At 64.6% G+C, this 461,373-nt stretch carries 410 protein-coding genes, 1 tRNA gene and 9 pseudogenes (2 of these 420 only partly in view); 233 read left to right on the top strand and 187 right to left on the bottom strand.

Going from position 1 to position 461,373, the window contains the following annotated elements:
* Positions 1-143, bottom strand: partial view of an ANTAR domain-containing protein gene (locus O3I_RS25245; protein ID WP_424769588.1) — the 5' end (the start) only. Its footprint begins 610 nt before the window's first position; the window shows 143 of its 753 coding nt (coding positions 1-143); its start codon is at positions 141-143; its stop codon lies beyond the left edge, outside the window.
* Positions 144-335: 192 nt separating this feature from the next.
* Positions 336-1,610, bottom strand: a complete 1,275-nt coding sequence (locus tag O3I_RS25240; protein WP_051067007.1) for a serine hydrolase domain-containing protein — start codon at positions 1,608-1,610, stop codon at positions 336-338.
* Between the two features lie 164 nt (positions 1,611-1,774).
* Between O3I_RS25240 and O3I_RS25235 the strand changes: the two genes are divergently transcribed.
* Complete coding sequence (locus tag O3I_RS25235) at positions 1,775-2,413, top strand: TetR/AcrR family transcriptional regulator (protein WP_014985825.1); 639 nt, start codon at positions 1,775-1,777, stop codon at positions 2,411-2,413.
* A gap of 65 nt (positions 2,414-2,478) precedes the next feature.
* On the opposite strand, the gene O3I_RS25230 is transcribed toward O3I_RS25235, so the two are convergent.
* Genes O3I_RS25230 through O3I_RS25215 form a run of 4 tightly spaced genes read right to left on the bottom strand, consistent with a single transcriptional unit; the run spans position 2,479 to position 6,840 of the window.
* Complete coding sequence (locus O3I_RS25230) at positions 2,479-3,489, bottom strand: zinc-binding dehydrogenase (protein WP_014985824.1); 1,011 nt, start codon at positions 3,487-3,489, stop codon at positions 2,479-2,481.
* The gene (gene phnE, locus O3I_RS25225; RefSeq protein ID WP_014985823.1) at positions 3,465-5,057 is read right to left on the bottom strand and encodes a phosphonate ABC transporter, permease protein PhnE; all 1,593 of its coding nucleotides are present in this window, start codon (positions 5,055-5,057) and stop codon (positions 3,465-3,467) included. The genes O3I_RS25230 and phnE overlap by 25 nt, the downstream gene beginning before the upstream one ends.
* Positions 5,054-5,869 (bottom strand): phosphonate ABC transporter ATP-binding protein, encoded by an 816-nt coding sequence (phnC, locus tag O3I_RS25220; protein WP_014985822.1) that lies wholly within the window; start codon positions 5,867-5,869, stop codon positions 5,054-5,056. The genes phnE and phnC overlap by 4 nt, the downstream gene beginning before the upstream one ends.
* 2 nt (positions 5,870-5,871) lie before the next feature.
* Positions 5,872-6,840, bottom strand: coding sequence for a phosphate/phosphite/phosphonate ABC transporter substrate-binding protein (locus tag O3I_RS25215; protein WP_014985821.1), 969 nt, complete (start codon positions 6,838-6,840; stop codon positions 5,872-5,874).
* A gap of 233 nt (positions 6,841-7,073) precedes the next feature.
* On the opposite strand from O3I_RS25215, the gene O3I_RS25210 reads away from it, so the two are divergent.
* The gene (locus tag O3I_RS25210) at positions 7,074-7,796 is read left to right on the top strand and encodes a GntR family transcriptional regulator (protein WP_014985820.1); all 723 of its coding nucleotides are present in this window, start codon (positions 7,074-7,076) and stop codon (positions 7,794-7,796) included.
* Between the two features lie 234 nt (positions 7,797-8,030).
* Complete coding sequence (locus O3I_RS25205) at positions 8,031-9,470, top strand: alkaline phosphatase family protein (RefSeq protein ID WP_014985819.1); 1,440 nt, start codon at positions 8,031-8,033, stop codon at positions 9,468-9,470.
* A 281-nt stretch (positions 9,471-9,751) separates the two neighbouring features.
* Here the strand turns inward: O3I_RS25205 and O3I_RS25200 are convergent, their stop codons facing one another.
* Complete coding sequence (locus O3I_RS25200) at positions 9,752-10,261, bottom strand: FAD-dependent monooxygenase (protein WP_014985818.1); 510 nt, start codon at positions 10,259-10,261, stop codon at positions 9,752-9,754.
* 187 nt (positions 10,262-10,448) lie between these two features.
* Between O3I_RS25200 and O3I_RS25195 the strand changes: the two genes are divergently transcribed.
* Positions 10,449-10,673, top strand: a complete 225-nt coding sequence (locus O3I_RS25195) for a hypothetical protein (RefSeq protein WP_014985817.1) — start codon at positions 10,449-10,451, stop codon at positions 10,671-10,673.
* Between the two features lie 199 nt (positions 10,674-10,872).
* The gene (locus O3I_RS25190; RefSeq protein ID WP_041562866.1) at positions 10,873-12,018 is read left to right on the top strand and encodes an FAD-dependent oxidoreductase; all 1,146 of its coding nucleotides are present in this window, start codon (positions 10,873-10,875) and stop codon (positions 12,016-12,018) included.
* Between the two features lie 1,692 nt (positions 12,019-13,710).
* Here O3I_RS25190 and O3I_RS44090 read toward each other — a convergent pair.
* The 7 genes from O3I_RS44090 to O3I_RS45635 form a co-directional block, all read right to left on the bottom strand.
* Positions 13,711-14,028: a cold shock domain-containing protein gene (locus tag O3I_RS44090; protein ID WP_193364881.1), complete on the bottom strand. Its 318-nt coding sequence runs from the start codon at positions 14,026-14,028 to the stop codon at positions 13,711-13,713.
* 388 nt (positions 14,029-14,416) lie between these two features.
* On the bottom strand, positions 14,417-14,782 hold the full coding sequence (locus tag O3I_RS25175; RefSeq protein WP_014985812.1) for a hypothetical protein: 366 nt from the start codon (positions 14,780-14,782) through the stop codon (positions 14,417-14,419).
* Between the two features lie 244 nt (positions 14,783-15,026).
* On the bottom strand, positions 15,027-15,890 hold the full coding sequence (locus O3I_RS25170) for a hypothetical protein (protein ID WP_141692100.1): 864 nt from the start codon (positions 15,888-15,890) through the stop codon (positions 15,027-15,029).
* 12 nt (positions 15,891-15,902) lie between these two features.
* The gene (locus tag O3I_RS25165; RefSeq protein WP_202804875.1) at positions 15,903-18,917 is read right to left on the bottom strand and encodes a hypothetical protein; all 3,015 of its coding nucleotides are present in this window, start codon (positions 18,915-18,917) and stop codon (positions 15,903-15,905) included.
* A gap of 201 nt (positions 18,918-19,118) precedes the next feature.
* The gene (locus tag O3I_RS25160) at positions 19,119-20,342 is read right to left on the bottom strand and encodes an MFS transporter (protein ID WP_014985809.1); all 1,224 of its coding nucleotides are present in this window, start codon (positions 20,340-20,342) and stop codon (positions 19,119-19,121) included.
* 144 nt (positions 20,343-20,486) lie between these two features.
* Entirely contained in the window at positions 20,487-21,746 is a 1,260-nt protein-coding gene (locus O3I_RS25155; protein WP_167829178.1) for a cytochrome P450, read from the bottom strand.
* Positions 21,747-22,462: 716 nt separating this feature from the next.
* The gene (locus O3I_RS45635; RefSeq protein ID WP_051066757.1) at positions 22,463-23,122 is read right to left on the bottom strand and encodes a helix-turn-helix domain-containing protein; all 660 of its coding nucleotides are present in this window, start codon (positions 23,120-23,122) and stop codon (positions 22,463-22,465) included.
* A 793-nt stretch (positions 23,123-23,915) separates the two neighbouring features.
* Here O3I_RS45635 and O3I_RS42970 point away from each other — a divergent pair.
* The 3 genes from O3I_RS42970 to O3I_RS25130 all read left to right on the top strand — a co-directional run bounded on the left by O3I_RS42970 (position 23,916) and on the right by O3I_RS25130 (position 25,681).
* A complete protein-coding gene (locus O3I_RS42970; RefSeq protein ID WP_014985805.1) occupies positions 23,916-24,341 on the top strand; it encodes a hypothetical protein in 426 nt (141 codons plus the stop codon).
* 316 nt (positions 24,342-24,657) lie between these two features.
* Positions 24,658-25,113: a hypothetical protein gene (locus O3I_RS25135; RefSeq protein ID WP_014985804.1), complete on the top strand. Its 456-nt coding sequence runs from the start codon at positions 24,658-24,660 to the stop codon at positions 25,111-25,113.
* A 256-nt stretch (positions 25,114-25,369) separates the two neighbouring features.
* On the top strand, positions 25,370-25,681 hold the full coding sequence (locus O3I_RS25130; protein WP_041564320.1) for a methyltransferase: 312 nt from the start codon (positions 25,370-25,372) through the stop codon (positions 25,679-25,681).
* Positions 25,682-26,047: 366 nt separating this feature from the next.
* On the opposite strand, the gene O3I_RS25125 is transcribed toward O3I_RS25130, so the two are convergent.
* Together O3I_RS25125 and O3I_RS25120 are read right to left on the bottom strand one after the other, a co-directional pair.
* A complete protein-coding gene (locus O3I_RS25125; protein WP_014985802.1) occupies positions 26,048-26,827 on the bottom strand; it encodes an alpha/beta fold hydrolase in 780 nt (259 codons plus the stop codon).
* A 222-nt stretch (positions 26,828-27,049) separates the two neighbouring features.
* Entirely contained in the window at positions 27,050-27,430 is a 381-nt protein-coding gene (locus O3I_RS25120) for a hypothetical protein (RefSeq protein ID WP_014985801.1), read from the bottom strand.
* 562 nt (positions 27,431-27,992) lie between these two features.
* On the opposite strand from O3I_RS25120, the gene O3I_RS25115 reads away from it, so the two are divergent.
* Entirely contained in the window at positions 27,993-28,292 is a 300-nt protein-coding gene (locus O3I_RS25115; protein ID WP_014985800.1) for a DUF6506 family protein, read from the top strand.
* 74 nt (positions 28,293-28,366) lie between these two features.
* On the opposite strand, the gene O3I_RS25110 is transcribed toward O3I_RS25115, so the two are convergent.
* Positions 28,367-29,248: a LysR family transcriptional regulator gene (locus O3I_RS25110; RefSeq protein ID WP_014985799.1), complete on the bottom strand. Its 882-nt coding sequence runs from the start codon at positions 29,246-29,248 to the stop codon at positions 28,367-28,369.
* A 163-nt stretch (positions 29,249-29,411) separates the two neighbouring features.
* Between O3I_RS25110 and O3I_RS25105 the strand changes: the two genes are divergently transcribed.
* From O3I_RS25105 to O3I_RS45630, 4 genes are all read left to right on the top strand, one after another.
* Positions 29,412-30,590: a glycine C-acetyltransferase gene (locus O3I_RS25105; RefSeq protein ID WP_014985798.1), complete on the top strand. Its 1,179-nt coding sequence runs from the start codon at positions 29,412-29,414 to the stop codon at positions 30,588-30,590.
* A gap of 65 nt (positions 30,591-30,655) precedes the next feature.
* On the top strand, positions 30,656-31,456 hold the full coding sequence (locus O3I_RS25100; protein ID WP_202804874.1) for a polysaccharide deacetylase family protein: 801 nt from the start codon (positions 30,656-30,658) through the stop codon (positions 31,454-31,456).
* Entirely contained in the window at positions 31,449-32,393 is a 945-nt protein-coding gene (locus O3I_RS25095; protein ID WP_041564318.1) for an NmrA family NAD(P)-binding protein, read from the top strand. The genes O3I_RS25100 and O3I_RS25095 overlap by 8 nt, the downstream gene beginning before the upstream one ends.
* Before the next feature lie 577 nt (positions 32,394-32,970).
* Positions 32,971-33,168 carry a hypothetical protein gene (locus tag O3I_RS45630; protein ID WP_014985795.1) on the top strand — a complete coding sequence of 66 codons (198 nt, stop codon included), beginning with the start codon at positions 32,971-32,973 and terminating at the stop codon, positions 33,166-33,168.
* 181 nt (positions 33,169-33,349) lie between these two features.
* Here O3I_RS45630 and O3I_RS25085 read toward each other — a convergent pair whose 3' ends face one another.
* From O3I_RS25085 to O3I_RS45020, 3 genes and pseudogenes are all read right to left on the bottom strand, one after another.
* A complete protein-coding gene (locus O3I_RS25085; protein ID WP_014985794.1) occupies positions 33,350-33,739 on the bottom strand; it encodes an immunity 7 family protein in 390 nt (129 codons plus the stop codon).
* A gap of 19 nt (positions 33,740-33,758) precedes the next feature.
* Positions 33,759-34,052 (bottom strand): annotated as a pseudogene (locus O3I_RS25080) (restriction endonuclease fold toxin); the annotation flags it as partial.
* 883 nt (positions 34,053-34,935) lie between these two features.
* Complete coding sequence (locus O3I_RS45020) at positions 34,936-35,481, bottom strand: hypothetical protein (protein WP_141692097.1); 546 nt, start codon at positions 35,479-35,481, stop codon at positions 34,936-34,938.
* Positions 35,482-36,379: 898 nt separating this feature from the next.
* Between O3I_RS45020 and O3I_RS25075 the strand changes: the two genes are divergently transcribed.
* Both O3I_RS25075 and O3I_RS25070 read left to right on the top strand, forming a co-directional pair.
* Entirely contained in the window at positions 36,380-37,603 is a 1,224-nt protein-coding gene (locus tag O3I_RS25075) for an amidohydrolase (protein ID WP_014985792.1), read from the top strand.
* A 209-nt stretch (positions 37,604-37,812) separates the two neighbouring features.
* Positions 37,813-39,204: an amidohydrolase family protein gene (locus tag O3I_RS25070; protein WP_014985791.1), complete on the top strand. Its 1,392-nt coding sequence runs from the start codon at positions 37,813-37,815 to the stop codon at positions 39,202-39,204.
* A gap of 270 nt (positions 39,205-39,474) precedes the next feature.
* Here O3I_RS25070 and O3I_RS25065 read toward each other — a convergent pair whose 3' ends face one another.
* Both O3I_RS25065 and O3I_RS25060 read right to left on the bottom strand, forming a co-directional pair.
* On the bottom strand, positions 39,475-39,951 hold the full coding sequence (locus tag O3I_RS25065; RefSeq protein ID WP_014985790.1) for a PaaI family thioesterase: 477 nt from the start codon (positions 39,949-39,951) through the stop codon (positions 39,475-39,477).
* Between the two features lie 49 nt (positions 39,952-40,000).
* Complete coding sequence (locus O3I_RS25060; RefSeq protein ID WP_014985789.1) at positions 40,001-41,611, bottom strand: MFS transporter; 1,611 nt, start codon at positions 41,609-41,611, stop codon at positions 40,001-40,003.
* A 248-nt stretch (positions 41,612-41,859) separates the two neighbouring features.
* Here O3I_RS25060 and O3I_RS25055 point away from each other — a divergent pair, with 248 nt between their 5' ends.
* From O3I_RS25055 to O3I_RS25040, 5 genes and pseudogenes are all read left to right on the top strand, one after another.
* On the top strand, positions 41,860-42,441 hold the full coding sequence (locus tag O3I_RS25055) for a TetR/AcrR family transcriptional regulator (RefSeq protein WP_014985788.1): 582 nt from the start codon (positions 41,860-41,862) through the stop codon (positions 42,439-42,441).
* Positions 42,442-42,638: 197 nt separating this feature from the next.
* Positions 42,639-43,706: a GlxA family transcriptional regulator gene (locus O3I_RS25050; protein WP_237748129.1), complete on the top strand. Its 1,068-nt coding sequence runs from the start codon at positions 42,639-42,641 to the stop codon at positions 43,704-43,706.
* Positions 43,707-43,725: 19 nt separating this feature from the next.
* Positions 43,726-44,019 carry a hypothetical protein gene (locus O3I_RS45015; RefSeq protein ID WP_141692096.1) on the top strand — a complete coding sequence of 98 codons (294 nt, stop codon included), beginning with the start codon at positions 43,726-43,728 and terminating at the stop codon, positions 44,017-44,019.
* Between the two features lie 370 nt (positions 44,020-44,389).
* Positions 44,390-45,207, top strand: a pseudogene (locus O3I_RS46440) (SAM-dependent methyltransferase).
* Positions 45,208-45,386: 179 nt separating this feature from the next.
* Positions 45,387-45,722, top strand: a complete 336-nt coding sequence (locus tag O3I_RS25040) for a histone-like nucleoid-structuring protein Lsr2 (RefSeq protein WP_014985784.1) — start codon at positions 45,387-45,389, stop codon at positions 45,720-45,722.
* A 65-nt stretch (positions 45,723-45,787) separates the two neighbouring features.
* Here the strand turns inward: O3I_RS25040 and O3I_RS25035 are convergent, their stop codons facing one another.
* Genes O3I_RS25035 through O3I_RS25025 form a run of 3 tightly spaced genes read right to left on the bottom strand, consistent with a single transcriptional unit; the run spans position 45,788 to position 48,516 of the window.
* Positions 45,788-47,029 (bottom strand): PucR family transcriptional regulator, encoded by a 1,242-nt coding sequence (locus O3I_RS25035; protein WP_014985783.1) that lies wholly within the window; start codon positions 47,027-47,029, stop codon positions 45,788-45,790.
* Between the two features lie 51 nt (positions 47,030-47,080).
* Complete coding sequence (locus O3I_RS25030) at positions 47,081-47,404, bottom strand: hypothetical protein (RefSeq protein ID WP_014985782.1); 324 nt, start codon at positions 47,402-47,404, stop codon at positions 47,081-47,083.
* Positions 47,401-48,516, bottom strand: a complete 1,116-nt coding sequence (locus tag O3I_RS25025) for an esterase/lipase family protein (protein ID WP_051067006.1) — start codon at positions 48,514-48,516, stop codon at positions 47,401-47,403. The genes O3I_RS25030 and O3I_RS25025 overlap by 4 nt, the downstream gene beginning before the upstream one ends.
* Positions 48,517-49,079: 563 nt before the next feature.
* Here O3I_RS25025 and O3I_RS25020 point away from each other — a divergent pair.
* Complete coding sequence (locus tag O3I_RS25020) at positions 49,080-50,780, top strand: aldehyde dehydrogenase family protein (RefSeq protein ID WP_014985780.1); 1,701 nt, start codon at positions 49,080-49,082, stop codon at positions 50,778-50,780.
* Positions 50,781-50,829: 49 nt separating this feature from the next.
* Here O3I_RS25020 and O3I_RS42955 read toward each other — a convergent pair whose 3' ends face one another.
* Positions 50,830-51,462, bottom strand: a complete 633-nt coding sequence (locus O3I_RS42955; RefSeq protein ID WP_014985779.1) for a TetR/AcrR family transcriptional regulator — start codon at positions 51,460-51,462, stop codon at positions 50,830-50,832.
* A 133-nt stretch (positions 51,463-51,595) separates the two neighbouring features.
* Here O3I_RS42955 and O3I_RS25010 point away from each other — a divergent pair, with 133 nt between their 5' ends.
* Positions 51,596-53,749 carry a CocE/NonD family hydrolase gene (locus O3I_RS25010; protein ID WP_014985778.1) on the top strand — a complete coding sequence of 718 codons (2,154 nt, stop codon included), beginning with the start codon at positions 51,596-51,598 and terminating at the stop codon, positions 53,747-53,749.
* A gap of 40 nt (positions 53,750-53,789) precedes the next feature.
* Here O3I_RS25010 and O3I_RS25005 read toward each other — a convergent pair whose 3' ends face one another.
* Positions 53,790-54,932: a PucR family transcriptional regulator gene (locus tag O3I_RS25005; RefSeq protein WP_014985777.1), complete on the bottom strand. Its 1,143-nt coding sequence runs from the start codon at positions 54,930-54,932 to the stop codon at positions 53,790-53,792.
* 138 nt (positions 54,933-55,070) lie between these two features.
* On the opposite strand from O3I_RS25005, the gene O3I_RS25000 reads away from it, so the two are divergent.
* The 6 genes and pseudogenes from O3I_RS25000 to O3I_RS46435 all read left to right on the top strand — a co-directional run bounded on the left by O3I_RS25000 (position 55,071) and on the right by O3I_RS46435 (position 63,909).
* Entirely contained in the window at positions 55,071-56,609 is a 1,539-nt protein-coding gene (locus O3I_RS25000) for a class I adenylate-forming enzyme family protein (protein WP_014985776.1), read from the top strand.
* Between the two features lie 416 nt (positions 56,610-57,025).
* Positions 57,026-59,035, top strand: coding sequence for a CocE/NonD family hydrolase (locus O3I_RS24995; RefSeq protein ID WP_014985775.1), 2,010 nt, complete (start codon positions 57,026-57,028; stop codon positions 59,033-59,035).
* A 653-nt stretch (positions 59,036-59,688) separates the two neighbouring features.
* A pseudogene (locus tag O3I_RS24985) lies at positions 59,689-60,839 on the top strand (IS3 family transposase).
* A gap of 1,251 nt (positions 60,840-62,090) precedes the next feature.
* Complete coding sequence (locus O3I_RS45010; protein WP_141692095.1) at positions 62,091-62,456, top strand: hypothetical protein; 366 nt, start codon at positions 62,091-62,093, stop codon at positions 62,454-62,456.
* Positions 62,457-62,461: 5 nt separating this feature from the next.
* Positions 62,462-63,403 (top strand): hypothetical protein, encoded by a 942-nt coding sequence (locus tag O3I_RS24975; RefSeq protein WP_141692094.1) that lies wholly within the window; start codon positions 62,462-62,464, stop codon positions 63,401-63,403.
* 56 nt (positions 63,404-63,459) lie between these two features.
* A complete protein-coding gene (locus tag O3I_RS46435) occupies positions 63,460-63,909 on the top strand; it encodes a hypothetical protein (protein WP_014985770.1) in 450 nt (149 codons plus the stop codon).
* A gap of 111 nt (positions 63,910-64,020) precedes the next feature.
* On the opposite strand, the pseudogene O3I_RS47075 reads toward O3I_RS46435, so the two are convergent.
* Positions 64,021-64,215 (bottom strand): annotated as a pseudogene (locus tag O3I_RS47075) (AraC family transcriptional regulator); the annotation flags it as partial.
* Positions 64,216-64,219: 4 nt separating this feature from the next.
* Complete coding sequence (locus O3I_RS46120) at positions 64,220-64,639, bottom strand: DJ-1/PfpI family protein (RefSeq protein WP_014985769.1); 420 nt, start codon at positions 64,637-64,639, stop codon at positions 64,220-64,222.
* A gap of 70 nt (positions 64,640-64,709) precedes the next feature.
* On the opposite strand from O3I_RS46120, the pseudogene O3I_RS44550 reads away from it, so the two are divergent.
* Positions 64,710-64,934: pseudogene (locus O3I_RS44550) on the top strand (ketol-acid reductoisomerase); the annotation flags it as partial.
* Positions 64,935-65,308: 374 nt separating this feature from the next.
* On the opposite strand, the gene O3I_RS24955 reads toward O3I_RS44550, so the two are convergent.
* The gene (locus tag O3I_RS24955) at positions 65,309-66,292 is read right to left on the bottom strand and encodes a hypothetical protein (RefSeq protein ID WP_014985767.1); all 984 of its coding nucleotides are present in this window, start codon (positions 66,290-66,292) and stop codon (positions 65,309-65,311) included.
* 692 nt (positions 66,293-66,984) lie between these two features.
* On the bottom strand, positions 66,985-67,845 hold the full coding sequence (locus O3I_RS42945) for a helix-turn-helix domain-containing protein (protein WP_141692093.1): 861 nt from the start codon (positions 67,843-67,845) through the stop codon (positions 66,985-66,987).
* 171 nt (positions 67,846-68,016) lie between these two features.
* On the opposite strand from O3I_RS42945, the gene O3I_RS46115 reads away from it, so the two are divergent.
* The 3 genes from O3I_RS46115 to O3I_RS24930 all read left to right on the top strand — a co-directional run bounded on the left by O3I_RS46115 (position 68,017) and on the right by O3I_RS24930 (position 69,597).
* A complete protein-coding gene (locus O3I_RS46115) occupies positions 68,017-68,499 on the top strand; it encodes a nuclear transport factor 2 family protein (protein WP_014985764.1) in 483 nt (160 codons plus the stop codon).
* A complete protein-coding gene (locus O3I_RS46110; protein ID WP_063632275.1) occupies positions 68,496-68,906 on the top strand; it encodes a nuclear transport factor 2 family protein in 411 nt (136 codons plus the stop codon). The genes O3I_RS46115 and O3I_RS46110 overlap by 4 nt, the downstream gene beginning before the upstream one ends.
* A gap of 76 nt (positions 68,907-68,982) precedes the next feature.
* On the top strand, positions 68,983-69,597 hold the full coding sequence (locus O3I_RS24930; protein ID WP_014985762.1) for an NAD(P)-dependent oxidoreductase: 615 nt from the start codon (positions 68,983-68,985) through the stop codon (positions 69,595-69,597).
* Here the strand turns inward: O3I_RS24930 and O3I_RS46840 are convergent.
* Positions 69,587-69,721, bottom strand: a complete 135-nt coding sequence (locus O3I_RS46840; RefSeq protein WP_272944272.1) for a hypothetical protein — start codon at positions 69,719-69,721, stop codon at positions 69,587-69,589. The two genes, O3I_RS24930 and O3I_RS46840, sit on opposite strands and share 11 nt — an antisense overlap.
* Here O3I_RS46840 and O3I_RS42935 point away from each other — a divergent pair.
* Entirely contained in the window at positions 69,720-71,699 is a 1,980-nt protein-coding gene (locus O3I_RS42935; protein WP_014985761.1) for an LGFP repeat-containing protein, read from the top strand. The genes O3I_RS46840 and O3I_RS42935 overlap by 2 nt on opposite strands.
* Before the next feature lie 13 nt (positions 71,700-71,712).
* Here O3I_RS42935 and O3I_RS24920 read toward each other — a convergent pair whose 3' ends face one another.
* Positions 71,713-71,964, bottom strand: coding sequence for a hypothetical protein (locus O3I_RS24920; protein ID WP_014985760.1), 252 nt, complete (start codon positions 71,962-71,964; stop codon positions 71,713-71,715).
* Between the two features lie 1,316 nt (positions 71,965-73,280).
* Between O3I_RS24920 and O3I_RS44545 the strand changes: the two genes are divergently transcribed.
* The 13 genes from O3I_RS44545 (at position 73,281) to O3I_RS44055 (ending at position 90,311) form a co-directional block, all read left to right on the top strand.
* Entirely contained in the window at positions 73,281-73,535 is a 255-nt protein-coding gene (locus O3I_RS44545; protein WP_014985759.1) for a hypothetical protein, read from the top strand.
* A 440-nt stretch (positions 73,536-73,975) separates the two neighbouring features.
* On the top strand, positions 73,976-75,121 hold the full coding sequence (locus O3I_RS44060) for a colicin D domain-containing protein (RefSeq protein WP_014985758.1): 1,146 nt from the start codon (positions 73,976-73,978) through the stop codon (positions 75,119-75,121).
* Entirely contained in the window at positions 75,122-75,418 is a 297-nt protein-coding gene (locus O3I_RS24900; protein ID WP_014985757.1) for a colicin immunity domain-containing protein, read from the top strand.
* 239 nt (positions 75,419-75,657) lie between these two features.
* Positions 75,658-76,251 carry a hypothetical protein gene (locus tag O3I_RS24895; protein ID WP_141692092.1) on the top strand — a complete coding sequence of 198 codons (594 nt, stop codon included), beginning with the start codon at positions 75,658-75,660 and terminating at the stop codon, positions 76,249-76,251.
* Positions 76,248-76,565, top strand: coding sequence for a hypothetical protein (locus O3I_RS24890; RefSeq protein WP_014985755.1), 318 nt, complete (start codon positions 76,248-76,250; stop codon positions 76,563-76,565). The genes O3I_RS24895 and O3I_RS24890 overlap by 4 nt, the downstream gene beginning before the upstream one ends.
* On the top strand, positions 76,565-77,422 hold the full coding sequence (locus O3I_RS24885) for a hypothetical protein (RefSeq protein WP_014985754.1): 858 nt from the start codon (positions 76,565-76,567) through the stop codon (positions 77,420-77,422). Before O3I_RS24890 ends, O3I_RS24885 begins: the two co-directional genes overlap by 1 nt.
* On the top strand, positions 77,419-77,976 hold the full coding sequence (locus O3I_RS24880) for a hypothetical protein (protein ID WP_014985753.1): 558 nt from the start codon (positions 77,419-77,421) through the stop codon (positions 77,974-77,976). Before O3I_RS24885 ends, O3I_RS24880 begins: the two co-directional genes overlap by 4 nt.
* A gap of 242 nt (positions 77,977-78,218) precedes the next feature.
* The gene (locus O3I_RS46835; RefSeq protein ID WP_272944271.1) at positions 78,219-78,344 is read left to right on the top strand and encodes a hypothetical protein; all 126 of its coding nucleotides are present in this window, start codon (positions 78,219-78,221) and stop codon (positions 78,342-78,344) included.
* 620 nt (positions 78,345-78,964) lie between these two features.
* Positions 78,965-79,378, top strand: a complete 414-nt coding sequence (locus tag O3I_RS45005; RefSeq protein ID WP_141692091.1) for a hypothetical protein — start codon at positions 78,965-78,967, stop codon at positions 79,376-79,378.
* Between the two features lie 1,579 nt (positions 79,379-80,957).
* On the top strand, positions 80,958-86,249 hold the full coding sequence (locus O3I_RS24875) for a PA14 domain-containing protein (RefSeq protein WP_081594124.1): 5,292 nt from the start codon (positions 80,958-80,960) through the stop codon (positions 86,247-86,249).
* Positions 86,250-87,822: 1,573 nt separating this feature from the next.
* Complete coding sequence (locus O3I_RS46105) at positions 87,823-88,092, top strand: recombinase family protein (protein ID WP_051066754.1); 270 nt, start codon at positions 87,823-87,825, stop codon at positions 88,090-88,092.
* Positions 88,041-89,165 (top strand): recombinase family protein, encoded by a 1,125-nt coding sequence (locus tag O3I_RS24865; protein ID WP_202804872.1) that lies wholly within the window; start codon positions 88,041-88,043, stop codon positions 89,163-89,165. Before O3I_RS46105 ends, O3I_RS24865 begins: the two co-directional genes overlap by 52 nt.
* 357 nt (positions 89,166-89,522) lie before the next feature.
* Positions 89,523-90,311 carry a restriction endonuclease gene (locus O3I_RS44055; protein WP_141692090.1) on the top strand — a complete coding sequence of 263 codons (789 nt, stop codon included), beginning with the start codon at positions 89,523-89,525 and terminating at the stop codon, positions 90,309-90,311.
* Between the two features lie 581 nt (positions 90,312-90,892).
* Here the strand turns inward: O3I_RS44055 and O3I_RS24860 are convergent.
* Positions 90,893-92,587, bottom strand: coding sequence for a DUF6119 family protein (locus O3I_RS24860; protein WP_014985751.1), 1,695 nt, complete (start codon positions 92,585-92,587; stop codon positions 90,893-90,895).
* A 1,067-nt stretch (positions 92,588-93,654) separates the two neighbouring features.
* Between O3I_RS24860 and O3I_RS45625 the strand changes: the two genes are divergently transcribed.
* Positions 93,655-93,822, top strand: a complete 168-nt coding sequence (locus tag O3I_RS45625; protein ID WP_014985750.1) for a hypothetical protein — start codon at positions 93,655-93,657, stop codon at positions 93,820-93,822.
* A gap of 201 nt (positions 93,823-94,023) precedes the next feature.
* Here O3I_RS45625 and O3I_RS24855 read toward each other — a convergent pair whose 3' ends face one another.
* From O3I_RS24855 to O3I_RS24830, 6 genes are all read right to left on the bottom strand, one after another.
* Positions 94,024-94,677, bottom strand: a complete 654-nt coding sequence (locus O3I_RS24855) for a hypothetical protein (protein ID WP_014985749.1) — start codon at positions 94,675-94,677, stop codon at positions 94,024-94,026.
* Between the two features lie 190 nt (positions 94,678-94,867).
* Positions 94,868-95,704, bottom strand: a complete 837-nt coding sequence (locus O3I_RS24850; RefSeq protein ID WP_014985748.1) for an SAM-dependent methyltransferase — start codon at positions 95,702-95,704, stop codon at positions 94,868-94,870.
* Positions 95,701-95,958 carry a hypothetical protein gene (locus tag O3I_RS24845; RefSeq protein ID WP_014985747.1) on the bottom strand — a complete coding sequence of 86 codons (258 nt, stop codon included), beginning with the start codon at positions 95,956-95,958 and terminating at the stop codon, positions 95,701-95,703. The genes O3I_RS24850 and O3I_RS24845 overlap by 4 nt, the downstream gene beginning before the upstream one ends.
* The gene (locus tag O3I_RS45620; RefSeq protein WP_014985746.1) at positions 95,945-96,166 is read right to left on the bottom strand and encodes a hypothetical protein; all 222 of its coding nucleotides are present in this window, start codon (positions 96,164-96,166) and stop codon (positions 95,945-95,947) included. Before O3I_RS45620 ends, O3I_RS24845 begins: the two co-directional genes overlap by 14 nt.
* Positions 96,163-96,609 (bottom strand): DNA-directed RNA polymerase subunit beta, encoded by a 447-nt coding sequence (locus O3I_RS24835; protein ID WP_237748127.1) that lies wholly within the window; start codon positions 96,607-96,609, stop codon positions 96,163-96,165. The genes O3I_RS45620 and O3I_RS24835 overlap by 4 nt, the downstream gene beginning before the upstream one ends.
* A gap of 45 nt (positions 96,610-96,654) precedes the next feature.
* Positions 96,655-96,996, bottom strand: coding sequence for a hypothetical protein (locus O3I_RS24830; RefSeq protein ID WP_041562860.1), 342 nt, complete (start codon positions 96,994-96,996; stop codon positions 96,655-96,657).
* 348 nt (positions 96,997-97,344) lie between these two features.
* Between O3I_RS24830 and O3I_RS24825 the strand changes: the two genes are divergently transcribed.
* Positions 97,345-98,571 carry a helix-turn-helix domain-containing protein gene (locus O3I_RS24825; protein WP_014985743.1) on the top strand — a complete coding sequence of 409 codons (1,227 nt, stop codon included), beginning with the start codon at positions 97,345-97,347 and terminating at the stop codon, positions 98,569-98,571.
* Between the two features lie 51 nt (positions 98,572-98,622).
* Positions 98,623-98,946: a hypothetical protein gene (locus O3I_RS24820; protein ID WP_141692087.1), complete on the top strand. Its 324-nt coding sequence runs from the start codon at positions 98,623-98,625 to the stop codon at positions 98,944-98,946.
* Positions 98,947-99,015: 69 nt separating this feature from the next.
* Here O3I_RS24820 and O3I_RS24815 read toward each other — a convergent pair whose 3' ends face one another.
* Complete coding sequence (locus tag O3I_RS24815; protein WP_014985741.1) at positions 99,016-99,270, bottom strand: hypothetical protein; 255 nt, start codon at positions 99,268-99,270, stop codon at positions 99,016-99,018.
* A gap of 187 nt (positions 99,271-99,457) precedes the next feature.
* Here O3I_RS24815 and O3I_RS43395 point away from each other — a divergent pair, with 187 nt between their 5' ends.
* On the top strand, positions 99,458-100,045 hold the full coding sequence (locus O3I_RS43395; RefSeq protein WP_014985740.1) for a DUF4190 domain-containing protein: 588 nt from the start codon (positions 99,458-99,460) through the stop codon (positions 100,043-100,045).
* Between the two features lie 73 nt (positions 100,046-100,118).
* Here the strand turns inward: O3I_RS43395 and O3I_RS42920 are convergent, their stop codons facing one another.
* Positions 100,119-100,697, bottom strand: coding sequence for a hypothetical protein (locus O3I_RS42920; RefSeq protein WP_014985739.1), 579 nt, complete (start codon positions 100,695-100,697; stop codon positions 100,119-100,121).
* A complete protein-coding gene (locus O3I_RS24800) occupies positions 100,694-101,083 on the bottom strand; it encodes an RNA polymerase sigma factor (RefSeq protein WP_148282711.1) in 390 nt (129 codons plus the stop codon). Before O3I_RS24800 ends, O3I_RS42920 begins: the two co-directional genes overlap by 4 nt.
* Before the next feature lie 590 nt (positions 101,084-101,673).
* Here O3I_RS24800 and O3I_RS45615 point away from each other — a divergent pair.
* A complete protein-coding gene (locus tag O3I_RS45615; RefSeq protein ID WP_014985737.1) occupies positions 101,674-101,823 on the top strand; it encodes a hypothetical protein in 150 nt (49 codons plus the stop codon).
* A gap of 170 nt (positions 101,824-101,993) precedes the next feature.
* Here the strand turns inward: O3I_RS45615 and O3I_RS45930 are convergent, their stop codons facing one another.
* Both O3I_RS45930 and O3I_RS45925 read right to left on the bottom strand, forming a co-directional pair.
* Entirely contained in the window at positions 101,994-102,455 is a 462-nt protein-coding gene (locus O3I_RS45930; RefSeq protein ID WP_065652260.1) for an IS5/IS1182 family transposase, read from the bottom strand.
* 117 nt (positions 102,456-102,572) lie between these two features.
* Positions 102,573-102,836 carry a transposase gene (locus tag O3I_RS45925; protein ID WP_171904506.1) on the bottom strand — a complete coding sequence of 88 codons (264 nt, stop codon included), beginning with the start codon at positions 102,834-102,836 and terminating at the stop codon, positions 102,573-102,575.
* A gap of 370 nt (positions 102,837-103,206) precedes the next feature.
* On the opposite strand from O3I_RS45925, the gene O3I_RS44050 reads away from it, so the two are divergent.
* Positions 103,207-104,607 carry a purine-cytosine permease family protein gene (locus O3I_RS44050; protein ID WP_167829177.1) on the top strand — a complete coding sequence of 467 codons (1,401 nt, stop codon included), beginning with the start codon at positions 103,207-103,209 and terminating at the stop codon, positions 104,605-104,607.
* Between the two features lie 106 nt (positions 104,608-104,713).
* Here O3I_RS44050 and O3I_RS24780 read toward each other — a convergent pair whose 3' ends face one another.
* Positions 104,714-105,562: a class I SAM-dependent methyltransferase gene (locus O3I_RS24780; RefSeq protein WP_014985733.1), complete on the bottom strand. Its 849-nt coding sequence runs from the start codon at positions 105,560-105,562 to the stop codon at positions 104,714-104,716.
* A 252-nt stretch (positions 105,563-105,814) separates the two neighbouring features.
* Between O3I_RS24780 and O3I_RS24775 the strand changes: the two genes are divergently transcribed.
* Positions 105,815-108,064 (top strand): helix-turn-helix domain-containing protein, encoded by a 2,250-nt coding sequence (locus O3I_RS24775; protein WP_141692231.1) that lies wholly within the window; start codon positions 105,815-105,817, stop codon positions 108,062-108,064.
* A 227-nt stretch (positions 108,065-108,291) separates the two neighbouring features.
* A complete protein-coding gene (locus tag O3I_RS24770) occupies positions 108,292-109,149 on the top strand; it encodes a helix-turn-helix domain-containing protein (protein WP_081594118.1) in 858 nt (285 codons plus the stop codon).
* Between the two features lie 481 nt (positions 109,150-109,630).
* On the opposite strand, the gene O3I_RS44045 is transcribed toward O3I_RS24770, so the two are convergent.
* The gene (locus O3I_RS44045) at positions 109,631-110,419 is read right to left on the bottom strand and encodes a helix-turn-helix domain-containing protein (protein WP_167829176.1); all 789 of its coding nucleotides are present in this window, start codon (positions 110,417-110,419) and stop codon (positions 109,631-109,633) included.
* Between the two features lie 1,333 nt (positions 110,420-111,752).
* Here O3I_RS44045 and O3I_RS44990 point away from each other — a divergent pair.
* The 35 genes from O3I_RS44990 (at position 111,753) to O3I_RS24590 (ending at position 147,219) form a co-directional block, all read left to right on the top strand.
* Entirely contained in the window at positions 111,753-112,028 is a 276-nt protein-coding gene (locus O3I_RS44990; RefSeq protein ID WP_141692232.1) for a hypothetical protein, read from the top strand.
* Between the two features lie 20 nt (positions 112,029-112,048).
* Entirely contained in the window at positions 112,049-113,263 is a 1,215-nt protein-coding gene (locus tag O3I_RS24750; protein ID WP_041564295.1) for a cutinase family protein, read from the top strand.
* Entirely contained in the window at positions 113,260-114,384 is a 1,125-nt protein-coding gene (locus tag O3I_RS42915) for a triacylglycerol lipase (protein WP_014985726.1), read from the top strand. Before O3I_RS24750 ends, O3I_RS42915 begins: the two co-directional genes overlap by 4 nt.
* Positions 114,385-114,575: 191 nt before the next feature.
* Complete coding sequence (locus O3I_RS24740; RefSeq protein ID WP_167829175.1) at positions 114,576-115,931, top strand: cutinase family protein; 1,356 nt, start codon at positions 114,576-114,578, stop codon at positions 115,929-115,931.
* A 132-nt stretch (positions 115,932-116,063) separates the two neighbouring features.
* Complete coding sequence (locus O3I_RS42910) at positions 116,064-116,771, top strand: hypothetical protein (protein ID WP_014985724.1); 708 nt, start codon at positions 116,064-116,066, stop codon at positions 116,769-116,771.
* Positions 116,772-116,773: 2 nt separating this feature from the next.
* Complete coding sequence (locus O3I_RS42905; protein ID WP_014985723.1) at positions 116,774-117,433, top strand: hypothetical protein; 660 nt, start codon at positions 116,774-116,776, stop codon at positions 117,431-117,433.
* A complete protein-coding gene (locus O3I_RS24725) occupies positions 117,430-117,726 on the top strand; it encodes a hypothetical protein (protein ID WP_014985722.1) in 297 nt (98 codons plus the stop codon). Before O3I_RS42905 ends, O3I_RS24725 begins: the two co-directional genes overlap by 4 nt.
* 260 nt (positions 117,727-117,986) lie before the next feature.
* Positions 117,987-118,727 (top strand): alpha/beta fold hydrolase, encoded by a 741-nt coding sequence (locus O3I_RS24720; protein WP_167829174.1) that lies wholly within the window; start codon positions 117,987-117,989, stop codon positions 118,725-118,727.
* The gene (locus tag O3I_RS24715; RefSeq protein ID WP_014985720.1) at positions 118,724-118,954 is read left to right on the top strand and encodes a hypothetical protein; all 231 of its coding nucleotides are present in this window, start codon (positions 118,724-118,726) and stop codon (positions 118,952-118,954) included. The genes O3I_RS24720 and O3I_RS24715 overlap by 4 nt, the downstream gene beginning before the upstream one ends.
* 181 nt (positions 118,955-119,135) lie before the next feature.
* Entirely contained in the window at positions 119,136-119,612 is a 477-nt protein-coding gene (locus O3I_RS24710) for a hypothetical protein (protein WP_141692233.1), read from the top strand.
* 9 nt (positions 119,613-119,621) lie between these two features.
* On the top strand, positions 119,622-120,428 hold the full coding sequence (locus tag O3I_RS42900) for a hypothetical protein (protein ID WP_014985718.1): 807 nt from the start codon (positions 119,622-119,624) through the stop codon (positions 120,426-120,428).
* The gene (locus O3I_RS24700; protein ID WP_141692234.1) at positions 120,365-121,822 is read left to right on the top strand and encodes a hypothetical protein; all 1,458 of its coding nucleotides are present in this window, start codon (positions 120,365-120,367) and stop codon (positions 121,820-121,822) included. Before O3I_RS42900 ends, O3I_RS24700 begins: the two co-directional genes overlap by 64 nt.
* Positions 121,819-123,291, top strand: a complete 1,473-nt coding sequence (locus tag O3I_RS24695; protein WP_041562856.1) for an SCO6880 family protein — start codon at positions 121,819-121,821, stop codon at positions 123,289-123,291. The genes O3I_RS24700 and O3I_RS24695 overlap by 4 nt, the downstream gene beginning before the upstream one ends.
* Positions 123,288-125,030: a hypothetical protein gene (locus tag O3I_RS24690; RefSeq protein WP_014985715.1), complete on the top strand. Its 1,743-nt coding sequence runs from the start codon at positions 123,288-123,290 to the stop codon at positions 125,028-125,030. The genes O3I_RS24695 and O3I_RS24690 overlap by 4 nt, the downstream gene beginning before the upstream one ends.
* A 420-nt stretch (positions 125,031-125,450) precedes the next feature.
* Complete coding sequence (locus tag O3I_RS24685; RefSeq protein WP_014985714.1) at positions 125,451-125,951, top strand: hypothetical protein; 501 nt, start codon at positions 125,451-125,453, stop codon at positions 125,949-125,951.
* 532 nt (positions 125,952-126,483) lie between these two features.
* Entirely contained in the window at positions 126,484-127,455 is a 972-nt protein-coding gene (locus tag O3I_RS24680; RefSeq protein WP_014985713.1) for a hypothetical protein, read from the top strand.
* 262 nt (positions 127,456-127,717) lie between these two features.
* Positions 127,718-128,704: a C40 family peptidase gene (locus tag O3I_RS24675; RefSeq protein ID WP_141692235.1), complete on the top strand. Its 987-nt coding sequence runs from the start codon at positions 127,718-127,720 to the stop codon at positions 128,702-128,704.
* A 155-nt stretch (positions 128,705-128,859) separates the two neighbouring features.
* A complete protein-coding gene (locus tag O3I_RS24670; RefSeq protein WP_041562855.1) occupies positions 128,860-130,704 on the top strand; it encodes an acyl-CoA dehydrogenase family protein in 1,845 nt (614 codons plus the stop codon).
* Positions 130,697-130,825, top strand: coding sequence for a hypothetical protein (locus tag O3I_RS46830; protein WP_272944270.1), 129 nt, complete (start codon positions 130,697-130,699; stop codon positions 130,823-130,825). The genes O3I_RS24670 and O3I_RS46830 overlap by 8 nt, the downstream gene beginning before the upstream one ends.
* 4 nt (positions 130,826-130,829) lie before the next feature.
* On the top strand, positions 130,830-131,723 hold the full coding sequence (locus O3I_RS24665; protein WP_141692236.1) for a hypothetical protein: 894 nt from the start codon (positions 130,830-130,832) through the stop codon (positions 131,721-131,723).
* A gap of 105 nt (positions 131,724-131,828) precedes the next feature.
* A complete protein-coding gene (locus O3I_RS24660; RefSeq protein WP_014985709.1) occupies positions 131,829-132,485 on the top strand; it encodes a hypothetical protein in 657 nt (218 codons plus the stop codon).
* The gene (locus tag O3I_RS24655) at positions 132,482-133,030 is read left to right on the top strand and encodes a hypothetical protein (protein ID WP_141692237.1); all 549 of its coding nucleotides are present in this window, start codon (positions 132,482-132,484) and stop codon (positions 133,028-133,030) included. The genes O3I_RS24660 and O3I_RS24655 overlap by 4 nt, the downstream gene beginning before the upstream one ends.
* Positions 133,027-134,112 (top strand): hypothetical protein, encoded by a 1,086-nt coding sequence (locus tag O3I_RS24650; RefSeq protein WP_014985707.1) that lies wholly within the window; start codon positions 133,027-133,029, stop codon positions 134,110-134,112. The genes O3I_RS24655 and O3I_RS24650 overlap by 4 nt, the downstream gene beginning before the upstream one ends.
* Before the next feature lie 48 nt (positions 134,113-134,160).
* The gene (locus O3I_RS24645; RefSeq protein WP_014985706.1) at positions 134,161-135,096 is read left to right on the top strand and encodes a hypothetical protein; all 936 of its coding nucleotides are present in this window, start codon (positions 134,161-134,163) and stop codon (positions 135,094-135,096) included.
* 63 nt (positions 135,097-135,159) lie between these two features.
* Positions 135,160-136,122 carry a hypothetical protein gene (locus O3I_RS24640; protein ID WP_014985705.1) on the top strand — a complete coding sequence of 321 codons (963 nt, stop codon included), beginning with the start codon at positions 135,160-135,162 and terminating at the stop codon, positions 136,120-136,122.
* A 7-nt stretch (positions 136,123-136,129) separates the two neighbouring features.
* Entirely contained in the window at positions 136,130-137,083 is a 954-nt protein-coding gene (locus tag O3I_RS24635) for a hypothetical protein (RefSeq protein ID WP_141692238.1), read from the top strand.
* Between the two features lie 269 nt (positions 137,084-137,352).
* Positions 137,353-138,459: a hypothetical protein gene (locus tag O3I_RS24630; protein WP_014985703.1), complete on the top strand. Its 1,107-nt coding sequence runs from the start codon at positions 137,353-137,355 to the stop codon at positions 138,457-138,459.
* 45 nt (positions 138,460-138,504) lie between these two features.
* Complete coding sequence (locus tag O3I_RS24625; RefSeq protein ID WP_014985702.1) at positions 138,505-140,376, top strand: type IV secretory system conjugative DNA transfer family protein; 1,872 nt, start codon at positions 138,505-138,507, stop codon at positions 140,374-140,376.
* Positions 140,373-141,257 (top strand): DUF4913 domain-containing protein, encoded by an 885-nt coding sequence (locus O3I_RS42895; protein WP_014985701.1) that lies wholly within the window; start codon positions 140,373-140,375, stop codon positions 141,255-141,257. The genes O3I_RS24625 and O3I_RS42895 overlap by 4 nt, the downstream gene beginning before the upstream one ends.
* A 68-nt stretch (positions 141,258-141,325) precedes the next feature.
* A complete protein-coding gene (locus O3I_RS24615; RefSeq protein ID WP_141692239.1) occupies positions 141,326-142,198 on the top strand; it encodes a hypothetical protein in 873 nt (290 codons plus the stop codon).
* Positions 142,195-143,157, top strand: a complete 963-nt coding sequence (locus O3I_RS24610) for a hypothetical protein (RefSeq protein ID WP_014985699.1) — start codon at positions 142,195-142,197, stop codon at positions 143,155-143,157. Before O3I_RS24615 ends, O3I_RS24610 begins: the two co-directional genes overlap by 4 nt.
* A gap of 81 nt (positions 143,158-143,238) precedes the next feature.
* Positions 143,239-143,625 carry a hypothetical protein gene (locus tag O3I_RS24605; RefSeq protein ID WP_014985698.1) on the top strand — a complete coding sequence of 129 codons (387 nt, stop codon included), beginning with the start codon at positions 143,239-143,241 and terminating at the stop codon, positions 143,623-143,625.
* A gap of 173 nt (positions 143,626-143,798) precedes the next feature.
* Complete coding sequence (locus O3I_RS24600) at positions 143,799-144,683, top strand: MBL fold metallo-hydrolase (protein ID WP_014985697.1); 885 nt, start codon at positions 143,799-143,801, stop codon at positions 144,681-144,683.
* 75 nt (positions 144,684-144,758) lie between these two features.
* Complete coding sequence (locus O3I_RS24595) at positions 144,759-146,354, top strand: flavin-containing monooxygenase (RefSeq protein WP_237748126.1); 1,596 nt, start codon at positions 144,759-144,761, stop codon at positions 146,352-146,354.
* A 52-nt stretch (positions 146,355-146,406) separates the two neighbouring features.
* Positions 146,407-147,219 carry a TY-Chap domain-containing protein gene (locus tag O3I_RS24590; protein WP_041562854.1) on the top strand — a complete coding sequence of 271 codons (813 nt, stop codon included), beginning with the start codon at positions 146,407-146,409 and terminating at the stop codon, positions 147,217-147,219.
* Between the two features lie 213 nt (positions 147,220-147,432).
* On the opposite strand, the gene O3I_RS24585 is transcribed toward O3I_RS24590, so the two are convergent.
* The 4 genes from O3I_RS24585 to O3I_RS46430 all read right to left on the bottom strand — a co-directional run bounded on the left by O3I_RS24585 (position 147,433) and on the right by O3I_RS46430 (position 150,378).
* The gene (locus O3I_RS24585; RefSeq protein WP_014985694.1) at positions 147,433-148,047 is read right to left on the bottom strand and encodes a DUF3558 domain-containing protein; all 615 of its coding nucleotides are present in this window, start codon (positions 148,045-148,047) and stop codon (positions 147,433-147,435) included.
* Between the two features lie 175 nt (positions 148,048-148,222).
* Complete coding sequence (locus O3I_RS24580) at positions 148,223-149,029, bottom strand: SAM-dependent methyltransferase (RefSeq protein ID WP_014985693.1); 807 nt, start codon at positions 149,027-149,029, stop codon at positions 148,223-148,225.
* The gene (locus tag O3I_RS24575; protein WP_014985692.1) at positions 149,026-149,283 is read right to left on the bottom strand and encodes a hypothetical protein; all 258 of its coding nucleotides are present in this window, start codon (positions 149,281-149,283) and stop codon (positions 149,026-149,028) included. The genes O3I_RS24580 and O3I_RS24575 overlap by 4 nt, the downstream gene beginning before the upstream one ends.
* Positions 149,284-149,514: 231 nt before the next feature.
* Positions 149,515-150,378, bottom strand: coding sequence for a hypothetical protein (locus O3I_RS46430; RefSeq protein ID WP_014985691.1), 864 nt, complete (start codon positions 150,376-150,378; stop codon positions 149,515-149,517).
* A 248-nt stretch (positions 150,379-150,626) separates the two neighbouring features.
* Between O3I_RS46430 and O3I_RS24565 the strand changes: the two genes are divergently transcribed.
* A complete protein-coding gene (locus tag O3I_RS24565; RefSeq protein ID WP_014985690.1) occupies positions 150,627-151,886 on the top strand; it encodes a helix-turn-helix domain-containing protein in 1,260 nt (419 codons plus the stop codon).
* Here O3I_RS24565 and O3I_RS24560 read toward each other — a convergent pair whose 3' ends face one another.
* Positions 151,887-152,591 carry a 2'-5' RNA ligase family protein gene (locus O3I_RS24560; protein ID WP_014985689.1) on the bottom strand — a complete coding sequence of 235 codons (705 nt, stop codon included), beginning with the start codon at positions 152,589-152,591 and terminating at the stop codon, positions 151,887-151,889.
* 370 nt (positions 152,592-152,961) lie between these two features.
* Between O3I_RS24560 and O3I_RS24555 the strand changes: the two genes are divergently transcribed.
* The 6 genes from O3I_RS24555 (at position 152,962) to O3I_RS24530 (ending at position 159,753) form a co-directional block, all read left to right on the top strand.
* Complete coding sequence (locus tag O3I_RS24555) at positions 152,962-154,392, top strand: helix-turn-helix domain-containing protein (RefSeq protein WP_063632272.1); 1,431 nt, start codon at positions 152,962-152,964, stop codon at positions 154,390-154,392.
* Positions 154,393-154,412: 20 nt separating this feature from the next.
* Entirely contained in the window at positions 154,413-155,522 is a 1,110-nt protein-coding gene (locus tag O3I_RS24550; protein WP_041562852.1) for a hypothetical protein, read from the top strand.
* Positions 155,523-156,042: 520 nt separating this feature from the next.
* Positions 156,043-156,879, top strand: coding sequence for a sugar phosphate nucleotidyltransferase (locus tag O3I_RS24545; protein ID WP_081594112.1), 837 nt, complete (start codon positions 156,043-156,045; stop codon positions 156,877-156,879).
* Positions 156,813-158,030 carry a radical SAM protein gene (locus tag O3I_RS24540; RefSeq protein ID WP_081594111.1) on the top strand — a complete coding sequence of 406 codons (1,218 nt, stop codon included), beginning with the start codon at positions 156,813-156,815 and terminating at the stop codon, positions 158,028-158,030. The genes O3I_RS24545 and O3I_RS24540 overlap by 67 nt, the downstream gene beginning before the upstream one ends.
* Entirely contained in the window at positions 158,027-158,971 is a 945-nt protein-coding gene (locus O3I_RS24535) for a dTDP-glucose 4,6-dehydratase (RefSeq protein WP_014985684.1), read from the top strand. Before O3I_RS24540 ends, O3I_RS24535 begins: the two co-directional genes overlap by 4 nt.
* Positions 158,956-159,753 (top strand): class I SAM-dependent methyltransferase, encoded by a 798-nt coding sequence (locus O3I_RS24530; protein WP_041562851.1) that lies wholly within the window; start codon positions 158,956-158,958, stop codon positions 159,751-159,753. The genes O3I_RS24535 and O3I_RS24530 overlap by 16 nt, the downstream gene beginning before the upstream one ends.
* Position 159,754: 1 nt before the next feature.
* Here O3I_RS24530 and O3I_RS24525 read toward each other — a convergent pair whose 3' ends face one another.
* Positions 159,755-160,621 carry a glycosyltransferase family 2 protein gene (locus O3I_RS24525; protein ID WP_041562850.1) on the bottom strand — a complete coding sequence of 289 codons (867 nt, stop codon included), beginning with the start codon at positions 160,619-160,621 and terminating at the stop codon, positions 159,755-159,757.
* A gap of 496 nt (positions 160,622-161,117) precedes the next feature.
* On the opposite strand from O3I_RS24525, the gene O3I_RS24520 reads away from it, so the two are divergent.
* The gene (locus tag O3I_RS24520) at positions 161,118-162,725 is read left to right on the top strand and encodes a hypothetical protein (RefSeq protein ID WP_141692240.1); all 1,608 of its coding nucleotides are present in this window, start codon (positions 161,118-161,120) and stop codon (positions 162,723-162,725) included.
* A gap of 275 nt (positions 162,726-163,000) precedes the next feature.
* A complete protein-coding gene (locus O3I_RS24515) occupies positions 163,001-163,621 on the top strand; it encodes an AAA family ATPase (RefSeq protein ID WP_014985680.1) in 621 nt (206 codons plus the stop codon).
* A gap of 28 nt (positions 163,622-163,649) precedes the next feature.
* Here O3I_RS24515 and O3I_RS24510 read toward each other — a convergent pair whose 3' ends face one another.
* Positions 163,650-164,606, bottom strand: coding sequence for a dihydrodipicolinate synthase family protein (locus tag O3I_RS24510; protein ID WP_167829172.1), 957 nt, complete (start codon positions 164,604-164,606; stop codon positions 163,650-163,652).
* Positions 164,607-164,827: 221 nt separating this feature from the next.
* Here O3I_RS24510 and O3I_RS24505 point away from each other — a divergent pair, with 221 nt between their 5' ends.
* Positions 164,828-166,381 carry an ISL3 family transposase gene (locus O3I_RS24505; protein WP_081594318.1) on the top strand — a complete coding sequence of 518 codons (1,554 nt, stop codon included), beginning with the start codon at positions 164,828-164,830 and terminating at the stop codon, positions 166,379-166,381.
* A 99-nt stretch (positions 166,382-166,480) separates the two neighbouring features.
* The gene (locus O3I_RS24500; RefSeq protein ID WP_014985677.1) at positions 166,481-167,962 is read left to right on the top strand and encodes a PIN domain-containing protein; all 1,482 of its coding nucleotides are present in this window, start codon (positions 166,481-166,483) and stop codon (positions 167,960-167,962) included.
* A gap of 4 nt (positions 167,963-167,966) precedes the next feature.
* Here the strand turns inward: O3I_RS24500 and O3I_RS24495 are convergent, their stop codons facing one another.
* The 8 genes and pseudogenes from O3I_RS24495 to O3I_RS47070 all read right to left on the bottom strand — a co-directional run.
* A complete protein-coding gene (locus tag O3I_RS24495; RefSeq protein ID WP_014985676.1) occupies positions 167,967-168,548 on the bottom strand; it encodes a hypothetical protein in 582 nt (193 codons plus the stop codon).
* A gap of 33 nt (positions 168,549-168,581) precedes the next feature.
* Positions 168,582-170,675 carry a site-specific integrase gene (locus tag O3I_RS24490; protein ID WP_237748125.1) on the bottom strand — a complete coding sequence of 698 codons (2,094 nt, stop codon included), beginning with the start codon at positions 170,673-170,675 and terminating at the stop codon, positions 168,582-168,584.
* Between the two features lie 366 nt (positions 170,676-171,041).
* On the bottom strand, positions 171,042-171,215 hold the full coding sequence (locus O3I_RS46425) for a hypothetical protein (RefSeq protein ID WP_237748124.1): 174 nt from the start codon (positions 171,213-171,215) through the stop codon (positions 171,042-171,044).
* Positions 171,212-172,459, bottom strand: coding sequence for a tyrosine-type recombinase/integrase (locus O3I_RS24485; RefSeq protein ID WP_051067005.1), 1,248 nt, complete (start codon positions 172,457-172,459; stop codon positions 171,212-171,214). The genes O3I_RS46425 and O3I_RS24485 overlap by 4 nt, the downstream gene beginning before the upstream one ends.
* A 25-nt stretch (positions 172,460-172,484) precedes the next feature.
* On the bottom strand, positions 172,485-172,796 hold the full coding sequence (locus tag O3I_RS24480; protein ID WP_141692241.1) for a hypothetical protein: 312 nt from the start codon (positions 172,794-172,796) through the stop codon (positions 172,485-172,487).
* Positions 172,765-173,151: a hypothetical protein gene (locus O3I_RS44985; RefSeq protein ID WP_141692242.1), complete on the bottom strand. Its 387-nt coding sequence runs from the start codon at positions 173,149-173,151 to the stop codon at positions 172,765-172,767. The genes O3I_RS24480 and O3I_RS44985 overlap by 32 nt, the downstream gene beginning before the upstream one ends.
* 307 nt (positions 173,152-173,458) lie before the next feature.
* On the bottom strand, positions 173,459-173,650 hold the full coding sequence (locus O3I_RS24470) for a YegP family protein (RefSeq protein WP_014985672.1): 192 nt from the start codon (positions 173,648-173,650) through the stop codon (positions 173,459-173,461).
* A 234-nt stretch (positions 173,651-173,884) separates the two neighbouring features.
* Positions 173,885-174,319: pseudogene (locus tag O3I_RS47070) on the bottom strand (IS110 family transposase); the annotation flags it as partial.
* A 723-nt stretch (positions 174,320-175,042) separates the two neighbouring features.
* Here O3I_RS47070 and O3I_RS24460 point away from each other — a divergent pair.
* From O3I_RS24460 to O3I_RS24450, 3 genes are all read left to right on the top strand, one after another.
* Positions 175,043-175,915, top strand: coding sequence for a hypothetical protein (locus O3I_RS24460; protein WP_014985671.1), 873 nt, complete (start codon positions 175,043-175,045; stop codon positions 175,913-175,915).
* Positions 175,905-180,038 (top strand): caspase family protein, encoded by a 4,134-nt coding sequence (locus O3I_RS24455; protein ID WP_081594109.1) that lies wholly within the window; start codon positions 175,905-175,907, stop codon positions 180,036-180,038. Before O3I_RS24460 ends, O3I_RS24455 begins: the two co-directional genes overlap by 11 nt.
* Before the next feature lie 203 nt (positions 180,039-180,241).
* Entirely contained in the window at positions 180,242-180,751 is a 510-nt protein-coding gene (locus O3I_RS24450; protein WP_014985669.1) for an Ltp family lipoprotein, read from the top strand.
* 77 nt (positions 180,752-180,828) lie between these two features.
* On the opposite strand, the gene O3I_RS24445 is transcribed toward O3I_RS24450, so the two are convergent.
* Together O3I_RS24445 and O3I_RS24440 are read right to left on the bottom strand one after the other, a co-directional pair.
* Positions 180,829-181,335, bottom strand: coding sequence for a DinB family protein (locus O3I_RS24445; protein WP_014985668.1), 507 nt, complete (start codon positions 181,333-181,335; stop codon positions 180,829-180,831).
* 138 nt (positions 181,336-181,473) lie between these two features.
* Positions 181,474-182,859 carry an FAD-binding oxidoreductase gene (locus O3I_RS24440; protein WP_041562847.1) on the bottom strand — a complete coding sequence of 462 codons (1,386 nt, stop codon included), beginning with the start codon at positions 182,857-182,859 and terminating at the stop codon, positions 181,474-181,476.
* A 995-nt stretch (positions 182,860-183,854) separates the two neighbouring features.
* Here O3I_RS24440 and O3I_RS44975 point away from each other — a divergent pair.
* Positions 183,855-185,390 carry a hypothetical protein gene (locus tag O3I_RS44975; RefSeq protein ID WP_141692269.1) on the top strand — a complete coding sequence of 512 codons (1,536 nt, stop codon included), beginning with the start codon at positions 183,855-183,857 and terminating at the stop codon, positions 185,388-185,390.
* A 344-nt stretch (positions 185,391-185,734) separates the two neighbouring features.
* The gene (locus tag O3I_RS44035; protein ID WP_202804871.1) at positions 185,735-186,541 is read left to right on the top strand and encodes an HIT domain-containing protein; all 807 of its coding nucleotides are present in this window, start codon (positions 185,735-185,737) and stop codon (positions 186,539-186,541) included.
* Between the two features lie 89 nt (positions 186,542-186,630).
* Here O3I_RS44035 and mobF read toward each other — a convergent pair whose 3' ends face one another.
* The 8 genes from mobF to O3I_RS45610 all read right to left on the bottom strand — a co-directional run bounded on the left by mobF (position 186,631) and on the right by O3I_RS45610 (position 198,834).
* Positions 186,631-192,648 (bottom strand): MobF family relaxase, encoded by a 6,018-nt coding sequence (gene mobF, locus O3I_RS24420; RefSeq protein WP_041562846.1) that lies wholly within the window; start codon positions 192,646-192,648, stop codon positions 186,631-186,633.
* A gap of 441 nt (positions 192,649-193,089) precedes the next feature.
* On the bottom strand, positions 193,090-194,136 hold the full coding sequence (locus tag O3I_RS24415; protein WP_014985663.1) for a hypothetical protein: 1,047 nt from the start codon (positions 194,134-194,136) through the stop codon (positions 193,090-193,092).
* Between the two features lie 403 nt (positions 194,137-194,539).
* Positions 194,540-195,742 carry a hypothetical protein gene (locus O3I_RS44540; RefSeq protein ID WP_014985662.1) on the bottom strand — a complete coding sequence of 401 codons (1,203 nt, stop codon included), beginning with the start codon at positions 195,740-195,742 and terminating at the stop codon, positions 194,540-194,542.
* Positions 195,743-196,092: 350 nt separating this feature from the next.
* Entirely contained in the window at positions 196,093-196,563 is a 471-nt protein-coding gene (locus O3I_RS24400) for a single-stranded DNA-binding protein (RefSeq protein ID WP_014985661.1), read from the bottom strand.
* A 73-nt stretch (positions 196,564-196,636) separates the two neighbouring features.
* Positions 196,637-197,128, bottom strand: a complete 492-nt coding sequence (locus O3I_RS44020) for a DUF6283 family protein (RefSeq protein ID WP_014985660.1) — start codon at positions 197,126-197,128, stop codon at positions 196,637-196,639.
* Positions 197,129-197,257: 129 nt separating this feature from the next.
* A complete protein-coding gene (locus tag O3I_RS24390; protein WP_014985659.1) occupies positions 197,258-197,740 on the bottom strand; it encodes a single-stranded DNA-binding protein in 483 nt (160 codons plus the stop codon).
* A gap of 133 nt (positions 197,741-197,873) precedes the next feature.
* Positions 197,874-198,323, bottom strand: coding sequence for a DUF3085 domain-containing protein (locus O3I_RS24385; protein ID WP_167829171.1), 450 nt, complete (start codon positions 198,321-198,323; stop codon positions 197,874-197,876).
* Positions 198,324-198,327: 4 nt separating this feature from the next.
* Positions 198,328-198,834 (bottom strand): hypothetical protein, encoded by a 507-nt coding sequence (locus tag O3I_RS45610; protein ID WP_014985657.1) that lies wholly within the window; start codon positions 198,832-198,834, stop codon positions 198,328-198,330.
* Between the two features lie 100 nt (positions 198,835-198,934).
* Here O3I_RS45610 and O3I_RS46825 point away from each other — a divergent pair, with 100 nt between their 5' ends.
* The gene (locus O3I_RS46825) at positions 198,935-199,060 is read left to right on the top strand and encodes a hypothetical protein (protein ID WP_272944269.1); all 126 of its coding nucleotides are present in this window, start codon (positions 198,935-198,937) and stop codon (positions 199,058-199,060) included.
* Between the two features lie 118 nt (positions 199,061-199,178).
* On the opposite strand, the gene O3I_RS24370 is transcribed toward O3I_RS46825, so the two are convergent.
* From O3I_RS24370 to O3I_RS24325, 10 genes are all read right to left on the bottom strand, one after another.
* Positions 199,179-200,048 carry a bifunctional DNA primase/polymerase gene (locus O3I_RS24370; protein WP_014985656.1) on the bottom strand — a complete coding sequence of 290 codons (870 nt, stop codon included), beginning with the start codon at positions 200,046-200,048 and terminating at the stop codon, positions 199,179-199,181.
* A 9-nt stretch (positions 200,049-200,057) separates the two neighbouring features.
* Entirely contained in the window at positions 200,058-200,453 is a 396-nt protein-coding gene (locus tag O3I_RS24365) for a hypothetical protein (protein WP_148282708.1), read from the bottom strand.
* Between the two features lie 63 nt (positions 200,454-200,516).
* Positions 200,517-202,307, bottom strand: coding sequence for a ParB/Srx family N-terminal domain-containing protein (locus O3I_RS24360; RefSeq protein WP_014985654.1), 1,791 nt, complete (start codon positions 202,305-202,307; stop codon positions 200,517-200,519).
* A 133-nt stretch (positions 202,308-202,440) separates the two neighbouring features.
* Positions 202,441-202,656 (bottom strand): hypothetical protein, encoded by a 216-nt coding sequence (locus O3I_RS24355; RefSeq protein ID WP_014985653.1) that lies wholly within the window; start codon positions 202,654-202,656, stop codon positions 202,441-202,443.
* A 22-nt stretch (positions 202,657-202,678) separates the two neighbouring features.
* Positions 202,679-204,172: a YifB family Mg chelatase-like AAA ATPase gene (locus O3I_RS24350; protein WP_014985652.1), complete on the bottom strand. Its 1,494-nt coding sequence runs from the start codon at positions 204,170-204,172 to the stop codon at positions 202,679-202,681.
* Positions 204,172-204,573 carry a YraN family protein gene (locus tag O3I_RS24345; RefSeq protein WP_014985651.1) on the bottom strand — a complete coding sequence of 134 codons (402 nt, stop codon included), beginning with the start codon at positions 204,571-204,573 and terminating at the stop codon, positions 204,172-204,174. Before O3I_RS24345 ends, O3I_RS24350 begins: the two co-directional genes overlap by 1 nt.
* A gap of 65 nt (positions 204,574-204,638) precedes the next feature.
* Positions 204,639-205,061: a hypothetical protein gene (locus O3I_RS24340; protein WP_014985650.1), complete on the bottom strand. Its 423-nt coding sequence runs from the start codon at positions 205,059-205,061 to the stop codon at positions 204,639-204,641.
* Entirely contained in the window at positions 205,061-206,299 is a 1,239-nt protein-coding gene (locus O3I_RS24335) for a hypothetical protein (RefSeq protein WP_014985649.1), read from the bottom strand. Before O3I_RS24335 ends, O3I_RS24340 begins: the two co-directional genes overlap by 1 nt.
* Positions 206,300-206,354: 55 nt before the next feature.
* On the bottom strand, positions 206,355-206,927 hold the full coding sequence (locus tag O3I_RS24330; protein ID WP_014985648.1) for a hypothetical protein: 573 nt from the start codon (positions 206,925-206,927) through the stop codon (positions 206,355-206,357).
* 32 nt (positions 206,928-206,959) lie between these two features.
* Positions 206,960-207,748, bottom strand: a complete 789-nt coding sequence (locus O3I_RS24325) for a methyltransferase (RefSeq protein ID WP_141692144.1) — start codon at positions 207,746-207,748, stop codon at positions 206,960-206,962.
* 248 nt (positions 207,749-207,996) lie between these two features.
* On the opposite strand from O3I_RS24325, the gene O3I_RS24320 reads away from it, so the two are divergent.
* A complete protein-coding gene (locus O3I_RS24320) occupies positions 207,997-208,464 on the top strand; it encodes a hypothetical protein (RefSeq protein WP_014985646.1) in 468 nt (155 codons plus the stop codon).
* Positions 208,465-208,642: 178 nt separating this feature from the next.
* Positions 208,643-209,110, top strand: coding sequence for a hypothetical protein (locus tag O3I_RS24315; protein WP_014985645.1), 468 nt, complete (start codon positions 208,643-208,645; stop codon positions 209,108-209,110).
* Positions 209,111-209,588: 478 nt separating this feature from the next.
* Here the strand turns inward: O3I_RS24315 and O3I_RS24310 are convergent, their stop codons facing one another.
* The 3 genes from O3I_RS24310 to O3I_RS24300 form a co-directional block, all read right to left on the bottom strand.
* Positions 209,589-210,206 (bottom strand): DUF4192 family protein, encoded by a 618-nt coding sequence (locus O3I_RS24310; protein WP_014985644.1) that lies wholly within the window; start codon positions 210,204-210,206, stop codon positions 209,589-209,591.
* 109 nt (positions 210,207-210,315) lie between these two features.
* Positions 210,316-211,572, bottom strand: coding sequence for a hypothetical protein (locus O3I_RS42885; RefSeq protein WP_014985643.1), 1,257 nt, complete (start codon positions 211,570-211,572; stop codon positions 210,316-210,318).
* Positions 211,562-212,776: a DUF4192 domain-containing protein gene (locus tag O3I_RS24300; protein ID WP_141692145.1), complete on the bottom strand. Its 1,215-nt coding sequence runs from the start codon at positions 212,774-212,776 to the stop codon at positions 211,562-211,564. Before O3I_RS24300 ends, O3I_RS42885 begins: the two co-directional genes overlap by 11 nt.
* Positions 212,777-214,038: 1,262 nt before the next feature.
* Between O3I_RS24300 and O3I_RS24295 the strand changes: the two genes are divergently transcribed.
* Positions 214,039-214,539 carry a hypothetical protein gene (locus O3I_RS24295; RefSeq protein WP_014985641.1) on the top strand — a complete coding sequence of 167 codons (501 nt, stop codon included), beginning with the start codon at positions 214,039-214,041 and terminating at the stop codon, positions 214,537-214,539.
* Between the two features lie 63 nt (positions 214,540-214,602).
* Here O3I_RS24295 and O3I_RS42880 read toward each other — a convergent pair whose 3' ends face one another.
* On the bottom strand, positions 214,603-215,208 hold the full coding sequence (locus O3I_RS42880) for a hypothetical protein (protein ID WP_014985640.1): 606 nt from the start codon (positions 215,206-215,208) through the stop codon (positions 214,603-214,605).
* A gap of 949 nt (positions 215,209-216,157) precedes the next feature.
* Positions 216,158-216,493, bottom strand: coding sequence for a histone-like nucleoid-structuring protein Lsr2 (locus tag O3I_RS24280; RefSeq protein ID WP_014985639.1), 336 nt, complete (start codon positions 216,491-216,493; stop codon positions 216,158-216,160).
* A gap of 366 nt (positions 216,494-216,859) precedes the next feature.
* On the opposite strand from O3I_RS24280, the gene O3I_RS24275 reads away from it, so the two are divergent.
* Positions 216,860-217,552 carry an SUKH-4 family immunity protein gene (locus O3I_RS24275; protein ID WP_081594104.1) on the top strand — a complete coding sequence of 231 codons (693 nt, stop codon included), beginning with the start codon at positions 216,860-216,862 and terminating at the stop codon, positions 217,550-217,552.
* A 372-nt stretch (positions 217,553-217,924) separates the two neighbouring features.
* Here the strand turns inward: O3I_RS24275 and O3I_RS46820 are convergent, their stop codons facing one another.
* Complete coding sequence (locus O3I_RS46820) at positions 217,925-218,503, bottom strand: transglycosylase family protein (protein WP_041564265.1); 579 nt, start codon at positions 218,501-218,503, stop codon at positions 217,925-217,927.
* A gap of 384 nt (positions 218,504-218,887) precedes the next feature.
* Between O3I_RS46820 and O3I_RS44015 the strand changes: the two genes are divergently transcribed.
* The 3 genes from O3I_RS44015 (at position 218,888) to O3I_RS24260 (ending at position 221,038) form a co-directional block, all read left to right on the top strand.
* Positions 218,888-219,460 carry a TetR/AcrR family transcriptional regulator gene (locus O3I_RS44015; protein WP_014985636.1) on the top strand — a complete coding sequence of 191 codons (573 nt, stop codon included), beginning with the start codon at positions 218,888-218,890 and terminating at the stop codon, positions 219,458-219,460.
* Between the two features lie 131 nt (positions 219,461-219,591).
* On the top strand, positions 219,592-219,861 hold the full coding sequence (locus tag O3I_RS24265) for a hypothetical protein (RefSeq protein ID WP_014985635.1): 270 nt from the start codon (positions 219,592-219,594) through the stop codon (positions 219,859-219,861).
* A 430-nt stretch (positions 219,862-220,291) separates the two neighbouring features.
* Complete coding sequence (locus O3I_RS24260; RefSeq protein WP_167829170.1) at positions 220,292-221,038, top strand: TSUP family transporter; 747 nt, start codon at positions 220,292-220,294, stop codon at positions 221,036-221,038.
* Between the two features lie 57 nt (positions 221,039-221,095).
* Here O3I_RS24260 and O3I_RS24255 read toward each other — a convergent pair whose 3' ends face one another.
* On the bottom strand, positions 221,096-223,696 hold the full coding sequence (locus O3I_RS24255) for an AAA family ATPase (RefSeq protein ID WP_081594102.1): 2,601 nt from the start codon (positions 223,694-223,696) through the stop codon (positions 221,096-221,098).
* 344 nt (positions 223,697-224,040) lie between these two features.
* Between O3I_RS24255 and O3I_RS44970 the strand changes: the two genes are divergently transcribed.
* Positions 224,041-225,096: a styrene monooxygenase/indole monooxygenase family protein gene (locus O3I_RS44970; RefSeq protein ID WP_141692147.1), complete on the top strand. Its 1,056-nt coding sequence runs from the start codon at positions 224,041-224,043 to the stop codon at positions 225,094-225,096.
* Here the strand turns inward: O3I_RS44970 and O3I_RS24245 are convergent.
* Positions 225,032-225,631 carry an AraC family transcriptional regulator gene (locus O3I_RS24245; protein WP_337587870.1) on the bottom strand — a complete coding sequence of 200 codons (600 nt, stop codon included), beginning with the start codon at positions 225,629-225,631 and terminating at the stop codon, positions 225,032-225,034. The genes O3I_RS44970 and O3I_RS24245 overlap by 65 nt on opposite strands.
* 317 nt (positions 225,632-225,948) lie before the next feature.
* Between O3I_RS24245 and O3I_RS44010 the strand changes: the two genes are divergently transcribed.
* Positions 225,949-226,626, top strand: coding sequence for a class I SAM-dependent methyltransferase (locus O3I_RS44010; RefSeq protein ID WP_014985630.1), 678 nt, complete (start codon positions 225,949-225,951; stop codon positions 226,624-226,626).
* Positions 226,627-226,730: 104 nt separating this feature from the next.
* On the opposite strand, the gene O3I_RS24235 is transcribed toward O3I_RS44010, so the two are convergent.
* The 6 genes from O3I_RS24235 to O3I_RS24205 all read right to left on the bottom strand — a co-directional run bounded on the left by O3I_RS24235 (position 226,731) and on the right by O3I_RS24205 (position 235,145).
* The gene (locus O3I_RS24235; protein WP_014985629.1) at positions 226,731-227,042 is read right to left on the bottom strand and encodes a hypothetical protein; all 312 of its coding nucleotides are present in this window, start codon (positions 227,040-227,042) and stop codon (positions 226,731-226,733) included.
* Positions 227,039-230,056, bottom strand: coding sequence for a hypothetical protein (locus O3I_RS44965; protein WP_148282707.1), 3,018 nt, complete (start codon positions 230,054-230,056; stop codon positions 227,039-227,041). Before O3I_RS44965 ends, O3I_RS24235 begins: the two co-directional genes overlap by 4 nt.
* Positions 230,046-230,450 (bottom strand): YbaB/EbfC family nucleoid-associated protein, encoded by a 405-nt coding sequence (locus O3I_RS44005; RefSeq protein ID WP_167829169.1) that lies wholly within the window; start codon positions 230,448-230,450, stop codon positions 230,046-230,048. Before O3I_RS44005 ends, O3I_RS44965 begins: the two co-directional genes overlap by 11 nt.
* 8 nt (positions 230,451-230,458) lie before the next feature.
* Positions 230,459-231,025 carry a hypothetical protein gene (locus tag O3I_RS24220; RefSeq protein ID WP_041562835.1) on the bottom strand — a complete coding sequence of 189 codons (567 nt, stop codon included), beginning with the start codon at positions 231,023-231,025 and terminating at the stop codon, positions 230,459-230,461.
* A gap of 1,044 nt (positions 231,026-232,069) precedes the next feature.
* Positions 232,070-233,551, bottom strand: a complete 1,482-nt coding sequence (locus O3I_RS24215) for an acyl-CoA dehydrogenase family protein (RefSeq protein ID WP_041562834.1) — start codon at positions 233,549-233,551, stop codon at positions 232,070-232,072.
* A 478-nt stretch (positions 233,552-234,029) separates the two neighbouring features.
* Entirely contained in the window at positions 234,030-235,145 is a 1,116-nt protein-coding gene (locus O3I_RS24205; protein ID WP_014985624.1) for a cytochrome P450, read from the bottom strand.
* A 590-nt stretch (positions 235,146-235,735) separates the two neighbouring features.
* On the opposite strand from O3I_RS24205, the gene O3I_RS24200 reads away from it, so the two are divergent.
* The 9 genes and pseudogenes from O3I_RS24200 to O3I_RS44955 all read left to right on the top strand — a co-directional run bounded on the left by O3I_RS24200 (position 235,736) and on the right by O3I_RS44955 (position 241,458).
* Positions 235,736-236,164 (top strand): uL11 family ribosomal protein, encoded by a 429-nt coding sequence (locus tag O3I_RS24200; protein WP_014985623.1) that lies wholly within the window; start codon positions 235,736-235,738, stop codon positions 236,162-236,164.
* An 18-nt stretch (positions 236,165-236,182) separates the two neighbouring features.
* On the top strand, positions 236,183-236,608 hold the full coding sequence (locus O3I_RS44000) for a CGNR zinc finger domain-containing protein (protein ID WP_081594099.1): 426 nt from the start codon (positions 236,183-236,185) through the stop codon (positions 236,606-236,608).
* Positions 236,609-236,661: 53 nt separating this feature from the next.
* On the top strand, positions 236,662-237,672 hold the full coding sequence (locus tag O3I_RS24190) for an NAD-dependent epimerase/dehydratase family protein (RefSeq protein ID WP_014985622.1): 1,011 nt from the start codon (positions 236,662-236,664) through the stop codon (positions 237,670-237,672).
* A 125-nt stretch (positions 237,673-237,797) separates the two neighbouring features.
* Positions 237,798-238,553, top strand: a complete 756-nt coding sequence (locus O3I_RS24185; RefSeq protein WP_041564263.1) for a class I SAM-dependent methyltransferase — start codon at positions 237,798-237,800, stop codon at positions 238,551-238,553.
* A 332-nt stretch (positions 238,554-238,885) separates the two neighbouring features.
* Positions 238,886-239,230 (top strand): annotated as a pseudogene (locus O3I_RS46415) (IS110 family transposase); the annotation flags it as partial.
* Between the two features lie 200 nt (positions 239,231-239,430).
* Positions 239,431-239,808, top strand: coding sequence for a nuclear transport factor 2 family protein (locus tag O3I_RS24175; RefSeq protein ID WP_041562830.1), 378 nt, complete (start codon positions 239,431-239,433; stop codon positions 239,806-239,808).
* Positions 239,809-240,219: 411 nt separating this feature from the next.
* Positions 240,220-240,531: a hypothetical protein gene (locus tag O3I_RS44960; protein WP_141692151.1), complete on the top strand. Its 312-nt coding sequence runs from the start codon at positions 240,220-240,222 to the stop codon at positions 240,529-240,531.
* Positions 240,532-240,571: 40 nt separating this feature from the next.
* Complete coding sequence (locus O3I_RS24170; RefSeq protein WP_141692152.1) at positions 240,572-241,054, top strand: hypothetical protein; 483 nt, start codon at positions 240,572-240,574, stop codon at positions 241,052-241,054.
* Between the two features lie 26 nt (positions 241,055-241,080).
* Entirely contained in the window at positions 241,081-241,458 is a 378-nt protein-coding gene (locus tag O3I_RS44955; protein WP_141692153.1) for a hypothetical protein, read from the top strand.
* Positions 241,459-241,479: 21 nt separating this feature from the next.
* Here O3I_RS44955 and O3I_RS24160 read toward each other — a convergent pair whose 3' ends face one another.
* A complete protein-coding gene (locus O3I_RS24160) occupies positions 241,480-242,517 on the bottom strand; it encodes a polyprenyl synthetase family protein (RefSeq protein WP_014985616.1) in 1,038 nt (345 codons plus the stop codon).
* Between the two features lie 379 nt (positions 242,518-242,896).
* On the opposite strand from O3I_RS24160, the gene O3I_RS24155 reads away from it, so the two are divergent.
* Entirely contained in the window at positions 242,897-244,036 is a 1,140-nt protein-coding gene (locus O3I_RS24155; protein ID WP_141692154.1) for a fused (3R)-hydroxyacyl-ACP dehydratase subunits HadA/HadB, read from the top strand.
* Here O3I_RS24155 and O3I_RS24150 read toward each other — a convergent pair.
* Positions 244,014-244,862 carry a class I SAM-dependent methyltransferase gene (locus O3I_RS24150; RefSeq protein ID WP_237748123.1) on the bottom strand — a complete coding sequence of 283 codons (849 nt, stop codon included), beginning with the start codon at positions 244,860-244,862 and terminating at the stop codon, positions 244,014-244,016. The two genes, O3I_RS24155 and O3I_RS24150, sit on opposite strands and share 23 nt — an antisense overlap.
* A 33-nt stretch (positions 244,863-244,895) precedes the next feature.
* Here O3I_RS24150 and O3I_RS24145 point away from each other — a divergent pair, with 33 nt between their 5' ends.
* Positions 244,896-245,279, top strand: a complete 384-nt coding sequence (locus O3I_RS24145; RefSeq protein WP_141692155.1) for a transcriptional regulator — start codon at positions 244,896-244,898, stop codon at positions 245,277-245,279.
* 65 nt (positions 245,280-245,344) lie between these two features.
* Here the strand turns inward: O3I_RS24145 and O3I_RS24140 are convergent, their stop codons facing one another.
* Positions 245,345-245,944: a hypothetical protein gene (locus O3I_RS24140; RefSeq protein WP_141692156.1), complete on the bottom strand. Its 600-nt coding sequence runs from the start codon at positions 245,942-245,944 to the stop codon at positions 245,345-245,347.
* Between the two features lie 104 nt (positions 245,945-246,048).
* Here O3I_RS24140 and O3I_RS24135 point away from each other — a divergent pair, with 104 nt between their 5' ends.
* Both O3I_RS24135 and O3I_RS24130 read left to right on the top strand, forming a co-directional pair.
* Positions 246,049-247,704: an amidase gene (locus tag O3I_RS24135; RefSeq protein ID WP_081594097.1), complete on the top strand. Its 1,656-nt coding sequence runs from the start codon at positions 246,049-246,051 to the stop codon at positions 247,702-247,704.
* Positions 247,701-248,207, top strand: coding sequence for a GNAT family N-acetyltransferase (locus O3I_RS24130; RefSeq protein ID WP_014985610.1), 507 nt, complete (start codon positions 247,701-247,703; stop codon positions 248,205-248,207). Before O3I_RS24135 ends, O3I_RS24130 begins: the two co-directional genes overlap by 4 nt.
* Before the next feature lie 19 nt (positions 248,208-248,226).
* On the opposite strand, the gene O3I_RS43995 is transcribed toward O3I_RS24130, so the two are convergent.
* The 4 genes from O3I_RS43995 to O3I_RS24115 all read right to left on the bottom strand — a co-directional run bounded on the left by O3I_RS43995 (position 248,227) and on the right by O3I_RS24115 (position 253,007).
* Positions 248,227-248,517, bottom strand: coding sequence for a WhiB family transcriptional regulator (locus tag O3I_RS43995; RefSeq protein ID WP_086006288.1), 291 nt, complete (start codon positions 248,515-248,517; stop codon positions 248,227-248,229).
* Between the two features lie 129 nt (positions 248,518-248,646).
* Positions 248,647-250,287, bottom strand: a complete 1,641-nt coding sequence (locus tag O3I_RS24125) for a putative bifunctional diguanylate cyclase/phosphodiesterase (RefSeq protein WP_014985608.1) — start codon at positions 250,285-250,287, stop codon at positions 248,647-248,649.
* 168 nt (positions 250,288-250,455) lie between these two features.
* On the bottom strand, positions 250,456-251,733 hold the full coding sequence (locus O3I_RS24120; protein WP_014985607.1) for a sensor domain-containing diguanylate cyclase: 1,278 nt from the start codon (positions 251,731-251,733) through the stop codon (positions 250,456-250,458).
* 116 nt (positions 251,734-251,849) lie between these two features.
* Positions 251,850-253,007 carry a terpene synthase family protein gene (locus O3I_RS24115; RefSeq protein WP_237748122.1) on the bottom strand — a complete coding sequence of 386 codons (1,158 nt, stop codon included), beginning with the start codon at positions 253,005-253,007 and terminating at the stop codon, positions 251,850-251,852.
* Positions 253,008-253,076: 69 nt separating this feature from the next.
* On the opposite strand from O3I_RS24115, the gene O3I_RS24110 reads away from it, so the two are divergent.
* The 5 genes from O3I_RS24110 (at position 253,077) to O3I_RS44950 (ending at position 257,933) form a co-directional block, all read left to right on the top strand.
* Positions 253,077-254,153: a serine hydrolase gene (locus O3I_RS24110; RefSeq protein WP_202804870.1), complete on the top strand. Its 1,077-nt coding sequence runs from the start codon at positions 253,077-253,079 to the stop codon at positions 254,151-254,153.
* Positions 254,154-254,480: 327 nt separating this feature from the next.
* Positions 254,481-254,957 carry a hypothetical protein gene (locus tag O3I_RS24105; protein WP_014985604.1) on the top strand — a complete coding sequence of 159 codons (477 nt, stop codon included), beginning with the start codon at positions 254,481-254,483 and terminating at the stop codon, positions 254,955-254,957.
* A 183-nt stretch (positions 254,958-255,140) separates the two neighbouring features.
* On the top strand, positions 255,141-256,157 hold the full coding sequence (locus tag O3I_RS24100; RefSeq protein WP_253186354.1) for an alpha/beta hydrolase: 1,017 nt from the start codon (positions 255,141-255,143) through the stop codon (positions 256,155-256,157).
* A 449-nt stretch (positions 256,158-256,606) separates the two neighbouring features.
* The gene (locus O3I_RS24095) at positions 256,607-257,212 is read left to right on the top strand and encodes a hypothetical protein (protein ID WP_014985602.1); all 606 of its coding nucleotides are present in this window, start codon (positions 256,607-256,609) and stop codon (positions 257,210-257,212) included.
* A 46-nt stretch (positions 257,213-257,258) separates the two neighbouring features.
* Positions 257,259-257,933: a hypothetical protein gene (locus tag O3I_RS44950; RefSeq protein WP_141692159.1), complete on the top strand. Its 675-nt coding sequence runs from the start codon at positions 257,259-257,261 to the stop codon at positions 257,931-257,933.
* Between the two features lie 209 nt (positions 257,934-258,142).
* Here the strand turns inward: O3I_RS44950 and O3I_RS24085 are convergent, their stop codons facing one another.
* On the bottom strand, positions 258,143-258,562 hold the full coding sequence (locus O3I_RS24085; RefSeq protein ID WP_014985600.1) for an SET domain-containing protein-lysine N-methyltransferase: 420 nt from the start codon (positions 258,560-258,562) through the stop codon (positions 258,143-258,145).
* A gap of 526 nt (positions 258,563-259,088) precedes the next feature.
* Between O3I_RS24085 and O3I_RS24080 the strand changes: the two genes are divergently transcribed.
* The 3 genes from O3I_RS24080 to O3I_RS24070 are packed head-to-tail and all read left to right on the top strand — an operon-like array spanning position 259,089 to position 260,903.
* Positions 259,089-260,117, top strand: a complete 1,029-nt coding sequence (locus O3I_RS24080; protein ID WP_014985599.1) for a hypothetical protein — start codon at positions 259,089-259,091, stop codon at positions 260,115-260,117.
* Between the two features lie 31 nt (positions 260,118-260,148).
* Positions 260,149-260,562 (top strand): PH domain-containing protein, encoded by a 414-nt coding sequence (locus tag O3I_RS24075; protein ID WP_202804869.1) that lies wholly within the window; start codon positions 260,149-260,151, stop codon positions 260,560-260,562.
* Between the two features lie 8 nt (positions 260,563-260,570).
* On the top strand, positions 260,571-260,903 hold the full coding sequence (locus O3I_RS24070; RefSeq protein ID WP_141692160.1) for a hypothetical protein: 333 nt from the start codon (positions 260,571-260,573) through the stop codon (positions 260,901-260,903).
* A 10-nt stretch (positions 260,904-260,913) separates the two neighbouring features.
* Here O3I_RS24070 and O3I_RS24065 read toward each other — a convergent pair whose 3' ends face one another.
* Genes O3I_RS24065 through O3I_RS42870 form a run of 3 tightly spaced genes read right to left on the bottom strand, consistent with a single transcriptional unit; the run spans position 260,914 to position 263,071 of the window.
* Positions 260,914-261,600, bottom strand: coding sequence for a MerR family transcriptional regulator (locus O3I_RS24065; RefSeq protein WP_014985596.1), 687 nt, complete (start codon positions 261,598-261,600; stop codon positions 260,914-260,916).
* A gap of 60 nt (positions 261,601-261,660) precedes the next feature.
* Complete coding sequence (locus O3I_RS24060) at positions 261,661-262,593, bottom strand: ROK family protein (protein WP_014985595.1); 933 nt, start codon at positions 262,591-262,593, stop codon at positions 261,661-261,663.
* 40 nt (positions 262,594-262,633) lie between these two features.
* Positions 262,634-263,071 (bottom strand): hypothetical protein, encoded by a 438-nt coding sequence (locus O3I_RS42870; protein WP_014985594.1) that lies wholly within the window; start codon positions 263,069-263,071, stop codon positions 262,634-262,636.
* A 381-nt stretch (positions 263,072-263,452) separates the two neighbouring features.
* On the opposite strand from O3I_RS42870, the gene O3I_RS24050 reads away from it, so the two are divergent.
* The 35 genes from O3I_RS24050 (at position 263,453) to O3I_RS23875 (ending at position 312,511) form a co-directional block, all read left to right on the top strand.
* Positions 263,453-264,553 carry a GAF domain-containing protein gene (locus O3I_RS24050; RefSeq protein ID WP_014985593.1) on the top strand — a complete coding sequence of 367 codons (1,101 nt, stop codon included), beginning with the start codon at positions 263,453-263,455 and terminating at the stop codon, positions 264,551-264,553.
* A 64-nt stretch (positions 264,554-264,617) separates the two neighbouring features.
* A complete protein-coding gene (locus O3I_RS24045) occupies positions 264,618-265,598 on the top strand; it encodes a conjugal transfer protein (RefSeq protein WP_081594096.1) in 981 nt (326 codons plus the stop codon).
* A 13-nt stretch (positions 265,599-265,611) separates the two neighbouring features.
* On the top strand, positions 265,612-265,884 hold the full coding sequence (locus O3I_RS24040; RefSeq protein WP_014985591.1) for a hypothetical protein: 273 nt from the start codon (positions 265,612-265,614) through the stop codon (positions 265,882-265,884).
* Complete coding sequence (locus O3I_RS24035) at positions 265,884-266,321, top strand: hypothetical protein (protein ID WP_014985590.1); 438 nt, start codon at positions 265,884-265,886, stop codon at positions 266,319-266,321. The genes O3I_RS24040 and O3I_RS24035 overlap by 1 nt, the downstream gene beginning before the upstream one ends.
* The gene (locus O3I_RS24030; RefSeq protein ID WP_014985589.1) at positions 266,321-268,846 is read left to right on the top strand and encodes an ATP-binding protein; all 2,526 of its coding nucleotides are present in this window, start codon (positions 266,321-266,323) and stop codon (positions 268,844-268,846) included. Before O3I_RS24035 ends, O3I_RS24030 begins: the two co-directional genes overlap by 1 nt.
* A 149-nt stretch (positions 268,847-268,995) precedes the next feature.
* The gene (locus O3I_RS24025) at positions 268,996-271,290 is read left to right on the top strand and encodes a hypothetical protein (protein WP_141692161.1); all 2,295 of its coding nucleotides are present in this window, start codon (positions 268,996-268,998) and stop codon (positions 271,288-271,290) included.
* Positions 271,291-271,320: 30 nt separating this feature from the next.
* Entirely contained in the window at positions 271,321-272,193 is an 873-nt protein-coding gene (locus O3I_RS24020) for a hypothetical protein (RefSeq protein WP_014985587.1), read from the top strand.
* Positions 272,186-273,460, top strand: a complete 1,275-nt coding sequence (locus O3I_RS43990; protein ID WP_081594095.1) for a C40 family peptidase — start codon at positions 272,186-272,188, stop codon at positions 273,458-273,460. Before O3I_RS24020 ends, O3I_RS43990 begins: the two co-directional genes overlap by 8 nt.
* Positions 273,461-273,671: 211 nt before the next feature.
* Positions 273,672-275,300 carry an aminotransferase class I/II-fold pyridoxal phosphate-dependent enzyme gene (locus O3I_RS42865; protein ID WP_081594094.1) on the top strand — a complete coding sequence of 543 codons (1,629 nt, stop codon included), beginning with the start codon at positions 273,672-273,674 and terminating at the stop codon, positions 275,298-275,300.
* 286 nt (positions 275,301-275,586) lie between these two features.
* Entirely contained in the window at positions 275,587-277,656 is a 2,070-nt protein-coding gene (locus O3I_RS44945; RefSeq protein ID WP_141692162.1) for a hypothetical protein, read from the top strand.
* 26 nt (positions 277,657-277,682) lie between these two features.
* On the top strand, positions 277,683-279,149 hold the full coding sequence (locus O3I_RS24000) for a PPE domain-containing protein (protein WP_014985583.1): 1,467 nt from the start codon (positions 277,683-277,685) through the stop codon (positions 279,147-279,149).
* Positions 279,146-279,496 (top strand): hypothetical protein, encoded by a 351-nt coding sequence (locus tag O3I_RS23995; RefSeq protein ID WP_014985582.1) that lies wholly within the window; start codon positions 279,146-279,148, stop codon positions 279,494-279,496. The genes O3I_RS24000 and O3I_RS23995 overlap by 4 nt, the downstream gene beginning before the upstream one ends.
* Positions 279,493-280,167 (top strand): hypothetical protein, encoded by a 675-nt coding sequence (locus tag O3I_RS23990; RefSeq protein WP_014985581.1) that lies wholly within the window; start codon positions 279,493-279,495, stop codon positions 280,165-280,167. The genes O3I_RS23995 and O3I_RS23990 overlap by 4 nt, the downstream gene beginning before the upstream one ends.
* Positions 280,164-280,520 carry a hypothetical protein gene (locus O3I_RS23985; protein ID WP_014985580.1) on the top strand — a complete coding sequence of 119 codons (357 nt, stop codon included), beginning with the start codon at positions 280,164-280,166 and terminating at the stop codon, positions 280,518-280,520. Before O3I_RS23990 ends, O3I_RS23985 begins: the two co-directional genes overlap by 4 nt.
* A gap of 1 nt (position 280,521) precedes the next feature.
* Complete coding sequence (locus O3I_RS23980) at positions 280,522-280,830, top strand: hypothetical protein (RefSeq protein ID WP_014985579.1); 309 nt, start codon at positions 280,522-280,524, stop codon at positions 280,828-280,830.
* 7 nt (positions 280,831-280,837) lie between these two features.
* The gene (locus O3I_RS44940) at positions 280,838-283,132 is read left to right on the top strand and encodes a hypothetical protein (protein WP_141692163.1); all 2,295 of its coding nucleotides are present in this window, start codon (positions 280,838-280,840) and stop codon (positions 283,130-283,132) included.
* A gap of 118 nt (positions 283,133-283,250) precedes the next feature.
* Positions 283,251-285,065 (top strand): type VII secretion target, encoded by a 1,815-nt coding sequence (locus O3I_RS23965; protein ID WP_014985576.1) that lies wholly within the window; start codon positions 283,251-283,253, stop codon positions 285,063-285,065.
* Positions 285,066-285,163: 98 nt separating this feature from the next.
* Positions 285,164-287,098 (top strand): hypothetical protein, encoded by a 1,935-nt coding sequence (locus tag O3I_RS23960; RefSeq protein ID WP_141692164.1) that lies wholly within the window; start codon positions 285,164-285,166, stop codon positions 287,096-287,098.
* Between the two features lie 754 nt (positions 287,099-287,852).
* Positions 287,853-288,803 (top strand): C40 family peptidase, encoded by a 951-nt coding sequence (locus O3I_RS23955; protein ID WP_014985574.1) that lies wholly within the window; start codon positions 287,853-287,855, stop codon positions 288,801-288,803.
* Positions 288,800-290,662, top strand: a complete 1,863-nt coding sequence (eccA, locus tag O3I_RS23950; protein ID WP_237748121.1) for a type VII secretion AAA-ATPase EccA — start codon at positions 288,800-288,802, stop codon at positions 290,660-290,662. The genes O3I_RS23955 and eccA overlap by 4 nt, the downstream gene beginning before the upstream one ends.
* 4 nt (positions 290,663-290,666) lie before the next feature.
* Positions 290,667-292,220, top strand: a complete 1,554-nt coding sequence (gene eccB, locus O3I_RS23945; protein WP_051066742.1) for a type VII secretion protein EccB — start codon at positions 290,667-290,669, stop codon at positions 292,218-292,220.
* Between the two features lie 59 nt (positions 292,221-292,279).
* A complete protein-coding gene (gene eccCa, locus O3I_RS23940; RefSeq protein ID WP_014985571.1) occupies positions 292,280-296,227 on the top strand; it encodes a type VII secretion protein EccCa in 3,948 nt (1,315 codons plus the stop codon).
* Between the two features lie 102 nt (positions 296,228-296,329).
* Entirely contained in the window at positions 296,330-296,641 is a 312-nt protein-coding gene (locus tag O3I_RS23935) for a PE domain-containing protein (protein WP_014985570.1), read from the top strand.
* A gap of 15 nt (positions 296,642-296,656) precedes the next feature.
* Entirely contained in the window at positions 296,657-297,949 is a 1,293-nt protein-coding gene (locus O3I_RS42860; protein WP_051066740.1) for a PPE family protein, read from the top strand.
* Between the two features lie 53 nt (positions 297,950-298,002).
* Positions 298,003-298,332: a hypothetical protein gene (locus O3I_RS23925; protein ID WP_014985568.1), complete on the top strand. Its 330-nt coding sequence runs from the start codon at positions 298,003-298,005 to the stop codon at positions 298,330-298,332.
* A gap of 24 nt (positions 298,333-298,356) precedes the next feature.
* Positions 298,357-298,671 (top strand): WXG100 family type VII secretion target, encoded by a 315-nt coding sequence (locus tag O3I_RS23920; RefSeq protein ID WP_141692165.1) that lies wholly within the window; start codon positions 298,357-298,359, stop codon positions 298,669-298,671.
* A gap of 46 nt (positions 298,672-298,717) precedes the next feature.
* A complete protein-coding gene (locus O3I_RS23915; protein ID WP_141692166.1) occupies positions 298,718-299,587 on the top strand; it encodes an ESX secretion-associated protein EspG in 870 nt (289 codons plus the stop codon).
* Positions 299,588-299,830: 243 nt separating this feature from the next.
* Positions 299,831-300,979, top strand: coding sequence for a MinD/ParA family ATP-binding protein (locus tag O3I_RS23910; protein WP_193364880.1), 1,149 nt, complete (start codon positions 299,831-299,833; stop codon positions 300,977-300,979).
* 8 nt (positions 300,980-300,987) lie between these two features.
* A complete protein-coding gene (eccD, locus tag O3I_RS23905) occupies positions 300,988-302,490 on the top strand; it encodes a type VII secretion integral membrane protein EccD (RefSeq protein WP_014985564.1) in 1,503 nt (500 codons plus the stop codon).
* Entirely contained in the window at positions 302,490-303,851 is a 1,362-nt protein-coding gene (gene mycP, locus O3I_RS23900) for a type VII secretion-associated serine protease mycosin (RefSeq protein ID WP_014985563.1), read from the top strand. The genes eccD and mycP overlap by 1 nt, the downstream gene beginning before the upstream one ends.
* The gene (gene eccE / locus O3I_RS23895) at positions 303,848-305,584 is read left to right on the top strand and encodes a type VII secretion protein EccE (protein ID WP_014985562.1); all 1,737 of its coding nucleotides are present in this window, start codon (positions 303,848-303,850) and stop codon (positions 305,582-305,584) included. The genes mycP and eccE overlap by 4 nt, the downstream gene beginning before the upstream one ends.
* The gene (locus O3I_RS43985; protein WP_237748120.1) at positions 305,562-305,936 is read left to right on the top strand and encodes a helix-turn-helix domain-containing protein; all 375 of its coding nucleotides are present in this window, start codon (positions 305,562-305,564) and stop codon (positions 305,934-305,936) included. The genes eccE and O3I_RS43985 overlap by 23 nt, the downstream gene beginning before the upstream one ends.
* Before the next feature lie 457 nt (positions 305,937-306,393).
* Positions 306,394-306,999 (top strand): discoidin domain-containing protein, encoded by a 606-nt coding sequence (locus O3I_RS44935; RefSeq protein WP_141692168.1) that lies wholly within the window; start codon positions 306,394-306,396, stop codon positions 306,997-306,999.
* On the top strand, positions 306,980-307,735 hold the full coding sequence (locus O3I_RS23880; RefSeq protein WP_141692169.1) for a hypothetical protein: 756 nt from the start codon (positions 306,980-306,982) through the stop codon (positions 307,733-307,735). The genes O3I_RS44935 and O3I_RS23880 overlap by 20 nt, the downstream gene beginning before the upstream one ends.
* A gap of 15 nt (positions 307,736-307,750) precedes the next feature.
* The gene (locus O3I_RS23875) at positions 307,751-312,511 is read left to right on the top strand and encodes an NAD-glutamate dehydrogenase (RefSeq protein ID WP_051066739.1); all 4,761 of its coding nucleotides are present in this window, start codon (positions 307,751-307,753) and stop codon (positions 312,509-312,511) included.
* 18 nt (positions 312,512-312,529) lie between these two features.
* Here the strand turns inward: O3I_RS23875 and O3I_RS23870 are convergent, their stop codons facing one another.
* The gene (locus O3I_RS23870; RefSeq protein WP_014985557.1) at positions 312,530-313,420 is read right to left on the bottom strand and encodes an SPFH domain-containing protein; all 891 of its coding nucleotides are present in this window, start codon (positions 313,418-313,420) and stop codon (positions 312,530-312,532) included.
* Positions 313,421-313,443: 23 nt separating this feature from the next.
* A complete protein-coding gene (locus tag O3I_RS45605) occupies positions 313,444-313,755 on the bottom strand; it encodes a hypothetical protein (RefSeq protein ID WP_167829167.1) in 312 nt (103 codons plus the stop codon).
* Between the two features lie 227 nt (positions 313,756-313,982).
* Here O3I_RS45605 and O3I_RS23860 point away from each other — a divergent pair, with 227 nt between their 5' ends.
* The 9 genes from O3I_RS23860 (at position 313,983) to O3I_RS46815 (ending at position 322,538) form a co-directional block, all read left to right on the top strand.
* Positions 313,983-314,807, top strand: a complete 825-nt coding sequence (locus O3I_RS23860; protein ID WP_081594092.1) for a MerR family transcriptional regulator — start codon at positions 313,983-313,985, stop codon at positions 314,805-314,807.
* A gap of 377 nt (positions 314,808-315,184) precedes the next feature.
* Positions 315,185-315,682 carry a DUF4254 domain-containing protein gene (locus O3I_RS23855; RefSeq protein WP_014985554.1) on the top strand — a complete coding sequence of 166 codons (498 nt, stop codon included), beginning with the start codon at positions 315,185-315,187 and terminating at the stop codon, positions 315,680-315,682.
* 151 nt (positions 315,683-315,833) lie between these two features.
* Complete coding sequence (locus O3I_RS23850) at positions 315,834-317,237, top strand: hypothetical protein (protein ID WP_237748119.1); 1,404 nt, start codon at positions 315,834-315,836, stop codon at positions 317,235-317,237.
* Positions 317,238-317,410: 173 nt separating this feature from the next.
* Positions 317,411-319,036 (top strand): type I-E CRISPR-associated protein Cse1/CasA, encoded by a 1,626-nt coding sequence (gene casA, locus O3I_RS23845; RefSeq protein WP_014985552.1) that lies wholly within the window; start codon positions 317,411-317,413, stop codon positions 319,034-319,036.
* Complete coding sequence (gene casB / locus O3I_RS23840) at positions 319,036-319,644, top strand: type I-E CRISPR-associated protein Cse2/CasB (protein WP_014985551.1); 609 nt, start codon at positions 319,036-319,038, stop codon at positions 319,642-319,644. The genes casA and casB overlap by 1 nt, the downstream gene beginning before the upstream one ends.
* The gene (gene cas7e, locus O3I_RS23835) at positions 319,631-320,773 is read left to right on the top strand and encodes a type I-E CRISPR-associated protein Cas7/Cse4/CasC (RefSeq protein ID WP_041562812.1); all 1,143 of its coding nucleotides are present in this window, start codon (positions 319,631-319,633) and stop codon (positions 320,771-320,773) included. Before casB ends, cas7e begins: the two co-directional genes overlap by 14 nt.
* Positions 320,766-321,572, top strand: a complete 807-nt coding sequence (gene cas5e / locus O3I_RS23830) for a type I-E CRISPR-associated protein Cas5/CasD (RefSeq protein WP_014985549.1) — start codon at positions 320,766-320,768, stop codon at positions 321,570-321,572. The genes cas7e and cas5e overlap by 8 nt, the downstream gene beginning before the upstream one ends.
* A 2-nt stretch (positions 321,573-321,574) precedes the next feature.
* A complete protein-coding gene (cas6e, locus tag O3I_RS23825; protein ID WP_041562811.1) occupies positions 321,575-322,306 on the top strand; it encodes a type I-E CRISPR-associated protein Cas6/Cse3/CasE in 732 nt (243 codons plus the stop codon).
* Between the two features lie 106 nt (positions 322,307-322,412).
* A complete protein-coding gene (locus tag O3I_RS46815; protein ID WP_272944268.1) occupies positions 322,413-322,538 on the top strand; it encodes a hypothetical protein in 126 nt (41 codons plus the stop codon).
* A 99-nt stretch (positions 322,539-322,637) separates the two neighbouring features.
* Here O3I_RS46815 and O3I_RS42855 read toward each other — a convergent pair whose 3' ends face one another.
* Complete coding sequence (locus O3I_RS42855) at positions 322,638-322,964, bottom strand: hypothetical protein (RefSeq protein ID WP_141692171.1); 327 nt, start codon at positions 322,962-322,964, stop codon at positions 322,638-322,640.
* Positions 322,965-323,226: 262 nt separating this feature from the next.
* Entirely contained in the window at positions 323,227-323,403 is a 177-nt protein-coding gene (locus O3I_RS45600) for a hypothetical protein (protein WP_167829165.1), read from the bottom strand.
* Positions 323,404-323,651: 248 nt separating this feature from the next.
* On the opposite strand from O3I_RS45600, the gene O3I_RS23815 reads away from it, so the two are divergent.
* Entirely contained in the window at positions 323,652-324,782 is a 1,131-nt protein-coding gene (locus O3I_RS23815) for a phage tail tip lysozyme (protein WP_014985546.1), read from the top strand.
* A gap of 792 nt (positions 324,783-325,574) precedes the next feature.
* Here the strand turns inward: O3I_RS23815 and O3I_RS23810 are convergent.
* The 3 genes from O3I_RS23810 to O3I_RS44925 all read right to left on the bottom strand — a co-directional run bounded on the left by O3I_RS23810 (position 325,575) and on the right by O3I_RS44925 (position 327,734).
* The gene (locus O3I_RS23810) at positions 325,575-326,096 is read right to left on the bottom strand and encodes a hypothetical protein (protein ID WP_014985545.1); all 522 of its coding nucleotides are present in this window, start codon (positions 326,094-326,096) and stop codon (positions 325,575-325,577) included.
* 488 nt (positions 326,097-326,584) lie between these two features.
* Positions 326,585-327,193 (bottom strand): hypothetical protein, encoded by a 609-nt coding sequence (locus tag O3I_RS44930; RefSeq protein WP_141692172.1) that lies wholly within the window; start codon positions 327,191-327,193, stop codon positions 326,585-326,587.
* Positions 327,194-327,449: 256 nt separating this feature from the next.
* Entirely contained in the window at positions 327,450-327,734 is a 285-nt protein-coding gene (locus O3I_RS44925) for a hypothetical protein (protein ID WP_141692173.1), read from the bottom strand.
* 407 nt (positions 327,735-328,141) lie between these two features.
* Between O3I_RS44925 and O3I_RS23800 the strand changes: the two genes are divergently transcribed.
* From O3I_RS23800 to O3I_RS23790, 3 genes are all read left to right on the top strand, one after another.
* The gene (locus O3I_RS23800; RefSeq protein WP_014985543.1) at positions 328,142-329,251 is read left to right on the top strand and encodes an aminotransferase class I/II-fold pyridoxal phosphate-dependent enzyme; all 1,110 of its coding nucleotides are present in this window, start codon (positions 328,142-328,144) and stop codon (positions 329,249-329,251) included.
* A gap of 241 nt (positions 329,252-329,492) precedes the next feature.
* On the top strand, positions 329,493-329,780 hold the full coding sequence (locus O3I_RS23795) for a hypothetical protein (RefSeq protein ID WP_014985542.1): 288 nt from the start codon (positions 329,493-329,495) through the stop codon (positions 329,778-329,780).
* 354 nt (positions 329,781-330,134) lie between these two features.
* A complete protein-coding gene (locus O3I_RS23790; RefSeq protein ID WP_014985541.1) occupies positions 330,135-330,662 on the top strand; it encodes a hypothetical protein in 528 nt (175 codons plus the stop codon).
* Positions 330,663-330,805: 143 nt separating this feature from the next.
* Here O3I_RS23790 and O3I_RS23785 read toward each other — a convergent pair whose 3' ends face one another.
* A complete protein-coding gene (locus tag O3I_RS23785; protein ID WP_014985540.1) occupies positions 330,806-331,621 on the bottom strand; it encodes a LysR family transcriptional regulator in 816 nt (271 codons plus the stop codon).
* Between the two features lie 71 nt (positions 331,622-331,692).
* Between O3I_RS23785 and O3I_RS23780 the strand changes: the two genes are divergently transcribed.
* A complete protein-coding gene (locus O3I_RS23780) occupies positions 331,693-332,844 on the top strand; it encodes a pyridoxal phosphate-dependent aminotransferase (protein WP_041564245.1) in 1,152 nt (383 codons plus the stop codon).
* Between the two features lie 16 nt (positions 332,845-332,860).
* Here O3I_RS23780 and O3I_RS23775 read toward each other — a convergent pair whose 3' ends face one another.
* The 9 genes from O3I_RS23775 to O3I_RS23735 all read right to left on the bottom strand — a co-directional run bounded on the left by O3I_RS23775 (position 332,861) and on the right by O3I_RS23735 (position 344,043).
* The gene (locus tag O3I_RS23775; RefSeq protein ID WP_014985538.1) at positions 332,861-334,222 is read right to left on the bottom strand and encodes an FAD-binding oxidoreductase; all 1,362 of its coding nucleotides are present in this window, start codon (positions 334,220-334,222) and stop codon (positions 332,861-332,863) included.
* A 36-nt stretch (positions 334,223-334,258) separates the two neighbouring features.
* Positions 334,259-335,362, bottom strand: a complete 1,104-nt coding sequence (gene hisC / locus O3I_RS23770) for a histidinol-phosphate transaminase (protein WP_014985537.1) — start codon at positions 335,360-335,362, stop codon at positions 334,259-334,261.
* Positions 335,363-335,378: 16 nt separating this feature from the next.
* Positions 335,379-336,368, bottom strand: coding sequence for an inositol monophosphatase family protein (locus tag O3I_RS23765; protein ID WP_014985536.1), 990 nt, complete (start codon positions 336,366-336,368; stop codon positions 335,379-335,381).
* A 78-nt stretch (positions 336,369-336,446) separates the two neighbouring features.
* The gene (locus O3I_RS23760; RefSeq protein WP_014985535.1) at positions 336,447-337,055 is read right to left on the bottom strand and encodes a hypothetical protein; all 609 of its coding nucleotides are present in this window, start codon (positions 337,053-337,055) and stop codon (positions 336,447-336,449) included.
* Positions 337,056-337,200: 145 nt separating this feature from the next.
* Positions 337,201-338,178, bottom strand: a complete 978-nt coding sequence (locus tag O3I_RS23755; protein WP_014985534.1) for a pyridoxal-phosphate dependent enzyme — start codon at positions 338,176-338,178, stop codon at positions 337,201-337,203.
* 25 nt (positions 338,179-338,203) lie between these two features.
* Entirely contained in the window at positions 338,204-339,574 is a 1,371-nt protein-coding gene (locus O3I_RS23750; protein WP_141692174.1) for a hypothetical protein, read from the bottom strand.
* 602 nt (positions 339,575-340,176) lie between these two features.
* Entirely contained in the window at positions 340,177-340,998 is an 822-nt protein-coding gene (locus O3I_RS23745; RefSeq protein ID WP_014985532.1) for an SAM-dependent methyltransferase, read from the bottom strand.
* A gap of 458 nt (positions 340,999-341,456) precedes the next feature.
* A complete protein-coding gene (locus O3I_RS23740; RefSeq protein ID WP_041564242.1) occupies positions 341,457-342,701 on the bottom strand; it encodes a cytochrome P450 in 1,245 nt (414 codons plus the stop codon).
* A 109-nt stretch (positions 342,702-342,810) separates the two neighbouring features.
* Complete coding sequence (locus tag O3I_RS23735; protein WP_237748118.1) at positions 342,811-344,043, bottom strand: aminoglycoside phosphotransferase family protein; 1,233 nt, start codon at positions 344,041-344,043, stop codon at positions 342,811-342,813.
* A 262-nt stretch (positions 344,044-344,305) separates the two neighbouring features.
* Here O3I_RS23735 and O3I_RS23730 point away from each other — a divergent pair, with 262 nt between their 5' ends.
* Together O3I_RS23730 and O3I_RS23725 are read left to right on the top strand one after the other, a co-directional pair.
* Entirely contained in the window at positions 344,306-345,058 is a 753-nt protein-coding gene (locus O3I_RS23730; RefSeq protein ID WP_014985529.1) for a MerR family transcriptional regulator, read from the top strand.
* A gap of 532 nt (positions 345,059-345,590) precedes the next feature.
* On the top strand, positions 345,591-346,409 hold the full coding sequence (locus O3I_RS23725; protein ID WP_014985528.1) for an SAM-dependent methyltransferase: 819 nt from the start codon (positions 345,591-345,593) through the stop codon (positions 346,407-346,409).
* Here O3I_RS23725 and O3I_RS23720 read toward each other — a convergent pair.
* The gene (locus O3I_RS23720; RefSeq protein ID WP_051066737.1) at positions 346,379-347,530 is read right to left on the bottom strand and encodes a carboxylate-amine ligase; all 1,152 of its coding nucleotides are present in this window, start codon (positions 347,528-347,530) and stop codon (positions 346,379-346,381) included. The two genes, O3I_RS23725 and O3I_RS23720, sit on opposite strands and share 31 nt — an antisense overlap.
* 223 nt (positions 347,531-347,753) lie before the next feature.
* Here O3I_RS23720 and O3I_RS44920 point away from each other — a divergent pair, with 223 nt between their 5' ends.
* Entirely contained in the window at positions 347,754-348,197 is a 444-nt protein-coding gene (locus O3I_RS44920) for a hypothetical protein (RefSeq protein WP_141692175.1), read from the top strand.
* A 330-nt stretch (positions 348,198-348,527) separates the two neighbouring features.
* Here O3I_RS44920 and O3I_RS23715 read toward each other — a convergent pair whose 3' ends face one another.
* The 3 genes from O3I_RS23715 to O3I_RS43980 form a co-directional block, all read right to left on the bottom strand.
* Entirely contained in the window at positions 348,528-348,941 is a 414-nt protein-coding gene (locus tag O3I_RS23715; protein ID WP_202804867.1) for a hypothetical protein, read from the bottom strand.
* A 32-nt stretch (positions 348,942-348,973) separates the two neighbouring features.
* Positions 348,974-349,354: a glyoxalase superfamily protein gene (locus O3I_RS23710; RefSeq protein ID WP_014985525.1), complete on the bottom strand. Its 381-nt coding sequence runs from the start codon at positions 349,352-349,354 to the stop codon at positions 348,974-348,976.
* Between the two features lie 109 nt (positions 349,355-349,463).
* Positions 349,464-349,982: a GNAT family N-acetyltransferase gene (locus O3I_RS43980; RefSeq protein ID WP_014985524.1), complete on the bottom strand. Its 519-nt coding sequence runs from the start codon at positions 349,980-349,982 to the stop codon at positions 349,464-349,466.
* Between the two features lie 83 nt (positions 349,983-350,065).
* On the opposite strand from O3I_RS43980, the gene O3I_RS23705 reads away from it, so the two are divergent.
* Positions 350,066-351,031, top strand: a complete 966-nt coding sequence (locus O3I_RS23705; RefSeq protein ID WP_014985523.1) for a M13-type metalloendopeptidase — start codon at positions 350,066-350,068, stop codon at positions 351,029-351,031.
* 193 nt (positions 351,032-351,224) lie between these two features.
* Here the strand turns inward: O3I_RS23705 and O3I_RS43975 are convergent, their stop codons facing one another.
* The 3 genes from O3I_RS43975 to O3I_RS44910 form a co-directional block, all read right to left on the bottom strand.
* Positions 351,225-351,485: an excalibur calcium-binding domain-containing protein gene (locus O3I_RS43975; protein WP_237748393.1), complete on the bottom strand. Its 261-nt coding sequence runs from the start codon at positions 351,483-351,485 to the stop codon at positions 351,225-351,227.
* 1,186 nt (positions 351,486-352,671) lie between these two features.
* A complete protein-coding gene (locus tag O3I_RS23700) occupies positions 352,672-353,856 on the bottom strand; it encodes a DUF4041 domain-containing protein (protein ID WP_014985521.1) in 1,185 nt (394 codons plus the stop codon).
* Positions 353,853-355,118: a hypothetical protein gene (locus tag O3I_RS44910; RefSeq protein ID WP_141692253.1), complete on the bottom strand. Its 1,266-nt coding sequence runs from the start codon at positions 355,116-355,118 to the stop codon at positions 353,853-353,855. The genes O3I_RS23700 and O3I_RS44910 overlap by 4 nt, the downstream gene beginning before the upstream one ends.
* A 1,691-nt stretch (positions 355,119-356,809) precedes the next feature.
* Here O3I_RS44910 and O3I_RS43970 point away from each other — a divergent pair.
* Positions 356,810-358,549 (top strand): recombinase family protein, encoded by a 1,740-nt coding sequence (locus O3I_RS43970; protein WP_014985517.1) that lies wholly within the window; start codon positions 356,810-356,812, stop codon positions 358,547-358,549.
* Here the strand turns inward: O3I_RS43970 and O3I_RS23670 are convergent.
* Positions 358,531-358,615, bottom strand: a tRNA-Leu gene (locus tag O3I_RS23670). The genes O3I_RS43970 and O3I_RS23670 overlap by 19 nt on opposite strands.
* Positions 358,616-358,729: 114 nt before the next feature.
* Positions 358,730-359,599 carry an NAD(P)-dependent oxidoreductase gene (locus tag O3I_RS23665; RefSeq protein WP_014985516.1) on the bottom strand — a complete coding sequence of 290 codons (870 nt, stop codon included), beginning with the start codon at positions 359,597-359,599 and terminating at the stop codon, positions 358,730-358,732.
* A gap of 145 nt (positions 359,600-359,744) precedes the next feature.
* Here O3I_RS23665 and O3I_RS23660 point away from each other — a divergent pair, with 145 nt between their 5' ends.
* Positions 359,745-360,104, top strand: a complete 360-nt coding sequence (locus O3I_RS23660; protein WP_014985515.1) for a winged helix-turn-helix transcriptional regulator — start codon at positions 359,745-359,747, stop codon at positions 360,102-360,104.
* Between the two features lie 178 nt (positions 360,105-360,282).
* On the opposite strand, the gene mug is transcribed toward O3I_RS23660, so the two are convergent.
* From mug to O3I_RS23605, 11 genes are all read right to left on the bottom strand, one after another.
* Positions 360,283-360,840, bottom strand: coding sequence for a G/U mismatch-specific DNA glycosylase (gene mug, locus O3I_RS23655; protein WP_014985514.1), 558 nt, complete (start codon positions 360,838-360,840; stop codon positions 360,283-360,285).
* 115 nt (positions 360,841-360,955) lie between these two features.
* Positions 360,956-362,092: an alkaline phosphatase PhoX gene (locus O3I_RS23650; RefSeq protein ID WP_041562805.1), complete on the bottom strand. Its 1,137-nt coding sequence runs from the start codon at positions 362,090-362,092 to the stop codon at positions 360,956-360,958.
* A 249-nt stretch (positions 362,093-362,341) separates the two neighbouring features.
* Positions 362,342-365,791, bottom strand: coding sequence for an ABC transporter ATP-binding protein (locus tag O3I_RS23645; RefSeq protein WP_063632268.1), 3,450 nt, complete (start codon positions 365,789-365,791; stop codon positions 362,342-362,344).
* 151 nt (positions 365,792-365,942) lie between these two features.
* Positions 365,943-366,296: a 6-carboxytetrahydropterin synthase QueD gene (queD, locus tag O3I_RS23640; protein ID WP_014985511.1), complete on the bottom strand. Its 354-nt coding sequence runs from the start codon at positions 366,294-366,296 to the stop codon at positions 365,943-365,945.
* Positions 366,297-366,938: a 7-carboxy-7-deazaguanine synthase gene (gene queE, locus O3I_RS23635; RefSeq protein ID WP_014985510.1), complete on the bottom strand. Its 642-nt coding sequence runs from the start codon at positions 366,936-366,938 to the stop codon at positions 366,297-366,299. It lies immediately after the preceding gene.
* A 4-nt stretch (positions 366,939-366,942) separates the two neighbouring features.
* Entirely contained in the window at positions 366,943-367,560 is a 618-nt protein-coding gene (locus tag O3I_RS23630) for a hypothetical protein (protein ID WP_014985509.1), read from the bottom strand.
* A 53-nt stretch (positions 367,561-367,613) separates the two neighbouring features.
* Positions 367,614-368,333 (bottom strand): 7-cyano-7-deazaguanine synthase QueC, encoded by a 720-nt coding sequence (gene queC / locus O3I_RS23625; protein ID WP_014985508.1) that lies wholly within the window; start codon positions 368,331-368,333, stop codon positions 367,614-367,616.
* Positions 368,334-368,405: 72 nt separating this feature from the next.
* Positions 368,406-368,744 carry an NHLP leader peptide family RiPP precursor gene (locus O3I_RS23620; protein WP_014985507.1) on the bottom strand — a complete coding sequence of 113 codons (339 nt, stop codon included), beginning with the start codon at positions 368,742-368,744 and terminating at the stop codon, positions 368,406-368,408.
* Positions 368,745-369,329: 585 nt separating this feature from the next.
* Positions 369,330-369,854 carry a metallophosphoesterase family protein gene (locus O3I_RS23615; RefSeq protein ID WP_014985506.1) on the bottom strand — a complete coding sequence of 175 codons (525 nt, stop codon included), beginning with the start codon at positions 369,852-369,854 and terminating at the stop codon, positions 369,330-369,332.
* A 107-nt stretch (positions 369,855-369,961) separates the two neighbouring features.
* Entirely contained in the window at positions 369,962-370,225 is a 264-nt protein-coding gene (locus O3I_RS23610; protein ID WP_014985505.1) for an aldo/keto reductase, read from the bottom strand.
* Positions 370,226-370,245: 20 nt separating this feature from the next.
* Positions 370,246-371,370 (bottom strand): FAD-dependent oxidoreductase, encoded by a 1,125-nt coding sequence (locus O3I_RS23605; protein WP_014985504.1) that lies wholly within the window; start codon positions 371,368-371,370, stop codon positions 370,246-370,248.
* Between the two features lie 102 nt (positions 371,371-371,472).
* Between O3I_RS23605 and O3I_RS23600 the strand changes: the two genes are divergently transcribed.
* Entirely contained in the window at positions 371,473-372,198 is a 726-nt protein-coding gene (locus O3I_RS23600) for a TetR/AcrR family transcriptional regulator (RefSeq protein WP_041562804.1), read from the top strand.
* Positions 372,199-372,256: 58 nt separating this feature from the next.
* Here the strand turns inward: O3I_RS23600 and O3I_RS23595 are convergent, their stop codons facing one another.
* From O3I_RS23595 to O3I_RS23580, 4 genes are all read right to left on the bottom strand, one after another.
* Positions 372,257-373,483, bottom strand: a complete 1,227-nt coding sequence (locus O3I_RS23595; RefSeq protein WP_014985502.1) for an FAD-dependent monooxygenase — start codon at positions 373,481-373,483, stop codon at positions 372,257-372,259.
* A gap of 77 nt (positions 373,484-373,560) precedes the next feature.
* Entirely contained in the window at positions 373,561-373,860 is a 300-nt protein-coding gene (locus tag O3I_RS23590) for an alpha/beta fold hydrolase (protein ID WP_041562803.1), read from the bottom strand.
* 409 nt (positions 373,861-374,269) lie between these two features.
* The gene (locus O3I_RS23585; RefSeq protein ID WP_014985500.1) at positions 374,270-374,788 is read right to left on the bottom strand and encodes a YybH family protein; all 519 of its coding nucleotides are present in this window, start codon (positions 374,786-374,788) and stop codon (positions 374,270-374,272) included.
* Positions 374,789-374,959: 171 nt separating this feature from the next.
* Positions 374,960-375,550, bottom strand: coding sequence for a TetR/AcrR family transcriptional regulator (locus O3I_RS23580; RefSeq protein WP_014985499.1), 591 nt, complete (start codon positions 375,548-375,550; stop codon positions 374,960-374,962).
* Between the two features lie 273 nt (positions 375,551-375,823).
* Between O3I_RS23580 and O3I_RS23575 the strand changes: the two genes are divergently transcribed.
* A complete protein-coding gene (locus O3I_RS23575) occupies positions 375,824-376,708 on the top strand; it encodes a helix-turn-helix domain-containing protein (protein WP_014985498.1) in 885 nt (294 codons plus the stop codon).
* A gap of 126 nt (positions 376,709-376,834) precedes the next feature.
* Positions 376,835-378,124: an epoxide hydrolase family protein gene (locus O3I_RS23570; protein ID WP_014985497.1), complete on the top strand. Its 1,290-nt coding sequence runs from the start codon at positions 376,835-376,837 to the stop codon at positions 378,122-378,124.
* Positions 378,125-378,161: 37 nt separating this feature from the next.
* Here the strand turns inward: O3I_RS23570 and O3I_RS43965 are convergent.
* The 5 genes and pseudogenes from O3I_RS43965 to O3I_RS23550 form a co-directional block, all read right to left on the bottom strand.
* Positions 378,162-379,503 (bottom strand): annotated as a pseudogene (locus tag O3I_RS43965) (serine hydrolase domain-containing protein).
* A 14-nt stretch (positions 379,504-379,517) separates the two neighbouring features.
* Complete coding sequence (locus O3I_RS44900; RefSeq protein WP_141692250.1) at positions 379,518-379,895, bottom strand: hypothetical protein; 378 nt, start codon at positions 379,893-379,895, stop codon at positions 379,518-379,520.
* 19 nt (positions 379,896-379,914) lie between these two features.
* Positions 379,915-380,394, bottom strand: a complete 480-nt coding sequence (locus O3I_RS23560) for a TspO/MBR family protein (RefSeq protein ID WP_014985494.1) — start codon at positions 380,392-380,394, stop codon at positions 379,915-379,917.
* On the bottom strand, positions 380,387-381,262 hold the full coding sequence (locus tag O3I_RS23555; RefSeq protein WP_051066735.1) for a class I SAM-dependent methyltransferase: 876 nt from the start codon (positions 381,260-381,262) through the stop codon (positions 380,387-380,389). The genes O3I_RS23560 and O3I_RS23555 overlap by 8 nt, the downstream gene beginning before the upstream one ends.
* Positions 381,263-381,364: 102 nt before the next feature.
* Positions 381,365-381,865, bottom strand: coding sequence for a DUF6764 family protein (locus tag O3I_RS23550; protein WP_014985492.1), 501 nt, complete (start codon positions 381,863-381,865; stop codon positions 381,365-381,367).
* 221 nt (positions 381,866-382,086) lie between these two features.
* On the opposite strand from O3I_RS23550, the gene O3I_RS23545 reads away from it, so the two are divergent.
* From O3I_RS23545 to O3I_RS23495, 12 genes are all read left to right on the top strand, one after another.
* Positions 382,087-382,959 (top strand): MerR family transcriptional regulator, encoded by an 873-nt coding sequence (locus O3I_RS23545; protein WP_014985491.1) that lies wholly within the window; start codon positions 382,087-382,089, stop codon positions 382,957-382,959.
* A 285-nt stretch (positions 382,960-383,244) separates the two neighbouring features.
* The gene (locus tag O3I_RS44895; RefSeq protein WP_141692249.1) at positions 383,245-383,436 is read left to right on the top strand and encodes a hypothetical protein; all 192 of its coding nucleotides are present in this window, start codon (positions 383,245-383,247) and stop codon (positions 383,434-383,436) included.
* The gene (locus O3I_RS23540) at positions 383,421-384,743 is read left to right on the top strand and encodes a glycosyltransferase (RefSeq protein WP_014985490.1); all 1,323 of its coding nucleotides are present in this window, start codon (positions 383,421-383,423) and stop codon (positions 384,741-384,743) included. Before O3I_RS44895 ends, O3I_RS23540 begins: the two co-directional genes overlap by 16 nt.
* Positions 384,740-385,852 (top strand): polyprenyl synthetase family protein, encoded by a 1,113-nt coding sequence (locus tag O3I_RS23535; protein ID WP_014985489.1) that lies wholly within the window; start codon positions 384,740-384,742, stop codon positions 385,850-385,852. The genes O3I_RS23540 and O3I_RS23535 overlap by 4 nt, the downstream gene beginning before the upstream one ends.
* Positions 385,853-385,865: 13 nt before the next feature.
* Positions 385,866-387,383: a phytoene desaturase family protein gene (gene crtI, locus O3I_RS23530; protein ID WP_041564231.1), complete on the top strand. Its 1,518-nt coding sequence runs from the start codon at positions 385,866-385,868 to the stop codon at positions 387,381-387,383.
* Complete coding sequence (locus tag O3I_RS23525; RefSeq protein WP_014985487.1) at positions 387,380-388,366, top strand: phytoene/squalene synthase family protein; 987 nt, start codon at positions 387,380-387,382, stop codon at positions 388,364-388,366. The genes crtI and O3I_RS23525 overlap by 4 nt, the downstream gene beginning before the upstream one ends.
* A 9-nt stretch (positions 388,367-388,375) precedes the next feature.
* Positions 388,376-388,714, top strand: coding sequence for a lycopene cyclase domain-containing protein (locus O3I_RS23520; RefSeq protein ID WP_014985486.1), 339 nt, complete (start codon positions 388,376-388,378; stop codon positions 388,712-388,714).
* The gene (locus O3I_RS23515) at positions 388,711-389,043 is read left to right on the top strand and encodes a lycopene cyclase domain-containing protein (protein WP_014985485.1); all 333 of its coding nucleotides are present in this window, start codon (positions 388,711-388,713) and stop codon (positions 389,041-389,043) included. Before O3I_RS23520 ends, O3I_RS23515 begins: the two co-directional genes overlap by 4 nt.
* A complete protein-coding gene (locus tag O3I_RS23510; protein ID WP_014985484.1) occupies positions 389,040-390,623 on the top strand; it encodes an FAD-dependent oxidoreductase in 1,584 nt (527 codons plus the stop codon). Before O3I_RS23515 ends, O3I_RS23510 begins: the two co-directional genes overlap by 4 nt.
* A complete protein-coding gene (locus O3I_RS23505) occupies positions 390,620-391,600 on the top strand; it encodes a DUF5914 domain-containing protein (RefSeq protein WP_014985483.1) in 981 nt (326 codons plus the stop codon). Before O3I_RS23510 ends, O3I_RS23505 begins: the two co-directional genes overlap by 4 nt.
* A gap of 63 nt (positions 391,601-391,663) precedes the next feature.
* Positions 391,664-392,173, top strand: a complete 510-nt coding sequence (locus O3I_RS23500; RefSeq protein WP_014985482.1) for a MarR family winged helix-turn-helix transcriptional regulator — start codon at positions 391,664-391,666, stop codon at positions 392,171-392,173.
* Between the two features lie 136 nt (positions 392,174-392,309).
* Positions 392,310-393,353, top strand: a complete 1,044-nt coding sequence (locus O3I_RS23495; RefSeq protein WP_014985481.1) for a helix-turn-helix domain-containing protein — start codon at positions 392,310-392,312, stop codon at positions 393,351-393,353.
* Between the two features lie 297 nt (positions 393,354-393,650).
* On the opposite strand, the gene O3I_RS23490 is transcribed toward O3I_RS23495, so the two are convergent.
* Positions 393,651-394,106 carry a hypothetical protein gene (locus O3I_RS23490; RefSeq protein ID WP_014985480.1) on the bottom strand — a complete coding sequence of 152 codons (456 nt, stop codon included), beginning with the start codon at positions 394,104-394,106 and terminating at the stop codon, positions 393,651-393,653.
* A gap of 343 nt (positions 394,107-394,449) precedes the next feature.
* Here O3I_RS23490 and O3I_RS23485 point away from each other — a divergent pair, with 343 nt between their 5' ends.
* Positions 394,450-395,877: an MFS transporter gene (locus O3I_RS23485; protein ID WP_014985479.1), complete on the top strand. Its 1,428-nt coding sequence runs from the start codon at positions 394,450-394,452 to the stop codon at positions 395,875-395,877.
* Positions 395,878-395,925: 48 nt separating this feature from the next.
* On the opposite strand, the gene O3I_RS23480 is transcribed toward O3I_RS23485, so the two are convergent.
* Positions 395,926-396,342, bottom strand: coding sequence for a carboxymuconolactone decarboxylase family protein (locus tag O3I_RS23480; protein WP_014985478.1), 417 nt, complete (start codon positions 396,340-396,342; stop codon positions 395,926-395,928).
* A 203-nt stretch (positions 396,343-396,545) separates the two neighbouring features.
* Positions 396,546-397,280 (bottom strand): AraC family transcriptional regulator, encoded by a 735-nt coding sequence (locus O3I_RS23475; RefSeq protein ID WP_014985477.1) that lies wholly within the window; start codon positions 397,278-397,280, stop codon positions 396,546-396,548.
* Between the two features lie 128 nt (positions 397,281-397,408).
* Between O3I_RS23475 and O3I_RS23470 the strand changes: the two genes are divergently transcribed.
* Complete coding sequence (locus O3I_RS23470) at positions 397,409-398,626, top strand: MFS transporter (RefSeq protein ID WP_014985476.1); 1,218 nt, start codon at positions 397,409-397,411, stop codon at positions 398,624-398,626.
* 70 nt (positions 398,627-398,696) lie between these two features.
* Here O3I_RS23470 and O3I_RS23465 read toward each other — a convergent pair whose 3' ends face one another.
* The 4 genes from O3I_RS23465 to O3I_RS23450 all read right to left on the bottom strand — a co-directional run bounded on the left by O3I_RS23465 (position 398,697) and on the right by O3I_RS23450 (position 402,140).
* A complete protein-coding gene (locus O3I_RS23465; RefSeq protein WP_014985475.1) occupies positions 398,697-399,917 on the bottom strand; it encodes a CynX/NimT family MFS transporter in 1,221 nt (406 codons plus the stop codon).
* Positions 399,914-400,597, bottom strand: coding sequence for a FadR/GntR family transcriptional regulator (locus tag O3I_RS23460; protein ID WP_014985474.1), 684 nt, complete (start codon positions 400,595-400,597; stop codon positions 399,914-399,916). The genes O3I_RS23465 and O3I_RS23460 overlap by 4 nt, the downstream gene beginning before the upstream one ends.
* A gap of 362 nt (positions 400,598-400,959) precedes the next feature.
* Positions 400,960-401,721: an SDR family NAD(P)-dependent oxidoreductase gene (locus tag O3I_RS23455; RefSeq protein ID WP_041562801.1), complete on the bottom strand. Its 762-nt coding sequence runs from the start codon at positions 401,719-401,721 to the stop codon at positions 400,960-400,962.
* On the bottom strand, positions 401,718-402,140 hold the full coding sequence (locus O3I_RS23450) for a VOC family protein (protein WP_086006287.1): 423 nt from the start codon (positions 402,138-402,140) through the stop codon (positions 401,718-401,720). Before O3I_RS23450 ends, O3I_RS23455 begins: the two co-directional genes overlap by 4 nt.
* A 72-nt stretch (positions 402,141-402,212) precedes the next feature.
* On the opposite strand from O3I_RS23450, the gene O3I_RS23445 reads away from it, so the two are divergent.
* Positions 402,213-402,884 (top strand): GntR family transcriptional regulator, encoded by a 672-nt coding sequence (locus tag O3I_RS23445; RefSeq protein WP_014985471.1) that lies wholly within the window; start codon positions 402,213-402,215, stop codon positions 402,882-402,884.
* A 253-nt stretch (positions 402,885-403,137) separates the two neighbouring features.
* On the opposite strand, the gene O3I_RS23440 is transcribed toward O3I_RS23445, so the two are convergent.
* From O3I_RS23440 to mvk, 3 genes are all read right to left on the bottom strand, one after another.
* Positions 403,138-403,932, bottom strand: a complete 795-nt coding sequence (locus O3I_RS23440; protein ID WP_014985470.1) for an IclR family transcriptional regulator — start codon at positions 403,930-403,932, stop codon at positions 403,138-403,140.
* A gap of 266 nt (positions 403,933-404,198) precedes the next feature.
* Entirely contained in the window at positions 404,199-404,396 is a 198-nt protein-coding gene (locus O3I_RS23435; RefSeq protein WP_041562800.1) for a hypothetical protein, read from the bottom strand.
* Positions 404,397-404,780: 384 nt separating this feature from the next.
* Complete coding sequence (mvk, locus tag O3I_RS23430; RefSeq protein ID WP_014985469.1) at positions 404,781-405,782, bottom strand: mevalonate kinase; 1,002 nt, start codon at positions 405,780-405,782, stop codon at positions 404,781-404,783.
* Positions 405,783-405,995: 213 nt separating this feature from the next.
* Here mvk and O3I_RS23425 point away from each other — a divergent pair, with 213 nt between their 5' ends.
* Together O3I_RS23425 and O3I_RS23420 are read left to right on the top strand one after the other, a co-directional pair.
* A complete protein-coding gene (locus O3I_RS23425; protein WP_014985468.1) occupies positions 405,996-406,562 on the top strand; it encodes a winged helix-turn-helix domain-containing protein in 567 nt (188 codons plus the stop codon).
* Positions 406,555-407,427, top strand: coding sequence for an SRPBCC family protein (locus O3I_RS23420; protein ID WP_014985467.1), 873 nt, complete (start codon positions 406,555-406,557; stop codon positions 407,425-407,427). Before O3I_RS23425 ends, O3I_RS23420 begins: the two co-directional genes overlap by 8 nt.
* 24 nt (positions 407,428-407,451) lie before the next feature.
* Here O3I_RS23420 and O3I_RS23415 read toward each other — a convergent pair whose 3' ends face one another.
* A complete protein-coding gene (locus O3I_RS23415; RefSeq protein WP_014985466.1) occupies positions 407,452-408,165 on the bottom strand; it encodes a DUF899 family protein in 714 nt (237 codons plus the stop codon).
* 163 nt (positions 408,166-408,328) lie between these two features.
* Between O3I_RS23415 and O3I_RS44535 the strand changes: the two are divergent.
* From O3I_RS44535 to O3I_RS23395, 4 genes and pseudogenes are all read left to right on the top strand, one after another.
* Positions 408,329-408,598: pseudogene (locus O3I_RS44535) on the top strand (NDP-hexose 4-ketoreductase); the annotation flags it as partial.
* Between the two features lie 204 nt (positions 408,599-408,802).
* A complete protein-coding gene (locus O3I_RS23405; protein ID WP_014985464.1) occupies positions 408,803-410,005 on the top strand; it encodes a DUF6004 family protein in 1,203 nt (400 codons plus the stop codon).
* Between the two features lie 141 nt (positions 410,006-410,146).
* Positions 410,147-411,007, top strand: a complete 861-nt coding sequence (locus O3I_RS23400) for a 50S ribosomal protein L11 methyltransferase (RefSeq protein ID WP_014985463.1) — start codon at positions 410,147-410,149, stop codon at positions 411,005-411,007.
* The gene (locus tag O3I_RS23395; RefSeq protein ID WP_014985462.1) at positions 411,007-411,645 is read left to right on the top strand and encodes a hypothetical protein; all 639 of its coding nucleotides are present in this window, start codon (positions 411,007-411,009) and stop codon (positions 411,643-411,645) included. The genes O3I_RS23400 and O3I_RS23395 overlap by 1 nt, the downstream gene beginning before the upstream one ends.
* Here O3I_RS23395 and O3I_RS23390 read toward each other — a convergent pair.
* Both O3I_RS23390 and O3I_RS23385 read right to left on the bottom strand, forming a co-directional pair.
* Entirely contained in the window at positions 411,632-412,891 is a 1,260-nt protein-coding gene (locus tag O3I_RS23390) for a hypothetical protein (protein WP_014985461.1), read from the bottom strand. The genes O3I_RS23395 and O3I_RS23390 overlap by 14 nt on opposite strands.
* Positions 412,888-414,600 carry an ABC transporter substrate-binding protein gene (locus tag O3I_RS23385; RefSeq protein ID WP_014985460.1) on the bottom strand — a complete coding sequence of 571 codons (1,713 nt, stop codon included), beginning with the start codon at positions 414,598-414,600 and terminating at the stop codon, positions 412,888-412,890. Before O3I_RS23385 ends, O3I_RS23390 begins: the two co-directional genes overlap by 4 nt.
* Positions 414,601-414,699: 99 nt before the next feature.
* On the opposite strand from O3I_RS23385, the gene O3I_RS23380 reads away from it, so the two are divergent.
* The 4 genes from O3I_RS23380 (at position 414,700) to O3I_RS23365 (ending at position 419,003) form a co-directional block, all read left to right on the top strand.
* On the top strand, positions 414,700-416,412 hold the full coding sequence (locus tag O3I_RS23380) for an ABC transporter substrate-binding protein (RefSeq protein ID WP_014985459.1): 1,713 nt from the start codon (positions 414,700-414,702) through the stop codon (positions 416,410-416,412).
* 99 nt (positions 416,413-416,511) lie between these two features.
* Positions 416,512-417,000, top strand: coding sequence for an SRPBCC family protein (locus O3I_RS23375; protein WP_014985458.1), 489 nt, complete (start codon positions 416,512-416,514; stop codon positions 416,998-417,000).
* 77 nt (positions 417,001-417,077) lie between these two features.
* Complete coding sequence (locus O3I_RS23370) at positions 417,078-417,617, top strand: SRPBCC family protein (RefSeq protein WP_051066734.1); 540 nt, start codon at positions 417,078-417,080, stop codon at positions 417,615-417,617.
* 33 nt (positions 417,618-417,650) lie between these two features.
* Positions 417,651-419,003 (top strand): cytochrome P450, encoded by a 1,353-nt coding sequence (locus O3I_RS23365; RefSeq protein ID WP_014985456.1) that lies wholly within the window; start codon positions 417,651-417,653, stop codon positions 419,001-419,003.
* 3 nt (positions 419,004-419,006) lie between these two features.
* Here O3I_RS23365 and O3I_RS23360 read toward each other — a convergent pair whose 3' ends face one another.
* A complete protein-coding gene (locus tag O3I_RS23360; protein WP_014985455.1) occupies positions 419,007-419,549 on the bottom strand; it encodes an EF-hand domain-containing protein in 543 nt (180 codons plus the stop codon).
* Positions 419,550-419,655: 106 nt separating this feature from the next.
* Between O3I_RS23360 and O3I_RS23355 the strand changes: the two genes are divergently transcribed.
* Positions 419,656-420,627, top strand: a complete 972-nt coding sequence (locus O3I_RS23355; protein ID WP_041562798.1) for an NAD(P)/FAD-dependent oxidoreductase — start codon at positions 419,656-419,658, stop codon at positions 420,625-420,627.
* 43 nt (positions 420,628-420,670) lie between these two features.
* Here O3I_RS23355 and O3I_RS23350 read toward each other — a convergent pair whose 3' ends face one another.
* The 9 genes from O3I_RS23350 to O3I_RS23310 form a co-directional block, all read right to left on the bottom strand.
* Complete coding sequence (locus O3I_RS23350) at positions 420,671-421,927, bottom strand: MFS transporter (protein WP_014985453.1); 1,257 nt, start codon at positions 421,925-421,927, stop codon at positions 420,671-420,673.
* Between the two features lie 41 nt (positions 421,928-421,968).
* Positions 421,969-422,793 carry a methyltransferase domain-containing protein gene (locus O3I_RS23345; RefSeq protein WP_041562797.1) on the bottom strand — a complete coding sequence of 275 codons (825 nt, stop codon included), beginning with the start codon at positions 422,791-422,793 and terminating at the stop codon, positions 421,969-421,971.
* 201 nt (positions 422,794-422,994) lie between these two features.
* Complete coding sequence (locus tag O3I_RS23340) at positions 422,995-423,432, bottom strand: SRPBCC domain-containing protein (protein WP_014985451.1); 438 nt, start codon at positions 423,430-423,432, stop codon at positions 422,995-422,997.
* Positions 423,433-423,741: 309 nt separating this feature from the next.
* Positions 423,742-424,275: an EF-hand domain-containing protein gene (locus tag O3I_RS23335; protein WP_014985450.1), complete on the bottom strand. Its 534-nt coding sequence runs from the start codon at positions 424,273-424,275 to the stop codon at positions 423,742-423,744.
* A gap of 340 nt (positions 424,276-424,615) precedes the next feature.
* Positions 424,616-424,990, bottom strand: coding sequence for a hypothetical protein (locus tag O3I_RS23330; RefSeq protein ID WP_041562796.1), 375 nt, complete (start codon positions 424,988-424,990; stop codon positions 424,616-424,618).
* Positions 424,980-425,663 carry a response regulator gene (locus O3I_RS23325; RefSeq protein WP_014985448.1) on the bottom strand — a complete coding sequence of 228 codons (684 nt, stop codon included), beginning with the start codon at positions 425,661-425,663 and terminating at the stop codon, positions 424,980-424,982. Before O3I_RS23325 ends, O3I_RS23330 begins: the two co-directional genes overlap by 11 nt.
* Complete coding sequence (locus tag O3I_RS23320; protein WP_014985447.1) at positions 425,664-427,289, bottom strand: sensor histidine kinase; 1,626 nt, start codon at positions 427,287-427,289, stop codon at positions 425,664-425,666. It lies immediately after the preceding gene.
* Positions 427,290-427,302: 13 nt separating this feature from the next.
* On the bottom strand, positions 427,303-429,060 hold the full coding sequence (locus O3I_RS23315) for an ABC transporter substrate-binding protein (protein ID WP_014985446.1): 1,758 nt from the start codon (positions 429,058-429,060) through the stop codon (positions 427,303-427,305).
* Complete coding sequence (locus O3I_RS23310) at positions 429,057-430,385, bottom strand: aminotransferase class V-fold PLP-dependent enzyme (protein WP_014985445.1); 1,329 nt, start codon at positions 430,383-430,385, stop codon at positions 429,057-429,059. Before O3I_RS23310 ends, O3I_RS23315 begins: the two co-directional genes overlap by 4 nt.
* A 348-nt stretch (positions 430,386-430,733) precedes the next feature.
* Here O3I_RS23310 and add point away from each other — a divergent pair, with 348 nt between their 5' ends.
* Positions 430,734-431,825 carry an adenosine deaminase gene (gene add / locus O3I_RS23305; protein WP_014985444.1) on the top strand — a complete coding sequence of 364 codons (1,092 nt, stop codon included), beginning with the start codon at positions 430,734-430,736 and terminating at the stop codon, positions 431,823-431,825.
* Positions 431,826-431,828: 3 nt separating this feature from the next.
* On the top strand, positions 431,829-433,127 hold the full coding sequence (locus O3I_RS23300; protein ID WP_041562795.1) for an ABC1 kinase family protein: 1,299 nt from the start codon (positions 431,829-431,831) through the stop codon (positions 433,125-433,127).
* Here O3I_RS23300 and O3I_RS23295 read toward each other — a convergent pair.
* The gene (locus O3I_RS23295; protein WP_014985442.1) at positions 433,114-433,764 is read right to left on the bottom strand and encodes a hypothetical protein; all 651 of its coding nucleotides are present in this window, start codon (positions 433,762-433,764) and stop codon (positions 433,114-433,116) included. The two genes, O3I_RS23300 and O3I_RS23295, sit on opposite strands and share 14 nt — an antisense overlap.
* A 66-nt stretch (positions 433,765-433,830) precedes the next feature.
* Between O3I_RS23295 and O3I_RS23290 the strand changes: the two genes are divergently transcribed.
* From O3I_RS23290 to O3I_RS23265, 6 genes are all read left to right on the top strand, one after another.
* Positions 433,831-434,529, top strand: coding sequence for a crotonobetainyl-CoA--carnitine CoA-transferase (locus O3I_RS23290; protein WP_141692050.1), 699 nt, complete (start codon positions 433,831-433,833; stop codon positions 434,527-434,529).
* Between the two features lie 32 nt (positions 434,530-434,561).
* Complete coding sequence (locus tag O3I_RS23285; RefSeq protein WP_014985440.1) at positions 434,562-435,881, top strand: aminotransferase class V-fold PLP-dependent enzyme; 1,320 nt, start codon at positions 434,562-434,564, stop codon at positions 435,879-435,881.
* Positions 435,882-435,894: 13 nt separating this feature from the next.
* Entirely contained in the window at positions 435,895-436,767 is an 873-nt protein-coding gene (locus O3I_RS23280; protein ID WP_014985439.1) for a class I SAM-dependent methyltransferase, read from the top strand.
* A gap of 5 nt (positions 436,768-436,772) precedes the next feature.
* Entirely contained in the window at positions 436,773-437,900 is a 1,128-nt protein-coding gene (locus O3I_RS23275; protein ID WP_014985438.1) for a trans-sulfuration enzyme family protein, read from the top strand.
* Positions 437,900-438,814 carry a homocysteine S-methyltransferase family protein gene (locus tag O3I_RS23270; protein ID WP_014985437.1) on the top strand — a complete coding sequence of 305 codons (915 nt, stop codon included), beginning with the start codon at positions 437,900-437,902 and terminating at the stop codon, positions 438,812-438,814. Before O3I_RS23275 ends, O3I_RS23270 begins: the two co-directional genes overlap by 1 nt.
* A gap of 399 nt (positions 438,815-439,213) precedes the next feature.
* Positions 439,214-439,912: a winged helix-turn-helix transcriptional regulator gene (locus O3I_RS23265; protein ID WP_014985436.1), complete on the top strand. Its 699-nt coding sequence runs from the start codon at positions 439,214-439,216 to the stop codon at positions 439,910-439,912.
* 32 nt (positions 439,913-439,944) lie between these two features.
* On the opposite strand, the gene O3I_RS23260 is transcribed toward O3I_RS23265, so the two are convergent.
* The 5 genes from O3I_RS23260 to O3I_RS23240 are packed head-to-tail and all read right to left on the bottom strand — an operon-like array spanning position 439,945 to position 450,412.
* Positions 439,945-440,424 carry an acyl-CoA thioesterase gene (locus tag O3I_RS23260; protein WP_014985435.1) on the bottom strand — a complete coding sequence of 160 codons (480 nt, stop codon included), beginning with the start codon at positions 440,422-440,424 and terminating at the stop codon, positions 439,945-439,947.
* 3 nt (positions 440,425-440,427) lie between these two features.
* Positions 440,428-446,355: an SDR family NAD(P)-dependent oxidoreductase gene (locus O3I_RS23255; protein ID WP_081594088.1), complete on the bottom strand. Its 5,928-nt coding sequence runs from the start codon at positions 446,353-446,355 to the stop codon at positions 440,428-440,430.
* Positions 446,356-446,358: 3 nt separating this feature from the next.
* Positions 446,359-447,414: a hypothetical protein gene (locus tag O3I_RS23250; protein ID WP_014985433.1), complete on the bottom strand. Its 1,056-nt coding sequence runs from the start codon at positions 447,412-447,414 to the stop codon at positions 446,359-446,361.
* A complete protein-coding gene (locus O3I_RS23245; RefSeq protein WP_014985432.1) occupies positions 447,411-449,378 on the bottom strand; it encodes a CRTAC1 family protein in 1,968 nt (655 codons plus the stop codon). The genes O3I_RS23250 and O3I_RS23245 overlap by 4 nt, the downstream gene beginning before the upstream one ends.
* Before the next feature lie 8 nt (positions 449,379-449,386).
* Entirely contained in the window at positions 449,387-450,412 is a 1,026-nt protein-coding gene (locus O3I_RS23240) for a DUF1702 family protein (protein WP_081594087.1), read from the bottom strand.
* Between the two features lie 370 nt (positions 450,413-450,782).
* Here O3I_RS23240 and O3I_RS43955 point away from each other — a divergent pair, with 370 nt between their 5' ends.
* Both O3I_RS43955 and O3I_RS23235 read left to right on the top strand, forming a co-directional pair.
* Positions 450,783-451,649 carry a helix-turn-helix domain-containing protein gene (locus tag O3I_RS43955; protein ID WP_202804866.1) on the top strand — a complete coding sequence of 289 codons (867 nt, stop codon included), beginning with the start codon at positions 450,783-450,785 and terminating at the stop codon, positions 451,647-451,649.
* 229 nt (positions 451,650-451,878) lie between these two features.
* Entirely contained in the window at positions 451,879-452,520 is a 642-nt protein-coding gene (locus tag O3I_RS23235; RefSeq protein WP_014985429.1) for a DUF6461 domain-containing protein, read from the top strand.
* 25 nt (positions 452,521-452,545) lie between these two features.
* Here the strand turns inward: O3I_RS23235 and O3I_RS23230 are convergent, their stop codons facing one another.
* Both O3I_RS23230 and O3I_RS23225 read right to left on the bottom strand, forming a co-directional pair.
* Positions 452,546-453,232 carry a response regulator transcription factor gene (locus O3I_RS23230; protein WP_051066732.1) on the bottom strand — a complete coding sequence of 229 codons (687 nt, stop codon included), beginning with the start codon at positions 453,230-453,232 and terminating at the stop codon, positions 452,546-452,548.
* Complete coding sequence (locus O3I_RS23225) at positions 453,190-454,446, bottom strand: sensor histidine kinase (protein ID WP_014985427.1); 1,257 nt, start codon at positions 454,444-454,446, stop codon at positions 453,190-453,192. The genes O3I_RS23230 and O3I_RS23225 overlap by 43 nt, the downstream gene beginning before the upstream one ends.
* A 106-nt stretch (positions 454,447-454,552) precedes the next feature.
* Between O3I_RS23225 and O3I_RS23220 the strand changes: the two genes are divergently transcribed.
* A complete protein-coding gene (locus O3I_RS23220) occupies positions 454,553-454,996 on the top strand; it encodes a hypothetical protein (RefSeq protein WP_141692048.1) in 444 nt (147 codons plus the stop codon).
* Between the two features lie 37 nt (positions 454,997-455,033).
* Here the strand turns inward: O3I_RS23220 and O3I_RS23215 are convergent, their stop codons facing one another.
* The 3 genes from O3I_RS23215 to O3I_RS23205 form a co-directional block, all read right to left on the bottom strand.
* Positions 455,034-458,516 (bottom strand): WD40 repeat domain-containing protein, encoded by a 3,483-nt coding sequence (locus O3I_RS23215; protein ID WP_014985425.1) that lies wholly within the window; start codon positions 458,514-458,516, stop codon positions 455,034-455,036.
* 151 nt (positions 458,517-458,667) lie between these two features.
* Positions 458,668-459,330 (bottom strand): hypothetical protein, encoded by a 663-nt coding sequence (locus tag O3I_RS23210; RefSeq protein ID WP_141692047.1) that lies wholly within the window; start codon positions 459,328-459,330, stop codon positions 458,668-458,670.
* The gene (locus tag O3I_RS23205; RefSeq protein WP_141692046.1) at positions 459,327-459,695 is read right to left on the bottom strand and encodes a hypothetical protein; all 369 of its coding nucleotides are present in this window, start codon (positions 459,693-459,695) and stop codon (positions 459,327-459,329) included. Before O3I_RS23205 ends, O3I_RS23210 begins: the two co-directional genes overlap by 4 nt.
* A gap of 65 nt (positions 459,696-459,760) precedes the next feature.
* Here O3I_RS23205 and O3I_RS23200 point away from each other — a divergent pair, with 65 nt between their 5' ends.
* Positions 459,761-460,786 carry a hypothetical protein gene (locus O3I_RS23200; protein WP_014985422.1) on the top strand — a complete coding sequence of 342 codons (1,026 nt, stop codon included), beginning with the start codon at positions 459,761-459,763 and terminating at the stop codon, positions 460,784-460,786.
* 88 nt (positions 460,787-460,874) lie between these two features.
* Positions 460,875-461,373: the 5' portion of an ATP-binding cassette domain-containing protein gene (locus tag O3I_RS23195; RefSeq protein ID WP_041564216.1), read on the top strand. The gene runs 419 nt beyond the window's last position; 499 of the gene's 918 nt are visible here — the first part of the coding sequence; the start codon lies at positions 460,875-460,877; its stop codon lies off the right edge, out of view.

The following is a 461,373-nucleotide window of genomic DNA, read 5'->3' as shown; positions in this document are numbered from 1 at the left end:
CAGAACCGGAACCTGCCCACCGGGTCCACGTCGCCCGGCGCGGCAGACGCATCCTCGTCACCGGGGCCGGGCACCGCCTCGTCATCGCTCACCACAACAGCATTGCCGAAACCCACCTCGCTCGCCACGCGCACCTGCGCAATGCTGTGGGTGCTCAGTGCCGGTTCGGTCTCGTGGCCCTCGGGCCCGCACGCAGGCACCAGCAGAAGGCTCGCGATCGCGCCGGCCGCGAGGGCGGTTCGTTCGGTGGCGGCGATGGTGTTGCCCAGGTCGATGTAGTAGCCAGCGGTGCCGACGGGTGCCTGCGGCGTCGTAGCTGCGGTCGGAAACCACCGTCACGTGGTCGACCTTGCCGATGCCGGCGAGGGTCGTTTCTTCGGTCTCGCTGCATGCCCGACGTGGGCAGCGATGGCTCGGAGGAACTCGACGTTTTCCACGTCGCGGTTGGTCCGCTCCTCTTTGGAGGTGCCGTATTCGCGGTTGGCGGAGAGTTTGACGATGGTGGTGCCGCTTGCGGGATCGACATAGATCAGTTGATTGAGGATGCCGATGGCGCTGAAGTCGCCGCGGTTTCCGGCCGGAATCCACCACTGGTAGCCGTATCCGAGATCGATGCCGTGATCGCCGAGGATCGGGTTGCCGGGTTCGCGTATCGGGGAATCGATCGTGGTGGAGGCCCGCACCCAGTCTTCGGAAATGATGCGGTTTCCCTGCCAGACGCCGCCGTTGCGGTACAGCTCGCCGAGCTTGGCGTAGTCGCGGGCAGTGAGATTGAGCCCGGCGAAGGACGCCTCGACGCCGCGCATGTCGGTGACCCAATAGCCGGGTGATTCGAAGCCGAGGGGTTCCACCAGTTTCTCGTGCATGTAGTCGGAGACGGTGCGGCCGGTGGCGCGTGCGATGAGCGCACCGAGCACCTGGGTTTCGCCGGAGTTGTAGCGGCAGACGGTCTCGGGGGCGCTCTGTTTCGCCATCCGTGCGACGAAGCCGTCGAGACCACCCTGGAGGCCGAGCACTGCACGCGAAAGCTGCTGAATTTCCGACCGGCGGTCATGGTAGGCCTCATTCCAGCGAGCGCCGGAGGACATACCCAGGACCGTCCTGATCGAGACGCCGTCGTACGCCGATCCCGGCTCGACCCGAACGTAGTCGCTGATCGGATCGTCGATGCCGCGGATCAGACCTTCGTCGACGGCAATGCCGACGAGGCAGGACACGAAACTCTTGGCGACCGACATCGACAGCCAGTTCACCTTCGGCCCGCCGGTCAGCAGATAGCGCTCGTAGCGCACGGTGCCCTCGACCAGGACCAGGAGTGCGGCGGTATCGGTGCCGACCAGGAACTGCTCGGTGGACCATCGGGCGCCGCCGAACGAGTAGGTCTCGGGCAGCTGGATCGTTGCGCCGACAGGCCATTCGAACGGAGTCTTCGACGCCGCCATTTTCCGGGTCGGGGCCAACTCGCGGATGCCGGCGAGGGTCACGTGCTGCGGGGCGCCCGTGAACAGCCCGGCCGCCGCGAGCGAAGCCGGTCTGCGCCGCGTCAACGTCTTGCGAGCGAGGTAGCGCAGGAGAAACGGGACGGTGTTGGCCCGGTTGCGAGGTGACATCGTGGGTCCTTCGGTCGTGAACTGCGGCGGCACCACGGGACTGATCCGGCTGCGACGACTACCGCCGTGGCAGACTAGGAGTACCAAGTGGTACGCGTACCAGATGGTACGCCTAGTTGGACCGTGCTGACCAGACCCGGCCTGCCGAACCAGGAGAAGCCTCGATGGAGATGAAACCGGCACCCGACGGACGCGCGCTGCGCTATCGGCATCGACGCCCCGAACTCCTTCGGGGTGCGACGGAGTTCGTCCTCGAGCACGGGATCGCTGATCTGTCCCTGCGCGCAGTCGCGGAGGCACTCGATGTTTCCCACCCGACGCTGCTGCGACACTTCACGTCGAAAGAAGCACTCCTGCTGGCCATTCTCGACGCCCTTCGCACCGACTTGTTCGCGAAGCCGGCCGACGTGGACGCACTCGCCCAAGCGCAGCAGACGCCGGCCGATCTCGTCCGCGCGCTGTGGCGAAAACTTTGCGAGCCGGCCGAGCAGCGGCAGTTCCACCTGCTGTTCCAGCTAGTCAGCCCGCCCGGGGCGATCGTTCAGGGCAGCGAGGAGCTCGCGACCTCGCTTGTTCGAGACTGGGTCGAGATGATCACAGAGCGACTCGTCCTCGACGGTTGGCCACGCGAACGTGCGGAACCGGTCGCCACCTTGGTGCTGGCGCAATTCCGTGGCCTGCAATTGGACCTCTTGCTCACCGGTGACCGGGAGCGCGCCGACCGGGCCGTCGAGGAGTCGCTGCGCTTGCTCGCACCCCGGTCTGAGCAGCCGGGGGAGATGATGGGCGCCCCGGCAAGTTGAGCATGTGGTGTGCGGCTCCCGGAGTGGCCGAGCCCCACGCACCTGATCGCTACTGCCGGCGATGTTCAGGGTGTGCACGACATCCGTAGTTTGCCGGGCGAGCTGCTGGTGAACAGTGAAGCGATCTCGGCGAGTGGAACCGGTTGTGCGACAACCGTTTCCCATGCGTAGGTGGTGTTGGTGCGTTCGAGGAAATCGATGGCCTGTGTGAGGTGGTGCGGCTCGTAGTTGTGCACTCCGGTGATCGTGTGCCATCTGCGTACCACGGTTTCCGGGTCGATGCCGATAGCGGGTCCGGGCGTGACCGATCCGGCGAGGACGAGGGTGCCCCCGATACCAAGGCGCTCGAGTGCGCCCGTGATAGCGCGGGATGAGCCGGAAAAGTCGAAGACGAGGTCCATCGGCTCGCCGGTGTCAGGGGTGGCGCCGAACTCGCGAGCGAGCTCGAGTCGTGCGGGGTCGAGCTCGTGGACGTGCACCTGCGCGCCGACTTCCGCGCAGGCTGCCGCCGCGGCGATGCCGAGCATGCCCGCGCCGTAGATCAGAACTCGACCGGTGATCTTCTCGGCGGCGTCCAGCGCCGCCATGACGGTCGCTGTCGCACAGGCCGCGGGTGCGGCCACCGCATCGGTCAGGGTGTCGGGCACTCTCGCGACGCTGGCACCGCGCGGGAGTACGACGTATTCGGCATACGCCCCTGACAGCGGCCAGTCGCTGTCGAACGGTTCGTGGCCGAATTTGCGGACGGATGCGCATTTGGCGGTGAACCCGGCCCGGCATCGTGCGCACCGCCCGCACGCCACAGTCACTGCCCAGACGATGCGGTCTCCTACCTGGGCCGGGATGTCTGAGCCTGCCACCACCACTTCGCCGACGGCTTCGTGCCCGAGGATCGACGGGCAGGGCGCGGGCCGTCGGCCGGCGACGGTGTGCAGGTCGCTGCCGCAGACGGTGGCCAGACGGACTCGGACGAGGGTGTCCCCGGCCGCGAGATCAGGGAGTTCGATCTCGCGGAGTTCGACTCCGTGACCGGTCCAGACGGCGGCGCGGGTTACCCGAGGAGTGATCGAATCCACCCTGAGAGCCTTTCGATGGCGTAGACGATGAGGAACATGACGATCACGATGGCGCCCGCGACATCGAACTGGAGGGTGCGGATCGATTCGAACAGCAAGTAGCCGATACCCCCGGCGCCGACGACGCCCAGGATGGTCGAAGTTCGGATGTTGACGTCGAGCAGATAGAGGCTCGAACCGACCAGCGCGGGCATCGCTTGCGGAAGCACCGCGGCGAACAGGGTTTTCCACCAGCCACCGCCGACGGCGCGTACCGCCTCGAGCGGTCCGGGGGCGATTTCCTCGATCGCATCGGCCACCAGTTTGGCGAGGAATCCTATCGAGCCCAGTGCCAGCGCACAGGCGCCGGCGATCGGTCCCAGGCCGACCGCCGCGACGAAGACGACGGCCAGAATCAGTTCGGGCACCGCGCGAATCGCCAGAATCCAGGCCCGTGCCAGCCAATAGACGCCGGCGTGCGGGGTCACATTCCGCGCCGCCATGATGCCGACCGGGATCGACAACGCGATGCCGATGGCGGTGGCCACGATCCCGATCGCCACCGTCTCCAGCGCCGCGGTGAACAATTCCGCACCCAGCGCGCCGAAGTTCGGCGGGACGAGCCTGGTGAAGGTCCGGATCGACGGCCCGACCCAGGTCGCCAATGACCACGGACTGATGCCGAGTTCGGCGAACGCGGCGGCGCAGGACCCGAACACCAATGCGGAGAAGGTGATTCGGGCAATGCGATCGCGACGGGGATCGGCGCGAGCCGGCGCGAGCATGATCTTGCGGACGACGATCGCGAGGACCTCCATGGCCGCGATGATCGCCAGCATCACGCAGACGATGCCGAGTGCAGTGGGATACATCAAGCCGCGCAACGCATCCTGTAGCGCGAAGCCGATCCCGCCCGCACCGACGAAGCCCAGGACCACCGACATCCGCAGGTTGATATCGATGCGGTAGACGAAGCTCGCGATCCACGCTGGGACAACTTGCGGCACCACCGCATTGAGCATCTCGCGGAAATAGCCGACGCCGGTGCTGCGTACCGCTTCTCGCGGTCCGTGCTCGGTCGCCTCGATCGACTCGGCAAACAGCTTGCCGAGCATGCCGATGGAATGCAGTGCGAGAGCGAGGATTCCGGGTAGCACGCCGATGCCGAGCGCGCGTACGAACAGCACGGCGAAAAGCAGGTCCGGCATCGCCCGGCAGAACGTGATCGCGGCGCGGGCGACCGTGTACACCAGTGGGTGGGGTGTGGTGTTGCGGGCGGCCAGAAATGCCAGCGGGACCGAGACCGCCGCGGCGAGCGCGGTTCCGAGTATCGCCATCAGCAGCGTCTGGATCGCGAGTTCCCAGATCCGGCCCGGGTCGTCCAGCGTCGGTGGCAGCATGCGTTCGAGCAGCGACCGAACATGATCCAGACCTGCCAGCAGGGTCATCGGAGCGAAGTCGATCCACCAGGCCGCGCAGCCGGTGGCGATCACCGCCGCGCAGCACAGCGCGGCAAGCAAGCGCGGCCGAGCCGGCCCGCCGTGCTCGCGCCCAGACACCGCGGCACGCTCCGCCAGTACCGCGCTCACGCCGAATCCGCTGAGGTAGCAATGTATTCGGTGGATTCCGGGTCGACGCGCCGGTAGATCTCCATGGCGTCCTCGCGTGACATCTGCGCGGTCGGGCGGTCCATGACCTTGGCCCCGCCCCGCAGCCCGACGATCCGGTGGGCCCACCCCAAGGCGAGGTCGACCTGGTGCAGGGTGCACACCACGGTCAGTTTCTCCTCGACGCAGATCTGGAACAGCAGGTCCATGACGATGCCGGCGTTCTCGGGATCGAGGGAGGCGACCGGTTCGTCGGCCAGCAGAATGCTGGGTCGCTGCATGAGCGTTCGAGCGATCGCGACGCGTTGTTGCTGTCCGCCGGACAGGGTGTCGGCTCGTCGTTCGGCGAACTCGGCCAGACCGACTCGTTCCAGGTAGGCGCGCGCGGCGGCGCGCATGCGCTTGGGGTAGGCCAACGCGCCGTACCGCGGGATCGTGAGCGAGCCCAGCCCGCCGATCAGCACGTTTTCCAGGCAGCTGAGCCGGCCGACAAGATTGAACTGCTGGAAGACGAACCCGACCTCGCGGCGCAGTCGGCGCAACTCGGCACTCCCGGCGCGGTCGACCGAGGTGCCGTTGACGGTGATGGTGCCCGAGGTGACCGGGTGCAAGCCGTTGAGGCAGCGCAGGAAGGTCGATTTGCCGGACCCCGAAAGCCCCAGCAGCACGACGAATTCGCTGCGCCGCACCTCGAGCGATACCTCGTCCAGGGCGAGCGTCGGGCCGAAGCGCTTGCTGACGCCGTGGGCGGCGATGACGAGGTCATCGCCGGCCACGGGATTGTCGACAGGCATCGTCAGCTCTTGCACTTCTTGGAGCCGGTGATCTCGCAGACCTTGCGCACGCCGTTGTAATCGGCGTCCGTCGCGGGGACCACGCCCCAGGCGCGTTCATCGGTGATTCGGCATTCGTCGGAGCAGATGCCGCTGCTCTTCAGGTCGGCGGCGTTGAGTCCGGTGGTGAAGACGGCTTTCAGCTTTTCGATCACCTCGGTGCCGAGGGCGTTGTTCGCGGCGAAGACCGACCCGGCAATGGTCTCGGACTTCCATACGGTCTTGAGCTGTCCCGCCCGCAGATCGCCCTTGTCGATCATGGTCTTGTCGATCATGGTGTCGAAGGCGAATCCCGCGTCACAGGCGCCGGACGCGATCGAAAGCGCCGACGCGTCGTGTGCCCCGGCGTAGATGGGAGTGACACCGGCCGAAATATCGGCCACGGAACCGGATTTGATGACGTTCGCTTCGATCAGCCCTGCGGTCGGATAGAGATATCCAGAGGTGGAGCTGGGATCGACGAAACACACCTTCTTGCCTGCGAAGTCCTTCAGTCCGTTGATCGAGGCGTTGTCGGATTTGGTCAATCCGTAGGACTGGTAGCCGGGTTTCGCGCCCGCGGCCTTGATGACCGCGCCCAGCGGGGTGATCTCGGCTTTGTTGAGACCGGCGACCACATAGGCGAACGGGCCGAAGAACGCCAGATCCACGTTGCCCGCGATAATGCCTTCGATGACGCCTGCGTAGTCCGAGGCCTGCTTGAACTCGACCTTCGATCCGGTCTCCCGCTCCAAGAGTTTGACGACGGGGGCGTAGCTTGCCTTCAGGTCGGCGGAGTTTTCGGCCGGGACGGCCGCGAGCGTCAGGGTTTCCGGGAAGCCTTTGGCGTTGCGGGCGTTGGGGTCGGTACTGGAGCAGCCGGACGCGACCAGCGCCAGACCGGTCAGAACGGCCGCAGTGGTCACGGCATGGCGGCGAAAGCGGTTTTTCATTGTGACGCAGTCTTTCTCGCCGGAGCCGATCGTCCCGGCCGTGCTGAGAGCGAGCAGTTCGAAATGTATTGGAATAGAGCGACTTTCGGAGGTCGTATCGGCGTCCGGATGGCGGCGGCGGTCATGGACGCCAACTCTGATCCTTGGTATATACCAAGGAGTGCTGTTTGCCTGTCGGAGGGGTTAACAACTCCTGAACCTTGGTATATACCAAGGTTTGATAGGGTCGCCTCGTGACCGCGAGCACCGAACCCCGAGAGCTGAAACATCAAGCGCTGCGCGCGAAACTGGAGAAACTGCTCGACGGCATGTCCGCTGGCGACCCGTTTCCGGCCGAGCGTGAACTCGCCGAACGCTACGACGTCTCCCGCGAAACCGTTCGCCAGGCGCTGCGGGCGGTACTCCTGCAAGGCCGCATCGAACGCCGTGGCCGCACCACGATCGTCGCCAGCCCGAAGGTGGTGCAGCCGCTCATGATCGGCTCGTACACCGAGGCCGCCCTGGCGGATGGTCGCAGCGCCAGCCGCATCCTGGTCGGCTGGACCCACCTGGTCGCCGACGAAGAACTCGCCGGACATCTCCATGTCGAAGTCGGAGCGCCGATCACGCAACTCGAGCGTGTCCTGACTACCGACGGCTACCGGGTCGGCCTGGAAACCACCCAGTTGCCGGCGGAGCGCTATCCCGGGATGTTCGACAACTTCGATCACACCAGCTCGCTTTATGCCGCGATCATGGAGCGGGGCATAAAGTTCGAACGAACCGAGGACAGCATCGACACCACGCTGCCCGATGCCCGCGAAGCCGCCCTGCTGACCGTCGACGCCCGGACTCCGATGTTCCTGCTCAACCGAATCTCGTATGACCAGAACGGAATTCCCATCGAACACCGGCGATCGCTCTACCGTGGCGACCGCATGACGTTCACCACCACATTGCGATCCCGGCACGACTGAACGGGCGCTCTCCCGAGCCGTCGAATTCGCACATCGACTGCGGCCCGACGTCCGCCCGGGCCTGGCGACGACGCGTCGGTCGCGTCGTGGTTCGTTTCACCGGCGAATCCCACATGCACGCCACCCGCGGGTGAACGCGCCATGTGAGCAGGCAGCGAAGATGCTACTGAATGGAAACGATTCGTTCACCGTGGCGCAGTAGCGTGCGATCGCCTGCTCGAACGAGTCAAGGGGATGATTGTGGACGAATCGGACACGGCCGCAAGGGGTTTCACACGGCGTCGACTCCTCGGAGGTGCCGCGTTGGCGGCGGCGTTCGCGGCCATGCCGCCGAATGTGCAGCGAGTGCTGGCCGACCCGGTGACACCCCGGCCGATCGAGCATGTGGTGCTGCTGATGCAGGAGAATCGCTCGTTCGACCACTACTTCGGGACGATGCCCGGAGTGCGCGGTTTCTCCGATCCCGAGGCGCTGCGTTTTCCGGACGGCACCTCGGTATTCAAGCAACCCGACCCGCAGAATCCCGACGGCTACACGCTGCCGTTCCATCTGGACACCTACCGCAACAGTGTGCAGAAGATTCCGTCCACCTCGCACGCATGGAGCGTGCAACATGAGGCGTTGAACGGCGGCAAAATGGACAAATGGCTGCCCGCGCATCGTAAAGCCGACGGCAAGAACGGCCCGTATGTGATGGGTTATTACGAGCGCGCCGATATCCCGTTCCACTTCGCGCTGGCCGACGCGTTCACCGTGTGCGACGCCTACCATTGCTCGGTGCTCGGTCCCACCTGGCCCAACCGCATGATGTGGATGACGGGGACCATCGACCCTGCCGGTCGACACGGTGGCCCGCTCATTCGCAACAAGACGCCCGCGGGCGGCTTCACCTGGACCACGTATCCGGAGCGGCTCGAGCAGGCCGGGGTGAGCTGGAAGGTCTACAACGAAATAGATGACTACGGGCTGAACATGCTCGAGCAGTTCGCCCAATTCCGCGGACTGCCCACGGATTCGCCGCTTTACACCAAGGGGATCGCCACCGCGCCGATCGGGCAGTTCGAGCGCGACGCGCGCGAGGGAAACCTTCCCGCGGTCTCGTGGATTCTGCCCAACGCCGCAGCTTGCGAGCACCCCGATCACCGCCCCGCGGACGGTGCCGAGTTCATCGCCGACCGTATCAACGCCCTCGCCGCCAACCCGCAGCTTTGGGCCAAAACCGTTTTCATCCTCACCTACGACGAAAATGACGGCCTCTTCGACCATGTAGTCCCCCCGCTGCCGCCGAAAAATGAGAAGGACGAATTCGTCGACGGCGCGCCGATCGGCGGCGGATACCGGGTGCCGACCATTCTGGTTTCCCCGTGGACCGCCGGTGGCTGGGTCGCCACCGAACGTTTCGATCACACCTCGTGCCTGCGGTTCCTCGAATGGTTCACCGGCGTGCGAGAACCGAACATTTCCGGCTGGCGGCGCAAGACGTTCGGCGATCTCACCTCCGCCTTACGCCTGACCCAGCCGCCCGCGATGACACCGACCACGTTCCCCGGCGTCGACGCCGAGGTGACCCGCGCCGACGCGACCGACAAACTGCCCCTGCCCGGAATCCCTGCCGATCCGCAGTCCGAACCAGCGCAGGAGCCGGGCACAAAACCGCGCGTCGGACCGCGCTAGCCGGACCTTCGGACGGTGGCTCGCCGGGGTTGCCGCCCGCGTGGTGGACCTGACCTGGACAGCAGGCTCGCCCTGGCGCAGGAAGGAATCCGCCAGGGCGGGACCGCCGCGTGATCCGGCACGAAATTCGCAGGGACGGATCCAGTTCCCCCGTTACGATGCGCGACACGAATTTCTTCTTCCTGCGCTGAGGATCCCGTCGGCGAACCGGGGATCCCCCCGTCGTCGGCGAGGCGGACGGCATACCGCCGCTTCCGAACCTCGTTGTGGGAGAGATACATTCATGGGCATCCGCCTGGTGGCGCGATGTGTTCGAGGGCTGGAATCCGTGGTCGCCGCGTCGATGTCGAAGGCCAGCAGGGTCCACTGCGGACCACGGGTGAGGTCGAACAGGTCGACAGCGCCGCGGGGGCCGTGCAGGCCGGTGATGTCCGGGGCGCGGTCACCGGTGTGAGGTTCAGCTTTCCGGCGCTGGAGGTCCAGACGTGGGTGCGGTCACGCGGCAAGCCGTCGACGGTGACATCGCCGAGGTACCAGCGTTCCTCCTCGCGGGTCTCGCCCTCCAGCGGGAGACCGATCAGGTGACGGGTCGTGCTCTTGCCGCCGTCGGTGCCGACGACATAGCGTGCCGTGATCGTGCGCGCACCGGCTGCGGCCCGTACGGTCACCGTGACACGATCCGAATCCTGCACCAGGCCAACGGCTTCCGTGGCGTACTCCACCGCACCGCCCAGTTCGCGGAACCGCTCGCGCAGCGCGTGTTCCACATCGAACTGCCCGATCCAGAGCATGCGAAACAGTCACGCTCACTAGGCTTTGGTTCGGGCCGTCCGACATCAGATCGGCACATCAGGATAGGCACTGCAAATAATTCATGTAGGCGCGGCCCGCGGCCGGATAGCCGTCGCCGAACTATAGAAATTCAGCGGATTCGATGTCGTTCGTCCGTAAATCCGTGTTCGAATTGCTCTGGGATCCATGCTCGCCGGTGCGAGCGGTATCGCGGTGGCCGACCCGGACGGGACCGGCGCGTATGTGGAGTGTGCCTACAGTCTGCCGGACGGGAGGACGGACACCTGGGACCTGTTCGTCCGGAGTGGTGGCACCCTCGAACAATCGGCGCCTGAGGCAAAAGAAACCATCTACCGCTACATCGAGAAGGAGGGTGGCACCGTCATCCGGTGCGACGTCGACCGGGTATGACGAGCCGGGCGGGGCTCTTGGTCTTCCAGATGCCTACCGCACACCAATTGTCGAAACCAAGTGCCCGTCGAGTACTCGCGGCTCAGCCGGCCGACCATTCAGCCCGCGTCCGCGGTGGCGCACACCAATAGCCTTGCGGTGCAAGTACATGCAAGGTATGCGCAAGATCCGTGCAATCGAGCACTCGCAGAGTCGAGGCATGGCACAGACACCCGACCTGCACCACACTCCCGTCACCGTCATCGGTGCCGGACTCGGCGGATTAACGCTGGCCCGCGTGCTGCACCTGCACGGCATACCGGCCACGGTGTACGAGGCCGAACTCTCACCGAAGGCGCGCGCGCAGGGCGGGCTGCTCGACATCCACAGCTACAACGGACAGCTCGCGGTCGAAGCGGCTGCCTTGTCGAAGGAGTTCCGTGCACTTGTTCTAGAGGGCCGTCAGGCGGTCCGAGTGCTCGACAAGCACGGGAACGTCCTGGTCGACCTGCCCGACGACGGCACGGGTGGCCGTCCCGAAGTGCAACGCGGTGAGTTACGTCAGATGCTGCTCGACGCGCTTGCGGACCACACCGTCCAGTGGGGCCGCAAAGTCAGCGGCACCCGCGCTCTCGGTGCGGGCAAGCACGAGGTGACCTTCGACGACGGCCGCAGCATCGTCACCGATGTGCTGGTCGGCGCGGACGGCGCGTGGTCCCGAGTCCGGCCGCTATTGTCTTGTGCCACACCGGAATACGTGGGTGTGGCGTACGTCGAAACCGTGATGTCGGACGCCGACACCCGGCATCCGGCCGCCGCGAAGCTGGTCGGCGGCGGGACGATGACGGCGCCGGCACCGGGCAAGGGGATCCACGCCCATCGGGAGAAAGGCGGCACTTTGCGCACGTATGCACAGCTCGCCAAGCCGCTGGACTGGTTCGCCGCCATCGATTTCACCGATGTCGCTGCGGCCACCGCGCGAATCGCGCGGGAATTCGACGACTGGGCTTCGGAACTCACGGCGTTGATCACCGACGGTGACGCTGAACCGGTCTTTCGGCCGCTCTACACGCTGCCGATCGAGCATCGCTGGGAACGGGTGCCGGGAGTGACGTTGATCGGCGACGCCGCCCACCTGTCGATCGCGAACGGCGAAGGCGCCAACCTGGCCATGCTCGATGGTGCCGAACTCGGCAAAGCCTTGGCCACACACCCTGATGATGTCGAGGCCGCGCTGCGCAAGCACGAGCGGACCATGTTTCCGCGCAGCGCGAAGGCGGCAGCCGAAGGTGTCGAACTCCTAGAGCACCTCTCCAGCGACAACGGCGTCCAGCGCCTGCTCGAAACCCTCACCCGACAGGATTGAGCGGCGGCCGCAAGCACGAGCTCGTCCGTCCGGTGTTTCGCCGGACCGGTCGCACAGGGCCAGGAACCCTGACCCCCAGCGGTCGAAGGCGGTCACATCGCCATGGTCGGCGTCGCATCGCGTCCCCGGTCCGCGTCGACGACGCTGACACGGCTCGCCGTCGCCACCCGGCGGGCCACACCGGGTGAAACACCATCCCGCCGCGGCCACCGGACCCGCAACCAGAACGACCCGGGCGAGCACCGCCCACGGCGAGAGCCCCTGAATCGCAGGCACTGCCGGCATCGACCAAGCCAACAGCCCGAAACCCACCACAAGAGACGGCGGGGTGCCAGTGCAAGGGGCCGGCCGCGGCGAAGCAAGAGGGCCCGGCGGCGCCTGCTCGGGAAGTACGGCGGCCAGCCGCGCAGCGTAACCACATCACGGGCGGGGCCGAGTACGCACCGGCCAACTTCGGCCCGGACCAAGCAGACTCGGCGCCCCGACCAAAGGACCGAGTTTTCACGGCCTGGCCACGCGCCAGTAATACTCGAGAGGACCGGGCCGTTTCAGTGTGCCGATATACTGGCTTCGTCTGGTCCAGATTCGCGTCATCGACTGAGTTGATCTGGGGGCCAGGTGGTTTCGTCGTAGGCGACGCTACTGCGACCAGGACTTGACTGTTCCTTCAGCAAGACGCTGCTGCCAGTACGCCCGATCCTCTGGGCTCATGGCCGGCAAGGCATCTCGGCATGCCTGACGGGCTTCCTCTTCTTGTTCTTCGAGGAGGAACTCCCTCCGACGTTCTGGACTCATCATGTCCCATGCTATTTTCCGGACTTTCGGATTCCAGCCAGACATCGACGCTCCATTCTATTTCCGCGATTGTCTCAGAATCTCGCCGGCGCCCAGATGAGATACAGGCTGCACGGCAGTGCGCCGCCTGCGGTGGGGCACCGGAAGACCGGCCACCACGGGCATGTCCGTCGCAGCCCGACCTCCAATTGCCATAACCAATGTAATAACGCACAACCGCCGGCGCAGTCGGTCAACCGAACGACACGACGAGGCGTTCACCTTGCCGACGGCCACGAGGGTGGAAACGACTCGCGGTGGTCTTAGATCGTCAACCCCAATGAGTAGTCATTTGGCTGAGGTCGCTGCGAGCGGCGCCACCATCCGACGAATCGGCCGACTCGCCCCTGGAGTGGTCGTCTCTGCCACCGCATCCTCCACCTCGAGACACTCGAACAAGGCTTCGCTGACCACCTCCAAACCTCTCCGGAACTCGTTCGTCGGGCCGGACCGGTGGATCCGCACAGCGCCGTAGTTCCTGCCGAGATGGTCGGGTGCCAGGAGCACGTCATACCTGCATCAGCGCCGCGACCCGAGCCAGTTCTCGGCGGAGGCGATGAACGGGTACTGGGTGGCGTTCTGGCGGCGAGAAGCCCCGACGATCGCCTCAGGGCAGTGGGAGAGACTCAGCCTGCGACCGACCCGCCGCGCGCAGTGGGCCGCGCTGCTGGGCGCATCGACTCTGGCCGAGATTGTGACAATCGAGACCGGCGGCGACTCAGTACGAAGCCGACGGCCCCACAACCGATTTCGATACACCGTCGGTGACGGTGCGTGCGGAGTGGTCGGGGGTGAGCGAGATAGCCGCCGGTTATGCCGGAGGTGATGCCCGCGCCCTTGCACCGAACGTTCGTTGTTCTATTCGTCTATCTGGTGTCGCTGGTTGGTGATGGGATCGATATCCCAGGCGGCCATGGTCATGCCTTGGCCTGCCTGCCGGGTCTGTGGTTCGACGGGTGCGGCACCCTCGGGCCAGACCCGCACGGCACGAAAGTCATACCCGTCCTGTTCGGCAGGCTCCCACTCGAATTCCACCCGTTGACCGTTGTCGAGGTTTCGACGCTCGAACTTCAACGCGGCGAACGAGACCCAGCATCCACCTGGAACGCTCGGAGCATCAATGACACCCCACCCCTCCTCGACACGCCACTCCCGGACGACGCCCCGGTCACTCATCGGCGCTGCCTTGGCCAGTGTGCGGACGTGGGATGGGTGTTGTGGTTCCCGAGGTTCGGGTCAGCTGCCACCCCGCCCGGGAGAGCATCCAGGCGGTCAGGATTCCGGTCATGACCCCGACCATAATCGAAGTCAACACGAGCAGCCACGGACTGGGCCAACCATGCATCTGCGCAACGGTTCCCGGCGGTGATACCTGAACGTACTGGCCGTCTTGCTGGAATATCTCGATGTCGATGGACACATTCGATATTGCCCATAATGTCAGCCCAGTTAGAACTCCCAGCGCTGCACCGTAAGAGCCGAGAAGTACGAATAAGACATGCACTCTTCTCAGCGATTCTCGCGCGCGAACCGATCTGACCATGTGGCTACTCTCCGTGCGTCCTTACCTCTTGATGAACTGATAGGCATGACCGAATTGAGCGAGGGTCACACCATAGGCTATGCTGCCGTTCGGCTTCTTCCGGACTGTATTGTTGGTGAATTGACAAGTTCCGAACAGCTGATATTTATCGTACTCCACATTGTTCGGGATGCTGCCGTGGTACTGATAGGTGATAGGTAGGTCCTTGTGGCTTTTGTCCTGATACCAGCTCTGTGGCTCGCCGTTGCGGGTCAGCCACGTCAAGCAGCCCATCCGGGTGTTGAGGCCATTGATGCCTTTGTTGATCATGAAGTCGCTGAGGTGGAAGGTCCAGGTGAACACTTTGGTGTCGTAGCTCTCCCGCGGCTGCGCCGCATCGAAGGTCAAGTACCTACCGTCAAAGCGTGAAACCCGTAATTCCTTTCGCGACAACGCCGTTGCGGCCATCGTGCAACGCAGCCAGGACGACTGGTCGCCCCTGTTGCAGAAGTTGTTCACCAAACGCGCGGCAATCTTGCGGGGTACCCATGCCCGCGAGCAGCGTGGCACTGATGATCCGGCCGATTCGGTGGCAGCTCGAGTTACCGCGCATCCTGGTCTCTCCAGGCCGCGGGACGTTGCCGGGGTTGGTTCAGAATGGCAACACTATCGACTCGATGCGGTTGGCGGCGCCGATCGGTTCCTTGAGGTAGTTCTGTGCCTCGATGATGGTGTGCCACATCTTGCCTGCCTGGTCGTCGATGATTCGTGTCTCGGTGGCGGTGATTTCGGCGAAGACCACGTGCCCCTCACCTTGGAAGAACACCACGTAGCGGCCGACGGCCCTGCGTTGGATCGCTTGCAGGAGATCGACTGGCTTGGCCCCGAGCCGGATGCCGACCCTTTCGAACCAATTCCGGGCGTAGCTCACTGCGTCCCGGTAACTCGCTATGGAGACTTTGGGGACGCCGAAGTTCCGTACCAGTCGATCGACAGGGACTTCGACGCCTGTCATCTCCAGGATCGCTCGTGCTGCGGTATGCGATGTGCAGTCTCGGGTCAGGTTGATGGACGCGCCGACGTGGTAGGGCACCGGCGTGGAAGCCTTTGCCGTGGCATACGCCTTCGCGAGCTCGCACGCGACCCAGACCGCCCGGGTGGCGAAAAGTTCTGCCTCGTAACCAGCTTTGGCTCCCTCCTCGAATCCTTGGCGCAGTACCCGCGCCATGGCGATGCTCGTGCTGGGCGGCAGCTTCGGCAGAGAGTCATAGGCGTTCTTCACCAGGGCGATAGCTTCGAGTCTGCGTTCGGGGGGCAGCCTGTCCCAGAGCGCGACGCCTTGCACAACCCCGCCTTCGGCGAATAGACCGAGAAAATATTTCTCCCACGCCGCGAACTCACCGTATGCGATCCCCACACGGCGGCCCGCCGCTCGAGCAGCCGCGAGGTCCGGCGGGAGCGGCAAGGGGCGGAATACTCCTGGCGCCGGCGCCGGGGTGGCAGCAGGTGTGGCCATGGTCGGCTCCGTTCAGGCGATCTCGGTGAGGTCGCTGGTGATCGCGATGTCAGTGCCGGAGGTAGGGGTGTACTCGGTCCACTCGGCGATCAACGCGCCCTTCATCCCCGGCTGGACCACGGCGAACGGCGTCGCCGAGCCGTCGTGGTCGTAACGCAACCGGGCCACGACCAGGCGGGTCGCGTCGAGGACGGCGGTGATGGGCTGCGATTCCTGGATGACTCGCCCCTCGGCGTCGCGGTTGTCCGCGGAATCGATGACGACGCGCTCGCCGACCACGAATCCGACCGTGGAGTCGACCTTGATGGTGACCGGACTCTCGCTCGCTCGCACCACCGCGTTCGATGCCGCGTAGACGGCGTCCTGCAGGCGGGTCGCGGTGCGAGCCGGGTTGGCCGGTGGGATGCCCGGGTAGTTGCGGTCGTCGTAGGCCGCGATTTCCTGAGCGATGCGCAGGTATCTGGCGTCGGGCTCGAATTCGGGGCTGGTGAAACCACTTTCGGCAAACTTGAGCCAGGTGTCTTCGAACCCTTTGCGCACCGTCAGCACCACGCGCGCGGCACCGGCTCGCAGGAATGCTTGCCGCGTGGCGTCCGGATGCTGCAGGTCGCGGACGAAATCCCAGCTCTTCGGCGTATCCCAGAAATACGAGTACAGGAAGCTGACCACGTTCTCCCATTCGATGGCCTGGTTGATCAGCCGCACAAGCCGCTCGTGTTGTCGTACCGCCGCCATGTCTTTGTCATCGATCTCGAGGTTGTTCGCGACGAACCCGATGCCGTACGCCGCTTGGCTCGCGCCGCCGCTGTCGATGCTGGCCTTGTCGAACGCGGTGATCGCGCCGTCGGCCATGTACTGATAGGCCTCGCCCGCGATGAACCGGACGACGCCCTTCATGATCTCGTCGCTTTCCTCGCGTCGCAGTGTCAGCGTGTCGACGCCGTTCAGCCGCTGTTCCAGCTGCTGGATCCGCGTGGCGATATCCTGCTGCTCGGCGAAGTACCGTGTTTGCGCGGCATTGAACAACGCAGTCCACACATCGGATTTCCATTGGTCGATCGCGCGCTCGGTCGGCTGGAACCGGACGGTCAGCTGGACCGATTGGGTGGCGACCTCGTCCCAGAAGAACACCACAACGGGCGATCCAGTCGCGCCTGCGAGGAAGTTGCCGCCATCGGTGTTGCGTCGCAACACAGTTCCCGCGGGAAAAACGTACTCCTTGTTGGGCGGGAAGCTGGGAATGTAGAGCGAGGTTCCGATGACCGAGAATCGGCCGATCGTATCGTTGTAGCGTTCCATCCGCCCGTCGATGGTGACGTCGAGGATCTCGTTGTCGGCCGGAATGCCATCGAGTGTCCGCTGGGTAACGAAGCGATCCTTCGGCGTTCCCCCGTCGTAGGCCCGGTAGGCGATGGGCGGATGCGCTTTCGGCGGCAGCGGCACGTTCTGCGCGTCGTATCGGTCGGCGAGCACGCGATAGTGCGGCTGTGTCTCACCGGCGCGCACTTCTTCGGTGATATCGCTGAACGGGACGGTGAATTCGAACGGGCCGAGTCGGCTCTTCAACTGCTCGAGTTCCTTGTGTGCCGCGCGCATCGCCGCGCCGGGCTCGGGGATCACGATGTCGTAGGTCAGCCGTAGACCATATCGGTAGAGCCGCACCCGCCATTTACGCATCATGCTGAAGTAATCGACCCGGATGGGCTCGGTCTCGCTCGGGTTGCGCAGCTTCCGTGTGGTCGACATCTCCGAGCCCGTCACGGTGGTCGTCGAGATAGTGACCTTGTGCTCCTGCTTGGACCGGGTAGATGCCTTCTCTGTCAGGGTCTTCGCGTGTTTCCTGCTATCGGCGGCCGACTGTGATTCCGAGCCCTGTGCACTGAAACCGGAGCTCGCCGATCCGGAGATGACGGGTATTCCGCCGGAGACCGTTCCCGTGACATTGAATTGATTCGAATGCTGGGTCTGCGAGTTCGTCGACTGTGCCAGCTCAGTGTTGTCGGTGACCCCCGTTTCACTGAACTCTTCGAGCGAATCGGTGACGATGGAGGTGAACTCCTTCGTCCGCACCGACCATTCCTTGTGCACGACTGCGGTTTCCTCCATCGGCGCCAGCGGAACCGTTGCGATCAACTCGCCACGTTCCAGCCCGGCCGGAGCCATCTCCAGTCGCTCCAGATTCAACATGCCCAACGGGCTTTCTGCGGTGACAAGGGCAAGCCCTTGTGTGGCCGTACTCGCCGCGAGCACGGCCTGGCGTAGGCTCTCAACTTCCGATGGACTTGCCGTTTCCAGCCGCCTGCGGCGCACCTCGGTCAACGCGTGCCCGAACGCGAGCAACCGATCCAACGGCAGCGCTGCAAAGTCGCCCGGCCACGGTCGTGCTGCGCCCTGAACGCCCGCACATGACCGCAGCAGTGCCGGCATCGCCGCGCTGCTCTCATCGCGCGAAGTCTGCTCCGCCAGCAGTGCCACGGCTGCGTCGACCTCGTCCGGCCGCAACTCGAGCTGACCGACGAAACCCGACTTCACCAGCGCGTGACCGGTTTGGGGCACCGGAACGGTTAATGGCACGAGGGTGGCCTTCTCGATTTGGCGGGTCGCGCTCGTCAGCACCAACGGCTTTACCGGAAAACCATCGTCCAGATTTTCCGCTGTCTCGCTATCAGCTGCCTGATCCATGGTTGGAGAATGCCGACAGCGCCGCTGACCCACAATGGTTCGGTCGATTGAACGGACCGAGGAGACGACGAGTATGACTTCGGCCCGAACGCGCCCGAAGACGCTGTGCCAAACCTCTGGCAGCGGCGATAACACTGAGCCACGACGCAACGTCCCGACTGTGAACGCTGTGGCGGCCCAACTGCTTCGGTACGTGGCCGTGTCGTCTGCGGGTACCCGGTGGAGGCCAGGATCGTGTCGAACAGTATGCCGCCCGCGGCGAGGTTGATGATCGCCGTGGTGGCAATGGTGCCTACGACGACGCAGACGCTCAACCTCCATGCCATGACAGGGTCGGACCTGCACCGAAGGATGGGGCGAACGCGGTGCGTTCGCCTACGCGCCGAACGGCGGCGATGCCGGCACCGAGGGCGTCCGGACGTCCTCGGACAGCGCGAGCGGAAGGGCGCGGTCGCGGGTGCAGCGGATGTAGCTGTGTGGGTTCGCTTGGTCGATCGTCGAGATACACGAGTTCTCGGCGATGTCAGGCTGAACACCCACCGGAATTCAGGCGTGGCCGGCTTCGCGTTCGGCGGCGGTGATCCGCTCGTCGGTCACGACCCACAGGCCGGTCAGGGTCGACAGGATGAGCAGGGCCATGACGGCGAAAACCGCCCGCAACCCGAACAGTTGGGCCAGCACACCCCCGGCGGCGGCACCGAGCGGCCTACTACCCCAGGCGACGAGCCGGTAGCTGCTGGAGACCCGCCCCAGTAACCGGTGGGGAATGATCCGCTGCCGCAGCGACACTACGATCACGTTCCACAGCATGAGACCAACACCCGCAAGGAAGAACCCGGCGCCCACGGCCCAGGGGTTCGCGGTTACGGCTGGGATGCCAACCGATAGCGCGCCACTGAGGAGAGCCACGGCTAGCGCGCGAGATCGACCCAGCACACGCTCGATCCGAGCGGCGACGAATGAGCCGCCCAGTGCCCCGCCGGCGAAAGCGGCAAGGACGATTCCGTACGCCTGCTCAGCCAACCCCATGGCCGACCCGGGCCCTACCGCGTACAGCACCAGGATGGCCATCATCGCCTCGGTCGCGATGTTGAAACCCCCGGTCATCACGGCGAGGGTCCGCAGGATCTGGTGTCGCCGCAGGTACCGCAAGCCCTCGTTGATATCAGCCCGCACGGTGCTGCGATGCGTCCGTTGGACCCGGAACCGGCCGGGAACGAGGAACAACGCAACGATCGCCAGACCCCACAGAGCCGCCGGGATGCCGAACGCCAATGCCGCGCCACCCGCGATCAACAACCCGGCCAGGGGCGGGCCGACGAATTCGTTGGCCGTCAGCTCGACCGCGAACAGGCGACTGTTGGCGCGTGAAAGCTGGTCCCGCCGCACCACCTGCGGCAAGATCGCTTGCGCGGCAGTGTCGTAGATAGTTTCGGTGAGTCCTAAGGCGAACACGACCGCATACAGCAACCAAATCGACCCGATATCGAGCACGATGGCCAGCGCCAGCACGCCGACAAGCCCTGCCCGCGTACCGTTGGCTCCGAGCATGACTCGACGCCGATCCACCCGGTCCACCAACGCCCCTGCCGGCAGCGCGCACAGCCACGGCAAGCTCACCGCGACACCGATACTCGCCACCAGCATGGGCGACCGGGTGTATTGGATGGCCACCAGCGGCGCACCGACCTTGACGATCCCGTCCCCCAGATTCGACGAGCCCGACGAGCCCCACAGCCACCAGAACGCGCTTCCCAGTGACGCACTCATGACCTGAGCTGTTTGGTCAGTTCAGCCACGACGCATTGGTGGGCGGATAGACCACTTCGATATCGCTGGGCGCGCCAAGGTAGCCGCCGTCCCCTCCAAGATCCGCTGACCCGATTACCTACCCAGCGTCGCATGATGAAGCACTTAGTTTGCCCTCCTCATGTGCAGCTTGTAGCCGGCCGGGCTCAATTGGCTGCTCGCATCCGGAACGACTGTTCCCTCCAACTCGATGTGCAGGTTCCTCAGCAGCACGGCAAGGATGGTCGACATCTCGACCCGAGCGAAATTCGCGCCCAAGCACCGCCGAGGCCCACCGCTGAATGGCGCATAAGCGCCGGGTGGAGGAGACAACCCCTCCCAGCGTCGACTGTCGAAGCGCTCGGGATCTTCAAAGCAGGTGGCCAGTCGGTGGATCACCCAGAATGGCAAGACGGCGCGCGAGTGCGCCGGAAGCGTCCAAGCCCCGCACGTGCTCTCCTCTTCGATCGCGCGATCGGAGATCCAGATCGGCGGCCAGAGACGCAGCGTCTCGTCGATGACCCGCTCGAGAGTGCGCGATCGCCCGCCAGGAGCCCACTCAGCGTTAGCCGCCTCAATAGCCAACCGTCGCTCGACTGGGTTCTGAGCCAGTTCTACCATCGCCCAGGAAATCCCGGCTGCTGGAACCCAATGCGCTGCAAGCAGGATTGAGGTGAGGGCGTTGATCATCATCTCCTCTTTAGCGCCGTTGCATTTGAGAACGTCCACCACCCCGCCCTCGCCGGGGCTTTCAATCGCTTTCCGCAAGACACGCCGCAGATCACGTAGCCGCCTACCAGCCGCCCACTCGCGTGGCTGCAGCGCCTTCAGATACGCCGGAAACTCGAACGTGCTCAGAAAGATCGGGAAGAGCGCATCAAGCGCGGCCTGCGACGCATCGAGAACTGCAGACGCGTCGCGACTCCCGAAGCAAAATCGCGCGATCGATCGCGAGGTCAAGCCTTCGATCGACTCGGGGAGGTCTGCGACACAGCCGCGCATCGCCAACTCATCCACGAGCGTTTCCGCCTCAATAGCGAGCCAGGTCGCGTGTTCGGCGAGTATCTCGGTGGTCATGCCCCGAATCACCGCGCGACGCGTCGACATCCAGTCGGCGAGTTGTGGGGATCCTGGAACTTCCTTCGCCTTACGGAGACGGAGGTCGCGGTCCTTTGCCGTCTTACGGTTGGTAACCCGTAGAACGTCATGTACTTCCTCTGCGCCGGTGACGAGGAATGTTTTCGGCCACAGTTCGACTACGGGACCGTGGTCACGCGCAGCGGCATAGAGAAAAGCTAGCCGATCTTTGCTGTAGGAAAGGATGGCGGATGTTCGATCAAGCGGGATAGCCGGAATTTTCCTGACCTCCATACGTGCCGTCGACAACCCAGATCCTGATATCATGGCCCCTCACCCTGCTTTGTATTATTCTCCTAGTGGAGGAAATGCCGCCGCAGGGAATTGAGACCGCCCTCCCCGCGGCGGTATTTACACCTTGTTATTTCCACGTGTGCGTTGCCTGGCGTTCCTTGATGCCTACCAGCCGGGCAATCGAGAACATCACCCGCTGAGCAATCGATGCACGTACCATTCTTTTCACCTCCTCTCACGTCTCCCGACAGGCCTTGGGTGTGAGCCCGTCAACGAAACCTTCGCTTGAGTCGGCAACACGATCAGAGTCCTCGAGGGCCGCGAGCACAGTCCCGCCCTCAGTGATGTACCGCCCGGGCGCCTTTCTTGTCGCCGAGGTACGTTCTTTTCGTGTGCTGCTGTCCACCCGACCAAATCGCGAACCAGCTTCGAGGCGGCCGCTATCCCTGTCGTATCCGACTGTTGGGTGTCGGGTCTTGAACGAATGGGAACCCTGCGTCTCGCGATGCCGCGGTGTAAGTGCGAATTTTGGCGCGCCGCAGCCCACAACGCGGTGTTCTGTAATCCCAGGAAGCATTGAACCCCCTCCCAACTCGCATCCCGGTCGGGTGTGCAGGATCTCATTGTTTCCGATCGCTGAGGGTCGGGTCTTGAACGAATGGGAACTGCGCGACGACGAGAGCTGGCATGGCGCAGGTGAGGTTCCCGTTGTGCCCGGTATCGCCTCAACCTCAGCGGTGAGGCCAGTCGACTGTCAGCTCGACGGGTGTGGTGCCGGCGAGGGCGCGGAACTCGCGGATGAGGTGGGCTTGGTCGCTGTAGCCGGTCATCTGCGCGACGCGGGCCGGAGGCGGGCGATCCCCAGGCTGGTGCAGTAGTTGCAGGGCTTGCTGGAAGCGGAGCACACGTGCCGCGGTCTTGGGCGTCAGCCCGATCTGCTCGCGAAACCGGGTCAACAGATGCCGCCGCGTCCAGCCCACCTCGGCGGCCAGCCGAGCGATCGAAACACGTCCGTTGGATCGGCACAATCGCTGCCACGCCCAGACCACCTGTGGTGCGGGCTGCGGGCCGTTCGCAGCCCGGACGGCGAGCACATCGTCGAGCAACGCCAAGCGCGCCTGCCATTCCGACGTCTCCGCCAGCCTGTCCACTATCTGTGCAGCCGGACGTCCCAATACGTCGACCAGGTCGAACACGGTGTCTGCGACTTCCGACAGGGGTACGCCCAGCAGCGTGTACGCCCCATGCGGGGACAGTCCCACCAAGATGCCCTGGCCATCAAAGCGGGCCAGTCCGGCGGGGCCCGTGCGCATACCGTAAACCGCCCCCGCAGGCACAGCGGTCGAGCCGTTCAGCCGGGGCAGCGCACCAATACTGATATCCAGGTTCACCTGGGTTGACGGCACCAAACGCAGCCGTGCCGATCCTCCCCGCTCAGGCCGATACCCTCGGTAACCACGCACACGGCCCGCCAGCAGCTGCCGGGGGGTGCCGTGCACAGTTTCCGAGATTCCTTCCCCTCTGTGGACCTGCTCGACCACAAATCCACGCTGCGCTGCTCTCGAGCGCCTTCCGACCATAGCGACCTCCCCAGATACACGGCCATCGTCGCAAAGCGGCACCGCTTCGTCGTCGTACCAGGACCGGACCTTCGCGTTACGTCCTGCTACGTACGTCCAGCATCGCGTACACGACCGATGCATCAAACAGCACGCACAGACTCCCGCACACCGCCATCGCCGAAACGTCCGAAGGCGTGAACTGCGCGTGGCCAGGCACATGACGGCGGTGGCTCCGGATCGGCGGCAGCGCAACGCTTTCGACGGACCTATCGGCACCGACGTCGTAACGGTCCGCGCACCGCCCTCGGAAGTCCCAGAGCTGGCGTGGCTGGTCGGTCGTGAATGCGTAGTACCGCAGTTGCTCTGGAGAGTTCCCGGTGGCGTGTAATGCATTCTCGGCGATCTGTTGCCCGCTGGTGCGCCCGGGCGGGTAGTCGCGCAGGACCAACGGGCCGTTCTCGATGGTTTCGACGCGGGCTCGCGTCGGTGAGAACCATCCCTGCACGCGCCGCGGTGTCCGGCAATCGGTGGTTCGTGGATCCCGGGGAATTCTGGAGACCGGCACGCGCAGCAGGGCTAGAGCGACCAGTGCGATCCTCGCTGGCTGGATTGGCTGGGGCAGATGGATGAGCGGCTCGATCGCTTCCTTGCCGAGGTCGCCCCGGAGGTGGCGGGCGCTGATCTGTGGTCTGCCGAGGGATTGGATCGTGCCGAACACGCACTGCTGCAACGCTTCCCCAAGCCCGGCACCGAAGACAGCCCCGCCAATCAACAGACCGTCGATGGGTTCGCCCGTTTCGTCGGTGAAGTCTTTCGTCGTCATTTCGGCGGCCAGTGGTACAACGTTCCCGCGTACGACGACAGCCAACGCACGCGAGGGTTCGGGCCGGTGCTGTGCGAGGGCTATTGCTCGGGGTTCCTCGGTACCGTGCCGCTGGTGTCGATCGCTGTCCAGCGCCGCACCGGCACAGAGTGGCGCCGCGTTCTGGACTACTGCCACACCCGCTACACCGAGTGGGTCCAGTCCGGTCGGCCCACCCCGCCCTGATCAGGGCGCTTCTCGACTTTCGTCTTCGTTATCGGCCCGTGCCGAACTTGCCGCTACCGCGCCGTGGCGAGGTCGGCTACGAAATACTTCTGTAATGCCATCGCGCTGGTCTGTTGGAGCCGCGGCGTGCGCGGTCGGCCTGGTGATCAGGTCGTGTAGCTGGTGGGGCGCCACTCTGCCAGCGTCGTCGTGTTGGCGATGGCTGTCCAGAGCTCGCCGAGACCGTGCTGCAGTCGTTCGGTAAGGTCCTGCGGCCCCAGCACGGCAGCGTGCATCGCTGATGCATCATTTGCCGATCGCGGGGTAACTGGCACGCATGACGCAGATCTCCGATGCCCGCCTGGACGACGACAGTCCCACCGCCGACGACTACGACCCCGCCACCGTCGCGGCAGTCGGGAAACTGACCGAAGCGCTCGAGATCGTCGAAGCCGCGCGCGGGCATCTCTACAGCTTCCACCGCCTCACCGGCACCGCCGATTTCGCCGTCGAGACCGCGGCGACGATGTTGCGCGAAGCGGGCCACCCGGATTTCGCCGACCGCCTCCAGCGTGATCTGGTCGGCCGCAACGTGATTCCCGGCCGCTGGACCTTCCAGGTGGTCGAGGAATACGACGACACCTACTACGCCCGCTTCCGTGATTGGGAAGAACAAGCACGCCGTTTCACCGGCGGGCAGCGCCACCTGCACGAGGCCGAACTCAAACGAGCGCGCCGCACCGACGGGCAGACGGCCCACGAAGCGACCCCCGACGAATCGGCCAGTGATTAGCCCTCGATCATCTGGCGTCGACCGGACACTCCGGGGTGCCTCCGCGCTGTTTCCGCCCCCGCGGGCCGCACCCGCGGCGGGCCGTTGGGTTTCATGATGGTGCTCCAACTTCTTCTTCTGTCACCCCAGGTCGGCGTTCCTGCTTCGGCGAGCACGTGCTCGGCGCGTGGCGTCAGGACCGCACCTCGTTACGTGAGGCGCTTTCCTCGCGGTGATCATGATTGACTCGCCGACGAGCGGGCATCGCGTACAGGTGATGTTGATACGCACGCCCGGTGTCTACCGGCCACAGACCGATACCTGGCTCCTCGCCACCGCGCTGGCCGATGCCGCGCTGCCACCGGGGGGCCGGGTGGTGGACGTCTGTAGCGGCACCGGCGCGCTGGCGGTCCGCGCGGGTCTGGCCGGCGCGGCCGCGGTCACCGCGATCGATATCTCCCGCGCGGCGAGCATGTCCACCTGGCTCAATTGCCGGCTGCACGGCATCGACGTCGAGATCCTGCGCGGCGATTTCGAAACCGCCTTGGCGAACCGGGAATTCGATCTGCTGCTGGCCAATCCCCCGTAGGAATTGGTGGTGATCCGTGCCGACAAGACCCGAAAGTGACCGGCGGCGAATAACTTTCACCGACGACGATCTCAAATGCGACCGCTTACATGTCGCACTGTACCTCTACAACGGGCGTCGGAGCGGTGAGGACCTTTTGCGTAGCGTTTTACGATCGGAGATCCGGCTCTGGGGGGGGTAAGCGCCACGTCAAATAGCGCCCGGCCGCTGATTCCGCTTTCCGCTGAGCAGACACATACTGATCCCCCGTCGCGTTGGAGAACGAGACCGGCACCGGTGTCGCATCGACCCAGGCGAACGGTCTGCGTACCTGCAATCGGGGTAAGTGCGAGCAGGTCCACTGGTGCCCGGCCGGTCTGATCCGCGTCAGTTCGCGCCCTCGACCCGGGCGACCCACTCGGTCAGCAGGGCACGCAGAACCTCGGGCTGCTCGTGCGGCAACGCGTGTCCCGCGTCATCGATCACGGCCAAGGAGGCGCGCGGGTAGTGCTCGAGCGCGTCGATGGCGGCGCGGTAGCCGACCGTCGAATCCAGCCGCCCCGCAACGATCATCGTCGGTCCTGGGTACGGTGACGTCCCGTCGGCCGTGATCGCCCACCGTTGGCCGATGCGCTCGGCCGCCGCCGCGTCGACCAGTTCCACCGCCGGTGCGACGTATCGTTCGTACCGCTGCAGCATCTCCGGCGTCTGGATCACGAAGTAGCTGCGGAAGTCGTCGTTACCGATATCGCCCGAACCGGCGATGACGCGATGCTCCGGCACGTCGCGGATCCCGAGCAGGAGCGGGCACACGAGCGCGAGCGCCGCGAAACGTCGCGGTTCACGCCCGGCCATCGCCTGCGCGATATACGCGCCCGCCGAATGACCCGCCAGCAGCACGGCGTCCCCGTCGGCGACCGCGTCGGCGAAGCCGAGCAGCGTGCCAACCACATCGTCTGCGCTGCACAATTTTTCGGGAGCGGCCGTGTGCCCCATTCCGGGCAGATCGGGATAGATACGCCGCAGGTTCGCCATACCGGCGAACGCCTGCTCGAAGCAGGCCTCGGCTTCCCGGTGATCGACACCGCCGCCGTGCAACACCAGCACGGGCCGACCACTACCGTGCGCCACGTAGTGGACCACCACCTCACCGACGCGGATCTTCACGTCCGCAAACTACCGCGCCTGTAACCGGGTGGCAATCCTCGCGATCGGCCTAAACGCAACCGATTCCCACGAACTGCAGCCCTCGGCATAGCACGTGTGGGCGAGGCTGCGTGCCGACCGGAACGCCGCGGTCGGGGATGGAATGCAGAGGAAGTTCGGGCCGGCGGTGTCGGGCTCCGCCCGATGTCGTGAATGCGGTTGGCGTTCAACAGCATCAGCGCTTCAGTCGGGCACGGTGATCGTGGCCACGCACACCAGTACCAGCGCTACCGTGATCAGCCACATACCCGACAGGGGAGTGCCGGAGTGGAACAACGTCTGCACCAGAACGCCTATCCCGCAGCCGGACCCGACGAAGACGAGGTGGGCGGTCACCGACGCGTAGGCGCGGATGGTCCGGTCACGCGAGGAGGCTGCGCGCAGGGCGGCCCCCGTCGCGATCACGGCCAGCAAACTGCAGTCGACGAACAACACGACCCACATCGGGGCTGTGCCCCAGGGACGGAAGGGATAGACCTCGTTGGTTCGGATCAAAGCCCAACGGTCGTCGGTCAACTCGGCCAGCGGCTGGGTCTGGGCGGCCGCCCACAGCACGAAAGCCAACCCGACACAGCACCTTTGAAGCAGCCAGAGGTGATACCCCGAATCCGACGATGTCTCGCCATCGCTGCTACCACCAGGATCTGACTCCACGGACACCCTCGCTCGACGTACGTGCACAACTATTGTCGCTGTGCGGCGCGGTCACCGGAGCACTTTCAGGGCGGGGCGGTTCGAAACCGGCTTCGTCGGTGCGGCTGCCGCAGCAATGTCACGGCATCCGTCGCGAACCACATTGGCCAAACGCGGCCTCGGCGCAGGCTAGCGCGCTCGAATCGTGAGTATCTGGGTGCGAAGCGAAAGTCGCCTCGAAGAACCGGATTTCGCCGATTCGGTCCCCACGACCCGAACCCGCCACCCGGGTCAGTGAGCAGCGCTGCGGGGCAGCCGGCCCAGATCGGGGCGCGCCTGCTCGGACTGGCCGCTCCACCCCTGTCGGCGTCGTCGTGTTGCCGATGGTTGTCCAGGGCGCTCCGATAACGCCTTATGCGGTCGTCTCCTTGGTCGAACATGGTGTATCTGTTTCAGTGCAGGCTTAGACGGGTTCGCAGAGAGGTTCACACGCATGGCGCTTACGCACTGGGGGTTCATCTACACGGCGGCCGGTAGCGCCGCGGGCGGGCAGGACAGTGTGATGGACACCGGCGAGTGCCGCACCGTGCTGGTGGGCGTCGCGACTCCCGAAGAAGGGATCGAGGTGGCGCGCCGGCTGGTGCGCGACGGTGTTCAGCTGATCGAACTGTGCGGTGGATTCGGACCGGTGTGGGCCGGGCGCATCATCGAGGCCATCGATGGCGCTGTGCCGGTGGGCACGGTCGGATATGGGCCGGAAGCGGTGGACCAGGTTCACGCAATTTTCGCCTGACTGGGTCGAGCGAAACATCGACAAGGCCCCCGCACACGCAGGGTGACAGTCAGCGGCCGGTGCGCAAACGTGCCTCAGGCGGTCAGATGTTCTCTGGCGCACTGTCGGAACGCCGCCGTCAAACTGGAAGCTTCGGTGCGAGTGGCCAGGACGACCCGGCTCGGTGCGACACCGTGTAGCGGAATCAGGGCCAGGTCCGTCCGGGTGGTGTTGACGTGGCTGCGGGTGGCGACGGCGAGGGTGTCGCCGGCTGCCACGAATTCCCATGTGTCGTCGAGGGTGTTCATCGCGGGGCCAGTGGGGGCGGGTCGGCCGTCGGGTCGTGGTTCCAGGCGCCAGAAGGCGTGGGAGGCGGGGTCGAGGCCGGGTACCCATTGCAGGGGCTCGTCGGCGATGTCCGCGAGTACCGCGAACGGTTGCCCTGCCAGACGGTGGTCGCGGGGGACGACGAGGACGCGCGGTTCGTCGTAGAGGTGTGTGACGTGCAGCCGATCGGTGGGGAACGGCATGCGGGCGATAACGGCGTCGACTTGGCGGTCGTGTAGGGCTTCGGCGGGGCGGCGCCAGCCGAGATACGTGGTCTGTACGGTGGCTTCCCGGTGTCGGCGACGCAGTTCCCTGGTCGCCGCGGTGATCACCAGACCCGCGGTGTAGCCGATCGAAATGCTGCCGGAGCTGGTGGTCGCACGCGCGGCGGCCGTAGCTTCGGCAGCGGCGCTCAGCAACCTTCTGGCCTTGGGGACGAACGCCTGCCCGGCCTCGCTCAGCCGAGTGCCCTGTGGTGTCCGGTGGAACAGCTGTACCCCCAATTGCCGTTCGAGGCCGCGGATCTGGCGGCTGAGCGACGGTTGTCCCACATGCAGGGCGGCCGCAGCCCGGCCGAAATTCGCATGGTCGGCAACGGCCAGAAAGTAGCGGACCACCCGAAGGTCCAGATCCAGCGGCGGCACGGTCATCTCCCCACCGTAGCCCCGCCGACGGGCCGCGTGCCGCTGACGTCGAGCGATGCCTCGGGGGCATGTCCGGTTCCGGACCAGGCATTGGACGCTCACTCGCTTCGGTCACACGCTGAAGACAGCCGCGGAGCCAGACGAGGTCATCGAGTGAGGAGTGCATCGAGTGTTCACGATCCGCAACGACCTGCGCGACAGCACGCCCGGTAGGCGCGAACAGCCGATTGATACGCCGCAATCGACCCGGATTTCGGCGGCCGGGCACGAGCTGCTGAACTTTTGCGCCAACGACTATCTCGGGCTGGCCAACCATCCGCGGGTGATCGCGGCCGCGAAGGCGGCATTGGATACCCACGGATTCGGCATGGCCAGCGTGCGTTTCGTCTGCGGGACCCAGCCCGCGCACCTCGAGCTCGAACGCTCGATCTCCGGCTTGCTCGGCACCGAGGCGACTTTGCTGCAGAGTTCGTGTTTCGACGCCAACGGCGGGGTCTTCGAGGCGCTGCTCGTCGAGCGGGACGCGGTGCTCAGCGACGAGCTGAACCATGCCTCCATCATCGACGGCATCCGTCTCTGCAAGGCGACCCGATTTCGTTATCGCACAAGGGATATGGACGATCTGCGGACCCAGCTGGAACAAGCCGCCGGGTGCCGCCGCCGCCTCATCGTGACCGATGGGGTGTTTTCCATGGACGGCTCCCGTGCGCCGCTGTCTGCGATCTGCGATCTCGCCGAGCGGTATGACGCGATGGTCATGGTGGACGACTCCCACGGTGTGGGAGTGCTGGGAGCGACCGGCGCCGGTACCACCGAAGCGGCTGGTGTGGGGGACCGCGTCGACATCATCACCGGCACGCTCGGGAAGGCGCTGGGCGGTGCGTCCGGTGGTTTCGTCAGTGGCCGAGCGGAGATCGTCGATGTGCTGCGCGGTCGCTCTCGCCCGTATGTCTTCTCGAACGCGGTGCCGCCGGTCGTTGTCGCGGGGTCACTCGCCGCACTCGAGTTGGTGAAAGCCGGTGGGGCCGAACGGCAACGCCTCCGAGACAACGCGGAGACGTTGCGCCGCTCGATGATCGAGGCCGGCTTCGACCTGCAGCCCGGCGAGCATCCGATCATCCCGGTGTTGTTCGATGACGCTGTCGCCGAACGGATGTCGGAGGCGTTGTTCGTGCACGGCGTCCACGCGGTTGCCTTCACCCACCCGGTCGTGCCCCGGGGTGCGGCACGCATTCGACTGCAGGTCCCGAGCGCGCATTCCGACGATGAGATCGCGCGCTGTGTCGAAGCATTCGTCCAAGCGCGGCGCGACATCGCGGCCGAGGGACACCTCGGGACTGGCCGATGAGCAGGGAACCGTTCGGGACTCCGACCACACCGGTGCGGTGGCCGGGCGACAAAAAGGTGGCAGTCATGATCACCGTGGCCGTGGAGCTGTGGTCACCAGGCCACTGGCCGGTCTACGCGCCGATGGCCGTCGCGTGGCCGCTGCCGGGAGTGCCTGACACGCATAGCATCTCGTGGTCGGAATACGGCGCCACCACCGGGGTGTGGCGGTTGCTCGAGCTGCTGCGGTCTCATCACATGCTGGCCACGTTCGGCGTCAATGGCCTTGTCGCCGATCGGTTTCCGCGAGTGGTGCGGGCCGTGCACGAGGCCGGACACGAGATCGCCGCGCACTCCTATGCGCAGGATGTCATCCCCGCATTACTCGACGTGCGCGCCGAACGGGAGAACATCGGCCGGTGTACCGCGATCCTCGAAGATCTGATCGGGGTTCGCCCGGTCGGCTGGATGAGTCCCCGGGCCTCGGGCACGGCACATACCTCCGAATTGCTGGCCGAGGCCGGTTACCTGTGGTCCGGTGATCACAACGACTACGAGCTTCCCCGGGTGGTGGCGACCCGGCAGGGTCCGCTCGTCGCGATCATGCACAGCGAGCTGTCCGACATTCGTGGCGCCGCCGGGCCCGGGGACTATCTCGACAGTCACCTCGGCCTGCTGGCCGATCTGCTCGACGCCCCCGGCCCGCAGATCTACAACCTGACCGTGCACGCGCACGTCGGTGCGCGGCCACTGCTGTCCGGCATGGTCGACCGGATCCTCGCGCAGATCGAGGCGGTGCGCGAATCGGTGTGGCTCGCCACGCATCGGCAGATCGCCGAACATGTTCTAACCCAATATAATTCAGGAAGCGGTGCTGATCATGGTTGAGACACTTGTCGTCGGTGGCACGGGCGCGATGGGTGGCGCGGTGGTCCGGCGATTGCTTCGGTCGCCCGGTGACACGGTCACCGTACTCACCCGCGATCCTCGCTCGGACAAGGCCGCGGGATTGGTGGCCGGTGGCGGCGGCCGGGTCCGCGTTCGCCAGGGCGATCTGGATGATCCGGACAGCATCCGCGCGGCCGTCGCCGATGTCGAGTGGGTGTTCTGCAACACCGACTTCTGGTCCGGTGCAAGCGTTCTCGGTGAGTACCGCAGGGGGTTAGCGGTGCTGGAGGCCGCGCGAGCGGCGCGGGTCGAACGTTTCCTCTGGTCCTCGCTCGACAGCGCGGTGACCCGCACCGGCGGGTCCATCCCGGTACCGCACTTCGACGCGAAGGCCGCGGTCGCCGCCCACATCGACATGCTGCGATCCGACGAGATGATGCGCGAGGTCGATGACGGCTGGTACAGCGAGCACGTGTCGATCCTGACCACGGCGCCCTACTTCGAGAACCTGCGCGAGCGGCTCGCGCCACAGCAGGACCTGCTTGCGGACGGGCGATCCGGGCTGGTGTTCGCCCTTCCGTTGGGCAATGGGCGGTATCCGCTGATCGGTCTGGACGATATCGCGTGGTTCGCTGATTTCATGTTCCGCCACTGGCAGAGTTGGGGCGCACGCGACCTCGCCGTCATAGCCGACAGCCTTACCGGCGACGAAATAGCCGCGGCGGTCGAGCGGGTGACCGGAACGCCGTGCCGGTATCGCGCGATTCCCCCGGACGCGTTGCGCGCGTCGATGCCCGGCGTCGGCCACGACTACGCGGCCATGTTCCGCTTCTTCCAAGCACGCGACGTCATCGGCCTCGATCGAAACCTCGCGCACCTACGTCAACTCCATCCCGAGCTGATGACCTTCGAAGACTGGCTGCGCGCAAGCGCCTAGCCGAGCGCGAATTCCCTTACCGAGCTGATCTCGTCCCCGTCGTCGGCTCGAGTTCACATCCTGGAGCGCGCTGGTATCCGCCGAACAGCATTTCAATCGCGTCTGTCCCGGGACCGAGAGGCCTGCGAACACTCCGTATTGGAGCAACTCTTCCACGACGCGATGATCCAGCTGCGGCAACGTTTCGACGCCGGCGATCCTGAGATTTTGGCGCGATCCGATCCCCACAGCGATGCCTTCGGCCCGGGCTGCCCGTTCGTCCCGACCGATCCGCAATCGGTAAGCCCTTGCACCGCCACCTTTTCCATACCATGGCACGTATGTCATCCCTGGCACGGGCGGCGGGCGGCCTGTGCGGCCATTCATTCAGACCGGGCGGTCTCTTACCGCCTGTCGTGGCTACGTCCGGGCGTGGCGGCCAATCACGCACTCCGTGCCGACGAGTCGGTGGATTCTGCTGCGACGCTGCCCGATCCTGGGGTGCGAACACCTCTCGTCATGCACGATGTGCTTGTGGCTCGGTTGAGTACATCGATGAGAGTGTTCATCGTCGTTTTGGTCGTGGTGATCGTGGAATTTGACGGATCTGAACTCGGTCATCATGCTGGCCATGGTCGGTAGATGGTTTGCGTTGCGCGACAAGCGTTGTTGCCTGATCGCCAGCATGGAGGACGCAAGCGCCGCGCCGAGAGAAACGACGAGCGCTATGCAGCTGATGGTCACCGTCAACATGCCGATCCGTACTGTAGACATCGGGAAGTTCCAGGCTTTCTAGCCTAAACGTCCTTGCCCGTCGCAAGAGTCGATTCGGACCTGCCGAGCACGCTCAATAGCGCGGCGAATTTGAGTTCTACGTCAAAGGACGGGCACGTCCTGCGGATCGACGAGGCGCACACCGTGTGGTGAACCTCCGCAGAGCTAAGAGAAGTATCCCGCAGGGGAGAAGCGCGCCATCGTTATTCGTCTTGGTTCTCGATCAGTGGAACGCAGGGGGACAGAAGGGTGTCGTTCTGCGTTGATGTTTGCCCGCGGCGCATGACAAATATTTGAAACTCGTTGTAGAGTTTCGGGTCTTCATCATTTCTTATCCACAGGGTACCGAAAGAGCCTGGCGCTAGGCTGCCGATTTCTTTGAAGCCGTCCAGTACGCTCCAGTGTGGGTGGTTTGTGTATCCAGCGAAATGAAGTTGAATTTTTCCATTGACGCGCCGGAGGTCGACGAGACCGCTACCGGTATCGAGGGCGTCGAGCCGGGCCTCCACGGCCTGGTATGTCGATTCGATCTGGGCATGGTCGTCGTACTCGACGTCGTATTGAACGGTGAGCCATCCGTGGTACTCGAACACTCGTCCTCCTGGTCGCGGGTCAGAACGGTGTGGTGTCGATGACAACGTCGACGCCGTACCGTGCTGAGTATTCGTACAGCTTGTCGATCACGCCTGGCCCCGGTTCACCGTCGAAATGGTAGTACACCTTACGGCCGGTCGCTCGAGCTGCTTCAAAGGACTCCTTGCCCTGATTTCTGAATGCTGAACCGAGTTGCTGTCCGCCTGGTTTTACTTGTCCGATGAATTCGTCGCTGACGACGTCGAATTCTCGTCCGCTGGGGTCGTTGCCGAACTTCATTCGCGACTGGCCACCGATGCGTTCGGCCAGTTTGTCCGCGTCGTCCCGCGGTCCCGCTCCTCATTCGCCCTTGACGGGCTCGAATACCACACGTCGCCGCGACGCCGACCGGCCCGAGCCCGGTCGGCAGTGGGACCGGATCCACCGATCGGGCAAAACTCACGTGCCAGAGACGACCAGCAGAATTGGCGTCGGGGTGAACATTCGCGCGGGATCCGGCGCCCTGCTGCTGACCATGCACGAACGCATCCCACACCACAGCGACCCGGGATAAGCCCGACGGGCCCCGGTCAGCTCACCCCGCTTCGGTGACTACCGCGGGAGAGCCCGTTTGCCGGGCCCGTCTGTAGAAGGCCACGCCGATTCCGATCGCAGCACTGACGCCGCCGAGCGCACCAGCCCAACCAGGTCCGGCGAGTCGGACGGCAAGAGCCACCGCAGCGACTACACCGGCCAGCGGGACAAGGATCAGTACGAGTAGCTGGCAGACAGCAGTCCAACTGCCACGGCAACTGAAGACGAGGCGGATGCTGCGCTCGGCGAAGTCCAGGACGCCGGCGGGCGGGCTCTCACTGCGGGCGGCGGCCAGACACCTGGATCCACCAGCGGCGCACTTGGTGCACCTCTTCGCCCGGGCTCTTTTCGCCGCGGCCCGCAGCCGAGGAGATCTCCCCGCCGTGCGCCTTTCTCCGCCCGGGATCGGGTCAGCCATGGCTACCCCGGTTCAGGTGCTGGAGATAAACGTTGCAGGTAAACCCTGCGATGGGATGGGGTGGGCGACAGGTGTCACCCAGAGTGGCTACCCTCATCATCGGGCCTGGATCCCTCTCTCGGAGCTGGGGGTGGGTTATCGGGTTGTCCCGGCCCCCTGCCTCGCCGCGAACGAGGCAGGGGGCCCGCATTGCACCCAAGAAACTCAGAACCAGGCCCAGGCCCAGTTCACCGCTTGGGACGCCGGCCGCCGCGAACGGCCGACGTGGCGAGAGTAAGCCCTGGCGCCGACGCGACCGGAGCAGTCGAGCCCCCACGAGCCCCAGGCGAGCCTGGGGCGAACCCTCCGCGCCGTATACCTGTCTCCCGGCAAAACCTCAGGTAGATCGCGAATCGTGTCGTCAGCACCGCAATAGCCTGGCCGAGGATGCCGCCCGGCAGGGGCGGGAGCACCACCGAGCGCCTTGAGTCGACGTACCCCTACGACCTGCGCTTTTAGCAGGTCGATCGCGGTAATTTGTGGACAGCCTGTGGACAGAGCCGTACTCGCGGGTAGCGCGAACACCTTCAGCTTGTCGGCGTTGTTCATGTACAGGGTGTCGAAGTACTCGGTGATCTCCTCCAGATTGAGAAAGTCCGCCAGATGATCTGTGACGCGGCGCGCTGACCGGCGCGGATGAATCTGTTCATGGGTGCGGTGTTCTCCTTGCGTACCTTCTTCTCCGTGTTCGTGCACGTCTGCCCCGAACACGGTACGAGCGTCAGCCCACGTGCTTTGTCCTCCTTTTGTCCTCATCTGGTACGCCGAGGCTCCAAGGAATCAAGTCGACCACGCCCGCGGCGCGCCGAGGTTCAAAAAAGTTAAAAATGGGAGTATTCGAACTTTTCAATAAATATGAAGCAAACTTCAGAGAAGAAGAGTAATGCCGGCAAGAAATTCTACAGTAGATCCATCCCGTCGTATCGTCTGGCTGTTCGACGGGAAGTTCCGGCACTGAGAGTATGTATTTACCTGCCTGTGGCGCCGACGCTGATATCGACGCGTTATCTTCGGTGCATCGCAGCCCTTCTGGAGCTGTATTTCGTGCAATCCTGCCATTTCGACTTCGATATGTATGTGCCGATTGTCCTGGCGGCGTAGACGGTCCCGTATCGCAATCGCGATTGCCGGGGAATCCTGATAGATTGGACCACTCCCAGGATAGGCACGTAGTGTGTACGCCGCAACTACACGGCGTTTGCAACGGGGTAGCCTCACCTGCGTCGTAAACACAGGGGCGTCAACCGTAGGAATGCGCAAGTCCCTTTGCTGATTCGGTCTCGGACCCGGTCGGTGCAGGTTCCGGACGGGCCCGCGGTGGGGCGGTCTCCAAGGCTCGGCTGCGCGGAGACTTCGAGCGATGGATTCCCCACGCCCGCAAGACCGTTCGTACCTCGCAAGCCAAACATCCAAAATAGACTATATCAGGACAAGGAACACGCGGCAGCGGGTCCGCATTTTCACTGGCCATTTGGGCAATTAATATGTCCTCTTAGGCACTGGATCTGCCGCGCGGAGTGGGCAAGAATTCGACTATGACCTCGTCCGAACTATTCCTCCGTGGCATTGAATTCGCACCGGCCCGAACCGCGACCGGTATGGGCCGCTCATGATGCATGTCGATTCGGATGTGCTGGCAGACCTGTACAAGCGTTTACACAAGTCGCCAGAGCTTTCGTTGATGGAGTTCGCGACTTCCGCTCTGCTCGCGGAGAAGTTACGCGAACTCGGTATCCCCGTAACGACAGGGGTCGGTGGTACCGGCGTGGTCGGGGTCCTGAGCAACGGCGATGGGCCGGTCGTGATGCTGCGGGCCGATATCGATGCGTTGCCTGTGGAAGAGATGACCGAACTCCCGTACGCGAGCACTGAGCGTGCCATCGATCACGAGGGTCGTGAGGTACCGGTGATGCATGCCTGTGGCCACGACATGCACGCCACCTGTTTGATCGGTGCAGCGACCGTGCTGGCTGGTACTACCGCCGAATGGTCAGGCACGGTGGTGTTTGTCTTCCAGCCAGCCGAGGAGTTGCTCTGCGGTGCGCAGAACATGGTCGACGATGGACTCTTCGAGCGATGCCCGAAACCTGACATCGTCCTCGGTCAGCATGTCGCGCCTATGCCGGCGGGCATGACCGGATTCAGCAGCGGGCCTACCACCGCGGCGGTGAGCAGGGTACGCATCACCCTGCACGGTCGTGGTTCACACGGCTCACGGCCGGAGGCGTCGATCGATCCTGTCGTGATGGCCGCTAGTGTGGTGACACGACTGCAAACCATCGTTTCGCGTGAGGTGCCGCCCGGCGAAGTAGCCGTCGTCACCGTCGGCCGATTAGACGCCGGTACAGCGGGTAACGTCATTCCCGATACTGCGGAGTTGGACGTCTCGGTGCGAACCTACGATGGCCAGATCCGTACTCGTATCCACGCTTCGATCGAGCGAATTGTTCGCGCGGAAGCCCTGGCATCGGGCTCAGTGCGTGAGCCCGAATTCGACTGGCAAGTCGAAGTACCGGCTGTCTTCAATGATCCGGAATTCACCGCGGCGACCAGAGCTGCGTTCGCAGATCATTTCGGCGACGAAGCGGTCATATCGATGCCGACAGTGACCGGCAGCGAAGATTTCGGGGTCTTCGGAGCCGTAATCGGCGCACCGTCGGTCTTCTGGTTCTGGGGCGGATTCACCCTCGAGAACCGAAAACTCGAGGATCTGCCAGCCAACCACTCATCACAATTCGCTCCCGATATCGAACCCACACTGACCACCGGCGTGCAGGCCATGGTGATCGCCGCGCGTAGGTGGCTCGGCCGCTCCGAGAGGAGGCTGCCGTGACTTCTCCACGAGCCTGGTCCGTCCCTCCGCAGTGTAGTTACGAGGAGTTCCGCCGGTCGATTCATACCATCCTGCACAACGGCTGTTGTAGCAGCGTTCCTCTCTCGGCTGTGCGTTCGACGCCCGCACCACCCCTGCGGCGAGATACGCCGTTCCGGCGACTCGGCTACTCGCGGTGGGCGGAAACTGTCACGCCCCGCGATTCGATCGTGCCGGTGCTGACCGGGCGATTCGTGCTCCCGGACGTCACGATCGCCCATGCCGATGAACCCGATCAAGAACACGTCGATGTCTACGTCCGTGACCGTCTGGTGGACGAGATTCGCCCGTCCGGGCAACTCGCGGCCGGCGATGTGACGGTCATCGACGACGCGCGGGGAACAGTAGTCACCAGTGCATTGATCGATATGCATACCCACATGCCAGCCGACAATATGCTCCATCTCACCGATTTGTTTCTGCTTCAAACACTTCGACACGGGATCACAATTGTTCGTGACGCGGGCGATCCGGACGGAACGGCCATACCCGCCGCCCTTTCCCGGGTCATTTCCGGCGCACTGCCCGGCCCTGACATTCGCTATGCCTACGGATTTGTCGGCGCTGCACCCGCACGGTTCCCCAACGCCTTTTCCTACGACCACCCTGAGCAAGCGACAGAGATCGTCGACCGTCTACTGACCCTTGGCGCCACCTGGGTCAAGTCGTACGACAATATCGACCTCCCCCGCGTAGCCGCACTGCGTGAAGCCGCACAGGAAGCAGGGCTGGGCGTGCTCGGACACGTGCCCAGCGGCCTCGGCCATGACGAAGCGTTATTGCCCGACGCACAACACCTGTTCGGTGTTCCACCGCCGAGGAGTCTGCGCCGCGACCACGTGCTCAATCGTTCGATCGACTGGCACGCAGTGGATTCCAGGCGCGTCGATGTCATCCGCCGAGCCAGTATCGAAAACCAACTGACACTGACACCGACTCTGGATGTCACGATGGGAATCCTCGAACTCGACCGGTATCCCGAGGCACTCCAGGAAGAGACCGCACTCGCGATGCCCCCGTTCTACTCACGCGTGATGTGGCATCCTCACCATGGGCTACCTGCATACCGCGACATCTCCAGGGACGACTTCGAACGTGCCCGTCGTGCGCTTGATCGCAAACGCGATCTTGTCGCACGACTTCACGCCGATGGAGTTCCAATACTGCTCGGCACCGACACACAACAGCCCTTCGTCGCTCCAGGTGTCGCGCTGCACCGAGAACTGCACGCATTCGATCAAGCCGGGATACCACGCCGGGAAGCTTTCGCTGCGGCAACCACCACAGCCGCGTCGGCCCTCGGCCTGACGACGGTCGGCAAAGTCCGCCCAGGAATGCGAGCAGAGCTCCTGATCAGCCGAAACGATCCCCACCATATGCCCTGGTCCGTCAACAAGGACCTGACGGCCGTCGTTGTAAACGGCGCCCTCATACGCACCGCGGACCTCGACGCAGCCATCGCCAGGGAACTGCATCGATTCGAGGGCGTCTTCACCGATTTCACCCAACGGCTCCTGGCCCAGTTGAGTTTACGACGACTCGCGAAAGGTTTCGTCCGCTGACCAGGATCCTTCGCTCTGGCACCGGCATGGTCACGACCCCGCCGGGCGACTTCGACGCGCCGCACCGCGCGCTCGAGCAGTCGGGCTGCTGCCTCGAGTCCAGTTCTGGCGGGTGCGCTTCCACGCGAAACCCGAAGCGCGCAGCTGTGTCGATGGGCCGGGGGAAATTCCGCCGAAAGAATCAGGCAGGTGCGCGCGTCACTACCGAAGGTGATCGAGTCTCCGGCCCCGCTCCGCCGACCAGCGGGTACTTGTCGCGGAGACCGCGCGTCACTTCGAACGATGATCTTTTTCGGGGGCTGGCTTCTTGCGTGCATAGACCTGCCGGTGCGCTACTGCCACGGTCGCGCCGCCGGCGTCGATGATCTCGGTCTCGAACCAGGTCAAAGACTTTGCCCCGTCGGCGGTTTCGTTTCGAATTTGTTCGACGACAGCGGGCGGGACAGTGACCCGCGATGTCAAAGTCCCCTTGCCGGGGCGGATGAACTTGATCGTGCCTTCTGTGTCCCACACGCGATACTCTGGGCCGATTTGCTGCATGAGCAGCACCATGAACAGGGGGCCGGTCATTGCTGACAGTGATCCGCCGAAGGCTGCGCCCATGATGTTCTGGTTCAGCCTGTTGACCTTGAGGCGGATAGTCGCAGTGGTCCAGTCATCTGCGATCTCGGTGACGCGAATTCCGCTGAAGAGCAATGGTGGCCAGATGTTGAGCCACCACTTCATCAGCTGCGGCGTCACCTTCATCGTTGGTCTCCATTCTATGTTCGGTAGCGTCGATTGTGGAATCCGCTGCTCATCGGGAAACAGGATATTCCTGAGTCCGGCTTGCCCTGGGCGTGGCTATCCGCTCGATGACGGCCATCGTGATGAGAGAAATCAGCCCTATTACTCCGAGGATGGCCGAGGCGTCGAATATGGCGTTGATGCCGGCATCGGAGGCTACGCGGGCGATGCTTTCGACGTTGGATTCGAAGATCCGCATTGATTCGGGCAGTTCGGTGGCGACTCGCAGGCCTGCGCCGGATCCCAGCGCATCCACAACTTGGTCTCGCGCGGTCGAAGGTAGTGCCGGTCCGCCGGCTGCGATCTGCGCCGACGAGGGGAGGTTCGCGTCGGCGGAAGCTGTTGCGGCGCGGGTGAAGAGAGCTCCCAGTGCGGCGATGCCGACGACAGTCCCGAGTTGCCGCATCGAGGAGACGACGCCGGTAGCCATGCCTGCCGTATCCTCGGATGAATGTGCCAATGCCACTTGTGATGTCACCGGCAGAACGATGCCCATCGCCGCACCGAAGAGAATCAGTCCGGGGCGATAATGGGTCCAGATGTCTGCGGCCTGGATATTGGTCGACAGGTAGGCACCTGCGCTGACGAAGCTCAGCCCCACAATGAGCCAGATCGATGCCGGAAGGCGGCGCTGGACAATGGACACGATGGGCGATACGAGCATCGCGGCGGCGGACAGAGCCAGGAAACATATGCCTGTTCGTAATGCGGTGAACTGTAAGGTGTTCATGAAATAGAGAGCCAGGAAGTTCGCTGCTGCCGCGACGGCGGCGAATGCGACGAATCCTGCGATCGACAATGTTGCGAACTCGGGCCGTGCGACGAGACGCAGGTCGACCATCGGATGACGTGTTCTCAGTTCCCACCAGACGAATCCCGCCAGCACGATCGCGCCGAAGAGGAAGAGTCCGCAGATGAATGCTGAGGTCCACCCGCGACTGTTGCCTTCGATCACCGCGAGTACGCACGCGAACAATCCTGCTGTCACCAGCACGGTGCCGATCCAGTCGATCGTTGTCGTCGCGGCGCTTCTGGATTCACCGATGTAGAAGATCGCGACGCACAGCGATAGCAGCCCGATCGGGACGTTCACCAAGAAGATCGAATCCCAGCCGAGACTGTTGACCAGGATTCCGCCGACGAGCGGGCCGGCCGCGGTGGCTAGTCCCATCACCGCGGCCAGGGCGCCGATGGCGCGGGCCTTGCGGATTGGATCGGGAAACACCGCCGACACCAGGGGGACCGAAACTCCCATCATCAGTGCTGCTCCGGTTCCCTGAACCGCGCGCATGAGGTTCAACTGCAGCATCCCCTCCGACAGCGCGCATCCCAGCGACGCAGTAGTGAAGATCGCGAGTCCCGCAAGGAACAGGCGCTTGCGTCCGATGCGGTCGCCGAAAACCGCTGCGGTCAACAGCAACGAGGCCAGTGGGAGGGTGTATCCGTCCACGACCCACTGCAGATCCGATAGCGACGCTCCCAGCGATTGCTGGATATTCGGCAAGGCCACGCCGACGATTGTGGAATCGAGGAGCAGCATGAAAAGCGCGAGGCACACTACGGCCAGAGTCGCGGTCGGGTTGGACGCTGCGTACCGGTCCGTGACGGGGGTTTTTGACATCGGCACTCCGATACTCGCTTGTGAGGTCGCGTTGGGTGCTGGCGGCCGGAGGGTGGTGCGCGCTCGCTTGGGCGGGCTGTCAGTCGTAGAGCGGCGCGTTCGCTGAGAAAGACAGATCAATCGCACAAGTAGTCTGATCGGTCTACTTAGGGACATTAGTAGACTGAACGGGCTACTGCAAGCAAAGTGTGAGCTACCCCTCGATCGGAGATCCGGTAGTAACCCACGCATCGCATGGAGGAGGCTCGATGGCCGCTGACGCTCGAGGCCGGCTGATTGCCGGCGCGGTCTCCATGATGCGTGAAAACGGTGTCGCCGGAATGGGTTTGAGCGAGCTCACACGGCGCAGCGGCACGGCTCGCCGGTCTATCTACCTGAATTTCCCTGGCGGCAAGAGCGAACTGGTCGCCGAAGCCACGCGAGTCATCGGAGCCTCACTGACAGGAGTGCTCGAGTCGCTGACCGCCGAGCCGAACCCGGTGTTCGCATTCGCGCGGATGTGGGAAAGCGTGCTTCTCGAATCCGACTTCGCCGCGGGCTGCCCCATCACCGCAGCGACGCTGGGGCGTCACCAAGCGCCGGAAGGGGTGCTCGCCGCGGCGGAAGTGTTCGCGCAGTGGACCGGCCGCGTCAGGGATTGGCTCCACGAGCAAGGCGTCGACCACAGCCTCAGCGAAGGACTGGCGACCTCGTTGATCGCGGCCATCGAAGGAGCGGTGCTGCTGTCACAGGCGCAACGGTCGGTCGCGCCGCTGGAGTATGTGGCCGAAAGTATGCAATCGCTGATCCATTCGTTCACAACCCCGACCGTAGCGAGCAACGGCTCCTGACTCAGCGCAACCTCGGCTGGCCGTGACTGCCGGCGTGGCTGAAAGAATCGATTTGATGGCCATTTCGCCACTGGGCAATCGCGGTAGCGCTTTGTACGCTGAGAAAAGGTCGGCCGCAGCGAGTGCGGTGTTTATGAACTCGCCCTGGTCGGTGGTGTGAACCTGCCCGCGGAGGCCGGATTTGGACGGTCTTTCGATTGTTCTACGGGTTGAACGGCTGCGACTGCGATTTCCGGAGCAGGCTTGCCTCGTGCCGGCGGTGCTGCAGCGACAGCGAAATTGGAGGTGACCTGATGTTATCTATGGATTTGCTGGTGGTGCCCGGGTCGTCGCCGATTGCTGTGGCGGCGACCCTCGACCTGGCCGAAGCGCTCAAGCGCAGTCGTTACGCGCCCAAGGACGTTTCCATCGACGTGCGGGTGATCGGCGGTGACAACGGGATAGTCGCGTTGCGCGGCGGGTTGTTCGTTCCGGCGGTGCCCGTGACCGAGGCCGGTCCGGCACGGCCATGGGTCGTCGTTCCTGGTATCGGCAGTGCCTCGCCCGGGGAGATGGCACGCCGCCTCGGCGAGCCGGATGTGCAGAGTGCGGTCGAGTGGTTGGCCAAGGCGATCGACTCGCGGATCGCTGCTTCGTGCACCGGCACTTTCGTCGCTGCAGAAGCGGGGGCGCTCGGTGGTCGGGCCGTCACCACGACATGGTGGCTGGCTGGTCTGTTCGCTGCTCGCTATCCCGACTGCCGCCTGGACGCCGATCGGATGCTGGTCAAGGACGGCCCGGTATTCACCGCCGGCGCCTCCATGGGGCACATCGACCTGGTGCTCGCCATCGCCGAGGAAGTGTTCGGCGTCGAGATCGCCCGAGCCATGGCCGCACGCGCTGCCGCGACACCACAGCCATCGCAAGCACCGTTCCAACGTGGTGTGATGTTCCGGGAAATGGATCCGAATTTGGCGGCTATCGAGCGCTACGTCCTGGCTCAGATCGACCAGCCGGTGCGGTTGGCCGAACTCGCAGCCGCGACCCACACGTCCCCGCGCACGTTGACCCGGCGTGTGCAAGCCGCGACCGGCCTGTCGCCGGTCCAGTTCGCGCAACGGATCAAAGTCGAGGCCGCACTGGATCTGCTGAGGGATTCTCGGCGCAGCGTCCGTGATGTCGCCCAAGCTGTCGGCCTTGCCGATGCGTCGACCTTGAATCGGCTGATCCGCCGGATCACCGGCCGCAGCCCTGGCACGTTCCGATCAGCTGTCCATAACTCCTGAGACGTTCTGACAACCTGAGATGGCCGCGATCGCGGCTTCGACCAACCTGCTCACCGTATCGAAAGGGGAGTACATGACCGACCTCGCCGACTACCGTGGCAGAGTCACGGCAATATTGGCCGTTGTCGCTGAACGGGTCTCCCACGAGATCGGCGCCACCGACACCGCCCGAATCTGGCCGCTGATCGAAGCTACGACAAAAGCCTTGGCTCAGTCTGCATTTCAAGAAGGACGTGACGTCGCAGGGACATGTCCGCAGATGTCACACGTAGCTTCTCGGATAAACCCCGTGGACCGCGGCAGCGAACAGTGAATACGGTGCCGTCACGGATGCTTCACGAAATTGATTGCCTGATAGGGGGTTCGGATGATGCGTTGTCAGGACAGCGAAGCGATGGATCCGAGTATGCGGTGATCATCCATGTCCCGCAGTCGATCTGGCGGCAGCGCCGTTGTGTCTCCGGCGAATAGGCCACAGAAGGCGGCTTGCGCGACTCGTGGGGATTCGTTCAAATGTTGGCCACGGCACAAACTGTCTTCCGCTAAGTGTCTTGCGACGCTGCTTGGGAACGCTCGGGGGATCCTGACGCACTGGATCGAGTCCGAGGAAGGTTGTAGTGCAGTTCAATTCGGAGTCCTGTTTCGCGACCGAAGTCGTCGGACGGACCGCTTTGGTGGTCGCGATGGCTCGCGCGCTGGAAACACGCAGTCTGCAACGAATGATCGATGATCCATGGGCGGAGCGCTTCCTGGCGGCAGCGGGTGTGGAAATCTTCGCACCTCGGTCGGTCGGGAAGGGCAGGGGCGTGATTGTGGCCGGGGCACACCTTGTCCGCAATTTCGTCGCTGTACGGACCCGGTTTGTCGATAACTACGTGAGCAGTGCGGTGGCCGCGAACATCCGTCAGATCGTCATCCTCGGTGCGGGATTGGACGCACGCGTGCTACGCCTGCCTCTGCCGCGAACATCGCGGCTTACGAGGTGGAACGGCCTGCGGTGATCGAGTTCAAGAACGCAGTACTCGGCCGCCACGGCCACACGCTGCTCTCGCAGCGCATGACTGTGCCGATCGCGCAGTGCGCGGACTGGTTCGCCGCCCTCGCTGAGGCTGGATTCGATCCCTCGGAGTCGACGCTCTGGCTCGCTGAAGGTTTGATGATGTATCTGCCCGCCGAGATCCAGCACGCTGTGCTCGGGCAAATCGACGCGGGATCGGCCCCCGGCAGCCGATGCTACATCGACTTTGTCACAACATCATTCAGCGCCGCAGGGGCGAAAGACACTGCAGACCCGTACCTATTCCTGAACATCGACTGGGACGCGCTGCCATTGGCAGAGGACGGCAGCGACCATCGGGCACGAGCACAACTCACTGATTTCGGCTGGACAGTCAGTACAGCTGCGGTAGCGGACGTCGCGACCGGCTCCGCGCGGCTGTTGGACTCTCATCCCTATGGCGACGGCTCTGTCGTACTCATGACCGCGCAAAAATCGAAATAGCGTCAGCTGACCAACTCGGCCCAGCAGCTCCGCAAATCCACATAAAGCATCCGGGTTACGTCACCAAGGCAATCCACGACCTTTCCGGCACGATCCAGCGACGCGGATGTCGCTGCGATTCCCGTCGGTTCCCTCTCCCGAAGCCACACGTCGACTACCCCCAATCCGGAGGAGATCGCATGGTACGCAGAGTCATTGTCGAGTGGATCGACGACCACGACGGCCGGTCTGCCGCTGACGAAAGGGTCGAGTTCGGTCTCGACGGTGTCGGCTACGAACTCGATCTGACGGCCTGCAACTCCGCCCGTCTGCGCGGGGTCTTCGAGCAATGGATTCCCCACGCCCGCGAGATCGGCCTCGCCTCGCAAATCAATCCCGCCAAGAGAACCACCCACCATGGCTATGACCACACGGCCGCGATCCGACGCTGGGCCCGCGCCAACAGTATCGAGGTATCGGACCGCGGGCGGTTCTCCAACGATGTCCTTGAGCGCTATTACCAGGCCAACGGCTAGGCGCCTCGATCGACCGATAACAGCCATCGCGGACCGACTACTGGGCGTGCTCGGTCGATCATTAATCAGTAATCATGTCGTTCTTGGGCCCGAGACGGGGAATCGGCGGCGACGCCGGACCGGTCGGCTCCGCTGAGCCGGGCGGCGGTCAGGGCGATGTAGAGTTCGGCGGCGGTTTTGGGATCCGAGCAGCGGCGGTCGGTCAAGCTTTCGATGCGGCGCAGCCGGTAGTGGATGGTGTTGCGGTGGTAGTGCAGGCGTCGAGCGACTTCGGAATTGGAGCCTGCGCATTCGAACCACATGGCGAGGGTGTCGAGCAGAACATCGCATTCCTCGGGTGGCAGAACCAGTACGGGTCCGAGGATTTCGTGCGCGAGTTCCTCCGCGGCGGATGGAGCGTGCGCGAGGACGAGCGGGATCGGTGAGTCGCCGTAGGCGGTGACCGTGGCAGTGCCTGCCGGTGCGCAACGTCCGGCCAGTTCGGCCTCACGCAGTGCTGTTCTCGCGTCGGTAGCGATCGAGAACGGCCGGCTCAGGCCGATCCGGCCGGTGGCATATTGCCGGAGGTGGATGAGTGCCTGCTGGTGTGCGCGTTCGGTAGCCATGCTGAGGATGCCGACATGAGCGCCGGCTTCGGTGATCCAGATCGACTCGACGTATTCGGCGCGAAGCCGGGCCTCGATGCCCGACAGTGGCGAGAGCGCTTGGGGTCCGGCCTCGGCGTGCACGACCAGGAAACGGCCCCGTGGTGGCAGGTGCAGGGCACGGGCAATATCGCGTTGCGTCGGATCGTGGGAATCGCCGTTGAGTAGGCGGCGCAACAGCTCGCGGCGTTCGGCATCGTCACGGCGGACTCGCTCGGTCAGGTAGTCGCCGTAGGCATCGGCCGCCGCTCCCGAATAGTCGTCGATGATCCGCCACATCTCGGATCCGAGCTGAGGCAATACGTCGATCGCCGTGCCGGTGGCCACCGCCAGCGCACGTTCCCACAGCAGCCGTCCGGCCAGCCGGTACGCGTGCAACATCGCGGGCAAAGGCACGCCGAGTTCAGCTTTGACCCGGCCCGCCTCAGTAGCGGGCTGCAGGCGAGCTCCGACGCCGCCGCAGAGCTGGCCGAGCACCGAGACGAGATTGTCGCGGACAACGAAACCCAGCTCGGCGTCGTTCAGCGCGGTCGATTCCGCGTAAGCGTAGTCCCCGGTCCGGATGCGGCCGACGAGTTCGACGGTGAGGTCATCGACCTCGGCGAGCAGTGTGCGCGCTACTGCGGCGGAATCATTCGCGGGTGGCTCCGTCAGCGTGGACATGGATGAATGGTAGGCATTCGCCGAGCATGGGAATTGTGTTGTGGCACACACTTACATCAGGGATCGGGTGTCGCTTCGACATAGCCCTGCGATGGGCAGCACGGTGCTCACAGGCGCCGACGGGGGATCCGGGTTTGCGGCAGCAACCGGCCCGGTGTGGGACACATCCCGTCCTGTCATCACCAGTCCACCGTCGACATGCAAGGCCAATCCGCCGATGCCCTTGCGGGATTCGACAACGGTCTTGCTCGCACCGGCCACGTATTCGAACGCTCCGCCGGAGGTGACGTTCGAGAAGAGAACGCTACCATCGGTTTTCACCACCGGCGCTTCCAGCAGGCCTTGCTGGCACAACAACCGAGCGAGGCCTGTCATAGCGTGCCACCGCCGCCGACGAGCCAGGGGTTGAAGGCACAGGTGAGTGTGGGGTGCGCATCAGGGTCCAATGCGTGCAGCGCGAGGGAGACAGAGCGTGGCGAGTACATCATCGTGAGGTGATCGGAAACGTCTTGTTCGCAACCGTCCTGGAGGGTGATGTTGTGGACGGTCGCGCCGGGGACCGGGGTGAGGAAGGTGATCGGATATGGGTTGGTCACCTCGTCGTAGCGGGTCGCGACGACGGTGTACTCGACGCCGGACACGGTGTCGCCGTTCGCGTTGAGCCGGTGCAGGAGTTCGGAATCGGCGATGAGTTCGACCGGGGCGTGTCCGAGCGGAAGTTCGACGAAGCCGAGCACGTCGATGCCGAGATTATTGATGGTGCGGCCGAGCGTCCCGATGCCGTTGAACGAGGTTCCGTGATAGGTGGCGCCGAAGGAGATCAGCTGGCGGACTTTCGCGGCTCCACCATCGAATTCGAGGTACCAGTTCGCCATCGGCCCACCTTGGGAGTGCGCGACGAGGTCGACTTCCTGTGCACCGGTGGCCGCCAGCACACGGTCGACGAAGACACTCAGTTGCTGGGCCGAGTTCTCGACATGGCCCACGCCTCCCACACCGGGTAGCAGCGACCCGAGCCCGCCACCGGCGAGTGGATTGGACCGGCCGTAGTTGAACGCGAAGGTGCAGAAGCCGGCGTCTTTGATCGGCTGGCTCATATACGCGAAGCTGCTGTACGCGTTGAGCCACGTGGCGTGGAGCAGGATCACTGGACGCGGATGCTCAGCGCTCGGCCGACAGTTCCAATCGTTGGCGCCGGGCGGGGCCGCATCAGGGTGGAAAATGCTGTACGCGGAGGCCGCCAACGCAGCGCTCATCACCGGCCCCGATCCGACCGTATCGCTGGAATACTCACCCGCCGTAGCCGAGCCGGCCGTGCATTGCCTGTCCGGCTCTGCGTGGGTCGAGACAACGCACAGGTTGGCCGAATCCATGTCCGCGGCTGGCTTGCGACCCGCCGCGATGTAGTTGGCCAGCGCCTGTTCCGTCGACACGTCGCTGGGTTCGGCGTGCCCTGCCACCGACCCGCAGAATATCGACACCGCCATGGCGATCAGCACAGCAAGTAGTCGGCGACGGACGGTGGTTCGACTACAAACTCGAGCACGGTTCTTCGATCGGGGCGCTTGCGCAGAATCGTTGGAGCCCGGCTTATTCGGCGCCGAAAGTATGCTCGAGAGGTACATCAGCTCACCTTAGAAATATCTGATCGATTGCCCTAGTGGCGTTGCGGACAACTATTCGTCCGCATTCGCCATTCATGGGCTTGTCCTTTGATCGATTAGGCCCTGCTGTCGGTTGGCGTGCTCGAGCCTCACCTCTTGTAAATTGTGCTGTAGCACACATTTTCGGCGGCGATCGGTAGGCCCCCGCACATGGTGATCCGAGGCACCCGGACAGCAATATCGACTGCGGCTAGTGACCGGGGTCATCGATCTGTCGAGCGGTCCGCTGGATCGGGTTTACGACAACGAACGTGGCACGCACACTTCGGCCTGCTGGCGGTGGGTCCAAACCGATCGCAGCATCCGCTGGATGACGCCTTGCCACGCGTCGCCGAAGAACCAGACCGCCTCCGCAACAGCAGCGCCGACCCGGAAGGAACCGAAGCGTGACTTCGACCGTGACAGCAACCATCAGCACCGTCCTCTCCGCGCTACGACGCGGTGAAGGTGAATGGGCGCGCACCGATCTGCCCGCCCGGCGCAGGCTGCTGGAGCAGATTCATTCCAACGCCGCACAGCACGCGCAGGAGTGGGTCGAGACCGCGGCTCGGATCAAGCAATTGAGTTCGGATTCGCCGCTGCTGGGTGAGGAGTGGGCGAGCGGGCCGTACTCGCTGCTGACCGGGGTTCACGCGCTGACGGAATCGCTGCTGGCGTTGGAGAAGGGGCGCAGCCCCGTCGATGGATACCCGATGCGTTCGGCCCCCGGCGGCCGGACGGCGGTCGAGGTGTTTCCGCACGGCGGATTCGATGCTTTGCTGCTCAACGGTTTTCGGGCTGAAGTCTGGTCGCGGCCCGGCGTCGACGCGGACACCGTGCGTGCTCGTGCGGGGCTGGGGCAGCGCACACCGGCCAGCACCGGCGGTATCGGTGTCGTGCTGGGGGCGGGCAATATTTTCTCGATCGCCCCCCTGGATGCGCTGTACCAGCTCGTCGCGGACAACCGGGTGGTGGCGCTCAAGCTCAACCCGATCACTGATCCGCTGCTGCCGGTCTTGGAGAAGATCTTCGCTCCGGCGATCGAGCGCGGATTCGTGCGCCTGCTCACCGGCGGGGCCGAGGTCGGCGCGGCCCTGGTGCACCACCCTGCGGTGACCGCGGTGCATATGACCGGAAGCGCGGCGACCCACGACGCCATCGTGTTCGGTACCGGGGCCGAGGCCGCGCGCAACAAAGCTGCGGGCACGCCCAGGCTCACCAAACCGATCACCAGCGAACTCGGCGGCGTGTCTCCTACCATCGTGGTGCCGGGGCGATGGTCTACCGCGGATCTGCGCTTCCAGGCCGAGCACCTGGCAACCCAGCGCCTGCACAACAACGGCTACAACTGTGTCGCCGCGCAGGTGGCGGTGATTTCCGCGGACTGGCCGCTCAAGCAGCGTTTCCTCGCCGAACTCCGCGCAGCCATCGCCCGCGCACCGCAGCGGCCCGGCTACTACCCCGGCTCGTCGGACCGGGTCGAGGCCGCGCGCCGCAGCTACCCGCAGGCGCAAGTGATCGGCGCACGCACACTGATCGAAGGCCTGGCACCGAGCCGGCACGAACCGGCTCTGCACACCGAATACTTCGCCCCGGTGCTCGGGGTGCTCGAATTGCCCGGCGGCGATCCCGCTGATTTCCTGGCACGGGCGGTGCGGGTATGCAACGAGGAGTTCGAGGGCACGCTCGGCGCCAACCTCATCGCCCACCCCGCCACCATCAAGGAGCTGGGTGATCGATTCGACGTCGCGGTGACCGAATTACGTTATGGCACAATCGCTGTCAACGCCTGGACCGGCCTAGGTTACCTCACCGCCCGCGCGTCGTGGGGCGCCTTCCCCGGGCACACGCTGGCCGATATCCAAAGCGGTATCGGCGTCGTGCACAACGGCTTGCTGATCGCCGAACCGGAACGAACCGTGGTCCGTGGACCGTTTCGTCCGGCACCTCGGTCGCTGCTGCACGGCGAATTCAGCCTGTCGCCGAAACCACCGTGGTTCGTCACCAACCGCACCGGCGCCACGACCCTGCAGCGGCTGACCGAGTTCGCGAAAAAACCCCGCGCCGCCGCGCTCCCGCCGATCTTCGCCTCCGCGCTACGCGGCTGAAACCTGAAGTGAGCCTCGAGGACCCGGCGGCGACGCCGGATCCTCGGGTTCACCGGCGATTGAGGTCGGCGGCGTAGGTGAGCAGCATATCGAGGGTGACTTCGACGATTCTGTCGTTGAGGTCGGGACGTGGGTATGCGACGCGGGTGAGTGCTTCACCGGAGAACAGGTGCAGCGCGATGAATGCCAGGGGTTCTCTGATGTGTGGGGGGTATTGGTTGAGTGCGGCGGTTTGTTCGACGTGGGTGATGATCTCGCTGTAGTAGCCGTCGACCGCGGGCGCGATCCGAGTACGCAGGTCTGGGTCGTGCAGGGTGGTGATGTAGATCTGGCGCAGCGCGTGGGTCAGGGGCAGGCCCATCGACTCGCGCAGGAACCCCACCATCGCCTCGATCGAGTTCATGCCGTGGGCCGGATGTTCGAGTGCCTGGTGGAATTGACGGAGCAGACGGTTGAGGATTTCCTCGGCCGCGGCGGCGAGTAGTTGTTCTCGTCCGTCGAATTGCTTGAACATCGCGCCACTGGTCAAACCCGCGCGCTGGCAGATTTCACGGACCGAGGCGCGGGCGATCCCGACCTCGCAGATCGCCTCGATCGTGGCATCGATCAGCTTGGCGACCGTGGCTTCGCGTTGTTCTCGCCTGCTCGGCCGCGGCCCGGAATCGTTGATCGTCGTACCCATTCCGCAATCCTGCCGTGTCGTGTCCGCTAACTGGTAGTTGACTTGTGATGCGGACCACTCTACCGTTCGGATAACGGTCGCTATCCCAAAGAGGCCATTCGGGCTGACTAGCGGCTCTTGCAAGGAGTAGTCGATGTTCTCCAGGGTTCTGGGCCGCAGTGAGGCGGCTCGACTCCGGCGTCGGGGGCTGCGCCGGGTGCGGTGGGCGGCTGCGCTGGTTATCGTCACGCTGTTCGCGGGGTGCGTGACGGTCTCGGGTGTGTCCGCACAACCTGATCTCGGTCAACCGGCGGAGGCGGGGTTTCCGGACAAACCGGCGGTCTTCGGGGTGGGTCAGCAACTCGATGTCGCGGTCACGATGCGCGATGGCACCGTGCTCAAGGCCAACATCTACTACCCGACGCTGCCGGGCACGAATATCGCTGCGCCAGGACCGTTTCCGGTGTTGCTGAATCAGTCCCCGTACGGGAAATGGATCCCGACCCACTGGCTCGACGGGCTGGCAACGAACGTATTCGGGTTGCGGCAAGACTATTTCGTGCAACGAGGCTACATCGAAGTCGTGGCCGATGTCCGCGGCACCGGCGGCTCCGAGGGCGCATTGAAGTTCTGGGAACCCGTCCAAGCCCTCGACGGTGTCGATTTGGTCAATTGGGCAGCGCGGCTACCGAATTCCACCGGCGTCGTCGGCACCTACGGGCCCTCCTATCTGGGGATAAACCAGATCTTCACCGCCGCCGAAGCCGGGCGGGACTCCCCGCTGAAAGCGATCGCGCCGATGGTCCCCTCCAGCGACATGATGCGAGACGTGGCCCTCTCCGGCGGAGTGCCCCGCATGCTGGACGTGCTGGGATTCTTCATCGCGGTACCAGGCATGGCGGTGGTGAACCCGATTCTGGACGCGGCATGGAACCAGCTCAACACCGGCCACAGCGTCGACGTACCGACAGTGATCAGACAGGTCCGCGAACACCTCCAGCAGGCACTGGGCTACATCCCCGACAAGTTCGAGCAATTCATCAACGGCGAAGCCGGACCGCTCAATTACGACGGCGACTGGTGGGACACCATGAAACCCGGTGAGCACCTGGGCCAGATCGTGGACAACGAGATTCCGGCGCTGCTGATCGGCGGCTGGAACGACCCCTTCCAGCGCGGCACCCCGCGGCTCTACAGCGGCCTGCAGAATGCCTGGGCGGGCAAACCCATCGACGCCCCCATGAGCGCCGATCAGCCGGTGACCGGCCGCTACCAGCTCATCGAAGGCTCTGGCTATCACGCCAACTCCGTGGAAAGCCTCGACATCCGCCGCATCACCCTGGCCTGGTTCGATCGCTGGCTCAAAGACGAACACAATGGCATCGACGACACCTCCACCCCAGTACACGCCAACATCTACGGCACCGACCAGTGGATCGAGAACTCCAGCTACCCCTTCGCCGGAGCCGAGCCCACCCGCTATTACCTCACCGGCGACCACAGCAGCTCGCAGGCACCCAGCACCAACAACGGCAGCCTGAGCACCACGGCCCCCGACAAAGTCGGCAGCGACCGAATCCGGTACAACCCGTTGAACTTCGGCTGCGGACGCAACTTCCATCAATGGACCCTCGGCGCGCTGCCGATCCTCGGAGACAAACTCGGCGGTGCCGGGTTCACCGAAGCCATGGACCGGTGCTTGAGCGATGACCGCGTCATCCAATCCGGTGACAACGTCGTCACCTACACCACCGACCCCATGAGCGAGGACCATCTGCTGGCCGGGCCGATGACCGCGACCATCAAAGCCCGAGCCACCACCATCGACACCACCTTCATCGTCAACGTCGAAGACGTCGCACCCGACGGCGCCTCCAAACCCTTGACCCAAGGCGCACTCGCCGGCCGCCAGCGAGCGATGAACCCAGAACGGACCTGGAAAGCCCCCAACGGCGCGGTCGTGCTGCCTTACCGCGACATGACCGCCGCCAGCGACACCCCCGTCACCCCACGCGAACTCACCGAATACGTCATCGAGGTCTTCCCGACCCTGGCACCCATCCCGGCCGGTCATCGCGTCCGCCTCACCGTCGGCACCGCCGACTTCCCCTCGAGAGTGCCCAACCTCAAGCAATACAACGAATTACAGGGCGGCATCTACGACATCCAGTACGGCGGGCCCGACGGCTCCTACGCCGACCTGCCCCTGGTCCCCGCCAACAGCCTCGGCGGCCCGTGCCGCCAACACTGCCAGCAAACGCCGGAAAGCACCGTCTGGTCCTGGCTACGCGGACTGCTCCCGCACTGACCCGAGGTCGACACCACCGAACCCGCCGGGTTGTATGAAATTACAAACTGGCGGTTCGGAGGTGGTGGCGGCGTAGCGCCCACCACAGCTCCAGGGCGGTGCCGGGTTTACGCAGATCGAAACCGGTGAGGATTTGGTAGCGGTCGAGGCGGTAGCGGACGGTGTTGGGGTGGACCATCAGCTCTCGTGCTGTGGTCTCGATGTGCAGGCCGGTCTCGAGATAGGTGTGCAGGGTGTGGCGGTACAGCTCAGGGCTGTCGGTGCCACCCAGCGGATCCAGATAGCGACGCACGAGGTGGTCACCGACCTCGGTGTCGGCCAGGACCGCGGGCAGCAGACCGAGCTCGGGCACGCTGTGGGCGCCGGGCAAGGCGAACGCGGCGGCGGTGTTGAGCGCGCGCGTGGCCTGGACGAACCCCGTCGGGAGTTGGTCGATCGGCGTGGCCGGACCGTATCCGGTGGGCACAGGCAGGACCTCTGGAAGTTGATCGGCGAACCCGGCCAGGTCACCGTCGATGCTCGTCACGAACCCGATCCGCCCGCCGCAGTTGAACAGTTGCGGCAGGTCGGCCAGCCTGTGTTCGGCGGTAGGGCGGGCACGGAACGGGATGACCGCGCGTTCGAGGTCGAGGCTGTATTGCTGGGCGCGCAAGCCGATTTCGGCGCGGGCCAGGGTGCCGGTGAGCGCGGCGCGGGCGAAGTCGGCGCGGGCTTGGTGATCGCGGCCCGCGTTGGCGAGTTCGACCTCGCGGTGACCGCTGGTGAGCTCGAGTATTGCCACGTCGACGATGTCGAGCAGCTGTCTGGTGAGTGCGAGTTGCACGTTTCCGGAGACCTGGTGGGACCGTCCGATCTCGGCTACCTCGTCAAGGACCACCCGCACTGCCATCCGCCAGCCTCCGAGCATCTCGGCGAGTTCGATGCCCTGACCGGCCCGGGTGACCCCGTATTCGTAGAAGGCGCGCAACTGGTCGCTGGACGGGGCGCGCTCCTCGACCATATCTACCAGCATGAACTCGATCATCTGGCCCGTCAGCGGTCGCACCATAGCCGGGCCGAGTCGTGCATAAGCCGGGATCTCGGCGCGCGCCGTGTCGACGATGCGGTCGATCAGTTGCGGCCCCCGCGCAGCGAGCTCGGCGACCAGGCGACGCTTCGCTGTCGTTGCTCTGGCACCTGACATCCAGTCAGTTTAAGACGAGCCGTTTGTAATTCTCTACAGGTAGACGGTCTAAAACTCCGGAACCCGCCCCATGGTGACGTATGTCATGTATGCGCGATGCTCGAAGACGTTCCAGTCGAAGAAAGGACCCGGACACCGATGGATGTGACCACGCTCATGCGCCAGGCCGCCGAGCTCAACGCCGACCGCACCGCGATCATCACCGAACAGGGCGCGCTGACATTCGCGCAGGCCTGGACACGCGCGGTACGACTGGCCAATGCCTTGCGCGCGCTGGGTGTTCGGCCAGGGGACCGGGTCGCCGGGTTGGAGGACAACAACCTGGGCTGTGTGGACACCGTGCTCGGTTGCGCGATCGCCGGCGCGGTGCGAGTGCCGCTGTATCCGCGCAATTCGCCCGAGGCGCACGCGCACATGATCGCCAGCACCGAGGCCAAGGTCTTGCTGACCGACGAGGTCTTCACCGACTCGGTGCAAGGCTTGCCCGCGCAGCTCGACTGCCTGGAGCGGATCATCGTGCGCGACAACACCTATGAACAGTGGCTGACCGAACAAGATGACACCGACCCGTATGTGCCGATCGATCCGGACAGTTGGTACATCATCCGGTTCTCCGGCGGCACCACCGGCAAGCCGAAAGGAGTGGCCTACACCCACCACGACTGGGTGCTGAACTGCCGCAACTGGGCCTACGGCGCCGAGCGGATGCACCGCGCGAGCGTCATCGGCCACGCCGGACCCATCTCGCACGCCTCCGGATACCTGTTTCTACCCGGCTGGCTGGCCGGTGCGACCAACCTCATGTTCGGGGTGTTCGAACCGGGCAAGGTGCTCGCGATGATGACCGAGCACCGAGTCAGCCACATCTTCGCCTCACCCAGCCTGCTGGCCGTGCTGGCACGTCACCCCGCCGCGGCCGAGCAGGGCTGGCCGCACCTGCGGACCATCGTTGTCGGCGGCGCGCCCATCACCGACGCCACCGCCCTGCTCGGCCGAAAAGTATTCGGCGACACCCTTTGCCAAGGCTTCGGGCAGACAGAAGCGGTCCCCATCTCGTTCATGGCCTCCGAGGAATGGTTCGCCGAGATCGAGGGTTCGGAACCGATGCGCTCCGCGGGCCGAGTAGCGCCGTATGCCCAGGTGCAAATCCGGGACGAGGACGGCAATGTCGTGCCGATCGGTGAACCAGGCGAAATCGTCGCGAAAGTGGAAGGCCAAATGCGCAGCTACTGGCGCGACGAGGAACTGACCAAAACCCGACTCGTCGACGGCTGGGTACGAACCAAGGACATCGGCCGACTCGACCGCAACGGGTTCCTCTACGTCCTGGACCGCGTCGAGGACATGATCGTCTCCGGCGGCTTCAACATCTGGCCCGCCGAACTGGAAACCGTCCTCGCCGACCACCCCGCCGTGCTCGAAGCCGCCGTCTTCGGCATACCCGACCAACGCTGGGGCGAGACCCCGATGGCCGTGGTCACCGTCACCGACCCGACCGCAGTCACCGCCGACGAACTCATCGAACTGTGCCGAGAACGACTCGGCTCCTACAAAAAGCCCAGCCGCGTCGAGTTCACCACCGAACCACTACCCAAGAGCGTGGTCGGCAAATTACTACGCAAACAACTACGCGAACCACACTGGGCCGGTCACACCAGCCGGGTCTCTGGCGCTTGAGCTGTCTTATCGACCGGGCCACCGTTCGCATTGTCACACGGCGGCGAAAGCACATCAGCTGTGCCGAAGGCGCTGGAGACCAGTGCGTGATCACCTATGTTCGCGATCCCCGAACGGTCATGAATGATCCGGCACCGCATTCGAACCCTCAGCTGTAAGCGAACACGTTCTTGTATAGTACTTCATTTTCGAATACCACAAATGCCCGTGTAGCCAATTTATTGACGGAAATAGCCACTCCTACGCGTGACCTGCGCGATCGGGGTATGTGAGAATTCTCCAATGTTGTTTTCTGTGCGCTGCGATGATTCACTTTCTCATATTGGAGTGTTGTAGCGCACACGTGTGCTTTAAAGGGAAGGAGGAAGTCGATGAAGACTGCTCCACGATGGTCGGCATTGCTTGTCGTTGCGGCTATGTCAGGGATAGCGGCGCCGATCGCGGACGCGGCACCCGAGGCGGTGTTCACCGACCCCACCGGAGGCGGTGCTGCCGCGCAGTGGACAGCGGCGCAGGACGGACCGCAGCCTTACGACGGAATGAGCACGGATCTGTCTGTTCCGATCACGATGTCGGACGGCAAGGTGTTGAAAGCCGATATCTACCATCCGGTTAGGGGCGGGGTACGCACGACGGAACCCACGCCGGTGGTGCTGCAGATCCAGGGCTACAACCGCCAAGCCATCACGGCGCTCGGCGCTTTGCTGCAGCTCCCCGGCGTCGAGCAGGTGTTGTTGCCGTGGGTGGCGTCGCTGAATTTTCCCGGTAGCGGCTTGGAGGGCATCACCGATTTCACTCGCCAGTTGAACAGCGGGGCGTTGCAGGTCGCCTCCCAAGATCAGGAGAACCTCACCAAAGGTGGCTACACAGTCGTGCAGGTGGATATCCGTGGTACCGGTAGTTCCGAAGGCCAGTGGCAGGTCTACGGAGCCCAAGAGCTGCAAGACGCCAACGACATCGTCGGCTGGGTCAACGAACAGCCGTGGAGTAACGGCTCGATCGGACTGAACGGGACCTCCCTTACCGGGATCGAGGCCTTCAAAGCCGCCACCACCGGCAATCCGGCCATCAAAGCGATATTCGGGTTCGAGCCCAGCGCGGACCCTTTCAATGATATCGGTGCCACAGGAGGTGGAGTCGGTGCGGTGTTTTTACCGGCCTGGCTGGCGGTGGTCAATGCATTGAAGTTCGCTCCCGATATCGAGTCGATCATCGGCGGGCGGTTCGATCCGGCACAACAACTGACCTGGCTCCGGGACCGATTGGCCGATCCGGCCGTCTTACTCGACGTGGTCGCCAATCTCTTCACCGCGACCACTACCGGGCAGTACACCCCCGCGACCCGCGAGTTCCTGGACCCGAATTCTCCATTCCGGCAAGGGATGCTGATCGATCCCACCAAGATCTCCGCGCCGACCTTCTTCGTCAGCGCGAACGCCGACGCGTTCGGCTCCAGCGCGCTGGACACCTACAACCGCCTGCCGATGCCACTGACGCACAAGAAGACGATCTTCGGCGACGGCTTACATACCGGTTCCGGCGTAATCGATTTCGGCGAACCCGGGATGCCGCCACGCGTCGACGTGCTGCAGCGGGCCTGGTTCGACAAGTGGCTCAAGGGCATAGACAACGGCATCGACCGCTACAGCCCGATCACGGTAAAGCAGGTCGACGGACCATGGGTGACCAGGACGTCGTTCCCCACCGACGGGGTCACCTACCGACGGGCCTACCTGAACGCCACACCCAGCGGCACCGCCCCCACCGCGCACGGCGACGGAAGCCTCAGCGCCGACCCGCCCACGACGCAGTCGCAGCACACGGTGGCGCCCGGGCTGGCCTCGATCTGCTCACGGGACACCGCCCAAACCACGCTGGGCGTCACCAGTGTGATCGTGGCCTGCAGCCAGGATTCCCGAATCCGCGAGTCCGAAGGACTGACGTTCACCGGTGCACCGGTCACCGAACCGACCGTCATATCCGGACCGATCGCGGTGCATCTCAACACGATTCACGACACACGCGACGGCTACTGGACGGTGACGGTCAACGACGTCTCCCCCGACGGCTGGTCCCGCCAGCTCTCGACCGGACAACTAGTGAGCTCGCTGCGGCAAATCGACGATGCCCGCAGCAGCCGGTCCCCGAATGGTGACTACAGCAGGCCGATGCCCTACATCGACCTCGATCGCCGCCAACCGACCGTGCCTGGCGAACCGACCGTCATGGACATCGCTACGACGCCCATCGACACCACTCTGCAACCGGGACACCGACTGCGTGTGGACGTGTTCGCCGGAAACTTCCCGAAAGGACTGCCCCCCACCGCGATGCTGCTCGACAGCCAACTTGCCCCCCAACACCTCGTACTCGACCCTGCCGCCCCCAGCTGGGTGAATCTGCCCAGCTCCCAACCAGTGAGCTGACCGAACAGGGCAGCTGCGGTCGACGCCAAGGCGTCATAAAAGGGTGTGGGCGCGGCCGACAGAAGGGGAGTCTCTCGTGCGGTGAGGTGGGCGTTTCAATGGTCGAGACCGTGTTCGTTTACACCGGCGGTCGAGTCCGTTGGCGCAGTCCAGCGGATCTCTATGAATCCAGTTGCCGCGGCGGCTTTTTCGTAGACTTCCCAAGGACCACCAGTGGGCGGTGACGTCGAACCGGTCGCCATTGGGCACGGAGGCGGTGAGAGTGCCCTTCGCGCTTTCACGCTGGTCGGGTTGAGCGAGAGGCAAACCCGCAGAGTCCGAAACCCTACTGATGAGATATGGCGCCACCTCTTGATCGGGGGCGGCGCCATCCTCACTCCTGTGCATCAATTGCTCTGCCACTCGTCCGATTTCTCTACGATCTGGCAGGAGTCGATCTCGCCGGGGTGCGATGGTCGGACGCGACCACGCAGTGGCCCGAGAAATGGATCGAGGAGATCAGGCGAGACTCCGTGTACCTCGGCGACGGTGTCTACGAAATCAGTTACGGCACAAGTGAACCGCCCCGGGATGTCCGGAGTGATGTACCCCGGATTTTCCGGAGTCGGTTTGGTTGACTTCTGGGTCACGACATCGTCGAAGGAGATGTGTTCGTGGCCAGGCGTTATCCCGAGGAGTTCCGCCGCAAGGTGCTCGACCTGGTCGCTGCCGGTCGACCGATCGCACAGGTTGCCGCCGATCTAGGTGTGAGCGGCCAGACGATCTATACCTGGCGCCGCCAGGACGAGATCGACAGCGGGCGAGCGCCGGGGATGAACCGTGCCGAGCAGGCCGAGTTGTCTGCGGCGAAGCGGCGAGTCCGGGAGCTCGAGCAAGAAGTCGCGATCCTCAAACGCGCCCGTGAGCTGCTGCGGGAGGAGCCCGACCCAAAAGGCGATACGCGGCCATAGCCACCATGGCCGCCGAAGGGCTGCCGGTGCAGCCGGCTTGCCGTTTGCTCGGGGTCGCCGAATCCCGGTACTACGAATGGAAGAACCGCTCACCGTCGCAACGGGAGCTGCGGCATGCGTTCCTGCTCGAGCAGATTCGCGCCATCCACGCCGCCTCTCGCGGCGCCTACGGGGCGATGCGAGTGCACGCCGAACTCACCCTGGGCCGCGGTATCGCGGTCGGCCACGGTCAGATCGAGCTGCTGATGGCCCGTGCCGGGATCAAGGGCCTGCCCGGCAATCGGCGTCCGCGCCCGAAACAGCAGACCCCGACCGCCGGGGACCTCATCGGCCGCAACTTCGCCCAGACCGAGCCGAATCGCTTGTGGGTCACCGATATAACCGAACACCACACTCGTGAGGGGAAGGTGTTCTGCGCGGTCGTGCTCGACGTCTTCTCCCGCCGGGTAGTGGGCTGGTCGATCGACTCGACCCAGACCGCGACACTGGTCACCAACGCTCTCGGGATGGCGATCGCCAACCGGTCACCGCAGCCGGGCACCATCATTCATTCCGACCACGGGGTGCAATTCACCTCGTGGGCCTTCACCGAACGCGCCCGCCGGTCCGGGCTGGTGCCGTCAATGGGGTCGATCGGTGACTGCTACGACAACGCCGTCATCGAATCCTTCTGGGGCAGAATGCAAACCGAGCTGTTGGACCGAAAGCGGTGGAGGACTCGGATCGAGCTGGCCAACGCGATCTTCGAATACCTCGAGATCTTCCACAACCGGCAACGCCGACATTCCGCCCTTGGCATGCGTACCCCGATCGAATACGAGAGGATGCATCCGTCCATCCAACCCGTGGCCTAGAGTCCAGTCGCCCAACTCCGCGAAAACCGGGGTACATCAAAGTCTCCGGACTCACCGGGGCGATTCACCGCGCACCGGACGACGAGAATTCGAGGGGTGACGACGGATACCTGTGCCTGGTCGCCCTCGCGCAGATCAGCACACGCTACCCCCAGTCGAATCGTCGATTGCGGACCGCCGCGCCGGGGCTCGATCGCCGAATCAGAGACCACAGGCCGGGTCGGCCGCCCGCGGAAATCCGTCGCTGCGGAAGCAGGACTCGCACCGCAGCGGGTCCGGGCCCGTCCAGACTTGGGGCGGTTACCGCTGCGTTTGTCGGCCGCCTTCAAGATGATACGGAGCAGGGCGCGAGCGGCGTCGGCGGTGAGTGTCGGTCGTTGTGCCGGTACAACCACCTCAGGTTCTGTTGGTTTCGGCATCGCGGTTTCGGGTGATCGGGGTGTGTCCGATGAATGCTCCGAAGTGCCGGGGCGTTTGGTATCCGCCGCGAGATCACGTACCGATCGGGTGTAGCGAGACCTGTATATCTCCAGTTCAGGAAGTCTCAACGATATCCGTCGAACCGGAAACCTGTGTGCGGTATGACGATTCGGGTTCTCGAAAGACCGACTTGTCGGAATCTCAGCGTGTTCTCAGTTGACCCGGACATGAACCCCCACGGAGCTGCACCTGGGGTTATGTCCTGTATGCATAGAAGGGCGTCACCCTCTCTTGCTGCGTTCCTGCAGGTAGAGAGAGTGACGTCGGGTTACTTACTGTGTCCGGAGGGGGACACACGCGCTAACACACAAATCGACCTCTGCGAGGGATCCGGTTCCCGCGGATGAGCGCTGGCTGTTCCCCGGCCGGCGGTCTGCGCAACCGATGCACCCCGAGACCCGGGGCGGCCGCTGAAAGGCGCTTGGCGTCCTCAACATCGCAGGCTGGACATCGGCCATCCACCAGCACGTCCAGTGGACGATCGCCCTGTCGTCGCCGACAGCCCGACTCGATCGGGACGTGCATCCGCTCTATGTGCACAACATGTTTGCTGAGTAGAGCTTTTCCGGCTCGATTCACGATAGCGCACTCGCGCAACCTCGGTCCTGCCGAACGTTGAAGCATAGGCGCGCGTGCATGGCAACCATCGTTCGAAATCAGGTCTTCCGGAGTACTTCGCCCAGGAGTATCATTAGAATTCGATCCGTAGCGCCACGCTGCGGTATCGGGTCAGCGGGGATTCATCAAAAGAGGTTCGGACAAGAACTGAGGGTGGGGAAATTGGTTAAGCGAGGCGAACCGTTCGGCGTCGACCTGTACAAGCTCGACAAAGTCGCGAATGAATATTTTCCGGCAATTGCACAAGATTGCGGTAAAGCGATCCGCCACTGTGACAGCGTGGAGGGCGAGGTGGAGCATGCAATGCAGCGCTCATCATACTTCGGTGGGGAATCCCTGGGGCCGGTGTATCGAGGCTATATGCATTTACATTTCGCCATTGTGGGATTCTTGAGGGAAACCAAGACCAACTTGGATGATACAAGTGTTGCACTGAACAAGGCCGTACGATATTTCGCGGAGACGGATCGAGCAGCCGCCAACGAGATGAATCGGCGCAAGCTCAACGAACAGAAGTAGTGAAGATGAGTGATGCTTTCGAGAAACTCATGGAAACCGCAAAGAAAATCCGAGCAATGGCGGCAAACGAATCATACCAGAGGGACTGCCGGTCCGGAGGCGAAGTACCGCCCCCTGACCGTTATGACTATTATTACGAGCAAGTTTACTCAGATATCGAGCCCGCGCTCGAACCGTACCTTAGGATGCCTAATCCTACAGCATACGATGCGTTGATCCAGCGTATAAAAGACGCTATGGAATTGCTGAATACTCGAGAGGCTGCCTTCGAGACCGCACTCACCCGAGGAGTGCATACCACGTCCGACAGCCTTGACCGCCTGTCGACCGCTGGAGGCTTTCTGAGCGAATGGACCGGCGAGGCTGCGATTGCATTCAAAGCTAACTATATCGACGGTTTCAAAACCAAAGTGGGATACGACTTCACAGCGCTGTCGACGATGAAAGGCGCCTTCGAGGCGCACAAGGCAATGTGGGAAGCTGCACGAAAGGATATCGTCACGATAGCACATAACACCATGGTTACGCTCCAGCATTATAGCGAGCCAAGCAAAAACGACGCGAAGTTCTACTACGCGGTACTGTCCGCAATCGGCACGGTAAGTGCAGCGGTTATCACCGTTCTTACTGGTGGTGCTACAGCGCCGATCGTAGGTATCGGGGCCGCCGCGTCCATAGGCGCGGCTAGCGAAAGTTCGAGTTCAAGCACGAGTACGGAAGCAACTGTGGGTGGGTCTTCGCCCGAAGCTATCATCCGCTCGATGCTGAAGGAGATCGATAATCTCCGTCACCACATTCAGACTGTCGAGGCAGATGCCGCTAAAAAGCTGGGGCTCCTGGAAGATGGGGTGTACAAGAATAAAGACAAGCTTGTCCCCGCTCGCCCGAGGCTGGCCGATATGAGCGACAGAGACCTGTACGGCAGAAGCGGTATGGGCAGGACATAGGACGGTAGTGGATCTTGTCGGATCTAGCCACACAGTTGGATTACATTCGAGTACACGTGCGTTCACCCGAATTGGCGATCGAAGCAGAGTTACGTCAGCGTACGAACATCAGCGTTTCGTTCGGGGAAGGAGCGTACGATTTCGCCGACGAATGGGCAATGGAGCGAGCGCTGGTCAGTGTCGTGGAGTCACTGTGGGCCGGATGGCAGCGCGAGTACCGCAAAGTAATCGAAGACACAGACTTGGTCATCGACGCCGAAGACTTGACGGACAAGCGATTTTTCGCCGATCGCGATACCGTCGAGGCTATCGGCCAGTCCGACGACGAACGGATCACAGTTGCCACTGTCGGCATGAGAAAATATTCGGTCCACATCGTACCCGGCACGATGCGAGAGTTGACTGCGAGTGAATTCAGCGTCGGCGTGGGCGACGCGACGAGTAGACTGATCCAGGATTTCCGGCACAAGGTCGCAGAAGTCAAGGATCGACACTACAACTACTGACGTCCCCACATTCCAGCAGTAGCACGACCACCATCGCTGCAGTTCCATGGTGGAGGTCGTAGCTGTGGCAGCCGGGTTCGGCTCGTGACCGTTGTGCCATCGGGCGGAGTAGTTCGAGACGGGTAGGTCTGTGGTTTCGAGCAGTTGCTGTGCGTGGGTGAGCCGTTCACGCGAGAGCCACTGCTGCAGGGTCATCGAGGTGGTGGCTTTGAATCGGCGGATCAGGGTGCGATGGCTCAGTCCGGCGTGGCGCGCCAGGTCCGCCACGGCGAGGTCCTCAGCGAGGTGTTCGCGCGCCCATCGCAGTAGTTCAGGCTCCGAAGGCCGCGCGTCCCGGTGTGCCCGCCGCCGGCACGAATTGGGCTTGGCCTCCGGCGCGGTGGGGCGGCACGACCATGCGTCGCGCGACTTCTGCCGCGACCGCGGCGCCGTGGTCGCGGCGGATCAGTTCCAGGCGCAAGTCGATTCCGGCGGCGGTCCCCGCGGAGGTCCAGATGTTGCCGTCCTGGTGGTAGAGCACATCGGGCGCGACCCGGACGCGAGGGTATCGGGTGGCGAGCGCGGTGGCGTGCATCCAGTGTGTGGTGGTGCGCTCGTCGAGGAGTCCTGCCCCGGCCAGGACGAACGCCCCGGAGCAGATCGAGGCGATTCGGAGTCCGCGCCGGTCGGCCTCGCACAGGACGGCGAGCAGTACCGCGGGTGCGCCGACACCGTCGAGGGGTCGGCGCACCCGGTCACGATGATGGTGTCCAGGGCGAGTCGCACTTCGGCGTGGAGATCGCGGAGTTCGCGCACGCGAGGGCCCGCGGGTCATCGACGCCGACACCAAGAAGCGGATGCAGGACATCCTCGAGGACATCCAGGACGGCACCTTCGTCAAGCGCCTCGTCGCCAACGTCGAGGGTGGCAACAAGGAGCTCGAGGGGCTGCGCAAGCAGAACGCCGAGCACCCGATCGAGGTCACCGGTGCCAAGCTGCGCGGGCTGATGAGCTGGGGCGACCGCCCGATCACCGAAACCGCCTGAGACCCGAAATGATCAGGCAGCTCTACCCTCAACCCATCGAACAGGCACCATCACGACGAGACAACGGGTCATTCGTGTGAATCCTCGTCCGTCCGTGAGGCAGATGTACAAACCGCGACTACCGTCCTCGGCGGGTCGCTCGAAGCCTGCTTTCAGATCTTCGATTGGCCGCCGAGCGCGCATAGGGCGTCATCATCGAAATGGATCCGCACAACGTTCGGTGCCCACCGAAGCCATGGACTTGTCCAGCCGGAGTCGAAGGGCGTCCACCGCGACGGTGTTCGGCATCAGTGGGCTGCCCGCGGTGTGCGCCGGGTATCCGGGTCTGGCCCGGCGCGAGGAAGCATCCGTGCGACGGGCTGCGCCGGAAAGGATTACACCCAGGGTGCCACCGGATACCACGGGATGATGTCGCGCATGGCGAGCAGGCGCACGTCCCAGTAGAGGAAGGTGAAGACGCCGACGGTGAGTAGGGCGGTGGCACTGAGGATGCTGACGCGGCGTGGGTCGGCTTGGAACCAGCGTTGCAGGCGTCCACCGACGAGGACGGTCAGGACGAGCAGGACAGCGAGGATGATGATGTTGCCGAGGGACTGCAGGACGAAGGCGCTCGCGGCATAGAGGATGTTGCCTTCTTCGGCGGCGTCGCGAAATAGCTTGCGGAACAATGGGAACGGGCGTCCTATCAGGAATGCGCCGATGAGGCCGCCGAAGACGACCAATGGTGCGTTCGGGAAGCGGGCGGCAATGCGGGCGAACGGGTCGCGCACCAGGCCGAGGACGGCGAGCCCGAGATAGGTCATGATCACCCCGATTACGCCGAATACCACCATGGACTGGATCAGCCGCGGCGACAGCTCGCCGGGCCGGCTCGGCGCGGTGTCGAATTGCGGCATGCCGGTCCCGAAAATGCCGACCACGACACCGTAGGCGGCGGACACGACGACCATGCCGACGGCCAGCCACAGCAGCGGCCGCAGCACCGCCTGCACGCGCATCCACCAGCTGCCCGCGCTGCCGGCCAGCGGCGCCACCGCGCCGAAGACGGCGATATTGCACGCGGTGAACGTGCCGGCCAGCCCGGAGACGAACGCGAACACGATACCTGCGCCGATGCTGGTGATCGCGGCTTCCTTGGCGTCGTGGCCGAGTAACCCGTCGGCCACCGTGCCACCGATCGTGGTGTCCACGAACGGCGCCGACCACACTACGGTGAGCAGGAACCCGGCGAGCGCACCGAGCAGCAGGACCAGGCCACGCCGCCGCGGAATATGGCCATTGACGAACACGCTGGTGGCCGCGGATCGGCTGCGTGTGGGGGAATCTATTGCGGTGGAGGGGGATTCGAGCTGTGCCATCGAGATCTCCTATCGCCATTCGCCGGTCAGTGAAACGCCGACGTTCCTCATTGTCTGATATCCATGGGCGACAATTCTGCTGAATGGCAAGATGATCATCTACACCGCGGTCCGCGGCGAGCTATGCGTACGTAATCCACAGTTCCTCCAGCGCAGCGACTTTCGTCCGTTCGCCGTGGTCCGCCCTTCCGAAAGCGTGATGGAACGCGCACGATTGGCCGACTCTCCTGCCGCGCCGGAGTGGCGGTGAAGGGGGTTGGAGATCGCTTTCCCGGTAGGTAGTGTCACATGAAACGCTCTCTCCCGCATAAGGTTTGCGCTTTCACCTCACCTCGGTGCAACTACCGCCGAATCGCCGATATGGCTAGGGCCGGTCTCGTAGCGGTGCAGGCAGGCGTGCCTTCGCTAGTGTGGCGGCCAATCCATAATTCGAGTGGTGGTCAGACTACGGGAACGGGGGAGTGTTCGAGCAGCGTGCGGTCACCGTCGAAGCCATGGGTCAGCGCGGCCGCGGCGTCCTCGTGCGGGGTTCCGAGGTGTACGGCGCTGACCTCGTGCAAACGTTGGTAGTGCTGGTGTTGGTCAAGCTGGCGGGCCGCACGGGATCTGATCGAATTGGGTGGCGGATCACTTGCAGACCCGGCTCCTGGACAGTCGACTTGATAGAAGGTGTCACCGCGTAATGTGGCGAGCTAATGGTCATCGAGTTGCTGGTGGCCGGAGTGCGCGCTGCGAGCGTCCAGCAGAAATTCGGTCAATGAAGTGGCGTCGGCTGAGCCCGGGGCTGCCGTGAACACCACCGCCGTCAGGTCGCCGTCGGGAATGTGGATGGTGTCGCAGTCCAGTGCGATCTGCCTCAGATCGTCGTGCCGGAGCAGCATCCGGCTGTCGTGTTGCCCAGGGGTGGGCGTGCTCGCCCAGAGCTCGGCGAACACGGGGCTGGCGCGTTGGAGGTCAGCGGTCAAAGACGCCAGGTCTTCGTCCGCAGGGTAGCGGGTCGAGGCCGCTTGCAGTTCGGCCACCAGCAGCCGCTGGAAGCGGGCGGCGTCCTCTGGCGACCGCGTCACCCTGTTGTCCTGGCGGCCAACGAACACCCGCCAGGGGATGTTGCCCTCGCGTCGGTGGAGCGAGGGCACCCCGCAGGCCAGCGTTTCCCAAGCCCGGTTCCAGCCGACGACCGTCCAAGTGGCGTCGAGCACGCACACCGGCGTGCTCTCTATCCGGTCTACGAGCCGGCGCGCGCCATTACTGAGCTGCCGCGGCACCCGCCCTTGCGCCGGCGCGTAACCGGCCAGCGCGCATAGGTGTTCGTAGTCGGCCCGGCTCATCCGGAGTGCTCGAGCCAAGGCGTTCAACACGGCCGGCGAGGGATGCCGACGACCCTGCTCCATGCGTTTCAAGTGGTCCGTCGACACGCCGGCCAGTTCGGCGAGCTCTTCTCGGCGCAGGCCGCCAGTGCGCCTGCGGCCGTGACCGACCACACCTACTTGTTCTGGTCGGGTGCGTTCACGTTGCTCCCGCAACATCGTTCCCAACATGCGCACGTCCGACACGACCGAAGAGTATCAACGGCATCCGCCAGGAGGGGACATCCTGGCCCACGCTATGGCGGCCGAAATCCGGAAGAGTCACCACCAGGCGGCGGAGACAGTGCCCGCGAAGCTGTGTGGGCACGCACTCCGCCGCCGATGATCTACCGATCGTGTTCTCGATGAAGGAATTTCATGACTGATGTCAACTATCTCGCCGACCGGGTCGCCGTCACCGAGGCGGTGGCCCGTTTCGCTTGGACACAGGATCTCGGGGAATGGGACGGTCTGCGTGCGATCCTCGCCGACACCGTCACGATGGACGTTTCCGAGCACTTGGGCGAGCCGTCGCAAGATTTGAGTGCCGATGATTTCGTGGTCGCCAGCCGGGCGGTGCTGGAAGGATTCCAGAGTACTCATCATTCGACCTCCAACGTCATCGTCGAACTAGACGGCGACAACGCTACCTACCGGAGTTTCGTGGTGGCCTATCACCACGTTCCCGCCGACGAGGTCGACTGGCTCGTCATGCACGGTTTCTGGCACATCGACCTGCAGCGGATCGATAGTGAATGGCGGTTGAGGCGCATTCGTGTCGTGCGGAGAGTCCCTCTCGCGGGCAACCCCGAGCTTTACGCGATCGCCGCGGGTGCCGCAGACAAGGCGGGCGTGAAATGAGTGCGTCGACCGACGCAGTGCGCGCCGTTCCCTTTCGAATGGCCGCGGCGATGTCCGATCGTGACGTCGAAAAGCTGGTGCTCAATTACATCGATGACTTCGAGTGCGTGGTGCCGGTGCACCCCGAGCGTTCCTTCCGCGGTGTCGACCGGGTTCGCGCGAATTACACGATGATCTTCGCCCGGTATTCGAACGGTTTTGATGCCAGGGTCGTCGACTCCGTGGTGGACGGTGACCGGGTGTGGACGGAGTGGGAGATGATCGGCACGCGGGCCGACGGGGTGGTCGAGACCATTCGCGGCACAGTCATCATCGGGGTCGAGGACGGCCGCGCCGCAGCGGTCCGCTTCTACCTCGATCCGGTCGATACCCCGGATGCATCGGCACAGGTGAACATCCTCGACTGAAATCCGGCTCGGCAGATCACGCCGGACGCAGGCGCACCTTCACAGTGCGCCTGCTCGACACCCAGGAGTACATTTCATGTACCTCACCGTTCTCGCCGCGTCCGGCCCGACCGGGCTCTCCCTCACCCGGCAGGCGCTCGAACGTGGCCACATCGTCAGGGCGATCGCCCGCAATCCGGACCGGATCACCGTTCCGGACGCCCCGGGGCTGACCAAGATCGTCGCGGACGTGTTCCACACTGACGAGATCGCCTCGGCGCTCGACGGCAGTGAGCTGGTGCTGTCCGGACTGGGTGTGCCCAAGGGGACGAAGCCGGGCGTGCTGACCGCGGGCGCCCGGTCGGCGGTGGCATCGGGCGCCCGCGTCATCTGGCTGGGCGCTTACGGCACGGGCCCCTCGGCCGCGGTGGCAAGCGCGCTCAACCGGCTGGTCCTCAAAGGACTCGGAGCGGAGGTCGCCGACAAGGTCGAGTCGGACGCCCTGGTCACCGAAGCCGGCGGAACGGTTTTCCACGCCGGACCCCTGACGAACAAACCGATCAGCCCGGAACGGCGCACCGTCGGGCTCGATGCCTCCCCCAAGAGCATCTTCCGCATCATGGTGAGCCGGGACACCGTTGCCGCCGCGATGCTCGACGAAGCGGAGAACCCGCGGTTCCCCGGCCGGATTGCTGTGCCACTCACGCGCTGATCTCGAGTAGGTGCGCATCGGGAACCGCGGTGTAGACGTGCCCGGCCCGTGCCGCGACGGGTGGGCGGATCGAGCAGGAGTATCTGGCGCGGGGCGGGCCTTCGGCGCTGGGCAATCCCACCATGCCCGAATCCGATGCCGCGCGGGGCGGCCGGTATCAGATGTTCGCCAACAGTGCCTCGATCTACTGGCATCCCCAGGTCGCGGGCGGATGGGCCAAACTCGTGCAAGGAGCCATCCGCAACAAGTGGGGTCAATTCGGTTGGGAGAACGGAGCTTTGCGTTATCCGGTGGAAAGTGAATTCGCCGGGAAGGACGGAGGCCGCGGCAGTCACTTCGAAGGCGGGTCGATCTACTGGAAGTCGAGCACCGGCGCGCATCCCGTATGGGGCGCTATCCGTGACCAGTGGGCTAACCAGAACTGGGAGAACGGCCCGATGGGTTATCCGATCAGCGACGAGTACAACATCGCCGGCGGCGCCGAGCAGATATTCGAAGGCGGAGTCCTGCAATGGAATGTGGGCGCCGAACCCGACGACGATCCCAACGGCACCGATCCGATCATCGGTGCCGATGACCCATACAACAAGTTCGCCGGCCGCTACATCGAACGGCACCCAGACAGTGGCGACAAGTGCTCGACACCGGATACCGCCGGCAGGTACGTGTGCATGGGTTTCGGGAAGAACATCACTCCCGGCCCTGATCCCAGCGCGACCGACAGTCGGTCCGCACCGAACGAAGCACCGGCACCCACCGCAGTACCGCCCACACCCAGCCCTGCCCCGTCACCATCGACTACCCCGGCACCCTCCTCGTCATCGCCTGTGACCACCGCTCCGAGTGCGCCGACCTCGGCCACGACCTCCTCGCCCTCTACGGCACGGACATCGCCGGCGCCTGAGACCACGACCAACGGTCCGGCACCAGCAAGCGCGGCGCCGCAGTTTCGTCCCTTCCCGGTTCGACAAGTCCCACCCAACGAGCCGATCGAGCCGCCCGATCCCGCGCGTGACCTCGCCGCCGAAGCGGCGTTTTTCACCGGGGCTCAAGGCCAAGCAGGCAACTGGTGTGTCAACGCAGACCTGGCCCTAGCGGTCGGCAAACGCTTCTACGGATGTGCCACCGACAGGTACCGTCTGACCTACTACCAGCGATACGAGGGCAAGACCTACAAGGTCGGCTGGGAGAAAGGATTCGCCTACAGCGAGACCAAAACCTCGGTGAGTAGCCAAGACACCACCGAACGCATCAAGTTCAACCGGAAAGCCGCCAACGGTACGGCGGGCGCGGCAACGGTGAGCCTGGACCTCACGGTGGAGGGCACCGCGAGCCGTACCGGGACGGTCACACCGTCGGGCCGGCAGACGAAAGCTCTCGCTCCGAAGCCGGAGTTCAGTTTCACCACCACCACGCGTCTGGCAGGGGGCAGCGGCAAGTGGGAATGGGACACACTGATGGGCAAGGTCATCTTCGCCGACCCCATCGTTCCCCTGGGCCTGAGCAACCCACTGACGCACGAGTTCCGATTCGCTCGGACCCGCTGCGACAGTTACTCCTACATCGGTTCCGCGCCCGGGTGCGTGCTCGCGCCGGGAAGCGGGAGCAACAATCGCCCGGTGCTCGACCTGACCACCACCAAACGGTGGGCGCCTCAGCTCTACGACCATGTTCTCAACGCGCAGAATTCGCTGCTGCCCGGCAGCCCGGTCGGGATCGGGACCTCGGCTCCGATGCGTGCGTTGCAGCGGATCCCCTACAAGAGCACCAAGCACCGAATGAACCGTGCCACCGCATGCCCGAACGGTCGCGCCGGATACAACCGGCCGGACGCTGACTGGGAATGCGATGGGTACCCGTTCGCGGTCACCGCGCAGGGCGCGTCGAGCTTTCCGGACCTGGGAAGGACTTTCGACTGGTGCTCGATCACGGCACTTCCGACCGGAATATTCAACCCCAACGGGTTCAGCGCCTGCTTCATCCTCAAGACGCAGAACGGAGATGGCGGCAGGCTACTACCGTCGTTTCACCGTGAGAACCGGATCTTGTTCGAAAGCGATGATGATTCTGACGGATACTTCGTGCAGGCGTATCACGGCTGATAGACCAACTCGCTCAGGTGGACGGTACTGGTTGCATCGGCGTCGGCGGACGCGACTGGTTTTCGGGCCAGAATTGCAACAAGTACCGTTCGGCGAGGTCGTCTCCAGGTTCTTGCAACTCGACATGGGCGTCGCGCCCGGTCGCATACAGGCGCATGCGGTAGCGGCCGGGCTGGGTGAGTAAGGGTTCGTCGAGGACATCGGAGTCGGTGTCGAGGTCACGAAGTTTGACGGCTATCGTCGCGATCGTCCTCCTCGTGCGCACAGCAGATCACGGCGGCTCGTCGCCAGCGCCGACCACCACACCCGAACCCACACTGTGGATGGACTCCGAATTCGGCTGACCGTCGGCGCTGTGGCCGCTGCCTTTCAACGAGGCTGCTCGGCGAGCGATGGGCGAACGAGCCGAGGCCGGTGGGCAGCGGCTGGTCGACCGGGACGAGCCACTGCCCACCAAAGCTGGGCGTTTTGCAGATGTCGGCGAAGGTCGCTTCGCGCAACTACATTGGTGATCTGTCGCGCTACCGCCGCCTCGTCGACCTCGACTGTGCGCTCATCCACACGCTGAGCCTGGCATGGCGAGTACCGGGCGTGCATAGCCAGGCTCATCGGGGCCGAGGTCGGTGCTGGGGCCTGATGTCGGCGGCGATGGCATGCCGACGCAGCCAATAGCTGACCGCGGCTCGCCGCAATTGCATCCGCAGATCATCGGGGTCGACGCCCATCTCACGCAATGCTTCACGTTCGTCCTCGTCCGTGCAGTGTTGGACTTCCCCCGGCGGGGCCGCGTTCCCGAAGGGCATCTGAGTGTCCGGTCGGTGTCCTGGTGATGGAAGGCCGTCACATGCGGTCATCCTCAGGATCTGTCACGCCGGAGTCGCGTTCGGGCGGATGGTCACGACGAGAGCATGGCGCAGTTCACACATCACCCACGATCGAGCGGTGTAGTGCTGGCTGCCTGGGCGAGTCGGGTGAACGCCGGGTGAATCACTGATCACAGGCAGCGCGAACACCCAAAGATGGGTTGCTAGAAATTCGCCGATGAGGTGTGATGTGTGCGGGAACATGCCACTTGACGGGCTGGATCACGGCAATGTGGCAGCATAAATAGGGGGAATGTGTGGCTAGAAAGGTCGTAGGGCTGCGTCGTTGCGTGACGGCTAATGGTTTGCTGGCGGGCAACTTCTTGCGGGCGGTGGTGAGGGTGTCTGCGGCGAGTCCGGTCGCTGACGAAGCTGGGGCGGTCGACGCGGCAGGCTGGGATTGGGCCGGGTCCACCGTGATCGCGAGGATGCCGCGATCCTCGGCCGGGGGCACCTTTAGCGCTCACACGATTGTCGGCGTCCTCGGGTGTCGAGGGCAGCCAACCTGATCGGCGTCGCCGGGCTCGGCACCAAACCCTGCGCTGGAGAACGAGTTTCGATCGTGTGGAAAGTCGGCATCAGCGTGGGCGTGGTTTCGCCGCGCTCGTCGGTGAGCACGCCCGCATCGGGATCCGCTAGCCGAGGACTCGGTTCCCGATCCGCGGAAAACACATCCGCCTCTGACCATCCACCTGCCAAAAGGCGAAGGAGAGCTTGCATGTCTTTCGACACCGACAGCCCCGCGCACCGTCGTGGGCGCGCGGAATCGGCGCAATGGGCACCGGTCGCGCTCATCGTCGGGTTGGGCATGCTCGTCGCCGCGTTCGACACGCTCGACCGGATCCCGGGCTGGGGCGAGGACTACGGCGCTGTGCTGGTCTATCTCGCCTTCTTCCTGTGGATGTCGATCGCTGGACGGCTCACCTGGTGGGCCCTCGACGCCCTGGCCGACCACGTCAGGAAGCGCCGATGACCCCACCTACGGCCCGCGGCCTGGTGATGGGGGCAGCGGCCGCATTCGGAATTGCCGCCGCACTGTTCGGCGCCGCGACAACGTCTGCGCAACCGGATATCCCGTGCGATCAGTGGCAGCAGATGCATCCAGGGTGGCCTTGTATCCCGGTGCCCAAACCGCCGCCAGGACCCCCGCCCGCGGTGCCGAGCACACCCCCGGCGCTGACCACGCCGGCGCTACCGGGACAACCACCTGGCCCCAGCGCGGGGACCGGCGGGAAAGCGGGCGCGCTCACCCCGCCGCCGATCCCGCCAGGCAACGGCACCCCGATCGTCCCGGTCCCCGGTGAGGCTTCTGCACCCCAACCACAGCACACGCCGAACCCGCAACCCCCGCCTCCGGCCACTGCCGAGTCGCACGCGGCGGACCCGGCCGAGCCGGCGCCACCGGCGTTGCCCGTGCCGGGTGCGGGAAATGACCTCCTGTCTCAACTCGACCGCGCGGCCCGGCTCCACGAGCAAGGAGTTCTGTCCGATCAGCAGTTCGCCGAGCTCAAACAACAACTGCTCGGTGCCACCAGCACCCCGCCGTCGACTCCATCACCGCCACCGGCGCGGACCGAATCCGCCCCACCGGCGACCTCGAGCACCGGCGGAAGCGACCCACGAATCCCGGCGCTGCTTGTGCTCGGCCTGGCCGGGTTCGTCTCCGGCGGCCTGCGGCTGCGGCAGGTGCGCGATGGCCCTGCCCCGGCCCAAGCCCCCGACACCGGCGACGGTTCGGGCACGAGCTATGAACTCAACGACGGCACCATCGTCGAGTTCGACCCCAGCGGCCGCTTCGTCACCCCGAGCTGGGTAGAAGGCGGCATGGACACCGCCACCTCGGTCCACATCTTCCCGAAACCCGAAGTCACCGCAGACAATCCATCGCTGCGCGAGCGCGGACTCCCCGCCACGATCGAGGGCGGGATCACCCTGCCCAGCAGCCCCAACGACACGATGTATCTCTCCCGCGTCCCAGGACCGGAAGGAGACAACCACCACTGGTATATCGCCTACACCTTCCTCGACCCACGCCTGGACGACCCCGCCTCGAGCACCAAACCCGGATGGGTGCCCTACGCGCTCATCGTCGAAGACCAGAACGGCTACCACCAAGTCACCGACCCACCCGCCAAAGGAAGCGCCGCCGCCACAGCCATGGCCGCCGGCCTGGCCATGTGGGGATTCCAACGCCAACCACCCGGGCAAGGATCACGCGGACCCGGCGGAACCATCAAATACACCGACCCGGTACCGTTCAAGGCCGAACCCAGACAGCTGCAGAAAAAGTACAAACACGCAGGCGATTTCGGCGTGAACAAGCCGTGGGGCAAAGCCGGTGAGGCAGAGTACAAAGACGCGCTGCAGAAACACATCGACAACCCCGACACCAAACATATCCAAGGCACATACCGAGGAGACCCCGCGATCCTGAACTACAATCCGAACACCGGCCTGGTAGTGGTTCAATCACCGACCGGCGGATTCGTCACCGGCTGGAAAGTCAACTCAGAACAAGCAGAAAACATTCTTCAACGCGGCTCACTCGGAGGCGGTTAAATGACCCACCAGAACAACGCCGAGCCACAGGGCTTAACCCTCTACGAGGACATCCTCCGCCGTTTCATTTCCGGTGAAATCGACGCGCCGACGTTCGAATCGGAATACCTCACCACGTTCAAGTCCGAAAAGACACGATTCGGGCCACCCGTATTCGACCTGCTGGACGCGCTGTTCGCTGACGTCGATGACTACGTCGCCGACGCACAGCTACGCGCCGAAGCCGGCGGTCTCGACGATGAACAACTACGCCAGCGCGCGAGTGCCACCTACCGCCGACTGTTCACGGAGCGGTGATTATCCGACCGGCCGTCACAGGGGCCGGCGGGGACTGGCCTGAAAGATGCTGCGCGACAGCACCGTAGCCGCAGTCACTGAAACTGCCGCGGGGCAGTCGGCCCTTGCCGCCACCGGTGCCCGTGCTGATGGGACCGGACCGCCGTCGCAGGCGGGGCTCGTGCGGTTAGGGCATGATCTAGGGCACAGCGGGGAACCGGGGTGTGGTGGTCTGCGTCCAACTCGCTGACGGAGATCCCATGGCGACGGAAGGAATGTCGTTGGCCCCCAACACCGCACCCGCGTCGGTGCTTATCGGTATGGAACTGGACCAGTGGAGATTACCTCTCAGCGTTGAGGTCGATCGGTCCCTGCATCAGCGCCGCGACCCGAGCGAGTTCTCGGCGGAGGCGATGGCGGGGTATTGGGTGGCGTTCTGGCGGCGAGAAGCAGCGACGATCGCCTCAGGGCAGTGGGAGAGACTCAGCCTGCGACCGACCCGCCGCGCCCAGTTGGCCGCGCTGCTGGGCGCATCGACTCTGGCCGAGTTCGCGACAATCGAGACCGTCGGCGACTCGGTGTATGAAGCAAGCGGCCCCGCAACCGATTTCGATACACCGTCGGTGACGGTGCGGGCGGAGTGGTCGGGGGTGAGCGAGATCCTCATCGGCCCGCGGTGGGCGGCGACGGCCCAGCCGTTCGAGATCGGCCATGACATCCTCGCGTGCGCGGACGAGATCCGGGCACAGCGCCCGGTATTCGACGAACCCGGCCGATGGGCAGACCTGTCGGACGCCGAGCTGGAATCCGCAGTCGCACAACACCGATTGCAGCTGGAAGGACTATCACGGTGACCAAAGACTTCTCACTCGACTTGAACAAGATGGCCACCGCTTCCGCGGCGTGGCAGGAGACCTCCCGCGATCTGGACACCGCGGCGCGCAGCACACGCTCGATCGCCGAAAGCCACGGAGACATCAATTGGTCGGTCTTCAACGACACCTGGCAGGCCCAGAAAACCGCCGCACAATGGTTGCGCGACAGGTTGGGGGAGGGCAGCCGCGAAGCGACCTCGATCAGTAATGTGCTCACACACGTCGCGACGGTGTTTCAGGAGAAGGATCAGAACTTCGCCAACGTGCTGATCAAGCTGCAGGAGGGGCAGTAGTGACCGAGACCAGCAAGACCCTCGATGACCTCAACACCGTCCTGAAACAGTTCTCGGTCAAGATCGACGAGATTCGCAACACTCCCGAAGACGTCGACGAGGCGTTCCGGCTCGCGACGATCGCCGTGGCGGCCAACGAAGGCGCGCTACTGATTCCGGTGCCCGGGGTCGGCAGTGTGGTCGGTGCGGCCTACGGCGCACTGACCGAGGACTCGCTGACCGGGGTCATGCAGGACAACAAGGACAAGATCAAAGACAGCATCCGTAAGGTCCTCGAAGAACTCGCCCAGGCCATCGATGGGCTGCGCGCGCCGGTCGCGTTCATCCAGACTGCCGGTGCGTGGCTGGAGACGAAATCCCAGATCAGCGAAGCACGCAACAACTACCTGCTCAACGGCAACCTCACCGGTCAGTGGCTCGGCGCCTCCGCGGTTGCTTACGGCAACGCCGCCACGATCCAGCAGACCGCGATGGAATCGGCGATGAGTGTCTGCGATACCGCCAACAGTGCGCTGCGTGACTCGGCAGACGGGGCGTGGAAGTTCTACTCCGCCATCATCGAAGACATCACCGAATACCTGACCAAATTCGCCGGCGCCATGCTGAAGATCGCCTCGTTCGTCGCGATGCCCGTCGGTGTCTCCGACGCGATCGACTTCGGCGCCGAACTGGTTAAGAAGGTCGGCAAACACGGTCTCGCCCTCGGCGCCGTCCTGATACGGCAGCAAGGCATCCTCGACGCGCTGACCGTCGCGACGACCAGCCCGGCCGGCATCAACAACGGCAAATGGCCCCAAAGCGCCTCCACCGACTTCGATGCCCAGACACCGGACAAAGACAAATGGGATCCCCGATGACGCGCCGAGCCGCCCTCGCGGCCGCAGTAATCGTGAGCACTCTGCTCCTGCCCGCGTGCGGACCGGACACCAACGACGCCGAGCCCGCACCGAGCGCACACAGCATGCGCGAACTCTGCGCCTACCCCCAAGCATTCCTGACCCAGTGGTACAAGGTCACCGCCTTCGACGTCACCGTCAAACCGGCAACCCGCAAGGATGGAAACGTCGAACGATTCGGTGGATGCCTCTATCAGAACGCCGACACCACCCCAGCGAACATCGATGTCCTCCCGACCCGATACGTGGGCGGTGTGTCGCTCGGATTCGATGACGGCCGAAACGTTCTCGGTTCCGCCGACGGTCGTAGCGACCGGCCCCGCACAGTGCAGGGTGTGCCCGTCACGGCAACGCTCGCACCGAAAACAGCCGACGGTGCACAGTATTTGACGCTGTCGGCGGTCCTCGACGGATGGCGCGGGGAACTCGAGATCTACGTGAAAGACGAGAACGCCCCCCAGATCGACGGCGCCGCACAGTTGGTCGTCGAGATGATTCAGGATTTGCGAGGATAGTTCGGGCAGGCAGGACCGATCGATGCCCGGATCGGGCGGGTGTGCCGAGACGGGCGCCGGACCAGTAGTGGCTCGGCGAGGCGCGTTCGGCCGCCGCGCAGGTGCCAGTCGTCGTCCCAGGTGTCCGCGATATCGGCAACAGCGCTATCGCTCGCAGACGTGAGTCCTCACCTAGTCGGCGACGCCTCGAGCAACCGGATGCGGTCGCTGACTGTCATCGGCTGATATACGGGGGAGGGCTTGTGCACGACGACTACACCAGTGAGCAGTTGCGTGAGCTGCTGGAAGACGGTGCGCTGTTCACCTTTTCCGATCCCGAGGATGCCGCCATTCGCCTCCACCGCTGCGGAAGCGCTTGCAGACCCTGACAACCAAGGCCGTGGGATCCATGCCGCGGTGGGGCATGTCGACAGTTGGTTGGGCTCCGCAGGGCAGAGAACGCTCAGTCCGTCATCGCACCTCACGCTTTTTCGTTCCTAGTCAAGTGCGCTGCTTTGAGCCCAATACCAAACACTGGAGGAACTCGAGCGAGACGATGGCACCGGATTGATGATCGGGCCACGTCCCGATGAACCCTCGGGTCCCTCCACTGACCGAAGACCTCCCAGGCACCACCGAGTCGAGATCCTCTCAACGCCAGCGACGCAACATAATCCAAGCTCAGGGGCTTATCTGCCCGACAACTTCCAGGCAGACCGCCAGCAGTTACCGAGACATATGCAGGCAGTGGGAAGAGCAGTTAGAGTGAACGCGTGAACTTTTCCTTCAGGAAGGGCGTCATTCGCCCATGCCGGTGACCCCCGGCACCGGGCCGGTTCCCGGCAGTAGCGACGACCAGCCCGAGTTGGATCAACATCCCGTCTCCGACGTCGTGAGCACCGTACGTGTGTCGCTAGCCGACAGCGACTCCTCCTCTGGGCCGGTCCTTTGTTCATGGCCGAGCGGGGAGGTGGGGTCAGCGCCGGAGAATCCGATATTCTCTGATCTCATGTTCGAGCCGTTCCGCCGGTGGGCTATTGCTGTCGCCGAGAATTTCGTCTTCCTTGCGAAGCGGCCACATTCGCAAATAACCGTCGATGAGTGCTGGATTGACACTGAATTGGCGCTGTGCGTGCGGTACAGCACTGCCAGGGGAAATTTCGGAGGGCGGTGGGCCGACCTCCACACCTCCCACGTCTCCTGGCTGCCGCCACTGAATCCGATCCCCACTGGTTCCGCGACCTCCGCTGCAGGGCAGGCGTCGAACTTCCTTGATATAGACCTCGACGGTGGCGAGCCCGGAGGTTGCCAATGGACCGACGATGACGGTCGCAAATGGTGCGGGCCGCCACCGGCCGCAGGTTGGCTCAGCCTGGGCGATCCGGCTAGTCGTATGGTCACGATCCGGCCGCCGGACGCGTGATCGTTCGTCCACGACTGTCGCCTGGCTGATCTGCGCACCGACTCCTGTTATGGAAGTGTCACTGGGCACGGATGTTGCTCATCGATGTCGATGCGGGCGGCCTACTTTCCGCGCAAGCCTGCTGGGAATAGCCAAGACACTCGCTTTTGATATCTGGAGAATCGCATCCGCTCGCATTGGCGACATCGATCGCGGCGACCCGATCCAGCACCAGCTCATGCTCGGTGTCGGGAATTATCTCAGGCTCATGCTTGAACTCCCTTGTACTCCAGCCTTATTCGCACGCCGTCATCGCTAGCCAAGGGCGTCACCGCGCTCTCTGCGGTGTCGCCCAAGCTCTCGCGGGCACCCATCAGCGCCTGGGTCAAACTCGCCGGTTCCCCAGCTTCTGAACTCGTCGACACACATCGCACATCTCGTTCCGTAACTGGGCTCAACGGGACGTTGGCGCAACGATTTTCGTGGAGATCGGCTGGGTCGGTCGCAGCACTGGCCAGCATGCCTCCGCACGTTGACAGTGACCGATACTGTCACCGGGTAGTGCGAGAACTGGTCCGTGTCCCACAAGGCCCAGCCGCAAATGGGTCGTCGCCGCGCTCGACGACATTGCTTCGGTGATATCGCCCCAGCATGTGAAGTCGGTTTTTACCAGGCCTGTCCGCCCGCCGGTTCGTGGTCGCGATTGTCTTGGTCGCAGCCCTGCACTCGGCCATCGTCGATCCCATCGTCTGGCCCCAGCGCATCCTCATCCATCGCCGCGGCCCTCCGCCGCATGCGGGCAAAGCCAGATGAGGCAACGAAGCGGCTGCTGGGGTATTTTCGACAGGTCGACGCGGAGGAGTGGCAAGTGTCGGAGCTCAGGTGATGATCTCGGACGCGCTGTGGTTATGCATTCGTCCCTGAGTCGCGGGACTCTCTCTCTCTCCTTCAGGGCCGGTATGTCGCCGAACAACGGCGGTTGTTGCCGTGCGGCTACTTTGAGTGGTGTGAGGGTCGGGCTCGGTTCCTGCGTCATGTCCAGCTCCCCAGTCGGCATGGACGATGGCTCCCCATTTGATCTAGCTGTACAGTTATTTCGGTGACAGGGTCTTCGTCCCAATGTCGTTCGGTATCGGTCAATCCCTGGGTGGGGGGCGTGCATGATGATTAGCTTCTTGAAGTAGGGCCTCCGAACCATCTGTGCAGCAATGATGTACGCATGTACATCGACAACGCGCGCGATCGGTAAGGTGCTCGATTGTGTGAAATGGCCTGTAGATCCGGCTATTTGACCATTTGTCCCTTTGTTGACTGTTCGGGGTGCTGTCCGAAGTGTCGAATCACCATGGAGTACATGTTGATTTCGGGCAAGCCGTCGGCAAATTGATCTGTAAGTGTCAGAATGCTGGCTCGATTTGTGAACTGGAGAATGAGCCCAGAACAGGCACCTGAAGTAAGGCACCGAAGAACGTGACTGTAGACGGGTCGCGGAATTTTTGGCACCGGCATCTCGAATTCCATCTGGAACGGATGGATCCTGTTGCTGCTGTTCTGTCGGATTTACGCTGCCCGTCTGTGGGCTCGGGGATTGTGGAGTGGGATGAAATATCGCTGTCAGGGCGACGCCTCGGTGCGTTGGTTCCTTACTAATTGGTATCGCTTGAGCGTGGTAGCGCTGTCAATTCTGCTGGTCGCGACATCGGCGCAGATAATGGTGTCGTCGCCGAGTGGGGCGGCGCCGCCGCCGACGCGGGCTGTGCCGTTGCTGGCCTCAGGAGACGGCCCGTCCTCGAAGCTCGAGCTCGAACCGGAGCCGCCTCTGCCTGACGCCGATTTCGTGCCGTTGGCGCGCGCTGGTGCGGTCGATAGTCCTTCTGCGAGTCCGCAGCAGCGGGCGCAGGAGGATCCGAAGACGGTGCTGGTCTCCCCGGCCGATAACGCCATTCTGGCTTCCGAGACACCGATGTTGAAGGTCGCCGTAACCGGTGCGGCGGAAGGCGCGAAGTATTGCTTCAAGGTGTCGACCGGTTTCGATGGCCGCACGGGCAGTGTGGCTCAGTCGGGGTGTCTTCCGGATCCGCAGTGGACGGTGCCGCGCAATGTGGTGGCGAACGGGGGCCGGTACACGTGGACTGTTGATACCGTGGCTGTAGGTGCGCAGACGCCGACACCAGCTGGCTGGGTGGGTCATTTCACGATCGATCAGCGCATGGGTGATCCGAAGCCGACTCCGACTGATTCGTTGGGTCCGGTGACGGTGAACTTGTTCAACGGCAATGTTCGTTTCGATGCGTCGGGTCCGGGCTTTTCGGCGTTGGGTGGGTCCGCGGGGGTGAGTTTCGCCTACAACTCGCGTCAAGGAGAGTCCCGAGGTGTGCGGGCTTCTTATTTCAACGATCCCGCTCACAACGGGGTGCCTGGTGACGTTCCGGTGTTGGTGCGCACTGAGTCTCAGGTGGACCTGTTCTGGGGTAACAAGTGGAATGACGAGACCAAGCGGGACCCGTTGCCGCCTGGTTTGGTCGATGACTGGTATGTGATCCGGTGGGAGGGCTACTTCCAGGCGCCGGTCGCGGGCGATTATCGCTTCGCTGGTGCGCATACTCCCGGAGCGAAGATCTGGGTCGGCGATCGGGTGGTTTATAACAATCCCGAGGCCGGTGGCATCTTCCATGACAAATTCACCGAAGCCGGGCCGAGACGTGACGACGAGGTGACCCTGGCTGCTGGGCAGCGTGTGCCGATCAAGGTTGAGCTGTATCACCATTCGGCTGATCCACCGGCAATGGTGTTGTGGGTTAAGAGCACTCAGGACAGCGCAGGTGGTATGCGTATACATAATCTGGTGCCCCGCATCGTGCCGGCGCAGTGGCTCTATCCCGCTGATCCGCCGCCGTTGCCCGCGGGCTGGACATTGTCGATGCCGGCCAGTGTCTACAGCCATGCCGCGATGCTTGATGGGGCGGTCGTGCTTACCGACGGTGCGGGCGGCAAACACAGTTGGGCCAAAACTGCTGGTGGGTATCGGGCACCGCCGGGTCGCGATGGTGTGGTGGCTTTTGATACCAAGGGGCGGCTGTCGGTGACCGAGAACGGTGCGGTGTCACTGTTTCACCCCGACGGCACCCTGGCGGAGGTGTCGACGGTGCTCGACAGTAAGAAGCCTGCGTCGTTGCAGTATCGCTACAGCGGTTCCCCGTCACGGTTGACCGAGATCGTCGATCCGGTGTCGGGGCGCGCGCACAAACTGCACTACAACACCGACGGCAGTAACAGTTGCTATGGCGGAGCGCCGCTACCGTCGGGGGCCAATTCCGCTCCCGCGCAGCAGTTGTGCCGCATAACCTATTGGGACGGCACCGAAACCCGGTTGTGGTACCTGCTCAATGTGCTTGCGCGGATCGAGAACCCGGGCGCGGCGATGCAGGACTTCAGTTACACCAACCTCGCCGATGTTCAGAAGGAGTATCGCGAGACCAGCAGCGAAGTCAAACGCCAGGAGCTCCTCGCCAGTATCGGGCCATTGAGCTTTGTCCGCGGCAACCTAGGCCACGACTGGGCTTCGATCCAACAGTTCCCCTCTCAAGCGCTGGTACACACGGCAATCCAGTACAAAAAGTTCATCGAAGAACCAGGGGTACCCGAACGCTTGCGGGCTGTCGCTGTCACCGGACCGTCCCCCGATGGCGGCTACCTGGGCAAGCGGCCCACTCACTACTACGGCTACAACATCGGCGGCAGGCAAGCGATCGTCAACATCGACGGGATCGGCGGGCTCAACTCGCCCCCAGAAAACACTGTCACCTGGGACGATGCTGGTCGCCTTCTTGCCTCGACTAACGCTGTTGGCGACACCGCCCGTAGCGAATGGAACGCGAAAGACCAGCGAACAGCCACGATCGACACGACCGGGCGGCGCTCGACAGTGATCTACGACCACGCAGACCGCCCAATCGATAGTTATGGTCCGGCTCCGGCGAATTGTTTCGCCGGGCAGTTGCCGACACCGCAGTGCGCGAACACGATGCCCCACACCAATACTCAGTACGACAAGAATCTGGTCGGGTTGGAAGCCGCCTACTACGACAACCCATTCACCTCCGGAGTCCCGAAAGACTGGGCAACCGGTGTCGGTGCCGCTGGCGGCAGCTTGAAACACAGCTGGGGGTCGACCCCGCCGGTCGCGAACAACGGCGGCTGGTCGGGCCGGTTCACCGGCGAAATCAAGTTTCCCGACACCGGCGACTACGCACTCGGGTTCACCGTCATCGATGGTGTCCGATTGTGGATCGACGACGTGCTCATCGTGGACAGCTGGACCGACAAGGCCGCCACCGCTGTCTCCGGCACCTACACCAACACAACCGCGGGTAGTTGGCATCGAATTCGGATCGACTACTACAACCGCAGCGGCAAAACCGGAGCACTCGATTTCACCTGGAAACCCCCGGGCGCTGGATCCGCTGTCACAGTGCCAGGGCAGAACCTTGCCCCCCGCTACGGACTCCAAACCGGCCAGATCACTGAGAACACCTCCGGCGGTGACACCGAACGCGCACCCGCGAAGAAGCTCGCGACAAGTTACTCCGACACCGACAATGGGATCGACCCCGTGCTCGGGCTGGCGGTCTCCAAAACCGGAGACCCTGGCGGCATCAACCTGACCGGCCGGATGCTGATCGAAAAGCCCGGCCAAGGCTATCTGCGCCAACTGGCCGCAGCCCTGCCTGGCGGCGACCTTACTAATCCCGACAAGCGCGGCACCTTCACCTACTACGGAGACCGCGAAACCCGCTCGAACCCCTGCAAATCGAACTCCCCAGCTGCCAACCAGGGCGGCATGGTCAAAACCGTTCGAGGACCCAAGAACTCGGACGGAACAACCCACGCGGTCGAATTGGTCTACGACGGCGCAGGTCGTCTTGTCGCCGCCCGCACCAACACTGAGCCCTGGTCATGCGTGACCTACGACGCCCGTGACCGCATTGTCGAGAAGTCGTTCCCGGCGATGGGTGACAAACCGGCCCGCACCATCACCTACGACTACGCCGTCGACGGAAACCCGCTGAAGCTGAAGGTCACCGACAACAGCGGATCGACCATCGCCATGATCGACCTGCTCGGCCAGACCGTGTCCTACACCGACGCGGGCGGGGTCACCACCGCCAGCACCTACGACCCTGCCGGGCGCAAGATCAGCGAAACCACCACAGTCAAGGCGGCGACCTCCACCCTGAACTACCACTGGGATGACGCGTCCCGGCTGATCGGCCTAGACCTTGATGGGGCCAGGGTCGCGACCCCGGGCTACACCGCGGGAATCCTGGACAAGGTCGCCTACGGCAACGGATCCAACCTCGCGATCACCCACAACGACGCCGGCTCCACGACTGGCCTCTCATGGAAGGTATCGGGCTCCACCGTCGCCAGTGGGGTCAGCCGATCGCGTGATCAACGCATCACCGACGAAACCATCACCGACACTGCGGGTTCCGGCACCACCTTCAACAACTCCTACACCTATGACGGTGTCGGCCGCTTGGTCGCGGCCGCCGTGCCCCACCACAAGCTCACCTACAGCTTCGCCGGCGACAACGGCTGCGGGCCGAACAAGAAAGCGGGGTTGAATACCAACCGCACCGCCTTCACCGACAGCTTCAACGGCGCCCCGGCGACCACCACCAACTACTGCTACGACGACGCCGACCGGCTGCTCTCCACCAACGGAGCCACCAGCCTGCCGTTCACCTACGACACCTACGGCAACGCGACCAAAGTCGGTACCGACACTCTTGGTTACGACTCCACCCTCCGACACATATCCACCACCACCGCAGCCGGACGCTCGGTCGTCTACACCCGAGATGTCACCGACCGAATCACCATGCGAACCGTCCGCGACAACGCCAAACCCGCGCAAGTCACCCGCTACGGGTTTACCTCCAACGCCGGCGGCCCCGACTTTGTCCTCGACGACTCCGGAATCCTGCGGCAACGGGTGCTGAAACTACCCGGCGGCGCTCTACTCACGAAGGGCTACACCGACACCAAGACCGTCAACTGGTCCTACCCCAACATCCACGGCGACATCCTGCTCACCACCGACCACACCGCCACCCGCACCGGCCCAATCCATCTCTATGACCCCTACGGCCAAAACATCGACCCCGCCACCGGAACCATCGGTGACATCCCGATCCCGGCCACCGCCGAAGGTGGCATGGACTTCGGATACCTCGGCCAACACACCGTCCCCATCGAACACGTCGCCAGCCAACAAGCGCTCGAGATGGGAGCCCGCACCTATCTGCCCATCCTGGGCAGATTCCTGCAAGTCGACCCCATCTCCGGCGGATCAGCCAACAATTACGACTACGTCAACGCCGACCCCATCAACAGCAACGACCTCACCGGCAAGAAACCCGACCCCGGTGTCGTCACATGGCTCTACGATTGGGAGGGAAATCAGGTAGCGTATCGGATGGGGTTCTGGGATCCGAATGGAAACCATGGTTGGGGCGAAGGCATGGGTTGGATAAAAAATGTGGAAAAGCACAATCTCTCCAGCAAAGAAGTAGTGGCCGCAGTGGTCCGAAATCCGACCCGCCGGACCCCGAAGCCTGATGACCGCTGGGAATATCGGGCGGAAATCGTATACCGGGAAAGGAAAAAGGACGGTACGTGGAAAACTATCGACTCAGTTTTTGTTACGGTGGTGGTATCGTACGCGGAATTAGAGAACCCGGCCTCCACTCCCCAGGACAACAAAGGAGCTGGCGTGATAACCGCATACTGTGAAGGCTCGACGCGTTGCCCGGACTGGATCAACCTCCCCTTCGATACCGATATGCCGGGGCCCGCAACCCCTGATCGGACTCGAGGACCGAAGTGACTCCGGTGTGGCCCTTCCTTCCTTGCACTCACGACCAAAGTGCGTGAGATTCTCGGCTGAGAAGCTGAAACGGCGACGATCTGCAGGTGATCCCGGCCGAGCTTCTATGGTCACCTAACCTGGAACGATGCCGAGTGGACAGGCAGCGGAGGCGGGCGCTGGTGCAGTGTGAGCGCCCGCGCGTTGCGGCTTGGAAGCAGCCGAGTGAGGTTGCATCGAATTCAGGGTGTATGCCATCGCTTCAATATCCCTGTGGTGGCGGCTACCGTTGGGACGGCGTAGCGCCAAGGGCCTCTCGAACGGCGCGCTCAGGATGATGCAACGGTGGCGAGGCGCCTGGCAATCGGACACGCCGGACAGGTCTATTCCGGGTCCACAGTCCAAGGCTCGGTTGGTGGATGCGGCCGGGAGTTGTTGGCAGATGTGTTTGCTGTATTGGCGCCGCGAGGGCTGGTCTACGTCGGTGGGAACATCATGCAGGGCACCACGAAGGTATCAAGCGCCGACGTATGGGTTACGCATGGCGCGTCGGTGTTCGCGCTATCGGGTGACGCTCGTAAGCGAACGCAACTCCCTGACGGGCGTAAGCTTTTGAACGCCAACGCGGGTGACGGTTACGGCACCGTAGTCCAGGGCTGCGTCACGACGGCTGAGCGGAACCGAAACCAGTCCGGAGGACGATGATCGTCCCTCACAGGGGGCTACTTGTGGGCGGTCGCCCATGGCTATATTCCGGTGCGAGCAGGTGGACAGGCCATTTTGTGGGCTCGAGACCGGCGGGCCCACGCCAGCGCGGTTCCGTACCGTGTGCGTCATCCTTTCTGCAGTCGATTTGTGTGTTTAGCGCGTGTGTCCCCCTCCTGATCTGGTTGGCCGAATCCAGCAGCAGTCGTGCGAGCAGAGATCAAAGCCATCCCGAGCATCGAGTAGGAAGTCGCGACCACTCTGCCGTAACCGAACGGTGTACCGGTCTGCCCGCGTTGGGCTGTGGCGCGAGCGCTGAAAATCAGGTTTCATGGTTGGGGAGAATCAGGCGACGGTGAGAAGTAGTCCACCATGCCTCCATGCGAAAGCCCTCTCGAACAGTCAACGAACATTCGAGCGAATTGCAACGTCACTAGCCACCAATTTCGTCCGCGTGCGTCCGGCCGGAGCTCGGTATGACCCGTCGCGATCGCTCCAAAGACCCTAGCAAGGACAGACACTGCACGGTCGACGTCATCTGCCCTGATGATCCGCCAATGCTGAATCCGGACGCAGCCAAGGCGCTGCTGCGACTCATCCTGCGCTGTGCGGAGGAACGTTGCAACACCACGAGAGATCCCAAATCCGTTGTGCGCCAGAGGCTGACGAATACCCGACGCCCCTCTCGGCCCACACCTCGCAGCAGTCAGATCCGATGTCCAGCCACGACACCGCGCCACCGCCGAGGCTCTGATCGAGAGCGGCGTCGACGTGATCGCAACGCTCCATCTGCAGCACTCTCGCTCAAACCAGCAGCCTGCCAAGGGGCTGGACGGCGATCGTCGTCGGCGAGGGCACACGCTGCTGGTTCGGTAACCAGTTCAGTTTCGTGGCTCCGCGGATCCTGGCCCACGGTGTGGATATCTGGGTGCCCGAGCTGGGCGGGAAGTACAACGCCAAGAACGCGACCCACAACATGATGATGAGCATGCTCGGTGGCCTCAGTGAATCCGAGCGCCAGCATGTTCAGCAGCGCACCCGCGCCAGCATGGACGCGCAGGTGCTCAACGAGGGACGCCACCAGGGCGGGCGCCCTACGGGTACGTCGTGGTCGACGGACCACCGCATCCCAACCCGCACCAGGCAGCGGACGGTCTGAAGCTGCGGATCCTCTCGATCGATGTCGTTGCGGCACCGGTGGTCCAGCGGATCTTCCGCGAATATATCGGTGGCCGAGGCGATAAGGCGATCGCGGAAGGGCTCAACCGCGACGGAATCCTTTGCCCGTCAGCCCACCGCCCCGAACAGAACCGTCACCGCGCCGGGGATGGCTGGCAAGCCCCTACCGTCGCGGCGATCCTGCAGAATCCGCGCTACACCGGTTACGCGGTTTTCGGGAGATGGACCAAACGAGAAGAACTGATCGATCCGGACGACGTCGCCGCGGGATACGCGATCCGCTTCGTGCGAGCCTCCGCGGACCGCATCATCCGTTCCCGACGGCCGGCCCACCCACACATCGTCTCCGTCGAACAATTCACCGAAGCTCACCTGATCCGGCGAGGTCGAGCCGGGATCAACAACCGGGACCGCGCCAAACTGGAGCGGACCAGGACCCTGATACCCCGCCAGTACCTACTGCGCGGGCACATCCGATGTGACGCCTGCAACCGGAAAATGCAAGCCGAGATCGTTGGCCAGAACATCTACTACCGTTGCCGTGCGAGAACTCTCGCTCCGGGCAGCGACGCTCTGGCCGACCATCCGAAGACGGTCAATCTTCGAGAATCGGTCCTCATCGACCCGCTGGATGGTTGGCTCTCAACCCTTTTTGATCGTAAGCACCGGAACCAGACCATCGAGATCCTCCTGGAAGCGCAGGAAGGCGACGACACCGATACCGTTCGTGCGCTGCTCCGCCGGCGAATCATCGACGCGGACACGAGGTTGCAGCGCCACCTCGCCGCTATCGAAGCCGGAGTGGATCCAGCCGCTTTCGTGGCTTCGATGAACACCGCACAAGCAGAGAAGGCCGCAGCGCGAGCCGAACTCGACGCGATACCGAAACCGATCAGACTGACCGAAACCGAACTCCACAAGCTCGTTGATTCGGTCGGAGACATCCGAGCCGTACTGAAGGCTGGTGCGCCTGAACGAGTTCAGGCAGTCACGCCGAGGAGGGGTCCGGGGGCGAAGCCCGCCGGGCGGGGTGTGGGGGACCCACAAATATGACGAAACGAGAAACGGCCCATGCTCTCCATGAGCATGGGCCGTCCATCGAGTGGAGTGTCCGGAGGGGGACACACGCGCTAAACACACGAATCAACCTGCGGAAAATGTGATGCCTACCCATGAATGCGAGTACGGGCACGGATAGAGGATCCGGCCAGGCTGTGGTCTAGCTTCCGTCAGTGGTATCGCTGTCGACCTCGGCAGATCTTTGACACGCCCCACACGGCGCATGCCCTGTCGTACGACTCCGTAAAGACGGTTTTGCTCTGGGGTCGGTCCGGCAGCAGCGTCCTGCAGTTCACTGCTTCGTGTCGGTGGGGTCTGCAAAGATGACCAGATCAGATCACTAGAAGCCGCGTGAACAACGAGCGGCACAACAACATCGGAGAGTCTCGATCGATGGCACGCGTTCTCAAGATCGTCCCTGGCACGCAAGGAGCAGGCCTCCACGCTCCCGAGCAAGGTGCAGTCTGTCATTACGAAGTCATCGACGCGCCTGACGGAGCCAAACTAGTGCACCTCGCGGTTATGGGGACTGATAAACGATCGAGCACGCCCAAGTCCAGCGCATCGATGCAATTCGACAAGGCGACCGCATCAGAGCTCATGCGGATCCTGCTAGAGGCTGATGATCTGATCAATTTACCGATTGACTGGAGTCAGATCGATGCAGATCGGTTCGAACTCGTGCTTGCCCATCTTCTTGAGCTGTCGGGATCATACACGCGAATCACCCGCTTGCTTAATGTGAACGCACCTGATTCTGGTCGCGACATCGAAGCCTATCTAAGGGTCGATGATGGACTCGGTTCGGAGTGGCTGGAACGAGTGGTTGTACAAGCGAAACACTGGCCCGCACGAGGTGTCAGCGCATCTGAAATCGCAGACCTGGTGTATTCAAAGATCCCACTCTGGGAGGGTGAACCGATACGGCGTCTGATAATGGCAACTACCGGATCGTTCACTCAAGACGCAGTTCGTTGGGTAGACGATCACAACAGCGCTGCCAAACGGCCGGCTATCACATTGTGGTCCACAAGTGAGATCGAAAAGTTCTTGCGAAAATGGCCAACCATTGTCGCAGACTTCGGACTTCATATATCAATTGCTGAGAATCGCTCCTCTAGAGTCGATTCCGACGCCTGAGGCAGGCAAATCGCGGCACCGATTTCAGATCGCATCAAGCAAAGTCTGGCCATTTGTCGTTGTGGGTGGCTGATAAGACTGACCTAATCGAAACACGCCTGTCGATGCTCGGTCCAACCGATAATTTTCGTGCAAAGCACTCTTCGTCGATCGAACCGATGCCAGCGATTGGCATGGTCGGAAGGGTTGGAGATCAACCGCTTGGGCCGATTCCTTGTTTACGTCGACCAGGGAGGGACTGAACGCGGGACCGCCGCCTCTATGATTTAGAAAATGGTTCTGACTTTCCCATGGCCGGTAACTGTGATGTGTTGGTTAGTAACGCTAGCGCTGCGCCCATATGCTCGGGTCTTGTCGTGGTGCTCGGAGACGGCGTCTCCAGTTGTCGGATTCCATGTCTTCATGGGTGCAGCGGCTCGTCGGCACGGGCTGGGGAGTGAAGGTGTTTCTGTTTGCGCTGAGTGTCGCGTTTTCCGATTGGCCCAATCCTTACGTACTATCCTGCAATAGCTCGCCCAATACGTCGAAACGAACGGTCTCTGGCCGCCCGTCGGAGTTGCCTGTGCCGTTCGGGCAAGGACTTAGGATCGCGTGATTGTTATCACTCTTACGTCGGCATTCATGGTGCGAAGCTCGATCAGTGATCTGACCAGTGAGATCTGGGAAAATGGGAAGAGTGAGTTTGTAGTTGTCTCCTCGCCATCCTTCAGCAGGATGGCAAACACGACTTTTACCGAGCCGATGTCATTGACCATCGGGTGATTGGGATTGTGCTTTGCGATGGAGTCGCGGAACTTCTTCGCGACCTCCTTGTCGGTGCGTAATACCTTGACGGCGTTCACAGCTTGCGCGAAGAGGTGACTCAGTGGTGCGCTGCTGCTTGCCTTTTTGACGCAGATCAGCTCGCAGTCGGGGCCCAGGACATCACAGATCTCAAGCCCGCCTCCATGGAAGAAATCGGTGAATAAGTTTTGCTTGTCGAATAGTTGGTAGCCCGGTTGTTTTGCGATCTCGCGGTTGAACCAATCTTCGTCATGGGAATCCTGGCCTTTCTTCTTCCCTGTAGAGCGTGGAGGGCCCTTCGTCCAGGCTGGGACAGTGATATTGGTTGTGGCGTTGAAGAGTTCGTCGAGCTCTTCGCGCAGGGTTTCGAGGTGCCAGGCTCCGATCTCATGCCAGTAGCCTTGCCTGTAGTAGTAACGCTCGTCCTCGTGTTCGACTTCCGCGACCAGCCAATCCGTGCCACGGGTTTCTGGGCCAGACGGTGTCGTCTGCGCCGAATCCTCGTACATGGTGACCCGAAGCCGGTGTAGGTTGGACAGTCTGCGGTCCTCGGTGCAACCGTGGATCTGTGCGAGCAACGCTTCCACGTCGATGTCGTTGACGGCGGTAGCGTGGCTGCCCAGCAAGATACTGAATGATTGCGCTGCGCCATAGTAGTCGACACAGTTGTCGGGCATGGTGATGCCGAGGCGTGCGTTGTTTGGCTCGCCCAACAGCGTTGCCAGAATTTTGTCAGCTCCCAGGGCTGCAGGGCTGTGTCTGTTCAGTTTTCGGAATCGCTCGACGAACGCGAGACCTTCAAGTGGGTCTTCGCGGTCGCAGACGCGTTCGATCTCGGCGAGATCGGCCAAGAACTGGGCGGGGGAGGCAGCGAGTGGCAGCTTGATGGCGTGGCCGGAACATTCGATTCGCACTGCCAGCGATGTGGGGAGTTTTGCAGTCATATTCAGCTCGGCGCTGCCACAGATCCTACGGACCAGCGAACTGAATTTGTCGAGACCGAATCCGGCAACATCGCTGCCACCGAGCATGGTGTAGTCCTCGACTCGGCCTCGCCGGTCCATGATCTCGCTGCGAAACCGTGTGACATCGGTTTCGCCGAGGCAGCGGACCGCAAACCCCAGCCCGAAGTCATCGTCGCGGTAGTCCGGGTCGAGGATGTGGTGTCCGAGGCTCCCATAGGTCAAAGCGTAGAGCCTACCTGTAGTGCGGGTCAGTAACAGGCCGCCGGCCGGGCTGGTCGTCACCGACACCGGTAGACCAGTGAGCCCCTGCGCGGCCGGGCACCATTCGGCACGCTCCGGCAACCTCGCACCGCTGACCAGCAATCCGCTTAGCCCCCCATGACTGAAATCCCGGATCTCGTAATTGGTGTCGTGAAGGTACTTTTCTCGGACAAACCAGCGCAGGTCGACCGGGCCGCCTGCGGGGTCAAGCAGGCGGTGCAGGCTGGACCATCGAGTGGTTTTCTTCGACAGCGTCGTTTCGTCCACGGTGGTCTCCTTGATCGCCGGCGTTTCCTTCGAGGCTGGCCTACACGGAACGTGTAGTTGTGTACCCGCTTTCAGTTGCTCTCACTGGTAATGTGGGCTGGGCCCGGGGAGGGTGAACAGCGGCTTTCGCGAGCGCATGGACTCATTCTTGCCGGAGACGACGTCAGCGATCCAACGAGAGGGTACGGGGAACGCGGACCGTATGGTGTTCTGTGTGCATTTGGACGTACGGGTTATCGGTGCGCACGGCCGGGGTATCGTCGAATGTGCGAGGTCCACTGTCATCTGTCGGCTTCGGGGCAAGTCTGATCCCCGGGCTGTAATTAACGCGTCCTACCAGCCCAGCTTGCTGAGCGCTACCCGTGGGCGCTGCAATAAATGATACATCCAGTTCTCTAGGGTTTACAGGGTTTCGCGTCCCGCGTTGTGTCAGTGCCAGGCGGCTTGGCGCTTCTGCGACGGTGTTACTGGTCGATCGCGTGCGCGGAAGATGACAACGCGACGTTGGTGTCGCTAGGTCAGGGGCACGAGCATCCATCGGAGGCAAAAGTTGGGAGATTCGACCGGGGAAGACGTGACCAACCAAGAGAGACCGGCAACGGGTGGATAAATCGGCGTGAGTTTGATCGGCCGGGTGGCACTGCTCAAGAAGGACCAGCAGCAAGGACTGGCGGGGAAACACCAGGCGGCTCGATCGAACCATGGTCACCTACGACAACACCACGAGTGGCCGACAGGTCTACTCCACCACAGCCTGAAACTGGCCATCGATAGCGGCTGCTTGCTGCAGCACAGCCGCACCTAACCGATTGTGCTTTTTGGGCGACGAGCGAAAGTGCAAAGGGCACAATGAAAATCATGGCCTGATTCATGCTGTCATCGGACCGTCGCGATCAGTTGGCGAGGCTGCTTGGGGACGAGTGGCGCTTTGGAGCCGCGTATCCGAAGGTTGCCGAATACCTGGCTGTGGCCCCGAGGCTATGCGGTACACGCGACGACAATGATCAAGTCTTCGACCCGCGATCCCTGCATTTCATAATCGGCGGAGACGCGGTGGCGACCCGAAGATGGCCATCGCCATCCTCAAGGACTACGGAAATGTCAACTTGGACACCGCGATGCGTGGCCGCGAGGACAAGACCACCGTCGACGCCTACAAGCTGGCCTGGCGGCTACGGGTGGTCCCGACACTGGGTCATCTGATGCGGCGAGTGCAACGGACTGCGCCGGAATAGATTGTACAGCAACGCTATTCACGCGACATACTGGGAACCATGATCAGCAAGCGGCGCTCGCGGACGCCGAAGATGCGAGAAATGGCCGGCGAGATACGCTTGGAGTATTAAACATCCCATAAATGTCCCTTTCGGTCCGTCAAGGCCGGAAGGGACATTGTTTTGCCTGGTCAGCGCTGTGATTCTTGGTTGCAGTAGCCGTCACGGACAACGTTTCACGCCCCCGGCGGAAGGTTTTCGCCGGACAGCGCATTTCAGTGCTTCCATGCTTGAGGTGCAAGTCCCTGGTGTCGGCTGCACGACGTAACGCCACCCGCACGACAATGCGACCTCCGCCGCCGCAGCGAACCGCACCGCATCCTCCGGCCCGATCCGATCGCCAGGGCGCACGTCGATCAGCCACGTTTCATCGTCCGACACAGGCAGGAAATCCGGTGTGTGCTTCCCGGTTGCGGCTGCGGTGGTGAACGGCAGCCGGAACGACTGGGACAACAGCTCGGTGAGCCCGCCCGCGAAGTCGCGCGCCAGCAGCAGTTGCTGCTCGGCATGGCTCTCGAACCCGTGATGACGGCCCGTGCTCACCATGTATTGCAACCCCGGACGATGGAACTGTGTTGTCCGCCAAGAGAATCGGCGCACCGGTTGCGCGCCGTTGATCGGCAGTTCCGCGAGATCTCTGACCGGGCAGACCACGGGGTCGTCGCCGAACCGCCGATGCGTCACCCACTGCCGGGTCCATCCGTGACCCAACACCAGCATCGACCGCGGCCTCGCCAGGTCGACCGGCAGCGTGGCCAGCAGCTCCTCCCACCGGCAGCGATCCGAACGCAGCACGGCCCCAACGACATCGGTCACCAGAACCCTCATCCATCAGCGACACCCAACCGGCCGGGACTGTAGCGGGTCCGCAGACAGAGCAAACGGAATCAGAGAAATTCTTGACCGCCTGATCTTCACCCCCAGCCAACCAACCCTGTACGCAGCCGCCAACAAGACTTGGGAGCAGCCGCCAACTACGTCAGGGGACCAGCGTGATCCGGCCTGGTCACTGGCCCATCAGCCGCCATCTATGGCTGGGCGTCACGCCGATCGCGCCGTCCATGACCATGCGCGTTTTCGGCAGGTCGGGGCGCAGCCATTGCTGTACCGGGACGACTCCGGGTTCGAGCACTTCGAAGCCGGTGAAGAATGCCGCCGTCTGGCCGGCGGAGCGAAAGCGGACCTGGGCGGACGTGCCCTGCGTCGCTGCGAGTACCTGGAGTATCTCGGGGGCGGAAGCGGTGGAGCCATGCGTGATCGCCAGCAGGCTGCCAGATGCCATGTGATCGCGGAAGGCGGCGACGATATCGGCCGGGCGCTCGTCGTCCATCACGTAATGCAGCACGCCGATGGCCGTGATGGCCACGGGCTCGCTGAAATCGAGCGTGGTGTGGTTCTTGAGCTGATCGAGTATCGCCTCGGGGTGGCGAATGTCGCCCAGCAGTGCGGTGATACCGCGCGGCCCAGCCAGCAACGCGTCGCAGTGCGCGTGAACCACCGGGTCATAGTCGACGTACACCACCTCCGCCGAGGGCTGTATTTCCCGAGCTGCCTCGTGCACGTTGGGCGAGGTCGGGATACCCGAGCCGAGGTCGATGAACTGGCGGATTCCGGCGTCGGCGGCCATCTGGACCGCCTTGAGCATGAAGCTGCGGGCGAACCACGCCAGCGTCTTGATTTCCGGTGCGCGAGCCAGCATTTCGTTGCCCATATCCTCGTCGACCTCGCGGTAGTCCTTCCCGCCCAGCAGGTAGTCCCACACCCGGGCCGAGTTCAGTGCACCGGGGTCGAACGGTTCCGGCCTCCGATCCGGCGGCAGCGATGTCGGCGATTCGTTCGTCACCGCCGCTCACGCCTTATCGCGGCGCGCAGCCCGACCCAGCACAGAATGACAATGATGGTGCAGAAGACCACCGGGGTGATTGCGGCCTCTGGATCCCCGTCTGTGTACCCGGTCACCAACATAATCAGCCGCCCGACGAGCAAGGCTGCCCCGATGATCGCCGCAGCCAGCAACCACCGCCAGCACGTCTGCGAGGGAGACCTTCCGGGTGTGCCGGAGCCCGCGTGGTCACGGGCCGGGTCATCGTTGATCATCGGTGGGAGCCTCCTGCGTGTCGACACCGAACGGTGTTGCGGCGTGCGGAAATTCGTGGATCTGGCCGAGGCGGGGCTCAAGGGCCACGATCTCGTCCAGGGAGGGGGCGAGGACGAGAACCTCGTCCAGGCGCGGCTCGAGGGCCAAGATCTCATCGAGCCGGGCCTGAAGCGGTTCGTGCTCGCCGGGCTCGTCGTCGGCCGTCACCAGGTCACCGGATTCTGTCTTGAAAGACACCACCGGAACGCCGCGATCACCTCGGTGCCTGCCGGGCGGAAGCCATCGGTGGGCTTGTATACCCACTCCCGGTAGCCCACCGGCGAAGCGCCCGGAGAAGGCAACGCGATCTCGCTGCCGCACGGGGCGACAGTCACGTTGTGGCGGAACAGTTCTGCGAACAACGCCTGGTCGCCGGGAAGGTCCGGGCACACCAGGAACGTCCACCTCTTGGAGCGCGGGTGCGAAATGATCGGCCCAAGACGACCGTGGGGCCGTTCCTTGAGGTGCACCTTGACCGGCGCTCCGATGTGGGCGGGCATCGTGACCGCGCCGACGCTGCCCACGACGAACTCGATCCGTGCCCAATCAGGTCGTATGTGGGCGGGCAGCCCACAGCGGACCTGATAGAACCGCCGCTCGAGTTCGAGCACCGCATCACGCCTGGATTGGAGTGCTTGGGTGTTGTCCATCCCGGATCACCCGGCTTCGGCCGGTGACTGCTGGTCGTCGGGATTTCGTTCGACCATGCGCGCTTTCAGCTCCGCAGTGGCCTCCTGAGGAGACAACTCAGCCAGTGTTTCCCGGACCGTGCCGGTGATCCAGCCCAAGGTCTCCATCTCTGCCAGCAGCGCAGCGACCTGATCCATCGTGGGCGTGTTCGCTTCGTAGTAGAAGATCCAACCGGTGACCCCGTCCGCCGTCTCCGGCCGAGGCGGCCCGTCAGCGGAGAATTCCGCTACCTGCTCGGGCGTGCCGTGGTGCTGAAGTTGATAGAGCTTTCCGTGGTAGATCTGCTGCGGTGTCGCGGCTGCTGTCACCGGCGAACACAATCCCTCGTCAATCGAACCCATCGCTCAGAACCTCCCGGTCGTGTTTGGGAGGACCCGGCGACGGGAGGGCTGCCAATAGTGGCGCGATGAAAAACAGATCGGTGACCCGACGCAGGGTCCACCAGAAGAATGCGCCGTAAACAAGAGCCAAACTGGTGGGATCTCCACCCCCGCTGAGGTGGTGGAATCTCCACCCCTCTGCTGGTGGGGAGATCCCACCCCCTACGGAATTAGCCGTCGTTATCCTTGGTAGTGCCTCTCCGCGAGGTTTTGCCCCCGGTCGACGGGCCGGGGGTATCGCGGGAGAGGAACCAAACCGCGGAGAAGGTGGCAGCTATGCCCAATCCTCATGACGAACTCGCTGGACGTTCGATCGGTGAACGCATCCAGATGATCCGCACGCGTACCGGCAAAAGCCGCGCAGTTATCGCTGGTCTGGTTGGCCGCTCCGACGTGTGGCTGCGCGACATCGAAAAGGGACGTTCGCAGGCACCCGGTCTCGAGATGTTGTTGCGCCTCGGCCAAGCGCTCGGCGTACGCGATCTCACCGAAATCACCGGAGACCACGAATTGCTCGTCGGCCTGTCCCGCCGCGCCGGACATCCCGTCGTGCCCGCGATCCGCGAGGCCATCGAATCGGTAGACCTGGCGCCCGTGGCATCACCTATCGACCCGACCGAGCTGCAGGCGCGCGTCGATCGAGCCTGGGCCATCTGGCACCGTTCGAAAACACCCCGCGCCGATGCCGGCGCCATGCTGCCGGAGCTGATCCGTGACGGGCGTCGCGCGGTACGCACCCTCGACGGACAGGAACGACGTACCGCTGCGGCCGCATTGTCTGGGGCGTATGCACTTTCGGAGCAGGTGCTGGCGTGGGTAGCGGACGCTCCGCTGCTGTGGCTCGCGGCCGACCGTTGCATGTCGGCGGCCGAAATCGCCGACGAACCGATAACGCTCGCGGGCGCATCGTGGGTAGTCGGCAACGTGTGGCGTGCCACCTCGCGCGAGGAAGAGGCGTACCGGCTCACGCAAGACGCGGTCGCGCTCCTGGAACCGCGCCTGGCCAGTGACTCTGAAGCGCAAGCGCTGTGGGGCGCGTGCCACCTGCACAGCGCCATCACCGCCGCCAAGATGGGCCGCGAAGGTGACGCACTGCGCGGCGTTGATCAGGCGCTCGGTATGGCGCGAGCCTTGCCCGCAGGATCAGCGCACCCCTGGACGTTGTTCGGTACCGCGAACGCGGACATGACCTCAGTCAGCGTGCTCGTGGAGCTGAGGAAGTCCGGCAACGCCCTCGAAGCGGCAACCGCCGTCGACCCCGACGCCGTACCGAGTGTCGACCGACGGGCGCGGGTCTGGCTGGAGGTGGCCCGCGGCTACGAACAGCAACGTGATTGGATCGGCGCAGTGGGTGCTTTAAAGACCGCCACTGGCGTTTCGGCGGAGTCAATGAGTTGCCACCCGCTGTCCCGCAACCTGGCCGCCGAGCTGGTGACCAACGGGGGCCGGATGGTCGAGAGAGACGCTCGCGTGCTCGCCGGCCAGCTCGGCGTTACAGCCTAGACCCGTCCGATGGCGCAGCCAGCCGTCTACGAGTGAGCCGTGCGGTACCGCATGGTGCTTGAGGAAACCGTCGAAGGGGCGGGCACGGTCATCACCCGCCTGTCCGAGCACGCGCTCGATGAGCTTGTCGAGATCGCGCGCATCGCGACGCTTCGAGTCGAATTCTGTTCCCGGCTCACAGTGTTCGACCGGAACGCCGTGCTGTTCACCGTCGACGGCAGTGGTCGTCAGCTCGTTGACGCTCTCGACGAATGGGCTGTAGCAGCACCGCCGTTGTGCCCGGAGTGCGGGGAGATGCTGCATGCCGCGCGCGTAGCCTCGGTTGTTGGCTGGTGCTGCGCGGGATGCGGCTACCGGGCCGAAGCTCAGCAGTGAGCCACGTAGGCAGCAACGGCAGACGACAGCGCCACTCGCCGCGGCGAGCGCAAACAGCAGAGCGCGGGCTCAACTGGCGCGCTCGTCTAGGGCGAGCACGTGCCCGAGATCGGGCCGCACGGTCGCGATGTAGGAACCCGAGATCGTGCTGTAGCAGCGGACGAAGTAGCCGACGGCGGGGCCGCTACCGTCCGGATTACGAAGCACACTGCTGACCACTCCGGAGCGGCGCACCGCTGCGGGGTGGTCGGCGGGTAGGCCGCGACCGTGACCGTCGTCGAACCACCGCACGGGATCACCTGGCGCGAACTCTGAATCGAACATGTGTTCGACTATCTCATGTGAGCGCGACACGCGCACGGTCTCTGCGACACGCCGAGATCTGGACTTGCAGAACGCGGTTCACCGGATCCGACATCACCGTTGCGCCCGAATCTGTAACTTGGCTGGCGACACCCATACCAGCAGACGTCTGGGATGGGTGGCTCCCCGCGCAGTTAGAAGGACAGTCATGTCTGAACACGCTGGCACCGAAGATGCAAACGCCATCCCCAGCAGCCGGTTGAAGCTCGTGTCGTGGGTGCTCGCGGGGATCGGACTAGCGCTGATCGTTTGGGGCATTCTGCTAATACAGGCCAGCCAGATGAACGTCGCCACCGGCTACCGGACCGGGGGCCGCCCGGAGATCGGCTTCGGGATCATTCTGCTTCTGGTTGCTACATCAGTCCTTCTACGGTCAACCGGCAGGTTGAAGCCGTCGGAGGTCGCAGCCGAGGCGCAGCCGATTGGGTTCACCGAAACTGGTCAACCGGTCTTCCCGATCGTTGGGTACACGCCCGATGGCAAACCGGTCACCGCGAACCAGGTCCCCGGCGGAGTCCGAGTCGCGACAGCACATACGAACACCTTGGCAATCGTCGCTCTGGTGTGTGGCTTTGTGCTCGCACCCCTAGCCATCCCGATTGGGCACATCGCCCTCGTGCAGATTCGCCGAACTGGTGAGCACGGTCGGGTGCTGGCTATTGTTGGCCTTACGCTCGGATATATCTCGACAGTGCTGATAGTCATTACCGTGCTGCTGGTTTCAGCAGGAGCCTAGGCGCGGCGAAACGGAAGTGCGGCCGGAGGTAGTGAAGCCGAAGCCGAAGAGTTGCCCGGAAAACGATCGATTCTCAACGGCGGGCGTCGCCAGTGCGCGTTCGCAGAGCTGAGCGGGGATCGATCAGTTGTCGTCGCAAGCCCGTACCGGGAAGTGGAGGGGGCGCGGACTTCGCGTTCATCTGGTCGGTAATACGTTCGGTGAGCAGGGTGAGTGCCTCCATGACAGTCAGATCCAACTGCGTGGCGAGGTGTTCGAGGCGAGCCTGAGCTGCTGTGTCGTTCGCCAGTTCGTAGTTGCTGACAAGTGTGTCGAATTCCATCCCTGCCAGTGCCTGGGCGAAGGTCAGTTCCCGGTCGGGTAGCCAGCTCAATTTCCAGCTGCCTGTCTCGTCTCGGGTTGCGCGCTCGGGGGAAATCGCGCTGGTAATTGCCGAGTCGGTCACCTCGAGGTCGGGGTGCACATCGCTAGTTGCCTCCCCGCTGGTTTCGGCGTCGGAGTCGGTCTGGCCCGTGACTCGTTTCTTGAGCTCGGCCAGGCCTGCTTCCACGTCGTAGGTGTTCTCGTCGCGCTGCTCGCGGTAGCTGTCCAGCTCGGCGAACGCGGCAGCGATCGAGATCGGCTCGGTGCCGTCGCTGCTGTCGGTGCTCATGCCGGCCTCACCCCTTCTGCTCGGGTACCGGTGGCCTCGCCTGCGGTCTGCCGGTGCTCCGCGATCACCTCGACCAGATCCTCGGCGCTGTCGAACGCGATCTTGGCTTCTGTGCGATTCATCATCGCCTCGATCTTCTTGCGGGCCCTGCTCTTATGAGAGTGCACGGTCGAGACCGTGCAGTCCAGAACCTGCGCTATCTCTGCGTCGGGCAGTCCCAGCTCCCACGCCATCATCGCGACCCGGTACTGGGTCTCGGTCAAGATGTGGTCGAGCACTCGCATGAATCGTTTGAGATCGTCGTTCTCGAGGACTCGCTGTAGCGGGTCTTGCCGCAGCGTAGCTCCTGGCATCAGCGGGATATCGGTGTCGAGGTAGTCGTCCACGAGGGCCTCGGATTTGGAACGCTGACGCCACGCCACACATTCTTGAGACGGCCACGCCCAGCATCGAAATGGATCGATTCTCAGACAGTAGTCGGGTGTCGAGCGCGACGCCCCGTACAGCCGTGATCAGACGGCTACGCCAAAACCCGCTCGCTCGTGTACCAGGACGGTTCGATACTCAAGGGTCGACCCGACCGTCCAGGCGTGCAGGCCGACGAGGTGGACATCGAAGTGGAAGTTGCTCAGAACACCTTCTTCGATGTCACCGTCGGAGGCGATGACGTAGAGGCCATGGTCGAACGAGGGCCGTCCGGCTGCGATGACCTCACCGCTGACTGCGGCCCAGTCCAGTCTGGCGTGCCGATACCTCTGCGGGACAAGTCATCCCAGGTCTGGGGGCCTCGGTTACGTTCTCGTCTCAGTCGCCCGTCGACGGGGCTGAGGGTCTGGTGGGGTTCGATGGCCCTGCCGTATGCTTTCCCGCGTTGCCGCCGCTGAAAGGACCCCGACTTTGTAGCTCATCTCCTCGGATTTTTGGGACGGCCGCCTCTCGCTGAGGCGCGCCCCAAAAAAGAAGAGAGGAGACCGAGTTGGTCCAAATCGCATTGCTGGTCGCGATCTGCTTCATCTGCTACCTGGTCCTGTGTGCGGTGGTGGTCATCCGCACAGGCAGCACGAAAGGGCTGCGGGATGTAGCGGCCGCCATCGGCGGATTGCGGAACATACTCAAGTTGTCCTGATAAGCCGGGGCGGTGCGACTCTCGCACCGCCCCGACTACTCGGCGGTCGAACACCGTAGACGGCGCGCCACAGCCAGACCTTCGACGCATTCGCGCAGCTCAAATGGTATAATTGACGTGTACATCAAAGCGTGTGCGGGATTGTTGAACATCGACCGCGAGATGATGGTTCAGCGAGTCAAATCGGACGATCCCACTATTCGGGAAAATACGGATTCGACTCCCGTACGGTCCATCTCAGGGGCCGTTTTGCGGCCCTTGTAGGCGGCCCGGTCGAACCCGGGTGGTCGCCCACCGTTGCGGCCTCGCCGTTTGCGGTGCGCGATCTGGTCGGCGCGCTCGGGAATGACACAACCGATACCCTTGCCGCGCAACATCGCTCGGTTACTCTCCGAGGAATACGCCTTGTCGGCGAGCACGCGGTCGGGACAACGGCGCGGCGAGCCACCCGCCAGCCGCGGCACCGCGATTGCGTCGAGCACGGCAGGCATCATCGGTGAATCACCGGCCTGCCCACCGGTCAGCAGCACCGCCAGACCGCGGCCGTTGCCATCGGTGGCCAGATGCGCTTTCGTGGTCAGCCCACCGCGGGATCGGCCGACCGCGTGATCAGCTGGCTCATAACTCACCATCCGGGCCGGTGCCCCCACCGCCACGGGAGATATTCGCGCCGTGCTGATGCACGCCCATGATCGAAGAGTCGACCGACACAACCCAATCCAGATTCCCGGTCGCATCGGCAAGCGCGCTCAACGCGACCAGCACTCGATCCCAGGTCCGTCACCGGCATACCTACGAGGCCGCTTCCACACCGTCTGCCACGGACCGAACACCTCCGGCAGATCCCGCCACGGCACGCCGGTCCGCAACCGGAACAGCATCCCCTCCACCACCAGGCGACTATTGGCAAAGTTGCAGCCCACGTGGCCACCCGAGGTCGCCAGTAGCAGCTCCAGCAACTCCCACTGCACGTCCGTCAGAACGCGATACCGATCACCGACAACCCTCGCCACGGCGAAGATGATGCCCGAACGATCGAGCTACCGGACGCGATCGACGAAAAACGATTGGGAGACATGACCTAGCGAGCCAGTCGACACGAGGTTAGCACGGTTGAGCTTTGAAACCTGTTTGCTCGACCCAGGGCTCGGGTTTGTCAAGTTGGCGACTGTGCGGGAGGCTCTCGGTGTACTGCGACCGTAAGTGCGCTCGGGCATCCGATGATCGTGCACGGTTGTAATAGAAGAGGGGCCGAGGAGGTCTGGAGCTGGTACTATCTCCGAGGAAACCAGAGCGATAGATTTGGAGCCGTGTATCCAATCTGGATTGCACAATGTTCGGGGGGTCATGCCGTTTTCATTATCATTCGGTCGAGTGCAAACAATGTTCGAGTGGCAGGGTATCGAGTCAACTAGAGGCGCTGAGCGCGCTGGGCGTGTCAGTCGTCACTTTTGGCTATGGTCGGCAGCGAATGTCAGCCCGTTCGTTATTTCTGCGGGTGTTCTCGTTTTGGTGCTGGGTTTGTCGTGGGTGGGGGCGACGGTCGCGATCATCGTGGGGGTGATCATCAGCTATCCACTAGTCGGGCTGGTGGCGATCACGGGGTTGCGGGGAGGGGCTCCGGCTCTAACGCTCAGTCGCGCTGCCTTCGGTTACCGTGGCAACATGCTCCCGACTTTCCTCGCATATATCTACTGCATCGGCTGGGAATCGGTTGCTCTATTCCTTGCTGCTTCGGCAACAAAAGCCCTGGTGCACAGGGTATTTCCAAATGTTAACTCGGCGTTCCTGCTGGCGATTGGGCTAGCGATTACTGGCGCGGTGACGTTGTTCGTCACGCTATACGGCTATCAACTTATTATCCGTGCTCAGCGATGGATAACCATTGCGCTTGCTTTCGCAACCGCTGGATATTTCCTCATCGTACTCTCGAAGATATGGCCTTTAAAGGCGGCACCGTCTGCGCCCGATTCGCCTCCGTTGCTGGCCGGCATCAGTTTTGTTGTTGCTGCTGGTGGCCTGTCCTGGGTAGTCATGGGGGGCGATTACAGCCGATATCTACCCAGCGACTCGAAACCGTGTGCTGTGGCTGGCTGGACTGCGCTCGGGGGTGGGGCGACCGCAGTGTCACTTCTGCTTTTTGGTGTATTGATAGGAGTGGGGAAGTCTGACGTTGTCGTAAAGGCAGCCGCTGATCCACTTGGCGCTTTGGCGCTTCTGCTGCCGACATGGTTCTGCGTGCCATTTCTTGTTGCGACAATCGTCGCGCTCATTGGAAGCGGTGTAGTCAACCTGTATTCTTCCGGGCTCAACTTGCTTGCGCTTGGCGTGAGACTCCCGCGGCCGACCACGATTATTTTCGACGCAGCTTTGGTAATGCTTGGGGCTAGCTATTTGCTCTTCTTCTCGCCTGGATTTTTTGGAACCTTCGAATCATTCCTTGCGATTCTCGGGGTTCCACTTGCTGCTTGGTGCTCGATATTCTTGGTTGATTTCTATCTCCATCGCGGTTGCGGCTACAATCCCAGTGCTATATACCCGCGAGAGGGTGATAAAGGTGGGATCGGTTATGTGGGCATGCTTTCCCTTCTTCTCGGTACGGGGTTGGGTGTTGTATTAAATTCCGATCCAGGAGGGATCATTCAATCTGTCCTGGGCCTTATGGTTGCCGAGAGTGCTCTTGAAACGGTGACGTCGTGGAAGGTGGGGATATTCGTATCGTTCTTCGTTGGGGGCGCAGTGTACGCCATATTATCCAAGCGTCGGGTGCTGTCAGCCGCGTAGCCTGGTTCGTTCCGGTGATCTCCTCTTGGGTGTTATGTCTCGGCAGACCTTCTGCCCGACCCGTCGCAACCTCCTATCGGCGGTTTAAGGTCTATATTTGAGTTTGCTATTTTGTTTTGGTGGCAGCAAGAGCGTAAAGGAGTGGGATGCGGACGTCGGTGGGCGGCAGTTTCCACCATCCCGTCTTCTCGTCGGGGATCATGCGTTCGAATCGTGGCCACGGCAGTAGTTCGGTTTCACGCAGTCTGGTGATAGTCAGTCCGGCGTCGACGAGGGATGTGACGACCTCGCCAAGACCGTGGGCCCACTCGTAGACCCTTGCCGCGGTTTCGGGTAGCGCGGGACCGTCGGTGTAGGTGTGAGTGCTGTTGTGCTCGACGGCGCCACGTCCCTCTAGGTAGTCCTCACGAAGGAGCAGGTCTTGCTTGTCGAGGTCGGGTTTTGGTCCCAGTGAGGTGAGCACGGGATGGAATTCGACGATGTAGGCCAAGCCTCCAGGTTTGAGCAGGTCGGCGACGACGTTGGCCCACCGATTGAGATCTGGCAGGTAGCAGAGAGAGCCTTTAGCGGTGTAGACGACGTCGAATCGTCCGGAGCCGAGGGCGTTGGCTGCGTCGTAGACATCGGACTTGACGTATTCGACGTCGACATCGTGCTCGTGTGCAATCCGGCGAGCGTGAGTGATCGCTTCGCCGGAGAAGTCGAGGCCGACAGTGCGTGCGCCGCGTCGAGTGAACTCGATGGTCTCGGCGCCGAGGTGGCATTGCAGGTGGACCAAGTCGCGGCCAGTCAACGGACCTAGGTCTTCCCATTCGAAGGGTGCGAACCACCAGTCGGCGGGGATGCTGCCGCCGATGCCGTAGAACTGCGACGCAGCGTGGATCGGGGTGCGTGCATCCCAGTTCTTCTCGTTGGTGCGGAGGAGTGACTGGGTATGGGAGTCGAAGTCGTTCATTCGTCCTCTTACCTTGCGCCCCAGGGGCATTGGTGTCTCGGGCTGAGGAGTGCCGTCGGATCCGCACAATAGCAGTCACGTCGCCTCCGCTGAGATCCCCTTCCCCCAGAGCCGAATTGGCTACTCTGACAACGGATACCACACATCTTCGGCAGGCGTGCACACTTTGTCAGCGAACATCCCTGCGTGCTGGAACCAGTAGGCAGTACTCTACGACTCATACAGGGGGTGTCCAAGGGGCAGGAACAAGCGATGGCGAAATCAGAGACTGACGGGCAGCTACTGAGATCGTTGCGGGAGCAAGCGGGCCTGTCCCAAGCTCAGCTATCCGACGCGGCCCACTACGACAAGGGATACATCTCGCGAGTCGAAAACGACAAGCAATCGTTGTCGGAGTCCTTGGCCGAAGCGTGCGACGCCGCGCTGGAGACCGGCGGCCAACTCCTCGCACGCGCCCAGGCAAACGCACAGCTCCGTGGTGAAGTTTTGCCCGTAGCGCAACTACCAGCAGCACCGGCAGGTCTCGTAGGGCGCGAGGGGCCGCTGGAGCGTCTAGCAGAGCTGCTTACCCGCCCGCAGGACCAACCAGGTTTGGTGCCGGTCGTGTGTGTCGATGGTCCGCCAGGAGTCGGAAAAACAGCGCTGGCATTGACATACGCGCACAGCGTCGTCGGCCGCTACCCTGGCGGTGCGTTGTTCGCGGATCTGCGCGGTTACGGCACCGCTGGGGCAGCGAACGCCACGGAGATCCTGGATGGTTTCCTGCGAGCCCTCGGGGCACATCCGAACCGGATCCCGGCCGACCTCGATGGAAGGTCTGCGCTATTTCGCTCGATGGTGCACGGGCGAGGAATTCTGATCGTGCTCGACAACGCCCAAAGCTCCGGACAAGTGCGGCCATTGCTGCCTGGCTCGCCGGACTGCGGAGTGCTCGTCACCAGCAGGGTTCGTTTGACGGGACTGTTCGTTGGTGCTTCGGCCACCGCAGTGACACTGAATCCCCTGCGGCCCGACGACGCACAAGCATTACTCGAGCGGGTCATCGGGCGACGCACAGGCGCGGAAACGGCGGCGGTGCCGTTGATCGCGCGGCGGTGTGGATATCTGCCCCTGGCGTTGCGGATCGCGGCGGTGCGGATAGCGACCTACTCTCATCGCAGCATCTCAGACCTCGCCGAGGACCTGGCCGCCGAACATCGGCGGTTGGACGTGCTCAGCGCCGGCGATGCGGCGGAGCTGGAAGTGCGAGGGGTCTTTTCCTGGTCATATCAAGCGCTGCCGACCGAAGCAGGTCGGATGTTCCGCCTGCTCGGCCTGCATCCCAGCACGACGTTCAGCCTCGATGCGGCGGCAGCGCTGGCGGGTGTGCCGAATCCAGTGGCTGCACGGCTCATGGAAATCCTTGTCATGGCGCATCTAGTCGAGGAGACAGGCCGCCACCGGTACCGTTTGCACGATCTGCTCCGGGTATACGCCGCTGAGTTGGTTCGAAGCGTGGAATCTGGCGCTGGTTGTGACGAGGCAGCACGCCGGCTGGTGGATTGGTGCCTTGCCAGCCTGGACGCCGCCATCCGTGTATTGACTCCCGGGCGGCCCCACCCCGCCCTGCCGCCGCCGGTGGCGGGCGTACAACCCATGGAGTTCAACGGTGACTACGAGCTGGCACTGGATTGGTGCGACACCGAACTCCCGTCGATCGTGGGAGCAACCCGGTTGGCTGCCGACTACGAAATGTTCGACCGCGCATGGCAACTGCCTGTTCGAGCGCTGTACTACTTACTGATCCGCCGACCATGGGACGAATGGATCGCCACCAGCGAAATCGGAGTGGCAGCGGCCCAAGCCAGCGGCAACATCAACGGCTACGGCGAGGCGCTGATCAACTTGGCCGCGGCACATCTACGCCGCGGCGACTACGACATCGCTGAGCAACAGTTCCACGATGCCCTCGACGCCTGCCCGGACCCATATCAACGTGGGTGGGCTCTGGCTGGGCTCGCATTTACCTGCCTCGGCCGCGAGAACTACCAGCCCGCAATCGATTACCTGCACCAAATGGCAGAGAGCTTCATCGGACTCGACGAGAGCTACGGAGTCGCCACCGCCTACGCCAACCTCGGCGAGGCCTACCGCGAGGTCGGGGAACTCGAACAAGCCTGGATGTACGGCCAGCGCAGTGTCGAGCTGTTCAACTCGAACCAAGACCGCCAAGGCGCTGGATACGCGCTATCGAGGCTTGCACGCACCGCCCTCCACCGAGGCGACAGCGCCGTCGCACTGGCCCTCTGCGAGGAGGCACTGGCCGCGAATCGAGAAACCGGTGACCGATGGGCCGAAGCCGACACCCTAGATGTCCGCGGCCAGGTGCTGCAGAAGTCTGGCGAAACTCAAGCAGCTACCCGTGCGTTAACTGCCGCCCTCGCGATCTTCAACGACGGGCTCGATGACCATCGAGCCGATCTACTCCGCGCACAACTCGACGTAACCACCGACGAACAGTGACACCACGACGCAGGTAGGCCAGCAATTCGGAACACCGGCGACCCCCGGCACCGGGTCTGTCCGTGTAGCAAGCGGTTGGCAACAAACGCTCCAGTGTTGCCTATCGAGGTGGCAACCCGTCAACATCTCCCAGCCCAGGTCACGACTGGCGATAGTGGACTGAATCAACACGATGCGTCACCGAAGCCGTCGGGGGGCTTGGGTGTGGAACCACCGCCGGAACAATCATGAAGGGGAACGCAGCCATGGGAGGCAACGGAATCGGTCGTAGACCCAACGGTGCGGGACTCGACCGCTCGGGCGTGATCATCCCGACGCTGTCGGTGACGATGCGCCAAATTCGTGAGCACAAGGGACTCACGCGTGTGAGCGCCTACGAGTGCCACCGGATCACGCAGAACTACCTGGCGGACCTCGAACGCGGCAAGTACAAGCCGAGCTCAGCGTTGCTGGAACGCCTCATCGCCGGCTATCGGCTAGATGCGGACCAGGCCCGCCACCTTCGCGAACTTCGCGCTCGCGCAGTCGAACTCATACCTGAAGAAGAGCTGCACCGCCGCGTCTACGCTGACCCGGCGTTCGGTGCTCATCTGCAGGACCTGCAGGAGCGAGGAATCCCCGCCGCCTATCTGAGCCGGGTCTTCAACGTGATCGAGTGCAACGATCTGCTGCGGGCTGTGCTGCCAGGTCTGGACGAGGTGGACTCAATCCTGTTATGGATGTTCACACCGGACGCGCGGGACATCGTCGTGGATTGGGAACCCGAAGCGGTACGCACCGTCGCTACCGTCAAGGGTGTCCTCGGTCGCCATCGTGAAACAGTACAGGCTGCGGACGTCGTTCGAAAGCTCCAGCACAGCAAGACATGTGGTGAGATCTGGACCTCGAACATTGACATCTCGTACGGGCGCGACAGTACCGACCTCAAGCTGTTTCGAGATCGAGCAGGCCGGATCGTCTCGTACAGCATCACCATGTCCGAGGTGCCCGAGGCGTCGGGCCTGATGCTGCTGAGGGCAATTCGCAAGCGGTGCGTGCCGAACATGCCACCGTTCGAAGCGAGCGCGGCGGGAGTCGCGGGATAGCGCGCTGGCAGCATTCGGGGTATCTGCCAGATTGCTGCCTACTCGAATCGACGGCCCGGCGCCACAGTGATGTGTGAGAGGCGCCCTGTCTCGGCGAAAAACCGGTAGCAGGCTGGAATAGAAATCGGAATATGCATCTCGCACGAAATGGTAGCCTGATGACCTAGGCTGACCAGCAGTGCTGAATTCGGCCGGGCGGCATTCGCGTGGCTCGTGACGGCAATACTTACGCTGTGCGCCGCGCGGAGCCGAGGTGGCTAGATTCGGCAAGCGATCCAGGCAGAGGATCCAGAATCGCATCTAGTTACACACCCGAATGCTCTGGGAGGGCAGAGTTCGTATAGTGCTATTCAGGACATTTCTGGCGGCGGGATGGTAGCTGCTTATGGAGCGTTAAGTTCCATAGACTCGAACGCGGAGGTCTGATGCCTTGGTGGTCTGCGAAAGCGATGGCTGGGTGCTCGGCTTTCGGTGGATTTGATCACGGAGTTTCCTCTGAGAACCGGTCTGTAGGAGAGTCGGCGACAGCGGAGTTCGGCGCGGAAGGCACCTCGATGGGAAAGCCTGTGAGTAACCAAACATGGTTGGTCTCGTCGGAGATGCTGAGACGATAGCCGGCAACGGCTGCGGTTTGAGGGTCGCGAAGGCGGAACTGAATGCTGTCGTCACGACCGTGCTCGACGCGGATGTCGTAGATCCACCGATCCTGGAAATAGGTATTACGCCGCAGACGGCGAAACAGATGGATCGACTGTGGGGAATCACGGTGGCGCCCGAGGGTGCCTTTTAGGATTGCGACGGTGTGGTCGGCCTCGCGGTCCCAATCGAGGACCAGCCGTCGGGCCGTGGGGCTGAAGAGCCAGACGGGGATCGACCCGGTTTCGTCGGCGCCGGGCATCGACCTCCGGAATAGGTTGTTGGTAGCCAGGATTGACCACACTGGATCGATGTAGGCGGCTAAGGCGCCCAACGTCTCCAGGTGGTCGAGGTGGCTCATCTGCGCGGCGTTGGTGAGCACCCGATGACGAAGAACGTGGACGGGTTCGAGGCGCTCGGCCGGTGCGCAGAGCTCGGACAGGTGACGCGCTTGCCCGCTGTCGAGGTTGTAGCCGGTGACGAGCCGCTCGAGTATTTCCGGACTGGGCCAGTGTTCTTGTTCCTCGATCCGGTACAGGTACGACTGGCTGACTCCGCATTCGCTGCTTGCTTCTTCTCGGGTGTAACCGCAATGGTCGCGGAACTGTCGACAAACGGTGCCTAGTGTCGGCATGCGTGGTATCTGTGCCCGTCGGGCATCCCGGTGTGCTCTGCTCGGATTCTGGCTCATGCGGAGCCCCCCTTTATTTAGCGGCTTCCGTCGTGCGGAAGGCGGCGATACCCTCTCTGGTTGCCCCCTGTAAGCAACCTTCGTTCTTACCAGATGGGTAGGGGGTGCTGCAAGCCTATATTGAATAGTTGCTTTGTCGTAGCTGTTGATCTGTGGCGGGAATCCCTCCTCGCGGCCAACTCTCCCCCCGTGGGAGGTTTTTCGGAAGTTAGTTGTAACGGAGATAGTGTCAATGTGATCGTTACCGCGCAGGTCAGTCCGTCTATTCCGAATTGATACTCCGACCGGTACCGAAAAGGAGATGGGTCGAAACACTAGTCAAGTCAGGGGTTGTGGAGTTTGGATGGACATGCTTATCCAATCTGATTGAGAGGAAGTTAAATTGGACCCCTTCGTGATCCTCGGGTGGGTGAACGGCCTACTGTCCCTTGCCTCCAATGGGCTGTCTGTCGCTTATCAAGCGCTGACGCTGATCCTTCCGTTCATCTGACGCGAAACATTCGAGAGTCGCCTCCCAGACACGCCTTCGCGACTGGGAGGCGCGCGGAGAGAACCTCACCGCGCATTCGATTACCAAACCCTCTTACTTGGCCCTCGGGACGAAGGATGCTTCGGCATGCCGATATCAAGGAAAACCACAAGTTGTCTCACTAGTGGTCCCGGTCCGTTCGACGCGACCTGGAACGAACGAAACCATCCAAGCCGCAACGCTATCCGCGGCCGACGTGCGGTCCTGGCGAGCGCAGTGCCGATCGCAATGATCTTGGCGGCAGGCGCGGCTGGCGCGGTGGAACCCCTAGCCGCTGTCGCCGATCAACCCGGTGTCACGAGCCCGTCGCAACCAGGCACCTCAACACCGACCCCGACACCGCTCCCGTCACCGGAGCCTCCTACCGCCGCACCGGAGTCACCCCCTCCAACGACCTACTATCGGCAACCGCCCGAGGTTCGAAACTGGGCGCCTTCGCGCCCGGCTCCACCACAGGATGCGCCGGTAGAGCCTGTCCGGATCGAAGAGCTGCATCTGCCGGAACCAGTCCCGCCGGTCGCGCCGATCGAGGCTCCTGAGAACACGATTCGCATCGGTCAGTGGCAGATGCCGCGCCCGGACTGGCTGCCCCCGGACTGCGCGGACACGATCAACGAGGTCGCGGCCGGGGCTGAAGCCCAGATGGCTACAGCGTTGGACTCGATCGGTATTCCCGCAGGGCGTTCGGATCGCGTTGGCGGTGCGACGCTGGCCGGGGCAGGGATCGGCGGCGCCGCAGGTGCCGTCGTGGCTGGCGCTCCGGTAGCGGTGGCGGGTGCGGTGGTGGGTGGGCTGATCGGAGGAACGATCGGCGGAATCGCGGGCGCCGCACTGGGTACCGTGATTCCGGTTCCGATTATCGGCACCGTCACCTCCGGCGTCGCAGGGACCGCGCTCGGTGCTGCGGCCGGTGCCGCAGCGGGAGCTGCGGTTGTCGGTGTTCCTGCCGCGACGGTCGGTGCGGTGGCCGGTGGCACGGTCGGTGCGGGGTTCGGCGCGGGCGTGGGGGTGGGCCAGCCATGACCGCCACCAGGACGCGACGTGTGGCAGTACTCGTAGCGGTCTCGACGAGCCTTGGCGCGTTCACCTCGATGACCGCCGATGGGGACGCGGGAGCGGTGCCGATCGGTCCGGGCTGTCCCGCACTGTATGTGCTGGGCGTGCAGGGCACGGGGCAATCCAGCCCCGGCGCGGACCCGCTCGCAGATACCGGGATGGTGGGCGCGCTGCTCGCGCCGGTGGTGGCGGCTGTCCCGGATCTGGTGCAGCGCAGCTATATCGGCTACCCGGCTGGTTTCGGCGGGGCCGTCCCCGGTGGCGGTAGCGCCCCGTACGCGGTCTCGGTCGCTGATGCTCGCCGCTCGCTGGATGCCGCGGTATCGGAGATCGCTGAGGCCTGTCCGGCGACGAGGATCGCCGCTATCGGATATTCCCAAGGCGCTCAGGCGATCTCGGGATTCGCCGCCGATGTCGGGGCGGGCCGAGGGCCGGTGGACGCGGATCGGATCGCCGGTATCGCCTTGTATGCCCACCCTGACCGGGCCCCGGACGCCCCGACCTTTCCTGGCCGTCCAGGACAGTTCACGCCAGACCCGGCTCCGGGAACGGGCGGAGGTGCGGTCTCGGGCGTGCGGATCACCAATCCATCCGCCGGCGGGGGAGGGATCGCTGACAGGCACACCACCTACGGGGCGCTGACCGGTCGCGTCGCCGATATCTGCACCGACGGTGACCTTGCATGCTCGGCGCCGGAGCGCGCGGCAGTGCTGCGCGCGGGTGCCGAAATCGCCGCTCAGGCCGATTTGCGTGACCCGTTGACGGGGCTGGGATCACTGCAAGCGATTCTGTCCACGGCTCTGGGTGAGGCGTGGACGGCTGTGCTGCTCAACGATTTTCAAGTGGGCAACGGAAATGTCGACTACCTCCCACAGCTGTCCCTGGCTGAGCGGTTGATCGAAGCCGCCGACCCTCGACACTCGTCGCCGACCGAGTACGGGGCCGCGAGCGCGCGGTGGAACGAGATCACCGCGACCGTGGCCGCGAACCCGATCGCGTTGCTGCCCAAACTGGCCGGCCAGTTATCGGCCGCGTGGGGTCAGTTCGTGGCCGACAACGCCGATCTGGTAAACCCGGCCATCTGGGCGCGCTACGCCGACACCGTCGCCCGCCACACCGGTTACGCCGCCTCGGGGCAACTCGACTCCGGCATCGCCTGGATGATCGCCTTGGCCACCGACATCGCTGCGAGCCGATCATGACCGAACCCGCTACCCGCGACGAGTTCTACACCGGCCGAATCGGATACGAGCACCTGCCTGGAACGATCCTGCGCCAACGCGCCGTAGATTTATCGGATTTGGAGGGTGCGGGCCGGGCATGGCAGATCGTATACGCCACCCGGACCAGTTTCAGTGCACCGATTCCTGCCTCGGCGGTGGTAGTCGCATCGGCGACCGTCGACGTGGCCGGTATCGGCCCGACGCTGTTGTATTGCCCGGCATTTCACGGCCTCGGCGGGCCCGCACCATCGCAGTTGCTGGTGCAGGGTGTGGAGCCGGAGGCCCCGTTTATCGCCGCGGCGCTCGCGCGTGGCTGGACCGTGGCGATCCCTGACGGGCTCGGCTCGGGAATGACCGGGTTGGGTCCGGCGCAGTTTCTGGCGGGCCGCGCGGGCGCGCACGCAGTGCTGGATCTGGCACGGGCCGTGCGTGATCTTCCCGAGCTGGACGCCACCGAGCAGCCCAGTGCTGTGTGGGGATTCGCCGACGGCGGCCGGGCTGCGCTGTGGACCGCGGAACTGCATCACCAGTACGCCGGAGAGCTGGATCTGCGTGGCGCTGCGGCCGGGGCTGCGGTCGGCGACCCGGGGGCGTTGATTCCGGAGATCGACGGCGGCCCGTGGGCGGGGCTGGGATTAGCCGGGCTGATCGGGTTGTCGCGCGCCTACCACCACCTGCCGGTGCACCACATCCTGCTCGAGGACGCTCATCCGGTCATCGAGCACGCCTCGAGTCTGGACGCCGCGACACTGATAGCGGAGTATCAGCATCAACCGCTGGGGCAGTGGTGCGAACGGCCCTACCCCTGGCGCGACGCGATCTGGCGCTACGTGCTCGCCAACGAACGAAACGCCCAGTTCAAGCCCCGAGTCCCCGTGCATCTCTACCACGGCACCGACGATGCCCTGGTCCCGATCGCGCTGGGCCGCAAACTCTTCGCTGCCTACCGCCGCCTCGGTGCCGATCTGAGCTGGCGCGAATACCCCACCAGCCACCTGGGCACCGCCACCGCAGGCGCCGGCGAAGCCCTCTCCCGACTGGCCGGCTACCTGCAACGCCGCCCCACTCCCGCGGCGCCGACTCCACCACAAGCCACCTGAATCGCCTGCCCGCACCGTCCGGACCCCTCGCTGGGGGTGCGGGCAGGCCCCAACCTTCGAGGAGGTGAAAACCCATGCCTCACATCAGATCCCACAAGCGACACCATCGGGTTCCGGCACGGACGGTTGCTGTTTCAGTCGCGCTCGCCGTGGCCATCGTGATCAACGGTCCCGCAGCATTCGCGGCGCCAGTGAGCACGGTGCCTCTGGGCGCGTCGTGCCCGAGCCTGTACGTGTTCGGCGTGCAGGGCACCGACGAGACCAGCCCGGATGTCCCGCCGACCAGCGACACCGGTGCGCTGGGACAAATGTTCGGGCCGCTGAGCGCGAAAGCCGGAGACCGGGTCCAGCGCTCCTACATCGCGTTCGGCTACACCGACGACGGCACGGCCTTGCCCTACGACGATGCTGTCGCGGCTGCGGCAGAACGGCTCGAAGCCGCCGCTACAGAAGTCCTGCAGCGTTGTCCGGCAACGAAACTGGCGGCCGCCGGTTACGCCCAGGGCGCACCCGCGGTCTCGACGTTCGCCGAACAGGTCGGCCGCGGCACCAGCACGATCACCCCCGAGGAGATCGCCGGTATCGCGCTGCTGGCCAACCCTGCCCGACCCGCGAACGCGACAGTCTTCCCGGGACGGCCACAAGCCAGCACTCCCGCCGCGGCACCCGGCACGTCGGGGGAGAGGGTCGCGACGATATCGCTGAGGAATCCGCCCCTGACCGGTACCGGGATCGTCAGCGTCCCTGCGGCCGACTACGGATCGCTGAGCGGACGTGTCGCGGAGCTGTGCGTGCCCGGCGATGCGACGTGTGATGCCCCCACGGGTAGCCCTTTGGCCACCACGGTGGCCAACATCGCGGCCCGATCGGAGCTGCGCGATCCGATCGCGGCGATATCCACCGTGGCAGAAGCACTCTCGACCACCGCCTTCACCACCGCGGTCGATGTGGTCAACGAGGACCTGCACGGAACCAGCCTCGATCAACTCTCCTACGAACCGGCAAAACCCCTGGGGCAGCGCCTCGCCGACGCATCCGCCCCGACCGCGACACCACCTGGCCCGAACGAGGCACTGTCGGCGCTGTTCAAACTCGGCACCCTCGGTTTGTCCGCGGTGGTCTCGCTCGCCCAGAAAGTGATCACTCCCGCGACCGTCGCCGAACTGGCGGTCGTCGGAATGGCCAATCCCTGGGCAGCGGTCGCGGCGATCGGAGCGAAAGTCGCCACCGCGGTCACCGAACTCATCCCGCCCCAGACCGCCAGCCGATGGATCAATCAAGCCTTCGAGGCGATCACCAGCACGGTCACCGATCAACGCGAGCTCTACACCCTCGCCGGCGCCGCCCAATACAGCTCCACCACCGGCCGCCACGGCTCCTACCAAACCGTGCCCGCCACCACCAGCGGTCGCGCCCCACTCGCCGCGGTCGCCGACTGGTTCGCCGCACTGGCCCACGACCTCGGCCCCGCCACTTCGACTCAGGCCCGACCACAACCCACGACCAGCACCACCACCGCACCGACCACGACCGGTGGTGGTCGTTAAACCCCTTCGGGCGCAACCGGATCAGCCGACGTACCCGACCACAACTGTCGCCTGATTCTCTCCCCGGCACGCGCCCGGAGGGCCCCACCCACACAACCTCAGCACTCAGCCCGTCAAGGAGGTGACACGCACATGCCCGATACCCGAACCCCCAACAACGCGCCGGTCGAACACGGCGGGGGATGGCTGCGCACGGCAGGACCCGCCGCGCAACCGGTCCGCGCGGTGGTCACCGACAGCGAACCCGCACTCGGCTCGGAACTGCACTGGATCCCCCAGCCCGGTCCGCAGGGGCCCGGGATCGAACCACCGACCGGTCACCGGCGACGGTGGCTGTGGGCAGGCTTGGCCGCGGTCCTGACGGCGAGCGTGGCAGGGATCGGATTCGCACTCGCCCCCGACCATTCGAATAGTCGCGAAGCGGTTCCGCTGTCGCAGACAGCAGCACCTCGCAGCAGCACGACGGTGGCGAACGCCCGTGCGTGCACCGGTCTTTCCGGGGCGACGGTCAGCGACGGCGCGGGCGATACCCGCAGCCCGGCCGGGGTGATCGTGGCGTTCGAACACGCCTACTACGTGCGCCGCGATGCGGGCGCCGCCCTCGCACTGGTCGCTGCCGAAGCCGGGCTCGTCGGCGACGCGCTCGCGGCCGGGATCGCCTCGATCCCGGCCGGCACGACCCACTGCGTCGCGGTCACCCCGCTCACCGACAGCACCGCGGTCGAGGTGCACCTGGTCGAACGCCACCCCGACGGCACCCGCACCGACTACCTGCAACTGATCAACGTCCGCACCGACGATCACGGTGCCGTGATCACCAACATCCAGAAGCGGGGCTGACCATGAGCACCGCACTGCACCTACATCGCGACCCGCCACCACCACGGGGACGACTGGACCCGGAAACGGTCCTCGGCCCCGACCCCGATCACAGGGCGCCGGTCCGGCAGGCACCGCTCCCGACCACCGGTGCACATCCTCCCTTGTGGGCAGTGCTGGGCGCGCACGGCGGCGCCGGGACCAGCACATTGGCGCGGTGGTGGGCACCAGCCGCCGACACCGGCCTGGCCTGGCCCGCCTGCCCCCACACGACGCAACGGGTCCTCATCGCAGCCCGCCTGTGCATCCCCGGACTTACCGCCGCCGCGGAGCGCCTGCGTGAATGGCACAGCGGATGCGCCCCGGACGGGATCGCCGTGATCGGGCTGGCACTGACCCCGACCCGACCCGGCTCTGTTCCCGCGCCGGTGCGCCGCTACCGCAGCGTCGTCGCCGAGCTGGTCGAGCAGATCTACGACATCGGCTGGCACGACGAACTCCTCGTCCGTGAACTCGGCGAACTGGCGCAATACAACCCCCTCACACCCGCACCGCCCGCTCGCCGCCGCAGCCGGCTCACCGAAACGGTGCCCCCGGACGTCTCTCGAGCGGGCGCCGACATCGTCAGCCGTACGGCGGCGAATCAGATTGCAGGACAGAAAAGTTCGGAGGCAAGGTTATGAGTACCGTGTACGCGGTCGGGCAGGCGCTGACCGTGCTCGCGCAAGATATCCACATCACACCGACAAGTCCGCCGGGTACAGGCAAGTTCGTGAACCTGGTGAACTACCTCGCCTGGTTCGTCAGTCTCGCCGGGATCGCGGCGATGATCTACGCCGGAGGAAAATTCGGCTGGGAACGGTTCCACGGCGGGGCGGTCGAATCCCCGAAGATCCTGCTCGCGGCCATGTTCGGCGGCATCATCGCCACCAGCGCCGGAGAGATCATGAAGGCCGTCATCGCCGGAGGCAACTAACCATGTTCGCCTCACGACTCCACCCGCATCCGGCCACCGAATCACCTGGCCTTGCGTGCGACGACGCGACGAACACACGCACTCTGGCGACCGAAAACCGTTCACGAACAAGCAGACCCCTGCCTCCGGTGTGGTGTGAGTTCCCCATCCTCGCGCGCGATGGCGCGCACCTGACCGCAGCGCGAGTGGGCTCGGCATCCGCGCCCGCGAGCGTGGTCTACCTCCACAGCATGGGCGCCGATGCCAGGTGCTGGACACCGTTGGTCGAGCATCTGCACCAACGGCTCGACGGCGCGATCGCGCAGTGCGTCTACGACCAGCGCAGCCACGACAACTCCGCCACCGGTTCTCGCACTGCGCAGTCGAGTCCGGCGACCCAGATCGATGACCTCGAATCGGTCCTCGACCACGCCCGCGGCGCGATCGTGCTGACAGCACATGCGGCTGCGGCGTCGCTGATCCTCGAATGGGCACGACACAAACCCGAGGCGACACAAAAGTTGTCGGGGATCGTGCTGTTCAACCCCTCACTCGAATCCTGGTGCACACCAGAGACTTCGGGCGCGACATTGCGAGATGTGACCGGCCGTGACCGATGCGGCCCGTTCGAAGAGTCGGCCCGGTACCTCTGCTCGGCACCGGAGGCGCGTGCGTGGCCCGCGCGGAAACCCGGTCGCCGGGTTGGGGACGGACCTCAGGGTGAGGTCGCCGAACCGTTGGGTGCAGAATTGCTGGCCTCTTTGGCAGCTGGGCTGCGCGATGCGGTTACCGCTGTGCTGCGGGAGATCCCGACCTGGGTCTTGGTCGGCCACCTCGATCCTGGCGTGGCAGCGCATCGCTCCCGCATGTTCGCTGAACAGATCTGGGCCGATTACGACACGGTCCCCGGTGCTGGACATTGGCTGCCCTGCACCGACCCCCGTCCGGCGGCGGAACCGATCCTGGCCGCCCTCGAAGTCGCTTACCGGGCCGCCTATGAGCGTGGCGGTGGTGGCTGGTGATCGCGAAACCCTTGCCAGCCGAGGTGCTTTCGCCGCTGACACTGCTGCTGAGCTACCTCGCCTGGTTCGTCCTGCTGATCTGCATCGCCCGCGCGATCTGGACCGGCGGGCTCCTCTCGATCCGCCTCTACCGCGACGAAGCCGTCGAAGGACTCATCGGCTCGCTGCTCGCCGCAGCCCTGGCCGGATCGGCGAGCGCGATCGCCATCACGGTCCTACCGACCTAACCCACCTCTGGAGACCTCCGTGAAACCCTCTCGCACACACAGATTGGCCCTCAGTGCCGCACTGTCACTGGCTGGACCGATGGCCCTGTCGGCCCTGCTTGCCTGCAGCAGCGACCAGCCGGCCGGTCAGCACAGCGCTACGGTTGCCGCTGTCGACCGCCCGCCGACCGTACTGCGATGGGTGCCGTTCAACGGTGTGGACTTGCCGGTCACCGATCAGGGCCCGCACAGCCTCGACGGCGCCGTCGCCCGTGGATTCGATCACGGCCCGGCCAGCGCCGCGCTGGCGGCGATCCACAGCACCGTGCGGATGTCACTGGCCACCGACAACCAATGGGCCAGAGTAGGCCAGCACATGCTGGCCCCCGGGCCCGGGCGGGACCACTGGGCAACCCTGCGCCTACAGATCTCGATCACGAGCGCACCGACACATGACATACCCACGCTGCTGGGCTACCGGATCACCGACTACACCTCCGCGGCCGCGGACGTCGAGATCTACAGCCTCTTCCCGGACAACTCCCTGACCTGCAACCAGGCCCAGGTGATCTGGCACGACGAGGACTGGCGACTACTCCTACCCGAGCACCCCCACACCAATCCGATCAGCACCGTGGACCTCCCGCCGGCCGAGATGGTCACGCTGACACCGCGATAGGAGCCGACGATGAGATCCCTGCGCGTGCTGACTGTGCTGTTTGCCAGCATCATCGCCCTCGTCATCGCAGCGTTCGCCTGGACAATCAACCGCGACGACCACGCCTCCGACACCCCCGCCGGTGAACCGAGCGACACAACACTGCCCCAGCAGTCCTTTCCACACCTGTCACCCGGTGTTAGTCGGCCACCGACGACGGATCTGTTCGGCTCGCGTCTGGAAGTACCGAGCCAGGAATGCGGTGTCGCGCTGGGGCAAGACCCCGCGGCGCGCCCGGATCCGGCCCGCGGCGATTACCTCATCACCGAACCAGCTGGAATGCAGTGGCAGCGAGGATGGGGCGGAGCCGCGCTGCCGGTCTCGAGCAGCGACGGACCGACACGTATCGACCCTGAACGGGGTATCGCGACGGGTTTTTCGCGCACACCGCAAGGGGCCGTGCTCGCCGCCTTGGATGCGGTGGGCCGCGCGTTGGCGGCACCCGAGGGGACCTGGCAGCAGGTGGTAGGTGAGCGGTTCTACGACGGTGGCCCGGCGCTGATTTCGCGATTTGCGCGCTCACGCACGACACCCGACGCCGCACGGTATGTCGTGGTTCCCGAGGGCGTGCGCGTGCAACCGGGATATCGCGACGACCTGGCTGTCGTGCAGATCGCCAGCCGAACACACGACGGCTACGCCGTCGGGAGCTGGGCGATGACCTGGATTAACGGCGATTGGCGCGTGCGTGTCCCTGCCGACATCGAAACCCTGTGGGGCCCAGCAACACCGGTCTTGACCGTCGCAGGGTTCGGGTCGTGGAAGGGGCTGCCATGAGCAACCGGCCCGAGCGCACTCAGCTCGAACTACCGCAGGTTTGTGACCTGCCGTTGGGGCCACGACAGGCGTGTGAAGCGGTTGGTGATGCGGCCGCGAAGGTTGGCATTTCGGTCTTCGACGACCTGGTCAGTGCCTTGTGCGAAGGCCTGAGCGACCTTATGCGGCTGGCGATGACGTGGTGGACCTCGTTTCGCTCGCCGGCACTGACCAGCAGCGACGGCGGGCCCGGAGCCGCGCTGGCGGGAGTCAGGGAATACACCAGCGGGCTGCAGGTCGTTCTGCTGACCGCGGGGATTCTGTTCGCTGCTGTCCGGTTGGCGTTGGCCAAACGCGGCGGTGTGGCGGGGGAGGCCCAGGAATCGTTTCTGATGTTGGCTCGTGCGGTGTTCGGTTCGATGACATTTGCCGCCCTCATCACCGCCGGGACACGCGCCGGGGACAGGTTCGCGGACTGGGTGATCTTCGATGCCAGCCGCGGAGACCTCAACGCGGCGATCTCGAGCCTGGTCGACTACGACCTCACGACTCGGTCGGGACTCGCGCCGGGTGTTCTCTTGGTCCTCGGGGTGCTGGGCCTGATCAGCATGCTCGTGCAGTTGATGATGTTGGTCGTCCGTCAGGCGCTGTTGATCCTGGTGGTCGCGGTTCTTCCTATTGCTGCGGCGGCGTCGGGTACCGGGCCCGGGTCGCAGTCATACAAGAAGCTGCTGAGCTGGTCGCTGGCATTTCTGTTGTGGAAGCCGGTCGGTGCGCTGGTCTACGCGATCGCGTTCACCGCTGCCGGACGCGAACAGCACGATCCGCAACTGGTCTTGCTCGGCATGCTGCTGCTGGTCATGACCGTGATCGTGTTGCCGGCGTTGATGCGCCTGGTCGCACCCGCCGTCGCCACCCTCGGCGGCGGAGGCGGCGCCGGAGCAGCGATCGCGGGCGGACTCACCGGTGTCGCGATGGCCGGCATGGGAGGCAGTGGTGCCGGTGGCGCGGAAGGCCGCAAAGTCACCGAAGGCGAGAACTCACCCAGCCCCGGCAACGGCCCGCCACCGTCGCAACCATCCGGTGGAGGCGGTGGTGGTCGACCGATGCCCGGCGGCTCTACCAGCGAAGACACCGCCACCTCCGGAACAACGAGCGCGTCTCCCGCGGCGAGTCGAACCGGCGGCCACGTGGGTTCCCGAACCTCCACGGCGGCCGGTGCAAAAACCACTGGTTCGGCAGCGGGTACGGGTGCCGCAACCGCGGCCACGGGTGCTGTCCCGGCGGCGTCGGCGGCCCACGCCGTGAAAGCCGCTGGCGAGCAGAGTGTCTCGGCAACGGAGACCCAGGCCCGTGAGGCCACCGGAGCCGGGTTGGATCCCGACGCCCTCGGGCCGGGGGAGGTACGGCGATGAGTACTCGCATGTACGGGCGCTGGGAACGACCCCGGTCCGCAGGGTTTTTCGGTCTGACCTGGGGTGTGTCGATGGCGGGGCTCGGTTTGGTCATCACGATCATGGTCGGGTTCCTGATCAGCCGCTCACTGACGGTCGCAGCAGTGCTGCTGGTGGTATCCGCGGTGGTATTCACGCCGCTGGCGGTGACCCGCAACGGTCGATCCGGATGGGAAATATGTTTACTGGCAGCACAATTCGCCGTCGCACGCACCCGCGGGGAGCTGGTTTATAGGTCGGGTCGGTTCGCGCGCATCCCTGGCGTCGCGAAGCTTCCCGGGTTGCTGGCTCATTCGCGCCTGTCCGAGTACGAAACCTCCGGTGGCAAGCGGTTCGCGGTGATCCATATCCGGCGCACCGACCATTACACGGTGGTGTTGCGGGTTGTCCCGCGTGGCAAGGAGCTCGTCGATCAGTCCCAGATCGATTCCTGGATAGAGGGATACGGCCAATTCCTCGCCGCGCAAGGCCGCGGCGGGGAAGTCGTGGCGGTGACCTCGGTGCTCGAGACGGTCGTGGAAACCCGGCTGCGGCAGGCACGGGAAGTTGCCCGCCTCATCCGTCCCGACGCACCCCGGTACGCGCAGGCGGTGATGCGTGAGGCCGCTGCCGACATCGGCGGGGTCGGGGTCCGGATCGAAGCGCGGGTCGCGATCACCTACCGCGCCATCGGGCGAGGCCGTATCCGCCGCGACGACGCCGAGCAGGCACGCGAGATCGGCCAGCGCCTGCAAGGCGTGCTCTCCCAGCTGGCGCGTGCCGGACTGCCGGCGACACCGTTGCAGGCGTGGGAGGTCCTCGCGCTGGTGCGTTCCCGCTATGACCTTGCCTCCCAACGTGATTGCGAGGCCGCGGGCACCGATATCACCAGCACGCAATCGTGGGACAGCGTCGGCCCGCTCGCGCACGAGGACCGCTGGGATCACTACGTGCACGACGGTGCCCGCTCGATCACCTGGGAGATGGACGCCGCACCACGCGGTGCGGTGATGGAGACCGTGCTCGAAGAGCTACTGCGGCCCCGCGCCGACGTTCCCCGCAAAAGGGTCGCGATCGTTTACCGGCTCCACCCCGCCGCCGAGGCAACGGCCATGGTGGACAACGATTTCCGGGACGCACTGGCGGCCGAGCAGACCGAACGCGGTATCTCCTCGGCCTCGGCGCGGATCAGGGTCGGCAACACCGGCGCCGCGCGGGAGGAACAGGCCCGCGGCGCGGGACTGACCCGGTTCGGGTTGTGGGTGACGGTGACCGATCACCTCGACGCCGATATGCCCGGTATCGAAGCCTCGGTCAAGGCCATGACGGCAGCGGCGCGGCTGGGGGTGCGGCGCTGTTACGGCAGCCAAGCCGCCAGTTTCGCCGCAAGCCTCGGGATCGGTGTGATCCTGCCCGAGCACGCCAGTATCTCCACGCGGGTGTCGGCATGAACAAAACCAAGCCCACCAACGATTCTCGATCCAGTCGTACCGAGCTGGTTGCCGGTGTGCGGGTGCTCAGTCCCGGGGCGCGCACCGCAGCCGAGGCGGCCGCCGCCAAGCCAGGGATCGGCGGGTGGCGGGCGCGGCTGGCGATATCGAGCGATGATCACCGCCGCTCCACCGCCGCGCGCCGGGTGGACAGCTCAGGCGGCGATGGCTTCGACCGATCGCTGGCCACGTTGACCGACCGCGGCTACCGCGGCCTCGGCGGCGGCCGCGCCTCGGTAGTACCCGCGACCCCGGAATGGCGAGCCACCACCGTCCAAATCGCCGGACTGTGGCCCTTCGCCGTCGGTGCATCCGCCCCCACCGTCGGCACACCGGTCGGAACCCACTACGTCACCGGCCAACCCGTGCACTTCGACCCGATGAGCTGGTTTCTGGCGCGCTTCATCACCGCCCCAATCTGTTTCGTGCTGGCGCTCAACGGGTTCGGCAAATCCAGCCTGATCCGGCGCATCGTGACCGGCGCGGTCGCCGCCGGAGAGACCGTGCTGTGCATGGGCGACACCCGCCCCGACTACCGCGACCTCGTCCTCGAACTCGGCGGACAGGTCGTCGAGGTCGGCTACGGCCACGGCACCCTCAACCCCCTCGACGTCGGCGCACTCGGCGCCGTCGTCGAACGGCTGACCGACCCCGATCAGCGCCGCCGGATCACCGCCCGCGTGGAAGCCAACCAGGTCAACATCATCGCCGGCCTCATCGAACTCGTGCGCGGCTCCCGCATCGCCGACTACGAAGAAGTCCTCCTCGCCGCGGGACTGCGCGAACTCTACAGTCCAGCAAACGCATTCAGCTACGCGCAGCCACCGGTGCTCTCTGACCTGCTCGTGGTCATCTCCGGCGGCGGTGAGCGGCTACGCGAATTCGTCGAGGAAGACGACGAACACACCTACCGGGCCAACACGAAAACGCTGCGCCGCTCCCTCCGTGCGCTGGTCGAAGGACCCTTCGGCGCGGTCTTCGACGGCCCGACCACCACCCAGCTCACCCTCGACAGTCCCGCGATCTGCGTCGATGTCTCACGCATCCCCGAAGGAGACACCAAACTCCTCGCCGCGGTCCTGATGGTCTGCTGGAGCAACGGATTCGGGGCCGTCGCGGCCGCCCACGCGCTCGCCGACGCCGGGCTCGCCCCACCTCGAACTTTCGAGATCATCATGGATGAGATCTGGCGCGTCCTCGGCGTCGGAGACTTCATGGTCGACCGCGTCGACGCCCTCACCCGACTACAGCGGGAGCTGGGCACGGGTCTGATCATGTGCTCGCACACCATCAAAGACCTCGCCGCGTTCGATTCCCCTGCCGCACAAGCCAAAGCGCTGGGATTCTTCGAACGATCCAGAGCCAAACTCATCGGCCCGGTCGGCCCCGACGAAATCAACCGCATCCGCGGCGCGATCGGCATCACCGAGACCGAGAAACTACTGATCAACTCCTGGGCCGCACCTCGCCCACCCAGCGACGACGACCTCGACCCCTCACGACGCCAGCAACCGCCCGGCACAGGCTGTTTCCTGCTCAAATGCGGCGAGGCGAACGAACCCGGGATCCCATTCCGGCTCGTGTTCACCCCCACCGAACGCGCCGCCGATGTGCACAACACCAACCGACGCTTCGACAACCTGCCCGGTGCGACAGCCAAAGGAATCATCGCTGCTACAGCTGTAGGTTCTCATGATTAATTGCGCCTTCTCAATCATTCTGCGCCTGCGCGAATTCAATGCGGTTCCTGCCGGTTGTCGCCGGGGTTCGACGGTGACGCGGCGCTCGAGGCTGCCGCGGCGACGGTTGGGCTGGGGAGCCCCCAACAGAGGGTCTACTACCGCTTCACCCCGACCGACACCGTGGCCGTCCTGCGAGCGCTCCAACATTCGATACAGAAAGCGTAAACCATTGAAACAGCCAGAGCGCGAACCAAGGACACAAAACCTAGCCTGTCTGCGGCGGAATCAAAAGGGTCGCAGTGAATGTCGAGAGCGCTTGAGGAGGCGCGAATGGATTTGCCTACCACCCCGAATAGGGCGTCATTTCGGGGGAATTCCTGTGCACCGCGCCGACCTGGACGCAGTTACCTCGCTATCCGCCGCAGGAAAGGTAAGTAGATGAGCGAGCACACCGATTTCGTGGTGCTGTGGCCGGACGGCACTGTCGTCTACGGCTCCCGCGACCACGGTAAGGGCTTGGGGGACGCTATCCGCGGGCACGTACCGGACCTGAGTACCCAGGGCATGGGACTGGTGCGGGCCTGGTTCGCCGACGACTTCGGAGACCCGCGCCTGCAGCCGAACCTGCTCGCTGATCAAGTGCTTGGGCGCTTGGGCTACAAGCATCCAAGCGGCTGGTATGGACCGGTCGCGGTGACCATGGAGGAGGATGGGGAAGGCTACGTCCCGCCCCTCACGCCGGAAGTCCGCGAGGTGGTGGAGGACCTGAGCGCAGGGGCGGACGGACCCGATATCCGAACGGCAGCGCATTCGGCAGACATCCTAGATGCCGCAATACTCACCGATCAGGACTCGGCATGGGGAGCCGACAGCGACAGCGGCCCAACCGAATCCGCGCATACACCTCGCCAGGGGCCTGACGCGGGAGTGGACCTGTGACCCCGGCCAACGGATCGGGCCCGCGTCGGATATGGGCAACCGGCGGACACGACATTCGGAAACGACGCACAGGCCGGGCGGTGGCCGGCCCGACCAATCACTGTATCGACAGTTTCGCGTGGCTCGACACGAGCCAGGCCATCTCGAAGAAGACGCAAGCCGATGAGCAACAACACCGCGAAACCGGGTGAGATAAATAATGATTCGTGCACATCGTGATGACCACGGGCGCAAACAATGGCGAGGCCCTATAACGGCTGAAGGTTTCCGCGCCTCATTGAACTCTCCTTCCGTGCCGAGGCCGTCGACGCCGGACTCGGCGGGGCCGCCTCAGATCTGGCGCAACTCGATCACCCCGGAGAGGCCGGCCCCGCTCTCGACGTCGGCCGCGACCCGGAGCTGGAGGCATAGAGGCCATGAATATCGCTGCCACACACCAGCACTGCCAGGCAACGGGTCGCTACGGCGAGATCTGTGACTACCTGGCCGCCCCGACACCGACCGGCGCAGCGGCTGTGGAAGGAGTTCGATGATGAGTGCCGACGATCTACCTACGTCGCGGGCTGAGATCGCGGGCTGGCGAGCGCGGTTGCTGGACCGCATCGTGGAGCTCGGGACGCGGCGGCTACTGGGTCAGCAGCACAACTATCCGGTCTATCGGCCTGGTGACGGGCGTGGCGCGGTCGCGATCGAGAGCTGGCGTGCACGCTCGCGTGATCTCAAGGCATTGAGTGTCGAGCTCGAGGCGCGCGCCGAGCTGACCGGGATCGACCCCCGGTTGATCGCCGCGGCGCGTGAGGCCGGTGTGCTGGGGGAGCGCTGGAGCGAGCAGGTGGTCGATGCCCCGCGGGTGCGTGCCGATGATCCAGGTCGGGCACCGTTGCTCGACGCGATCGCCGAAGACATGTGGGCACTCGAGCATATGGCCGCCCTCGACGTAGCGCTCGGGCAACGCGCCCCGACAGGCAGGCGGATCGGTGCCGATCCGTTCGCCGAGCAGTACGACCGCAATATGGCCGCGCTGTGGAATCGAGCGAACGCCACCGCCGCGAGGGCCGGGCTGAGCGAGACCGAACAAGGCGAGCTGTGGGGTCGCGACGATCGGGGCTGGCAGCTGCTGGTCTCGCGCACCACCGAGCACTACCTCGATCTCGACCGCCTCGGTGACCTCGAGGAGCAACGGCGCTTCTACGCGTGGGCAGGCATCGAATGGGATGCACAGCGAGTGACCGCCGGCCTGATTGCCGATCACGACGATGTCGTGGCGTCGGCGGTGCGCGCGCCATCACCGGACGTGCTGATCGGGCGCGCGATAGGTGCCCACGAGGCCAACCGCGCCGCGGATGATGTGGACATCTTCGGGCCGGACGGCACCGAGATCCCGCTGCGCGCACCGGAGTCGGTGTTCGATGCGCCCGCTGTCGAGAGCTGGGGCGCCGAACCGGCCGGGGAGCCGCTGCCGCGGCCACCAGAGCTCGGCCCCGCCCCCGGACCCGAATGGTGAGGTCGATGCTCCATGGCCATTGCTCTGCACCGCAACGCCGCACAACAGCTGTGCGCCTGCAGAACTCGGCGGCTTGATCATGGCGACCGTCGAGGGTTGCCCAGTGGGTTGTCGGTGAGCGCGCGTGGAGTCGTCATCGAAAGTCGTTGCTGGGACAGCGTTTGCGGTACCGGTCCCGTTGCTGCTGTTTCTGCTGGTCATCCTCGGCGCCGATCCTGGCTTGTCGTGTGCGACCCCGCTACCGGCCGGGACGGCTGGGGGTGTGAGCGGGCCGACGGGGCAGACGGTGGCAGGGTTGAGCGAGGCCCAGTTGCAGCTGGCCCGCAACGGCGTCGCGATCGGCAAACAACGCCGGATGAGCGAGTCGGTGATCATCGCCGAACTCGCCGCCCAAGCCACCGAATCCACATTCCGGAACCTGGCGAATCCGGCTGTGCCGGAGTCACTTCGCTACGCCAACGACGGCTTGGGTTACGACCACGATTCGGTCGGCCCGCACCAGATCCGGTTCAGCATTCACGGCTCGGTCGGTATCGCGGCGCTGATGGACCCGATCTATCAGATCAACTGGTTCTACGACAAAGCCGACCACCTGGGTGCGGCCGCACAGCAGATGTCACCAGCCGAGCTCGCCCAGGCCATCGAAGTGTCGGGCCCGAATGCGTATGCGGCACAACTGGATCTGGCGCGTCGACTGTATGCGATGTTCGCCGGGATCGAGGTGGGCTCGATGGCACGCACCGAGCCCGGCGCGGCGGCGGGTGGGTGCGGGCCGGGCGGCTCGGGGACACCGGTGCCGGTGACGGGCAGTGGGTTCGGGCGGGCGGTGATCGAGCACGCGGCGCGCTGGATGGGCACCCCGTACGTGTGGGGCGGCGGGGACAGTTCCGGGCCGACCATGGGCGGTTTCGACTGCTCGGGGCTGACGCTGTATGCGATCTATCAGGCTTCCGGCGGGCAGATCCGGCTCCCGCACTACACCCAAGCCCAGCAGGACCACCCGAGCGCGCAACACGTCCCGTTCGCGCAGAAGGCTCCCGGCGACCTGATCTTCTTCACCTCGGCTGGTGCGAGCGACTCCCATCACGTGGGGATCTACTACGGCCGCGACGAAACCGGCCGCGACATGGTGCTGCACGCCCCGCAGACCGGGCAGACCGTCACCCTCACACCCCTGTCGGCGTGGGAAGGCGAGCGTATGGATATCCGCCGCTACCAGCCACCGACACCCGCGACCGGCAAAGCGTGAACCCGCAGCCTCGACCCATGAATCAGCCTGGCCCTCGGTGGTTTCGCGCTGACTACGAGCAACCAACGCGGACCACCGCGTCTATCGGAAGGACATCTCCCATGGCATACCCCCAGACCAGAACACGACCACAGCCGCCAGCTCTCGCGCCACCGATGGCCAGCGCTGAGAAGTCGGCAGAGCCGCTGGCGTCGCTGACGAGAGCAGTCCTGGGGGAGCGCGACGACTACGTCCGTCAGACGGATGTCCGCGATGCGGTGGCGGCACTGGGTGATCGGCCCGGGACAGGGGAGACCCAGGCCGAGGAGGCGCGCTACTGCTACACGCTGCTCGAGCAGGCCATCTCGGCGTTGGGTGGATCCGCGCTCGCGATCGCCGCGGACGAGGCGCAGTGCTATCGGCTCTTCGATTGGGCGGCGGCGCTGGCGCCGCGGCTGCTGGCGTTGTTGTCGGGGCATCTGAAGCTGGTGATCGCCGCGATCACCGAACTCGGCAACGGCGCGGAGTTGCAGTCCTCGTGCTTGCAGGAGTTGGACACCGGTGCGGTGAGCGGAGTCGCGTTGGTGACCGAGCTCGGGCACGGCACTGATGCGATCCATCTGGAGACCACCGCCACCTGGCAACCCGAACAACGCTGCTTGCGCCTGGACAGCCCCACAGCGGCGTCGGTGAAGTTCATGCCCAACCTCGCCACCCCACTACCGCGGTGTGTGGTCGTGGCCGCCCGGCTTCTCGTCGACGGCGTCGATGAGGGAGTGTGGCCGCTGCTGGTGCGGTTACGCACCACCAGCGGCCTGATCGAGGGCGCGGATGTTGTGGCGTTGTCCGACAACGGTTTCGGGTTGTGGATGGACAACGCCCTGACCCGCTTCCACGGTGCGCTCGTACCCGAGGAGGCGCTGCTGGGCGGGGATGCCGGATGGTTCGACGAGCGCGGGCGCTTCCACTGCGAACTCACCACTGCGCAGCGTTTTGCCCGCACCATGAGCCCGCTGTATGCGGCGCGATTGGGTATGGCCGGTGCGGCGGTATCGGCGGCACGCGCCGGACTGGCTCTGACCATCGCCTATGCCCAGCGCCGTCACGTGGGCCCGGACGCGGCCACGATGATCTCCCGCGACCACGTGGCCCACGATCTGGTGCACGCGATGGCCGAGGTGTGGGCGATGACCGCGCTGGTGGCCGCGGTGCGCACTGAATGCGCCCGCGACGACGTCGATGCCGGGCAGGTGGCGTTGTGGGGGATGCTCACCAAACCGGCCGCTTCCCACACCGCCTGGACAGCACTCGAGATGTGCCGGGAACGCTGTGCCGCACAAGGGATCCTGCGCGCCAACTATCTCAGCGACTACATCACCGTATGCCAAGGCATCAAGACCGCCGAAGGCGAGAACTCAGCGATGCTCGCTGCTGCGGGGCGAGTTGTGCGTCGCCGCGCAAGACCACGGTTGACCGGTGTGAGCGGCGCCCCGATCCGGTCGTGGTGGCATCGGCTGCTTGTCGAACGCGAACGCCTGCTCGCCGGCGCACCGCCACCGCCGCGGCAACCCGACTGCGCGTCAGTAGAACTCGCGCGCGCGGTCAACGATCGACTGGCCCTCGAGGCGTTGAACGCCGTCGCGGCGAGAACCAACGATGCTGGAGCGCAACAGATTCTGCATGACCTGACCGCGGTGTACGGGCTGGGCCGGGTGCGCGCGGACGCGGACTGGTTCACCGCACACGGGCTACTGGACCAGCAGCGCGCCCAGGACCTGGACCGTGAGCTTCGCTCGCACACGCTCGCCTTGCACCCCTGGCTGCCGATGTTGGCGCGCTCGTTCGGGCTCCCCGAGATACCCGCCCCGATCGCCGGGGACTACACCGCGGCGTGGATCGACTTCGCCGGATGGAGCGAGGCATTCGAGAACACTCACGGCGCTGACTCGCTTACCGCCACAGCGGGATTCGATACCACTGCCGAGAGTGGAGCGGTGAAAGCGTATTACCGCCATGTCTGAGCCCGACCTGGCCAGGGGCTACCTGCACGGCGGCGCGGCCGCGGAATACGGCGCGGCGTATCGAACGCTCGCGTATCGGCGCGTGTCGAAACCCGTTGGCTGCGGGTGGGTGCGGGGATGACGGCATGTCACCGCGAGCAGACGATCGGCGTGCTGGTGCGGTCCCGACGCAGGTGCAGGCGGGCATTCTCACGCAATTGCAGAACGCGACCGCGCAGCTGGCCGCCACGGGCGGCACCGCGTGGGGGCAGCGCCAGATGGTCGGCGACTTGAAAGCGACCGTGCAGTTACTGGAAGAACAAGCCCGCGAGCTCGCCGTCCCGCACCGATGGATCGAGTTCGTCAAACAACAGGGCAGCACGGGCCTGTTCTGGAACGCCCGCCAGCAGCTACCCGCAGGTGCCGCCGAAGCGCGGGACCAGCAGCTGCAACGCTTGCACACCGAGGTCGACCACCTCTACGAGATGGCCGCACTGCAGGCCGTCTACCGCGACCATGTCGGCGGGCTGACCTCGACCAGGACCGGTCGTTTCGATGAACTCCAGCAGTTGCAGTGGCGGCGCATCGTCATGGTCGCCCGCGGACTGAACATCACCGCCACCGAGATCGGGAACCGCTGGAGCGCCGATCCCCGCCGGTGGACAGAACTGCTGGATTCGATGCGATCGCTACCGGTCGCGCAGCTGACGCGCCGATGGCACGACTGCACCACCGCCACCGCGCTCGGCAACGCACGCATGCGATTCCACGCCCTACAAATCGTCGGGCTGGACCCCACCGGCACACCCGCTCCACCAGAACCTGACCAGCTCAAACACACCGCCGAACAACTCTGGCACGCACCCGACAGCCCACACCCCCACACCACCGCAGCCGAGAGCTCCGAGCACGGCATCGCGATCGCCGACGCGATCACCGCCGCGACCACCACCGAGACAGACGGTTCGGCACCCGACAGCACCGCCGCCGGCAACGAGCCGATTGCAGAAGCGTACATCGAGATCGAGGCCGAACCATGACCGCACCGTCGACGAAAGAGCGTGAAACACAACGGCTCTCACTCTGCGTACGGCTGTATGACATTGCGGTTTCGAACCACAGCACTTCGACATAGGAGGTCGAGGATGAAACACCCCCCAACCGCCACGCCGGTGACGCCGGACATGGTTGTCCGCGTGCGCGCGGACGAACTGCGACGATGCACCCGCACCCGTCAGCTCGACCGCATCGCCGCCCAGCACCATTTCAGCACCGACACCGAGTTCGACTGCTACGTCGACGCGCTGCTGGTGCACACAGGGATCGACTACGACCGGCTCCACCAGATCGAGGAAACCCGGCGCCGCACCCAACGACAGCGCGCACGGCTGACTGCGCTCGGCCCGACGGTGCGGCTGTGGTCGGCCGCGACGATGTCCCGGTTCACCCTCTGCGCACACGACGGCCGAGTCCTGTGGCGCGACGAATTCAGCGACCCCGGCTCGATCCGCACCGCAGCTGATGCGGCCGAAGCGTCAGCGCGCCAAGCGATCTGGCTCGCCGAGCACGCCCGCAACTACGCAGGTGTCTACGTAGCGCGCTTGGCCCTGGTGCTGTTCCGTAGCCGCGGCATCCCGTGCACACGCCTGCACCAGACCGCCGAGGCCGCCGGGCTGGTCCTGGAAGTGAGCACCGCCACAACCGGCAACCCGGCCGCCGAACAACGCGACGCGCCCGAGGCCGTCGACTGGCACACCAGCGATCTGACCCCGCTGCTCCAGACCGGCAGGACACCAGCATGAACACATCTACATCGAGGTTCGGGCTGGCGGCGAGTGTCATGGCCGCGATGATCGCCGGCGGATGTAGCACACCGACGGTTGCCGAGCAGCCGAGCGCGGTACCCGAATGCGCGAGAACAGGGTTCGAGCCGAACCAGGCCACCGTCGATCGATGCTCAGCGGAGTCGGTGCTGAGCGCGGCGATCACCACGATCTTCAGTTACTCGCCACGTGAACAGGCCGATCAACGTGTCGCGTTCCGTACCGCACGCGAGCTGATGACGCCGGGTTTCGCGCAGCAGGGCGAACACTCGGCGCTGGTATGGGCGCCGATAACCGTCGCTCAGTGGCAGCGATGGCGCGCCGACGGGATCGAGATCGCCGCCGCGGTGCGCCTAACCCGTGACGACCACCCGCCCGACACCGCCACCACCGCCCACCGAGTCCTCGCAGTCCAATTGCAACCCAGCGACGAGCCGAGCCTCGTGTTCGCGGTCTATGCCCGCGCGACCCGTGCCACGACCACCGCGGCCTGGCGATTGTCCGGGCTGGAGGTGATCGCATGAGCGGCGATCCGGTCGAGGAGAGCGGTCAAGCGATCCGGCAGGGTTTCGTCCAAGCCATGCAGACCGCGACCTCGACCATGGCATTGATCCGCAACGCCGGCGGGGAATCACGCTCACGCACCGAGTTCGCACAACGCACTGCTATCGCGGATCAACGCGAACAGCGCTCGGCCTTCGAGCATCAGGTGCGGGTCTGGGAACACGTCCAAACTGTCGGCCAGAAGCGCGATCTCAACACCGCGCGGATCGACGAGGTCAACGCCCGTATCAAGAACGCCGACGAGCTGACCAAGGTGGAGGTGCGCCGGACCGGGCGGTTGATCGGGCGCGCGGACAAAGACTTCGAACGCCGCGAACACGCGGGCAAGAGCGAACAACGGCGAAAGAACGAAATCCACGACCAGCAGATCAGCGCATACAAGAACCGCGAAACCCGTGAGAGCGAACTGCACGAGATCGACAAGGAATACAAACAGCTGTTGCTGGTGATCCGCCGTCGCGCAGCAGGGTTGAGCGACACACTCGCCGACACGCTCGGCGCCGACGCGGAGAGCGCAGTGTCGGAGGCGGCCTTCGCCGCGGCGGCGGCGAACGCTCAAGACAGTTTCTCCGACGACTTGACTGACGCCAAGGAGGCGTTCACCCGCCGGTTCACCGAGGACACCGGTGTGGATCCCGACGATGTCATCGACGCCGCGATCGCCAATGACATCGCAGTCGGCAAGGACCTCGCGATTCTCGAGCCCGAGGGAGCCGAGGATGCGGGCGAGGAGATCATCGACGCCGACGTCGTCGACGACCCCGACGCCGATGTCCCGTCCCGAGCGTCACGGTCGGTGACCGTCGACGACGTTGTCGCGTTGACCGAGGAACTCACGCTGCAGGCCTACCTCGAAGGCACCCTCGCCGACCTGGCCGAGGACGAGGAGCCCGACATCGCAGACGGGTCGGTGTTCGAGCAGGCCCTCGACGCGGCCACCAACCCCGGCACGCCTGGCCTGGAGGCAGAGCCAGAGCGGGGCTTCGAGGTCGACATCACGCCGTCCAGAACGCTCGGTCCGGACGCGGGTGTCGAACCATGACCATCCAGATCGAGTGTCCTGAACACACTGGTGGGCAGGTGCGGTGAGATGCACGCGCCCAACGCTATTCAGGCCTTGATGCTGCAAAGTGTGCAGAACCTCGCGTGCAACGCATGGCGAACGGTCCGCGACACGCACGCGGCCGGCTATCCGGCGCCGCCGCCGGATGTGGTGTATGAGCTGGCGATAAATGACCGCTGCCGCATCGTGTTCGAGGACACCGCGCAGCTGGTGGGTTGCCCGGTGCGGTGGATCGATTTCTGCCGCGAGTCCGGCATCCGCGGCGACGAATGGACCTCCAACCGGCACTTCCACGACCCCCCGCTGGATCGCAGCGCGCTACTCACGCGCCTGGGCCGAGAAATCCATGCCCTGCAAGACCTCGCCGGCCTCGAAGCCGCCCACGCGCTGCGCTGCGGTGATGAGCTCGCCGCTGACGAACGCGCCGGGTTCCGCTCCGGGATCGGGATGACCTGGCAACGCCTCGGCGCGGTGTCACATGTGCTCGAGCTGAGCGATAAAGAACGCCTACATCTGTGGTCGCGCGGAGGCAGCCGGAACTGGGCGAAAGCCGTTGCCACGCAGACACAGTCGCGCACCGACCGTGATCTGGCGACCGAGTTCGCCGCCGCGGCACGCGCCAATCTCGCCCCGCTGGCCATGCCGGTCTCGGTGCTGCGGCGCGCGGGATTGCTGCACCTCGACATGACCCGGCACATGCCCATCCACGCCGAAGCCATGGTCGAGCTGGCACGAGCCGAAATCCTCGCGCTGGGCCCCAGCGCGGTGTCTGCTGCTCCCACCTCCGACACCGTGACCGAGGCCGGTGTGAAGTCGCCCCGTGAAATCGACAGCGGGAAGGCGATCGACGACGCGATCGACGCCGCAACCGTTGCCGAGGATTTCACCGACACCTCACCGCCGCCGAGTCAACCCGCCCCCGGCGCCGCGTCCACCGCCCCTGGTTACGGGAGCGAACCATGACCCGCCCGCCACTGGGACTTGAAGCCGTTATCGCTCAATATCTTTCGTGATCGGAGCATCCTGATGAATCAACCACCCTCGGAGTTGTCGGAGCTACCCTATTGGCAGCTTCGGTTACTCGAACAGCTGCAGAACACCCTCGCCCAGCACCGCAGACTGCTCCTCGACGGCCCGGGCCCTTACCAGCCCGATCACGGCAGCGGCGAGATCCAGCTCCAGCTCTGGCAGACCGATCTGCACTGGCTGGCAGGCCAGCGGATCGACATTCTGGCCCGCGCACGAGCGACGGTCGGGCTGCCCGAATCCGCGGTCACCCACGCGATTCAGCAAGGGTCCCGCCAGCTGCGCTGGGACGCCGGTCGCTACCAGACCGGCAACCACGCGGGTGAAGATCTGCACCGCGCGCAGATGGTCGAGTCTCTCGCCGGCGATGTCTGGCGACTCGAGCACATGGCCGCGATTCGCGTGCAGCACCGCGCCCATCGCAACGCCCGCCGGTCGCCTTCCCCAGGGAATGCCGAGACACAGTTCGACCGCAACCTCAACGCGATCTGGCAGCGCGCCGCGACAACGGCGGGTCTGCTCGATCTCACCGGCGCCGAATGCGGGCAGCTGTGGGGCCGCGACAGCGCGGGCTGGCAACGGCTGTTCGACGCCACCGTGGACCGGTACAGCGCGAGCGGGCTCTACGAACGCTGGCACGCCGCGGCGTGGTCGGGTGTCGAATACGACGCCCGACGCAGCATCGACAACCTCGGCGCCGCAGGGTTCGCTCTCGGCGAGCCCGGGCCGCGACCACCGCGCCCCGAGGTCCTGCTCGGCCGGGCCGGCGCCACGCCCACCGCACGCTCACCGGGACAGGGCGCTGACGAACCGATCCAGGCCGCTGTGTTCAGCGAGGCCAGCACGCTGTGGGACAACGAGGTAGCAGCCGATGCCACTGCTGATCCGCACTGGGACAACCGATCCGGTGCCGAGCCCATCACACGCACGACATCTGAGCAGCCGTATGGGCCCGAGTGGTGATGCGCTGATGAGCACACCAGAACCCGGACCCGCGCAGCGGATTGTTCAATGGCAAGCCGAGCAGCTCAGACACATTCAGGCGTTGGCCGGCGAACACGCCCGCCGCGAAGCCCAACTACCCGGCACGGGTCTCAGCGATGAGGAGCGTGTCGCCTACCTTGCCGATCTGGACGGGCTCGCCGCCCAGCTCGAACAAGCCGAGCAGACGGCCCTGACCGCCGGAATCCCCTCCACGGTGATTGCCGAGGTCCGTGACTACGGCGCGAACGCCGTGACCGCACCCGCGCGGGCCGAACCCGGAAACCAGCAGCACGGCCTGGACTTCGAGAGCATGCACACCGACTGGCTCGCCGTGGACGTGTGGGACTACGAACGGATGGCCAGTCTGGAGGCGACCCGTCTGGACCGGATCGAGACCGGCCGGTGGAGTTTCGGCGCCAATCACGGTGCGGCACAGCAGTTCGCACGCAACCTCCAGCGCCGCTACGAACGAGTGACCCACCTGGCGAACGCCACGAAAATGACCCCGACCGAAGCCGAGCACACCTGGGCCACCAGCGCTGAGAGCCTGCGCCGCATCCACGCGGTCACCGTCGAGACCTACGACGAGCTGACCGTGATGGCGAGGTGGAACACCTACGCCATCAAAGACCCCGGCCCCGCCATACCCCCGTTCATCCCCACCGACCCCCTCACCGGCGCCCCCACCGACCCGCAGACCGTGCACCCACCCACACCACAGCGGATGATCGACACCGCGCGCGCCGCCCTGCGCGCGACCTTCGCCGAACCCACGGTTACCGCCGACCACACCGCGGATCTGGCCACCGACAACGCGGCGATCACCCACGCCGTCGAGCACGCCCTGCCCGCCGACGGCGCCGACTGGACCAGCGAACCCGAACCCGACCACCACCTACCGAACCCGAGCGCCGGCGAAGGCCTCGACGCGTTCGGGTAATGAACGGGAGCACAAGCCGATGACCTGAGAGTCACTGCCGCAGAAACATTTTCGTCGACGGACTGGTCACGGGTACTGACCGGCACGCCGAACCCACCCGCCGGGGACATCTGCACACCACCGCATCGCCAGCGCACTGGCCGATCCGCGGTGCGACCCCTCCCTCGGAGGTCAACGATGTCCATCACCCTCGCACAACCTGCCCCCAGCACAGCTGCACCCGCTCGCCGATCCGACGGCGATCGAGATGATGGCGCGAGAGCACCACAATGAGCTGGCTGGACCGCCCGAGCGGGCTCAGCGATCCCGCGCACTACACCGACGCCGCGGATGGCACCGAGCGGCTGCTGCGTGCTGACGCCGCGCGGCACTACAGCCTCCTCGAGTTCGCTCCCTACGGCGAAACAGCGCAGCAGACACAGCAATTCAAGGCCGAAGCCGCACAGTTGGCCACCAAGTGGGGCCGCCACGAATCGGTCGCGCTACGCACGATCTGGCAGCAGCTGCAGAACGCGATCACCCAGTTCGATGTCACACCCGAACAGGCCCGTCGCCAGTTCCAGCAGTTGCACAGCGCCGCAGGCACCGGCGAAGGCAGCTCCCTGCTCTGGCGGAGCTGGCGGCAAGCCGCCGAGCTGACCGGGCACTTCGAGCCCGGCATCACCGGCTCCGAACAAGACAGCGCCCGATGGCAGCCGGTGGGCAAATCACCCGACCCGCACGCGGCGCCCACCGCGCTCGAGCGTGCATTGGGTGCGACCTCGGCACTGCTGGGCAACGACGATGTCGACGCGATCATCTCCGGTCAGGACGTGACGGCGTCGCACGATACGAGTGCCCGGGCTGCGCATCTGGCCGCGGTACCGACTCAGCGTCAAGCGCTGCAGAGACTGCAGGATCTCTACGCCGAGCACACCCGCACCGCTGAAAGCCACAGCGCGTTCACCGAATACGGCCTCGCCAAAGTCGATGAGCTGGAAGGCATTCTCGCGAACGCGCGCCAGGCCCGGGTCGCCGCCGCCCACGCCGGGGCGCCCGTCGAGGTGATCAGGGCCGTCCAACAGGCAGGAATCGGCGGCGCCTACTGGCACGAGCGGCCGGGCGATCCACGCCGGCACGCCGCCGAACAAGCCCCGAACCTGCACGTGATTGCCCGCGATGCTCACGTCGAGACCGGTATAGCCCCTGACCATGACCTGGGCCCGCCCGCCCCGACCCTGATCGATGCGGGACGTCCGGGCGGGGGAACCGAGATCGGTGAGGCACTGCACGCGGCAGTAGCCGCGAGCGAGCACGCCGACTGGCCATCGCTCGAGCGCTATCACGCGGACCCCGCACCGCCGGCTATCGAGCCGAGCCCTGATCTGGGCCCCTGAAAACCCTGCGCAACAACAACTCTCACCTGTCGGAAAGGACTGATCATGATCGCTACCCGGGAATCGCGGCGTCGCACCAAACGCGGGATCGGAGAGGAAACCGCGCTGCTGCTGGTGTTCGCGGCTTTGGTCGTTGTGGTGCTGGGGATCTGGGCGGCATTGCGGGTGGGCTGTTGGTGGGCGGGTGTGCCGGCGGGCGGGCACCCGGTCGCCGCGTTGCTCGCAGTCGCCGCCGGCACGCGGACCTGGCCGTGGCAATCCAGCGTCGTCGCCGTCGGCCTCGGTGCCGTCGCGGGGCCACTGGCGTGGGTGGGCTGGCGACAAGCGCAGGGGGGCCGCGAGATCGATGCCGCCGCGCGCACGATGCAACGTCCGCGCGAGATCCGGTTGGCGCGCGCACAGGACAACGCGATCGCCAACAAACGGCTCCTGTGCGATGCCCCCGCGGAGATCCAGGCCTTCAAGGGTCCGCCGTTGGGTCGGACCGTGATCAGCAACCTTGAGCTGTTCGTGCCCGCGGAGATGTGTGTGACCCTCACCGCTGGAGCACGCACGGGCAAGACCATGGCGTGGGCCATCGCCGCGGTGTTGTCGGCGTGGGGTCCGTGTATCGCGACCTCGATCCGCCCGGATCTGTACCGGCACACCGTGTATGGGCGCGAGAAGCGTGGCCGGATATGGCTGTGCGATTTGCAAGGGGTGCTCGGGCGGCCGTCGTGCGGGTTCTGGGTCGACCTGCTGGCCCAGGTGGAAAGTCTTCCCGCGGCACGAAAGTTGGCGTCCTTCTTCGTCTCCGGGGCAACGGCCTCGGCAAGCCAGGCGGCCAATGCCCGGGTCGACTCCTACTTCGATGGCGGCGCCCAGGAGCTGCTGAGCCTGTACCTGTACGCCGCTGCGTGCGCGCGCGGCGACCTTTTGCATGTGGCCGAATGGCTCGGCCGCGACCAGGACCTGACCCCGGCGCTGATCCTGCGCCACTACGGACATCACCGCCAAGCCGAACGGATCGTGGAATCCCAGGCCCTGTATGCCCGCCAACGCGACGGGCTCTACGACATGGCCAGAAGGTATCTCAACGTGCTCTCGGATGAGAATTACGCCCAGCTCGTCACGCCGCCGCGACGCCAGCAGTTGCGGGTGCGGGAAGTCGCCGAAGGCACACGCGGCGGCCAGAAGATCGTGCTCGACCGGAGCGCGGGGGAGCGGACCCATGATCTGCCGGAGTTCACACCCGCGGAGTTCGTGGGATCGACCGACACGTTGTATCCGCTGTCGATGGCCGGTGCCGACAGCGCGACCCCGCTGACTTCGGCGCTGGTCGGGCAGATCCTCGAGGCCGGGCTCGCTGCCGCGCGTCTGCGCCCGGACGGGCGGTTGCGGGTGCCGCTGCTCGGGGTCCTCGACGAGGCCGCCAACTGCGCGCGGATCGCGGAGCTGCCGTCGTATTACACCTACGCCGGTGGCAGCGGCATCGTGCTGATCACGATCCTGCAGACCATCGAGCAAGGCGAAGACCTCTGGGGCCCCAGTGGTCTGAAAACGATGCGTGCTCAGTCGATCGAGGTCTACGGCGGCGGTATCGCCGCGGTCGACTATCTCGAGCACTGGGTTGCCATGGCCGGTCAGCACGATGTGGCCGAGCGTTCCCGCAGCCACGGCGCCGGTGGTGTCAACCGCACCCGCACCTGGCGACCCGAACCCATCCTCGACATCTCCATGCTGGCAGCCCTGCCCAAAGACCGCGCGCTGGTGCGGCTTCCCGGCTACGGGCCCGTCGTGGTCCGCAAGATCTGGTGGCAGCACACCGAATACGCGCCCCTGGTCGAAGCCTCCCTGGCCCGATTCGCCAAAACCTCCGACCCGCTCGAACTGCCGACCGCCACAGGCGAACCCGGTCAGGAAGGGGAGCGGTCATGACCACCGCGGCCTCTGCCGGCGGTACGCCGAGACAGTCGGCGGCACCGTCGTTCGTGCATTTCACCGATTTCGCCGACAAGTGGCTGCTGCCGTTCGTGAATGTCCGCCTGGCAGAGGCGAATCGCGAGCAGACCTACACTTGGTGCCGGCAGTGGTGGGAGCACCGAGCGGTGGCGGTGCGCATCGCGCACCTGCACTCGGCGTTCGAAGCTCAGCGTCGTTCGCGCTCGGCGACGAGCCTGTCGACTTTCCTGCTCTCCCACCTCGACCCACATTTCCGGTGGATCCTCGACGCCGCCAACGGACCCCTGTACCGCTGCACCCGCACCAACCACGTGAGCACACCCGCTCTGCCGTTCGACCCCGTCCCCGACGGCTGGTTCGGCCCCGCACCCGCACCCGTCGTGGCTTCGGTGTCGGCGGATGATAAGCAGCAGAAGAAGCCGCCGGTGTTTCGGCACTACCGCGACTTCGTGCAGGACTGGTTGCTGCCGGTGACCTCGGTGCGGGTCGCGGCCAACAACCGCGAAGGCCAATACAGCTGGTGCCGGCAGTGGTGGCGCCACCGTGGCGTGGCGATCCGATTCGCCGCCACCCATCGGGTGTTCGAGGCCGCGGTGCGTGCCGAGGACCCCAGCGCGATGAGCACGCTGTTCGTGCGCCACATCGACCCGCACCTGCGTGAGGTGCTCGACGCCGCCAAAGGACCCCTGCACCGCTGCACCCCCGAGGCACATGTCGAATGCCCCGGGCTACCCACCGCACCGATCCCCACCGCCTGGTTCGGGCCCCACGGGGCACGCACACGCGCCCACCGCCTCGGCTTCGGACCCGATTTCCGTGCCCTCGGCCAGGGCTTGCCCGCGGTGGGGGACTCATGAAAACCCCGACCCCCGCACAACAGTGTGTGCTCGAGTCGATCCAAAACCATTCGGTCCGGCTGGCCGCGATGGTCGAGGCCGAGGCCACCCGCCATGACCGTACCGGTGAGGCGCCGGCGCTGGAATGGGTCGATAGCTATCACGAGGCGGCGCTGCACCGTGACGCACTGGAGACCGTCGCGGCCGCGGGCGGTGTGCCACTGAAGTGGATCGCCCATGCCCACGACCGCGGCCACGCCGGGTTCAGCTGGCGCACACACCAGTACCTGCCCGAACCGGAAGCCCTCAACTGGGACCACGTCCTGGGAAAACTCACGGCCGATGTCGCACGCCTGCAACAGTGGACCGCCCTGGACGTGTCGTTGCGCATCATCAACCCGGGCCTGCACAGGCGCGTGTCGCAGGACATGGAACGCAATCTGCGCGTGTTGCGGGCACGCACGACCAGGGTCGCTAATCTGCTCGGCCTCGACCGCGAGGTCGGCGAACAGCTGTGGGGCACCACCTCCGACTGGGCGATCGCCGGTGCGCAAGCGATCGAAGGGCTCTCACCCGAGGCGGTCACCGATTACTGGACCGTGGCCGCCCGCAGCGACACCCGCGACTACCTGCGCCAAACGCACGCCTTACACGTCGCTGGGATCCGCACCGATAGCAGCGAGGCCTTCCCGTCGGCGCCGGAACTCGCTGCCGCGATCGGCACCGTCCTAGCGTCCGCGCCACCACAACCATCCAGCCACGCCACCCCTGGTGAGGTCATCGAGCGCGCCCTCACCGCGGCCTCGCCCGAATCGGACGGTGTCCCCGGTCTGGAAACGCCCATGAGCGCACTACTATTCAGCGCCGCCGAGCAGGCGCAACCGACATACCCCGGCTCAGAAGCCGACCCAGTGATACCCCTGCCGAGGTTCAGCTCCGCTGTCGATGGGCCAGAGCCATGAGCACACCCGAACCAGCGCGCACACGGGTCGGAGACCTATCACCCGAGCACGGGCAGCTACTCGCTGAGATCCATGGTCTCGCCGCCCGCGCGAGCCACCTGCTGCGAGTCGTCGACGAAAAGACCACTCCGGCAACGGTGAGCGCGGCACTCGAGGATCTGCGCGGGCTCGACCGCGCGCGCGACATGACCGAGATCCGCGCCCGCGCCACCGGAATCCCCGATACCTGGATCGCCCACGCCCGCAGACTAGGACAGACCGGCCAGCCGTGGACCACCCACCATCGGCTGCCCCGCGCGCCGCTGCGCCCCAGCACAGGCCGCCGGCACCAGACACGCGAGGACATCGCCCAGATGACCGAAATGGCCGCGCTGTTCGTCACCCGCGAACACCTGCTCACCACACCAGCCGGCACCGCCGAACCCGACCCGACCGCCGCGGACCAATTCCGCAGAAACCTGCGTGCGCTCCGAACACGAGCTCTCTTCACCGCAGACGCGATAGAACTGGGCCAGCGCTCGCGCGCGCACCTCTTCACCATCGACGACCAACGGCTGGCCGGCCACCTCGCCGAGTACGTGCGCTACAGCCTGCCCGACCTCGACGCGGTCTTCTACGACCACGCCTCACCCTCGATCGCCGCGAGCGTGCGGCGCTCACTCAAACAACTCCGCCGCGCCCACCCCGCACTCGACACCACCACCGACGCGGGCCATGTCCAGCCGCCGGACCCGTCGACGTTGATCGAGCGCGCCCGCGACGCACTGCACCTGAGCCTGGCCCGCGACTACCGCGACCTCATGCTGTCCGAACCCGCCACCGGTCTCGACATCGACACCGCCCTTGCCGCCGCCACCCTGCCCGAGGCACCCCACCCGGAATCGGTGGCTGTCGACACCGATCCGGTCGACACCGTGTCTCCCGCACCGCCGGATCCCGACCTCGACCTCGATCCCTGAACCAGTTGCACGGCAACCAAATTCGACGGAATCCGGGTTACTGGCCGTCCCCGCGGCACCCGACTCGAAAGGACACCTCTGATGAAACGGCACATCCACTTCCTCGGCAGCCTGCCCACACCCCTGGCAGGCCACTCGCGCCAGGCAATGGAATGGATCCTCGACCGCACCGACGGCCAACCCTTGACCGCGCTGCCATGCGACCTGGACCCCGATTGGATCATCGCCTACCTGCGCGACCTGCGCACACGCACCGACGCCTTCGAATTCACGCACCGCACAGACGATTACACCGACTACAACCTGCGCCTGTTCGAACGAGCCGCGAACCGGCCCGCCTACGCCGTCGCCACCGCGTGCGGCCTGGGGCGCTGCACCCCGGCCGAAGCCGAGAAAGCCGCCGCCGCGACCGCGGCCACCGCCACGTTCTCCGATCACTGGCTGCGACCCCACACCGAGGACCTCTAGCCTGACCGGACCCGACAGGCCGGTGCGGGCCGAGCATGAACCCACCCCCACGTGCGCACAGCCGGGACCAGCCCGGGCCGCAGCACGGTCTCCGCCGCCTCGGCCCCGACGCCCGTACATCACCCGCCCGCGTCGACCCCGGCGCACCCGAAACCCCTGCGAGAAGGAACACGATGACCACCACTACGGCCCGATTCAATACCGCCGCAACCCTTTTCGGTCACCAGCTCAGCCCGCGATGCCGGATCACCTATCTGCCCGACGGGGTGGCGCTGCTGCAACCGCGCGCCTGGCTGCCCGGATCGTACGCCCAGCACTGGATCGACCACTCCCACCTGCTCAACCCCGACGGCTACCTCGTCGCCAGCGTCGGCGCCCTGCTCGTCGAAGTCGACGACCACACCATGCTCATCGACGCCGGATTCGGGCCGCTGGCGCTGCCGACCCCGTTCGGGCTCATCCGCGGCGGACACCTGCTCGAAAGCCTCGCCACGGTGGACAAGACACCCGGCGACATCGACCTGATCGCACTCACGCACCTGCACCTGGACCACCTGGGATGGCTCTGGCACAACGTACCCGGCGACACCCGGCCCGCGTTCGCGCACGCCGAAGTCGTTGTCGGGACCGTCGAATGGGCTCACCGTGAACTCGCCGCCACCGACGGCACCGCACCGCACATGCTGGAAGCCTTTGCCGCCCACGTCCATACCGTCACCGACGGTGCGACCATCCTGCCCGGCGTGCAAGCCCTGGCCACCCCCGGACACACCCTCGGTCACACCAGCTACCAGATCAGCGCACCCAACGGCCGCCGCCTCATCGCGTTCGGCGACGCGATGACCACACCCCTGCAGATCAGCCACCCCCACCTGACCACCGCCGCCGACGACGACCCCGACAGATCCGTCACCACCGCACGCCACCTCATCGCCGAACTCACCCGCGAGGACACCCTCGGATTCGGCATCCACTTCGCCAACGTCCAACTCGGCCACGTCACCCACACCCCCCACGGCCACCAATGGGTCACCGGCACACGAGGAGCACACCCATGACCACCACCGCAGAAACGGCGGCGTCCGCCACACCCTCCGTGCACGGACACACCGACCGCGCCTTCGGCGTCGCCCGTGCGAGGAAAGGCGCGGATACCGCACTACGAGGTGGTCGTTGTCGGCGCCGGATTCGGCGGCATCGGTATGGGCGTCGCACTCGAGAAGGCCGGCATCCACGACTTCGCCATTCTGGAAAAGGCCAGCCAACTCGGCGGGGTCTGGCGAGACAACACCTACCCCGGCTGCAACTGGGACGTCCCCGCCCACCTGTATTCGTTCTCGTTCGCTCCCTACCGCAGCCACACCGTGCGCTATCCCGGCCAACGCGACATCCTGGCGTACCTACACACTGTGGCCGCCGAGCACGGACTGCTACCGCACCTGCGATTCAACACCGAACTTAGCGACGCCACCTACCTCGACACCACCGGAAGCTGGTGGCTGGCCACCACATCCGGACACCACCTGATCACCCGCACCGTGGTTTTCGCGCTCGGCCAACTACACCGCCCCAACATCCCCGACATCCCATGCCGACACGAATTCACCGGGCCGGCTTTCCACACCGCACGCTGGAACCACCACCACAACCTCCACGGCCGCGAGGTCGCGATCATCGGCACCGGCTCCAGCGCAGCACAGCTACTTCCCGTCCTCGCCGCCACCGCCAAACGTGTGCGGGTCTTCCAACGCACACCACACTGGGTTCTGCCGAAACCCGCGCTGCAGTTCGGGCCGGTGACCCGAACCCTGCTGCGGCTGCCCGGCGCACACCAGCTCTACCGGGGCGCGCTCGCCGTCGGTGCCGACACGATGCTGGCACCGGTCATGCGCCGCGGCTGGTCAGCCCGGCTCATCGAATCAGCCGCGCGCCGATACCTCGAACACCGCGTGACAGACCCTGAGCTGCGCGCTGATCTGACCCCGGACTATCCCATCGGCGGCAAACGGATCATCTTCGACAGCCACTACTACCAGGCCCTGACCCGGCCCAATGTCGAGCTCATCACCGCACCGATCACCACGATCACCAGCAACAGCATCCAGACCGGCGACAGCCGAAACCACCACGCCGACACCATCATCTACGCCACAGGGTTCCGGGCAACCGAGTTCCTGGCTTCAGTGACTGTGCAAGGGCGCCGTGGCCGCCTGTTGCACCACGACTGGCAATCCGGCGCCACCGCCCACTTCGGTGTCGCGGTCCCGGGGTATCCGAACCTGTTCGTGATCGCCGGCCCTAACGGATTCTCACCGGCCGGTAGCAACCCGGCGATGAAAGAGCACGAGATCGGGATGATTCTTCGCAGCCTGCGGTGGCGGCAAGCGATCAACGCCGCGGCGATCGACGTCACGCCCACCGCGATGGCCGAATCGCAGCAGCGCCTCGACCAGGCGCTGGCGCGAACAGTGTGGCCTTCGACCCCGAGTTGGTACCGCCACGTCGGCGGCCGGATCACCAACCCGTGGCCAGGCACGATCCGCTCCTACGGCCGCGCCCTCAGCGGCTCACCAGCCTCCTGGTTTGAGCCGGTGCCGGTCGGCCGGGAACCCTTGGCCGCGAGTAGCCTGGCCACTCCAACCTCGCGGCGCTCCGCGTATCTGTGGTGGGCTCGACATTATGAGCAGTTCGGTGTCGACCTAGCAGGCGGCTACGGTGAAACTTCATGAAGCCTGCCGAGAAGAAATAGGGTGAATGGGGGTGACTGTGCGGCTCGGAGACATGGAGATCAACAGTGCTGTACAGGAATTCGGCGATCTGACGCAACGGCCCGGTGGCGGAGAACAACCCCGCTCCATCAAACTTGCGGCTGGGTCGGAGACCGGTGAACTCGTGCAAGTGTTCAGGAATGCACGGCAGATCGCCTTCGACGTGCTGGGCCCTCAGCACCTGTTCGGCGGCGCTGGTCCATGGTACCGGTGGCAGATATCTGATTCCTTGATCCAGCTCGAACACCACAGTTGGGGTGTTCGACTGTCGTTGCTGCCCAAGGACGAAACCGAGAACACGGAGTATCAGGCGTGTGAGTGGGGCGACCGCGACCACGTCGTTGCCGAGGTCGGTATCTGGGTCGCCGAGTTCGACAACGGCGGGATGTGGAATGGCTACTCCCCGGGCGGGGTAGGGGCACCGGACTGGAAAACCTTCCAGCAGTGGGCCACCGAGACCCTGCACACGCTCGAGTCCGATCTCACGATCCTCGACACCCGAATGTCTATCCTGCTCACCCCCGTACGCGGCGACGCACGAAGCATTCAGGTTCTCGTCGAACCAGGGACCATCAGCGCCGTCGCATCGCAACCGCACCACTTGGACCGCCAAGTCCTCGGCTCCCTCGGATGGCAGACCGCGCACGACGACACCTGGTTCGCGGTACACGAAAAGCCTAACCAAACGGACATACAGAAGCTCGCGGGCCTGATCACTGACACTCTGCGTGCCTACGCAGTGGATTTGAACCAAGTCAAATACTCCACCACTTGCCCGCACTCCAGCTGGATCAACCTACTCGGATTGGGTCTAGGCCACCTCTGACCCACGAGGGCCCGGTCATGCGCAGCGGTTGTTCGCGGGCCCGAACAGGCCGAACCTCATCAACCTCGGTGCGCGGATCGTCGCGCTGAAACCGGCAGGGACACAGGCAAGATCGATGACACCGTGGCCCGAAACTTCGCCATCACCAACTGCGAATCGTCCGACCCGTAGCGCGCGCCCAACGGCGCGTGCACTTTGTTAAGGGAGGATTGTTCAGCTGCCAGCGGGTAGCCATGGGACGACGTTTTCGGCGATGTCGGTGGCGTAGGCGCAAGCGTCGAGTAGTCCCTTGGCTTTGTTCGTCGGTGTCTGCGGGACGTCGGTGAGGATGTAGAGGGAGCCGTGTCGCATTCCAACGTTGATGGTGCAACCGCCCGGGACATCCGGGCGCGCCTCGTAGCGTAGGGCTCGCCGGCTGCCGATCGAGATGTCGGCCGCCGCAGGGTATTTCTGCCGCACCTGGTCGAGGGTGCCGTTGGTCGTCTCGATCACGAATCCGTACCCGGCGCGGGCGACGTAGCGGCAGCCCTTCCAGAACACTGTCCCCACGGCATCGTGGCGCGGATCCGGCGGCAGAGCATCCCAGCCCTGCATGATCAGGAATTCCGGTGTCAACGCGACGCACGGATCGAAGTGCGCTGGCACTGGAGGCGACGTCGCGTCGCTCGGCTGTGCATCGCCACCGCACCCCGCCAACAGGACGGTCCCCGCCGCGCACCCGGTGAGCCATACCGAGGCCGTTCTTGTGTCGCGTGTCCTCGGCACGCGCATCTCGTCGGGCCCGTCGATCGTGATCGGGGCTCCGCAGCCCGGCCGGTTGCCGGTCATTTCGTCACCGCTGGGTCAGGCACGGTGGTCACGTCTTTCGAGCCACGACAGGAACTTGTCGTAGTCGACGCCCATCCGGCTAACGGCGTGTGCGTGCCTGCGATCATCGAATTCTCCTATTCCAGAACATGATTCGCCGTGAAAGTGACCAGCGCACGGCGGGCCGCCGCGATCACTACGGTTTGCGGCCGATCGCCCCATCCATGACCAGGCGAGTCTCTGGCAGGTCGGGGCGGAGCCATTGCTGTATCGGCACCACACCGGGTTCGAGCACCTCGAAGCCGTCGAAGAACGCCGACGTCTGGGCGGCCGGGCGAAAGCGGACTTGGGCGGAACTGCCCTCGGCAGCGGCAAGCACCTGGAGTATCTCGGGTGCGGTATCGGTGGAGCCGTGAGAGATCGCCAGCAGACTGCCGGGTGCCATGTGATCGCGGAAGGCTGCGACGATTTCGCTGGGGCGCTCGTCGTCCATCACGTAATGCAGCACGCCGATAGCCGTGATGGCCACGGGTTCGTTGAAGTCGATCATGGTGTGGTTCTTGAGTTGATCGAGGACGTCGCCGGGGCAGCGAATGTCGCCCAGCAGTGACGTAATTCCGCGCGGCCCGGCCAAGAGAGCGTCGCAGTGGGCGTGCACAACCGGGTCGTAGTCGACATAGACCACTTCCGCGGACGGTTCGATCTCTCGAGCTGCCTCGTGCACGTTGGGTGAGTTCGGGATACCCGAGCCGAGATCGATGAACTGCCGTATACCGGCGTCAGCGGCTAGCTGGACCGCCTTAAGCCCGAAACTGCGGGCGAACCAAGCCACCGTCCTGATTTCGGGTGCGCGAGAGAGCATTTCGTTCCCCATGTCTCGGTCTACCTCGCGGTAGTCTTTGCCGCCCAGCAGGTAGTCGTACACCCGCGCAGCGTTGAGCGCGACGGGGTCGAACGGTTCCGGCTTCCGATCCCGCTCCGGCGGCGCAGGGTCGATCCTCACCGGCGCTCACGCTGCGCCGCGGCCCGCAGCCCGATCCAGCACAGAATGACTATGATGGTGCTGAAGACCGCCGAGATGATTGCGGCATGTGTATCCCCGCCGGCGTATCCGGTCACCAGCATGATCAGCCGCCCGATGAACAAGCTTGCCCCGATGATCGCCGCAGCCAGCAGCCGCCGCCAGCACGTCTGCGTGGCAGACGTTCCGGTTGCGCCGGAGCCCGCGTGGCCGTGTGCCGGGTCATCGTTGATCATCGGTGAGAGCCTCCTGTGTGTTGACGCCGATGGTGTTGCGGTGCAAGGAAATTGGTGCAGGGTCCGTTTGCGTGCGGTGAGGTGCACGCGTCGTGCGCGGGTGCGTCGTACGGCGGCGTCCAGACTCGGGGGCGCCGGTGGCCCGTGATCGAGGCACGGTTTGAGGGTCATGGTTTCGCCGAGGCGGACCTGGAGCGGTTCGTGCTCGCCCGGATTTGTCCTCGGGCCTCATCAGGTCGCTGGGTTCTGTTGCGAAAGACACCAACGGAACGCGTCGATGACATTGGTGCCTGCTGGCCGGAAGCCATCGGTGGGTTCGTAGACCCATTCCCGGTAGCCCACCGGTGACGCGCCCGGAGAAGGCAACGCGACTTCGCTGCCGCGCGGGGCCACAGTCACGTTGTGGCGGAACAGTTCTGCGAACAGCGCCGTCTCGTCGGGAAGGTCCGGGCACACCAGGAAGGTCCACCTCTTGGAGCGGGGGTGCGAAATGATCGGTCCCAGACGGCCATGAGGTTGTTCCAGGAGACGTACCTTGACCGGTGCTCCGATATGGGCGGGCATCGTGACCGCGCCGATGCTGCCCACGATGAACTCGATCCGTGCGTACTCAGGTCGTACGCGTACTGGGAGTCCGTAGCGATCTCGAAAAGTCTGGCAGTGGGATTCCAGCGCTGCGACGTGCCTGGATTGGAGCATCTGGGTGCTGTCCATCCCGGATCCCCCGGCTTCGGCCGACGCGTGCTGGTCGCCTGTATCCCGTTCGACCATGCGCGCTTTCAGTTCCGCGGTGATCTCCACCGCAGGCAGCTCAGCCAGCGTTTTCCGCTCGGTGCTGGTGATCCGGCCCGCTGTCTCCGTCTCCGCGAGCAGCGCGGCGACCTGATCCACCGTGTGCGTGTGAGCCTCGTTGTGGAGGATCAAGCCGGTTGCCCCGTCCGTCGTTAGCGGCGGAGGCGGCCCGTCAGCGAAGAACGCCGATACCTGCTCGGGCGTGCGATGTTGTTGATGCTGATACAGCGTTCCGCAGTAGATCTGCTGTGGCGCCGCCGTCAGGATCAGCGGCGAACGCAACTCCTCGCGAACCGAACCCATCGCTTCGAACCTCCCAGTCGTGTTTGGAAGGCACTCGGCGCCGGTGAGGGACCTTTATCCCGTGAATCCGATCAGGACGTGAGGGCTCACTTCGCCGAGCGGGGTTGTTGACCGTCGACTCGGCGCCGGGTGCTAGCAATAACCATTGCGCTGGTTGGTTTTCGAATGAATCGACGGAGCTCATACGGAACTCATACGGAACCTCTACGCTATGTCCCATAGCCGTCGACATAAGGTGGGCAGCTCGAATGATCGTCACCAACTGGACGGGCATCGAAGTCCGCGCCTTACGTACCGTGGCTTTGCGGGTCACCCAAGAGAAGTTCGCCGAGATCCTCGGGTTCACCACGGCGGCGGTGGTCAAATGGGAAGGCCGCCGCGAGACGATTACGTTGCAGGGCCGATATGCCGCCGAGATGGACATGATCCTCCGCCGTCTTGACCACTCGCAGCTGGCGCGGTTCGAAGCTGCGCTATCGAGTAGCGGGCTATCTGCTATTAATGCGACCGAATTGGACCCATTCGAGAATCCGACAGAGATAGCGGGCCGAGTTCAGTCCGTCACCGAGATGGATGCGGACAGCGACGTTGTTGCCGTCTTCTCGCTGGGCGTCGATGACGTCGTGGACCGATACGAACTCGAAGGGCCGCTGCGCCTCGCGCCAGGCGTGATCGAATCCCGCCGACAAGTCGAGGCCTTGCTCCAGCATCGGCGAAATCCTGCGCAGCTGCGTCAGCTCTACGAGATCGCCGGCCGTCTATCGGGCGTACTCGGCTATATGGCCGTCAACCGTGGGCGATTCGCCCACGCGAAGATGTACTGCCGCGAAGCATTCGCCATCGGGCAACTGCTCGGCGACCCTGAGCTTCAGGCGTGGGTCCGAGGCACGGAAAGCTTCTGCGCCTATTACCAGGGCGACTACGCGGCGGCCGTTCGCCTCGCCTATCAGGGACTCGATCTCGCTGGGCAAGGGCCACAAGCAATCCGGTTGTACTCCAACGGTTTGGCTCGCGCGCTCGGCAAGGTGGGCGACACGGCAGGCGTGGAAGCCGCGATCGAAGCCGCCACCGACGTCGCCCGTCGCCTGGGGACCAGTCCCAGTCTTACTCCGGCGCTGGACTTCACGCCCTACGGAGAAGCCCGACTGATGGCCAACGCTGCTACCGCGTTCCTGTCCGCCGGGGACTACGGTCGAGCGCTACATTTCGGCCAACAGGTCCAGGATCGTATCGACGAATCCGATTCGGTGTGGAGCCGCTCACTGGTCCGGCTGGACATGGCGGCCGCCTTGCTCGGCGATGAAGACCGCGATGTGGAGCACGCCGTGCAGCTGGGAATCGAGGCATTGACGGCATCGCAGGACCGACCCATCCGTTCGGTGTGGCAACGCGCCAACGACCTCGCAGCGCTGCTCCGCACGATCCCGACCGCAGCGTCGATGCGGTACCTCATTGAACTCGAGACGTGGGCTCCTGCGGCCCGCGAGTTCGCCGCCCCGGAGCTGTAGTCAGCCCAGAGGCACGATCGCACGGTCGCTCCACCGGTACGTGCGGCCTTCGCGGCGAAGCTCGACCAGGTGGACCTGACCGATTCGGACCGTCACCGGCGGCAGTTCGCGGAGTGCCCCGATGTCTTTTACGAGCTGTTCGGTGCCCTGGTGCCGGTTGAGGTAGCCGACGCCTAGATGCGGTCTGAACTCAGTGGTTTCGGCGAGGTGGCTCGGTGGTCGATGCTCTGCTGTTGCAGACCTGAGGCGGGCGTGCAGGTCGAGCAACTGATCCCACGGAGTGACGGAGAACCGCAGCGCACTGCGCGAACCGGTCAGCGGCCCGATACTCAGCCGGAACGGCTTGACCGTGGCGGCGGCCACGCGACCGCTATCGATGATGTGGTCGAGGTTCTGCTCGGTGACGTCGTCGGTCCGGCCGATGCTCAGCAGGGTCAGGTGCAGCGCATCCAGCGGGACCGGGTCGAGGCCGTCATGGTCAAGTGCCTGCTGGCATCTGGAGGTCAGATCGATCAGCGCCGAGTCGGTGAACGTCAGGTACCAGTAGTAGCCGGCCTGCCCCGGCTCCCATGCCTTGAGCGCCCAGTGGTCGTGGACAGCCGACAGATGCCGGAAGGCCGACCAGTCGTTGTCCCGGATCGTGTCGGCGTCGCTGGTCGATGCGGGGCCCAGCAACGGGAATGGTCGTTTCGACGTCGCGGTCATGCAGCTGCCATGCTCCCCATACCCTCGAAACGACTCATCGCCCCACGAAGTCTACGGGTGGGCTTCTGAATCCTTATTGAAGGGTGTTTAAGGTTGCCGTCAGCTGCGTGGCTTTGTCGTGATCGCCAGAATCGTGCAGGGCCGAGGCCAGGTTGGTGAGGAACGTGTTCAGGTCGGTCGTATCAAGTTCGTTCAACGGACTGGTCCTATCGGTCGTCACGATGGGGCGTCGCGCATCGTCGCCGATGAGCGCACGTCTACCGGCCGGCCAGCAGGGTGCCGTGTAGGCGATACTTGGCAGTGCGAGCCATCTATCCGCTCAACTGCAACGGACTTAGTCGAATGGTCTCTGTTCGGGAGGGGGCTGGGCATGGATCAATCATCGCGATGGTTGCGGGGCGGTGACGATGAGGCAGCGGTCGAGCGGGTCGGTGCGGTAGTACGTGAATATCGGACCGCCAGTCGTCGCAGCCAGGCGGATGTGGCGCGGGCGCTGGGTGTTACCCAGCAGTTTCTCAGTCAAGTGGAGAACGATTCACGCCGAGTGACTGTTGAGCAGCGGCGTGGATTTGCACGGGCACTAGGGATTCCGCCGGAAGAACTCGGCCTCGCGGGCCGCTCTCACCGCACCGAAGCCGCGGATAACGAGATCGTGGTCAGCCGGGTCCGCTGGCGTGGACAGCGTCATTGGCTGAACCACCATCGCGCTGATCTGGCACGGTTAGCCGTGCAGCTATACGCGCCCGAGTATCGAGTCCCTCGTACCACGCTGATCGCGAACGACGGCTGGCTGCCTCGACAGCCTGTTGATCTGGAGTCGTTATGGTTGAGCCTGAACGAGGCGCCGCAATCGATCCAGGTGAGCGGGACCGAGCTCGCGACGGTGGCGGTCCGGCCGCTGCAAGCACTCAAGGTTCCGTTCGACAGCTACACCTCTGCGGTCAAACACCTGGATCCACCGCAGCTGTTTGAATCGCGCCCGAGCTACCGGTATCTGGGCGGGTCGGTGTCGTCGGGCAGTATGGAATTCGGGTTGGCGGCATACTTCGACAAGCTCAACGTCTCGGAGGCTCTCGCCCACGAGATGGCGGCGGCATGCATGGAGCGAGCTCCCCGCACGGCCTCGGATCTCGCCGGCCGATTGCCGTTCCGCGAGTTGATCGGTGAGAATCCTTTCGACCCTGCCCGGCGGGCCATCATCCCGGCGATCACCACGTTAACGGTGCGGCTTCGTCGATTTCCTTCGCCGCCGTCGTTTCTGCTGCACTGGCGCGACCCTGCACGAGTCGCGACCGCAGCGGGTGTGTTCGACGTGCTCCCGGCAGGTGAGTTTCAGCCCTCGAGTGTTGCTCTGTGGGATCGGCGCAACGATTTCTCCCTGTGGCGCAATATGATTCGCGAGTACTCAGAGGAGCTTCTCGGACGGCCCGAGCATGACGGGACGCGCACTGATCCCATCGATTACGAGCAATGGTCGCTGTTTCAGCAGATGAACCGGGCGAGGGAGGAAGGCAAGATCGTCGCATCGGTGCTCGGGATGGGATTGGACGCGTTGACTCTCGCGGCAACCATCCTGACGGTCGTCGTGATCGATGACGATGCGTTCGAAGGCATCTTCGGCTCGACGGTCCGGTTCAACGACGAAGGCGAAGTCGTCTCCGTGGGCAGTGGTCGTCCAGCGGACGGGATCCCCTTCACCGAGGAAGCGGTGGAACGGCTGCTGACGGACGAGCCGATGGCCGCTCCGGGAGCCGCGTGCTTGGCCTTAGCGTGGCACCATCGGGAGAGCTTGATCGACTAGGGCGACCTCGGGAGTGTGTGATGGGTGCGGACACGCGCAAATTGACGATGAGCGAACGCACATGGATGGACACCCGAGCGTTTCTGCGCGAGCGCAGATCGGCGCTAGATACTGAGGCGGCGAAGAGCTATCCCAGCGCGAGCACTGTCGCTGACACGCCACTGTTGACCCGCCCTGAATGGATCCCACAGGGACCATTGCGTCTGGAGGATATCGACCTCGAACTGATTCCGACCCGGCGCAACGACGGTGCCGTGGACGGGATCAAGGCCGCAGGCTTGCCGATCCGAGCCACAGGCGAGCCGTACGCGTCCTACGCTGAGGCGGTCGGTGAGATCGCCGCTCCGGCAGTGTTCGAGGATCGGCCGACCTATCGCCTCGTCGGAGCCGATCTCGCCGGCAGTCAGCCGAGGCTTCGGTTCGGGCTCGGGTCGTACTTCGACAGCATCAACGTCGGCGAGGCCGCCGCCTACGAGTTCGCCCTGGCCCACCGCGGCCACGCGCTGACTGGTGGGGTGCGAGCGGCGGTCAGTGATCCGTGCGATCTGCGCCAGCGCCCGGTCAACGTCGCGATCAGCACTCTGACGATCCGTCGTGAACCGGGTACCGGTGAGCAGTCGTTTCTGCTGCATTGGCGCGATCCTCGTAAGGTCGGGCATGCCGGTGGCATGTATCAAGTTGTCCCGGTGGGGATCTTCCAGCCCTCAGGCTATGCCGAATGGAACATTGGTAGCGATTTCTCATTGTGGCACAACATGATTCGAGAGTTCGCCGAAGAGCTGCGAGGGGACAGTGAGGACTACGGCAGCGAGGACGCACCGATCGACTACACCGCTTGGCCATTCGCGTCGCAGTTGGACCAAGCGCGCCATGACCACAGTGTCGAGGTCTACTGCCTCGGGCTCGGCGTCGATCCGCTGAGCTTTGCCACCGATCTGCTCACGGCCGTGGTCATCGACTCACCGGTATTCGACGAGCTGTTCGGTGGTGCGGTGAGCACCAACGCCGAAGGTTGCGTTCTCGAATTGCAGCCCTTCAATGCTCAACGCGTGCAACAGATCATCGAGAACCACCCGGTGCAAGCGGCTGGCAGCGCCGCGTTGCGACTTGCGGTCGCACAGCTCGGCTGAGCAATACAACTGGCTGTTGTAACAACAGCCAGTTGTTACCACTCACCCGATGCGCGGGGTGATTCTTGCGGGCATGGGCAGGACACAGTGCACGGAACATTTGGGGAATCTTGTCCCCGCTGACGGACGGCTGCGGGTGTTCGACACCCGGGTACGGCCCGCCGCATTCAATGCCAGCGCCATCGATCGAGTGCATCTGACAATCTCGGTCGCTGACGCCGAAAGACCGCATTACACAGCATCTTTGCGGCAGGAGCGGTGAGCATATGACGACCCTGACCCGTGAGGAAATCCGGCGTGAGAGACAACGCGGGCTGATCCGCATCGAACCCTTTCGGCGAGCGACGACTCAATCCCCGGTCAACGACTGGGCGTCTACAACCACTTCGGTGCTGGATGCCCGTGTCGACAACCCGATCATCGAGATCGCAATCCCCGCTGAAGGCTTCGTGCTCACAGCCAGGCCGGTGGTATCTGGCGGCGACCGCGGAAGTGCTCGGCGGCGAGGAGGGGATAGGAAATGGTGCTAAAACAGCCTCTGCTGCATGGGGTCTTGCTGCTCGGTGGTAGCGGGAGCCGGATGCGTCCGTCGGTTGTCGGTAACAAGCATCTGATCCCGGTCGGTGGCCGTCCGCTGGCCGACTACGGCCTGGAATTGTTGATGTGCTGTGGCATCGAGAGGCTCAGCGCGGTCGTGGGGCCTGGCGACATCGACCATTTCCGCCGACTCTTCGATTGCGTCGCACCGGAAATCTCGGTCGACTACGTGGTTCAGCCTCATCCTCTGGGGACGGCCGACGCGTTGCAACGCTGCGCTGACTCGGTCGAGGTTCCCTACGTTGCCACGTTGTGGGGCGACAACCTGTTCGAGTTCGCGCCGGTCGAAACGGTTCGACGCTTTGTCGCTGATCCTGCGCCGTGCATGATCACTGTCGCCGAATCAGGCACTCCGCAGCACTTCAGCACTGTGGCCATCGACGGCGGTGGTGTCACGGCGATCACCGACAAGCCCGCTCACCCCACGACAAATACTGTCTGCGCCGGGTTGATGTTGTTCGATGCGGATGCGCTGTTCCGGTCGGTCCATCAGGTCGATCAGAACGCACGCGGCGAACGCGAAGCGATGGACGCTGTGCGCGGCTTCCTGCGCGCAGGCGAGTTGAGCTTCGACCGGCTGACAGGGCGCTGGTTCGACGCCGCTGTATCTCCGGCGTTTCTGCGCGAGGCCGAACTGTTCGCTCTCCGAAGAGGTTTCAACCACCCGCCATCCGAAAGTCAGGAGACTTCGTCATGGACCTCACCCACCCGTCCGCGCCAGTTCGGCTCAACCTCGACACGACACGGCGTTGCCAGCTGAGTTGCTGGTATTGCCACTCCTCATCCGGCCCCGACTACCGTGGCCCAGAAATCGACCCAACCTGTATTCCGGACATCCTCGAGGCCGCGGACCGGCATCGGATCTTCGAAATCACCATTACCGGCGGTGAGCCCACGATGTGGCCGGGCCTGATACCGATGCTCGAACAATCGACTCGTTTGAGGTTTTCGAGCCTGCTGCTGATCACCAACGCTTTCGCGACACCCGCGAAGCTGCTGCGCACCATAGAGTCGGCGAACCTGTCGCGAATCTGCGTGAGCCTCGACGGCATCGGTGCACGCCACGACCGCAACCGCGGGCACGGAGCCTACGAGCGGACCCTGCACGGTATCGGTGAACTGCGCAAGGTCCACGACAACATCGCGGTCATCTCCGTCGTCGATGCGACCAACCACACGCGATGGCCTGAACTTACCCGCGTACTGGCTGATCTGGGCGTGAGCGCACACCATCTGACACCGGTCTGCACGGCCGGGCACGCGATCACCGACTATCGAGGACTGGACGCCCGGCAATTCGCCGACGTGCACGCGCTGACCGAGCAGATCGCCACCGAGGTCCCCGAGATCGCGGTGCTGTTCAACGACGAACTGGTACACCCGCTAGCGACTCGCACCATGGGCATCCACCAGTTCACCGAGAACTGGAAGGGCTGGCATCGCATCGTGCGCCCCGACGGCGAGGTCCGTACCCAGATCCGCGCATGGGGCCGTACCTGGCGTGCCGAGGAGACCATCGGCAACCTCAACCGTCACACACTGACCCATATCCTCGATCAACCAGCACAGCAGGTTTCTGCGTTCACCCGAACCGAAGAGGTCGCCCGCAAATTCCAACTCGGTGCCGACGCCGGTCTGATCCTTACCGACCTGAGCGACATCACAGCCATCGAACACGGCCAGGCGGCTACACCCACTGCGCAACTCACCGACGAGATCCCCGTGCCTACGCCACTGGGCATCGCCGTCAATGACTTGGGCCGCCGAATCCGCCAGGCACCAGAGAGCTTCCGGATCCGGCACGAACAGGGCTTCGCGTTGCTGTTCAACACACGCAGCCACGAACTGCATGTACTCACCGACCACGAGAACCGCTCACTGGAGCCCGCACTGATGGAGGTCGCGGCATGAGAGTGCTGGTCACCGGCGGTGCCGGATTCCTCGGTGTGCACGTGGTGGAACAGCTCCTGCACCAGCGCAAGGTCGCGGCCGTGACGGTGCTCGACAATTGTCGCCACACCGCGATACCGCAAGCTCTGCCGGCCTCGCAGCGAGTCACCGTCGTCGACGGAACCGTGCTCGACGCCGGATTGGTCACCGAACTCGTCACCGAGTGCGAAGTCGTGATCCACCTTGCCGCAGAAACATTCGTCGATGCCTCTATCGCCGATGACGAACTATTCGTCGAAACCAACATCACCGGCACGGCGGTGCTCCTGCGCGCGCTGAGAGCTCTCGGCGGCCGACGGCTACTGCACGCCTCGACCGACGAGGTGTTCGGCGAAGCGAACGCCGAACCGTTCACCGAGGCGACCGCGTACCGGCCACGCAACCCCTACGCCGCCACCAAGGCCGCCGCGGACCATCTCGTGCGCGCCTACACCACTACCCACGACCTCGACGCCACGATCTGCCACTTCAGCAACCTGTTCGGTCGCTGGCAATACCCCGAGAAGCTCATCCCCGCCACCGTGACCCGGCTGCTGGGCGGCGAACCCGCCCAGATATACGGCAGCGGGCAGCAATCGCGCACCTGGCTCCACGTCACCGACGCCGCCGCAGGGCTTCTCGCCGCACTCGAGCACGGCGCCGCAGGCCAGTCGTATTTGATCGGGGGAGACCACGAACTGACCACGCTCGAGGTCGTCGGCCGCATCGCCGAACACCTGGACATCACCGTCGAGGACGCCGCCAGCTTCGTCGCCGACCGGCCCGGCCACGACCACCGCTACTGGACAGATACGAGCAAGGCTCGCCTCGAACTCGGCTGGAAACCAGCGACGACCTTCGATGACGGCCTCGCAGACACCGTGACCTGGATGAGCACACACCAAGGATGGTGGCGACAGTGAAGGACAAGAACGCATTCCGCGCCGCCTACAACGACGGCAGCGTCCTGGGTACGAAGACCGACATCCACTCCCGCTACAGCAGCATCCCGATCGACCTGCACGCCGCGATCACCACACGCTGCGGCCTGCCGAACGAACTCGCCCTGCTCGACATCGGCTGCGGCACAGGACATCTACTCGAGCACATCGCCGCCCTCGGGCACCGCGGCCGGCTCTTCGGCCTCGACCTTGTACGCCCGCCGATCCGCGACACCCCCAGCAAGCGCTACGCCGCAGGCGACGCCGAATACCTGCCCTTCCCTAACGACACCTTCGACATCATCACCTGCCTGCACACCCTGGGCCACCTCGGCGACATACCCGCCGCGATGAACGAGGCACGACGTGTCCTTCGCCACCACGGAATGTATGTAGCCACCGCCAACTCCCTCTACGCCTACCCGCACACCCACCGGTACCGGTGCCGAATCCACGACGAATTCGGTTGGGGCGAACCAAAGTTCACCACCACCCACGTCAACGCGGAAAACCTCGAACAGACCCTCGCACTGCACTGGCATGTACTCAGCGTCGATTTCCTCGTCGGCGAACTACGCATCCCGGTCGAGGAGTACGCCGACTACTTCGCCGCCAACATCCCCACCTGGGACCACACCCCCACCGCATCCGAGCAGGAGAAGATCCTCCAGCAGATCAACCAGTGGGCGCGCGAAGACCAACGTGACGGCTACATCGTCGAACCCAAACGAGTCGCCGTAGCGGTCTGCACCGACAACCAGTGAGTCAGCGCCCGCGCGACAACGCGGTCCGCAACACCGAGACCGCGCCACGTCCGATCAGGCCGAGCGCCACCAGAGGTGTCAGCACGATCCATGGGCTGCGCCGGTTGTAGTCGATGTAGAACCGCAACGCGCTGCGGTGGTGGTTACGCACCTTCCGGAACGGCGCGTGGCGGGTACTGCCGCCCTCGCGATGCAAGATCTCCACGCCAGGATCGAGGACCACCCGCCACCCGGCGCGGTGCAAGTCCAGCGCGATCTTGGTTTCTTCGAAATACATGAAGTAGCGCTCGTCGTAGCCGCCGACGGCATCGAACGCCTCTCGCCGAAACAACATGAAGCAACCCGAGATCCAGTCAACATCACTCACCGAGGTCACGGGATTACCGAAGTAGGCACGGGTCGCGGGATTCGCGGGCCACACCGACCCCAGCAGGGCATGGGCGATCCCGACGCCGATCGAGGGGAAGCGGCGACCGGTCGGATACGCAGAACCATCCAACCGCGACACCCGTGGACCGATCACCCCGATCCGGTCATCAGAACGCGCCGTCTCGACCAACGCCGCGATCGCCCCAGGCGTCATCCGCGTGTCCGGATTCGCAATCAACAACCACTCGGTATCCAACTCGCGGGCACCCTGATTGATCGCACGAGTCAACCCGACATTGACCGGGTTCCGGACGACCGTCGCCCCGAACGCTTCGAGGATCTCGGGCCCGTCATCGGTCGACGCGTTATCGACCGCAACGACCCGCAGTGATAGCGGCCCCACCGAGGACGGCAGCGATTCCAGGAACGGCGGAAGATCCTCACTGCTGCCATAAGTCACCAGGACAAGACCGACCGACTTCTCATCACGTGCGGGCATGCCCGCGAAACTAGCAGGCTGCCGACCCTAAAACCACTTTCAGGCGAACGTCTTCCTTGCCGATGATCGCACGCGGGTCACGCTCGTCAGTTCAGAGAAACCGTAGGCAGTTCGTGTGTTACGGAGACGGTCCGCTCCTCGACAGCAAGTTACAGCAATCCAATAGCTACGCACCTGCGTAGTCGAGAGACCGCCACCATCCGGGCGCGGACTAACGCAGAGGTCATTGCCGCGATCGAAGCCAGCAGTCATGATCCGATGTCGTTCGACAGCAACGACTGGTAGATGCCCGCTGCCGGGGTCGCGACTGATATAGCTGGATGGCCATGTGCTGGGCGATGTCGCTGCCGAAATCGCGCGGGCTTGAGAGGAGTGTGAGGTGTGGTCCAGGTAGGAAGCGCGAGACTGCCGTCTGGTGAGCAACGCCACCTGCGGCAGACGCGGTGCCGTGCCGATGGGCTGACAGATTCTGACGTAGGCGGCAGACTCAATGTCTATGTCGCTGTGGGAAGCCTTATTCGGCACATTGCCTGACGACGTGGCTTACGAGCTCGTAGAGGTCCTGAGCGAAAGCGATCCTTCCGACTGCGCTGACGACATCGCGGAAGCATTCTGGGAGAACCCCGACCTCGCGCATCGAGTAATGTCGCATGCTGTAGAGGACAAGGCCGTTCGCGACGCCTTACGGCCGGGGTATATCTACCTGGAGCTCGAGCGTGCGATAACTGCGTTGTGTCCAGAGGAGATGGGCATTCTTCTACTCGAGTCTTGCGCTGGCATGCTTGCCGATCGGACATGGGAATATACTCCATTGTTTAGATGGAGGGAGCGAGTCGCAACGTTTCCTGCGCCGCTTGATGTGGCGGCTGCAGTGGCCGACGGTGTGGTGGAAGGTATGCGTCGGGCGCGCTACTTCGACGCATCCTCGAAGCGTGATGTTCCGGCGCCGACTCCGGACACTGAACTCCCTACCGACGTCTGCCGAGTAGTCGCAGCAGCAGTTGTATGTGAACGGGGCGGATATCGTCGGAACGACCTCGTTACCGCCGGACTGCAGGAAACCTTGCACGCCACCGTGACTCGATACCCGCAGGCGTGGCGCGAAGCGCTGCCATGGCTGATTCAGATCCTCGACCCCAGCCGTAGCGAGTTGACCGATGGGACGAACTTGGCGATCGCGGCGGATCCCAGTGTGCTGGACGAGCTTGTCGCTGAAGGTGAACACATCTTGCCTGAAATCGCCATCCGCGCAAAAGGTCTGGCATCGATCATCGACGGAAGCGATCGTGACGGGTCGATCTCGATGCACGCGTCGGCACTGGCCAGGCACTTCGATCGCAGCCGACGGGTCTTCCCGCGACCACTCGCCGAGCCGAGCGCCACATGGCTGTCCGACCTCGAATTGGAGGCATCGCTGTACAACGCTGTTGCCGACGCAACTTCCGACTTCGCGAATGATTTCCGGGACTTCGCCGCAGCCGAGGAGGAAGGGCATCTGCGCAGCCTGATGACCCGCATCGAAACCACTTTGCGGGACCGGCGCCAGATCCGGGCGGTTGAATCGAGGCTTGGCAGCGGCGGTGCGGACCTTGTCGGTGCCTTCCGCCCGATTCCGAAGAAAGAGGAAAAGTTCGTCGGCGCAGACTTGGCCTTGGTCGTGACCATAGACGTACCAGGGCGGCTGATACTGGCCTTCGCTGAGTTCGTACAGGTGAAGAAGACTCTGAAGCCGACAGGAATGGCCGGAGGCGACAAGTGGTCCATCAAACGCCCGCAACTCGACGATCTGCTCGCTACCAGTCCAACGTCGGCGTACTGGCTGTTAGGCGCTGACGGCGACGTATTCGTCGTTCCCGCGAAACTGGTCCACGCCGTCGCTGCGGGGACAGGTGTTCTCAGCCAGCTTACGTTCACCGTGCACTACTCCGAGATACGTCACGCCGCCATAAGCCTGGCTGGATACTTCACCTATCTCGCTGCCGGAACGTGGACGGGCAGTGCGCAACCCGAGACGGTCAACCAGGCCCGAGGTTCGAAGGGCACACGAGTACGCGCAGTATTCGAACTGTCGGTTCGGTATAGCCACGAGCCCGAGTCCGGGTAGTGGCCTGTCCGTCGACTGCTGTGCGAACTCGTTACTCGTCGTCTTCCGCGCACCCCGTGCTGGCCCCACCGGCGTCGCTCCCTTTCTGATACAAAAGGCGTTCGCCCGTGATACCGGGCCCCGATCATCGGCCAGCTGGTCGAGGAACTCGGGCGGCGTAAACGCTGGCTCTGCAACGGCACTGTCCTAAGCACATCGGGTGAGTCCTCCCGTGAATGTGGAAGGACTCACCGCCGATGTTCCATCAGTGAGACCAGCGCCTACGCTGACTACCTGTGCGCAGTGACCAGGGATCGGAACCGCCGGTGCTGGATGGGCAGGTGGTCACCGAATTGGCCTCGGCGGCAGCAGCACTGCCCGACCCTGGCCTGGTTGTGGTGTGTGGCTTCCCGGCCTCGGGGAAGTCGACGGCGGCGAACTGGTATGCGGCGCAGCGGGGTGCGGTCGTGTTGGACAAAGACGCCTTCGTTCCGCGGCTCGAGTGTGATGTGATGACCAGGCTGACCGGTGACCCCTACGATCGCGACAGCGAGGTGTATCGGTCGGTGGTTTCCCCGGGAATCTATGAGGGGCTTACCCGCACGGGATTTCGGATCGGCACTGCGCACAATGTCGTGCTCGATGGCCCGTTTCTGTCGGTGATCCGCGCCGCTTCCGCGGCGAACCGGTCGTTGGCGCAGCAGTTGCGGGTTATCACGGAGGTGTCGGATGCTGTTGCGGTACAGACGATCTGGATTGACAGCTCCGCCGCGCTGATCCGTGCTCGGATGCTGTCTCGTGGCGCCGAACGCGACGCTCCCAAGCTCGCGGACTGGGACGCCTACCGAAAAGATGTGCTCGACAGCGGAATACGCGAGATCGCCCACCGTGTCGTCGACATCGTCATCGCCAACTGATCACCCACCACTCGCGGGACACACGCGATCAGAGGTGGTCGATGACGTCGAGCATGCGGTCTCGTATGAACCCGCCGATCCGCGCCACCTGCTCAACAGTGGCGCCGATCAGTGGTGACCGGACGCGTGTTGGAAATCCGGGGATGCGTTCTGCTACGGCGGCTTTCGCAAAGGCGATGTCGGAGAGAGGAAACGACTTCCGGGTGTCGGTGTAGTCGTCGAAGCTGCGCTGCAGCGCCATCGTGCGGTCTGACAGACCTGCGCGGGATGCGGCGGCGATTGCGACGGGTAGTTCGGCGACCGGGCCACCGGCTCCGGTGACGACACCATCGATACCGAGTTCGGACAATCCTGCCCCTACTCGGTCGTTGCCGGCGAATACCGCCAGCCGCGGACTGCGCGTCTTGAACTCCCGGGTCACCGCCAAGTCCATGCCGGAGTCCTTGATCCCGCACACATGCGGATATCGGCCGGCCAGGCGAGCGACGAGCGCGGGACTTAGAGGGTTCTGGGTGTGGCGAGGGAAGTTGTAGAGCAGCACCGGATGCGTTGTGGCTTCGAGCAACTGAGCGAAGTAGTGCTCGACGCCGGCCTCGGGTGCATCGGCGAAGAAGTAGGGACTGATCGCGGCGAGGCGATCACAGTGCTGCGCAGCATGGTCGGCCAATTCCTCCGCCTCAGCGATCGCCGGCGATCCGACATGGGCGATCAGTTCACCTGCCCACCGGCCGCGGGCGTATTCGACGATACGGCGCCGCTCTGCGCTGGTGAGGCTCGCGAACTCCGCTGTGGTCCCGTTCACCAGGATCGTCCGTATACCCGCGGCAGCGAGTAGGTCGAGATAGTCGCCCAACGCTGGGAGATCGATACGACCGTCGAGTTGGAACGGTGTCGTCACGGCCACGATCGGTGAAGTGATCACCTCAGCTTCGTACCAGAGGCCTGTCGTGAGCGACGTTATCGACGCCGCCCGTATGTGCTTCATGTCGGCTGGCAGCCGTCGAGGACCTCGTCGAGAGCTGTGCGGGCGGATTCCAGAAACGTGTGTCAACGTCGGTCGAATCCTGGATCTGGCACGGTTTGCGTGATTGACCATGCTCGTATTGCCAACGGGCGCTTGATGATCGATCATGTTGTCGCCGGTGTTCTGATCTTGGGCCGCTCGCGGTCTTGTTCCCGCATCTGGACGGGCTGCAGATCGCCGGCATGACCTCGGCCGGTCGGCGGGTGAACCTCGACGTGCGTACTCGCGACGACACGGCCGCCTGCCCGGACTGCGGAACGGTCTCGCGTCGGGTGCATAGTCGCTACCGGCGGCGGTTGTCCGACACGGCGATCACCGGCCGGGAGGTGGTGATCCGGCTGCAGGTGAGGCGATTGTTCTGTGGCAACCCTGATTGCGGGAGAAGGACTTTCGCTGAACAGGTGCCTGGGTTGGCGGAACGTCACGCCCGGCGCACGAGTCTTCTGCAACGTGTGCTGCGCGCGGTCGCGCTGGCGTTGGGTGGTCGTGCGGGAGCCCGGATGACCGGACATCTGGCGGCCACGGTCAGCCGGATGACTCTGCTACGGCAGATCCGGGCACTGCCGGATCCCGACCACGCGACACCGCGGGTACTCGGGGTCGACGACTTCGCGCTGCGCCGCGGTCACCACTACGGCACGATCCTGATCGATATCGAAACCCGGAGACCGGTCGAGGTGCTTCAAGACCGAACCGCCGACACTCTCGCCGCCTGGCTGCGTGCCCATTCCGGCGTCGAGATCGTCTGCCGCGACCGCGCCGGCGCCCATGCCGACGGCATCGCCGCCGGAGCGCCACATGCCCTGCAAGTCGCGGACCGCTGGCATATCTGGCACAACCTCGGCGAGGCCGTCGAACGAGTGGTCGCTCATCATCGAGCATGCCTTGAGATCGCCAATAGTGCACAGCTCCAAGGTGATTCGAAGGCTATGCCCCCGCTCGGCACGGAAGTGGCGCCCGCCCCCGAACCTGCCGCGCCACCGGAACACAGAGCCGACAAGTGGGCTGTCCGGGCCCGCGAACGCCACACAGCCGTCCATACTCTGCTCGCCGAAGGCGTCAGCCTGCTGCAGATCGGCACCAGACTCGGGCTTGCCCGTGGCACCGTCCGCCGCTTCGCGCGCGCCGCCACCGTCGAAAGGTTGCTCGTCAACAACGGGACAGGGCGGCGGCCCGGCATCCTCGATGAGTTCAAGCCCTACCTGCATCAACGCTGGAATGAGGGCTGCACCAACGCAACCGAGCTGTTCCGGGAGATCCAACCACTCGGCTACCGCGGCAGCGTGAAAGTCCTGCTCAACTACCTGCAACCCTTCCGCGTCGCCGGGCAGGCTCGCCCGCCGGCCCGTAAACCACCCTCGGTCCGCCGTGTCACCGGCTGGATCATGAGCAACCCCTCACGACTCGATCCAGCACATCGCCAACAGCTCGACGCCATCCTCGACGCCAGCCCGGAACTGACCACTCTGGTCGGCCACGTCCGAGCCTTCGCTGCCATCATGACCGAACTACGCGGCCGTGAACTGGAGAAATGGATGACCGCCGTCGACGCCGACGACCTGCCCGCCTTGCACTCGTTCGTCCGCGGCCTGCGCCGCGACCACGACGCCGTCACCGCCGGACTCACCCTACCCTGGAGCAGCGGGCCAGTCGAAGGACACGTCAACCGGATCAAGATGATCAAAAGCGAGCTTAGTGGACGACTAGCCGGCAGAACCGGAGTTTTGAGCAGGTAGGAGCGTCGAGAACGTGTTCGTGACGTGCTTTATGCCTCGGTTGGTAAGTCGGTGTGGCCGCGGCGCTGGTTGTCGGAGGGGAGGGCCAGAATGGTCGCTATGACCTTGGTTGTGGTTGACACCAACATCCTTTGCAGCTCGCCATGGCTTCGTCGGCGGGATTGGGTTTCCCTGTTGGAGAACCGGGAGGCATGGGGGGTGAAGGTTGTGGTGCCCGAGGTCGTGTTCATGGAGACGGTGAACGTGGTGCGCCGGGCCTGGGCACTGGAGTCCGCAAAGCTGGAGAGCGTGAAGGCTCGGTTGTTCGGGCTGAAGGAACAACAGCAGGCGATGGTCGATGAGATCGCCCGGCGCTCAGAGGGATATGAGCAGTGGCTTCGTGTTCACCTGGACGAGGTTGGGGTGCCCATCGTGCCGACTCCGCCGTTCGGTTGGCTCGAGGTTGCTCGCCGAGCCTCGGAGCGCCGTGCGCCGTATTGCGAGAAGGAAGTCGACGGGCTTCGGGACACACTTATCTGGTTGGCGGTGATGTCGGTGGCCGAGGAGAACGCGGACGAGAAGGTGTGGTTCGTCAGCGACAACCATCGCGATTTCGGCGAGGTCGGCACTGGCATCAGCCCGAAAGACGCGTGCCCGTTCCCGCTGCATCCTCACCTGGTTGACGATCTCGACGGTAAGGAGCTGTCGGGGCGGGTTGAGTATGTCGTCAAGATGGATCGGCTGGTCCGGAAGTTCGAGTCGTTGTTCGCGCCGATCAATGAGGCCGAACTGACGCGCCTGACCAGTGAGTTCGATCTGGATGTTCTCGCGGATCTTCTCGTAGGCTCATTCGCTGGTTTCGACGTGGACCCGGAGCGTGCCGCATTGCCATTACAGACCGTGGCCGCGACGGTGGTGGACGCGGAGAGGTCGATCGAGGGGTGGCAGTTCAGCGATGGTGCCGGCCGCGGGGAAGCTGGGTGGACGGCGCGGTTTTCGGTAACCTCCGAGGTCGACGTCGCGTTGTTGGGCGACGGGTTGCGCACCAGCACGATCACGAAACAACTGCGAGTGTCTGGTGACATCCTGGTCTCACCGGATGGGGAGATCGAGAATGCCGTGGTGACGTCGGTCGAGGCATTGCCCGATGATCCGATGCGCGCTCGTTGGAAGCGCCGCGCTGAACGGGCGGCGATGTCGGACCTGTTCGACCAGCTCGCAGCGTCGGGCAAACTGCAAGGCCCGATGGCCAATATCGCCGCAGAGTATGCGGCTTCGGACTTATTCAAGAACTCGATCGCCGACGCGGCCGCCCGATTCGCGGCTCCAGACATGTTCTGGAGCCCGATCGGCGATATAGCCGCCCAATATGCGGCTTCGGGCCTGTTCAAGAACTCGATCGCCGAGGCCGCCCGATTCGCGGCTCCAGACATGTTCTGGAGCCCGATCGGCGACATAGCCGCCCAATATGCGGCTTCGGGCCTGTTCAAGAATTCGATCGCCGATGCAGCCAAAAGAGCCGCGAGAGATCCCGAAACAGCGACGACAGAGTCCGCCGAGGACAATGAGCCGGAGGAGACGCCCGAGCCGCACGAGGACTGAACGTTCAGCGTGAAGGGTGATCATGGCAGAACATCTGGGTGACGTTACGTTCGCGTTCGCGCCTGACGTTGGCGCGTGCGCCGTCGAGTGATCGTCGGAGGGTGCGTGTTTCGGTCGTGGCCTTGGTCAGGTTCTGGTTGAGGGTCGTGAGAAGGCTTCGCAGCCGGACGTTTTCGTCGATCAGGTGATTGCCGTCGGGGTCGTAGAGCTGTCCGGTGAGGTCACTGATGCGGTTGTCTCGCTCCCGGATGGCGGCGCGGAGGGAGGCAATGACCGCTTCAGCGTTGAGTGCGCGTTCACGCCAGGACGCGGTCTCGGCATCGAGGGCCTGCTCGGCGCGCGCGGAGCCAGCGGCCTGGGATGCGTCACGAGCTGCGAGAACAGCTTTGGTGAGCTCGGGGCGGCGTTTGTCGTAGATGAATGTTCTGCCGACGCCGGCCTGGTCGCAGACGTTGTCGATGGTGAACGGTGCGCCGGTCTTCGTCAGTTTGGTTAGGGCTCTGCGGACCCGTTTCTCGCAGTCGGTGCTGGTGCGGGATCGCTGGTCGATCGCTTCGACGGGTCGGCGACGTGTGTTGGGTGTCAAAGAGTCTGCTCTTTCTGGTCGCGGGGGCCGCGGTCAGACGGTCTCGGCGGTCGAGTTCAGTTGCCCCAGATGGAATCCGGTGGAGAACAGCGGGTCGAAGTAGTCATGGACGGGGCTGCGCAGATCGAGCTGTTCGGCGGCTTCGAGCAGGCCGAGTTCGTCCAGGGCCTGGCGCAGGCTGGTGAGCACCGGGTCCCAGGTCTCCCATTGGCTGAGGATGTAGTCACGGGCGTCATCGGTGGGCGCGCCTTCGGCGAAATGGACTGCGGCGTCGCGTTTGCGTTCCCAATAGGCCAGGTCCGCGCCGGTGAGCACGAAGTGCTCGCAGGGGCCCTTCGGTCCGTCGCTGCAATTCTTGCCGTAAGGGCAGGCCGCGCCGCCGACGACCGGGCTGTAGCGGCAGAGACCATGCTCGACCGGCACCACGGTCAGGTCGATCCGGGCCGCCACGGCAGCGGGGTTCTCGGCCTTCAGCTCGGTGGGGCGCAGCAGGATGGTGCCGGGCTTGTCCATGCCGGGCCCGGCAGCCCAGATCCGCTGCAAGTGCCTCGTCATGGTGTCGTTGTTGTAGGTGGCGTAGTGGGCCAGCGCTTTCTCGGAGAAATGCCCGAGCAACTGCCGGACCAGTGCCGGTGGGGCGCCGTTGTTCAGCAGTGAGGTGGCCAGCGTCGCCCGGGTCTGATGCGAGGTGATCGAGCTGAGCCCGAGTCCTTGCAGCCATTCGTTGAACAGGTCACGGAACCAGGCCAGAGTGGCGAACAGTGTCAGGTCGTAGTTGGCGTTCGCGCGAGGAAACAGTGGCATCTCCCGCTCCCACCTGGCTTCCAGACGAGCCTGGCCGCGTTCGTCGAGGGCGGCCAGTTCGTCGCGGTAGCGGGTGCGCAACCTGTCCCGGGTGATTTCCTGCCGTCGGAGCAGGCACTCGTAAACAGGCAGGTAGCACGGCATTCCGTAGTCGACGACACCGACCTTGGAGACATCGCGCCAGATGTAGGGCTGCGCGGCGCCGACGATTCCGATGCAGCCGAGCCGAAGACTCAACGTCTCGCCGATCCGGCCTCCCTGGCATGCGTGGGTGAGCCAGATATCGGACAGGCCCGTGTTCTCGATGTCGAGAGCATCCAGTGCCCGCAGGCTCTCCGGCGCGACCAGCAGCTGGAAGTCGCCGTAGCTCAGCGGTCGTGGCCGTGGATTACTCTGCGGGACAGGATATTCCGGCAGACTGAGAATGAACGGGTCGAGTTCGGCAGCGGTCCGGCCCTGAGCACGAGCATCGCGTAGCACGATCCGGACCGCGGACATGAGAACCTGCCGAGTCGAGGCGCTGAAGACCCGCGGCTGATTGTGGGCGGTGACCACCGGCAGGGGAATCTTCTCCTGGAACCACAGGTCCCAGGTCTGTTTGACCATCTCCGCGTCGGCCTTGACCAAAGCTCGCGGGTATTCGCCGTGGTCGGCGCGGTTGTGTTCGAGCACCGCCGAAAGAAGCCCGACCCCAGAGAGCCGATAGTAGATCGTCTGCGCCGTGGGGCTCCTGCCAGCGGGTTTGAGCGCTTCGTCGCGCAAGTGATCCCAGAGGACATCGCGCAGCCAACGCTGTTTCACCGGGGTGAGATCCCAAGGCTTTCGCCGGCAGCGACCTCCCGCATCGCGAAACGGCGCCGCGCCGACCAGGATCGGGTCGAACCACCCAGCCGTTCTTGCTGATTCCGCGGTGAACATGAGGCTTCGAGCCGCAGACACCAAGGCCAGCAAGACATATCGCGGACTTCGGGTGTTCGCGTCCGCCAACTCGGCGACCGCCGGATCGGTGAGAGAACGAACTCCCGCGATCACCAGTATCTCGACGACGGTCCGCAGCACCGGCGGTCGCCATTGGGCGCGCCAGGCAATCTGAGCATGCCGATGCAGGGCATATCGGATCTCGCGCTGCAATCCGATCGGGAGCGCTGCCAGCGACAACAGGCCCCGGGCGCTGGGCGGCGATGTGGAGGCGACGACGGTCGAATCGCGGAAGAACTCTTCCCATTCCGGATCGTGCCGCGAGGTTCTCGACTGTTTCAGCCAGTTCCTCAGGTGCTGGGCGTGGCTGACGCAGAGTGATCGTTTGACCCCGCCCACGACCATGCCCCGGGCCTTGTCGTGGACGCACCGATCGATCGCGCACGACTGCACCGGGTGCAGCGGCTGTTGCCTCGCGCACCAATCAATTTCGCGCTCACCCTTTCTCCGGGCCTTTCCCAGCGAGTTGATGTGAGCCCGGCAGTAACCACGCGCCACCTGTTCCCGCTCGCAGCCGCCGATCATGCAGGCAGGGCTTCGTATCAACGCGCGACCGAAGACCTGTGATCGGTTCGGTATAGCGTCGGCGAGGAAATCCTCGTAGGCGACGGTGTCCTTGACCTCGGTATATCTGCGTGCGTGGTCAACACAGAGCTGGGCCGACGGCGCGGTCGCGTGCAGCGCGCCGTCGCAGCCTTCGACACGGCAGCACTAGGCGTAGGTGGGGTGGTGCGGCGGAAACTCGATCGGCTCCGCGAGCAGCCAGTCCGGGAACTGCCGACTGACGATGTCGTAGCGCCGCTGTGGGCTCAGTCCCAGATACTCGGCCGCGGTGGCCGGAGCGGATGTCAGTGTGCTGCCGGTGGCCGTGTCCGGGGCGGTCACGACTCGACTCCGCGCCCGTGTGCCGGCGCAAGATACGGCTCGGCCGGTGGGCGGGCGGTGGCGTCCCACGCCTGCTGAAGGAACTTCATCGCGTGGCGGTTGGCCGACTTTCCGTAGACCTCGGTGACCATGGCCGGGCTGGACCAGCCGAACTCCTGCGCGGTCAGCTCGGCGTTGAAGTCCGACTCGGCATAGAGCGCGGCCGCGGCCTTGTGCCGGAAGGAATGCGGAACCAGGTGGACGTTCAGGCCAGCACGGCCGCAGGCGCGGCGCAGCATCTTGCGGACACCGCCGGTGTGCAGCGCCGCGCCGGCGGTGGCGCCGGTGAGGTGGACCAGGACCTGCTCGTGGTCGGCCAGGTGCTGGATCGGATGGAACTCGTCGAGCAGGTAGGCGTAGAACGTGCTGATCATGTCGTTCGAGACCGCGCGGATCACCCCGTCGACGGTGTAACCGTCCCGGGCCGAGGTCGCCGGAACGTAAGACTTCGCGCGAGCCCGATTGGGGTTGTCGTCGCGGCCGACGACGTGGACATGCGGATCCGCGCGCTGCCCGCAGGGGTGGTTCCGGGTCAGGTGCAGGTCGCAGAACCGCAGCCCGCAGAGCCCGCCGACGCGCAGCCCACCGTCGTGCAACCAGGTCACGATCATGACGTCGCGGGCAGTCGGGAGAACCCCGGGCTCGAACAACGCCTCGACGACCTCGTCCGGCAAGAACCGCGGCCGACGCGAACCCTTGTGCGGGGCAAGAGGATTCGACTCGACCGACCGCCGACCACCACGAGCGAAGCTGCGGCCGCAGGTCAACGCCTCGACCAGATCCGGCCGGACCTCGCCGGTCACCTGCAACGACAGATAGTAAGCCTTCACCACCGTCGCGACGTTGCCCGCCGCCGACGGGCCCAGCGGCTTCTGCTCCGGTCGCCGCCAGACCAGGCCGTAGACGCCGTCGACCCGGCCGGTCACGCCGTTCATGTAGCGGCGCAGGTCATCGAAGGTGACCGTGTCCGGGCCGCGGTTGTTCACATACAGCCAGTTCAGGTGATCGACGAGGCTGTAGGCGTAGGTCTCCTGTGTCGAGGTCCCGTACCTGGTCAGCACCGTCAGCGACGGACGATGCACCTCCCCGGACGGGGTGAAGATCCAGTGCGACAACCGGCCGTCGCGGTGGCGGACCTTCCGGACCATGAACCGATCGAGATCCACCGCCGCCGGTGGGGACGTATGTGTGGCGAATGTAGGCATCAATCCCTGTTCGCCACAGCGTCGTTCAGGGATGGGTACGAATGTCACGGACGCCGATTACGTGGGCGGTAAGCGCCAAATGTTCGGCCGCGCCAAACCAGACCTGCTCCGCAAACGAATCCTGTTGAGCGACTAAGGAACCCGACCAGACGGAATCACGAAATTTGTGCCTGATCCAGTATTCAGCCGGACGCGACAACGTGGTGCGCACCTCGATGAAACGCTGCCCGGCTTCCTCGACGATCCTGCGATGCTCCACTTCCTGCGGTGCTGGATCGGCGTGTGCTCGGGCAAATGCGCGGACTTCACTGACGAGAACACCAAGCTGAGCTGTCACGGCCGAGGCGGTGGCCGCAACGGCGGCGGGGTCTTTCGAGGACGACCTTGTCGGCGGTGTGTTCCGCAGCTTTGAACAAGCCGCGGCGGATCTCGCCCAGCCGTGCTTCGTCGACGACCGGTGCAGGGGCTGACCTGGCGACCAGTTCGCGGAAAAGTTGCTGATTTGCGCGGTCGGCAGAGCTGAGGTCGGTGAGCAGGTCGAGGTAGGCGAGCGCGCGGCGCCACGGCAGATGTTCGAGCCGTGGCTCGTGCAGCTGCCCGTCCTGCTGTCGCTGTGCTTCTCGCATCTGCTGGCGCTCGAGCGCCAGCTGGCGCCTACTCTCGGTTCGGGGCGAAATCGACGCCGTCAGCACAGCCCCGATCGCTGTGCCGAGGATTCCGACAACTGCAACGAGAACACTGGTCGCCACTAGCCCCCCGGATTTCCTGCGACCAGTATGACGCGACAGTCGGGTCAGGGTTCGGCGTTCGTGACACTGCGATCGAGCACCGCCCATTCGGCAGCTACAGAGGCGTGCAGCACCCCCGGGTGGTTTCATCACTGACTTCGTTCGGCCTGGTCGCCGGGCCTGGCATCTCGCGGTCCAACTGCGCCGTTGGGGGACGCACTCGCCGCGAACGATCGACGCGTATTGGGCGGCCCGGCGACCTGAACGAGGGTTACACCGCTGCCATGGTCTGGTCGACGACTTCGGCGCCGGCGGCGTTCTTCTTGATCGATTCGATGCCGTTCTTGGCGGCGGCTTTGCTCTCGTATGCTTCCGATGCTGCGATGATCTCGCCGTTGGGGGCTTTCAAGCGGAACCGTATCTTGCCGGCCTTGTCCTTGTAGAGCTCGAATTTTGCAGCCATCTCAGTTACCTCGCGTCTCATTCGAACGGATAGCACCTGACCTGCTGAGAGTAGGCCACCCGGATAGATCAAGCCGACATTTCAGGCACATGGCGGGCTGACTCCTGGCTAAGTGGACGGGCGTCCTGACAGGATGCACAATTCAAAGAGAACCGACCTGTTGGTTCATTACCTGTGCTCATGTCGCTGGCGCTACGCCATGACCTCGTGTGTCCCGTTCATCTCGTCGACGGAGGATCGGGTTCTGTTGCTGGACAGATTCTTTCGATCTTCATCGAGTAGCGCGAGGGAATCGGCGTGGGTTTCTGCATGCACGCGGCGGGCATCTCCGTGCAGCGCAGCGACACTCGCCGCGGCTGCGGCATCGATGCGGTCATTCTTGCGGCGCCCGCCACGGGAGTGCTGCCGGACCCGCGCCGTTGCGGCCGATGCCACATCCATCACGGTTTCATCCATCGTGACCAGCCACAGCGCCAAGTGGTGACCGAGTCCCTCGGCGTTCTGCGCGGCCCAGCCGCGTTCGGTTCACTGCCGCTCCCACGCGAGCAGCTTGCGATAGCCGGCGAAACTCGCGTCGATCCGGAGTGAGCCGAGATCGGAACTTGTTGCCGGATCGACAGCGGTGGCGGTGTGGGTGGACTTGTGCGGATCGACGCCGATCAGCATCATCAGGTTCGTTCCTCGTTGTTGTCGGATGGGGAATCCACGGCCGACATGTCGACTTTAAGAGCCTTTCACAGCAGGTTGTCGTCATACCTCTGTCGAGTCGGACCGTGAACGGAGACCGGACGGGTAGGCACATCACGGGCAAGTCAACCGCAAGGGCGACAGACGGTTCACGAGTCAGCCCGCCCGGTCTCCTACGGCACGCTACGTGGCAGCTGACCTCGAACACGAACTGCTGCAATCAGATAAGTCGACGGTTCAGTGTGACTAACCGATCGATGCAGCGGCTACCTGCACGCTGACCGAGGCCGCTCGGCCGGTCCATGGCCGCTGCTGGACCTGAGTTTCTGATGGCGGATGTGTAGTGCTACAAACGTAATCGGTGCCGGGACGGGACGCACGCCCTTCCCGGTGCCGCAGCCGATGACCGGATACCCGCGGACGTCCCGGTCGCCCGGACCGTGAATACCATCGGATCCGTGGGTTTTCGTCGTTCACACAGTCGGGAGCGTCCCAGCACGGTGCGATGCAGGCTGCGGATAGCGTCGGGTGTCAGTTGATCGGTGGACATGGGGGTCGCAGCTTGGTCAACGGGGACTCGTTTCGATGCGTTTCGGCGTAGCGGTGGGGTTAGATCTGAAGTGGCGCAGCGTCGCTCGTTCAGGTGCACTGCGGCATTGGTCATGCGTTCGCGGGAAGTTATCGCGTTGAAGGGGTGGGTTGCTGATGGCGCGGGTGGTGTGCGTGCATGGGATCGGGCAGCAGGTCTCCGGTAGCGAAGTCATGCTCAAGGATTGGGTGCCCGCGCTGAATAGCGGTTTGAGCCTGGCCGGGGCAGCGCGGCTCACCGAGAACGAAGTCGTGGCGGGCTTCTACGGGGATCTGTTTCGTCTGCCCGGGCAACCGCTTTCGGGGCCGGAGCCGTGGTACGACGCAGGCGATGTCGAACCCGGCGTGGAGCTGGACCTGCTAACCGTCTGGTGGGAAGCCGCCGCGTCAAGCGACACTGTGGTGCAGGTCCCTGATGATCTGAGCCTGAGCGGGCGGGCGCCGGTGTCGGTGCAGCGCCGGCTCGAGCGACTCGCTGATTCCAGGTTCTTCGCCGGGATCGCGCTGCGCTCGATGGTCGGTGATCTCAAACAGGTTCGCCGCTACCTCACCGAACCCGTTCTCCGCGAACAGATCCGCGACCGTGTGCGCGATCAGATCAGCGAAGACACCCGCGTGGTGATCGCGCACTCCCTCGGCTCGGTCGTCGCCTACGAAACCTTGTGTGCCCTGCCCGGACACTCGGTGCGGGCGTTGATCACGATGGGGTCGCCGCTGGGGATCCCGAATCTGATCTTCGACCGCCTCGAGCCGGTACCGGCCCACGGGATCGGCGCCTGGCCCGGCGGGCAGCTGGTGTGGACCAACATCGCCGATGCTGGGGATGTGGTGGCTCTGGTCAAGCAGCTGAATCCGCTGTTCGGTTCCTCGTTCTCGCAGCGGGTGTGGGACACGCTGGTCCACAACGGTTCTCACGCGCATTCGGCTGTTCCGTATCTGACGGAGAAGCTGACCGGCCAGGCGATCGTGGGCGGCCTGGATGACCGGTGAGCCGGGCGGCGGTGGCCCACGGCGGTTTCTGATCGCGGTGGCGGTTGCTGATCATGCTGTTGCGGGTCCGGGCTGGGACAGGCCGGGGTTGTACCGGGCACGGGAGGACCTGGTGCGGCTGTTCACCGGGAGGTTCGGCTACAAGCTGGTCGAGACGGTGGGCATGAACCCCACCGCGGCACAGCTGTTGGACGCGCTCGACCGGTTCTGTCACGACGACGACCGGCGTCCCGATGACATGCTGGCGGTGTATTTCACCGGGCACGGTGAGCGTCTCGACGAGCTCGACCGTCACGTGTTGTTCACCGCCGACACCGACCCCGACCGCCCGCATCTGGCGGCGCGTACCAGCGACATCGCTGACGCGATCTTGTACAAGACCCCGGTGCGGCGGCTGCTGCTGATGCTCGATACCTGCTACTCGGGCAGCGGCGGCGCCGAATTCGCTGCCAAGGCACTGGACTCCTACCTACGTCGGTGGGGCACCAAGGTAGGGGACGGGATCGTCGTGCTCAGCTCAGCACAACCGCGTCAGCTCGCTGAGGCCGGGCGGTTCCCGCGCCTGCTCACCGAAGCGGCCGGGTCACTTGCCGCGGCCGGCTACAGTCCTCCGATCATCGCCATCCCCGCCTTGGTGAGCGAACTGCGTAAGCACGGCGCCGATCCTGCTGTTCAGGACATCGTCTATCACCTGCTGGCATTGACCGAGGACATACCGGAGTTCCTGCCCAACCCTCGTCATCACCCGAGCATGACCGGTGTCGATCTCGCGTTGCAGCAGGCGCAGGAGTGGGAGGATCACGCCGAGCGCCGCGAGGTCGAGTTCCGTACTCGGCTGCTGGTGCGGGCGATGGGCAACCGCGACGGCAAGGGCTGGTGGTTCTGCGGACGCCGCGCGGCGCTCACCGACATCACCACATGGCTCACCCGCCCCGACCCGAACCGGCCGCTGCTTGCGGTGACCGGTAACCCTGGCTCAGGCAAGACCGCGGTGCTCGGGCTGATCGCTGCCCTGGCCCACTCGGAATATCGCGATACCGTGCCTGTCCACAGCCTGAACCTTCCACCGGAAGCGGTTCCGAATCCCGGGATCGTGGATGTGGCGATCTACGCCCAGAACCTCACCATCGACCAGGTCCGAGACGGCATAGCCGCTGCCGCCCAACTGTCCGTGAGCACGATCGGGGAACTCGCCGAAGCTCTACACGAGCGAGAGGCGGCGCTGACGGTGCTGATCGATGGCCTCGACGAAGCCACCGAACCGCGTCAGCTGGCCCGAAAACTGCTGCGCCCGTTACTCGATCACGCCTGCGACGGGATCCGGCTGCTGGTCGGTACCCGCCCCTACCTACTCGACGAATTCGGGCTGACACGTGAGTCGGCACTGGACCTCGATGCGCCGCGCCACGCCGACCTCGACGCGTTGAGAACCTACGCCATCCGCGGACTCGTCGCGGCAGCACCCGACAGCATTTACACCGACCAAAGACCACCAGTGATCCGTGCGGTCGCCAGCGCAATCGCCGAGCAAGCGTATCCCTCGTTCTTGGTCACCCGAATCGTCGCCGCGACCCTGTCCGCCGACCCGAAACTGCCGAACACCTACGATCCCGCCTGGCGGGCGTCGCTGCCCGCCTTGCCCGGGGACGCCATGCGCCGCGACCTGCAATCGCGGCTCGGTGAAGATGCCCAGCGAGCACGGAACTTGTTGCGGCCCTTGGCGTTAGCGCAAGGTCAAGGGCTCCCGTGGGAAGACCTGTGGGCGTCGATCGCCTCCCAGATGGCCGGGATCACCTACACCGACGAGGATCTGATGTGGCTGCGCCACACCGCGGGCTCCTACGTCGTGGAAGCCACCGAGAACGGACGCTCGGCCTACCGCCTCTACCATCAAGCCCTCGCCGAACACCTCATCCGAGACCACGACTCCACCGCCGCCCACACCGCGTTCGTGCACGTATTGAAACAGCGGGTACCTCTAGACGGTGACGGATACCCAGACTGGGAACTCGCCCACCCCTACACGTTGCGCTATCTGGCCACCCACGCTGCCCATGCCGGCCTGATAGACGAGCTGATCACCGACACGGACTACCTTGTCCATGCCGAACCCGCGCCCCTGCTGGCCGCCATGCTTCGGGTAGAGAGCGAAGACGGGCTACTGACCCGAGCCATCTATCGCTGCCATCACCATCACCTCCCACCGATCCGTCGCCGCCAAGTACTGGCCATCGAAGCCGCACGCTTCGGAGCCGCACGCCAGCAACATCAGCTCAGCCGGAGAACGAGGTGGAAAATCCGCTGGGCCACAGGCACACTCACTCATCCAGCGCACCGCTCCACACTCACCGGGCATACCAGTTGGGTCGAAGCGGTGGAATGCAGCACGTTGGCCGGGCACGCTGTCGCGGTCACTACCGGCGACGACGGCACGGTGCGGGTCTGGGACCTAACCACAGGGAGCCTAACCACAGGGACCGAGCGAGCGGTGCTTGCCAGCGGTCATGGCGCCGCCAGCGCTGTGGCCTGCACCATGCTCGATGGAGACCTGGTCGCGGTCACCGGTAGTCATGACCACACGGTGCGGGTGTGGGACCTGGCCACAGGCATCGAACGTGCCGAGTTCACTGGCCATCGCAGCGCTGTCCGGGCAGTGGCCTGCACCGCGATCGATGGGCACCCGGTCGCAGTCACCGGTAGTCGCGACCGCACGGTGCGGGTGTGGGACCTGATCACCGGAGCCGAACGTGCTGTGCTTCACGGCCATACAGGCTCGGTTTCGGCTGTGGCCTGCACGGTTCTGGACGGTCACGCTGTCGCAGTCACCGGCGGTGACGATGACACGGTGAGAGTCTGGGACCTGAACACAGGAGTTGAACGCGCTGTGCTCACTGGGCACGCCGGTTGGGTCGGGGCGGTGGTGTGTACCGCGATCGACGGGCAGCCGATTGCGGTCACCGGCAGCAGCGACCGCACGGTGCGGGTCTGGGACCTGACCACGGGAACCGAACGCGCCATACTCACCGGACACACGGGCTGGGTTCAGGCAGTGGCCTGCACGATGCTCGATGGGCACCTGATCGCTGTCACCGGCAGCGACGACAACACCGTGCGGGTTTGGGATCTCGCTACACCTCACCCGCAGATGCTCGAATCCGGGCCGGGCGAATCAGGACAAGCCCCTGCGATGCAGCTCACTCGCAAGAAGACCGGCGCCTTCGAACAGCACGCTGCCCACGCGGGCTGGGGCTGGGCGGTGGCGAGTACCACGCTCGGGAAAGACGCGGTAGCTGTCATCTGCAGCCACGATGAGATATTGCGGGTCTGGGACCTGCGCACCGGGTTGGAACGCGCCAGACTTGCCGGCCAAACGGCCGCTGTCTTGTCGGTGGCCTGCACCATGCTTGACGGTTGTCCGGTCGCGGTCACCAGCGACGTAAACACGGTTCGAGTTTGGGACCTGGCCACGGGCACCGAACATGCCGTGCTTCCTGCGCACATCGACATCAGCGGGGCACTGGCCTGCACGATAGTTGACGAGCACCCTGTCGCCGTCATTGGCACCGAGGATGGCACGGTGCGGGTGTGGGACCTGACCACGAGAACCCAGCGCACCGAGTTCATCGGCCACAGGGACTTGGTCCTGGCAGTGGACTGCACTGCGATCGATGGGCATCCGGTTGCTGTCACCGGCAGTGACGACGGCACGGTGCGGGTCTGGGACTTGGCCGCCGAATCCGAACGCGCTGTGTTCGTTACCGACGACGGCTCGGTCAATTCGGTAGCCTGCACGGCCATTGACGGACGGCCGGTCGCTGTCACAGGCAGTCGCGACGGCACTGTACGGATCTGGGACCTGACTACGGAGACCGAGCACGGGGTACTCACCGGCCACACCGACAAGGTCATGGGGGCAGCCTGCACCCAGCTCCACAAGCACCCGGTCGCTATTACCGGCAGCTACGACCGCACAGTACGAATGTGGGACCTCGTCACGATGTCCACTGTTGCGGTGCTCGATTGCCCAGAGCGCGTGCGTTTCGTGCATGTAGGCCCTGGCAGCGAAATCATCGTGGGGCTCGACGGCGACATCGCAGTACTCGACTATCTGCCTCCAGCGTAGTGAATCCTCCCCGGTGTGTTCGGAAACTCAATCTTTCTGTGAAGGATGGAGTCGGAGTCGGTTGTTCGAACGACTGTGGCGCGGGCGCGCCGACCATAGTCTCGTTGTTGTCGTCTTGTGTTGGTTCCCAGTCCGTTTCGCTGGGTTGCCTCGAATCATTTGCGGACGGCGATCCCGGCGTAATGAGCAGAGCAGGAGTACCGATGACCAAGCCGTTTTCCGCCCCACAGCCCAGCTACCTGTCGGCCGCGGGCTCGCCGACGAAACAGAAGAAGTGGGTGTGGCTGGCCGCCGGCCCGGTACTGGCTCTCGTCCTGGCGGCACCCGCATGGAATAGCGCTCCGGCAGCGGCCGACGTCGCTCAGCCGGATATCGCGGCGCCGGTATCGACACATGCGGTCGAATTCTCCCTGGCCAAGCAGGACATCACCTCCAGCCAGCGCAACGCCATCCGATCTGCCCAGCAGTACCTCGACTACTCTGCCTTCTCCCGCAGCGGTCTGATCCACCAGCTCGAGTACGAAGGCTTCGCTACCGCAGACGCTACGTTCGCGGTGGACAGCCTGAATGTGGACTGGAACGAGCAAGCGGCAAAAAGCGCCAAGCAGTATCTTGAGTACACCTCGTTCTCTCGGTCCGGACTGATCGATCAGTTGGTGTATGAGGGCTTCACGCGTGCCCAGGCCGAGTACGGAGTCAATGCCGCCTACTGACAACCTCTTTCGGCAGTAGGCCCGGACACCGCAGCACCCCCTCCGGGCTTTGCACCCGCCTGCGATCTGTGATGGATCTATTTGCCCGTGGTGCCGTCGAGCAACTCGCGGAGGATGTCGAGGTGGCCGTTGTGGCGAGCCGTCTCTTCGGTGAGGTGCAGCAGAATCCAGCGCAGGTCGACTCGGACGCCATCACGGATGGTTCGTCTGGCGAGGGTGTCCAGACTGTGCGCGGCGACCAGTGTGCGGTAGTGGGCACTGTTCTCGGCGTACTCGTCGAGCAATCGTGGGAGGGGGATGTCGACGGCGATGCGCATCTCGCGGTCGGGGTCTTCGTCGGTCCAGGGGGCGTGGTCTTCCTCGCCGAGGAAGACCACCCGGAACCATTGGTTCTCGACCCAGCGCAGGTGGCTGATCAGGCCGTTGATGGTCATCAGCGGTGAGCTCGGCAAGACTGCCTTGCAGGCGTTTTCGGCGGAGACGCCTTCGCATTTAGCGAGGGCGGTGTGGCGTGCGTAGTCGAGGAACGTGGTGAGCTGGGTGCGTTCGTCCCACGCGGTCGGAGTGTCGTTGATTCTGAGCATCGCTGGAAGCATCGCCGATCACCGCGGCCGATGTCGAAGTATTTACCGGGTGGTGCAGACGAGGCGGCCGTCGGTGAGATCTGTTCCGGGTCGTGATCAGCGTGAACAGACTGTGCGGTCCGGCTGGCAGCTCGATAGCTATCTGGCCCCCCACGAAAACAGGACTCCCGGATTGAGAGAGAGTCGAGGGTCTAGCACAAGTTTGATTCTCTTCATCATGTACACGTCGATCGCGCTCCGGCCGAGATGAAGCCACTGGGTTTTCGCGCGACCGACTCCGCTTTCGGCGCTTATAGAACCCCGGTGGTCGGTGACAACTCCGAAAACGGCCTCAGTGATCGAGTCTGCTTGCGCTGACGGGACATCCAGAAGGTTGACGTGGATGTTGCCGTCAGCGAAGTGACCGAACATGATCGATCGCGTTGTCGGAAATCGCTGGGCTACAGCCGATTCGACAGCTCCCACGAAAGATGACATCGACTCGAGCGGCACCGACAGATCCAGTTTGATCACCGGTGTGCTGGACGCGCGGCCGATGCTTTCGGTATGCGCCTCACGCAATCGCCACAGCTTCCGGGCGGGCCGGCGATCGATCGCCACGTCATCGACAAAACCCTCGGCCTCAGCAAAGATCTCGAGCAGTGCATCCTCGGTACCACGGAGCGCTGAGACCTCGAACAAAACGTAGAACCTGGAGTGCGATTCGAACGGTCGACGCATATCGGTGTGCTTGCACACGATTTCGATTCCGTCTGCGGTCATCAATTCGGCGGCCTCAATGGTCAATCCGCTCCGGGCGACCAGTTCATACACGCGCAAGGCGGCGTCCACGGTCGCCACACCGGCGAGAAAGATGCTCGAATCTGCTGCGGGTGTCACCAGTTTCATCAAGACCTTGGTGATCACAGCCAGAGTGCCTTCACTACCTGCCAGCAACCCGGCCAGATCGTATCCGACATTGTCCCTGGCGAGCGGTGTCCAGCGGGACAAGACACTGCCGTCGGCCAGTACCGCTTCGACCCCGAGCAGCTGGGACCGCGTGTCACCGAACCGGATCATCCTGGTGCCGCCCGCATTCGTAGCGACGATGCCGCCGAGAGTCGCGGATTCTCTCGATGCCAGATCCACGCCAAACCGGAGGCCGTGTGCTGACGCTGCCGCATCGGCGCGTGCCACCGTGACGCCGGCGCCCGCTGCAATGGTGCAAGCGATCGGATCGACCGATTCGAGAAGATCCAGGCGCTTAGTACTCAAGAGCACCGAACCTGCCTGGGGGATACCGCCGCCCACCAGACCCGTGTTCCCACCCTGGGTGGTGATCGGAATGTGTGCCTCAGAGCAGGCGGTGACCACAGCGGAAACCTCTGCGGTGCTACCCGGTCGTACTACGGCGACAGTCGATCCCACCCATCGACCCGTCCAGTCCGTTGTATACCCGCGGGTGCGCGCCGGGTCTACTAGCACGTGCGCCGAACCGACGATATCGCGCAGCGAATCCCGAATTGCGTGGTCGGTACGGTCCATTGGCGACAGTTGTTCCGGCTCGCTCAAGATCGCACCTTCTTGTCATCGCGGGAGAGCGCTGCGCATCCGGCTTATGAAGGATCCGACAGGCGAATCAAAGGCTATGGGATCGATCGGCATGGCTGGTTCCCATACCTGGCAACTAAAGCGGGCCAGGGGGATTCGGTTTTGCGCGGAGCCGTGCAACCGCTGGACCAGTGGAGCCTTCGGGTTTCATCCGAGTCGAGCGTGCGCATCGGTCTAGGTCATCGAGGGCAGCGCTTCCATGATCGCCGACGTATCCGTCTCAGCCTGCCGACGCATGCGGGGGATTCGGCGAGCTACGCAGCGGATCAAGCGGCGTGGATGCAGGTGGGTAAGGGGCGGTGGTTGCGCGGGAACGTCAGTAACGTGCGCCCCCGACTTTGCCTGCATGGTGCGTGATCTGGCGATAGGCAGCGCGGAGGTCGCCTCGGAGAGCGAAAACTCTGTGGCGATCTGAGGGGGTCTGCTCGCCCTCGGTTGGTAGCCGAAGACACCTGGGTAAGTTCTGCGCGCAGTGTGTGGCGGGAGATGTTGAGGCGCCCCTGGCCGGTTCAGAGGTTAAGGGAAGCGCGCGCTCGGACCGTTGGGGCAAGAGGTTCCGCTGCAGCAGCAACAGTTTCAGCACGGACAGTTTCGGGTTGCCGTTCTCTTCATTCGCCGCTGCGGTGCCACTAGGAGATGAGCGTGCCGTCGCGGCGCAGCAGCCGCACGAATCGACCACCGTGGCGGGGTCGAGGGACCGACCATTGCATCGCCGGCGGACCGCCAGACGGACACGGAGAACTCGGCAACTGCCTCGGATGGCTCGGCCGCTCGAGACCAGTTCCTGCCATCCGATCCGGGGTCCCCGCCCACAGCTGCGGAGGTTGACCATACCGTCGAGCGATTCCCATTGGTGAGAATGACTGTCGGCGGACGTCTTCGAGAATTGACGGGCAAGGCCTGCTCATCCGAAGGAGCGCGATCGGTTGATGATGCTTCCCGACGAGGTGGCGATATTCCTCAATCTGCTCGGCATCCCATGGGTGAATATCGATGAGGAGGAGGTGCGCCGGGCCGCTGACCATATCCGGGGTTTCGTCGCCGATGTGTCATCCACCATCGATGACGCGTCCACAGAGATCACCGCGATGGGAGTGGATTACTCCGGCAGATCGTATGAGGCCCTCCTCGCGACGTGGGCGCGGCTGTCGGGGACCCATCATGCCGCGTTCGAGGTCGGCGGGCATGCGGTGGCCACGGCCATGGATGTCGGGGCAGACCTGATCGTGGCAGCAAAGGCGGCGGCGATCGCTGAACTCAGCGCGCTCGCCCTAGGAGCGGGTGCGCTTCTCGTGACCGGAGGCGGAGCAGCGTTACAACCGCTGATTCAGTTGGCTGCGCGCCGGATCACGTGGGCGCTGAAAGCCTACGTTGAACAATACGTGCTGTGCGAGCTGATCGAGCGAGCGATTTCCGAGTTCGAGACCGAGATCGACCGCATAGTCGACGCAGCCGCAGAGAAGGCATTCGATACGGCGAGCCAGTTGCTCGGTGTGCATCCAGCCAGCGAGCTGCGGATCGATGCCGACGAAGTGCTGCGCCGGGCGCAGATCTTGGAAAGCTACGCCGACGATATCGCTGACCATTATCGACGCTTCGCAGACAGCTTGGCGGGCATCGCTATCGAGTCCGGCGCAGACTCAGGGGATCTCTCTGTTTCCGCTGACGCTGCCGTGCGGCAACCAATGTTGCCGGTAGAATCGTCCTCTCGACCGATCGTAGCGTCGGCAGCATTCGACCGCGCTGATCAGCTCACGAGGAATCACACCACCCCAGCCGTGCCTGAGTCGACGCGGGCACTCGCAGATGGACGGGTGCAGACTTCGCCGGACAGTGATACTGAACAGCCCCAACTGCGTTGGCTATCAACTGGTATCCAACTTCCGCCGTCCGCTGTCCCCGTCCCGCAACGAGGTCCCGTCGCCAACACCGTCGGGCCATCGGCACTGGAGACGGCTCGTTCACATGATGCCGATAGCGGCATAGTGGCCTCGCCGGATGCACGACTCGGCCACAACGAATCCGAAGCCTACGCGCAGACTAAAAGCTCCACTGAACATTGGAACCCGTTCGCAACGGGATCGCAGAGTCGACCGCAAATTTGGCCTGTCGGCCACGGTCCGGATCTCAGCATGCAAGCCGACATCCATGCCGGCGCCGATACGGGCTCATGTGACACGAGCGTCCCTCCAGTGCCACCAAGGCCCGACCGTGCGTTCGCGAAAACATCTGAAAAGCAAAACAAATCCAAACAAGAATCGCAGCATAAGGCTAACTCGAAACTCTCCCACGATCGTAGGTCGACACGCACACCGTGGTCCATACCGGCACGCGACACACCGACGACCACCCCGTGGACTACGACGGCACCGTCACGACAACCAACTATCCCCGAACCCGAGTCGGCGCGGGACTCGCAGAGGAACGGTCTGACGACGAATCGAGGAGTGGTACAAGGACTTTGACGCGGGTGAAGGCCGAGAAGGGTGATTCTGGCACGGCCGCCATGCCACAAGACTGAAGGGGACAGCGACGGACGCCAGGTTGGTGGGGCGGGCCTCGTTCGGCGAGAAGGCGTTCGGAGCTAGCATCGGCGGATGGCAGCCACCGCTGGAGACACCAGCGTAGGTGCGACGCACCTAGGATTGAGGGCTGATGCCCGGCAAATATCCGGGCCGGGGAAGGTGGCATGTCACCTCTGGTGAGGTCGTTCGGCAATCTACTAAACGCGGCCGAGCGAGGGGTAACGGCCCTTCGGGATGTCATGGGTTCCACTGCGCGTGCGATCGCGGCATCGGCATGGAGCTGCGTGCAGACCGATCAGCGCGGCCTCGATGGCCTCCGGCGCGCCACAGTGCAGCCGGACCCGCTGACAGATCCGTTGTTCGGAAAGGGGATTCGTCCAGGGGGCGGATTCGATGCGCATTGTGCGTTCTGTCGGATCGCCGCAGGCACGGGCCCTGCCGAAATCAAGTCGGTCCGGCCGCACTCGATTGAGCTTGTACCGTTGGATCCGGTTACGGCAGGGCATCGCATCGTCATCCCCAGGAAGCACGTCGCCAATGTCGGCATAGATCCGGAGATTTCTGGGGCGGTGTTCGCGCATGCTGCTGAACTCGCGTCTGCCCATCCCAATGCTTTCGTTACTACAAGTCGTGGCGGACCGGCCACTCAGACGATAGAGCACCTTCATCTGCATGTCGTGCCGATGAGACCGGACGGCGGCTTGCCTATCCTGTGGACAGGCCAGCTGAAAACGAGCGAGGTGCCAGTGATGCACGAATGTGGTTTCTGTGCCCGTGCGGTAGCACCTGAGAATATTGTTGAGCAATGGCCCGACGCCGACCTGATTTCGCCGGTCAATCCGGTCACTACAGGTCATGTCATGGTAGTGCCGCATCAGCACGGTAGCTTTTCTGATTCGGCATTCGCACGATCGGCGATGGAACACGCCGCAGAGTGGGCGAGCCGAACTCCTGACCAATCCGCCAATCTCGTTGCGCCGTTCGGGCCGGATGTGCAGAACAACGACCACTCGAAAATTCACTATGTACCCCGCCACTACGGCGACCAACTCCCAATGCCCTGGACGCCACAGCAAAGCGGAAAAGAATAGCTACCGGCGGGGCAAATCTACCTGGCGAGCGAAGCGCACCGCTCGGTTGTGTGCCTGTCGTGACGAGGATGCTGAACCCTGCACACCGATCACGATTCGACGTGTGGTCCAGACGAAGGTGGTGGATATGGTTCGTTCATTGTGTCGAACTCGTCGGAAGAGTCAGGTATTGGGCTGGCGTGCTGATCGCGAAGGTGTTGTTCGTCGGCTACGGCGGTGTTGGTGAGGTGTTGACGGCGGTTGCGTTCGGTTCGTAACTTGTCGAGCTGGTTCTCGAATTCGACGATGTCTGGTAGTTCCGGAGTTGGTTGTGCGGGTTGATGTTCGGGCTTGGGAGGGGCGGGTTGGGTGAGAATTCGGTCCCACTCGCGGGTCGTTCCGGTGATGTCGGTAGCGTCGCGGTGGGCTTGTCTGAGGGCGGTTCGTGCGGATTCTCGGACACCGATCGCGGTGTCCTGTCGGGCGGCGAGTGCGTCGACGCGCGCTTGCAGGTCGCGGCGGGCGCGGCGGCGGGCGGGCGTGGAATCGAGGGCGGCGCGGGCGGTGTCGAGTTCGGTGTTGATGGCTCGAGCTTCGCGGACTGCTTCGGTGAGTGTGGCTTCGGCGGCGCGGACGGCGCGGATCGCGTCCTGTGCTGCGCGGTGTCGGCGGAGTTGGTCGTCGAATTCGCTGTCGTCGACGTGTGATTGAGGCGCCGACCCGTAGATGTTCGCGTCGTCGGCGGCGAGGGCGATGCGTAGCTCGAGGTCGTCGATGGCTTGTTCGAGTTGCTGGTCGGTGAGCGCGTGTAAGGCGTTCTCGACGATCGGGCTGGCCACGCTGGGCTGTTGAGGCGGGCTGTCGGGTAGTGGATGGACTTGGACCCAGGCGCTGATGGCGATGCGTTCGGCGAGTGTGCGTGCGGCGCGCCAGTCTCGCAGCAGCAGACCGCGCAGGTTTTCGGCTGGGTGGATGGCGGCGATGTGGTCGCAGCGAGTGTTGATGCGGTCGGCGGGTTCGCTGTCGGGGATGGGGGGTTGGCCGTCGTCGCGGCAGTCGTGGCACAGTCCGTCTTCGGTGCGCCGGGGTGGTCGGGGGTGGGCTTCGGCGGGGCGGGAGATGCCGCAGCAGACGCACGGCAAGGTGGTGGTTCGAAGGTCTGCGAACTGGTCGTAGTCGGGTTCATTGGAGTCGGGATGGCTGTCAGTCCAATGGTTTCCGGTGTAGTAGCGGTGCGGGACACCCTCGGGGATGGCCAGGCGCTGCTTCTCGTCGTCGGTCAGGTTTTCGGCTTTGCCGGCCTTGGCTGCGTCTTCTACGTGTTCGTCGACGTCGCCGCGTGTGCGCTCGTATTCGTCGGCGTGCTGGTCGGCGCGGATTTCGGCGTCGGGTCGTGGTGGGCGGATCTGGGTGGGGTCGTAGCGGTCGGGTAGGTCGTGGGCGGGGCGGATGTAGTGCTCGCGGGGGATCGGCGGCGGGGGTTGGTAGTCGCGTCGCTGGTAGGTGTGTGGGTCGGTGGTGGGTGTGCAGGCGTGGATGAGTTCGCGGTGTTCGGGGTAGCGCTCGGCGGCCCACTGCAGCCGGGCGCGAGCGTTGACGAACGGATAGGTGTAGAGGGTGGTGGCGACGCGTTCGATGATGTCGCGCTGTGCGTCATCGAGCGTGCCGGTGAGCCGGAGGAAGTTCCGCCGGGCCGCGGTGAGATCACCGGCCTGCAACAGCGCGGCGACCGTCGCGATGTTGTCCGGCAGCACGTTTCTGCCACCGGAGTCGATATCGTCGCTCGCACGTACTGGCGTGAGGTTCGCCTGCTCAGAAGGGGGAGGTGGGTCGGGTGGTTGGGTGTCGGTGGGAATGTCGTGGGGGTGCATGCTGGTGTCCGGTTCGGGTTCGGTGGAGGATTGTTGGATGGGGGTGGGTTGGCGTAGGAGTGCGTCGATGCGCCATGCCAGGGCGTCGGCGAGTTGGTCGGGACGCAGGAATGTGGTGCCGAAGGGTTGGGCGCCGAGGATGAGTTCGTGTGCGGTGGCGAGGAGTTCGTAAGGTGTCCAGTCGCTGCCGGTGGCGCGGTCGATCGCGGCGACCAGCCGCGGCCACGCCGCGTCGGTGATGGCACGTTCGGCGGTGGTGGTTCCGAGGATGGTGTGTAGGTCGGTGATCCAGTCCGGTCGCATGGTGTGGGCGTGCGGGGTGTCGAGTGCGGAGGGTTCGAGGTCCAGGCGTGACCACAGTGCGGCGGCGGGCATCTCGTCCGGTAGCGCCCGTGTGCGTGCGGCGCCGGTGAGGAGGGTTTGGATGTCGATGCCGGCGCGGGCGGCGATGTCGATTTTCTCGGCGATGATCGGCCACCACGGGTCGGTCACGACCCGAGCGGCGATGGTCTTGACGGTAGGCGCCCAGGTGTTGGCGGGCCGGTGTAGGTCGCCGAGCGCTTCGGTGGTCCGGGCGTCGAGGAGTTGCTGATGGTCGCGTTCGAGAACGCTGCGCCGGGCGGGACCGGTGGAATGAGGGTCGCGGTCATCGATGTGCAGCGAGGCGCGCCATACCGCGAGTTCCTCGACCAGTTGAGGGTGGCTACCGAGGAGCGGACGCGCCCACCGCGGGGCAGACGCCGGGGTCCATTGCTGGGTGTCGGCGCGGATCTGGCCTATGAGATCGGCGAGGATGCGGGCACGCGCGCCGAGTTGGTGGTGGTCGTGGTCGCCGGTGAGTCCGTCAGGGATCCCGGGCACCCACGGCAGGGGTCCGCCGCCGCTCGAATGGGTGCCGGTGGAGTCCAGGCGCCAGTCCAGCACGGCGGCGATATCGTCGGCGGTGTCGAGTTCTCGCGCGTTCTTCGCTCGGCATAACGCCGCGATGGGGTCGCGGCCGGCGAGTGCGATGGTCGCCAGGTGTTGGCGCAGGATGGGGTAGGCGGGGCAGTCGGTGAGGTGAGGTACGGCCCTTTCGGCGTCGGCGTCCAGGCGATCTAACCCGTCGGTGCCGAGTGCATTTTCGGCCGCGAGACCGATCGAGTCGAGGTAGATATCGAGCGCGCGCCCGATACGCCGATACGGATCGAGCGCGTCACGGCGGGTCGTGTGCGCGGACTTCTGCGTCCCGTCCCGGTCGAGAATCCGTAACAGGATCTCGATCGCGGTGCGCGGATAGGCCGCCGGTTCGGACCAGAACGAGCCTTCCGAGCCGTCCAATGCGGTCGGTAGGTAGAGGTGGTTGGTGAAGATTCCGCGGGTGAGTGCGACGTAGAGTTGGTTGCGTGATTCGTATCCGGTGAGCGCTACATGGCAGGTGTCGGCGGTGATTCCTTGCGCGGAATCGACGGTGGTGGCGTACCCGAGGCGGACGTGTTCGCTGACGTAGTCGCCCGGAAGCAGCACGCTGTGGCCGTGTTTCGCGCCGGATCGTAGATGGGTGGCGGTGAGACTGCCGTCGTCGTGGACGGCGGTGACGGTCCAGGCATAGCCGTTGCGCACCCAATCTCGCGGGCCTAATCGCAGCTGCGGGTCGTTGTGGCGGGTGCGGATCGCGTCCCCGACCGAGGCTTCGAGCCCGTCGATCAGCAGGCACGTCGCGCCGGGTTGTGTGCCGTCGCGGGCGAGGCGGTCGGCGCGGGCGCGGGCGTTGAGTGCGGTGACGGTGGTGTGGTTGGCGGCGAGCATGACGCTGTCGCGTCCGTTGAGGTAGTCGGCGGTCCAGGCGTGGAACGCGTCGTCGTGGGTGGCTCCTTCGTGTCCGGCGTGGATCCGGCCGTGGTCCAGATACCAGCCCAGCGCGATCGGGTCGCCGTCGCGCAGTTGCAAACTCGCGGTGGCTTCGCCGGCGGAGTCGAATCGCACGACGTGGGTCAGGGTGAGCGCGGGTTCGGGTGCGGCGGCGTCCATGTCGGCGTCGGCGCCGCCGGCTTCGATCGCCGAGAGCTGACGCGGGTCACCGATACAGCGGATCGTCGCCCCGCGTCCGGTCAGATAGCGCAGCAGGCGAAGACGTTTGAGATTCCCGATTTTGACGTGCTCGTCAACGATCACCAACGTGGCCGGGTCGATATCGAGGATCCACTGCGGCAACGGCGGCGGGAATTCCCGCTCCACGAAGGCGTTGTCGGGTCGCAGGGTGTGCTGATCGAGCACGTCCAGGACCTTGTCGACGGTTTCGACGCGGTACCCGATCGACTCCCCGAGTACCGCCGCCGCGGCCGCAGTCGGCGCCAACCCCAGCACCTGCCCACCGGCCGCGGCCCACGCGTTCGCCAGCACCGCCATCGCGGTGGTCTTGCCCGAGCCAGCGGGCGCGTTGGTCGTCCGCACCCGCAACCCTGATCGGGCGAATCCCTCGATCACGCTGACCTGTCCGGCGTTCAACGTTCGGTCCGGGTTGGCGGTGTTGTAGGCGGCGATCGCGGCGGCCACGACGTCCGCGGGAAGTTGGCGCGCTCCGGCCTGCACTGATAGTTCGATCAGTTCGGCTTCGACCGAGAGTGTGCGTGCGCTGGTGTAGAGCTGCTGGTTGGCCGAGGTGTAGACGCTGGTGCCGTCGCGGCGGCGCAACACGACCGGAACCGAGGTCAGTTCGGGCTCGTCGGCCAGATCAGGATCCCCGATCGCGACAGCGTGGGCGGGGGAAAGGGTTTCGGCCAGCACCGCCTCGGCGACGCTCTCCCAATCCCGTCCGGTCACTTTGCCGCGGAGTTGGCGTTCGATCTCGGCGCGCACATTGGTTGCCCGCCAGGTCGATCGGTGCTCGGAGACCACCTCGATGACATGCTGGGCGGTGCGGGTGATCCACCGCCCGGTGATCGGCGGTCGCACCGTGCGCGCCGGATTCAGCGCGGCGTGCACCATGGCCGACAACGCTTTTCGGCCTCCGAGCACCCGCACGGCTTCGGCGCGCCAGCTGCCGCGCTGCTCGGCCAAGGACCGCAACAGGTGTTTGGCGGGGCGGGTGTCGAGGGTGGCGCGCTCGGCCAGATCGAACATTTCTCCCGGTGTCGGTTCACGTCCGTGCTGGGTTTGGAAAGCCGCCGCCAGCTCCCCGAGTCGGGTGGTGATCGCCGCGTCGCGGCGCGACCATGCGGTGATCAACGACTGTGGGATTCCGACGATCTCCCGGATTGGGCGTTTCGAGGGGTCCTGGCCGGGCCGTTCGGCGAACTCCAGGCCGGCCATCTGCTCGCAGTGGTGTTCGAGGCGGGTGTTGTAGATCTCCGAGACCGTCACCAGCGCCCGATAGATCGCGGCGCCATCGAGGGTGCGCCACTTACCCTCGGCGGTCCGGACCCGGTTCGCGATCAGTACATGGGTGTGCAGATCCGGATCGCCGGCGCGGCTGTCGCGGTGGGTGAACACCGCGGCGATAACGCCGTCGACGTCGACCTGGCGGATCCCGTTGCGACCCAACCGGGTGAACACTGCGTGCCGCTCCAGCCACCTCAACGCGTCGTCGATGGCGGCGCGGTGGGCGGCCTCGATCTTCTCCGACACCGCCCGCGGCGCCACCGCCCACAGCACCGACACCGACTTCACCGGCGAGAACGTGACGTCGAAACCAGCCACCGCCGTGGTGTGCGGACGCGAGTTCTTGGCCACCCACCCCGACAATTCCCGCGCATCAACCGGCGCCCGCTCATACTGTTCGCTGAACATGTCGAACGCCACACGAGTCCGGATCCGCGACCGCTCCGGCTCCGGAATTACATCCTCCCCGGCCAAGCCGCACTCAATATTGTATTGCTCGAACGCTCGCGCACACCGCTTCCGGAACCCGGAAACATCGGCATAAACTCGATATGGATGACCCAAACGACTCGCCTTATCGGCTGCACGCGTCGCGTCTTTGTCGTTCGCGCCGAGCTCGATCTGCCCGGCGTATACGCGGTCTTCGATCAGCTCGGCGTTGGGATGGCGCCCGAGTCCGAACAGTGAATTCATCTGCGACTCGGTAACTTCCGCACCATCTTCGAGGCCCAGCGGCCCCAGGCCGGAACCGTGCCAGCGCCCGGGCGCCTCTCCGTGGGCGGAGTAATAGTCAGCCAGATCCGATCGGCCGCGAGCGTCGACATCGTTCGCGGCGACTTTGCGTAGATAGTATTGGTAGCCATTGCCCGCCACGACTTTATGAATTGTTGCGGTCATACCTCCAGTGGGCATTCTCCCGACCGTAAAGTCCAGCGATTCGTCTCACTGAAAAAGTATCAAATCAAGCAAAACTGCTGGTCGTTATCGGATTGTTATTCCTCGATGCAAGAGGTCTGCTTGCGAAAAAGAGGTGGAGGAGGGGGTAAGAGAAGGGAAGTGCGGGTGTCGTGTACAGCTGTAGTTGGCGCAGTCCAGGTTTTGTTGGCATGTGAGTGACGTGTCCGGGTGTAGTTGACACGTGATTTTGCTGGTGGGACCAGAAGCAGATCGGATCTATCCGAGTGCGCGTGGGTATCCGACGGCGGTCGGCGTCGCTCTCTGGTCGCCAGCGGGCTGGAGGCCGGATCACTGATCCTGCACCCGGCTACCTGGAGCCAGGCACCGGCCTTCGCGGTGCCACGGACGCCGCGGGCCAGCGGACGGGCAAATCCGCGTCGCCTATAGGCTCAACGCGCTGAGCATCAGGCTGTCCAGTTCCGGACCGAGTTCGCTGGTACTGAAATCGCCTTCGAATAGCACGGCTACTTCGCCAACGGTCAGGTCCGGTGACGCACATAGGGCGGTGTCTCCACCGTTGCCTGTCAGCCACAGCATCCGGGTCGCGGCGATGGGTACCTCGTGGTCCCAGTCCGGGATGCCGTTGGTCCAGCCCGCCCAAGCATCGAAGGTGGACATGTACGAAGGCTGGGCGAGTCCGAATGATTCGCCGTCGAGCATGGTGAAGCCGGGGTGTACGTCGTTGAGGAACCGGCGCACCGCCGAGGGCAGAGTGTCCCAGAACGGTGGCCTCGGCCCGGCGGAGCTGTGCGGATCCCATCCCACCCAGACCACGGTGTCGCCGTTCGCGTCCTCGAAGAAGTACAGCAGCGCCGGACCTTCGGTGTCCCAGTCGCAGACGCGCACATCGCGCAGTCGGGTATGCAGTGCTGTCGCGAACCTGGGCACTAGATCGAGAAAGTCTGAATTCCACTGCGCCACCGCCATTTGCGCCCGCTCTTCTGGGTCCGCAGATGCCGCTATGCCACGCCATGGTCCGGCCGTGTCGGCAGGAGAGTCCAGTAGGTGAACCGGGCCGTGGCCATCGCCCAGCAGCTCTTGGAGCTTGGGAAGCCACGAGACCATCGACGGGCCGCCGGCCTCGAGTTGGTCGATCAAAGAATGATCACCGTCCGCGGCGGCGGCGACCCGATGGTGGAGGTCGGCACGCAGCTTGTCCTCAAGCCGCACCTGCTCGGCTTGATAATCGGGATCGCTGCCTCGCAGCCAGGCGGCGCTACGGCCGCGCTGCATCCAGTACACAGGTCGAGACACCCACTGCCTATTCGAGGCCGTGTGCGCCATGCGGTACATGTGCTCAGGCGCGAGATCGGTGAATCCGGGGATATGCATGATCTCGGCCAGTGAAATGATCCGCGCTGCCACCACGGCAGCCTCGAACTTGCCCTTGCGGATCGTCGTGGGGGCCGAAGTGAATTCATCCTGCATGGCGTTACGGTAGGGACACCGTTGATCGGCGGTCTTCTCTCTGATGAGAACAACACCCATCCGAGTACGTGATCATGTGGGCTTCGGCGCGGCCAGGTGCGACGCGCCGTGGCGACTGGCGGAGTTTGGACGTCGACGCCGGATTCCGGTCCACGGCGGCGGGGACGGTTCGCAGAAATCGGCGGCCGTGGTGGCGGTCCTGAGCGCGGTCGGTGGTGGCGCGCCCGATTCGGTGTCCGGGTTCGAGCTGGCGTACGCGGCCGCTGGTCGAACTCAACCGCCGCCAGATCTCCGCGCGCCGGGGTGTGCCGAGACCACGGGTGGTGGCCGGTCCGCCGCAGGGGTGGTCACTGCGGCGGACCGGGGACTGGTTGCCCGGTCTGGTGCGGGCGGTGCGCGAGGATCAGGCGGCGATGCGGTAGTGGCCGCGGCAGGTCTCGCACAGGTCGTGGGTGTCGACGAGGCGATCGGTGGCGTAGCAGGACCGGCAGCGTGCCCGGCGCAGTGCCACCGGCGTCAACGTTGTGACGGGTGACGGTTCGTTCACTTGGTGCTGGTGGTCGAGGTAGGCCAGGACGAGTCCACGCACGACGCCGGTGGATCGCTCACGCAGTGAGTCGAGCAGTGTGGGCGCGATGGCGGGGTAGTGGTCGGTGAGATACTGGCAGTAGGCGGTGAGTTCCTCGACGAGAGTGAAACCGGCCGGGAGCGCCGCGATTCCGGGGCGGCCGTTGTCGTGGCAGTACTCGCACAGCCCGTCGTCGCTGACGCGCTGTCCGGCGGTGTCGGTGCGGAAGTGGTCGGAGCAGGAGCGTTCGCCGAAGCAGTACACGCAGATCCAGCCCTGCAACGGCGGCACGGTGGTGCCGTCGTAGTCCAGGCCGTTGCCGTTGGCCTGGAACGCTGGTCGGTCGTCGTCGCGCACGTTGATGCCGGTGCGGGTGCAGGCGATGGAGAAGGGGTCGAAGCTGTCGCGGGTGCGCAGCCCGGCGCGGTCGCGTTCGACGAGGATCTGCTCGGCGACCTGGCGCACGTAGTTGCGATCCCATGCCGAGGGTTCGAGCGCGGGTTGGGTGTCGCGCAGGAATCGGGTGCGGATGTAGTCGGTGACGACACGGGGTTCACGCAGCGGGCGGCGCTTGGCTTTGAGTGCGGCGATGTGCTCGGGCTTGGCCCGGGCGATCTCGGCGCTGATCTCGGTGGCGACCGAGGGGGAGCGGAACGAGATGCGGTTGGGGTCGCGGGCGACCATGCGGCGGACCTTCCAGTTGACGGCGGTGATCGGGACGGTGGTGATCCAGCGCGGCTTGTCCTCGACGGGTCGATACAGGCCGGGGTCGGTCTGGGAGACGAAGGTGTTGAGCCAGGACTGCAACTCGGGGTCGGACTTGCGCCACAGCGAGCGCAGGCGCGCGCGGGCGATCACGTAGGGCTCTTTGGCGAAGGTGTCGGCCAGGGTGGTGAGCCGCTGCAGGTCCTCGGCAGTGGCGAGGGTGGTGAGCGCGCGCTCGAACTCCTCGCGGGCCTGGGCATGGCGACCGGCCTCGAGCTGCCAGTCGATGTGGGTGAGCGCGTCGATAAAGGTCTGTGATTCGGTGCTGGTCATCGAATTTCCCTTCGGACGAGCGGACAGGAACCAGCCCCGTGTGACCGTGACGATCCACGGGGGATGGTCGGCTGGCCGGGCGGCCAGCCTGAGGGCGGCCTCAACCAGGGCGGCGGACGGCGCGGTAGGGAACGCGCCTGGGCGTGCAGCACCGAATTTCCGTGCCCGACCGGAGAATCCATCGGTGACGGGACGGGGAAATTCGGTGATGCCGGGCGCGGGCCCTGCCGTGCCGGCCGACGTTCTGGTAGCCCTCGTTCGGGCTGGACGACCGGACAGCAGGGCATCCCTGCCCACTCGAAGACCCCGTGGTGCGCCAGGCGCAGCCGGGCGCACCACGAGGGAAGGAGTCAGAAGCCGGGTGCGTCTGCCGCGCCGGCCCCAGCGAAGGCAGGTTCGCGCGAACCCATTGCCGCCCACGGGTCGTCGGCCCCCGCCCGGGCCGTGACGTTGGCTGTTTCGCTCCACGCCGTACGCGGGGCGGTCTTGGTGACCTTGGCGCTCGCGTACCTCAGCGACGGGCCGACCTCGTCGACCTCGAGCTCGACGACGGTGCGCTTGTCGCCCTCGCGGGTTTCGTAGCTGCGTTGCTTGAGGCGACCCGAGACGAGCACCCGGGCCCCGCGAGTCAGTGTCTCGGTGACATGTTGGGCTTGGTCTCGCCAGACATTGCAGCGCATGAACAACGCTTCGCCGTCTTTCCACTCGTTGGTGGAGCGATCGAAGTAGCGTGGGGTCGAGGCGACGGTGAAATTGGTGACGGCAGCCCCGGACGGGGTGATGACGAGTTCCGGTGTGTGAGTGATGTTCCTTATCTGCACTAAGTGCTCAGGCGCGACCGTTGGTGATGCCGGAGTTCTTGGTCGTGGAAGGTGAGCTGGCGAAGGCGTGCTGTCAGGTGCCGGGATCTGTGCAGGTGTCGATCATGTCGGACCGGCGTCGGCTGATCTTGTCGATTGCGTTGACGGCGTCGGGAGACGGCCGGTGGATGTCGGCTTGCCCGTGGTCGGCGGCTTCGGCTCCGGAGCTGAACAGTGGTGTCGGTGACTGGTAGTTGATTGCGGCTTCGAATGTGCCTGCGCTGATGCGCTGTTGGATCAGGGCCAATCGCAGTGCGAGGAGGTTGTCGCCGTGACAGCCTGCCCATCCGGCGCATAGGCGGCGAAGGTCGCTGTGGGCGTCGGTTTGATGGCATTGGAACAAGCCGGGTGGTTGTTCGGCCATGTCTTGATCGTAGTTGCGCAGTTTCGCGTATTCGTCGGCGTGCCAAATGCCGCTGGGGACGTCGCGTCGGTAAGGACAAGAGCTGCAGGGACGCGGTGCGGGTGGCCCCATGACGTCGGACACTTCGGTCGGGTCGATGTCAGGGGTGGCTGGATCGGTCACTGGATGGCTCTCCTTTCCGTCGCTGATTCTGTCATCGGGTAGTACTTCGCATCGTGGTGTATTCGAAAGTTGAGTGTGACCGGATGCTCGCTCTGGCAGGCCGCTGACCGGCCAGAGCGAGCCGGAGGGTCAGAACGGCGGTGCCTCGTCGGTGGCGCTCGCGCCGGCGAAGGCTGGTTCGCGAGGTTCGGTGGCAGCCCACGGGTCGTCGCTGCCGCCGGTATTGCTGACGTCGTTGGCGGGGTTGTTGTAGACGCGCGTGAGTTTGGCGGTGGCGAACATCATCGAGGGGCCGACGTCGTCGACGTCGAGCTCGACGATGGAGCGTTTCTCGCCGTCGCGGGTTTCGTAGTTGCGCTGCTTGAGGCGGCCGGTCACGATCACCCGTGAGCCGCGGTCGAGGCTCTGGGCGAGGTTCTCGGCGAGCACGCGCCAAGCGTTGCAACGCATGAACAGTGCTTCACCGTCTTTCCAGTCATTGGATTGGCGGTCGAAGTGACGCGGGGTGGAAGCGACAGTGAAGTTCGCGACCGGAGTGCCCGCGGCGGTGAATCGGAGTTCGGGCGCGGCAACGAGGTTCCCCGAGACGGTGATGATCGGATCTGTAGCCATGATGAGAATCTCCTAACGGTTTAGATGGTTGAGCAGATCGGCGGTGGCCGGTGGCCTTGGAAACCCACCCGCAAACCCGATCGGGTTGACCGGAGTGTTGGTCGGGGCGAGTGCGATGTGAGGACGAACCGAGTCAGCGGTGGGAGTTGGGATTCGACGGTTCGAAGGAGACACTGAACTGCCCCGGCCGGACCGTGAAGATCATCCAGCCGTCAAGCGCGGCGTATTTGCAGATGAGATCACTGAGCTGGTCTCCGCCGCCGACATCCTCGGTGAGGTCGATGTATTCGGTGAAGTCGTCACCGCCGACGAGGGTAGAGCCGAGTTCCGGGCCGGTACCGGGACCCCATCCTTGGGCGTAGGCGACTCGTGCCATTCCCTCGGGCCGGGTGGGGTCGGCGAGCAGACGGGGCCGCCCGTTGCTGAGCAAGTACGTGCCGTCGTCCTTGGACCAGATCAGCGAGGGCACCGCGGGCGAATCATCGTCCGGGTCGGGATATTTGGTGTGCTCGGACGCCGACATCGCGTGCTGCACAAGCGGGGCGACCTCACTCAGACGAAACCACAGCTCAATAGAACTCACTGCACTAGCTCCTCTCGCTAGGACGGAGTGGGTTGGGCGACGTGTGCGATCGGCGCTGCAGGGAGTTCTTGGCTGGTGGGTGTGAGCTGAAGGAGATCTGGTTGCTGTCGGTGGTGACAGTGATGACCAGCCAGCCATCTGCTTCCTCGTAGGCGCGGATGCGCTCGATCAGCGTCGCGCCGCCGCCGAGTTTCTCGTGCAAGGGCAGATGTTCTTCGAAGTCGTTACTGCCGACCAGTGTTTGGCCGAGCAGAGCGCGCGTGCCCGAACCCCAGCCGGCGGCGTAGGCGGATTTCATGCCGCTTGCCGGATTGTCGGGGTCGGTGAGTTGCTGGGGTTCCCCGTTGCTCATGAGGTAGCAGCCGTCATCTTTGGCCCACATCAGCGACGGCTGTGCGGGCTCGTTGTCGAGCTGCTGGCTCAATGACTGGGCGTGTTCGGTGGAGGCGACGGCGTGCTCAGCGATCGGGCGAACTTCGGACACACGGAACCACAGGTCGATCGAGTCCATCGATGCTGTTCCTTTCATGGGCGCGAACACAGCGGGTCGGTGGTCTGGCGGGCAGTCGAGGGCCCCAGCCCACGAGATTAGGCGGTCGGCGAACCAGGCGGTGAGTCTGCGACGCGGTGTTGTCGACGGTGCGCGCACGATGACGGGGGACTGGGAGGTGTTCATCGAGGTCGACGCGATAGCGGGCACCGTTGCTGTCGTGGACATCGAAGACTGTCGCTATTGAGTCGGGATCGCGGTGTATGCGGAGTACTTCCAGTGCCGCGCCGACCGGGGTGTCGGCGTCGATTTGATCGATGTGCCAGATGACGCGGTAGTCGGGCATGGGGTCCTTCACTGTGGGTTCAGTGGTGCAGGTGACGGGGATGCTGAGCGCCGTAACGGAATCCGTTGCTGATCGCCCGGTCGAGCTCGGCGGCAGTGAATCCGTCGACGCCGATGTGTGCGGCCGCGGCAGCGGTGAGCATGGCGCGGGTGTGGTGTTGGTCGAGTTCGCCGCCGGCCACGAGGCGGCCCAGCGTCAACGCGGCCCGGAACACGGTGAGGTTGCGGGTGTGCGGTGGGGGATGGGTGACGCGGTCGAGGACGGCGGCGAGATAGGCATCGAGGTGCTCGCTCCGGTGGGTCAACTGGTGTGGGGGTGGCGGGGGTGGCGGCCGTAGCAGGGTGATCAGCGCATCGGGCAACTCGGCGAGGGGCCGGTCGGCGATGACGCGGTAGGCACCATCCGTGGTGATCGATCCGGGTGCGACGACGTATCCGCCGTGGCCTCGGGAGTCGATGCCTTGCCCGATGCGCCCGACCGTGCACGACAACTCGGGCTGGACCGGCGCGGTGTAGTACAGGTGCCAGCCGTGCGGGGAAGCGACGGTGAACGTGCTCGGCGCGGGCTCGGGCAGGCGGGCCGACAGCGCCGCGAGGGCATCGCCGAAACATCCAGCTGGTGGACGTAGGTGCGCGGCGTCGAGATCGATGACGTGGAGCTGGCTGATACCGGTCGCGATCGCGACGTTGAACCGCGGGTTCCACGACCACCACCGGCGAATGCGCTGGGCATCGGTGCTTGCATGGCGGGGCCAGTTCTTGAAGATCGGAGGCTTCTTGCGGCCGGGGCTCAGTGGGAACACCGACCACCCTCGTTCGGCGACGGCGAGGGCCGCCGACAGCGGTGACTCGACAACGGTGGGGTCGGTATGTGGTGTCGTGAGAGTCATCGGCGGCCTCTACCAGCGGGGCCCGAGTTCGCGTGCGGTGCGCACGATCCACTCGGCGGCGTCGTGAAGCCGATTGACCAGAGATTGGCACGCCGCGACGGTGCGCTCGTCCGGGTCTGTATGGAGCGGGGGCGCGAAGTCCTCGGCGCCGGCACGCAAGAGCGGCGACCAGCCCAGCCGCATCTGGTCGAACAGATCGACCCGGTAGCGCGACCGCGACGGGCAGATCGTGTCGATGTCGATGACGATGTCGGCGGGCTGGTCATCGACCAGACACAACGCCCGCGCGCGATAACCGCGGGTTGTTTCGGTGACGTTGTCGATGACGGGGTGCTCGGTGATATTCATCAGCGTCTCCGATGAGACGACCTGCGGGCCGCCACATCCATAGGCGGCGGCCCGCATGCTGACCGTGAAACCGTGGGCGGCAACAACTTCGGCGGCAGCCGCCCTCGTGGTGGGTGTCGGCTAGGCGGCCTGCGCGAGGTCGGCGGCCTCGTTCGGATCGGCATCCTGGTCCAGGTCGACGATCTGGACGGGGTTGTCGAGGTCGATGGTTTCGTAGTCGAGCGTGCCTGCGGCGGCGAGTTCGACCGGGACCAGTTGGTGGCCGATCTCGGCGAGGAAGCTCATGTAGTGTTTGACGCCCTTGTCGGAGAATCGCCAGCAGTCGCGGCCGGTGCGCTTCTCGTAGGCCCCGAGTACCAGCGCCAACACGATCACCAGGCAGCGCGGCGGTTTCGCCGACTCGATCGCCTCGACCAGTTCGTGACGGCGCCAGCTGCCGCCTTCGAGTCCCAACAGCTTGAACGCGTTGTCCAACGCGTTGTACTCCCCGAGCAGCGTCGAGTTGTTCGCCAGTGCTTGGGCGATGAACTTCCACGCGTTGGGCGGGGTGGTCTTGCGCTTGAGATACAGGACAAGGAACTCCACGCGGGCCTCCTTGGCCGCCTCACCCTGCTTGTTGAGTTCGCGCACACGCCGACGAGCCTGGCGCTCGGCCTCACGATCCTCGGCAGCCTTGGCTTCGGCCGCGGCACGCCTGTGCGCGCTCGCCTCGTCGGACACGGCGGTGTCGGCCCCGGAGCCGTCGACGTCGACAGATTCGTCGAGATCCGCACTGACTCGGCGCCATCCGCGGGCGTCGAGTTGCTCGGCGGGCAGCCAGAATTCGACGAGCCAGCGATCGCGGCGTTCGACCTCATCAGCGTGCCGCAGCCCTTCCCGCGGCGTCTTGTCAGCGCTGCCGGCGGTCTGCCAATCGACCGTGGCGTAGTCGACCACGGCCCCGGTGTCACGTTCGACGACCTGCTGGTGCTCATCGAGTTCGATCCACACCAGCCACCCTTCGGGATCGGCCTGGATGTGCTCGAGACCGATCGCCGCGCCGTCGCCATCGAGGATGTCGGTCACGGGTACCAGCTCGGGTCCGGCGGCGACCTCGGGATGATCACCGGTGAGTACACCGCATCCGATCTCGGCATACGGGAGCGCGGCGGCGAGGAAGGCGCGCTGCTCTTCGCGGTCTTTGGCGATGCGTTTGGCGGTGTAGTGGAAGTGACTGCGATGCACGTTGAGCAGTTCCTGGACCGCGTCGGTGTCGCCGAGGGTTTCGTAGTCGGCCAGGATCGCGGCCTGCTCGAAATCGAGCTGGTTGCTGTCGATGAGACCTCGCGCGGTGCGGGAGGCACCGATCTTGCCTGCGAGTTTCACCTCGGCGCGTTTCCTTTGCAGTGCTTTCCCGATCCGGGTCGGGGAGGCACCCAGCTCGAGCGCCAGCGCGATTCCTCCGGCGATGTCACCTTCGGTGAGTGGGACATAGGTGTTGGTGGTGATCTGGTCGAAGACCCGCAGGATCTCTGCTTCCTTGGCATCGACGGCCGGGTCGAACTCGGTGATCCGCACCGGCACCGAGTCCTGCTCGAACGCCAGCGCCGTCAACGTGCGGACGTGGCCGTTGCGCACTACCAGTCGCCCATCGGGCATCCGGATCGCCCAGATCGGTTCCATCACACCGTGTTCACGGATCGACTCGGTGTAGTCGGGGTGATCCTCGAGATGGAAGTTCTCGCGCACGTTGGCGGCGATCACCAGTTCAGCCGGATGCTTGTCCTCGAGAACACCGGCCTTACTGGGCACCGGTGGGCCTGCGTTGTCGGCCTCGATGGGTGCATCGTCGGCGGTGGGCGCGGTGGCGTCGAGATCGGTCAGGTTCTCCAACTCCGCAACGGCGGTCGGTTCGGCGGTGTCGGTGGGCATCGAAACGGGCTCCTCTCGTGAAACAGGCAGGCCCCGGACAGCGTCGGGGCTGTCCAGGGCCTGCCTGGCCGGGATATGGGTGGGTCGTGTACGGCATCGACCGGTGGGGAAGGGCGTGGATGCCGAGCCGGGGTCAGGGCGAAGACTTGGGGCGCGGGGCGACGTTGATGGGGCGCAGATGACGCACGCCATCGGCGTCGGGGTCGGTGTAGGTCCAGTGCTTGCCGTGCCAGTCCGGATTCTGGGCGCGCCAGCGGGTCATCGTGGCCTCGCCCAGCACGGTCGTCGCTCCGGCGGCGCCGAGGTGCTCGGCGAGTTCGAACTCGGCACGGGTGATGGTCTCGGCCATGTCTAACCTCCTGTATCGGCGTTCACTGATGGGACAGTGGCGTGCGTTGACGCAGCATCACTGCGTGAGCGATGTCGTGCTCGTTGGGAGTGGTGCCGGCGCGCAGGTCACACAATGTCCAGGCCAGGCGAAGAACACGATCAGAGCCTCGTGCGGAAAGGCGAGCGGTCCGCAGCGCGGTCTCGATCGGGGCGAGGACGGATTGCGGGAGCCGGAATTGCTGGCGAAGAACATCTGCGGGCACGTCGGCGTTGAGGAGACAGCCGTGCGCGTGCCACCGCTGTGCGGCAGCGGCGCGTGCCGCAGCCACTCGGTCGCGCACGACCGCGCTGGTTTCCGCGACCCCGGTATCGAGTTGGGATACCGTGGGGGACAGGTCAACCCAGATGTCGAGCCGGTCGGCCCACGGCTCGGCAAGCCGGCTGAGGTAACGCCGGCGGGTCTGCGGGGAACAACGACAATCACCGGCGCGCACCGCCGAACAGGGGCACGTACTCGCGGCGACGATCAGCTGGAACCGGGCTGGATAACTCACTGTCAGCCCCGCGCGGCCGATACGGACCCGGCCCTCATCGAGGGGTACCCGCAGTGCTTCGCGCACCCTCGAACTCAGTTCGGTGATCTCGTCGAGAAACAGCACACCGTGGTGGGCGTGTGAGGCCGCTCCCGGCGACGCGGCGGATCCGCCGCCGAGCATGGCCGTCACAGAGGTGGAGTGATGGGGTGCGACGTAAGGCGGCATCCGGGAGGCGGGGTGGCGGTCGAGATCACCGGCGGCCGAGGCGATGGCCGCGACGTCGAGTGCTTGGGTGTCGGTCAAGGGCGGCAGGATGCCCGGCAGGCATTGCGCCAGCATTGTCTTGACTGAGCCGGGTCGGCCGACGACGGCGAGGTGGTGGCCCCCGGCGGCGGCGACCTCGAGAGCCCACTTGGCGTAGGGGTGGCCAGCGAGGTCGGCCAGATCCGTTGCCGGGGGCGGATAGTCGAGCTCGACGCGGTCAGGTCCGGGTAGGTGCTGTTGGTGGCGCAGCCACGCCAGTACCGACCGCAGATCTCGGGCCCCGACGATATCGATGCCCTCGACGAGCTGAGCCAAAGCCGCAGCGGGTACGACGACGCTGCGACAGCCGCTGTCGCGCGCGGCCAGGACAGCGGGCAGGATCGCGCGCTCACCGCGCAGTCGCCCGTCCAGGCACAGCTCACCGATGAACACTGTCCCGGAATCGGATTGGGCGGCAATGGCTCCGGCCGCAGCCAGCACCGCTACCGCCAACGCCAGATCATGGCCGCCACCTCCACTGATCACCGGCGCCGAGGACGTGACGACGAGCCGGGCATCGGGCCACTGCTCACCGGAATTGGCGATCGCCGCCCGCACGCGATCACGCGATTGGGCCATCAACTCATCACCGATCACCGTGACCGAGGGCAAGCCCTGACCCAGATCGGCATGTATCTCGGCGATATGGCCGCTCGCACCAGGCACCACGACGAAACGGGCCGCCGCGATCGTCATCAGCACACCGCCAGGTGATGGGTGATGACAGGAGTTCGATCCTGGGCCCTGTCCACCGTGACGGCGTCGAAGCGCAACTGCCACACCGGCTCGTGCTGCTCGGCCAGCCAGAGCAAGGCAAGACGGCGATGACGTTGACGCGCGGCGAACGACCAATCCTGGGGTGGTAGTGAGGAATCGGTGACGCGGATGAACACCGTGTACTTCTCGTCCTGCGCGATCACGTCCAGCACGCCATATCGGCATCTCCACGACGTCGCGACGATGGTGAAGCCCTGACGGCGCAAATACTCTGCGGCGACGTCGACGTCAGTTCCCACGGTCGGTAATGGCACAGCGCCGTCGGCGGGGTCGGGGCCGTCGACGGTCGTGTTGCCCTGATTGCATTCAGCGCGAGCCATGCATAACCCTCCTGTGTCGGTAGGTGTTGGGGCACAATCTGATTCGACCAACGTGTCGCGAAACCTCAAGAGATCGCCGGGATCTCGGCGCCCGGTGGTAGGACCAGCACGTCGGCGTGGAGGTCGAAGGCGAGGTCGGGACGGTCGGGGTCGATCGGGATAGCGAGGGCGGTCTCGAACCACACCTCGACCTCCTGGCAGTCGCGACGCAACGCGATCACCGGCCGCGCGGTCCCGCAGGTATCAACGACGACGGAATCCAATGTCAGCCCGCACGCAGTGACGGTGTCGAGAACGATGTTGTGGTTGTAAAGGAACCGGGCGGCGGCCTCGGCGTGGCCAACCGATGGTGCTTGCACGACGCAATACCAAGGTTGGGAATCGACGGCATCAGGGTGCGGACCGTCGAACGTTGGTGTGCCAGGGATGACGGCGGCAAGCCGCAATTGCTTGCTGATCAGCAGGCCGATGACGGTGAAGGTGGCCATCAGAGCAGGCTCATTGCTTGCAGGGCCAGGTCATCGAGGGTGTCGGCGCGGTCGGGGTCGGGGATGGTCTGGCTGTAGCTGGTGACCGCGTGGGCGATCCCGGCAGCGGTGAGCTGGCCGCCGGCGATGAAGTGGGCGAAGATCCCGGCACGTTCGTCGTCGTTGAATCCGAGCTGTTTGGCGATGACCTCGATGGCGCGGTCGGGTTTGGTCACCGGAGTGGTGGCGTGACGTTCGAGTTCCTCGACACGAGAGTTGAGGAATTGCGGGGACAGCCATTCCGACACTTTGTCGCGGGTTTCGGCGGTGATCACCGAGAGCCGTTTGCGGTAGGTGTCCTGGGACCAGCCGCCGATCGTGCCGGTGTCGAGTTTGTCGCCGAGATGGCGTTTGGTGTAGGAGAACAACGGCAGGGTCAGTCCGTTGCCGCAGATCCTGATGAACAGCTCCGGTTTCAATGTCACGGCGTGGTGGCCGATTTCGGAGTTGGAGAACCGGAACCCGGCGAAGACCACCGGTTCGGTGCCCGGGCGGTAGCCCTGGCCTTCGCGGGCCGCGGCCCGGCGCCACCGATCGATCTCACCGGCTACGCGTCGGCGTTCGGTCTCCAGTTCAGGGTTGTCGAAGGGGTTGCGGTAGTTGGCCAGGAAGCCTGGTGCGAGTGCGGAGACCTTGGGGGAGAACACTTTGCAGTGCATGCTGGACTCGCTCAGATCACACGAACGCACTTCCACATCGGCGTCGGCTTCCCGGATCCCGTCCAGGACCGCGGAGAGCACGTCGAGGTTGTCGATGATCCCGTAGCGATCCGACAGAAACGCTCGCAGCACGCCGGGTTCACCCGCAGCGCCGGAGGTGAACAGCCGCAACAGAAACGACCGGTCATCAGCGTCGGTCAGCGCGGGTGCGTTGAGGGGGCCGTGGAGCAGCCCGTTGACGTTGGTATCGTAGAGGTCGGTACGGCGGTGTTCGCGCAGCCACTTCAGATAGCCCACGGGGATTTTGAGTTTGGTGCCGATATGGGAATCCGCGGCAGCGGTCGGGCGGTAGCGGCCCTCGACATCGGTGACACCGCGTTCATCGAGGACCGGGGCGACCCCGGACAGATCCAGGAAACCGTCACGCGCGCGCAGCGCCGAGGCGGGTGCGACGATATCGACCTTGGCGGCCTGCTGGCGGTTGAGCAACGCGACCAGATCAGCGAGGTCGGCGTGACGGACCGTAGTCGGGATCGGCATGAGAACTCCTACTCGGGAAGAGGATTCGGGAAACAACCTCGATATCTGCGCGCGTTCATGCAGACAGTGGGGTGTGGGTCGAGGCCAGCAGCGCGTAGCTGGCTTCGGCGTGGGCTTGCGCGTGCAGGGCTGCGCGCTTGGCCTGCTGTTCGAGGACACGAGCCTGGTCGTGGAGGCTGTTGGCCTGCACACGCAGCTGCTCGGCGGCCCAGTGGCGATGGCGCGCGACGCGATAGTCGGTGAGGAACTCGACGCTGATCGCGGTGAGCAGATCGGTGAGCAGGCCGGTGACGGTGTCGCTGATATCGGTCACCCGCTGGCCCAGGTGCAGCCGCAGCGCACCGGGTTCGCCGAGACTGACCATGGAACCCACCCCGATCGAGAACGGGTGGAATGCGCTGGTGCAGCGCGGGTTTCCCAGCGGGCGGCCATCGACTTGAAGTCCGAAGAACTGGAACTCGACCGCCGGACGCGACTCACGACGGCCGTCGATGATCACGGTGTGCTCGGCCATGTCGACAAACACCCGCCCCCGCACCGGAGCGTCATCGGTGGGGAACAGGTGATAGGCGCTGCCGTGGATAGTGGAGTTGGCGTGCTCGTCGACGGTGAAAGCTGGTATAGGCATGGCTGATCGATGTCCCTTCTCGTGATCGGAGTTCAGCTGGCGGCCCGGTCGGGCCAGCCCGGCCGGGCGAACGCGTGAGTGATCTGAGTGACCGTGGCCTGAGAGCGGCGCCGGCGCGCGCGAGCGGTGTCGGTGAAATCGCAGGTGACGATCTCGGTCGTGGGCGGCGGGTGGTGCCAGTCGTCGCGGTAGTAGCTGGTATCGATGCCGCAGTTGGCGTGCAAGGTGATACCGGTCCCGGCCCGGAAGCGGTGATACTCGGCGTCACCCTGGTCGTGCTCCATCCGGGGGCGATCGCTGTATCGGAACGGTGCCGAGGTCTGCGGGATCAGGAACACTCCGTGGCGAGCGAGCTGGGCGGCCACCGCGATCGTGTGGTATTCGAAGCGTGGACCGTGGTAGCCGGGACCATCCGCGGTGCGGGCGACGTGCCCGAAGGGCGGGTTGGCGATCACGGTGTCGAACGAGCGCATCCGTTGCCGGTGCAAACCCAGCAGATCCCCACACCACCACGTCGCCTCGGGCACGACCTTCATCCCGACCCGCACGAATTCGGGGTTCCGTTCGACACACACCAGTTCCCGCGCCGGTTCACCGTTGGCTTGCCCGTAGGGATTGCGGCATGCGAAGGCCAGCCCGCCGATACCCGCACCGAGATCGAGGATTCGAGTACCGACGACCTCGATACGCATATCATGGGCCAACCCCAGCGGGGTGAAGAACGCCCCATCCGCAGACTGAGTCGTGCTGGTCGATTCCTGATAGTGGGTGAGCACGAACAACTTCTCGTCCTCGCTCAGATCCCGGCGAAGATCGACCAACGCACACGCCTCACGATGCGCGCGAGCTCGCACACGCCCCAACTTGCCCATCGCAAATCACCTCCTGACAAGACAGGCCGAATCCGTACTGGACTCGACTTTCGAGTGAAACGGCTGTTTCGAGACCAGCGGCACTCGACCTGGCTGGGTGGTGAGAGCAGGGCTTGTCTCAGACGAATTCCGCGCAGCATGGTCACGAACTCGCGTCTAGGGACGACGGGGCGGGCGCCATCCTGGACAATGATCTGGTGGCAGATCACATCCCCGCGGAGACGAGTTCGGCGCTCGCCGCGATCCTCACGCCGCTCGCACTGGACAACCCTCGGGACGGGGACTGCATCACCGTCGCGGGACAGGTCACCGCCAGGCTGCGCGAGCGAGGCCTGGACGCCGACACGGTGACGATCGCGGGATGGTGTGACCGGTCCGAGAAGATCCTCGCCTTCTTCCATCACGTCACGCTGCACCGCGGCATGGTGCTGGATGGCACTGCGCGACAGTTCGATCCGAGCCTGCCCACCGCGTGGGTGCTCGCCCTACCGGCCTACCTAGGAGAAATCGCAGACGCCACCGGCATCGACCACGCCACCGTGTTCTCCTCCACCGCCGCACCAGCACGCAAGTCAGACCCGGCACGCGCGCAACATCCGACCCAGACCCGTCATGATCGCCGGGCTACGACACAGGTAGCGGATGCGCGGCACATCCGGAGCTGACATACCGCACGTCGCGTCCCAGGATGACCTAACCGGACGCTTGGATCGAAACGGGGACAACCGGTCCGGTGTTCCGACCGAGCCACAGTTTCGAGCGCACCGGGGCGAAGGTCGCCGGGAAGACGGACATGTTCCCGGCCTGCCGAGGCCGCGTGCCGACGGGATGCCCGTACCGTGGGTGACCTTCATGCTCGACATCGAGGACGTGTGGTGGGCCACGGTCGACACGCCGCGGCTTCTTCGCTGCCAGGCTGAATGGCTCTGCCAACTGTGCGGGTTGGAACTACCCGCGAGAGCGTGGGTAGTCGTCGAGCCGGACGGCGAAGTCGTCAGCGGTGCAGCACTGCACCGCGACTGTTTGACGCTCGCGAATCGATGGTGTCCACACTTGCGGCTGGCCACATACGAACAGGTCGAGGTGGACAGGACTCGGATACTCGCTGACGACGTGCCTCTCGACAGCTTCGCGGCAGAAGATGCCATCGACGAGTGGGGTAGCTACGGCGACGGGCTGCGCCGGTGGGCTATCGCGGAATGGGCCGAATTGCATTTGATGCAACACTCGTCGAGTGGCAGGGATACGCCACCAATGCTTGGACCGACTACGTCGCCGCCCATGCCAACTCCGGCTGAAGGTTGGATCTGATCTGACAGAAGGCGCGTTGCCATGCCCAGAACGATCAAAGCCCCGGAGTCGAGTGGCTCGGGCACGCCAACCGATCCGGCGTGGGATCCGCCCCGCTGTGCGCAGGCGGCCGGCGAGTTCGCGGCCGCGAGTGTCTATCACCTGTGGGACCGAGACCGCATCACCTACGCTGTGCATCCCGATCTCGTGGCGATGCTGGCAGGAACCTCGTCGACGTCGATTCCCGGGCTGGTCTGGACCCCAGTTGCCACACACCGAACCTCTGGTGCTGCTGCCCGAGGCGACCGGCCAGATCACACTACGTACCGGCGAATCCGGTTGTTTGGCAGGGTTTTTCACCCACGGACGCCGCCAGGACGGGTGGTTGTGTCCGGTACACGACGCCACGCGCGCAGGGTTGGGGCTGCTGAACGACCACACCATTCTCCTCGAAGCGAGGATCGTCGCGGCCCTGGTCCGCCTCTTCGGGCTGCCCGTGTCACGCATCCTTACCGTCACCATGCTCGGTCAACACCATCGCCAACTCAGCGAACTGTCTCGGCGTCAAATTCTCGACTTCGGCGGCCAGTCGCGGATCCGGAGACACCGCCTCGAGCAGGGCCTGTCTGGACGCGTAGGTGGTGTAGCCCTCGGCGCTGCGGTCGCAGGCAGCGGCTGTTCGTTGCGGATCGGGGAGAACACCACGATCGGCGGTGTCGGTGAGCGACCACCATGGCGAACCGGCGGTGATTGCCGTGGTCATCCACAGATGTGTCAGCGGGGCACAGGCATGATCGAGACCGCCGGCCAGCGTGGCGAGCAGCACCGTGAGTTCGTAATCCAGTGTCGTGCACGACAGCGAGTCGCTCAGACGGTCATCGACAACGATCGCCAGAGTGCAGGAGGCACCGACATGGCGTGCGGCATCGCACACGCGCACGACCTCCGCAGCGACCGGGTCGGTCAAAGCGAAGGACGCGACCGCGCTGCGGCCCAGGTTTCGGTCCTCGCTGCCGGTGTTCAATAGTACGAGCACAATCCGACGTTGCGGATCGTAGCCCAGCGAGGCCGGCATCGAGGCAATCAACGCGGCGGGATCGAATCGTGGAGACGACATAGCTGACCAACTCCTTCCATGGACCAGCGAGCACATGCAGGACAATCAACACCGAAGTTGCGACACAACGGGTTCCGGTCGGTCCGCCACGGAGTCCGCTGCACGCCGATCACGCCGCGTCTGGGGACGAGTAGAGGTCGTGCGCAGCCAGTTCCAAGGCGGCGAGCCGGGAATCAGCATGGCTGTACCAGCGCTTGTCGAAGCCGGCTCGTTGTTTGGGCAGGACCGAATCCGGTGCGGCGACGAAGAATTCCTCCAGCCGTGGAAAGGTGATCGACGCCTCGGTCAGCCACACCCGCGTGTGCTTGCCGTCATCGTGCGGGCAGATGCCAAGGTGGACACCGAGTTCGGTGAGGAACCGCGAAGCCGCGGCGCGACTACCGCGATAGATCGTCTCGACCGAGCGCCACGCCGTCGCGGGGCGGCTATAGCAGCGCCGCACCCGATAGACCGCCCACCCGCACCGATCGAGCTCGGCCGCAGCCAGTGCGAGGACGTGATCGGCGCCGTCGCGGCGGAGCCGATCGGCCAACGACTTGCCGGGCCCGAATAGCCCGGAATTGCGATTCAGCGCGAGGGTGACGTACTCGTCGAGGAGATGCTTGAACGCCTCGGCTGGCGCTGCGATGTACCGTTCGAGCTGCTCGGGCCAGCCGGGTACGGAAACGAAACAGCATTGGCGGCAACACGATTTGGGCCACCACACACCGAACAACCCGAACAGATAGCCATGGCAGCGGGCCCGGGACCAGCCTGCCTCGTGCAGTGGGTAGATTGGTTGCCGCTGACCACCCATCGTGACCGAGGAATCCTTCTCGATCCGGCGTGACTCATCAGCATTGAATCCCATCGCGTGCACATACGGTCCGTGACCCAAATGCTTTGCACGCCAGAGATCCAAAGGCATGCCTTTGGACTTGGCCGAACACGTCCTTGTGCCGCCGAGGGTGGGAAGGACGCCGTTGGCGCGGTGCTCGGCGCTGAGCGCGTAGAAGCCGTGCTCGTCGGCATCGGGATGTAGTCGTTGCGGGCGCCGCGAGTCTTGCAGTACTACGATCCCGTCCGTCGCTGAGGGGCCGGCACGAGCGACCTCGACGAATCTGATCGCTCGCTCGCGCAGTAGTGGCAGGACATGGGCGGTGACGAGGTCGCAGGTGCTGGTCCACTCGTCGCCGGTTTGGGCGACCATGACGATCAGGTTCGACAGATCATCGCGTAGCTGCGGTGGACGAAATCCCGGCTCCAGCAGGGTGCGGACGATACCGGCGGTGCTCTCGACACCCATGCCGTAGGACCAGCAGACCGGTATCGATCCGTCATCGAAAAGCGTTGGCAGAGTGAAGAGTCCCTCGGTCTCATCGGCCATCGTGTGACTCCAGGTCAGCGGATCCGTGCGGTATCGACGGTGACGGTTCACCCAGGTCGACGCCGAGATCGGTGGCAGCCTCGAAGCCGCTGTGAGCCAGCCGGGTCATCTTTTCCGGCCGCATCCCAATGGACAGGGCAGTTTCGAGCAGCGTGGCCAGGGGATGTTCGGGGTCGGTGCCCAGGGCGGCCTCCAGGGCGATGCCGGCCACGGGGCCGTCGCCGCGGACGTAGGCGCTGTAGGCGAGCAACGCCGCGGCCTCGGCACGATCGCGACCCGACTGAGCCCGCGCCATGATCGACCACAACGTTTCGGCAGCCGCCGCGTGCTCGCCGACGGCGAGCGCGAACATCACATCACGTACCGCTCTATCACGCAGGGCGACAGCCAGTTCCGCCAATTCCGGAGCCATCAACTGCCCACCGGCCTCGATACTGGCTACCTGCAACAACACATATTCCAGGGACCGCCTGCAGTAGGAGCTGGGATCGTCACGTTGTGCTGCGCGGGCTTGCCGGTCGCGGCCGGCGGCCAGGGCAGCGTCCAGCAGTACGGACACTTCCTGCTGCAGTTCGACATCGGCTCTCACCGCGGCCTCGAGCTCAGCGCGCGAACCGACGACCTTCGCACCGTCAGCGATCGCCGAATCGGCGGGATCTGGCAAGACCCCTGCCCGTGCGGGCCCGACCAAGGTCGACCATGGCTGCTCGGGCTCGATTGCCTGCACCGCCCATGCCGCTGCGAGCTCGATATCCGCGGTAGTGAGCCGCTCGGCGAGATCGGCGACAAGTCTCTCGAATCGTCCAGCCCTGCACGATTCGCCGATATCCCCCGCAGGCATTCTCGGTTCTGTCACCCGGTCATCGACGACGACCGCGAGCACCGTCACTCGGTCTGCGTGCACGGCGACCTGTGAGACGCAACGGGCCACCGTGGTGGCCCGCAACGGGGTGCGGCCCTCGTCCTGATCGAGATCGATCCGCATCACCGCATCGACGAGCACGGAGGTGCCCTCGTGGACCGGCCGCAGGATGAGCACGACCAGCGAACGCTGCGGCGGGAACCCGATCATGGCGGGAATCCCAGCGATCAGTTCACCCGGATCACCGACCAAGACAAGGGTTTTCGCCGTCGAACTCTGATCAGCGCCAGCAGCGACATGCTCGGTCGCTCCAGGCGTCTGGGTGGTTGACTCGTCGTGCATAGGACTGCACTTCCTTTCGACTAGCACTCGATGGGTGAGGTGGGTGGCGACCTGTGCCGCGGACAGGCTCGGACACGCCCGTCCACACAGCTGAGAAGCCGATGTGCCGGTGAGCTGGAATCGGTTGACGGCCAGACGAGCCCGGTACTTCCAACTGCAGGCCGAAGTTTGTTCCGCCTCGCGGCACCAACTGGCTATCCCTCAGCGGCCTGGACGCAATCGCGAACGCGCACAACCCAGTTCGGGGTGAACACGGCAACACACGAAAGGCGGCCAGAGACGTTGGCCGACATTGGTTGTCTGATCAATGGGAGCTCAGAGCGGCATCGACCGAGATAGCTCAATTCTCACTGATCGGTTGTCCAGCAGTCCATCTCGGGAGACGCCGCAAACACGGCCGATGGGCGACGTGTCCGTAGAGGTCTGGCCGTCAGAAGGATGTGTTAACGATTTTCCAGGTCGAGCCCGCGATAGTGCTTCCGGCACAGCGGAACCGGCAAGAGGGGAATCCATGGTGGCAGATGCCTTCGAACGTCTCGATCACGGGAATCGAGACGTCGGTGCCAACATGCACTGCTCCCACCCGACGGGCTCGGCGTCGGCGGTGGACGCCGTGCCGGCGCGGCGGGTGGGAGTGGTCGTATTCGTGGTGATCGCGGCGCTGTGTTCGCTCATCACCGGGGCTATCAGCGCGAACCACGAAAACGACCCGGGATCAGCGATTGCAGTATCAGGAGTGCGTCACCCAGGAGCGGGCTCGCATTGCCCGCGAGGGCAGCCTCCTCCAACCCGAAGACTTCTGCGACCCCCACCCCGGTCGCTAGTCGAGGTTGACGTCAGCGACCAGCCACGGCGCAAGTCCGACCGCCTGGTCGTGCAGAACGAATTCGCGACGGTGCCGTGATTACCAGCCCGGACCGAATCGCGGTGGCGGCCCGGCGGAGCATCGGGGTGGCCCTGCCTTCGCCAGACGACGCTGTCGGTGACCTTGTAGACGATGCAAGGCGTTCGAACACTGATTCCGTGTCGCGAGAGTGCAGAGGGAGCCCTCGGCAGCGAGGCAGCTCGGCCAAAGGGGGGCGGCGGTTGTCGTGGGCAACCCACCGTCTTGATGACGCTGCCCTTTGAAACAAGCCTCGATAGGAGTCTGGCGTGCGGCCTACCGTCCGCTGCCCCCGAAACAGCGGGGGTGGCATACGGAAGGGCCGCCGGTAGGCTGGTGAGCGGGAGAACCAGGTGGGCAGTGCAGCAGGAGTCTCGCCATGCCGAATCCAGGTTCGCCCCGTCTAACCCGCCACCCCGAAGCCCAGCAACGCCTGGACCGGACCCGGAAACGGGTCCTGGCGCGCCGCGCCGAAGCGCGCCGACGCGAGAAGTCCATCACCGAGGCGGTAAAGAAATACATCGCGTCGTGGGTGGCCATCACCGACTGCGAGACCAAACGTGATCAGGAAATCGAAACCTGTCAGCAGAAAATTCAGGAACTGAAGACCCTCGCAGACACCGAGATCGGCAAACATCGCGCACAACAAGCCGTTGCGGCAGCCGCTCTACGGGAGCAAGGTCAATCCGACGAGGACGTAGCGGAACTGCTCGAAATCACCACCCAGCAAGCGCGGCGGCTGATCGCCGCAGCGCGTACGGCCCCGGCTGCATGGGCTCCGCTCGACACCATCACCGGACGCAGAGAAGCAGATAGCCGAATCGCGACCGACGCGGACGAGGAACGAGACTATCGACGCCAGCGCGACAACGTCCGGTAAGCGAGACGAGTCGCAGTGAGGACGGCCCGATTGCGTCGTGCAGCGATTCGTCGTAATTCGGACTCAGACATTCAGGTAGCCTCCGGTATTCCAGACGTACCAGCGGAAGTGGTCCAAAGAAAGGGCCTGGCGGGTCGGCAGGCCAGCGGCCGGTGCGGACGGCCAATAGACAACATTGCAGCGAAAGCAGTAGAAGGCGCAGCGCCACACCGCATATGCAGCGGGGCGCCCTCGGGCGATCCTGTTGTTACGACGAATTCGCTGCGCCGCGAGCGCCAGAACGACAGCGCCGGGTGTGGCCATGAATACGAGTGCCATGAGGGTTTGGATGATGGTGATTACGAGTCCGGATTCACGAGGTTCGGAGGCGGCCAGTGCCGCGAGGATCAGCATGACGAATGCCGGGGACACGAGCAGGAGTCCGACCGACACCAGACGAGCGGCCGATTGCTGTGCGGGCGCGAAGGCCAGCCTCTTGGCGAGCGCGGTGACGTGAGTTCGCTGAATGTCCGCGGTGCCGATCACCGGCAGCAGTCCTGTGGTGGACACACCGACACCGGTGTAGTTGGCGGTGCTGTAGCTGGTGGATATGCCTTCAGCGCGAAGTGCTTCCACGTTCTGGATCGCGTCGATCCGCAGGCAATGTGGACACGAGATATCGATGTCCATGTGAGCGTTCTCCTTTCGAGCGCCAGGCTGGTTGAGCTCGTGCCCGACGGCGGCCGATTCTGGGTAGAACGAAGACTCCTGGTGACATGGAACACTCTCCGCGGTGGGATGTCGAGAGAGGCGAAGAGTCACACAGGTTCTCGACGGGCACTGCGGCGCCCAGGATCACCTGCAGACCCCAGTTCGACGGGCTCCTCGCCACTCGACGGGGGAGTGCACGATGTCGGGTGCAACGGTGTTCGGAGCGCAAACTGGTTCCGCGCATGCGGGCTCTCAACAAGATCGAAACCCGTGCAGGCGCAGCGCTGGTGACCTGTGCATCGCAGTGGAGCGGGCGGGGCAGACTTCACACGTCCCATGGTTTCCCTCGTGGTTTGGATGGAATACGTTGGGAAGTCTCCGGTCATGGCAATTCGCCATGACCGCAGGTTATGGGCACTTTGGGAAGTGATGAGATGTCCCGCGTGGCCTTGAATCCCTGTTTGAGGGTCAGCGGCGAGTCTCCTTAGCTCCTCGTAAAGGTCGAGGGCTAGAGAAACCTGCGGCCTGTCGTGCCTGCCAACTGGACTGCCAGCGACGACTGCTCCCGTAGTCGTTGCGGTACGGCGGTCAGGCGTTGTCGGCGTCTGGTGCCGACACCCACGCGGGACTCGGGAAATGCCGCTTCGGCCACCGAGGTGACCGTGGGTAGGACCGTTCCTCGCTGGGACTTTAACAACCCCGCTGGTTCGGTGCACAGTACCGAAACTAGTACGGGCACAGTCCAAGTCGCACACTGCGTTTCTGATCGACCGCCTATGTACCCGAGGAGGATGGCCGCGGGTTCGTGCCACGAACTGGCGTCAGTACTCGATGGCGTTGGTCGTTGAGCAGATCGAGCGTGTTCACGCCGCTCGGCGCGCGTTCGCGCGCAACCCGCCCCGATGTCCGCAAGACTCGGAACTCCAGCCTAGCCGGCCGCTTTTTCGTAGGCGGTGACGACCTCGGCGGCGATCCGGCCGCGGCTCGACACCTCGACCCCGTTCTGCCGCGCCCATTCCCGGATCGCGGCGGTCTGCTCACGATCGCGCACCGAGCGCCCCTTGCCCTCTTTACCCCGTGGCGCCCGGCCGACCCGGCGTGCCGCCTCGGTCCACGGTGCCAGCGCCGCACGCAACTCCTCCGCGTTCCTCGCCGACAGGTCGATCTCGTACTCGACCCCGTCGATGCCGAACCGGACGGTATCTTCGGCCTTGGATTCGCCGTCGAAGTCGTCCACGAGTTCGACAGTCACCTTGCGCGCCACAACAACTCCTTCTGTTCAGTCCGAAACCGGGAAACGCCAGCCTAATCCGAACACGAGCAGAATCCAGTCCGCCGCGCGTCCGGCACGCCGATGACCGGATTGCGCACAGTCGTCACCTGTGGGAAGTCCGAATACGAGCGTCTGTGTATAGGTTGGATGCGGCCACAGCGGGATCGTTTTCGCTAGGTAAGGATGACACGACCGTTGGTCGATCGGGCCTCGCAGCCGATCACAATCCGAGGACGGCGTCAGATGAGTGACATACCGGATGCGGTGCACCGAAACGATGGACACGGACCTCGCAGACCAGGCCTGCGCCGTGGAGCTTCGGCGCAGATTTAACGACAAGGGAGGTCGCCGAAGGGAGTGACGACTACCCGCGCGATGAGCAATCTACGGCGACTGAATGATGAAATGATGGAGATATCCTTGTCGAACATTTCAAATGGTAGTGAAGTCGGTCAATTGACTGCTGCATCAATACGTGCATTATGGAACGGGCGACTGGAGCTTGTTTCTTCGCAATCGCTGGCAGAATTGGATGAGTCGACAGTCGACGCATTGTGTACAATGGGCCTGCCCATCGATATTTCGTTCGCGGAAGGAAATTACTCGAAATGCACGGGCGGGGAGATGCTGGCTCCGATCTTGGTTGCAGACCGCCAGTTTCTTGTATTCATGCATCATAGTGCCGGTTGGGTCTTTGGGATAGAAAAATCGACCCATGAGATCTGGGCGATATCAGACAGTATGGTACGGCCAGAACTGATATTCGTGAATAGTGACATCGTTCGATTCATCGCCTTCTCTGGATGTATCGACCAGACTGTGAGGAAATCGCGCGACATTTTCCAAACCCTCCCAGGGCAAGGTCTGTATAGTCAAATGAGCCGGTTGATCGCGCTCAAGCCTCTCATCGTAATACTGGAGGAAGCTCAACAAACACTGGCTTTATGGGACCCCCCAGCACTCGCTAGCGACTCGTGGTGGCCGCCGGAGTTCGAGCAATGGACGCTCGGCATCCCCGGGCATGGTGCTCTCATCATCTCGATAGATTAGAAATTGAACCCGAACAGGACTGGCAGGAGTTGGAACTGCCCAGTTCGCGAAGTCGCCCGATGGGAGTTCAGTCGACGCAGCGCCGCGCCTTTGAGTCAGGCTAATCTCTCTACTGGTGGTGACCCGGAGTATGTCGCGGCTGCTCAGTGAGAATGAGAACGTCCGTCGAGGTACCGAACTTCCTGAGCTCCGAAGCAACGAAAGTGTTCGGCGGCGTGGAGAACCCCACTCAGCCCAACGTGGAGATTTGGTTGTGGCCTGTCCGAGCACATGCTGCCAGCTGTGCGGTATCAAAGGCAGCTCTTTCTCGGCCGACCGCAACGCCAACGCCTCGAATCCAATACCGCTGTCCTGGAATAGCTACTGCCGCTCTCACGTCAACGTGATTGCATTCAATGCCTCTAGAACAGGCTGCGGAACGGTGATACCGAGCGACTGCGCTTCGGCCAGTGTGCGGTGGATGCGATCAACGATTGCGTGAGCGTCGTCGGGCTGGGTGCTGTTCTCGGAATCAGTCATCGAGGGGACCTTGCTCCCTTCCTGCTCCGAAGGCCAATCTTGCGGGCCATCCTGCTCGCCCACCTTGCTCTGCAACCCCAAAGATGCCGAACAAGCTGGCCAAGCACCCCAGGTCTGCGCCGCAAGTATCCGCTCCGCTACCTCGATCTGCTGCTCAGGGGTGGCTTTGTCAGCGCTCGCGCCGTACTGGTGACCACCGTAGGCAGCCCAAGTGCCGGGCGCTATCTGCAGGCCGCCATAGTAGCCATTGCCTGTATTTGTTGCCCAATTGCCGCCCGATTCGCATTCGGCGAGGTCATTCCAGTCCTGCTGAGTCGCGGCTACCGCGTTACCGGCGAACGCAGCACCGCCACTGCCAAGTACCGAGCCTATGATTGCGATCCTCGCGAGGGCGCGGTGGTCCGAGATTTTCTTGCGGTGTCGCCCGCTCATAATCAACACCCTAATCTTGCTAACTTGGGGCCGGGCTCAGCCGATTCCCAACGATCTTCAAGTGCAACGATCAACTCTGCGGCTCGCAGAGCGTCGCCGCCGAATGTAGTGCACGACACGCAGTGCCTAGCCTTGATAGTCCCGTGGCTGGGAAGGCGGAAGCGGCCTGATGTTGGCGGCGTGCGCATATAGAACTCTTCCCGGTACAGGTAAGGGTGTGGTTCCGTTGGCCTGTGAAGCGGATAGCATCGGACTTTCTTCCACGATCGAAGTACGACGTGATGTCGCAACCGTCTGCGCCGAGAGCCGGTGTAAGCACTGACCCTCGTTCAAGGCTGAGCAGGCGGCATCACTAAACGTGAGATACTTATGCCACGTCCCTCAATGAAAACAACCAAGCAAGTGTTGATAGCGGCCAGACATCTCTTCTACTGGCAAGGTGCTCGAACTACTTCGGTATGCGAGATCACAGCTGGTGCGGGAATGTCTCCCGCAGGCATGTATGGCCTTTTTGGCTCAAAGGATGAGTTGCTGTTGGCGTATGTAGATGATGTTTGCATGCGGTATCAAGAATGGTTCTCGGACGTCACATCAAATGAAATCGGTAGCCCGCGGGAGCGGATAATCGCACTGTTCGAGGCCATTTCGAAGCAAATACGTACACACGAAGGCCGAGGTTGTCCTTTGATCCTGCTGTTATCGGAATTTCCCGATCGTAGCTCGCCGGTATATCAGCGGGCAGTAGGGTGCAAACGGTGGTTTCGCGACCAGGTTGGTCAGCTTACGGGCGAGCTGAGTGAGTGCGCCCCATCGTCCGCGTCGGAGTTGCTCGCGGATCAACTTGTATTGGTGATCGAAGGTATGTATACGGGCGCTCAGGTCTATGGCCCAGAAGGGCCACCGAAACAGGCGGGAGCGGTACTCGACGCGCTGCTCGCCCAGTATTCGACGAGCTAACGCGGCGATATGCCGGTGGCTCGTTTCGGTGCGTCCGGTGAGTTCCTTGACTGCTCAGGGTGTCACGAGAAGTCTTGTCGCATCGACAGCTGGCGGCAGAGCGAGTCGTTTCCGAGCTGCGGTGGGCTGGATTGCCTGCCTATCTGGGTACCGACAACGCCCCGGACCGACGAGGAGCAAAGGTCCAGGTCGACTATTTCGCGGTGAGCGAGGGCGGTGGCGTCACCTTAGAGTGGTGCCCTGCCCGCAGCCTGGCACTAGCCGCGATGTTGGTTTCCGGTGAGGCGGAACCTGACATGGACGCTCTCTCCAAGGCCGCCAGCGAACTGGCGAAGATCGCTCGAACCGGCAATGTGCCCCCAAGTATGCGCCACGTCGGCAACATTGCGCAGTACATGTAGGGCGCGATCACTGGATTGCTCAACTCAGCCGGGCTGTTCGCTCGGGATGCTGCCAACGAGTACGTCCCGTAGCTCGTCAACGTCCAGACTGATTGATCGCCGTGTGGGGCAGCCGCGCGCAGGGCGAGATCGAGCGCGCGGACGAGAGTGTTGCGCCACATTGAGTTGGCGCGGTCCGGTCGTACCTGCTCGGTTTCGGCTATGTGGCCAATGTTGTTGTACCGCAAGCTCGGTGATTCGACCCGGGTTAGGGGTAATCGCTCGCGGGCTCGGCAGGTGACGCTATTGAATTCGTACTCGGAGTCGATCCCTTCCTCCGCTGGGCTTCCCTGTGTGGGGAAGCATTATCATTTTCTGTTGTTGATAATGCTTATACGCTGCTAAATATGGAGAAGTTCGGACTCTATCGTTCGAGTAGAAAGCTAAGCTGTTGGACTTTGGCGTTTTGCTGTTGATTCCTCTCGGATTCGTGTGCGGGGTTGTAGCTTCCACAGCTGGTTCGCCGTCGCTGTTGTCGTTTCCGATCCTCCTGGCGGCAGGGTATTCGCCAGTGGCGGCGAATGTCACAAATACTGTAGGGATGGTGATGCCGACGACCCTCGGGGGCAGCCTCGGATATCGAGACAAGCTGAAATCGGAGAGGGAGATTGCACTCGGATTGGCTGTAGCCGGCGGTTCGGGAGGTGCGGCGGGAGGGGGGCTGCTCTTGCTGCTCGGTGAGCGTGCATTCGAGGCGGCGATCCCCTCTCTATTGATTGGTGCGGCGGTACTCGTTCTTGCGGGCCCATCACTGGTTCAATGGGTTTCCAGGACCGGCGAATCGATCGATCGCCCGCGAGCCGCCATCGTAGTGACCTTTTTTCTCGCGATCTATGGTGGCTATTTTGGAGCTGGTGTCGGACCGCTTCTGGTCTCAGCCTATGTCACTACCCTCATGGGCGGTGTGCAGCGCGCGAACGCTCTCAAGGTCATGGTTGTACTCTCAGTTAACCTTACCGCGACAATGCTTTTCGTCCTGTGGGGCCCTGTTGATTGGCTTGCCGTGATGGCCTTGGGCGTCGCTAGCGTCGTCGGGGGCTACCTCGGGTCGCGAGTCGCTAGACGGATGCCCGATCTGCTACTGCGGGGCGCGGTAGCGGCGAGCGCCTTGGTCGCGGCCATTCTCCAGATCTGGTGACCAGCGGCCACTTGCACACGAACTAATCGCTGTTTAACGGATTACGCTGCACCCGACCTATGAACTTCTGCGCTGGCGCCCGGGCCGACGCGCCGCCTCGATGCGCACCTGCTCGAGTCTTTCCTGGGGTACCTGGCGAACGATGTCGCCACGGGCGGTGATTTCCAGTTTGCGGAGTATCGCCGCGACTTGAGCGTCGACGGTCTTGATGGAGCTGCCGCGGCGAGCTGCGACGCTGCTGTTGGTCCAACCCGCTGCGGCCAAGATGGCCACCTCGCGCTCGGCGGCTGACAGGCTGGCCCACCGGGGTGGCTCGGTGGTCGTTTGCGTGGAGGCTGAGTGTGTGGCTTGCAGTGTGCCGAGGACCAGTCGCTGTACCTCGGCGTGATCCGGTCGCAGCTTTGTACCGCGAGCCACGGCCGCATTGAATTGCTCACGTCCGAGTACTTGCAGCGCGGACTCGATGGCCTTGAGCGTTTCATGTCCGAACAGTCCCAACTCGTTGGCTTCGAGTCGGAGTCCAAGGCCGATTCCGAGTCGAGCCCGGAGGGTACGAGTACCGCCCATCAGCAGCGCGGCCTCCGCGGCGAGGGATCGGAGTCGGTCGGTCGGACAGTCGGGATCGTGCTTCATATCGGAAATCATGTGCGCGAGCGACCATATTCTGAATTCTACGGCCCAGAGCGCACCCCATTGATCGCCACTGGATACCTGGTATTCGAGTGCATTGCGTACGAATTCGAGTGCCTCCTCGGGTCGACCATGCATGGTCAACGCCAGTGCCCAGACCATCTCAGCCCAGGATTTCGTCCACAGCGCGCCAGATTTCGTAGAGCGATCACGAATTCTTTGAGCGTTATCGAAGGCCTGCTGCGCTGTCCCAAGCAAGGCGGCAGCTACTGCGGCGAATAGATCGCTCGTTGCGGAGCCGCCGGTATCACCTGATTCGTCATATTTTCGTCGTGCCCGCTGCAGAACTGCTATCGCGCGCGGATCCCGGTGGGTCAGCATGAGCTCCGCGCCCCACGCGAACTCCGCGGGTGCCGGCAGGCCGATATCGGTCTCGGCGGTATCACGCCACGGACCTCCGGAGTGATTCGACGGTAGGCAAATTGCGATGCAGTCTTCGAGAAATCGCCCTGCCGCACCGTGCTGGCCTTGGCACAGTGTGAGCATCACAAGTTGCGCCAACGCATCTATTTCGAGGTCGGCTGGGCATCGCGATGTTGTCCGGGCTGCTGCCAAACTGCGTTCGGTCCACTGTCGGGTGATACGGATGGACCCTTTGTGGAAGGGCGCACGAAGCGCGATCAGCCCGCTGCATATCTCCAGCCCCGTCGCTGCATGTCCGCGCGCGGTGAGGCTGAACTCTATCGCGGTCAGAATGTTGTCCCACTCGGCTCTGGACCAGTCCAACAGCGCACGTTCGGCTGGGCTGAACCAGGTGGCTCGAGCCTCTAGCACACGCTGGTGGTAGTACTGCAGGTGTCGTTCGGCCAGTCGTGCGTTCTCGTCTGCGTCATCGACCGACCGTTCGCGAAGCTTCCGTTGCGCGAAGAGCCGGATGCTCTCCAATAGCGAGTATCGAACTTCGTTTGTGCCGATATGAGCGATGACGAGCGACTGATCGACAAGTCGCTCCAGCGTCCGTTCGATATCGTCTGAACCCAAGGTCTCGTCGTCGGCGCAGATCGACCGTACAGCCGAGATGTCAACGCCGACCTCAGAAATGTTGTCTCGCCCTTCCTCGGGATTCACGTCGTATCCGGCGACGAATACCGACATCCGCTCCAGCAACAGCCGCTCTCGGTCATCGCAGAGATCGTAGGACCAGGCGATGACATCGCCGACAGCTCGATGGCGCGGATCGGTGCCCACTCGCGGACCATTTGCCCACCACATTCGCTTGTCGTCCGCCTTGCCGCTCAGCTCGTGCAAGATCATCGGGAGCGGCTGCCGCAGCAGTCGCGCGGCGGCCAGGCGCACGTACAGCGGGTGGTGATGAAGATGATGACAGATCGAGGTCACCATCGAGATCTGCCCATCCTCGATGATGCCTTGGCCGACGAGGTCGGCGCGTTGTCGAAACAGCGCGATGGACTCGAGCCGGGTGAGTGGAGGCACGACTACCGCATATTCGTCGACCCAGCCTACAGCCGCTCTACTCGTCGCCAAGATCGTCAACGTTGGCACGGCCGCCAAGAGGTCCGCGATGAGTTCACCCGCGCCGGCTAGGACGTGTTCGCAGTTGTCCATCACGAGGACCGTTTCCGGTGCGCTGCCGGCATGGGCGGTCATGAATCGTGCGACCAACGCATCGAATGTCGACCGCGCAGAGAAATCGCCGTCCAATACCGACTGTGCGACCTCTTCTTCGATGGATCCCCGGCTCGAGTCTCGTGGCATACGTGCCAGCCGCACCCAGTAAACCGGGTCGTTCTTCGCCCTCTGGTATCGGCGGATCGCTTCGCCGGCCAGTCGAGTCTTACCGATGCCGCCGGGACCGATCAGCGTGATGAGGCGTGCGGAGCCGAGTAGGAGAGAAATGATTCGTGTCAACTCGGGCCCGCGACCTACGAAATTGTTCGCGGCAGTCGGGGGATTACCCAGTGCATCTACATCAGCTCTCGGCACAGTAGCCAACCCTACCCATTTCATGGTCGAAGCCACGCGGATTCCGTCGTTCCTCGGTGGGTGTCGCGTACTCGGTACGTGTGTCGTGTCCGGTGTGGCGCGGTGGCCCTGACCTGCGGCTGCCCATCGCACATAGGTGGAGTTGCTGTGCGGCCACCGATGCGCTGGCGGTTCGCTGTGTGGGGAGATTGTCTTAGTAGCGGACTCGACCTCGAAGGCGGAAGGCAATGCGGCACGTACAGGTTGTGGGAGGGAGCGAATGTGGGCTTTCACTGGCGCATCAGCTTCTCCAACGAGGGTGGCCGGTCACGCTGGTCACCGATCGGTCGGCCGGTTCCCTACTCGCGGGTTCGGTGACAGGCGCGCAGATGAAGTTCTCGGCCACCCTGGACATCCAGAACGATCTAGGTCTCGGCTTCTGGCAAGATTCCGCGCCGAAGATCCGAGGTATCGACGTGACGGTTGTAGTAGAACAACGCGCTGTGCATGCGTGGGCGCAACATTTCGTCCGACCGGCGCAGAGCGTCGATCAGCGAACCGTGTTCGCGCGCTGGTTAGAACTTTACGCTCGAATGGGTGGAAACCTGATCATCGATGAGCTGAGTCGTGAGAATATAGACGACTGGGCGGCGGAGCACGAATTGACTGTGGTAACTCACGGTGCACACGATTTGATGGAGTGCTTCCCTTCTCTCGGACGTTTGGCTCCTGCTGACCCGGTGCGTCGTACTGCGGTGCTGTACCTCAGCGGTGTCCGGCCGCGTGCCTCGGGCATGGGGAGTTGTTTTGTATTGCCGGGCCTCGGCGAGATTGTTTCCTATACCGCGTTGAGCGGCAGGCCTGGCGCTGAACGCGCCTGCGAGGTACTCCTTTTTGAAGCGGTTCCCGGCGATAGCCTTGACGTTTTCGGGGTCATCGACGCACCCTACGAGCGGTTGCGGCGCGCTCAGGCAGTGCTAGAAGAACTCCTGCCCGAAGGGATCTCGCACCGCTACCGGTACGCCGAATTGATCGATCCCGGCGCCACCATGACCGGTGACGTCATTCCTCGAAGGCGGATTCCGGTCGGTGTGCTGCCTTCCGGTCGGCTGATGCTCGGCGGTGGCGACGCCGTCCGGGAGCGGGGTCTCGGCGGTGCTCAGGGAGTCAACAACGCAGTGCACTGCGCGCTTCGCTATGCGGAACGCATTCTCACCAGCGCAGGTGGTGTGTTCGACCGGGATTGGATGTGGCGGACCGCAAGGCCGTGCTCGATGGAAGGTGTGGTTCGTCGGTCGGCCGTGGAACCCGACCGGCCGAATTCGTTACGGCAGTCGAACTGCTCGACACTCGCAAGATCGCGTGCGGCAGACACATCGCTCATTCGGACATCGATCGCCACGCCCGCGGCGAGGCGTGGTTCTCGCGACGGAATAGCCTGGTGAAGTAGCCCGGGTCGGGAATACCGACACGGCGGGCTATTTCGGCGATTGGCAGGTCGGTGTCGATCAACAAGCGACGGGCCTCGGTCATTCTCCGGTCGATGATCCACTGCTGGACCGTACGTCCCGTGCGGTCGCGGACGACACTGGTCAGGTACCCCGGCGTCATACCAACCATATCTGCGATATCGCGCAGCGAAAATGGTTGCCGGAAGCGCGCCTCGATGAGGTCGTACACCTCGACAAGCAAGGGTTCGGCACCACGGCGTGGGTCGGTGACCACATCGGCAGCCAACCGCGCGATATCGACCAACAGCAGCGTGAGGTGTGCGGCAACCGCCTGTCGGTAGCCGCTGTCCTGTCGTGTCAACTCGGTGTCGATCGCCGCGATCGTGACATCCCACCGCGGCCGACATTCGGTGGGGAGTTCGAGCCGCAGCAAGCCGCCGGATTGCCGGTGCTGGAAGGGAAACAACAGCGGGTGAGCAAACCAAGGGGCGCTCGTATCGTCGCCGAGTACGGCGGGGTCGAAGAACACCGCGACAGCGTGCTCGACCAAGGGATGAGCGGCGGGTTCGATCACTTGGCCGGCGGCCACAACAGCGACTACGCCAGCGCCCGGTGCGTATACGAGCGCGGGGAACTCGTGGATATGCTTGTGCCAGCGCGGGTGCCCACTATCGAGTTGTAGCAGTGTCACCCGCGGTATCGCCGGATCCGTCCGATAGTCGAAGACCGGAATACCGTCCCGCTGACGGACGCAGCGTGAGGTGTCGGTCACGTCATCTGCCCCAGTCCCATACCGACCGAACATCGTCCAACTTTCCGTCCCGCGACGCGCTCACCATCGATATCATGACTCAACATCGTGCACGTCGGGTAACTCACTCAATTGGTAGCCCTCTCGACTATCTGCCCGCGGCAGGCAATGGCCTGCTGCTGCCGATCTATGATCTCGGCACCCGGCTGCTGGGCATAAACAGGCTCTACGATGAACTCGTCAGCCAGGCTGAACTGGAAGCAGGACATCAAGTCCTCGAGATCGGCTGCGGCACCGGCAACCTCGTCCTGCGTGCCAATGCCGACCAACCCGGTGCCGTCATTGTCGGATCCGACCCCGACCCTCGAGCACTGGCCCTGGCCGAGAAGAAGGCGACCAAGCGAACCGGGATCCGATTCGATCGCGGCTACGCCCAACGACTGCCCTATCCTGACAACGAATTCGATCGTGTGCTGTCCTCGATGATGCTGCACCACCTCGGACCCGAGGCGAAGGTCGCCATGGCCGCAGAGGTGAAACGTGTTCTGCGTCCTGGTGGGCGACTGCACCTGGTCGACATCGGCGGTGATATGACCCCCGCCGATGGCTTTGCCGCACGAATGTACCTGCGCAATTCGCGGCTTGCAGACAACCTTGGTAGCTGTATCTCTCGACTACTCGAAACTGCTGGACTCCACTGCGCCGCAATCGAATCCATACGCCACCGCGTCGTCGGTCGACTCACATTCTACCGCGCGGACAATACCGCCTGATTGTTACATCGAGATCACCTCGTTGCTGGTTCAAGCGTAGCCGATTGTGCCCTGCAGCGCCGGGCTTCGAAACCGCTACCTCGGCTCGGATGCGCGACGGCTATTTACGTTCGGACGTCGGGTCTGGTGGCGTTGATCAACGTGAACAGAGCCTCGAAGTTGGCGAGTGTGGCCGCTCTGAGTTTGGTGACGGCTTTCAGCCGATCGTGTAGCAAGAGGTCGGCGACTTCGTGCCGCTCGACGAATGCGGCACCTCGCGCCTTCGTGATCCGATCGACGATTCCCGCGCCTGGTGGGAGCTGATTCGGGCGCAGTCTGGCGCGGGTGGCACGATTGTAGAGCCTCAGATAGTCACTGGGCTCGAAAAGATCCTCGATATCTGTCTGTTCGATTCCGATAATCTGCTGGATCGTCACGATGCGCTTTTGAGACAAGAGGGTCCGCAGTTTGGGGTGAGACAAGTCCCGGCGATCCTGATCGCCTTGAGCGCTTCCTTCACCTTGGGATCGACGCCATTGACGAATACCCACGAGATTTTGGGCGGAGCCCCGCCGATCCAGTATTCGGTGTTTTCATAGGAGATTTTTAGCTGTCGACGGGCTTGTTTAACCCACGCTGCCAATTGTCTTTCCTGGCCGGCGATTGGCACATTCTTGGCTTCCCGCCAGTACCTGCCTCCATTTGTTATAGCATCGATGTCTGCTTTCCATTGCGTACTTGTTTTCGGATCATAATATGATACGAGCTGATTGACTGAATCTACCTGTCCCAAGAATAGTTCGACCATTCTGATCTCGCCATACAACCCGCGTATCTTTCGATGGTGATCTAACTGGACGCTACGGTGGACCTCGTCGGGGTGTAGGCGCACATTCGGCAGGTTCTCGGCCTCCAGATGGCTGGACAGTGACGTTAGTTCTGTCGCGTGCTTGCGAAGCTTATCCATCCATTCGGAGCCTCCTTTCAAGAAGAGGTCCGGGCGTGCGGCATCCACGACGTCCGCTCGCTGCTCCACGGTACCTAGATAGTCGCGCACCATTGCTATGTGGTCTATCCGGCTGAGCCAGTGGGTGAAGTCTTCGCCCCACTCGGCTGCTCGTGCCTGTAGATTTCCAGCCCACTCCCTGGTTCGCATTTCAGCGTTCACTCGGACGGTTCGCTGCGCCGTGCTGGTCCGCAAGAACTCGTCGGTCTTCGTCAGGGCGAGCCGTTTCGCTCGATCGCCGGTTATTCCCACGTCAACGAACTGAGCGAGGTTCCGCCGGGTCTGCTTCTGTGCGAAGGTATTGCCTTCGGCCGTGAGATTGTGTTGGTGGCTTGCGACTATCAATCGTTCGGCCGCGGACTTCACGCGATCCGGATGGCCGGTGCTCGCGACCTCTTCGAGCATGCGTGCGATCACCGGCGGATGGGAAGTGCGTGCCGCAGGTGCCGCGCCGGCCGCGGATGCTGCATCGGGGTCTTGTAGCCAAGCGTCTTGGACGATCTGTTCCGGTCCGACGCGGTTCACCCAGCGCGTTGTGTAGTTCGTGGCTTCTGCCTCGACGACGGCACGCGCTTCTGGAGTCCTCACGACTGCCGCCGCGTGCTGTTGTGCGCGCTGTTCGGCGTCGGGGTCGTCGTTGCCTGTACGGATTTCGGTGGCGAGCGCATCCCGGAATTGGTTCCAATATTGCCGGTGGGCTTGGATTTCGACGTTTTCCCGATATCGCGCGACAACCAGTTCTTGTGCGTGGGCTATGGCAATGCGTTCACCGGGTAGCTCTCTCATACGGTTCAGGACTGTCTGTATCTCGTCTGGTAGCGCGGTTATCTCGGCGTACGGGGTACCGGCGGCATCGCTACGCCCGCCGTGTTGTTCAGGCGGTACGGGAGCAGCGTGGTCGGCTGGATCGGCCGGGTCTTTCGGTGGCTCCGGGGGAGACGAGTGGGCCGGATCGGCGTCGGTCGGTGGCGGCACAGGAGGCCCGCTGTCCGGGAGGTCGGATCGTCCGGGGTCCGTGTCCGTTGGTGTAGCTGGGGTCTGTGGTTCCGGACCGTCCGGCCCTTCGATCCCCGGCTGCGCACCGGAGTTTTCGGGGGATCCAGAGCCTTCGGGCGTGTCGGCGTCTCCACTAGCGGTCGGTGCCAGGTGCATGGGCTCTTCACCACCTGGCGCGGATATCAACTCAGGGGCAGGTTGTCCGAGGCCGAGCCACACCGCGCCGGTACGTGCTGTTACCGAGGCTGGAACTGGACGTGCTACATCGTGATGCGAAGGTTCCGGCTCTGTCGGCCGTGTGACGTGGTTGACCCGAACAGGGCTTTCCGGGAGGTGTGGCAGGTGTGCGACATGCTCCGGTGGATTCCACGGGTCGAAAGGCATCGTGACGATCCCGTGGGGAGCCAGCGGGTCGGAGTGGTCCAGCGGCGTGGCGCGCAGCGCGAAGTCGGGTCCGCCGTTCCCGATGGTCCCCTGCGAAGTGCCTGGGACGTGCACGGTCGCCATGGCGGATCTGGCGGCGCGGGCACCTGCACCGGCCGCGCCGATCAACCCGCCGGCCACGCCAGGGATCACGGCCTCGGTAAGACTGTCGGCGTCGAGCGTGCCGCCAGACAGCGGAACAGCCACGCCCGCACCGACGATCCCGCCGACCAGACCACCCGCCGAGCCGAGCAGAGCTGCGGATCCGAAAACACGGGCGAAACTTTCGGAACGCGTTGCCGCCGAGGTGCCGACGAGGCGGAGCACTGGTGGCGCAAGCACTCGTGCGGTGGCGATACCAGCCGCGCCGCCCGCCGCGCCCGCCGCCGTCGCGATCGCGGCGGAAGCGAAGTCGATCGACTTGCGGTGCCCGTCGTGCGATTGGATCGTCTGCGCGGCAAGGTTGACACCACCGCCTTGCGCCGCGCCGAACAACGTTGCCCGGCTCGTGAGGTGGAGAAGCGGATGCTCCGCGGCCGAACGAATGCTTACTGCGGCCAAACGTTGCAGGAGTACCTGCCACGCGGCGCGCATCGTCGCTTCGGCGACGGCGCGATCGGCGAGCGCTTTCAGAGCGCCACCCGCGCCGATCATCAGGGCGTCCACGACCAACTGCGCAGCAAGAATCACCGCGGTACCGATGATCACCAACTTTTCGAATTCGACGGCGTTGGCACCCTCGAACACCTGCGCGGCGATACCGTCTGCGGTATCGGCCCGGGCTCGCCAGGTGTCGGCCAATCCCTGGTGTTTCCGGGCTATCTCGGTGCCGGTCTCGCCTTCGACGGCTTTCGATATCGTTGCCGCTGCAGTCTCGTGCTGTTGGGCCAGCGCACGACACTCTTCGGCGGTGTCCGACCAACAGACCGCGACCCGGCGCATGCCGTCCTCGTCGCCATCGGGAAAATGCCCGACCGCCACCGTCATAACGGGGTCCGGTAGGGCTTCGGGCAGTCTAAGTGTCACGGTGACCGTAGCTGTCCTGGATGCCTGGGGCATCCGGGATGAGGCCCGGTATCTCGGCTGTCGCGCTACTGATCGGGCGTATCATCGCCGCGCTTTGTTTTTTCGCGCGCGCGGTCGCTGCCTGCGCCGCTTCGATGATCGAACGCTGCAGGACGTCTGGTGTCTTTCGTATTCCTGCGGCCGTAATGCGTAGGTCGACGAGCGCGCCGTCGGCGTCGACTGTTACTGCTACGAGTCGGTCTGTAGATTTCGCGGTTGTCCGTAGATCCGCCAGTTCTTTGCGAACCTCGGCTGCCTGCGCTCTCTGCTGTTCCAACGCGTCTAGCAGGCAGTCGACCTGATTTCGGAGGTTGGTGTTGACCGAGCACAAGTTCTCTCGTCGCCACGGATCCACTGCGCCTCCTATGAATGTGTATCGCCGACACGAGGACTCGCTGCCCATTCGGCGATCAGCAATCGGTGCAGCAGTCGCGCATGAGCACCCGCTTGGTCGCCGTGGGCTTCGAATTCGGCGAATCCTTCGGCCAGCGCCTCACCGGGATCGAGTGACCCGCCGACGAAGCATCGGTCGCTGAATCGGCTTCGCCACTGCCGATAGCCTGCGACCGCCTGGCCGAGCGACTCGTGTGCGCGGCCGGCGCCGTGCAGGTAGTCGGCGATCAATGCCCGCTCCACCCGTCGGTGGGCGCGGTATTCGCTCGCCATGTCCATCGCGTAGCCGAACCCGCGCGCCAGCGAGACCGAGAGCGGTACCGAGTCTTCTGAGCACCGTGGCGATCGCCCGCGACACGGTGCACCGTCCGCCAGTGTCAACCGGTCCACGATCAGCCACAAACCGGCCGCCGTGTCGGGCTGTCCGTCCCGGCGCAGCACGAGTGGGGATCGGCATCCGCCGCCTAGATCTGCGATCTCGATGCCCCGCAAGGGAATCGGATACCGCTCCATCAAGATCTCCACGGCTTCGACCATTTCGCCTGCCGTACCGTCGGGGTCGAAGCCGGTGAGGCTCAATCGTGGTCTTGCGTCCCGGGAGTCTGCGGCAGCCGCCGGGCGCTCTGGTGTGACGCTGTCCTTGGTCCGCGATGTCGTGAATCGCGGTGCGGAGCTCGTCGGCGATGTCTGCGGGTCGGAATGCGTCGGGTGCCATGGCGTATCGGCCGCCGGCGATCGGGCGGGGGCCACCGGCGGTGACCAAGGTGTGTTGGCTCGGCTCGCAGTGGCAAAGTTCCGGCCCGGTCGGTCGTTGCGCGCCGCGAGTGATGGACTCGGGCCGTGGTCGGCCGTTGCGGCAGGGGGCACTGACGTGACCGGCGAGGGAGCCTTGGCTGATGTAGGGAGGTGGTCGGGCGCGGGTCGGGTGATCGGTTGTCCTGGAACGGGTGCCGGTTGGTCGACCAGTCCGGGAGCAGACAGGGGAGTGCCGGGGGGTGTGCTGCTGGGCCGCACCGGGTCGGTGAGAACCCAGTCCGATCTAGGCGCGGACTCCTCACTGCTGGTCTCAGCGGTCTGTGACTGGGCGAAGCCGGGTTGAGCATCGGGGTCCGGTGGTATCGGGGGCGGAACATGCGCGGTGGAATCGTCACTCGACGCAACACTTCTGCGCATCTGTTCGGCAACCGTGATGTCGCGTTCATTGAACGCGTTCGCAGTGTCGGTGAGGGAATGGCCCATCTGATTGAGCACTCCGACCAGTTCGTTGAGCTCGCGCAACGCGTCCGCGCAGTTCGGTTCGTATCCTTGTGCGAACGTCCGTCCGGGTCGATCCGATCCCCAACAGGGACCAGCCTGCTCGAGACTTGACCTGAGGCGAGTGAGGAGATCGGCCGCGTCGGCGGCCATTCTGTCGAGTTCTTGTCTGGAGGCGCGCAGCGCGGCTAGATCGATGTGCAAGGTTCGATTCATGGCAACACTCCGGGTGTGCGGTGCCGGCTATTCGACTCCAAATGGCAAACCATTATCGTGAGGGGGACCGAGCGTTCGCTCGATTGTGCCCCCAACGGTGGGAACTGGCGGTCAGTGCTCGGTGCTTGCCGGAGCGCGCCATCCCGCGTAGTCCTGCCACGCCTGGATGTAGTCGGTGGCGAAGAGCGGGCCGGAGAGTCGGGGTATGTCGAATGCGGCAACCATCGTCGGCAGGTGCGCGGTGAGTACGGCGTGGTGGCGGTTGAGTTCGGTAGTCAGACTCGCGGCCTGTCCTGGCGACATCCGACTATGCGCGACGTACCAGGTGCCTCGCGCGTGGATGCGTTCGAGCGCATAGGCCGCCGCCGCGGCCGTCGTCAGCTCTTTCGCGGTCGGATCGTCGGTATTCAGCGCGGCCGTGCTCAACGCTGTCGCCGCGAGGCGTTCGGCGGTCGCGGTGGCCAACTCGATGGCGGCCGAGTCGGGACCCAGCACGCTACCGGCTGATCGGTAGTCGCCGTTGCGTACGTCGGCGGCGATCGTGTGCTCTCGTTCGGTGAGTGTCTCGATGTACCAAGGAGTTTCACGCGTATGGGGTAGTTCCAATGCGGTCAGTCGTTCGCCCTGTTTGCCTGCGGTGACCTGCATTATCTGGTTTTCCCCTTCTGCGGTGATAATGGCCTCGAGGTTGCCGATCCAGTCGACGATGTGGTTGATACGCAGCGCTCCCTGAGCTGCGGCGCGTTGCCTGCACATCATGAGCACCTGGTGGGCGGTGTTGGACAGCAACGGTTTTGCCAGCATCGACCACACCGCATGGTCCCGGTCGGTTCCAGTCGCGCGGAGCTCCCGCAGGCACAGCCCCAAGCTGCTGGTGGCGTAGACCGCAGCCAGCGCCGTCGCCAGGTCTCGTTGCACCGCATCGCGATCGGCCATCAGCACACCGGAGCCGGGTCGGCGTTGGCGGGTGTAGTTGACCAGACCGGCCAGTGCAGCGCGGGCGCTGGCGACGGCAGCGTTGGCCAGGTCCAGACGACCGTTGCCAAGCACATTGATCGCGCGGTGGAATCTCTTGCGGGGCGGGAGCACACAAGCGAAGCGGCCGTCCGGGGACAACCGAGCCCAGTCGCCGCCCAGCAGCGCCTCGCGGGGCAGTCGCACGTCGTTGAAGCGGACCATCGCGTGGTCCATCGGCGCGGAAACCTTGTCCGGTAGCCGCACCACCTCGATGCCGTCAGCCAGTCCGTCTCGCGTGCGCAGCCTGAGCAAGAACGGCAGCACGCCCTCGTCTTGTCCGTCGATAAGCAGCCGGGCGGTGACGATCGCGGTCTTCGGTTCGGTGGCGTCGGCGACATTGGGCATGATCTTGACCGCGGTAGCCGATGGTGTGTTGAGCAGGAAGGTCTCGGTGGTGGGATCCCAGCGAGTGGTGGTCTGCTGATCGGCGCCGTTGGTGCCGCCGAGTTCGGTCAGCATCAGCACCCCGATCGTGGCTCCGGTGTCCAGTTCGGCAAGGCATTCTTGTTGGTAAGGAGAGTCGTTGCCCAGCGCGAGAATGGCACCGACCGCCAGATCGAAATGCCCGGTGAGCACGAGCAACAGTCGAGGAGCCGCGATCTGAGCCCAGTCACAGAGCGCACCTCGCAGGTGTACATCCGCAGTGATATCACGCGCTGGGCGACCCAACTCAGCAATAACCGTGCGCAGGAGAACAGGTGCGGTCTGCGTCTCTTGCGTGAAAGTCAGCCCGGATCGTGGCAAATCGGACAGACTGACCACGATATCGCGTACCCGGGTATGCAATGCGGTATGTGAACCGAAGATCACTTCCCGTAACGCGGCCACGGTTGGTGTGCTTGCGCCGAATTCGGGGTATCGCGACGGTGGTATGGCGGTCAGCCGGTCAACGGCAGGATCTGTGGTTGTCATTGCACTCGCCCTGATGCTGGAGTCTGCCCGTGCGGAGGTCGCTCGAGGGAAGGAGCACGGGCTATTTCACCGGGCAGAAACCGGTCGGCTGCTGCCCGGCCTTTCATCGGATTGATCGTCGCGGCTAGGCCATAGGCGGTCCTTACCTGAGGTTGAGCGGTGGTGCCTTGGGAAACGTGACAGGCAACTGGGTGAGGGCGCGGTGGAACGGGCCCGGGCGCCAAACGAGTTCGCCGGCGGGGACGGCGAGCTCCAACTCCGGCAGGGCGTCGAGCAGTTGGTCGATGGCGTCGTGCGCAATTAGCTGCGCGACGGATCGAGCGAGCATAGGGCAGGCATGAGGTCCCGCGCCCCACGCCAGGTTCCATCCGTTGCCCGCGTAGTCGCCGGTGTTGAGTTCAGGACTGTTGTTGCACGCCGCCATACTGGTGATCACCGGCTGATTCGCAGGCAACCAGATGTTATCGATCAGAATGGGCTGCAACGGGTAAGTGATGCAGTAATTGGCCAGGGGTGGATCGATTGCCAATATCTCATCCAGCGCAGACCTGGTCGACGGGGGAAACCCGAGCTCGTTTCCCATGAACCGTCTCCGGTCGGTCAACATCAGCAGCAAGGTGTTCGCGACCAGGTTCTGCGGAATCTCGATACCTGCCGAGTAACAGGTGACGAGTTGGTGGATCATTTCCGTGTCGGTCAGGCCGGCCGGATGCTGCACCAGCCGTGTGGTGACGTCGTCGCCGGGTTGTGCACGCTTGAGCCGGGTAAGTTCGAGCAGCGCGGAGTCGAGCATCGCGTTCACCGTCACCGTATCAACTCCTTCGAACAAGGCTTTACTGGCTTCGGCGACCTGCTGACCAACGTGTGGCGGGCAGCCGAGCACCAGGTTGAGCACGGTGAACACCAGAGGAAGGCAATATTGGCTCAGCAGATCCGCGTATCCCGTCTCGCAGAAGGAATTGATAAGCGGGACCGCCGACCTTTCCACCGAGATTCGCAGGGCATGTTGATCGATCCCGGCCAGGGCGTCGTTGGTCGCCTTGCGGTATCGCGTGTGCTCGGCGGTGTTTCCGTTGCTGCGCAACGCGTTCGGTCGCCACTCGATCATCGGCATGATGGGTAGATTCGATGGAACCGATTTCTGCCATGGGCGCGGATCGGCGGACATATGTTCGGGGTCGTTCAGAATCCGGACCGCAGTGCGATAGCCGATCACCAAGGTGGCAGGCACGGCGGGCCAGATCTCCACCGGCACCATCGTCCCGTAGTGACTCCGCATTCTGCGGTACGCATCGTGCGGATCAGCGGCGAATTCCTCAGTATATATCGGAATTCGAGGTCCGACCGCCTCTATCGGCCTAGGCGGATTCTTCTGGTGAGCCGATCGGGCGTGCTGCTGCACAGTTCTCCTTAGCTGGAACGGAAGCCGAGGGATGGCGGGAATACCGCAGTGATCGCTGCTGGGCTCACGGTAGGAAGGACTCGAGTGGCGGCAACCCATTTCGTGCACGCGCGGACATCCGCCCCCGGGCGGCATCCAGAAGGCGGGCAGTTTGGAAAATGGCCGGCGCTACTGGGATAATCGGAACGCGAAGCGAAGGATTGTGGTCCGCGGCCGGGTCCGGCGATGCGACGTGAACATGTATGGACTCCTCTGCTCGCGCAGCCGTGAGTGCTCGGCCGTCTGACCCGATCAAACCCAGGCGGTACGCCAAAGACATTCGACCACACCAGGGTTCAGCAGAACTCACCTAAGTCTACGCACAGGCGAGTGCTCCGCTGTCACCAGCGGTGGGAATGACTGGCATCGGTTGACTCTTCCGTAGCGTCAATCCCTAGCCTGCGGTAATGGCGAACAACACGGCCGAACAGGTCAGAACCGTGACGATACACCTCGAAGCAGGCAATGCCTCGATAGCTGAACTCGGCAAGATGCTCGGCCCGACCGGTATCCCGCCGTTCGAGGTGAAAAAGGAGTACGACGCGTTGACCGCGGCGAGTCGCGGCCAGATCATTCCGGCGGTGATCGTCTTCACGCCGGACCGGAAGTGGTCGATTCGCTTGAAGACACCGCCCACGTCGGCATTGATTCGCGCGGCGCTCGCAATGACCCGCGGGTCGAGCCGACCGGGACACGAGTATGTCGCGGTGCTCACCGAGCAGCAACTGCGTGATATCGCCGAACGAAAGCTGCCCGACCTGAACACCGCTGACATCCACGCCGCGATGCGGATCGTGGCGGGTACGGCGCGGTCGATGGGCGTTGGTATCGAATGACGGACTGCGAGGACTCGGATGAGAAGATCGCGTGCGGCCGCGCCGGAGTTGTCGGCGTTGGAGCCTGGCCTGTCAGGCTTCGAACAGGTGACGTCCCGAGCACCTCATCTGCGAGCGATGGTGGCGTCGGCTGTTCGAGGCGATCACGGCGCGGCGGCCGACATACTGAATTCGCTGATGGAACAAGCCGGCATCACCGTGCGCGTACATAACACCGTCCAGGGTTGGACGCTCGAGGCGGATGCTCCGGTGTCGGCCGCGGAGTGCCTGCTGAGCATTGCCCAACTTGTCGCCGCTGATGGCTGGCGGCGCGTCAAGATCTGCGATGTACATTCATGTCCGGCAGTGTTCATTGACCGAACCAACGGCAACAACCGTCGATACTGCGACTCTCATCGTCGCAAGGCTGGGTATGGGGTCGTCTCACCCGTATCGCCGGATTGATTGCAGCCCGAAGTCGGCGGGCGGGTGAGGGGAGCCGGGCACGGTTCCCGGTGGTGGAGGCCAGGCTGCTGGACAACCTCGACAATGATGACCTCGACAATGGTGGCCAGGAGGAGATCATGAAGGTCTTCGTGACCGGGGCTACAGGGTTCCTGGGTCGCCGAATCGTAGCTAGGCTGGTCAATGCCGGGCATGAGGTGCTGGCGCTTGTTCGCGGGTCCGGCCGCACGGTTGAAGGTGCCACCGTGGTCATCGGTGACCTGACCGAAGTCGGGCGGTGGGCAGGATGTCTGGCGGGAGTCGAAGTAGTGATCCACGCCGGCGGGCTCGTCGCCGAGTGGGCGTCCTGGTCCGAGTACGACGCCAGTATCGTCACGCCGACACGGGATCTGCTTGCGGCGGCCGAGACGCATCAGGTCCGGCGTTTCGTTTTGATCAGCAGTGAGTCGGTCATGCAGGATGGCAAGCCACTCCTGGATGTCACGGAGGCGGATTCGGAACCGTCGCACCAGAGTTCGCGCTACGGTCGCGCGAAACTCCAGGCCGAACAGATCGTCAGGGCGCGCCAGAACTCCATCGAGTCAATCGTGCTACGGCCGACATTCATTTGGGGCCCGGGTTCGACGACGGTAGCCGATCTCGTCTGCCGAGCCATGGCAGGTAGGTTGCCGCTGATCGATCATGGCACTGCCGTTTTCGAGCACGTCCACGTCGACAATGTGGCGGCAGCCGTTGTCGCCGCACTTACTGAGGGCACTCCGGGTGCAACGTATTTCATCACCAACGGTGAACCGATGCCCCATCGCGAATTCTTGTCCGGTCTGCTGGAGGCGATGAACGCTCCTATGCCGCGGCGCTCGTTGCCTTCACGTATCCTGTTCCCGTTCGCGCGCATCTGTGAAGCGCTGTGGTCGGGGCCGCTGCTGCCGGGGCGACCGCCGATTACCGTCTTCGAGGTCGAATTCCTCGCGTTGTCAAGGCGATTCGACATTAGCAAGGCCCGCCACGAACTCGGCTACCGGCCGATCGTCACCTTCGCAGACGGCTTGACCGAGCTTCGCTGAACGTGCACTCCGCGGGCTGGCTCGGACTTGTCGGCGGTTCGCTATTCGGAGCCCATGTCCTGACGGTGCTTTTCGCTTCCCGGTTATGGGAAGTGAGTATGTCCTCCGTGTCGTACTGTCCTGACATGACATGGGCGGAGACAGGGCGCTGGCGAAAACACGCTCCACCTTTTCACCATCGTGTTGAAGATTATGCGCAATTCCGCCCGAACTACCCGATGGCAGCCACGGACTGGGCGCTGAAGCAGTGCCGACGCCGGAACCTGCACATCCTCGATCTCGGCTCTGGGACAGGCAAATTGACCGCCAATCTGGTGGCGATCGGAGCGAGGGTAACGGCCGTGGAACCTGACGAGTGGATGCGAGCGACTCTGGCCGATCAATATCCTCAGGTGGTTGTGAAGGCCGGTAGCGCCGAGGCGATCCCCCTGCCGGACAATTCGATGGATGCCGTGCTCATCGGGCAGGCGTTCCACCTGTTCGATCGAGATCGAGCTCTTTCCGAAGTTGCCCGAGTGCTGCGCCCCGGTGGCACCTGCGCCGCACTGTGGAATCAACATGACACGATCGTGCCCTGGGTGTCCGGTCTGCATCAGGTCGTCCCGTTTTTGGCGGAGGATTCCGAAGAACAACGCCTGCCCGCGCACGAGTCGTTCACGAGTGTGGAACATGCCGGATTCGCTCAGGCATGCCCGTGTACCGTGACGTCGCTAACCGGGATGATCGGTACCCACGCGGTCGTACGGGCGGTTTCCCAGCGAGAGCGAGAGGCGTTGCTGAACAGTGTTTCGGAGTACCTTCGAGAAGCTCCCGCGCTCCGCGGAGAGACTTTCGACTTCCCGTTGGTAACCGAAGTCTTTCGCTGCACCCTGCGCGTATGAGCCTGGAAAGCACAGGATTCGTGACTACCGTCAACTTGTCGATTCTCCATGGAGCGATTCGCTGCGAATCGCGCCGGAATAGCTTGTGCAGCAATGCTATTCACGCGTCATACTTGGAATCATGATCATCACGCGCCGCTCGGTGACGCCGGAGTTGTGAGAAATGATCACGATCGCCGCGGAGGGCTCGCTGCGGTCCGGCTTGTGGCAGCTCGAGCCGTCACATGGCACCCTCTCGAGCCGTATACCGTTGAGCAGGCCCATCAGACGTTGCAGCAGCGCCGTGGGCGCGGTGCTGCCCTTGCCCTCGCCAAGAGCGCCGCGATGTACGCCCTCGACTACATCCAGAACGTATCGCCGAGCTGCGGAGGCTCACCGCTCGTCGCACCGATCCGGTCGCCGACCGCACCCACACGATCAACCGGCTGCACCAGCAGTTGATCGCGGCTGGGTGATCCGGTTGAGCCGCTACCGGCGCCACAAGGCGATCCGCCGCGCCGGAGTTGACCGCCTGATCCAGGTCCTGACCACAGCGGCTCGGCTACGTTGTGAACGCCGCCGAGAGCGCGGTCACCGCTGCCAGAGCCCAGACCGTCTGCTTGCCCGGCATGGGATTTCGGCTCGATGCCGACTTCCTCACCGACATCGGCGATCCCGGTTTGATCGCCTCTGTCGACCATTCGGCCGTGCCGGCACCGGTGCTCCGGAACTTGAGAACACACCGGACGATTGCACGTTCCCAGCCGCTACGACAGATTCCGCGGCGGGTGTTCTACATGTCCGCTTGACCGGCCTTCGCAGCCGCCCTGAATCGGATCTTCCCCAGCCATGGGTACTGAACGATGTCGGTTGCGGTGACCTTGCCTACCGTGGAGCTATGGCAGATACAAAGCTTTTGAGCGAATTGCTCGACATCGAGGGCCGGGGCTGGGACTCGCTGTGTGACGGCACCGGCGCTGAATTCTATGGCTCCCTGATGACTGGCGACGCGATCATGGTGCTGGCCAACGGCATGATCCTGGACCGCGACGGAGTCATCGCCGCACTGCAAGAATCGCCACCTTGGCGAACCTACGAGATCCGCGAGCCACGAGTCATCGACGTCGGAGTGCACAGCAAGATCCTGGTCTATACCGGCGTCGCCTACCGCGACGGGGCCGAACCCGCCTTCACCGGCCTCATGTCCAGCGTCTACCTCCGCGTCGGCGGCGAATGGAAACTGGCTCTCTACCAGCAAACCGAGGTCACCGGCTGAATTCGTCTTCGGATGGACGATGCTGCTGAAGTTGCGCCGTTGTGACGCTATATACCGGTTAGCGGCTGGGCTGTGGCTGGCGATGACCGCCGCGCCGGCGACACCGAGGTGCCGTCCAGTCGTTCGCTCGATGGTCGGCGCGGCCGCCACGGCTGGCGCTCGCGGTTCTATGCTTGTCCGCGGTCTGAGCGCATCCGGCTCGGAAGCTCTGGCGGGTCCGCGAGTCCTGTGCGGAGTGCATCGGTCGCGAGTCCGGCATGCCGCTGAAAAGCTCGGTGCCGCTCGGGTCGATGTCGTCGTCCGTACTCCCAAGCGTGGGAAAGCAGCCTGTGTTCAAGGTGGTCTCATCGCTACAGTCGGCGAACATCCGCCTGACTTAACGTCTATTACGAGACTCGGTTATGAGAAGCCATGCAACATATCGAACTGGTGAGCCATATGGGATCTCTCGAACCGCACCTGTGGTTCGAAAGTGTGTTCTGGGCAACGGCTTCGGGTTTTGATGCTGCTCAGGGCGGTCGTGGTATCCGGACGCGTGATGACGGCAACGACATCGTCGGGTGGGCTATCGGCTTGGTTGTCGTTGTCGTGCTTTTGATCGCATTCGTTTTTGCGATCCCCGCCTCGGATTCCTCTCGCATCGAGCGGAAAAAGCGGCGGCAGTTGCGGAGAATGGAAGGGGCCGGTCGGCAAGGTGGGCGGCGGTACCTGCGTCGCCGGTGATCAGCCCGGTATAAATATTTTGTCGAAATTTAGGAGTAAAATGTCGAAGATCAGTTTCGGGCGATCTGGTCTGCCCGTTTCGGCAATGGTTGTGCTTGTTGTCTCGGGCTTCGTATCCAGTATCGGCGCCGCTGCCGGCCCGGCGTATTCGCGGGACGCGCCTCCGGACTCGCACTGCTGGGTGAACCGTATGGAACCGCCTCGGGCCATGGGTGAGACGATCGTATTCGATGCGAGCATCAAGTGCGATCCCAAGCCCGTACACTCGAACTTCATCATGAAACTGATGAAAGTAGATCATGGGCTTCAAGGCGCGCCAGAACATCAGGTGGCACGCCATGAATACAGCGATCCGCGATACAGCCTCGAGGACGGGTTTTTCTTTACCGAATATCACGACTGCAGCCGCAACCCCGCTGCGCGGGTAGATGGATACTATACCCTGCTGCATATAACTCAATGGAACGACGGTTTTCCCACGATTCTCGATGTCAAGACGGAATCCAGAAACCTGCTGTGTTGACCGAGCTCGCTGGATGAGGATGCCCCGTGTCTGCTGATGAACTCGTGCATTATGCCGCTTTCATGACACCGCCTCGATCGATCTTCGGCACGGGCATACTGTTCGAAGCCGCCGTTATGTGCACACCCCATGAACCTAGACACCCGTATTTCGAGCTCGCCCTGATGAAGATCGACTACCGCTCGCCGGAACGAATGGAGTTCGAGGTAGGCCGAGTCGAGTTCGATGACCCGCAGTATTCATCCGGTGGGGGCTATTATCTGTCCGGGTGCTACGTTCGTCGCGCGGGCCGTGAAACTGGGAGCGACCGCTATTATGTGGTACTTCGGATGTATCAGATCTACGACGAAGGTGTGGCCAGCGCGATTGCAGACACGAAACCGCCGGTCCTGATTTCCTGGTGATCCACGCGCCGCCGCTCTGGGTCAATGATCGCGATTGACGGCGAGAGAATTGAGTGCGATCAAGGCTGCGCTATTCGCGGGATCGGGGAGCAGTCTTATCGCTATGGCCGCACGATCAATCGCCGCCCGTGCGGTGTAGGACCGGCCTCCTGCGCCGGCGATCAACGTGATGGCCTTTGTGATCTGGGCTGCGGTCAGCGGGATGTCGGAGCGATAGATCTGCTCCAGCTCGACGGCTTCCGGCGTGCCGGATCGTAACGCGGCCACCACCGGCAGTGATCTCTTCCGTCGTGCGATATCAGCGCCTGCGGGCTTTCCGGTTATCTCCGGATCCCCCCAGATCCCCATCAAGTCATCGGTGAACTGAAAGGCCATCCCCAGTTCTCGACCGTAGCGATCGAGTGCATCGACCACGGCCGGGTCCGCACCCGCGGACAATGCACCCAAGGCGCACGAACATCCCACCAGCGCACCGGTTTTCCCCATCGCCATCCGTAGATAGGACTCGGTGTCGATGTCGCCGGCTGCCTCGAAGGCGCAGTCCTCGAACTGTCCCCCACATGCCTCGGTCGCTGCCGCTTCGAGTCTGCGGACGGCGGCAAGAATCGCACTGTCTTGCCACGGCGCCTCGGCCAGTAACTTGACTGCCGCCGCGTGCAACGCGTCGCCGAGCAGTATGGCGTTGGTCTTACCCCAGACGGACCATACGGTGGGGCGTCCGCGCCGCAGTGTGTCCTCGTCGATGAGATCGTCGTGAACGAGGGTGAAATTGTGTAGCAATTGCACCGCTGCGGCGGCGGATACCGCAGTGGCAGCGTCACCGCCACAGGCTTGCGCCGCGGCGAACACGAGAGCGGCACGAATCGACTTGCCCTGCCGAAAATTGCCGCGCGTCGCTTTGCTATCCCACCAGCCGAGTTGGTAGCCCGCCATAAGCGGCATCGGACCCGGCAGTTCTTGCAGTGCGGCCTCGAGCGCCGGCGCGCACCGGCGGCGTGCGGCCAGCAGCAACTCTTCGGCATTGTGCTCGTCGAAACCCTGAGAAGATTCTGTAACCATGCGGTTTACCTCGCTACCGAGTGATCGCCCACATAAAGTGGGTGTCCGGAAGTCAGGAGTCAAAAAATTTGCGGGCAAGATGTCGCGTCGATGCGGAAGGTCTTGCGTCAGGGTCGATTATCTTCATGTCTAGATATCGACGTGGAGCGTGCGCTGACCAGTGGTGGGAACAGTACAGCCGCAGCTGCACACACAAGTTCCCGTCGCTGGGAATGCGCTAGCCTTCGACCTCGGCGGCGCGTCAAACCGTGTATTGACCTTCGGTAAAGCGCATTCATGATCCTAAATCCGAAGCGGAAGGCGGGGGAGATGCTGCTGCGCGCCGCCTCCGCTTTTCCGGGTGGCATTCCCTGGGGTGGTAAGGATCTATTCTCGCAGGGTGGATAAGACTCTCGACAGCATCGGACATGCGGCTATGGAGCCGACTGATTGCATCACTGATGCAGCGACTGAAATTGCGGCGAGCACGAAGCTTTCAGCCTTTATCGATCGTCACTTCCATGGTTCGGACTATTATGAGGTGGGACGAGAGAAGATCCGTGAGTATGCGGCCCTGGCACGGTGCGGCCACCCTGCGTATCGCAGCGACGACGCGGCGCGAGAGCTCGGATATCCTGGGTTGCTCGCTCCCGCGGCCTTCTTCTCGATGGTGGCTACGATGGTCCAAGGGGCACTGCTCGGCGCTTACGTCGATGGTCCCGGGTTCCGGTCCATCATCCAGACGGACCAGCAGGTCGAGTTGCACCGGCCGATCGTGGTCGGTGACCGACTCGACTGTGAGGTGTGGATCGACACGTATCGCCAAACGTTCGGTGGTGACCTGATCGGCTTGACGAGTGTGCTCACGGATCCGACTGGTGCACCGGTCGTCACCGCGCGCACCCGACTGGCAAGCCGGGCCGACCTGGATGAGCATGTGGCTGCAGCGATCCGAAACGTGCTCATGCGCAGTGCCGCGCCGGCGCCGACTTTGCAGGCTGAGCGCAGGTGGGGACATGATGAACGTTTCGTCGCGGCCGAGACGATGGTTGGGCCCCGCCGCGCGCATTTCACCGTCGCGCACCTGAGTTCGTTTACGGATATCCATGTCGGTGCGGAATTGCCTTCCCGCACAGTGTTTCTCAACTCCAGTGACCTCGTTCGATATGCGGGGGTGAGTGGCGATCCGAATCCCATTCACTGGAGCCCAGGCATCGCCGAGCTGTTCCGGCTCGATTCCGTGGTAGCGCACGGAATGCTGACAACCGGTATCGGTGCCGGATTCGTAGCCGCGTATCTCGACGACCCCGGTGCGATCAGCGCATACCGCATCCGGTTGATCAGCCCGGTCTTCGTGGGCTCGGAAGGTGCCACCATCGAGTTCGGTGGCCGGGTGAAGTCGATCGATGCCGAGGAACATACGGTGACGGTCGGGCTGACGGCGAAGCAGGAGGGACGTGAGATCTTCGGCCGCGCTAACGTGACCGTACGCCTGCGTGCCGACGACACTGGCGCGGTCACACCGGAACCTCCGCTGTGAGCAGCCAATACGGAACAGGGCCGTCATAGAAGTACTGATGACCCACGAGGCAGCCCTCGTTTTCGAGGGCGAGGCAGATGACCGAGATCGGCCGGAGGACGAACCGCTGCGCCGTGTGCGGCAGGTCAGCCATCGCGCAGGGATCGCCGACGCAGACGATCAACCGTCCGCCCGGCCGGATGATCCGCACGAGTTCGGCGCAGGCGGCAGTCAGGTCCGGCACAAAATAGAGCGTGTGGACACTGATCGCGGCGTCTACGCAATGGTCGTACAGCGGCAGGCTAGTGAGCTGCCCGCACGCCAGCGTGAGCCTGCCGTCGGCTGCTGCGGAGCGGAAAAGAGACCGTGCGCGCGTGACCATATCTCTGGATATGTCGATGCCGTAGACGAATCCGTAGGGGCCGACGCGGTCGAGCAGCAATGAAATTCCCAAGCCGCCACCGAATCCGATATCGGCGACGACATCCCCCGGCTCGGCGTATGTCGCGTGCACCGCGGCCTGAATGGCGGTCCGGTTCAGCCTGTTCATACGTGCCGCCACCGATGCGCTCCAGATGCCGTGTGGATTGGCGAGTTGGTTGGCTAGAGCGATTTCGAACGACCGCCGAATTCTGATCACTAATTCACGGTACGCGGCGATCTGGAAGCGGTCTGTTCCCAGAGCTGGATATCCTGGACGCGCAGTCGGCGAGTAATTGGTATGTTTCTGCCGTCGTACGTAAGGCAATGTGGATGGTGTAGCGTGGAGAAAACCGGCGTATTCGGAGCAGAAAGCGATTTCGCGGAGCAGCTCAACGCTTTGTTCGAACAATGGCAGATCGATCACGGGCGCCTTCTCACGAATCGTGAGGTGGCTGAGATGGCGACCGCCGCAGGCTATCCCATGTCGGCCTCGTACCTGTCTCAATTGCGTTCGGGCGCGCGTGACAATCCATCGTCGACCGTGCTGTCCGGACTTGCGCGAATATTTCATGCGTGCCCGGACCCCGCGCCGACCCTGGTCGGTGCGGCGGCTGCGGCCCGGGACGTGCAGGTGATTGCTGCCGTGATGGATACGCGGCTGCGCCGGTTGCTCAGCCTGACCAACGGGCTGTCGGAGCCGGCATGCGACATCTTGATCACGTTCAGCGACAAGCTGCGTCGGGTGGAAGGTTTGCTCGTGGACACCACGGAATCCCTGGCTGCTTTGCTGCGGACGCTGGCAAAGGGTGCAACCGCGACGAATGGCACCAAGATCCGCTGAGGTCTGAACTGCGGTGGGTGAGGATGGATCTCCTCACCCACCGCAGTTCGTTGTAGTCCTTAGGATCAGGCGATCAGGCACCCGAGCGTCGCGCCGAGCAGGACGGCCAAGGGCACCGTCACGATCGCGCCGACGATCAAGAGCAGCGCGCCGACGACCGCGCCGATGATCCCCCCGATGAGGCCACCGATCACGAGGCCCGGCGCGCAGCCCAGCAACACGACATCCTTGACGACGCCCTCGGATGAACGACTGACCTCCTGGATCTTGTTGACGTTCTCCCGGAAAGCGGCGGGATCGCCGACACCGGCGGCTGGCTGGCTCGCCGGGTGGAGCGTGAGTGTGGTTCCGTTGGAATCGATCCGCGGACTGAGTTGGACTTCGTGTCCTTGTGCCTGCATGGTCATCGGCATCCGGGCGAGGACCGTGCCGTCCTGGCTGGTCACGGAGACTGTCGACTGATCTTCGGACAGATGGAATGCACCGTCGTGGAGGGTGGTGCTTACCCCTGCGCCGTCAGCGCTCAATCCTGAGGAATAGCTGACGCCGCGGTCGAACCCGCTCAGCACAGGATCGGAGGTGGGCTGCCCGTAAGCAGTGGCCGCTGTGACGGCTGTTGCCGCGATTGTCAAAAACGTTGTAGCGGCGATTTTTTGAGCTCTCATGATTTCCCTAATGTCGCTCTGGCCAGGGGGCCGAGTTCGGCTTGGACATGCCTGGACAACGTCGGCAACCGCCGACGGCGGGAAGGCGATAGTAGTTTGTGTCGATGTCCGGACGTGATCGACCTGTACAGGCTACCGACGCCGAAATCTCAAGTGCCCCGGCTGTTCCCATGGCTGGCGGCGTCAGCTGGGTCCTTGTTTCGGACGGCGGTATCGTTGCGCGGCAACGGCTTCCTTGTGTCCGCTGTCACCGATATGAGGGTGTTTCGCCGGGTCCGTGCGTGCAGTGGAAGTGTTCATGGAAAATGAGTGAGGGTTCCATCAACCGAATTCGATCCCGGAACCACGGGGGTGGACGTCGTAGCGTTACCGTGCTGGAGGCGATCCAGGAGACCTTGAGCCGGGTCCATCGGAGTAATCGCGTCCTGAACGCGTTTTCTCACGTCGCCGATGTCAGTGCGCTGAGCGCGGCGGACAAGATGGATCGGCAGGTGCCGGCGCATGATGCGAAATCGGCTCCGCTGGCTGGGGTTCCGTTCGCGGTCGGCGATCTCGACGAGTGCCGTGGTATGCCGACCCGGTACGGCTCGAATCTGCACCAGCATGCACGTCCGTCCGCGTTGGAGGGGCCGATGGTGCACAGGCTACGAGCGGCCGGGGCGATACCGATCGGCAAGACAGCGGTGTCGGAGTTCGGTTGGGGGCCGGTGGCGCGCACCGCGACAGGGGCGGTTGCACGGAACCCGTGGCGTTGGACGAGGTCGCCCGGTGGTGGTGGCGGCGGGGCGGCAGCAGCGGTCGCTGCGGGGCTGGTGCCGTTCGCAATCGGATCGCATTGGTGTGGCGGCATCCGAATTTCGGCAGCGCACTGCGGAGTCGTCGGATTCAAACCGAGCCAAGGATTGATCCCGTTGAGTGGACTGTGCACGCCGGGCAGCTACGGGGGCGATCTGCACTGCGCGGGTCTGCTGACCACTTCGGTGGCGGATGCCGCGCTGTTGCTGGAGCTCGTCGCCGGACCGTATCCGTACGACCGAGCGTCCTCGGTACACCATCCACAACCCTATGTCGACCAGGTATCGCAGCCCACGCCGCCACGTGTCCGCCTGGGCTGGCTGTCCGATCCGATTCGGTCGCAAGGGGATTCGGAAACAAGCACACTCGCCCGCGCGGCGGCCACACAGGTCGCCGCAGTGTTCGGTGCCCGAATGATGATGGTAGAGCTGGCACTCGGCGACACGGACGCCCTGATGACGCCGGCGACGGTCGGACTGGCCACCATGCTGGAAGCGGCCGGGTCGGTATACCACAGCCTCGAAGAGTGCGGACCGGACGTGCGAGCCGTGGTAGCCACGGTGATCGATGCTAAAGCTGGGGTCAGCGGATTGCTCGCTCGGCTGGCGCACGCCGAGCAGTGCCGGATGCGATTGCAGATCCGCACCACGGAGGTGTTCGAGCGAGTGGATGTGTTGCTCACCGTGGCCGCACCCGACGCGGCGCCCGCGGTGGTCGACGACGGAGCCGATGGCCTGGGCCAAGGACTGGGTGTCGAATCACGCGACGTACTGGCCAACGCGTGCTGGCTGCCGGCGGTCTCGGTCCCAGTCGGCTTCTCTTCGGCGGGGTTACCCGTCGGATTACAGGTCATCGGACGGTATGGCCAGGACAGTATGGTGCTGGCGGTCGCGCGGGTGGTCGAGCAAGTGTGCGCGCATCGGCCGATGCGGCACGAGATGACGATCGAGCAGGGGATCCGATGACCGAAATCGTGCTGCGCTACGCGGCCGAGGAGGATCTGCCGGAGTTGTGGGCGATGCTGCGGCAGTCTGCCAGCTCGCTGGGAGCCGAGTCGGAGTTCACGGTGTCGATGCGTGGCCTGCGGGAGGGGTTGTTCGGGCAGACCCCGGAGCTCAGCGTTTTGGTCGCCGCGCGCGTCTACGAGGTTTGCGGGATGGCGACCTTCTATCCGGTCTACTCGACATGGCATGGGCGCCGGGGGATTCACCTCGAGGACCTATATGTGCTGCCTGCCTATCGGCGTATCGGAGTAGGGTCGATGCTGGTCGGCGGGCTGGCTCAGGTGGCGCTCGACCGTGCGTACACCCATGTCAGGTGGACGGTGCGTGGTCGGAGCACGGGGGCGATCGATTTCTCCGGCAGCTTGGGCGCACGCTATGTCGGCAACACCGACCACTACGATCTGTCAGGTGCCGAGCTGCTGGACGCGGCTGCCGAGACGAGGCCGCCCGAAGAATCGCGATGAAACTCCGATACTGATGAGGTCAGGCGATGGGCGGCTCGCGGCGGCGGGTTGCGTGCGCTCGGTCGCTCTCTGACATGCCGCCCCAAATTCCGAAGGGCTCGCATGCATCCAGCGCGTGGGTTCGACAGGCGACGAGGACGGGACAGTCGCGGCAGATCTCTTTCGCGCGGGAGGCCCGTGCTTCCCGCGCTTTTCCGCGTTCGCCTTCCGGATGGAAGAACACCGAACTGCTCACACCCCGGCAGGCTGCGTGCATCTGCCATTGCCAGACGTCCGCGCGTGGGGCTGGGAGATTCAGGGGTTGGCTTATGAACATGAAAACACCACCAGTCTGCGAGGGGTACGTACCGCCGGAGGAATAGCAGCGCTATTGCGTAGTGTCCGCGCGATATAGCATAGAGGCGTCCCCAACCACGGGAAACCTCAACCGCTGCGGCTGCTAAGACGCGACGAGCAGTGACGTGATCGCACTCGGTGAAACTGGCCGATGGAAGTACCAGCCCTGTGCGGAATCGCAACCCATGGCGCGCAATTGCTCGGCCTGGTGACGGGTTTCGACGCATTCCGCGGTGGCGGTCGAATCCAACGCGTGAGTGAGGTCGATTATCGCCTGGAGTACCAGGAGATCGCTGCGCGAGGTTGTGTCCGGGGTCCGAATGCGACGTACGAACTGGCCAGCCAGTTTCACCGCGTGCAGCGGGAGCTTCCCGAGCAGGGCGAGGCTGGAGTATCCGGTACCGAAATCATCGATTGCGATGCGGACGCCGCGTGCGGCGAGGTTCTGCAGTGTTTTCGTCGGTCGGCCGGTCGCATCGATCGCAGTGCGCTCGGTCAGCTCCAATTGCAGTAGGCTCGGCTCGATCCGGGCCTCGGCGATAGTGTTGCAGACGCGTTCGAGCCAATTCGGATCCGCGACCTCGGCTGCGGATATATTCACGTTGACGGTTGGAGTGTTGCCCAGCCGGTGCCAGTTCTGGATATCCTGGCACACCCTCGTGAGCACGGTCGTGCCGAGCTCGGTGATATGCCCATTGTCTTCGGCGAGATCGATGAATCGCGCCGGTGCGAGTGTTCCGTATGCGGGGTGGCGCCAGCGCACCAAAGCCTCGATGGCAACGATCGACTTGTCAGCCAATCCGATGATGGGTTGATAGTCGAGGAAGAACTGGTTTTCCGCCAATGCCTGCGGTAGGTCGGCCAGCAATTCGGCGCGGGCACGCTCATTCCGCTCCCGGCCCGTATCGAACACCCTAAAGGTATTGGGCCCTACGGCTTTTGCCCAGCGGGCCGCGAGTTCGGCAGCGCGTACCAGGTCGCTACCCGAACGCTGTGTTCCGGTGACTGTTACGCCTGCGCTGGCGGTGATCCGCAGGCAGCGACCGCCGATCTCGAAAGTGCGAGCCACAGTATCGAGGACTGTGCGTGCGAGGGCCACCATTTCGGCGGCGTCGCCGCACCGGGGTACCAGGACCGCGAATTCGTCGCTGCCCATCCGGGCCACTACGCGATCCGGTTCCGGCACGCAGTCCCGGATTCGCGCCGCAGTCTGCGCGAGAATCTCGTCGCCGGCTCTGAATCCCCATGTGGCATTGACGGTTCCGAACAGATCGAGGTCGACGTAGCACACGCCGATCTGTGCGTCGTTCGCACTGAGGACGACCGCCACGTCTTCGAAGAATCGCGATCTGTTCGGCAGTCCGGTAAGTGCGTCGCTGTCGGGATCGTAGCCCCGCGCCCGGTCGGCGCAGTCGCCGTGTGATCGCTGTTCGGCGACAATGCGTGCTGCTGTCTTGGCGGATCGCGCGAGATTCTGTGCGGATCGCAGCTGTGTGCGTAGGGCGTGCTCATAGCCGTAGGTGAAGGCAGTAAGTATCTGTGTCGCTGAAGGTTTCGTGCGTGCGAGATCGGCGCAGGTGAAGTGCGCGTGTAAGACCGCGAGGCTGCGGCCCAGCGTTTCGCCGTCGCTGTCGTCGGCTTCCGCGAGTCTAGCGCCGGCCGCGACGATGCACTCGGTCGTGGATGCGTGGTGGACTTCGTGTGCCAATGCACGAATCAGTGCGGTAGTCCGCGGCCGGTCCATCGTATCGAGTGCGGCCGACCATCGGATGGCGAGTTGTACGTGCGTACTCGATTTCGGTGCTGCGTCGTGGGAGTCTCCGGCCATGAACTCGGATGTTAACGGGCTGCTGGTCACATCATGGTGGGGTCGATTCACCTGTGGGAAGCCCAATTGTTCGGCACAGCTGGCTCAGCTGCCGCAGGAATCGTGCTGAACATCGCGCAGTACCCAGCAGTTGGCACCGTTCGCTTTGGCACGGAGCAGTCGTTCGTCGGCGGCGTCGAGCAGCGTGGACGCGGCCATGGTCGACGCATCCGTCAGCACCGCGCCGATGCTCGCAGTCACGCGCACCCGGCGATCGTGCAGGGCGATGGGCGCAGTGAGCGCATCGAGCATGTCGCGCGCGACCGCGCCCACCAGTCGATCGTCTGCGGGTGGCGGGATCAAGGCGACGAACTCGTCGCCACCCAAGCGTGCGATCGTGCAGTCATGCTGTTGTACACCCCGCCGGAATCGGTCCCCGATCGCGCTGAGGACCTGGTCGCCGACGCCGTGGCCGTATCGGTCGTTGATTTGCTTGAAACGATCGAGGTCGGCATAGCAGAGTCCCGCCCGATCTCGCGGTCCGGAGGTGGCGACGATCCTGTCGATCTGTTCGAGCAGGTGCCGGCGGTTGGGTAGCCCGGTGAGTGGGTCATGTCTGGCCTGGCGGTGCAGTTCGTCACGCAGCTGGTGCTGCTCGGTGACATCCGCACCGACTGCAAGTAAGTAATCCGACTGTCCCGCAGTTCCTTTGACGAAAGTGATCGCGAACGACGCCCACCCGTAGCTGCCGTCGGCACGCAGCAACCTGCGTTCGATCCTCGAGGTGCCTCGACCGGCGGGCACAAGCTGTTGGTAGACCAGGGCGCGAATCTCGTCGCGATCCTCGGGGTGCGCGAAGTCGTACACCGAGATGCCGCGCAGGGCCTCGATCGGTACTCCGATCATGTCGGCCAGCCCCTGATTCGCTTCGAGTAGCGTGCCTTCGGTATCGCCGACCGCGATCGCGATGGCAGCGTTGTCGAACACTACCCGGAAGCGGTCGTCGGTCGATTGATGCATCGGCTGCTCGGCGCCCGCCGTGCGTGGCAGCCATGCCTGGCTGTGCCCGTGACCGAGCGCGACGAGCAGAGCTGCGAGTCGTCCAGGAGCATCGGGATGCGGGCACCTCGTGGCGAGCTCGGACAGCACCCGCGCCGAGTCGCTCAGCGCCGGGCCGGGAGCGATCCGGGCGTGGGCCAGTCGTGCACCCACGCGAGTGCCCACGTCGACATCGAAGGCTTCGGTCGACAGGGCCGCGGCGAGTTGCTCGACGGCGTCGGTGAGGAGCGGCAATATCTGAATTCGGTCCTCCGGCGTCGGCACCGCACTGGTCAGCGCCCGCCACCAGGTTCTGGCCAGCACCACCCATTCGGTTTCGCGCACTGTGGGTCCCTTCGCTGTTGCCGACTGGAAACCGACCGCTCCGCAGCATCGTGAGCAGACACGGTACGCAGACCCTGCGCCGCGTGGCGGTGCGCCTTCCCCGCCCTGGCGATAGCTCAGTGTCGGGTGTTCTCGAGAAAGATCGAAATGCCTTGGTATCGGGAGGTTGTCGTCTGCCATACCCAGGTGGCCTTGGCACCGTCGACGAGGTCGTCGGCGTGCGTGCGCACTGCTTCGGCCACCGTGCCCGGGCGGTCGTCGCACTTCTCGAGCAGCAGCGCATGGGTTCGGCGCAGGTCGTTGAACCGGTCGCGGACCAGTTCTGCGGCATTGAAAATGGCCTCGGCGAGCGTCGAGCGCGGCTGGTTCAAAAGACACACCGGGATGAGGTTGAAATCGGACCGGTCGACAATGCATTCCTTCTCGAAGGAGAAGATGTCGTTCATCAGCGCGGCGAACTGCACAGTCAGCTCCCGGAGTTGCGTGAGAGGCGCGTCTAGTTCGGCCTCGCGTATCCGATCCCAGCTCAGGTATTCGTTGCGGGCGAACTCGTACAGGGCGACGGCCGGACGCATGCCGGAGACGTGCCCACGGATGTCGATATATTCCGCGACGGTGGGTACGGTGCCGCGGGCGCGGGCGTTGTGGTCGCGAATCGCGAGGGTCAAATGTTCGATGGTGGAACCGATGAAGTAGTCGAGCCAGTCGTCGGCGGCTTCCCGGACGAGCATGCTACGGAATTCGGCCATTGCCTCGGTGATCGGCGTGGGGTCAGCCGTGGTGGAACCGGTATCGAGGGTCTCGCAGAGTCGCAGAACGCCCTCGCGTGCCGCGAATCGAGCGGCGTGAGTGAGGTGGGGAAACTTCTCGCGGCCGACGGTGTCGTTGAGCCAGAACAGGATCGCGTTGAAGATGCCGATCGTCGTCATGCGTTCCGCGGTGACGGCCGACCGGTGCAGATAAGGGGTCATGCTGTTGTAGTGCGGGCCGTCGGCGGATAGCCAGATGCTGTGCCGCCGGCAGAAGCGCTCCACCTCGGCGCATGCCAGCGCCCCATACCTGTTCGGTGTGAAGTCTCCGCAATAGTCGGCGATGTCGCAGTCGGCCATGCTGAACAGGCCGCGCAGCGACCAGCGGCGGCCTTGCTGGCGCATGGCGAGATACTGCGCGCGCATAGTAGATATCCGCCATTCGACCGCCGGTCGGTAAGGCTCGCCCATCGTCTCATCTCCTCCGATTGGATCGTTAGAACGGTGACATCCGCTGCCGGACAACGCGAATAGCGCTCATGCCAGGGTTGGGACGTCGGGGCGACCGATGGACACCTTTCAGCCTCGAGAACAGTGCGGCGGCCGCGCTCCGGCTTCGCTTTAGGGTCGACACGGCTTCGCTGGTGCCATGTCCGCCACACATTCGCAGGAGACGATTCCATGACTATTTCGCGCCGTGCGCTGCTGGCCGGAGCGGCTGTCGCGACCGCCCACCTCGCAGGGCCGCGTCCGACGGCGAGTGCCGAACCAGCACTAGCGGATTCGGCGTTCGCGGCGGTCTATCGCGCGGTCGCCGCCCAGGCAGGCGGGCGATGGCACAGTCTGGTTACCAACGTGACTGCAGGGAACGCGGAAACTGTTGTGGCGCAAGACGAGAACTTCGTGATCGAAGGTGCCAGCGTGCAGAAGCTGGCTGTCGCGACCGCATTGCTGGACGCGGTCGACCGTGGCGACCTCGCACTCAGCGACACGGTCGAGTTGACCGACGATGTCATCGCGGGGGGCGCCGGCATATACCACCGCCAGGTGGTGTACGGGGATCGTCTAACGCTGTCGAATGCGCTCACCGCGATGCTCCAGGTATCGGACAACACTGCGGTCCGGTTGATCGGTTCGGTGCTGCCCGGCGTGGAAATAAATCGCATCCTCGCTGCGAAGGGGTTGACGCGGACCAGGGTGGATCCGCTGCCGGACAATCCGAACCGTTTCTGGCTCGGCGTGACCACGCCGCGGGAGATGAATGAACTGCTCGTTCGGTTGGTGAAAGGCACGCTCTTGTCGGAGGCGTCGACCGCCGCGATGCTTCGTGTGCTGACATGGTCGAGCGTCGGCTACGTCGACGGTGTGCGGCGCACCATGTCGTCGATGGAGCGGACGCGGGTGGCGACGAAATACGGTGCGGATGATGATCGTCGGCACGAGGCCGGAGTGGTATTCGACGAGGCAGGCGCACCGCTGCTGGTGTATGCCTATTTCGCCGACCAGGTGCCGCAGCCGGGCAACTTCGGGTCCACGAACCCAGTAGTCGAGGCGCACTCGCTGCTCGGTCGGGCGATGGTGGACGGATATCGGAAGCTTTCCAGCCTCCAATCGCTGTTCGATCCTGTTCGGACCCATCGCGAGATCACCGCAGGTCGGCAGCCGGGGTGACCGCGCGCGTGGGGCATCCTGTCCGCGTCGGCAGTCGGATCGCCACAGTTGGGAAGTGGATGATGAGCCGATCCAGCAAATGCTGTTGACTCGCAGATGGCCCGCCACGGCCCGCATCGTTTCCCATCCGATGTGTCACGGGATCGCCCCCCATCGCTCACGATCCCCGGGCCGCGGCGGCGCCCTCGATGATCGCCGCCCACGCGGCGGATAGTTCTGGTACTCCCGCGCATCCAGCTGGCGATTTCAGCTGTGGGGCAAGAAATTTCAGCTTCCGCACCCGGAAGACCTGGGTGATTTCGGAGCTGGTATCGAATGGTGGCGTCAATGGACGAGATGCTCAGTGTGATCGAATCGAAACTGCAGCGTGCGAAAGCGTTCTTCGGACCGGCCGATGGGATCGGATTCGAGGTGAACGCGGATTCGCTGCAAGCAGTGGAAAGCGATGTCGAACGGCGGCGTGGAGAACCGGGGTGGGATCCCGATTCCGACGAGGCCGACGAACTGGTGTGGCTGGTCGGTGCTTTCCTCGGGGCGTGCATCATCGACGTCACACAAGGGGATTGGCACGTCGATGATCGCGGAGTTCCCGGCGTGCGGTTGCCCAACGGTGTGGTGGCGTTCCCGTTCGGTAAGGCGCGAAAAGCGTTGCACAGCGGTGTGGACGGAGGTGAGTCGCTGGTCGGCTTCTATCGGGTTGTGGTCGAGGGCTTCGCGGCAGCAGAAAATGTGGCTGTCCCTAAGAGCCGTTTGCGCCGTCCCGGGCTACTGACGAAATGGACTCCGCCCAGGGGCAGAAATTGACCCGTCGAGCGACGTAGTTCGGCTGATCTGCACGGGTCTTCCCAGCGCTGGGCACGCAATACGCTCGCGTCCGGGCGCGTAGCGCGACGCATCGCAGCCCGTCCGATGCTCTTTGCTGCGCATTGTCCGACGTACCGGTTGGGCCACCAGCCTGTTCAAGACGATAGAGAGGCAACAAGATCCATGCACTTCCGTACCGCTGGTCTGGGTAGATCGAGCATTGTCTGGCGAATCACGCGTGGCAGGAGGAGTTACCGAATTTTCGCTGCCGCGGCGGTCGCGATGACGTTCGCGGCCGGCGCAGCGATCCCAGGGGTGGTTGCGGCGGAACCGATGCGGCGTGTGAACCACGGGGGTTTCGAAAGGCTGATGGTGCCGTCGTCCATGGGGCCGATTGCCGTGGAAGTACAGTGGGCCGCGCGTGGGGGGAGTGCGGCGCTGTATCTCTTGGACGGTCTGCGTGCGCAAGATGACCGCAATGCGTGGGCGAAAGAGACCAACGCGCTCGATCAATTTCGTGCCGACGACATCACTGTCGTCCTGCCGGTCGGTGGGAAATCAAGCTTCTACGCAAACTGGTACTGGCCGTCGAACACCAATGGTCAGAAGATCACCTACAAGTGGGAGACCTTCTTGACGTCGGAGCTCCCGGCCTTTCTCGAGGGCTACGGAGTTTCGCGGACCAACAACGCGGTCGTGGGTCTCTCGATGGGCGCGACTGCGGCACTGGCCCTGGCTGCCTACCACCGTGATCAATTCAAGTACGCCGCATCGTTCTCAGGCTACCTTTCTCTCTCGGGTCCCGGCATGCGGGAAGCGATACGGCTCGCGATGCTGGATGCGGGTGGTTTCAACGTGGATATGTTTGCACCGGTGTCGAGCCCGCAGTGGTTGCGCCACGATGCGGTGGTCTTCGCGCCGCAATTGCGCGGTTTGCCGATGTACATCTCAGCGGCTTCAGGCCTGCCGGGGCCGTATGACCGCCCGGCATCCGCAGTCGGCGTTTTCAACACCGCTACCGCTATGGGACTCGAGGCCCTGTCGCTGGTGACGACGCGTAGTTTCCAGGCCAGGCTCGACTCGATCGGTATTCCGGCGCGTTTCGAATTCCCAAGCGCGGGTACGCATTCCTGGCCGTATTGGCAGGGACAGCTGTTTCAAGCGCGCCAAGGAATTCTGGACGCGACCGGCTCTTGGTAGCTACTGGTAGTTACGGACGCAGGACCGAAACCGACGGTGTTACTTCCGGATTCACGCGAATTCGGAAGTAGCCCGTCGTCGACGCACCTGAATCGAGGGTCCGCTCCCGAACAGGCAGTGGGCCTGACGCCTGTTCGGGAGCGGGATCACGCGCGGCCGGTGCAGCCCGGCAGTGATGTGCGGGAAGAGCATCAGTCCGGCGACCGCAGCGTGACGTTCATCGGACCGCCTGTGCTGCAGGCGATCCGGAGTCAAATCTAGTCTTTCGCCGAACGGGTTCCCAGCCCTGGCACGAAAATGCGGGCGTCGTCGATCTCGTTTCGCCACAACGGGTTCGGGCCGACGTTGTCAGCAATCCAGTATTCCCAGCGCTGACAGTAGCTGGTGTGTCGACGTACATTGCCACGCGATCCGGACGAGCGTCCGGAGTTCGGCAGTGAGGAAGCAGTATGAGGTTCGCTACATTCACCGGCACCGCACTCGTCGTCGCGGTGGCAATGGGAGCCATCGTGGGCCAAGCCGGCGCGCGCCCTCCGGAAGAGACGACTGTCGGGTCGGCATTGGGCATCGACAAGGGCGTCGAATACCACGCTGGGCTCACCGCGCCCGGTGAGGTCCTGACCACAGCTGTTGCCGGAGGCCTGTTCGAAGCGGCGGAAGACGGCACGAAGATGATACTGCGCTCAGGTGGTGGCGAGGTGGTCGCCGAGATACCGCTGACCTTCCAGGCCGACGGGCACAAGCTGAGGGTCGACGGACAGATCGCCGACGACGGACGTAAGTTGACGTTGACCCCGCGTACCGCGGTGGAGATCGGTGAGATGCAGCAGGTGAGTTCGATGGCCAGGCTGGTCGCCGAACTCGAAAAGAACGTGGTGGGCATGGTCGTCGGAGGAGTACTCGGCGGGATCATCGGCGCGGTGCTCGGTCTGGGCTTTCTAAGCCTGCTCACTGGGCCGATCGGACTGGTGGTCGGCGCCGCGGCCGGTGGTTTCGTGATGGGTGGCCAGCCCTTTTCCGACGCTGTGTTCGCGGTGCTCAATGGCCAGCCCTGAGCCGCCGTTCGTGGTCACACCGCGCGAGGGCCAGCGGGCTCGCGCGGTGATGTACCTGGGGATGCTCGCGGTGCTCACCCTGCTCAGTGCAGCCGTGGCGATGCAGACGGAAGACTCGCGAACACCTGTCCCGCAGGCCAGCTCTCCTACGAGCACCCAGATTTCCAGTCTTGTCGAAAAGAGTCAGGAGCCTGCGCCCGGTGCGCTTGCGCCGCCTGAGTCGCCCCACGCGGCGCCGCGGCTCGCCGTCCCGCCGCCGGCGGCTCCCGCGCCAGCGACGACCGCTCCGTCGAGTGCGGAGGCCACGGCGGCGTTGTCGAGTGCCGCGCAGGCGGCGGTCCCGGATCCGGTGGTGCTCGTCGGAGAATGCGTGATGCCGGGCGACACGGCGGTGACCAGAGCCGAATGTGGCAGCCTCGCCTCAGGTTATCGCGTGGTCGGAAAAATGGATGACTCCGGTCGGCGCTGCCCCGCAGACGCGGATCGGGTGCGCGAATACGCGGGCGAGAGCCTTTGCCTGGATGTCGATTGGGTGGTCGGCGGCTGTCTTGTGCTCGCCGGCGGGCCACGCAGAATCGATTGCGGGGGACCGGATCGGCGTGGCGGGCTACAGGTACTGAACGTCCTGTTCGCCACCACGGACGTGAACCGATGTGCGCTGGGTGACCGCGGCGTCGTGTATCAGCAGCGACAGTTCGTGGTGTGCGTCGCCGATCTCTGATCGGTCATCACGGCGCACAGTGCCGGAGACGTTGCGCGGCAGACTATTCCGTCAGGACGCTGCGGCAGATGGTGAGCACGGACGTTGCGGCCTGGCTGCGCCGGGGTGTTCCGCGGGAGTACGCGAACTTTGATCGCGAGTCACATAGGCCCCGCCTTCGGCGGGGAGGTTCGGCGGCTGGGGAGCTTCGCTTGCTGTCGCGCTGCGGATCAGATGACACAGGCGCCGTTCGTGCACCAGCATGCGCGTCCCTCCGGCACGAAATCCCACGCGCGATAGTCGATTGTGAGGCGATCGCCCGCGGTGATCGAACGGTCGGAGACAACGATGACGCGGTCCCGGACCGTGAGGTTCGGTGTACAGCTGTGGTTGATCAAGTCGATGCCCGAGAGTGCCTCCGGTGGGTGGCCGACCAGCCCGTAGAGAACATCGCCCGTCCGATACATCTGGACGGTGTACTTGTGCATATCGGTGTCGATGAATGTGCCGTCGTCCAGTGCGAATTGCTGTATCTCGCCGTCGAAGATGCCTATGAGCGTACCTGCGGCGATCGCAGTTTTCGCTATCAGTCCTTTTTCACCTCCCGGTAACAATTCTTCGGTCACTATTTCGAAATTGGTATAGGACACGGTGACTCCAGGTGCATGGTGTCACATATGGCACCGGGGGACGATGGAAGACATTCATGCTAGTTCGGTTGTCGAAGCTGGCCCCCCCGGTGCTGGGAAGCTGTTTTCGCCTGGTATCGAGCATCGGAGATCGACGGAGCTCGGCAGGAATTACCATTGCCGCAGGCCTGGCACGGGCCGGGGTGTCCCGCCGGAGTTCGTGGTACCTGAGATCCGACTAGCCCCGCCGAAGCGGGGGTGGACTAGGGCGGGCGTGAGGCTCGGCCTGTTACCACCGCCTCTGGGAAGCGCCGATACTTGGGCTTGTGTTCGCAGGCTGGAAAGCATCGACCAGAACCGGGCCGTGTGGCGAGTTCCAGTATTCGGTGCCGTTATTGCTTCTAGTCTTGTCCGGGCACCTGGTCTGGTGTCTCGGGATCTCGATCGTCGATGGCATCATGCGGATGCTCCGCGCGGTCTTCAAACAAGTTTTCGCCTAGGCGCGATGGGTGTGAGAATGTCCTTTTTGGATTCACCGGAGTTACGGATGGCCGGCAACGCGGCCCACGACGCGCTGTGGTCGTTCGCGGGTCCGGTCATGGCCAGGAACGCTGCGGTGGCGTTGCGGTTCGGCGGGCCGGGTGTAACGATCGCGATGATGGCTGGCGGTGCAGTCAGCCAGGTCATGATCGATGACCGGTACGGTCGACTCCGCAGGCCTGAGGATTTTGCCTGGTCGATCGGTCGAGGGGCGTTGAGCACGCTGGTAGGGGCAGGCGTCGGCAACAGGATTGCGGCCCGGTGGGGTCCGCCGGGCACCGAAGCGGAACTGGCAGCGCGTGTGGCGGCGGGCCGGATGCTCGGTGGTGCGTCGATGAATTGGTTGTCGAGCTTGCCGCTGTCGCGTCAGCTGACGGACGAAGCGCGCACCGGGCTCCAAAATCTTGTTGATTGGACGGGCGATCTCATACCCACTATTGATATCGGCGCAGGTGTGCTCCTGCCAGGCATGCCGGATCGGCTGTTGATGCCGGGTCCGCACATCTTGCGGCCAGAGAGCGAAGACCGTTACCGCAGCGCACCCGGGATTCTGGCGGCACACTGGGGGAACCTTGGTGAGGAGGGCAAGCTGGGCGTTCCGCCACCACCGGCTCTCCAAGTTGTGCGCGGGCGTGCGCAAAGCGGCATCGATACGTACGGTGATCTCGTCCAGGGGCAGGCCGCCGCGATCATGGCTTACCGAACCGCCGACACCGGAATCCCGGAGTCGGTCGATCGTTCGAGAAGGCTTGTCGGCGAGGCGAAAAAGGCGATCTTCGACGTGGTCGAAACCTTGAACCGCAACGCGCAGACACCTCCGCCGACACAGTTCGCGACGCAGGACGAATGGACTTTGCATTACCTGGACAACGCGTTGCACGATGCTCAACTCGCCATGCGGAAGGCTCACCGTTCGTCGGCGAGCGTGGGCGAAGCTATCGGGGCTTTGGCGAACAGCGTCTTCCGGGATGCGCCGCAGGGCGCGATCGAGGCACCGCGGGACGCCGCGACAACCTTCCCAATTGTGGCAACGTGATCGGACCGTACGCGGTTTTACGATCTGTTCGATGAAAGAAGCATCAATCAAGGGTGGTTTCACGGTGGGCTTGTTCGACAATGTTCTCGGAAACGCGGGCAGGGCCGATTCGCTGCAGGCGCAGAAGGAGTACGGCTTCCTGCTCGTAGAGAACGAACAGGTTTGGGCCGCCTATCTGCTGATCCGGGACATGATCCTGTTCACCGATCGGCGCTTGATCTTGATCGATAAGCAGGGGCTCACGGGGCAAAAGGTTAGTTACCACAGCGTCCCGTATAAGTCGATCGTGCATTTCACCGTCGAGACCGCCGGGATGATAGATCTGGACGCAGAGCTCACCGTGTGGATCTCCGGCCAGCAGAAGCCATTACTGCAGAAGCGCTTCGGCAGGAATGTCGATATCTACGAGGTGCAGGCGATCATGGCGATGTTCGTCGCGAAATGAGGTCCGCCGTGCCGTCACGAGACTATATCGGTCTGTCCGGAGCAGTCAGTGCTGTCATAGGTGGCGGAGCCCTGGTGCTCGGGATTTTTATAGTGCAGCAGCCCGATAGGGCCGAGGCGGATCTGGAGTTGCAGGTGCGGAGTAGCCGCGGTACTGCTGAAGTCCGTGTCGATCAGGTCGAGTGGGGCGAGGAGCTCTGTAAGCGGATGCCTGACAAGGGGATATCCGTCGGCCGGCTGAGCCATCTGGGTGTGGCGGCGGGATCGGTGCAGCAGGCTGTGCTGGAGTCCGTCGTGGGCGCCGATGGTGATGCACGTGTCGTGCGTTGTGCGGTGCGCTAACCGCTGCTGCTTACGTTCGTGCGCCTGCGTCGCGGTAGAGGGCCGCGCGCTCGAAGGATCGCGTGATGAGCTTGTCGACCAGCTGAGTGGTCGCCGTTAGCCGGAGATCGGCGCCCGTGACGGCGGGGGAGGTCTCGGGCCGGTCTGTGGCACGTGGTGCGCGCTGGAGTAGTACGAGTCGCCGGTGAACAATGCGATCGCAGTCTATCTGGACTTTCTCCAGCTCGTCGACCACCTCCGCCGCCGGTATCCCCGCCTCGATCAGCTGATCGGTGAGCCGGGCCAGTTCGCTGTCGGTGACGCGATAGTTGGCGGCATCGGCGGGCTCGTACAGGCCGAGCGCGACAACCCTGGCGAGCCCGTTCGGTATCCCCGCGTAGCGGGCGGCCAAATCGCCCGCCGGGATGAGGCACTCCGCTGCGCCGCCGTCGACTCGCACGCCCAGGATGTCGGACAGCTGGTCCCCGCGATCCATCGCGTTGAGGAGTTCGCGTATACCGTTGAGCTTTATTCCGTTGTTCAGCAGACGGCTGATAGTGCGTACGCGGCTGAGATGTTGCGGGCCGTAGAACCCGGTGCGTCCCTTCATCTGCGGCGGGGGCAGGACGCCGCGCTCGTGGTAGACCCGGACGCTACGGACCGTCGTACCGGCCTGCTCGGCCAGCTGCTCGATGGTGAACTCCCCGTTGACGGCCATAACACAAGGTAATCACAGATTCGCCGGGACGGAATCCCCGCGATGAGGTTCGTCCGCGGATCATTGTCCCGCCGAGGAACTCGTCGGCCTCGGGCCTTGGGCTGCGGCGCCGATCAGCATGCCGAGAACCCCGGCGCCTGCCAGTGCTCCGACGTCGCCGAGGTGTGACGGAATCACTCGAAGACCGGGCAGAAACGCCAGTTTGGCGTGTTCAGCGACAGTTTTGTGCAAAGGGGTCCACAATGTGGAACCGGAGCTACTCAATTTGCCGCCCACGATCACCAGATCAATGTCGAGCAGAGCGGCGACCGACGAGATCGCCAGCCCGAGGGCGACGCCTGCTCGGCCGAATGCCGCGCCGACGACGGCATCGCCGGCGTGCGCGGCCGCGACCAGCGCGTCGATGGACGAACCTACCCAGCCATCGCGTCGCGCCCGATCGATCAGGGCACGACCGCCCGCGATCGCTTCGAGACAGCCGCGATTTCCGCAGCTGCAGGGATCATCGAACCCCGGAACCAGGAGGTGTCCGATGTGCCCGGCGTTTCCGGTGCGGCCGGCTAAGGACAGGCCGCCCGCTGTGATACCGCCGCTCACGCGATCGGAGAGCAATATGGTGAGGGTATCGACGGCTTCTGTGGCCCCGCCGAGATGCCGCTCCGCCATAGCCAGGCACAATCCCTCGTACGCGAGTTGTACCTCGGCGCTCGGAAACAATTTCCGTACCGACTGCGCCAGTTCGAAGCCGGTGCGCCATTCGGGCACATCGATGGGTGCGACGACGCCGGCCGCCATGTCGACCGGGCCGGCGGACGCGATTCCAACGGCGGATACTTCCGCGCCTGCGGCTACCTCGAGCAGCAGTTCCCGGCAGTGTTGCCATACGGAGTGCTCGGGTAGGGGGATGCGACGGATGCTGTCGGTGTCGGAATCGTCGTCTGCTCGGCCCGCCGCGAATCCTGTGCTGTCGACGTGTAATGCGAGCACCGTCATCGTGATCCACTCTCGTGAGATACGTTGCGCAGGAGGCGGTTCAGGCGCTGGTCCGAGTTGGCGACAGTGCCTGGCCGAGGACGAGGTGACGGTGCGGAACGGGCACCGGCGCGGCACCAATCGACGGGCGGTCGCCGAGGCGGATGATCTGCAACGGGCGCCGATGATCAAGCGGTGCGGCGCGGTAGCGATCGAGGTTCTCGACGATCTTGCCGGTGCTGTCGTAGGGGATGCCTGCCCAGATCATCGCCCGGGGCACGTCGCCACGGGCGGTGAGGGAATCGGCCAGTTCGCTGCACTGCTCCAGGAGCGGGCACGCGTTACAGAGCTCGATCGCATTGCGCCAGGTGTCAGGGGTGCCGGTATCGAGGTCCCAATCGTCGGGTCGGTCCGCGCACAGCGGCTTTCGAGTGGGAGTGCGCTGCGGGGTGACGAGCGCTGTGCCCAACGGAACGGGGCGCAACTCTACGGTATTCATTGCCATCTCCGGGAATGCCGAGGGCACACCGGGTGGCAGCATGCCCATGGTTGGGGGCAGTCATCAGGGCTGCTCAACAGTCCCCGGAATCCAGTTCTGTGAACTGGTATCTCCAACGCTAGCTCACGGCGCGAAGATCAGCAAGAAGAATATGCCGTTACTTACGTTATTTAACGGCGTGATTACTGGACGAATGACCAGTCATCTTACCGATGATTCGCCCATCTACCTGGGTGTACTCTCGAACCATGACATTGGTCGAACTTTGCCGCACCGACTGATCTTACCGTTATATAACGGCATGATTATTGAATCAGGAAGTTGCCCCAGTTGGTCTGGTGGCGAGACGCGCCAGCGGGTGGAGGCACAGTGGTTCCCTGGGTGACGATCGAAACACTGACACCGGCCACTCTGTCCATCGCGACGGTCGGGAACAGTCCGCGGGGTTTCGCCGACTGCCGCCGAGTTCTGCAACGGCTACTCGCCAAAACGCCTGCGCTGTATGACGGAATCACCACGCTGGGTATCGCGGGCATTGTGCGGTCGGTGCGTGATCGCGCCGAGGACGTGGAGTTCGAGATCCCCACCGAAGCTGGGCAGCACGAGCTGCTGGCTCGGCCCGTCTTCGGGCCGGCCGGTGACGTGCACGCGGTTCGGTTGTGGGCCGGATCGCTCGCGGATCAGGTCCCTGCCCCGGGCGGGGCGGTGGGGGTCATCTGGGATCTGACCACGCAGACGTTGCAGGTGCCCAGCGGTATCGCCAGCCTGACCGGGCTGTCGGCGGAAGAGTACGTGCCGACGATGTCGATCGCCGAACTATTTCAGCGTGTGCCGACCTTCGACCGCCACGCTGAGGTGCTCGACCTGTTGTACGACCCCCGCTCCGGGGACAAACTGCAGTGTGATGTCACGGTCTCCCAGCGCGGGGGTCGCCCCGGACGCTGGCGGATCACCGCACGTGCGCGGGCCGACACGCGCACATACGGCGCATGGCTGTTGATCGAGGACGTCACCTCCGACGACGCTCCGCTCACCTGGATGACGTTGGAGCGCGCGGGATTACGCGAAGCTCACCGGAGAGCGGGCACCCACCTGGCGGTGGTTCAGGTGGAGCACACGAGCATCTCGCATTGGCTGACCGAGCCTGCGCCCTGGATCAGATGGAACTACCTGTTCCGGCCGGTTGATGTCTTTCATCCAGACGACCGGGAGCGACTGGTTGATACCCACCGACCTCTACAGTCGGGCGAAACTGCGGAGTTGGTGGTCCGGACGCTCGACTATCGCGGCGGCTACACGCCGACCGCGGTCTCGCTGTTTCCGTACCCCGGCTACGCGAACCAGCAACTGGCCATCGCGCAGTTGCGGCCGGTGCGAGTGCTTTCCGGTGCTGCCGATAGCGATTCGGGTATAGGTCCGAAGGGCTACGACGACCATCTGTGGCGAACCATGGCAAGACAAGGGCCGAATTCTGTGTCCTGAACGTCTCGCCATCAGTGGGAACGATTGCCGGGTGCCACCGAACAGGCTCTCTACCATTCCGAGAATGAGAATAGTTGCCGGTAAAACCAGCGATTCGGGTGAAGCATTGCTTCGCCGAATGGTGCTGCGCCGGCAGCGGGAAAAAGTCTTGGTCGCGGTCTTGGCGGTGCTCGCGGTGCTGGGCGGCGGCCACACGGTGCTGTCGTGGTTCGAAAACGAGCCGCCGCGCGACGACGACCGGGCGGCCTCGCGGCTCATCGGGGAGTCATATCTGGCTACTTCGTTCGCTGAGGATTTCGTCGTGACCTATCTGAGCGCCGACGTCGGCGATCGGGATAGCCTCGCCCGATTCGTCGGCAGCGCACAGCAACCGGTTTTGCCGACCACCACAAGTGAGGTGGCCGATCCGGCGGTGGTGTATGCCGCGCGCACCCTGTCCAGTGGCAATGCGGACGTGTGGACGGTGACCATCTCGGTACGCGAAGGCGAGGACGACGCGGCACGCGGCTATTACCGCGTCGCGGTATCGCTGATCGACGGAACGGTACGAGCCTTGTCGCTTCCTGCTGCGGTGGAACCGCCGCGGCAGGCGGCAGATCTCGCGCTGGAGTATGAGGCATCCTGCGGCCCGGACACCGCACTCGGTCGGACCGCGATCGGGTTCCTGACCGCCTACCTCACAGGCAGTGGTGATATCGCGCGCTATTCGGCGACCGGCACCGGTTTCCGGGGAATCCGTCCCGCGCCGTACAGCAAGATCGATTCGGTCGCCCTGACGACTGACGATCCGAACTGCGGTTCGGGTGCGACGACGGTGCGGTTGCTGGCAGCGGTCGGTCCGCGTACGGAAGACGATGTCGTCGCGACATTGAGCTATCCGCTGACAATGGTCCTGAACGCGGGCCAGTGGCAAGTGCGATCCATCGATCCCGTTCCCGCACTGCGGCTTCCGCTCACAGTCGCAGACACTCAGGCGGCACACACCAGCCGGACTGTCACGCCGAGCGTCACTCCGGCTGACATCCCTCCGCCTACGCAGAAATAGGAGATCGAGTCCGATGAACAATATAGCCCAAATCATGTTGAACAGCGTCGAGGTGGTGCGAACTGTCGGCGCGATCGTGCTCGTCCTGGCCATTCTCATCGGCTTCATCACGCATATCACCGGCGATTTCGACAAACGCTTCAACTGGCGGACCATCGGTGCCATGCTCTTGACGGCGGTGATCGCGGGCGCTGGTTTCTACGCACTGCCGACCCTGTTCAATTACGGTCGTGCCGAAAGTGTGAACATCGTGCCTGACGCGCCGCTCGGTGGGTACGGCTACTGATGTCCACCGTCCGGGTTTACACCCCGATCAAACGACTACCGCTCGTTGTCGGCAAAATGCCGAACGGCGAGCGAATCCCGTTCGGCCCCTACACTGTTCCGCAGCTGTTGGCCGGAATCGGTCTGGGCGTCCTCACCTGGACAGCGACGATGACGTTGCCGGGCAATCCCGCCATCACCGCGGTCTTCGGGACGATGCTGACCATCACGGCGGTCGTCATGTTGCGGGCGATTCCCTATACCGGCGTACGGCTGACGTCGCGAATGCTGTGGGTCGGGCGACTCATCGTCGACCGGCGCCCGGTATCGGCGTCAGGTATGCCGTTCAGCGCCGAATCGGTACGGCACACGCTCTACATCGAAGAGACGGTCGCACCCATTCTCACCGAATGGTCCGCAGAGGTGGCGGATGTCGCTCAATTGCCCAGGGCCGGATAATGACATTCCTCGGACGAGATCTTCAGCCGACCGCGGCGATTCGCGGAAACCTGCAGTTCACCACTGCTGGACTGGTCACCGCCACCTACCTCATCGAGCCGATGGGTTATGGCTTGCGTGGCGCCGGCGACAAGTCCGAGGTCAAGCAAGCACATCAGACGCTCATCAACAACCTGCCGGACGGGTCGCTGCTGCTCGGCATACATGCGGACCTGAACGTCCTCGATGTGCTCTCGAAGATGGTCGAAGGGATCGACCTGGATGCGCATGAGGACTACGCGAACGAAGTGGTGGCCGCGCATGCGCGAATCCGAGGGATTTCGCCGACGACGCGGATTCACCTGTTGTCCATACCGGTCGGCGGCACCTCGTCCGGATTCCGGACGATAGCGCGGTTGTGGCGTGGCGGCACAACATCGCTGGATGCCGCCGGCCTGTCCCGGGCCGATCTCGACGCTTACGACGAGACCGCAAACCGGATTCTGTCCCAAATCGGGGGCGATTTCGATCCGGTACCCGTGCCTGCGGGAATGTTCCAGTGGCTCTGGGAACACTATCTGGCCCGCGGCGCGATCGGTGACTCGGCCGCGCCCACCCGCCCGGGTGTACTCGAGGATGTCACCGCAGCAGTATTCCGCTCCGCCGCGCTCGATGAGGGCGCCCAGGGCGAACGTCGTAGGCTGCGGCCCTCGTTCGTGCCGATCGTCAAGGTGGTCCAAGAGGACTTCGAATTCGTGCCGTCCTACCAGGCAATGCTCACCCTGCGCTCCTTTCCGTACGGCGGCATGGCCTTCCCCGGAAACAGTGAATTCCTGAGCGCGCTGGAGGGCATGCGCGGCGTGACCGTCGACTGGGCGATGCGGATCTCCACCAGGTCCGCGGACAAAGTGCTCAAGGCCAACGAGTTGAACCTGCGGAAGCTGGGCGACCAAATGGAACAGCGCGACCAGGAGTTGTCCTTCGCGCAGAACACTCTGATGTCCAAGGCGCAGTTGCTGAGTGAATACCACCAGCACTTCGAGGTCAACAGCGGGGAGTCGGAAGTCAGCTTCACCACGGTGATCGCGGTCGGTAGCCACTCACGCGATACGACCCAGGATGCGGTGAACGCGATCAAACGCCGCTATCAGCGCTTCCAGATCGACGTGGTCGCGCCGGTCGGCGCGCAGGTCGAACTGTGGTCGATGCTGGTCCCCGGCGCCCCGCATCGGCGGGCCTTCGACGACTTCGCTCACATCATGCCCTCGGACATGTGGGCCGGGTTCGTTCCGTTCGTCACCAACGAGGTCGGGGACGACTCCGGGCCCGTGATCGGCGTGAACCTGCTGTCGGGCCACTACGAGCCGATTCACTTCGGCATCATGGAAGCCGCCCTGCACGACTTTTCCGCGTCTTTCGCGGTCACCGGGGAACTCGGCTCAGGAAAGTCCTACTTCCTCAAGCTCATGGCGGCGCTGGTACGGGACATGGGTGGTCAGTTCCTGGCACTCGATCGCAGCCACATCGGTGAGTGGGAACACTTTGCGTCATCCATCGACGATGCCGTGATCATCGACCTGGCGGAGCCGGCTGTTTCGCTCGATCCGCTGCGGATGTTCGCTCCGCGGATCGCCGGGGAGCGGGCGCTCGATTCGTTGCTGCCCTTGCTCGACCTTTCGCCCACTTCCGGCGCGGGTGCGATCGCGACGCATCTACTGAGTCCGAAAGGGATTGCCGAGCACCATATTCGGAGTCTCTACGATCTGTTCGAGGTGGCTCGGCGGCTCAGTGACGCCGAGCCGGGACGTGCGGAGTACGCCGATCTGGTCGCACGTCTCGCGACGGTGGTCGATCGGATGCCCGTGCTGTTCGATACCTCATTGCCGCCGTTGCGGCTCTCGGCGGCGGCAACCGTGGTGCGCAGCCACAAGGTCACTTTGCCGAGCGCCGAAGAACTGATCAATCCACACCTGTACGCCAGACTGCCGTTGACGAAACGACTCGGTACCGCGCTGTACGAACTGATCGGGGTGGCCGCGCGTGAGGCTTTCCTGACCGACAGCGGACGATTCGGCCTGTTGATCGGCGACGAAGCGCACCATTTCACCCAGACCCAGGTCGGTGCTGCGGTGACCTCCGACTTCAGCCGGGACGGCCGGAAGCATCTCGGTGCCATAGGACTCGCTTCGCATGATCCGGCGACCGACTTCCATGGTGCCGCGCATAACCTCATCCCGAATCGATTCGTGTTCCGTCAGCGTGACGAAACGCTGGCACGCAACAGCTTGGAGTGGCTCGGCGTCGATTTGAAGGAGTCGCCATATCTGCTCCAGATGCTGCGGGAGGAGACGTCGCCACCGATCGGCGCTGGGCGTCAGGTACCTGATGAACGCCGTGGCGAGATGTTCATGCGCGACGCACTGGGCCGGATCGGTCGCGGCAAGGTGCTCGGCCCCGCGCGACCTGACCGTGCTGCGGTCATCAGCAGCACGCCTGGCGTGGCTGGGCGGAGGCCGGCACTGCCGGGTCGGTTGGAAAAGCGATGACTATCCGGGCGTGCGAGAGTGACTCCGGACAGACTGCCGGATCGGGGTCTACCGACTGGGAGCGGTGGACTCCCTGGGCGGTGTTGCGGCGGTTCCGTACCTGGACGCGGGCGACTCGGCGCCGTCGGGCGATGCTGTGGTTGTGCGTCGTGGTTTTCGCGTTGTTCGTGTTTCCCGGCCTGCTCGGTGCGATTGCGACGGCCCAGGGAGGGTCGACTACGACACCAGGCGTCAATGCGGGCAACAGTGCCCTGAGCTGGATGGACGTCCGGGACTCCGAGGGCGTCGAGATGTCACAGTATTTCGTGGCACATGACGACGGCGGATTTCTGGCTCCCGCCAAATTTGTGCTCGCCACATCGACGGACTGCGTCATGGTCGGTTGGGGAATCCTGACGATCACCCCGATCTATCTGATCGGCAGTGTGGTCAGTTTCTCCTGGATGAGCAGCTTCGAGGACCCGTTGCACGACCTTGCCGATTCGTACACGCGAGCTATCGTCACACCACCCGTGCTGCTGCTCTCAGGGACGATCGGGTCTTTCTTCACCATATATTTCTTCGTCCGCGGGTTCCACGCCAAAGCCGCGTACCAGATTATGTTTATGACCGGCATAGCGGTTTTGGCTCCTGCCTTGCTGCTCAATCCCATGGCGACCATCTTCTCGTCGGATGGCCCGCTGGTCATGGGACGAGACTTCGGACTCGCCGTCGCGTCCGGCTTGAACGGCGAGGTGGGTACGGATCCAGATAAGCTGGTTGCCCGGATGCAAACCCACATGGCGGACAACTTCGGGCGAAAGCCATTACAGACATGGAACTTCGGGCACGTTGTCGACCAGCGTCCCGCATGCCGGGTGGCATGGTCCAAGGGGATCGAGTCCGGCGACAGCGAGCAGGTTCGACAAGGCATGGAGACGTGTCAGGATCTGGTCGCGCGCAACGCGATCGACAATCCGACCTGGGGGCAGTTGGGTACCGGCATTGTTATGGGCGGCTCGTCCATGTTCTTTCTCTTGTTCGCACTCTATATCGGATACAAGGTGATCCGAGCGGTGTTCGACGTCGTCTTCAACCTCTTCATGATGATATTGGGGTTGGCAACTTTGGGGTTCATCCATGGCCCGCCGCAGGTCTCGCTGATATCCAGCGGTGTCGGGATTGCAATCTCATCAGCCGAGATGTCTTTGTTCACCATGCTTCTCGGTGTCTATATGTTCCTCAACGGCAGCCTGTTCAGTAGTCCGGACGATCACATGCAGATGCTCGTACTGGGTGCGTTACTACATCTGGTATTCATCGTTCGAGCGCGCAAGATCGCCAAAGCGATGCGCAGCGCGGAGCACTGGGTGTCGAATCGATTCGCACAGAAGCTCCAGGACGTAGGTGGCAAGGGCAAAGGAGGCGGAGGTGGCGGCGGCGGAGCGGCAGCGCTAGGCATGGGTAAGTCGGAAGACTCCTCCACGACGCTGAAGACGCTCGCAGGGCTTTCGATGTTGGCCGCTATCAGCGGTTCGCCGTTGACCGGGAGACTGTTCCGGATGGCCGGCAATCCGTTTTCCTTCGATTCGAGGGGAACTGAGGCGATCAGACGCGGACAGCGTTTGGCGTGGACCTCGATCGCTCCTGAGTACACGGACTCCTACCGCAGCTTTGCCCAGCTGACAGATATCTCCGGCGCGGCGATCAAGGATCCGCTGAGGTTCCGCGGTTCGGGCGTTCCGCCGGGGCTTCGTACCATTGGCGATATGTCGAGGGACTCCGTCATCGGATTCGGTGATCGAAGGCATACTTTGCGCGGCATTGCGCACGTGGTGAACAGCCTGGATCAGGAATCTGGTTATGGCTTCGACCGGGCGTTGTCGTCGGTGCTGGTGATGTCGGACGACCCTCGGGTCAATGCAAGAATGATCGCTGCCTTCCGGCGTACTCATGCGATGCAGGAGGATAATCTCGCCAGGTTCAAGCCGCTGTCCGAGTTCCGTGCGGCGGTGGACCAATATGTGGAACGTCCCGACGCCGTACACATGTCGGTGCTGGAGCAAAAGGGGCTGAATCTGGTGCGGGCGTATTCGCCGCAGTCACTGCCCGGTGAATTGAGAACACATGTCGATAACTATATGGCTGCTCCGAACAGAAAGGAGCTGGAAAGCCTGTGGAAGGCAGGCGAAGGGGCACCGCTAGGAATTTCCAGAGTTACGCTGGGCGGCGCATCAGTTGATCTGACGGGAGAAGAGGCGTGGCAGGCGATGAATTACATCGGATACGAGCGCTCGCTACAATGCCTGAATCCGTTGAATACCATCCTCGAGTCGAGTTCGCTGGATTCACCGGCTGCGCAGGCTGCCGTGCGGGACCTACGCAGGTATACCGCTTTTGCCGAGGCAGAGGACATGTGGCCCGCTGGCATCAACAGGTCTCCGGCTAATCCATCCGCAGGGTGACCGACCGAAGTCTGCCGAACGGAGAACCGCATGCTGTTTCGAGCGATCTTGATCGTTGCGCTGCTACCTGCGATCGCGTTCGCGGTGCTCGTGGTGGCGTTGATCAGCACGACCAGCATGCTGGCAGAAGGCTATACAGACCTGCGCCAGCAATGCGCGAACGCGATCGGCCCAGATCCCTCCGAGCCCGTGACGACAACTCGCGCAGGACGAGCCGATGCGGTACCCACGCCGGCATCGAGGGACGCGCGTACGACGAACTTGCCGACCGCCAACCCATATGCGAGTCTGACCATTCCGCCGACAGCCACCGACGTACCGGAGTGGCTGGGCGAATGCATCGCGGCGGTGCAGGTGGCGGACTATCGAGGGCCGATATCGCGGGCCCGCAACGCTGGTCCCGCGGCCGACTGTGCCGGCTGGTTGGCGCTCGCTGCGCTCGGCCGGCATGCCACGGGAGGAGGGTCCGCCGCTCCGGTCGATGCTGCGGCCTTCGCGAGGTGGGTGACCTACCACGCGTCGCTCGCCACCGGATCGGCTGGTTGTCACTATCCGGCCACAGACGCCCTCGAATCGCGGGTCGTGCCAGAAGCGGGAAGCGCGGTTCGGCGTGGGTGCGTATCGCATGCCGGACTCGACGGTCGCCGGCCCACCGCCGTCGTCCTGCCCGAGCGGATCGCGGACCAGGCCCTATGCGGGCAGCCGGTGGACCGGGCAGCGATCTCACCGGGCGACCTGGTGTTCTGGGAGTTCCAGCGATATACACCCCGGCGAGTGGGTGTTGCCGTCGACACGGCCACCGTCATCGCGGTGGATCCGGTATCGGGCGGGCTGGCCCAAGTCTTGCTGACACCGCAGACCGCGATCGGGGTGAAGCGCGTGCTGGAGGTCGGAGATGGCTGACAGCGGCGGGGCGGTGCAACGAGAGATCCGGATCGGCGATCTCTCGGCGGAGGCGACCGTAGATGACCGCGGGTTGCGAGTAGAACTGACGGTGGACCCGGCGGATTGTCCACCACCACAGCAGAATACGACGCCCCCACCTCCGGCTGCCCCGCGACCACAAGCAGCGCCGCCCGCCGCACCGGAAAACGCTCCGTCTACGCCTGTACCGCCGCTGCCGCCGCCCGATCCGTATCTACTGTCCACTGCACTCGTAGCCGGAATAACCGCGCTATCAACGCTGCCGATCGTTGCTCTCGCGCTGAGTGGTCCGGCCACTGGAACCGGAGCCGCCAATAACAACGGTGTTCTGCCCGCCGGCGGATCGCTCGGCACGACCGGGGCCACGATCACGGCAGAACAGCTGCGTGCGCAAAACGTGTTGCGCGTGCTAGGGGAAGTCTATGGCGACCATGAGACCACCGACCCCCGGATCGTCGAGCTGCGCGAGAAGCTCGGCGTATCCGGAGGGGAAACAGGGTCGAGTACGGCGGCGATCCGGGCGCGACGGCTATACCATCGAACCAAAGCTGCGGCGTTCAACAATCTCGACAACGCACTGTACTTCTACATTCAGCAATTGGCGCAGAACAACGCTGTCGATCAGCAGGCGGTCCGAGAATTGCTCAGGGAGCTGAATACGGTGCTTGCCGACCTCGGTCCGGATGCTTATACGGCCGATGGGCAAAAATATGTGCACGGCGTGGTCACTGCCGCGATGGGGAAGGCGCAACGCATTGTCTCGGCTAGTGATGTCTCGGCTCAGGAAACGGCTGCCGCCATCGATCAATTGACCCAGATGTATTTGCGAAATATCTCGGGGAAGAACTATACGCCGGAACTCGGTGTAGCCAGAGGCGGAGGATCTGCCGCCCAAGCCGCTGTATCCGCTGCGCTGAAAAAGATCGGAGCCCCCTACGTCTGGGGTGCTGAAGGGCCTAATTCCTTCGATTGCTCGGGACTGATGCAGTTCTCGGCGCGATCCGCCGGGGTAGACATCCCTCGGACCGCAGCAGAACAATACGCTGAATTGCCGAAGCTGGGCGCGAACGATACCCTTCGCGCAGGGGACCTGATATTCCCTGCGTCGCGGTTCGAAGGCGGCCGTGCAAAGCATGTGATGATGTACATCGGCGGTGGTATGTGCGTAGAATCGCCGCAGCCAGGTGGGCGCGTACAGCAGGTAGCGTTGCCTGAAGATTTCCGGGCCACCAGGTGGGCGCGTTGAGATACGTGGGTCGCCAACGGTGGGAAGTCGCAGAGGGTGGCGATAACTAGACTTGTACTATGTTGATCCCGGTAATCGGATTTCTCGTACCACTGTTCAGTGGGGATTCGGCACGCTACGGGATGTTTCGAGAAATATCGGACTGTGCTCCGATTTCGGTCGTATACGCCGACGAATATGTCTGCCGTTCTGGTCGTGAAAGGCCGTCGGTGTGATCAACGTATCCGATGGGTCGACTGCGGCCGGAGAATCTGTTCGGACATCGGCGACTGAATTGCTGCTCGCCGGTCGGTTGCGTATTCCGTCGGCCACCGAGGCGTTGGTATTCGGTCTCGCGGACGTGTTGGTCGATACCCACGGAGGGGTGGCACCTCGCGCGCAGCATGGCTTGCTCGGCATCCTGGCCGACGCCGAGCGCCGGTCGCTGAGCATCGGGGTGGTGGCAGATGAGACGACAGATGCGGTTCGCACCCTCCTGCATGCCGCGAGGCTGGATGATTCGGTCGATGTCATCGTCGGTTCGGACATCGACCGGACGGTGCCGCCGGGACCATCCGCGTATCTGGAGGCCGCTCGCAGGTTGCGCGTAGCGCCGTCGAACTGTGTGGTGATCGCCAATTCTTGCGCGGCCGTCGAAGCCGCCGCGCGGGCAGGCTGCTACACGATCGGCGTCGCGACTGGTTCGGACAGCTTCGAGAGCCTGCTCGGCTCTCCGTTCACGTCGGATTGTGTACCGGACTTCAGCGTTCGCGCTCGGCTTACCGCGCTCGGTTTTCCGGCTCGGCCGGTAGTCGAGGATCTTGATGTGGCGGAATCAGAAGACATGCGCTCGTCCTTGGACGAAAGCCGAATCCGGCTCGATCGGGAGGATTGCCCGTATCCGCTGTCACCGAGGGTGGCTGCTGAACTGGACGCGTTTGTTTCTGCGGGTTCGGTACGGAACGCGCCCGGTCGCGCGGAGTTGTGTTCGTCACTGGCGAGTTATTGCGGCGTGGCGGAGGCGCAGATACTACCGACGAACGGTGCCCGGCATGGCATCGGGTTGATCCTGCGCGCATTGCTTCGGCCGGGCCGGACGATGCTCGTCGCCCAGCCGGAGTATCAGTACTTCGGTCAGGTGGCCCGGTGGATCGGGGCACGAATATTGGGTGTGCCGTACGAAAAAGGGCTGCGTTTTCCTTACGCCGACTTCGCCGCAGCGGCCGCGCAGGCCGATCTGATCGTGCTGATCAACCCGAACAACCCCACCGGGACCGGGGTCGAACGAGAGTTCGTTGAACAGTTGCTGCAGACACATCCGTCTACCCCGGTCGTGGTCGATGAGGCGTACTACGAGTTCACCGGTGCCACTGTGACGGACTTGACCGTACGCTACGACAATCTGATCGTCATTCGGACGTTCAGCAAGGCGTTTGCGATGCCGGGTCTGCGGCTGGGCTATGTGGTAGCCCATCCGTCGCTGCTCGATGAGCTGGGCGGAGCGCCGGAACGACATGAGGTGAACGACCTCGCGGTAGCAGCCGGGCGGGCGCATCTGGCCGATATCGCCGCTTCGCGGGTGCAGTGGACCGAGACGATGCGGGTAGTTAAACCGCTGGTCGTCGGGACACTGCAGGAGATCGGTGTACATGTGACGCCTGGCGAGGCCAATTTCGCGCTGATCGAGCCCCGCGGAGGCGTGGTCGCCGTCGAGCGGCTGCGGCAGGCCGGTTTCTTGGTACGGCCCTGTCGGCGACCGGCCATGGAAGGAATGATTCGGATAGCCATCGGCACCTACGGAGAGATGGTGGCGAGCCTGGCCGTGGTCCAGGAATGCTTATCGGACCAGGGTTCTCGGTAATACGTTGGTTCTATCCCGATCGGAGGTGGGGCAGTATTCCCATTGTTGGGGAGCGTTCATAATAACGATGGGAAAATGTCCTCGGGACAGCGCGATAACCGTGAATTCGCATTGCGCCGTGCGGCTGGAAGGCAGGTGAGAAGTGTTCGGAATGTCTCGGGGGCAAGAGGCGGACCTCATCGCCACTGCTGGTGGATTCGCTGGCGCATTGGTCGGCGGCGTCCCGGGCATGATATTCGTGGGCGGTGCTACATCTGCATTCGCAGAGTATTGGCGAGACGGCGAGATGGACAGCAGTGTTGTTTATGCTGGTCTGACGGGGGCCGCCCTGAGTGCGGTACCAGGCGGTGTGCTGGGTGGGGTATCAAAAGACGTACGTCTCCTGAATCCAAAGGGATTGTGGGAGTCGCTGCGCAATTTGCCGTTCGCTGTCCACGACTGGAAACGTGCGGATGAGTTCGGGGCGAAACTGTGGCCGCCGTGGAGAAACGCAAAGAATGAAGATTATCTGCCGCGACCGTGGGCCGCCCGGTTCGGCGCGGCCGGTGGAGCTTATGTGAACAGTCATTTCCTGTGGGGATCGCTCAGTGCGCACAATGGTCTGGATGTGCTTCCTGTCATGGACATACTTCCCGCGAATGGAAGGCAGCCGACTGGTATGGCTCAAATGGTCATGCCTAACATGAATTCGCAAAACCCGGATTACCCTGACGAATACAATTTTGGCCCTATTGCGGACGGTATTCACCGTGAACTTCCGGAAAACTACTCCGGATACTATCTTAGCGCTGGCGATCCGGATAGGATTGCGCCGCCGGATATTCTGCCGAAACCGCCGACTGTGGAGATCGGCGCGAACCTTCCTGACCCGCCACCTCCGGGTTCGTCCGTGGCTGGCTTCAACGAAAGCGCCTCCGATACATACCGGGATCTTGTTGCGAGGTTGCGGAACGCCGCCCTTGAATTGCATGAGGGGGACCGCATCGTGGTGGAAAATGTGAATCGCACCTCACGGGATCTCGAGAAATTCAGGTCGGCACTTAATTCATCAATAGAGGCTATCAACAATAACGCAAAGCTATTTCCGCCCAATAGTATGACGAAAGATGAGCACATTTTGGGCTACATCGGTGAGGCCATCGACTTCGCTGTCTCATCTGTACAGGATGTCTTGGACAAGATCAACGAGAATGCACGGGGAATTACCAACCCGCCCCTGCCCGGCATCCATCCGCCCGGTCCGGCGACTGTGCCAGGCGACGTACCCGCTGTACCGCCTGTGAATCCGCAGGACCAGATAGGCACGATCCCCCCGGTGTCCCCGGGTGCCTTCACGCCGATTCAGGTCCCCGATCTCGGGTCGGACGATCGTGTCGGCTCCGATGTTCCAGATCTCGAGCGTCTCGTCGATGCGGCAAGCGGAAATCCCGGCGGAGTGCCATCGGTATCTTCAGGGCTGCAGAACCCCCTCGGAGGGGCAGGCATGTCTGGCCTGAACGGTATGCCCGGCCTGTGGAATCAGATGCGGCCGATCGATCCGAACGTACTGAGCTCGTCTGAGGGTCGGCGTGTGCCGGAGGTGCGCGGCTCACGGGAAGTGGCTCCACCCCCTGCGGTGCCGAGTCTGACACCGAAGCCGGCCCCGGTCACGGCGGCCACGACGACAGCAGCACCTACCGCTGCGACGGCCACGGGTACCGGCACCTCCCCGACGCACGCCACCCAGTCTTCAGCCACGACCAATGGTGCACCTCCAACGCGGGCACCCGAAGCCGACGGCGGCGTTTGGTATGACTTCCCGCCAGCGGGCAGCGGTGTTCGGCAGAAAGTGTCGCCGCTCGTAGCCAAGGCGCTGGACGCCGCGTTCGGGAATGCGGACGGCACCAACGCGCAACTCGCTTACCAGGGCACGTCGGCGAAGTGGTCGAACTCGAAGGAGATGGCCCCGGTCGGCCCCGAGGAAGCGATCACCGGCTGTGTGGCGATGTGGGAACGTCCGAGCGAGGGGTCGAGCCCCTCGGAGAAGCCACACTCGGGCCAGCCTGGGAAGAATGCACCCGAGCGGACCCCGATAGCGACCACGGCGGTGCTGGTCGTCTTCCGGATGGCGGAGGGCAACACCGAGGGCGTCACCGGCGATTCACTCGAGGTCATCGTGGACGGTCAACGCGTACCGTACACCGATCAACTGTCGGGCAAGGCCGGCGCCTTCGGGGATTTCGCTGGGTTCGGCAAGCCGCGTGGTGTCGAGTTGGTGGGGAGCGCGCCAGGTGACGCCATGCCTGCCCAGCCGCACCCGAGCGACACCGGGTCGGTGGACACGCTGATCGCCGCAGGAACGGTGTCGGGCGGATGACGACCGGGGGTGAGTGAGGAGACATCATGGGCCTCGAAGTCGATCCGGCCGAGATAGTCGGCCAAGCCGTGCGAACGCACACCGTGCTGCACGACGCCGCGACGGGCCAGCCCCAGGGCTGGGTCCTGGCGCCCGGGCGGGACTCGCTTTCCCAAGGAACGGCGGCGGTGCGAAATTCGGCGGCGGCTGGCTTGGTGAACGAGGCCTCCTGGCTGGTCCGCCAACTCCAGGAAACAGCGCACAATGTGGGTGTGTCCGGCGCGAGCTACACGCGGACCGACGATTCAGCGGCACAGATCTTCGGCGGTGGTGGAGGTCTCGTTCTCACCAATCCCGTTCCGGAACCGGACGCGCTGAACCCTCGTCATCCGCCCCCGCTGCCGGACCTGTTCGGTGGTGCCTCGGTGGATTCGCTGACTTTCGCACAGCAACTGCGCGATGGCCACGGTACCGCCCCAGCCACCGCGTTTGCTCAACGGATCCGAGACTTCGCGCACAAGATCGAAGCTGCGGCGCGGAGCGTCGATGAGGCCATCGCGACGATGGGGCGATGGCAACCGGTCGGTGCGGCCGCGGCCGCGGAGTTCACCCGAAATCGGAATCGGCTGGATGACGTGGGTACCGGTCTGCGCCGACTGGCCGACGATATTGATGCCGACATGCGATCGTTTCGTGAGGTCGTCTCGAAACACCCTGAGCCCGATGATATCTCTGCCACTCGTAAGAAGTTGCTCACGGCGATGAAGTCACGCAACGCGGCCGCTGTCGCGCAGGCACGGACGGAATTCGACGACCAGAACGCGCGGTCGCGGGAGGCGATCACGGGCTACTCGACCGCGTTGAGTTCGACCGGGGCCTCGCACGGCAAAGCCAGTTCGTCCTCTGACACCAGCTCAATGATGGCTATGCTGTTGCCCGCGATGATAAGCGCGCTGTCCTCGGCGGCGCCGATGGTGCAACAGGCATTGTCCGAGTCCACCGACGACTTCGGCGACGAATACTACGACGACTATGGCTACGGGAGCCCGGCCTATTCGTACGGCAGTCCGGGGTCGCCGTCGGTGACCGGGACCTCCAGTGGTGTCACCTCGGGTGTTGCGTCGGCGGAACCGGCGCAGTCGGTCCCGGTCTACTCGGCTGGACCGATGCCGGTCACCGCTAATCCTGCGGGCCAGCCGTCCGGCCCCACTCATCCTCGGGCGCCGGTGATCGAGCCTCTGTCGCCCTCGTCGTCGGCGGCGACGACTCGCGCGACGAGCGGCATGCCGTATATGCCGTACATGCCGATGATGCCTGGCGCAGGCGTTGGACAGGGCGGCGGTGGCGACCGGCCGCGAGTGGTCGCGTGGCACCCGGACCGGCTGATGTTCATCGATGACACTCCACACACCGAACAGGTGATCGGCGAGCAGCCGACGATCACGCCCACCGTCACGCCACCCACCCCGCCCCGATCCGATCCGGGCTCGGTCCAGTCAGGAGGAAACGGATGAGCGCCATTCATCCTGATGTCCAGGCGGCTCTGGACGCTGCCAGGGATCTGCGGAACAGGATCGCCGAACTGCGGGAGAAGATCGACAGTATCCGTGCGCGGCGTCCCTCGCCGTCGGGCGCGGCGATCCCCGAGATCGACGCCATGGGAAGACTCACCGACCTCTACCTGGCTCCGGGTACCACGGCGCGGATGAATGGTGCCGAGCTGGTGGCGGAGTTGATGGCCGCTATTCAGGAGAGCACCTCGGACGCGGCCCGCCAGTACGACGGACTGATGGGTTCTGCCGCACTGAGCGCTTCCGACGAACTGACGGCCGCCGAGCACGACGTGGGCAGGGCGTCGTGACCACCTCGGTCACGGCTGAAGCGGCGATGCGGTGGCTGCACGACGAAGGCTTGGCCCGGTTGGCCGGAACAGGTGGGGGCACGGCGGAAGCGTTGTGCGCGTTCACCATCGAGGTAGCCACCGGCACGGTGATCGGCTATCCGGTGGTCGGCGCCGGGCCGGGCGCGGATGTGCTGACGCTTGCTGCCGACGCGCTGCCCGCGCCCCAGCCGAGCGTGGGACGGCTGGTCATCGTGGGCCGCACATTCGCCGAGTCGATCCTGGTGGTCGACCTCGCCACGGTGCCGTCGATCGCGATAGACGGCGCGGTGCCGGAGGCGACGGCGCGCGCCTGGGTGCTGCAGCTGCTCTTGAACCCGCAGGTCACGATCACGACCAACAGCGGCGCGATCGGTGGTGCCGGTCTGCCGCGTTGTTCGCACACCTTCATCCCGGGTGGCGGCGCGACAATCGTCAATGTCGACGACAAGAGGCTTCCGGTCACCGCCATCAGGCTCAGTCCCGCCGAGAACGGACCGGACTACGCCGATATTGCGGCCGATGGCACCGGCGAGCTGTACCTAGGACCGCGGTGCTGGCGATTGCAGCAGGCCTTGCTGGTCGACGACGAGAAGTGGCGTAGCCTCGCCGCGACGCTGGAGCAGGAGCAGGAGCAGGAGCAGACCGCATGATCGACGACTTGTCGGCGGACGCCGGCGAAGACGACGCCCCGGACTGGTCCGCGCGCAGTTACGAGGTGTTCAACCCCGACCGCACCGTCGGCGTCGCGTGCGGCCGGGACGGCGCGGTAATCGGCCTGCATATCTCCGACGAGGCGTGCGATAACGGCGATACCTGGCTGGCGGCCGAAATCGTCAAACTCGCGCGGCTCGCGCATGTGAAATCACGGGTCGGTCTGCGCGCCGAAATGGAGCACAAGGGCACCAAGCCATACGCTATCGACTTCTTCGAGCTGCCGACGCAGGACTCCTATCGGGCACTGGAGCGAGCCGAATACGGTGAGACCACCGAGCCTGGTCGTTGAGATGATCGATATCGACGCACCGGAAGATGTGCTCGCCGCAGCGAACGAGGTCGCCGACGCGATGTGGAGAGCCGTCGGTGACACCCGTATGACGGTCGACCGGTTCGAGTTGCCGGCCGCCACGTCATGCAGCCTGGATGTGGCGGGCAACAGGTGTGCGATGTGGATCCGTACCCTATTCGAGTCCGCGCTCACCGAGTACACCACTACCGCGGTCACGATCAACGAGGCCGTGGTCCGCACGGTCGGCGAGTTCATCACGACCGATACAGCTATGGGCGCGAGCATCCGGCATTCGGCAGAAAGCTGACCGTACGGTGACGTCAAAGCATGAGCAGTACTGGGATGCCATCGTTGGTGACCACTGGCCCGCACTCGGACCCCCGCTATGGCTGGAGTTGGCGGCCGCCGCGCGCGCCGGCGCCGCGACCCTCGATGACGACGGCGTCGCACGCGCGGTCAAAGGATTCGAAACCACTATCCGTTCGAGTGCGGGCCTGCAGGCGGCGCTCGCCGATATGCAAGCGCGCCAGGATATGCCGCGCACCTTCGCGAGTGCCTTGGCCGCGGCGGCGGACACATTCAGCGAGCTGGCGGATCTGGTGCGGGCGACGCGCAGCCGTATATCGGACATCGTCGATCGCGCCATCGAACGGATCGAGGCGGAGGACGGCCATGAAAATGGCGGACCAGCAGGACAACTGATCGCCACGATCGTTGCATCCGCTCGATCCGACGTGATCGACGTAGTTGCCGAGGCAGCGCGTCAGGTGAATTCCACAGGATTGCCGGGGTTGCGCATGCTCGCAGGATTGCTCGGGCCCGCGGTAACCAGAGCCGGTGTACCGGCTCTGACATTGCCTGATATCGGTACCCGATCGGTGCCCGATGCCGGCGGTCGAACGACAGGACCTACGACGCGGGCGTATCGTGTTCCCGATCCTGTCGACGTGAGCACACGTGACATCGCCTTGCCCGATGATGCTGTGGCACAGGAGGTTCGGCCGCAGACAACGGTTCACCCGGCGGAGCGGGATCAGGCCGCGGTACCGGACCCCGTGTCGGCCGCCGACGCGTCGACTTTGTCCGGTGGCATGCCTGCCGGTGGGGACTCCCTCGTCGCCGGTCGTGCGGGCGCGGCTCCGACCGGCCGGCCATCTGTGGTACCCCTCATAGAGGCCGATCCTGATCCGAGCATTGCTGCCGCGCAGCCGAATACGATCGATTCGGAGGGGTCATCCGAAACATCAAGCGCCCCAACAGTAGTGGGCGAGTCTGCGATGGCGGCCACCCCACTGGCACCCGGCGTGGCCGGGCCGGCGATCGCGTCGGCCGCCGCGGCCGACGCACGGCGGCCTCCCGTCGCCGACAGTCAGCGTGCCGCATCGCAGGCCCCATCGCGCGGTGCGCTCATTCCCTCGAACGAGGCTTCGCGACCGCGAGTCCCCGGGCGTTCCGAATCGGCCTCCAGTGGCGCCGTGTCGGCAGATCCGAAAGCGTCCGCGCCGGTCATTCGATCGTCACATCGGAGCGGACGATACGAGGACCTGCCGGGCCGGACACCCGCGCAGGCGGCCGAAAGCCGGGCGGGGGGCGGGCCTCACGGCATCGCCGACGCGGATCGGCTCGGCGATGCGGTGCGTGCCGCGATGGTGTCGGCAGGATCGGCTCACATAGTCGGCGATCGCGTGGACGGCGATCTGATCCTGGCCCGCACACTGTTGGCCGGCATCTTGGACGTGGTGCCGCCCCTAGCGGATTGGGCGGTGGCTACGATGCGGCACGCCGCAGGCCTCACGGTGTTGGTCACCTCCAACGAGGGCGCAGGCTATCTCCCTCCTGGGCTCTACCTGCCGCCTGAGGTATCACGGCCGTGGGGCTGGAAGCTACCGGAAGAGGCGATCTGGGAAGTACTTTTGGACCCTGCCCGGGTACTCGCGGAATTCGGTGCGTTGCGCGAGCAGCGGTCTGGTGCGCGGCTCAGCGCAATCGTGTCGTCCCTGCCGATTGCACCCGGCCTACGTCGGGAGATGCACGACCTGCCGCTTCAAGGGCAGGTCTCCGCCGTCGCGGGGCTCGAGCTCGGGACGGCGAGATCCGGCCGCGTAGACCGCCTCGGACTCACCAGTTCGTCCACACTGACACGGCGCATCGATAAAGTGCCCGAAAGTGCGATCCTCGACCGATGCGAGCGGATGGCGATGGCGGCGCATGCGATATCGATCGCCCAGGGAGTCAACCGGGCAGTCACGTTGCAGGCTCCCGCGCTGCGTGACCGTATCTTGCGCGCGTGGCGCGACGGTGCCCGGATCGATGAGCAGTGGTGGCAGGACCTGCGTGACGTGGACGACCTGCTCGCGGCGACGATGCGCGCCGAAAAGCTCGATGTCTCGCGGATCCCGCTCGGCGAACTGCACTCGAACCGCGGAAGCGCACGAGGGGAGTTGACGCGCGTGCGCCGCATGCTGCTGGAACGTCGCTGTGACGAACTCGCCCTCGGCCTGGGCGGGGCGCCCACGCGGCAGGGCTTGCGTGACACGGTCTATGCGTACGCGCAGATTGTCCGGAACCAGCCAGCGGCGCGCGACGATGCCCCCGTGACGACCCCATAACGGGGGCTGTATTGCTCGAGATTCACCCGAGCCGCTCGTCAGAGTTTCCAATACTGAGAAGCGGCGACAATGAACAAAGCTCGGTGGTGGAGTTCAGCGATGGAAAGGACCGATCGAAATGCCGGACAGCATGCATGTCGACCCGGCGGTGTTGCGCGAACTCGCCCGCCAGCACGATGAGGTCTACGAGAAAACGATGGAATGGTCACAGCCCCCGACCGAATATCTCGCCCGGTTTCCGGAGATGTTCGGTACGATCTGTGCTCCGGTCCACCAGGCGTTGTGCGATTATTACGACGCGCGCTACCGAGCTGGGAAAGCGTTGGCGGACGAGAATGCGCAAACCGCCAACTCGTTGCGTGCTGCCGCCCAAGCCCTCGAGAACACCGACCAGGATCTCGGTTCGTTGGTGCGCAATGTCGGCGAGCAGTTGGATAGTCCCGCGTCCGCGTCCGTCGGCGTCGCACCGCCAGGACTGTCCACGAACAGCTTCGATGGTGTCGCCCCGGCTGGGCCGCCGACCTCGGTGGCCGGGGCGAGCCAGGCCGATGCGCCGGCCGGCACGCAGGCTGCCGCCACGGTGCCGCCGACGCCGGGTACGGTACTGCCGCCGCACACCTCGGGCGATCCCGCCGGTCTGTCCGCTCCGCTGGTAACGGCTGGGTCGTCGGATCATGCGCCACCCGTCCTGGGTCCGGCCGCGCCGGTACCCGGGAACGCCTCATCCAGCGCGAATCCGTTGATACCGGGATCGATGGACGATCGGGCGGAGTCCGCCAGCGCGAGCACCTCGCCGCGGTTCGATGCGGTGCCGCTGATCGGTCCGACGCCGTTCGGGTCCGCGGTGCAGGCCGCGGCTCTTCGAGAGGGCGGAACCGGACACGTGGTGAACGACGACGAAAACCCCGATCTGATCCTCGCCCGCACTCTGCTCGGCGGGTTGCTGGCCGCGACCGAAACGTCGGCAGTGGGGGTGAGCTGGGCGGTCTCGGTGATGCGCGGTCCGGCCGGCGCGAACGTGTTCGTCACGTCCAACGAGGGCCGTGGCTGGTTGCCCGCAGGCCTTTTCCTGCCGCGCGAAGTCTCCACACCATGGGTATGGGACGATCTGCTCGGTGCTGAAGGGTCGCCGTGGGAGGGTGTCTCGGATCCTGCTCGGGTGCTGGTGGAGTTCGCCCTGGTGTGGGGACCCCGAGACGATGCGGTGCTGTCGGCGCTCGCCTCGTCCGGGCCGATCGCCGCGCAGCTGCGGACGGAGCTCGGCGATGTCGCAACCGCGGCCGCCGTCGGCCCGGCAACAGGTGTGGATCTGCGCGTGTTCACTCCTGACACCACCGATCGCCTCGGTATCGGCGGTTCTATCGCGGCCCTCGAGCAGATCGCCACTGTTTCCGATGCAAGCATGCGCGGCAGGTGCGTAGACCTGGCACAGGACGCCCACACACAGTTGAGTCGCTCAGCAGGACGCGTTTCCGAAGCCACTAGCGCGCGGCGACTGCGGGAACGAATCCTCGCCCGCGCCGAGGGCGGCTTCGAAGTGCCTGCGCACTGGTGGCAGGAATTGCGCGCCACCGATGAACTGTTGGTCACGACGATGCTGCCGCATCAGCTCGACGCCGACCGGATCGGGCTAGGCGAATTGCGCGTCGATGAGCAGTCCGCAGTTCTGCGGCAGCTGACCTTTGAACGGCGCTGTAACGAACTCGTGCTGCTGCTGGAAGGTGAACCGAACCGGCAGTGTCTGCGCGACGCGGTTTACGCGCACGAGCAGATCGTCGGCCACCCCCATTTCGCCGCGACCGCTCCTGTGGAATCGACCACCGACTACGTTGGCCGCGCAGGATTCTCGGGTGTCGTCGCTACGACGCAGCTCGCCGATACTCCGCCCCCGGCGCCGGTGTATCGGCTCGGCGGTGAATCCGCTCCGTCCTGAACACCGCTTAGGAGAACCAGCCGATGCCGCCGCCCACCGCAACGCCTGCCGGAACCGCGGACGGCACCACGCCCGCACCAGCGCCTGACGTCGCACGGGTGGAGATCGGGCAGGAGGGAATCCCGAAGGTCGGTGAATGGGCTACGGCTGGGGACTATCGACTTTCGATGCTGGAGGGAGGCACCCTCGAACTCGCTCGTTCCAACGGCGAGGTCGTGCAAACATGGGCACCCGACAAGCCGGTCGATGTGAGCCGAGTGGTGCTTTCGGTCGACGATCACGGGAGCCTCCGCATCCAGGACGCTGTCGACCTCATGGTCCCACGTGTGCCGTTCACCCCGGGTTCGTCGCTCGGTACGCAGGCCGCGGGACTCGAGCTGACAGAGGACGGGCGCCTCGTCGCTGTCGATCGCAACGCCACGCGCTATCCGATATTCGAGAGTCCACCACCACCGCCACCGGCGGGCGATGGGATAGATATCGCGGCCCGCGATCCCCGGTTCGCAATCGATCATCCGAGCCCTGAGTCCGACGCTTTGAACGAGGCCATAAACGTGGGCCAGGCGGCGATCAACAAATTGACCGATCCGGCGCAGGTGGGGACATTGCCGGAGCATCCGGCACCGCCGGTCAAGGGTGAACTGGTCGCGGCCAACCTGATCGATGACCAATGGGATTCGACGATGATCCGCGATTATTCGGTGAAGATCGGCAAGATGCAAGAAGTAGGTAGGCAGCTGAATGAGGGGCTCGCCGAAGTCGGTGCGGTGACCGAGGAATTGCCGCTGATGTCCGAAAAGGCACTGAACGACATCAGTTTCGCTGTTTCCATGCTTAACGTAGTGCTGGCGGTGAGCAACCTGGCGAACGGGTGGACAGGTCGGCCGGCATTTCCCAACGACAGCAAAATGATTCAAGCTGTTTACAACACCGTGAGAACTGCAGTGGACCGGATCGACGCGTTGCGGAACGATCTGATCAAGAAGGCCGAGGAGATCGACAATCCAGATCCCGGCCCGCCGCCGGGCCCGCCCGCGCCCGCCGACCCCGATGCCCCGCCTCCGGGTTCCGTTGCGGATCTCCCTCCAGGCGATTCCGGCGGACCGACCGTCCCGCCCGGTAGCCCCGCCTCCACGACTCTGCAAGCCGCGAGTGGCGCCGATCCTGGGTTGACCGACGGCATACCGGGCTTGGCTGATGTGGAAGGGCCAGCCGGCGAAGTGGATCGACCGGAGTCAGACGAGAGCCTCGCCGATTTGATCGAGTCGGCAGCCGACGACCGCAACTCTTCCGGCACCGCCGCAGGTGGAGATCCCACGAACGGTATGGTGGCGGCCGCACCGCTCTTGGCGATGGCTGCCGCACAGTTCGCTCCGGTCGCCGGCAAGATGATGAGCGATGCGATAGCGCAGCAGCAACGGCAGCAAGAACGCGAGCGCGAGCGCGCGGAATTCGACCACGCACGGCAAATCGAGCAACCGCTGCCGTTGGTTGGTCCTCCTGCTGCCGGAGCCGCACCTGCCGCGCCGGAGGGGGTGCAGCCGACGGCGGTGGGCGCTCCACCTCCGGTGCCGCCACCACCAGTTGTGCCGCGAAACGTCGACCTGCCGTTGGATGGCCACAACTATCGGGTTTCCGAAGTGGTGGCAGGGGCTGTGCACGCCGCGGTGAGCAATCCCAACGGCAGCGACGCCGTCGCGGCGTACAACGGGACGGCTGGAGACCCCGCGTCGTGGACACAGATTCCCGAAGCCGAGGTGCGGTCGGGTGATGTGGTGAAGTGGGAGCATCGCACCGCATTGGTGCTGGCCGACGACACCGGCCTGCACACAATCGTGAACGGGGCGCTTGTTCCGTTGGACCCGAATCGGCCGCCCGAGGACGGGCACGGACAGTACGGAAACTTCGAACATTTCCTGCGCCCGGCGGGCACCGCCATGGCGCCGGAGAACGTCGGCGTGACCGCTCCGCAAGTCACCGCTACGGCCGCTGCGGTACCGCCGGTCCCCGAAGTCACCACAGCTCGCCAGTAAGTTGAGTCGGCGCGCCTAGGGGGTTCCGACGTGAGCGAGGGGTCGTTGCCGGCCAATGCCTGCGGTCGATGCCGCACATCGGTACTCGACCTCCAAGATTCGCGTTCCAGACCTTTCTGTAGTGCGTCGATACTGTTCTCCGCGGTGCGGCCGGGCATGCGATGAGAGGATGAATGTAGGGTCCCCGCAATCGCGAGCAATATCGCTCGAATCCGTATGGTGCACGTCAGTACGACCTCACCTGTGCACCGCGGCGGATTCCCGATACAGGGATTATGTGTCGGCAATGTCGCGTCGGCCACGAGGGACCAGAGCAAACCAGCTAGGTCGAACGCTTGTTCGCCTCTGAAGTCGGTGGTCTCGATCCGACGGTGGCGCGATGCTCACCGGCGACAGCCTGGCAGCCGTGGAGGCGGCATGCTGGCCTTGTTCATCCGGTGGCGCGACTGGTCGGCGACGTCGACGCGCCTGGCCGATGCCATCGGCCACGGTGAGCAACCAAACTTTCGGTCCGCAAATGACCGGTCATGCCCTACGCTTTTAAAAATGAGTTCGCCGAGATGTTACGCAGCGGCCGCTCATTCCGATGTTATCGGCAGATTGCCCGGTCTTCCCCCAGCGGGGAAGGGAATTAGCTCTGGTTTACTGCCCGCTACCACCATTGGGAAACTGCGATTCAGCGCGCATACTGGGGCGACCGTGTCGAAAGGCGGTCGGTAGTGGACAGCGGCGAGCAGGTCGAATGTCTCCCGCGTTGAGCGGCGACGTGTCCGCGGTGCTGCGCGCCTTTCACAAGCTTTACGGCGAAGGCGTACCGGAGGTGCAGGAACTCGCTGCCGCGCGCAAGATCGGCGATGACGCGCGGGAGTTCGCCGGTGCCGGTGCCAAGAGCTACAACGAGGCGCGCACCATGCAAGCGGCGGTGGCCGAAGCACACGCCGGTCGAGACAACGCCGTCCAGCAGGCTGCGGGCCGCGCCGGGGACGGCACGGTCACCGGCCGCAACCGGATCGGCGGCCAGATCGCAGATTTCGAGTCGCGCGTCAAAGCGATATCCACGGTCGGCGATACCCGCTTCAGCGGTCCTGCGTTGCTGAGTGCCGCTCAAGTCGCGCTCGCGAACACTACCCGCCAGGTCAATTCCGATATCGCGAACGCACAGGCGGTCGCGGCGCAGATCATGCCGCCCGCCGTGCCGGAACCGGTGCGTCGCAGGGGAAGTTTGGGGCCCAGGCGGCGCCGAGGTCGCGGCCGAGGCCGGGGGACGACCTACACCAGCAACGGCGGGCATCCGCGACGAGCCAAGACGCCGTATGACCGTTCGGCCGGTGGCGAGGCGGTGCGGATCGCCAGCTCGCTGATCGGCACGCCGTACGTAGGGGGCGGCAATGGACCGGCTGACGGAGGATACGACTGCTCGAGCCTGGTAAAGCACGCGATTGCGGGGGCGACAGGCGACCAGGTCGTGTTGCCACGTACTACCTACGATCAGATCCACAGCGGTCGGCGGGTCGAGATTTGGGAGGTGCGCGCGGGAGACCTGGTCTTTCCCGCAGACTCATTCGGCTACAACGGCCCCGAGCACGTCCAATTGGCCGATGGTCGAGGCGGAATCATCGAGGCGCCATATCCGGGTGCCGCAGTTCGTTGGGCGCCGATGCCGACGAATGCCACGGTCGTCCGGGTGTTGTTTCCCCGGGAATGATCGAGTCCCGCACTGTTCCCTCCGCTGGGAATAGTCGCTCTTCGCGCTGCTCGCGAGATGGATATCGTTTGGTGAGGACGAGTTCTTCTGAAAGGAAGTCCGCCTTGTCGGCAGCCGAAGACGCCTTTTATACCGGCGTACAAAGTCTCGGGCTGGTGCCGGGACGTGCCCGAAAAGAGCACGCGGCCGCCGCATTTCACGCGGCGACGGACATCGATCCGGATATGTGTGACGCCTGGCTCGGCCGGGCTATGGCAGGTGAGGTCACCTCCGAGGTGATCTACGGCGCTTACAGATCGGTCCACAACCTTTACCGCGACCAGCAGCGCGCCGGATTGGTCGGTGGCGCCCTTTGGTGCCAGGTGGACATCGGACTGTTCGGACTGCGGATACCGATGGCGAAACGGGATCAGATTGCGCTGGCGCAGGCTTGCTCCTACGGCAAAGACCAGGAATGGCGGGAGGCCGAGACCATCCTGGACGAGTTGCCCGACGACGACATCGCCGATTTTGTCCGCACCTCACTGCTTTTCCGTACCGAGCGCTGGGACGAGGTGCTCGCGGCCAGGAATCGCCGGCCGCTCCTCGAGGACAGCTTGCTCGATATCGCGGCCGAATTGATGGCCGCAGAGGCGATGGCGCACCTCGGCCGTTTCGGCGAAGCAATGCCGCGGGTACAGCGGATTGTCGACGAGAGTTCGTCCGGTCCTCTGTCCTATATCTGGGCCGACGCCCACTATCTATTCGGTATGTTGTTGCGGCACAACGGAGATTTCGAGACCGCCGATCGGGTGCTCAAGGAACTCCAGGGCTCTTCACTCTGGCCGGAGCGGCCCGAGTGGCAGCGCGCGGTGCGCGACAAGAACTATCGACTTCAGGTCACCACCCCCGAGGTGATCGCGTCCCGCGCGGACAAATGGGATCCGAAATCCGGCGATGATCCCGACGAGGTTGCTGCCTCCGTTGCCCGCGCCGAGCGGGAGGCGCTGCTGACCGAGGCATCGGCACTGCTGAGTGCGCAGATCGGCATGGAATCGGTTAAGGACCAGGTCGACCGGCTCAAGTCCGGCGTCTTGATGGATCAGGTGCGTGCCAAACGCAAACTCGCCGTGGACTTCCGGTCGCAGCACCTGATCTTCTCCGGCCCGCCGGGCACGGGCAAAACCACCATCGCGCGGGTGATCGCCAAAATCCTGGCCGGCCTCGGCGTCGTCGAGCGCGCCGAAGTCGTGGAAGTCGGGCGAGCCGATCTCGTCGGCACGCATCTCGGGCAGACCGCGCCGAAGACCAACGCACTGATCGATTCGGCGGTCGGCGGCGTGCTGTTCATCGATGAGGCCTACACCCTGATCCAGGAGGGCCTGTCTGGTGGCGACGCGTTCGGCCGGGAAGCTGTCGACGCGCTGTTGGCACGGATGGAGAATGACCGGGACAAGCTGGTAGTAATCATCGCCGGGTACGAGGAGGAGATCAATCGGTTCCTCAGCTCCAACGAAGGCTTGCGTTCGCGGTTCACCAAGCACATCCGCTTTCCGAGCTATGGCGCGGACGAGTTGGTCGAAATTGCCGATCATATCGCGTGCAAAAAGGACTCGATGTTGTCCGAACAGGCTCGCGAGGTGCTGCGCGAGCGGTGCATGGAGTTGTCGGAGAGCGTCGTCGATGGGCATCGCATGATCGATCTGGCCGGTAACGGCCGTTTCGTGCGCAATGTGATCGAGGCGGCCGAGGCCGAGCGGGACTACCGCGTCACCAAGGACGGCGCCGATATCAGCGCCCTGACCGATCAGGACCTCATGACCATAGACGCTTTCGATATCGCGGCCGCGCTGGCGAGTTTGGCGCCCGCGATGAGGTGACCCGGTGCCTCGCTTCCGGGTGGTGACCAAGCACCAGGTCTCGGGCTGGCGATTCCTGCTCCGTCGGATCGAGCACGCGCTGGTTCGCCGTGATGCGTCGATGATCGACGATCCGCAGCGTGGGCGGTCCACGGCGCTGGCGATCGGGGTCGCATTGGCTTGCGTGATCGTCGCGGGCGCGGCGGTCCTGGCTTTTTTTCGTCCCGACAAGAAGGTCGGCGATGCGCGGCTGGTCGCCGAGAAGGAAACCGGTGCACTGTACGTACGGGTCGGCGACCGGCTGTATCCGGCCCTGAATCTGACCTCGGCCCGTTTGATCCTCGGCGCGCCGGAGAAGCCGGTATCCGTCGCGCGCAGCGAGTTGGCGCGCTTTCCGCGCGGGCCTTGGGTCGGTATTCCCGGGGCGCCGGGTGCGCTCGCAGATTCGGGCGGCAGTGATTCCTCATGGGCTGTCTGTGACGCCCCGCGAACCGGGATGGCAGCACCGATCGATATGGCGACCGGGCTGCCTGTGCTGGCACATTCAGCCGTGCGAACCACTGTTATCGGCGGACCGCTCTCGGCAGACGACGCCGGAGCGCGCGAACTCGGTCCGGGTCAGGCGCGGCTACTTCGCTCGGATGGCACGACCTGGCTGGTCTATCGAGGCAGCGCCGACCAGGTCGTCCGTGCCGCGATCGACTTGGCCGACGCGCCGGTTGTGCTCGCACTCGGTCTCGATTCGGCTGCGCCAGTCCTGCCCGCCTCGCCGGGGTTGATCAATTCACTTACTGAAGTGCCGGCGATCCGGGTGCCCGAGGTGCCCGAGTCCGGCACGAGTGTGACACTCGCGTCGGGACTCGTCGCGCGGGTCGGCGCGGTGCTCGCGGTATCGGTGACCGGTGAGGAGACCGCGCACTATGTGGTGACCAAGAGTGGGCTCGTCCGAGTGAATTCTGTCGTCGCGGCAATGATCAGGTACGCGAACGCGCAAGGCAACGCTACCGCAGCGCCGGTGGGCCCGGATGTGGTCGCGGCCGGATTGCGGCCCGGTTCGCTATCCGGTACCGAGGCCTATCCGGCGCAGCAGGTCGGTCTGGTCGACCCGGCCGACACGCCGGTGACTTGCCAGCACTGGTCGAAGACCGAGGGCGGGGGAGAGGCCAGGATGACTCTGCTAGTCGGTAGGGAGCTACCGCTCGCCGCCAGCGAACAGTCACGCGCCGTGGAGCTCGTGACTGCGGCCGGGTCCAAAGGACGCACGGCGGACGCAGCGTACCTGCCGCGCGATACTGGCTCGTTCGTTCAGGTGACCGGTTCTGCTCCGGGCTCGCCACGGCGGGAGTCCCTGTTCTGGATTTCCGACAGCGGGGTGCGCTACGGCATCGAGACCGGGCGGACGAGCGGGAGTTCCGATCCCACACTCACCGCGCTCGGGTTGCGGTCGCCCGTGCTGGCGCCGTGGAGCATCGTGTCGTTGTTCGCGCCGGGGCCGACACTGTCCCAGCAGGATGCGCGAGTTCAACATGACGGCATCCCCTCGACCGGAGTCGGGGCTGAATTGGTCGGTCCGCGATGACAACGACCAGGCGATTCGTCCGACCGGCCCGAATGATCCGGGGGCCGAAGGCACCCGCAGTGACCGAGCTGAAGTTGGAGCCGCCAACCGAGCTGCCCAAACCCGTGCCGTCCTCTCGGCTGCGCATGATCTTGCCGGTGGTGATGGTCGCGGCCATGGCCGGGATGATGGTGATGATGTTCCGCGGCGGGCTCGGCTTGTCGCCGATATCGCTGTTCTTCCCGATGATGATGGTCGTCTCGATGCTGGGGATGTTCGGCACCGGTTTCGGGAGCGGAAACACCGGCGGAGCGGCGAACCTCAACGAGGAACGGAAGGACTATCTGCGCAGCCTCTCCGAACATCGCAAATCTGTGCATGCGGCCGAGGCCGAGCTGCACGATTACCTGCGATATTGCCATCCGGGACCCGCAGAAGTGGGCCGGTTGATCGGCGGCAAGCGCATGTGGGAGGTGCAGGTTGCCAGCCCGCAGTTTCTGCGCACGCGAATGGGGTTGGGGCGGATCGCGAACCAGGTCCGGGTAATTGTCCCAGAGGCGGCGCCGACCTCGGACCTCGATCCGGTCGGCGTCGTCGAGCTCACCCGATTCGCGAAAGCCTATTCCACGGTGGGGGATATGCCGGTGGCGATCAACCTGCTCTCGGTGCCTCAGGTGGAACTCAGCGGTGACGCTGTGACAGTGCGCGCGCTGGTCCGCGCGATGATCGCCGAGGTGGCGGTGCTGCACGGCCCCGATCAGGTCGCGGTCGCGGCGGTGCTGCCCGATCCGGACGCACCGGAGTGGGCGTGGTTGAAATGGCTTCCGCATGTGCAGCATCCGAGTGATACCGACGCGCTGGGAACGGGTCGGATGGTGTATCGCAGTGTGGCCGAGTTGCGAGCCAAACTGCTCATCGGGCTCAACCGCGGACCGTTCTCGGTGAACAGCGAACCGACGCTGGACCGCACGCACTACCTGCTGCTGGTGGCTGTCGCAGGAGCGACGGTCGATCGTGACGTTTCCGGCATTGACGGCTGTACCTGGTTGCGACTGGGAGCCGTTGAGCAGAGTTTGCCACGGGCACTGCGGTTCACAGCCTCCAGCGATGGATCGTTGAACGAGTTGACCTCTCGAGGCCTCCGCCGGGTCGGGGTGGCAGACGCGATGTCGGTGTCTGCGGTGACCTCGCTGGCCCGCGCGCTTTCACCGTACCGGCTGTCCACGGTGGTGGAAGCGGTGGCGGCCGAACAAGCGGTGGGCAGCACCGGTTGGGCGGACATGGTGGGTGTGGCCGACCCGGGTGCGCTGCGCGTCGGACGGTTGTGGCCGCGACGACGCGACAACGACCGCCGTCGGCTGAACATCCCGTTCGGGCACGACCCCACTGGCACGGTGGTCTATGTCGACATCAAGGAGTCCGCGGAGGAAGGCATGGGGCCGCACGGGATGTGCATTGGCGCCACTGGCTCGGGGAAATCGGAATTCCTTCGCACACTTGTGCTCTCAGCGGTCGTGACCCATTCGCCCGATACGTTGAATCTGTTGCTCGTCGACTTCAAGGGCGGCGCTACCTTTCTCGGGTTCGATCGGCTGTCCCATGTGACCGCTGTTGTAACGAACATGGAAGAGGAAGCGGATCTGGTCATTCGGATGGAGGACGTGATCCAAGGTGAGATCGCCCGCAGACAACGGATCCTGCGCGATGCGGGCAACTTCGCCAGCGTCGCCGACTACGAGCGTGCTCGGGAACAAGGCGCGGATCTGGCCCCGCTGCCGACGCTGCTGATCGTCCTCGACGAGTTCGCCGAGTTGCTCGAGCAATACCCGAACTTCGCGAAGTTGTTCGTTGCCATCGGCAGGCTCGGCCGCTCGCTGCGCATCCATCTGCTGCTCTCCTCGCAGAAGGTGCCGTCGAACCGGATGGGGGAACTCGAGGCGCATCTGTCCTATCGAATCGCGTTGCGTACCAACCAGACCAGTGATTCCCGGGACGCGATCGGCACTGCCGACGCCTATCACCTACCCAAACGGCCTGGTTCGGGCTATCTCCGCGTCGGTGCGGGTGATCTGCAGCGATTCCAGGCCGCCTACGTCGGCGCCGCGTACCTCGCTCCGGTGCCGGACGCGGTGGCGGCTCCGCAACGGCTGCGGCGCACCGGAGGCGGCTATCGTCCCCCTGAGCTCTTCAACACCGACGCAGTCATCGACACCAGTCCGCCGCCGATCGTCGATCGCCCGGCCATTGTCGAGGCGTCGGAGGACGACGGCGAACCCGCGACGATCATGGGAACAGTGCTACAGCAGCTGGCCGGACACGGTTCGCCCGCGCACCGGATGTGGCTGCCGCCCTTGGGCGTGCCGCCTACCCTTGACCAGCTGATCTCCTCGGTTACTCCGGGAGAGCTGCGCGTTCCACTGGCGATCGTGGACAAACCGCGGTTGCAGCGCCAAGACGTGTGGACGGTTGACTTATCGGCCGCAGGCGGGCATGTCGCGGTCGTCGGCGGACCACAGTCGGGCAAATCGACCGCGCTACAGACCTTGATCCTGTCGACCGCGCTGACGCATACCCCTGAGCAAGTGCAGTTCTACTGTCTCGACTTCGCCGGTGGCCTGTCCGCATTGCGGCGACTGCCGCACGTGGGCTCGGTTGCCCCGGCGAGGGAGAGCGATCGGATTCGACGAACCTTCGCACTGATCACCAATCTGCTCGCCAGCAGGCAGGCACTTTTCACCGCGCTCGGCATCGACTCCATGCGCGAGTTCCGGCGACGGCGGAACTCGCGGCGCGATTCGGCCGAGCTGATCGCACGTGGGGACGCGCACGGTGACGTGTTTCTGGTGGTGGACGGCTGGGACATCGGTTTCGCGGTGAACGGGCCCTATTACGACGACTACATGTCCGAGATGGAATCGCTCGCGGTACAAGGTCTCAATTACGGCATCCATCTCGTGATCAGTAGTTCGCGCTGGGCGGCGATCCGGTCGGCGATCAAAGACCTGTTGCAGACTCGGCTGGAGTTGCGGCTCGGTGACATCACCGACACGACATTCAACACCCATCGGGCAGTCGCCGCCGCGATTCCGCAGGATAGGCCCGGTCGCTGTATCTCGGTCGAGGGACTGCACATGCTGACCGCCTTGCCCCGGATAGACGGAGTAGGGGCGGCCGAATCCGCGGGCGCGGGCCTGGCGTCGGCGATCGACTCTGTTGCTGCGAGCCAGCAGGGCCGATCTGCGCCGGAGGTGAAACTGCTACCGTCTCGGATCGAACTGAGCGAAGTCCGTGCGCTGTTGCCCGCCCCGGACACACTGGCACAGCGTCTGGTCGTCCCATTCGGGGTGCGCGAGTCCGATCTGCAGCCTGCGGTCGTGGACTTCGGGGTTTCGACCCACCTGATGGTGCTCGGCTCATCGGGTTGTGGAAAGTCCACGGTGGTGGGCGCTCTGCTGGAATCCATCGGCGCACAGTTCAACCCTGATCAAGCTCGCGTGGTGCTGATCGATTACCGACGCACGCATATGGGCGCGGTTGCCGACGAACTCCTGATCGGATATCTGACCAACGAGCGCGATGTGGTGGACTCCCTGCCGGCGTTCGTGGCGAAAATGCGGGAGCGCCGGGCACCGGACGAGGTGACCGCTCAGGAGCTGAGGGAACGCTCTTGGTGGAGCGGGCCGGAGGTTTTCGTCGTGATCGACGACTACCACATGGTCGCACAACGGGGCATGCTCAACCCGCTGGACCAGCTGCGCGAGATCGTGGTCGACGGGCGCGATATCGGACTGCACATTGTCGTTGCCAGGAATATCGCGCAAGCAGACTCAGCCCTCTACGACAACGTACTCGGGCAGATGCGGAATCTGAATTCATCCGGTCTGATCATGGACGGTTCGAAGATGGACGGCCTGCTGATCGGAGATGTGAAGGCCGCACCACAGCCCACCGGTCGCGGGATCTTCATCGAGCCGCTACTTGCCCGCCGTGACCTGGTGCAATCGGCGATGCCCACGTCTCGGCACTAAACCGACGGATAGGTACTTTCACTATCTTCCCCACAGTGGGAATGCAATAGCGTTTGATCTAGTACGACTCGACGCCGAGTTGCTCGTTGCTAGGAGACTGCCATGGATCTCGAGGTTGTTCCGAGCCATTTGCCAATCATCAGTGCCCAGTTGCACACCGGACAAGCGCAGGTGGCCGCCACGGCAGCGCCGGCGAGTGTCGCCGCGGAACCGATACCCGCGGCCATCGATTCCATCAGCACATGGGCGAGCCAGATCGTCACCGACTACATGCGCTCTTTCTTCCGCGGTACTTCCGACGGATTGGCCGGGCACGGTCGGCTCGCCGACGCACTGCCGGTAGTCAGTGCGAACTACGAGACGAGCGATCAGTCGGGTGCCATCGTCGTCGGCGGTACGACGGCGTTCGGGTGATCGACGAGCACTCTCATGTTGTTTCTTCCGAATGTGGATTTCGGCGCGCTACCGCCGGAGGTGAACTCTGCCCGAATTCAGCCGACGGGTGGGTTCATGCCGATGATGGCGGCATCGGGCGCGATATCGGCAATGTCCGGCGCGCTCAACACCATGGCGGCCGTTTCCCAGGGCTCGATGGCGGAGATGGGAAGTTCTTGGCGAAGCCGAGCGTCGGAGGCGGCGCAAGAGCGCTTCGGTCAGCACACCGGCTGGTTTCACCAGCAAGCCGGTGTCGCGGCCGCCGCGGCGCCGCTGGTCGCCCGGTTGGCCGACGCGTACTTCTTCGCCTTGATGACCATGCCGCCGCTGGGTGTCATCGTCGCCAACCGGATCGCCGGGATGTCGCTTGCGGTTTCGAATGTCGCTGGACAGAACACGCCGGCCATCGCAGCGAACGAGGCCGCCTACTACCAGATGTGGATTCAAGCCCAAGCGGTGATGTACAAGTACGCAGGCGAGGCGATCTCCGCGTTGGGCGCGCTACCGCCTCCGATTTCTCCGCCTCCGCAGATCGGCGGCGGGCTCGGCACGGGACCGTCACCCGGCGCGGCTGGCGGTGACGGGGCTACGCCGACGGCGGGGCCGGTGCCGGAAGGGTCCACCACGGTCGGCGCCGGTCCGGGCGGCGGCACAGTCGGTGATCCCGGTACTGCGGGAGGCGCAGACGGTGTCTCGGGCACAGGCACCGACGCCACCAACTCGGCGACCGACCTCACCCAGTCGAGTGCCCCTGTGGCCGAGTCTTCCAATGTCGACCCGAGTTCCGCCGATCCGTTGTCCGGCGGTGGTACCGGTGACGCGGCGGGTTCGTCCGGATTCTTCGGAACTTCCTCGTTTTCGCCGACGCTGGCCGGACTCAATGGCGGCCTCGGCAGCGTGGTGCCGCTCGGCATGGCGTTCGGCGGCGCAGGCGGGGTCATGACGTCGGCGAACCAATTCCGAATGCCCGCGAGTTGGGCAGCTCGGCCCGGGGCGACGTTCGGCGCTCTGCCGTCCGAACCCGCACCCGCGCCGGTCGGTCGTACCGCCCCGAGCGGGGCGAGCGCACCGGCGAGCCGGATGCGCCGGGACCGGCGCAAATACGATACCGAGCACTCGACGGTGTTCGTCGGGAGCGACCCCGGCGAAGTGCCGGAACTGAGTAATGCCCCGGCTATCGGCGTCATCGAATACGACAGTGCTGAGCCGGCCGAGGACGACGGTGTGGAACAGGTACTGGTCGGTGTCATCGACAGCGGTGACGACGTCGGCGACGGCCGAACCTGAACGTTCTCGGTGAGTGCCGGGACGAAGCGAAAGATTCGCGAAAGGAAAGTGTGATGGCAAGCGGTGTATGGAACGATCCGCCGGTGATGCGGGCAACCGCCGATGAAACCGACGGGCACAACGAGCAGTTCAACACAGAATTGAAGAAGGTCCTCGTCGTGCAACAGGGACTGGCGACTTCGCTGAACACGCCGATAACCGGCCGAACGGTCTCGGACAAGCTGGACCAGTGCCACACCGCCGGTTTGAAGTTGCATGCGGCGGTGTCCGATGTGATCAACGCGCTGCGTACAGCTGCTTCGAGAATCGACGGCAAGGACGCAGAACTCAACTCCACTGTCAACGCTGCGGGCGGCGGCGGAGTCAATATCAGCGCCCTCTGAACGAATTCGATCGACCTAGGATGAATGGAAGTAAAGACGATGGCTATACATGTAAGCTTCGGCGAAGTAGACGGTCATGTCAGCATGATGGGCGGCATGATCGCGGCGTGGGAAGACGCCATTCTGAATATCGAGAGAGCGACCGCGAAGCTCCATTCCGGCGATTTCCAGGGTGACACCGCCGATGCTCATGGGACGGTGATGAGCAGATTGGACCGGGAATTGGTGACTTTCAAGGGCACCGTGGCGCAACTCAAAGCCTCGATCGGTCTTGCCGGCGGTACCGGTGGCGAGTTTCAGACCACCGATCAAACGAGCCGCGGCCTGTTCGCGGTGTGAGTCGACCGGGTGAACGTTGAGCGCTATGTCACATCACAAGACATTGATGGGGCGTACACCCGGTCCCACCGGAACCGAGACGATGGGTGAGCGGGTTCCGGCATCGGTCGATCTGAATGTCGACGCCGCGCTGTTGCTGCGCGATATGGTCGGAATCGACGCATATCCCCTGGTGCTGGCGCTGATGCCGAATATCTACCGTATCGAGGACCGAGATCGAGTGCGGGAACGCGTCCACGAGCAGCTGACGGCGGCGGGCGTCATCGATGACGGTCGGGTGCACCCGGTGGTCGTGCATTGGCTCCACTGTCTCGACCGTCCGGACAGCGAGCTGGTCGCTCGGATCGTGGACACGAACGCCCTCGCCGAGACCCCCACGATGCTCCGCTTCTCGCTGGTGCGCCGGGCCGAGGACCATGTTCTCGCGGTGCGCTATGACGACCACGTGGTAATCCAGTCGGTCTTTCCGACCGGTCGCGCGATGGACAGCATCGCGTCGGCGTTGAGCGCGGCCCTCGGCTGCTGGCCTGCTCTGGAATTCGATTCCCTGGTGGCCCCTATGACTCAGCTCGATTCGATACCAGCGGAGCCCGATCAACGCAGGCAGGCCCTGCGCGAACTGGGTGCGACACCCCGGACCGCCGCGGCACTCGGTCGCGAACTCGGCACGGTGCTGCGCCGCGCCGAGATCGTGATGATCGAGCACCGTGACGGAAGTTTCGCCCAACCCGAGCTTTGCACCAACGTGCTCGACACCCCCAGCGGCCGGATCGTCGTGGTGCCACACTGCGCGCTCGACGGAGAGGTCTGGTCGACATATCTGCCGGGTGACGTGAGCGCGGTACGCGCGGGAGTGGAGGCGTTGCAGGAGCTGCTGCCCAGCGGCAGCTGGCTCGAGGCCTCGCGGACGGCCTGACGCGGCGGGACAGCGCGCAGATCGAGAGGAGTACCGACAGTGGATCGAACATCGAACCTCAATGGCAGCCGAAACGATCAAGGCCAGGCCAACAGCGGCTACGACGCCTATTTCGGCGGAAACCCCGAATCGACGTTCGGTGCCCCACGTCTGGCGTCGAATCCACAGCCATCGAGCAATGCCACCGCGGTAACGTTCGAGGCTCCAGCGCCCCAACCGGCCCCGCCGCCGTACCGCTCGGAAGTGACACCGATCGATGACGGACAGCCCGAGAACAGTCCGTCGGTCGCACCGTATGGCGAAGAACCGCCTGAGCCACCGCAGAACTGGATCGCCTCGGTCCCACCGCCGACGCAACATCGAGCGCCCGCGACGCCCGCGCCCTACATCGACTACCGAGACGAACCGGCACCCTCCTCGATCGAGGTGCTGCCCGCGGTGCTCAGCTCGGCGGACCTGCTGGCCGAGATCGCCGCGTCCCGGCGCGCGCAGCTCCGGTCCAACACCGGTGTTCGTGGCGCGTTGAACAAGGTCGGCTTCCGGCTCGGATTGTCACCGGCCGAACAGCGCACCGAAAACCGCCGCGGCCGGATACGGCGCCAATTGACCTCCTCCTATCAGATCTCGGTCGTGAGCGTCAAAGGAGGTGCGGGCCGGACGACGGCCGTCGCCGCTCTCGGCTCCACCTTTGCCGCACTGCGGCCCGACCGGGTGGTCGCGATCGATGCGAACCCCGGCTTCGGTGATCTGGCCGCCAGAACGCGTCGGCACCCCTACGGTCTGACCTTGCGCGACCTCGCACATGGCGCACAACTGGACGCCTTCTCCGCCGTCTCTGCGTACACGTCGATCAACTCCGCAGACCTCGCCGTCGTCGCCTGCCCCTGGACACCCGAGACCACCGAGGCGCTCTCCGGACAGGAATACGCCGCGGGCGTCGAGGTGCTGCGCCGGCACTACAACCTACTGCTGGTGGATTGCGGCACCGGCGTGCTCGACTCGGTGACCGGCACGGTGTTGCGTTCCAGCGACGCGGTCGTCGTTATTACCCCGCCCACGGTCGGCGGGGTGACCGGCGCGGTCGCGACGCTCAATTGGCTCAACACCCACGGGCTGCACCACCTCGCCGCGCGGTCGATCGTCGCGATCAGCCATCACCGGCCGGACAAACCCGTGGTCGATATCGAGGCGATCGAGCAGCTGTTCGCCACCGTGCAACGACCGACCTGCCAGCTGCCCTATGACGCGCACCTCGCCGAAGGCGGCGAGATCGATCTGCGGCTGCTCGAAAAGGACGCGCTGCTCGCGTTCGAGGATCTCGCCGCATGGCTGGCCGACGGGTTCCCCGGCTACCTCCTCGAGGGAACCGAAGATATGGGCGGTCGCTGGTGAGCGCCCCTGTGGCAGCGCCGACACAGTCGGCCGAGGCGGCCCGGGTCCGCGTCGGTGTGCTGGTGGCGACCTACCAGGTGGATGTCGTGATACCGACGAAATTCACGGTGGAGACCTTCATCGATGACTTGCTGGTCGTGCTCGCCGAGGCCATCGATGACGACGATGTCGATTTCACCGCACCGACCGGCTTGTGGAGTCTGGCCCGCCCCGGGGAACCGCCGATTCCGCGCTGGCACGTACTCGCCGACTACGACATCGCCGACGGTGCTTTGCTCATGCTGTCGGTGGTGGAATCCGGCGAGGAATTCCGGCCGGTGGTCGAAGACATCACCGACGCACTGGCCTTGACCAACGAACGTGAGTTCGCCGAGTACGACGCGGAGACGTCCATGATCACCGGAACGGTCGTGCTGTGCCTCGGTGCGGCCGCCGCCGCAGTACTGCTTTCGTGGTCGTGGATGCGCACCGGATCGTTCTGGTGGTGTGGTCTGCCCGCGCTGTTGCTCGGTGTGGCGGCCGTGCTCGGTGCGGTCTGGACGGCGCGGCGTGGCACCAGGCCCCGGGTCGGCCTCGGTGTGGCATTGTCCGCCGTGCCGTTGCTCTTCGCCGGAGGAGCCATGCTGATACCGCCGCCCTATGGGGAGCCGGGACCATTCGGGGCCGCGAATCTCGCCGCCGGTGCAGTACTGGCCGCAGTGTCCACGATCGTGCTGCTGCGACTGACTGGCTGGGCCGTGGCTACCATGCTCGCCGCGACGACCCTCGCGCTGGCCGCGACCGCGGCGGCGCTCACCGCCACTTACACGAATCTGGGGATCCACCAGATCGGTGGTGGGGCTTTGCTCATCGGGCTGGTGCTGCTGACCTTCGCGTCCCGGCTGGCGGTGATGCTGGCCCGGATCCAGCCACCGGATCTGCCGGACCCTGGCAACGACGTGACCCCGGCGTCGCTGGCCGACATCTTCGACGCCGAATCCGGCGCCGCCGACGGTCGGATCAGCGCTGATCCTAGTCACGAACCGCGTGGGCGGACAGGCAGCGATATCGAGAGTCGAGCTCGATACGCGGTGGCCTGTCTGCGTGGGTTGATCGTCGCGATTGCCACCCTGCTTGCGGTGGCGGCGGTGGCCGTGTGCGTCGTGAGTCCGGGCGGAATACGAGAAATCGTCGTCGCGATGGCGGTGGCCGCCATCCTCGTGATGCGTGCGCGCTGGCATCCGGATCGAGTGCAGGCTCTCGCGCTGATCGGTGCGGCGGCGACCGTCGTCCTGGGTGTCGGTTGCGTTCTCGTCGGGACGTATTCGACTCCGTGGGTGCGGTTGCTCGTGGTCCTGACGGTCGTGTCGATCGCAGGTGCAGGCTGCGCCGGGGCGGTGCAGCTGCCCAAGCGAAGGCTCACCCCGGTGACGCGACGGATGATCGACCTGCTCGAATACGCGTTGATCGTATTGGTGCCGGTGCTGGCGTGCTGGATCGCGGGCATCTACACCGCTCTGCGGAGAATCTGATGCGCGGGAAGGGTGTCGTCGCGGGGACGCTGACCGCTGTCTTCATGCTGGCGCCAGTGGGTCCGGCCTGGGCCGTGGAACCCCCGCAGGTCATCATCGGCGCGCCGCCACCGGACGGCGCACCGGGGCCGGCAGAGCCGACCAAACAGAACATGGGCTGCCTGGCGGTCGGGGCGCTCCCGGGCAGCGACCCGACGAGGGCGCCGCTCGCGGACCTCACCTTGCGACTCGACGAGGCCAGGGCACTGAGCCGCGGTGCGGGCGTGACAGTCGCGGTGATCGACACCGGGGTCTACGCGCATCCACGGTTGCCAGGTCTGCGCGGTGGCGGTGACTACGTCGTCGCCGGAGGGGATGGCCTCGCCGACTGCGACGCGCACGGCACCTTGGTTGCGGGGATCATCGCCGCCGCCCCGGACCCCGCCGACGGATTCCTCGGTGTCGCACCGGACGCGCAATTGCTGTCCATCCGATACCGTTCCGGCGCGTTCACCACCGAGCGACCGAACCCAGACCCGCTGCAACGAATCGGTGCCGATATCGGGGCACTCGCACGGGCGATCACGCACGCGGCAAATATGGGCGCTGGTGTAATCACGGTGTCGCTGCCGATCTGCCTGCCTGCGGACACCGCGGTGGACCAGAGCGAACTCTCCGCGGCGATCGGATACGCGGTGCGTGTCCGTGGCGCACTGATCGTCGCGGGCGCGGGCAACACGTCGAGTCCGGGGTGTGCGCAGAACCCGGAGGTCGGCAGATTATCCGGAGCGGATACTCGCAACTGGGGCCAAGTCGAGACTATCGCTACTCCTGCCTGGTTCGTGCCCGAGGTACTCACTGTTGGCTCGGCGACCGTGACCGGGGCCGAAATGCCTGATTCGCTGCTGGGACCGTGGGTCTCGGTGGCCGCGCCCGGCGTCGGGATCGAATCGCTCGGTCCCGGCGGCGGGGGTGTCGTCAACGGTGTCGGCGAGCCCGGCAAGCTGGTTCCGGTCGGCGGTGCGTCGTTCGCCGCGGCATACGTCAGCGGTGTTGCCGCGCTGTTGCGTTCGCGCTTCCCGGCGGAGACTGCGGGCGAGATCTCGGCTCGACTGGTGGCGAGTGCGCACGCGCCGGCCCGCGGGGTCGACAACGCGGTGGGCGCGGGTGTCATCGATCCGGTTGCGGCATTGAGCTTTCGGGCACCACCACCACTGCCGGTGGCGTTGTCGACTGCACGTGGCGTGGCTCTGCCGATACCTGCGCCGCCGCGTCCGCAGGATCCGCGCCCGCGCATCGGCGTGGCGCTGGTGTTCGCCGCTGCCCTCGCGCTCGGCATTACCGCCGGTGTTGCGGGTCGTGCTGCCGGAGCCGAGAAATGAACTTCCCGCGTATCCGGCCCAGCACCGTAGAGCGTGGCCCGCTTGCGGTGCTGGTGCTCTGTGCCAGCTTGGTGCTGATCGCACTGTCGTCGCGCGGCCTGTGGATGTTTGGCGTGGGCATGAGCGTGCTATTGGTGCTGACGGTGGCGATGGGAGTCGACGGGCGATCGCCCTACCGCTGGCTGTGCGCATGGATCGGCTATCGGCGCGGTCATGGCATGCGCCACGCCGAGTTGGTGCGGGTTCCCGAGCTCAGCGAGGTCGAGGTGGCCGCGGGCGTCTGCGGAATCCGGCACGTGGGTGACGTACTCGTCGCGATGATCCAGCTGGTGCCGAATCTCGACCTGCCGACGGTGATCGCGGACGCGACCATCTATACCGAGGACACTGTGCCGCTTTCGGTGCTACTCCCGCTACGGGATCAGTACGGAGTGTCGATCGATCTCGAGATCGTGACCACCGGCAGCCGGACCCGATCGACCGGTCACTACACCATGTTGTACGACCAGCTGATCGGTGCCACCGCAGTGGTCGGCAGCCGGGTCACCTGGCTGGTCGCCCGGCTCGATGAGCGCCGGAATCTCGCCGCGCTGTCCAAGCGTGGACCTGTAGTCGCGGTCGCACCCGGCGCGTTGGCGACCGCCGCGCATCGGATCGCAACGCGGCTGCGGGAGCAGGGCATAGGCGCGCATCCGCTGCCCGCCGCGGCCTTGTCGGACGCGTTGCGGCTGCTGCACGCCGGCGTCGAACTCGACGATCTTCGCGAACAATGGAGCTGCTTGCAGTCGTCGGTGGCCGGCCGCGTGGTCACCAGCTTCTTCGTCGACTGGGCGCAGCTCGGGGTCGCTGGCCTTGCGACCTGCTGGGCCACGAATCGAGGGCACACCACGGTGGTGGTGCCCGTCACCGATGAGGTCGGCGCTCGTCGTGTGCTGGTGCGCTATGTCGGTCCGCCGGTATCAGCCGTCCGTCATCGCTACTTGCGGTCATTGCCGGGCTGTCAGGGCACCGCTCTGCAAGCCTCGCTGGCAGGCGAGGTGACAGTGTCGCGGCTCGCGGGCACGCATGATTCCGGCCAGGATCCCTGGCCTGCTGCACTGGCGATTCCGATCGGCCCGAACGGTCAGGTGCTCGGTGCGCTGGAGGGACGGCCGCGACATGCGCTGGCGTTGCCGTTATACGATCCCGCGGGCTACAACCCGCGTCGGCGCACCGTCGAGGTACACGCGAAACTGTCTGTCGCCCAACAGATCGTTCTTCGCGCGACGGCGGTCGGCGCCGAGGTAGAGGTGCACACCGACCGTCCGGACGGCTGGCGGCACCTGATTGCCGCGGTGGGTGATCCCGGTTCGCTACGGCTGGTCGCCGAGCACGCTACGGTGACCGATGGGGATGCCGCATCGATCACGGTTTTCGACCACGTCACGCCGCGAGCGACCACGGCACAGACGTCGATTGTCATCAGCGATCCCGGCGGCCCGCGAACGGGTGGTGCGGACCTGGTGATCGACCAGGTGAGCGGGTCGGCAGTCGATATCAGCATGCCGACCCGGACGGTGCGGGTGGATCTTATCGAGCCGCGCGGCGAAACGCGCTATCTCAATCCCACCCCTGACCAACGTGAACTGACCACGGCACATGCGAATGCGATGCCGGTGGGCAGCACGCCGGACGGAGACATCCGGTCTGGCGAAACCGATGGGAGCGGTAATGTCTATCGACGTGGCAGTTGATCCCCGGCCCGATGACGGTGTCGAGGCGCCGCGGCTCGCTGCGGGGGAAGGTATGACCCCGAAGCAGGCGGCGGCAGCTATTTTCTCGCGACGGCTCTCGGCCCTGATATCTGAATCGGTGGTGTCTACCGGCGATGGCGCGACGCGGTCGCTCACGCTGTATTCGCTGGCGCGGCATCTAGAATTAGCGTATCCCGACGTAGCCGTGTCGCAGTCGGGGCTATATCGTCTCATACATGGTGACGCCATACCTCGGTTGGATTTGATCATTGCGCTCGGGCGCGTATTCGATGTTCCGGTCGAGTATTTTGTGACCGAGGAAAACTCCGAACGGAATCGTCCGCACCCCTGAGCTGTTCTCCACAGCGGGAATATCGTATTCGGCGGCCGCCGATACCATTTCGAACATGCTCGATGAAGAGCCGACGGACATCCTGATCCGCCATCGGTCGGCCGTCCTCGCTACCTTGTTCGGGAGCAAGGACGCGAGCGATCATGTGCCGGAGCAGAATTCGGAATCCGATTCTCTCCGAACGCGATCCATCGGATCCGTTGTCGAACACGATTCAGTCGAGAGCGGGCGAACCGCGGGCGAACCGAGAGCCAGTGAGCAGATCAACGCCATGCTCGCCGGTCGCACGCGGACGAGGCCCGCCAGTGTGTTGTCCGCGCCGGGCCCCATGCCCGCGTCCGCAGGACCGAGGGAGGTGCCGTCTCCGCGGCCGCCCGCGTCGCCGCAGCAACGGCCGTCCCCACCGCGCCGACCCATCCGACCTGCCGATCAACTGTTGCGGGATGGTTTACGCGCCTTGAGGAAACCGAAGGTGGCGCTGGCTGCGGCTGGTGTGCTGGCTTTGGTCGTCATTCTGGTACTGGTCACCGGAACCGGCCAGGACGATCCGCCGCAGCAGTTGATAGCGGCTGCGCCGAATCCCAGCTCGGCGCCGGCGTCCGCGCCTGCGGATCCGCCCACGGGGGCGAACATCAAGGTCGTATCCGCGGAAGCCACCTGCCCGCCGGGCGGCACTCCGGGGATGGATGCCTTCGACGGTCGTCCGGCGACGGCTTGGTCCTGCGGCCGGTCCTTCAATGTGGATGGCCAAGTACTGCGCATCGATCTCGGCCGCAGCTATGCCATAGATTCCATCGGGCTCGTGCCAGGGTGGGACGATATCGCCACCGACGGCACCGACCAGTGGTCGCGCTATCGCACAGTGAGCCGCGTTTCCTACCGGTTCAACGACGAGCGGATCACCACCTTCACCCAGCGCACGCTGGACCAGCGCCGGTTGGTGACAACGAAGATCGAGCCGCCGGTGCACGCCAGCCAGGTGGTACTGACCGTCCTGCAGTCGTCGAGCGCGGGCACAGCCGACGCCACCGCGATATCCACGATTGTCATCCATGGACACTGAAACTGTTTCGTCGCTCGGCCCTATCTGCGACTACTGCTTGCAGGAGAACCTGCCCGCAGATACCCGATGTGCACGCTGCGGTGCGCCTCGTCCCCCGGAACAGCTGGCGAGTGATCCACTCGACGCGCCGGAGCAGCGCACTGGACCGGTCATCGAAGAAAAGGTGCTGCCGCATCCTGGCGTGCAATGGCGAGCTTCGGTCGGCGCGGTGGCACACAAGGCTGATAACGGCCTGCGCAATCCGGGCCGGATCATTGCGGTGATCCTCGGTACGGGCACCGGCATCGTGCTCGTCGTCGGTGGTCTCATAGTGGCTGCGGTCATGGTGCTGATTCAGCTCTTGCCGTCGTTCAGCGCGCCCGACGTCGCGCGGGGCACCGCGCCGCGATCGTGGGCTGATCAGCTTCGCGCCGTTTCCACCTGCCAGCGGATCCACGTCGATGAACGGTGTGTTCTCACGGGCGGGCATTACCTGCTCTTCGGCGGGATCACCGGCGGCCGGGATCTGATCTTCTGGATCCGGCAGTTGCCGGAGGATCCGCTCGGCGTGACCGTGCGCCGATGGCGCGCCGAAGGTGGCCGGATCCTGTGCGACAAGGCGACATTCATACAGATCAGCCCGACCGCAGCGGTGCGCTATGCGAGCGGACCTGCAGGTGTCGTGGTGGAGACCGATCCGTTCACCGATAGTGCCCGGGCCCAAGCGTTCTTGACCCGGTTCAGTGTGTTCTGTTGAGAGAGAGTGTGTCTGGTGACCAGAGCGAAGCCTGATTCCCGCCCGGCACGGGTATTGCACGATGATCCGGCCGCGGTGGAGGCATCCTACTTCCGTGGGGTCCGTCCGGAGTCCACGGCGAGCACTGCGGTCACCGAGCGGGGTCGGCGGATACTCCGCCAGCATCTCGTGCTGGCGGCGACGCGGGCGCCGCGGACTGCGACCGTGCGCGTGTATCGGCCGGGCGAAGACGGGGTACTCGGTGTGGCCGTACAGATCGTCAACGACGACATGCCGATGCTGGTCGATTCGGTGACTGCCGCGTTGCGCCGACTCGGTGCGACGGTGACCGACATCATCCATCCGATTCTCGAGGTGGCGCGCGACGATACGGGGCGGCTGCGTGCTGTCGAACCGCAGCACCCCACCGGGGGTCGCCCGCGGTTGCCCGGCGTGACGTTCACCGCCGAGTCGTGGATGCATGTGCAACTCGCCGATGATGTGGCCACATCGGTCTTGGACGCGGCAGAACGGATCCTGCCGCGGTTGCTCTCGGATCTGCGCCGCGTCGCTGACGACGCCACCTCGATGGATGAGGCGTTGCTCGGTCTCGCCGACGAGCTTGCGGGTAAGGACGACGATGCCGAGGCACTGCGCGGGGCCGAGTTGCTGCGCTGGCTGTCCGAAGACCACTTCACCGTTCTCGGCTACGCGCAGTTTCGTGACGGTCGCGCCGGCGACGGTCTCGGCATCCTCGGGCCGGAATCGGGGGTCTGCGTCTCTATTCCGGATCGGGCAGAACAGGATCCGCTTCTCCGTGTTGCCCACGGTGCCGCCGACATGCCGATATCGGGTGCGCCCCACCACAGTGTGATCGGACTCCTCGATCTGGAAGCCGGTGCGGCAGGCGTGCACGGTGAGCACGTGTTCGTCGGCGTCTTCTCCGTTGCCGGCCAGCACGAGAATATTCTGGACATCCCCCTCGTCGGCGATCGGGTCCGTCAGGTGATCGGCTGGGCCGGCCTGGAACTCAACTCGTTCTCCGGCCAGGCGATGCTGGAGGTGTTGCAGTCGTTTCCGCGGGTAGAGTTGTTCGCTTCCGATTCCCGGCAGTTGTTCGAAACGATCTCCGCCGTAATGACATTGAATTTGCGGAGGCAGGTCCGTGCGTTCCTGCGTATCGATCCCGTGGGCGATACCCTCTACTGGCTGGTGTTCCTGCCGCGCGACCGTTACAACGCGGAGGTGCGGTTGCGGATGCAGGAACTGCTGCGCGTCGAACTCGGAGCCACTCACATCGGATACTCGGCCCGGGTGACCGAATCGGATTTGGCGGTGGTGTATTTCACGGTGCAACGAGCCGCAGGGCATCCGCTCGAAGTCTCGGCACCCGACCGCGCGCGGATCCAGGACGAGCTCTTCGCGGCGACGCGGACCTGGAGCGATCGGCTGGTCGCCGAGATCGCTGCCGCGGCGAGCGCGACCGCGCGGCCTGCCGTCAGCTACGCCGCCGCCTTCGCTGCCGATTACGAGCAAGATCACGAACCCGAGCAGGCCTTCGCAGACCTGCTGCGGCTCGAAGCGCTCAGCGGTGGCGAGCTCGACGTCACGCTCGATCGGCTGGCCGGTGCGCCGTCGGGGGAGTGGCGATTCAGCCTGTATGTCAACGGATCCGGGGTTTCCCTGAGTCGCATGCTGCCGCTTTTGCACAGCCTGGGTGTCGAGGCGATCGATGAGCGCGCCTACCGCGTAGGGTTGCCCGCCCACCGGTCGGCCTGGATCTACGAGTTCCGCATCCGGCTGCCGGTGACCGGGACGGAGTTGAACGAGGTTGTGCGGCAGCGGTTCTGCGAGGCGATCGAGGCGATGTGGTTCGGTCGCGCCGATGTCGATCCGCTCAACGAACTGGTGCTGCGCGCGGGCCTGAGCGCACGGCAGATCACGGTGCTGCGGGCCTACGCCAAATATCTGCGCCAAGCAGGCTTCGTGTACAGCACTGCCAAGATCATTCGGGTGCTGCTCGCACATCCGGTTGTCGCACGCTGCTACATCGAGCTGTTCGAGTCGCACTTCGACCCGGACGCCGCAACACAGGCCCAGGTAGCCGCGCTCACCGCGGAACTGTGTGAACAGATCGATCGTGTGCTCAGCCTCGACGTGGACCGTATCCTGCGCGCCATCCTCGGCCTGATCGGCGCGACGCTGCGGACAAACTACTTCACGGTGGATGCTGCGGGATATCCGCGCGAGTTCCTCTCGCTCAAGTTCGACGCCCCGGCCATCGCCGAGTTGCCGCAGCCCAGGCCGCGATTCGAAATCTATGTGTATTCACCGCGGATGGAGGGCGTACACCTTCGGTTCGGGGTCATCGCGCGCGGCGGGCTGCGTTGGTCGGATCGGACCGAGGACTTCCGCACCGAGATTCTCGGCTTGGTCAAGGCGCAGGCGGTGAAGAACGCGGTGATTGTTCCGGCAGGCGCAAAGGGGGGATTCGTCGTCAAACAGCCTCCGGAGCCGACCGGTGCGGTCGACGCCGATAGGCAAGCCCACCTGAACGAGGGCGTCGCGTGCTATCAGATGTTCATCTCCGGCTTGCTGGACCTCACCGACAACCTCGATCATCGGACGGGCCAGGTGGTGCCGCCAGCACGAGTTGTGCGCCGGGACGGTGACGACACCTACCTGGTGGTGGCGGCGGACAAAGGCACCGCGACCTTCTCCGATACCGCGAACGAGGTTGCCCGCAGGTACGGTTTCTGGCTCGGTGACGCGTTCGCCTCGGGCGGCTCGCTCGGCTACGACCACAAGGCGATGGGCATTACCGCCCGCGGGGCCTGGAAGAGCGTGGAGCAGCATTTCGCAGAGCTCGGAACTGACACGCGGACAACAGATTTCACGGTTGTCGGGATCGGTGACATGAGCGGCGACGTATTCGGGAACGGCATGCTGCTCTCCGAACACATCCGGCTGATCGCGGCCTTCGATCATCGGCATATCTTCCTGGATCCGGATCCGGACGCCACTCGATCGACGCGCGAGCGGCAGCGGCTGTTCGCCTTGCCACGGTCGTCGTGGCGCGACTACAACCCTGCCGTGATCAGCACCGGTGGCGGCGTTTACGACCGATCCGCCAAGGCTGTTCCGGTATCCGCGCAGGTCTGCGCTGTGCTGGGTCTCGAGCCCGGCATCACCAGCATGTCACCGCCGGAGATGATCTCCGCGATCTTGACCGCGCCGGCGGACCTGCTGTGGAACGGCGGAATCGGCACTTACGTCAAGGCTTCGACCGAGACCCACGCCGACATCGGGGACAAGACCAACGATAACGTCCGGGTAGACGCGGCGTGTTTGCGCGTCAAAGTAATCGGCGAGGGCGGCAATCTCGGCCTCTCCATGCTCGGACGCGTCGAATTCAGCCTGGCCGGTGGTCGCGTCAACACCGACGCCCTGGACAACTCGGCCGGGGTCGACTGCTCCGACCATGAGGTGAACCTGAAGATCCTGCTGGACAACGCGATGTCGAACGGTGAACTTGCCCCCGCCGAGCGGGATCAGCTGCTGATCGCGATGACCGACGAGGTCGGCGCGCTCGTGCTGGCGAAGAACGTCGCGCAGAACCGGCGTCTCGGCCTGGTCCGTGCGGCCGCGGTCACGGGACGGGACCTGCATCGCAGAATGGTCGTCGATCTCGAACAGCACGGCATGGATCGACAACTCGAGGGCCTGCCGTCCGAGTCGGAGCTGGATCGTCGCGCCGTGCTCGGTCACGGGTTCACCTCGCCGGAGCTGGCGAATCTCATGGCGCACGTGAAACTAACCCTGAAAGCGGACCTGCTGGCGGGCGATCTGCCCGACGATCCGGACTTCGGGATCGCGTTGCCCGTGTACTTTCCTGCCGCTGTGCGCACTCGGTTCGCCACGGCGATCCCTCGGCATCGGCTGCGCCGCGAGATCATTGCCACGGTGGTTGTGAACGACGTCATCGACAATGCCGGGATCAGCTACCCCTTCCGGCTCGCAGAACAACTCGGCTGCACGGGTGCGGATGCGGTCCGCGCCTACACGGCCGCGGTGACGATCCTGGGGCTGCGGCCGTTGTGGGCCGAACTCCGGGGGCATCCCATGCCGATGGCGGCGCGCGACCTGATGGAGTTCGAAATCGGCGGCACGCTGGAACGATTTGCACGGTGGCTCCTGCTCAACTGTGTGCGGCCACAGGAGATCATGCCCTGTGCCGCGCGATATCAATCGGGCCTGTCGCGCCTGGCCGGGGCTGCGGACCGGTGGCAAACCGAATATCTGCGGTCGGACGTCGATGCCCGTGCCGAACCGAGCCTGCGCGCCGGCTCGCCGCAGGATCTCGCCGAGCGAGTGTTCGGTCTTGTTCATCTCGTTCCCTTGCTGGACGTGCTCGATCTAGCCGACGACTGCGGCCGGGACGCCGAGGAGGTTGCGGCGCTCTACTATTCGCTGTGCCACCAGTTGCGGATCGATCGGATACTCACCGTGGTCGACGTGCTCGACCACGGTGATCGATGGGGCACGCTGGCGCGCCTTGCAGTGCGCGACGACCTGCACGATTCGATGCGGCTGCTGACCCTGGATGTGCTGACCTCGTCCGAGCCGGGCTGCGGTGCCGACGCCGCGATCTCCGATTGGGTGGTGCGCAACAGCGGTCGGGTGAGTCGCGTCGAGAGCGCCTTCGCGGAGATCCTGGCCGCGCCCGAACCTGGATTGGAGACGCTATCGGTGGCGACGCGGCAGATCCGCGCACTGCTGCTGAAACGTGGACGGTGAACGTGAACCGTGACCGGGTCACTGCTCGGAGACCGGCGTCCCGCACATGCCGCAGAACCTCGCGTTCGGCGTGAGCTGACTACCGCAGGTCGCGCAAAATTTCTGCAGGTGAGCACGATTCTCACGAGCAGGTTGCTCGTCCGGGTACCCAGTATCGGCTCCGACCGCACGGGGGTCGGGCAGTCGGCTGAGTGTGCCGGTCAGTCGCAAGTACTTCAGGTCCAAGGCCAATTGCTTGAGGCGCTCCGCGTCGCGGGGCGCCAAGGTGACATCGAAATAGCCGAGGGCTGAAATCTGCAAGCCGTACCGGCCGAACACCGAGTTGACGTGTTGCACGACCAGGGCTTCGATGTCCATCGCGTGCGCGGAGAGCTCGAGCACCGCCCACTGGCCGCAGGAGATACCCTGAGTGACGGTCACCTTGAGCGTTTTGAGCACCACACCTGAGCACCATGCGCGCAGTTCGGTGACTGTACCCGCGGGGCTCGCGCCTCCTGCAAGAGCAGCGATCAACAGCGCCACGTCGTGGATCGCGGGGCTGAACTCGCCGAACACCCGCAGTGAGACCACCTGCTCGCTGTCCGGGTCCACGACGTCGGCCAGCGGCCCCCCGAATTTGATGCCGGACAGTGCGTGCGTGGTGACGAAGTACAACTCGGCCCGCAGGCCGCTTCCTTCCGATGTCGGCTGGTCGGGGAGGGCGACCCGGGGTAGATCTAGGGTGTCCAGATGGTATCGCCCCGGCCCGAGTATGAGGGTGTGGTGCGCCGATCCGGCGATGAGTAAGAGCTCGGAAGCCTGCACGACCACTTCGGTATCGCGTGCGAAAACCAGCTCAGGACACTTGTAGACGAGCTGATTCTGCTCGAACCGCGAGCCGAAGACCGGCTGTTCCTCGAGGGCCGCCATGGTTTCGCTCCTTGGTTCCGGGATCAGCCTGCTCGTCTGCCCTTGTTTCGGCGCCGCCGAGTGGACGCAGGGTTCTCGGCGTCGATGAGGACGGTGAAAGCCGCACGCTTCATTGCGCATTCATCGATGTCGCAGTCGCCGTGCTGCCGCATCGCGATATGCGCCTCCCAGATGCCGAGCGGTCCGCTCGGTGCCTCATGCGTCAGCACATACGGCCAGGTCGGTGGCGGAATCATGGGCGTGGATCGGCGTGCGCTCAGTCGTAGCACCGCATACAGCAACGTGCCGGCGACGAGTAGCGCGAGGTAGGCGAGAAGGAAGGCAAGATCGAACAAGGACAGAGTCTTTCGCGGGCGGAACAGCGTGATCGGCGTGTGCCGGTCAACGGATACCATAAGTATCCAGTTGAACGAACACGCTGTTGCCAGGGTTGGGAACCAGTAGGAATCTGTGTCTTGACCTGGCTGTGTTCACTGGGTGCTAGCCGGCTCGATAGGTTGGTGAATCGCCCGGTAACAGTGAACTGGTCGCTCAGCGGGCAAAGAAAATATATCGTTGAACTATGCGCATGGCCGAACTCAGTCGCGTGAGCGGTATCCCAACCGCGACGATCAAGTACTACCAGCGTGCCGGTTTGATGCACAGCGGTGAGATCGTCAAGCCGAACCAGGCCATTTACGACGAGAGTCACCTGCGCAGGCTCGCGCTGATCCGTGCGCTGATCGACGTCGGCGGACTGTCCATCTCTCAGACGCAACAGGTGCTGGCCGCGATCGACAGTCCGGACCTACCGGTGCGCCAGGTGCTCAACGTGTTTCAGCGATCGATGAGCCGGGTCGTGCCGATCGACGAGTGCGACAGCGTCGACGCGTTGCCGGACGGTCCCTACGTGCAGGACGAGTTGGCGCGGCTAGCCGATGCCCGACGGCTGGTGGATGAGCTGGTCGACCGCTGGGGCTGGCAGGTCGCTCCGGATAATCCGATGCGGGGCAGCGTCGCGGGGGTGATCGCGCCGTTCGCTCATCTGCTGCCGACAGCCTTCGAGAACAAGGATCTGCTCGATGCGTACGCGGAGGCCGTGAGTCTTATCGCTCGCGCTGACCTGTGTGAGGTGGCCAAGGGGCGCGATCGGGAATCGATGCTGGAAATCGCCACCATCGGCACGGTGCTGGGCGATGCACTGCTCGCGGCGCTGCGTAGGTTGGCGCAGGTGGATGTCGCGGCCCGTTGGTCCGCGGCTCGCGGCGAGTCACATGCCGCGCCGCCGGATTCGACGCACTCGGGTCGAGATGGCCGACGACATCAGTCCGGCAGAAATGGCCGTGCGCTGAGTGCAGACGCTCCCATAGGTGGCGACGGCCAGCCCGGTGCGTCCCTGGAAGCATAATCCGCCCAACGGTGTTCAGGGTTAAGTAGAAGCCGACCCGTTGATATGGACAAGCGTCCGCTTCGAATGGCGGCGGGAGACCGCTCTGATTGTTTTACCGGACTAATTTGCTAGTAAAAAGCTGGCCGGGCCAAAATGTGGACAGCAAAGCTATCCAATAGTTAAAATCTCCATGTGTTACCGGTTATACCCTCAGGGTTAGCACTCAGAACCACTGGGCGAGATGGCCTTGCGAACGCCGTGCGGTCCTACTCTTGCTGCGGTTGTGCGCTGATTTCCGAAAGGTCATGGCGAATGGTGTCGAGTCGGCGATTCGAAACTGTGGGTCCCACCCGCGGGTGCATGCACTCGGCAGCTGAGACGAGGCTGTCCGGGTGATGGACGAATTCGTGCCGCCTACGGCCTTGCAGCGGTTCCGAACGGGTCACGAAGCCGGCGTGGCGCGACAGATCGCGCTGCCTTCCGCGCGTGAGTTGGTGTCGGCCCTCTTCGGCCGACATGTCGCGGCGCACCCGCTCAGCCGGTGGGCCTGTCAATTGGCGGACCTGCACGACCCGCAAGCTGATCCCGGTCACGTCAGCGCCGCCCAGATCTGCGATCTGGTACACGAGATCGATCTATGGATCGAGTTGCACGTGCCGCAGCATCGCCTCGGTGCCGCGCTGCACACCGAAACGCTCGGTACGGTGATCGACCACATCGCGGCCACGCAGAACCGGATCCATGCGGAGTTGTCCGGCTGGCACGGTTCGGACTGTCCGCCCCTGCGCGCGGCCTGGCATCGGCTGGCGGAGCTGGTCGACTCCTACGATGACCTGGTCCACGACGTGGTTCGCGGCGTTCGACGACTCCCTGCGCCCGCGCGAGGTGGGTGATGAGACCTGTTTGCGGGTTGTGTGCCGAGCCCGATGGTGGACGCCTTGTCGTCAAAGCGCGTATCTGGTTCGGGGTCCGGCCGGGCGGGTCGACCGATAGCGCCCCGGCCCTGCGTCGGCTCGCTTGCGAGTTGAGGGAGATGGACGACACGTGACTACATTGTTCGGCGAGGGCGAAAACGAGCAGGATCGAGCCGAGAGGATCGTCGCCGCAATCACCGCGGTGATGCCGTCAGGTTGCGTACCGCTCCACGCGGAGTTCGCGATGACCGTGGTCGCGGAGGCCGCGGAGTTGCTAGGCGCCGACGAGCAGCGACTCCCGGTCCGGGTGCAGCCGACAGAAGCGCTGCTCGAGCTGGTGCGCGAGGAGCGCCGCCGATCGGCGCGTGCCGACGCGGGGCCGTGGTGGCGGCTGGTGGTGACATTTGGGCCCGCGGGTGCCGTCGAGGTGCTACCCGACTACGGTGACGAGCCGTTTCCCGACGAGCAGCTCTTCGATCCACACGACTATCTCGCAGATCTCGAATACTACCCGCGCGAATCGGTACCGATCTGGCTGGCCGCGTACATCGCGCACGGTGACCGGCAATCGCGGACTCCCCAGGCAGCCGCCGAGCAAGCCCGCACCCATCGGCGGAGCGGGGTCCTCGCGATACCGTCGGACAGCGACTTCCCGCCGTTTCCGGTGTTGTGGTCACGGTGGGCAGTGCTCGCCGCCGTGCACATCGCGCGTCGCTCGCCCGCAGGGCCGTTGATATTGCCCGCGATGGGTTGGTTCGAGAGCTCGGGACACAGCGGCTCGACCCTGTACGCGCTGCCGGGAGGCCGTGCGGTGCTCTCTGGAGGAGTGTGGAACGCGCCCGAGCTGGCCGCGACGTACCTCGGCGGACAACCCATGCCCGCGTTCTACTCGGGGGCACCGGACTGGGTGGCCGACCCGGTGCTCAACCCGCGTGCAGCCAACGGCCTGATGTCGTTTTGCTACTGGTGGGAATCCGGTCACTGGTATCGGGGCGAGTCCGCGCCGGCCGACCGGCTACGCGAAGCGATCCCGGAAATCTGGACCTTCGACACCGCTGTGAAGGCCATCCGAGAACTGCTGGCATCGCGTCGGGCGGTCGGCTATGAGGCGGTTGCCGCCTTGTTGGCAGCGGCGGAGATCGGCGTGGTCACTCGGGACACGGTTTCGGCCGTCCTCGGGACGGAGTGCGGTTTTGATATTGACAGTGCGATGAACCAGTTGTCGATGGCCGGAGTCATCGTGTCGCTGCCTGAGCAGATCACCCGCGAGCGGGCTATCGCCCGGGTGCGGGATTTCGTGCTCGCACGCGGCCTGCCGCTCGGCGACCGCTCGCTGGACATCGTGCGGGCCGAGCGCGTCAGCGTCGGGTGGCGGATCACCCTACCGACCGTGTCGGGGAACGAGGCCGGCGGCGTTTTCTACGTGGCCGACGATGATGTGCTGGAATACTCGTCCTCAACCGTCGCTCCGTCGGTCTACCTCGCCGAGTTCGAACATAGATTCGACCAGCGGCAGGGTGGGGTGCAGGTCTGAATTCACACCGCGACCGCGGTGATCGACCGCTCAACGGTATAGCGCACCGGTGCGTCGAGAGATAGGCCCTGCCGACGCGGGGTTCTCTCGACGTTCCCATCGGTGGGCAGCTCGCGGAATTTACGGATATTTATAGTATCCGCAATGAAAATAGGTTCGCAGTCGGAGCCGCGATGACAGAATCGGTGCCCGAAACTTTCAATCTCACCATCGAGCCGTGGATCCCCATTGTTCGTCATGGCTCCCCGGCGGAACTTTCGCTGACGGATACCCTGCTGGATGCTGCGGATATCGAACTGGCGCTGACTGACCCGCTAGAAGCGGTGGCCTTGCTGCGCCACGTGCTTCTGCCGGTCTACTGGAGGATTCAGGCTCCGCCGCGGGCGGCCTACGAGTGGGGGGCCCGCTGGGCGGACACCGGACTGCGCTGTCCGGGGCCGCTCATTCGTCGTTACCTACACGATCATCGTGCGCGCTTCGAACTGTTCGGTGCGGTGCCGTTCGGGCAGGCGGCATCCTTGCGTACCACCCGAGGCGCCGTCAAATCCGCTGCCATCCTGGTGCTGTCCATGCCTGTGGGCAACAATGTGCCGCTGTTCGAGGCCAGAACCGACGACGATCCGCCTGCGCTTTCGCCAGGACAGGCCGTGCGTGCATTGCTTGCGCTGCAGTGCTGGGACACCGCTGGAGTCAAATCGGCAGCGATCGACGACCCTCACGCGAGGGCAGGTAAGGCCTACGGGAATCCCACCGGACCACTCGGCCAATTCGGTGCGGTCGTGCCGATCGGCCGGACGCTGGCGGAAACTCTACTGCTCAATACCCCTGTACTGCCCGACGGCCTGAATCCTGCCGATCTTCCGCCCTGGGAATCCCCGCCTGCGACAAGCCAGTACAGCACCCGGGCCGCGGTGGGGCCGATCGACCTGTTGACCTGGCAAGCTCGCAGGGTTCGGCTGATCCCTCGCATCGAGTCCGACGGCCGTACGGTGGTGCGGCACGCCGTCGTCACGCGCGGTGACCGGTTGACCGAGATCCCGACCGCTCACGAACTGCACGCGATGTGGTCGGACAGTGCGACCACCGCGGGAATGCGGCCGATTCGCCATCAGCTCGACCGGCAATTGTGGCGCGAGGCGCCCGCGGTGCTCGCCACCACGAATTCCACGGCCACCGGGTTACGGTCGTCACGACTGCTGACGGATTTGGCCCACCACGTGGTTCGGCGGTCGATTCCGTTCAGCACGCCGATACATCTTCTGGCCGTCGGCGTTTCGTACGGGAGCAGGTCGGCGGTCATCGATGACGCCGGCAGCGCCACGATGCCGTTGCCGCTTGCGGCGCTGCTCGATCACTCGATGACCCGCCATACGATGCTCGCGATCGCTGTCGAGGCGGACCGGCTCCGTGTGGCGATGATCGCTTTCACTAATGACCTCCGGATCGCGGCCGGTGCCCGTCCGCGGCCGTGGGGTGTCGGCGATGATCCCGGAGAAGCCTTGATGTATCGGCTGACCGAGCTGGCCGAACAACTTCTGCGCTTGATGCAGCGCCGCCCGGAGTGTGCGCAGCTGGCGTTGCGGCTCTGGCGTCTGCAGGCGAAACAGGTCAGCCTCGAGGCAGCGGCGGCCGTGCTGGACGGCGCGCCAGATCGTGGTTGTCTCGGTGTGCTGCAACAGGATTCACGACCGGGCCACGCGATCCGGCGGCAGAATGCCAGCACCGCGTCCCAGCGGTTCTACAACGTGGTGACGCAGTTACTGGCTGTCGATGACCCGGGCGAAAGTGAGCCGAAGTGATGAGCGCACAGCCCGCCGTCGGATTCGACGGCTTCTATTGGAGCGATCGTGCTGCGTGGGGTGGTCGGCGCCCCCCGGCGCTCGTCCTGGTCGGATTGCGCCGTGCCGCTGCCCAGCCGCCCGGCACGTCGCCGAGTATGTGGCCGTATCTGTCGACGCTGACCCGCAACGGGTTCGTGGGTGATGATCTGCATGCCGAGCACATAGCGCTCGGAATTTTCGCCGCGCACCAGCGCGTTCGGCGGGATCCGGTCCATGTCCAAGGCCGGGAGTTCGCCGCTGTGCTGGGGCGTGTGCGTGCTCACGATCCTGGAATGACCCCAGGGTTGGATCGGCGTTTCGCCGCCGCTGCCACCAGCGCGACGCGTACCGAACTCGCGACTCATCTACACAGTCTGATCGCGCGCTTGCGCCCTCTACGCAAGAGCGGGTTCGACTACGACCAGCTCTACCAAGATATACGCGACTGGGAAGACCAGGAGCTGTCGCCACAAATTCGCCGACGGTGGGAATCTCGATATTTCATTGCCGAGCGGGCCAGTGCGGGGCACCCGGTCACCGCCTTCTTGACTTCACTGAACACTCAGGAGCTTCATGGCGAGCAGTAACACCTATGTAGATGTCCACGTCTTGCACAGCGTGCCGCCATCGAATCCGAACCGGGACGACAACGGAAGCCCCAAACACGCGCAGTACGGCGGCGCGCGGCGGGCACGGGTGTCATCCCAGGCATGGAAGCGCGCGACGCGGGTGAGAATGGCCAGCGACGGCGTGGAACCAGAGTCTGCGAGATCGACCAGGACGAAGCGGATCGGCGCGCTGGTCGCCACCAGGCTCGCAGATGTGGCCGGGATCGACGCGGCGGCGGCCACGCGGATCACCAACGCGATGTTGGCCACGTTGCACATCACGCCGGGGCGGCGCCCCTCGGAGACGGCGTATCTGCTGTATTTCGGACGTGCACAGGTAGATCGGCTTGTAGCGCTGGTAGCCGACCGCGCGGCGGAACTCGCCATCCTCGACAACGTCCGGCTGGCCGCGGCCGTCGCCCCGCTGGACGTGCGTGCGCAGCTAGGCAGCGGTCATCCGGTCGATGTCGCATTGTTCGGGCGAATGATTGCTCAGGTGCCACAGCTCAACATCGATGCCGCGGTGCAGGTCGCCCATGCGCTGTCCACGCACCGAGTGGAGGTGGAGTTCGATTTCTTCACCGCGCTCGATGACGAGAAACCTCAGGCCGAGGGGGCAGGTGCCGAGATGGTGGACGCCGCCGAATTCAACTCCGCGTTGTACTACCGGTTCGCGTCGATCGGAATGGATCAGCTGGTGGCGAACCTGGACGGCGATGCGGCCGCCGCGTTACAGGCGGTTCAGCGATTTCTACCCGCCTTCGTCAAATCGGTGCCGAACGGACGGCAAAGCAGCTTCGCCCACCACACGCCGCCCTTTCTCACCAGCGTCGCGGTGCGGGATTGTCCGGTCAATCTGATCTCGGCGTTCGAGCGCCCGGTGCGATCCGGCGACGGTCTAGCCATCGACTCGGCGGTTCGGTTCGCCAAGGCTTTCGAGGAGGCTCGTGATCTCTGGGGCTATCCGGCGATCGGTGTCAGCTCGACCTACCCCGGTGAGTATGCGGACCGACTGTCGAAGGTACTAGGGGAGCCGCTGTCGTTTCGCGACACGGTGGCCGGTGTGCTCGGGATGCTCGCGGAACGACAATGGACCCGCGATGGCTGAGCTTGCCGACGGCACGCCCCGGTGTCTGGTGTTGCGGCTGGCCGGACCGCTGCAATCGTGGGGCAGTCAGAGTAGATACAACCGCCGTGACACTGCGGCCGAACCGACCAAGAGCGGGATCATCGGACTGCTCGCCGCCGCGACCAGCCGGGCACGCGGTGCCGACATCACGGATCTGGTCGCGCTGCGCCTTGGAGTACGCACAGACGAGCCGGGTACATTGCTGCGTGACTTCCACACCGTGAGCGACTATCGCGGACAGCCGTTGCCGGCAGCTGGGGTGAATGCTCACGGCGCGCAGCGCAGAGCTTCGGTCGGCGACGGAGCGAAAAAGTACCATGTCACCAGTCGGTTCTACCTGCAGGACGCGGTTTTCGTAGCAGCTCTCGGCGGCGAGCCGGAGTTGCTCGACACACTGTGGCACGCGCTGCGGCTCCCGGGCTATCCCTTGGCCCTCGGCCGTCGCAGCTGTCCGCCGACACTACCGCTGCACTTGGCTGCCCCGGGCGGACCGTTGTGGACCGGCACCCCGGAATCGGTGCTGGCGCGGGTTCCGTGGCAGCCGCGCAACACCAGGCGCTGGACTCCGGAACGGCCGGCCTCGGCATACCGGACCCTGCCGGTTGTGCTCGATGATCCGGACGGGACCGAAATCCGGGGCGATCTACCAGTCAGTTTCGCGTCTCGGGAGCGGCGCTTCCAGGCCAGGCTGGTGCGTCGCACATCAGTGACCGTGCCCACCCTCATCGACGGTGCCATCGCGTCGACACCACCCGCATGGCTCGACCTCCTGGATTGATCATGGCCTATATGTCCCGTATCTGGATCAACCCCCTTCGAGATGGCGCTCGGCGTCTGATTCTCAGCCCGCAGGTGGCACATGCTGCGGTATTGGGCGGGATCAGCGCCCAGCCAATAGATGAGCGGGTGTTGTGGCGTCTCGATCACGAAACACCGCACCGGAGTGCCCTTTTGGTGCTTTCCGAAACGAAACCATCCTGGGATCACATCGTGGAGCAGGCGGGCTGGACCGACGCCGAGATACCCCAGGCTTCCATCAAGTCCTATCTGCCATTGCTGGACCGGGTCACGGTCGGCGCATTGTTCCGGTTCAAGGTGCGCGCCAGTCCGACTTATGCCACTAGGCAGATGTCCGAACTCTCAGAGGCCCAACAACGTCGCCTCGCTGGGCCGCGCCCACGTGGCGTGCGACTGCCCCACCGGAGCGAAGAACGGCAGTACACGTGGTTCGCGGATCGAGCGACGCCGAAGTGGGGTTTCGCGATCGAAACCGACGAATTCGGGAGGCCGGTGTTGGCGATCACCGAGCGGCAGCGGGTGTCGTTTCGAAAGAGGCGTGACGCCGGCCATCAGGTCACGCTGCACACCGCTACCTACGAGGGGATCCTGCGGGTCACCGACGCGGAAATGGCGCGGCACTGTTTGCTGCACGGTGTGGGAACTGCGCGCGGTTATGGCTGTGGACTTGTCTCCGTCGCGCCGTTGGACGGTGAAATTCGCGCGACTCGTTGATATTTCGCAAGCGGCGACGTCGTTCGCTGTGGCGCGGGGGCATTTGCCAGATTTGCTCCCGGCACTGGGAATGCCATAGTTGCCACGCGCACATTCACCTTGAATCATGGATTTGCCGACCGGTTTTGTGCTCCGTCATGGACGGGACAGTCGGCAGAGAAAGGAGACGCTGATGTTGACGAGTTTTCTCGGTATGCTGGTCGATTTCTTCCGGGCGCTGATCGGTATCTGATCACGCATCGGATGCGGCCGCGTTAAAGCTCTTCGGCTGATAATTCACCGCATTGCTCTTGGCGCGGCCGCCGTCCAGCGGCGGGAACGCTGTGTCCGCTCAGCCGGCGCGGGAAGCCGCCAAAGTGCCTGTGATTTGCGCATATCTGTCCTCGAGTTCGCTGAGCCGGGCCCAGGCCTCGCGGGTTGCCGGATCGGACGGTCCGGCCGCGACCAACTTGTCCAGTGCACGCGCTGCTGTCGCTGCCATTCGATCGAGCAGGGCGCCCAAGGAACCGGGTGCTTCGATGTCCGGCACCAACAAATCGTAGGTTGCGACATAGCCGTGCAACCAGCCGTCGATCTGTGCCGCGAGTTCTGCGCGACGGCAATCGATCTCGCTGGAATTCAGCGGGTGACTGCGGCGGTAGCGGTGCAGTTGCACCAACTCCCGCACATGATTGCACAGCGGCGCGTCGACGTTTTTGCCACGTAACGTCTGTTCGATTTCCTCGGCGCTAGGTAGCGTGTACTCGGTTCGCTGTCGTTTGCTTCGGTTCGTACTCATTGCAGGGTTCCGCCGATCGTGAGCGGTTCATCTCGCCCCGGTCGGTGCGACTGGATCTGATCCGCTCAACGCACTTCTAGCGTGCGCCTTTCGTCGAGTGGTATTCTTCTCATTGATGGGGAGTGTTCCTGAACCCCGTAATTCACAAAACCAACAGGATCACCAGCGTGGTGAAGATGGTGAGAAAAACGGCTGCAGCCACTACTCGGACGACAGTCCATTCCTGTTGTGAGCCCGGGGGTTTCGATTCGGCGATTTCATCGGAATCGTCCCACCATGGCGGCAGCGGCGGATAGTCGCGGCGGTCTTCGGAGTTCATGAATTCCCGTCGGTCACGAGAGCTGGCGCCGGAACTCAACAGCTCGACTGCTTGGATCTGTGCTCGACGAACGAGCTTCGTGGCGATACTAATGACCGCGATGATTCGATTGTGTTCCCATGATCGGGAAGCATCTGTTGTCTTCCCACCGCCGGAAGGTATGGCGCACAAATGAAGTTATCGCGAGTTACGCTGCGGTTGCCGCCTCGGGCCGGCGAGCGCGACCGAGGTGCTGAGGAGTTGAAACCATGTTCGCATCAGCGGAACTACCGCGGCGGTCGGATGCCCCGATCCTAGATGCGTATGTCGGCCACGCGCAGGTGGTGCTGGACGGTCTAATGGCGGGACTCGGAAACGGTTCGGCTCAGGCGATCACGGCGGCGGATCTCGCAGGTAGTGGGCCACCGCCACCCGACCGCAGTGAGATGATCGATCAGTACAGGGCAAAACAAGGCGATGTCGATGAGTACAAGACCCGTCTGGGTGCGTTGGACAGCAAAGTTGCCGAGATCGCGCAGCAGTCCGCCGAGGTGACCAATGCGGCCCAGCAGGAAGTCGCGAAGCTGTACGACATCATCGCCGATATCGTCCGAGCGGTACCCGGCAAGCCGACGGTCGCCCAGCAAATGGATGCTATCGCCGGCATCGATCGCGCGGTCGGTAAGGCGGAAGAGGCGGTGTCATCCGCGCGTGACCAGCTCTCTGAGGGTGCGGGCGGCATAGCCCAGCCTCCGGTCGCGAACTTTGCCGCATCGCCCACGCCGAGTTACCCGTCGACGATGATGAATGGTGTTCCTCGATCACTTGATTACTCCGGATCGCCCACGGTGAGCAGACGCTCAGCTGCAGAGCGCGCGGCCTCGTACGCGTCGAGCGGTCAGGCGTCCGCGCCCATCGGAGGCAGCGTCGAACGAGCGCGCGAGATGATCTACCGATATCTGACCGATCCAGCCGGGCACAACTTAAGACCTGCCCAAGCTGCGGCCATCGTGGCGAACATAGAGAAGGAATCAGGCTTCAATCCGGGCGTTGTCAACCACGGTGCAGGGGAGAAGAACTCATTCGGATTATGTCAGTGGCGAGACGAAGTACCCGGGCAGGGGCGCTATTCGAACCTCCTAGCATTTGCCCAGAACCGGCCGGGCGGTATTGGAAACTGGCAGAACCAGATCGATTTCATCTTGGCCGAGATGAACTCGACGGAGTCGGCGGCGAGAGGGCCGTTCATGGCTGCCGCCGATCCGCGCGCGGCTGCATGGGCTTTCGATCGTTACTACGAGCGAAGCGCCGGGAGCAGGAACCCGAATAGCGAATCGGCGCAGAGCAGGCAGGATCTCGCAGAAAGCATAGCCCGGTCGATGGGGTCGACCGCGGCCTAGTCACGGCACCCATCGTTGCGATCGAATCGTTTTCATGTGCTCCGGTTCCCGTAGCGAGAGAGTTGCTGTTCCGCAGCGGCGACGGGGGCGAGGGTGGTCGGAGAGCTGATGTCGCCAACGCTGAGAAGGGCCCTCACGTCGTGTTGAATTGCGCGGGTTCCGACGAAGTGAATCCAGCTCAGGAGCTGTACGTGAGAATTGGGATGAACAGTATCGCAAGCTACGCCGCCATGGCGTTGGGTGTCGCAGCCGTTCCGGTGGTCATGGCACCACAGGCAGCGGCCGATCACCAGCGATGTCTCGCGTGGACCTGCGCGAGCACGCCGGATGACGGGGTGCGAGTCGAGTATGTCGATGCCACCCTCGACGTCTGCCATAGTGGGCCACTGGAGGGGGACACGTACAAGTTCAGGCTGCGGGGGCCCGGACTCGACCACATGACCGAGACCACCGAACCTACCGAGCAGGCGGGATCTTGTAAGAACCTCGTGCTTCGGCTGGATGTGAATCCCGACCGGACCTTCGCAGCAGGCGATCGGATCTGCGTCGAAGGAATCCGCCTACGCAGAGGCCACGAATACAGCATGGGCGAACCGTGCTTGCCGTTGCAAGAGAGCGGGCCAGCCGAACCGGCACCCTCAGGCTTCCCGATACCGCCGAGTTGGCCTGAGGGCCTAAATAATTGATGTTGGCCGACGCTAAATGATCTGAGCTTGAATCTATGCCTCGCCCACGCGAGGGTCACCCGCAGGTGGAGATTGTACCTCTTGACCGCCCCGCATACGCGGGGATTCAGCTCTCGACCACTTCGGGCAATCTGTCGAAATGGGCGCAGATGAGGTCTTTGGCATGGCCGAAGAGGTCGACGGCCCCTTCAATGATCTGGCGAAGAGAATCTTCACTGTCGAACGGCAAGCCACGTGTTTCATGACCTACAGCGACCTCGGCGTCGTCGCCCTTGACCGCCTGGTGGGCAAGCTTCGACCATTGGCCGCCGATAACACCGACTTTGCTGCTGACGAACAACGCGAATTCGACGGTCGACCGTCGAATGGTGACATGCAGCAGTACATCGTATCCGTGACGTCTGTCGATATATCCGAAGAAGCGTTCCTTCCTGAAGTACCTGAACGGTAAGGTGCTCTCGGACAGTATCTTTCGTACGACTTGCGGGTCGGCCGAATGATCACCGCGTGGGTATCGGCTCGCGAGAGTGGTGTAGCAGTGGAGGTAGCGGCGACCGAAGTCCGCGACCCGCAACAACTTCAGTAACTCGGCGTTCAGGAACTCTCGCTTTTGTATGCGGTTCGTCACGATGGTCCGAACTCCTTTGCCGGCCGAGGTCTGCCGAGGATAACGACGAGACCACGTACTTCTCATGCGTGGCAACAGTGCGCACAGCAACCGCCGGAGGAGACAGGGTGTCCCAGTGGGTTTCGCCAGCCGGCTCGGGCGGCCTTCGGCGTGGCGGCATGGTGACCGGCTGAGGTTGGCATGATGGTTGATGGGGGTGGCGGACGGCGATCTATCGAATGCGGATCTATCAGGCGGTAGAGGAAACCTTTCTGTATTCCATGAGTTCTTCCGGACACATCATTACCGGTGCAACCGCGTCATGGTGCCTGGCTGATTGGCGGGTAGGAGTCCGAGGAGGCGCGCATGGTCGTGGTTTGGGAGGCGGCTGCGGCGTAGGTTGCTTCCGCTGTTCACCGACAAGTACGAGGTGTTCATGCGGTCGGCGCCGTCGATCGCCGAAGTAGCCGACCGGAGATGGCCCTCTGAGTCCGGTGAGACTTCAAGGATCAGTTCTTGATCCATTCGCCCCGGGGAGGGCGGCCCGACCCTACCCACGCTTGATAAGTCTTGGCGTTTTTGCGGAAAATTCCAGAGAGATAGTTTCCCCATTTTCGATGCACGGTGGCTGTTATCAGATTGACCGTGTCTAGATAGGCTCCCGCCCATTCATAACGAACGACTGGCCCGAAACTCGAATAACGAACACCGCCGAAATTCGGGACATTGAACCACGCCCCTTCGAAATTCCTGCGGAACGTCTCTCCAATATACCGGCTGCATTGATCCGCAACGGCCCAACCTTCCACGCGGTCGACGTCATCCATCTCAGAAAATCGATCCAGAATTAATCGCTCTACCCGATCGAGACCCTGCGTCGACCACGGATCGTCCGGCAGCTCCTGAACAGTCTCGTTCAGGAATGCATCCAATTGCGCATTCATATTCTCCGGTGCCAGCCATCTCAGCCATTTCGGGTCTTGCTGGTCCCGCTCTATCTGCTCGAGCTCAGCCTGTGTGTACGGTCGGAAATCGCCCATGTTCTTACCCTTGTCCTCCTGGTCGGAACCATTCAGTATCTCGTTGCCGTCGTCACGGTACAGGCCGGGTTTCGACACGTAGGCGTCGTCAGGGTGGTGAGTGTGAGCGGTCGCGACGTAGGTGGCCCAGGTGTGCGGTTCGGAAAGGAAGCGTCGGGATGATGGTCACAGATTCGGTCGATGAGTTTTCGGGTGTCATGCGCCGCGCCGCGGCTGGCAGCCCGGTGGGCGGTTCCGTCATCGCGTCGAACCCCGGGAGCAGTCGCCGATCCGGCATCAATGCCAGGCACCCAGGTTATGAAGTGACCTGCTATCTGCGCTCGGTGTCGACTACCTACCTCGGCGGAAGGTCCGACAGTCGTGGACAGCCATCGGCGACGGTGATAAATGGGTGGCCCATGTTCTGGTAGTCGTCCGAACGTCGGCTCTCACGCTTCCAGCCGTCCGTATGGATATCGGTACAAGCGTCAAATCGTTGGTCGATGCGGAACTGGAATCGCGTCGCGCCGCAGTTTTCGGAGGTTATCTCCAGTTCCTCACTGTTGCGGTCGATGCCAGGACCCGTGAGGTGGGCATGGAAATATCCAGGCAACCCGGTCTGGCAGGTCTGGATCCGCACCTCTATCACGGTGACGTACCGCCCCGAGTCGTCCCGCTGGATACAAGTGGCGGCATGGCAGCCGACTGTGGCGTGAGCAGGGGTGGGCAGGATCCCGGGCATGATCGAGAGCGAGGCGAGTACCAGAAGCCTGGTCGGGAGCCGGACGAACCGTGGGGGCCGCATATCTTTCCTTTGAGAAGTGAAGACGGCTTACGGTAGGTGATCTCTTTCCGCCTAGCTCGGAAGATGCCTTCCCGTTTATGGGAATTCGGCTCGGTGATGTCGAGTATTCTTGTGGCCGAAGAGAACTCACTATTAGTTCGACCGCCTGACAGTAGTGGTCGAACTATTGCGGAGAATGCGTTTCGACCCCGAGGTGGCAAGCGGTTCGCCTGGTCGAGAAGCGCGAAGGGTCGATGTCGAGCATGGACGAGATACTTCGACTGGTACGTCCCGCCGTGCTGGACCTGACGCCACTCGATCTCGCGCGCACCGAAGAGTACGGTGCGCGGATTCGGCTCGATGTGAACGAGAACCCCTACCCGCCCTACCCAGGCACGCCGGCTCAGCAGGAGCTGAATCGTTATCCCGAGCGTCAACCTCGTCCACTGTTGGATGCCTTTGCTGACTTCTATGGCGTGCCGCGGGAATGCCTGCTGTTCACCCGCGATGTGGACGAAGCGGCCGACTTGCTGGTGCGCAGCTTCTGCGTCGAGGGGCGAGACGCGATACTCCAGACCCGGCCCACAGTTGCGATCTACCCGCACGTGGCGCGGGTGCAAGGGGTCGGCGTTGTCGAAGTTCCGTTGTTGCCCAGTGGTTTTCAACTCGATCCGGACGGCGTTCTGGCCATGCACGCGGCTAATCCGCAAACAAAGTTGCTCTTCCTCTGTTCCCCGAACGATCCGACCTCGAACCTGTTGGAGCGGGAGGACATCCTGCGGATCGCGACCGAGCTGTTCGGCACCGCGATCATCGTGGTCGATCACCGATTTCTCGACTATTCTGGTGCTGAATCACTCGCCACCGCGATTCCTGCGCATCCGAATATCGTTGTGCTCCGCTCCATGTCGGCGGAGTACGGGCTCGCCGGCGAACGATTCGGCATAGCCATCGCTCATCCCGAAGTAATCGACCTCCTGGGGCGTGTTCTCGCCTTCTGTCCGTTGTCACGGAACGCGATTCGCGCACTCACCCAGGTCATGACGCTGCTCGGGGTGCTTCGATCCGCGGTGAATATCGGCAAGGTGCTGACTGAGCGTACGCGAGTCGCTCGGGTACTCGCGGGCAGCTCTGCGGTCGTGCGAGTCTTTCCCAGCGACGCGAACTTCTTGTTCGTCCAGGTCAGGGACGCGAGCGGCTTGGTCGACATGATGACGCAAAGCGGTGTGAAGATAGCCGACGGGAGCACGTTTCCAGCCGCACCGGACGCGGTTCGAATATCCATCGGAACACCCGCCGAGAACAATGCCATGCTGGCAGTGCTGGATCAATATGCGGAGGAGCGGAAGCCACGTGGCTTTGGCGGCCGCTGACGCATCGGGTGCTTACCAGGCTTGGGAAGCTCGCCATCGGGGAGCAGGCTAGCCTCGGTACCGCTTGATCGGCAGATGCGCCGCAAGGCAATCCAACTCTGCTCCGGGCCTCCAATATTCAACATCGAGGTGCCGCGGTGGGTACACGTTCGAGCGGTTCGGCACCGAAGCCAAGTTCTTCGGGTCCGGATAGTTGACATAGGTGTGGGACCGTCTTTCTAGGGCTGAAGGAGCCTTGATCATGAAGAATTACGTCGGTTTGGTGGCTCGTGTGTCGGGCGTCTGTGTGGCGATGGCCGCAGCGGTCGTACTCACGGCTGGTACGGCGGCCGCGGATACGGTGAAGTTGACCATTTTGAAGGATGATGGAAGCAAGGAAATCGTCGCGGTCGACGCCAAGGCAGGCCTCGGTGTCGGCCTGCTCTCGCCGTGCGATCTGTTGACGCTCGGGGTCGACACCGGCGTCGCCGCTCAGGTTCTCGGTGTGGCCGATATCGGGGTCGACGGCAAGGTTGTGGCTTGCGTATGAGCCGGCCCAGAACTCGGCGGGGTCGTCGCAGCTCCCTATACTCGTAGCGACAAGGTCGGTCGTCGTAATCGCGGCGGCCGACATCCGCTGCTGAGTCCGGATGCTGTTCCGGGATAGCGAATTACACGGCAGATCGATGAATCGGACGATCTGCTGCCATACTTCCCAGCATTGGCGAGGCGGGATTGTGACGTTGCCGTAATGTCCGTGGGCGGCAGGAAATGGCGAGTGTTTCGAATCGTCATTCAGTAGGAAAGTGGTATTCGAAAATATTCCTCGATCAGCCAGTCGCTGGATACCGAATACCGACTCGCAAGAAGGCACAGGGAACTCTCAATGGCAATCAGAAGAATAATGGCGACCGCTCTGTTGGCGATCGGCGCCACCGGCATCGCTGGTGCTACCGCGCACGGTGAGGCCGGTGTGGCGACTTCCATCAACGGCGTCGACGGGCCGATCGCCTACACCGTCGCATTGGCCGAGGATCACACGGCGGCCACGATCCGGCTCGCGTCCGGGACGTTCGATCTGACACCGGATCGATCCGCGATCACGGTGTCCGCGGCTGACGGTGACTACATCGATACGATCCCGACGACCATGGGCACCGAGACCGGTCAACAGCTCACAGTCGAGCCGGAACTGGACAGCACCGCCACGGTGCTGACCCTCAAGCCGGTGAACGGGCCGGTGACCGGCGCCGACTCCGCACCGCAAGCCGTGGCGCTGAAGTCGATCGGTGACGCGGGCACGACAGTGGCGGGAGTACTGATCGGCTGTGCAATCGGCGCGCTCATCGGTATCTGGTTCGTCCTGGTCGGTGCCGCGGTGGGCTGTGTGCTCGGCGGAATCCTGGGAGGCATAACAGGCGCCCACCAGTAGTGTCCCGACCACAAGGGTGCTTCACACGGCCACCGGACTGGATCTGTCGGAGTACCTCGAGGAAAGGCCAGAGCAGATGCATGCTCTGGCCTTTCTCTTTAGCAAAAGCCTTCGGTGACACACACGTTCAGACGGCGTGGGCTTCATCGATCGAGGGTCGACAGAGCCTGAATGACCGCCTGCACCGCGGGGCGCACCTGCGAGCTGGCGCGGATGACGGCGTCGATGCGGCGGTGGCGGCCGGTCGGAGTGGTAGGGACATCGACGTGGCGCAGTGCCATTCGGGGGAGGATCGCGGCGCCGACGCCGGAGGCTACCAAGTCGGCGATGGTGGCCAAGCCCATGAACTCCCATCGGCTGTGAGGCTTGATGCCCAGTTCGGCCATCACGTCCTCGGCTACGCGCCGGGACAATTGGTCGGGTGGCGCGACCAACCAGGTCGTATGCTCGGTGCTGCCCGCGATCAGCAGTGGGTCGATCATCAGCTCTATTCTGAGTAAACCGGGCTCCGGGGGAGAATCCCGCCACGCATCGACGACGACGATGTCGACCTCCCGGGTGCGCAGCCGGTCCAAAGCGTCGGCATCGGTGTGTTGACGCAGCACCACCGCAGGCCCCTTCGGCAGGATCAGACGCGGAGCTGCGGCGATCGCGGCCGTAGGGATAGTGCTGACCACGATCCGTCCGCCCGTGTCGCCGGCCGCGTCGGCGAGATCGGACTCGGCGGTTTCAACGGCGTCGAGAATGGTGGCGGCGTGCTGCGCGAGACGACGCCCCGCCTCGGTGAGTGCGGCGCTGCGGGCGGACCGTTCCAGCAACGCGACGCCGACTTCTCTTTCCAGCACGGCCAGCTGCTGCGACACAGCGGATGCCGAATAGCCGGTCGCGGCAGCCGTCGCCGCAATGCTGCCGAGCCGGTCGAATTGATGGAGCAGTGCGAGGCGGCGTATTTCGAGCATCGGAAAATCTTACGCTCACCTTCGATTGTTCGCGCTGTACACGATACTTCTCGCCGGGCACCGTGGACGCCATGCCAGTCTCTGCAACACTTGCCGCCAATGACGCGGTTGCCTACCGCCGTGCGAGCGGTCTTCCCGTGGTTCCCCTCGGTTTCGGTGAAGCCGGTTTGCCTGTCCACCCGATGCTGAGCGGTGCACTCGCGGCTGCCGCGGACACGGCCGGGTACGGCCCGGTCGCCGGCATCCCCGAACTTCGCGATGCCGCCGCCGGATATTGGTCACGGCGTGGCCTGCCGACCGAGCCCGCGCAGGTTGTCGCAGGGCCCGGTAGTAAACCGCTGCTGTGGGCGATTCTCGGTGCACGAGCGGGTGGTGTCGCGCTCCCGAACCCGAGTTGGGTGAGCTACGCCGCACAGGCTGGTTTGCAAGGTCTGTGTGCGGTGCGGATCCGTAGTGTCGGCGGCGTGCCGGATCCCCTCGCACTCGACGCCGCAGCAAGAGAGTTCGACCTCTCCACTGTTGTTGTGACGTTGCCGGACAACCCGACCGGTCGGCTTGCTTCGCCATCGGTAATCCGGGAGTTATGCGCGGTCGCGGAGCGGCACGATTTGCTCATCGTGTCAGATGAGATCTACCGCGACCTGACCGACGCTGAATTCCTCAGCCCGGCAGAGGTTGTGCCGCACCGAGTCGTCATCACCTCGGGTCTGAGCAAGAGCTTGGCGCTCGGTGGCTGGCGCACCGGCGTCGCGCGGTTCGTCGACGATGACTTGCGGGACGAAGTGATCGACGTAGCCAGCGAGGTCTGGTCGGCGCCCACCAGACCGGTCCAGTATGCTGCCGCGCTGGCGTACACCGAACCGCCAGAACTCGTGGAACGTATCGCGCAGAGCCGAAAACTGCATCTGAGCGTCGGTGCCGTCGTGGCGGAGATCTTCAAAACCACGCCACCCGACGGCGCGTTCTACTGCTATCCGCGCGTCGCCGGTTTCGACACCGACCACGAGGTCGTTGAGTACTTATTGGCCCGCAACGGAATCGTCGTGCTGCCGGGCTCCGAATTCGGCGACCCACCCACGGCCTGCCACATTCGCGTCGCGACCAGCCTTCTCTACGGTGACACCGAGGAACGAAGACTGCGAGCGTTGTACAGCGACCGCCCGACGACGCTGCCGTGGATCGCCGCCCAGCTCGATATCATCAGCGCCGCAATGGATTACTGACAGCGCCGCGCCGCCGTCACAGGACCTTGCCCGGGTTGAGGATGCCTAGCGGGTCGAATGCCGCTTTGACTGCGTGCTGTAGTCGCATGCCGGTGGGGCCGATTTCGCGGGCCAGCCACTCGCGTTTCGTCAGGCCGATTCCGTGTTCGCCGGTACAGGTACCACCGAAGGCCAGAGCTTTCGCTACGATCGCTTCGTCGGCGGTGCGGGCTCGTTTCCATACGACAGGGTCATCGCGGTCGACCACGATCATGGGGTGCAAGTTCCCATCGCCGCCATGGGCGACAAGCCCGATGACGATCGAATTCTCGGCGGCGATCCGGTCGATGTCCTCGAACATTGCGGCCAGGTGGCTGCGCGGCACGACGACATCGCCGATGAGGACGGTGCCGAGCCGGTCCATAGCCCGATTTGCCAGTTGGCGTGCGGCCATGAGTTTTTCGCCTTCGATTGGATCGAACGCCAGGTTGATCTCGGTGGCATGTGCGGCGCGGCACAGTTCGGCCATCTCGTGGAGGTCCTCGGAAGACTTTGCCCCGGTAGCGCATTGAGCGAAGAGCAATGCGGCTGCGTCCGGCAGCCCGCTCGGTGCGAGTGCCTCGATCGCGCGCAGATGCACGCGGTCGAGGAGTTCTAGCACACTGGGAATACATCCGGACTCGGTGATCGACTCGATCGCCCTGCCGGCGGCATGCAGCGTGCCGAACGCCGCTGTCAGCGTGGCCAGCGGTGTGGCGACGGGGTGCAACGCCAGCGTGATCTCGGTGATCACGCCCAGCGTCCCTTCGCTCCCGACGAGCAGTTGGGTGACGTCGTACCCGGCGACACCCTTAGCGGTGCGGCGCCCACAGCGCAACAACTCGCCGTTTGCCAACACCACTTCGAGGCCGAGAACGTATAGGCTCGTCACGCCGTACTTCACAGAGCACGTGCCGCCCCCGTTCGCGACGTTGCCGCCGATCGTTGCGGTCGGCAACCAACTCGGATTCGGGGGATAGCAGAGTCGGTGTGGTTCGACCGCGGCGGAGATGTCCGCTTCGACAACCCCTGGCTCGACCACGACGATGCGGCTCACAATGTCGATCTCCCGGATCTGGTTCATAGCCGTCATATCGAGCGCAATGCAGCCCGCGACCCCGTTCGCGCCCCCAGCGACGCCCGTGCGTAATCCCTGCGGCACCACTGGGATCCGCTGTTGGGTAGCCACGCGCATCGTCTGTTGCACCTGTTCGCGTACGGTCGGGCGGACGACTGCCAGCGGACGCGCGCTGCTCGTGAATCGCGACCGGTCCCGTGCGTGCCGCTCCAATACCTCCGGATCTGTCACCACCACCGCATCGGGTAGGACCGCCTGCAAGGCGGCAACCGCAGGATTCATGGACGAGATGCTAGGCACCCGAGGGCCTGCTCCCCGCTAGTGGGAAACGGTGCTCTCGGGGTCGAACCGATCGAAGACCGCCAGCATGGCGTTGTTCTCCTCGGGGGTTCCGATCGATATACGAACCGAATTCTCGATGCCGACCAGCGTGCTGCAGTCTCGAATCTTGATCCCGTTGCGCTCCATCGCGTTCAGCAGCGCCGGTGTGTCGGTCACCTGGACTAGCAGGAAATTCGTGTCACTGTGAAAGATTCGCGCCGTCGTCGACCTGGCGCGCAACTCTCGGGCGACCCTTGCACGTTCGCTCAGAACTCTGTCGATATTCGCTCTGGTGTAATCCTTGCCGGCGGGGGTCAGCACGCGCGCGACTGCCCTGATGGCGCTCTGGGACAGGGGATGTGGTGCGATCATGCGGCCAAGGACGCTGATGATGTCGGGATGGGCGATCGTGATCCCGAAGCGTGCACCGGCCAGGCTGTACCCCTTCGACATCGACCGCAAGACAACGATATTCGGGTGCGTGGTAAGCGAATCGGCGAGTGATTCCGCGTTCGAGTAGTCGAGGTAGAGCTCATCGACCACCACGATTGCCTTGCCGAGCAGTGTTCGTGCGACACGCAGGATGTCTGCGCGATCGAGCAGATTGGCCGTTGGATTGTTAGGAGAGCAGAAGAACAGCACTGTGGCCTGCGGATTCGCCGCGTGTGTGTGCAGAATTCCGGGTACATCCAGCTGGAAATCGGGCGGGGTGAGCGGAACCTCGAGCACATCGACCCCCTGCACTCGTGCCGCATGCCGGTACAAAGCAGAAGTCGGTGGTGTGCAAAGGATCTTGTGCTGACCTTCGGCGCAGAATCCTCGTACGAGCAGATCTATGGCTTCATCCGTGCCGCGACTGAACAGCAGCGAGTCGCGCGGGACGCCATAGAGGGTGGTGAAGACATCGAGCAACAGCTCCGGGCGGGGCTCGGGATACCGGTTAAGCCCATATTGCTCGACCTCTCCGGGGAAGGGTGGATAGGGGCTTTCGTTCGCGTCGAGCCGCGCGCGGACCGTGATCCGGCTGGACGCGGTCGGCGCGGAGCTGTACGGCCGCATCTCCCTGATCGCGGTGCGGACCAACCCCATGAGCTCATCCATCGTCCCCGCGTACCTTTCACTTTTTGCCGAGCGGGGCCGATTCTTCCTGGCCCGATCGGTCGTCGGCACCGGACGCGCTGGTCGATGTCAGCACGACCGCCCGCTGATGCAGCGGTCGGCGCGCCGCCAGCAGCACATACTTCCGACCACGTGCCGCTACTTCGAAGCTGATCGGGCACCCGTGCTGGTTGGTGGCGACCACCCCGGCCCCCTCCAGGATCGGTACGACAGCCGCCGCATGGGCAACAGGTAAACCACGCTCGTAGACGACGTCGATGGAACCATTCAGTAGTCCCATGTAACCGAGGCAGTTCTGGTCGAGGACCACCTCGGCCGCAGTCGCTGCGAGGGCTTGAAAACTGTCCCACTGATCGCCGGGTGCGAACATGACTTTCGGAGCGGTGCACGCCAGGACCGCTGAGTCGGGATGACGGACCGACCAGGTCGGCCAAGCCGGAATCGGTATGCCATTGCAAATGACCGGCGTATCTCGACCACCCAGCCAGCCGCGGCCGAGCACCAGATCATCGGCCCTTGGCAATAACTCTCCGATCGCGCCAAGCATCGCGGCATCACTGTGCAGCAGGCCGACAGTGATGCCGAACGCCGGATCGGTGCGCAGTGCCGGTAAGCCATACGCGCGTCGCATTGCCGAGCGGACCATGGCACTCGTCCCGTCGAGCGGATCGATACTCCATGTCCACCCATTGGCGCCACGCTGACCGGGTACTTCCTCGCCGATCACGGTATGTGAGGGATAGCGACGTCGGATTGCATTCCGCATCAGCCGTGCCGCCTGCTGTTTCGTATCGGTGACCATCTCGTAGTACTCCGCGCCCGCTTGCACGGGTGAGTAGCCACCGCTACCGCGAAGCTGTTCGCCCACTGCGGGATCGGCGCGAAGGACAGCGAGCAACTCCAGGTAGCAGAGTCTGATCTCGGTGTGGGCAATCGAAATGAGCGATTTTGCGAATGCTGTGAGTTCAGTCGGGGCCGGGCTCGTCATCGCCTTTACCGCCCGTCATTCGAGATCCGTCCCCCACTGCTGTAGTTGCTCACCCCGCACTACCTCGGTCATCACTGGCTACGCGTTGACCGGGTAGCCGGCCTGGAAAGCCAGACGCTGTCCGGCGTAGGCGGCGATTCTGGTGAGTTCGTCGTTCAAGGCCAGAAAGACTTCCCAGGGTTCCGCTTCGCACATCGCGACGAGGCGTCGGACGACCAACTGCTCGAGCGCAGGAACTCGCTGGCCAGTCCAGACCTTGTCGGCGAGGCTGACCAACAGATCGTCGAGCGCAGTGTCTTCGTCCCATGTTGCGTGAGTCCGGCAGAATCGGGCGAGGTCGGTGCCGACTCCCTCCGCCAGCAGCAGTTGATATCCGGCTTCCTCGTGGGCGGATCCCGGCGCGAACAATTCTTCCGGATGCATGACTTTCCCGATGTCGTAGGTAGCCGCGCCGAACAGGACGGCGGCTCTGTCGACGGGAGCCGACATGTAGTGCGTCCGTAGCCAATCGACCAACTGCCCGGCTACGTCGTGCACAACCCGCAGAATCGCGCCGAGTCGGGGAGATGTGCCGACTCTGACCAGAAGGGTCGCGGCGTCGACGGGCAGGAATCGCAGTGGTGGATCAGCTTGGTCGACCAAGGCCAGTCCCAAGGAGAGCGTGTTCCAATCGCGCCGATCAATCATCGCGAAGGATCACCTCGGCTTCGTTCTCGAGAGCAGTTGCGCCAGTGGCGAATCGAACAGAATCCAGGGTATCGATGGCACCTACTCCGGGCGTTCCCTGACGTGGGAACCTGGGCACCGATGCTGCCATCGGGGCTTCCGCCGGTCAGTACGACAGCTTTGCTGCTGGGTCCGCTGTTAGCTCGGCGAACCGTTGGGCACTGATATTGCCACCGGAGACGATCACTCCCACGCGTTTCGCGGGGCCGATGAGCCGTTGATGGATCGCGGCCAACCCCACCGCGGCGCTGGGCTCGATGACGATCTTCAAACGCTCGAAGGCGAAGCGCATTGCGTCCCTGATGGCTTCGTCACTGACGGTGACGATCCTGTCGACCAGTCGGCGATTGATCGAGAAGGTCAACTCTCCTGGGATTTCCGCAGCGAGACCATCGGCGATCGAAGTGGTCACCGGGATCCGGACACGTTCGCCCGCAGCCAGTGAGCGCCGGGTGTCGTCACCGGTGACCGGCTCCACACCGACTACGCGAACGCCGGGTTGGAGCTTTGCCACCATCGCGCTGCCTGCGATGAGGCCGCCGCCGCCGACTGGTACGACCAGCACGTCGAGGCGGCCGGCCTCGGCAAACAATTCCATTGCCACGGTGCCCTGGCCCGAGATCACGTGTGGGTTGTCGTACGGTGGTATGAGTGTCATGCCGCGTTCTCGAGCCAAGGCTGTTCCGAGCGCCACACGGTCCTGGGTGTAGCGGTCGTAGGTGACGATCTCGGCTCCATAGCCGCGGGTGGCTTCGATCTTGTAGCGCGGAGTGTCTTCGGGCATGAGGATCGTGGCACTGGTGCCCAGCTGGCGCGCTACCAGAGCGACAGCTTGCGAATGATTGCCCGAAGAGAAGGCTGAGACCCCTCTTGCGAGCTGCTTCTGGCTGAGCCGGGAGATGGCGTTGTAGGCTCCGCGATACTTGAAAGCACCGGTGCGCTGGAAGTTTTCGCACTTGATCAGCACCTCGGCCACCGCACGATCATCGAGCGTGCGCGAGGACAGGACAGGTGTCCAGTGCGCGGCACCGGTGAGCCGGAGCGCCGCATCCCGAATGTCGGCAACCGAGATGGCTGTAGTCATGGTGGTTCCCCTGGGACCTGATCGTTCACTTCTCCTCGAGCACTGGTAGAAAACGCCCCCCGACCGCAGCATTGAGGACCGGGTTTTGCGAGCACCGCGCCATGTAGCCGACGAATTCCGCGTTGAACAGGTAGACATCCAACCCCACCGCGAGCTCGGGATGAGCGGCGAGGAACGGCGGCGCACAGTACTCCTGTGCTACGTAGGCACCGGCTGTCGCCTCGGACAAGGCCACGCGCCACTGTGACTGCGTCACGAACTCTCCGACGATGACACCTTCGCCGCACAATCGGTTGGCCGGTTTGAGAACGAATCTATCCCGATCGGCTTCGAGAGTGGCGAGCAGCGTGTCATCGCTTCGGGTGATGAGTCTGGTCCACGGCACGTGTATGTCGAGGAACTCACGTTCGGAATCGTCGAAGTGGGCGCCGAAGGCGGGATCGGACAGCACGGCCAGAGCCCGCTTGTCGCCGATAATGCATTGCGACAGAAGTGGATTGACGAAGCACGCGGTACCCGAGACCGCCGCGGCGAAATAGCCGCTGAGTTCTGGATCGGTGATCAGGTCGTGCTGGTCCAGGTTCGCGTAGACGAGATCGGCTTGTCGGCCGCGGCCATCGACCACCGCGCCCGCGTGCAGTCGAACGGACCGCGCATCGACGGTCACCGCCTCGACTCCCAATGCGCCCAGATCCTGGACTATTTCCGGAACCTCGGCTTGGTAGCGACCCCGCAAGGTCACGACGAACGCTGACCGAGCCTCGGAACCGAACTGTTCTCGGTGGCAGGCGAGTAAAGCCTGGGCGAACCGGGGATGGTCCTCGACAAGGGGTTGCGGGCGGCTGGGCGGAAGCTCGGGCGCCGCGAACACCTCGCGCCAAATGTGGTGAATACGCGGCACAGCCGCCACCCCAGCTGGACAAACGGCGTTCGATTCGATCACCTTGTATACCCCTGCTCGAGAAACGATGCCATCGAGTCGGCAGATGCGATTGATCGGATCGAGTGGATGGGCGTGGCTCAACCATCTCGCCAGTGGTTCGTACTCGGGAAAGCCGTCCCGGACCGCGGCTTCGGTGGAATAGAGGTGCGCAACTCGCTCCAGTAGCGGGTGCAGTCGCTGCGCCACGTCTCGGACCTGGGATCCGGTAGCCGCGTCGATGATCAACGGCTCGGCGAGACAGGGAAATGCTTCGTCGTCGATCAGGGTGCCTTGCTCGGCGTATCTGCGACGGATCTCCGCGTGCCCGATATCCGGCGTCGACGAGGCTGATGGACGAGAAACTGCTTCATGCAACGGTTTCTCCTGACGAATCGATGGGAAGGTCCGTGCACACCCATAAGTGGCTCTCGCGCACCGCAATCGGGTTGGTGAAGCCACGGGGATGTCGGCCATGATAAGTGGCTCCGAACGACCTTTCGCCGCTGGGAAGTCTGTTTCACTGGTCAGACCTTCACCGACCTGAATCCGTTCGCGGTCGCGAGGCCAGTGCCCGCAGGGACGAGCGAACCGACATCGGTACAGTTGATGGTCTCGTGCACGTACGCTGGCCATCTGCTGTTGTTCTGAATGGTGAATCGAATATCTGTGGTACTGAACGAGACTCGCGTGCAGATCCCCTGTCTGATCGGGCCGAACTCGACCTTTGCACCTTCGAAGTATCCCGTCCAGGCGCAGACCGCGTAGTCGGCGCAAGTTTCATAGGCCTGGGCAACGGGTGGCGCACCGACGGCGCAGCTCGCAGCGAATACTGCGACAACGGTGGCGTAGCGAGACGATGGCATGAAGACCTCCGGAATGAGGTGGGAGAAGCGCGATGATGCAGCTGGGTATCAAATGAGCCGAAAACGATTGCGGCCCAGATGGATACTGCTCGCTGCCGAGTTTCTCCGAATCCCTTGGCTAGCCGTACAACCCCTAGCCAGAGGTGGGAACGATGTCGTTCTGTGCGCTGTTCGTGCGTGGAAGTGCCTAGGTAAGCCTTCTTGACCGGGAGGTCACTCCGGCTTGGTGGCGACGAGCAGGATGTAGCCGATTTGTTTGGTCACCGCGAACAGTCCCAGCAGATCCTCTAGCGCCGAGGTCTGGGCCGCGCCGGCCGCGGCGTTGAGTTCGGGACGACGCTCGGCGAGCCGCTGCTTGCACAGCGCGTAGAAAGGATGCGTCTGTGCGCTGATGTCTTCGACGTGAGTGAGTTCGAAGCCCGCGGCGGTGACCAGGTCGCGGTATCCGCTGTTGGTCTGTAGCGCGAGAAGGCCGAAGACCGGGAGGTCGAAGGTCTCCAAGCCGACGACTTTTTCGGGCTCCCGCATGGTCACATCCGAGATCACGAGTGTTCCGCCTGGCCGCAGGACTCGATGGATCTCGCGAAGTGCGAGTTCTTTGTCGAGGGTGTGGACAACGGACTCTATTGCTATCGCGGAATCGAACGTCGCCTCGGCGAACGGCAACGACAGCACATCTCCTACTTGGAAGCTGACTTGTTCTTGCAGTTCGGCGCGGTCGGCGCGGGCTTGTGCCGTCGTAATCTCGGCACTGCTGATACTGACGCCGGTTACGGCTGTCCTGAGGGCGCGGGCAAGCCGCAGTGCGGGTGCGCCGGTGCCGCAGCCGACATCCAGCAGGTTCATGCCTGGGCCTGCGCCGCTGGCGGTGCCGACGAGGTCGGTCAGCCGGTCCTGGGCGCGCTGGAGATCAGTGTCGGGACCGTCCGGCCAGTATCCCATGTGAATACTTGTGCCCATGAGTAGCTCAACGGCATCGACGTTGTCGTAGAAGGCTGTGACAGCGCGGAGGGTGGACTCTTGGATATCGGACATCGCATACCTTTGGGGGTGTGGGCTGCCAGTGTAGATCGGTGAGCTACCGCAGACGGCGTGAGCAAACCGGCGGCGCTGTTCGGACGGTCTTGCCGGCTTAACCCAGGAGTTGCAACGAGTACTACATATCCTGACAGATAGTCTGTCCTCGGCAGGCGATCGAGCTTTAACTCGGCGTGCCATCGGCCTCGGCTTCGCGTACTCGATGAGTAATCCAGCTCAGGATTCGCGCTCGGCGGCGCTTTCATGAATTCCACAGAGCAGAAAGATGCACGGAGGGGCAGCACAGCGACCTCCGTGCATCTTCGCCCCGTTCTCCGTCTCAGCGGCTACTAGAGGCGCATGGACCATGGAAGTCCACGCCTCCAAGATTCTAGGTGGATCGATTGTGCTGAGCCACAAGCGTTTTCCCAAACATGGGGACCGACTGCTTCGCACGTTGCGGTCGAGTTCAACCGCTATCCGGTTCCGAGTGGGCTCGTCGGTTGAAACTGGACGGGCAACGCTGTCAGCGCACGGTGGAACGGTCCAGGACGCCATGTCGGGACATCGGCTTTGTGGTTCAGCCGGATCTCGGGTATGGCGTCCAGCAGCTGGTCGATGGCGTCCTGGGCGACGAGATAGGCCAGCGATTGTGCCGGGCAGGCATGCTGGCCGACACCCCATGCCAGATGAGAACAATTTCCAGCCATATCGTCGGTTCGAATCGCAGGATCGTTGTTGCACGCCGCCATACTGATGACCACGGGCTGATGGGCCGGCAGCCACACCTCATCAATGAGGATCGGGTGCGGAGGGAAGCTGATCAGAAGATTCGCGAGCGGCGGGTCGTTGAAGAGCACTTCGTCCAGCGCATCGCGAGCGGTCAGGACACCACCGAGTACTCGCCCGCCGAAGCGCTCGTCCGTGACGATCAACAGCAGAGTATTGACGATCAGATTCAACAGGAATTCGATTCCGGTGCCATAAATCTGAGCTACATGGTGGATCGCCTCCTCGGTCGTCAAATCGGCCGGATCCTGCAGTAGATGAGATGTGATATCGTCCTGCGGCTCTGCCTTTTTGAGCGTCACCAGCTCGAGTAGGGCCGCGCTGAGCAGCTTGTTTCCTTCTTCCGCGTCGACGGCTTCGACGATGGCGGCGGTCGCGGTAGCCAGCCGCTGCCCGATCTCGGGTGAGCAGCCGAGCAGAGCGTTGACGACTTGAAAAACAAGTGGAAACACGTACTGCCGGATCAGGTCTGCCGAGCCGTCCTGACAGAAGCTGTTGATCATCGGAACGGCTATCGACTCCACTGTGTCATGGAGTGCGAACAGATCCACCGCATTGATGCTCGAGGCCGTGGCACGTCGATACCGCAGGAAGTCGCTGCCGGTGCTTCTGCTCGCGACCGGTCGCCACTCCAGCATGGGGCGGATCGGACAGCTCGCTGGGATATTTCGTTGCCACACGCGTGGATCCGCTGGAAAATGCGCTGGATCGTTGAGGATCTGGAGTGCGGTGCGGTAGCCGATCACCAGCGTCGCCGGGACCCCTGGCGACAGCTCCACGGGCACCATGCTCCGGAATTCGCGCCGCATCGCGCGGTAGGCATTGTGTGGGTCGGCAGCGAATTCTGGTGTGTACAAACGAACTCGAGGCTCGTCGGAGCGAACCGGCGAGCCGTGGACGAATGACTGAGCGGGTTGCTGAGGTGTACTCAACTGCAAAACTCCAGACTGATCGGGTGCCCCGCAGTTGATCTACCATCAAGCTTGCGACAGATCGCTGCGGTGATTCCCACCGCTGAGAGGCCCACAGCCGAGGTTCCGGTCAGACTCCCAACGCATCGAGCGAGCCGAGGTCATCCAGCGCGGTGGAGATTCGCCGCATGAGCGTCAGACACGTCTCCGGCGCCTGCATCCTGGGCTGATATGCTGCTCGGCCGATGGTGAATGCCCATGCGGCGTAGGCGAACATCGATTGCTGGCGATATGACAGCCAGGCATCATCCAAAGCGAGCGCGGCGCCGCCGGCGCTTTCGAGTTCGGCCATGTACGTTTTCAGCAACCCGCGATCCCACGCTCGGCGATCGTCGGGTTCGCATGCCGAGTTGACCGTGTAGGCGAAGTCATGCGCCCAGCCGCCGCGCATGATCACTTGCCAGTCGGCAAAACCCATCCGTCCATCCGAGGTCGCATAGGTTTGCCCGATGTGCGGGTCGCCGTGCAGAAGCGTCGGTGGCATTTCCTCGGTAGCGAGGTGCAATGCCCGTTCGACGCCGGCCCACAGCCGTTCATGTTGTCCCCGAAGCGCTTCCGGAACGACCAGTTCGGCTCGACGCAGACCCACCTTGCTCCGCGCCTTCATATCGATCGCTGAGCGGATGGCACGCAGCATTTCATTGGGAGTCTTCAGAGTGCCGAGCATTCGATGCTCCCAGAAGGTGCCGTGCAGGCGAGCCAGATTGCGTACCAGATCTTCGACCTCTCCGTACGTGATCTGCGCAGTGGGCTCTGTGAACGCGGCGCCGCGGGTCGCCGCGATGTCCTCCATCAGTGTCACCGATCGCCACGATGCCGAATCCACTGCCGCCCAGTACCCGCGCGGCGCCTCCATCGCCACTTCGGGGCGAAAGTTCATGAAGAACTGGGTCTCCCCATCGATCACCCTGGCGCCGCCGAGCAGCATGCGTTGCCGAAGCGACGTGCTTGTCTTCGCGAATAATTCGACTGGCAGACCCGCCGCATCGCCTGCTTCGTTGTACTCGACCCGGATCGCCAGCCGCGTCGAGGTGCCGTGACTGGCATTCGAAGTGCTGAATGAACGCACGCGCGCCGCGGGGACATCGCGGCACAGGACCGCAGTGAGCCATTCGGGCGTGATGTATCTTCCGGAGACAGGGACATCGCTGATTTTGCGCGCTTTCGGTCGCGTGATCTTCTCGGCCAGTACATGCCCCCCGACCGCCGCGAATCGACCGAGCAACCAGATTTTGTCATTCAAACGTTTGCCTCGATTCTGTTGAGATATGCCGCGCGCCGCTGCGGTGACAATGGCGCACATCCACTCGCCGTCACCCGGTGGCACTTGTCTTCTGCTGTGCAACAACGGTTTAGGAAGCTGGATTGAGGTCGACCACCTGGCGGCGATTCGCTGAGTTGAACCGTCAACTCCCAACCACTAGACAGTATCGGTCACTCGCGCAGGATCGTCAGCCACGGGAACATCGAGCCTCGATGCGAACCCATAAGCTCGACTTGCTCCTGACGTAGCGTCAGGTTCTAGCGTCGGAGGGGTCGACGTAAAGCGCGTCGACGGAAGTGAGATGAAGTGGATGGGTGAGCGGGTATGGAAAGTCGGTGAACTCGCCGACGATGCTGGGTTGACGATTCGGACGCTGCATCATTACGACCGAATCGGCTTGGTGCGCGCAGCGAAGCGGACCGGGACGGGCCATCGGCTGTACACAGAAGCCGATGTACAACGCCTGTATCAGGTTTTGGCCCTCCGCCAATTAGGGTTGGGGCTGGACAAGATCGCCGAACTGCTCGCCGGCACCGTAACAATGGCTCAGGTGCTACTCGCCCATCGTGAGTGCCTCGCTAACCAGTTGGCCGCCACCCATGACCTGCACTCGCTGGTTGCCGCGCTGGTCACCACAGTGGAGCGGCAGGGCCCCGCGACCGCTGATCACTTCCTGGAATTGATCAGGAGAACCGTCATGGTCGATAACACTGTCAAACAATACTTCACCCAGCAGCAGCTGGCTCAGCTCTCGCAACGCCGAGAGCAGCTCGGTGAACAGCACCATCAGCAGGTGCAAGCCGGATGGGCTGAACTGATCCCGCAGGTGGACGCAGCGATCGCAGCGGGGGTGGAGCCGACGTCACCGCAAGGACAGCAGCTGGCCGCGCGGTGGGCACAACTGCTGGAAGAATTCCACGGCGGCGACGCCGGACTACGAGACAGCCTGCTCCAGATGCACGCCGACCACGCTGACCGGATCGAGCGCGAGTCCGCCGGCCCCTCAGCCGCGCACATAGAGTTCGTCAACGCCGCGAACGCCGCGCAGGACTAGGGCCGCGGACTGGTGCCGGGTCAGGGGCTGGATAGCCTGCGGCAAGTCCCCTTTCCGTTCCTGACCCGCCATCTGCTGAGGTGGAACTCTGGGCATTCCCAGATCTGGCAAGGCGGCCTTGGCGGACGCAGCGCTCCTCGGCACGCTTTTCGAGAAGAGCTCGATAAGGGAGCGCTCGCGCCACCACCGAGGCAGTGAATTGAACAAGTTTGCATTGATCTCGCTCAACATCATCGGCGTATGGGGGCTGATTCTTGCCCCTGGTCTTGCGGGGGCCGCAGAGGCAGCGGCACGGGTATACATTGATCCACCCGCGCCACCCGGCTATCGACATGATAATACGTTCGGAGGATCGGTCGATGGCAGATCGGAGTTTTATTGTTCGAGAGATGGTTCGGGTAGGGTGGTCGCCGGCGACATTCATGCATATTACTGCCGCTCATACCTCGACAGCCCTGAGGGAATTCCATTTCAATATACGGAGCTGTGGGTTCTGGGTTAGTGAGCGGATTATTTCATCGAGGGGAACGAAGTGGACGAATCGTGTGATCCTGACCTGGCTGCAGTCGCTGGCTTTTACGACAATATCCTGGCGTTGGAGCTGCTGATGGGCGAAAACCTACACCTGGGCTACTGGCCCGAAGGCTCGGGCGGGTCGTTGAGCGAGGCCCAGCACCGACTGACCGATCTCATCGCCACCAGCATTCGTGCCGATTCGACCAGTCGAGTACTCGATATCGGCTGTGGCACCGGCGCGCCGGCCCGGCGCATCGCGCTCATGACAGGCGCTCACGTCACCGGGGTGACGATCAGTCGGCAGCAGATGGAGACCGCGAGTGAACGCAGTGCCGCGGCCGATCTCGCGGAGCGAACGAAGTTCTTGACCGAGGATGCTATGGATCTGTCGTTTTCCGATGCATCCTTCGACAGGGCCTTCGCCATCGAATCAATCGTGCACATGCCAGAAAAGGAGCATGCAATGCGAGAGATTGTTCGAGTGCTCCGGCCCGGAGGACGGCTGGCGATCGCCGATGTCGTGCTGTTGCCGTCGCAAGACGTGATCGGAGTACAGTCCGCCGACGAGTCCACCTTCCGCCTGCTCGCTCCGGAAACTGCCGAAAGCTACGGTGAACTCGTCCGCGACGCCGGCTTCGAGGTCGAAGAAACGCGTGACCTGACCGACCAGACCCGTCCTAGCTATGAGCACTGCGTGCGGCGAATACAAGAGAACAGGTCCGCACTCGTCGCGGCCATCGGCTCGGATCGGACCACTGCGCTGGACAATCTGATGTCGCTGTTCGCCCGTACCCGCCAGATCGGCTACCTGTTGTTGGTCGCAGTCAAGCGATGAGTAATGTCCGGCCCGGACCTGCAGCCTTCCAGCGTGGCGTCGGCCAGCACGGCTACCACATCCGGCACAGAGTTCCCATCCTGGAATGCCTTCAGCTGTCTCGTCGCGCCGTTTCCTCGGGCGAGTATGGCACCTAGGGTCTCGTCCATGAATTGCTGATCGCCGCTCGCGGTCAGTACCGGTTCCAGATATTCGAGCAGTCGGTCGAGCTGCGCCCGAGCCGGAAGGGTGCGTGAATTCCATGGGTCGAATCCGTCGCCGCCCATGCCGAACCGTGCGGCCCTCCAATATGCCGCGGTGAGTGCGCTGTCGGGCAGGATCGGCGGCACCAGACCCTCGGCGATCGAGGTCAGCGCGGACGCCACCAAGGCTCGTGCCAAGCCTGCGAGCACGGCGGTTTCCGCCACGGAGAGTGGCACATCGCTGACACGGATTTCGACGGTCGGGTGGGCCAGGGATGGGCGAACGTCCCAATACACCATGCGAGAGTCCAGGATAGTGCCGCTGGCGAGCAGCAAGTCGACTCTGGCGTCGTACTCGGCGGTTGTACCGAAGTGCGGCGGTGGTCCGGATACCGGCCACCGGCGCCAGGTGATGTTCCGCCAGCTGGCGTAGCCGGTGATCGTCGCACGATAGATCGCCGAATTTGCGGTAAGGGCCAGCAGGACCGGCAGCCAGGGACGAATGTAGTTTCCGACCTGTATCGCGGCACCCCTGTCTGGCACGGCGACGTGCACGTGGCACCCACACACTGCAGTTTCCCGGGAGATCAGACCGAACTCATCGGCGATTCGTCTGTAACGCGGGTTGTCGACCGCTTCCGCTCCGCATTCGACCTCCGTAAGTGGCATACCGGCGGCGACTAGTCGACCACCACTAGCCTCCGTATGCGCTGCTGTCGTTCTGCGTAGTGTTTTTAGTTCATCGAGCAATGACTCGAGTTCGGTGTGGACATGAGTGGCCGTCTCAACTTGAAAGAGCGTGAGTTCTTCCTGCAGATTCGAACCGGTGCCTCGACCCAGTCGCACCACAGCAGGTCCCAGTGGCACCGGCTCCCCGGTGACGGGATCAACGATCAGGAACTCTTCTTCCACGCCGAAAGTAGGCAAGTATGAACACATTGAGAGAGTGTATTTTCGCACGTGCGGCACGAATTTCCATCGCTGGGAATATAGAACCTACTCTGCGGCACAGCCCATCTGCCTGCTCTGAGGGGATCGGCGGGGCTATTTTGCCATCAGTGGAAACAGAAGGCTGCGGGGGTCTCTCTCTGTGCCGGTAGCCTGTTGTGTTGTTCTGACTGCACTTCGACGAGTAACTGCCTGTCGCACTGAAGGAGAAAATGTGAAGCCGAAGTTCGCTGACCTGGCTATTGTATGCACTATCGCGGCATGGTTCATGCTGGGGTCGTCCGCTGATGCCTACGCTTCGTATGATTACACCTGCCTCGAGGCCAGAAGCTGCCAGAAAGGGGGCATCGATGTCGAAGGGGTCTGGTATATCAACATCGAAGCGAGCGGAGGGGCCGGCAACGCTCCTGGGGTTATGTGGGCGGCGTACGACTCGAAGAACGCCGTCGTATGCAGTATCGACCTGGCGAAACTAGAAGAACTCGGCACGATGGACTCGCACGGTAGCTGGAGAGTATCGGCACCCTGCGACTTCAACGGAGTGGGACCCTATGTCGTAGGCGCTGGGTTCGCGTCCGATGACTATCGAGCTGATTGGCATGTTTCGATCGCTCCAAATGCGCCGAGTGCGCCGGACTCAGGTTCTGCTGACGGTTGAAAGCTTGGTTGCAGTCGGCATGGGACGAGTTGTCCTGCGGATACCAGAACGCCGCACCGAGTGGATACGAGTGTCGCCGGGCGCTTACGCCCACATGAATGGTGTTGTCATAGCACGGAATTCGAGCCGGAAGCATCTGGGCCGTGCACCATGCCGACCGGCGGCCGCGACGCGCTGTCGAGCCTAGTGCGTTGTCGGATCACCGCCGAGGCGAAAATATGCGGGATGGGGGGTGCATGCTCCGAGAGAGGCCGTTTCATATGCAAGGCCAGGGCACTCCGCTGGAGGTGTCTCCCGTCCAGGTCGGCTGGCTCCGATTTTCTGCTGAGATCAGAGCGAAGCAGTCGCCGCGAGCGCGTTACTGGCGGTCAGGATGAATCCAGCAGCCATAATGGCGGCAACTGTCTCGCGGTATCGGGCGGAAGCCTCAAGGGTGGCGACATCCTCCGCGCTCTCCCACAGTGTGACAACGGTACAATCGGCGCCATCGCGCAGGAACGCACAGCCCAGAAAGCCGGTGTGTGATCGGAACATAGGCAGCGACCTCGCGTATGCGAAGTTTTCGTACTCGTCCGCCCGGTCGGGGTCTATTTTCGCGCTCCAAATACGAACTATCACGCTGTCAGTATTGCAGTTTTGCTGCCTCGGAATCACCGTTTCGCCGTTGTTCGTTCGCTCGAAGCGGCATGGCACGACCGACCACTGCTTTCCCGCACCGTGCGCTCGAGCCGTTCCATGTGCCATCGTCCACGAGTGTGAGTGTGATGAGGAGAGGTTCAGTCGGCGGCACGCTCGTCGATACGTAGAGTGTTGCCGAAGGGGTCGAGCAGGCACAGGCAGGCGCCTCGGTTATCGCCTGGGCTGGGGCCGATACCTGGATTGAGGAAGTCGTAGCTCTTGGTCTGTAATTCGGCGTGGAGCTCCCGAACCCCCACCGCGGGTATATAGACGACCTGCCCGGGCGTACCGTCGCCGTGATGCTCGGAAAGATGTAGCACCAGCGGTCCACGGGAGATCTGTGTGTAGGTGGGGCCATGCCCGTCGTATCGGTGCTCCCAGTCGATCGTGAAGCCGAGGTAGTTCAGGTAGAACTCGCGTGCTTTCTCGCGATCGAAGATGCGTAAGACCGGAATAGCGGCTTTGGCGGTGAAGTTCATACCTAGCATCTTCCCTGATGGATCGAGATTATGTGCCTTGATCAGCTTCGTGGCCGCGGATCCGGCCCTGTGCGGTCGAGGGTAGGCGAACTATCCACGACTGTACTGGTCACAGCGTACGATGCATTTCGAGAACGGTAATACCGGACGGCAAAGATTTCGATACTCCTGTTTTGGTGAACCCTGCGCGCAGGTACAGCGAAATCGCGCCGACGTCCTGTTCCGCCACGCACAGGCGTGCTCGGTCCAGATCCCAATGAACAATCTGTGTAAGGGCTGCGTTGAGCAGCTCTCTGCCTATGCTGCACCCTCTAATGTAGGGGGAGACCCACAGTGATCCTAAGTATCCTGTTGCCGAAGAGAGTTTATCGGTGGCAACATAGATCATTCCCTCGTGACGGGAATCCACACTCACGACCAGAACTTGCTTGAACTCGTTCCGTGCCGGACTCGCGTGTCGTACCCAACGTGCGGCGTCCCAGGTGACTACGTCGGCGAGGCGTTCCTCGAATACATCCGGTGATTCCTGCAACGCGCGCAACTTCACCTCTCGCAGGATCTGCCACTCGCCTGCGGCGATCTTGTGAATCTCAGCTCGGGGGCCAACTGAGAAATCACCACTGAACACGAGGACCTCATTCCTGCACGGGGAGCACCTCAGCCGGCGAAGGACAGGGGTCGCGGCGAGGTCAATCCGGAACCCTCGGGCGCGTGCGCGGGGTCCGAACCGAGTTCGACAAAGTGTATGTGGACAAGCACTTTCCGCCGGAGGCGAAGCAGCGCGCGAAGGAAATGCTCGACGACGTGATCGCCGCGTACCGGGACAATTTCACCAACTCCTCGTGGATGTCGCCGGAGACCAGGAAGGCGTCGCTGGCGAAGCTGGACAAGATCGATCCCAAGATCGGTTATCCGGACAAGTGGGTGGATTACTCGCAGCTGAAGATCACCAAGGGCAAGCTGATCGAATCACTGCTCGCCATCAACACTTTCGAGAGCAAGCGCGCGTTCGCCCGGCTCGGCGGGCCGGTCGACAAGACCGAGTGGGGCATGTCGCCGCAGACGGTGAACGCCTACTACCAGGCGACCTCGAACCAGATCGTGTTCCCCGCCGCTTATCTGCAGCCGCCGTTCTTCGACAAGGACGCGCAGTCGGCGGTCAATTTCGGTGCGGTGGGCGCGACGATCGGTCACGAGATCGGTCACGGATTCGACGATCAGGGCTCGAAATACGACGGCGACGGCAACCGGCGCGACTGGTGGACGCCGGAGGACCGGGCGAAGTTCGACGCCAAGAGTAAACAGCTCATCGATCAGTACAACGCCCTGGTGCCCGAGGGCCTGGACCCGAGCCAGCACATCAACGGGGAGCTCACCGTCGGTGAGAACCTCGCCGACCTGCGCGGACTGCAGATCGCAGTCGCCGCGTACCGTGCCGCCGCCCAGCGCGAAGGAAAGGAACCCGATATCAAGACGGTGTTCATGTCCTGGGCAAGGATGTGGAGAGAACGAACAACGAGCGAGTATAAAGAAATGCTGCTTGCCAAAGACCCGCATTCTCCAAAGGAGTTCCGCGCCAATCAAGTGGTCCGCAACATAGCCGAGTACTACACCGCATTCGGCGTCATCGAGACCGACAGGATGTTCCTGGCTCTCGATCAACGTGCCGCTTTCTGAAATGCGGCGACGGCTCGAAGGGGCGAATCTGCTGGGTCGTCTGAAGGTATCAGGAATAAAACAATCAGGCGGCTGCCCGGCAGAGCAGCCGCCTGAAAGAGATCGAGGCTTCTCGAAGATACTCGTGTTCGGTGAGCGGGCCTGGAAGGCAATGTCTTAGTTCATTCGCCCTGCGAGCACTGAAGCAGGCCTTTTAGACAGTAGGGCAAGCGAACCCGTCAATGATACCGTCCTCACCGTCAAGTTTGGGACTGTACCCTGGCTCACCAGTGAAGATCGGGGCATGTCCGGCGACCCGTGCCTGGTCGCAGTCGGCATAGGCACCGCCTACGGAGCCGGTCTGGGAGAGCCCAGCCGACCCTGTCGCAGCGGATCCGGCGTCGATGACAGAAGACCCGGTGCCAGCTGATCCACTCGGAACGGGTCCAGCGTGGCTTACCTGCGACGCCAACATGAACAGCCCAGCGACGCTGACACTGGTGACAAACATTTGGAGCTTCATGAATTCCTTAGCAATCATCCGGATGTAGGGCAAGAACCAAGTAAAAATCCACTGACATATGCGAAGATGCGCGGAGGTGCAGCTCAGCGACCTCCGCGCATCTTCTCCTCTTTTCCATCGCAGCGGATTTAGAGGCTGTGCGTAACCGGCCTGCGGTCCACACGGTCGTTACTATACTGACTTGCGCATCATCACCTTCGAACTCCTTCTCAGCCATGGGAAAGGAGGGCCGGGTGATGTTGCTGGCTGGATCCTGACGTTGCCACGCTGTGCCTAGAATGCGTGCCGTTTGTTTTCGTCTGAGAATGTGTAGTCTTCTCGGAGAGTTGCGTAAGATACAGTGCACGCGTAAAGCGTGCTTCGCGACACCATTCTCCCAGCCCACGCAGGGATAGTCCGAGTGGTTGCGGAGTGATCGAATTTCTCACGAAGTTGGCCCCGCACACGCGGGGATACGGTCTCCTGAGCCGCTAGATCACCACGAGATGCCGCTTGGGATACCCCGCCGTTTCGGCAAAGCCACAACGCCACACCGTGGCCGGCCACTTGCACCTGCTCGTCGCCGGCGACAGCCACGTGCTGTCCAGACGGCCTCGTGGGTTAGCTTCAGATCCGACGAGACGAACGGACTATGTATTTGGTGCTGTCTTGTGGCAGGAAGTCTTTCGAGCCGCGCACCCCGCGGAGGATGTATTGATCGGCCAGCAGGCGACTTTCGTGGTGTGCGGTACAGGTGATGCGGTCGTATACAGATGCAGACCTGGGAAGCGTTAGGTCGCCGAATGGACGCTCCTGCACGCGCTGAGGGAGGGGCAGACCTGGTGAGCACGATGGCGGTCGATAAACTACCCAGTGCTACACCCCGCACACTGCGGTCTCCACGCGGCATCGGGCTCTTGCGTGGTGCCCATAGCCCGGCGCGGAAACGAACACAGCCCAGGGCGGACTAAACCCCGGACACGCGGACATCAAGCTGAGACAGCCAGATGGTCGACCCGGACAGCGGCTCCCTCGGTCTCGGCCGCCTGATCACCCCCTAGTCGTATCGGTGTCTCTGTAGAGCTGACTGTCGATAACTTTCAGCGCTTCCACGAAGCGCGCATCCCGGAACTCGCGGATCGGAACGGCCGCCACCGCCTCATCGTGTACTTGCCGGCCAATACTTCTTCGATTGGAAGTACTGCGTGGCCTCCGGTAAGGCGTTGTAATCCAATAGATTTCCGACCTTCTTCGCCAACGTTTGGCGCACTTCATCAGGGGTGGCGAAGAAGAACTCGCGCCTGAGGTTCGCATGGTTGAGACGGCGTGCACCGAACTCCCTGTGCAACTCGTTCTCCAGGGAAACGGCATCGTCGGAGAAGTACACGGCGTGTACGTCGAAGGGGAACGGCACCGAGGCGCCGCCGAGTTCACGAACTCTGTCTAGCGGTTCGAGTCGGCGCGTCAGCCCGATCTTGACAACGTTGGGGCCGAATGCTCCGATGTTGGAAATCACGTAGACGTAGCCGGCACGTATGTTCGCGGCTCGGAAGTCGTTGTGCGCGATCGCCTCGGCGATTCGGCTCAGCTGAGCCGCGATATCCCGCGTGTCTTGCCCTGAGGCTGTGAGCCGCTCGAAGACCGCCTGATAGTGCGACTTCTCCTTGTCGAGCCGTTCCCGTTCTGCGGCGAGCTCTTGTTCGACCTTGCGCTGCTCGCGCAGGCGTTCTCGTTCCTCGCGCGCGGCCTCTCGCTCATCCTGCAGCTTCATCATGTAGTCGGCGGTGAGTTCGAGCTCTCGGATTCGAAGGGCGTGGTATTCCGGCGCCATGCGCATTTGCATTGCTGCACCGAACTTCTCGATGTCTTTGGCAGCCTTATCCAGTCGCCGCCTGGCGGTGTCGAGGTTTCCGGCCCGGATGGTCCGGACGCAGTTTTCCGCTTCGGAGTTGTACGCCCGCAACATGAGCTTGGACAGATCAGCGGTCAGGCGTCGACCTTCGGCAAGGGAGTTGTTGAAGCTGAACTTCTTCGCGATAACGATGGCCTCGCTCATCCTGACCGCATCACGCACAGCACCTCGGAGCTCAGCCAGCGCTTGCTTGTAGCGATCAGCGTTCTCCAAAGGATGGTGATACTCATAGATTCCGACCTCCTGGAGTACTAGTGCGTCATCAACGGATATGACCCGAGGATCGGTCAACGCCTGAGGCACGGCCGAAGTCTCGAATGTCCGGAGCTGCTCACTTAGCTCGCGGACCTTGTCCTGTAGATCGGCGGACTCTCGCTCTTTCACGACAAGCATCTTCCGCAACCCAACGATGACGGATTGTGGGTCGGTCATCCACGGACTCCCTGGTTCGCCAGCGGCACCAACCCGTAGGGGTTCTTCGATATGGCAGAGGCCAAGTGCGCCAGCGTTTCTGCTGGCTCGACACGGGCAAGGTGGATGGCGAGAAATTGCGCTCGGTCGGTCGCCAGGCGTATGAGGTCGATGCGGGTGTCATGTCCGGTTGCGCTGTCGACGCTGTCGACCGCAACCGTCAGCGCGACGCTATCGATGATCTCTTCTCTATCGGCCTCGAACACCTCGTGCGCCGTCCGCAGGGCTGTCTGGGCGAGAGCGGATGCGTAGCGGCGTTTCGCTTCGGCAGCCGGAAGGTTTGTCGCGGTGATCTCGTCACTGGTCTTGTTGTAGCGGAACGCTTTCGTAATGGGTACCGAGTCGGGATGAGGAGCCAGGACGGTGATGTGGAGCTCTCGATCGTCGGAGTTGAAGGTGTGCTCGTACGCCACTTGGAAGACTTCCGGGTAGATCGAGTTGGCCAACACGATGCCGACGTATTCGTCCATGGCGTCAGCATGACGTGATCGTAGACCTGCGATGAGCTTGTCCAGATTCGCGTTCGAGTCCGCAGTTCTTCGGTGCAGCTCAGAATTCGCTCGCTGGTGCCGTTCCTGAGCTTCTCTCAACGCTGCCGTGCGTTGCTGTTCACGCTGACGCCAGCCGGCGCGAAGTTCAGCATTCAGCGCCAGCACATGAAGCAGACTTTGCTCCCACGCGCTCACCGATCCGAAGTACTCCTGTCGAGCCGCCTCCACTCGAGCCGCATGCTTGCGATTCCCACCCAGGGCTCCACTGAGACCTGTCGGCGGTGTGGGCGGCACGAAGACCGGACGTAAACCAAATCCGTGGTACTGCGGCGGCAGGGAGGATGCGAGCAGATCGGGGCGATCGAAGGGAAGGTCTTCGGCGCGTTTGCGGAGCGACTCCAGATCGACCCAGTCGTCGACATCCAGCGTCGCTTCGAGGAGGCCGTCGATATCGTCATACGCCATGGCCAGCTGAGCATTCATCTCAGTGACTTCCGCTTCGCGGGCAGCAATGTGAGCGGCCTTGGCCGCCTTCTCCGCGGCGGCACGTTCCGCGGATGTTGCGCGCATTGCGGCTGCCGCAAATCTCTGCTGCTCCCTAGCGAACCGCTGGGCCTCGCGGACAGCCGTATTGTGTGCGCGCACGGCAGCGCGCTGACGCTGCTCCTCCCGTTGCTGCGCGAGTCGCTGCTGATGCTGTAGTTCGGCGAAAAATCCTCTACGCCGGGACATCTCAGTTGGATCCCTCTCGTACGACTCGGAGGTAGCCGGCGGTTCGCACATGGAATGGGCCAGCGCAATCGAGTGTCTCAACGCAGGCAGGCTCTGTCTGTCCGTCGAACAGTCGACAGGTCACGGCCGTCACCGCCAACGTGATTACGGAGACGTTCCGCCGGAGCAGATAGGCCGTGAGTGCCGCTCTGTTTCCGGAGGTCGATTTGCCCGCTCAGCGCGCCGCACCTCCGGGCCGAGGGGATCGAACATCATTGCATGGCAACAGCTTCCGCTGTTCCGCGTTGACTACCGAGACCAACCCGCTCGGGGTCCTATCGCGATTCTGTAAGCACCGAGGAGTAGCGGCGATGACTGAATGGGGACGAGCCCAGCAGCTCGCCAAACCGAACGAGTACACGACGGCGTTCGCGCAGATCTTTTCTTCGGCCGCCCAGGCAACCTGCGGACGGACACCCAGCGGAGGCACGAGCTGATCACTTGCTCCGTGACGGTTACGACAGGCCTGGATTACGAGTCCGCTCCGCCCATACCCGAGTGTGCAGTTGTGCGCGGTATCGGCGGATGCAGGATGGATACCGGGCCAGAACGGTAGGGCAGCGCGGCGACCTCCATGGCGGTTGTCTGTTTTTGGCGGTGAAAGTTCCGTTGATCAAGTGCCTGACACCAGACAATCTCAGAAGCTCAAGTATTCGGTTTGCGGTGCATAGAACTCGGCCCCCCAGGGGCCTCACAGAACGCGAGAGTCGTATTTAAGCAGGCTTCGTTCCGGGTCACACCTTCAACTGCGCTGGCTGGGCCTGACACGTTGACCGAACGGATCAAATTGCCGCATCTATCGTGATGGTCAGCATTTCCGCAGGTCAATTCGTATGTTTAGCGCGGTGTCCCCCTACGGGCACACTGTTAACCACCGGAATACGGGCACTGACCACAGCAAGCTGTTGGCGGTGCTGGTACCAGATCTGGATCTTCAAGAGCTCTCGTCAGTTGGGACACAGATTGGCCGCAAGCTCGACGTGGCCTCGAATTTCGCCGCAGACCACTAGTCGATACCGGGATACGAACTTTTCGGCTGTGGCGCGAACGCCGAAGATCAGGTTTCATGGTGGAGGGAGAAGCGGGCGACGGTGAGAAGTAGTCCGCCATGCCTCTGCACGAAAACCCTCTCCTACACGCCACGAACGCGCGAGCGAACCAACGCCAGTCCGGTCGGCACTCGGCATGACGCGTCGCGAACGCTCCGACCGGCACGGTTCCGATGGCAGCAACCACCGTAAGGTCGACGTCGTCTGTCCGGCGGATCCGCCTGAACTGAATCCGACCGCGGCGAAGGCACTTCTACGACTCATTCTGCGTTGCGCGGAAAAGCGTCCCGAAGTCGCGAGCGATGCCAAACCTGTTGTGCACCAGCGGTCGACGGATCCTCGACGGCTGTCCCGTCCACCGAACCGGTCAACCGAGAACATCGACCACCACCGAGGTCAGTCCTCGATAACCACACGACGTCCGATATCCTCGAACGAGCGTGCGGACGCGCCTGGGAGCTCGCTCCGACATCCTGGCGTAACGCCGCACCATCGCGTCGCCGCCTTCGGCCGTGATCGCCAGTGGCCTGGGCACAATCACGACCTCCACGCTCCATTCCCAGCACTCTCGCTCAAACCAGCAGCTTGCCAAGGGAGGAATCGATGCTGAGCGACACCGACGAATGGGCAGTACTCGATGAACTGCTCGGCATCGAGGTCGCCACCCCGGAGTCCGATGTGGGCCAACAGCTCGCCTTCTACGGGCGCTGCTCCACCGAGGACAATCAGGACCCGGAGTCCAGCTACGCCTGGCAGTACAACAACGCCGACCGGTTCACCGTCGGCACGATCGTCGAGTCCTACTTCGACATCGGCCAATCCCGGTCTGTCCCATGGGATCGCCGCACCGAGGCTGCGCGACTCCTCGCCGCGCTGCGCAATCCGAACCGCGGCTGGTCGGGCATCGTCGTCGGCGAAGGCACCCGATGCTGGTTCGGTGCGCAGTTCAGCATGATCGCGCCGCGGCTCGACTCCTACGGTGTCGATCTCTGGATCCCGGAACTCGGCGGCCGCTACGACTCTCAGAACCCCTCACACAACATGCTGATGAGCATGCTCGGCGGGATGAGTGAGTCCGAGCGCCAGCATGTTCAGAAGCGCACGCGGGCCGCGATGGATGCTCAAGTAGCGAACGAAGGACGCCACCAGGGCGGTCGGGCACCATATGGGTATGTCGTGATCGATGGTCCGCCACACCCGAATCCGGGCCGGGCGGCTCAAGGACTGAAGCTTCGTATCCTCGCTATCGATGAGTTCGCTGCCCGGATCGTGCGACGGATCTTCGCTGAGTACCTGGCCGGGCGCGGTGACCGAGCGATCGCGGTCGGGTTGAACCACGACGGCGTTCTGTGCCCGTCGGCGCACACTCCTCATCAGAACAGCCACCGCTCGGGCGATGGCTGGCAGGCCAGTACCGTGCGCGCGATTCTGGAGAACCCGCGCTACACGGGATACGCATTCTTCGGTCGATGGACCAAGCACGAGGAACTGCTCGACCGCGATGACGTGGCGGCCGGGAAGGTCGTCCGGTTCCGCAAGTCGAGCAAGGATCGTGTGGTTCGGTCTCGCCGACCGGCTCACCCTGCGATCGTCAGCGTCGAGACCTACACACAGGTACAACTCGCGCGCCGAGCGCGCGGAGGCGGGAGCATGCAGCAGCGGGCCAAGCTCGATCGAACCAGGACGTCCGGTCGTCACCTGTATCGCTTCCGCAGTCGAATCCGCTGCGATGACTGCGATCGCAAGATGGAGGGCGGGACGAAGGACAACATGGTCTGGTACCGGTGCAGGGCAAGCACTCTCGCACCCAGCAGCCCCGCGTTGGCGGACCACCCCAAGACGGTGAATCTCGCCGAGTCACGGCTCATCGTTCCGGTCAACAACTGGATCGCAACCGTTTTCGATCAACACCACCGCGCGCAGACAATCGAAACACTCCTCGCCGCCCAGAAAGATGCAGACGGCGACCTTCGGCGACAACTGCTCCGGCAGCGCCTCGCTGCCGCGGAGACGAAGCTGCATCGTTATCAGAACGCGATCGAAGCCGGTGTCGATGTGCAGGCGCTGATCGAACCGATGAACCAGGCGCAAGCCGAACGGGCGATAGCCCAGGCCGAGATGGACGCGATCCCGGCCATCCGGCAGATGACTGCCAAGGAGTTGGAGAAGCTCATCGACTCGCTGGGCGATATCAGAGCGGTGCTGTCAGCTGGTGCACCTGAAGACCAAGCAGCCCTCTACGAAGCCCTGCAGCTGGAAATAAGATACCGGCACCGCCAACAGCTTGCTGTCGTCAGTGCCGGCATCCCGGTGGTTAACACGTGTGTCCGGAGGGGGACTTGAACCCCCACGCCCGATAAAGGGCACTAGCACCTCAAGCTAGCGCGTCTGCCATTCCGCCACCCGGACCGGTGGTGCTCAAGAAGATTATCGGATGTGGGCGCGTGGACCAAATCGCGGTTCTACCTCGCGTTTTAGGCGGGATTTGGGGGCCGGCGGGGTGGCGGCCCCTGGGCGGGTGGGTCAGTGGAGTTCTTCGACGGTGCGGGCTAGGTCGGCGTCGCCGTTGCCGTCGGCTACTTGGCGGTCGATGAGGGTTTTGAGGGGGGCGATGAAGTCGGTGGTGACGCCGGCGTCGCGGGTTGCGCGGGTGATGGCGTCGATGGCGGCTTTGTGGAAGGAGATGGTTTGGGTGGGGTCGGCGTAGTTGCCGGCGTCGATGAGGGCGCCGAATGCGGGCAGGGATTGGGTCATGGCGCTCACCCAGCGCATGGCGCGTTCGGCGAAGTCGGTGGCGGGGACGCCGACGGAACGCATCATGGCGGCGCCGTGCAGGAAGCCGCCGAACATGGTGTACATGCCGGAGAGCAGGGCGAAGTCGTAGGTGGAGGCGAGGCCGGCGTCGTCGCCGAAATATTCTGCGGTGGCGAACAATTGGAGGGTTGGGAGGTTCTCGTCGTAGACGGTGCGGGAGCCGCTGTAGAGGATGGACGCGCCGGGGTGGCCGATCATCGGGGGCACGGCCATGATGCCGCCGTCGAGGTAGTCGATGCCGTGTTCGGCGGACCAGGCGGCGAGTTCGCGGGCCTCGTTGGGGGCGGTGCTGGTCAGGTTGACGAGTTGTCTGCCGCGTAGCTTTTCGGCGACGGGGTCGAGGGTTTCGTGTACGGAGGCGTGGTCGAACAGGACGGCGATGATCGGGCCGCCCCCATCGAGTGCTTCGGCGACCGTGGCGGCGCTGATGGCGCCTGCGGCGGTGAGGTCGGCGTCCTTGCCGGGGGTGCGATTCCACACCACGGCCTGCTTGCCGCCCTTTAGCACGGTCGCGGCAAGGGCTTGGCCCATCGCGCCGAGACCGAGGACCGTCACTGTGGTGTTCGTGGATTCCGCCATTGCGGGGTCAACTCCTTGGAAATTCGTGATCTGAGTGGTCAGCGCGCTGAATCCAAGGCTGCTCGTTGCCTGCGATAGCGACAAGTACCTACTATTTTGTCGGGTACTTACCACTGGGTATGTGAACAGGTAGCGAGGTCGGGCGATGGGCGAGAAGAGATCGGGGCCATACTTCTGTGGCATCGACGCCGCGATGGACGTGATCGGCGGCAAATGGAAATCGCTGATTCTCTGGGAGCTGGAGAACCACGGCGTCCGGCGCTTCGGGGAGCTGCGCCGCGGACTGCCCGGCGTCTCGGAGAAGATGCTGATCCAACAGTTGCGCGAGTTGGAGCAGGACGGGATCGTGCACCGCGAGGTCTATCGCGAAGTGCCGCCGCGCGTCGAATATCAGCTCACGGAACTCGGTGTCGCGCTCAACCGCGCACTCGAGCCGCTCGGCGAATGGGGCAAGCGGCGGATCGATCGGATCGGTGCGGAGCGTGTGCACCCGGTGGGTGCTTGAACGGCAGCGGGGCCCGCGTGCGAAACCAAGCCTGGAACCGACTGCGCCGCAGGCGAACCCGCAGTGCGCGCTCGACCTGACTGAGTGAAGCGTTGAAGGTGATCGAGCGCCGCGGGGTGGAAGTTTCCGACGTCGACGGCACTGCGGGCGGTCGATCGGAATCTTGTTGCGGCTCAGGTCAACCGTTTTCGACCGCCTCGCGCAACGTACGGAATTCCGCGGCGAGGGCATCGAGGGTGTAGTGGGCGTTGAGCCCACTGGGGTTGGGCAGCACCCACAATTCGGTTTCCCCGATCCGTTCCGGTTGGGGCCCGACGGTGGTGCGCGGACGGCCGAAGGCCGTGCGGTAGGCGCCGATACCGAGTACGGCCAGTACTCGGGGTTGATACTGCTCGACCCTTTCGACCAGGGCGCGTCCGCCGGCGCGCAGTTCGTCGGCGGTCAGCTGCTCGGCCTTGGCGGTCGTGCGTGCGGCCACGTTCGTGATGCCCAGGCCCAGGTCGAGTAGTTCTCGCTGTTCGCCCGGTTGCATCAGGCGCGGGGTAAAGCCGGACCGGTGCAGGGCGGGCCAGAACCGATTTCCTGGACGAGCGAAGTGGTGTCCGGTGGCCCCGGACCACAGGCCGGGATTGATTCCGCAGAACAGCACGCGCAGGCCGGGCCCGATCAGATCAGGAATAGTCCGGTCCTGCGCCGCGGCCAGATCCGCGGGCGACGGCCGTGCTGAGGAACCCATTCGGTCAGTCTGCCGGGTGCCGGCCGACCGCTTACCGCGGGGCTCGCCGAGATACCGAACGCGGTCGCGCGTCGTCCGGTCGAACCGGCGCGGATGGTGCCGACCAGCGGGTGTGTCAGCGCCGGAACGGCCCGGTCACCTCGTAGGTGATGCCGTCGCTGTTCGAGCCGCGGGTGCCGCGTTGGGAGGAGAAATAGAGGCGGTTGCCCGGCGGGTTGAAGGCCGGACCGGTGATCTCGGACCGGCTGGATCGATCCACCTGCAGGAACGGGGCGACCACGCCGTCGGAAATGATGCAGATCTGCATATCGCCACCGTCTTCGGCGACGAACAGGTCGCCGTTGGCCGCGCCGGTCACGTTGTCCACCCCCGACAGCGGCGCGCCGCCGCCGGGTTCGTAGATGATCGAAAGCTGGTTGCGCGCAGCGTCATACGCCCAGACTCTGTTGTCGCCCTTGGTGGTGAACCAGCATGTGCCGTCTGCGTAGTGGCAACCCTCGCCGCCGTTGAACGGCTTCGACTCGGGTACCTGTCGTCGAGTCGGCGTGGACGCTCCCGATCGATCCGGTATTTCCCGCCAGCTCACGGTTCCGTCGTTGTCGACGAGCACCTCGAGTCTGCCCGCGGCGAGGTCGGGCCAGGCGGTGGGAACGAAACGATAGAACCGGCCGTCGGAGCGATCCTCGGTCATGTACACGACTCGGCGTTCCGGGTCGACGGCGCACGCCTCGTGGGTGAACAATCCCATCTCTGGCCTGCGCACCGCGGGCTTGACACCCCAGGGGTCGGTTTCGAACACCGCGCCGCGTTCGACCTCTTCGCAGGACAACCAGGTGTGCCACGGCGTCGCACCGCCTGCGCAGTTGCGGTCGGTCCCGGACAGCGTGCGGTGCGCGCCGGCGATCGAGCCGTCCGCCGCGAACTTGATCGCACCGGCGCCTCCGGTGGTGTCGATCTCGCTGTTGGACACGTAGATCCAGCCTGTGCCGTCGGCGAAACAGGCGCCGCCGTCCGGCGCGGCATGCCAGGTGTAGTTCGACGACGCCACCTGCCTGCCCGACCGGGCGACGATCCGGCTCGTGAAACCCTTCGGCAGGAACACGCCGTTGACGTCCGGCCGCTTCGCCAACGGCCCGTACGGGGACTGCCCGGCCTCGGCGCCGGCGCTGAACGCCGCGAGCCATGACGCCCCACCGAACGCGGCGGCGGATCCACCGACCACACCCACCCGCAGAAAATTACGACGACGCACGACCGTCCTCCAACGCGAACGCGGCCCGGCAGGGGCCGGCAAGTGCGGTCACCCACGAATCCACGGCGCCGTGACGATCCATGCACGGTTGACCAGGTCGTCCACGATTATGCTGGCCCGCAACCTTTTTCGCATCCCCAGTTGCCGTTCGAACACCCGACGGCTCTACCCCCGGCACTGCTTCTGAGCACGCACCCCACACCGGAACCTGCCCAGCGGAGGTCGTAGCTGCCTATGAGAGACAGTTGCCTAGGCGGTGTAGTTCTTCCATAGTTCGGCGTAATGGCCGTTGCGTGCGAGTAACTCGACGTGCCTGCCGAATTCCGCCAAACGGCCCTGATGGAGGACGACGATCTGATCGGCCCGTGCAGCCGCGGCCAGTTCGTGAACGATGAGCACGGTGGTTCGCCTGCGCCGGGTCGCTCTGCTCTTGTTCGGAACAGCGTCGGCGGGCTCGTCGAGAAGGAGGATGTCCGGGTCGGCCAATTCCGCGCGAGCAAGTGCGATGAGGCGTCGATCGGCGGCGGTCAGCGCACTCTCGGCGCCGTCCACCGGATGGTCGTACCCCTCGGATAGCCGATTGATCGAAGTGTCGGCGCCGACCGTCCGCGCGGCGAACTCCACCTGACTGTCCTGCGCGAGCGGGGCTCCGTAACGGATAGCGTCCTTGACCGTGCCGGAGGTCAGCCGGGGTTCTTGCGGGACCAAGCCGACACGTTGCCGGTAAGTGGAGACGGTGAACCGCTTGATGTCCTGACCATCTATTTCTATGACGCCGGAGGTCGGATCGTGCAGCCGGGCGATCAGCTTGGCGAGCGTCGACTTCCCGGCACCGCTCATACCGACGAGCGCAAGCGATCGGCCTGCGGGAACTCGTAGCGAGATCTCGGTCAATGCATCACGGTCCGTGCCGGGATATCGGAAACTCACCTTGTCCAGAATTATCTCCCCGCGGAGCGGTGGCGTAGGAATCGAGTCGGGTGTGTCCGCGGGCAAGACGGGTATTTTATCCAGCTGCCGTAGCCTGCGTACGCCGATAGCTGCCTGTCGATAACTGTCGTACGTCTGCGATAGTTGCTGTAAGGGGGAGAAGAGCAGATAAATATACAAGAGAAACGCCGCCAGATCACCGACTGAAATCCGGCCGGAGTGCACCGCCGCCGCGCCGGCTATCATTATCGCGGTTGCGGTGCCGTTTTTGCACAGTACTACCATCGGAAAATAGGCCGCAGCGCAGTTCTGGGCATGCTGCTGTGCCGTTCTGTAGTCGATGCAGAGTTCGCGGTAGCGGGCCTGTGCGGCGGACCATCCGCCACACGACTGCAAGACGCGCACCCCCGCCAGGGATTCTCGAAGTTGGGCGTTGATGATGCCGAGACGAGCACGGGTAGTTTCGTAGGCGACATCGGAAACCCGGCGAAAGACCAAGGTCGCCGCGGCGAAGACCGGAACAAAGACCAGTGTCATAGCGAACAACTCGCTATCCAACACGAGAAGTACGACGGCCACACTGACGAGGGACACCACCTGCACGACGGCGATGGCCAGACCGTTTTGCAGGAAGCCGACCACCGCGTCCACGTCCGCCGTGAGCAAAGTCAAGATGCTGCCGTTCGATTGGCGATCGAAATAGTCGAGACCCAGGCGTTGCAGCCGGGTGAAGGTCCGGATTCGCAGATCCTTCGCGGCACGCGCGCCAGTACTCCGAGTGCTGCGTATCTGCTGTACAGAGGCGGCCCAGCGGGCCAGCACAATGGCAAGTCCGGCGAGCGCGGCGAAAAGTATCGCCGTCAGCGAATCTGCGCGGATACCCGCGTCTATGCTGCGGCCGACCACCAAGGGCAGCAACAAATCGAGACCTGTGCAGAGTGCGATCAACAGGAGCCCGATCAGCAGCGGACCTCGTAATCGCCTGATCAGGCCTTCGCTCGGCCCCGGCCCGCTCTCCGCCCGATCCGCGCGCTCGCCCGACGCAGGCGGTCCAGATGCCCGGATCGGATACAGGGTTCCGTCGTCATCCGATTCCGCCGCTGCGGAGTCCTGCACAAGGTGGCGATATACCGCGCATCTGGCGGTCAGTTCGTCGTGGGTGCCGGTATCCACCACCCGGCCCGCCGCGACGACCGCAATACGGTCGGCAGCCAGTACGGCCGTCCGCCGGTTGGTGACCAATATCGTTGTGCTGCCACGTACTTCCTCGCGCAGTCGGGAAAGTATCCACTTCTCGTGAATGGGATCCACGGCCGAGACCGGATCGTCCAGGACCAGGACGGGCGGTGGGGCGACCAGCGCACGGGCGAGCGCGACACGTTGCCGTTGACCACCGGAAAGCAGCCGGCCATGTTCGCCTACCTCGCTGTCGAGGCCGGCGGGTAGATCCTGGACCATGCTCAGGACACCGGCCGCGGACACAGCCCGGTGCAACTTGTCCTCGGTTACCGACTCCCGGCCCAGCCGGATGTTTTCTCGCACGCTGCCGCTGAAGAGCACCGGGTCCGTGTCGACGAGCCCGATCGCGCCGCGCAGCGGGTCGAGGGCCAGGTCACGGACATCGCAGTCGCCGATCCGGAGCGCACCGCTGTCGCACTCGCGGTAGCGGGAAAGAAGGCCGTGCAATTGCGCCGCGAGTTCGGGGCGGGCACCCACCACGGCCACCATCTCCCCGGCGTGCAGTCCGAGCGTGAAATCACGCAGCGTCGCACCGCTGCAGACAGATCGGAATTCCACTGCGGCGGCGCCTTCGGGCGGCAGCGGGGCGTCTGATTTTTCGGCCACTTCAGCGGGAGTATCCAGCAATTCGAACACCCGAACAGTGCTGGTCCGCGTCCGACGCCCGGTACTGAGCAGGGTGGTGAAGACGCGCACAGGTGCGGAGGTTTGTTCGAGGTAGGTGCAGAAAGCCAAATAGGTACCGATCGTCAGATGGCCGCGAAGGGCGAACAGGCCGCCCACGGCGATGACACCGACTCGCGCTACACCGGTCAGCACGTCCAGGGCCGGTGTCAGCCGGGCTTGCAGGCGAATGAGATCCGATTGAGCGCGCAATGCGTCCTCGGCCGCCGTCGAAAAACCGGCGATCTCACGGCGCTCTCGGCCGAATACCTTGACCAGCAGAATGCGGTCGATGGTTTGATCGGCGATGTGCACAAGGCCGGACGTGGTCTGCTGGACGTTTGTGGTGGCAGCATCCAGTTGCCGACGACTGCGGTGCACGCGCAATGTCCACAGCGGAACGACGACGGCCATGAGCAGACTCAGCTGCCAGGACATCATTATCATGAAAACGCTGGCGACCAGTAGGTAGAACGCATTACCCACCACAAGTGGGATCAGCATGATCATGCTGTTGATCGCGGTGAAATCCGAGCTGGCTCGGGTGAGTACATCGCCGGATTTCCACCGCCCGCCGATCCGCGGAAGTGCGGCGAACAGCTCCATCCGCAGGTGGAACTGGATTGCCAGCGCCGCCTTGGCGGTAGCCCACTGACGCAGCGCCGTGCAGCCGAATGCGACGACTGTTCCGCCGATCAGCGCCGAGGTCAACAGCACGGAAGAGTGTCCGCCGATCACGACTTCATCCATGAAAGACCGCTCAACCATAGGAATTGCGGCGGATACGATCAGCCCCCCGATGGCGGCGCCGATGGCCAGCGCCGCATGGCCTGGGCAGTAGCGGCCATACCGGGCCAGTCGCCGCATCCAGTGCGCAGACGACCGCCTGTCAGGAGACGGCGACACGGTCGACAGCAGTGAACCGGGGGAGAATCGTCCGGAACGGTAGTGAGTAGCGGGTATGGCCCACCGGTTTCACCTCCAGAGCAAATGAACGATGAATTGGTATCAGTGCGGTTCAGTGGCCCCGGTAGACACAGCCTGAGGTGCAGGTCTCGCGAACGGTTACCGCCGACAGGGGGATTTTGTCATAGAGACGAGCCCAGATCCATTGTGCGAGAACCTCACTCGTCGGGTTCTCCAGTCCGGGCACCTCGTTCAGGTAGTGATGATCGAGTTGGTCGTGCACTCCGGCAAACGCGTCCTTGATCCTTGCGAAATCGATGACCCATCCGGTTTCTGCCCCGACCTCGCCGGTGACCTGAACCTCTACACGATAGGAGTGACCGTGGAGCCGGCCGCATTTGTGACCGTCGGGAACGGCGGGCAGTCGATGTGCCGCCTCGAAGGAGAATTCGCGGAATATATCCATTTATCTGATTCCCAGGTATTTGTGGCTCTGCACGCTGAGCTGCCATTGCGGATAGTTCAGGCAGTATTCGATGGCCGAACGTGTGTTCGCCACCAGGTCCGGCCCGTCCATGGGTTGGAGACGTAGCTTCCGGAAGCCGAGATTCTCGAACCGAGCCGGGGGCGCCTCCGGCTGCGGGTACACCAGCTTGAGTTCGTCACCTTCGGTGATCGTGAGTGTCGTTCCCGCCTTGGGGCTGACGCATATCCAGTCCAATCCAGCCGGGGCAGGCCGTGTTCCATTGGTCTCCACCGCGACATAGAAACCGGCGGCGTGGAAGGAATCCACCAGTTGCTGATCGAGTTGAAGCAGCGGTTCGCCGCCGGTGCACACCACCATCGGCACCGCCCGGGCATGGACTTCGCCCTTCCATGCCGCGCGGACCGCTTCGGTCAGGGAAGCGGTGTCGCGGAAGGTTCCGCCACCTGTGCCATCGGTTCCGACGAAATCGGTGTCGCAGAAGCTGCACACCGCCCGGGCCCGTCCCGATTCGCGCCCGCTCCACAGATTGCAGCCGGAGAAGCGGCAGAAGACCGCGGGCCGACCGGCCTGCCCGCCTTCGCCCTGGAGGGTGTAGAAGATCTCTTTTATTTGATAGGACATGAGATCAGGCCACGGGTTCGGCTTGAAATGCCCAGAGGGTCACGGTCACGTTGTCGCGAGAGATGGAGTCCCTGCCGATCTGACTTCGGGTCGAGACCAGTCCACGTTGGCTGCTCGTCTCGTACACGATCTCGTCCGATCGCAGGTCGCCGGGCAGGCGGTCCAGGATGGCAACGCCGACAATGCCGTTCAGTTCGAGGGAGCACAGCTTCTGCGCCATCTCTCGAAGGAATTCAGGGTTCGCCATGGTTCGCGCTGCCCGCCATCCGAGCTTGGCGCCCGCCCCTGAGGTGTCGGCGAATTCCAGGGGGCGATAGCCCCAACCGGATTCACTGCCGAGGGACTCCACTCGCCACACCGACGGTACGACGCCCGACCAGGCCGGACGGCGACTCACCCGGACGACGTAATCGTCCTGTTCATACGTGCCGACCAGGCGCTCGTCATCGGCGAGATCGAAATGACGATGCAGCAGACACAGACCTGCATCCTCGTGCAGCCGATGGCGGCATATGACGTCCCCCAGCTCCAATAAACGATCCTCCCCCTTGGCGATCAGTTCTTTGGCTTCATCGAATTCGGGCAGCATGTTGATGATGCCCGAGTCGTAGGCGAGTTGCATTGCCTTGTGACCCTTTCTCTGCCTATTCGTGTACAGGTGCGAGTGACCATGACTCAGTCACGCAAAAGAAATCGCCAGAGATTCTCGGTGGCGCGCTCGGCCCCGTCGTCGTACGCCGCACGTCCCGGCCCGGTCGCCAGTTCGGGGACTCCTGCGCGGATAAGAGATAGATCTCGGATTCGGCATGCGTCGCAACAACCACACGGATCGACTCCGCCGGCGTAACAGGACCAGGTCTCAGCTACGGGAACCTGGAGTTCGATTGCCTTTCGCACGATGGTGAGCTTGTCCATCGCGATGAGCGGAGCGTCGATCGCGATGCCGCCGGGACGGCCCGCATTCGCGGTGGTGAGGGCGGCCAGCGACCGAAGGACGGTGAGATATTCCGCGGTGGCATCCGGGTATCGGCGATCCGCGGCCGTGAATCCCAGGTGGATCGCGTCGGCCCCACGTGATTCGGCCAGCGAGAGCGCAATCGCAGCGAAAACGCTGTTACGCCCCGGAACGTAGTAGCTCGACGCCGAATCTTCGGTGCCGGCGAAGAGCCGTGAGCCGCCCCAGGAAGACAGCGCTACGTCGATCACATAATGCTGGCCGACGCCGAGCTTGCGTGCGACGACGTCCGCTGCCTCCAGTTCCCGTTGGTTACGCTGGCCATAACGATAGGAAATCGCAATAACTTCTGCTCCCGCCGCCACGGCGAGGGCAGCTGCTACGGCAGAATCCAGCCCACCGGAAAGGGGAACGACCACACGGGTGTCGGTCATGGCCATAGTTGCCCGGACCTTTCCATTCTGGTGAAAATCAACGGGTTGGCCGGGCGACGCCCGGCCAACCCGGCCGGATCAGTCTGCGTCGGAATGGCCACCCGGATCGCACTTCAGCATCGCGTTCATCCCTGCGACACGAAGATCCGTCAGCTCCCCGTCGGTCAGCGGCTCGGCATTGTTGACGATCACTTGAATACGCTCGCGCCGTAATGGCAGAACCAGGTACAGCACCTCTTCGCTTTCCTCCACCACACGCCATCGCGGGCTGTCGGGGAGCTGGGCGATTCCGAGCTCGTTCAGGACAGTGCCCTGCGGATCGGCGATCAACCGTTGTTTGAATTCCGTATCCCGCTGAGCTCGCGCGATGATTGTCTGTTCCAGCTCGGTGCGGTTGAATACCGTCGAATGTGTCATTGCGGTTCGTCCTCACTTCTCTATATGGATTTCATACGCAGCGTTGTGAATATCTGTCGTCGCCACTGCCTGCGTCCTCGGGCCGGCACCACCACCCTTCGTTCTCGTCAGTGCGCGATTGCCGAGCGTTGTCAGCGACCGGGGAGGGAATGCGCGCGGCGCTCGGTTCGAGTGATATCCCGTTGCGGCTCTGGCGCATTCGTGCGCAGACCGATCATGTCCTCGGTGACCGGCGATCGGGCGGGGCGGCCGAGATTGGTGTGCACCACGGCGAAACCTCCTGTCGGTCAACGCTGAACGCCGAATCGGGGCGCGAGCGGATGACACCAACGGTAGCCGCTTGGTTGACTGGTGGTCAAATGAAATTTCTGGCGGTAAAGAGTGTGTTTCCTGCGGTGGTCGGGGCGCGGGCAACGGCTGACCCTGTCGCAGCGCGTGGCCCTCGCAGCGTCATTGCCCGACCGATCCGCTGGAGAACGTCAGCAACGATGCCTGCGGCGAGTCCCGCACGGGGTCGGGAGCTATCTGAAGCCGGGCGAATGCAAGTGCCGCTGCGGGCGGCGGGACCATGGCGCTCCCGCCGCCTCATCCGCCATTGACGTGACAATCTGAGCTGTTCGTGACGGGGTGCAGGACAACCGAATTCAATCGGCCGGCGTGGATGTGTGCGGTCAGGTAGGTGTGCTGCGGTTGTCTGCGGCGGTCCGTTGGTGAACCAGGGTTGAGCAGTCGGCATCCGGTCGGGGTGACGCTGTCCCACGGAATGTGGCTGTGCCCGAATACCAGCAGATCGGTGTCCGGGAAGTCCCGCGCGCAGCGCTGCTCGCGCCCCTTCGCGGGCCCGGTCTCGTGCACGACCGCCAGTCGCAGCCCGGCCAACTCGGCACGGGCGACCAAGGGCAGCCTGGCTTGCAGCTGTGCGCCGTCGTTGTTGCCGTATACGCCGATCAGGCGCCGGCAGCGCGCCTCGAGTCGATCCAGCAACGCGACCTCGGTCCAGTCGCCGGCATGCACGACCACATCGGCTGCGGCCACCTCGCGCCAGATGAGGTCCGGCAGATCACGGGCGCGCTTGGGGACGTGCGTGTCGGAGATGATGAGCAACCGCATGGCGTCCGGTGTATCACTCGGAGACGTGCCGGACCGAGGAACCGTCGATCACGGCGTGGTGCCATCGAGCGGACGACGTCCCTCGTTGCGTGTCCCGTCGGTCATGGTCAGGTGCGTAGCGCGGCCGCCGCGACGTTCTCCTCGAGGTGCGCGATCGAGGAGGTACCGGGGATAGGGGAGAGCATGTCCGAACGGGCGAGCAGCCAGGCGAGTGCGACCTGTGTGGGCGACGATCCGGTGTGCTCGGCGATTTCGGCGACGACACCGCCGGGCTGTGCGAGCGCACCGTTCATCACCGGCCACCAGGGCATGAACGGGATGCGTTCGCGGGTGCAGTAGTAGCACCGCGCCGCGGCTGCGCTGCCCGGCAATCGGCCACAGATGTGCCGCCTCAGGACAGGCTGGCTGCGGGGGCGAACGCGGGCAGTCGCTCGAGACTGGTGCGCACCGCTTCGGTGCCGTACTCGAACATCTGCCGCTCGTAGTCGCCGACAGCGCCGAGCAGATCCCGGCGACCTTCCTCGGCCTCGATCAGGCAGCGGCGCAGGAGGTCGGCATCGCGCAGCGCGGTGTTCGCGCCGTTGCCGCCGGTCGGCGAGGTGGCGTGGATCGCGTCGCCGAGCAGCGTGACCGGTCCGGACGCCCAGCGCGCACCGGGCTCGACCACCCGGATGGACAGCAGGGTGGTGTTGTCGGGGTCGGCCTGCTCGATCAGCGCGCGCAGCTCTGGGTGCCAACCCGGCATCCTGGACAGCACCGCGTCCTGCGCGGTGGCATCCGCCGGCGAGCTGTTCGGCGGCAGGATCATGGCCCAGCGCACGTAGTCGCCGATGTCGGGCAGCGTGACTTCGGGGGCCAGTCGCTCGGCCGCCTGCTTCGGCGGGGTGCGCCAGCGCATCGCGCCGAGCAGCAGGCTGACGCCGTCGCCACTGATCTTCGAGCCGTAAGCCTTGGACAGAACGGCGAATTCGTCGGTCAGCGGGGTGCGGCCGATGACGAATCGGACGCCGGTGTCGATCGGGGTGGTCTGCGGCGACAACACCCGGCGGACCGCGGAGGTGACGCCGTCCGCGCCGACGAGCAGGTCGGCGGTGGCCGGGGCGCGGTGCGCGAACTCGGCTCGGACACTGCCGTCGGCGAGTTCGGCATAGCCGGTCAGCGCGGCATCGGTGTGCACGGTGAGGCCGGTCAGCAATAGGTGTCGCAGCACCTGCCGGTCGACCACGATGCCGGTCCGGCCCGCACCGAGTCTGCCGATCTCGTTGAGCTGCGGGTCCAGGATCAGCTGCGCGGCGGAGGCGGGCATGACGATCTCGTCGAGCAGCGGATGCCAGCGGGCCGGCAGGCAGTCGCGCACGGACTGGAAACCGATCTCGTTCAGCACGAGCCGGTAGCCCTGGAAGCGTGCGACGATGCCCGGATCGCGCTCGAACACCTCGGCCGGGATCCCGGCGCCGCGCAGGCCCTGCGCGAGAGCCAGACCTCCCAGACCCGCTCCGGCGATGGAAACTCGCATCACTCACCTCCACGAAAAAACTACCCTGGACGAACTTAGTTCGTTATGACGATCTAAGTTCTATTTGACGAACTAAGTTCGTGTCAAGCTACAGTGGGCGCCATGCCCGCCGATCCCCGCCAACGCCGTGTCGTCCGCCACGCCCAACCCGCAACGAGGGTGGCCGCGTCGGCACGCCGCAAGACGCCGATCACTGCCGAACGGATCACCGAGGCCGCCTTGGAGGTCGTCGCCACCGAGGGCTACGACGCCCTGACCATCCGCCGGGTCGCCGCGGTGCTGGGTACCGGTCCGTCGTCGCTGTACGCCCACATCGTCAACAAGGACGACATCGACGATCTGCTGATCGGCCGGCTCTACGCCGAAGTCGTGCTGCCCGAACCGGATCCGGTCGAATGGCGCGCGCAGCTGCGCGCGGTCTACACCCAGATCCGCGACCTGTACCTGAAATACCCCGGCATCTCCCGTGCCGCGCTGGCCACGGTCCCGACCCATCTGGAAACGCTGCGGGTCGGCGAAGGGATCCTGGCGATCCTGCTCACCGGTGGCGTCGAGCCGAGGACGGCCGCATGGGCCCGCGACGCGCTGTCCCTCTACGTCAGCGCCTATGCCCTCGGGCAGTCGCTGGTCCAGCAACGGCGCCGGCACCAGGATCAGGAATGGGTGCTCAGCCACGAGGAACTGCTGGACCGTTTCACCGCACTGCCCGCCGACGAGTTCCCGCTGACCCGCCGCCATGCCGCCGACCTGATCTCCGGCACCGGACACGAACGCTTCGAGTTCGCTGTCGGCCGACTCGTGAACGGTCTGGAGTCCGCAGCCGGTTGACCGGCTAGTCCGATCGGGGCTGACGCGAAAGGTGCAACGTCGCAACGGATTACGCGTATCAGCTGTTTGCTTTCGGCAGGGTCGCCGTCGTGTCCGATGCCGCGGCGTCCTGCGCCGCGAGCGTGGATTCCGGCGTCCAGGAGTAGATTTCGCTCATCGAGCGTAGATACACCGAGCGCGGTGTCGACCACACGAGACCGTTGCGGAGTGCAGCCTGCACCGGATTGCGCCACTGCGCCATCCGCCCCCAGGCGGCTGAGGCTCGCGCCAGTCGCTGCGTCCGTCCGCGCCGTGCCAGGTCATAGCCGACCACCAGGGATTGCGCTGTGGGCAGCTGGGCAGCGAGCCTACCGAGCGTCGCGGCATCCTCCAAGGCCTGCGCCACGCCCTGTCCGAAATCGGGTGTGATCGCGTGCGCCGCGTCGCCGAGCAGGACGACTCGTTTCCGCGCGTAAGTGGGCAGCGGAGCCTCCAGCGAATAGATGTCTTGTCGTAGCAGCGATTCCGGTGGCGTGGCCGCGAGCAACCGGGGGATGGGATCGTGCCAGCCCCGGAAGAGTCGCGCGACCGTGTCGATACCCGTCTCGGTGTAGGCGTTCGGTGGGGCCGACAGCGTGGCGTACCAGGACACCTGCCCGCCGGTGAGTGCCATGATGCCGAATCGCTGTCCGCGGCCCCAACTCTCGATCAACGCACGGCTCGTGTCGATACCGGCCGCGGCGTCGGCGGGTATGACGCCCTGCCAGGTGAGGTACCCCGCGTAGGCCATTCCCGCATGATGGGGGAACAGGCGCGCCCGGGTCGGACTGTAGCGGCCGTCCGCAGCGACAACGAGTTCCGCGCTACGCGAACCGGTTTCGCCGTTCGGGCGCAGAAACGTCACGGTACCGGTACTGGGATCTACTGCCGTGACCTGATGTCCGGTGCACAGCTCGGTCTGCCGCAGTGCGTCGACGAGCCAGGCGTGCACGTCGGTTTGGTGCAGCGCATATTCCGAGACGCCGAATCGGCGGCGCACCTCGCGCACGTCCCCCTGCATCAGCCACCGCCCGGATGCGGTTCGGATACCGGTGGCTCCCTGTGCTGCGTCCAGCGTCTGGAGCCGGTCGGACAGTCCTAGCCAGTTCAGTGCTCGAACCGCGTTGGGTGCCAGCATCAGTCCCGCACCGACCGTTCGGAAGTCGTCGGCTTGTTCCAACACGGTCACCTGCCGGCCGGCGCGTGCCAAGCCGAGCGCCGCGCCCAATCCGCCGATGCCGCCGCCGATTACGATTGCCGTGTTCATGCTGCCCTTTCCCGTTGCTCTCGCGATGCGTTGATACTGGGCAAATTCGGTGCTGCGTCGGGCTCGGCGAAACAAGGTCAGAGGTGGTCGTGGAGCACGGTCACGACGTCGGCGGGCCGGCTGAGGAACGGACAGTGACCGCCCGTCGAGGTCACTCTGGTTTCGCAACGCCGTCTGAAATGGGCGACCAGTTCAGGCGGGATCGCCCGGTCCTCGGTGGCTGCGAGGTAGGTCGAGGGCGTGTCTTTCGACGCCGCATATGCGGGCGACCGCCCCGCAAGGCCGGGCACCGTCACATCGACGCCGTCGCGGCGCAGCCGCACGGTGACCTCGTCGTAGCGGGCCGGTTGCAGCCAGGCACCGTGCGGGATGATCAAGGGGCGCATGCTCTTCGTTCTACTGGTGGCGGCGTAATTTCTCTGTCAGTTCCACGTCTGCCGACGGTTTCTCGACCGCAGTGCGCCGAGGGCGTGAACGAGGATGTCGATGCTGTCGTGAAACGACTTCAGCGCGTCGTCGCCCTGCCGCCGGCGCGCAGCACGTAGACGGTTCGGTCGACGAACGCGCCGAATGACTTGGCTCGCAGCATGTTCGCGCCGATCGCGATGCGTGCACCATCCGGCTACGCCGGCACCGCCGACCTCAGGGTTTCCGCGGCGTCGCGCAGCCGATCCGGCCAGGCGTCGGGCGTGGCGGGACTGGCGAGCTGACCGTCGCCCGGTCTGCCCGGCTCGCGGGCGGGCCACGCAGTGCGCGCTCGGCACTGCCGCGCGACAGGCCTACTCCTTAGAATGCCTTGCGCCGCAAACCGAAACGTGTAAGCACGCTCTGGGTGACCAGGCCGAAGATGGATCGTCCACCCCGTCGGGCCGGCGCGTCCTTGCCCGCCGCGAACCACACTTGAAAGTTCGCCGGGTTGACCGGCAATGAGATGTGCTCGTGGGTTATCGCCCAGGTGTCGTCTGTCCGTCGCAGGCAGACCGTCTCGCGCACCCAGATCGGCAACTCGATCCCGCCGCGGCGCAGTCCCGAGTCCAGATGGAGCATGTTGGCGAAGGCTACGTCGTCCGCCGCGACGACGGTCAAATCGTGCGTTTCCAAACCGATGGGCCCGACGTACCCGTCGAACCACCGCCCGAAGTTGCGGCGCACGTCCTCCTGCCCCACGAACCGCAAGGGCGCGACGGCGTCGTAATAGACGATGTCGGGCGAATAGCAGGACATGAGGCGATCGATGTCCTTGGACCGTTGTGCCTCGGTCCGGCTCGCCAGGAACGTTCTGATCTGGTTTTCCTGCGCTGCCATGCTGTCTCCGTTCGAGCTTCTCGGTGGCAGACCACGGCTGCTTGGCAGCCGACTCTGCGCTTGCAGTAGTCCGACGACGTAGCCCGCACAAATGTGAGGTGGCATCCAGACGTGCGGCGGGTTGCCCGCCAACAGGCGCAGCGGTGACGTCGCACGCACCGGCGAAGCTCGTCACCGGTCGGCGAACAGCTCAGTCAGGTGCTGATCGATGGCGGCCAGCACCTGCTGTGACGTGACGACTCCGAGTTCGAGCAGCGAGGTGAAGCCGGTGAGGGCGAGCAGGCGATCGGTCTCGAGGACCGGATCGCGGTCGCGGGCGATCTCGCCGTCGGTGATCGCGCGCCGGACGAGCTGTTCCACGAGATCACGCCCTTGGCGCAGGCCCTCGCGGGCGCGGGCGTGAACGGCCGGGTCGTGCAGTGCTACCAGCACGTATGCCGCGTGTAGGCGGCTGGTCGCCCGGGCGTCGGGGTGCAGCGGAAGCATCTCGGTCAACAGCACCCGCAGCGCCGCACGGGGGTGTGGGTCCGCACCGAGGGCCTGTTGCACGCGCAGCCCGGTCTGCTCGCCGGCGAAGTCCACGGCGAAACTCAGCATCGCCTCGCGAGAGGCGAAATAGTGCTGTAGCTGGCCCAGCGACATACCCGCAGCCTGGGCGACCTCGCGCATGCTCAGCCGGAAGATGCCGTGCTCATCCACCACACGCCACAGCGCGCGGGCGATCAGCGCCCGGCGTTCGTCGTGATCCACCTGTTTCGGCACGTCCTACCCTCTTTTCAATACAGCTGACATAATACGGCTGACTCCGGATAAAGCGCGTCAGGAGGCGACGACATGCCCGAGATCTATGTCGACATCGGCATCGTCCGCGACGAAAGGCTCGGCCACCACGAAAGCCCGTGATCATCACCGAAACGACCGAGCCGTGGCTGCGGGCGGGTTGTCCACCCACGCGATATCATCAGCGCCGGTGCGGTGCGGCCCGGAAGGGCGGGACGGCGCTGCCGCTGGTGGACTTCCAACATCGGAGAACCCATGACCGCAGAACCGGCCCGGATCGTCGTCGACCCCCGAGTCGCAGAATTAGGGCCGACGGCGCTGCGGATCGCGGTCGGCGGCCAACTCCGCAAACTGCGTGAACAATGTGGCGTCACACCACAAGAGGCGGGTGACCACATTCGTGGCTCGTACGCCAAGATCAGCCGACTCGAGCTGGGGCGCACCGGGTTCAAAGAACGCGACATCGTGGATCTGCTGGAACTCTACGGAGTGACCGACCCTGAGCAGCGAAAGATGTTCGTCGATCTGGCGCGCAAGGCGAACGAGCCGGGTTGGTGGCATCGGTACAACGACCTGTTGCCGCAATGGTTCGAGACCTATGTCGGACTCGAAGGCGCGGCACAGATGATCAGAACCTATGAGGGCCAACTGGTTCCGGGTCTGTTGCAGACCGGGAACTATGCTGCCGCCGTTGTCGAAATGGGCGAGGACAGCAACGAGGCGGCGCGGCGCGTGGAGTTGCGGACCAACCGGCAGCGGATTCTGAATGCCCCTGGCGGACCGTTTCTTTGGGCGGTGCTCGATGAGGCGGTGTTGCATCGGCCGGTCGGTGGTGCGGCGGTGCAGCGGGAACAGATCGAGCATCTCGTCACCATGTCGGCCAAGCCCAACGTGACGATCCAGGTGCTGTCCTACCGTTCCGGTGGCAGCGCGGCTGCGGGCAGTTCGTTCACCATGCTGCGTTTCGCCGAACGGGAACTGCCCGACATCATCTACTTGGAGCAGCTGACCACCGCGCTGTATCTGGATCGTGCGGAGGATGTTCGGCTCTACCGCGGTGTCATGGACCGCCTCTCGGTTCAGGCGGAGTCACCGGAAAGTTCACGGGCGCTGATGATCGACGCCGCCGCAGCGCTGTGAGTCGAGCCTAGGCGGCTTCGGTCGGGGTTCGCCGCGCGCAGGTCGTCGGTCCCGGCGGTCGGTGCACGGCACCGAAGATTTCGCTTAGGAACAGCTCTGTCCTAAGCGTTCAATACCGTCGGCGTCATGACAAACACGCCAGACAGCATCCGCCCCTTCCACATCGAGTTCCCGCAGGCCGAGATCGATGACCTGCACGCGCGGCTCGCCAACACCCGCTGGCCCGGCGAGGTGCCCGGCGCCGGCTGGAGCCGAGGGGTACCCGTCGAGTACCTGAAAGAGCTTGCCGCCTACTGGCGTACCGAATTCGATTGGCGGGCACAGGAAGCGATGCTCAACGAACTCCCGCAGTTCTCGACCACGGTCGACGGGCAGAACGTCCACTTCCTGCACGTCCGCTCGCCGGAGCAGGACGCGACGCCTTTGCTGCTGCTGCACGGATGGCCGGGTGGATTCACCGACTTCCTCGACGTGATCGGTCCGCTGTCGAATCCCGTTGCGCACGGCGGGGATCCGGCCGACGCCTGCCACCTGGTCATTCCGTCGCTGCCCGGCTTCGGGTTCTCCACACCGCTGGCCGGTCCGGGCATGAGCACCGACAAGATGGCAACGGTGTTCGGCCAGTTGATGGCTCGGCTCGGGTACGACCGCTACGGGGTACACGGCTACGACACCGGCGCGTTCGTCGCCCCGCACCTCGGCAGGCAGCACCCGGATCAGGTGATCGGCATTCACGTCGGCGCGATGCTCACGTTCCCGATCGGGGCCGACGGCGAGATGGACGGGCTGAGCGAGGTCGAGCAGCAACGCTGGAATCGCATGCTGAACTTCAATGATGCCTATCTGCAATGCAATTCGAAGCGGCCGCAGACGGTCACCTACGGGCTGCACGATTCGCCGGTGGGTCAGCTCGCCTGGATCGTGGAGAAGTTCAAGGAGCTGACCATGCCCGAAGACGGCCTGCCCGAGGACAGCATCGACCGTGATCGCATCCTCCTCGACATCTCGCTGTACTGGCTGACCGGCACCGCGGGTTCGGCGGCACAGGTCTACTACGAGGACGTCGTCGCGAATGTGTGGAGCGGTGCGGACTGGTCCGCCGACACCGCGGGCGATTCGGGTACGGGTGACGGCGCGGACGCGGGGCAACCGAGCGGGGACGGCAGCGCCGCAGACGGGAACGACTGGGACACCGGACAATCCGACGGTGCCGCGGACTGGGCAACCGCCGTGCGTAGTACGGTTCCGACCGCCGTGCTGGTCTCCGCCCACGACGTCACCATCCGCCGCTGGGCCGAACGTGACCACCACATCGTGCGCTGGACCGAACTCGACCACGGCGGCCACTTCCTGGCCATGGAGGCCCCCGCCTCCCTCGTCGCCGACCTGCGCACCTTCTTCGCGAAACTCGACTGACAGAAATCGGATCGGGAACGTTCGCTGCGGAACGATTTCACGCGCAGGCGAGGGATTCGACCTCGTCGAATATTTGCTGACAGGCCCATTCGGTGCTTATCTGCCAGGTTCCGTCCACGGCGTAGAACGGGATAACCATGGGGGTGTTGCCGTATGGGGGTGTCGTCTGGGTGGTGGCGAGCATTCGGGCAGGGCCTATTTCAGTGACTTTGTCGACGGTCACGGCGATTTTGTAACTTGCGTAGACTTGGGCGACCTTGGCAAACAATTCGGGGTCGGCGTCGGTGTCGGCGATGCGCAGCTGTCTGCCGGCGGCCGGGGTCGCCGGATCGAGGGCCGCGCGGAGCCGAGCCGTGAGATCTGCGGATTCCGGCAGCGGCGGGTTCGGTACTGTCTCGGTCTCGTCGGGTGCGGACAGTGTGCCGGGATACAGCTCGTCGACGATGTCCGCCCAGATCAGGTTGGCGTCGACATACAGCCGCCGGACCGGAAAGGTGTTCTGGTTCACGGTGATCGCGACGCTCACCCGGCGTTCCGGCAGATACATCGTGATCGCGGTGTACCCGAGCACCGAACCGGTGTGACCGAGCCACGAGCCGGCCCGCATCAGTCCGAGCCCGTACTCGAACGTCGAGCCGAAGCTGGTGCCTTCGACGAAAGACGTCTGCGCCTCGAAGCTTTCCGGACGCAGCAGTCGTCCTCGCCCCAACGACTGTGCATAGGAGGCGAGGTCGGTGACAGAGGAAACCACCGAGGCCGCCGCCCCCCCAGACCGCCGGCGCGGTTCGCATGGTGACATCGGTGCGGATGTCTCCGCTGTATGCGTATCCGTGGCTGGCGGGTGCGGGCATTACGGCGTCGTTCGGGTAGCCGGTCTCGTGTAGCCCGTATTCACCGATGAGTTCATTGATGACGACACCGACCGGGCGGCCGGTGATCTTCTCCAGGACGAGACCGAGCAGAAAGTATTCGGAGTTCGAGTACACGGTCTGGTAATTCGGGGGCTGTGCCTTGTCGCGGTGGCGTTGGATGAGGCGCAACGTGTCCGCCGGCGTCCAGCGCGCCATGGCAGCGTCGGCCATCATCAGCGGCTCGAACACCGAATCGCTGGAGAAGTCGACAACGCCGCCCCGCATACCGAGCAGATCCCAGATGGTGATGCGGTCTCCGTTGGGGATGCCGGCCACGAATTTGCTCAGCCGATCGTACAGTCCCAGCTCGCCTGCTTCGACGAGTCGCAGTATCGCAACGGCCACAAAGGGCTTCGTGATACTGCCGACCCGGTAGCGGTCGTGGATCTGAGACCGGCGCTCGGTCGCGACGTCGGCGAAACCGTAGGCTCGGCTGAATTTGCCGTACCGCGGGTCGATGATCGCCACTGCGGCACCGGGTATCAACCCGGCACATCCAGGCGCGACTGCACGATGTGCTCGATCTTGTCCGCCAGATGGTCAGGAAACGCCGCCGTACGATCGAACCCGGCGGGCGCGCCGCAACCGATCACCAGCAGTGCGACGACCGCCACTGCGCTCACGAGTACAGATCTGTTGATCACCAATTGATTTCGACGGTCCGTTGCCGGCACGCGAATTTCCACCCGCTCGCACTCCGTTGTGCCCGGCACCGTGCCCTCCCTCGCCGACCGCGGACGACACCCCAACAGTCGTCGCACCGATCGCTCGAATCCTAATCGAGCGACAACGTTCCTTCGGGTGAATTGTGCGTCGAAGAGTGCGGCGAAACCGCAGCGGCGCAACAGGATCTCCAGCATGCGCCGCTCGGCGGGTGAGTCAGCGGTTGCGTCGCCAGATGCCGGCCGAGAGCATCGTCGCGAAAGCGCACCACGCCGGGTAGAGGACCGATGCGCGCCCGACGGGGTGGGTTGCGGACACGCGTCGGCTGAGGTCGGCGCTGCTGGCGGTGAGCGCTGCGGCGACCGCGGTCGCGGTACCGAGGCGGTGGGCGCGGAAGAACACCCAGCTCCAGCTCGCGTTCAATACCAGATTCACCGCCAAAGCTGCCCGGAGTGCGGTCTTTTCGGGTTCGGAGGCGTTTTCGAGTGCGTAGGCGCTGGTCACGGCGATATCACCGTAGAGCAGGGTCCAAACGATCGGGAACACGGCCGACGGTGGTTGGTAACCAGGCTTGTTCACCCGCCGGTACCACGCTGATCCCGGTCCCGTCGCGGCCGAACCGGCCAACGCGGTCGCTGCGACCGCCGCGCCGGTACACAGCAGCGTGGCGGGCGGGGGCGGTCGAAAACTATTCATGGCGCTCATCTTCTGTCCTTTCGGCGGCTGCTTCGATGGTGGGGCGACCTGGATGTGCGGCTCGAAGCACATGTCCGCCGACCTGATCTGTTGCGGTGCTGTCCGGTGCGAAGCGGGCGATCATGTCCTGCCAGCCGAGGTCCTCGATCGCACCGAAGCCGAATTCGGTCAGCTTGGTGGCGATCTCGTCTGCGGTGAACAGCGACAGCCATGGCTCGCCGATGGCCGCCATGACGCCGGCGAGGACCTCGACAATCGCTCGGTTGTCCGCGGGCAGAGCCGATATCGGCTCGCTGTAGTCGATGATCAACTGACTCGGCGCGGGCAGCTCGGCGATGAAACTCAGGGTGGTGTCGATCGCAGCGTCGGTGAGGTATTGGACCACGCCCAGCCAGATGAAGAAGGTCGGCGCGGCGGGGTCGAATCCGGACTCGCGCAGCCGAGTGGCGAGTGAGTCGGTCTCGAAATCCACTGCTACGAAACGTAACGAGGCGGGGACCGCTATCCGGGCATCGGTGAGGCGGTCCCGTTTCCAGGCCTGAGTGTCGGGGTGATCGACCGAGAAGACCGTCATGTTCGGATAGGTGTTGCGCACGCCGAAGGTGTCCAGGCCGGCGCCCAGGACCACGACCTGACGTACGTCGTGCACGCGGGCGGCGAGCTCGTCCTCGGCGAAGCGGTGCCGCATCGCAAGGAAAAGCCTTGCCTCCCAAGGCACTTCCCGGTCCTCGGCCGATAGTGCGGCGGCTGCCTCGGCGATCGGGACAGCCAGCGGATCGGGAAAGATCACCGGTTCGTCGGCGCGCTGATGCACCGCGCGCCCGCGGGCGGCGCCCAACGCGGTCCGGCTCGGCTGACCCACTCGCATGAAAGATCTCCTTCTGATGTTCGGACTCGTCGTAGCAGGGTGGACCCGCTGTCGACGCGAGGCCACCGGTGCGACCTCGCGTCGACAACGAACTGGGCGGGGTCACCGGGTGGACAGGCACCCTTGCAAGGTTTGGAAGTCACCGGCGAACGCGAGCCCGCCGCCGCAGGTGGGTCCGGTCTGCCCGGTCAATTCGACGGTGGCACCCGGACCGGCGACGGCGATCGACAGTCCCGGGCGTACCCCGGCGGCGTTGACGGTGGCTCCGGGCCCGATGGCGATGGCGGCCGGACCTGCCAGGGACTGCGATCGCGCGGTGGCGGTGCCGCCGTTCTGGGCCAACGCCAGCGCCAGGCTCGCGGGACCGGCGTCGGCGTAGGCGGCACCGTCGAAGCCGAACGCCGCAGCCGCGCTGCCATCGACGCTGGTCGCCGTGCACTGCGCCCCGTCGAGCGCACCGACGACTCGACTGGCGCCGGGCGCACGGCAATCCACCGCTGGTGCGGCCGCAGCGTGCGGCGCGGCGATCCAGGCCGCACCCACGGTCGAGAGGCCGAGCCCGAGCAGGCTTGCGGTCAATCGGCGAGAAGTGTTGTGGAACATGGGTTCTCCCTGAGTCTGTCGATCTTTGCCACAAGGTGGCCATCCATCAGCCGGTTGCCCTACACCAACAATCTCAAACACTTAATAGTTAAGCAAATGAACTATATTGCCGAGGGTGGCTTGCATCAATAGTGCATCGTTAGTTGGTATCGTGCATCACAAAGCCCGATCTGAGGAGACGCGATGGTGCCTGGCCGGCCGGTTGCCCTCGGTGACGGCTCGTGAACGGCACCGAGGGCGCGGGAAGCGGTGGATCCCGCGCGCCCGCCGTCGAATACACCGTGGGACAGGCGGCGCGGATGGTCGGGATTCCCGTCGCGACTTTGCGCAGCTGGACGCAGCGCTACGGGCTCGGCCCGTCTCTGCATCGGCCGGGCAGGCATCGGCACTACTCGCAGACCGATCTCGCCGTGATCGCGCGGATGGTGGGGCTGGTGCGGGCAGGGGCGAGTCCTGGCAACGCCGCCCGAGCGGCGCGCGCGGTCGCTGTTCCGATTCCGGCGCTCGGCGATACAGCGCCCGTGCTGGCGGCCGCGGAACGCCTGGACCCTACGGAACTGCTGGCGGTGATCATCGGTCATTTCGTCGGTCACGGCGTCGTCGCGACGTGGAATCGGTTGTGCCGTCCGGCGTTTGCCGAGATCGAACGGCGGCAAGCCGATGGCGATCGGTTGATCGATGTCGAACACGTGTTGTCCTGGGCGGTGGCCACCAGTCTGCACCGGGTGGTGCCGCTGCTGCGGCCGGTGGCCGGTGTGCCGGTGGTCGTGCTCGCGTGCGTCGCGGGGGAGACGCACGCGCTGCCGCTGGAAGTGCTGCGTGCGGCGCTGGCCGAGCGCGGTATCCCCGCGGTGCTGCTGGGTGCGTCGGTGCCGGCGGATGCGCTCGCCGATGCGATGGCGAAGCAGGGACCGGGCAGCGTCGCGGTGTTGTGGGCGCATACGCGCGAAACGGCGAGTCCGGAGCTGGCGCGATCGGTGCGTGACACTGCGACCCGCACCGTCGTCGCGGGGCCTGGCTGGTGTGTGAACGAACTGCCCGAGGGGGTGATTCGAGTCGACTCGCTGGAGGAGGCGATCGACATTCTCGGCTGATGCCAGGGAAGGGCTTGGCAAATGATTAAGTTTCTGAAAGAGTTTGACAGTCGCGCCGATGTGCGCGGTGCCCTGCTGCGACGGGCCCCGCGACTTCGGGCCGAGCCCGTCGGCGCTCCAGTGCTGCGCCACAAGGGATTTGACGTAGATGCCCGAAAAAACAGGAACCGGACAGTGCTGCCGACACGCTGCATCGTTTTCGCATCGTTTAGCGTAGGATGTGTCTCAACCGCCCGAGAGGAGCTTGCGTGGGTTCATACCCGTCCGGTCTTCCCGATCGGCGCCGTGTCAATCGACACGGGGATGTCGATCGGCGTCGAGGCGGTGCACGCGAGGCGGCGACCCTGCTCCGGCGGCGTCGAGGTCTTGCCGGGGCGGGTGGCAGCGGCGCCGCCCGCCGTCCGGATCGCAGGGCTCGACGTGGCCGGCGCCTGCCTGGCGACCAGCGAAGGAACAGTTGCATGGCTCGATATCTGATCGCGGCGTCACCGATTCCCGGACATGTGACACCCATGCTGGCGGTGGCGGCCGAGCTGCGTCGGCGTGGTCACGACGTGCGGTTCCTGACCGGCGCCGCATTCGTGGACGCGGTCCGGGCGAGTGGCGTGCGGGCGACGTCCCTGCCGCACGAAGCCGAGGTGGCGCGGGTGGCCTCCAATAGCGGCCGGACCCCGAACCTGGTGCGGCGCTGGCGAACCGGCGCTACCGAGATGCGAACCGGCTTCCTGTCGCCACTGCGCGCCCAGTACCACGCGCTGCACGCAGTGCTGGAGCGGACCGAGTTCGATGCGGTGCTGGTCGATGTCATGTTCACCGGCGCGATTCCGCTCGTGCTCGGCGCCGCGGCGCGTCCGCCGGTACTCGCGTGCGGAGTCGTGCCGCTGATGTTGTCGAGCGCGGACTGTGCTCCGTTCGGCACCGGTTGGCAGCCTCGCGCGGGGCGCGACTACACCGCGATGAACCGGGTCGTGCAGCGCGTGCTCTTTCGCGGAGCGCAGACGCGGCTCGACACGATGCTGCGTGAGCTCGGGGTCGGTCCCGCGCCACGTTTTCTGCTGGACTGGCCCGTACTTGCCGACCGGCTCCTTCAATTCACCGTGCCCGGGTTCGAGTACCCGCGTGGTGACCTGCCCGGCTCGGTGGTCTTCACCGGACCGATCCCGCCCGGCGCCGCCCCGGATCCGGTGTTGCCGACGTGGTGGGACGCGTTGCGTACCGGGCGCAAGGTGGTGCATGTGACCCAAGGAACTTGGGACAACAGCGATTTCGGCCAATTGATCCGACCGACTCTGATGGCGTTGCGCGAGCGCCACGACCTGCTGGTCGTCGCGTGTACCGGTGGTGCGCCCATGCTCACCGCGCCGATTCCGTCGAATGCGTACGTCACCGACTTCGTTCCCTACGAACACCTGATGCCCCACGTGGATGTGATGATCACCAACGGCGGGTACGGCGGCGTGCAGCAGGCATTGCGCCACGGGGTGCCGCTGATCGTCGCGGGCGACACCGCGGACAAGCCCGAAATCGCCTCCCGTGTCGCCTATTCCGGCGTCGGAGTCGATCTGGGGACCGCTCGTCCCCGGCCCGCCGCGCTCGCGGCGGCCGTCGACCACGTCGCGTCTGCTCCGCACATCCGCGCGGCGGCCCGTCGGATGGCGGCCGAGATCGCCGGATACGCCCCGTTCGAGTCGATCGCCACGGCGTTGGCGCAGGTGTCGTCTGTTCATGCCAGGCAACGAGCCGATCCCGGCGTCGCGGCTACCCGAAACGGAGAACCCCAGTGAGCACAGTGTATTTCGATCCGGTCGGACCGCCGCGGACGGTGGCCGGGTGGGATCGCGGGCACGACTTCGCCCGCTGGCAGCACGAACTTCGTGATCGAGTGCTCGGCGAACTCGACGACTTCTTGAGGCAGGCTCGAATCGAGGAGCTGGCGATCACGGGTGTCGACGAGGTGTTGCGGCAGTACGTGCTCGGCGGCAAATGCCTGCGCTCCACCTTCATGTACCTGGGCTGGCTGTGCGGGGAGGAGCCGGATCCGGCCGCCGTGCGGGCGGCCGCCAGTCTGGAGTTGTTGCACGCCTTCGCTTTGCTGCAAGACGATGTGATGGACGAGGGGATGCTGCGCCGTGGCGAAGCGGCCGCTCATCTGCGACTGGCCGAGCGGCATCAGACGAACGGCCGATCCGGGTCGGCGGCCCGGTTCGGTGCGTCGGCGGCGACCCTGCTCGGTGATATGTGCCTGGTGTGGGCCGAACAGATGCTGCGCGACAGCGGGGTCGCGCCCGCGGCGCTGGCGCGATTGTGGTCGCTGTACGACCGGATGCGGATCGAATTGGCGGTGGGGCAGTTCGCCGACCTGTCCAACGACAGCCGGGAACTGCCCACCCTGGACGCGGTGCTGGCCATCGCGCGCGCGAAATCGGGCAATTACACCGTGCGCCGTCCGCTGGAACTCGGTGCGGCACTGGCCGATTGCCCGCCGACCACGAGAACCGTGCTCGGCCACTACGGCACGCTGATCGGCGAGGCCTTCCAGCTGCGTGACGATCTGCTCGGCATCTTCGGGTCCGCCGCGATCACCGGGAAGCCGGAAGACAGTGACCTCGGCCAGCACAAAGCGACCAGCGTGGTGGTCACCGCGTTCGAGGTGGCCGACAGCGCTACTCGAATCGAGTTGGCGGAGTTGATCGGTCAGCCGGTGCTCGACACCGCCGCGATCGCGCGCTGCCGGGAGTTGATCGCGGCGAGCGGGGCGCCGGAGTACATCGAGTCGATGATCGCCGACCGGGTGGCCGATGCCACCGAAATGCTCGGCGCCGCCGCGCTGGCCGCGGATCGGCGCGCGGCACTGGAACATATGGCGCTGCTGTGCACTGCGCGGCAGCTGTGACGAGGGAGAGATGATGCGCACCGTAAAAGGCCGCACCGATCATGTCGTGGTCGTCGGCGCGGGGCTGGCGGGTTTGTCGACCGCCGTGCACCTGGCCGGTCGAGGGCGTTCGGTCACGGTGGTCGAGCGGGACGCCACGCCGGGCGGCCGGATGGGCCGGCTCGACATCGATGGCTATCGCATCGACACCGGCCCGACCGTGTTCACGATGCCGGACCTGCTCGATGACGTTTTCGCGGCGGTAGGGGAGAAGACCGCGGACCGGGTGGATCTGATCCCGGTGGCTCCCGCCTATCAGGCGCGGTTCGCCGATGGCCGCACGCTCGACGTGCACAGCGACGCCGAGGAGATGACGCGGCGGGTCGGCGCGTTCGCCGGACCCGACCAAGCCGCGGGATACCGCAGGCTGCGTGACTGGCTGTCCCGGCTGTACGCGGCGGAGTTCGATCGCTTCATCGGATCGAACTTCGAGTCGCCGCTGTCGCTGGTGTCGCCCGCCCTGGCCCGGCTGGTCGCCCTGGGCGGGTTCCGCGGGTGGGACCGCAAGGTCGCCGAGTTCATCAGCGATCCGCAATTGCGGCGCGTCTTCACTTTTCAGTCGCTGTACGCCGGCGTCGCCCCTCAGCGCGCGCTGGCGGCGTACGCCGTGATCGCCTACATGGACACCATGGCGGGCGTGTACTTTCCGCGCGGGGGCATGCGTGCGGTGCCGGACGCGTTGGCAGCGGCAGCAACCGATGCCGGTGTGCGGTTCCGTTATGGCGCGTCGGTGACGGAGCTGGTCAGATCCGGCGGTCGAGTGCACGCCGTGCGTACCGATCAGAGTGACGAAATAGCTTGTGACGCAGTGGTCCTGACCACAGAACTGCACCGTAGCCACGCTTTGCTCGGCCATCGTTCGCGACGTCCGATCGCCGTACGCGCCGCCCCCTCGGCGGTGATCCTGCACCTCGGTTGCGACCGCGGCAGCGAGATCCCGCACCATTCACTGCTGTTCGGCGCGGCGTGGGAGAGCGTCTTCCGGGACATCATCGCCGACGGGCGGGTCATGTCCGACCCTTCGCTGCTGCTCACCCGGCCCACTGCCGCGGATCCCTCGCTTGCCCCGCCGGGGCGAGACCTGTGTTATCTGCTTGCGCCCGCACCGAATCTGACCCGCGGCGAAATAGATTGGGATCGAACAGGTCCGGAGTACGCCGAGCAGATCCTCGCCATCGCGCGCCGGCGGCTGGGGCCCGACGCGCTGCGCGGGGCGGAGGTGCTGCAGGTGGTGACACCCGCGGACTGGGCCCGTCAGGACATGCTCGACGGCAGTCCCTTCGCCCTGGCCCACACCTTCGCGCAGACGGGACCATTCCGCCCCGCCAACATGATCCGCGGTATCGAGAACGTGGTGCTGGCCGGCGGGTCCACGGTGCCGGGCGTCGGGATACCGCCGGTGCTGATCTCCGGCCGCCTGGCCGCGGATCGGGTCACCGGCACATGGAGCGAGGCCGGGCAGGCCGCCTTCGCGGATCGGCAGGTCCGATGACGCGCGCCGAACTCGACGCCGCGGGGATCAGCGATCCGGCCCTGCGCCGGTCCTACCGAGAATGCCGGGCGCTCAACGCCAGACACGGCAAGACCTTCTTCCTCGCGACACGGTTGCTCGCGCCGGATCAGCGACCCGCGGTACACGCCCTGTACGGGTTCGCACGGCGGGCGGACGATATCCTCGACGGCTTCGATCCGTTGCTCACCGTGCCCGAGCGCGCTGGCCGATTAGGTGCGCTGGCACAGCAATTCGAGTCCGGCGACGCAGACGGCGACCCGGTGCTCGCCGCGGTGCTGCACACCGCCGAGCGCTATCGAATCCCTGGGCATCTCTTCGACGCGTTCCTCGCCTCGATGCGGATGGACCTGTCGGTGACCGACTACGCGAACCGGTCCGAACTCGACGACTATGTCTACGGTTCGGCCGAGGTGATCGGACTGCAGCTGCTGCCGGTGCTCGGGACCGCGACGTCGGTGGCTCAGGCCGCACCGTACGCGGCGGCCTTGGGTAAAGCGTTCCAGCTCACCAACTTTCTGCGCGATATCGACGAGGATCTGGCTCGCGACCGCGTGTACCTGCCCGCCGATGAGCTCGCCGCGCACGGCGTCGATCGGGAACTGCTGCTGTGGTGTAGCAGGAATCGCAAAGCCGAGCCGCGGGTCCGTGCCGCATTGGCCGCACAACACGAGGTCACCCGGGGGATCTACGACTACGCCCGCGCCGGGATCGAGGCGCTGGCGCCGCGATCCCGGCCCTGCGTAGCGACGGCACTGACGCTCTACGCGCGCATTCTCGATCGCATCGAGCAGCGCGACTTCGAAGTCTTCGGCCATCGGGCGCGGGTCGGCACCGGGACGCGGCTGCGCGTCGGCGTATCCGGTGCGGTCGAAGCATGGTGGGTCCGTCGGCGCAATGACGCACGGCCTGTACCGGTTTCGGTGCCCGCACCGGTGCGTGGCACCGCCGATGAGGATCGCTGAGGAGGGCGCGTGGATCGATGGCATTATCTCCTCGTCCTGCTCGCGTGTGTACTGCTGACGGTCCCACTGGAATTCGTCGGCCAGGGCGTGTATCGCAGGCCTCGACTGCTGCTCGGCGCCCTCGTGCCGGTCGCGGCGTTCGTCCTCTGGGATCTCGTCGCGATCGCCGCCGGCGTGTGGAGTTTCAACCCGCGCTACGTGGTCGGAGTCCGGTTGCCGGGCGGGCTACCGCTGGAGGAACTCCTGTTCTTCGTGGTGGTACCGCTGTGCGGGCTACTGACCTTCGTAGCGGTCGAGCGGCTGTTGCGCACCGCCGCGACGTTGCGCCGGAAGCGGGCCGAGCGGTGAACTTCGGTGGCATCGGCTACACGCTGCCCGCCGTCGCGGCGGTCGCCGTCGTCTGCGTACTGGAGTGGAAATGGCTGCGCACCGGGCTGTTTCGCCGTCCGGCCTACTGGCTGTCGATGGTGATCGTGCTCGCCTTCCAGATCCCGGTCGACGGCTGGCTGACCAAGCTGCACGCTCCCATCGTCAGCTACGACCCGAAGCATATTCTCGGACTTCGCTTTCCGCTGGACATCCCGGTGGAGGACTTTCTCTTCGGGTTCGCGCTGGTGACCGCGGTGCTGCTCGGCTGGGAGCGGACGCGGCAGCGACAGGAGGAACCTCGACGATGACAGACGTACCCGTCACCGAAATCGGGCGCGATTCGCGCCGGGTGCGCTATCCCGCGGCGCCGGGCCTGGCCGATCTCGGCCGCGGGGGAATACGGCCCAGGGCGGTCGTCGTAGGCGCGGGCATCGCGGGGTTGGCCGCCGCGACCGGCTTGGCCGAGCGCGGTGTCGACGTCGAGGTCGTCGAGCGGGAGCATCATCTGGGTGGGCGAGTGGGCGGCTGGACGCAGCAGCTCCCCGACGGCACGCCGGTCGCCATGAACCGCGGCTTCCACGCCTTCTTCGCGCAGTATTACAACTTGCGGAAGTTGTTGTCGCGCAGCGATCCACAGCTCGGCAGGCTGCGCAGACTGGACGACTATCCGCTGATCGACGGCCACGGCCGCCTGGACAGTTTCCGCGGTCTGCCCCGCACGCCACCGTGGAACGCGCTCGCCTTCGCGCTGCGCAGCCCCACCTTCCGGTTACGTGATCTGATCCGGCTCGACGCGCGCGCGGCAGCGCCGTTGGCCACGGTCTCGGTACCAGGTATCTACGAGCTGCTCGACCACCTCGACGCGGAAACCTTCCTGCGCGAGATCAACTTCCCGGAAGCGGCCCGGCACTTGGCCTTCGAAGTGTTCTCGCGCAGCTTCTTCGTCGAACCCCGGCACATGTCGGCCGCGGAACTGGCGACGATGTTCCACATCTATTTCCTCGGCTCCAGCGAGGGACTGGTATTCGACGTCGCGGCCGACAATTTCGACGTGAGCCTGTGGACGCCGTTGCGGGAATACCTCACCGCACCCGATGTTCCGGGCAGCGTCCGGTTCCACCCGGGCGTCGCGGTGGATCGGATCGAAACCACCGGCGGCAGTTTCATCGTCATCGACGATGCCGCCGCGACGATCTCGGCCGACGCGGTGGTGCTGGCGGCCGATAGCGCCGGCCTGCGTCGCATCGTGGCCGCGTCGCCGACGCTCGGCACCGCCGAATGGCGGTCTGACATAGCGGATTTGGCGACAGCGCCGAGCTTCGCCGTCTATCGTCTGTGGCTGGACCGGCCGGTGCGCGCGGATCGGCCCGGATTCCTGGGGACCGGCGGGATGGACCCGCTGGACAACATCAGCGTCGTGCACACCTACGAACGCCAGGCGTCCGACTGGGCTCGCGAACACGGCGGCAGCGTCCTCGAACTGCACGCCTATGCGGTAGCGGACGGGCCGCCGCCGGACGGACAGGCCGAGCAGGTGCGCCGTCGGCTGCTCGCACGGCTACACGAGATCTACCCCGAAACCGCCGACGCCCGAATCGTCGGCGAAACCATGTTGTGGCGCGAGGACTGCCCTCGATTCGCGCCTGGCGACTTCGCGCGCAGGCCCGGAGTGCGGACACCGCAACCCGGACTCGTGCTCGCCGGTGACGGCATCCGCGTCGACCTACCGGTCGCGCTGATGGAACGAGCCGCGACCACCGGCTGGCTCGCGGCGAACGCGCTGCTGAGCCGGTGGGGTGGTGCGGGGCACCGGTTGCAGACGGTACCGGGGCAGGGGCGCTCGGCGGTATTGCGCTCGTTGGCCGGCCGCGGAAGGACTACTCGATGAACAAGATTCCGCTGCAACGGTTCTCGCCGGAGAAGTGGTCGCGGCAACGTCCCACCTACGCCGACGCCGATCCGGCACTGATCGCGGCGGCGCTGCGCTGGTCCCAGGGCCGGCCGTCGGGTAACTGGTACGTCATCGCCGGGAGCCGGGAGATCCGCCAGGATCGGCCGTTCGCCACAACGGTCGCCGGCGTGGAGATCGTCGCGTGGCGCGATCGCAGCGGCAGCCTGCACGTCGGTCCCGGGGCGTGCCCGCACCTGGGGGCCGATCTCGCGACCGCGCAGATCGAAGACGCCACGCTGATCTGCCGATGGCACGGCCTGCGGGTCGGCGCGCAGGGCCCGTCGCGATGGTGCCCGTATCCCGGCCACGACGACGGGGTGCTCGCCTGGGTTCGCCTGGACGCGGTCGGTGGCGAAGAGCCCACCGCCGCACCGATTCTCGGCGCTCGACCGGCCGATGCGACCGTACACGCGGTGACCCGCCTGGTCGGCAGCTGCGAACCGCGCGACATCATCGCCAACCGACTCGATCCCTGGCACGGATCATGGTTCCATCCGTACTCTTTCGCCCGTTTGGAGGTGACGCAGACACCGCCACGCCACGGCATCACCGACGACAATCACCGGTTCCTGCTGACGGTGACCTTCCGGGTGACGCGTCGTCTCGGCGTGCCGGTCGAGGCGGAATTCACCTGTCCGGACCCGCGCACCATCGTCATGCGGATCGTCTCCGGCGAAGGTACCGGCAGTGTCGTCGAAACCCACGCCACCCCAATGGGTCCGGGCCCGGACGGCCGCGCCCGGACCGCTGTCGTCGAGGCCGTGATCGCATACTCCGAGCGCCAGGGCTTCCGCCATGTCAGACCGGTGCTACCGCTGTTGCGTCCGATGATGCGGTATGCGGCCGATCGGCTGTGGCGTGATGACCTCGTCTACGCCGAACGCCGCTACCACCTGCGCAGCCGTCCGCGGTGAGGCCGGAAACCACGGGACCGGTCACGCAAGTGGACGGGCGTACCAGGTTAAGCTACCCGGATCATGGACAACGACGAGCCGACGAGAGATCCACGCCCGGGGGGAGCGCGTGCGGAGCTGGAGCAGGCGATCGCCCTCGACATTCGTGCGCTGACCGCGGTCTCCGAGGAGATCGGCCATGTCTTCGCTCGGTCGAACGACCTGCGGCCCAATGATTTTCGTGCCCTGCTGCTCATCGCCGTCGCCGACATGGAAGGCAAACCGCTCACCGCGGGACAGCTCGGCGGCATGCTCGGCGTCACCTCGGCGGCAGTGACTTATCTGGTCGAGCGAATGATCGCTTCCGGGCATATCCGACGGGAAACCGACGCCGCCGACCGTCGCAAGGTGATCCTGCGCTACGACGAGCACGGGATGCGGGTCGCCCGCGAATTCTTCACACCGGTGAGCAATCACATCAGCTCCGCCATGACCGGCATGACGGATACGGAATTGTCCGCCGCGCACAAAGTACTGGACTCCGTGATCGAGGCCATGCGCCACTATTACAGCGCTCTCGCGCCGGAGCGTTGAGTTCGCGCGGGCGCTGGGTTTCTGGCCCAGAGCCGACAACTCGGCTGTGATCTCTGCGTGAGATCGTCTGTGTCGCTTACGATTACTGGACGGGTCGAGCTGGAGACAGTGTTGCGCGGAGAATGGGGTGGGCACAATGGCGGTGGTGTCGTGGTCCGACAGCGGTAGTCCGAGCTTGCCCTACGAGGTGGTGCAGGCTTGCCTCGGGCCTGAGCTTTCTGCTGTCGATCGGACCGATCTCTGGCGTGACTACGTCGCCCGTAACCGGGGCAGGCTCGAGGTGCGATTCGACTCTCCGGCAGACTTCTGGGCCGAGGTCTGGACGCAGCGGGCCGTCGCCACGAGGTCGAACAGCACGGGTTGCCTCGAATTCGTCGAGTTCGTCTCCGGTGCGGCCGTATACGAGCGCAGCGACGAAATCGCGGAGTCCGGCGGGGACGACACCGCCGGGCTCTACATCACCATCGAGGGGCGAGTGACCCTGCACCAGGACGACCATGCAGTGGAATTGGGGCCGGGCCGGATGGGTGTCGTCCGCTACGACCAGGGCATGGGCGTATCCCACGGCGATGGGGCTCACGGCTACTTGGTTGGCATCCCCTCCTATGTGCTGCCGTCAGTGCGCGAACCCCGTGGGCTGCTCAGGATCAATCGGCAGAACGCCATCCTGAAATCCATTCGGCTGCTGGCGGGCACCCTTGCCGCCGAACGTCTGCAGCTGACCGCGACAGAGTTCGCCACGATCGGTAAAGCCCTTGTCGACCTGGTCGCGGGAGTGCTCGACCAGCAGCGAGCACCGCAGTTGGACACCTATGCAAGAATCGCCGCGGACGCGCGTCGGCGTATCGAGCTGTACAGCAACGACCCGCGCCTGACCGTGCAGACTCTGGCAGACAGCCTCGGATGCTCACGACGGCAGCTCGAGATAGCGATGAAAACCGCCACCGGGAGCACGCCCGGTGAGCAACTGCGCGAAACCCGATTGCAGCGAGCGTATGAGCGGCTCACCGATCCGGAAAACCGCGAGGCGATCGTCGATGTCGCGACCTCGACGGGTTACAGCTCACTGAGCGGGTTCCGAGCATCGTTCGCTGCCCGGTTCGACGTACAACCGGGGGAACTGAAGCTCCGGTCCCGGTCCTCGGATCCGTCACCGTCGCGACCGCCCTATCGAAACTGACCCCGGCGCACCCTGTCTCGCACCGAGCACCCGCGATCGAGCACATGAGCGCAACCGGCGCCGCCGGCGCCGAACGCCGCCCGCATTCGTCACGCAAAAACGTCTACGCAAAAACGGTTCCATCGAAATGGACGAGCTCGATAAGCTCCTTTTGCGGGATCACGATCAGTAAAGTGATTCCGTCAGAAGGAGGTGAGGCCGCTGCGGCAGCGCCGCCGCAGCGGTCCTATTTCAGCTGACTAATGTAGTCTGCGAAAGGCGCTGCCGATATTGCCGCTGCGAGAGACGGTAAGTCGGCTATTTCGTTCGATTCAGTACAGTTCCCCACCAGCTCTGGGAATATTGGCCTTTGTTGTAGACTTTGCAGATCGCGCCGTTCGGGATGAAGGCACTGCCTGTCAAAGTCACTCCCACGCGGATTTGTGTGTAGTGCACTAGGTCCCCTCTGGCGAACTGGAAAACCACCTGGCCGGGCTCGAGGGTCTCCGAAGTGCAGCCAACCGCTGTGGTGTACGACTCGGTGTACGAGGCACCGGCTTTGGCATTGATCACGGAGATCGAGATACTCACATCCCCGGAGTACGTAGTCGACACGGTACTGCCCGAGTCGATCCGGCAGATGCCGTTGTCGAATTCGCAGCCGGCAATCGGTTTCGAGGCTCTTACGCCGCGATCGATCTTGGTGATATTGATCGGGTTCAGGCCCGATGGCCCCGCCGAGCCCTGCGCGCAGGTGATCGGTGCTATTGCCATCACGAGGAGGCTGACAATAATATTTCGACGGATAATCATATTCTTCCCCTGGTTGCGAAATTGGGACGAGGTAGCGAGATTTGAGCAGGTCGTCGCTGGACTCTGTGTATTGTCCGGATTCAGCTCTTTGTGGCGGGAACACATCCGTGGAGCATGGGTTTCCGCTCCGTGAACGCTACTCAATGCAGCAGCTTCGATGGAACCGTTTTTGCGTAGATGTTTTTGCGTAGCGCGCGCCGGGCCATGAGTTGGTTGTGACGGCCCCTGGCGCCGTTGGAGGGTTAAGCTGCAACCTGCGAACAAGATCGGCGGCGGATCGTGAACTCGAGGAGGTTGTGGCCCTGTGGCTGTGCTGACCCCGCGCGAACGTCCTAGGCGTTGGTCGCTGGACGACATCGTCGTCACCGATCCGCCGATCATCCGGCGGGCGATCGGCGCGGCGAGCATCGGCAATATCACCGAGTGGTACGACTTCGGCGTCTACGCCTATTTCGAGCCCACGATCAAAGAGGTGTTCTTCGCCGATCTCGGCGACACCACCGGCACGATCGCCACCTTCGGCCTGTTCGCGGTGGCGTTCCTCGTCCGACCGTTGGGCGGCATGTTCTTCGGCCCGCTGGCCGACCGTATCGGCCGCAATCGGGTGCTGGCGACCACAATGATCCTGATGGCGCTCGGCACCTTCGCCATCGGCTGCATCCCGGACCAGAATTCGATCGGCTTCTGGGCGCCCATGCTGCTGCTGTGCGCGCGACTGCTGCAAGGCTTCTCCACCGGCGGTGAATACGGCAACGCGATGACCTTCATCGCCGAATACGCGCCGGACCGGCGGCGCGGATTTCTCGGCAGCTGGCTGGAATTCGGCACTTTCACCGGATATCTGCTCGGCGCGCTGATCGTCACGCTCGCCGACGCCACACTGAGCCACGAGCAGTTGCTGGCGTGGGGCTGGCGGCTGCCGTTCTTCCTCGCGCTGCCGCTCGGCATCGTCGGCGTCTATCTGCGCATGCGTTTGGCCGACACCCCGGCGTTCGCCGCATTGGAAAAAGAATCCGAGGAGCGCGAGAAAGCGAACAAGACCGGCGACGAGGCCAAGATCCTCGCCAAGCTCTGGCCGTACGTCCTGGTCTGCATGGGCCTGGTCGTGGTCTGGAACGTCCCCAATTACATGCTGACCTCCTACATGCCGACCTACGTCACCGCCACGGTGCCCGACGCGACCGGCGGTGGAGTGTCCGTGTCGGTTTCGCAATGGCTGCAGATCGCGGTGATGGCTGTCGCGTTGCTGGCCATTCCGGTGATCGGCTTCTTCTCCGATCGGGTCGGCCGTAAACCGATCATCTGGACCGGTATCGCGGCATTGATCGTGCTGTCGTTCCCGATGGTGCTATTGGTCCGCACAGACAATGCGTTCGCCGTTTTCGTGGGCCTGCTGATGATGGGGCTGACGTTGATCTGCTTCAGCGCGACGATGCCCTCGACCCTGCCCTCGCTGTTCCCCACGAAGGTGCGTGGCGCGGGCCTGTCGGTCGCATTCAACGTCGCGGTATCCCTGTTCGCAGGCACCACCTCGGTGGTCGTCGGCGCCCTCGTCGGCCTGACCGGCGATTTGAACTGGCCCGCCTACTATTTGATCATCGCAGGCGTCATCGGCGCGGTGTCGGTCTACTTCCTCCAGGAACCCAACGGCAGACACATGTGGGGTTCGGCCCCCGCCGCACAATCAGAGGAGGAAGCCGCCGAGTTCGTCGGTTCGCAAACGCCGACGTAGCGGGTCTGAATCGGTGCGGCTCGTCCGCTTTCGCGCTCACGATCACCTCTACTTCACCGATAGTTCGTGTTCTGCGAGGACTTTCTTGATCGTGAACATGAACTCCATCGCGCGAGGAAAGCCGCAGTAGACAGCCGAATGCAAAGCGGTTTCGCGTAGTTCCTCCGGGGTAATGCCCGCCGTGAGAGCCGCTTTGGCGTGCACCGTGAGTTCGCGCTCGCACCCGCCTAGCGCGGCCAGAATTCCGAGTGTGACCAGTTGCCGGGAGCGTGGATCCAATGCCGGGCGGCTGTAGATATCGCCGTAGGCCCAAGCCGCGATCTGATGACCGAGCGCGGGGGAGACCTCGTTCAGTGCACTGAGCACCTCCTCCCCGGACGTGCCACAGATTCTGGCGAGAATCTCCCGGCCACGTTCGAGGCGATCTCGGGTGGTTTCCTCCGGGGCCGACACCGGGTCGAGCATCGAATGTCCTTCCAGGGGTTGCTTTGACGACGCAGGAGTTCACAACACACGGCATGCGTGCCTGCCGCTCGAAGTTAGCGAATTTCCGCAACGGCGCACACCACCGACTGGATGAACGGTGACAGCCACTCGGCTGCCGTCCACCGTCCTCCGGGTGGCCCGCACTCGACGGCGAGCGGTGGGGCTGCGCTGAGATCGTCTGTCTAGTAGGCGGTTTCGTCGAGTGCGGCGGTGCGGTAGGCGCCCGGCGTCTGCCCCATGGTGCGACTGAACGTGTCGACGAAGGCGCTGGGAGTGGCCCAGCCGCAGCGATGCGCCGTCTGCGTGACGGAGGCGCCGGCGGTGAGTTCGAGCATCGCGTGGAATACCCGGGTGGTGGTGCGCCACTGCGGGTAGGTGGTGCCGAACTCGCCGCGGAACAGGCGCGCGAGGTGGCGTTCACTCGTGCCCACTTGCCGGGCCAGCCAGGTCATGGTCCGGGGCCGGCTCAAATCGTCGACGACGAGTTGGCAGGCTCGAGCCAGGCGCGGGTCCTGCGCTTGCGGGAGAGCCAGCGGCGTGACGTGTGCGCTACGGAGACGGTCGCGGATGACGGCGCGCAGCCGAGCCGATTCGCCTCGGGGGAGTTCGGGTTCGGTAGCGGCGATGAGCAGCTCGCGCAGCAGTGCGGACACCGCGAGGACGGTCGGTGACTCGTCGGGGAAAAGCGTGTCGTGGGCGGGAAATTCGAGCAGATGCACGTCGGCGCGCCCATAGACGCGGTGCTCGTGCCAGGTGCCCGCGGGTGTCCACACGGCGCGGTGGGCTCCCGCGACCCAGGTGCCGTGGTCGGTGCGCACCGCGAAAATGCCGCTGCTGACATACATCAGCTGATGTACGTCGTGCCGGTGACGAGCGATGACCTCGCCCGCCGGAAAGTGTTGTCGGATTTGCGACACAACTGGGCAGTTTATCGGAAGACCGAACCCCCGCGGCCACGCATCGTAGAGACATGCGAGCGACGAGATCACTTCGAAAGCCGTCCCCGGGTCCCGCGGTGCCACCGCGCCGTGATCGGTTGCGACGCATGGTGGCCGACACCAGGCCGCTCGCGCATACCGGATTCCGGCGCATCTTCCTCGGACAGTCCACCGCCGTCGTCGGGATGATGGTCACCTCGGTGACTGTTGCGGTGCAACTGTTTTCGCTGACCGGCTCGTCACTGGTGGTGGGGCTGGCCGGACTGGTCGGCCTGGTGCCGACGATTGTGTTCGGCCTCTACGGCGGCGCTGTCGCCGACGCGATCGATCGCCGCAAGCTGTATCTGTTCTCGTCGTCGCTCACCTGGGTGATCACGCTCGCTCTGCTGGTGCAGAGCCTGCTGGAAATCCGTTCTCCCGCACTGATTCTGGTGTTGGTCGCGGTGCAGGCCGGTGGGTTCGCGGTGTCGGCGGCGGTACGCGGCGCTCTCATACCGATGCTGGTGCCCGCCGAACAGCTTCCGGCAGCCAACGCGCTGAACTACACCGCGGGCACGCTGGGGCAAGTCCTCGGACCACTGCTGGCGGGCGTATTACTCGCGCTACCAAACGGATTCGCGCTCGCCTATGGCGCCGATGCGGTGCTTTTCACCGCCGCGCTCTACGCCGCCGCGCGACTGCCACCGTTGCCCGCCGCTGCCGCGCCCGCCCGTCCCGGCCTGCGTTCGGTGTTCGAAGGCCTGCGTTTCCTCGCCACGAACCCGGTGCTGTCGACCTCGTTCGCGCTGGACATCGCGGCGATGGTGCTGGCGATGCCGACGGCACTGTTCCCCCAGGCCGCGGCCGAGCGATGGCACGGAGGCGCGGGCGTGGGGGTGCTGTATTCGGCGATCGCTGTTGGTGCGTTGCTGGCGGGTGTGTTCGGAGGATGGATCGGGCGCGTGCGCCGCCAAGGGGTGGCGTTGAGTGTCGCGGTGGTGGTGTGGGCCGCGGCCATCGCCGCCGCCGGGGCGGTCCGGAGTTTGTGGGCCGTTGTGGGGTTGCTGGTCTTGGCCGGGGCGGCGGACCTGGTCAGCGCCGTCTACCGGGAGACGATGTTGCAGACCCAGGTGCCCGACGGAATGCGCGGACGTTTACAAGGTGTGTTCACCGTGGTCGTCGCGGGTGGCCCCCGCCTCGGTGATCTCAGAGCCGGTGCGATGGCGGCTGCCACGACGCTCACGATCGCCTGGTCCGGCGGCGCCCTCGTCTGCATCGCCGTGGCAGTGACCGTGGCCCTGAGCGTGCGATCGTTCTGGCGCTACGACAGCACGGCGCGTGCGTGATTCGCCTCGCGGTGGCCAAACGCTGCCGGTCATGACTTGACCGGCAGCGCTTGGTTGTTCGGCGAGCGGATCAGTGCTGGGCCGGGACGTGGCGGTCGCGTCCGGCGCCGTAACCGGCGGCCGCCATGAGCAGGCTCAATACGGTGAGCAGGATGAGCGCGCCGGTCCAGCTGGCGGTGGCGTCGTGCAGGATGCCCAGCAGCAGGGGGCCTGCCGCCGCCACGAGGTAGCCGATGGACTGGGCCATCCCGGCGAGCGCCGTGGTTTCGCGCGGGCCGGTGGCGCGCTGGCTCTGAAAGGTCAGGGCCAGTACCAGGCAGACTCCGGCGCCCAACCCGAGCAGGGTGCATGCCGCGAGGGCGAGGGTCGGCAGCAACAGCAGGATCGCGAATCCGGCGGCGACGACCGACGCCGCGATGGCCGCGGCGAACCGCTGATCGTGCCGGCCGCGCGTGGCCAAAGGCAGCAGCATGCCCGTGATCAGTGCGACGACCTGGTAGTAGAACAGCATCCAGCCGGCCGCCGCGGTGCTCATGCCCTGCGTGCTGAGAATGCTGGGCAGCCAGGCGATCGCGGTGTAGAAGGCCAGCGATTGCAGGCCCATGAAGAGGGACACCTGCCACGCCAGCCAGGACCGCCACGGTGTCCGGGCAGGCGCCTTCTCGGCCGGTGTGTCGTCGTCCGAACGGGCTTCGCGGAGCCGGGGCAGCCATACGACGAGCGTGACGACGGCAGGGACCACACCCCAGGCCAGTGCCGAATGCCACCCTCCGGGTAGGACTTTGGCGAGCGGGACGGAGATGCCGGACGACACGGCGGCGACCAGACCCATCACGGTGACGTAGAGGGCGCTCACCATATGCATCTGCCGAGCGGGCACATGCGTGCGAATCGCCGTGGGCAGCAGCACATTTCCCACCGCGATGGCCACCGAGAGCAGCACGGTCCCGGCGAACAGGCAGGCGATCGACGGGAGGGAGCGGATCGTCATGCCGACCGCGAGCACCGCGAGCGACGCCACGAGGGGCGCGACGATGCCGAACCGGTGGGCGACGCGCCCGACGAACGGCGACGTGACGGCGAACATCAGCAGCGGCAGCGTGCTCAGCACACCACCCGCGGAGGAGGGCAGGCCGGTTTCGTGTTCGATGGCGGGCAACAGGGTACCTACGCCCGTCAAGGTTGCGCGAAGATTGGCCGCCACCAACAGAATTGCGAGCACGAGCCCGATGGAGAGGGCGGGCCCGGTGCCCGGCCGCTCGGTCGTGGGCTCGAGGTTCGTGGTGGTCACTCTTGTGGTTCCGTTCCGTTTTCGGTGAGCTGGACGATCTCCGCGGCGTAATGGCGAGCGCCGACTTCGTCCCGGGCGGCGATGGCCGCGACGAGACCGCGGTGCAGCCGGGCGTGCGCCGCGGCCGTCTCGGGGACCCAGGGCATGGCGCCGATCTGTTCGGTAACCGCGACGCTGAGGGTGTCGTACAGCTCGGTGAGCAGGGTGTTTCCGCACGCGCGCACCACGGCCCGGTGGAAGCGCGCGTCGGCCGCCGCGGCAGTGGCCGGATCCGCTGCCGATTCGGCCTCGTCGAGGAGGCGCTCGAGCTGGACCAGATCGTCGTCGGTCCGCCGCGCCGCGGCCCGCGCCGAGGCGTACTCCTCCAGCACCGCGCGCAGTTCCAGCACGTCGCCGCGCTCGGAGGTGGTGGTGCGGCGCATCAGCACCGAATGCATTTCGTTCGAGGCGCGCACGTAGGTTCCGTCGCCTTTGCGGGCCTCCAGCAGGCCCAGGTGCACCAGCGCGCCGATTGCCTCGCGCACAGTCGTTCGCCCGACGCCGAGCTGCTCGACGAGGTCGTGTTCCGGAGGGATCCGCATGCCGACCGGCCAGGTGCCGGAGGCGATCAGCTCGCGAAGCGTGTCCACCAATTGCGCGGACAAGCTCGCGACGCGGCGGGGTGCGCGAAGTTCACTCATAAGGGCAACCTAACACCGAATGTCAGACATTTGAATGTGAGCTGGGTCGCGCCGAGACGCATGGGCCACGTACGCCGGAACATCAGCGCAGCGTGGTGAATTCAACGGCGAACTCGGCGTGACCCGTAGCCGGTGGGAAATTCGTCGAACGTGAGCTCGAACCCTGGACATACGGCATCTACGCAGACCGGCGGTGTTGTCGCAGGCGGATATTGGCTGCGACGGCGCGGTCGCTGCCATCTTCGCCGCGCCCCGCGGTGTTTTGGGCGGGCGAGTGCAGTCCGCAGCAGGCTGGGCTGGGGCTTGGCCGCCGTCGTCTCGCGGAAGAGGACTCGAACCGACGGCCGCCCGCTACGTGGTAATCAGCTGCGCAGGTAGGACGCGCCGTTCAGATCCAGGATCGTGCCCGAAGCCCACGCTGCGTCGGGGGAGGCCAGGTAGAGCACGGCGGCAGCGATTTCGTCCGGTGTACCGACCCGGCCGAACGGGCTCTGGGCGCGGACCTCGTCGCCGGCGTCGCTCGCGAGTTTCGCTTCTTGGCGCTCGGTACTGATGAATCCGGGCGCGACGGAGGTTACCGCGATGTCATGGGGTGCGAGTGCGATCGCCATGGACTGCCCGAAAGCGTGCAGCGCGGCCTTGCTCGCCGCGTAAGCGGGAAATTCGGGTTCGCCCCGGAACGCGCCGCGTGAGCCGATGTTGATAACGCGGCCGGGCGCGCCCCGCTCGATCAGATGCCGGGCGACCCCATATGTCAGGTGCGCCGCGCCGAGCAGGTTTACATCGAGCATCTGTTGCCAAATCCGTTGCCATTGCCCGAAATCGATTTCGGCGACCGCATGCCGGGTGCTGGCCGAGGTAGCGACGGCGGCATTGTTGACCAGGATGTCGATTCCGCCGAGCGCGTCCACAGCGGCCTCGACCACCTGTCGAGCGGTCTCCGGATCACCGAGGTCGCCGGTGATCATGGTGTGCCCCGTGCCGGGCAACAGCCGCAGAGTTTGCGCCGCGGCGTCGGCGTCCTTGCCGTAATGCACCGCCACTCGATCGCCGTTCTCGGCGAATGCCACCGCTACCGCCCGGCCGATTCCGCGCGACGCTCCGGTAACCAATACTCGTCTCATCGCGCGAACACCTGCGCCTCATCGGCGAACGCTTTGAACTCCAGCGCATTACCGGCCGGATCCCGGAAGAACATGGTCCACTGTTCCGCCGGTCGACCGGGGAATCGCAGGTACGGCTCGATCACGAATTCCACACCGGCCGTGCGTAGTTGCTCGGCCAGGGCGTGAAAGTCGTTCGCTTGCAGGAGTAGCCCGAAGTGGGGCACCGGCACGTGATGTCCGTCGACCTCGCTCAGGCCCTGCGCGGTGCTCTCGCCCGCCGCCAGATGGGTGACCAACTGGTGGCCGTGCAGGTTCCAGTCGATCCAGTGGTCGCTGCTGCGCCCTTGCTCGAGTCCGAGGACATCTCCATAGAAGCGGCGGGCGGCGTCGAGATCATCGACCGGGATGGCCAAATGCATGGCGGGACGAGGTGACATGGTCAGCACTCCTTTTCCTTCAACGAGGCTTTCAGCTTGCTCCGCACCATGTCCTAATGTCAACATTAGGACATGAACCTACCGCTGCCCAAGGCCGCACGGCGCGGGCTCGCGAACGAAGCGGCCGACGTCATCCGGGACGCGATCTTCGCCGGCGATATCGCGCCCGGTGCGCCGCTGCGCGAAGTCGAACTAGCCGCCGCGCTCGGTGTCAGCCGCGGATCGGTCCGCGAGGGCTTGGCCCTGCTGCAGCGCGAAGGCTTGATCCGCAGCGGTTGGCATCGCGGCACCGCCGTCATCGAGGTCACGCCGCAGGACATCGAAGAGGTCTACGCGGTTCGCGGTGCGCTCGACCGGCTGGCCGCGATCAGCGCCCAGGCCACCGCGAGTCCGCAGCAGTTGGCGCCGCTGGACGACCTGGTCGAGGCGATGGCGGCCGAGATCGCCGGTGCGGCAGCCGGGCCCCGACTGCTCGCTCTCGACATCGCATTCCACGACCAGATCTACGACATCGCCGGAAACCAACGGCTCAGCCAGGCGTGGCAGGCCGTGCGGTCGCAGGTCTACCTGTTCCAAATGCACCGTGTCGCAGCGGGATACGAGCACTATCGAGACCGGGTGATCGATGAGCATCGTGAGCTGGCGGAATTGCTGCGGTCCGGTGATCGTGACGTGCTGGCGCGCTGCGCCGAGGAGCACGTCGACTCGGCCCGGCGCAGTCTGCTCGCCCACCTCTCGGCCTGAGTGCGTCGCGGCGGCCCCGGTGTCGGACGACCACCTGATCGACCCAGGCGTGGCAGGACGTTGAAATTGGCCTTGCTCCGTAGCTTTGTCCTCGCCGGGTGGCTCGCGGATTATCTGGATCGGAATGCTGGGGTAGGTAGATGTCGCTGCTGATAATCGACGCTGCTCGGAGGCAGTTGAGCACGGTCGGGCACCGGTCGCGCTGAACGGTGGTGCGGCCTCAGGGCAACTCGGAACGTCCGGCGCGGACCGCTCACCGGTACCGGTGAGCGCGCGTGATGGGCTCCGTCCGCCCGCTGTGCGTGCCGGTTCGCAGCGCAACCGACACCGCGAACGCCGTCCGGCGGATCAACGCGCACGCGGTGTCGATGTCGAACCGCGCGACGGTATCCCCGATCGCGATCGCCGCGACGGGACGACGCCGCCGATCCATCACCGGTGTGGCCACGCAGCGCACACCCCGGGTGAATTCCTCGTCGCTGGTAGCGATTCCGGTGCTGCGCGCGCGGGCGAGATGCGCTTTCAGTTCCGCGCCATCGGTTATCGTGCGCGATGTCATCTGGTCGAAGCTCTTGGCCCGCAGCAGGTCGGCGGGCTGATCGAGGGCGAACGCCAGCAGGACTTTGCCGATCGCGGTGCAGTGGACCGGCGCGAAGGTCTGACCGAACGACGGCGTCCGCGCCGCGGCGTGCCCGTAGATCCGCTCCGTATACCGCACCTGGGAGCCGGCCAGGACGCCGAGTGACACCGTCGCCCCGGTGTGTACGTGCAGGTCGACCAGGAACGGAACGGCCGCTGCGCGCAACAGATCTCGGTTCTCGGGCGGCGGCACGGCGATGCGCACCAATCGCTGCCCGACGACGTAACCGGGCCCTTGCTGCTCGATCAGCCCGTTGGCGCACAGCACTCGGATGAGTCGCCACACGGTTGTCTTGGGCAACTCGGCCCGGCGCGCGAGGTCGGCGGGGCTGACCGGCTCGACCTGATCGCCGAGCAGATCCAGCAGTCGAGCCGATCGGGCGACGAGGCCCTCCGGCTGCTCAGGCATCGCACCGGAACTCGCGCGGCCGGGCCGGGGGAGTTCCCCGCTCGGTTGCCGACTCCGGCAAGTGGACACGGGCTTCGCTCTCGCGCACGAGCGGGCGTGGATACCGCAGCATGATGGACATCGATCACTCCCTTGTGGCAACTACTTCCGAGCCCGCCGAGCCCGAACCTACTCAGGAAGATCCCCGTCGTAACCCCCTGCTCGGAGTTTGCACGCACTGGGTGCAGAACGCCGTTGCGCCGAATCGACCGATCCGAGCCGGGAAACTACTGATTTGCCCATTTCGTCGCCGACTGCTGAAGTTTGTCCAGCCTGCCGCGATAGCGCCCGGCGGTCCGTGCGTCGAGGAGGTCGGTCGCGCGCTTGATCGTGCTCTCGTTGGCGCGGATCGCCGACTTGACGGTCGCACTGTTCACCTTGCCGCCCTTGGTCATTGCGAGAATTCTCGCCAGCGTCGAGGCCATGCTCGTTCCTTTCGATCGGGAGGGGCCGTTGCTCGGCCCGTGATTCCCAAGATATATGCGAAAGTATGCATATATCGACGCCGCGCGCAATTTCTCAGTGAACGCACAGATCGCGGGCGGACCGCCGTCGTGCCCTCCGACGCGCACACGTAGCGCACCTCCCCGGGGCTGGTCGGTTGATCACCAGGTAATGGTGGCGGAGGGCCGATGCCGCAATCATCACCTGGTGATCGCTCGTCCGAATGCGGTCCTGCTACGTCCTGGTGACCGGTGTCGCGCCTTCGGTGGCGAGGATGTGTATCACTCGACCGCAGCAGCGATTCGAGGTGCTGGACCATGTGCCGATCGCTCGTCCGACGGTGGATCGGGTTGCGACGGGTGCGTTCACGCCTTGCGTCCGAGCGGAATGGTCCAGGTGCGCACGGCCCCGGCCTGTTGCAGCGCCGTGCGGACGGTGACGGCTTGCTCGTCGTCCTCGACGAGCGCGATCATGCAGCCGCCCAGGCCGCCGCCGGTCAGTTTCGCGCCCGCCGCGCCTGCCTCGACGGCGGCGGCGACCAGCCGATCGAGTGCGCCGCAGCTGACCCCGATTTCGCACAGCAGCGCGTGGAAAGCGGTGCAGTGCTTGCCCAGCTCGGCTACGCGGCCCGCGGCGAGGTCCTCGGCCGCCATGCGCGTCAGCGCCGCGGCGTTGATCAAATGGGTTCGTGCCTGGTTGATCTCGCTGGCGAGCTGCGTGCGGACCTGGGTGACCGCGGCCTTGGTGCTGCCCTTGATCCCGGTATCGGCGACCACGAGGCGGGCCCACGCCGGTCCCGAAAGCGGTTGTACCCAGCCCGATTCGAACCAGACCGGACCCTCTGCCATACAGGCGACCGCGTCGATGCCGCTCGCGGTGCCGTGGGCCATGTCTTCGCCGTGCTGTACCGCGCGGTGCAAGATCTCCGGTGTCAGTGTGCAATCGAGATGATCGGCGAGCGCCCGCACGGTCGCGACGGCACACGCGGCGCTGGCGCCGAGGCCCCGGCCGGGCGGTATCGCACACCGCAGGACGACGTCGACCCCACGCCCCGTGTAACCCACCAGCCGCATGAACGCGTGCGCTGCCACCTCGACGCTGTCACCCGATCGGCCGTCGGAACGCGGGTCGACGTGCACGAGGTGGCTGCGCGAGCGCTGTGCATCGAGCACGGCGTCGGCGGCGGGGGAGTCGGCCGCTGCGCGACCGTACGCGGTGGCGTGCGCGCGGAGTTCGGGCATCGGTACCGCGATGGCCGGCATGCCGTACACCACCATGTGCTCACCGAGCAGAATGATCTTGCCGTGTGCGCTCCCCGCGCCTGCTCGGTGTTCCTGTGCGGTGCGGTACAGGTGGTCGGAAATCACGCTCGAGCTCCCAACTCTGCGACGGGTGAAGGTCTTTCGATTGCACGGTGTGCGGCCCCCGCTTTCCACCCGCTGTTCCGTAGAGCGGAACAAAGATCGATCGTTGATCGTCGTCGGGCCGGTCAGGCGGATGTCTGCCGTCGGCGACGGTTCGCCCAGGGGATGCCGTGAAGTGCTTGACAACGGCAGAGCAACGTACAAATACTGTTTCTCGTGAAAGAACTTTTGTACGTCGACTCGATCGAGCAGGCCGAGGTGCTGTTCAAGCCGCAGCGGGTCGACGTCTTGCAGCAGCTCGCGCAGCCGCGGTCGTGCCCCGAGGTGGGGCAGGTGCTGGGGCAATCGACACAGCGGGTCTCTTATCACGTCAAGAAGCTGGTGGTGGCCGGGTTGGTCGAGCGGGTCGCGGAGCGGCACGTGAACGGGATCCGCGAAGGCGTCTATCAGGCCGTGGCGCGGTCGTACTGGGTGTCGCCGCGACTGGTCCCGGCCGAACGGCGCCGGGTGCGCGATGAGTTCAGCCTGGGTTATCTGCTCGACCTGGTCGAGCACGTGCAGAGCGAGCTGGGCGCGTTGTCCCCGGCGGACGGACCGGTGCCGACGCTCGGGGTCTCGGGGCAGATCAGGCTCAAACCCGGTCACCGGCAGGCCTTTTTCGACGAGTTGCGCACCGTGCTGCAGGAGTTGTTCACCCGGCACGGCACCGGCCAGGGCGAGACCTTTCGCCTCGCGGTCGCCTGTTACCCACACGAAGATGAAGGAGAGAACCCCGATGAGTGATCAATTGCGTGTCGAAACCGAGCTTCCCGTAGGCCGGGACGAGGCGTACCGGGCTCTGACAGATCCCGCGCAACTCACCCGCTGGCTGGCCGAGCACGCCGAGGTCGATCTCGACGCCGGCCGATACGAGTTCTGGGGATCGACCACCCCGCAGGGCGATCAGCCGCACCAAGAAGGTGCGACGGCAGCCGGCTCCGAATCATTGGCGTTCGTCTGGGTTCTGGACGGCGTGAAAACGCGGGTCGAGTTGCGGCTCGCGGACGCGGGCGATGCGACCGTGTTGCGGTTGACCCACGCCGGGTTGCCGACGCTGGAAGAGCTGATGGCTCCCTCGGGCCGCCGCGACGGCACGCACGCGATGCATGTGTTCTGGCCACTCGCGCTGGCCCGCCTGGTCGAATACTTGGACGGCAGAACCGAACTGACGCCGGCGGCCGACTTCGGCCCGGACCGCGGCACCGAGATCCGGGCCGAGATCAGCATCGCCGCGCCGCCTGAGCGGGTGTTCGCCTCGCTGATCGAGCCCGCGCAGATCGAACGGTGGTTCGGTGCCTCCGGGGTGGAACTCGAACCCCGGGTCGGCGGCCGCGCCACCCTGGGCATCGACGGCGAAGTGACCGAATTCGAGCCCGACCGCCGGATCACCCTCGCCGACAGCGAAGGCTCGATCGTCACCTGGCAGTTGGACGGCACCGACGGCGGCACCCGCCTCACCTTCGTCCAAAGCGGTTACACCGACGCCGAACTCGACAACGCCGCCCAGCACGAGGCCGGTTGGTTCGCCGCCCTGGCCGAGATCCGCCGCTTGAACGAACTGGGCGATGCCTGGAAGCCGGTCATTCGGGACTTCCCGGACCCTGCCTAGGTAGCAGTCGGCCGCCGCAGGCGCTCAGGCCTGGCGCGCACGCCCGGCGTAGTCGTTTTCGGCGTACCACTCGCCGCGCCCGGCGGGGAGTAGGTCGAGGACGTTCCAGACCGGGGACAGCAGGTCGATGCCGCGTTGGGCGTCGTCGAGGAAGTTGGCGGGCAGGGTGTAGAAGTGGCGCACCTCGTCGCCCTCGGCGGTGAAGACGCTGATCATCGGGCGCTGGTCGCCGTCGGGCCGTTCGGCGTTCAGGTCGGCGTTGAAGGTGGTGTCGTGGCTGGAGAGGATGCGCAGGCCGTCCCAGCCGCGTTGCAACGCCCAGCCGCGCAGTTTCGGCAGTGGGGCCTTGGCGATGACGGCGAAGCTGGTGCGCTGACCCAGGTGATGGGCGACGCCTTGGAAGCCGTCGACCCACATCGAGCACATCGGGCAGGCCGCGTCTTCGTCCGGGTGGAACATGAGGTGGTAGACGACGAGGGTGTCGTGCTCGCCGAACAGCTCCCGCAGCCTGGTGGTCCGGATCGGTTCGGGCCTGCCGAGGTCCGCCGGGCCCTCGGCGAAGGCGTAGTCGTCGAGGGTGCGGCCGGGCGGCATCTCCCGGCGGGCGGCGGCCACCGCCTCGATCTGATCGCGTAGCGTGCGTTCGGCTTTCGCCAGTTCGATACGGGCCGTGACGTATTCGTCGCTGGCGCCCTTGGGCCACATCGGTTCCATCGCCGCGGCATCCACTTCGCCCATGACGGGGGATCTCCTCTGGTTTCGGATAGTGAACGTGCCCTCGGGTCAAGGTAGAGCACGGGGGACGAGACCTCAAGAGCGACACGAAGCTACCGCGAACTCGGGCTTGCCTCCGCCGCGCGGGCAGTTACTATATATTTATATACCTACCTGGCATGGTGGTGAGGAGTGCAAAATCGAACTCACCGAGCAGGGCAAGGCTTTACTGGCCAAGCGAGGATTCGATCAGGTGCTGGGCGCCCGTCCGCTGCGGCGCACCATCCAGCGCGAGATCGAGGACCAGCTCTCCGAGAAGATTCTGTTCGGCGAGATCGGCCCCGGCCAGACCGTGGTTGTCGACGTCGAAGGCTGGGATCGTGCCGCGGATCCCGACGGCGCGGAAACCGCGAGCTTGGTATTTCGAGTTGAAAGCCGGGAGATTTCACTGACCTGATTCCGCTGTAATCCGCCGCGCAACACCCGAGGTGTTGTGCGGCTTCGGCATGCAATTTGTCAGTGCTAATTCAGTGGGTCCGGAAATTAATCTTGATACTTCGCCCTTTTGATTGTGCTCATATCATTGACCTAGATAAGTTCAAAAACATATAGTTAATGAGGATCGTTCCAACTAGTACCGCAGACGCTGGAGGTGTCTGGATTGAGCGCCATCAAAGAGACGTACGAATCGCTGAACTTAGAACCGAAGCCGATCCGTCCGCACATCCTCGCCGCCGCTACCGTGGCCTTCGGCGAGGACTACTACGCGGCACGGAAAGAGACCATCAATCTCTCCGGTTTCGTTCAACTGAACAAGTGGCCGATGCCCGGATTCGAGCATCGCGTCGATGAAAGGGGCTATGCGGAGTTCGAGACCGAGTTGATCTCGGCGCCCGAGGTCGGCATCAAGGGCTTCAGCTACGAGTTGGACGACCGCATCCAGGTGCTGTCCAACCCGTTCCTGCCCAACACCGGTCACGTACGGCAGATCACGCCCGGCAAGAACTTCCCCGCGGAGTTCAACATTCGCCGGTTCGGCATCCTGGAGTCCAGCACGTTGCGCCTGGCACACCGCAACGTGATCGACATCTACGGGGTCGTCGACCACATCCCGCCGTTCAAGAAGCCACTGACCGGCCCGTACCTCGGCAAGCCGCGCGGTGACGGACCGTTCGACGTGATCGTCGGGCCCAACGTGGTCCGGGGCACCACCTTGCCCGAGGCCTGGTACCCCGCCAACGACGAGAACGAGCCGGTGGGCATCACGCCGAGCATGTTCTTCATGCCCAGCGCCGGACCGTGCATCTCCATGCTGGTCGATCCGTCGATGATCATGCAGGTGTCGTTGGAGGGTCAGGCCAAGCTGGAGGTGGGCGGTAAGGAAGTGACCGTCGACCTGGCCGGTGACTACAAGAACGCCGCGGGCACGGAGATCCTGCTGTTCGGACCGGAGAAGCACGACGAGGGTGCCGGTGTGCTGGCACAGATCTCGCGCGTCGCGATCTCCGGCCACTGCGCCGCGCTCGGCGGCCGCGTGATGCTGCGCGTCAGCTTCCCGCGGGTGTCCGGTGGCACGCTCGGCGAAGGCAGCGAAGACAGCCTGAGCCGCATCCGCTACCCCAGCGAGCTGCACATCGATACCGAGTTCGAGCTGGTCACGCCCGACGTGACGCTGTACGCGACGAACCCGGTGCATGTGTTCGGCAAGCTGTCGAGCATGGAGGCCACGGGCACCGAACTCCAGATGAACGGCACGGACACCGCGCTGGTCACCACGGAGGACGAGGTCAAGGCCAGGCTGACGGGTATCAACCTGGTCATGCGGGATTCGTTTGTCGGCGAGCACGCGGCCGTCAACGTATAGGCGGGCTTTCCCGAGCGGTCTTCGCTTGACGCGGGCCGCTCGGGTGAGTTCCCTTGAGTTATCAATAGCGATAGTTCAGCCTTGCTGGTCCCTCACCGCGTTGTCGGGAGGGACCAGCGTCCACGACCGGAGGCAGGCACTGTGGACCCGTTGACCCTTCTCATGCACCAGGTGATGCTCTCCGACCGGCCGCGGATGAATGCCTACGAGCAGGCGCTCGCACAGGTCGTCGCGCCCGGCTCGATCGTGATCGACGTCGGCGCAGGAACTTTGGCGCTGTCGCTGCTGGCCCTGAAACACGGCGCCGAGCACGTGTACGCCATCGAGGCGGACCCAGATATGGCGGCGGTGGCCGAACGCATCATCGCGACCAACGATCTGAAAGAACAGCTCACCCTGATCCAGGGTGACGCGCGGGCAGTCCGGCTGCCGCGCAAGGCCGATGTCATCGTCTCGGAGATGATGGGCAATCTCGGCCCGGAAGAGAACATGATGCGCGTGCTGGACAGTGTCGCCCGTAAGAACCTGGCGCCGAACGGCCGGATCATCCCGCGCGAGCTGACCACCACGTTGGCCGCCATCGAATTCGATGACGAGGGCTGGGGGATGTGGGGACAGGACTTTCACGGGTTCCGGCTGGACGCCGTGCAGGATTTCGCCGAGCCCCGCGCCCAGCTGCACTTCTTCCAGCGTGCGCCGCGGCTGCTCAGCGATCCCGTGCCGATCGGGGACCGCGTGCGGCTGCCGATCGCACGGCCCGGCAGCTTGCACGCCGTGATGGGATTCTTCACCGCCGACCTCATCGACGGCGTCACCCTGTCGAATTTTCCTTCGTACCAAGGATGTAACTGGGCGGTGTGGATCTGGCCGCTGCGGCACACGCCGGTGCGCGCCGGCGATGCCATCCAGGCGACGGTGCATCGGCCGTCCGGCTCCGCCCGATCCCGGGTGGTCACCGAATGGCGGCTGGACTGCACGATCGCCCGGGGAGGGGAGGGGTGATGCCGATTTCCGTGGGAACCGTGCGCGACATCCCGGTACGAGCGTTGAAGCTGTGCGGCCTGACCTGGTCGGGGGATCTGCTCTGGTTCTCCGAAGGCGTGCTCAACCAGATCATCGCGATCGACCCGGCGACGGGTGCGGTCGAACATCGAATCCCTTGTGCGGCAGTCCGGTCCGACCTGACCACGATGGGCGGCCATTTGATCCAGGTCGTCGGTGACGACCGCGCCTTACGCGTGATCGATCCGGCGACCGCCGAGACGGTCGCGGAGTTGCCGAATCCCCGTCCGGGCGAGGGGTTGTCGGGAATCGAGGCGGCCCAGCACGGGGTGTGGCTCGGTTATGAGAATCGGAAGGCGATCGATCTGCGCACGCCCGACGGGCTGCAACTGGTCGACACGATTCCGGTGCATGCCCGGCCCGCGGGCGTCACCGTCTCCGACGACTACCTCGCCTACGCCGACTACCAGAACGCCATGATCAATCTGGTCAGCCTGGTGAGCCGTCGCGAGGTCGCTTCGTACCATGTCGCGGGCAATCCGACCGGACTGACCTGGGACGGCAGCCGGATCTGGTACTGCGACCACACCACCTTGCAACTACGGGCGATCATGGTGCCCGGCATCAGTGCCGGATAGCAGATTTCGCCTTCGTCGCATCCAGGTCGCGCTGTAGGTCGCAGGGCAGCAACGGTTCTCGGAGCAGACGCCGATAGCGTCCGGCGACCGGCTGATCCGCCGGCCCGGCGGTCAACCAGGCGCCGACCAGGCGTGCGCCCTCGATATAGGTGACCGTGTACGCCCGCCACAACGGGTCGGTCAGGAAGCGCACCATGTGCTGGGCTCGGTCGCGCGGCAGCAACAGCCACCGTTCGAGATAGTCGGTGACCTCGTCGACCGTGGCGCCCCGGTCGTGCAACATGATCGCCGCGTCCTGGCGGGCCGCGAACAGCCGCTGCAGGTGGGTTCGCACCTGCTCGACCAGCTCACCGTCGCTGAAAATCCCTTCCGCGGCAAGGATTTGCGCTGTCCATTCGCCCCATCCCGCACCCAGGACCGCCACGTGCGCGAGTTCTGCGGTGCCTTCCGCGATCAGGCACTGCGGCGTGTTCACCAGTGCGATGTGCTGCTCGCCGTGCCCGTGCTCGCGCACCAGTCCGGCCTCCTTGAGACAGTGCTCCGTGTGGTGGCCGGGATAGGATTCGTGGGTCACCAGGATCGGCAGCGCCGCGATCGCGCGCCCGGCTTCGTCGTTGAGCGCGACCGTCGAACGGAAGCCGCCCAGATACCGGTTGAAGGCGTTCCAGGGCTTGCCGTGCACCACCTCGTAGTCCACGCGCTCGCCGGCCGGCAGGCCGAACAGCGGTCGGGTCAGCCGCTGCAGTTCGTCGGAAACCGCCTGTGCGGCTTGCTGTAAGCGGTCCGGTGGAATGCGATTGCGCTCGTAGTACGCGTCGAGCCGCTCCGGCAATCCACCACTGCCCGGTAACAATCCGGCGATCGCCTCGTGTGCGTCGGCGTAGCTCGCCGGATCGCCGAGGGCGATCTCGACGTCGAAGTACTGACGAATTTCGTCCAGGAACGGTATATCTCTGCCGGACAGTCGGTTTCCCACGCACTCCAGCGCCGTGAGTTGCGCCGACAGATATCGCTGCCGCGAGTCGGGCAGCCCCGAGTCGGCGAGTTCGGTCCGCAGCCGGTCCGCCTGCCGAGCCAGATCGGCTGGAGCGGCGGGTGGTTCGTCCGCGACCCGGGCAGCGAGTCGCGGATCGCCGAACCAGCAGTCCACGAAACCGTCGATCAGTTTCCCCAGACGCAGCCCCAGCAGCAGGTATTCGCGGACCACCGGCTCGTAAACCGGCCGCTCGGATTCGGCGACGCTCATTCGGCCGGGTCGAGCCAGAGGTTGGACAGGTCGAACCAGCGATCGATGGTGGGCATGGCGATCGCGTTGCGCACCCGCGCGCCCTTGATGTGCGGGATGGTCGGCGCGTGCACCAGGATCGGCACGATGGCCGCGTCTTTCATCACCTGCAGATCCACCGCGTGCCAGGCCGCGTGCGCGTGGGCCGGATCGGTCGCCGAGAGCGCCTCGTCGATCATGCGGTCGACCTCGGGGTTGCTGTAGCACCCGTAGTTGCCGGTGCCGCGAATCTCGTTGGTCTGCAACATCGGCTGCAAGAAGGCGCGGCCGTTGTTGCCGAACCAGTCCGGTGTCCAGGCCGGGGTCGAGATGTCCCAGGCGCCCGCTCGCGCATTGGCCGGATCCCGGAGGAAGGGGTAGAAGTCGGTGTGCCCCAGGGCGACGACACGCAGTGTGATACCGATTTTGGCGAGGTCGATGGCAACCGCGGCAGCGACTTCAGGGTTCGCGTCGACATCGCGATGCGCGATCGTCAGCGTCAGTCCGTCCGGGTAGCCCGCGGCGGCCAGGAGCGCCCGCGCCTTCTCCGGATCGCCGCGATCGCCCGGTGTCGCGTAGAGGTCGAAGTCCTCGTAGCCGTAGTTGCCCGGCGGAATCGCGGAGCGGGCGGGCCACATCACCGTGCCGACGCTCAGCTCGTCGAAGATGCGGACCATCACCGTCTTGTCGATCGCATAGGAGATCGCCTGGCGTACTTCGGGTTTGCCCATGGCGCCGTCGGCGTTCGGACTGACCGTGTTGAACACGAGGTAGGGGTTCAACGCGTAGCCGAGGTTGTTGCCCGGATCGGTGGGGTTCTCGTCGTAGGTCTCGGTGACCGGCGACGCCCAGGACAGGTCCGCGTGCCCGGCTCGGATCCGCTGCCCGACCTGCTGCGGCGTCGCCTTCTCCATGACGACCTCGACACCGTCCAGATACTGATGCCGTACCGGATCGGTGTCCTGCTGCCACACGGGGTTTCGCGCCATGCGCAGGTGCTCGCCGTGGCTGTAGTGGGTCAGCCGGTAGGGCCCCAGGGACCTGACGTTCCGCCGGAATTCCGGACTGTCGGGGACGTAGTCGTCGTACTCCACCGGCGCCGGTGACGCGAACATCATCGAGATGATGTGGATGAAATCGAGGGCGGGGCGGATCAACTCGAACACCAGCGTGCGATCGTCCACCGCGGTGATCCCCGGGATATCGCGAGAGTTCTGGAACCGGGCGAGCTCGGCCGGCGCCGGGTTCCGATCGGGCACGGCGGCGGCGTAGTCGTCGCAGTATTGGGCCACGCCCTTGATGGTGCTGGTGTAGTAGTGGATCGCGCCGGCCCGGAGCACGGGGTTGCACATGCGTTTGAACCCGCGGACGAAGTCGTGTGCCGTCACCTCACGCGGGGGAGTGGTGTCCCACAAGACCCCTGAACGCAGGCGAACTGTATAGGTCAGGTGGTCACGACTGAGACCGCCGTTGTCGACGGTGGGGATCTCCAGTGCGACATCGGGCACCGGTGTCACCTGATTCCAGTCGTGCAGGTGTGCCACCGGGCGATAGGTGAACAGCTGGCGGGTGAACAGCCTGATGATCTGCCCGGACAGCATGTAGTAGGAGCTGGCCGGGTCCACGTGGTCCATGCTTCCCGGTCCGTACAGGCGCAGGGTGCCGCCGTACTTTGGCTGATCACCGTTCATTGCTCCGACCTCCTGGTCCGAACCGTGCCGAAAGATCCTCTAGATCACTATATGTAATGGAAGTATACTTTGGGGCGAATGCGGAAAGGTGGTGCGGCAGTGCGGGAAACAACCACGCGAGCAGGCTCTGCGGAGCCGCGGGCGCCCCGGCGCGGCGGCACGCTCACCCTGGTCGGCGCCGGCGACGTCGACTATCTCGACCCCGCGCTGGCGTACCACACGGCCACCCGCGGGATCGTGCGCGGCTACACGCGGCAGCTGGTCGGCTGCGTCGCGAGCCGCAACCGCGAGGAGGCCGGAAAGATCGTCGCGGACCTGGCGACCGAGGTGCCGACCGTGGCGAACGGCCGGATCACCGCCGAGGGCACGCAGTACCGGTTCACCCTCGCCGACGACCTGCGGTGGAATACGCCCTCGGGCATCCGCCCACTGGTCGCCGACGATATCGTGCGCGGCATCAAGCGCCTGGCCCACCCGCTCGCGAGCAGTCCCGGCCTGGCCTACTACCTGAGCACGGTCGAGGGCATGCTCGAGTTCCGGGACGCCGTGGCGGGCGCGGCACCCGAGTCCGTCGCCGCTCGGCTCGAGCACACGGAGATCAAAGGTGTTCGGGCGCAAGGGGATCGCGAGATCATTTTCACCACTCGGCATCCGGCCTCGGATTTCTTGAACATGCTCGCGTTGCCGTTCGCCACGCCCGCGCCGGTGGAGTACCTGGATTTCGTCCCCGGCAGCCCCGAGTTCAACCGGGTGCTCGCCTCGAACGGTCCGTACCAGGTGGTGAATTACGTTCCGGGAGAACGGATCGTGCTCGAGCGGAATCCCGCCTGGGAACCGAGATCCGATCGCCTGCGTGCCGCCTATGTCGACACCATCGTCGTTCGCGAGGGAATGTCGGAGCGCGCGGCCCACGAACTGGTCGCGACCGGCACGGCCGAAATGCTGTGGGACATCCAACCGCTCACCGAGGAACTCCCACAGTTGCTCGGCAGCGCTGATCCACGGCTGGAGGTATATCCCGCCGGATTGTTCAGTCCCTATATCGTGGTCAACTTTTCCAGTCCCGTCATGACCGCCCGCGCGGTGCGCGTCGCACTGCAGTACGCGGTGGACAAGGCTGCGGTGTCGCGGGTGTGGGGCGGGCCGAGCCTGAACGATATCGCCGACCAGATCCTGCCGCCGCTGTGCACCGCGCACCGTGAATTCCGTCCGTACGGAACCGAGGGCGGCCGCGGTGATCCGGAACTGGCCCGGCGGCTGCTCGCCGACGCGGGTTATCCGGACGGGCTGACGCTGCGATTGATATTCCGCGACCGCGACATCCACCCCGAAACGGCGGAGGTGGTCAAGGCGGCGATGGCGCGGGCCGGAATCCGCGTCGAGTTGGTCGGCGTCTCGATCAATGAGCTGTTCTCGGACTACTTTTCCTCGTCGGTCACGCGCAAGAGCTGGGATATCGCCCTCACCGGGTGGGAGCCGGACTGGTACGGCAACAACGCGCGCACCTACCTGCAGCCCCTGTTCGACAGCCGGGGTGTGGTCGAGGGCGGCGACTGGGGTTCGAACTTCGGCCGCTACCGCAGTGCGAAGGTCAACGAGTTGCTCGGCGCCGCGCTCACTTCGGCGGACGAGACGCGAGCCGCCGAGCTCTTCCGCCGGATGGAGGCCGAGGTGCTGCACGACGCCGCGGTGGTGCCGGTTCTCTTCGCGCACCAGTACTGGTTCCACGCCACGACCGTGCGGAACTGGCTGCCCTACCCGGTGCTCAACGGCGACCTGACCAACCTGTGGCTGGCTGGAAAGAGCCGTTGACATGCTGGAACGGCCCACGGTGACGCCCATCCACCGTTACTGTGTGTCCGAACTACTATCGAAAGCTTTACCGAATCTCAGCAACGTAGAGGAGGCACCATGGTTGCATCGCAACCGATCGATCCGCCGTCCGTGGATCTGGGCATGCTCATCCGCCGGCCACCGCACGACGTCTTCGAGGCCCTGGCCGACCCGTCGATAACGTCCAAATTCTGGTACACGAAGAGCAGCGGCCGCATGGCCGAGGGCGCCGAACTCACCTGGGAATGGGAAATGTACGGCGTCGCGCGCACGATTCGGGTCGAGAAGTTCGACACCGACAGCAAAATCCAATTCACCTGGGATAATTACAATCCCGAGGAGCCGACTACGGTAGAATTCACGTTGATACCGTATGAGAACGACACCACGTATCTGCATATCACCGAAACCGGTTATGGCGGCGATCTCCAAGCTCAGGTCGACGGCGTCCGGGATTCCACGGCCGGATTCGCCTATTTGATCGCCGCGTTGAAAGCGGCCCTCGAACACGACGTGACACTTCGGTTGGTGCAGGACGAGAATCCACCGAATCTGCAGCGGCACTGACCGTTAATTCACAGACGCGGTAACTCGGCTGACGGGTGACGTCGCGATGCGGTGTGGCAATCACACAGTGAATGAGGATGAGCATCATGGAATTCACCTACACGACACGCATCGCGACGACACCGGAGCAGCTCTGGGCGGCCCTGACCCAGCCGGAATTCACCCGTCGATATTGGTTCGGCGTCGCCATGCATTCGGACTGGCGGGTCGGCTCCCCGGTGAAATGGCAGAACATGCCGGAGGAAGAGCCGCAGGATCTGGGGCAGGTCGTGCTGGCGGCCGACCCCTATCGCGTCCTCTCCTATAGCTGGCATCTGCTGCAACCCGCGCACGCCATGCTCTTCGGCTGGTCGGACGCCGAACTCGCCGAGTACATGAAGGAACCGCGCACGATGGTCACCTTCGAGATCGCACCCGACGGCGACGGCGCGGTCCGGCTGACGGTGACCCACGACGGCTTCGAACCCGGCAGCGTCATGTACCAGGCGATCAGCGGCCAACTCCCGGGCAGCGGCGGCTGGCCGGGACTGATGAACAATCTGAAGGCGTTGCTGGAGACCGGCACGGTTCTCGCCGCCACACCGTCGGCCGCGCATGCCATTCGCGGCGACGAATAGTCCACGCGGATCGATTCAGAAAGTGGCGAACCGATGACCACTATTTCTCGACAGCCGACCATCACTCCCGGCGGACTGCCGCTGCTCGGCCACGGGCTGGAGATGAAGCGAAATCCGGGTCAGCTGCTGCTGTCCTTGCAGTCCGGCGAACCGGTGACCATGATCCGGCTCGGCCGCAGGCCGATGTACGTCGTCAATGACGCCGACCTCATGCGACAGGTCATGCGCGCACCGGAGATCTTCGCCAGGGGCGGCCCGATCACCGAACGGTTCCGGGTCATGTTCGGCAACGGCCTCGGGATTTCCGACGGGGCTTTTCATCGGCGCCAGCGCCGCCTGCTGCAGCCCGCGTTCCATCGCACGCGGATCATCCACTACTGCTCGCTGATCAGTAAATTGGTCGCGACGCGGATCGATGGCTGGTCCGAGGGCGAAACCCGGCGGATCGAGCGGGAGATGGACGAACTCGCCCTGGCCAACGTGACTCAGGTGATCTTCGCGCCCGGCACCACGCTGGATCAGCGCCGGTTCATGGATGCCACCGGTGTGGTGCTCGGCGGGCTGTTCCGGCGTATCGCGGACACCACCGGCGTGCTGACGAAGCTGCCGACCGCGGCGAATCGCCGCTACCGGGAGTCGGAAGACTATCTGCGGCGGACTATTCACGAAACGATCCGGGAGTATCGGGCCAGCGGCGAGGATCGCGGCGACCTGCTGTCGATGATGCTGCTCGCGCGCGACGAGGACGGCAGCCCGAGCATGAGCGATCAGCAGATCCACGACGAGGTGCTGACCTTCTTCATCGCGGGCAGCAACACCATCAGCAATACCCTGGCGTGGGCCTGTCACGAGATCGCCAGCCATCCGGAGGTCGAGAAGCAGCTACACGAGGAAGTGGACAGCGTGCTCGCCGGCCGGGCCGCCGAATTCGACGATGTCGCCCGCTTGGAATACACCCGCCGGGTGCTCACCGAAACGTTGCGCCTGCGCACGCAAGGATTTTTCCAGACCCGGATGACGACCGAGGACACCGAACTCGGCGGCTACCGCATTCCGGGTAACGAGGCGATTCTCTACAGCTTCTACGCGCTCATGCACAATCCCGGAATCTTCGCCGAACCGGAGCGGTTCGATCCCGACCGCTGGCTGCCCGAGCGGCTGACCGCGACGCAGCGCAACGCGTTCATGCCGTTCGGTGCCGGTGTGCACGGCTGTATCGGTGAGACGTTCTCCTGGACCGAGCTGATCATCGTGCTCGCGACGATCATGGGGCGCTGGCGGCTGGCGTCCGTGCCGGGGCATCAGCCCCGGCCTAAACCGGCTGTCACGATGCCGGTGGACGCGCTCCCGATGACGGTGCACCGCAGGTCCGCCGCCACGGCTTAAGGCCTACAGTTCGCCGGCGATGTGATTTCCCCGGGCGGCCGGGTCGTCGCTCAAATAGAATTCTCTGGAGGCTTGCACGTATTCGTCGGTGGTGACGTAACCGTCACCATCGGCGTCCAACAGGGCGAATGCCTTGTTCGTCTCCTCTTCGGACATCCCGCCTTTGATCTGGGCGGCCATCATTTCCTGCGCGTTGATTCGCCCGTCGCGGTCCTTGTCCGCGGCGGCGAATACCGCCATGCTGAACGGTATCGCGGAATTCTCCACGAATTTCTGGAATTCCGGATCGTCGCCCCAGGCCACCCATTCCTCGATGGTCACCTTTTTGTCGCCGTCGGCGTCCAGCGACCCGGGCATATCCCGGAACATGCGGTGGGCCTGCCGGTGAATGTTGCTCCAATCCGCCGATCGTGGCGGCAGATCGTATGTGTCGCACCACATTTGGGCCAGTGCCGTGACATCCAGTTCGTCCATGACACCGTCCTGGTCGACATCGTAGGCGCTGAACAATTTGCGGAGTTTGGTCGTTCTCAGTGCACTGGTCATCGCGAAATCTCCGTGTATTCGAACCGGATAGTGGGAATGCTGTCGATACTCGATCAGCCCACAAATGCTATCATCTCGTATACCTATCTGACTACGGGAGGCTGGAGTGACGATCCGAGAATCCGGATATCGCTGCGATGTAGTGATCGTCGGTGGTGGCGCGGCGGGCCTGAATGCCGCATTGATGCTGGCCCGAGCGCGATATTCGGTCGTGGTGGTGGACAGCGACCGGCCGCGCAACGCCCCCGCCGCGCACATGCACGGGTTCCTGAGCCGGGACGGTGTGGCGCCGGGGGAGTTGCTCGTGGCGGGTCGCGCGGAGGTGGCGGGATACGGCGTCGAGTTCGTGACCGGCGAGGTGACGGCGGTGGCGGCCGTGGACGGGGGTTTCGGGGTGGACGTCGCCGAGTCCGGAACCATTCGCGGACGCCGCCTGCTCGTCGCGACCGGTCTCACCGATGATCTGCCCGAGCTGCCCGGTCTCGCCGAGCGGTGGGGCCGGGATGTGTTGCACTGCCCCTTCTGTCATGGCTGGGAGGTGCGGGATCAGGTCATCGGCGTGCTGTCCACCACGGCCATGTCCATGCACCAGGCCATGCTGTTCCGGCAGTGGTCGCCGCGGCTCAGTTTCCTGTCGCACACCGGGCCCGCGCTGACCGACGCCGAGGTCGAGCAGCTGGCCGCGCGCGATATCGAGATCATTCCCGGCGAGGTGGAAGCTGTGCAGGTCAGCGATGATCGCCTGACCGGAGTTCGGTTGCGGACCGGTGCGATCGTCGAATTGCAGGCACTCGTGTGCGGGCCGCGCTTCTCCGCGCGTGCCGACCTGCTCGCTCCGCTCGGGCTGACCCCGGCCGCGCACCCGAGCGGGATCGGCGACCATATCGCCGTCGACGCCACCGGCCGCACCGCCGTGCCGGGGATCTGGGCCGCGGGCAACGTCGCCGATCCGGCCAAGCAGCTGATCGGTGCCGCGGCGATGGGCGCCGAGGTCGCCGTCGCGATGATCGACGACCTGATCTCGGAGGAGGTGCGCGGCGCCGTCGAGTCCCGGCGGGCCGCTTCCGGCTCGAGGTAGCGGACCCGGCGTCGGCGGTCGCGGCCGTCGACGCCGGTGGTCCTCACGGGGTCGGTGCGAGCGCATGCCGGCGTTCGATGGCGACGGAGACGAACGCGGTGGCCAGTGCGAGCGTCGCGACGATCACGCCGACCCAGATGACGTCCTCGATCGCCCGGTGCGCGATGACGACGCCGCCGATCGCCGGGCCGATCGCGTTGCCGATGTTGAAGGCGGACATGACAATTGCGACGGCCAGGGTGGGCGCTCCGACCGCGAAACCGATCACCCGCGAGCTGAGCGCGGCGGTCATCGAGAAGGCGCACACGCCGAGCACGGTGATCGCCGCTGCCGCCGCGATGCTGTGGTGCACCACGGTCCGGAGCACCACCATCATGACGATCATCGCCACCAGACTGCCGATGACGTTCTTCATGGCGGACCACTGCGCCAGCCGGCCGCCGAGGGTGTTGCCGACGAACAATCCGACGCCGAACAGGAACAGCACGATCGGGGCCTGATGCACGCTGATACCGCTGGCGTCGGTGAGGAGCGGCTGGATGTAGGCGTACACGCTGAACAGCGCCGTCTCGAACAGCACCGTGGTGGCGAGGGCGACGAAGACCCGGGTCTGCACCAGCGATCGCAGTTCGCGCGCGACCAGGGTGCCCAGCCCGACCTCGGGGCCGCGGTCGCGCGGCAGCCGGGGTACGAAGATCGTGACGAGCACCGCGCCGATCGCGCTCATCACGCCGATCAGCACGAAGATGACCTGCCAGCTGAATACCGCGCCGACCAGGCTGCCGAGCGGTACGCCCGCCACGTTCGCGAGCGTCATACCGCCGAGGATCACCGCGATCGCCTGCGGCATCCGGCCGGGACCGGCGAGCGCGACGGCCATCACCTGGGCGACGGTCAACGCGGTCGCACAGGCCACGGCCGCGATCAGCCGCATCGCGAACATGACGGGGAAGACCGGGATCACCGTCAGCAGATCGGAAATGCAGAAGACGACCACGGCGGCCACCATCACGGTCTTGCGGTCCCGGCCGAGCGTCAGGACGGCCATGGTGGGCGCGCCGACCAGCATGCCGATGGCGAACGCCGTGATCAGCTGGCCGACCTGGGACACCGAGATGTCGAGCGAACCCGCGATCTGATCGACCAGGCCGGAGACGATGAATTCCGAAGTGCCCAGGGCGAATACGCTCGCTCCGAGGACGTACACGCCGATCGGTAGGCGTTTGGAGACGCGAGGTTCCGCGGGGGCTTGATCGTCACGATTAGTCGTTTTGAACAGCCGCCGTCGGATCTCGGACACGCCCGATCACACTCCTTGTTCATATAGTTGTGCCGCCGACCTTACGGCTTTCGGCACACAATGAGGTAGTAACCGATCTTTTCGCGACAGAGTTCGAACATGGTGGTCATGCCGGATTCGAAGGCATCGATCCGTTCCTTGCCGTAGGCCGCGGCCAGGTCGGACCGTTGGTCGGCCAGCCGCTGCAGGAACGCCCGGTAGAACCGGCGCACGCGATCGCTGCAGTCGAGCTCCTCGACCACCTCGAAACCGGCTGCGATCGCCGGCGCCACGGCCTCGCGCATGGTGGTCGGTGGATCCGGCACGGTATTCGCCCGCAGTACCTCCCGCTGGGCCGCCGTCACGTCTGCGATGAGCGGGTATTCCGAGTACACGAGCCGGCTGCCGGGGCGCAGGACTCGATGGATCTCGCCGAACCACTTGTGCTTGTCCCCGGCGTTGGGCACCGAATCGAAGGCGATGGCGGCGTCGAATTCGGCGTCCGCGAAGGGGAGTGCGGCGGCGTCGGCCAAGGTGATGGTGATTCTTTCGGACAGGCCGGCCCGCGCGACGTTCCTGCTCGCCTCCGCGACCTCCCAGCCGCTGATGGTGATACCGCTGACCGAGATGCCGAGGCGTTCGGCCAGGCGAATCGCCGGTTCGGCCACGCCGCAACCCACATCGAGCAGATGCTGGCCCCGGTGCAGGGGCAGCCGGTCGGCGATCATCCAGGTGAGCCTGCCCATGGCTTCGAGGAACGGCGTGTCGTCGTGGTCGTCATCCCAGTACCCGAGGTGCAGGTTCCCCCCGACGATCTCCACCAGTTCGCCGACACCGTCGTAGTACTCGGCGACCTCGTCGGTCATGTCAGATGATTTCTCGGCCATTACGATCTCCGCGTTCTCTTACCGGTCCGCTGTTCGATTCGGGCCGCAGCGTTCGGCCGACTTCCGCAGGCGGCGCAGCGGCGACCTACGGAAAAGATACTGCTAAAAACTATAGCTATTTTAGCTCAGATACAGCTATGGCCAGGTAAGAACGGGCAGGCGGCCTGTGCGGGAATGGCGCGCGGCCGCCCTCGAGCGGAGTTACTCCGCGTTGGCTTTCAGCACGTCCAACTGCATTTTCCAGCCACCGCGGTTGTCATCGACCCGCTTCGCCCGCTCTTCCTCGGGCAGGTCCAGGGCGGCGAAGCCACTCTCGATCACGCGCACGCGCGTGCCCCCGTCGTGTTCGGCGAGCCGGAACTCCACCAGCGTGGCGGTGCCCGCGCCGGGAGTCGCGCCGGGGAAGGCGGAGGCCCACTGGTAGGACGCGTAGTCCTGCGGCTCCACCGTCTCTACCCGGACGGGGAACCGGCCGTACTTCGGATCCTCGATCACCTCGAAATCGCCGTCCCGCGAACGACTCTGACCCGATCTGTCACCGTCGCCCACCCACCAGCCGGGCTCGGTCACCAGCTCCCACACTCGCGCGACGGGGGCGTGGATGTCCACCTCGTGCTCGATCTTGTCGGTGGTGATCATCGGGAATCTCCTCTTCGGTCGGCATGACTGTTCGTGGCGAGCTGCTCACTATGGCGAAGAAGTGCAACCCCACGGTAGCGCGTTTCACCGTCCCGCCGAGAGGGAATCGGATGTCGACGCCAGGTCTGGCCCAAAACCCTGGCGTCGGAAAGGTTTCTGCGATGCCGCCGACGCTCCGGCGGCACGACCCCGAGACGGTGGTACGTAGCCGCGTGCGGTCGATGGCGACGGCAACTGCACGGGGGCCGGTGTCATGATGGGCCGGCGACCCCGTGCAGGTCCCGGATCTCGTGGTCGGGTGCGACCCTGTTACAGACGGCCCGCCAATTGAGTTCCCGCGGCTTCGAGGTTGTCGCTGCCGAAGAAATCACGAAGCGCCGCATCGTGTTCGTCGGTCGTGATGTACCCGTCGCCGTTGCCGTCGAGCATCTGAAACATCTTCAATGCGTCGATTTGATTGACCCCCGAGATGGACTGCAGGGTCATCCATTCGCTCAACGACACCGCGCCGTCACCGTCGACATCGCCGAGTTCGAAGGTGAGCTGCGCCAAGGGAATTGCGACCTCGTCGACGAAGCGGGGGTCTTCGTGCGCGGCGATCCATTCCTCCCTGCTGATTTCCTTGTCGCCATTGGCATCGGCGTGGCCCTGCAGGTCCTGCCATAGCCGATTGGCGCGTTTGATGGTGATCCGCCATTTGTCGGAACCGGGGGGAATTTTGAATGCGTCGCACCATTTGTTGATCAACGCGTCGATGTCCGACTGATCGATCTTGCCGTCATTGTCTGCGTCGTACCGCTCGAAGTGCTTCGCGAATTTCTGGTGCCGGGCTTGCGTGACCATGGGACTCCCTATCTCATTCGGTCTTCAGTCTGCGGACCTCTACTACCCCTACTTTACTGCCGGTGGGGCGGCTCTTCAAGAGGTAATTATATTTTAGTGAAGTTACTTGGTGGTCGCTACGGAAGTGAAGCAAGAGTGTTTCCAAGTCTTGTTATCGGTGAAAAGCAGTGGTCAGCGCGGTGTGCCGAGTATTGCCACCCGGTGCGCGGCACGGGACCACGCCGGGGCCGACACGCGCTGGAACCCCCGCATCGAAAGCTGCGCTGCGAGTCGTGCGTCGACTCGAGACAACCGTTATCGCGCGGGGGTCGAATTGTGCTGAGTGTTTGCGAGAGTGTACCTACCAGCGAGCGAGCATGAAAACGATCGACATTATCGCCGTGACAACTCCGACCGTCATTTTCGCGAATACCTCGACGAAGAACGCCTGCGTCGCTTCGCCGATGAGATGTCGCGAGGGCAAACCGACGTCCGCGGAACGTTCCATGGCCAGCGATCGGATGGTTTCGATGCGCCAGCCCAACGTCGACAACGCCACCGCCGAGACGAAAGCCGCGAGCGCACACAGCAACAGGGACAACTGATTCGGCGGAGCGGGCACCGCTCCGTAGGCCTCGGTGAACGTATTCGCCGCCAACGAAAGTACTACTGCGCTGGCCAGGTAGTAGGCGCCGGGATGTACCTGGCCGAGACTGGCACTGATCCTACGAATCACCGAGTACCCTCGCCGATTCCGCCTCGAACAATTCCACCTCGTGTGCCAGCTCGCTCAGGGCGACCACGTCGCACCGGGCTTTCGCCGCCGCCTCCAGCTCGATCAGTTTCTCGGCCCGCCGGGTCAGTGCGGTGCGGCTGTTCACCGTGGGATCGCGGCGCTTGGCGCCGCTGCGTAGTTGCTCCGCGAGTTGCTGGAGCCCGGCGATGCGCCGGCGCAGTTCGGTCTGCGCCGCGAGCGATATCGACGCGACCTCGTTGCGCGCCGTCTCCCGCCGCCGCCGGTCCGACCCCACGAGCAGGTCGCTCACCGTATCGATGAGATCCGTTGTGCCGTAACCCTCCCGGTCGACATCGCCCTTGATCACGATATCGCCGACGCCGTACCGGAGCAGGATGTTCTTGCTGATCGCACCTTTCAATCGCGAGCCGGTCACCACTGCGCGGGGCAGATCTGGTCTGTTCCGCAGGATGTACGACAGGACCTCGTAACCCGAATAGTCGTCCTCGTCAGTGAGATTGAGGTCGATCAGTGCGCAATCCACATCGGGGCGCTGGAGTTCGTCGATCGCCGCATCGACTCTGGTCACATGCCGGACCTCGTGCCCGCGCAGTACGCGCTGTACCGCCCGGGCGAATTTGAGATTGTCCTCGAGTAACAACACGATCGCCATCTACGACCTCCTGCAGGTTGGCAGCACTATCAGAAAAGTGGCGCCGGGTGCACGGTCGATATCGACCGTGATCTTGCCGCCCAGGTCTGTCACGATTTCTCGGGCCCGCGCCAAGCCGAGCCCGCGGCCTTCGCCCTTTCGGGAGAACCCCAATTGGAAGATTCCCTCGACGTCCTCGGCCTTGATGCCGGGGCCTTCGTCCGATACCACGATGGAAACGGACCTACCGGTTACCGTCCCGCGCACGAACACCCGTCCTTTGGTGTGCATGGCCTCGATCGCGTTGTAGAGCAGGTTCTCGAACAATGCGGTGACATCGCCTTTGACACCGCGAACGAGAACGCCGGCGAGCCCATCGATATCGAGTTCGATGGTGCTGTCCGGAAATTCCAGGCCGAGTCGATTGCGCAGCGCGGTCAATACGCCGCGCACACTGATCTGGGCCACCTTCTGCGCACGATGCAGTTCTGCCGGAGCACGGGCCAGTTCGGTGCAACCCTCGGTGATATCGTCGATCCACTGCGCGAGTTCGCCGTCTATGTCCACCCCGCGCAGATGGAGTTCCTCGCGTATCGCGTGGACATTGCGCAGAATCGGGTCCACCGCTTTGCGGATGCGATGGGCGAAGTCACCGTTGAGTCGGAGTCTGGTCGCCTCGGCGCGCGATTCGGCGGCCTCTTCCCGCCGTCTGCGGATCTCGGCGGCGAGCCGCGCGCTCGCCAGCACGGTCGACGACAGGACCGGCAGCGCATCACGTTCCAGCTGAGTGAAAGCATGCGGGGCGGCCACCCGGAGCACGTGCAGTCCGAGGAACTCGCCTTCCGCGTGCAGCGGAATCAAGCCCACCGTGTCCAACGGCCCCTGGTAGGTGTCGAAGAGCTGCTTGAGCAGCCGGTGTGGGCGGGACTTGGAGTCGTGCAGAATGGATTTGGTGTTCGACGTGAACCAGTCGAGCGCGCGGCCGATGTCCAGACCGGCCGGCATGACCCACCCGCCGCTGCGGAACACCTCGCTGAATTGGCCGCCCTCGTCGGCGTGCCAGACGCTCGATTCGGCCGGGACATTGAGTGCTTGACGCAGCAACTCCATGCCCAGGGCGAGGGCGGCGCGCTCGTCCTCGCCGGTGCCGGACAGCGTCATCGCGCCCACGAGCCGGCGCAGCTGTTCCGAAAGGTCCTCTCGCGCCGCGCTTTCGCTGATGTGCACGGCCTCTGCGCGGGTTTTGGTGAGTCGCGCCGCGTCCTCGAGGGAGATATCGGTGACGTCGATACCGGCCTCCGCTACCAGGTGTTCGTTGGTCGCCTTGTCGTACAGCGGAAATCGAATCGTCAGCAGCAGGCGTTCCGAGCCGGAGTGCATCACATCGTCGACCAGGCTCCGGATCTCGACGCCGGATCGCACGATCTCTTTGTGCTCGGCGATCGCCCGGTCGTGCTCCAGCCGATTGATCAACAGGTCGATATAGCTCTCTCCGAGGATCTCTGCACTCGAGTAGCCGTACAGCCGTTCGGCGCCACGGGTCCACAGCCTGACGGCGTAATTGGCTTCCGGACCCGCTGCCGCCCACAGGGATACGGCGGTGCCGGCGGCAATCGTGGTGAGCAGTTGTGCGTCGTACTCGTCCACTTCCGCACTCCCTTCACATCCACTTTTCGATGGCGCCCATGAGGGTGAGGATCATCGCGGGCATCTCCTGGTCGGAGTGCCCGTTCATGCCGTCGAGGGCGGGGTCCAGGCGGGGCGTGGTCAGGTCGATCGCGAAACCGTGCGCGGGCAGGATGGCGGCGGCCCGCACGCGGCGCCCGCACAATTCCCGGGACGCGGGGCCCTGGAAGAGCAGCGGCACGATCGGGGCGTCGGCCAGTGCGACGAGTTCGGCCTTGCGCCATGCGGCTTCGGCTGTCGCGCGGTCCTCCGCCGCGGCGAGTGCCCGTTCGATCAGGGCGTCCACTTCGGGATTGCGATAGCGGCCGAGGTTGGCGGGGGAGCCGGAGTGCAGCAGCGGCTGGAGGAAGACGCGGCCGTTGTCGTGCATCCAGGTGGGTGACCACGAGGCGAGGGCGATATCCCATTCCCCGGCCGCAGCTCGGCCCGGGGCCGCCAGCAGATCCAGATACTCCGGGATAGCGAATTCGACCGGCACGACGGTGATTCCGGCCTCGGCCAAGTCGGCGGCGTAGCGCTGGGCGACCAGGCGGGCGTGCTCGGTTCCCGGATGGACCGCGGTGATGGTCAACTCGCCCGGATGACCCGCGGCGGCCAGCATCGCCGCGCACGTGGCCGGGTCGCCGCGATGGTCCAGCGTCGCATAGGGGTCGATGTCCTGGTGACCGTCGTTGTTCGGCGGGACGATCGAGCCCGCGATCCGGATGATCGTGTCGCGGCCGAGTGCGGCGACGCCGGCCGCGATGGCGGCCTTGTCGATCGCCAGGGATATCGCCTGGCGCACCTGTACTTTCCGCAACGCGCCCGCGGCGTTGAGGCTGCGGGTGTTGAACACCAGGTAGGGGTCCAGCGCGAAACCGAGATCGTGATCGGCGGGCATCGCGGGATCCGCGATGCGGACGCCCCACGCCAGATCCGCTTCGTCCGATCGGATTCGGTGCGCCACCTCGTCGGCGGTGACCTGTTCGGCGATGACCTCGACGGCTTCGACATGCCGGTGCCGAACGGGATCGGACTTCGCGCGCCACACCGGGTTCCGGCTCAGGTGTAGTTCTCGGCCGGGGGTGAAATCGATCGGCCGGTACGGGCCGGTGGACCGGATATTGCGGCACAGCTCTACGCTGCCCGGCACGAACGAGTCGTATTCGACCGGCGCGGGCGAGGTGCAGGGCAGCGTCAGCATATCGATGAAATCCATTGCGGGTCTGCGCAATTCGAACACGATTGTGGTGTCGTCGAGCACCAGCAGGCCCGGAATGTCGTGGGCGCTCTGATAGTCGGCCAAGTCGTGCGCGGTGGGGTCGGCACCGGCGAACGCGGCGGCGTAGTCGTCGCAGTACTGCGCCATGCCCCGGATGGTGTCGGTGAAGTAGGACAGCAACGCGCTGCGGCGCACCGGATTGCCCATCCGCTTGAAGCCCCGCACCACGTCGTGCGTGGTGACCGGGCGCTCGGGGTCGCTGTCCCAGCAGACATCCGGGCGCAGGTGGACCACGTAGCTCGTGTGGCTCGCGCCCATTCCGGCGTTGTACATGGAGGGGATCTCGGTGGCCAGATCCGGCGTCGGCGCCACGGCCTGCCAGTTCCGCAGATCGGCCTGCGTCCGATAGGTGAACAGCTGCCGGGCGAAGAGCCGGACCACCTGGTCGATCGGAAATCTCGGGCAGCACACCGGATCCAACTGGTCGAGCACGCCGGGACCGTAGAGCCGCAGGGCCGCCGGATCGGTCATGACATCTCCTCGGCGAGCCGGGCCATGATGTCGACGGCCTGATCGATCTCGTCGTAGTCGTTGAAGATGTGCGTGGTGATCCGCGACGCGTAATGCTGGTGTGGCGATCCCGCCACGTCGAACTCGGTCCACCTGGTGAAGAGCCGGTGCTCGCGCTGCAGCCGCATGGTGAATTCGTGGATCTTTTTCACGTTCCACGCGTCCTCCGGTCGGCGGAAGGGGTGGAAGGCGATCAACGGCGACTGCAGTTGGGGGTCCGCGCCGGGCGAATACATCGCCTCGCGCCCGAAGCGCTGCGCGACGCGATCACGCGCATAGTCCGCCAGCCGCATGATCCTTCGTTCGATCCGGCTCCGGCCGATCTCGTCCCACATCTGGCAGGCCGTGGCGAGCGCGGCTCCGCGGGCGATGCTGGCACTGCCCGCGCTCTGCAGATAGTCGGCCATGTTGTCGCTCTCGATCGAGGTCCGCGTCCGGGGCGGCGGGCTGCCCTTCATCGGGTACCAGGTGGAGATGATCGGCCAGAACGTGGGCAGCGGCAGCGGATTGTGTTCGGCGTGAATCTTGTTGCGTACGTCGAGCAATCCGGTGCCCAGCGGGCCGCACTGGAACTTGGAGCCGGAGCAGGAGATGAAATCCGCGCCGATGGCCCGCATGTCGATGTCGAGCATGCCGGGTAGCAGCGCGCCGTCGATCACCGTGATCAGTCCGTGCCGGTGCGCGAGTTCGCACAGCGCGCGCATCGGCAGTTTGGTGCCGGTGAACAGCGTGATCCCCGCGAAGGCAAGCACTTTCGTGCGCGGGGTGATCGCCGCCTCGAACAGGTCGACGATCTGTTCGGCCCGCACGTCGAATCCGGTGGGCAGGGTGATCGTTTTCAGCGTGACACCGAAACGGTTGCGCAGCAGGTTGAAATTCGACAGCACGGAGTAGCACTCGTGCGTGGTGGTGACGACCTCGTCGCCGGCGTGCAGATCCAGGCCGTGGATGACCCGCGCGACGCCTTCGGTCGCGTTGTGGGTGATCACCATCTCGTCCTGATCGACCCCGTAGGATTTGGCGATCACCGCTCGGTGGTCCTGGTACATTCCCGGCGGATAGACATCACCGAGTCCCCCGGCCCAGTGCCTGGTCACCCGGTCGACGGTGTCGAGTACGGCGTGCGGCATCGCGCCGACGGTGCCGGTGTTGAGATGGATGGCGCCTGGATCCAGTGCGAACAACCTGCGTATCTCGGGCCAGGTCGCGGTGCGCAGGCTGCGCGGCGGTTCGGCGGTGATCGTCGCCGCTCGATGCTGCAGGGTGGGATCCACGGCGCCGTTCATGGGGGACCTCTTCCACGATGGGCTCGGCCGGATGAGCCGTTCAACTCCGTCGCCTGTGCGCCCGGTCGGCCAGCCATCGTCACCGTGCGTCCGCGACATTCCAACTAGCTATATGTTACATAAGTTTTCTGTAGATTCTGCGGCTCTGTACCTTTCGGTTCTGTAGCCGGGCAGCCTTGTGGCGGCTGCCGCAGGGGCCCGATGGGGTTCGGACTGTCGGGGTCATTCGTTCCGTCCCGGCAGTTGGCTTCAAAAAGCTATGGTGTACGTGGCGGCCGGTTCCGGCCCCGAGTCGGCCTCGCGGCATGCCGTGCGAAGCGGATGCCGCTGCTATCCAGGGGGTTTCGGATGGGCACGCCGCACTGGACGGGGCCGGGCGGCGGCGCGGTGCCCGGCGACGGGCAGTCCGCGGCGGCTTTCCTCGCGGCGCTGCCGAAGGTGGAATTGCATGTACACCTGCTGGGTTCGGCGGCGGTGGGCACGGTGGCCGCATTGGCCGCGGGCCGGCCGGACGTCGGGGTGCCGGCCGAGCCCGCCGAATTGCGCCGGTATTACCGATTCACCGATTTCGCGCATTTCATCGAGGTGTACACCGCGGTCAACAGGCTGGTCACCAGCGGTGCCGCGGTGGTGGCGCTGGTGACCGGTCTCGGCGACCAGCTCGCGCTGGACAATGTGCGGTATGCGGAGGTGACCGTGACGCCACTGTCGCATCTGCGCATGGGCATCGCCGCTGCGGAACTCGCCGAGGCGCTGGCGGCCGGCCGCCGCCTCGTGGCCGAACGCCATGGGATCCACCTGAATTGGATATTCGATGCGTCGGCGGATGACGGTATCGCCGGCGCTTTTGCGACGGTGGACTGGATTCTGCGCCACCAACCCGATGGCACGGTGGGGTTCGGGCTGGGCGGCCCGGAACTCGGCGCACCGCGGAGGTTGTTCTGCGCCGCGTTCGAAAAGGCAAGGGCCAGTGGGCTGCACGCGGTGCCGCATGCGGGGGAGGTCTCCGACGCCGGTGAAATCTGGTCCGCCGCGCGGGATCTGGGCGCGGAGCGGATCGGGCACGGCATTCGGGCGGTGACCGACCGCCGGTTGCTCGACTATCTGGCGGAACGGAATATCACCCTCGAGGTGTGTCCGTCGTCGAACGTCCGCACCAGTGCGGTGCGGACATTCGAGGAGCATCCGCTGCCCGCGTTACTCGCCGCGGGTGTCCCGGTCACGCTCGGCACCGACGATCCGGGGATGTTCGGCACCTCGCTGAACCGCGAATACCAGCTGTGCCACGCCCGGCTGGGCATGTCGGTCGCCGCGCTCGTCGACGTGGTGGCCGCCGGAATCGATGCGGCCTTCTGCCCGACCGACGTGGCCTCGGACATTCGTCGTGATCTCGCGCAGGCGCGGGAGCGGCTCGAACAACGGCAGAGAACAGGGAGATGAGATATGCGAGCAGGATTCGCGCTCACGCTGCGGGCAATGCGCGTCACCGGCACCGTTGTCGCGGTGGCCGTCCCCGCGATACCGGGTGGCCTGATCCGCCGGTTGCGCTACGGCCCGGAGACCGGCCGCCGGCACGTCTATCGGCGGCTCGTCGCGCTTTTGATGTTGCTCGGACCGACCTTTGTCAAAGCGGGACAGGTGCTCGGCACCCGCCGCGACCTGTTGCCGCCGGCGCTGTGTGACGAGCTGTCGCTGTTGCAGGATTCCGTCGCGCCACTGGACGCCGCGCACACCGCGGTCGCGCTGACCGAGGCCTACGGCGCGGAGGTGGACGACGTTTTCGCCTCGCTCGATACCCGGCCGGTCGCCTCCGGCAGCGTGGCCTCGGTGTATCGGGCGCGGTTGCGCTCCGGCCAGGATGTGGCGGTCAAACTGCGCAGGCCCGGTATCGAGCAGACCATGTCCGCCGACCTCGCGCTGATCCGCGGCGGTGCGGCTTTCGTTGCGCGACTACCGATTTTCCGCGGCGTTCCGGTGACGGAAGTCGTGGCGAATATGGCCGACGCCATCCTGGGCCAGCTCGACTTCGAGCGCGAGGCCGACAATCTGCGGCGGTTGCGCAAGAACCTCTCCGAGGTGCCGCGGGTCTGGGTGCCGAAGGTCTATCCCGAGGCCTGCCGTCCCCGGTGCATCGTGATGGAGTTCATCCCGGGCCTGGCGGTGGACACGGCCGAGCACTGCTCCCCGGCGGCCCGCCGGCGCTTCGCGGCCTCGGGCATGGCCGCGATGTATCAGATGCTCTTCGTCGACGGATTCGTGCACTGCGACATGCATCCTGGCAATCTCTACTTCACCCGCAGCGCCCAGGTGGTGGTGCTCGACGCGGGCTTCAGCGTCCAGCTCACCGATCGCCTGCGGCGCCTGTTCGCCGAATTCTTCATGAACATGGCGATCGGACGCGGGCGTCATGCCGCCGAGATCGTGATCCAGAGCGCGGCGCACATCGCCGCGGACGCCGACCTCGAGGGGTTCACGGTCCGGATGGCGGACCTGGTCGAACGCAGCCACGGCCAGGCGGCCAGCGAGTTCAGCCTGATCGCCTTCGCCATGGAGATGTTCGACCTGCAACGCCGCTTCGGCATCAACGCCGCGTCCGAGCTGGTCTTCCCGCTGCTGTCCTTGCTGGTGATCGAGGGGACCATCCGGGAACTCGATCCGGACATGGATTTCCAGGAGGCGGCCAAGCCGCAGCTCATGCGCGGCCTGTTCGGTACCGAAGGCGGCCGTTCTACGCTCGATTGAGCACGGAGTCGAGTTCGACGGCGCGCAGCGCGCGTGCGGGGAAGTCGCAATACCAGAGATGGCTACCGTCCCAGGTCATTCCGGTCGGATGGCCAGGGACGCGGAACGAACCGATCTGCGCGCCGGTGCGCGCGTCGAGCGCGCGCACCAGCGCATCGCCGAAGTCGCCGTGCAGCACCATACCGTCGACATACGTGAGGCCCGAAGGGGATTCGCCACCCGTCGGGTACTCGCGTTCGATCTCCATGGTCGCGTAGTTCCGTAGCTGCACCACGGTCGGCCCGCGCAAGCACAGCCACAGTCCCTCGGGGCCGAATTCGATTCCGGTCAGCCGGCCACTGGACGGAAGTACCGCTTTCTCGCCGACGGATTCCCCGGTGTCCGGATCGATGAGCACGAGCCGTTTGGGGTGCCCGCCGACCTGGAGCAGCCGGGCGCCGTCGTAGGCGAGGTCCGCCCGGACCCGGGCGCAGGCCCACGATCGGACGACCGTGCCGTCGGACGGGTCGAGGGCGTAGATCGCTTTCGCGTCCTGGTCGGAATGCCACAGCATCGAGCCGTCCCAGGTCAGCCCGCACAGATAGCCGGTGGGCGCGGGCAGCGTCTTGGCGACGGGTACGGATTCGCAGTAGGTCATCTCGGTCTCTCCTGACCTGGCATCGATCTCACTTCAAGAATATATTGTGAATCAGGGGTGATGTTGATGGCAGCGGAACTGGCCGATCTTGCGCAGGCGTACGTCGATCATCACCTGCCCGCCGACGGGTGCGCGCTCGCCGCCTCGGCGGCGTGCACGCTCGACTGGGACGCGGACTACTGCCGCCGGGTGGCCGCGTACTTCGACCAGGCGCCGCGGCTGGCCTACGACCCGTCGCTGGCCCGGCGCTACGACCGGTTCAAGCGCGAGAATCTGCAGCAGTATGCGGTGGTGGTCGACGCGGGCGTCGCGGTGCGCCCCTGGCTGGCGCCCGGGCAGCCCTACCGGAGTTCGGCCGAGCTGCGCGCGTCCGTGCGCACGCGCGGTGAGCTGTACGTTTATCTGACGAGTGCCGGGCACGGGCCTGGTCTGGACGAGGAGTTCCACCCGCTGCTGGAACCGTCCGGCATCGTGGTCGAGGGTGTCGAGCTCTGCCACAACGACGTGTTCCGGGTCGTGCACGACGTCTTCGGGCATGTGATGTCCGGGCACGGGTTCTCGGCGCGCGGTGAGTTCGGGGCGGCCTTTTGTCATATGGCGATGTACTCCCCGGGCGTCCATCCGGTGTTGTTCACCGAGCAGGTCGCCCAGATCTGCTGGTACTTCTTCGGCCCCTACGCGGACGAGCGCCGGTACCCGCCGCAGAAGGTGTTCCAGTTCCCGCGCCGCTATCTGACCGAGTTCCGGAAACTGTTCCAGCCCTAGGCAAAGTAACTTCATTTAGATATGGTTATCTAATGACTGATCTGGTGAGTAATGGGAAGATCAGCTCTTCGACGCTGGGGGAGTCCGTCCGGCGGGACTTTCCCATCCTGGAGCGGCGTTTCGGCCCGAATCCGTTGGTGTACCTGGACAATGCGGCGACTACCCAGAAACCACGCGCCGTGCTCGACGCGCTCGTGGACTATTACTCCGGTGTCAACAGCAATATCGGCAGGGGCTACTACCAGCTCAGCATGGCGGCCACCGATGCCTATGAAGCGGCGCGCGAGACCATTCGGCAGGCGATCAACGCGGAGCACGCCGACGAAGTAGTTTTCACCCCCGGCACGACCGCCGCGGTCAACCTCCTCGCCGATACCTTCGGCCGGTCCACCGTGACGGGCGACGACCAAATCGTCGTCACCGGAATGGAACACAACTCCAACATGTTGCCGTGGCGCAGGTTGTGCGAGACCACCGGCGCCGAACTCGTCGTCGTTCCGGTCGGCGCAGGGGGACGGGTCGCGCTCGACCGGTTCGCCGCAGCGCTCGGACCCCGGGTCAAATTGGCCGCGGTCGCCCAGGTGTCCAACGTGCTCGGCACCGTGAACCCGGTCCGGGACATGATCGGCGCGGCGCATCGGCACGGCATTCCGGTGCTCGTCGACGGTGCCCAGGAGGTGCCGCACCGGCCGGTGGATGTTCGCGACCTCGGCGCCGACTTCTATTGCTTCTCCGGACACAAGATCTACGGTCCGATGGGCATCGGCGTGCTGTACGGCAAGCGCGAGCTGTTGTCGCGACTGGCGCCGTATCAAGTGGGCGGCGGCACCGTGAAAGGAGTGACGTTCGACGAGCCGGTCGCCTATGTGCCGGTGCCGGCCCGGCTCGAAGCGGGCACACCGCACATCGCGGGCGCGATCGGACTGGCCGCGGCCTTCGCCTATGTCGAGCGCCTCGGCTGGGGCGACGTCCAGCGGCACGACGACCTACTGGTGCACGCGGCCGTAGACGCGCTGGAAAGCGTTGCGGGCGTGCGCATTCTGGGCGACCCGGCGGCCCAGCCGAGCGGGATCGTCTCGTTCGTCGTCGACGGCATCCACCCCTACGACGTCGGCGGACACCTGGACGCGCACGGTGTGGCGGTGCGCAGCGGCGTGCACTGCGCCAACGTATTCCTCGACAGCTTCGGCGAAGTCGGCACGGTTCGCCTGTCGTTCGCGGTCTACAACACCGAAGCCGAGATAGATCTGGTCCGGCGCGCACTCTCGACCGTGCGGCCCGGCTTCTGGACCGAAGAGCATCCCACCGAACGGTTCCTGGCGATCGATCCGTCCACCCCGCACCAGAACTGACGGGACAGGTGTCATGACCACTGCCGATTTCGATCCGGTGAGTTTCAAACGGACGCAACGAGCCAACTGGAACGCGATCAGCGACGGCTGGGTGTCCTGTGCGGCCGACTTCGAAAGAGGCGGCGCGCCGGTGACCGCACGACTGCTCGACCTCGCCGGAGTGCGACCGGGCCATCGGGTCCTCGACGTCGGCACCGGCACCGGTGAACCGGCGCTGTCGGCCGCCGCCGTCGTCGGCTCGGCCGGCGCGGTCATCGGGATCGACCTCGCCCCGGAGATGATCAGCCGGGCCCGGGAGCGGGCGCGCGGTCTGGACAATGTCGAATTCGCGGTCGGTGACGTCGAATCGCTGGAGTTTCCCGCGGCGTCGTTCGACGTCGTGCTCAGTCGCTGGGGCCTGATGTTCGCGGTCGATCACGTGGAGGCGTTCCGGGCCCTGGCACGGGTGCTGGTGCCCGGTGGTCTGCTCGCCGCCGCGGTGTGGGCGGCTCCGGGGTCGGAAGTGCCCATGATGTCGGTCGCCTTCCAGGTCCTCAGCGGACGGCTCGAGCTGTCACCCGCGCCGCCGGGAACGCCGGGACCGTTCAGCATGGGCGATCCGGAGGCGCTCGCCACCGAGGTGGCGAAGGCTGGTTTCAGCGATGTCGAAGTGACCCCGTTCCAGGTGCCGTTCGTGCTCGAATCCCCGCAGCACTACATCGAATTCAGCAAGGTGGTCAGTCCACCCGGGCTGAAGGCCATGCTGCGGGAGAAGTTCGGCAGTGCCGACGATCCGGAAATCTGGACCGCGGTGGGCGAGGCCGTCGAGCCGTATCGCACGTCCGCGGGCGAGATCGCCCTGCCGAGCAAGGCCCTGCTGGTGCGGGCCGTCGCGCCGATCGGCTGATCGCCATGCGCTTCGATACCCGGCTCGTGCACAGCGGGCAGCCGCCCGCGCCCGGCACCGGTGACATCGTCGCGCCGATCCATGTCGCCACCACCTACGATCGCTTCGCGCAGGAACCGTTGCGGCTCTTCTATTCTCGTGGCGAGAACCCGACCAGGGAAGCCCTGGAGGAATGTCTGGCCGCGCTGGAGGACGCGCGGTGCTGCGCGTCCTTCTCCTCGGGGCAGGCGGCCGCGACCACGGCGCTGTCCGTGCTGTCGCCCGGGCAGCGGCTGGTGTCGTCCGACGATGTGTACGGCGGCACCTACGCGTTGTTCTCGACGCTGGCGCGGTTCGGCATTCAGGTCGACTATGCGGATCTGACCGATCCGGCCGAGGTGCGGCGTGCGCTGGCGACCGACACCGCGATGGTGTGGGTGGAGACACCGAGCAATCCTTTGCTGAAGATCACGGACGTGGCCGAGGTCAGCCGGCGGGCCCACGCGCGGGGTGCGGTGGTCGTCGTCGACAACACGTTCGCCAGCCCGGCCCTGCAACGCCCATTGGATCTGGGCGCTGATGTAAGCCTGTACAGCACAACCAAATTCATCGCGGGCCACGCCGATGTGCTCGGTGGTGCGCTGGTGTGCGGCGACGAGGGGCTGCACGCCCGATTCGTCGAACATCGCACGGTGACCGGCGCCGTATCCGGCGGCCTGGACTGCTATCTGGTGCACCGCGGCGTGAAAACGCTGTCCCTGCGGGTGACTCGCCAGACCGCCACCGCGCGCTCGATCGCCGAGGAACTGTGTGGGCATCCCGCTGTCGATGCGGTGTGTTATCCGGGTCTGCCGTCGCATCCCGGGTATCGGCTGGCGGGCCGGCAGATGTCGGGTCCGGGTTCGATCGTGAGCTTCCGCTACCGCGGCGATCCCGAGAAGCTGATGGCGCGCACGCAACTGTTCGCCTGCGCGGTGAGTCTCGGTGGGGTGCGGTCGCTGATCGAGTGCCCGGCGTTGATGACGCATCGACCGATACCGCGCGCGATCAGGCACGCGGCCGGCATCACCGACGACCTGATTCGGCTATCGATCGGGATCGAGGACCCGGCCGATCTGGTCGAGGATCTGACGACTGCGCTGGAGGGTGACTGATGACGAATTCCTATGCTGGCCAAGGGGTCGTGCTGCTCGACGGGGGCAGCGCGACCGAGCTGCAACGCGCCGGATTGTCGGTGCGCCCGCCGTGGTGGACCGCGCGGGCCATGCTCACGGACGCGAACCGGACCGTGCTGCAATCGGTGCACGAGGCCTATCTCGCCGCCGGCGCCCAGGTGATCACCGCGAACACCTTCCGGGCGAACTTGCGCGCGCTGAGCCGGACCAAACTCGACGACGCGGGCCGGGCCTGGATGGTGCACGCGGCCGTCGGGGTGGCCGGGGCCGCTCGCAAACATGCCCGCGTGCCCGAGGCGCGCATCGCGGGCTCGATCGGCCCGGTCGAGGACTGCTATCGACCAGACCTGGTGCCCTCCGACGAGGAACTGCGCGCCGAGCACGGCTGGCTGGTGCGTGAGCTCTCGCGGGCCGGCGTGGACCTGTTCCTGATCGAGACGATGAACACCATCCGCGAAGCCCGGATCGCGCTGGCGCAGGTGCTCGCCGCGGGCGGGCGGGCCTGGGTGTCGTTCGTCTGCGCGGACGATGCGACGTTGCTGTCGGGGGAGCCGTTGACCGGCGCGGTACACGCGGTGCAGCGCGACGGCGCCGAGGCCGTGCTCATCAACTGCACCTCACCGCACGGCACGGAGGTCGCGCTGCGGGTGCTGTGCCGCGGGCGGGCGGGGCTGATCGGGGCCTATCCGAATATCGAGGACCGGACCGGTCTGCCGCCCTACGAACATGTCGATCGGGCCGTGCCCGCGGCGTTGTCGCCCGAGGAGTACGCGGAACTGGTCGCGCGGTGGTGCACCGAGTACGGCCTGGACATCGTCGGTGGCTGCTGCGGCACCTCGCCCGCGCACCTCGCGGCGGCGAAAGGGCTGCTGAGCGCGGCTGTCGCGACCTGAGGTCTCGGTTCGACGGCGATCTCGGCCCGGTCGGTCGCAGCCCGTTCCGAGGCGTAGGCTTAGCCTAGATAACTATATATTAAGATATTTTTATCGGGCAGATGTGCTGCGGGCTGTCGGGCGACCGTCCGACAGTCGGTGCAGGGCTGCGGCCCGGGGCCGGTGTGGACGCGGTCCGGACCGGCCGCTCGCGCTCCGGCCCCCGCCTCGAAGTGTTATTTCCGGATGGATCAGTTCTCGTGGCGCAGCCTGTGGACCGGTCCGCCGCCGCCGTTGCCGCACCGTTAGCTCGGAAGGTACTGGCGGTCGGCGGGTCGGCCACAGCTACCGAAGGGAAACACTTAACGTAGTATCTATGTCACTAGTAAGTTGTAGTGACCCGACACCCGAGGTGCCCACATGGGAACGAAGCGCTACGCGCAGATGTGCGCAGTAGCGGCCGCGCTCGACTTGGTCGGCGAGCGCTGGACCCTGCTGATAATCCGCGATCTCACGACAGGTCCGAAGCGGTACAACCAGTTGCTCGAAGAGACGCTGGTCGGCATCGGGCCGAACCTGCTGGCCGCGCGGTTGCAAATGCTCACCGAGCACGGGGTGATCCAGCGCGAGCCGGTATCCGGCGACGGCCGCGGTGTCCAGTATCGGTTGACGGCCAGCGGCGAAGCGCTGCGGCCGGTGATCATCGGGTTGGCGTCGTGGGGCCTCACCCACATCTCCTCCTACGAGCAGGACGGGCTCGTCCGTTCCGAGTGGGGACGCTTGGCCTTGGAAGCGATGATCTCGGTGGGGCCGCCGCCCGAGGTCGACGAGGCGTACGAGTTCCGGATCGGCGACGAGGTGTTCCACGTGCGGTGCGAAGAGCACACGGCGCGCGTCGTCGACGGAACCCCACCGGACGAACCGGCGCTCGTCGTCACGGCCGATCCGGAGACGTTCATCCGCATCGGCACCGAGCAGATCGGCATCCTCGACGCGATGCTGTCCGGCAACCTGACGGTCAGCGGCGATACCACCTCGTTGACGCGCTGCCTGCGCCTGCTCGACCTCGAGCTCACCTCGAAGGCGCCGCCGGCCGAGGCCCACGCCGACGTCTCCTGACCGCGTTCCGTGCGCGACCGACCGGCCATGATTCAGTCGGCGCGGCGACCGGCCGGGACGCGCACGCCGCTTCTCGGGTGGTCGGATTCGGCGTAGGGCTCGAGTGCGCGCCGCAGGCTTTCCGGCACCCGGGTCGGCTCGACCCGAGTTCCGTTGTCACGCATGCACGCAACCCGTTGCCGCCCTCGGGCCACCAGGTGTTCGACCGCGCTCTGCTCGTCGATGTCGAGGTAGGCGAATTCGAATTCGATCTGCGTCTGGGTGAGGTCTACCAAGGTCATCCGAATGGTGAGGCGCTGGAACGCGGTCAGCTCGGCGAAGTATTCGCATTCGCACCGGATGGTGAAGAGCTTGAGGTCCCGGTTGATTTCGTCGAGCACGTCCGGGGCGTGCTCCATCAGGAACATTTCCCGGCAGCGGCCCTGCCAGCGGAAATAGTGCACGAAATAGACGTTGCCGACGAGGTTGGTCTCCTCGAAGCCGACGATGTGAGAGATCTCGTAAGCGCGCACGTATCAACCTTTCTCGGTCACCGAGAACACCATCGATTGCTGGAATGCCGGTAACGCCAGGGTGGTGCTGAACGACCAGATGACATCGGTACCGTGCCGCAACGCCAGCCACCCGTCGGCCGCGGACCGGTTGTCCAGGGTCAATCGCGCCCTGCTGACCGTGACGCCGAGTTTCGTGACGGCCTCGCGCGCGCTCCACACCCGGGTAGCGGCGGTATCGAACGACTGACCCGTGGCGCGGGCGCAGAGCTGGGCGAGCGAGACACCCGAATTGCCCAGCAGGCCGGTCCACTGCGCCGGCGTGCGCGCCTGGACCGGTTCGATATCACAGCCGACGGGGCAGGCGGCGACCACGGCGACGGTGAGTCCGGCGCCGTGCGAGAAGCTCGCGTAGCCGTCCGGTATCTCCGGCCGCCCGTCGGGGCGGTGCCGCAGGACCGCCGCGCGTCCGAGCGCGGCGGCCAGCGCGCGCCGGGTTGCCGCACGGCGGCCGGGGACCCGGGGGTCGGTGTCGTGGTCGGCGACCGGCCGCGGCTGATCCCGGACGATCGCCAACTGAACAGGCCGGGGCAGTAGGGTTTCGAGCCGCCGCTGCAGGTGCGGGCCGAGCAATTCGGGTGTCCACCCGGACGGTGACGAGATAGGCGCGACCGCGGTGAGTTCCAGCGCCTCCCAGATCGCGACGACCGCGCCGTTCTCGTCGTGCACCACGACGTCGTAGATATACGTCGATTGCTCGTGAGACCGTTCGCGGGCGGCCAATACGACGGTCCGGACGTCGGGCGCCACCGGTAACGACAGCACGCGTGCGACTTTCGACGGCAGCAGCGTCGAATCGGGCACACAGACTTGGATGGCGTGCATGAACGCGTCGCGCGCCGCCGGATCGTCCAGCACGAGCGAACCCGGCAGCATCGGTGAGAACCAGCGCTCGTCGCGGACCCGAATACGGGCTACGCATTGTCGAGCGGACAGATGATGATAATCCTCCACGGACCGGAACATCGGTCCGTGGAACATGATTCGGTCGTAGAAGTCGGTGTCGACGGCCATCCCCAGGCCGGCGGTCGCCGTGCTCGCGGTGTGCGCGAATTCGGCCAATCGCTGCAGCGGTTCGGTCGCCGCCGCCGGAATGGCCGGCGTCGCACCGACGGCAATGTCGTTGCGCTGCCGGGCTTGTCGGCAAACACCGCGGAAATGGTCGAGCTGAAACGCGGTGGTGTTCGACCGGATGGCCACGCGGACGGTGTCGCCCGATCGCAGGGCGGCGACCCGGATCGTGGTGACGCGGTCCGGCGCCGCGACGATCGGCCGGAGGAATTCCAGATCGTGCAACTGCACCGGATGCTGTTCGCCGAACAACGCGGTGGCGGCCTGCGCCATCGCCTCCATACCCAGCACGGCGGGGAACAGTGCGTCGCGCGACAATTGATGATCGGTGAGGTAGGGGTCGGTCGCCGCCGAAATGTCGGCGTCGGCGAGCAATTCGATCCGGGGGACATGCAGGCGCGGACGTTCCAGGAAGCGCAGCAGCGGCAGTTCGACCTCGTCGAACCGGATCGTCGGCAAGCCGCCGGTTCGACCGATCACCACCACACTGCTCGGACAGGCCGGAGTGCGCAGCAGATCCAGCATGAGTTCGACGCCGACGTCGGTCGGAATCGGCTCGATACCCTCGCGGACCAGGGAATCCAGCACGCCGAGTCGTTCGCCCATCCCGGTGCCGGCCCATACCGACCATTCGATGGTGACGCACCGGCAGGCCGGCAGTTCGCCCGCGAGGGTATCGATGGCCGAGCGCAACCAGTCGTTGGCGATCGCGTAGTGCGCCTCACCGCGCAGCCCGGCGCGGCCGATGATGCTGCCGAAGCCGACCACCAGACGGAGTTCGGCCGGGTGCAGCGATTCGAGCAGGTTGCGCAGGCCGTCGACCTTGGGTGCGATGGTGCGCGCCATCTGGTCATCGGTCAGCGATCCGATCGCCGCGGGAATGTTGATGCCTGCACCGTGCAGGATGCCGGTGATCGCACCGAGTTCGCGTCGAATCGTCGCGGTCGCGTCTTCGACCTGGTTCCGGTCGGTGACGTCGGCGGTGTAATAGTGTGCGGTCAAACCGGATTCGCGCAGCCGAGCCATGTTCGCGGCGATATCGGGATCGTCGGCGGGGGTGCGCGCGATGACCGCGAGCACGCATCCGGTCTGCCTGGCGAGCGCGACCGCACATTCGATGGCGATACCGCGCACCCCGCCGGTCACGGCGACCACGTCGCTCGCGCCGAGCGGCAGGCGAGCGCCGACCATCGGCAGCTCACGCAGGACCGGTTCGGTCCGGGTGCCCGCCCGGTCGTAGTGGACTTCCCGGAAGGTGGTGGTCGCGGCGATATCGGCGCAGATCAGCCGCGCGCTGTCCGCGGGTGTCGGACCGGCGGCCAGGTGGACGACGGTCGTGCGGACCGCAGGCGCCTCCAGATGCACCGTCTTGGCGAGTGCGGCCGCATCGCGGCCGTCGTCGTCGACGACGACCAACCGAGACCCGGTGTCGATCGCCGCGCGGGCCGCGGAAAGCATTCTGTCGATGGCGATTTCGGTCGATTCCGCGGTCGCCGTGCCGAGCCGGAGCAGCACGCCGTCGCCGAGGCGGGCGGTGTCGAGCCGGTGCCGGAGGGCGGCGGTGAGTTCGTCGTCCGGTGGCGCGAACACCTGCCACTGTCCCGGCTCGTCGCCGCGGACGGTGGCCGGCACCGCGGCGGCGACGAGATCAATCGTGAACGGCCGCACCCAGATATCGACACCGGTCAGATCGTCGGCCGGTTTCGGCGGCGCATCGTCGCGAGCCGCGTGCACGATGTCGTCGATCGCCTCGGCCAGTTCGGCGATCGTCGCGGTGGCGACGTTGGTGGTCGGTTCCGGGATCTCGGTGCCGAGCAATTGCAGTGCGTCCGCGACCAATTGGGTGATGGTGATGCTGCTCAGGTGGAGATCGTCGAGCGGGTGGGTCTCCGGGGTGATTCCTTCGACGGGGAGTTCGACGCGCTCGGCGATCAACCGCCGCAGCGTCTGCAAGGTCGAGGTGTCCTCGACCGCTACCGAATCCGCTTGCTCGGCAACGGCCGGTGGGACTTCCGCGTGCGCCGCGGATCGTGCCTGGGCGAGGAACGAGTCGTTCGGTGCTTGCTCGCAAGGGCTTTCGAGGAAAACGAATTGTTTGTCGAGCGGGAGCGATCGCGTGAAACGTTCGGCGGCGAATCCGTCCAGATCGGGCCGGGCGCCGAGGACGTAGCACGCGGCGAGCGTGCGCAGGATGCCGGCGACGGAATTGCCGTCGGTTTCCATTGCGAGCGTGGGCACTCCGGGACAGACCTCGGCGGCGAGAGCCGACAGCGTCGACCCCGGACCGACTTCGACGAGCAGATCGCAGGTCTGCGCGAGTTGCGACAACGCGTCGGCGAAGCGGACCGGTGCGTGCACCTGGCGTTCGAGCAGATCGGCCACGGCGCAGCCCGCCTCCAGCGGACCCGCGGTGACGGTCGAGAACAACCCGGATCGTTTGATCTCGCCGAGATCGAGTTCGTCGAGGTAGCGGCGGAAGGCGTGCGCGGCCGGTGCGACCAGCGGCGAGTGGAACGCATGCGAGACCCGCAACGCCTGGCCGCGCAGGCCGGCGGCGCGCGCGCTCACCAGCACCGCGTCGACGGCATTGGCCGGGCCCGCGATCACGGTGTGTTTCGGACTGTTGTATCCGGCGATCACCACGGGGCTGTCGTGCAACAGCGGCGCGACATGATCGGCGGCCGCGAAGATCGTCGCCATGGTACCGGGCTCGGCCACGGCGGCGGCCTGCATCGCCCGGCCGCGGAACGCCGCGACGCGCACCAGTTCGGTTTCGTCGAACACGCCCGCCCAGTAGAGCCCGGTCAATTCCCCCAGGCTGTGCCCGACGCAGCCGACGACGTGCACGCCTGCGGCATCGAGCACCCGCAGGCCGGCCAGCGAGGCCGTCACGATGCGCGGCTGCGCGTCCTCGGTGGCTGCGCCTTCGGCGTGCACGCCGACCTGCCGGTACAGGTCGGCGATGCCGGCGAAGCGGCGTGCGGGCCGGCCGCCATCACCGTGCCCCGGCGCACCCTGCCCCGGAAACATCAGTCCGATGCGCGGCGCGGAACCGAGGTCCGCGCCGAGGAATTGGCCGGTGCCCGGTGCGAACCGGTGTCGTTCACCGGCAGCGAGGGCGTCGGCCAGTTCGGTCAACCGGTCCGCGGCCTGTCGCTGGTCGGCGGCGACCACCGCCGCCTTGCTCGGTAGCCGGGAGTCGACCCGGGTCAGCTCGGCGGCGAGATCGCCGAGTTCGGCGAACGAACAACGCGCGGCGAGTGCGGCGGCCGCACGCAGCTTGTCCGCCAGCTCCGGCGGTGTCGCCGCGGACACGATGAACAGTTCGGCGTCCTGCGCGCTGCGCGCCAGCCGGGTTCCGGCCGTGCGCGACAGCGCCCGCGGTGGCCGCCGGCTCTCCAGCACGACATGGGCGTTGCTGCCGCCGAAACCCAGCGACGAGACACCGGCCCGGCGCGGCGGCACGGTGTCCGGGTCCGGCGACGTCGCGTCCGCGGAAAGCTGTTGCGCGCCAGGCCATTCGAGTGCCCGGTCGGGAAGCTGGAGTCGGTTCTCGGCATCGGCGAGGACCGGATGGGCCCGGTCGGTTCCGGTGATCGGCGGAATGGTGCCGTGGTGCACGGCGAGCGCGGCTTTGATGAGCGCCGCGACGCCGGCCGCCGCCTTCGTGTGACCGATGTTCGCTTTGATCGATCCGATCGCCACCGGTGGCCTGCCCGCATCCCGCGCGGCGACGGCCGTGTTGAACACCTCGAGCTCGGTGCGGTCACCGACCGCCGTGCCGGTGCCGTGGCCCTCGAGATAGTCGACGGTGTGAATCCCGAAACCCGCCATCCGGTAAGCGCGTTCGATGGCCCGTAGGTGGCCGTTGCGTTCGGGCCTGGTGATGCCGCCGCGCCCGTCGGAGGAGATCCCCCAGCCGGCGATCGTCGCGTAGCTGCGCGCGCCCCGGGCGATCGCGTCCCGCTCGCGCAGCAACACGAGGATCCCGCACCCCTCACCCGGCCAGAAGCCGTTCGATCGCTCGTCGTACACGCGCATCTCCGACCGCGACAGCGCGCCGGTCTTCGCGAACCCGACCAGCTCGAACGGGTCGATGGACAGGTCGACGCCGCCGACGACCGCGGCGTCGATATGCCCGGCGCTCAGGGCGTCACCGGCCTGCGCGATCGCCAACAGCGACGACGAGCAGGCGCCATCGATGGTGAAACCGCCGCCGCCGAAATCGAAGTGGTTGCAGATCCGCCCGGCGATCGTGTTCGCCAGACCGCCGGCCAAGCTGTCCTCGGTGATCGCCGGAAACGGCGCCTTGTAGTCCGCCTCGTATTCGTCGAGGAAGACGGCGATCTCCGCCGCGGGCCAGCCTTTGCGCTGCAGTGCCCCGGCCAGGGTGCGCCGGACGTAGGGCCACCGCAGCCGCATTGTCGAAGCGCGGGTCATATCGCCGGTGAGCGTATTCCCGATGATCACGCCGATCCGCTTGCGGTCCAAGCCTTCTCCCGCGGGAAACCCCGCGTCGTCGAGTGCCGCCGCGGCGGTGTCCAGGGCGAGCCAGTGGACGATGTCGGTGGCCCGAAAGGTGCCGGCGGCGACGCGATGCCTGGCCCGATCGAAGGTCCAGCCCTCGATGACCGCCGAATGTGTCGCGTAATGGCGGTCCGCCGCCGCGGGATCACTCGCGTAGTAATCGGCCGCGTTCAACCTGACGGACGGGATCGGCCGGAAGGCGCGCCTGCGGGCAAGAACGTTGTCCCACAGCTGAGCCGGTGTCGCGGCGTCGGGAAACCGGCACGCCATACCTACGATCGCTAACCGAGGCATCGGTCATGCTCGCTGCGTGGGGGCGCCGGGGGACAGCGCCGGAACCCGTTCGCCGCGCCGGCGTTCGGCGTCGCGGTCCGCGGCGGCCTTGCGCCAGTGGGCGAACCAGGCGTAGCAGCCGCGGATCGCGCAGACGAGCGTGAGGGCGAAGAACAACGTGTAGACCACGTTGAAGGCCATCAGCACCCCGTACACGGTCGCGACAGAGGCGCCGAACATGAATTGGCGTCTGGCCGGGAACGGTGTCGTGCCGGGGTCGGTGATCATGTAGTTGGTGAACAGGATGAACGCCGTACCGGTCATGGTGCCGAGCGCGGCGACGAGGGCGATATCGAACAGTCCGTCGCGGACCAGCGCCTGGATCACGAAACCGCCGAGCCAGCCGACGATCAGCGGCACCCGGCCGACGAGCGTCGCGTTGATCACCGAGCCCGCGACGAGCAGCACGAGCGGGACCGCCACCCGGAACATCGTGTTGATGTTCTCGCCGAATTCGTAGGGCGGCGCGATGCTGACCCAGGCGCTGAAGCACAGCAGCGCGAGCGTGATCCCGAAGTTGGACGGATTCATGAAGTGCCGCATGCGCCCGGCGAACGGGGCCTGGAACACATACTTGCCGGTGATCGCGGCCGCGACGGCGAACAGGACCGGCCAGAACTGGTTGTTGGCGTAGAGCAGCATGTTCACCGCCAGCGCGGTGATGTGGGCCGGCAGGAGGAACTCGTACACGCCGCGGGCCCCGCGACCCTGGAACCGCGGGGTCGTGTGCCGCGACCACGCGGTGATCGCCTCGAAGGCCAGATCCAGCACGTAAGCCGATAAGAGCGCCAGAATGGGCCATAACGGCGGCTGTTCGAAGCCGAGCAGGGTGTAGCCGATGATATTGAGGACGCTGAGCGAGATGGCGAAATTGCGGAGCGCCAGATATCGCACATCTTTCTTGGGCGGTTCGGGGTCGCGCTGCCGGTCGCTCGGCGCCGCACCGTTGGTGGCCGGCGGCGCGGCCGTGGTCACGGACGGATGATCGCGCTGGATTCGTTTACGGTTGAGCAGAGTCATGGTGCGGTGATCCCCTCGGCGATCTCGGTGGCCGTATCGGTCAGCATCAGCGCGTGGGTGCCGGGCCTCAGCTGGAGTGTCTGGTGCCGTGGGACACCGTTGTTGTCGAGCCAGGCGATCTCGGCGGTGACCGGGCCGGTGCTCGCGCCGAGTCCGAAATGGACGTCGAAGCTGCGCTTACCGCTGTGGCCGCTGCCGCCGTCGAGCTGGCTGTGTATGGTCCGGCCGTCGGCGGTGCGCACCGTGACGGTCGCGTTGTAGGCGGGCTGGCCGATGACCGCGGGAGACCCGCTGCCGGCTTGCGCTGCCGGCCGATAAAGGCTCAGCTGCAGCGGATTTCCCATACTCGGCGAGCGGTTCGCGAAGAACGCGGGCGCTCCCCACTGCCGGGCGACCGCGAAATCGAGGGTCCCGGTGCCGGTGGTGTCGGCGATGGCGACGCCGCGGGTCGGTATCGGCGCGTCGGTGCCGAGCTGATCGGTGATGTTGACGTACTTGCCGTCCGTGCCCTTGGCATAGAACGCCATGGTGTGATCACCGGCGATATCGTCGCCGGGGGCCACCCGCGGCCACGCCCTCGGATCGTGCACCAGGACGTCGTTGCTGGTGGCCAGCTCCTGCAGCCAGGTCCACCGGTTCTCGCCGCTGCCCTTCACGAACCCGGTCGTCTGGAGCACGTTGAGGGTGCCCGAATTGCGCAGGTCGGCGGCCTTGATATCCCAGCCCCAGCCCGACCACGCCAGCCCGAGCTGCTGTGCCTGCTGGGAGAACGGGGCCCGTCCGTCGGCCAGTTCCCGGCGCATGTCCTCCGGGGTGGCGGTGTCGTTACGCCAGGCGAAGTTGCTCTCCTGGATGCCCCACGGGGTCGTGATATTGCTGACCAGCATGTCGAATTTCCCGCGGTTGTACAGGTCGACGAAGTCGACGCCCATGCCTTTGAACGAATCAGCGCCCAGGACAAAGGATTTGGGATCGGTCCAGGTGCGTTCTCCGCGCGCGATGCCGAAGCGGATGGTGCCCGGCGTGGACTCGTTGTACAGCAGATGATCGTGGCCGAAGTCGTTGCCGATATAGAGCTCGGGCCGCAGATCGCCGGTCAGGTCACCCGCACCGAGCGCCAACGTCCAGCCGGTGGCCTGGGCGTACGGGACGGCCTGCTTCTCTTCGATGTAGACCGGTGTTCCGTTGGGGTCGTTGCCGTTCCACCGCAGGACGCGCTCGCCCGCGGCGTTCTTCGCATTCGACATCGAGTCGTTCATGACGACGTCGGGCCGGCCGTTCGGATCGAGGACGCCGGAATTCGGGAAGTAATTCCCGAAGACGATGTCGGGATGGCCGTCACCGTCGAAGTCCGCGATCGAAACAGCGTTGGTGTTCCACCGTTCGCCGTTGTATTGACCGCGCGTATTGCCCGGCGGGACCACCTCGACCGGGACGTACGCCGGGGCCGGATCGGCGGCATTGTCCTTGTGCAGGAACATGATCGGGGTGCGTCCCCAGTAGTAGACGAGCAGATCCATGCCGCCGTCGCCGTTGAAATCGCCGGGTGCGCAACCCATCGGCGCCATGGTCGGATCCATGATGAGCGGGTCCGGCCGGAGCAGGAACGGTGTGAAGCGATCGGCCTGCGGTGCGGTCGGTGTGTGGGTCACGATCACCGAGTCGGTGCGCGTGTCGACGATGCACATGCCGTTGGATCGCCCGTGGCCGACCAGATCGTTGATGGCGATCGACGCGCCGACGGAGGAGATCCAGGAGCGGATGTTCTGGTACGCCGGGTTCACCTCGCGTACGGTTTTCGCAGGCAACTGGTCATATCCGGGCGGCATCGCGATCGACATGGACTCGAACTCGTAGTCCCGCGCCACGTCGGCCGGATCGTCGGTGGCCACCTGTGCCTGCGCGATCAGGAAGGCGGCCAGCAGCACCACCACCGCGCAGATGGTCGGTACCAGGGCTCTCATGCGGGAGTTCATGATTCGGCCTTTGCGGTTGTTTCCGGCGCGGCGGAAGCGGTCGGGTCGGGGGGCTCCGCGGTCAGGCATCGGTGCCGGATCCGCTCTCGCCAGACTTCGAAACCAGGGCGGCCGTTGATCGTGTGCACCACGGGCCGGGCGTCGATCGCGATCGTGGACGCGTCGGCGACGCGCTGACCAGTGAGTACCGCCAGAGTGGTCGCGGTGTTCGGCTGCACGATGCGGGCGCGAGCCCGCGCTTCGGCGGCGAATGTCGCACCTTGACCGAGGTCTCGACGGTAGGCCGCGCCGCGGTCGCGCAGCGTGGCGAGCTCGTCCGCGGTGGCGCCGCCGGCGTAGGTCGCCGCCAGGCCGAGGCCAGCGAACAGGTCCGGCCGCCGGGGCGCCGCGAATCCCTCGATCAGCGTGCACGCGGCAGCCGGATCGGCACCCGAGACGAACCACAACGCGCGCCCGATGCCTTGATCGATAGCGCGCGGTGTATAGCCAGGATGTCGGTTCGACACGGCGGGCGGCTTCGCATCAACATACTGCTGTTTCACGTAGCGATCTGTGTGGAAATAGGCTTGGTGAAACCCGTAACCATCTAGCGCCAGCCACATCAGAACCGGATCCGACGCGCCGCTGAGCGCCGCCTGATGCAGCGGCCGGGGGAGTCTGGCCAGCGCCCAGCCGACGCCGACGTAGATCATGTAGAGATGCTCGTCGGCAGCCGCGATGAAATCTGTCACGTGATGTTTGTGGCCGAGCGGCAGCCCGTCGCGGATCGCCAGCGCCATCGCGGCGCCTTCGAACGCGAAACCTCTTCTGTTACTTTCTATTTCGGATAAGCGCTGCGCGGCTTCGGCTGCTGTGCCACACTCCGCGGCCACCCCGAATCCTTCGAGGAACGTCGAGCCGGCCGTCTCCAGGCACGATGCGGCGTGTGGATTGCGTGCGGGGAATCCCCGAACCCTCAACGATGCTTGCCGCGTGTCCGGCGTAAAGATCTTCCGGCGAAGCTTTCCCAGTGCGGAGACCATCCGAAGTCCTCCCTCGCGGAACCTGTACTCAAGATTGCCATCCGGCCGCGTCTGGGGCTTCTTCCTCGTTGCTCAATCTACAAAATAGAAGTATTCTACCGTCCAGTTAGATATGACAATCATGGTGGCGAACTGAGCCATCAGCGGCACTCCGCGCGCTGCCTCGCTGCATCGGGGCTGTGGGGCTTGCGTCGGGGCTACGGGGCAAGGGGGTACCGAGCGGAAGTGCAACCGCCACTGCGGAATCGACGGCTTCACTTATCAAGCATTCATCCCACGGCCGATGGGTCACCGACATTTTCGTAATGAGCGTGCGGTCTTGGGAGCGACACCTGAATGGTTCGACCTCGGTGCCGGAGGCGGCCGGTCAGTGAAAATCAGCGGCAGCGGCCTCGTTTCGCTGTCCCAGCAAAGACGCTATTTTGCAGCTATTCCGCAGCCGTACGGCTGCGGAAGGCTTGATTCTGCTGCCGGCTCGGGCATCCTGGATTGTTATGAGTTTGGAGAGTTCGTGTCCGATCATATCGCTGACAGCATCAAGTACATGTGGGAAAATTGTGGGCAGCAAGTTTCCTTGGATGACCTCGCCGACGTGGCGAAATGCAGTAAGTTCCACTTCGTCAGACGGTTTCGCGTAGAAACCGGCTGGTCGCCGGTTCGGTTTCTCGCGGCCATCCGGCTGGCGCGCAGCAAGAAGTTATTGGCGTCCACTTCTATGAAAGTTTCTGAGATCTCATATGCTGTCGGGTATTTGAGTTACGGGACCTTCACGTCACGATTCACCGAAGCGGTCGGACTCAGTCCGTCACAGTATCGGCGCTACATCCGCGGCGAACATGTTCCGCTGAGATGGTCCGAGCAACACACATATTGTGGCAGGGATTCCAGCAGGCCGTTACTGTGTGGGAAATTGACCGATCCGGGCGGAATCATGGCCAGCCGCAGGTATATGAGTATATACTCCGCGGCAAACCCGCTGACCTCCGCCGTTGCGTTACTCAATATCCCGGATCGGGGAGCTTTCAGTATCAGCTGCCTGCCACCGGGGAAATGGGTTGCGCGGGCGATCGCGGTCTCCACCGGTTGTGACGACAGAAATCGTCGAACAGCCAGGGACGTCCGCACGGGAATCTGCGAGTTCCGGCTCCGGGAAAACGATCGACTCGAAATCGGTATCACCTTGAGCGAACAGACGATTCGGAGTGCCCCATTCTTGCTGGCGCTGCCGCAGCGCTGAACCTCCCACCCGCACCCCAGCAAGATCGCGATCAGCCCGGCCGTCGCGTCCGGTCGGGCTGCTCGTGCTGGGGCGAATCGTGTTGCGGTCCTGGCGCGGTCGTCCTCGGCACCCCCGACGGCGCATAGCGAAACAAGATCAGGTGAACTATGTTCACGGGGTCGAGACCGCAGGGTCGTTCTGTGGCACCGACAGCGCACCCGCAAGATCACCGGTAGATGAGGGATGTATGGCAACACCCGGCTTCCCGCCGAATACGCTTGATACCGAAGGCGTACCGCTGTGGATCAGCGAGCTGGCGAACGACGACCCCAATCACTGTGTGCACGTCGTCCGTGGGCTCGATCCCGGCGCGGCGCTCGAGGCGCTGGGGGCCAAGGCGCCGCTGTTCCGGCAGTGCGAACTACCGGTCGGCAAGCCGGACGAGTGGACCTCCCTGCCCGCGGCGGCGCTCGGCGGTGAGCGCGGTGACTCCGCCGCGACGCTGCTGGCCGGCCGGATCGGCGACTGGACCTTCGTCTACGACGACGGCGGGGCCACCGACGATGTGGCAGCCCTGTCGGCCGGCGGGCGAGTCGCGGCGACGAGCTATTACTCCATCAATGCCGACGCCAGCCTGACCTACTGCACCGACGGCAACGAGATCGCCTGGATCAACGTCGACGACCTCGAACTCGACACCGACCTGGCCGACCTCCCCGCCGACCTCCGAGCGGCCTTCGAAGCCGCGGGCACCCTCGAATTCGACTACCTGGAGCCGGGCGAGGCCGACTACGCCATCTGCATGCGCGCCATCACCGCCTTGGCCGCCCTCCCGCCCACCCTCGACGCCCTCCGCCGCATCCCCTTGCTGCTCACCCCTTTCGGGTGAACCCAACGGGCGTGAGCTGCGTCAGTCAGCGGCCGGGTGTGATGAAGCCGGACTCGTAGGCGGTGATGACCGCCTGGGTGCGGTCTCGGGCGCGCAGTTTCATCAAGACGTTGCGGACATGGGTTTTGACGGTTTCGACGCCGAGGAACATCGCGGCCGCTATCTCGGCGTTGGTCAAGCCGCTCGCCATGGCGCGTAGTACTTCGTTTTCGCGGTCGGTCAGTTTCGCCTGTGCCAGAAGGCTGTTCGGCAAGGGTGGGCGCGCCGCGACCAGCGCGCGGATCGCGCTCGGGAACAGTACCGAGTCACCGGTCGCGACAGTGCGGACGGCCTGCGTGAATTCTTCTGGCCGAGCCCGCTTGAGCAGGAAGCCCGCCGCGCCGACGCGCAGCGCGTCGTAGACGTACGAGTCGTTCTCGAAGGTGGTGATCACCACTACCTTCGGCGGATCGGTCAAGGCGGCCAACAGAATTCTGGTGGCGGCGATACCGTCCACGGTCGGCATCCGGACGTCCATCAGCACGACGTCCGGGCGCGTTGCGCTGACCCGGTCGAGCACCTCGCTGCCGTCCTGCGCCTCGCCCACCACCTCGATGTCGCGCTCGGCGTCCATGATCGCGCGTAAGCCGGTGCGCACCAGCGGATCGTCGTCGACGATCAGCACCGTGATCACGGCGTCACCACCCACGGCAGGGTGGCATCGACCGTCCATCGCGCGCCTGTCGCGCCTGCTCGTAATTCGCCGCCGAGCACCAGAACCCGTTCCCGCATACCGATCAACCCCCGGCCGTGACCGGTCGGCGACCCACCAGCCACACCGTTCGACACCTCGAGCCGAACGATCGGCGGGGCCGCACGAACGACGAGATCGATTGCGCCACCGTCACCGTGCCGCACGGCGTTGGTCAGTGCTTCCTGCAGTACCCGGAAAGCCTCGCGAGATACCAAGCCGGGCACGGTATTCAGATCGCCGACTATCGTGGTCGCGATCCGCGCGCCGTGGCAGCCGGCGATGAGTTGCTCGAGGCCCGCGAGGGTCGAGCCGGACAGCTCCTCGTCGACGCCCCGGCGCAGCATTCCGAGCGCCTGGTCGAGTTCGTCCAGGGCGGCTCGTCCGACTACCTCGATCTGCCGCAGCGCGCGCCGGGCGAACTCCGGATCGTCGTCGAGCACCCGTCCGGCGGCCCCTGCCTGCATCGTCATCGCCGTCAACGCGTGGCCGACCGAATCGTGCAGTTCGCGGGCGAGGCGGTTGCCCGCGGCGAGCTTGCGCTCTTGGCGGCGCAGTGCCGCCACCTGATCGGCCTGGGTCGGCCCGAGTAACGCCGGCGCCAGCCGCACCAGCAGCGAACCGGCCCCCGCCACGACGTACACCGCGCCGACCAGTAACCCGGCGCCCGCACCACCGGTCAGAATGGCCGTCGGCAGGTCGGGCGCCGAAACCGTGAACCGCTCGGTCAGATGCAGCGTCGCCTCGTGCGAGCCGACGAACGGCACGACGAGCATCGTCGCGGCGGTCGGGACGGCCCAAATGAACACACTCGTCGCGCAACCACCGATCACCAGCGTCAGGAAATACCAGACGGCTCCCCGTGTCCGCGACTCCCACGCGCGGCTCGAAGCCGGGTCCGGGTCCGGCAGCCTGACTCCCAAAAGCGCTCGGGCAACGACGATTTCGAGCACCCGCACCGCCGGGAGCAATGTCACGCCCACGGCGACCACAGCCGTACCGGCGGCGAGGGCGATGACGAGGGCCAGGTCACCCGCGGTGGCCCCGTCGCGCCGCAACCCGATCACGAAGGTTGCCGCGAGGCCGACGTAGGGGATCGCCGCGACCCCGCCGAGAGCCAGATAGACGCCGCGCAGATAGGTCGACGGGCGCACCAGCGGGCCCGTCGCCGATCGCAGCGTCTGCCGGAATTGCACCCGTCGATCATCTCAGAACACCGGATACGGCGATTCACTCGAATGGGGGAGTCGATTCACTCCCCGGCGGGAAGTGGTGAGCACCGCCGTGCAGAACAGTCGAACCATGACAACCAAAACCTTCGACAGCGCCCGCTCAGTAGTCTGGGCCGGCCGTCTGATCACCCTGCTCGGCGCCGGCCACACAGTCGGCGCGCTCATCCTCACCCGCGGCTTCTTCGACGACTGGCTGGCCGGCGACCTCTGGGACAGCTCCCTGGATCTGCGAGCGCCCCAACCGATCCTGGGCGCCTTCTTCGTCTCGGTGGCCAGCTTCGGTATCCCCTTACTCCTGGTCGGCTGGGCCATCACCCATATGGGCCACCACAATCTGATCCCACCCCCGCTTCTCACCTGCACCCTCGCGCTCTGGATCACCGCCTGCGACCTGCTCGGCGGCCCGAGCCCCCTCCTCCTCGCCTGGCTGTCGATCCTGACTCTCTTGATCGCCGCCCGCCGTAAAGCCCGCGCAGCCACCCCGGCCACCGAAACCCCCGCCTCGGCCCACTGACCCGTGGCGGCACAGTCTGAACGGGTGCAGCCGTCGCTCAGCACAAGGCCGGCATGGCGACTTCCTTGGCGTAGGTTTGCCATTCCGCCGCAGTGAGGAGTGCCGTCTTACTCTCGCAAATGGCTGCGGCGAGTTCCTCGGTTCGAAGGGTGTAGACGCGGGCCGGGAAGGCATTGCTGGTGGCGGTCACGAGATAGCCGGGAGTTCCCGCGAAGCTGACATGCCGGGGACCATCGTCAACCGTGTGCAACTCCAGCATCACCTGTGGTGATACGGGGTTCGCGACGTCCCATATCTCGATCGATCCGTCGCGACCGATCGCGAGTTCGGTGCCATGGGCTGCGAAAGCGAGAGCGGATATGTTTGCTCGATCACCTGACGGTCCCGCAATGGTGGTCACTGCTCGGCTTCCGTCGGTGCGACGGATCTCCACTGCGGCGCCGTTCGAAATAGCAAGCACACCTTGATGATTGAGGGCGATCACATGCGGATCTGCTGTCATGTCATTGCGCGCAATGGTCTTCTTGTGGGGGACGGGCGAGCCACGGAGATCCCACACGTCGATATCGTTGCCGCGGGTGAGTACAGCCAGGACACCGGTGTCGGTGATGGCCATGGTGGGATGCTCAGGGTAGATGCCCGGCTGGTCGAGCGGGTTGTCGTTGTCCAGGACGCGAGGGTTTGTCGACGCGTCGGCGACCTCCTCGAGGTTCCAGATTGCTATCTTCGAAGGCGATGCGACAGCGAGGAGCGTCCCGCTGGGATTCATCACGACAGAACCGCTTCCGCTCGATAGGCCATCGACCGGGGGTAGCCGCCGGGTCGCGCGCCATGGCGTCGGTGCGGCGTTCTGACCGGGCGCTCCGGGATCCCATAGGTATACGCCGCTGCTGCCATCGCTGATCGCTGCGACTCGGCCGTTGGCCGACACGGTGGTGTGCAGTCCGTCGAAGTTCTTTCTTGCTTCGGCAGACCTCCAAGCGTCCATGTCTCGGGTGATGATCGCTGCGTCGAGTTGCCGGCTGGAAAGAAATCCCGCTCCGATGGAGTTCCATTGACGTAACAGCGGCGCACTCACGGAGTTCCCCGGACCCGGTGTGTTCGGAAGAGCGTCGATGGCAATGCCGAAGTCTGTGCGCTGCGTCGGTAACGACCATATCCAGACCGTTCCGTCGCTGGTTGCGGCTGCGAGTGAGCGTCCTTGCCGCAGGAAGTGCACAGAAGAGATGTCTGCGGGTGTGTGCAGGGTTCGGCCTTTGTCTGCGTCGCTGGAGTTCACAGTGATTACTCGGCCTTGTTCGACGGTGGCTTGGTAAGCGCCGTCGCTGGAGTAGTCCAGATCCCGCAGCGGTTGTCGGTCGGTGCTGGTTCCGATCGGTGTGACGACGCTGGTGGGTTCGGCGTGGGCCGGTCCGTTGCTGAGGTCGAAGAATTCCAGACCGGGAAGTTTCGAGTTGCGGAGGATCAAAGCTCGGCTGTCGGGACTGAACATCAGTCGGCGCGTCTGGTTCGTCATGACGGCGATGCCGGTCGGCGGACGATCGAAATCCGGGACCGCGCCGTCGGTGCGGACTCGTGTGGTGTCCCAGATGCGCACCTGGTTGGTTTGCCCTGGTGACACGGTCCCGGCTGCACCCAGCAGTGTTCCGGCCGGGCTGTACGCCACTATGGGGTAGCCACTGGGAAGCTCGAGGGTGGGGAGCGGCGCCGGTGCGGCGTCACTGCTGATGTCCCATCGCAGGATCTTGCCGTTTCGCGTCCCTACGGCTATCTCGTGCGAGTTCGCGGCGGTCGCGGTGGAGACGACTTCGTAGTCCCCGACGGGAAGGTCGTAGATCGGGCGTGGTCGACCGTTCATATCCCACACTTGAACGCGCGCGGTGCCCGGGACGGCGGCACAGCTGACCGCATCGTTGCCGAATGGCGTGCACTGCTTCCGATCGATCTGATGCCAGGCGGTGAGTCGCTGCCCATCGGGACTGAGCGAGATGCCCGACACCTCGAAACCTAGTGGGAATCTATACAACTCGTTGATTCCGCTGGCGGTGACCGTTCCGGATGTCACTCGGCCGTCAGGGGTGGCGGCGGCGAGTCGGTCAGTGTTCGGGGCGGTGGTGAGCATGGTTCCGGCCTCGATGATGCGGTACGGCACATCGCCCGCCGAGGAGCTGAGCAACTCCGTGCGCGCTTGGGGAGTGTCGGCAATGCGTAGCGCCGCCAGCGCTAGTTGCTGGGCGATGGCGGGATCGACCTCGCGCAGCGTGCGCGCGGTGTCCGCGAGTTGCCGGGAGCGCGTCACCTCGAGTTCGGTGCGGTGGTTCGCGTCGAGTACCCAGGTCCATGCGCCCGCCAAGACGGCAACCATCGCGATGGCGAGCGCCACAACCCGTCGGGTGGGGTTGGGTCTGATTCTTGCCTCGGCGATTGCGTCCGGCAGTGTGCGGGCAGGTACGAGTTGCGGACAGAAGCCTTGGGGTACAGAGCCTTTGGCTTCGTTGTGGTCATCGAGGGGGACGATGATCCGCAGGCCTTTGCTGTTCGCGGCAGGGAGTTTGGACGCGTAGCCGGTGACATGCGCGAGTGTGCCGTCGGCGTGCAGATCGGCAGTGGCTGTGGTTTTGGGGTCGAGCGTGTGTGGCCTGAGTGCGCGCAATCGCGGGTGGCGGGGCGCGAGGTCGTTGAGCGCTATCGCTATCGCGACGCTCATCGAGGCGCCACGCAGCCTCGCGTAGGGACCGCCGTGTTCGCCGGTGACGGACCAGACCACACACGAGTCGGTGTCTGTGAGTGTGCTGCTGTTCCAGGCGGTGTGCAGGCTTCGGATGAATTCGGAGTCGGGTTGGGTGAAGCCGCTCCAGGCCGGGTCGGGATGCATTCCGCTGGGGCCGGATTCGAGTAGGTGCAGAGTCAGTCGGCCGACCTCGCCCTTTTCGTTGCCATTGCTGTCGCGATCGCTGGCGACGAGCAGGACGGGGATTTCGGTCGTGCGTCGTCCGGTCGGGCGTACTCCGGCGACCTCCAGGGCGGTCAGGATCGCGAAACCCCGCAGCCGCGCCGGCGCATCGCGCCACAGCTGTGCGAATACCTGCACCAGTGTGGCGGGACCGGGTGGTCGAGGCCCGGCGACGAAGGGGGTGCCCACCGAGCAGAGTCCGCTGGCAGCGAAGTGGTCCAGGAATGTCCGGACACCCTGTGCGGGGTCACAGGTACCGGCGATCGCGCCGGTGAGATGCGCTACTGCCAATGCGGCGGAGTAGTCGAACGGAGTACGCACGCTATCGGACTGGTTCGGCGTCTCGGCCTCGTCCCGGAGCGGGTCGGTCCGCCACTGCCGTGAATAGCGCGTCAGGGCATGCGCTTCGCGCGTGGTGGGGTCGAGCAGACCACGTGTCGTGCTGTCCGAGAACGCATGTCGGCACTGCCCTGGCCAAGTCGGTTGTGCCCGTGAGCCGGTGAGCTGTTCATAGAGCTCACGCAACGCACGCTCGTCATAATCGGGCGCCCGCTCTGGGTCCACCATCAGTGCCTTCCCGCTCGTGACTCGACGAGGCGGTCGTCAATCGATGAAAGGTGAAGCAATCACGTCGATTTCGGCGCCGCCACCGTGATAGCGACCGTTGGTGTCACCTGGATTTCGCCGCTGTGGACGCGAGCACAGCGCGGCCGAGGTTTCACGTCTGCTCGAGTCCGTCGACGATCGCGCGCCGAACGGGATCGTCGGCATGAAGGTTGCGCGCGATTCGCCGCCAGGCGTTGCGTTCACCGGTGAGGGACGCACCGATCGCGGCGATGATCTGCTCGCGAAACGCGGCGTGGAGTTCCGTGGCCAGGATCGCAGTGAGCGTCAGCTCGTCGTAACCGGCGATGGTGGTGATGATCCGGCCGATGCGACGGTTGTCCGGACCAGGATGCAGTACGAGCAGCAGGTCGGCTGTCGTCGGCTGACCGACGGCATGAATTCTGAGGAGATCAGCATCGATCGAGGCCGTGGCCAGGGACACCGTGAGCAGGTAGCGATTGTCGAATGGTGCCCATGCAAAGTCTTTTCCGTCCTGGTGGACGTGATGTGTGGGCAGCTCTGGGTCATCGGTGGTGGACGCATCCTGAAGTTCACTGCGCCAGGCGGGAATTACCATCAGCGGTGCGGAGTATTCGGATCTATCGCCCGCATGACGATCGCTGTGCGGCGATCGGCCGATGTCCGGGGGTGAGGTGGGGGATGCGCTGGGAAGCGGACGGTTGGACATGGCGGCCGCAACCCGGTCGAGGAAGGTGGCAGGCCTGGCGAGCGTACGCCCGGCAGGGCGCCGCCAAGTGCTCAGGATGGAGTTCATATCTCCCCCTCGGCTGGTTGCGCCGGTGTCGCGGGGACAACGCCGGTGTCTTTGGCGCCCGCGAGAGAACTCAAAGACAGTGCGCCGGTGAGTCCGACCGCGATTCCGGCTTTGGCATCGGCTATCCAGCCCGCGCCGGCCAGGGTGCCGGCGAGCACGGCTGTCGCGAGCATGCGCAGACCGACATTGCTACACCACCAGAAACCTTGTGGCGGGCGAGTGAGATCCCCTGCGGCGGACTCCTGTTCGGATCGCCACGGCCATCTGCCTTCCTTGCTGCTGGATTGCCACAACTCGTACATCGTCGCACCGAACGCGGTCACCGCAGCGATGATCGAGCTGGCCGCGACGAGAGTCAGGTTCACGGTGTCCAAAGCTACCGTAACTCGCCACAACTGCGAGGCGATCGGCCACCGACTACCTTTGCCGCATGTCGATCCCCGCGCGTGAGTTGACGCGCAGCAAGCGAAGAATCGTTCTCGTCATCGCGATCGTGTTGTCGTCTGTCGCCACCGCGGCCTTGTGTTCGTGTGCCACGGCGGCACCGCAGGAAGGTCCGGAACTGCCGGTGTTACCGTCGTACACGGATCAGCTGTCGGCGGCGGACAAGGAAAAGATCGACTTTCGCAACAGTATTCGAGCGCTGGATCCCTGTGGCTACGTCGATGCCATGGCGCTGAGCCGGATCGGGAAGCCGGTGATGAGCGGCGCGGCGGGCTTCGTCTTCGGGCCGTGCGAGATCTGGTTCGACGGTCCGCGGATCACGATCGACCTCGGCAGAGTGGTGCCGGACGCGGTGCCGCGCGTGGTCGCGGGCACCACGGTGTGGATCCATCATGCGGACGAGTCCGGCAACTCGTGTTCTGCCCAGCTGCGCCTGAACGACAGCTATGGCGTCGATTTCGGCGTGACACTGCGGCGGAACATCGGCGATCCACCGACGCCGGTGGAAGCGTGCAACATGGCTGCCGACCTCGCCGCAGCACCCACTGCGCAGCAAGCCGGTCGCCCGCTACGCGCGGAATCGAAGTATCCGCGGATGAATTCACGATTGGCGTCCATCGACCCGTGCGCCGTGCTCGGCAAGGTCGGGCCCGGACATCGTCCCGTGCTGGCTCCGGACTTCGTCGACTACCCGTTCTGGTGTGACTTCTACCTGGACGAAGGGGATGAGTCGAGCTTCCGCACGGTCCAGTACAGCTACCGGAGCTATGACCACATGAAACCGCTACGCGGGCAACGGGAATTGACTATCGGTGGATTCCAGGCCTTGGAGGACCCCAAGCCCATCGACACCGCACCGGGCACCTGCGCGATCTATATCGCGACCGACCCGCCCGATACCGCGAGCGGCGCCCAGACCGAGACCGTCGAGGTCACCGCGCGCAGCGGTTGCGCCGCCGCCCACACCCTCGCCGAGGAACTCACCCGCCTTTACCACGAATTCGCCCGCTGAGCGCAGGGGTCGTCGCTCGTGCGAGCTACGCCGAAGTGGGCTCTGCGGTGGGATGTGGGTGGTGGGGGAGGCGACCTATGGTCGGGAGGTGATCGAAGCAAGAGGCTTGACCAAGGCTTATGACCGGACGGTCGCGGTGCGGGACGTGGGGTTCACTGTGGCGCCGGGCCGGGTGACCGGGTTCCTCGGCCCGAACGGATCGGGCAAGACGACGACGCTGCGGATGATTCTCGGCCTCGCTACCCCGTCGAGCGGGGAGGTGCTGGTGGCGGGCAAACGCTATCGCGAGCTGATCCGTCCACTGCATGTCGTCGGCGCGCTGCTGGACGCCGGTGACGTGCTGGCATCGCGGACCGCGGTCGCGCATCTGCGGGTGCTGGCGGCCGCGAACGGGATTCGTCGCTCGCGAGTGGACGAGGTACTCGGGCTGGCCGGGCTGGCCGAGGTCGCCGGACGGCGGGTCGGCGAGTTCTCGCTGGGGATGCGGCAGCGGCTGGGTATCGCCGCGGCGTTGCTCGGCGATCCGGCGATCGTGGTGCTGGACGAACCGGTGAACGGGTTGGACACCGAGGGCATCCGCTGGATTC

It is taken from the genome of Nocardia brasiliensis ATCC 700358, from assembly GCF_000250675.2.
In the GTDB taxonomy this organism is placed as follows: domain Bacteria; phylum Actinomycetota; class Actinomycetes; order Mycobacteriales; family Mycobacteriaceae; genus Nocardia; species Nocardia brasiliensis_B.
The sequence above is the reverse complement of the archived record's forward strand: the minus strand, read 5'-3'. Positions and strand labels throughout refer to the sequence as shown.

Bases quoted from the DNA above. Each gene is read 5' to 3' on its own strand.
- O3I_RS25240 (WP_051067007.1), bottom strand. From the start codon at position 1,610: ATGTCACCTCGCAACCGGGCCAACACCGTCCCGTTTCTCCTGCGCTAC.
- O3I_RS25235 (WP_014985825.1), top strand. From the start codon at position 1,775: ATGGAGATGAAACCGGCACCCGACGGACGCGCGCTGCGCTATCGGCAT.
- phnC (WP_014985822.1), bottom strand. From the start codon at position 5,869: ATGCCTGTCGACAATCCCGTGGCCGGCGATGACCTCGTCATCGCCGCC.
- O3I_RS25215 (WP_014985821.1), bottom strand. From the start codon at position 6,840: ATGAAAAACCGCTTTCGCCGCCATGCCGTGACCACTGCGGCCGTTCTG.
- O3I_RS25205 (WP_014985819.1), top strand. From the start codon at position 8,031: ATGATTGTGGACGAATCGGACACGGCCGCAAGGGGTTTCACACGGCGT.
- O3I_RS25200 (WP_014985818.1), bottom strand. From the start codon at position 10,261: ATGCTCTGGATCGGGCAGTTCGATGTGGAACACGCGCTGCGCGAGCGG.
- O3I_RS25195 (WP_014985817.1), top strand. From the start codon at position 10,449: ATGCTCGCCGGTGCGAGCGGTATCGCGGTGGCCGACCCGGACGGGACC.
- O3I_RS25190 (WP_041562866.1), top strand. From the start codon at position 10,873: ATGGCACAGACACCCGACCTGCACCACACTCCCGTCACCGTCATCGGT.
- O3I_RS44090 (WP_193364881.1), bottom strand. From the start codon at position 14,028: ATGAGTGACCGGGGCGTCGTCCGGGAGTGGCGTGTCGAGGAGGGGTGG.
- O3I_RS25170 (WP_141692100.1), bottom strand. From the start codon at position 15,890: ATGGCCACACCTGCTGCCACCCCGGCGCCGGCGCCAGGAGTATTCCGC.
- O3I_RS25160 (WP_014985809.1), bottom strand. From the start codon at position 20,342: ATGAGTGCGTCACTGGGAAGCGCGTTCTGGTGGCTGTGGGGCTCGTCG.
- O3I_RS42970 (WP_014985805.1), top strand. From the start codon at position 23,916: ATGGATGAGCGGCTCGATCGCTTCCTTGCCGAGGTCGCCCCGGAGGTG.
- O3I_RS25135 (WP_014985804.1), top strand. From the start codon at position 24,658: ATGACGCAGATCTCCGATGCCCGCCTGGACGACGACAGTCCCACCGCC.
- O3I_RS25130 (WP_041564320.1), top strand. From the start codon at position 25,370: ATGTTGATACGCACGCCCGGTGTCTACCGGCCACAGACCGATACCTGG.
- O3I_RS25115 (WP_014985800.1), top strand. From the start codon at position 27,993: ATGGCGCTTACGCACTGGGGGTTCATCTACACGGCGGCCGGTAGCGCC.
- O3I_RS25110 (WP_014985799.1), bottom strand. From the start codon at position 29,248: ATGACCGTGCCGCCGCTGGATCTGGACCTTCGGGTGGTCCGCTACTTT.
- O3I_RS25100 (WP_202804874.1), top strand. From the start codon at position 30,656: ATGATCACCGTGGCCGTGGAGCTGTGGTCACCAGGCCACTGGCCGGTC.
- O3I_RS25095 (WP_041564318.1), top strand. From the start codon at position 31,449: ATGGTTGAGACACTTGTCGTCGGTGGCACGGGCGCGATGGGTGGCGCG.
- O3I_RS25075 (WP_014985792.1), top strand. From the start codon at position 36,380: ATGATGCATGTCGATTCGGATGTGCTGGCAGACCTGTACAAGCGTTTA.
- O3I_RS25065 (WP_014985790.1), bottom strand. From the start codon at position 39,951: ATGAAGGTGACGCCGCAGCTGATGAAGTGGTGGCTCAACATCTGGCCA.
- O3I_RS25060 (WP_014985789.1), bottom strand. From the start codon at position 41,611: ATGTCAAAAACCCCCGTCACGGACCGGTACGCAGCGTCCAACCCGACC.
- O3I_RS25055 (WP_014985788.1), top strand. From the start codon at position 41,860: ATGGCCGCTGACGCTCGAGGCCGGCTGATTGCCGGCGCGGTCTCCATG.
- O3I_RS45015 (WP_141692096.1), top strand. From the start codon at position 43,726: ATGGCCGCGATCGCGGCTTCGACCAACCTGCTCACCGTATCGAAAGGG.
- O3I_RS25040 (WP_014985784.1), top strand. From the start codon at position 45,387: ATGGTACGCAGAGTCATTGTCGAGTGGATCGACGACCACGACGGCCGG.
- O3I_RS25035 (WP_014985783.1), bottom strand. From the start codon at position 47,029: ATGTCCACGCTGACGGAGCCACCCGCGAATGATTCCGCCGCAGTAGCG.
- O3I_RS25030 (WP_014985782.1), bottom strand. From the start codon at position 47,404: ATGACAGGCCTCGCTCGGTTGTTGTGCCAGCAAGGCCTGCTGGAAGCG.
- O3I_RS25025 (WP_051067006.1), bottom strand. From the start codon at position 48,516: ATGGCGGTGTCGATATTCTGCGGGTCGGTGGCAGGGCACGCCGAACCC.
- O3I_RS42955 (WP_014985779.1), bottom strand. From the start codon at position 51,462: ATGGGTACGACGATCAACGATTCCGGGCCGCGGCCGAGCAGGCGAGAA.
- O3I_RS25010 (WP_014985778.1), top strand. From the start codon at position 51,596: ATGTTCTCCAGGGTTCTGGGCCGCAGTGAGGCGGCTCGACTCCGGCGT.
- O3I_RS25005 (WP_014985777.1), bottom strand. From the start codon at position 54,932: ATGTCAGGTGCCAGAGCAACGACAGCGAAGCGTCGCCTGGTCGCCGAG.
- O3I_RS25000 (WP_014985776.1), top strand. From the start codon at position 55,071: ATGGATGTGACCACGCTCATGCGCCAGGCCGCCGAGCTCAACGCCGAC.
- O3I_RS24995 (WP_014985775.1), top strand. From the start codon at position 57,026: ATGTCAGGGATAGCGGCGCCGATCGCGGACGCGGCACCCGAGGCGGTG.
- O3I_RS24975 (WP_141692094.1), top strand. From the start codon at position 62,462: ATGAGTGATGCTTTCGAGAAACTCATGGAAACCGCAAAGAAAATCCGA.
- O3I_RS24955 (WP_014985767.1), bottom strand. From the start codon at position 66,292: ATGGCACAGCTCGAATCCCCCTCCACCGCAATAGATTCCCCCACACGC.
- O3I_RS46115 (WP_014985764.1), top strand. From the start codon at position 68,017: ATGACTGATGTCAACTATCTCGCCGACCGGGTCGCCGTCACCGAGGCG.
- O3I_RS46110 (WP_063632275.1), top strand. From the start codon at position 68,496: ATGAGTGCGTCGACCGACGCAGTGCGCGCCGTTCCCTTTCGAATGGCC.
- O3I_RS24930 (WP_014985762.1), top strand. From the start codon at position 68,983: ATGTACCTCACCGTTCTCGCCGCGTCCGGCCCGACCGGGCTCTCCCTC.
- O3I_RS42935 (WP_014985761.1), top strand. From the start codon at position 69,720: ATGCCCGAATCCGATGCCGCGCGGGGCGGCCGGTATCAGATGTTCGCC.
- O3I_RS46840 (WP_272944272.1), bottom strand. From the start codon at position 69,721: ATGGTGGGATTGCCCAGCGCCGAAGGCCCGCCCCGCGCCAGATACTCC.
- O3I_RS44545 (WP_014985759.1), top strand. From the start codon at position 73,281: ATGTCTTTCGACACCGACAGCCCCGCGCACCGTCGTGGGCGCGCGGAA.
- O3I_RS24900 (WP_014985757.1), top strand. From the start codon at position 75,122: ATGACCCACCAGAACAACGCCGAGCCACAGGGCTTAACCCTCTACGAG.
- O3I_RS24895 (WP_141692092.1), top strand. From the start codon at position 75,658: ATGGCGACGGAAGGAATGTCGTTGGCCCCCAACACCGCACCCGCGTCG.
- O3I_RS24880 (WP_014985753.1), top strand. From the start codon at position 77,419: ATGACGCGCCGAGCCGCCCTCGCGGCCGCAGTAATCGTGAGCACTCTG.
- O3I_RS45005 (WP_141692091.1), top strand. From the start codon at position 78,965: ATGTTCGAGCCGTTCCGCCGGTGGGCTATTGCTGTCGCCGAGAATTTC.
- O3I_RS24875 (WP_081594124.1), top strand. From the start codon at position 80,958: ATGAAATATCGCTGTCAGGGCGACGCCTCGGTGCGTTGGTTCCTTACT.
- O3I_RS45625 (WP_014985750.1), top strand. From the start codon at position 93,655: ATGGCCATCGCCATCCTCAAGGACTACGGAAATGTCAACTTGGACACC.
- O3I_RS24845 (WP_014985747.1), bottom strand. From the start codon at position 95,958: ATGATCAACGATGACCCGGCCCGTGACCACGCGGGCTCCGGCACACCC.
- O3I_RS24825 (WP_014985743.1), top strand. From the start codon at position 97,345: ATGCCCAATCCTCATGACGAACTCGCTGGACGTTCGATCGGTGAACGC.
- O3I_RS24820 (WP_141692087.1), top strand. From the start codon at position 98,623: ATGGTGCTTGAGGAAACCGTCGAAGGGGCGGGCACGGTCATCACCCGC.
- O3I_RS24815 (WP_014985741.1), bottom strand. From the start codon at position 99,270: ATGTTCGATTCAGAGTTCGCGCCAGGTGATCCCGTGCGGTGGTTCGAC.
- O3I_RS43395 (WP_014985740.1), top strand. From the start codon at position 99,458: ATGTCTGAACACGCTGGCACCGAAGATGCAAACGCCATCCCCAGCAGC.
- O3I_RS42920 (WP_014985739.1), bottom strand. From the start codon at position 100,697: ATGAGCACCGACAGCAGCGACGGCACCGAGCCGATCTCGATCGCTGCC.
- O3I_RS45930 (WP_065652260.1), bottom strand. From the start codon at position 102,455: ATGGTGAGTTATGAGCCAGCTGATCACGCGGTCGGCCGATCCCGCGGT.
- O3I_RS44050 (WP_167829177.1), top strand. From the start codon at position 103,207: ATGTTCGAGTGGCAGGGTATCGAGTCAACTAGAGGCGCTGAGCGCGCT.
- O3I_RS24780 (WP_014985733.1), bottom strand. From the start codon at position 105,562: ATGAACGACTTCGACTCCCATACCCAGTCACTCCTCCGCACCAACGAG.
- O3I_RS24775 (WP_141692231.1), top strand. From the start codon at position 105,815: ATGGCGAAATCAGAGACTGACGGGCAGCTACTGAGATCGTTGCGGGAG.
- O3I_RS24770 (WP_081594118.1), top strand. From the start codon at position 108,292: ATGAAGGGGAACGCAGCCATGGGAGGCAACGGAATCGGTCGTAGACCC.
- O3I_RS44045 (WP_167829176.1), bottom strand. From the start codon at position 110,419: ATGCCGACACTAGGCACCGTTTGTCGACAGTTCCGCGACCATTGCGGT.
- O3I_RS42915 (WP_014985726.1), top strand. From the start codon at position 113,260: ATGACCGAACCCGCTACCCGCGACGAGTTCTACACCGGCCGAATCGGA.
- O3I_RS42910 (WP_014985724.1), top strand. From the start codon at position 116,064: ATGCCCGATACCCGAACCCCCAACAACGCGCCGGTCGAACACGGCGGG.
- O3I_RS42905 (WP_014985723.1), top strand. From the start codon at position 116,774: ATGAGCACCGCACTGCACCTACATCGCGACCCGCCACCACCACGGGGA.
- O3I_RS24725 (WP_014985722.1), top strand. From the start codon at position 117,430: ATGAGTACCGTGTACGCGGTCGGGCAGGCGCTGACCGTGCTCGCGCAA.
- O3I_RS42900 (WP_014985718.1), top strand. From the start codon at position 119,622: ATGAGATCCCTGCGCGTGCTGACTGTGCTGTTTGCCAGCATCATCGCC.
- O3I_RS24695 (WP_041562856.1), top strand. From the start codon at position 121,819: ATGAGTACTCGCATGTACGGGCGCTGGGAACGACCCCGGTCCGCAGGG.
- O3I_RS24690 (WP_014985715.1), top strand. From the start codon at position 123,288: ATGAACAAAACCAAGCCCACCAACGATTCTCGATCCAGTCGTACCGAG.
- O3I_RS24685 (WP_014985714.1), top strand. From the start codon at position 125,451: ATGAGCGAGCACACCGATTTCGTGGTGCTGTGGCCGGACGGCACTGTC.
- O3I_RS24680 (WP_014985713.1), top strand. From the start codon at position 126,484: ATGAGTGCCGACGATCTACCTACGTCGCGGGCTGAGATCGCGGGCTGG.
- O3I_RS24670 (WP_041562855.1), top strand. From the start codon at position 128,860: ATGGCCAGCGCTGAGAAGTCGGCAGAGCCGCTGGCGTCGCTGACGAGA.
- O3I_RS46830 (WP_272944270.1), top strand. From the start codon at position 130,697: ATGTCTGAGCCCGACCTGGCCAGGGGCTACCTGCACGGCGGCGCGGCC.
- O3I_RS24665 (WP_141692236.1), top strand. From the start codon at position 130,830: ATGTCACCGCGAGCAGACGATCGGCGTGCTGGTGCGGTCCCGACGCAG.
- O3I_RS24660 (WP_014985709.1), top strand. From the start codon at position 131,829: ATGAAACACCCCCCAACCGCCACGCCGGTGACGCCGGACATGGTTGTC.
- O3I_RS24655 (WP_141692237.1), top strand. From the start codon at position 132,482: ATGAACACATCTACATCGAGGTTCGGGCTGGCGGCGAGTGTCATGGCC.
- O3I_RS24650 (WP_014985707.1), top strand. From the start codon at position 133,027: ATGAGCGGCGATCCGGTCGAGGAGAGCGGTCAAGCGATCCGGCAGGGT.
- O3I_RS24645 (WP_014985706.1), top strand. From the start codon at position 134,161: ATGCACGCGCCCAACGCTATTCAGGCCTTGATGCTGCAAAGTGTGCAG.
- O3I_RS24640 (WP_014985705.1), top strand. From the start codon at position 135,160: ATGAATCAACCACCCTCGGAGTTGTCGGAGCTACCCTATTGGCAGCTT.
- O3I_RS24635 (WP_141692238.1), top strand. From the start codon at position 136,130: ATGAGCACACCAGAACCCGGACCCGCGCAGCGGATTGTTCAATGGCAA.
- O3I_RS24630 (WP_014985703.1), top strand. From the start codon at position 137,353: ATGAGCTGGCTGGACCGCCCGAGCGGGCTCAGCGATCCCGCGCACTAC.
- O3I_RS24625 (WP_014985702.1), top strand. From the start codon at position 138,505: ATGATCGCTACCCGGGAATCGCGGCGTCGCACCAAACGCGGGATCGGA.
- O3I_RS42895 (WP_014985701.1), top strand. From the start codon at position 140,373: ATGACCACCGCGGCCTCTGCCGGCGGTACGCCGAGACAGTCGGCGGCA.
- O3I_RS24615 (WP_141692239.1), top strand. From the start codon at position 141,326: ATGGTCGAGGCCGAGGCCACCCGCCATGACCGTACCGGTGAGGCGCCG.
- O3I_RS24610 (WP_014985699.1), top strand. From the start codon at position 142,195: ATGAGCACACCCGAACCAGCGCGCACACGGGTCGGAGACCTATCACCC.
- O3I_RS24605 (WP_014985698.1), top strand. From the start codon at position 143,239: ATGAAACGGCACATCCACTTCCTCGGCAGCCTGCCCACACCCCTGGCA.
- O3I_RS24600 (WP_014985697.1), top strand. From the start codon at position 143,799: ATGACCACCACTACGGCCCGATTCAATACCGCCGCAACCCTTTTCGGT.
- O3I_RS24590 (WP_041562854.1), top strand. From the start codon at position 146,407: ATGGAGATCAACAGTGCTGTACAGGAATTCGGCGATCTGACGCAACGG.
- O3I_RS24585 (WP_014985694.1), bottom strand. From the start codon at position 148,047: ATGACCGGCAACCGGCCGGGCTGCGGAGCCCCGATCACGATCGACGGG.
- O3I_RS24575 (WP_014985692.1), bottom strand. From the start codon at position 149,283: ATGATCAACGATGACCCGGCACACGGCCACGCGGGCTCCGGCGCAACC.
- O3I_RS46430 (WP_014985691.1), bottom strand. From the start codon at position 150,378: ATGGGTTCGGTTCGCGAGGAGTTGCGTTCGCCGCTGATCCTGACGGCG.
- O3I_RS24565 (WP_014985690.1), top strand. From the start codon at position 150,627: ATGATCGTCACCAACTGGACGGGCATCGAAGTCCGCGCCTTACGTACC.
- O3I_RS24560 (WP_014985689.1), bottom strand. From the start codon at position 152,591: ATGACCGCGACGTCGAAACGACCATTCCCGTTGCTGGGCCCCGCATCG.
- O3I_RS24555 (WP_063632272.1), top strand. From the start codon at position 152,962: ATGGATCAATCATCGCGATGGTTGCGGGGCGGTGACGATGAGGCAGCG.
- O3I_RS24550 (WP_041562852.1), top strand. From the start codon at position 154,413: ATGGGTGCGGACACGCGCAAATTGACGATGAGCGAACGCACATGGATG.
- O3I_RS24545 (WP_081594112.1), top strand. From the start codon at position 156,043: ATGGTGCTAAAACAGCCTCTGCTGCATGGGGTCTTGCTGCTCGGTGGT.
- O3I_RS24540 (WP_081594111.1), top strand. From the start codon at position 156,813: ATGGACCTCACCCACCCGTCCGCGCCAGTTCGGCTCAACCTCGACACG.
- O3I_RS24535 (WP_014985684.1), top strand. From the start codon at position 158,027: ATGAGAGTGCTGGTCACCGGCGGTGCCGGATTCCTCGGTGTGCACGTG.
- O3I_RS24530 (WP_041562851.1), top strand. From the start codon at position 158,956: ATGGTGGCGACAGTGAAGGACAAGAACGCATTCCGCGCCGCCTACAAC.
- O3I_RS24525 (WP_041562850.1), bottom strand. From the start codon at position 160,621: ATGCCCGCACGTGATGAGAAGTCGGTCGGTCTTGTCCTGGTGACTTAT.
- O3I_RS24520 (WP_141692240.1), top strand. From the start codon at position 161,118: ATGTCGCTGTGGGAAGCCTTATTCGGCACATTGCCTGACGACGTGGCT.
- O3I_RS24510 (WP_167829172.1), bottom strand. From the start codon at position 164,606: ATGAAGCACATACGGGCGGCGTCGATAACGTCGCTCACGACAGGCCTC.
- O3I_RS24505 (WP_081594318.1), top strand. From the start codon at position 164,828: ATGACCTCGGCCGGTCGGCGGGTGAACCTCGACGTGCGTACTCGCGAC.
- O3I_RS24500 (WP_014985677.1), top strand. From the start codon at position 166,481: ATGACCTTGGTTGTGGTTGACACCAACATCCTTTGCAGCTCGCCATGG.
- O3I_RS24490 (WP_237748125.1), bottom strand. From the start codon at position 170,675: ATGGTCGTGGGCGGGGTCAAACGATCACTCTGCGTCAGCCACGCCCAG.
- O3I_RS24485 (WP_051067005.1), bottom strand. From the start codon at position 172,459: ATGCCTACATTCGCCACACATACGTCCCCACCGGCGGCGGTGGATCTC.
- O3I_RS24470 (WP_014985672.1), bottom strand. From the start codon at position 173,650: ATGGCTGCAAAATTCGAGCTCTACAAGGACAAGGCCGGCAAGATACGG.
- O3I_RS24460 (WP_014985671.1), top strand. From the start codon at position 175,043: ATGGCGCGGGTGGTGTGCGTGCATGGGATCGGGCAGCAGGTCTCCGGT.
- O3I_RS24455 (WP_081594109.1), top strand. From the start codon at position 175,905: ATGACCGGTGAGCCGGGCGGCGGTGGCCCACGGCGGTTTCTGATCGCG.
- O3I_RS24450 (WP_014985669.1), top strand. From the start codon at position 180,242: ATGACCAAGCCGTTTTCCGCCCCACAGCCCAGCTACCTGTCGGCCGCG.
- O3I_RS24445 (WP_014985668.1), bottom strand. From the start codon at position 181,335: ATGCTCAGAATCAACGACACTCCGACCGCGTGGGACGAACGCACCCAG.
- O3I_RS24440 (WP_041562847.1), bottom strand. From the start codon at position 182,859: ATGGACCGTACCGACCACGCAATTCGGGATTCGCTGCGCGATATCGTC.
- O3I_RS44975 (WP_141692269.1), top strand. From the start codon at position 183,855: ATGATGCTTCCCGACGAGGTGGCGATATTCCTCAATCTGCTCGGCATC.
- mobF (WP_041562846.1), bottom strand. From the start codon at position 192,648: ATGACCGCAACAATTCATAAAGTCGTGGCGGGCAATGGCTACCAATAC.
- O3I_RS24415 (WP_014985663.1), bottom strand. From the start codon at position 194,136: ATGCAGGATGAATTCACTTCGGCCCCCACGACGATCCGCAAGGGCAAG.
- O3I_RS44540 (WP_014985662.1), bottom strand. From the start codon at position 195,742: ATGACCAGCACCGAATCACAGACCTTTATCGACGCGCTCACCCACATC.
- O3I_RS24390 (WP_014985659.1), bottom strand. From the start codon at position 197,740: ATGGCTACAGATCCGATCATCACCGTCTCGGGGAACCTCGTTGCCGCG.
- O3I_RS45610 (WP_014985657.1), bottom strand. From the start codon at position 198,834: ATGGACTCGATCGACCTGTGGTTCCGTGTGTCCGAAGTTCGCCCGATC.
- O3I_RS24370 (WP_014985656.1), bottom strand. From the start codon at position 200,048: ATGACTCTCACGACACCACATACCGACCCCACCGTTGTCGAGTCACCG.
- O3I_RS24365 (WP_148282708.1), bottom strand. From the start codon at position 200,453: ATGCGGGCCGCCGCCTATGGATGTGGCGGCCCGCAGGTCGTCTCATCG.
- O3I_RS24360 (WP_014985654.1), bottom strand. From the start codon at position 202,307: ATGCCCACCGACACCGCCGAACCGACCGCCGTTGCGGAGTTGGAGAAC.
- O3I_RS24355 (WP_014985653.1), bottom strand. From the start codon at position 202,656: ATGGCCGAGACCATCACCCGTGCCGAGTTCGAACTCGCCGAGCACCTC.
- O3I_RS24350 (WP_014985652.1), bottom strand. From the start codon at position 204,172: ATGACGATCGCGGCGGCCCGTTTCGTCGTGGTGCCTGGTGCGAGCGGC.
- O3I_RS24345 (WP_014985651.1), bottom strand. From the start codon at position 204,573: ATGGCTCGCGCTGAATGCAATCAGGGCAACACGACCGTCGACGGCCCC.
- O3I_RS24340 (WP_014985650.1), bottom strand. From the start codon at position 205,061: ATGGCCACCTTCACCGTCATCGGCCTGCTGATCAGCAAGCAATTGCGG.
- O3I_RS24335 (WP_014985649.1), bottom strand. From the start codon at position 206,299: ATGCCGATCCCGACTACGGTCCGTCACGCCGACCTCGCTGATCTGGTC.
- O3I_RS24330 (WP_014985648.1), bottom strand. From the start codon at position 206,927: ATGCCTATACCAGCTTTCACCGTCGACGAGCACGCCAACTCCACTATC.
- O3I_RS24310 (WP_014985644.1), bottom strand. From the start codon at position 210,206: ATGTCGTCTCCACGATTCGATCCCGCCGCGTTGATTGCCTCGATGCCG.
- O3I_RS42885 (WP_014985643.1), bottom strand. From the start codon at position 211,572: ATGGCCGATGAGACCGAGGGACTCTTCACTCTGCCAACGCTTTTCGAT.
- O3I_RS24300 (WP_141692145.1), bottom strand. From the start codon at position 212,776: ATGCACGACGAGTCAACCACCCAGACGCCTGGAGCGACCGAGCATGTC.
- O3I_RS24295 (WP_014985641.1), top strand. From the start codon at position 214,039: ATGCCGAATCCAGGTTCGCCCCGTCTAACCCGCCACCCCGAAGCCCAG.
- O3I_RS42880 (WP_014985640.1), bottom strand. From the start codon at position 215,208: ATGGACATCGATATCTCGTGTCCACATTGCCTGCGGATCGACGCGATC.
- O3I_RS46820 (WP_041564265.1), bottom strand. From the start codon at position 218,503: ATGAGCGGGCGACACCGCAAGAAAATCTCGGACCACCGCGCCCTCGCG.
- O3I_RS44015 (WP_014985636.1), top strand. From the start codon at position 218,888: ATGAAAACAACCAAGCAAGTGTTGATAGCGGCCAGACATCTCTTCTAC.
- O3I_RS24255 (WP_081594102.1), bottom strand. From the start codon at position 223,696: ATGAAATGGGTAGGGTTGGCTACTGTGCCGAGAGCTGATGTAGATGCA.
- O3I_RS44970 (WP_141692147.1), top strand. From the start codon at position 224,041: ATGAAGTTCTCGGCCACCCTGGACATCCAGAACGATCTAGGTCTCGGC.
- O3I_RS44010 (WP_014985630.1), top strand. From the start codon at position 225,949: ATGACTCAACATCGTGCACGTCGGGTAACTCACTCAATTGGTAGCCCT.
- O3I_RS24220 (WP_041562835.1), bottom strand. From the start codon at position 231,025: ATGGTCGAAGCCGTGGAGATCTTGATGGAGCGGTATCCGATTCCCTTG.
- O3I_RS24205 (WP_014985624.1), bottom strand. From the start codon at position 235,145: ATGGTGCCGGTGGAGATCTGGCCCGCCGTGCCTGCCACCTTGGTGATC.
- O3I_RS24200 (WP_014985623.1), top strand. From the start codon at position 235,736: ATGGCGAACAACACGGCCGAACAGGTCAGAACCGTGACGATACACCTC.
- O3I_RS44000 (WP_081594099.1), top strand. From the start codon at position 236,183: ATGAGAAGATCGCGTGCGGCCGCGCCGGAGTTGTCGGCGTTGGAGCCT.
- O3I_RS24185 (WP_041564263.1), top strand. From the start codon at position 237,798: ATGACATGGGCGGAGACAGGGCGCTGGCGAAAACACGCTCCACCTTTT.
- O3I_RS24175 (WP_041562830.1), top strand. From the start codon at position 239,431: ATGGCAGATACAAAGCTTTTGAGCGAATTGCTCGACATCGAGGGCCGG.
- O3I_RS44960 (WP_141692151.1), top strand. From the start codon at position 240,220: ATGCAACATATCGAACTGGTGAGCCATATGGGATCTCTCGAACCGCAC.
- O3I_RS24170 (WP_141692152.1), top strand. From the start codon at position 240,572: ATGTCGAAGATCAGTTTCGGGCGATCTGGTCTGCCCGTTTCGGCAATG.
- O3I_RS24160 (WP_014985616.1), bottom strand. From the start codon at position 242,517: ATGGTTACAGAATCTTCTCAGGGTTTCGACGAGCACAATGCCGAAGAG.
- O3I_RS24145 (WP_141692155.1), top strand. From the start codon at position 244,896: ATGGCGACCGCCGCAGGCTATCCCATGTCGGCCTCGTACCTGTCTCAA.
- O3I_RS24140 (WP_141692156.1), bottom strand. From the start codon at position 245,944: ATGAGAGCTCAAAAAATCGCCGCTACAACGTTTTTGACAATCGCGGCA.
- O3I_RS24135 (WP_081594097.1), top strand. From the start codon at position 246,049: ATGTCCGGACGTGATCGACCTGTACAGGCTACCGACGCCGAAATCTCA.
- O3I_RS24130 (WP_014985610.1), top strand. From the start codon at position 247,701: ATGACCGAAATCGTGCTGCGCTACGCGGCCGAGGAGGATCTGCCGGAG.
- O3I_RS24125 (WP_014985608.1), bottom strand. From the start codon at position 250,287: ATGGACCGGCCGCGGACTACCGCACTGATTCGTGCATTGGCACACGAA.
- O3I_RS24105 (WP_014985604.1), top strand. From the start codon at position 254,481: ATGGACGAGATGCTCAGTGTGATCGAATCGAAACTGCAGCGTGCGAAA.
- O3I_RS24100 (WP_253186354.1), top strand. From the start codon at position 255,141: ATGCACTTCCGTACCGCTGGTCTGGGTAGATCGAGCATTGTCTGGCGA.
- O3I_RS24095 (WP_014985602.1), top strand. From the start codon at position 256,607: ATGAGGTTCGCTACATTCACCGGCACCGCACTCGTCGTCGCGGTGGCA.
- O3I_RS24080 (WP_014985599.1), top strand. From the start codon at position 259,089: ATGGCCGGCAACGCGGCCCACGACGCGCTGTGGTCGTTCGCGGGTCCG.
- O3I_RS24075 (WP_202804869.1), top strand. From the start codon at position 260,149: ATGAAAGAAGCATCAATCAAGGGTGGTTTCACGGTGGGCTTGTTCGAC.
- O3I_RS24065 (WP_014985596.1), bottom strand. From the start codon at position 261,600: ATGGCCGTCAACGGGGAGTTCACCATCGAGCAGCTGGCCGAGCAGGCC.
- O3I_RS24060 (WP_014985595.1), bottom strand. From the start codon at position 262,593: ATGACGGTGCTCGCATTACACGTCGACAGCACAGGATTCGCGGCGGGC.
- O3I_RS42870 (WP_014985594.1), bottom strand. From the start codon at position 263,071: ATGAATACCGTAGAGTTGCGCCCCGTTCCGTTGGGCACAGCGCTCGTC.
- O3I_RS24045 (WP_081594096.1), top strand. From the start codon at position 264,618: ATGAGAATAGTTGCCGGTAAAACCAGCGATTCGGGTGAAGCATTGCTT.
- O3I_RS24040 (WP_014985591.1), top strand. From the start codon at position 265,612: ATGAACAATATAGCCCAAATCATGTTGAACAGCGTCGAGGTGGTGCGA.
- O3I_RS24035 (WP_014985590.1), top strand. From the start codon at position 265,884: ATGTCCACCGTCCGGGTTTACACCCCGATCAAACGACTACCGCTCGTT.
- O3I_RS24030 (WP_014985589.1), top strand. From the start codon at position 266,321: ATGACATTCCTCGGACGAGATCTTCAGCCGACCGCGGCGATTCGCGGA.
- O3I_RS24020 (WP_014985587.1), top strand. From the start codon at position 271,321: ATGCTGTTTCGAGCGATCTTGATCGTTGCGCTGCTACCTGCGATCGCG.
- O3I_RS43990 (WP_081594095.1), top strand. From the start codon at position 272,186: ATGGCTGACAGCGGCGGGGCGGTGCAACGAGAGATCCGGATCGGCGAT.
- O3I_RS44945 (WP_141692162.1), top strand. From the start codon at position 275,587: ATGGACAGCAGTGTTGTTTATGCTGGTCTGACGGGGGCCGCCCTGAGT.
- O3I_RS24000 (WP_014985583.1), top strand. From the start codon at position 277,683: ATGGGCCTCGAAGTCGATCCGGCCGAGATAGTCGGCCAAGCCGTGCGA.
- O3I_RS23995 (WP_014985582.1), top strand. From the start codon at position 279,146: ATGAGCGCCATTCATCCTGATGTCCAGGCGGCTCTGGACGCTGCCAGG.
- O3I_RS23985 (WP_014985580.1), top strand. From the start codon at position 280,164: ATGATCGACGACTTGTCGGCGGACGCCGGCGAAGACGACGCCCCGGAC.
- O3I_RS23980 (WP_014985579.1), top strand. From the start codon at position 280,522: ATGATCGATATCGACGCACCGGAAGATGTGCTCGCCGCAGCGAACGAG.
- O3I_RS23965 (WP_014985576.1), top strand. From the start codon at position 283,251: ATGCCGGACAGCATGCATGTCGACCCGGCGGTGTTGCGCGAACTCGCC.
- eccA (WP_237748121.1), top strand. From the start codon at position 288,800: ATGATCGAGTCCCGCACTGTTCCCTCCGCTGGGAATAGTCGCTCTTCG.
- O3I_RS23935 (WP_014985570.1), top strand. From the start codon at position 296,330: ATGGATCTCGAGGTTGTTCCGAGCCATTTGCCAATCATCAGTGCCCAG.
- O3I_RS42860 (WP_051066740.1), top strand. From the start codon at position 296,657: ATGTTGTTTCTTCCGAATGTGGATTTCGGCGCGCTACCGCCGGAGGTG.
- O3I_RS23925 (WP_014985568.1), top strand. From the start codon at position 298,003: ATGGCAAGCGGTGTATGGAACGATCCGCCGGTGATGCGGGCAACCGCC.
- O3I_RS23920 (WP_141692165.1), top strand. From the start codon at position 298,357: ATGGAAGTAAAGACGATGGCTATACATGTAAGCTTCGGCGAAGTAGAC.
- O3I_RS23915 (WP_141692166.1), top strand. From the start codon at position 298,718: ATGGGGCGTACACCCGGTCCCACCGGAACCGAGACGATGGGTGAGCGG.
- mycP (WP_014985563.1), top strand. From the start codon at position 302,490: ATGCGCGGGAAGGGTGTCGTCGCGGGGACGCTGACCGCTGTCTTCATG.
- eccE (WP_014985562.1), top strand. From the start codon at position 303,848: ATGAACTTCCCGCGTATCCGGCCCAGCACCGTAGAGCGTGGCCCGCTT.
- O3I_RS43985 (WP_237748120.1), top strand. From the start codon at position 305,562: ATGTCTATCGACGTGGCAGTTGATCCCCGGCCCGATGACGGTGTCGAG.
- O3I_RS23870 (WP_014985557.1), bottom strand. From the start codon at position 313,420: ATGGCGGCCCTCGAGGAACAGCCGGTCTTCGGCTCGCGGTTCGAGCAG.
- O3I_RS23860 (WP_081594092.1), top strand. From the start codon at position 313,983: ATGCGCATGGCCGAACTCAGTCGCGTGAGCGGTATCCCAACCGCGACG.
- O3I_RS23855 (WP_014985554.1), top strand. From the start codon at position 315,185: ATGGACGAATTCGTGCCGCCTACGGCCTTGCAGCGGTTCCGAACGGGT.
- casA (WP_014985552.1), top strand. From the start codon at position 317,411: ATGACAGAATCGGTGCCCGAAACTTTCAATCTCACCATCGAGCCGTGG.
- casB (WP_014985551.1), top strand. From the start codon at position 319,036: ATGAGCGCACAGCCCGCCGTCGGATTCGACGGCTTCTATTGGAGCGAT.
- cas7e (WP_041562812.1), top strand. From the start codon at position 319,631: ATGGCGAGCAGTAACACCTATGTAGATGTCCACGTCTTGCACAGCGTG.
- cas5e (WP_014985549.1), top strand. From the start codon at position 320,766: ATGGCTGAGCTTGCCGACGGCACGCCCCGGTGTCTGGTGTTGCGGCTG.
- cas6e (WP_041562811.1), top strand. From the start codon at position 321,575: ATGGCCTATATGTCCCGTATCTGGATCAACCCCCTTCGAGATGGCGCT.
- O3I_RS46815 (WP_272944268.1), top strand. From the start codon at position 322,413: ATGGATTTGCCGACCGGTTTTGTGCTCCGTCATGGACGGGACAGTCGG.
- O3I_RS45600 (WP_167829165.1), bottom strand. From the start codon at position 323,403: ATGAACTCCGAAGACCGCCGCGACTATCCGCCGCTGCCGCCATGGTGG.
- O3I_RS23815 (WP_014985546.1), top strand. From the start codon at position 323,652: ATGTTCGCATCAGCGGAACTACCGCGGCGGTCGGATGCCCCGATCCTA.
- O3I_RS23800 (WP_014985543.1), top strand. From the start codon at position 328,142: ATGGACGAGATACTTCGACTGGTACGTCCCGCCGTGCTGGACCTGACG.
- O3I_RS23795 (WP_014985542.1), top strand. From the start codon at position 329,493: ATGAAGAATTACGTCGGTTTGGTGGCTCGTGTGTCGGGCGTCTGTGTG.
- O3I_RS23790 (WP_014985541.1), top strand. From the start codon at position 330,135: ATGGCGACCGCTCTGTTGGCGATCGGCGCCACCGGCATCGCTGGTGCT.
- O3I_RS23785 (WP_014985540.1), bottom strand. From the start codon at position 331,621: ATGCTCGAAATACGCCGCCTCGCACTGCTCCATCAATTCGACCGGCTC.
- O3I_RS23780 (WP_041564245.1), top strand. From the start codon at position 331,693: ATGCCAGTCTCTGCAACACTTGCCGCCAATGACGCGGTTGCCTACCGC.
- O3I_RS23775 (WP_014985538.1), bottom strand. From the start codon at position 334,222: ATGAATCCTGCGGTTGCCGCCTTGCAGGCGGTCCTACCCGATGCGGTG.
- hisC (WP_014985537.1), bottom strand. From the start codon at position 335,362: ATGGATGAGCTCATGGGGTTGGTCCGCACCGCGATCAGGGAGATGCGG.
- O3I_RS23765 (WP_014985536.1), bottom strand. From the start codon at position 336,368: ATGACGAGCCCGGCCCCGACTGAACTCACAGCATTCGCAAAATCGCTC.
- O3I_RS23760 (WP_014985535.1), bottom strand. From the start codon at position 337,055: ATGATTGATCGGCGCGATTGGAACACGCTCTCCTTGGGACTGGCCTTG.
- O3I_RS23755 (WP_014985534.1), bottom strand. From the start codon at position 338,178: ATGACTACAGCCATCTCGGTTGCCGACATTCGGGATGCGGCGCTCCGG.
- O3I_RS23750 (WP_141692174.1), bottom strand. From the start codon at position 339,574: ATGGCCGACATCCCCGTGGCTTCACCAACCCGATTGCGGTGCGCGAGA.
- O3I_RS23745 (WP_014985532.1), bottom strand. From the start codon at position 340,998: ATGTCCGATATCCAAGAGTCCACCCTCCGCGCTGTCACAGCCTTCTAC.
- O3I_RS23735 (WP_237748118.1), bottom strand. From the start codon at position 344,043: ATGTGCGCCATTGTCACCGCAGCGGCGCGCGGCATATCTCAACAGAAT.
- O3I_RS23730 (WP_014985529.1), top strand. From the start codon at position 344,306: ATGAAGTGGATGGGTGAGCGGGTATGGAAAGTCGGTGAACTCGCCGAC.
- O3I_RS23720 (WP_051066737.1), bottom strand. From the start codon at position 347,530: ATGTGTTCATACTTGCCTACTTTCGGCGTGGAAGAAGAGTTCCTGATC.
- O3I_RS23715 (WP_202804867.1), bottom strand. From the start codon at position 348,941: ATGGCACATGGAACGGCTCGAGCGCACGGTGCGGGAAAGCAGTGGTCG.
- O3I_RS23710 (WP_014985525.1), bottom strand. From the start codon at position 349,354: ATGAACTTCACCGCCAAAGCCGCTATTCCGGTCTTACGCATCTTCGAT.
- O3I_RS43975 (WP_237748393.1), bottom strand. From the start codon at position 351,485: ATGTTGGCGTCGCAGGTAAGCCACGCTGGACCCGTTCCGAGTGGATCA.
- O3I_RS23700 (WP_014985521.1), bottom strand. From the start codon at position 353,856: ATGACCGACCCACAATCCGTCATCGTTGGGTTGCGGAAGATGCTTGTC.
- O3I_RS44910 (WP_141692253.1), bottom strand. From the start codon at position 355,118: ATGTCCCGGCGTAGAGGATTTTTCGCCGAACTACAGCATCAGCAGCGA.
- O3I_RS43970 (WP_014985517.1), top strand. From the start codon at position 356,810: ATGCTGAGCGACACCGACGAATGGGCAGTACTCGATGAACTGCTCGGC.
- O3I_RS23665 (WP_014985516.1), bottom strand. From the start codon at position 359,599: ATGGCGGAATCCACGAACACCACAGTGACGGTCCTCGGTCTCGGCGCG.
- O3I_RS23660 (WP_014985515.1), top strand. From the start codon at position 359,745: ATGGGCGAGAAGAGATCGGGGCCATACTTCTGTGGCATCGACGCCGCG.
- mug (WP_014985514.1), bottom strand. From the start codon at position 360,840: ATGGGTTCCTCAGCACGGCCGTCGCCCGCGGATCTGGCCGCGGCGCAG.
- O3I_RS23645 (WP_063632268.1), bottom strand. From the start codon at position 365,791: ATGCGGCGACTGGCCCGGTATGGCCGCTACTGCCCAGGCCATGCGGCG.
- queD (WP_014985511.1), bottom strand. From the start codon at position 366,296: ATGGATATATTCCGCGAATTCTCCTTCGAGGCGGCACATCGACTGCCC.
- queE (WP_014985510.1), bottom strand. From the start codon at position 366,938: ATGTCCTATCAAATAAAAGAGATCTTCTACACCCTCCAGGGCGAAGGC.
- O3I_RS23630 (WP_014985509.1), bottom strand. From the start codon at position 367,560: ATGCAACTCGCCTACGACTCGGGCATCATCAACATGCTGCCCGAATTC.
- queC (WP_014985508.1), bottom strand. From the start codon at position 368,333: ATGGCCATGACCGACACCCGTGTGGTCGTTCCCCTTTCCGGTGGGCTG.
- O3I_RS23620 (WP_014985507.1), bottom strand. From the start codon at position 368,744: ATGACACATTCGACGGTATTCAACCGCACCGAGCTGGAACAGACAATC.
- O3I_RS23615 (WP_014985506.1), bottom strand. From the start codon at position 369,854: ATGCGGTTGCTCATCATCTCCGACACGCACGTCCCCAAGCGCGCCCGT.
- O3I_RS23605 (WP_014985504.1), bottom strand. From the start codon at position 371,370: ATGCGAGTTTCCATCGCCGGAGCGGGTCTGGGAGGTCTGGCTCTCGCG.
- O3I_RS23600 (WP_041562804.1), top strand. From the start codon at position 371,473: ATGCCCGCCGATCCCCGCCAACGCCGTGTCGTCCGCCACGCCCAACCC.
- O3I_RS23595 (WP_014985502.1), bottom strand. From the start codon at position 373,483: ATGAACACGGCAATCGTAATCGGCGGCGGCATCGGCGGATTGGGCGCG.
- O3I_RS23585 (WP_014985500.1), bottom strand. From the start codon at position 374,788: ATGGCAGCGCAGGAAAACCAGATCAGAACGTTCCTGGCGAGCCGGACC.
- O3I_RS23575 (WP_014985498.1), top strand. From the start codon at position 375,824: ATGACCGCAGAACCGGCCCGGATCGTCGTCGACCCCCGAGTCGCAGAA.
- O3I_RS23570 (WP_014985497.1), top strand. From the start codon at position 376,835: ATGACAAACACGCCAGACAGCATCCGCCCCTTCCACATCGAGTTCCCG.
- O3I_RS44900 (WP_141692250.1), bottom strand. From the start codon at position 379,895: ATGCTGGAGATCCTGTTGCGCCGCTGCGGTTTCGCCGCACTCTTCGAC.
- O3I_RS23560 (WP_014985494.1), bottom strand. From the start codon at position 380,394: ATGAATAGTTTTCGACCGCCCCCGCCCGCCACGCTGCTGTGTACCGGC.
- O3I_RS23555 (WP_051066735.1), bottom strand. From the start codon at position 381,262: ATGCGAGTGGGTCAGCCGAGCCGGACCGCGTTGGGCGCCGCCCGCGGG.
- O3I_RS23550 (WP_014985492.1), bottom strand. From the start codon at position 381,865: ATGTTCCACAACACTTCTCGCCGATTGACCGCAAGCCTGCTCGGGCTC.
- O3I_RS23540 (WP_014985490.1), top strand. From the start codon at position 383,421: ATGGCTCGATATCTGATCGCGGCGTCACCGATTCCCGGACATGTGACA.
- crtI (WP_041564231.1), top strand. From the start codon at position 385,866: ATGCGCACCGTAAAAGGCCGCACCGATCATGTCGTGGTCGTCGGCGCG.
- O3I_RS23525 (WP_014985487.1), top strand. From the start codon at position 387,380: ATGACGCGCGCCGAACTCGACGCCGCGGGGATCAGCGATCCGGCCCTG.
- O3I_RS23510 (WP_014985484.1), top strand. From the start codon at position 389,040: ATGACAGACGTACCCGTCACCGAAATCGGGCGCGATTCGCGCCGGGTG.
- O3I_RS23505 (WP_014985483.1), top strand. From the start codon at position 390,620: ATGAACAAGATTCCGCTGCAACGGTTCTCGCCGGAGAAGTGGTCGCGG.
- O3I_RS23500 (WP_014985482.1), top strand. From the start codon at position 391,664: ATGGACAACGACGAGCCGACGAGAGATCCACGCCCGGGGGGAGCGCGT.
- O3I_RS23495 (WP_014985481.1), top strand. From the start codon at position 392,310: ATGGCGGTGGTGTCGTGGTCCGACAGCGGTAGTCCGAGCTTGCCCTAC.
- O3I_RS23490 (WP_014985480.1), bottom strand. From the start codon at position 394,106: ATGGCAATAGCACCGATCACCTGCGCGCAGGGCTCGGCGGGGCCATCG.
- O3I_RS23480 (WP_014985478.1), bottom strand. From the start codon at position 396,342: ATGCTCGACCCGGTGTCGGCCCCGGAGGAAACCACCCGAGATCGCCTC.
- O3I_RS23470 (WP_014985476.1), top strand. From the start codon at position 397,409: ATGGTGGCCGACACCAGGCCGCTCGCGCATACCGGATTCCGGCGCATC.
- O3I_RS23460 (WP_014985474.1), bottom strand. From the start codon at position 400,597: ATGAGTGAACTTCGCGCACCCCGCCGCGTCGCGAGCTTGTCCGCGCAA.
- O3I_RS23455 (WP_041562801.1), bottom strand. From the start codon at position 401,721: ATGAGACGAGTATTGGTTACCGGAGCGTCGCGCGGAATCGGCCGGGCG.
- O3I_RS23450 (WP_086006287.1), bottom strand. From the start codon at position 402,140: ATGTCACCTCGTCCCGCCATGCATTTGGCCATCCCGGTCGATGATCTC.
- O3I_RS23445 (WP_014985471.1), top strand. From the start codon at position 402,213: ATGAACCTACCGCTGCCCAAGGCCGCACGGCGCGGGCTCGCGAACGAA.
- O3I_RS23440 (WP_014985470.1), bottom strand. From the start codon at position 403,932: ATGCCTGAGCAGCCGGAGGGCCTCGTCGCCCGATCGGCTCGACTGCTG.
- O3I_RS23435 (WP_041562800.1), bottom strand. From the start codon at position 404,396: ATGGCCTCGACGCTGGCGAGAATTCTCGCAATGACCAAGGGCGGCAAG.
- O3I_RS23420 (WP_014985467.1), top strand. From the start codon at position 406,555: ATGAGTGATCAATTGCGTGTCGAAACCGAGCTTCCCGTAGGCCGGGAC.
- O3I_RS23415 (WP_014985466.1), bottom strand. From the start codon at position 408,165: ATGGGCGAAGTGGATGCCGCGGCGATGGAACCGATGTGGCCCAAGGGC.
- O3I_RS23395 (WP_014985462.1), top strand. From the start codon at position 411,007: ATGCCGATTTCCGTGGGAACCGTGCGCGACATCCCGGTACGAGCGTTG.
- O3I_RS23390 (WP_014985461.1), bottom strand. From the start codon at position 412,891: ATGAGCGTCGCCGAATCCGAGCGGCCGGTTTACGAGCCGGTGGTCCGC.
- O3I_RS23385 (WP_014985460.1), bottom strand. From the start codon at position 414,600: ATGAACGGTGATCAGCCAAAGTACGGCGGCACCCTGCGCCTGTACGGA.
- O3I_RS23375 (WP_014985458.1), top strand. From the start codon at position 416,512: ATGGTTGCATCGCAACCGATCGATCCGCCGTCCGTGGATCTGGGCATG.
- O3I_RS23370 (WP_051066734.1), top strand. From the start codon at position 417,078: ATGAGCATCATGGAATTCACCTACACGACACGCATCGCGACGACACCG.
- O3I_RS23365 (WP_014985456.1), top strand. From the start codon at position 417,651: ATGACCACTATTTCTCGACAGCCGACCATCACTCCCGGCGGACTGCCG.
- O3I_RS23360 (WP_014985455.1), bottom strand. From the start codon at position 419,549: ATGACCAGTGCACTGAGAACGACCAAACTCCGCAAATTGTTCAGCGCC.
- O3I_RS23345 (WP_041562797.1), bottom strand. From the start codon at position 422,793: ATGGCCGAGAAATCATCTGACATGACCGACGAGGTCGCCGAGTACTAC.
- O3I_RS23340 (WP_014985451.1), bottom strand. From the start codon at position 423,432: ATGATCACCACCGACAAGATCGAGCACGAGGTGGACATCCACGCCCCC.
- O3I_RS23335 (WP_014985450.1), bottom strand. From the start codon at position 424,275: ATGGTCACGCAAGCCCGGCACCAGAAATTCGCGAAGCACTTCGAGCGG.
- O3I_RS23325 (WP_014985448.1), bottom strand. From the start codon at position 425,663: ATGGCGATCGTGTTGTTACTCGAGGACAATCTCAAATTCGCCCGGGCG.
- O3I_RS23315 (WP_014985446.1), bottom strand. From the start codon at position 429,060: ATGACCGATCCGGCGGCCCTGCGGCTCTACGGTCCCGGCGTGCTCGAC.
- O3I_RS23310 (WP_014985445.1), bottom strand. From the start codon at position 430,385: ATGAACGGCGCCGTGGATCCCACCCTGCAGCATCGAGCGGCGACGATC.
- add (WP_014985444.1), top strand. From the start codon at position 430,734: ATGGGCACGCCGCACTGGACGGGGCCGGGCGGCGGCGCGGTGCCCGGC.
- O3I_RS23300 (WP_041562795.1), top strand. From the start codon at position 431,829: ATGCGAGCAGGATTCGCGCTCACGCTGCGGGCAATGCGCGTCACCGGC.
- O3I_RS23295 (WP_014985442.1), bottom strand. From the start codon at position 433,764: ATGACCTACTGCGAATCCGTACCCGTCGCCAAGACGCTGCCCGCGCCC.
- O3I_RS23290 (WP_141692050.1), top strand. From the start codon at position 433,831: ATGGCAGCGGAACTGGCCGATCTTGCGCAGGCGTACGTCGATCATCAC.
- O3I_RS23285 (WP_014985440.1), top strand. From the start codon at position 434,562: ATGACTGATCTGGTGAGTAATGGGAAGATCAGCTCTTCGACGCTGGGG.
- O3I_RS23280 (WP_014985439.1), top strand. From the start codon at position 435,895: ATGACCACTGCCGATTTCGATCCGGTGAGTTTCAAACGGACGCAACGA.
- O3I_RS23275 (WP_014985438.1), top strand. From the start codon at position 436,773: ATGCGCTTCGATACCCGGCTCGTGCACAGCGGGCAGCCGCCCGCGCCC.
- O3I_RS23270 (WP_014985437.1), top strand. From the start codon at position 437,900: ATGACGAATTCCTATGCTGGCCAAGGGGTCGTGCTGCTCGACGGGGGC.
- O3I_RS23265 (WP_014985436.1), top strand. From the start codon at position 439,214: ATGGGAACGAAGCGCTACGCGCAGATGTGCGCAGTAGCGGCCGCGCTC.
- O3I_RS23255 (WP_081594088.1), bottom strand. From the start codon at position 446,355: ATGCCTCGGTTAGCGATCGTAGGTATGGCGTGCCGGTTTCCCGACGCC.
- O3I_RS23250 (WP_014985433.1), bottom strand. From the start codon at position 447,414: ATGACTCTGCTCAACCGTAAACGAATCCAGCGCGATCATCCGTCCGTG.
- O3I_RS23245 (WP_014985432.1), bottom strand. From the start codon at position 449,378: ATGAGAGCCCTGGTACCGACCATCTGCGCGGTGGTGGTGCTGCTGGCC.
- O3I_RS23240 (WP_081594087.1), bottom strand. From the start codon at position 450,412: ATGGTCTCCGCACTGGGAAAGCTTCGCCGGAAGATCTTTACGCCGGAC.
- O3I_RS23235 (WP_014985429.1), top strand. From the start codon at position 451,879: ATGGCAACACCCGGCTTCCCGCCGAATACGCTTGATACCGAAGGCGTA.
- O3I_RS23230 (WP_051066732.1), bottom strand. From the start codon at position 453,232: ATGGACGGTCGATGCCACCCTGCCGTGGGTGGTGACGCCGTGATCACG.
- O3I_RS23220 (WP_141692048.1), top strand. From the start codon at position 454,553: ATGACAACCAAAACCTTCGACAGCGCCCGCTCAGTAGTCTGGGCCGGC.
- O3I_RS23215 (WP_014985425.1), bottom strand. From the start codon at position 458,516: ATGGTGGACCCAGAGCGGGCGCCCGATTATGACGAGCGTGCGTTGCGT.
- O3I_RS23210 (WP_141692047.1), bottom strand. From the start codon at position 459,330: ATGAACTCCATCCTGAGCACTTGGCGGCGCCCTGCCGGGCGTACGCTC.
- O3I_RS23200 (WP_014985422.1), top strand. From the start codon at position 459,761: ATGTCGATCCCCGCGCGTGAGTTGACGCGCAGCAAGCGAAGAATCGTT.